This window comes from Alteromonas sp. Mac1, assembly GCF_001562125.1.
Classification (GTDB): Bacteria; Pseudomonadota; Gammaproteobacteria; order Enterobacterales; family Alteromonadaceae; genus Alteromonas; species Alteromonas stellipolaris.
Window position 1 is genome coordinate 4,115,001 of the sequence record NZ_CP013932.1, and the last position, 461,373, is coordinate 4,576,373.

The 461,373-nt window shown below is 44.0% G+C and carries 399 protein-coding genes, 1 tRNA gene and 2 pseudogenes; 156 read left to right on the forward strand and 246 right to left on the reverse strand.

Annotation, left to right across the window (positions count from 1 at the left end; translation table 11 throughout):
- Nucleotides 1-194 precede the first annotated feature (194 nt).
- Nucleotides 195-920 carry a hypothetical protein gene (locus AV939_RS17415; RefSeq protein WP_376738723.1) on the forward strand — a complete coding sequence of 242 codons (726 nt, stop codon included), beginning with the start codon at nucleotides 195-197 and terminating at the stop codon, nucleotides 918-920.
- A gap of 118 nt (nucleotides 921-1,038) precedes the next feature.
- Entirely contained in the window at nucleotides 1,039-1,914 is an 876-nt protein-coding gene (locus AV939_RS17420; protein ID WP_082746069.1) for a sulfotransferase, read from the forward strand.
- Nucleotides 1,915-1,993: 79 nt separating this feature from the next.
- Here the strand turns inward: AV939_RS17420 and AV939_RS17425 are convergent, their stop codons facing one another.
- The 3 genes from AV939_RS17425 to AV939_RS17435 are packed head-to-tail and all read right to left on the reverse strand — an operon-like array spanning nucleotide 1,994 to nucleotide 6,151.
- Nucleotides 1,994-3,400 carry a TolC family protein gene (locus tag AV939_RS17425; RefSeq protein ID WP_061997928.1) on the reverse strand — a complete coding sequence of 469 codons (1,407 nt, stop codon included), beginning with the start codon at nucleotides 3,398-3,400 and terminating at the stop codon, nucleotides 1,994-1,996.
- An 8-nt stretch (nucleotides 3,401-3,408) separates the two neighbouring features.
- Nucleotides 3,409-4,452 carry an efflux RND transporter periplasmic adaptor subunit gene (locus AV939_RS17430; RefSeq protein ID WP_057795872.1) on the reverse strand — a complete coding sequence of 348 codons (1,044 nt, stop codon included), beginning with the start codon at nucleotides 4,450-4,452 and terminating at the stop codon, nucleotides 3,409-3,411.
- Complete coding sequence (locus AV939_RS17435; RefSeq protein ID WP_061997929.1) at nucleotides 4,445-6,151, reverse strand: ABC transporter transmembrane domain-containing protein; 1,707 nt, start codon at nucleotides 6,149-6,151, stop codon at nucleotides 4,445-4,447. The genes AV939_RS17430 and AV939_RS17435 overlap by 8 nt, the downstream gene beginning before the upstream one ends.
- Before the next feature lie 109 nt (nucleotides 6,152-6,260).
- Between AV939_RS17435 and AV939_RS17440 the strand changes: the two genes are divergently transcribed.
- Nucleotides 6,261-7,175 (forward strand): LysR family transcriptional regulator, encoded by a 915-nt coding sequence (locus AV939_RS17440; RefSeq protein ID WP_061093604.1) that lies wholly within the window; start codon nucleotides 6,261-6,263, stop codon nucleotides 7,173-7,175.
- Between the two features lie 83 nt (nucleotides 7,176-7,258).
- Here the strand turns inward: AV939_RS17440 and AV939_RS17445 are convergent, their stop codons facing one another.
- The 42 genes from AV939_RS17445 to rnr form a co-directional block, all read right to left on the reverse strand.
- The gene (locus tag AV939_RS17445; RefSeq protein WP_061997930.1) at nucleotides 7,259-9,640 is read right to left on the reverse strand and encodes an Ig-like domain-containing protein; all 2,382 of its coding nucleotides are present in this window, start codon (nucleotides 9,638-9,640) and stop codon (nucleotides 7,259-7,261) included.
- Between the two features lie 217 nt (nucleotides 9,641-9,857).
- A complete protein-coding gene (locus tag AV939_RS17450; protein ID WP_269465407.1) occupies nucleotides 9,858-11,045 on the reverse strand; it encodes a nucleotide sugar dehydrogenase in 1,188 nt (395 codons plus the stop codon).
- Nucleotides 11,046-11,087: 42 nt separating this feature from the next.
- Entirely contained in the window at nucleotides 11,088-12,803 is a 1,716-nt protein-coding gene (locus tag AV939_RS17455; RefSeq protein ID WP_061997931.1) for a glycosyltransferase family 2 protein, read from the reverse strand.
- 89 nt (nucleotides 12,804-12,892) lie between these two features.
- Nucleotides 12,893-13,972 (reverse strand): dTDP-glucose 4,6-dehydratase, encoded by a 1,080-nt coding sequence (gene rfbB / locus AV939_RS17460; protein WP_061998230.1) that lies wholly within the window; start codon nucleotides 13,970-13,972, stop codon nucleotides 12,893-12,895.
- 18 nt (nucleotides 13,973-13,990) lie between these two features.
- Complete coding sequence (rfbD, locus tag AV939_RS17465; protein ID WP_061997932.1) at nucleotides 13,991-14,851, reverse strand: dTDP-4-dehydrorhamnose reductase; 861 nt, start codon at nucleotides 14,849-14,851, stop codon at nucleotides 13,991-13,993.
- Nucleotides 14,852-14,860: 9 nt separating this feature from the next.
- Nucleotides 14,861-15,406, reverse strand: a complete 546-nt coding sequence (gene rfbC, locus AV939_RS17470) for a dTDP-4-dehydrorhamnose 3,5-epimerase (protein ID WP_061997933.1) — start codon at nucleotides 15,404-15,406, stop codon at nucleotides 14,861-14,863.
- A gap of 43 nt (nucleotides 15,407-15,449) precedes the next feature.
- The gene (gene rfbA, locus AV939_RS17475; protein WP_061997934.1) at nucleotides 15,450-16,334 is read right to left on the reverse strand and encodes a glucose-1-phosphate thymidylyltransferase RfbA; all 885 of its coding nucleotides are present in this window, start codon (nucleotides 16,332-16,334) and stop codon (nucleotides 15,450-15,452) included.
- Nucleotides 16,335-16,389: 55 nt separating this feature from the next.
- Nucleotides 16,390-18,222: a hypothetical protein gene (locus tag AV939_RS17480; RefSeq protein ID WP_061997935.1), complete on the reverse strand. Its 1,833-nt coding sequence runs from the start codon at nucleotides 18,220-18,222 to the stop codon at nucleotides 16,390-16,392.
- Nucleotides 18,223-21,045: a glycosyltransferase gene (locus AV939_RS17485; RefSeq protein ID WP_061997936.1), complete on the reverse strand. Its 2,823-nt coding sequence runs from the start codon at nucleotides 21,043-21,045 to the stop codon at nucleotides 18,223-18,225.
- A 3-nt stretch (nucleotides 21,046-21,048) separates the two neighbouring features.
- A complete protein-coding gene (locus AV939_RS17490) occupies nucleotides 21,049-23,043 on the reverse strand; it encodes a glycosyltransferase family 2 protein (RefSeq protein WP_061997937.1) in 1,995 nt (664 codons plus the stop codon).
- Between the two features lie 31 nt (nucleotides 23,044-23,074).
- A complete protein-coding gene (locus AV939_RS17495) occupies nucleotides 23,075-24,919 on the reverse strand; it encodes a DUF6492 family protein (protein WP_061997938.1) in 1,845 nt (614 codons plus the stop codon).
- A gap of 25 nt (nucleotides 24,920-24,944) precedes the next feature.
- Nucleotides 24,945-27,317: a glycosyltransferase gene (locus AV939_RS17500; protein ID WP_061997939.1), complete on the reverse strand. Its 2,373-nt coding sequence runs from the start codon at nucleotides 27,315-27,317 to the stop codon at nucleotides 24,945-24,947.
- Between the two features lie 60 nt (nucleotides 27,318-27,377).
- Complete coding sequence (locus tag AV939_RS17505; protein WP_061997940.1) at nucleotides 27,378-28,070, reverse strand: hypothetical protein; 693 nt, start codon at nucleotides 28,068-28,070, stop codon at nucleotides 27,378-27,380.
- 310 nt (nucleotides 28,071-28,380) lie between these two features.
- A complete protein-coding gene (locus AV939_RS17510) occupies nucleotides 28,381-29,370 on the reverse strand; it encodes a WcbI family polysaccharide biosynthesis putative acetyltransferase (protein ID WP_061997941.1) in 990 nt (329 codons plus the stop codon).
- Nucleotides 29,371-29,569: 199 nt separating this feature from the next.
- The gene (locus AV939_RS17515; protein WP_061997942.1) at nucleotides 29,570-30,277 is read right to left on the reverse strand and encodes an acyltransferase; all 708 of its coding nucleotides are present in this window, start codon (nucleotides 30,275-30,277) and stop codon (nucleotides 29,570-29,572) included.
- Nucleotides 30,278-30,345: 68 nt separating this feature from the next.
- The gene (locus AV939_RS17520; RefSeq protein ID WP_082746070.1) at nucleotides 30,346-31,047 is read right to left on the reverse strand and encodes a sulfotransferase family 2 domain-containing protein; all 702 of its coding nucleotides are present in this window, start codon (nucleotides 31,045-31,047) and stop codon (nucleotides 30,346-30,348) included.
- 28 nt (nucleotides 31,048-31,075) lie between these two features.
- The gene (locus tag AV939_RS17525; RefSeq protein ID WP_061997944.1) at nucleotides 31,076-35,614 is read right to left on the reverse strand and encodes an alginate lyase family protein; all 4,539 of its coding nucleotides are present in this window, start codon (nucleotides 35,612-35,614) and stop codon (nucleotides 31,076-31,078) included.
- 36 nt (nucleotides 35,615-35,650) lie between these two features.
- Complete coding sequence (locus AV939_RS17530) at nucleotides 35,651-36,469, reverse strand: Stf0 family sulfotransferase (protein WP_061997945.1); 819 nt, start codon at nucleotides 36,467-36,469, stop codon at nucleotides 35,651-35,653.
- Nucleotides 36,470-36,548: 79 nt separating this feature from the next.
- The gene (locus AV939_RS17535) at nucleotides 36,549-37,952 is read right to left on the reverse strand and encodes a hypothetical protein (RefSeq protein WP_061997946.1); all 1,404 of its coding nucleotides are present in this window, start codon (nucleotides 37,950-37,952) and stop codon (nucleotides 36,549-36,551) included.
- Nucleotides 37,953-38,088: 136 nt separating this feature from the next.
- The gene (locus AV939_RS17540) at nucleotides 38,089-39,492 is read right to left on the reverse strand and encodes a mannose-1-phosphate guanylyltransferase/mannose-6-phosphate isomerase (RefSeq protein WP_061997947.1); all 1,404 of its coding nucleotides are present in this window, start codon (nucleotides 39,490-39,492) and stop codon (nucleotides 38,089-38,091) included.
- Between the two features lie 212 nt (nucleotides 39,493-39,704).
- Nucleotides 39,705-40,106: a 50S ribosomal protein L17 gene (gene rplQ, locus AV939_RS17545; RefSeq protein ID WP_013786212.1), complete on the reverse strand. Its 402-nt coding sequence runs from the start codon at nucleotides 40,104-40,106 to the stop codon at nucleotides 39,705-39,707.
- Nucleotides 40,107-40,147: 41 nt separating this feature from the next.
- On the reverse strand, nucleotides 40,148-41,137 hold the full coding sequence (locus tag AV939_RS17550) for a DNA-directed RNA polymerase subunit alpha (RefSeq protein WP_041452624.1): 990 nt from the start codon (nucleotides 41,135-41,137) through the stop codon (nucleotides 40,148-40,150).
- Nucleotides 41,138-41,156: 19 nt separating this feature from the next.
- A complete protein-coding gene (gene rpsD / locus AV939_RS17555; protein ID WP_013786214.1) occupies nucleotides 41,157-41,777 on the reverse strand; it encodes a 30S ribosomal protein S4 in 621 nt (206 codons plus the stop codon).
- 24 nt (nucleotides 41,778-41,801) lie between these two features.
- Nucleotides 41,802-42,194 (reverse strand): 30S ribosomal protein S11, encoded by a 393-nt coding sequence (rpsK, locus tag AV939_RS17560; RefSeq protein WP_013786215.1) that lies wholly within the window; start codon nucleotides 42,192-42,194, stop codon nucleotides 41,802-41,804.
- 14 nt (nucleotides 42,195-42,208) lie between these two features.
- The gene (rpsM, locus tag AV939_RS17565; RefSeq protein WP_013786216.1) at nucleotides 42,209-42,565 is read right to left on the reverse strand and encodes a 30S ribosomal protein S13; all 357 of its coding nucleotides are present in this window, start codon (nucleotides 42,563-42,565) and stop codon (nucleotides 42,209-42,211) included.
- A gap of 174 nt (nucleotides 42,566-42,739) precedes the next feature.
- Entirely contained in the window at nucleotides 42,740-42,853 is a 114-nt protein-coding gene (gene rpmJ / locus AV939_RS20090) for a 50S ribosomal protein L36 (RefSeq protein ID WP_013786217.1), read from the reverse strand.
- 37 nt (nucleotides 42,854-42,890) lie between these two features.
- Entirely contained in the window at nucleotides 42,891-44,210 is a 1,320-nt protein-coding gene (gene secY, locus AV939_RS17570) for a preprotein translocase subunit SecY (RefSeq protein ID WP_013786218.1), read from the reverse strand.
- Nucleotides 44,211-44,215: 5 nt separating this feature from the next.
- Nucleotides 44,216-44,650, reverse strand: coding sequence for a 50S ribosomal protein L15 (gene rplO / locus AV939_RS17575; RefSeq protein ID WP_013786219.1), 435 nt, complete (start codon nucleotides 44,648-44,650; stop codon nucleotides 44,216-44,218).
- A 3-nt stretch (nucleotides 44,651-44,653) separates the two neighbouring features.
- Complete coding sequence (gene rpmD, locus AV939_RS17580) at nucleotides 44,654-44,833, reverse strand: 50S ribosomal protein L30 (RefSeq protein WP_013786220.1); 180 nt, start codon at nucleotides 44,831-44,833, stop codon at nucleotides 44,654-44,656.
- 6 nt (nucleotides 44,834-44,839) lie between these two features.
- On the reverse strand, nucleotides 44,840-45,340 hold the full coding sequence (rpsE, locus tag AV939_RS17585; protein ID WP_013786221.1) for a 30S ribosomal protein S5: 501 nt from the start codon (nucleotides 45,338-45,340) through the stop codon (nucleotides 44,840-44,842).
- 9 nt (nucleotides 45,341-45,349) lie between these two features.
- Entirely contained in the window at nucleotides 45,350-45,703 is a 354-nt protein-coding gene (gene rplR / locus AV939_RS17590) for a 50S ribosomal protein L18 (protein WP_041453128.1), read from the reverse strand.
- Nucleotides 45,704-45,715: 12 nt separating this feature from the next.
- Nucleotides 45,716-46,249, reverse strand: coding sequence for a 50S ribosomal protein L6 (gene rplF, locus AV939_RS17595; RefSeq protein ID WP_057795824.1), 534 nt, complete (start codon nucleotides 46,247-46,249; stop codon nucleotides 45,716-45,718).
- Between the two features lie 13 nt (nucleotides 46,250-46,262).
- Nucleotides 46,263-46,655, reverse strand: a complete 393-nt coding sequence (gene rpsH, locus AV939_RS17600) for a 30S ribosomal protein S8 (RefSeq protein ID WP_013786224.1) — start codon at nucleotides 46,653-46,655, stop codon at nucleotides 46,263-46,265.
- Between the two features lie 13 nt (nucleotides 46,656-46,668).
- Complete coding sequence (rpsN, locus tag AV939_RS17605) at nucleotides 46,669-46,974, reverse strand: 30S ribosomal protein S14 (protein WP_013786225.1); 306 nt, start codon at nucleotides 46,972-46,974, stop codon at nucleotides 46,669-46,671.
- A gap of 11 nt (nucleotides 46,975-46,985) precedes the next feature.
- Nucleotides 46,986-47,525, reverse strand: a complete 540-nt coding sequence (gene rplE, locus AV939_RS17610) for a 50S ribosomal protein L5 (protein ID WP_013786226.1) — start codon at nucleotides 47,523-47,525, stop codon at nucleotides 46,986-46,988.
- A 17-nt stretch (nucleotides 47,526-47,542) separates the two neighbouring features.
- A complete protein-coding gene (gene rplX / locus AV939_RS17615; protein WP_013786227.1) occupies nucleotides 47,543-47,857 on the reverse strand; it encodes a 50S ribosomal protein L24 in 315 nt (104 codons plus the stop codon).
- Between the two features lie 12 nt (nucleotides 47,858-47,869).
- Nucleotides 47,870-48,238, reverse strand: a complete 369-nt coding sequence (gene rplN, locus AV939_RS17620; RefSeq protein ID WP_013786228.1) for a 50S ribosomal protein L14 — start codon at nucleotides 48,236-48,238, stop codon at nucleotides 47,870-47,872.
- 345 nt (nucleotides 48,239-48,583) lie between these two features.
- Nucleotides 48,584-50,671 (reverse strand): GAF domain-containing hybrid sensor histidine kinase/response regulator, encoded by a 2,088-nt coding sequence (locus tag AV939_RS17625; RefSeq protein WP_057795822.1) that lies wholly within the window; start codon nucleotides 50,669-50,671, stop codon nucleotides 48,584-48,586.
- A gap of 142 nt (nucleotides 50,672-50,813) precedes the next feature.
- The gene (locus AV939_RS17630; RefSeq protein ID WP_057795820.1) at nucleotides 50,814-52,190 is read right to left on the reverse strand and encodes a DUF4397 domain-containing protein; all 1,377 of its coding nucleotides are present in this window, start codon (nucleotides 52,188-52,190) and stop codon (nucleotides 50,814-50,816) included.
- A gap of 232 nt (nucleotides 52,191-52,422) precedes the next feature.
- Complete coding sequence (locus AV939_RS17635) at nucleotides 52,423-54,111, reverse strand: S8 family serine peptidase (RefSeq protein WP_061997948.1); 1,689 nt, start codon at nucleotides 54,109-54,111, stop codon at nucleotides 52,423-52,425.
- A gap of 532 nt (nucleotides 54,112-54,643) precedes the next feature.
- Nucleotides 54,644-55,381, reverse strand: coding sequence for a 23S rRNA (guanosine(2251)-2'-O)-methyltransferase RlmB (gene rlmB / locus AV939_RS17640; protein WP_013786232.1), 738 nt, complete (start codon nucleotides 55,379-55,381; stop codon nucleotides 54,644-54,646).
- Nucleotides 55,381-57,693: a ribonuclease R gene (gene rnr, locus AV939_RS17645; RefSeq protein ID WP_057795816.1), complete on the reverse strand. Its 2,313-nt coding sequence runs from the start codon at nucleotides 57,691-57,693 to the stop codon at nucleotides 55,381-55,383. The genes rlmB and rnr overlap by 1 nt, the downstream gene beginning before the upstream one ends.
- 212 nt (nucleotides 57,694-57,905) lie before the next feature.
- On the opposite strand from rnr, the gene AV939_RS17650 reads away from it, so the two are divergent.
- Nucleotides 57,906-59,594 carry an alkaline phosphatase D family protein gene (locus tag AV939_RS17650; RefSeq protein ID WP_061997949.1) on the forward strand — a complete coding sequence of 563 codons (1,689 nt, stop codon included), beginning with the start codon at nucleotides 57,906-57,908 and terminating at the stop codon, nucleotides 59,592-59,594.
- Nucleotides 59,595-59,685: 91 nt separating this feature from the next.
- On the opposite strand, the gene AV939_RS17655 is transcribed toward AV939_RS17650, so the two are convergent.
- The 3 genes from AV939_RS17655 to AV939_RS17665 form a co-directional block, all read right to left on the reverse strand.
- Nucleotides 59,686-62,019 (reverse strand): TonB-dependent receptor, encoded by a 2,334-nt coding sequence (locus AV939_RS17655; RefSeq protein ID WP_061997950.1) that lies wholly within the window; start codon nucleotides 62,017-62,019, stop codon nucleotides 59,686-59,688.
- Between the two features lie 477 nt (nucleotides 62,020-62,496).
- Nucleotides 62,497-63,141: a tetratricopeptide repeat protein gene (locus tag AV939_RS17660; RefSeq protein WP_061997951.1), complete on the reverse strand. Its 645-nt coding sequence runs from the start codon at nucleotides 63,139-63,141 to the stop codon at nucleotides 62,497-62,499.
- A gap of 276 nt (nucleotides 63,142-63,417) precedes the next feature.
- Nucleotides 63,418-63,669, reverse strand: a complete 252-nt coding sequence (locus AV939_RS17665; protein ID WP_057795803.1) for a TIGR02647 family protein — start codon at nucleotides 63,667-63,669, stop codon at nucleotides 63,418-63,420.
- Between the two features lie 247 nt (nucleotides 63,670-63,916).
- On the opposite strand from AV939_RS17665, the gene ubiD reads away from it, so the two are divergent.
- The 4 genes from ubiD (at nucleotide 63,917) to AV939_RS17685 (ending at nucleotide 68,746) form a co-directional block, all read left to right on the forward strand.
- Complete coding sequence (gene ubiD, locus AV939_RS17670; RefSeq protein WP_057795801.1) at nucleotides 63,917-65,404, forward strand: 4-hydroxy-3-polyprenylbenzoate decarboxylase; 1,488 nt, start codon at nucleotides 63,917-63,919, stop codon at nucleotides 65,402-65,404.
- Nucleotides 65,405-65,427: 23 nt separating this feature from the next.
- Nucleotides 65,428-66,123 (forward strand): NAD(P)H-flavin reductase, encoded by a 696-nt coding sequence (fre, locus tag AV939_RS17675; protein ID WP_057795799.1) that lies wholly within the window; start codon nucleotides 65,428-65,430, stop codon nucleotides 66,121-66,123.
- A gap of 198 nt (nucleotides 66,124-66,321) precedes the next feature.
- Nucleotides 66,322-67,704, forward strand: coding sequence for a M28 family metallopeptidase (locus AV939_RS17680; protein WP_061997952.1), 1,383 nt, complete (start codon nucleotides 66,322-66,324; stop codon nucleotides 67,702-67,704).
- Between the two features lie 58 nt (nucleotides 67,705-67,762).
- A complete protein-coding gene (locus tag AV939_RS17685; protein WP_231751136.1) occupies nucleotides 67,763-68,746 on the forward strand; it encodes a substrate-binding periplasmic protein in 984 nt (327 codons plus the stop codon).
- Nucleotides 68,747-68,864: 118 nt separating this feature from the next.
- Here the strand turns inward: AV939_RS17685 and AV939_RS17690 are convergent, their stop codons facing one another.
- Entirely contained in the window at nucleotides 68,865-69,893 is a 1,029-nt protein-coding gene (locus AV939_RS17690; protein ID WP_156454649.1) for an energy transducer TonB, read from the reverse strand.
- 372 nt (nucleotides 69,894-70,265) lie between these two features.
- Here AV939_RS17690 and AV939_RS17695 point away from each other — a divergent pair, with 372 nt between their 5' ends.
- The 4 genes from AV939_RS17695 (at nucleotide 70,266) to AV939_RS20325 (ending at nucleotide 73,666) form a co-directional block, all read left to right on the forward strand.
- On the forward strand, nucleotides 70,266-70,823 hold the full coding sequence (locus AV939_RS17695; protein WP_013786244.1) for a GbsR/MarR family transcriptional regulator: 558 nt from the start codon (nucleotides 70,266-70,268) through the stop codon (nucleotides 70,821-70,823).
- Between the two features lie 11 nt (nucleotides 70,824-70,834).
- On the forward strand, nucleotides 70,835-72,196 hold the full coding sequence (locus AV939_RS17700; RefSeq protein ID WP_057795791.1) for a cytochrome ubiquinol oxidase subunit I: 1,362 nt from the start codon (nucleotides 70,835-70,837) through the stop codon (nucleotides 72,194-72,196).
- 9 nt (nucleotides 72,197-72,205) lie between these two features.
- On the forward strand, nucleotides 72,206-73,216 hold the full coding sequence (locus AV939_RS17705) for a cytochrome d ubiquinol oxidase subunit II (RefSeq protein WP_057795788.1): 1,011 nt from the start codon (nucleotides 72,206-72,208) through the stop codon (nucleotides 73,214-73,216).
- A gap of 285 nt (nucleotides 73,217-73,501) precedes the next feature.
- Nucleotides 73,502-73,666 carry a hypothetical protein gene (locus AV939_RS20325; protein WP_167347530.1) on the forward strand — a complete coding sequence of 55 codons (165 nt, stop codon included), beginning with the start codon at nucleotides 73,502-73,504 and terminating at the stop codon, nucleotides 73,664-73,666.
- Nucleotides 73,667-73,699: 33 nt separating this feature from the next.
- On the opposite strand, the gene AV939_RS17710 is transcribed toward AV939_RS20325, so the two are convergent.
- Entirely contained in the window at nucleotides 73,700-75,295 is a 1,596-nt protein-coding gene (locus AV939_RS17710) for a methyl-accepting chemotaxis protein (RefSeq protein WP_061997957.1), read from the reverse strand.
- Between the two features lie 174 nt (nucleotides 75,296-75,469).
- On the reverse strand, nucleotides 75,470-75,943 hold the full coding sequence (locus AV939_RS17715) for an Lrp/AsnC family transcriptional regulator (protein ID WP_197483389.1): 474 nt from the start codon (nucleotides 75,941-75,943) through the stop codon (nucleotides 75,470-75,472).
- Nucleotides 75,944-76,063: 120 nt separating this feature from the next.
- On the opposite strand from AV939_RS17715, the gene cysK reads away from it, so the two are divergent.
- Nucleotides 76,064-77,020 carry a cysteine synthase A gene (gene cysK, locus AV939_RS17720; RefSeq protein WP_057795784.1) on the forward strand — a complete coding sequence of 319 codons (957 nt, stop codon included), beginning with the start codon at nucleotides 76,064-76,066 and terminating at the stop codon, nucleotides 77,018-77,020.
- Nucleotides 77,021-77,082: 62 nt separating this feature from the next.
- Here the strand turns inward: cysK and AV939_RS17725 are convergent, their stop codons facing one another.
- From AV939_RS17725 to prlC, 7 genes are all read right to left on the reverse strand, one after another.
- Nucleotides 77,083-77,850 (reverse strand): hypothetical protein, encoded by a 768-nt coding sequence (locus tag AV939_RS17725; RefSeq protein ID WP_061093605.1) that lies wholly within the window; start codon nucleotides 77,848-77,850, stop codon nucleotides 77,083-77,085.
- A gap of 136 nt (nucleotides 77,851-77,986) precedes the next feature.
- Nucleotides 77,987-78,196 carry a transcription antiterminator/RNA stability regulator CspE gene (cspE, locus tag AV939_RS17730; RefSeq protein WP_013786252.1) on the reverse strand — a complete coding sequence of 70 codons (210 nt, stop codon included), beginning with the start codon at nucleotides 78,194-78,196 and terminating at the stop codon, nucleotides 77,987-77,989.
- A 281-nt stretch (nucleotides 78,197-78,477) separates the two neighbouring features.
- Nucleotides 78,478-80,106: a ubiquinone biosynthesis regulatory protein kinase UbiB gene (ubiB, locus tag AV939_RS17735; protein WP_057795780.1), complete on the reverse strand. Its 1,629-nt coding sequence runs from the start codon at nucleotides 80,104-80,106 to the stop codon at nucleotides 78,478-78,480.
- A 9-nt stretch (nucleotides 80,107-80,115) separates the two neighbouring features.
- Nucleotides 80,116-80,751, reverse strand: coding sequence for a ubiquinone biosynthesis accessory factor UbiJ (locus AV939_RS17740; protein ID WP_057795778.1), 636 nt, complete (start codon nucleotides 80,749-80,751; stop codon nucleotides 80,116-80,118).
- Nucleotides 80,751-81,536 carry a bifunctional demethylmenaquinone methyltransferase/2-methoxy-6-polyprenyl-1,4-benzoquinol methylase UbiE gene (gene ubiE, locus AV939_RS17745; RefSeq protein WP_013786255.1) on the reverse strand — a complete coding sequence of 262 codons (786 nt, stop codon included), beginning with the start codon at nucleotides 81,534-81,536 and terminating at the stop codon, nucleotides 80,751-80,753. The genes AV939_RS17740 and ubiE overlap by 1 nt, the downstream gene beginning before the upstream one ends.
- Nucleotides 81,537-81,610: 74 nt before the next feature.
- Nucleotides 81,611-82,303: a DNA-3-methyladenine glycosylase I gene (locus AV939_RS17750; protein WP_057795776.1), complete on the reverse strand. Its 693-nt coding sequence runs from the start codon at nucleotides 82,301-82,303 to the stop codon at nucleotides 81,611-81,613.
- A 32-nt stretch (nucleotides 82,304-82,335) separates the two neighbouring features.
- Nucleotides 82,336-84,372, reverse strand: coding sequence for an oligopeptidase A (gene prlC, locus AV939_RS17755; RefSeq protein ID WP_061997959.1), 2,037 nt, complete (start codon nucleotides 84,370-84,372; stop codon nucleotides 82,336-82,338).
- 319 nt (nucleotides 84,373-84,691) lie between these two features.
- Between prlC and AV939_RS17760 the strand changes: the two genes are divergently transcribed.
- The 5 genes from AV939_RS17760 to gorA all read left to right on the forward strand — a co-directional run bounded on the left by AV939_RS17760 (nucleotide 84,692) and on the right by gorA (nucleotide 90,772).
- Nucleotides 84,692-85,252 (forward strand): response regulator, encoded by a 561-nt coding sequence (locus AV939_RS17760; RefSeq protein WP_057795773.1) that lies wholly within the window; start codon nucleotides 84,692-84,694, stop codon nucleotides 85,250-85,252.
- Between the two features lie 110 nt (nucleotides 85,253-85,362).
- Nucleotides 85,363-86,187, forward strand: coding sequence for a phosphate/phosphite/phosphonate ABC transporter substrate-binding protein (locus tag AV939_RS17765; RefSeq protein ID WP_061998231.1), 825 nt, complete (start codon nucleotides 85,363-85,365; stop codon nucleotides 86,185-86,187).
- Nucleotides 86,184-87,884 carry an ATP-binding protein gene (locus tag AV939_RS17770; protein WP_061997961.1) on the forward strand — a complete coding sequence of 567 codons (1,701 nt, stop codon included), beginning with the start codon at nucleotides 86,184-86,186 and terminating at the stop codon, nucleotides 87,882-87,884. The genes AV939_RS17765 and AV939_RS17770 overlap by 4 nt, the downstream gene beginning before the upstream one ends.
- Complete coding sequence (locus tag AV939_RS17775; RefSeq protein ID WP_057795768.1) at nucleotides 87,881-89,209, forward strand: response regulator; 1,329 nt, start codon at nucleotides 87,881-87,883, stop codon at nucleotides 89,207-89,209. The genes AV939_RS17770 and AV939_RS17775 overlap by 4 nt, the downstream gene beginning before the upstream one ends.
- A 213-nt stretch (nucleotides 89,210-89,422) precedes the next feature.
- Nucleotides 89,423-90,772 carry a glutathione-disulfide reductase gene (gorA, locus tag AV939_RS17780; protein ID WP_061997963.1) on the forward strand — a complete coding sequence of 450 codons (1,350 nt, stop codon included), beginning with the start codon at nucleotides 89,423-89,425 and terminating at the stop codon, nucleotides 90,770-90,772.
- 111 nt (nucleotides 90,773-90,883) lie between these two features.
- On the opposite strand, the gene AV939_RS17785 is transcribed toward gorA, so the two are convergent.
- Complete coding sequence (locus tag AV939_RS17785) at nucleotides 90,884-93,082, reverse strand: molybdopterin oxidoreductase family protein (protein ID WP_061997966.1); 2,199 nt, start codon at nucleotides 93,080-93,082, stop codon at nucleotides 90,884-90,886.
- 272 nt (nucleotides 93,083-93,354) lie between these two features.
- On the opposite strand from AV939_RS17785, the gene AV939_RS17790 reads away from it, so the two are divergent.
- The 3 genes from AV939_RS17790 to AV939_RS20215 all read left to right on the forward strand — a co-directional run bounded on the left by AV939_RS17790 (nucleotide 93,355) and on the right by AV939_RS20215 (nucleotide 97,129).
- A complete protein-coding gene (locus AV939_RS17790; protein ID WP_061997968.1) occupies nucleotides 93,355-96,690 on the forward strand; it encodes an amidohydrolase family protein in 3,336 nt (1,111 codons plus the stop codon).
- Nucleotides 96,691-96,744: 54 nt separating this feature from the next.
- Nucleotides 96,745-96,915, forward strand: coding sequence for a hypothetical protein (locus AV939_RS20210; protein WP_156454650.1), 171 nt, complete (start codon nucleotides 96,745-96,747; stop codon nucleotides 96,913-96,915).
- 61 nt (nucleotides 96,916-96,976) lie between these two features.
- Nucleotides 96,977-97,129, forward strand: coding sequence for a hypothetical protein (locus AV939_RS20215; RefSeq protein WP_156454651.1), 153 nt, complete (start codon nucleotides 96,977-96,979; stop codon nucleotides 97,127-97,129).
- A 402-nt stretch (nucleotides 97,130-97,531) separates the two neighbouring features.
- On the opposite strand, the gene AV939_RS17795 is transcribed toward AV939_RS20215, so the two are convergent.
- Nucleotides 97,532-99,076, reverse strand: coding sequence for a hydroxymethylglutaryl-CoA reductase (locus tag AV939_RS17795; protein ID WP_057795761.1), 1,545 nt, complete (start codon nucleotides 99,074-99,076; stop codon nucleotides 97,532-97,534).
- Nucleotides 99,077-99,458: 382 nt separating this feature from the next.
- On the opposite strand from AV939_RS17795, the gene AV939_RS17800 reads away from it, so the two are divergent.
- Genes AV939_RS17800 through AV939_RS17820 form a run of 5 tightly spaced genes read left to right on the forward strand, consistent with a single transcriptional unit; the run spans nucleotide 99,459 to nucleotide 104,480 of the window.
- Nucleotides 99,459-100,709 carry an HlyD family secretion protein gene (locus AV939_RS17800; RefSeq protein WP_063457866.1) on the forward strand — a complete coding sequence of 417 codons (1,251 nt, stop codon included), beginning with the start codon at nucleotides 99,459-99,461 and terminating at the stop codon, nucleotides 100,707-100,709.
- A gap of 2 nt (nucleotides 100,710-100,711) precedes the next feature.
- Nucleotides 100,712-102,925: a peptidase domain-containing ABC transporter gene (locus tag AV939_RS17805; RefSeq protein ID WP_138118235.1), complete on the forward strand. Its 2,214-nt coding sequence runs from the start codon at nucleotides 100,712-100,714 to the stop codon at nucleotides 102,923-102,925.
- Nucleotides 102,925-103,236 (forward strand): helix-turn-helix domain-containing protein, encoded by a 312-nt coding sequence (locus AV939_RS17810; protein WP_057795759.1) that lies wholly within the window; start codon nucleotides 102,925-102,927, stop codon nucleotides 103,234-103,236. Before AV939_RS17805 ends, AV939_RS17810 begins: the two co-directional genes overlap by 1 nt.
- A 48-nt stretch (nucleotides 103,237-103,284) precedes the next feature.
- Nucleotides 103,285-103,509: a hypothetical protein gene (locus AV939_RS17815; RefSeq protein WP_057795757.1), complete on the forward strand. Its 225-nt coding sequence runs from the start codon at nucleotides 103,285-103,287 to the stop codon at nucleotides 103,507-103,509.
- A gap of 53 nt (nucleotides 103,510-103,562) precedes the next feature.
- On the forward strand, nucleotides 103,563-104,480 hold the full coding sequence (locus tag AV939_RS17820; protein ID WP_061997970.1) for an ATP-grasp domain-containing protein: 918 nt from the start codon (nucleotides 103,563-103,565) through the stop codon (nucleotides 104,478-104,480).
- Between the two features lie 53 nt (nucleotides 104,481-104,533).
- On the opposite strand, the gene hslU is transcribed toward AV939_RS17820, so the two are convergent.
- The 4 genes from hslU to priA all read right to left on the reverse strand — a co-directional run bounded on the left by hslU (nucleotide 104,534) and on the right by priA (nucleotide 109,624).
- Nucleotides 104,534-105,862 (reverse strand): HslU--HslV peptidase ATPase subunit, encoded by a 1,329-nt coding sequence (hslU, locus tag AV939_RS17825; RefSeq protein ID WP_057795753.1) that lies wholly within the window; start codon nucleotides 105,860-105,862, stop codon nucleotides 104,534-104,536.
- 79 nt (nucleotides 105,863-105,941) lie between these two features.
- Complete coding sequence (gene hslV, locus AV939_RS17830; protein WP_013786271.1) at nucleotides 105,942-106,466, reverse strand: ATP-dependent protease subunit HslV; 525 nt, start codon at nucleotides 106,464-106,466, stop codon at nucleotides 105,942-105,944.
- Nucleotides 106,467-106,720: 254 nt separating this feature from the next.
- The gene (locus AV939_RS17835; RefSeq protein WP_061997971.1) at nucleotides 106,721-107,290 is read right to left on the reverse strand and encodes an SPOR domain-containing protein; all 570 of its coding nucleotides are present in this window, start codon (nucleotides 107,288-107,290) and stop codon (nucleotides 106,721-106,723) included.
- Between the two features lie 129 nt (nucleotides 107,291-107,419).
- Nucleotides 107,420-109,624, reverse strand: a complete 2,205-nt coding sequence (gene priA / locus AV939_RS17840) for a primosomal protein N' (RefSeq protein ID WP_061997973.1) — start codon at nucleotides 109,622-109,624, stop codon at nucleotides 107,420-107,422.
- Nucleotides 109,625-109,935: 311 nt separating this feature from the next.
- On the opposite strand from priA, the gene rpmE reads away from it, so the two are divergent.
- A complete protein-coding gene (rpmE, locus tag AV939_RS17845) occupies nucleotides 109,936-110,148 on the forward strand; it encodes a 50S ribosomal protein L31 (protein WP_013786275.1) in 213 nt (70 codons plus the stop codon).
- Nucleotides 110,149-110,262: 114 nt separating this feature from the next.
- On the opposite strand, the gene AV939_RS17850 is transcribed toward rpmE, so the two are convergent.
- Nucleotides 110,263-110,577 carry a hypothetical protein gene (locus tag AV939_RS17850; protein ID WP_057795747.1) on the reverse strand — a complete coding sequence of 105 codons (315 nt, stop codon included), beginning with the start codon at nucleotides 110,575-110,577 and terminating at the stop codon, nucleotides 110,263-110,265.
- Nucleotides 110,578-110,949: 372 nt separating this feature from the next.
- On the opposite strand from AV939_RS17850, the gene AV939_RS17855 reads away from it, so the two are divergent.
- The gene (locus AV939_RS17855; protein WP_061997975.1) at nucleotides 110,950-112,191 is read left to right on the forward strand and encodes a malic enzyme-like NAD(P)-binding protein; all 1,242 of its coding nucleotides are present in this window, start codon (nucleotides 110,950-110,952) and stop codon (nucleotides 112,189-112,191) included.
- Nucleotides 112,192-112,269: 78 nt separating this feature from the next.
- Here AV939_RS17855 and metJ read toward each other — a convergent pair whose 3' ends face one another.
- The gene (metJ, locus tag AV939_RS17860) at nucleotides 112,270-112,596 is read right to left on the reverse strand and encodes a met regulon transcriptional regulator MetJ (RefSeq protein WP_013786278.1); all 327 of its coding nucleotides are present in this window, start codon (nucleotides 112,594-112,596) and stop codon (nucleotides 112,270-112,272) included.
- A 151-nt stretch (nucleotides 112,597-112,747) separates the two neighbouring features.
- Between metJ and metF the strand changes: the two genes are divergently transcribed.
- Nucleotides 112,748-113,632, forward strand: a complete 885-nt coding sequence (metF, locus tag AV939_RS17865) for a methylenetetrahydrofolate reductase (protein WP_013786279.1) — start codon at nucleotides 112,748-112,750, stop codon at nucleotides 113,630-113,632.
- Between the two features lie 159 nt (nucleotides 113,633-113,791).
- Nucleotides 113,792-114,676: a virulence factor BrkB family protein gene (locus AV939_RS17870; protein ID WP_057795743.1), complete on the forward strand. Its 885-nt coding sequence runs from the start codon at nucleotides 113,792-113,794 to the stop codon at nucleotides 114,674-114,676.
- Nucleotides 114,677-114,785: 109 nt separating this feature from the next.
- Here AV939_RS17870 and AV939_RS17875 read toward each other — a convergent pair whose 3' ends face one another.
- Nucleotides 114,786-115,424: a DUF2959 domain-containing protein gene (locus AV939_RS17875; protein WP_013786281.1), complete on the reverse strand. Its 639-nt coding sequence runs from the start codon at nucleotides 115,422-115,424 to the stop codon at nucleotides 114,786-114,788.
- Nucleotides 115,421-115,663: a hypothetical protein gene (locus AV939_RS17880; protein WP_013786282.1), complete on the reverse strand. Its 243-nt coding sequence runs from the start codon at nucleotides 115,661-115,663 to the stop codon at nucleotides 115,421-115,423. The genes AV939_RS17875 and AV939_RS17880 overlap by 4 nt, the downstream gene beginning before the upstream one ends.
- A 98-nt stretch (nucleotides 115,664-115,761) precedes the next feature.
- On the opposite strand from AV939_RS17880, the gene pip reads away from it, so the two are divergent.
- From pip to AV939_RS17895, 3 genes are all read left to right on the forward strand, one after another.
- Nucleotides 115,762-116,736: a prolyl aminopeptidase gene (pip, locus tag AV939_RS17885; RefSeq protein ID WP_057795741.1), complete on the forward strand. Its 975-nt coding sequence runs from the start codon at nucleotides 115,762-115,764 to the stop codon at nucleotides 116,734-116,736.
- Nucleotides 116,736-117,173 carry a D-aminoacyl-tRNA deacylase gene (dtd, locus tag AV939_RS17890; RefSeq protein WP_057795739.1) on the forward strand — a complete coding sequence of 146 codons (438 nt, stop codon included), beginning with the start codon at nucleotides 116,736-116,738 and terminating at the stop codon, nucleotides 117,171-117,173. The genes pip and dtd overlap by 1 nt, the downstream gene beginning before the upstream one ends.
- An 83-nt stretch (nucleotides 117,174-117,256) precedes the next feature.
- Nucleotides 117,257-118,165 (forward strand): bifunctional GNAT family N-acetyltransferase/hotdog fold thioesterase, encoded by a 909-nt coding sequence (locus AV939_RS17895; RefSeq protein ID WP_057795737.1) that lies wholly within the window; start codon nucleotides 117,257-117,259, stop codon nucleotides 118,163-118,165.
- Nucleotides 118,166-118,284: 119 nt separating this feature from the next.
- Here the strand turns inward: AV939_RS17895 and rpoH are convergent, their stop codons facing one another.
- Entirely contained in the window at nucleotides 118,285-119,139 is an 855-nt protein-coding gene (gene rpoH / locus AV939_RS17900; protein ID WP_013786286.1) for an RNA polymerase sigma factor RpoH, read from the reverse strand.
- Between the two features lie 594 nt (nucleotides 119,140-119,733).
- On the opposite strand from rpoH, the gene AV939_RS17905 reads away from it, so the two are divergent.
- Both AV939_RS17905 and AV939_RS17910 read left to right on the forward strand, forming a co-directional pair.
- Nucleotides 119,734-120,963, forward strand: coding sequence for an EAL and HDOD domain-containing protein (locus tag AV939_RS17905; protein ID WP_057795735.1), 1,230 nt, complete (start codon nucleotides 119,734-119,736; stop codon nucleotides 120,961-120,963).
- A gap of 139 nt (nucleotides 120,964-121,102) precedes the next feature.
- Nucleotides 121,103-122,344 carry an EAL and HDOD domain-containing protein gene (locus tag AV939_RS17910; protein WP_057795733.1) on the forward strand — a complete coding sequence of 414 codons (1,242 nt, stop codon included), beginning with the start codon at nucleotides 121,103-121,105 and terminating at the stop codon, nucleotides 122,342-122,344.
- Nucleotides 122,345-122,374: 30 nt separating this feature from the next.
- On the opposite strand, the gene ftsX is transcribed toward AV939_RS17910, so the two are convergent.
- The 3 genes from ftsX to ftsY are packed head-to-tail and all read right to left on the reverse strand — an operon-like array spanning nucleotide 122,375 to nucleotide 125,662.
- Entirely contained in the window at nucleotides 122,375-123,355 is a 981-nt protein-coding gene (gene ftsX / locus AV939_RS17915; RefSeq protein ID WP_013786289.1) for a permease-like cell division protein FtsX, read from the reverse strand.
- Nucleotides 123,352-124,041: a cell division ATP-binding protein FtsE gene (gene ftsE / locus AV939_RS17920; protein ID WP_013786290.1), complete on the reverse strand. Its 690-nt coding sequence runs from the start codon at nucleotides 124,039-124,041 to the stop codon at nucleotides 123,352-123,354. The genes ftsX and ftsE overlap by 4 nt, the downstream gene beginning before the upstream one ends.
- Before the next feature lie 46 nt (nucleotides 124,042-124,087).
- The gene (gene ftsY, locus AV939_RS17925) at nucleotides 124,088-125,662 is read right to left on the reverse strand and encodes a signal recognition particle-docking protein FtsY (RefSeq protein ID WP_061997977.1); all 1,575 of its coding nucleotides are present in this window, start codon (nucleotides 125,660-125,662) and stop codon (nucleotides 124,088-124,090) included.
- 66 nt (nucleotides 125,663-125,728) lie between these two features.
- On the opposite strand from ftsY, the gene rsmD reads away from it, so the two are divergent.
- Nucleotides 125,729-126,388 carry a 16S rRNA (guanine(966)-N(2))-methyltransferase RsmD gene (gene rsmD / locus AV939_RS17930; RefSeq protein ID WP_082605023.1) on the forward strand — a complete coding sequence of 220 codons (660 nt, stop codon included), beginning with the start codon at nucleotides 125,729-125,731 and terminating at the stop codon, nucleotides 126,386-126,388.
- 48 nt (nucleotides 126,389-126,436) lie between these two features.
- Here the strand turns inward: rsmD and AV939_RS17935 are convergent, their stop codons facing one another.
- Complete coding sequence (locus tag AV939_RS17935) at nucleotides 126,437-127,018, reverse strand: YjaG family protein (RefSeq protein WP_057795727.1); 582 nt, start codon at nucleotides 127,016-127,018, stop codon at nucleotides 126,437-126,439.
- Nucleotides 127,018-127,620: a YhgN family NAAT transporter gene (locus tag AV939_RS17940; RefSeq protein WP_057795725.1), complete on the reverse strand. Its 603-nt coding sequence runs from the start codon at nucleotides 127,618-127,620 to the stop codon at nucleotides 127,018-127,020. Before AV939_RS17940 ends, AV939_RS17935 begins: the two co-directional genes overlap by 1 nt.
- A 321-nt stretch (nucleotides 127,621-127,941) precedes the next feature.
- Between AV939_RS17940 and AV939_RS17945 the strand changes: the two genes are divergently transcribed.
- Nucleotides 127,942-128,124: a MerR family transcriptional regulator gene (locus AV939_RS17945; RefSeq protein ID WP_013786295.1), complete on the forward strand. Its 183-nt coding sequence runs from the start codon at nucleotides 127,942-127,944 to the stop codon at nucleotides 128,122-128,124.
- A gap of 80 nt (nucleotides 128,125-128,204) precedes the next feature.
- Here the strand turns inward: AV939_RS17945 and pepB are convergent, their stop codons facing one another.
- On the reverse strand, nucleotides 128,205-129,506 hold the full coding sequence (pepB, locus tag AV939_RS17950) for an aminopeptidase PepB (RefSeq protein ID WP_057795723.1): 1,302 nt from the start codon (nucleotides 129,504-129,506) through the stop codon (nucleotides 128,205-128,207).
- Nucleotides 129,507-129,608: 102 nt separating this feature from the next.
- Here pepB and sfsA point away from each other — a divergent pair, with 102 nt between their 5' ends.
- The 7 genes from sfsA (at nucleotide 129,609) to panC (ending at nucleotide 135,748) form a co-directional block, all read left to right on the forward strand.
- Nucleotides 129,609-130,310, forward strand: a complete 702-nt coding sequence (gene sfsA / locus AV939_RS17955; RefSeq protein WP_057795721.1) for a DNA/RNA nuclease SfsA — start codon at nucleotides 129,609-129,611, stop codon at nucleotides 130,308-130,310.
- Between the two features lie 217 nt (nucleotides 130,311-130,527).
- The gene (gene dksA / locus AV939_RS17960) at nucleotides 130,528-130,977 is read left to right on the forward strand and encodes an RNA polymerase-binding protein DksA (protein WP_013786299.1); all 450 of its coding nucleotides are present in this window, start codon (nucleotides 130,528-130,530) and stop codon (nucleotides 130,975-130,977) included.
- A gap of 68 nt (nucleotides 130,978-131,045) precedes the next feature.
- A complete protein-coding gene (locus AV939_RS17965) occupies nucleotides 131,046-132,137 on the forward strand; it encodes a glutamate--tRNA ligase family protein (RefSeq protein ID WP_057795719.1) in 1,092 nt (363 codons plus the stop codon).
- Between the two features lie 98 nt (nucleotides 132,138-132,235).
- Entirely contained in the window at nucleotides 132,236-133,552 is a 1,317-nt protein-coding gene (gene pcnB / locus AV939_RS17970; protein WP_057795717.1) for a polynucleotide adenylyltransferase PcnB, read from the forward strand.
- The gene (gene folK / locus AV939_RS17975; RefSeq protein ID WP_057795714.1) at nucleotides 133,545-134,042 is read left to right on the forward strand and encodes a 2-amino-4-hydroxy-6-hydroxymethyldihydropteridine diphosphokinase; all 498 of its coding nucleotides are present in this window, start codon (nucleotides 133,545-133,547) and stop codon (nucleotides 134,040-134,042) included. Before pcnB ends, folK begins: the two co-directional genes overlap by 8 nt.
- Nucleotides 134,043-134,092: 50 nt before the next feature.
- Complete coding sequence (gene panB, locus AV939_RS17980) at nucleotides 134,093-134,887, forward strand: 3-methyl-2-oxobutanoate hydroxymethyltransferase (protein ID WP_061997979.1); 795 nt, start codon at nucleotides 134,093-134,095, stop codon at nucleotides 134,885-134,887.
- Nucleotides 134,888-134,899: 12 nt separating this feature from the next.
- A complete protein-coding gene (panC, locus tag AV939_RS17985; RefSeq protein WP_061997981.1) occupies nucleotides 134,900-135,748 on the forward strand; it encodes a pantoate--beta-alanine ligase in 849 nt (282 codons plus the stop codon).
- 165 nt (nucleotides 135,749-135,913) lie between these two features.
- On the opposite strand, the gene panP is transcribed toward panC, so the two are convergent.
- On the reverse strand, nucleotides 135,914-137,536 hold the full coding sequence (gene panP / locus AV939_RS17990; RefSeq protein WP_061997983.1) for a pyridoxal-dependent aspartate 1-decarboxylase PanP: 1,623 nt from the start codon (nucleotides 137,534-137,536) through the stop codon (nucleotides 135,914-135,916).
- 276 nt (nucleotides 137,537-137,812) lie between these two features.
- Between panP and AV939_RS17995 the strand changes: the two genes are divergently transcribed.
- Nucleotides 137,813-138,532, forward strand: coding sequence for an EAL domain-containing protein (locus AV939_RS17995; protein WP_057795706.1), 720 nt, complete (start codon nucleotides 137,813-137,815; stop codon nucleotides 138,530-138,532).
- Between the two features lie 27 nt (nucleotides 138,533-138,559).
- Here the strand turns inward: AV939_RS17995 and trmB are convergent, their stop codons facing one another.
- From trmB to AV939_RS18010, 3 genes are read right to left on the reverse strand one after another with little or no spacing between them, the layout of a single operon-like run.
- Nucleotides 138,560-139,240, reverse strand: coding sequence for a tRNA (guanine(46)-N(7))-methyltransferase TrmB (gene trmB / locus AV939_RS18000; RefSeq protein ID WP_057795704.1), 681 nt, complete (start codon nucleotides 139,238-139,240; stop codon nucleotides 138,560-138,562).
- On the reverse strand, nucleotides 139,240-140,052 hold the full coding sequence (locus AV939_RS18005; RefSeq protein WP_057795702.1) for an ABC transporter permease: 813 nt from the start codon (nucleotides 140,050-140,052) through the stop codon (nucleotides 139,240-139,242). Before AV939_RS18005 ends, trmB begins: the two co-directional genes overlap by 1 nt.
- A gap of 2 nt (nucleotides 140,053-140,054) precedes the next feature.
- Nucleotides 140,055-140,975 (reverse strand): ABC transporter ATP-binding protein, encoded by a 921-nt coding sequence (locus tag AV939_RS18010; protein WP_013786309.1) that lies wholly within the window; start codon nucleotides 140,973-140,975, stop codon nucleotides 140,055-140,057.
- Between the two features lie 815 nt (nucleotides 140,976-141,790).
- Between AV939_RS18010 and pdsR the strand changes: the two genes are divergently transcribed.
- From pdsR to AV939_RS18040, 6 genes are all read left to right on the forward strand, one after another.
- Complete coding sequence (gene pdsR / locus AV939_RS18015) at nucleotides 141,791-142,480, forward strand: proteobacterial dedicated sortase system response regulator (protein WP_057795700.1); 690 nt, start codon at nucleotides 141,791-141,793, stop codon at nucleotides 142,478-142,480.
- 12 nt (nucleotides 142,481-142,492) lie between these two features.
- The gene (gene pdsS / locus AV939_RS18020) at nucleotides 142,493-144,772 is read left to right on the forward strand and encodes a proteobacterial dedicated sortase system histidine kinase (RefSeq protein WP_057795698.1); all 2,280 of its coding nucleotides are present in this window, start codon (nucleotides 142,493-142,495) and stop codon (nucleotides 144,770-144,772) included.
- 190 nt (nucleotides 144,773-144,962) lie between these two features.
- Nucleotides 144,963-147,257: a TonB-dependent receptor gene (locus tag AV939_RS18025; protein WP_057795696.1), complete on the forward strand. Its 2,295-nt coding sequence runs from the start codon at nucleotides 144,963-144,965 to the stop codon at nucleotides 147,255-147,257.
- A gap of 26 nt (nucleotides 147,258-147,283) precedes the next feature.
- Complete coding sequence (locus AV939_RS18030; protein WP_057795694.1) at nucleotides 147,284-147,964, forward strand: Fe2+-dependent dioxygenase; 681 nt, start codon at nucleotides 147,284-147,286, stop codon at nucleotides 147,962-147,964.
- A gap of 284 nt (nucleotides 147,965-148,248) precedes the next feature.
- Complete coding sequence (locus tag AV939_RS18035) at nucleotides 148,249-149,001, forward strand: methylamine utilization protein (RefSeq protein ID WP_057795692.1); 753 nt, start codon at nucleotides 148,249-148,251, stop codon at nucleotides 148,999-149,001.
- Nucleotides 149,001-150,224, forward strand: a complete 1,224-nt coding sequence (locus AV939_RS18040; protein WP_057795690.1) for a hypothetical protein — start codon at nucleotides 149,001-149,003, stop codon at nucleotides 150,222-150,224. Before AV939_RS18035 ends, AV939_RS18040 begins: the two co-directional genes overlap by 1 nt.
- A 6-nt stretch (nucleotides 150,225-150,230) precedes the next feature.
- Here AV939_RS18040 and AV939_RS18045 read toward each other — a convergent pair whose 3' ends face one another.
- The 3 genes from AV939_RS18045 to AV939_RS18055 all read right to left on the reverse strand — a co-directional run bounded on the left by AV939_RS18045 (nucleotide 150,231) and on the right by AV939_RS18055 (nucleotide 154,694).
- On the reverse strand, nucleotides 150,231-151,322 hold the full coding sequence (locus AV939_RS18045; RefSeq protein WP_057795688.1) for a CNNM domain-containing protein: 1,092 nt from the start codon (nucleotides 151,320-151,322) through the stop codon (nucleotides 150,231-150,233).
- 157 nt (nucleotides 151,323-151,479) lie between these two features.
- Nucleotides 151,480-152,721 (reverse strand): SO_0444 family Cu/Zn efflux transporter, encoded by a 1,242-nt coding sequence (locus tag AV939_RS18050; protein WP_057795686.1) that lies wholly within the window; start codon nucleotides 152,719-152,721, stop codon nucleotides 151,480-151,482.
- Between the two features lie 284 nt (nucleotides 152,722-153,005).
- Complete coding sequence (locus AV939_RS18055; RefSeq protein ID WP_057795684.1) at nucleotides 153,006-154,694, reverse strand: carbon starvation CstA family protein; 1,689 nt, start codon at nucleotides 154,692-154,694, stop codon at nucleotides 153,006-153,008.
- A 337-nt stretch (nucleotides 154,695-155,031) separates the two neighbouring features.
- Between AV939_RS18055 and AV939_RS18060 the strand changes: the two genes are divergently transcribed.
- Both AV939_RS18060 and AV939_RS18065 read left to right on the forward strand, forming a co-directional pair.
- The gene (locus AV939_RS18060) at nucleotides 155,032-155,550 is read left to right on the forward strand and encodes a hypothetical protein (protein ID WP_057795682.1); all 519 of its coding nucleotides are present in this window, start codon (nucleotides 155,032-155,034) and stop codon (nucleotides 155,548-155,550) included.
- A gap of 268 nt (nucleotides 155,551-155,818) precedes the next feature.
- Entirely contained in the window at nucleotides 155,819-157,396 is a 1,578-nt protein-coding gene (locus AV939_RS18065) for a sodium:solute symporter (protein ID WP_057795680.1), read from the forward strand.
- A gap of 48 nt (nucleotides 157,397-157,444) precedes the next feature.
- On the opposite strand, the gene AV939_RS18070 is transcribed toward AV939_RS18065, so the two are convergent.
- The 6 genes from AV939_RS18070 to AV939_RS18095 form a co-directional block, all read right to left on the reverse strand.
- Nucleotides 157,445-158,506: an alpha/beta hydrolase fold domain-containing protein gene (locus tag AV939_RS18070; protein WP_231751138.1), complete on the reverse strand. Its 1,062-nt coding sequence runs from the start codon at nucleotides 158,504-158,506 to the stop codon at nucleotides 157,445-157,447.
- A gap of 172 nt (nucleotides 158,507-158,678) precedes the next feature.
- On the reverse strand, nucleotides 158,679-159,878 hold the full coding sequence (locus tag AV939_RS18075) for a hydroxymethylglutaryl-CoA reductase (RefSeq protein WP_057795678.1): 1,200 nt from the start codon (nucleotides 159,876-159,878) through the stop codon (nucleotides 158,679-158,681).
- A 291-nt stretch (nucleotides 159,879-160,169) separates the two neighbouring features.
- On the reverse strand, nucleotides 160,170-161,624 hold the full coding sequence (locus AV939_RS18080) for an NADPH cytochrome P450 oxidoreductase family protein (protein WP_057795676.1): 1,455 nt from the start codon (nucleotides 161,622-161,624) through the stop codon (nucleotides 160,170-160,172).
- 39 nt (nucleotides 161,625-161,663) lie between these two features.
- On the reverse strand, nucleotides 161,664-162,497 hold the full coding sequence (locus AV939_RS18085) for a DUF4198 domain-containing protein (RefSeq protein WP_057795674.1): 834 nt from the start codon (nucleotides 162,495-162,497) through the stop codon (nucleotides 161,664-161,666).
- Nucleotides 162,498-162,516: 19 nt separating this feature from the next.
- Entirely contained in the window at nucleotides 162,517-163,047 is a 531-nt protein-coding gene (locus AV939_RS18090; RefSeq protein WP_057795672.1) for a DUF2271 domain-containing protein, read from the reverse strand.
- 36 nt (nucleotides 163,048-163,083) lie between these two features.
- Nucleotides 163,084-163,683 (reverse strand): PepSY-associated TM helix domain-containing protein, encoded by a 600-nt coding sequence (locus tag AV939_RS18095; protein WP_057795670.1) that lies wholly within the window; start codon nucleotides 163,681-163,683, stop codon nucleotides 163,084-163,086.
- A 389-nt stretch (nucleotides 163,684-164,072) separates the two neighbouring features.
- On the opposite strand from AV939_RS18095, the gene AV939_RS18100 reads away from it, so the two are divergent.
- The gene (locus tag AV939_RS18100) at nucleotides 164,073-164,270 is read left to right on the forward strand and encodes a hypothetical protein (protein WP_057795668.1); all 198 of its coding nucleotides are present in this window, start codon (nucleotides 164,073-164,075) and stop codon (nucleotides 164,268-164,270) included.
- 236 nt (nucleotides 164,271-164,506) lie between these two features.
- Here AV939_RS18100 and AV939_RS18105 read toward each other — a convergent pair.
- The 15 genes and pseudogenes from AV939_RS18105 to AV939_RS18175 all read right to left on the reverse strand — a co-directional run.
- A pseudogene (locus tag AV939_RS18105) lies at nucleotides 164,507-164,848 on the reverse strand (GTP-binding protein); the annotation flags it as partial.
- A gap of 63 nt (nucleotides 164,849-164,911) precedes the next feature.
- Nucleotides 164,912-167,017 carry an elongation factor G gene (fusA, locus tag AV939_RS18110; protein ID WP_057795666.1) on the reverse strand — a complete coding sequence of 702 codons (2,106 nt, stop codon included), beginning with the start codon at nucleotides 167,015-167,017 and terminating at the stop codon, nucleotides 164,912-164,914.
- A gap of 27 nt (nucleotides 167,018-167,044) precedes the next feature.
- Nucleotides 167,045-167,515 carry a 30S ribosomal protein S7 gene (rpsG, locus tag AV939_RS18115; RefSeq protein ID WP_013786325.1) on the reverse strand — a complete coding sequence of 157 codons (471 nt, stop codon included), beginning with the start codon at nucleotides 167,513-167,515 and terminating at the stop codon, nucleotides 167,045-167,047.
- A gap of 74 nt (nucleotides 167,516-167,589) precedes the next feature.
- Nucleotides 167,590-167,964, reverse strand: coding sequence for a 30S ribosomal protein S12 (gene rpsL / locus AV939_RS18120; protein ID WP_013786326.1), 375 nt, complete (start codon nucleotides 167,962-167,964; stop codon nucleotides 167,590-167,592).
- A gap of 307 nt (nucleotides 167,965-168,271) precedes the next feature.
- The gene (rpoC, locus tag AV939_RS18125) at nucleotides 168,272-172,438 is read right to left on the reverse strand and encodes a DNA-directed RNA polymerase subunit beta' (protein ID WP_057795664.1); all 4,167 of its coding nucleotides are present in this window, start codon (nucleotides 172,436-172,438) and stop codon (nucleotides 168,272-168,274) included.
- Nucleotides 172,439-172,519: 81 nt separating this feature from the next.
- Nucleotides 172,520-176,548: a DNA-directed RNA polymerase subunit beta gene (gene rpoB, locus AV939_RS18130; RefSeq protein ID WP_061093608.1), complete on the reverse strand. Its 4,029-nt coding sequence runs from the start codon at nucleotides 176,546-176,548 to the stop codon at nucleotides 172,520-172,522.
- A 322-nt stretch (nucleotides 176,549-176,870) separates the two neighbouring features.
- Nucleotides 176,871-177,245 (reverse strand): 50S ribosomal protein L7/L12, encoded by a 375-nt coding sequence (rplL, locus tag AV939_RS18135; protein WP_013786329.1) that lies wholly within the window; start codon nucleotides 177,243-177,245, stop codon nucleotides 176,871-176,873.
- A gap of 59 nt (nucleotides 177,246-177,304) precedes the next feature.
- On the reverse strand, nucleotides 177,305-177,823 hold the full coding sequence (rplJ, locus tag AV939_RS18140; RefSeq protein ID WP_013786330.1) for a 50S ribosomal protein L10: 519 nt from the start codon (nucleotides 177,821-177,823) through the stop codon (nucleotides 177,305-177,307).
- Nucleotides 177,824-178,125: 302 nt separating this feature from the next.
- Nucleotides 178,126-178,821, reverse strand: coding sequence for a 50S ribosomal protein L1 (gene rplA / locus AV939_RS18145; RefSeq protein ID WP_013786331.1), 696 nt, complete (start codon nucleotides 178,819-178,821; stop codon nucleotides 178,126-178,128).
- A 4-nt stretch (nucleotides 178,822-178,825) separates the two neighbouring features.
- Nucleotides 178,826-179,254, reverse strand: coding sequence for a 50S ribosomal protein L11 (gene rplK / locus AV939_RS18150; RefSeq protein ID WP_013786332.1), 429 nt, complete (start codon nucleotides 179,252-179,254; stop codon nucleotides 178,826-178,828).
- A 1,016-nt stretch (nucleotides 179,255-180,270) separates the two neighbouring features.
- Nucleotides 180,271-180,819 (reverse strand): transcription termination/antitermination protein NusG, encoded by a 549-nt coding sequence (gene nusG / locus AV939_RS18155; protein ID WP_013786334.1) that lies wholly within the window; start codon nucleotides 180,817-180,819, stop codon nucleotides 180,271-180,273.
- A 3-nt stretch (nucleotides 180,820-180,822) separates the two neighbouring features.
- Nucleotides 180,823-181,200, reverse strand: coding sequence for a preprotein translocase subunit SecE (gene secE, locus AV939_RS18160; RefSeq protein WP_057795659.1), 378 nt, complete (start codon nucleotides 181,198-181,200; stop codon nucleotides 180,823-180,825).
- A 58-nt stretch (nucleotides 181,201-181,258) separates the two neighbouring features.
- A tRNA-Trp gene (locus AV939_RS18165) sits at nucleotides 181,259-181,335 on the reverse strand.
- 209 nt (nucleotides 181,336-181,544) lie between these two features.
- Nucleotides 181,545-183,386 (reverse strand): ABC transporter ATP-binding protein, encoded by a 1,842-nt coding sequence (locus AV939_RS18170; RefSeq protein ID WP_057795657.1) that lies wholly within the window; start codon nucleotides 183,384-183,386, stop codon nucleotides 181,545-181,547.
- An 88-nt stretch (nucleotides 183,387-183,474) separates the two neighbouring features.
- Nucleotides 183,475-184,089: an RraA family protein gene (locus AV939_RS18175; RefSeq protein WP_057795655.1), complete on the reverse strand. Its 615-nt coding sequence runs from the start codon at nucleotides 184,087-184,089 to the stop codon at nucleotides 183,475-183,477.
- Between the two features lie 352 nt (nucleotides 184,090-184,441).
- Between AV939_RS18175 and AV939_RS18180 the strand changes: the two genes are divergently transcribed.
- On the forward strand, nucleotides 184,442-186,502 hold the full coding sequence (locus AV939_RS18180) for a M13 family metallopeptidase (RefSeq protein WP_082746071.1): 2,061 nt from the start codon (nucleotides 184,442-184,444) through the stop codon (nucleotides 186,500-186,502).
- A gap of 187 nt (nucleotides 186,503-186,689) precedes the next feature.
- On the opposite strand, the gene AV939_RS18185 is transcribed toward AV939_RS18180, so the two are convergent.
- The 5 genes from AV939_RS18185 to AV939_RS18205 all read right to left on the reverse strand — a co-directional run bounded on the left by AV939_RS18185 (nucleotide 186,690) and on the right by AV939_RS18205 (nucleotide 190,824).
- Nucleotides 186,690-187,091 (reverse strand): ACT domain-containing protein, encoded by a 402-nt coding sequence (locus AV939_RS18185; protein WP_057796560.1) that lies wholly within the window; start codon nucleotides 187,089-187,091, stop codon nucleotides 186,690-186,692.
- Nucleotides 187,092-187,182: 91 nt separating this feature from the next.
- Nucleotides 187,183-188,565, reverse strand: coding sequence for an ATP-dependent RNA helicase DbpA (gene dbpA, locus AV939_RS18190; protein WP_057795653.1), 1,383 nt, complete (start codon nucleotides 188,563-188,565; stop codon nucleotides 187,183-187,185).
- A gap of 33 nt (nucleotides 188,566-188,598) precedes the next feature.
- Nucleotides 188,599-189,657, reverse strand: coding sequence for a dihydroorotase (pyrC, locus tag AV939_RS18195; RefSeq protein ID WP_057795649.1), 1,059 nt, complete (start codon nucleotides 189,655-189,657; stop codon nucleotides 188,599-188,601).
- Nucleotides 189,658-189,685: 28 nt separating this feature from the next.
- Nucleotides 189,686-190,243, reverse strand: a complete 558-nt coding sequence (locus tag AV939_RS18200) for a PhnA domain-containing protein (RefSeq protein ID WP_057795648.1) — start codon at nucleotides 190,241-190,243, stop codon at nucleotides 189,686-189,688.
- Nucleotides 190,244-190,326: 83 nt separating this feature from the next.
- Nucleotides 190,327-190,824 carry a lipocalin family protein gene (locus AV939_RS18205; protein ID WP_057796558.1) on the reverse strand — a complete coding sequence of 166 codons (498 nt, stop codon included), beginning with the start codon at nucleotides 190,822-190,824 and terminating at the stop codon, nucleotides 190,327-190,329.
- Nucleotides 190,825-191,003: 179 nt separating this feature from the next.
- On the opposite strand from AV939_RS18205, the gene AV939_RS18210 reads away from it, so the two are divergent.
- The 4 genes from AV939_RS18210 to AV939_RS18225 all read left to right on the forward strand — a co-directional run bounded on the left by AV939_RS18210 (nucleotide 191,004) and on the right by AV939_RS18225 (nucleotide 195,110).
- On the forward strand, nucleotides 191,004-191,954 hold the full coding sequence (locus AV939_RS18210) for an aldo/keto reductase (RefSeq protein WP_057795646.1): 951 nt from the start codon (nucleotides 191,004-191,006) through the stop codon (nucleotides 191,952-191,954).
- Between the two features lie 49 nt (nucleotides 191,955-192,003).
- Nucleotides 192,004-192,387: an SMU1112c/YaeR family gloxylase I-like metalloprotein gene (gene gloA2 / locus AV939_RS18215; protein WP_057795644.1), complete on the forward strand. Its 384-nt coding sequence runs from the start codon at nucleotides 192,004-192,006 to the stop codon at nucleotides 192,385-192,387.
- A gap of 313 nt (nucleotides 192,388-192,700) precedes the next feature.
- Complete coding sequence (locus tag AV939_RS18220) at nucleotides 192,701-194,650, forward strand: alpha-amylase family glycosyl hydrolase (RefSeq protein WP_057796556.1); 1,950 nt, start codon at nucleotides 192,701-192,703, stop codon at nucleotides 194,648-194,650.
- 250 nt (nucleotides 194,651-194,900) lie between these two features.
- The gene (locus AV939_RS18225; protein ID WP_057795642.1) at nucleotides 194,901-195,110 is read left to right on the forward strand and encodes a hypothetical protein; all 210 of its coding nucleotides are present in this window, start codon (nucleotides 194,901-194,903) and stop codon (nucleotides 195,108-195,110) included.
- 61 nt (nucleotides 195,111-195,171) lie between these two features.
- On the opposite strand, the gene folE is transcribed toward AV939_RS18225, so the two are convergent.
- The 4 genes from folE to AV939_RS18245 all read right to left on the reverse strand — a co-directional run bounded on the left by folE (nucleotide 195,172) and on the right by AV939_RS18245 (nucleotide 197,999).
- Nucleotides 195,172-195,855, reverse strand: a complete 684-nt coding sequence (folE, locus tag AV939_RS18230; RefSeq protein WP_057795639.1) for a GTP cyclohydrolase I FolE — start codon at nucleotides 195,853-195,855, stop codon at nucleotides 195,172-195,174.
- A gap of 420 nt (nucleotides 195,856-196,275) precedes the next feature.
- Nucleotides 196,276-196,953, reverse strand: a complete 678-nt coding sequence (locus AV939_RS18235) for a DUF799 domain-containing protein (protein ID WP_057795638.1) — start codon at nucleotides 196,951-196,953, stop codon at nucleotides 196,276-196,278.
- Between the two features lie 4 nt (nucleotides 196,954-196,957).
- Entirely contained in the window at nucleotides 196,958-197,308 is a 351-nt protein-coding gene (locus AV939_RS18240) for a DUF4810 domain-containing protein (protein ID WP_057795636.1), read from the reverse strand.
- Nucleotides 197,309-197,336: 28 nt separating this feature from the next.
- The gene (locus AV939_RS18245; RefSeq protein ID WP_057796554.1) at nucleotides 197,337-197,999 is read right to left on the reverse strand and encodes a CsgG/HfaB family protein; all 663 of its coding nucleotides are present in this window, start codon (nucleotides 197,997-197,999) and stop codon (nucleotides 197,337-197,339) included.
- A 404-nt stretch (nucleotides 198,000-198,403) separates the two neighbouring features.
- Here AV939_RS18245 and AV939_RS18250 point away from each other — a divergent pair, with 404 nt between their 5' ends.
- Nucleotides 198,404-199,468 carry an agmatine deiminase family protein gene (locus AV939_RS18250; RefSeq protein ID WP_057795634.1) on the forward strand — a complete coding sequence of 355 codons (1,065 nt, stop codon included), beginning with the start codon at nucleotides 198,404-198,406 and terminating at the stop codon, nucleotides 199,466-199,468.
- Complete coding sequence (locus AV939_RS18255; RefSeq protein WP_057795632.1) at nucleotides 199,455-200,348, forward strand: carbon-nitrogen hydrolase; 894 nt, start codon at nucleotides 199,455-199,457, stop codon at nucleotides 200,346-200,348. Before AV939_RS18250 ends, AV939_RS18255 begins: the two co-directional genes overlap by 14 nt.
- Before the next feature lie 83 nt (nucleotides 200,349-200,431).
- Here the strand turns inward: AV939_RS18255 and AV939_RS18260 are convergent, their stop codons facing one another.
- From AV939_RS18260 to AV939_RS18270, 3 genes are all read right to left on the reverse strand, one after another.
- Nucleotides 200,432-201,223, reverse strand: coding sequence for a hypothetical protein (locus AV939_RS18260; protein WP_057795630.1), 792 nt, complete (start codon nucleotides 201,221-201,223; stop codon nucleotides 200,432-200,434).
- A gap of 370 nt (nucleotides 201,224-201,593) precedes the next feature.
- Nucleotides 201,594-202,301, reverse strand: coding sequence for a beta/gamma crystallin-related protein (locus AV939_RS18265; RefSeq protein WP_057795628.1), 708 nt, complete (start codon nucleotides 202,299-202,301; stop codon nucleotides 201,594-201,596).
- Between the two features lie 424 nt (nucleotides 202,302-202,725).
- Entirely contained in the window at nucleotides 202,726-203,445 is a 720-nt protein-coding gene (locus AV939_RS18270) for a glycosyltransferase family 25 protein (RefSeq protein WP_057795626.1), read from the reverse strand.
- Between the two features lie 695 nt (nucleotides 203,446-204,140).
- Between AV939_RS18270 and AV939_RS20095 the strand changes: the two are divergent.
- Nucleotides 204,141-204,497: pseudogene (locus tag AV939_RS20095) on the forward strand (IS110 family transposase); the annotation flags it as partial.
- A gap of 7 nt (nucleotides 204,498-204,504) precedes the next feature.
- On the opposite strand, the gene AV939_RS18275 reads toward AV939_RS20095, so the two are convergent.
- A complete protein-coding gene (locus tag AV939_RS18275) occupies nucleotides 204,505-206,988 on the reverse strand; it encodes a ligase-associated DNA damage response DEXH box helicase (protein WP_057795623.1) in 2,484 nt (827 codons plus the stop codon).
- A 215-nt stretch (nucleotides 206,989-207,203) separates the two neighbouring features.
- On the opposite strand from AV939_RS18275, the gene AV939_RS18280 reads away from it, so the two are divergent.
- From AV939_RS18280 to AV939_RS18290, 3 genes are all read left to right on the forward strand, one after another.
- Nucleotides 207,204-208,268 (forward strand): ligase-associated DNA damage response exonuclease, encoded by a 1,065-nt coding sequence (locus tag AV939_RS18280; protein ID WP_057796552.1) that lies wholly within the window; start codon nucleotides 207,204-207,206, stop codon nucleotides 208,266-208,268.
- Nucleotides 208,269-208,270: 2 nt separating this feature from the next.
- Nucleotides 208,271-209,887 (forward strand): cisplatin damage response ATP-dependent DNA ligase, encoded by a 1,617-nt coding sequence (locus tag AV939_RS18285; protein ID WP_061997988.1) that lies wholly within the window; start codon nucleotides 208,271-208,273, stop codon nucleotides 209,885-209,887.
- Nucleotides 209,888-210,041: 154 nt separating this feature from the next.
- Entirely contained in the window at nucleotides 210,042-210,836 is a 795-nt protein-coding gene (locus AV939_RS18290; protein ID WP_057795619.1) for a hypothetical protein, read from the forward strand.
- 108 nt (nucleotides 210,837-210,944) lie between these two features.
- On the opposite strand, the gene AV939_RS18295 is transcribed toward AV939_RS18290, so the two are convergent.
- Nucleotides 210,945-211,910, reverse strand: coding sequence for a carbohydrate kinase family protein (locus tag AV939_RS18295; protein WP_057795617.1), 966 nt, complete (start codon nucleotides 211,908-211,910; stop codon nucleotides 210,945-210,947).
- A 340-nt stretch (nucleotides 211,911-212,250) separates the two neighbouring features.
- Between AV939_RS18295 and AV939_RS18300 the strand changes: the two genes are divergently transcribed.
- Together AV939_RS18300 and AV939_RS18305 are read left to right on the forward strand one after the other, a co-directional pair.
- Entirely contained in the window at nucleotides 212,251-213,462 is a 1,212-nt protein-coding gene (locus tag AV939_RS18300) for an ROK family transcriptional regulator (protein ID WP_057795615.1), read from the forward strand.
- Nucleotides 213,463-213,721: 259 nt separating this feature from the next.
- Nucleotides 213,722-214,663 (forward strand): homocysteine S-methyltransferase family protein, encoded by a 942-nt coding sequence (locus tag AV939_RS18305; protein WP_057795613.1) that lies wholly within the window; start codon nucleotides 213,722-213,724, stop codon nucleotides 214,661-214,663.
- A gap of 19 nt (nucleotides 214,664-214,682) precedes the next feature.
- On the opposite strand, the gene AV939_RS18310 is transcribed toward AV939_RS18305, so the two are convergent.
- From AV939_RS18310 to ubiG, 5 genes are all read right to left on the reverse strand, one after another.
- The gene (locus AV939_RS18310; protein WP_057795611.1) at nucleotides 214,683-215,342 is read right to left on the reverse strand and encodes a glutathione S-transferase family protein; all 660 of its coding nucleotides are present in this window, start codon (nucleotides 215,340-215,342) and stop codon (nucleotides 214,683-214,685) included.
- Nucleotides 215,342-215,959, reverse strand: a complete 618-nt coding sequence (locus AV939_RS18315; RefSeq protein WP_057795609.1) for a glutathione S-transferase family protein — start codon at nucleotides 215,957-215,959, stop codon at nucleotides 215,342-215,344. Before AV939_RS18315 ends, AV939_RS18310 begins: the two co-directional genes overlap by 1 nt.
- A gap of 113 nt (nucleotides 215,960-216,072) precedes the next feature.
- Nucleotides 216,073-217,038, reverse strand: coding sequence for a lipase secretion chaperone (locus AV939_RS18320; protein WP_158443239.1), 966 nt, complete (start codon nucleotides 217,036-217,038; stop codon nucleotides 216,073-216,075).
- A 44-nt stretch (nucleotides 217,039-217,082) separates the two neighbouring features.
- Nucleotides 217,083-218,024, reverse strand: a complete 942-nt coding sequence (locus tag AV939_RS18325) for an esterase/lipase family protein (RefSeq protein ID WP_057795605.1) — start codon at nucleotides 218,022-218,024, stop codon at nucleotides 217,083-217,085.
- A gap of 389 nt (nucleotides 218,025-218,413) precedes the next feature.
- Nucleotides 218,414-219,226 (reverse strand): bifunctional 2-polyprenyl-6-hydroxyphenol methylase/3-demethylubiquinol 3-O-methyltransferase UbiG, encoded by an 813-nt coding sequence (gene ubiG, locus AV939_RS18330; protein WP_057795603.1) that lies wholly within the window; start codon nucleotides 219,224-219,226, stop codon nucleotides 218,414-218,416.
- A gap of 168 nt (nucleotides 219,227-219,394) precedes the next feature.
- Here ubiG and AV939_RS18335 point away from each other — a divergent pair, with 168 nt between their 5' ends.
- Nucleotides 219,395-219,754, forward strand: a complete 360-nt coding sequence (locus tag AV939_RS18335) for a DUF2237 family protein (protein ID WP_057795601.1) — start codon at nucleotides 219,395-219,397, stop codon at nucleotides 219,752-219,754.
- A gap of 117 nt (nucleotides 219,755-219,871) precedes the next feature.
- On the opposite strand, the gene AV939_RS18340 is transcribed toward AV939_RS18335, so the two are convergent.
- From AV939_RS18340 to AV939_RS18405, 14 genes are all read right to left on the reverse strand, one after another.
- Nucleotides 219,872-221,302 carry an aldehyde dehydrogenase family protein gene (locus tag AV939_RS18340; RefSeq protein WP_057795599.1) on the reverse strand — a complete coding sequence of 477 codons (1,431 nt, stop codon included), beginning with the start codon at nucleotides 221,300-221,302 and terminating at the stop codon, nucleotides 219,872-219,874.
- 9 nt (nucleotides 221,303-221,311) lie between these two features.
- Entirely contained in the window at nucleotides 221,312-222,952 is a 1,641-nt protein-coding gene (locus tag AV939_RS18345) for an acetolactate synthase large subunit (RefSeq protein WP_057795598.1), read from the reverse strand.
- A 131-nt stretch (nucleotides 222,953-223,083) separates the two neighbouring features.
- Complete coding sequence (locus tag AV939_RS18350; RefSeq protein ID WP_057795596.1) at nucleotides 223,084-223,497, reverse strand: DUF4112 domain-containing protein; 414 nt, start codon at nucleotides 223,495-223,497, stop codon at nucleotides 223,084-223,086.
- A 35-nt stretch (nucleotides 223,498-223,532) separates the two neighbouring features.
- On the reverse strand, nucleotides 223,533-224,612 hold the full coding sequence (hemH, locus tag AV939_RS18355; protein WP_057795593.1) for a ferrochelatase: 1,080 nt from the start codon (nucleotides 224,610-224,612) through the stop codon (nucleotides 223,533-223,535).
- Nucleotides 224,613-224,769: 157 nt separating this feature from the next.
- A complete protein-coding gene (locus AV939_RS18360) occupies nucleotides 224,770-226,371 on the reverse strand; it encodes an AbgT family transporter (protein ID WP_257721658.1) in 1,602 nt (533 codons plus the stop codon).
- 285 nt (nucleotides 226,372-226,656) lie between these two features.
- Nucleotides 226,657-227,538 (reverse strand): protease modulator HflC, encoded by an 882-nt coding sequence (gene hflC, locus AV939_RS18365; protein WP_057796548.1) that lies wholly within the window; start codon nucleotides 227,536-227,538, stop codon nucleotides 226,657-226,659.
- A gap of 5 nt (nucleotides 227,539-227,543) precedes the next feature.
- Entirely contained in the window at nucleotides 227,544-228,695 is a 1,152-nt protein-coding gene (gene hflK / locus AV939_RS18370) for an FtsH protease activity modulator HflK (protein ID WP_057795591.1), read from the reverse strand.
- A gap of 71 nt (nucleotides 228,696-228,766) precedes the next feature.
- Nucleotides 228,767-230,056, reverse strand: a complete 1,290-nt coding sequence (gene hflX, locus AV939_RS18375; protein ID WP_057795589.1) for a ribosome rescue GTPase HflX — start codon at nucleotides 230,054-230,056, stop codon at nucleotides 228,767-228,769.
- A gap of 17 nt (nucleotides 230,057-230,073) precedes the next feature.
- Nucleotides 230,074-230,325, reverse strand: coding sequence for an RNA chaperone Hfq (gene hfq, locus AV939_RS18380; protein WP_013786373.1), 252 nt, complete (start codon nucleotides 230,323-230,325; stop codon nucleotides 230,074-230,076).
- Between the two features lie 77 nt (nucleotides 230,326-230,402).
- A complete protein-coding gene (gene miaA, locus AV939_RS18385; protein ID WP_057796546.1) occupies nucleotides 230,403-231,296 on the reverse strand; it encodes a tRNA (adenosine(37)-N6)-dimethylallyltransferase MiaA in 894 nt (297 codons plus the stop codon).
- Nucleotides 231,297-231,378: 82 nt separating this feature from the next.
- Nucleotides 231,379-233,139 carry a DNA mismatch repair endonuclease MutL gene (gene mutL, locus AV939_RS18390; protein ID WP_057795587.1) on the reverse strand — a complete coding sequence of 587 codons (1,761 nt, stop codon included), beginning with the start codon at nucleotides 233,137-233,139 and terminating at the stop codon, nucleotides 231,379-231,381.
- A 35-nt stretch (nucleotides 233,140-233,174) separates the two neighbouring features.
- Nucleotides 233,175-234,545: an N-acetylmuramoyl-L-alanine amidase gene (locus AV939_RS18395; protein ID WP_057795585.1), complete on the reverse strand. Its 1,371-nt coding sequence runs from the start codon at nucleotides 234,543-234,545 to the stop codon at nucleotides 233,175-233,177.
- A gap of 65 nt (nucleotides 234,546-234,610) precedes the next feature.
- Nucleotides 234,611-235,093, reverse strand: a complete 483-nt coding sequence (tsaE, locus tag AV939_RS18400) for a tRNA (adenosine(37)-N6)-threonylcarbamoyltransferase complex ATPase subunit type 1 TsaE (RefSeq protein WP_057795583.1) — start codon at nucleotides 235,091-235,093, stop codon at nucleotides 234,611-234,613.
- 74 nt (nucleotides 235,094-235,167) lie between these two features.
- Nucleotides 235,168-236,667: a bifunctional ADP-dependent NAD(P)H-hydrate dehydratase/NAD(P)H-hydrate epimerase gene (locus AV939_RS18405; protein ID WP_057795581.1), complete on the reverse strand. Its 1,500-nt coding sequence runs from the start codon at nucleotides 236,665-236,667 to the stop codon at nucleotides 235,168-235,170.
- 6 nt (nucleotides 236,668-236,673) lie between these two features.
- Between AV939_RS18405 and queG the strand changes: the two genes are divergently transcribed.
- Entirely contained in the window at nucleotides 236,674-237,825 is a 1,152-nt protein-coding gene (queG, locus tag AV939_RS18410; protein WP_057795579.1) for a tRNA epoxyqueuosine(34) reductase QueG, read from the forward strand.
- 113 nt (nucleotides 237,826-237,938) lie between these two features.
- Here queG and AV939_RS18415 read toward each other — a convergent pair whose 3' ends face one another.
- The 3 genes from AV939_RS18415 to nudC all read right to left on the reverse strand — a co-directional run bounded on the left by AV939_RS18415 (nucleotide 237,939) and on the right by nudC (nucleotide 240,693).
- Nucleotides 237,939-238,469, reverse strand: a complete 531-nt coding sequence (locus AV939_RS18415) for a hypothetical protein (RefSeq protein ID WP_057795577.1) — start codon at nucleotides 238,467-238,469, stop codon at nucleotides 237,939-237,941.
- 56 nt (nucleotides 238,470-238,525) lie between these two features.
- Nucleotides 238,526-239,617: a uroporphyrinogen decarboxylase gene (hemE, locus tag AV939_RS18420; protein ID WP_013786381.1), complete on the reverse strand. Its 1,092-nt coding sequence runs from the start codon at nucleotides 239,615-239,617 to the stop codon at nucleotides 238,526-238,528.
- A 242-nt stretch (nucleotides 239,618-239,859) separates the two neighbouring features.
- Complete coding sequence (gene nudC, locus AV939_RS18425) at nucleotides 239,860-240,693, reverse strand: NAD(+) diphosphatase (RefSeq protein WP_082605018.1); 834 nt, start codon at nucleotides 240,691-240,693, stop codon at nucleotides 239,860-239,862.
- 171 nt (nucleotides 240,694-240,864) lie between these two features.
- On the opposite strand from nudC, the gene rsd reads away from it, so the two are divergent.
- From rsd to AV939_RS18450, 5 genes are all read left to right on the forward strand, one after another.
- On the forward strand, nucleotides 240,865-241,311 hold the full coding sequence (rsd, locus tag AV939_RS18430) for a sigma D regulator (protein WP_057795575.1): 447 nt from the start codon (nucleotides 240,865-240,867) through the stop codon (nucleotides 241,309-241,311).
- Between the two features lie 74 nt (nucleotides 241,312-241,385).
- Nucleotides 241,386-241,859, forward strand: coding sequence for a transcriptional repressor (locus AV939_RS18435; protein ID WP_057795573.1), 474 nt, complete (start codon nucleotides 241,386-241,388; stop codon nucleotides 241,857-241,859).
- Nucleotides 241,849-242,313: a chemotaxis protein CheX gene (locus AV939_RS18440; protein ID WP_013786385.1), complete on the forward strand. Its 465-nt coding sequence runs from the start codon at nucleotides 241,849-241,851 to the stop codon at nucleotides 242,311-242,313. Before AV939_RS18435 ends, AV939_RS18440 begins: the two co-directional genes overlap by 11 nt.
- Nucleotides 242,303-242,749 carry a secondary thiamine-phosphate synthase enzyme YjbQ gene (locus AV939_RS18445; protein ID WP_057795571.1) on the forward strand — a complete coding sequence of 149 codons (447 nt, stop codon included), beginning with the start codon at nucleotides 242,303-242,305 and terminating at the stop codon, nucleotides 242,747-242,749. The genes AV939_RS18440 and AV939_RS18445 overlap by 11 nt, the downstream gene beginning before the upstream one ends.
- A 90-nt stretch (nucleotides 242,750-242,839) precedes the next feature.
- Nucleotides 242,840-244,021: an OmpA family protein gene (locus AV939_RS18450; RefSeq protein WP_057795569.1), complete on the forward strand. Its 1,182-nt coding sequence runs from the start codon at nucleotides 242,840-242,842 to the stop codon at nucleotides 244,019-244,021.
- 114 nt (nucleotides 244,022-244,135) lie between these two features.
- On the opposite strand, the gene dnaB is transcribed toward AV939_RS18450, so the two are convergent.
- From dnaB to AV939_RS18475, 5 genes are all read right to left on the reverse strand, one after another.
- Entirely contained in the window at nucleotides 244,136-245,521 is a 1,386-nt protein-coding gene (dnaB, locus tag AV939_RS18455) for a replicative DNA helicase (RefSeq protein WP_013786388.1), read from the reverse strand.
- Between the two features lie 189 nt (nucleotides 245,522-245,710).
- Nucleotides 245,711-246,181, reverse strand: coding sequence for a hypothetical protein (locus AV939_RS18460; RefSeq protein WP_057795567.1), 471 nt, complete (start codon nucleotides 246,179-246,181; stop codon nucleotides 245,711-245,713).
- A 292-nt stretch (nucleotides 246,182-246,473) separates the two neighbouring features.
- Nucleotides 246,474-247,454, reverse strand: a complete 981-nt coding sequence (locus AV939_RS18465) for a DUF4097 family beta strand repeat-containing protein (protein WP_231751139.1) — start codon at nucleotides 247,452-247,454, stop codon at nucleotides 246,474-246,476.
- An 11-nt stretch (nucleotides 247,455-247,465) separates the two neighbouring features.
- Nucleotides 247,466-248,026, reverse strand: coding sequence for a hypothetical protein (locus AV939_RS18470; RefSeq protein ID WP_057795563.1), 561 nt, complete (start codon nucleotides 248,024-248,026; stop codon nucleotides 247,466-247,468).
- Nucleotides 248,019-248,594 carry an RNA polymerase sigma factor gene (locus AV939_RS18475; RefSeq protein ID WP_061998235.1) on the reverse strand — a complete coding sequence of 192 codons (576 nt, stop codon included), beginning with the start codon at nucleotides 248,592-248,594 and terminating at the stop codon, nucleotides 248,019-248,021. Before AV939_RS18475 ends, AV939_RS18470 begins: the two co-directional genes overlap by 8 nt.
- 130 nt (nucleotides 248,595-248,724) lie before the next feature.
- Between AV939_RS18475 and AV939_RS18480 the strand changes: the two genes are divergently transcribed.
- Nucleotides 248,725-249,366 carry an MOSC domain-containing protein gene (locus AV939_RS18480; RefSeq protein ID WP_061997990.1) on the forward strand — a complete coding sequence of 214 codons (642 nt, stop codon included), beginning with the start codon at nucleotides 248,725-248,727 and terminating at the stop codon, nucleotides 249,364-249,366.
- Here the strand turns inward: AV939_RS18480 and AV939_RS18485 are convergent.
- The 6 genes from AV939_RS18485 to AV939_RS18510 all read right to left on the reverse strand — a co-directional run bounded on the left by AV939_RS18485 (nucleotide 249,363) and on the right by AV939_RS18510 (nucleotide 256,537).
- Nucleotides 249,363-250,439, reverse strand: a complete 1,077-nt coding sequence (locus AV939_RS18485; RefSeq protein ID WP_057795558.1) for an efflux RND transporter periplasmic adaptor subunit — start codon at nucleotides 250,437-250,439, stop codon at nucleotides 249,363-249,365. The two genes, AV939_RS18480 and AV939_RS18485, sit on opposite strands and share 4 nt — an antisense overlap.
- Before the next feature lie 14 nt (nucleotides 250,440-250,453).
- Nucleotides 250,454-253,594, reverse strand: a complete 3,141-nt coding sequence (locus tag AV939_RS18490; RefSeq protein WP_061997992.1) for an efflux RND transporter permease subunit — start codon at nucleotides 253,592-253,594, stop codon at nucleotides 250,454-250,456.
- Between the two features lie 410 nt (nucleotides 253,595-254,004).
- Nucleotides 254,005-254,457 carry a 50S ribosomal protein L9 gene (rplI, locus tag AV939_RS18495; protein WP_013786396.1) on the reverse strand — a complete coding sequence of 151 codons (453 nt, stop codon included), beginning with the start codon at nucleotides 254,455-254,457 and terminating at the stop codon, nucleotides 254,005-254,007.
- A 26-nt stretch (nucleotides 254,458-254,483) separates the two neighbouring features.
- The gene (gene rpsR / locus AV939_RS18500; RefSeq protein WP_013786397.1) at nucleotides 254,484-254,711 is read right to left on the reverse strand and encodes a 30S ribosomal protein S18; all 228 of its coding nucleotides are present in this window, start codon (nucleotides 254,709-254,711) and stop codon (nucleotides 254,484-254,486) included.
- Between the two features lie 11 nt (nucleotides 254,712-254,722).
- The gene (rpsF, locus tag AV939_RS18505) at nucleotides 254,723-255,121 is read right to left on the reverse strand and encodes a 30S ribosomal protein S6 (protein WP_013786398.1); all 399 of its coding nucleotides are present in this window, start codon (nucleotides 255,119-255,121) and stop codon (nucleotides 254,723-254,725) included.
- A 243-nt stretch (nucleotides 255,122-255,364) separates the two neighbouring features.
- Nucleotides 255,365-256,537 (reverse strand): GAF domain-containing sensor histidine kinase, encoded by a 1,173-nt coding sequence (locus AV939_RS18510; protein ID WP_061997994.1) that lies wholly within the window; start codon nucleotides 256,535-256,537, stop codon nucleotides 255,365-255,367.
- Between the two features lie 344 nt (nucleotides 256,538-256,881).
- Here AV939_RS18510 and AV939_RS18515 point away from each other — a divergent pair, with 344 nt between their 5' ends.
- On the forward strand, nucleotides 256,882-257,169 hold the full coding sequence (locus tag AV939_RS18515; RefSeq protein ID WP_013786400.1) for a YebG family protein: 288 nt from the start codon (nucleotides 256,882-256,884) through the stop codon (nucleotides 257,167-257,169).
- A gap of 88 nt (nucleotides 257,170-257,257) precedes the next feature.
- Here AV939_RS18515 and AV939_RS18520 read toward each other — a convergent pair whose 3' ends face one another.
- The 12 genes from AV939_RS18520 to AV939_RS18575 all read right to left on the reverse strand — a co-directional run bounded on the left by AV939_RS18520 (nucleotide 257,258) and on the right by AV939_RS18575 (nucleotide 272,990).
- Nucleotides 257,258-258,838, reverse strand: a complete 1,581-nt coding sequence (locus AV939_RS18520) for a methyl-accepting chemotaxis protein (RefSeq protein ID WP_061997996.1) — start codon at nucleotides 258,836-258,838, stop codon at nucleotides 257,258-257,260.
- A 149-nt stretch (nucleotides 258,839-258,987) separates the two neighbouring features.
- A complete protein-coding gene (locus AV939_RS18525; RefSeq protein ID WP_061997998.1) occupies nucleotides 258,988-260,493 on the reverse strand; it encodes a sensor histidine kinase in 1,506 nt (501 codons plus the stop codon).
- A 58-nt stretch (nucleotides 260,494-260,551) separates the two neighbouring features.
- A complete protein-coding gene (locus AV939_RS18530) occupies nucleotides 260,552-261,634 on the reverse strand; it encodes a methyl-accepting chemotaxis protein (protein WP_061998000.1) in 1,083 nt (360 codons plus the stop codon).
- Between the two features lie 80 nt (nucleotides 261,635-261,714).
- Nucleotides 261,715-262,716, reverse strand: coding sequence for a LacI family DNA-binding transcriptional regulator (locus AV939_RS18535; protein ID WP_057795548.1), 1,002 nt, complete (start codon nucleotides 262,714-262,716; stop codon nucleotides 261,715-261,717).
- Between the two features lie 56 nt (nucleotides 262,717-262,772).
- On the reverse strand, nucleotides 262,773-264,119 hold the full coding sequence (locus AV939_RS18540) for a glycoside-pentoside-hexuronide (GPH):cation symporter (protein ID WP_057795546.1): 1,347 nt from the start codon (nucleotides 264,117-264,119) through the stop codon (nucleotides 262,773-262,775).
- A gap of 52 nt (nucleotides 264,120-264,171) precedes the next feature.
- Complete coding sequence (locus AV939_RS18545; RefSeq protein WP_057795544.1) at nucleotides 264,172-265,527, reverse strand: GH1 family beta-glucosidase; 1,356 nt, start codon at nucleotides 265,525-265,527, stop codon at nucleotides 264,172-264,174.
- 384 nt (nucleotides 265,528-265,911) lie between these two features.
- A complete protein-coding gene (locus tag AV939_RS18550) occupies nucleotides 265,912-266,640 on the reverse strand; it encodes a HugZ family pyridoxamine 5'-phosphate oxidase (RefSeq protein WP_061998002.1) in 729 nt (242 codons plus the stop codon).
- A 21-nt stretch (nucleotides 266,641-266,661) separates the two neighbouring features.
- Nucleotides 266,662-267,480, reverse strand: a complete 819-nt coding sequence (locus AV939_RS18555) for an ATP-binding cassette domain-containing protein (protein WP_057795540.1) — start codon at nucleotides 267,478-267,480, stop codon at nucleotides 266,662-266,664.
- Entirely contained in the window at nucleotides 267,467-268,666 is a 1,200-nt protein-coding gene (locus AV939_RS18560) for a FecCD family ABC transporter permease (RefSeq protein ID WP_057795538.1), read from the reverse strand. Before AV939_RS18560 ends, AV939_RS18555 begins: the two co-directional genes overlap by 14 nt.
- Nucleotides 268,663-269,742, reverse strand: a complete 1,080-nt coding sequence (locus tag AV939_RS18565) for a heme/hemin ABC transporter substrate-binding protein (protein ID WP_061998004.1) — start codon at nucleotides 269,740-269,742, stop codon at nucleotides 268,663-268,665. The genes AV939_RS18560 and AV939_RS18565 overlap by 4 nt, the downstream gene beginning before the upstream one ends.
- Nucleotides 269,743-269,745: 3 nt before the next feature.
- Nucleotides 269,746-270,900 (reverse strand): HmuY family protein, encoded by a 1,155-nt coding sequence (locus tag AV939_RS18570; RefSeq protein WP_061998006.1) that lies wholly within the window; start codon nucleotides 270,898-270,900, stop codon nucleotides 269,746-269,748.
- A 146-nt stretch (nucleotides 270,901-271,046) separates the two neighbouring features.
- Nucleotides 271,047-272,990, reverse strand: a complete 1,944-nt coding sequence (locus AV939_RS18575) for a TonB-dependent receptor plug domain-containing protein (protein WP_061998008.1) — start codon at nucleotides 272,988-272,990, stop codon at nucleotides 271,047-271,049.
- Nucleotides 272,991-273,329: 339 nt separating this feature from the next.
- Between AV939_RS18575 and AV939_RS18580 the strand changes: the two genes are divergently transcribed.
- Both AV939_RS18580 and AV939_RS18585 read left to right on the forward strand, forming a co-directional pair.
- On the forward strand, nucleotides 273,330-274,574 hold the full coding sequence (locus AV939_RS18580; protein ID WP_057795530.1) for a sugar MFS transporter: 1,245 nt from the start codon (nucleotides 273,330-273,332) through the stop codon (nucleotides 274,572-274,574).
- Nucleotides 274,575-274,588: 14 nt separating this feature from the next.
- Nucleotides 274,589-277,153, forward strand: coding sequence for a glycoside hydrolase family 3 protein (locus AV939_RS18585; protein ID WP_082746072.1), 2,565 nt, complete (start codon nucleotides 274,589-274,591; stop codon nucleotides 277,151-277,153).
- Nucleotides 277,154-277,328: 175 nt separating this feature from the next.
- Here AV939_RS18585 and AV939_RS18590 read toward each other — a convergent pair whose 3' ends face one another.
- The 6 genes from AV939_RS18590 to AV939_RS18615 all read right to left on the reverse strand — a co-directional run bounded on the left by AV939_RS18590 (nucleotide 277,329) and on the right by AV939_RS18615 (nucleotide 283,250).
- Nucleotides 277,329-277,682 carry a hypothetical protein gene (locus AV939_RS18590; RefSeq protein WP_061998011.1) on the reverse strand — a complete coding sequence of 118 codons (354 nt, stop codon included), beginning with the start codon at nucleotides 277,680-277,682 and terminating at the stop codon, nucleotides 277,329-277,331.
- A 3-nt stretch (nucleotides 277,683-277,685) separates the two neighbouring features.
- Nucleotides 277,686-279,035, reverse strand: coding sequence for a sulfite oxidase (locus tag AV939_RS18595; protein ID WP_061998236.1), 1,350 nt, complete (start codon nucleotides 279,033-279,035; stop codon nucleotides 277,686-277,688).
- Between the two features lie 137 nt (nucleotides 279,036-279,172).
- On the reverse strand, nucleotides 279,173-280,174 hold the full coding sequence (locus AV939_RS18600; RefSeq protein ID WP_057795524.1) for a YeiH family protein: 1,002 nt from the start codon (nucleotides 280,172-280,174) through the stop codon (nucleotides 279,173-279,175).
- A gap of 5 nt (nucleotides 280,175-280,179) precedes the next feature.
- Nucleotides 280,180-281,172 carry a TauD/TfdA family dioxygenase gene (locus AV939_RS18605; protein WP_061998012.1) on the reverse strand — a complete coding sequence of 331 codons (993 nt, stop codon included), beginning with the start codon at nucleotides 281,170-281,172 and terminating at the stop codon, nucleotides 280,180-280,182.
- A gap of 9 nt (nucleotides 281,173-281,181) precedes the next feature.
- Complete coding sequence (locus AV939_RS18610) at nucleotides 281,182-282,144, reverse strand: aldo/keto reductase (protein ID WP_057795520.1); 963 nt, start codon at nucleotides 282,142-282,144, stop codon at nucleotides 281,182-281,184.
- Nucleotides 282,145-282,500: 356 nt separating this feature from the next.
- Complete coding sequence (locus AV939_RS18615) at nucleotides 282,501-283,250, reverse strand: GntR family transcriptional regulator (protein ID WP_057795518.1); 750 nt, start codon at nucleotides 283,248-283,250, stop codon at nucleotides 282,501-282,503.
- Between the two features lie 101 nt (nucleotides 283,251-283,351).
- Here AV939_RS18615 and AV939_RS18620 point away from each other — a divergent pair, with 101 nt between their 5' ends.
- The 3 genes from AV939_RS18620 (at nucleotide 283,352) to AV939_RS18630 (ending at nucleotide 288,178) form a co-directional block, all read left to right on the forward strand.
- The gene (locus tag AV939_RS18620; RefSeq protein WP_061998013.1) at nucleotides 283,352-284,113 is read left to right on the forward strand and encodes a sulfite exporter TauE/SafE family protein; all 762 of its coding nucleotides are present in this window, start codon (nucleotides 283,352-283,354) and stop codon (nucleotides 284,111-284,113) included.
- Between the two features lie 224 nt (nucleotides 284,114-284,337).
- Nucleotides 284,338-286,440: a glycoside hydrolase family 31 protein gene (locus tag AV939_RS18625; protein WP_061998014.1), complete on the forward strand. Its 2,103-nt coding sequence runs from the start codon at nucleotides 284,338-284,340 to the stop codon at nucleotides 286,438-286,440.
- 16 nt (nucleotides 286,441-286,456) lie between these two features.
- Nucleotides 286,457-288,178, forward strand: a complete 1,722-nt coding sequence (locus AV939_RS18630) for a solute:sodium symporter family transporter (RefSeq protein ID WP_057795512.1) — start codon at nucleotides 286,457-286,459, stop codon at nucleotides 288,176-288,178.
- 28 nt (nucleotides 288,179-288,206) lie between these two features.
- Here AV939_RS18630 and AV939_RS18635 read toward each other — a convergent pair whose 3' ends face one another.
- On the reverse strand, nucleotides 288,207-289,169 hold the full coding sequence (locus AV939_RS18635; RefSeq protein ID WP_057795510.1) for a cation diffusion facilitator family transporter: 963 nt from the start codon (nucleotides 289,167-289,169) through the stop codon (nucleotides 288,207-288,209).
- Between the two features lie 496 nt (nucleotides 289,170-289,665).
- On the opposite strand from AV939_RS18635, the gene AV939_RS18640 reads away from it, so the two are divergent.
- The 5 genes from AV939_RS18640 to AV939_RS18660 all read left to right on the forward strand — a co-directional run bounded on the left by AV939_RS18640 (nucleotide 289,666) and on the right by AV939_RS18660 (nucleotide 300,493).
- The gene (locus AV939_RS18640; protein WP_057795508.1) at nucleotides 289,666-290,175 is read left to right on the forward strand and encodes a hypothetical protein; all 510 of its coding nucleotides are present in this window, start codon (nucleotides 289,666-289,668) and stop codon (nucleotides 290,173-290,175) included.
- A 62-nt stretch (nucleotides 290,176-290,237) separates the two neighbouring features.
- Nucleotides 290,238-291,014 (forward strand): fimbrial biogenesis chaperone, encoded by a 777-nt coding sequence (locus tag AV939_RS18645; RefSeq protein ID WP_061998015.1) that lies wholly within the window; start codon nucleotides 290,238-290,240, stop codon nucleotides 291,012-291,014.
- A gap of 53 nt (nucleotides 291,015-291,067) precedes the next feature.
- Nucleotides 291,068-294,262, forward strand: coding sequence for a hypothetical protein (locus tag AV939_RS18650; protein ID WP_156454653.1), 3,195 nt, complete (start codon nucleotides 291,068-291,070; stop codon nucleotides 294,260-294,262).
- Nucleotides 294,263-294,772: 510 nt separating this feature from the next.
- Nucleotides 294,773-297,445: a glycoside hydrolase family 16 protein gene (locus AV939_RS18655; protein WP_061998017.1), complete on the forward strand. Its 2,673-nt coding sequence runs from the start codon at nucleotides 294,773-294,775 to the stop codon at nucleotides 297,443-297,445.
- A 66-nt stretch (nucleotides 297,446-297,511) separates the two neighbouring features.
- Entirely contained in the window at nucleotides 297,512-300,493 is a 2,982-nt protein-coding gene (locus tag AV939_RS18660) for a TonB-dependent receptor (RefSeq protein ID WP_061998018.1), read from the forward strand.
- A 178-nt stretch (nucleotides 300,494-300,671) separates the two neighbouring features.
- On the opposite strand, the gene AV939_RS18665 is transcribed toward AV939_RS18660, so the two are convergent.
- On the reverse strand, nucleotides 300,672-301,991 hold the full coding sequence (locus AV939_RS18665; protein ID WP_061998019.1) for an alpha/beta hydrolase family protein: 1,320 nt from the start codon (nucleotides 301,989-301,991) through the stop codon (nucleotides 300,672-300,674).
- A 537-nt stretch (nucleotides 301,992-302,528) separates the two neighbouring features.
- On the opposite strand from AV939_RS18665, the gene AV939_RS18670 reads away from it, so the two are divergent.
- Nucleotides 302,529-304,913, forward strand: coding sequence for a TonB-dependent receptor (locus tag AV939_RS18670; RefSeq protein WP_057795497.1), 2,385 nt, complete (start codon nucleotides 302,529-302,531; stop codon nucleotides 304,911-304,913).
- A gap of 110 nt (nucleotides 304,914-305,023) precedes the next feature.
- Here the strand turns inward: AV939_RS18670 and AV939_RS18675 are convergent, their stop codons facing one another.
- The 6 genes from AV939_RS18675 to AV939_RS18700 all read right to left on the reverse strand — a co-directional run bounded on the left by AV939_RS18675 (nucleotide 305,024) and on the right by AV939_RS18700 (nucleotide 312,631).
- Nucleotides 305,024-306,901: an ATP-binding cassette domain-containing protein gene (locus AV939_RS18675; protein ID WP_061998020.1), complete on the reverse strand. Its 1,878-nt coding sequence runs from the start codon at nucleotides 306,899-306,901 to the stop codon at nucleotides 305,024-305,026.
- Nucleotides 306,898-308,538 (reverse strand): ABC transporter ATP-binding protein/permease, encoded by a 1,641-nt coding sequence (locus AV939_RS18680; RefSeq protein ID WP_061998021.1) that lies wholly within the window; start codon nucleotides 308,536-308,538, stop codon nucleotides 306,898-306,900. The genes AV939_RS18675 and AV939_RS18680 overlap by 4 nt, the downstream gene beginning before the upstream one ends.
- 138 nt (nucleotides 308,539-308,676) lie before the next feature.
- Nucleotides 308,677-308,790 carry a cytochrome bd-I oxidase subunit CydX gene (gene cydX / locus AV939_RS18685; RefSeq protein ID WP_057795490.1) on the reverse strand — a complete coding sequence of 38 codons (114 nt, stop codon included), beginning with the start codon at nucleotides 308,788-308,790 and terminating at the stop codon, nucleotides 308,677-308,679.
- Nucleotides 308,791-308,800: 10 nt separating this feature from the next.
- Nucleotides 308,801-309,937: a cytochrome d ubiquinol oxidase subunit II gene (gene cydB, locus AV939_RS18690; RefSeq protein ID WP_061998022.1), complete on the reverse strand. Its 1,137-nt coding sequence runs from the start codon at nucleotides 309,935-309,937 to the stop codon at nucleotides 308,801-308,803.
- Nucleotides 309,934-311,514, reverse strand: coding sequence for a cytochrome ubiquinol oxidase subunit I (locus AV939_RS18695; RefSeq protein WP_061998023.1), 1,581 nt, complete (start codon nucleotides 311,512-311,514; stop codon nucleotides 309,934-309,936). The genes cydB and AV939_RS18695 overlap by 4 nt, the downstream gene beginning before the upstream one ends.
- A gap of 478 nt (nucleotides 311,515-311,992) precedes the next feature.
- Nucleotides 311,993-312,631, reverse strand: a complete 639-nt coding sequence (locus AV939_RS18700) for a Tll0287-like domain-containing protein (RefSeq protein WP_231751140.1) — start codon at nucleotides 312,629-312,631, stop codon at nucleotides 311,993-311,995.
- Nucleotides 312,632-312,783: 152 nt separating this feature from the next.
- On the opposite strand from AV939_RS18700, the gene AV939_RS18705 reads away from it, so the two are divergent.
- From AV939_RS18705 to AV939_RS18715, 3 genes are all read left to right on the forward strand, one after another.
- Complete coding sequence (locus AV939_RS18705) at nucleotides 312,784-314,070, forward strand: sigma-54 interaction domain-containing protein (RefSeq protein ID WP_231751141.1); 1,287 nt, start codon at nucleotides 312,784-312,786, stop codon at nucleotides 314,068-314,070.
- An 83-nt stretch (nucleotides 314,071-314,153) separates the two neighbouring features.
- Nucleotides 314,154-314,576 (forward strand): hypothetical protein, encoded by a 423-nt coding sequence (locus tag AV939_RS18710; protein WP_231701248.1) that lies wholly within the window; start codon nucleotides 314,154-314,156, stop codon nucleotides 314,574-314,576.
- A gap of 78 nt (nucleotides 314,577-314,654) precedes the next feature.
- Nucleotides 314,655-316,748: a TonB-dependent receptor gene (locus AV939_RS18715; RefSeq protein WP_061998025.1), complete on the forward strand. Its 2,094-nt coding sequence runs from the start codon at nucleotides 314,655-314,657 to the stop codon at nucleotides 316,746-316,748.
- Between the two features lie 140 nt (nucleotides 316,749-316,888).
- On the opposite strand, the gene AV939_RS18720 is transcribed toward AV939_RS18715, so the two are convergent.
- Nucleotides 316,889-317,659, reverse strand: coding sequence for a sulfite exporter TauE/SafE family protein (locus AV939_RS18720; RefSeq protein WP_057795480.1), 771 nt, complete (start codon nucleotides 317,657-317,659; stop codon nucleotides 316,889-316,891).
- A gap of 251 nt (nucleotides 317,660-317,910) precedes the next feature.
- Here AV939_RS18720 and AV939_RS18725 point away from each other — a divergent pair, with 251 nt between their 5' ends.
- Both AV939_RS18725 and AV939_RS18730 read left to right on the forward strand, forming a co-directional pair.
- Nucleotides 317,911-319,740, forward strand: coding sequence for an Lnb N-terminal periplasmic domain-containing protein (locus tag AV939_RS18725; RefSeq protein WP_061998026.1), 1,830 nt, complete (start codon nucleotides 317,911-317,913; stop codon nucleotides 319,738-319,740).
- A 22-nt stretch (nucleotides 319,741-319,762) separates the two neighbouring features.
- Nucleotides 319,763-320,209, forward strand: a complete 447-nt coding sequence (locus tag AV939_RS18730) for a DUF3015 family protein (protein ID WP_057795477.1) — start codon at nucleotides 319,763-319,765, stop codon at nucleotides 320,207-320,209.
- Nucleotides 320,210-320,302: 93 nt separating this feature from the next.
- Here AV939_RS18730 and AV939_RS18735 read toward each other — a convergent pair whose 3' ends face one another.
- The 6 genes from AV939_RS18735 to AV939_RS18760 form a co-directional block, all read right to left on the reverse strand.
- Nucleotides 320,303-321,403, reverse strand: coding sequence for a M14 family metallopeptidase (locus AV939_RS18735; RefSeq protein ID WP_061998027.1), 1,101 nt, complete (start codon nucleotides 321,401-321,403; stop codon nucleotides 320,303-320,305).
- A gap of 378 nt (nucleotides 321,404-321,781) precedes the next feature.
- Complete coding sequence (efpL, locus tag AV939_RS18740; RefSeq protein ID WP_013786447.1) at nucleotides 321,782-322,348, reverse strand: elongation factor P-like protein EfpL; 567 nt, start codon at nucleotides 322,346-322,348, stop codon at nucleotides 321,782-321,784.
- A gap of 99 nt (nucleotides 322,349-322,447) precedes the next feature.
- Entirely contained in the window at nucleotides 322,448-322,843 is a 396-nt protein-coding gene (locus tag AV939_RS18745; RefSeq protein WP_057795473.1) for an MmcQ/YjbR family DNA-binding protein, read from the reverse strand.
- A complete protein-coding gene (locus tag AV939_RS18750; protein ID WP_061998028.1) occupies nucleotides 322,840-323,346 on the reverse strand; it encodes an AAA family ATPase in 507 nt (168 codons plus the stop codon). Before AV939_RS18750 ends, AV939_RS18745 begins: the two co-directional genes overlap by 4 nt.
- 24 nt (nucleotides 323,347-323,370) lie before the next feature.
- Nucleotides 323,371-323,781, reverse strand: coding sequence for an MAPEG family protein (locus AV939_RS18755; protein ID WP_061998029.1), 411 nt, complete (start codon nucleotides 323,779-323,781; stop codon nucleotides 323,371-323,373).
- A 107-nt stretch (nucleotides 323,782-323,888) separates the two neighbouring features.
- On the reverse strand, nucleotides 323,889-324,104 hold the full coding sequence (locus tag AV939_RS18760) for a hypothetical protein (protein WP_061998030.1): 216 nt from the start codon (nucleotides 324,102-324,104) through the stop codon (nucleotides 323,889-323,891).
- A gap of 338 nt (nucleotides 324,105-324,442) precedes the next feature.
- Between AV939_RS18760 and AV939_RS18765 the strand changes: the two genes are divergently transcribed.
- Entirely contained in the window at nucleotides 324,443-324,832 is a 390-nt protein-coding gene (locus AV939_RS18765) for a YybH family protein (protein ID WP_057795465.1), read from the forward strand.
- A 183-nt stretch (nucleotides 324,833-325,015) separates the two neighbouring features.
- Entirely contained in the window at nucleotides 325,016-325,843 is an 828-nt protein-coding gene (locus tag AV939_RS18770; protein ID WP_061998031.1) for a 5'-nucleotidase, lipoprotein e(P4) family, read from the forward strand.
- A gap of 54 nt (nucleotides 325,844-325,897) precedes the next feature.
- Here AV939_RS18770 and AV939_RS18775 read toward each other — a convergent pair whose 3' ends face one another.
- The 3 genes from AV939_RS18775 to AV939_RS18785 all read right to left on the reverse strand — a co-directional run bounded on the left by AV939_RS18775 (nucleotide 325,898) and on the right by AV939_RS18785 (nucleotide 330,847).
- Nucleotides 325,898-327,346 (reverse strand): hypothetical protein, encoded by a 1,449-nt coding sequence (locus AV939_RS18775; RefSeq protein WP_061998239.1) that lies wholly within the window; start codon nucleotides 327,344-327,346, stop codon nucleotides 325,898-325,900.
- A gap of 5 nt (nucleotides 327,347-327,351) precedes the next feature.
- On the reverse strand, nucleotides 327,352-328,134 hold the full coding sequence (locus tag AV939_RS18780) for an outer membrane lipoprotein-sorting protein (protein WP_231751198.1): 783 nt from the start codon (nucleotides 328,132-328,134) through the stop codon (nucleotides 327,352-327,354).
- 97 nt (nucleotides 328,135-328,231) lie between these two features.
- Nucleotides 328,232-330,847, reverse strand: a complete 2,616-nt coding sequence (locus AV939_RS18785) for an efflux RND transporter permease subunit (protein WP_061998032.1) — start codon at nucleotides 330,845-330,847, stop codon at nucleotides 328,232-328,234.
- Nucleotides 330,848-331,222: 375 nt separating this feature from the next.
- Here AV939_RS18785 and AV939_RS18790 point away from each other — a divergent pair, with 375 nt between their 5' ends.
- Nucleotides 331,223-331,486 carry a hypothetical protein gene (locus AV939_RS18790; protein ID WP_061998033.1) on the forward strand — a complete coding sequence of 88 codons (264 nt, stop codon included), beginning with the start codon at nucleotides 331,223-331,225 and terminating at the stop codon, nucleotides 331,484-331,486.
- Between the two features lie 38 nt (nucleotides 331,487-331,524).
- Here AV939_RS18790 and AV939_RS18795 read toward each other — a convergent pair whose 3' ends face one another.
- Nucleotides 331,525-331,701 (reverse strand): hypothetical protein, encoded by a 177-nt coding sequence (locus tag AV939_RS18795; protein WP_156454654.1) that lies wholly within the window; start codon nucleotides 331,699-331,701, stop codon nucleotides 331,525-331,527.
- A gap of 478 nt (nucleotides 331,702-332,179) precedes the next feature.
- On the opposite strand from AV939_RS18795, the gene AV939_RS18800 reads away from it, so the two are divergent.
- Together AV939_RS18800 and AV939_RS18805 are read left to right on the forward strand one after the other, a co-directional pair.
- The gene (locus tag AV939_RS18800) at nucleotides 332,180-332,959 is read left to right on the forward strand and encodes a siderophore-interacting protein (RefSeq protein WP_061998034.1); all 780 of its coding nucleotides are present in this window, start codon (nucleotides 332,180-332,182) and stop codon (nucleotides 332,957-332,959) included.
- 217 nt (nucleotides 332,960-333,176) lie between these two features.
- Nucleotides 333,177-333,368: a CsbD family protein gene (locus AV939_RS18805; protein ID WP_057795453.1), complete on the forward strand. Its 192-nt coding sequence runs from the start codon at nucleotides 333,177-333,179 to the stop codon at nucleotides 333,366-333,368.
- Between the two features lie 114 nt (nucleotides 333,369-333,482).
- Here the strand turns inward: AV939_RS18805 and AV939_RS18810 are convergent, their stop codons facing one another.
- From AV939_RS18810 to AV939_RS18820, 3 genes are read right to left on the reverse strand one after another with little or no spacing between them, the layout of a single operon-like run.
- Nucleotides 333,483-334,004, reverse strand: coding sequence for a CC0125/CC1285 family lipoprotein (locus AV939_RS18810; protein ID WP_061998035.1), 522 nt, complete (start codon nucleotides 334,002-334,004; stop codon nucleotides 333,483-333,485).
- The gene (locus AV939_RS18815) at nucleotides 333,994-334,842 is read right to left on the reverse strand and encodes a hypothetical protein (protein ID WP_061998036.1); all 849 of its coding nucleotides are present in this window, start codon (nucleotides 334,840-334,842) and stop codon (nucleotides 333,994-333,996) included. The genes AV939_RS18810 and AV939_RS18815 overlap by 11 nt, the downstream gene beginning before the upstream one ends.
- Complete coding sequence (locus AV939_RS18820; RefSeq protein WP_057795447.1) at nucleotides 334,839-335,327, reverse strand: RNA polymerase sigma factor; 489 nt, start codon at nucleotides 335,325-335,327, stop codon at nucleotides 334,839-334,841. Before AV939_RS18820 ends, AV939_RS18815 begins: the two co-directional genes overlap by 4 nt.
- A gap of 244 nt (nucleotides 335,328-335,571) precedes the next feature.
- Between AV939_RS18820 and AV939_RS18825 the strand changes: the two genes are divergently transcribed.
- The gene (locus tag AV939_RS18825; protein WP_231751142.1) at nucleotides 335,572-336,966 is read left to right on the forward strand and encodes a S8 family serine peptidase; all 1,395 of its coding nucleotides are present in this window, start codon (nucleotides 335,572-335,574) and stop codon (nucleotides 336,964-336,966) included.
- A 29-nt stretch (nucleotides 336,967-336,995) separates the two neighbouring features.
- On the opposite strand, the gene AV939_RS18830 is transcribed toward AV939_RS18825, so the two are convergent.
- The 4 genes from AV939_RS18830 to arfB form a co-directional block, all read right to left on the reverse strand.
- Complete coding sequence (locus AV939_RS18830; RefSeq protein ID WP_061998038.1) at nucleotides 336,996-337,991, reverse strand: hypothetical protein; 996 nt, start codon at nucleotides 337,989-337,991, stop codon at nucleotides 336,996-336,998.
- Nucleotides 337,992-338,166: 175 nt separating this feature from the next.
- On the reverse strand, nucleotides 338,167-338,826 hold the full coding sequence (locus AV939_RS18835) for a hypothetical protein (RefSeq protein ID WP_061998039.1): 660 nt from the start codon (nucleotides 338,824-338,826) through the stop codon (nucleotides 338,167-338,169).
- 174 nt (nucleotides 338,827-339,000) lie between these two features.
- Nucleotides 339,001-339,678, reverse strand: coding sequence for a hypothetical protein (locus AV939_RS18840; RefSeq protein WP_057795439.1), 678 nt, complete (start codon nucleotides 339,676-339,678; stop codon nucleotides 339,001-339,003).
- 150 nt (nucleotides 339,679-339,828) lie between these two features.
- The gene (gene arfB / locus AV939_RS18845) at nucleotides 339,829-340,242 is read right to left on the reverse strand and encodes an alternative ribosome rescue aminoacyl-tRNA hydrolase ArfB (RefSeq protein ID WP_057795437.1); all 414 of its coding nucleotides are present in this window, start codon (nucleotides 340,240-340,242) and stop codon (nucleotides 339,829-339,831) included.
- Between the two features lie 138 nt (nucleotides 340,243-340,380).
- On the opposite strand from arfB, the gene AV939_RS18850 reads away from it, so the two are divergent.
- Entirely contained in the window at nucleotides 340,381-341,337 is a 957-nt protein-coding gene (locus AV939_RS18850; protein ID WP_082746078.1) for an alpha/beta fold hydrolase, read from the forward strand.
- A gap of 41 nt (nucleotides 341,338-341,378) precedes the next feature.
- Here AV939_RS18850 and AV939_RS18855 read toward each other — a convergent pair whose 3' ends face one another.
- From AV939_RS18855 to AV939_RS18870, 4 genes are all read right to left on the reverse strand, one after another.
- Nucleotides 341,379-341,804 carry a hypothetical protein gene (locus tag AV939_RS18855; protein ID WP_057795435.1) on the reverse strand — a complete coding sequence of 142 codons (426 nt, stop codon included), beginning with the start codon at nucleotides 341,802-341,804 and terminating at the stop codon, nucleotides 341,379-341,381.
- 86 nt (nucleotides 341,805-341,890) lie between these two features.
- Nucleotides 341,891-342,340 (reverse strand): hypothetical protein, encoded by a 450-nt coding sequence (locus AV939_RS18860; protein WP_061998040.1) that lies wholly within the window; start codon nucleotides 342,338-342,340, stop codon nucleotides 341,891-341,893.
- A 184-nt stretch (nucleotides 342,341-342,524) separates the two neighbouring features.
- Nucleotides 342,525-343,088 carry a CBS domain-containing protein gene (locus tag AV939_RS18865; RefSeq protein WP_061998041.1) on the reverse strand — a complete coding sequence of 188 codons (564 nt, stop codon included), beginning with the start codon at nucleotides 343,086-343,088 and terminating at the stop codon, nucleotides 342,525-342,527.
- 52 nt (nucleotides 343,089-343,140) lie between these two features.
- Complete coding sequence (locus tag AV939_RS18870) at nucleotides 343,141-343,434, reverse strand: hypothetical protein (protein WP_156454655.1); 294 nt, start codon at nucleotides 343,432-343,434, stop codon at nucleotides 343,141-343,143.
- A 263-nt stretch (nucleotides 343,435-343,697) separates the two neighbouring features.
- On the opposite strand from AV939_RS18870, the gene AV939_RS18875 reads away from it, so the two are divergent.
- Nucleotides 343,698-344,225 carry a cytochrome b gene (locus tag AV939_RS18875; protein WP_061998043.1) on the forward strand — a complete coding sequence of 176 codons (528 nt, stop codon included), beginning with the start codon at nucleotides 343,698-343,700 and terminating at the stop codon, nucleotides 344,223-344,225.
- A 22-nt stretch (nucleotides 344,226-344,247) separates the two neighbouring features.
- A complete protein-coding gene (locus AV939_RS18880; protein ID WP_061998044.1) occupies nucleotides 344,248-344,826 on the forward strand; it encodes a YceI family protein in 579 nt (192 codons plus the stop codon).
- A 96-nt stretch (nucleotides 344,827-344,922) separates the two neighbouring features.
- Here the strand turns inward: AV939_RS18880 and AV939_RS18885 are convergent, their stop codons facing one another.
- The gene (locus AV939_RS18885) at nucleotides 344,923-346,215 is read right to left on the reverse strand and encodes an NAD(P)/FAD-dependent oxidoreductase (RefSeq protein ID WP_061998045.1); all 1,293 of its coding nucleotides are present in this window, start codon (nucleotides 346,213-346,215) and stop codon (nucleotides 344,923-344,925) included.
- Nucleotides 346,216-346,460: 245 nt separating this feature from the next.
- Nucleotides 346,461-348,566, reverse strand: coding sequence for a TonB-dependent receptor (locus AV939_RS18890; RefSeq protein ID WP_082746080.1), 2,106 nt, complete (start codon nucleotides 348,564-348,566; stop codon nucleotides 346,461-346,463).
- A gap of 351 nt (nucleotides 348,567-348,917) precedes the next feature.
- On the opposite strand from AV939_RS18890, the gene AV939_RS18895 reads away from it, so the two are divergent.
- Nucleotides 348,918-349,361 carry a DUF2721 domain-containing protein gene (locus AV939_RS18895; RefSeq protein ID WP_013786482.1) on the forward strand — a complete coding sequence of 148 codons (444 nt, stop codon included), beginning with the start codon at nucleotides 348,918-348,920 and terminating at the stop codon, nucleotides 349,359-349,361.
- A gap of 129 nt (nucleotides 349,362-349,490) precedes the next feature.
- Here the strand turns inward: AV939_RS18895 and AV939_RS18900 are convergent, their stop codons facing one another.
- Nucleotides 349,491-350,498: a 5'-methylthioadenosine/S-adenosylhomocysteine nucleosidase gene (locus AV939_RS18900; protein WP_061998046.1), complete on the reverse strand. Its 1,008-nt coding sequence runs from the start codon at nucleotides 350,496-350,498 to the stop codon at nucleotides 349,491-349,493.
- 360 nt (nucleotides 350,499-350,858) lie between these two features.
- Here AV939_RS18900 and AV939_RS18905 point away from each other — a divergent pair, with 360 nt between their 5' ends.
- Nucleotides 350,859-351,743, forward strand: coding sequence for a LysR family transcriptional regulator (locus AV939_RS18905; protein ID WP_061998047.1), 885 nt, complete (start codon nucleotides 350,859-350,861; stop codon nucleotides 351,741-351,743).
- Between the two features lie 75 nt (nucleotides 351,744-351,818).
- Here AV939_RS18905 and AV939_RS18910 read toward each other — a convergent pair whose 3' ends face one another.
- The gene (locus tag AV939_RS18910; protein ID WP_061998048.1) at nucleotides 351,819-353,141 is read right to left on the reverse strand and encodes a porin; all 1,323 of its coding nucleotides are present in this window, start codon (nucleotides 353,139-353,141) and stop codon (nucleotides 351,819-351,821) included.
- A gap of 335 nt (nucleotides 353,142-353,476) precedes the next feature.
- On the opposite strand from AV939_RS18910, the gene AV939_RS18915 reads away from it, so the two are divergent.
- Nucleotides 353,477-354,475: an NADP-dependent oxidoreductase gene (locus AV939_RS18915; protein WP_057795416.1), complete on the forward strand. Its 999-nt coding sequence runs from the start codon at nucleotides 353,477-353,479 to the stop codon at nucleotides 354,473-354,475.
- 41 nt (nucleotides 354,476-354,516) lie between these two features.
- On the opposite strand, the gene AV939_RS18920 is transcribed toward AV939_RS18915, so the two are convergent.
- The 3 genes from AV939_RS18920 to AV939_RS18930 are packed head-to-tail and all read right to left on the reverse strand — an operon-like array spanning nucleotide 354,517 to nucleotide 358,597.
- Nucleotides 354,517-355,587 carry a GGDEF domain-containing protein gene (locus tag AV939_RS18920; protein ID WP_061998049.1) on the reverse strand — a complete coding sequence of 357 codons (1,071 nt, stop codon included), beginning with the start codon at nucleotides 355,585-355,587 and terminating at the stop codon, nucleotides 354,517-354,519.
- A 47-nt stretch (nucleotides 355,588-355,634) separates the two neighbouring features.
- Entirely contained in the window at nucleotides 355,635-357,536 is a 1,902-nt protein-coding gene (locus AV939_RS18925) for an ATP-binding protein (RefSeq protein WP_061998050.1), read from the reverse strand.
- 38 nt (nucleotides 357,537-357,574) lie between these two features.
- Nucleotides 357,575-358,597, reverse strand: coding sequence for an ABC transporter substrate-binding protein (locus AV939_RS18930; RefSeq protein ID WP_061998051.1), 1,023 nt, complete (start codon nucleotides 358,595-358,597; stop codon nucleotides 357,575-357,577).
- 437 nt (nucleotides 358,598-359,034) lie between these two features.
- Here AV939_RS18930 and AV939_RS18935 point away from each other — a divergent pair, with 437 nt between their 5' ends.
- Nucleotides 359,035-359,565, forward strand: coding sequence for a cupin domain-containing protein (locus AV939_RS18935; RefSeq protein ID WP_082746083.1), 531 nt, complete (start codon nucleotides 359,035-359,037; stop codon nucleotides 359,563-359,565).
- Nucleotides 359,566-359,645: 80 nt separating this feature from the next.
- Here the strand turns inward: AV939_RS18935 and AV939_RS18940 are convergent, their stop codons facing one another.
- The 3 genes from AV939_RS18940 to AV939_RS18950 all read right to left on the reverse strand — a co-directional run bounded on the left by AV939_RS18940 (nucleotide 359,646) and on the right by AV939_RS18950 (nucleotide 362,800).
- Nucleotides 359,646-360,638, reverse strand: a complete 993-nt coding sequence (locus tag AV939_RS18940; protein WP_061998052.1) for an LLM class flavin-dependent oxidoreductase — start codon at nucleotides 360,636-360,638, stop codon at nucleotides 359,646-359,648.
- Nucleotides 360,639-360,791: 153 nt separating this feature from the next.
- Entirely contained in the window at nucleotides 360,792-362,027 is a 1,236-nt protein-coding gene (locus AV939_RS18945; RefSeq protein ID WP_061998053.1) for an ABC transporter permease, read from the reverse strand.
- Nucleotides 362,027-362,800, reverse strand: coding sequence for an ABC transporter ATP-binding protein (locus AV939_RS18950; RefSeq protein WP_082605011.1), 774 nt, complete (start codon nucleotides 362,798-362,800; stop codon nucleotides 362,027-362,029). The genes AV939_RS18945 and AV939_RS18950 overlap by 1 nt, the downstream gene beginning before the upstream one ends.
- Nucleotides 362,801-363,004: 204 nt before the next feature.
- Here AV939_RS18950 and AV939_RS18955 point away from each other — a divergent pair, with 204 nt between their 5' ends.
- From AV939_RS18955 to AV939_RS18965, 3 genes are read left to right on the forward strand one after another with little or no spacing between them, the layout of a single operon-like run.
- Entirely contained in the window at nucleotides 363,005-363,592 is a 588-nt protein-coding gene (locus tag AV939_RS18955; protein ID WP_138118171.1) for a DUF3299 domain-containing protein, read from the forward strand.
- On the forward strand, nucleotides 363,593-364,051 hold the full coding sequence (locus tag AV939_RS18960) for a hypothetical protein (protein ID WP_063456708.1): 459 nt from the start codon (nucleotides 363,593-363,595) through the stop codon (nucleotides 364,049-364,051).
- A gap of 15 nt (nucleotides 364,052-364,066) precedes the next feature.
- Entirely contained in the window at nucleotides 364,067-364,822 is a 756-nt protein-coding gene (locus AV939_RS18965) for a DUF3299 domain-containing protein (RefSeq protein ID WP_061998244.1), read from the forward strand.
- 113 nt (nucleotides 364,823-364,935) lie between these two features.
- Here the strand turns inward: AV939_RS18965 and AV939_RS18970 are convergent, their stop codons facing one another.
- Genes AV939_RS18970 through AV939_RS18980 form a run of 3 tightly spaced genes read right to left on the reverse strand, consistent with a single transcriptional unit; the run spans nucleotide 364,936 to nucleotide 367,132 of the window.
- Nucleotides 364,936-366,060, reverse strand: a complete 1,125-nt coding sequence (locus AV939_RS18970) for a CobW family GTP-binding protein (RefSeq protein ID WP_061998054.1) — start codon at nucleotides 366,058-366,060, stop codon at nucleotides 364,936-364,938.
- Nucleotides 366,061-366,081: 21 nt separating this feature from the next.
- Nucleotides 366,082-366,501 (reverse strand): MerC domain-containing protein, encoded by a 420-nt coding sequence (locus AV939_RS18975; RefSeq protein WP_057795394.1) that lies wholly within the window; start codon nucleotides 366,499-366,501, stop codon nucleotides 366,082-366,084.
- A 40-nt stretch (nucleotides 366,502-366,541) separates the two neighbouring features.
- Nucleotides 366,542-367,132 carry a ZrgA family zinc uptake protein gene (locus tag AV939_RS18980; protein WP_061998055.1) on the reverse strand — a complete coding sequence of 197 codons (591 nt, stop codon included), beginning with the start codon at nucleotides 367,130-367,132 and terminating at the stop codon, nucleotides 366,542-366,544.
- Between the two features lie 230 nt (nucleotides 367,133-367,362).
- Between AV939_RS18980 and AV939_RS18985 the strand changes: the two genes are divergently transcribed.
- Complete coding sequence (locus AV939_RS18985; protein WP_061998056.1) at nucleotides 367,363-369,837, forward strand: TonB-dependent receptor; 2,475 nt, start codon at nucleotides 367,363-367,365, stop codon at nucleotides 369,835-369,837.
- 110 nt (nucleotides 369,838-369,947) lie between these two features.
- Here the strand turns inward: AV939_RS18985 and AV939_RS18990 are convergent, their stop codons facing one another.
- Both AV939_RS18990 and AV939_RS18995 read right to left on the reverse strand, forming a co-directional pair.
- Nucleotides 369,948-370,370 (reverse strand): TraR/DksA C4-type zinc finger protein, encoded by a 423-nt coding sequence (locus AV939_RS18990; RefSeq protein WP_061998057.1) that lies wholly within the window; start codon nucleotides 370,368-370,370, stop codon nucleotides 369,948-369,950.
- Nucleotides 370,367-370,585, reverse strand: a complete 219-nt coding sequence (locus tag AV939_RS18995; protein ID WP_061998058.1) for a hypothetical protein — start codon at nucleotides 370,583-370,585, stop codon at nucleotides 370,367-370,369. The genes AV939_RS18990 and AV939_RS18995 overlap by 4 nt, the downstream gene beginning before the upstream one ends.
- Nucleotides 370,586-370,955: 370 nt before the next feature.
- Between AV939_RS18995 and AV939_RS19000 the strand changes: the two genes are divergently transcribed.
- Together AV939_RS19000 and AV939_RS19005 are read left to right on the forward strand one after the other, a co-directional pair.
- On the forward strand, nucleotides 370,956-372,497 hold the full coding sequence (locus AV939_RS19000; RefSeq protein WP_061998059.1) for a S10 family peptidase: 1,542 nt from the start codon (nucleotides 370,956-370,958) through the stop codon (nucleotides 372,495-372,497).
- Nucleotides 372,498-372,683: 186 nt separating this feature from the next.
- On the forward strand, nucleotides 372,684-373,364 hold the full coding sequence (locus AV939_RS19005) for a spermidine synthase (protein ID WP_057795386.1): 681 nt from the start codon (nucleotides 372,684-372,686) through the stop codon (nucleotides 373,362-373,364).
- 22 nt (nucleotides 373,365-373,386) lie between these two features.
- Here AV939_RS19005 and AV939_RS19010 read toward each other — a convergent pair whose 3' ends face one another.
- The 4 genes from AV939_RS19010 to glmU all read right to left on the reverse strand — a co-directional run bounded on the left by AV939_RS19010 (nucleotide 373,387) and on the right by glmU (nucleotide 378,310).
- The gene (locus AV939_RS19010) at nucleotides 373,387-374,046 is read right to left on the reverse strand and encodes a hypothetical protein (RefSeq protein ID WP_061998060.1); all 660 of its coding nucleotides are present in this window, start codon (nucleotides 374,044-374,046) and stop codon (nucleotides 373,387-373,389) included.
- 30 nt (nucleotides 374,047-374,076) lie between these two features.
- Nucleotides 374,077-375,909: a glutamine--fructose-6-phosphate transaminase (isomerizing) gene (glmS, locus tag AV939_RS19015; RefSeq protein ID WP_061998061.1), complete on the reverse strand. Its 1,833-nt coding sequence runs from the start codon at nucleotides 375,907-375,909 to the stop codon at nucleotides 374,077-374,079.
- A 2-nt stretch (nucleotides 375,910-375,911) separates the two neighbouring features.
- On the reverse strand, nucleotides 375,912-376,691 hold the full coding sequence (locus AV939_RS19020) for a DeoR/GlpR family DNA-binding transcription regulator (protein WP_061998245.1): 780 nt from the start codon (nucleotides 376,689-376,691) through the stop codon (nucleotides 375,912-375,914).
- Nucleotides 376,692-376,951: 260 nt separating this feature from the next.
- Nucleotides 376,952-378,310 (reverse strand): bifunctional UDP-N-acetylglucosamine diphosphorylase/glucosamine-1-phosphate N-acetyltransferase GlmU, encoded by a 1,359-nt coding sequence (gene glmU, locus AV939_RS19025; RefSeq protein ID WP_057795380.1) that lies wholly within the window; start codon nucleotides 378,308-378,310, stop codon nucleotides 376,952-376,954.
- A 198-nt stretch (nucleotides 378,311-378,508) separates the two neighbouring features.
- Between glmU and AV939_RS19030 the strand changes: the two genes are divergently transcribed.
- Nucleotides 378,509-379,930 (forward strand): sensor domain-containing diguanylate cyclase, encoded by a 1,422-nt coding sequence (locus tag AV939_RS19030; protein ID WP_057795378.1) that lies wholly within the window; start codon nucleotides 378,509-378,511, stop codon nucleotides 379,928-379,930.
- A 154-nt stretch (nucleotides 379,931-380,084) separates the two neighbouring features.
- Here AV939_RS19030 and AV939_RS19035 read toward each other — a convergent pair whose 3' ends face one another.
- The 3 genes from AV939_RS19035 to AV939_RS19045 are packed head-to-tail and all read right to left on the reverse strand — an operon-like array spanning nucleotide 380,085 to nucleotide 382,902.
- Entirely contained in the window at nucleotides 380,085-380,975 is an 891-nt protein-coding gene (locus AV939_RS19035) for a DMT family transporter (RefSeq protein ID WP_061998062.1), read from the reverse strand.
- Nucleotides 380,966-381,451, reverse strand: coding sequence for a methylated-DNA--[protein]-cysteine S-methyltransferase (locus tag AV939_RS19040; RefSeq protein WP_057795374.1), 486 nt, complete (start codon nucleotides 381,449-381,451; stop codon nucleotides 380,966-380,968). Before AV939_RS19040 ends, AV939_RS19035 begins: the two co-directional genes overlap by 10 nt.
- 38 nt (nucleotides 381,452-381,489) lie before the next feature.
- Complete coding sequence (locus AV939_RS19045; RefSeq protein WP_061998063.1) at nucleotides 381,490-382,902, reverse strand: DNA-3-methyladenine glycosylase 2 family protein; 1,413 nt, start codon at nucleotides 382,900-382,902, stop codon at nucleotides 381,490-381,492.
- 206 nt (nucleotides 382,903-383,108) lie between these two features.
- On the opposite strand from AV939_RS19045, the gene AV939_RS19050 reads away from it, so the two are divergent.
- The gene (locus AV939_RS19050) at nucleotides 383,109-384,257 is read left to right on the forward strand and encodes a serine hydrolase domain-containing protein (protein ID WP_057795370.1); all 1,149 of its coding nucleotides are present in this window, start codon (nucleotides 383,109-383,111) and stop codon (nucleotides 384,255-384,257) included.
- 76 nt (nucleotides 384,258-384,333) lie between these two features.
- Here the strand turns inward: AV939_RS19050 and speA are convergent, their stop codons facing one another.
- The 5 genes from speA to AV939_RS19075 all read right to left on the reverse strand — a co-directional run bounded on the left by speA (nucleotide 384,334) and on the right by AV939_RS19075 (nucleotide 389,885).
- Nucleotides 384,334-386,244, reverse strand: a complete 1,911-nt coding sequence (gene speA / locus AV939_RS19055) for a biosynthetic arginine decarboxylase (RefSeq protein ID WP_057795368.1) — start codon at nucleotides 386,242-386,244, stop codon at nucleotides 384,334-384,336.
- Between the two features lie 115 nt (nucleotides 386,245-386,359).
- Nucleotides 386,360-386,794, reverse strand: coding sequence for a hypothetical protein (locus AV939_RS19060; RefSeq protein ID WP_057795366.1), 435 nt, complete (start codon nucleotides 386,792-386,794; stop codon nucleotides 386,360-386,362).
- 246 nt (nucleotides 386,795-387,040) lie between these two features.
- Nucleotides 387,041-388,429: an NAD(P)(+) transhydrogenase (Re/Si-specific) subunit beta gene (locus AV939_RS19065; RefSeq protein ID WP_082746103.1), complete on the reverse strand. Its 1,389-nt coding sequence runs from the start codon at nucleotides 388,427-388,429 to the stop codon at nucleotides 387,041-387,043.
- An 11-nt stretch (nucleotides 388,430-388,440) separates the two neighbouring features.
- Complete coding sequence (locus AV939_RS19070; RefSeq protein ID WP_013786518.1) at nucleotides 388,441-388,725, reverse strand: NAD(P) transhydrogenase subunit alpha; 285 nt, start codon at nucleotides 388,723-388,725, stop codon at nucleotides 388,441-388,443.
- Between the two features lie 2 nt (nucleotides 388,726-388,727).
- On the reverse strand, nucleotides 388,728-389,885 hold the full coding sequence (locus AV939_RS19075) for an NAD(P) transhydrogenase subunit alpha (protein WP_061998065.1): 1,158 nt from the start codon (nucleotides 389,883-389,885) through the stop codon (nucleotides 388,728-388,730).
- A 443-nt stretch (nucleotides 389,886-390,328) separates the two neighbouring features.
- On the opposite strand from AV939_RS19075, the gene AV939_RS20225 reads away from it, so the two are divergent.
- Entirely contained in the window at nucleotides 390,329-390,505 is a 177-nt protein-coding gene (locus tag AV939_RS20225) for a DUF6435 family protein (protein WP_138118173.1), read from the forward strand.
- Between the two features lie 109 nt (nucleotides 390,506-390,614).
- Nucleotides 390,615-391,313, forward strand: a complete 699-nt coding sequence (locus tag AV939_RS19080; RefSeq protein WP_061998066.1) for a hypothetical protein — start codon at nucleotides 390,615-390,617, stop codon at nucleotides 391,311-391,313.
- A 52-nt stretch (nucleotides 391,314-391,365) separates the two neighbouring features.
- Here AV939_RS19080 and ppiC read toward each other — a convergent pair whose 3' ends face one another.
- Nucleotides 391,366-391,644: a peptidylprolyl isomerase PpiC gene (gene ppiC, locus AV939_RS19085; protein ID WP_013786522.1), complete on the reverse strand. Its 279-nt coding sequence runs from the start codon at nucleotides 391,642-391,644 to the stop codon at nucleotides 391,366-391,368.
- Between the two features lie 325 nt (nucleotides 391,645-391,969).
- Between ppiC and AV939_RS19090 the strand changes: the two genes are divergently transcribed.
- The 3 genes from AV939_RS19090 to AV939_RS19100 all read left to right on the forward strand — a co-directional run bounded on the left by AV939_RS19090 (nucleotide 391,970) and on the right by AV939_RS19100 (nucleotide 394,250).
- Complete coding sequence (locus AV939_RS19090; RefSeq protein ID WP_156454656.1) at nucleotides 391,970-392,203, forward strand: hypothetical protein; 234 nt, start codon at nucleotides 391,970-391,972, stop codon at nucleotides 392,201-392,203.
- Between the two features lie 152 nt (nucleotides 392,204-392,355).
- Nucleotides 392,356-393,558: a zinc metallochaperone GTPase ZigA gene (zigA, locus tag AV939_RS19095; RefSeq protein WP_061998068.1), complete on the forward strand. Its 1,203-nt coding sequence runs from the start codon at nucleotides 392,356-392,358 to the stop codon at nucleotides 393,556-393,558.
- A complete protein-coding gene (locus AV939_RS19100; protein WP_061998069.1) occupies nucleotides 393,558-394,250 on the forward strand; it encodes a DUF1826 domain-containing protein in 693 nt (230 codons plus the stop codon). Before zigA ends, AV939_RS19100 begins: the two co-directional genes overlap by 1 nt.
- Nucleotides 394,251-394,356: 106 nt before the next feature.
- Here AV939_RS19100 and AV939_RS19105 read toward each other — a convergent pair whose 3' ends face one another.
- From AV939_RS19105 to AV939_RS19120, 4 genes are all read right to left on the reverse strand, one after another.
- Complete coding sequence (locus AV939_RS19105; RefSeq protein ID WP_197427686.1) at nucleotides 394,357-396,126, reverse strand: putative bifunctional diguanylate cyclase/phosphodiesterase; 1,770 nt, start codon at nucleotides 396,124-396,126, stop codon at nucleotides 394,357-394,359.
- Nucleotides 396,127-396,694: 568 nt separating this feature from the next.
- Nucleotides 396,695-398,335 (reverse strand): chaperonin GroEL, encoded by a 1,641-nt coding sequence (gene groL / locus AV939_RS19110; RefSeq protein ID WP_057795355.1) that lies wholly within the window; start codon nucleotides 398,333-398,335, stop codon nucleotides 396,695-396,697.
- Between the two features lie 40 nt (nucleotides 398,336-398,375).
- Nucleotides 398,376-398,666 (reverse strand): co-chaperone GroES, encoded by a 291-nt coding sequence (locus AV939_RS19115; RefSeq protein ID WP_013786601.1) that lies wholly within the window; start codon nucleotides 398,664-398,666, stop codon nucleotides 398,376-398,378.
- A gap of 219 nt (nucleotides 398,667-398,885) precedes the next feature.
- The gene (locus AV939_RS19120) at nucleotides 398,886-399,395 is read right to left on the reverse strand and encodes an FxsA family protein (RefSeq protein ID WP_061998071.1); all 510 of its coding nucleotides are present in this window, start codon (nucleotides 399,393-399,395) and stop codon (nucleotides 398,886-398,888) included.
- A 202-nt stretch (nucleotides 399,396-399,597) separates the two neighbouring features.
- Between AV939_RS19120 and AV939_RS19125 the strand changes: the two genes are divergently transcribed.
- From AV939_RS19125 to AV939_RS19155, 7 genes are all read left to right on the forward strand, one after another.
- Nucleotides 399,598-401,469, forward strand: a complete 1,872-nt coding sequence (locus AV939_RS19125; protein ID WP_061998072.1) for a protein-disulfide reductase DsbD — start codon at nucleotides 399,598-399,600, stop codon at nucleotides 401,467-401,469.
- Between the two features lie 49 nt (nucleotides 401,470-401,518).
- The gene (locus AV939_RS19130; RefSeq protein ID WP_082746086.1) at nucleotides 401,519-402,370 is read left to right on the forward strand and encodes a M23 family metallopeptidase; all 852 of its coding nucleotides are present in this window, start codon (nucleotides 401,519-401,521) and stop codon (nucleotides 402,368-402,370) included.
- Between the two features lie 275 nt (nucleotides 402,371-402,645).
- Nucleotides 402,646-403,086, forward strand: coding sequence for a type II 3-dehydroquinate dehydratase (gene aroQ, locus AV939_RS19135; RefSeq protein WP_057795342.1), 441 nt, complete (start codon nucleotides 402,646-402,648; stop codon nucleotides 403,084-403,086).
- A 14-nt stretch (nucleotides 403,087-403,100) separates the two neighbouring features.
- Complete coding sequence (accB, locus tag AV939_RS19140) at nucleotides 403,101-403,565, forward strand: acetyl-CoA carboxylase biotin carboxyl carrier protein (RefSeq protein WP_013786606.1); 465 nt, start codon at nucleotides 403,101-403,103, stop codon at nucleotides 403,563-403,565.
- Nucleotides 403,566-403,579: 14 nt separating this feature from the next.
- Nucleotides 403,580-404,923: an acetyl-CoA carboxylase biotin carboxylase subunit gene (gene accC / locus AV939_RS19145; RefSeq protein WP_057795338.1), complete on the forward strand. Its 1,344-nt coding sequence runs from the start codon at nucleotides 403,580-403,582 to the stop codon at nucleotides 404,921-404,923.
- A 456-nt stretch (nucleotides 404,924-405,379) separates the two neighbouring features.
- Nucleotides 405,380-406,318, forward strand: coding sequence for a hypothetical protein (locus tag AV939_RS19150; RefSeq protein WP_057795337.1), 939 nt, complete (start codon nucleotides 405,380-405,382; stop codon nucleotides 406,316-406,318).
- Nucleotides 406,319-406,572: 254 nt separating this feature from the next.
- Nucleotides 406,573-407,016 carry a hypothetical protein gene (locus tag AV939_RS19155; protein ID WP_061998073.1) on the forward strand — a complete coding sequence of 148 codons (444 nt, stop codon included), beginning with the start codon at nucleotides 406,573-406,575 and terminating at the stop codon, nucleotides 407,014-407,016.
- Between the two features lie 4 nt (nucleotides 407,017-407,020).
- On the opposite strand, the gene AV939_RS20420 is transcribed toward AV939_RS19155, so the two are convergent.
- Together AV939_RS20420 and AV939_RS19165 are read right to left on the reverse strand one after the other, a co-directional pair.
- A complete protein-coding gene (locus tag AV939_RS20420; protein ID WP_372619658.1) occupies nucleotides 407,021-407,311 on the reverse strand; it encodes a TIGR03643 family protein in 291 nt (96 codons plus the stop codon).
- Between the two features lie 159 nt (nucleotides 407,312-407,470).
- The gene (locus tag AV939_RS19165; RefSeq protein ID WP_061998074.1) at nucleotides 407,471-409,603 is read right to left on the reverse strand and encodes an exonuclease domain-containing protein; all 2,133 of its coding nucleotides are present in this window, start codon (nucleotides 409,601-409,603) and stop codon (nucleotides 407,471-407,473) included.
- Nucleotides 409,604-409,805: 202 nt separating this feature from the next.
- On the opposite strand from AV939_RS19165, the gene AV939_RS19170 reads away from it, so the two are divergent.
- The 3 genes from AV939_RS19170 to AV939_RS19180 all read left to right on the forward strand — a co-directional run bounded on the left by AV939_RS19170 (nucleotide 409,806) and on the right by AV939_RS19180 (nucleotide 411,238).
- Nucleotides 409,806-409,997, forward strand: a complete 192-nt coding sequence (locus AV939_RS19170; protein WP_061998075.1) for a CPXCG motif-containing cysteine-rich protein — start codon at nucleotides 409,806-409,808, stop codon at nucleotides 409,995-409,997.
- Nucleotides 409,990-410,688, forward strand: coding sequence for a flavin reductase family protein (locus tag AV939_RS19175; RefSeq protein ID WP_057795330.1), 699 nt, complete (start codon nucleotides 409,990-409,992; stop codon nucleotides 410,686-410,688). The genes AV939_RS19170 and AV939_RS19175 overlap by 8 nt, the downstream gene beginning before the upstream one ends.
- Nucleotides 410,689-410,944: 256 nt before the next feature.
- Entirely contained in the window at nucleotides 410,945-411,238 is a 294-nt protein-coding gene (locus AV939_RS19180; RefSeq protein ID WP_061998076.1) for a high-potential iron-sulfur protein, read from the forward strand.
- Nucleotides 411,239-411,328: 90 nt separating this feature from the next.
- On the opposite strand, the gene AV939_RS19185 is transcribed toward AV939_RS19180, so the two are convergent.
- A complete protein-coding gene (locus AV939_RS19185; RefSeq protein WP_061998077.1) occupies nucleotides 411,329-412,978 on the reverse strand; it encodes an amidase in 1,650 nt (549 codons plus the stop codon).
- 263 nt (nucleotides 412,979-413,241) lie between these two features.
- Entirely contained in the window at nucleotides 413,242-414,000 is a 759-nt protein-coding gene (locus AV939_RS19190) for a substrate-binding periplasmic protein (protein ID WP_057795326.1), read from the reverse strand.
- A 276-nt stretch (nucleotides 414,001-414,276) separates the two neighbouring features.
- Here AV939_RS19190 and prmA point away from each other — a divergent pair, with 276 nt between their 5' ends.
- The 6 genes from prmA to purD all read left to right on the forward strand — a co-directional run bounded on the left by prmA (nucleotide 414,277) and on the right by purD (nucleotide 421,158).
- Entirely contained in the window at nucleotides 414,277-415,158 is an 882-nt protein-coding gene (gene prmA, locus AV939_RS19195) for a 50S ribosomal protein L11 methyltransferase (RefSeq protein WP_061998078.1), read from the forward strand.
- Between the two features lie 235 nt (nucleotides 415,159-415,393).
- On the forward strand, nucleotides 415,394-416,392 hold the full coding sequence (dusB, locus tag AV939_RS19200) for a tRNA dihydrouridine synthase DusB (protein WP_061998079.1): 999 nt from the start codon (nucleotides 415,394-415,396) through the stop codon (nucleotides 416,390-416,392).
- A gap of 30 nt (nucleotides 416,393-416,422) precedes the next feature.
- Entirely contained in the window at nucleotides 416,423-416,716 is a 294-nt protein-coding gene (gene fis, locus AV939_RS19205) for a DNA-binding transcriptional regulator Fis (protein ID WP_012520109.1), read from the forward strand.
- Nucleotides 416,717-416,797: 81 nt separating this feature from the next.
- Nucleotides 416,798-418,396, forward strand: coding sequence for a bifunctional phosphoribosylaminoimidazolecarboxamide formyltransferase/IMP cyclohydrolase (gene purH, locus AV939_RS19210; protein ID WP_061998080.1), 1,599 nt, complete (start codon nucleotides 416,798-416,800; stop codon nucleotides 418,394-418,396).
- 626 nt (nucleotides 418,397-419,022) lie between these two features.
- A complete protein-coding gene (locus tag AV939_RS19215) occupies nucleotides 419,023-419,838 on the forward strand; it encodes a class I SAM-dependent methyltransferase (RefSeq protein ID WP_061998081.1) in 816 nt (271 codons plus the stop codon).
- Nucleotides 419,839-419,865: 27 nt separating this feature from the next.
- Nucleotides 419,866-421,158, forward strand: a complete 1,293-nt coding sequence (gene purD, locus AV939_RS19220; protein ID WP_057795306.1) for a phosphoribosylamine--glycine ligase — start codon at nucleotides 419,866-419,868, stop codon at nucleotides 421,156-421,158.
- Nucleotides 421,159-421,249: 91 nt separating this feature from the next.
- Here purD and AV939_RS19225 read toward each other — a convergent pair whose 3' ends face one another.
- Complete coding sequence (locus AV939_RS19225; protein ID WP_061998082.1) at nucleotides 421,250-422,002, reverse strand: sugar-binding protein; 753 nt, start codon at nucleotides 422,000-422,002, stop codon at nucleotides 421,250-421,252.
- 89 nt (nucleotides 422,003-422,091) lie between these two features.
- Here AV939_RS19225 and AV939_RS19230 point away from each other — a divergent pair, with 89 nt between their 5' ends.
- A complete protein-coding gene (locus AV939_RS19230) occupies nucleotides 422,092-423,063 on the forward strand; it encodes an ion transporter (RefSeq protein ID WP_061998083.1) in 972 nt (323 codons plus the stop codon).
- 13 nt (nucleotides 423,064-423,076) lie between these two features.
- Here AV939_RS19230 and AV939_RS19235 read toward each other — a convergent pair whose 3' ends face one another.
- Nucleotides 423,077-425,737, reverse strand: coding sequence for a DUF2339 domain-containing protein (locus AV939_RS19235; protein WP_057795300.1), 2,661 nt, complete (start codon nucleotides 425,735-425,737; stop codon nucleotides 423,077-423,079).
- A 150-nt stretch (nucleotides 425,738-425,887) separates the two neighbouring features.
- Between AV939_RS19235 and AV939_RS19240 the strand changes: the two genes are divergently transcribed.
- The 6 genes from AV939_RS19240 to envZ all read left to right on the forward strand — a co-directional run bounded on the left by AV939_RS19240 (nucleotide 425,888) and on the right by envZ (nucleotide 434,858).
- A complete protein-coding gene (locus tag AV939_RS19240; protein ID WP_057795297.1) occupies nucleotides 425,888-426,796 on the forward strand; it encodes a phosphoribulokinase in 909 nt (302 codons plus the stop codon).
- Between the two features lie 404 nt (nucleotides 426,797-427,200).
- The gene (locus AV939_RS19245) at nucleotides 427,201-428,586 is read left to right on the forward strand and encodes a nucleobase:cation symporter-2 family protein (RefSeq protein WP_061998084.1); all 1,386 of its coding nucleotides are present in this window, start codon (nucleotides 427,201-427,203) and stop codon (nucleotides 428,584-428,586) included.
- A 155-nt stretch (nucleotides 428,587-428,741) separates the two neighbouring features.
- The gene (locus AV939_RS19250) at nucleotides 428,742-431,291 is read left to right on the forward strand and encodes a TonB-dependent siderophore receptor (protein WP_057795285.1); all 2,550 of its coding nucleotides are present in this window, start codon (nucleotides 428,742-428,744) and stop codon (nucleotides 431,289-431,291) included.
- A 237-nt stretch (nucleotides 431,292-431,528) separates the two neighbouring features.
- Nucleotides 431,529-432,626 carry a DUF2855 family protein gene (locus AV939_RS19255; RefSeq protein WP_057795283.1) on the forward strand — a complete coding sequence of 366 codons (1,098 nt, stop codon included), beginning with the start codon at nucleotides 431,529-431,531 and terminating at the stop codon, nucleotides 432,624-432,626.
- Between the two features lie 148 nt (nucleotides 432,627-432,774).
- Entirely contained in the window at nucleotides 432,775-433,497 is a 723-nt protein-coding gene (gene ompR / locus AV939_RS19260; protein WP_057795281.1) for an osmolarity response regulator transcription factor OmpR, read from the forward strand.
- A 44-nt stretch (nucleotides 433,498-433,541) separates the two neighbouring features.
- Nucleotides 433,542-434,858 carry a two-component system sensor histidine kinase EnvZ gene (gene envZ / locus AV939_RS19265; protein ID WP_057795279.1) on the forward strand — a complete coding sequence of 439 codons (1,317 nt, stop codon included), beginning with the start codon at nucleotides 433,542-433,544 and terminating at the stop codon, nucleotides 434,856-434,858.
- On the opposite strand, the gene AV939_RS19270 is transcribed toward envZ, so the two are convergent.
- The 4 genes from AV939_RS19270 to hslR all read right to left on the reverse strand — a co-directional run bounded on the left by AV939_RS19270 (nucleotide 434,849) and on the right by hslR (nucleotide 439,501).
- On the reverse strand, nucleotides 434,849-436,024 hold the full coding sequence (locus AV939_RS19270) for an MFS transporter (protein ID WP_057795277.1): 1,176 nt from the start codon (nucleotides 436,022-436,024) through the stop codon (nucleotides 434,849-434,851). The two genes, envZ and AV939_RS19270, sit on opposite strands and share 10 nt — an antisense overlap.
- Before the next feature lie 315 nt (nucleotides 436,025-436,339).
- Nucleotides 436,340-437,902, reverse strand: coding sequence for a phosphoenolpyruvate carboxykinase (locus AV939_RS19275; protein WP_057795274.1), 1,563 nt, complete (start codon nucleotides 437,900-437,902; stop codon nucleotides 436,340-436,342).
- A gap of 275 nt (nucleotides 437,903-438,177) precedes the next feature.
- The gene (hslO, locus tag AV939_RS19280) at nucleotides 438,178-439,077 is read right to left on the reverse strand and encodes an Hsp33 family molecular chaperone HslO (RefSeq protein ID WP_013786663.1); all 900 of its coding nucleotides are present in this window, start codon (nucleotides 439,075-439,077) and stop codon (nucleotides 438,178-438,180) included.
- A 28-nt stretch (nucleotides 439,078-439,105) separates the two neighbouring features.
- Entirely contained in the window at nucleotides 439,106-439,501 is a 396-nt protein-coding gene (gene hslR / locus AV939_RS19285; RefSeq protein WP_013786664.1) for a ribosome-associated heat shock protein Hsp15, read from the reverse strand.
- A 137-nt stretch (nucleotides 439,502-439,638) separates the two neighbouring features.
- On the opposite strand from hslR, the gene gspC reads away from it, so the two are divergent.
- From gspC to AV939_RS19345, 12 genes are read left to right on the forward strand one after another with little or no spacing between them, the layout of a single operon-like run.
- Nucleotides 439,639-440,577, forward strand: coding sequence for a type II secretion system protein GspC (gene gspC, locus AV939_RS19290; protein WP_061998085.1), 939 nt, complete (start codon nucleotides 439,639-439,641; stop codon nucleotides 440,575-440,577).
- Between the two features lie 18 nt (nucleotides 440,578-440,595).
- Nucleotides 440,596-442,638, forward strand: coding sequence for a type II secretion system secretin GspD (gene gspD / locus AV939_RS19295; protein WP_057795268.1), 2,043 nt, complete (start codon nucleotides 440,596-440,598; stop codon nucleotides 442,636-442,638).
- A gap of 1 nt (nucleotide 442,639) precedes the next feature.
- Nucleotides 442,640-444,205, forward strand: a complete 1,566-nt coding sequence (gene gspE / locus AV939_RS19300; protein WP_061998086.1) for a type II secretion system ATPase GspE — start codon at nucleotides 442,640-442,642, stop codon at nucleotides 444,203-444,205.
- A gap of 1 nt (nucleotide 444,206) precedes the next feature.
- Nucleotides 444,207-445,433, forward strand: coding sequence for a type II secretion system inner membrane protein GspF (gene gspF, locus AV939_RS19305; protein ID WP_061998087.1), 1,227 nt, complete (start codon nucleotides 444,207-444,209; stop codon nucleotides 445,431-445,433).
- On the forward strand, nucleotides 445,433-445,870 hold the full coding sequence (gene gspG / locus AV939_RS19310; protein WP_013786669.1) for a type II secretion system major pseudopilin GspG: 438 nt from the start codon (nucleotides 445,433-445,435) through the stop codon (nucleotides 445,868-445,870). Before gspF ends, gspG begins: the two co-directional genes overlap by 1 nt.
- Nucleotides 445,871-445,878: 8 nt before the next feature.
- Complete coding sequence (gene gspH, locus AV939_RS19315; protein WP_057795262.1) at nucleotides 445,879-446,508, forward strand: type II secretion system minor pseudopilin GspH; 630 nt, start codon at nucleotides 445,879-445,881, stop codon at nucleotides 446,506-446,508.
- On the forward strand, nucleotides 446,505-446,909 hold the full coding sequence (gene gspI / locus AV939_RS19320) for a type II secretion system minor pseudopilin GspI (protein WP_061998088.1): 405 nt from the start codon (nucleotides 446,505-446,507) through the stop codon (nucleotides 446,907-446,909). The genes gspH and gspI overlap by 4 nt, the downstream gene beginning before the upstream one ends.
- Nucleotides 446,909-447,526, forward strand: a complete 618-nt coding sequence (gene gspJ / locus AV939_RS19325; RefSeq protein WP_061998089.1) for a type II secretion system minor pseudopilin GspJ — start codon at nucleotides 446,909-446,911, stop codon at nucleotides 447,524-447,526. Before gspI ends, gspJ begins: the two co-directional genes overlap by 1 nt.
- Complete coding sequence (gene gspK, locus AV939_RS19330) at nucleotides 447,526-448,581, forward strand: type II secretion system minor pseudopilin GspK (protein WP_082746087.1); 1,056 nt, start codon at nucleotides 447,526-447,528, stop codon at nucleotides 448,579-448,581. Before gspJ ends, gspK begins: the two co-directional genes overlap by 1 nt.
- Nucleotides 448,581-449,780: a type II secretion system protein GspL gene (gene gspL, locus AV939_RS19335; RefSeq protein WP_061998090.1), complete on the forward strand. Its 1,200-nt coding sequence runs from the start codon at nucleotides 448,581-448,583 to the stop codon at nucleotides 449,778-449,780. Before gspK ends, gspL begins: the two co-directional genes overlap by 1 nt.
- Nucleotides 449,777-450,256 carry a type II secretion system protein GspM gene (gspM, locus tag AV939_RS19340; RefSeq protein ID WP_057795255.1) on the forward strand — a complete coding sequence of 160 codons (480 nt, stop codon included), beginning with the start codon at nucleotides 449,777-449,779 and terminating at the stop codon, nucleotides 450,254-450,256. Before gspL ends, gspM begins: the two co-directional genes overlap by 4 nt.
- Entirely contained in the window at nucleotides 450,253-451,011 is a 759-nt protein-coding gene (locus AV939_RS19345; RefSeq protein WP_061998091.1) for a type II secretion system protein N, read from the forward strand. The genes gspM and AV939_RS19345 overlap by 4 nt, the downstream gene beginning before the upstream one ends.
- An 85-nt stretch (nucleotides 451,012-451,096) precedes the next feature.
- Here the strand turns inward: AV939_RS19345 and AV939_RS19350 are convergent, their stop codons facing one another.
- From AV939_RS19350 to yrfG, 4 genes are all read right to left on the reverse strand, one after another.
- Entirely contained in the window at nucleotides 451,097-452,218 is a 1,122-nt protein-coding gene (locus tag AV939_RS19350; RefSeq protein WP_061998092.1) for an MBL fold metallo-hydrolase, read from the reverse strand.
- Between the two features lie 69 nt (nucleotides 452,219-452,287).
- Nucleotides 452,288-453,676 (reverse strand): NAD-dependent succinate-semialdehyde dehydrogenase, encoded by a 1,389-nt coding sequence (locus AV939_RS19355; protein WP_057795249.1) that lies wholly within the window; start codon nucleotides 453,674-453,676, stop codon nucleotides 452,288-452,290.
- Nucleotides 453,677-453,930: 254 nt separating this feature from the next.
- On the reverse strand, nucleotides 453,931-454,473 hold the full coding sequence (gene yjjX / locus AV939_RS19360; protein WP_057795247.1) for an inosine/xanthosine triphosphatase: 543 nt from the start codon (nucleotides 454,471-454,473) through the stop codon (nucleotides 453,931-453,933).
- Entirely contained in the window at nucleotides 454,463-455,170 is a 708-nt protein-coding gene (yrfG, locus tag AV939_RS19365; protein WP_061998093.1) for a GMP/IMP nucleotidase, read from the reverse strand. Before yrfG ends, yjjX begins: the two co-directional genes overlap by 11 nt.
- A gap of 66 nt (nucleotides 455,171-455,236) precedes the next feature.
- On the opposite strand from yrfG, the gene nudE reads away from it, so the two are divergent.
- The 3 genes from nudE to AV939_RS19380 all read left to right on the forward strand — a co-directional run bounded on the left by nudE (nucleotide 455,237) and on the right by AV939_RS19380 (nucleotide 457,313).
- Nucleotides 455,237-455,800 (forward strand): ADP compounds hydrolase NudE, encoded by a 564-nt coding sequence (gene nudE / locus AV939_RS19370; RefSeq protein ID WP_057795243.1) that lies wholly within the window; start codon nucleotides 455,237-455,239, stop codon nucleotides 455,798-455,800.
- Between the two features lie 3 nt (nucleotides 455,801-455,803).
- On the forward strand, nucleotides 455,804-456,652 hold the full coding sequence (gene cysQ, locus AV939_RS19375) for a 3'(2'),5'-bisphosphate nucleotidase CysQ (RefSeq protein WP_057795241.1): 849 nt from the start codon (nucleotides 455,804-455,806) through the stop codon (nucleotides 456,650-456,652).
- Between the two features lie 76 nt (nucleotides 456,653-456,728).
- On the forward strand, nucleotides 456,729-457,313 hold the full coding sequence (locus AV939_RS19380) for a YceI family protein (protein ID WP_061998094.1): 585 nt from the start codon (nucleotides 456,729-456,731) through the stop codon (nucleotides 457,311-457,313).
- Between the two features lie 128 nt (nucleotides 457,314-457,441).
- On the opposite strand, the gene mdoH is transcribed toward AV939_RS19380, so the two are convergent.
- The gene (gene mdoH, locus AV939_RS19385; RefSeq protein ID WP_061998095.1) at nucleotides 457,442-459,394 is read right to left on the reverse strand and encodes a glucans biosynthesis glucosyltransferase MdoH; all 1,953 of its coding nucleotides are present in this window, start codon (nucleotides 459,392-459,394) and stop codon (nucleotides 457,442-457,444) included.
- Nucleotides 459,375-461,084, reverse strand: a complete 1,710-nt coding sequence (locus AV939_RS19390; protein WP_156454657.1) for a glucan biosynthesis protein — start codon at nucleotides 461,082-461,084, stop codon at nucleotides 459,375-459,377. Before AV939_RS19390 ends, mdoH begins: the two co-directional genes overlap by 20 nt.
- Nucleotides 461,085-461,373: the final 289 nt, after the last annotated feature.

The window sequence follows — 461,373 nt, forward strand, 5'->3', positions numbered from 1 at the left end:
TTCACTCAGATGAGATAATAAGTAGACAATATGGACTAATTACTAATAGGATGGGTTAATAATTCCTATAAAGTAGTAGTCCGTTAGTGGTAATAGACTACGCAATAAATATAAGGTGTGGATATATGTTTCGTATTACTTCATTGCTTTCATCGGCAGTGCTGGTACTCGCAGTAAGTACACCAGCGATAGGTATGAGTGCAAAGGATGGAACAGTTTCACCGGAAGAAGCTACCTCTAATCAATCTAATCACTTCCAAACCTCGTTCCTAAAACGTCAGGTTGATCAAAACATGTCTGTTGGACGTGCTATTAGTTCTATAGCAGGTCATTACCCTCAAGATGTGGTTTCAATTGTTGATATTGCATTGGACACTTACCCTGATCAGTATCGTGAGATTATCTTTGCTGCTATTTCATCTCAGCCTTCATCTACAGAAGAAATAGTACAGTTGGCTATAGAGAAAGAAGTAAGCTCATGCCCTAATATCGTTCAGTTAGCGATAATGGCAGAACCCACTTATGTAGATTTCGTAGTTCAAGCGGCTGCTGTTGCAACTCCTGAAGAACTAAACGAGATTGTTCGTGTTGCCGTGCTTACGCAGCCTGATGCAGCAGACAGTATTGTTCAGACTTTGTCTCAGGAACATCCAAACAAGATTGTCGATATCATGACAAGCGCACTTAATGCAGTGCCTTTTGTTGGTGAATACGTAGTAGATGCATTGTTAGCTGTATTCCCGAACGATGCAAAAACGGTTGTAGAAACTGCGGTAAGAGAATCTTCTCAGCAACGTGAGCAAGTTATTCGTATATTAGCCACTGCACAACATGCAGGTGTTAAAGACGACAAGTTAAAAGAATATGCGCTAGCCGCAGGGTTATCTGAAGAAGACTTTGATTCAGCAATCAACAACTAATTCAGCAACGCTAAATAAACCTTCAAGCTTACGTAAATAATACGTAAAGATAAGACCCTTCGTCACTTTTGTAAGTCAGAGTAGGTAATCCTTTATTTACTCTGACTATCGATAAGCTATGATGCCGAACAATGACGACCTCTCCCCTTTTAAACAACCTATTATTTGTTTAACCAGCCTATCTCATTCTGGGTCAACGGTGTTCTCTATGGCATTAGCGTGCCACGAAAACCTTATCTCGCTTGGAGAGATATACCAGGTCTTAAGAATGGGCCCGACTTATTGGCTAAATAAACAAGAACATCGTTGTAGTTGTGGCGCACCTGCCGAACAGTGTGATTTCTGGCGTCCCGTATTAACAACAATGCGCAATTTAGACATTATAAACCCTACTTTACCAAGCTATTACCTAGATGCTTACGCTACTGTGCTCGCTCAGTTTTCTAAATTGTACGGTAAAGACTACCAACCAATAGATACCTCAAAGGGAATAAAACATCTAAAGTTACTGGCGGCCTCTGAGACTATTGATGCCAAAGCGCTATTTTTGATTAGAGATGTTCGCTCTTACGCGAGCTCTCAAGCTAGGTTAGCTCGTTCACAACCTCGCAAAGGGTTAAAGAAGGTAAAAGGCCACTATTGGTACCAGATGATGCGCTGGCTAAGTGACAATAAGAAAAGGGAATCTTTATTAACCGATCTTGCTTTACCCTTCGAAACAGTAGGTTATGAACCCTTTTGTTTCAACCCCACCCAAACTCTCGACAGCGTTTACAACTTTTTAGCGTTACCGAAAACACCAAGTAACGAGAGCTTAGGGAAATCGACGCATCATGTACTGTTCGGCAACCCCATGCGAAATTGTGAAACACGTAAAACTGAGATTCGTTATGACGACAGGTGGTTTAGTGAAACCAACTACATGCTAGCGGCCGCACTTATACCCACCTTAATGCAATACAATCAAGCGCGAGTCTATGCTTGCGGTCAATAAAAGCCCTCTGCTAATTGAAAGCAAACTTTGAAGCCGAAGTAGAAGTGTCTAATTGAACACGCAGTGGTTACCTACTGAACTAGGGATTAACCGTGTGCAGTTTAGCAACGACACGATATAGCATAAGCTCGGCATTCAACAAATCGACATTTGTTTCTATCGCTTTCATTTGCGCCTTGATTTCATTGGATGCTCTAGCGTTCAACGTAAACATATCACTGTCGCCTGCATCAAAACGTTGAAGCTCCATACTTGATAGTAGCTTGGCAAGCTCTGCATTTTGCTGCTGTAAACTGGCAATTTCTTTTGCTTTCACCCAGTATTCATAGGCTTTTTCGAATGCTTGCTCGATGGATTGCTTACTAGATAGATACTTATGCTCAAGCTCTCGTCCCTTCGATACTAGTTTAACTTGCTCGGCTTTTGCCTTTCTGTTGCCTAGTGGATAGGAAAAGGCCAAGGCCACTTTGCTTTCTGTGCCGTCTAGTGAATTGGGTCCGCTACCAATATCTCGAGCTAAAGAGGCTTTCAGGTCTAGTTTAGGTAGCAGCGCATTCTTAGCTAAGACTTGCTTGTTCTGAACCACCGTTTTACTCATGCGCAATAAAGCTAACTGAGGGTGCTGAGTTATTTGTTTACGTAGCTGAGATATTTGCGTAGTGCTGATACTAAAAGGCCAATGAATATCTGGCGATAACATAGTTTCTGTTATCGGTATCATTTCACCTTGCGTATCGCGCCAGTAGTACGACAAAGTTCGAGCATGCGCATTACGTTTTTGCTTTAGCTTGGCTACTAATAATCGCTGTTCTAAAATATTCGCTTTGAACTCGGTAAGGGTAGCTCGCGCTAAATCGCCTTTTTCAACCCGAGTAGATAAGGCACGTTCACGCTCAGCGGCACGGCTTAATAAAGATTCAACCGATACCACCTGCAACGCGCTTTCATACCATAGTAAATACTCGGTTAACCCTTTATATAAAAAGCTATTCAGTAAATCTTGTGCTTCAGCCTCCCATTGCTGGGCTGCCAACCTCGCATTTCTAACCCCTACTCTGCGTTTATCTACTTCGCGGTTTTTCAATAAAGATAGGGCAATTCCTACACTGGCCTCCCCGCCAGAAAGAGTTTCGTACTCTTGCTCGTAAACAGGAAAATCGCCATCAGACACACGGTACTCGGTATAAACTGAGGCGTTCAACGACTGAAGCGGCTTTATGGCGCGCTGTTGCAGTGCCAAACCGTCATAATAACCACTAACTCTGCTAGATGTTTGTTGTTCTATAAAGGGGTCAAACTCACTAAGCGCAATGTCGATATCTGCGCCACTTTGAATTTCACCCTCAGCAATAGCTTGAGTGTAAGGATGGTGATACCGCATTGACTCAATAAGCTCGGTTACCGTAGGTAAAGACGACGCAAATGCAGAACCCGTGATAGAAATACTCAATACCAAGGCAAGTGTAACAACATGTAGTTTTCTCATGTTAACCCTCACCAACTCGACGTTTTAGTTTCAGATGGTTCCGGCTCAGCAGTTTGCTGGGGAGGGAAGTTATTCAGTTGCCGCCACAATTCATAGCCCAACTTCACTTCTTCTAACAATACCCAGGCTTTAACGCGGCTTCCTAAGCGCGTAGCACTTTCCTTAGGCCACGGCACATCATTCACGTCAGGCACTATCCACACCTGAAACGTACCAGCGGTACTTGCTACCGGTTCAACGTAAACCACCTCACCACCAAACGTACCTATGGAACTGCCCGGCCACCCGCTAAATTGAAACACAGGCCAGCCTTCAAACTGTAAACGCGCCTTGGCGCCTTTTTTAACTAGCGGCGCATCTAGCCCAGTTACCGTTATACGTATGCTACGTTTAGCGTTCAAAGGAATGAACTGACCTAGTACGGCCCCTGCTTTTACAAACGTTGAAACCCCGCCAGAGTAAAGCCTAATAATAGTGCCATCTACAGGTGCCACTTTTGTTTGAATAGACTGGCGAGATAAGCTCATGCTTACATCGTTAATGGCAGACAGAGAACTTGCCGCTTTCGCCTTTAACTCCTGCACCTTTATTTGCGCGGCTTCTACATCTTTGCGAGAAACTAACCCCTGTTCTTGCAACCCGATTTGTCGTGCTAGGTTATTTTCAGCGTTAGCCACAGCTGTTTCGTTAGCTTGATGCCCGGCTTTTGCCGCCGTTAGCTGAGATTGGAGCTTATCTAAACGACCAGCGTCGGTATCTATTAAAGTAACGATGGGGTCGCCTGCTTTTACTTGCATACCTTCGCGTACATGCCATTGCTTTATTTGCCCGTCGACTAAGGCACTAATCGCTTGCGTTCTGTCGACCGGATCTAAAGAGTCTACCATCCCCGTGCCGTAGGCCGTTTGCATCCAAGGTGTAAACCACAAAATCAGCGATGCACACACCACCATCGCTAACACTAATCCACACACCACTTTGTGAAGTTTAGGAATATGTAGTGACGATAAAGAACTGACATTATCTAAAAATCGCTTTTCTGCACTATTCATCACTTGCTCCTTCCTGCGCCACTTCTTGGACAATAATGCTATCTTTTGCAGGTTTAGCAGCCACTACATTGGCACTGTCTTTTAGATAAATAACACCGTCCAAACAGTGAGGTTCGGGTGTATTAGTAAAATAGAGCACCGTACAATTAAGTTCAGATAAGCGATTTAACAAACGTAATCGCAATGCTAGCGGAATAGCGTCGAAATGTTGATTAATGATAAGTACTTTAGGCTCTTCAATGATAACTGCGGCTAGTTTTAAAAGTAAGAATTCTAGCGGTTGCAATGGTGCTCCTAGCACCGATACCTTAGAGTCAACTCCTTTAGGTAACGCGTCGATAACCGTATCTAATTCAACTACGGCCAAGGCTGCTCTAATTTCAGCAAAGCTCGCTCGAGGGTTTGCTAATCGTAGATATTCTTCAATAGAGCATTCAACAATAAGAGAGCGGTCTAGCGTATTAATGGCTTGGCGTAATTCATAGGTGTCGAAGTCGTATAGGCTTAAATCGCCAAGCAGTAACTCTCCTTTTTGCGGCTTTTCATAGCGCTTCATTAACCCTATGAGTTGTTTTTGAACCCAGCTCTTGTTGGTAGTAATAAAGTACTTTCCACCCGCTTCAATTTGCAAATCAATTAAGCAGGTATCGCTGCCATGGGTAAGGTGTAACTTATTAAAAATGAGCTGTGAAGAGGTTGGCACCCGATCGGCTTTCTCATTAACGTCTTCTTGCGGAATAACCAGTGCAGAGCCAATCTTTTCAGCCGCACCATACAATTCATAATAAAGCTTTAAATATTGGGTAAAGCGTGACAACCCAAAGAATACTGCAGACATTATTAATTCCGCAGCAACCAACTGGCCAATGGATAACTGGCCTTGTACCACCAGCACACCACCAATACCTAATAGTGCCGCACTAGCAAATGCATAAAGCAGTAAGAACATAACGACTTGCGCGAAGGTATAATGGAAGTGATTTTTATGTTTAGTTAGGTAGTTGTTGATAAAGGTATCGGTGCTTCTACCTGCATATTCAACATGGTCAGCCGACTTGAAAAACTCATGAGCCGCTGCAATGTCGTTAAGCCATTTCGCCGAATCGTACTTCGCATGTGATAGCTCAATAGCAGAGCGTTTAGCCCCCGTACCCCAAATTTTCCATATGGTGTACATGACTAAAACCAGCACAAGATTAAACGCAAATAACATGGGATGGTAAAAAGAGACCAAAGTAAAACCCACTAACATTTGCAGTACTAAGGCAAAACCATCAACCATTAGCGAAGGCACATTCTTCTGCAGGGTCATAATGTCGAAGTAACGTTGGGTAATATTGGTGTTTTGCCGGCCTTCAAAAAAACGATGTTCGGCCATAATAGTTTTCAAACTAATAATGGCAGTGAGCCGCGCATAAACCTTGCGTTCATAATATTCCATAATACGCATTCGAAGGGCACTAAAAATACCCGATACGAAGAGTGTTAGAAACAACACTATGGCAAGAATGATAACCGAACGAGTAGAGCCGATATTGGCAATACTATTAATCAGTGTTTGTACCGCAATAGGCACCGCTAGTGTCATTAAACTAATGGCAACACCATACGCAATAGCAACCCAGAAAAAACCTGACTCTGGTTTCAAAATAGCAAACAAGGTTTTCCTTGTTGCGTGTAAATTAATGACTTTTCCCATAATTCCTTCGATAGCGCCGAGTGATACTTCGCATTTTATCTAGTGTAATTCAAATAAAAGAATACTAAACCTGTTATATTCTTATTAGTTCATCGTAAAAATCTTACTTATGCATCACCTCAACTATCATCATCTTTACTACTTCTATTTAGTGGCTCGCGAAGGCAGTATTGCGCAAGCCGCTAAGTTACTTCACGTTACTCCTCAAACTGTCAGTGGGCAACTAAGTACCTTTGAAAATCAGATTGGCTATCCTCTTTTCGATAGAGTGAATAAGCGCCTATATTTGAATGACAAAGGAAAGGTTAGCTTTCAATATGCCAGTGAGATATTTCATAAAGGCCATCAGCTAGCAGAAATACTAAACGCCGGTGATGAAATAAATACTAAGGAATTTGTGATTGGTATTACTAATGGCATTCCTAAAGTACTTTTTTATGACTTTGTTCATGACACTATGCGCAACTTCGCTAACGTCAAATATGTTATTAAAGAAGATAGCTTCGATGGATTACTCAAAGAACTAGCAATTAATGCGATAGACTTCATTGTGGCCGATAGGGGTATTGCGCCAGGTTCTCAAGTGAGTGCCAATAGCCATTTTCTTGGGGAAAGTGCTTTAAGCTTTTTTGCCAAAGCCCCCCTTTCAAGTAACCAGACTTTTCCTGATTGCTTAAATAATATGCCTTTGCTAATTCAGGGAAATACGTCAGGCATACATCACGCGTTAATAAGTTGGCTAGAAACAGAGCAGCTCTACCCAAAGATAGTAGCAGAATTTGATGATACCGCACTGCTTAAACTTTTTGGTAGTGAGGACTTTGGAGTATTTTGCGCACCAGCGGCCATATCAGATCATGTTGAAGTACAATATGGTGTTTGCTGTATTGGGCAGGCTCATTCACTGAATGAAAGGTATTATGCTATTACGGGAAAAAGTCGCGTAGATTTTACTATTACTGAATCTATTATTGGGGCTGCGCGCATTATTTTAGGTTACTCACAAAAGCCTATAGGTGCTTAGTTGGAGTGGACCTCAAGGTTTTGAAAACAAAAAAAGCCGAGCATGTGCTCGGCTTAAGTTATAGTCCAAATACCTTCACAGTTCTATTGATCAAGCTTAAGTGATGAAACTGAACCCTTATTTTTTGAGTCAGGGGTGATGAGCCCATTAATTTCCGTATTTGCCCAAATCTCTGGATAAGCTTCCTCTAGATTCAGCGGCATGTAGAAGTTAAGCCTTGGAACCGTACCAATTGGCTCATCGCTGTAGCCATCGCTATAGTCAATGGTACCTACTTGATATTCAATGGTAGCCATTAAACCCGAGTCTGTCACACCAAGTAAGTCCCACTTAAAACGACGCTGAAAGACGAATGCACTATTTTCTCTCAGACCATTTAGTGTTAAAAGGTCACCCTCTTTCTGCCACTGAAAGTCATAAAGCGCGCGGTCATCTGCAAAACGAGAGACCGGTGCGTCTGGTTCAAAATAATCTATCTCGGCAAAAACCCTACCGCCAGTACCATCACTATCAAAGTAGTAACTCCACAAATCTTCCGCTAGTGGTAAATCATTAACAAAAAGCGAAGCATTCAAGGTAGAAGCCCAAACCATTGGGGGCGTAGACGTTACATCAAAATTTTCAGGTAAACTGAAGTCGATACTATGCATATCAGCCGCATACTTTATTACGTTTCCGGCCTCTTCATATTCGTACACAGCAATTAAGTAGTCATTCTGCTTTTTGAACGGTGTTACTGTAAATGATTTACCATTTACAGATAAACTAATAGTACCGCTGTCGAAAGCCCAACTGCCCTGAGTACCAAACAAACGAGAAGTGACCGTGTTGTCATCGTTAAAAGTAAGGTAATCGCTTATCATACCTTCCATAGAAATCGGGTTACCTTCTGAGTCGTTTAAGCTGTACTCAAACTCACTGTTATAAGCGACTACCCAAGGAGATGCCAACACGTCTTCACGAGAAAGTGAAATGGCTTCAGAAGTATCGCTGTAAATAGAGGTGTAAGTTTGAGGATACTCTGTGACAAACTTAGGCGCTCCATAACTTTCATCAACTGCTGGCGTTATCGTTAGCTCTATAACTTGTGACACGTGGGCAATTGCATTACCCCCATTTTCGTACACTAATTCAAAACTCTCAGAAACTGGGCTTTTTTCTATTCTCCATTGCGCAGAGTAACCTTCTTCATCTGCAGCGAGAATTTGCAATATTGTTTCTTCATCGAAGAACTCAAGGTAGCTCGATGGGCTTTGTGGAAATTCAAGGCTTGGGGTGGCATCGGTATTCACCACGACAAGCACCCCATCATCTACCGACCAACTAACACTATCTGAAAAAGTATTGTAGTAATTTTCGGCTGACGACTTGCTTCCTGTTCCATCGTCATTGAATGTATAAACAGTTGAACCTTTAGTCGCTAGGTAGGCTCCAGCGCTATAGGTTGCAAAGGTTTTGCCGGCTATCGATGATTCACTGTAGCTTTGTTGAAGCGAATCATCTTCTAATGTTTCAATACGGGCTTTATTAATTGCATCGACGTACGCATCAGCATAGGTCCCGTCTTCATTTATCAGACCTAGATCATTCAAATAGGCTCGAATAGTAGTGAGAATATTTTCATCACTGTTGGCAAAGAATGAAACCGTATCTGTACCATCAGGTAACGAAAAGTCATCATTATCAGCAACTACTTTTATAAAGCATGCAAGGCCTAACACTTTCTCAAAATCGGCTTCAGCGACGTATACGTTAAAGCTTGCTTCCCCACCGTCGTTTACATACTCAGTGTACATAATAGAAAGCGCGGTGCTTACATGGGTAATTTTACTTTCTAAGAGCAGTGCATCCGAAAGCTCAGTTGTGTCGTTTTCACTTGCAAGCGCTCTCAAATCTAAGAAATCACCCACCCGTGACAGTAAACTTACATGTGCCTGATCGCCCACCCCGTTTGCGTTAAGCATCAAGTAGCCGGGGTCTTCACTTACCAGAATTGGGAGAGAGTATGTACCGTTGCTATCAGTAGTTGCACTCGCTACAACATCACCATTATCGTTGGTAGCAGTAACCTCACCGTTATTTATAGGAGCATCAGTGGCAATACCAGTAATCGTGACAGACTGTTGGTTTGTGATGGTAACCGTTGAACTTGTTGATAATTCACCATCGGTTACTTCATATGAAAAACTTACATCGCCCATGGCTTGAGCTGATGGCGTGTAAACCAATGCGTTGTTCGTTATAACGACGTCACCAATATCAGGCGTACCGACAGCAGAAATGGTAAGCGCATCACCATCTGGGTCACTATCATTTGCTAATACATCAACAGTAATCACTGAGTCGTTCAGTGTGGTTGCAGCATCAGCAGTGAGAATGGGCGCTTGGTTTTTTTCGTCAGAACCACCGCAGGCAGAAAGAAGTGCTGCACTTACAACAAGCGCAATAAGACTCTTTTTCATCATCTAATGTCCTTATCAATTTTTATAGTTTTTTAACAATACCATTTAATTTCCAAAGCATAATAGCCTAAGAAAATTCGAAATGCATTGCTAAGTAAATGGAGTGTAAATGAATGGCACTGATAGAGATATAAGTGAAAAGCGTAAAGTACTGTTTATATTGGAAATAAAAAAACCAGCTTAGCAGCTGGTTTTTTTCGAGTTCGAAAGCGAGTTACTGTTAGTCAGCGCCAAATAAATCACGGCTGTAAACTTTATCTAATACGTCTTCAATGTCATCAGTTACGCGGTTAGCAACAATTACATCAGAAATAGATTTAAACTCTTCTAAATCTTTAATTACGCGTGAGTGGAAGAAGCTATCTTCGGTAATTACCGGCTCGTAAACCACAACCTCAATACCTTTTGCTTTAATACGCTTCATAATGCCTTGGATTGCACTAGCTCTGAAGTTGTCAGACCCCGACTTCATAATTAAGCGGAAGATACCTACAACCTTCGGCTGACGACTCACAATTGAATCGGCGATAAAGTCTTTACGAGTGCGGTTAGCATCTACAATAGCCTGAATCATGTTGTTAGGCACTTCACTGTAGTTAGCTAGCAACTGTTTGGTGTCTTTCGGCAAGCAGTAGCCACCATAACCAAAGCTTGGGTTGTTGTAGTGATCGCCAATGCGCGGGTCTAATCCAACACCTTCAATGATTTGTTTAGAATTCAAACCACTACGCTCTGCATAGCTGTCTAGTTCGTTGAAGTAAGCGACACGCATTGCTAGGTAAGTATTAGCGAAAAGCTTAATGGCTTCAGCTTCAGTACTGTGAGTGAAAAGAATATTAATATCTTCTTTAATAGCACCCTGTTCTAGCAAACCAGCAAACACCTTCGCACGGTCACTTTGCTCGCCAACAATGATACGGCTTGGATACAAGTTATCATAAAGGGCTTTACCTTCACGCAAGAACTCTGGCGAGAAGATGATATTTTCAGTACCGTGGCGCTCTTTTGCTTCAACAGTGAAACCTACTGGCACGGTAGACTTAACCACCATTACCGCATTAGGGTTAACGCGCATAACTTCTTTTATTACCGCATCCACTGAGCTGGTATTGAAGTAATTGGTTTGCGCATCGTAATCGGTAGGCGTGGCAATAATAACAAACTCGGCGTCTTTATAAGCAAGTTCAGTATCTAACGTGGCTTTAAGATTAAGCTCCTTGTTCGTTAAGTATTCTGTTATTTCTTTATCTTCAATAGGAGACTTTTTGTCGTTTAGAAGATCCACTTTCGCAGGAACTACATCTACCGCAATCACTTCATTGTGCTGTGCGAGTAATACTGCATTAGATAAACCTACATAGCCTGTGCCTGCAACGGCTATTTTCATGCTTTGTGGTGTGCTTTCCATAATTTCGTTTTCTCCGTAACTAGAAGCAATGACTATAAATTATCAATATGAATCTAATAAAACACTCTGCTCTTCTTTTGTCTTAAGCGCAAAGTTTTCGCGTTTTAGCGTTAAATTAGGATTATATGCAGGGTCGTGTTTAATAACATGAGACCACTTTGTTTGTAGATATTCAAGCTCCCGATTAAACCTTGCAGCCTTCTCTGGTGAAATATCTAGCCCTCTACTGACCGACTCGTGATGATATAATTCAGCTTCAGCACAGTATAAGTTCCTAACACCCAACTCTCTTACCCGTAAACAGAAGTCGACATCGTTGAAGGCCACCGCGAGGTTTTCTTCATCAAGGCCGCCCACTGCACCAAAATGGCTACGCTTTACTAACAGGCATGCCGCAGTAACCGCACTGTAATTTTGCGTGGCAGCAAGTCGTTTCAAATAACCAGGGTGATATCGAGGGAAGTGCTTATGCGCATGTCCAGCACCGCCTCCATAACCTAATACCACGCCAGCATGCTGAATACGGCCATCTGAATAAAGAAGCTTAGCCCCTACGCAACCAATATCTTCGCGCATTACATGGCCAACCATGTAGGTGAGCCATTCTGGGCTAATCACCTCAATATCATTATTAATTAACCCTACTACCTGTCCTTTAGCATGTTTTACGCCAAAGTTGTTTATCGTTGAATAATTAAAAGGTCCAGGGTAGTTTAAAACGCGAACTTCTGGGAGTTCTGCTAATGCCTCGAAATATTGAATACTTTCTATTTCATCCGAGCCGTTGTCGATAAGGAGTATTTCGTAATTTTTATAAATAGTTTTTTCGCGAATAGAATCTATGCACGCCTTTACTAACTCTTTGCCGTTTTTAGTAGGAATAATAAGGCTAACAAGTGGCTGTGAATCAAGTTGCCATAGCGCACGGTTTACTTGAGTTTGTTCACCTACCTCTATTGAAACATGCTTGTGACGTAAAACGCTATTCTTCAAGGCGCACAAGCTAGATGTAATTAATTTATCACTGAGACTCAAATGAACAAGTGTTGCGGTGCTATGGTTTACATTAATGTCCGGATTCGAAAGCCATGCTTCACCGACCAATGACGCTATATCTGAATACTCACCCATTGATAAAGACTTTAGCTCCCGAGTATTAAACAGAACCCCTGATAGCACATAAGCGGTTGATATATGTAAGTCAGGATTCCAACAAGGTAAAAATCTTGGACGACATCGCTTGCCTTTGCTGTCAATCACGTCTGTATCACTATAAACAAATGCTGCATCACCCAATGCAGCTATGAACGAAGGCAATGCATTCTCAGCTAACGTATCTCCCGCATTTAATAACAAGGTAGGAAAATTTTCATCTAACTTTGAAATAATATTCGCGATTTCAGCGCCTATTTCGCTTGGTTTTTTATCAGTGGAGACCACAAAATAGGTATTAACTTTCTGTGCTTTCAAAGAGGCGATAGTAACTTCGGTATCTTCTGCTCCAAAAATAATCGCTTGGCATGTAGTATTTACTGACACCTGAGGTGAAGAGATTAAGTTTCTGTCTTGATTTATCAGATAGCGATTGTATGCTTTTTGCGTATCTCTTTTAGTAGGAGCACCATAAAAAAGTCCCGATTTTCTTATCGCCTGTACATAGAATACCGTCAACGACTCATTCTTTTTAAACTTATCTTTTAAAGGTTTTGGGATTAGTTTTAGGGCAGCTCGCAAAGAGCGCATAGCAGTTTTTTTCATGTACTCACTACATTACGTTAAGTTGGCAAAAAGCCGCTTAGAGCTAACGAAGCGGCTTTTCAATTGTAACACGACAGTATCTATAGGTATTAACTTCCTGAACCTAATCGCTCACCTTGGTAGCTGCCATCAAGCACAGCTTTCCACCAGCCTTCATTGTTTAAGTACCATTCAACGGTTTTACGAATACCGCTTTCAAAGGTTTCTTGGGGTGACCACCCTAACTCATGTTCAATTTTAGACGTATCGATAGCATAACGCATGTCGTGACCAGGGCGATCTGCCACATAAGTGATTTGCTCTGAATACTTACTGGCTTTTGGCTGAACATCATCCAAAATGTCGCAAATGGTATTCACTACTTCAATATTTTGCTTTTCGTTATGGCCGCCTATGTTATAGGTTTCGCCAATTTTCCCTTCAAGAGCAACTAGCACTAATGCACGGGCATGATCTTCCACATATAACCAATCACGAATTTGATTACCCTTACCGTATACAGGCAGTGGCTTACCGGCCAAGGCGTTCAAAATAACTAAAGGAATTAGCTTTTCTGGAAAGTGATACGGGCCATAATTATTCGAACAGTTGGTTACCAATGTGGGTAGCTTGTAAGTACGTAGCCATGAACGCACTAACTGATCGGAAGACGCTTTACTTGCAGAATAAGGCGAGCTTGGTGCATAAGGGGTAGTTTCAGTGAATAGAGGTAATTCTGTACCCTCTTCTACTTCATCTGGATGTGGAAGGTCGCCATATACTTCATCAGTTGAAATATGGTGGAACTTAAAGCCTTCCTTTTTCCTATCATCAAGCGTTGACCAATAAGCACGAGCTTGCTCAAGCAAGGTGTAAGTACCTACTACGTTGGTTTGAATGAACTCACCTGGGCCGTCAATTGAACGGTCTACGTGAGATTCAGCCGCTAGGTGCATAATGATGTCGGGTTGGTGGGTATTAAGAACGACTTTTACGCCGTCGGCATCACAAATATCCACTTGTTCAAACGCATAACGCTCGTTATCTGCCACAGATAAAAGCGACTCTAAGTTACCCGCGTAAGTAAGCTTATCTAGGTTTACGACTTTATGTTCCGTATCATTAATAAGATGGCGAACGACTGCCGAGCCAATAAACCCCGCGCCACCGGTTACTAAAATTTTTTTCATAAGTGCATTACTCAATAATTATGCTTTCAATTCATCCATCATGGCAGACAATTGAGTACGCCAATGTGTAAGATTAAGTGATGAAAAAGTATCTCGTGTGCTGGTTTTATCTAGCACGCTATAGTGCGGACGTGAAGCCGGTGTAGGGTACTGAGAAGAAGGAATAGGCAATACTGGAATAGCCGAAGACAACAGCCCTTTTTCAATGCCAAGTTCTTGAATGGCTAGCGCGAAATCGTACCAACTAGCAACGCCTTCATCCGTCCAGTGATATACACCTTGGGTTTTATTTTGCGCAGCACTTACGCACACTTCTGCCAACCCTTTGGCCCACGTAGGCGTGCCAATTTGATCGTCAATCACCGACAACTGCGGTTTATCTGCCATTAAACGAAGCATGGTTTTAACAAAGTTATTGCCGTGAGACGAATACACCCACGCAGTACGAATCAAGCAACTTGAGTTAGGCAGTAATTCCAGCAGGGCTTTTTCACCATCAGCCTTAGTTTTACCGTAAACCCCTTGAGGCTCGATAGTGTCATCAGTGAGATAAGGCGAACCTTTATGACCGTTAAACACGTAATCGGTAGACACATGCACTAAAAATGCACCCGACTGCTTACAGTACTTTGCTAAGTTTTCAACGGCTGTCGCGTTTATGGCGTGGCACAAATCAAAGTCTTCTTCTGCTTTATCTACCGCAGTATAAGCTGCTGCGTTAATAACAACGCTTGGCGCTAGTTTGCTTAGCGTTTCAGATAATACAGATTCGTTGGTAATATCGGTATCTTCTGGGCCTAAACAAATCGTGTCTTCACCTAGAATACGCACTAATTCAAACGACAATTGGCCAGCATTGCCAATAACTACAATACTCATGTTTAATCCTTAAAACGTAGGGGCATCGACAAAAGCTACGCCATTTTCATCTTTTCCAGATAAAGACGGCTTTTCACCATTAACTAAAGGCCAATCGATGTTTAAAGTAGGGTCGTCAAACTTAACCGACACTTCTGATTCTGGATGATAGTAGCCGGTACACTTATACACGAACTCAGCAGATTCACTGGTTACATAAAAACCGTGAGCAAAACCTGCAGGTACCCATAGTTGTCGTTTGTTTTCAGCCGACAGTAAAACCCCTACCCACTTTCCATAAGTCGATGAGCTTTTACGCATGTCTACTGCAACATCATATACCTCGCCGCTTACCACGCGAACTAACTTCCCTTGGGTCTGCTCTAACTGATAATGCAGCCCACGAAGAATTCCTTGGCTAGATTTTGAATGGTTGTCTTGCACAAATTCAACATCGGCACATTCTTTTTTGAACCAGTCGGTGCGGAAAGTTTCTAAAAAGAAACCGCGTTCGTCGCCAAATACTTTTGGCTCAATAATTTTAACGTCTGGGATGTCTGTCGCTATAATTTGCATTGCTGTGCACTATTCCAATTTGTTAGCTGTAGATTTTTAATAACTAAGCTTTCACGCGATCGTTTATGACTTTCATTAAATAATCGCCATACCCACTTTTCTTAAGCGGTGCCGCCAATTGCTCTAACTGCTCAGCGTTAATGTAACCCATGCGATAGGCAACCTCCTCGGGGCAACATACCTTTAAACCTTGGCGCTTCTCTATAGCTGCAACAAAGTTTGCTGCATCTAACAATGAATCAAGGGTGCCAGTATCTAACCAAGCGGAACCACGGCCCATTAACTCAACCTTCAAGCTGCCATCTTGCAGATAAAGATTATTAAGGTCGGTAATTTCAAGTTCACCGCGATGTGAGGGCTTCACTTCTTTAGCAAAATCTACCACACGATTATCGTAATAATATAAGCCAGTTACCGCGTAATTTGATTTGGGTATTTCAGGCTTTTCTTCTATTGAAAGCGCATTCCAGTCGTCATCAAAATCTACTACGCCATAGCGCTCTGGGTCGTTTACGTGATAACCAAAAACGGTAGCACCATGCTCTTGTTTGAATGCACTTTGAAGTGACCGTTTTAAATCATGGCCATAGTAGATATTATCGCCAAGTACTAAAGTACAGCTATCACCGGCTAGGAACTCTTCACCAATTAAAAACGCTTGGGCTAAGCCATCTGGGGAAGGTTGAACAGCGTACTGAACATTAATGCCTAATGCACTACCATCACCAATAAGTTCGACAAATCGCTGCTGTTCTTGTGGAGTAGTAATAATAAGAATATCTTTAATACCCGACATCATTAGCGTAGTTAATGGATAAAAAATCATAGGCTTGTCGTAAACAGGCATCAGCTGCTTACTTACTACTTTTGTCAACGGATGTAAGCGAGTACCAGATCCGCCAGCTAAGATAATTCCTTTTCTGCTCATTGCCTTTCTCGTGTTAGTTGAACCTATTAGGTAATAACCTCATCGTATCAATTTTTCACAAATAATTAGCGATAAATTTATACTCTTCCCCAATTGTAACTTTATTCCTTTCATAGTTGTCAGCATTCCCCACTATCATAGGGGCACAATCTTCATTATTGTCAGGAAATTGTTTATCTAATATATTCCCAAGCCTTTTTAACTCGCTTGAAAACCTATGAATAGATCCGATAAAGGCAAAATTCTTAATACCGCTTGGAGTAATGAAAGCTTGTTGGGTATTTTTCATTGAGAAGAACTGCTCTCTATTGATAAAGTCATCAAAAATATCCTCTATCGTTGTAAGTCCGCTCTTTTTTGCTAATGCTAATATCTCACAATATAAATGATGGGGCTGTCGAAAGTTTAAAATGTGATTAAGATGAAGCCATAGCCTCTCAATAGGATCCCGAACCCAACAAATATGAACTGCATTGGGAAAAATGTTCAGCTGATTTTCATGAAATGGAAAATGCCCATGCAAAATACGTGTATTACTTGGTAACCAAATACTTTTCCCATTTTTAAGTGCCTTTGCCTCTGATGCCGAATAAACATTAAATATATCGGTTCCTCGATATACTTTTGAAAGCGCCAAAGCAAACTCTCGCCCCGAGGTTTTAGGTATATGATGAGAGATTACTTCTACACTAGGGTAAACATCACGAGCAGTAGGCTTCAGCCATCGTCTTTGAACTTTATTACCCGCTTCAATGGCCAAACTTTTTTTTCGCTCGAAAGAGTTCTTTATAACGTCACCGACAAATGACGTAAATTTTGCATCATCTTTCGCAAGGTTAGCTTGTACTTTCAACTCTAGAGGCAAATGGGTAAAAATCAGCTGCATCCTTGCATTGTCTAAGCATGATTTGGCTGCCTTATGATTTTTACTATAAAAAGTGCGCATTAATTGGGCATTTACTTTTCGTTCTGCAATAAAGTCTCTAATTAACGAAGAGAACTTTTGCATATCGATATATTGAATCCTGATCGGCTTCTGATTTATCTCTTTACATTCACGTATCAAGCTCTCGCTATCTGGAACTCGATACTGTTTAAAAAAACTTTCTAACTCTTCAATATAACCCGCTTTCAACCATTTAAATGTATCTCTATTTATAAATGAATAAGGGGGACTGTTATCTCCTTGCGCTTGCAGGAAAAGGTCTAGCCTTTCCTGCAAGGGGCCTAATTCATACTTATTCAGCCAACGCTTAAGTTCTAAGCCTTCGGCAGAGTAGCGAGAATTTATTTTGCGAGAATCTATGTGCGGCGAGCCATTATTCCGTGACGTTATATTGGCTAGGAAGTCAGATACAATATTATTATCTTTAAATACGCTATGACTGTATGGGCGCAGGATAAAACGCTGCCTTCCAAATAACTTAATATGATTAGTAAGAAAATTGATAGACTCTGCCCTAGGTACTTTAGGAACTTTAAATGTATTAACCCTTTTGTGTCTTTTTACTGCCTGATTATAGTTAGACTCTAATAATTCTAATTCAAACCGTATGTACGCTATAAACTTAGCATTTGGAACGAGTTCAACAAGCTCATTGACCCTTTTAAAAAAAAATTCTGAAGACAATAGAACTGTATTTGCCCCCAGGTCTTCAGCTTCAATTATGAGCTTTTCTAACTTTGCCTCACTAAGCATTAAGTCGTTATTTTCCTCTCCTATACTGTATAAGCTTTGAAGATTGCCGGGGCTGATACCGTTTGCATCCACGTCATGTGCTGGATAATAAACACCGTACTTTTGCAATACGTCTCTGTGCGTTTCGCACCAATACTGAATTGCCGAAGTTCCCGTTTTAGGTGGGCCTATATGAAATATAAATTCCATTTAATTGGAGGATTCCTGGGAAATAACACAAGATCTATTGTCGTTGTGTTTTTTAATCAAGTGAATTATATGATTGCTCAACCTGTAGTTATAAGCATCGCGAGATAAAAGCGCTTTAGCTCTCAAAGCCGCTGAATACTGAATTCGCTCTCTAAGCTTTATATTCTTTGATAGAAGTTGTAGAGTAGCCACGATCGTATTAATATCCTTATATTCCACCAAGAATCCAGACTCTTCGTCTATCAACTCACCTAAAGCCCCCCAATTATAGGCGACAACGACTTTGCCAAGCGACATGGCCTCAGCAACAGTACGCCCAAAAGATTCTTTAAAGTTAGACAATGCCAATACTACATCATGCTTTTTTAGGGCTTCTAAAGGCTCATCTACATAGCCAGCGATCTCAATATTACTACATCCAAATTTCTGAGATGCCTTTTTAGTATCTATGGTTGATGGCCCATATAATGTGAATTGAATTTTGGGGCTATCTTTGCACAAACTAGCTATTTCAAAAAAATCGTAAACACCTTTTTTCTTAACGTTACTACTTAGCATGCAAACTTTTAAAACATGAGGATTTTGTGCTGTATCCGTTTGGTTTCCAGCATCAATACAATTATAAATAACTTTAGTCTGTTGATGGGCCGCCAGCCATTTGTATGTCTCTTTCGAGTTGGCAATATAGAAATCTGCGCTTTCGCAAACACGACTTCGGGATTGTTCTGGCGTTTCTTCAAGAATATTAGTCAAATCAACATCAAACTCAACCAACTCTCTTACATGAACGACACTTAAAACTTTAGCTGCCTTAGCTGCGAGAAAAGGCTCTAGCAGCATAATTGTATTTACATAAACACAATCAAATTCACCCGAAACAAAACGCTGCGTTAGGAACGTCACAATATCACTGAAAATGGCCCTGCTCTTTTTCACCCAAGGCAAAGGGATAAAGACGATGGACACTGAATACTTTAGTAGTTCTTCTATATACTGACTATTTGTACATGCAGGAAGAAAAACTGTAACATTTGCACTACCGCTTAGAGCGATAGTCATATCTAATAAGCTTCTTTCTGCACCGAAGATTTGCTTTGAAACTGAATGTCCAAATAATGCTATCTTTAAAGCATTTTGTTTGACACCACTAGCCTCTCCTTTAATTTCCACAGGTGTATTAAAATCCCAGTCCGATATTAGTGCGTGACACGTTGGAGATTCTTCAAGGCTTAAATCAAATTTATATCTATAAGCATCTGGACAAAACAAAGGCGATGGATATCTACCTTCAGCTTCACCAGTTTCCCAAAAATGTTCATGTAGCCCCTTCCCCAACAGCTCCACATCGGGGTAGAGACTTAAATACCAAGTTTCATTCAATGCCTCACTCCATCGAGTAAATTGCTCAGCATTGAGCTCATCTTTTTCCTTTAACATTATTGGAGGAACTGGAAACGGGCGAGGTTTCAGTTGACTGGGAGCGATTAACTTATCAGCTGTTTTGTGCCAAATGCGGGCAAAATCCATATACTGTTTTCTTACACCGCCATACTGAGTAACCAGGTGCGTGTCGCTACTTTGGGTTAAGGATGAAGTATGTGTTCGCCCAAAAGAAAGAGGCACTTCAGGCAAAATCTCTTTAATAGCTGCCCCCCCATATTTCTTAAGACATCGCTCATAAAACTCGGTATCAGCATTTACTTTAACCTCATCCCAGCCACCGAGCGTATCAACAACCTCCCTCCGCAAACATAGAGAAGATACATTTCTATGTACCAAAGCAGCTCCAGCCCTTAGTCTTGAAAACTCAAGAGACTTTGAGCATCTTACCCAATGAGAAATTGTTCCTTTTAAAGCTCGATTAAATAGTAAAGGGGATACTTGCTTTTCAATTTTTTGAGGATGAGCCCAATCATCTGCATCCATTACTGTAAGAAATTCGCCTGTTGCTGCACACATGCCAATATTTCGCGATGCGTATGCCCCGAGGTTTTTTTTATTCTGGATGATCTTTATGCATTCCGCTACACCACATATACGCATTAGTTCGGCAGCGCTACCATCGGTTGAACCATCATCTACAACGATAATTTCTAAATTTTTCCAAGTTTGATTAAGTAGTGAATTTAAGCACGTTAAGAGCGTTTCTTTAGCATTGAAAACGGGAACAATAATAGATACTTTAAGATTACTGATTAGCGCTTTAAATCTATTTATTACAGAGAGGCATCCCCCCTCCGATATGAGGGAATCAAGTAAAACAAGCTCTCCAACCGAAGAAATTTCAGCCAACCGATTCTTTCTGAAAAGATAATTTACAGGCTCAAGTTTCTTACTCGACACTGCCAACATCGACTGTGCAAGCAGCTTTGATGAATTCTCCCAAGAACTGCTGTATGCAACTTTAGCGGCGCCATCTTTGCAACCCGCTTTATACAGTGCAGAAAAACTTAAAAGGTAAAGTTCGTCTCTACTAAAAAGCGCTTCTGCCAAACTTGTGCTATTGAAAAGCCTGTCAGAAAACTTCTTTGCAAGAGTGTATTGCTCTGAATAAAGATAATACTCAGCAAGAACCTTTGTCGCATAAATACCATTAATACTTTCACTTTCTGATGCACTCACAAGCAAAGTAAGAACTGCATTACTCTTAGATACATTGGCCCACAGTTTTTTTTCCCAGGCCAACGAAGGCATATAGCAGGGAAGCCGGCCCTCTTCCCTTCCATATTTATCGAAATGTATTTTGGGATCAACTCCTGCCGCTGCCACGTCAGGGTATTGTTTAAGATACCACTCGGGATCAAAGTACTCTTTATTTGTCATTCGTTACGACTTCTTATCTTTCAGATACTCTAGTAAGAAGTCTAAACTATCTGTAGTTCTTACTTCGATTGGTTCATTAGCCGTAACCAAACTCAACGCCATTTCAACATTCGGTGTTTGCTCTCGGTTGGCATTTATGATAACTCTATTAGAAAAAAGTGTTACTAGTTCCTCTTGAGCTTCAAGAAGAACTTCCGGGTCTAACAGACACACACAATCAACAGATAAAGTCATCCCGAATACACATGCGTCTGCGTTGCCATTCGACAATAGCTCGAAAAAAAGGTTGGACAATTGACCTTGCTTTTCGTGCGGACGCGGCAAATGATAAAGGAAAACTTTTTTTCCATCTCGCACGAAAGCGGCAATGCCTTCGTATGTCTCGACCGATTGCCTGCCCTCACAAAAGTCACTAATAAAGACTACATCGCCAGATACATTGCAGTTATCTTTAGAAATCATGGTAGGAGGCGTAGGAAACTTACGCTCTCCTATCATATCCATGTACAGGCTAGAATTATCCTGTGAATGCCACCATTGACAAGCACTTCGATAAATATGCCGCATGCCGTGGTACATTGTTTTAATATGGGTCGCTTGATTTCGCGTCAGCGAGTTTTCATCATCTAAAGCAAATGCTAAAGGAATTTCTGAATGAATTTTTTTTACCGAATTAAAACCAAAGTGCGACTCGACCCGCCAAATATACTCTGTATCACCACCTACCAAAACAGCGTCCCAATAACCTAATTCTTCGAAAACCCTTCGTCGAAATAAAAAAGAAGAATGGGACCAATGAATCAACCTAGGATTGAGCCTCCAATTGTGTTCAAAGTTAAGCTTAGAGGTAGCTCTTACCCACTGAGTACAAACACCAACTACAGCTTTATTCTCAAAAAGATATTCCATCTGTAACTGTATTTTTTGAGGATGAGACCAGTCATCCGCATCATGTGTGGTTATAAAACTTCCTTTAGCAAGTGAAAGGCCCACATTTCGCGCACTATATGCTCCGCTATTTTTGGTTTGTTTAACTAATTTTATCTGTGGGTATTCTGCTGAAAGCTTTTCTACTACTAAAGCTGTTTTATCAATACTACAGTCATCTACGACAATGATTTCTAGATTTGTCCACGATTGGGCAACAAGTGAGCCTAAAGCAGTTTTTATTGTTTTTTCTGCATTAAAGCACGGTACTATTACGCTAACAAGAGCACCATTCTCGCACTTAAGCAGCACTTTTTCAGTGGCCAAGTTTTTTAAAGAAAGCTCTTCATCCTCACTTTTTAAAGTTAAGCCTGTTAAACCATGGCGATGATAAATTTGATTAAGAAAAGAGAGCTTTTTCTTCGCTGAGTCATTGCAGTTAGTGAGTGTTAATAGTATATCTTCGTCGAGGTTATCGTCTCGATAGTAACTCCGTATAAACTTCTCTGATTCAGATTTTTCACCGTTCTTTTGCAGACAAAAAGCGTGCATGAGGACGCCAGTTTTTCCAAAAACCTTAGGCGAGAACTCTTCGATGGCAAGTTGAGATAGGCTAAGGGACTGCTCAAACTCCCCTAAAAAGTAAAACCATCTAGCCGTATGCCAAATAGCAAAAAACCTAACGCTTTCATCAATTGAAGTGTTTGAGTAAAGTTCTTTGAGTTGCCTTAGAGATGACTGAGATAATCCACGCCACAACATTTGCACTATGTGCTCTTTATCCGCACCAAGCCCATTTATTTCTTGTGAATGAAACTGAATTCTATTAGTTGCGCGCCCTTCCCTTCTGCCATTTTGAATATAATGCACAAAAGGATTAACACCACTTAATCTCACATCTTCATAATTTGCTTTATACCAGCCTGTATCAAACCATTCGTTTGGAGAATATCCAGCATTTGCACCTTCTGATAAGTAATGGCGTATAGTATTAGCGCTAGTGTGAAGCTTGTAACGGCGTTTGTAATAGAGGCTATCGAACAAGTTGCTTCGCCTAATTTGCTGCTCCATTCGGAGCAGCCTTATAAACGAGACAATTGATTTAGATATGAACATTTGAGACAGAGAGAATCTCTTCATAAGACTTAATATCTCCACCCTTTTCATCAGCAAACTGCATTGCAGACTTATCAAATATATCTTTAGGGGTATAAATCAAAAACCGTTCAGCCATCAGAGAAACAACTACATCAGGTTTTAAGATGTCTATTGCCTCATGCTCTAACAAAGGGCTATGAATAATAAACAACTTACTAAAAGATTCAGCCAAAAAGCGTTGAATCTTCCATCCGTAGGAATCAGTAAATAAAATACAAGTCGGCAACGAGGTGTCAGCGTTCACCCATACAGACATGTGACCTCGATTTGTTACGCCGTTGTTCCAAACCTTTTTGGCTCTCCCTTGCTTAACCACACACTCGGTATATTCAGCAGTTCGGTGAGGTTCAAACTTCTCGCCTAAATCTCCTGTCCCTAGTTTGGTTATAAATTCGACTTGGTTGCCTGTAAGACTAGGGATATTGATTCTAAGGTCTTTTATTATTCTTTTATAACAAATATATGCACCGTATGCTGTGTAGTGAGAGTCGACTGGGTGATAAGACTCTCCTATATTGGTGGCATCAACTAACTCTTCAAGCGGATAGCTAATATACGAATGATCATACAATTCGGAAGTAATTTGATTAATAGGTCGCACAGCACTGATATTATCTAATTGAGGTAAATCCTCTTTGTGCACGGCGTGTGCGTCTGGTACTACCATCAACCTATAAGCAATACCTTTCGCTGCGCAAAAGGCATGCCTAGTTTCAATAACTCTTCGCCAAGCTTTAACTTGGGAGTTACTAAGAAGCTTTTCTCCTCGATGCTGTTTTATAACGTCATTAGAGTCGTTAGCTATGAAAAGGCGTCTGTTTCTGCCCTCTACTACCTTGCCATCTCCAGCAGCATTGGTCATTTCCTGAGAAGGGCTAGTAGGAGGGGTGACTTGACGCTCAATAAATTTCTTAGCACTACCTACGTTATTAAATAAACCACGCTCTACCCAAAGGTTGGAAATGAAGTCAATCTCATTACTCTTTAATTGCTCGAAACGCTTGCTGTGGACAGAAAACGTCCAAACGCCGTCTTCTAAAGTGCTATCTAACACTCTCTTAATATCATTTTCAGATTCGGGCCACCGAGTAAACAATGTCGCATATGGCTTAGGCTCAAAACTGTAAAAGTGCGATTTCCCACCACGATACGTTAAGTACGCGAAGTAGAGTAAAAATTCTGTAAGCTTGTCATTCTTGAGAATGAGTTCGTAAATACCCGTGCCCTCACGCTTTTTGACTTCCTCTAATAACTCTCTGACTAGCGAAGTTATCATTAAATAAGGGGTTACTGTGGGTAACACTTGCTTATTGGTATCAACATCTACTTCAAAATATTTGCAAGACTCTTCTAAGCAAGTTTTTAAATAACCGCCGTGAATTTGAAGATGAGAAATTGGTTTTCCGTCTTCAGTGAATAAGTCATTGCGTCTTAATTTCCTGATAAGATGATTTTTAGCATCTAATACTAGATAGTGGCTTTTATCAGATAACGTAGCAATTGACAGCTTTAAAGCTTGTTGAGCTATATAAGGATTGGCGCCATCATTATGCTGAACTCCTAAGGTTACAGCATCCACTACACTTACCGCGTCTTTAAAAGTTTTAAATAGCGGCAAAATTTTACTTGTGAAGGCTTCTCGGCCTTCCGACTGATTTACTGCATTGTTAATAAAGTATATTTTATCAACCAAGCTGGTATCGCAATGTAGTTCGAGAGACTTTACCAGTAAAGTTAGAATATCTATTTCTTTCTCGTAAAAAACTACTGCTAAATCGATTTTTTCCATTTTTTTACCGTATTCCTATAACGAACTAGATGGTATTTTTATGAAGGAAGCTGATTTTTTTCGCCAAATTTTTCCAATCGTATTTTTCTAGTGCTTTATCAAATTGCTCACCACTAGAAAGATTAATTTCTCTATCAGCAACCATCTCCATTTGATTTTGCATTTCATCAAAAGAATTAAACATAAGACCAATTTCAGGTGTGATAACTTCTGGAAGGATACCTATAGAGGGCGCAAGTACAGGGCAACGCATTGTAATACTGAGCATAGCTGCGCCAGACGTTAAAACCTGCTCGTAAGGCAAAACACACAAGTCAGCACAAGAAAAGTAATCTATTACTTCATCATTCTGAACGAAGCCTGGTCTAAACAAAATATTAGCATCCATTGTTTGTCTAGTTAGTTCTGGCAAAAGCTCTTGGTCCAATACCCGTCCTGCAATAATTAGGTAGACATCATTACGCTTTTCACGCAGATTGTGAAAGCGAGTTAGAAGGTTAAAAATCCCTTTGTATCCTTTAATGTTTCCGAAAAACAAGAAAACAGTAGATTGAGCTGGAATACCGAATTTTTCTTTTGCTTGGGTTTTGACTATCTTTTCACCGTAAAAATTACCGTAAGTACCGTGTGGAACAATTTCAATACTTTCTGCGGCAACATCAAACTCTGAAATTAGACGTTGTTTTGCCAATTCGCCGTGGGCTAGAGAGTGGTCTACCAAAGAAAGAATCTGCTCTCGGTAACGTTTTTCTTCTTCCGCGTTTTCTGAGTCATGCGAGCATATATTGTGAGCTGTATATATAATTTCAAAACCATTTTGCTTAGCGTAGTTTAAAGCTTCTAGAGTATTTACTAGAACGGATGAGTCTTCAAAATCAAAAAAGTTATGCAACCAGTGAAGGTGAATATATTTAAATTTACCTTTCTTTTTGTCGATGAGTTCTTTACGAAGCCCTTTTTGATCATACCCCTCAATAGCTAGGTTAAAATGCTCATTTATCGCTTTATAAAGTAGCTTCTGATACGGATTGTTTGTTAGCCAACAAGGAAAAAATAATATGCCAGCTCTTTTACCTTCGAGCTGATAACGCGGTGTAATTAGTTGCTCTATCGTCTTTGCTTGTGCAGCTGCTTCTTTTTCATATAAGTACGTCTTCACGTCCTCTGCGCTATGACTCCGCACCTTCAAAAACTCTTTATACAGCCACCACTTTTGGTTTTGAACACAATAATCTTTGAAAGAATGAGGGTCTACGTCTACAAACAGTGCTTTCACCTTATCAAATACACTTTCAAAGTACTCTTCACTCACCATCTTTAGCGTGTACATGAGCGAACTCACAAGTTTTATATCTATGGTAGCAAAGTAATAGTCAGCTATACCATTATCATTCGCCCACGTTCTTACATTAGAGAAAGCTTGAAATTCAAATTCACAATTTGAATTTTTGCGATGTGCCACAGTCACTGAAGATTCAGACTCGCGCCTGTAGTTGTACCCAATAAAGTCATCATTAAAGATAACGTTTGAAGCGTAGTAATAAGCTGCGAACACAAAAGGGACATCTACGGCTGCTTTGGTTTCGCCCAGACGGATATTGAACATTTCCAACATAGAGCGCTTAAATACCTTGTCCCAAATCATGAAGCTATCATGGGTTTTAAATCGTGAGCTAGTCGGGTCATTAAACCCTTCGGAGGTATAAGTTCGCTTACTTACTCTTCCGCTCGCCTCATGATTGTTAAATCCACCAGAAAATGCGATGTCGGCATCACTCTCTAAAGCCATGCCCATTAACTCTGAGTAGAAATCTCTATTGATCCAGTCATCGCTGTCGACAAAGCCTACGTACACGCCTTTCGCTATAGCCAGTGCTTGGTTTCTAGGAGTACCCGGGTTTCCTGATGCATTAAGATTAGTTAGCACTATTATTCGGGTATCTTCCGAAGCATGCCTTTTAATAATTTCGGCAGAAGAATCAGTCGAGCCATCGTTTATTAATATTAGTTCAAAGTCATTGAATTCTTGCTCACGTATAGATTGAATACAAAAATCTAAATATTGGCCAGAGTTATGGATAGGAACAATTATACTTAAAAGCGGGGACTCCTGACGGCTATCCAGCGTTGGTAGACCTTTTGTAGTGGTTATGATTGAATCTTGTGGATCTGCAGCTTTGTACTCGTACATCAAGCGTTCAATGTGATCTACACTTCCCTCGAAAGCTAACGAATATAGATAATTCCTATAAACATGCTTTAAAACCGGCTTGTCGCTCAAAATATTAGCGAGTTCTTTTGCATCTAATGGAAAGCAGTTTTCGTATGCGGCGCGTGCCTCGCTATATTTTTGTTCTGAAAAAGCTTTATTGGCTGAGAGCAGCACGTCATTAATCACTACATTATCTCCATGTTTCGTTGTATATAGGGAGCTCTATGAAAGAATACTTTGAACTAACTAAATAATTACTCGGCCTTCGGCCTTGCCGTGTTTTATATAGTGAAGGAGAGGATTTATTCCCGAGTTTTTGACGTCAGGATTCATCGCCAAGTAGGATTTTGTATCGAACTTGTCAGAAGGAGAAAGTTCAAGCCCTGCTGCGAAAGAAACAAAAAACTCCAGAGGGTCTTTTACCTGAAGGCCTAGCTGTTTTAACTGACTAACAACATACTCTTTATCAAAGTACTCGCTTTTAGAAATTAAAGCTTTGTCTTTTCTCACACGTTTTGACTTTGAAAATGACAAGCCTGCTCTTACGCGGACATTAGATTCAATCGTATTGATCACTTCAACTAACGCAGACTGTAAACTTGAATCACCTAACGAAAAACCAGAGCCGAGCTTTCCCTTAGAAGGTATAAAATTGTCTTCTCCGGCCTTACTCCTAAGCCAATCTACTTTTTCTTCTAAGTAATCATTTCGCTCTTGAAGGTTTTTGACTCGCTCCTCTAGTTTCAGTGCATCTAATTGTAACTCTGCTAAATTACTTAGAAGTATTTCGTTAGATAAAATATTTAAGAAATCTTCAGATTCCGAAGAATTGACCAGCGTAACATCTCTAATACCTTGGTTACGAGCCAGTTTTACGATTTCTCCGCTCTCTTCTGTGGAAAGGAGAGCTCGTTCTTTGGAATTTAAAAATATCTTCATTATCTCTAATAACTATCGTCGTTAAGGTTTGAAAAAATAAAAGGACTTGAAAAAATAATGCTGTCCAACGATAACATAACTCCTAGCTGCCGATAAGGTATAAGCAGGCTATTAAAATGCAATAATTCTTGAATGGGGCATTGGTTAGAAAAGTGTTAAAGGTTAACAACCGGATGTCATTGCAGGAATTATAAGCCGTATGGTTCTACTTTAACTAGGCTCTGTTTAGGTAAAAGGCGAGTAAACTTAAAAACTAATTTAGTTATTGTAAATATCTAATACCCGCTATTCTAGTTAATCGGTCGGCCCGCTAGCTGGTTAAAGCTTTGCTCTGTAGTTGAAAGCTTTTCATGAATTCAGGATTTTCATGATATATTTTAAAGCTCTTAGTAACAAAATCTCTAAAATCTATTCTCTCACCATTATAAATTAAATCAGTTTTTGACCTTTCCGTAACTATAGGATTTGTCGGTAGTATAATACTATTTAAACATTCTCCTGAAGAATATATTTTTTCATTTTTAAGCCCTATCTTCTTTACTAGTTTATTTGCGACAATATTTAATATCGACATCTTTGGATGATTAAAGGTGTGAAAAAGCTCTGACGATTTATCTAATTCAAATTCGAGTTCCTTTGCTATACCAACATCAACGCCTAAATCACGCTGCTTAAGTTCTTCAAGGGATAACCTAGCTACTTCGCCGTAGATTTTATTATTATATTCATATGAGCACATATCATTGACAACTTCGCTAGGCGGCTTACCTAACAGGTATCCATCTATAACTGTTTTATTGTGATAGTCGCCAATAGGACTCTGGAGTCTAACTCCCCGAATCCGAGGAAGATATATCCAATCCTGATGAAACCCCGTATAAAAAAGCTTTGGTATAGTTAGAATTTTCGTTTCGAACTTCTGTCTAAGTTGGCTAGTACTAACATCACCAAAATTGTCGCCGATTAATTGAGTTATAATAAAATCAGACTTTTGAAGAATTTCATACAAATTTTTGTCTTTTCCATCGTAAAGATGGACAGGTACAATTTTTAGTACCTTTATTTTTTTGCACTTCTCTTTTAAAAGTTGTGCTAAGGGAGTGACTTGACAGTTTCCAATTAAACTAACAGTAACTATATTTTCTTTGGCCTTTATTTCTTCTAAAAGGGCATTAATAGCAGGGCCTTTGCATCGACCTTCGAATGCAATACTTATCAGCTCAAACGCCAGCGATGGGTTTATATCTTTTATTAGATTGGCAGCGTCACGAACGCTGTCTATCTGAAACTTGTTTAACATATATTACTGAACCTACGCTCTAAGTACTAATGAAACTACTTTAAATAAATATAAATGGCGAATAACTCTATGACTAAAATTAAAGCTACTATTTAGTCACTAATTCAACCTAATCTAAACAAAGTAAATTAAGGCGCTTTTAGATATAATAAGATAGCGTAATTTTTACTACTTCACCAATGATCGAGATTTAGCGAAACTACTCAATCTGCATATTGTGGTCTTTAACTATTTTTTTTGAATAATAGTCAAGATTATCTGTAGAGCGAGACCATGTACAGTCCGCTTTGATAACCTTTGCAGGTAGGCCAGCTACCAACACATTATCAGGAAACACCTTAGTCACAATTGCACCAGTAGCAACAATTGATCCATTGCCAATTGTCGCTGATGGTGTCAGCGTACATTGTCGTCCTAACCAAACATGATTACCAAGCACAACACGGTTGTGTCTTTTATTGATAATTTCTCCACTATTTAAGTCTATGATCCCATGTTGATCACTTCCTTGGACTAGTATATGCGATGAGAACATACAGTCTTCACCGCAGATAAAATCGCTATCTTTTAAGTGCAATAATATTCCATTTGAAGTCGTGTTCTTTCCAATCTTGACCGTGGAGTTTCGATACATTCTGAAATCAAAATTTCCTTTGGTATTGTCTTCGAGAACGAGGTTAACACCGTTCCCCCCTACAACAATATTTATTTTACCTGATAGTGTCCCGATATTGATAATTAAATCGGAAATGGTATATTCAGCTCTTTTACAATTTATTTTTACTTTGAGGGATTTTTTATTTATGGAATCTAATGACTTTTCTGAAAGAAGCAATTGACATGAATTATCGTAATTGCCAGAGATTTCGACATTAGACGGAGCCTCGTTAAGGAAAAACTTTAACATAACTTTAGATTCTCTATAGTTTTTCAATCATGCAATTGAATAATCCTATTTTTCTTAAAATTTTAAAATCACCCGTGAAAGTTTGACTTTATGTAATTGTAAATTTCAATATCTTTCTGACAAAGCTCATAAACCCTTTCCATTTGTTCTTTCGTAATTTCCTTACTCGAGGTACTTAATGAGGGATTAACGTTTTCGACACCTACTTGCAAATCAATTCCGTATCTTTCGCTTACATTGTTGGCAAATCCAACTACGTCATTCAAATCACCAATTACAGAAAATTTGTGTGAGTTCTCTTTCGCTGCGTTTAAATCTAAACGCCTCTCAATTCCAGCAAAATACCTCAAGTAAAAACTTCCAACGTCCTCTGCTTCTTTAGAAGTAAGAAAATCATCGAACGCCATTTCATTTTTAAAATGGCCCGACTTTTTAGCTTTATTGAATGTGTAATGAGAAATAAACCGTTTAACTGGGTCTCGGACAATAGTAAAAAATTCGCACTCATCTTTGAACGCTTCATATAATCTATCGGAAAATATCGTATGCCCCATAACCAATTGATAATGATTTGAACCGAGCGCATACATTGCCAATTTATTTCTAAACCCAAATAACGATTCATTCTCAGGGTTAATATCATATGCTCGTTTGGACGCATGGTTGTCAAGGCTAAATACTCCCCCAACCCCCTTCATAGACTTCCTAAGACCAGATTTTATTGAGGTACCGCCGCACTTAGGAATGTGCATAAAAAATAGTTTCTTCATAGTTTTATAATTTCAATCGCATTGCGTATTAGGATTTCGCGGATATCAAGCTCAGTTTCCAGTACGGAGCTATTCCATCATGTGGAAAGTAAAGGTCCTTTGAACTTGCCAGGTCAGGATAAAAAGAGCTATATCTGTTCATAGAATCGAATCCAGATGATTTTAATGAATGAAATATATGCTCGTAGCGGCTTTTGTCAAACTGATCAATCTGCTTAAATGGCCACTCTGGTAGAACTCCATACGAAAGAACCCATTCAGAGGCCTTCTCTAATGCTCGCATACTCTCGTTTCCGTAAAATTGAACAGAATTGAAATAAGAGCGTCCTAGTGTGTTTTGTACCAAAGTATCTAAGCTTATCCATAGATGCAGATTGAAAGCCGTGTAGTGCGCAGTAGTTGTTCTCTTTAACTCATGTGGTTGCTCGCCATTCAATTCAACGTGCGATTTAATTCGACTTCCTGCACGAACATAAATATCATACATTTCATTAGTTAAACCAAGGAAAGATGCAATTGCAAAAACCTGTAAATCATACGAGTTACCGTGATTATTTTTCGCTTTAGTTTCTGCAAGTCCCTGCGCACTTGAATTTAGCCACTGATAGTACTCAGCAAACCACTTGTCAATAACACCACTATCTTCTTCTTGCCAGAATTTACTCTTTTTAACTATTCGGACTGCATCTAAGAAAAAGTATAGATCCTTCATCTCAATCAATCCGGATGCTGTACCTTTGTTATCATTTCTACCCATCACGACTTGTGCAAAATTGAAATTCGGATTCATTACCGTTTCAGGATTAATAAACCACGTTTTAATATGTCTATAAGCTGTTTCTAAATAGTTGTCGCTCGAAAAAACATACCCAGCCAACGCGAGTGTAGTTGTTTCGTCAAAGAGTCTTTGAAGAGAAGTCCTATCATATTTGATGCTCTCCTCCTCATACATGCGTGTTCCTGGAACTCTTTGACCATCTTTGTGAATATATGGGAGACCATCTGATGTCTCAGGGTTCGGCCACGCATAAGGTGCTGGATGCCAATAATCGTGGATATCCCCGCTTGGCGGTAGTGTGGTTTTAGTTGTCACTGAGTATGAGTCTTTGTTTACAAATAAATCAGCATTTTCTTTCAATAACGCCAGCGTCGACTCGAAAACGTTGTTGGAAATAGTGGAATTCTTTACCTCATCCAAAATGCTTTCGTTAAAGTACGCTAATGAACCTTTGTCATAATTTCTGAATAGCTCACCTTTATCGTGATTTTCTATAAAAGATACTATGCCTTTTTCGCGGTTTAAGGCTCTCTGATGAGCGTCAACTTCTTGGCTTTGGTTGCCTGAGAAAAGTCGAGCCGTCCAACCGCTCCAAACGTAATTGAAACTATCACGTTCATATGATATTACATGTTTTTTCCACGGATACAAATTATTCCATTTGTCCCAAACACCTGGAACACCGAGCTTTTTAAGTAAATCAACTTTTGGTTTAAGGCCATACATTAGATTTTCGTCAAATGACTTTTGAGCGTCATTTCTGAATATAATTTGAGGCTCTTCAGAAGGGTTGGCTATATAATTAGGTTCTAGTAACTGTTCATTTGACAGTACTCTATCCATCGGCACAATATGGTATTTTGCATCGTCTCTCGCTATGAGCGATTCAGTAAGCGACTCCCAAGCTTTATCAGTAAGATAGCAGTTACCGTCCCACGGAAATACCCATTTTGCTAGTAATCTCCCCTCAAGAAGCGCTCTGTTCCTTGCACCATTATTATTCATAATGTAATTATTTTTATGTTTTAATAAAGCGGTCTTTGCAATAACTTTATGTCGTTCTTCAAGCTTCTCGAAATCATCTGTTAAGAAATATTCATTGACAAGTAAATCCTCATAACAAATAGGAACTTCAACCAACTCGGTTGCGTTATATGGAATGTCTACGTAATTCTTACCATATTTTTTCAATAACTCTATGATTGCTGCTTTTTTCTCAGAGTCAATTATACGATTTAAAATCCATAATTTATGACACCCATCAAAGTCTGACTCGTTCTTTAAAGTGAACTCAAGATTTTGATAGGTCTGCATTGGAGTATGCCTTTGAGGTAGGTCATTACCTAAAATTCTTATCAGGGCATACTCATATTTAGGAGCTTCTGATACGGTTTCATTTAATCGTTTGCTAAATAAGTTATTAAACGGTAATGAAGCTGTAATATTGGACCACTTCAAGGTTTCGTTGAGGTCCTTAAAGGAGTCAACAGTATCATTATTAAGGCAAGTTAAATCTTGAACTTTGAGCATCAATTCGTGCATGTGTTCAAAATCATCAAAAAGAAAACCTTGCGTACCGTCTTCTATCAACTCCGGTAGCAGCCCTTGTTTAGGCGCAATTACTTTCTTTTTAAATGCAAAGCTTAACGTCGCGGCCCCAGAAGTTAATATCTTCTTATAGGGCAGTACAACGACATCTGCAGCATTAAAATAATACTGAACATCGTGTTCCTCAATGAAGCCTGGTTTACAAATGATAGAACTATCTCTTGCTACGTAACCGTCTATTAATTGCCCAGCTTCTTCATCAAAGATTCGACCCGCAATTATTAGCTTGCAATTGTTTCTTGATTCTCTTACGCGTTCGTAAGAAGTTAATAATTCATCGACGCCCTTATAGCCTTTTATGTTTCCAAAAAATAGATACACAAAGTCAGTTTCTGGTATAGAAAAATAAGCCCTTGAAGATTTACGGTCAGCGTAGTTTGGATAGTACCCTTCATAAGAACCATGAGGGACGATTGATACTTTACTCTCTTCAGCGCCAATTTCATTTACGATTCTTTGTTTAGCCAACTCACCATGTACAAGAATATTATCGAATAAACCAATAACTTTCTTTCTTAGCGCCAGCTCACGCTCAGGATGATCTGAGTCATGAGAAATGATGTTATGGGCGGTGTATAAAACTCTGTATCCAAGCTTTTTAGCATACAAGATATTTTCTACAAATTTATCAGCACCGGTATCTTTACTGAAGTCGATATGGACGTGTAACCAATGAAAATGTAAACAATCGAACTCGTCGTTGTTTTTTTCAAGTAATTCTGGACATAGTAACGTCTCTTTATAGCCCTTAACGTTGATATCAAAATTATCTGCAACGGCGGCGTAGAGAAGTTTTTGATAAGGATTTTTCGCAGACCAATCCGGAAAGAACATTATTCCTTTATTTGAACCTTTTAAGCCAAAAGTGTTTCTTTGTTCGATGGGCACATCTGTTTTCTTAGGCGTGCTTATTTTACCTTTTCGAGCAAGAGATATGTCTTTCCTATATGCATCTTTATAGCTTTTAGCATCTTTGTTTAATATGTGTTTATACTTTCTGAGTACATGTTCTCTTCCGGTTTTTTTAACGAACCGTTTAATCTCTTTCTCATCAATTCCTTTGAAGGTAGTCTGTACTTTTTCATAAAAACCATCAAACATCTTTGGCGCGATCACGCTTAGGGTATAAATAAAACTACTTACTTTGCGAAAATCAACTTGCGATGCATAAGCTTTAGTAATATTTTCAGTTTTAGCCCACTTAGCAACATTATCAAAGGCAACTACTTCAAAATGACAGTCAGAAGATTTCCTATAATTTACTGTAACTGACGAAGAGCTTTCTCTTCGATAGTGATAACCATTATACCCCTTACAGATGTGTGTTCTATGAGCATAATAGTAAGACTGTATAATAAAGGGTACATCGACTGCTGCTTTTGTTTCACCTAGTCTTAAATTAAATGAGCGAATAATTCTTGAACTAAACACCTTATCCCAGATCATGAAACTCTCATGGTACTTATTAAGAATTTCTCCTGGTTTTTCTAAACAATTTTCAGAATACTCTCGTAACTGTTGTTCATCGCCAATTTCGTTGACAAAACCTGAACAAAAAACGATGTCAGCGTTCCTACTTATTGCATTGGTCATGAGAATTTCGTAATAATCCGCATCAATCCAATCATCACTGTCTACGAAACCGATGTATGCACCTTTCGCAATCTCAAGTGCCTGATTACGTGGTGAGCCTGGGTTTCCACTAGGCTTAATGTTAGTGATTACCTTTATGCGGTTATCTTTAATTCTTGCCTTGTCTATTATGCTAGCTGAGTCATCAGTCGAACCGTCGTTTACAATGATTAATTCAAAGTCGGTAAACGTTTGCTTAAGTATGCTATTGATGCATTTTTCTAAATACTCACCAGAGTTGTAAACAGGAACTATTATCGATAGCTTTGGTTTTTGATTAGCTTTTAAATGCTCTTCCGCCATAGAGTTATGGAGAGTGTTTAACAAAGAGCTTTTAGGAAAGCGTTCCAACGCACGATATAACTCAACGTCCGCCTTTTCAAAATCGCCGCCTAAGAGGTAACTTAATGATGCGTTGTGCATTGATAGCTCAATATCGTAACCTTTAGCGACCGCTTTTTTAAATTTATCAGCTGCTTCCTTGTAAGCGCCGTCTTGTAAAAAAAGGTTAGCTTCCTCGAAAACTTTTCTAGCTTCATTATTCTGCATTATTTAAAACTACTCTCTGTAAAAAACTAAATTTCTCTATAAGCCCATGTCATTTTTGAATCTTTGTGAATATTCTTCATTCACTTCATTTGACTGTTTTTTTGTTGATGCTCTAGTCAAGTCTATAACTGCAACTTCGTTATTAGGGCCAATCGTTAACTGTATCGTTTCTGCTCTAAGACATAAATCTTCATAAAACAATATATCTAATGGAAAATCTGCACAAGTAACATATCTATCAATAAGAACTTCTTGTGATAGTATGCTTCGGAGCTTGAACATAATCTTTTCAAATGAGTAAGCTGGAGTAGACTTTTTCTCAAAATGCGAGCTCCAAGCTTTAGACTCAGAAGCTAAAAAATAAGACACAGCTTGCGCTACCTTATCTCTTCGCTTGAGTACTAGGCCACTGAATACAGCGTTTCTAGGGAAATAAGGCAAAAAATATTTGAATATACCAAGGTGCGAGCCATGCAAATTTATTCCTAAAGCTCCATTATTCGCTGTTCTTTTTTCACATAAACTCTCTATGTAAAGCTTTGGATCTAAAATTCCGTCTCTATGCGCCTCCCAACGATTAGCTAAATAGGGCATATACTGAAAGGGCTGAAAGTATTCATGGGGGATGCAAACATTGCTTTTATTGAAATAATCGCAAAGGGCTGTACTACCGGATCTTGGCGTACTGAAAATTACAAAAACGCTTTCAGTCACTTTACTTTTTCTATCAAACTTAACGCTTGATAAATCGTCCTCAGGAAGATTTATTGACTCAAATCTCTTATCATATATATCAAAACACGTATTTTGATCCCACGAAGGCCCATCTTGTTCCATAGATAGATTAAACTTCATACCTTCCTCTTAAAATCGTTTGCAGCCGACCAAAATTAAGATTTACTTAATTATCAATCGACTATTAGAAGTTCTCATTTTACAGTGGAATTTTACGCCCCTCTTTAATTCCATGCTCGAGGTAGTGAAGAAGCGGATTGACATTACTTTGAGCTACATCTGGATTCTCTTCACAATAAGCCTTGCAACTAAATTCCAAACTCGGTTCTCTTCCTTCGTCAGCACCAAATAGCAAAAAGTGTTCGATAGGATCAAATGAACTATAGGCTACATCTAAATTGTTCCTTAAATACCATTCAGCGTCAAAATATGGACTCAGTGAGATAACCTCAATCTGTTTAATGAGCTTTCTCTTACGGGGATTCAAAAATGCCGACAATTTTTTTAATAAACTAACTTTAGTACCCTTACGCTGTTCGATAGCCTTATCAGCTAATTCGTTATAGCGATTTCTTTCTTCATATAATTGCTTTGATTGCAAGCTGTTCTCACACTCAAAGCTGTGGATTTTTTGAGAATTAGAACTGAGCATCTCCTCATATTGAAGAATCAATTTCGAGTTTTTGCTATTTGCCACTTCCAGTTGAGATTGCAAAACTGAAATCTTCTTTTCAAGTAGCATTTTAACTTCAATTTCGTGTTCTTGCTTTTTATTTTTATTTCTCAACCATATTATTTTAGATTCGGCCTCGGTCAGTGAAATTTTCACTAAAGCTAACTCATTACTCATTGAAGCAATTTGGCCCATGAGCATGGCTAGTACACTGTGTTTCTTAGATAACTTGTCAAGGGTTAAGTCATGTTCAACTTTTGCTTGCTGCAAGTGTTTTTCCAAATCACGCTTTTGTTTTTTCTTGTTAAGAAAAGATTTTTGTAGTGCATTGAATTGGATAGTCACTAGTCTTAATTGATTTCGTCTTTCATTTAGTTCGACTAAATTTTTCTTCAACTCAATTTTTATTCCAGAAAGCTCTTCTGCAACTGACATTTGCTCTTTTTTCAGGTATTCATTTTCATTTCCAATTACTGTGTAACTTTCTTCCAATACGTTTAGTTTAATTTCTAACCTAGAAGCGTTAAGCTTGTTAATCTCAACCTCTTTGCATTTTTCTCCAAAAGCAGAAGTAAGTGAAGAATACTGTGAATCAAAAGCTTCAATTCTCCGGTCTTTACCAGAACATTCAGTGATTAAATCAGCATTGGCGGTCCTTAAATCGGAAAAATTAATTTTCAGGTTTTCTAGCTCAGTTACTTTTAGGTGAAGTTGGTGTTGCAACCTATTAAGCTCGTTGACTTTTCTATCAATTTCTTTTTTAAGTGATGAGCACTCGCGTCTATTTACCTTTAATTCTAAAACACTAGAGTCGTACAAATTTGCTCTTTCAAGCATCTTTCGTAATGTATAGCGATACTCCTTACGAAGCACCTCTAGTTCTTGTTGCAGCTGATTAATATCAACTTTTTCTTTTGATTCCAAATCCATCTCGCCCCCAAGTTCTCGTACTCATTCAGAATACACGAAAAAACTTAGTCAATTGAGTTCTGCTATTGAAAGTAATATCGCTATTAACGAAAACATTCTTATCAATACCTGTTGTTCTATATATTCAGGTTACTGACTAGTTCAATCGCCCATATCTATCAGAAAAACGTACTATGTCATCTTCGCCTAAATAGGCCCCTGACTGAACTTCAATAAGCTCTAATGAGATCTTTCCTGGGTTCTCAAGTGCATGTATTGAACCAATAGGAATATAAACTGACTCGTTTTCAGTAACCAATTGAGTTTCTTCATCTATGGTTACATTGGCACTGCCCGATACCACAATCCAGTGTTCAGCGCGGTGATGGTGCATTTGAACCGACAGTTTTTCACCAGGCTTAACGCTAATTCGTTTAACTTGGAAACGGTCGCCGCTGTCAATTGAATCGTAACTACCCCATGGTCGAAATACTTCACGATGGAACTCAAATTCTGGGCGATGCTCTGCTTTAAGTTTGTTTACTACGTTCTTGATACTCTGTGCATCGTCTTTATGAGCGACCATAACCGCATCTTTAGTTTCTACGACTATAACGTCTTCCAGACCAATTACAGATACAAGGCGTTGCTCTGCGTTCACATAGCTATTTTTAGTATTTTCTAAAATCGTATCACCAACAGAAACGTTGCCATTTTCGTCTTTTTCCGCTGTTTCCCACAACGATGTCCAGCTACCTACATCACTCCACTGTGCATCAAGTGGAACCATGGCAGCACTATCAGTTTTTTCCATTACAGCATAATCAATAGAGTCATCGGGACAGGTAGCGAAGATGTCATGATCAACACGTATAAAATCTAGGTCTGGGGTTTCAGTGTCAATGGCGCGTTTACATACGTCTAGCATTTCAGGGCTGTATTTCTCAAGCTCTTCTAAGTATCTGCTAGCTTTAAACATAAACATGCCACTATTCCAAAAATAGTCACCAGAATTTACATACCCTTTTGCAGTTTCAAGCGCAGGTTTCTCAACAAACTCTGCCACTTCAAATCCATCTGCTAATCCACTTCCTGCTTTAATGTAGCCATAGCCCGTGTGTGGTTGATCTGGCACTATACCAAATGTCACCAATTTACCTTGCTCTGCTAATTTTTCTGCTTTTTCAATTGCAGCATGAAATGCGGGTTCGTCTTTGATTAAATGATCGGCTGCTAGCACGAGCAATACAGGGTCTTCACCATTCATCGTTGCATGCAACGCTGCTAGTGCAATAGCCGGTGCAGTATTTCGGCCAACTGGCTCCAGTAAAATACCGCCATGGTGAATGTCTTTTTGACGTAGTTGCTCTGCAACTAGAAATCGGTGTGCATCATTACATATAAAAATGGGGCTTTGTGCTTTAGTACCATTCAACCGAACAATAGTGTCTTGCAACATGGTGTTATCGGATGTGAGTGACAAAAACTGTTTAGGTAACGCCGCTCTTGATTTTGGCCATAAGCGGCTTCCAGTGCCGCCTGCAAGTACTACTGGTTTCATATTAACTTCCTTTATGGGTGAGAGCACTCTCACTTACCTGATACTTTTATTATTTCTCAAGTATACAAAGATTTGTTTGTGTATGAAACGGCGCTTGCAGCAATTAACCAGATTAATTCTTAGTTAATAAGAATATTAATTCTCTAAAACAAAAAACCCGGCCTAAGCCGGGTTTTTTAATAATTCTGATAACTCAGAATTAAGAGTATTTATTACTCTTCAGTTGCTTCTACTGCTTCTTCTTCAGCTTCAACAACTGGACGGTCTACTAGTTCAACGTATGCCATAGGGGCATTGTCGCCAGCACGGAGTCCGCATTTAAGAATGCGAGTGTATCCGCCTGGGCGAGCTTCGTAACGAGGACCAAGCTCGTTGAATAGTTTACCAACAACTTCTTTATCACCAGTACGGGCGAAAGCTAAACGGCGGTTTGCAACGCTGTCTTGCTTAGCCATAGTGATAAGAGGCTCAATAACGCGACGTAATTCTTTCGCTTTTGGTAACGTCGTTTTGATCACTTCGTGCTTGACCAAAGAGCCGGCCATGTTCTTGAACATAGCTTGACGATGGCTGCTGTTGCGATTCAACTGACGACCACTCTTACGATGGCGCATAGTTTTATCCTTCTCTACAAATCAGTTTATTAAAAACCTGATTAATCTTTTTCAGCGATGCTCTCAGGCGGCCAGTTTTCTAGGCGCATACCTAGAGAAAGTCCACGAGATGCTAGAACATCTTTGATTTCAGTTAGCGATTTTTTACCAAGGTTAGGCGTTTTAAGTAGCTCAACCTCAGTACGCTGAACCAGGTCACCAATGTACTGGATAGCTTCTGCTTTTAAACAGTTAGCAGAACGTACAGTTAGCTCTAGGTCATCAACTGGGCGAAGTAGAATCGGATCAAATTCCGGTTTCTCTTCTTTCGCTTCTGGCTCAGACACATCACGTAAATCTACGAATGCATCAAGCTGTTCAGCTAGGATAGTCGCAGAACGGCGGATCGCTTCTTCAGGATCTAAAGTGCCGTTCGTTTCCATATCGATAATCAATTTGTCTAGGTCTGTGCGTTGTTCAACACGGGCAGACTCTACACTGTAAGCTATACGCTCTACTGGGCTGTATGAAGCATCAACTAACAAACGACCAATTGGACGATCATCTTCTTCAGAGGAGCGACGGGTAGAAGCTGGTACATAACCGCGACCCATTTCTACTTTAATACGCATGCTGATTTCAGCTTCGCCAGTTAAAGTACAAACTAAGTGGTCAGGGTTAACAATTTCTACGTCGCCATCATGCTGAATGTCACCAGCAACAACAGGGCCAGCGCCAGATTTCACTAGAGTTAGGGTTGCCTCAGTTTTACCTTCAAGGCGAACCGCTAAACCTTTAAGATTTAGCAAGATTTCAATTACGTCTTCTTGCACACCTTCTTTGGTGCTGTACTCGTGAAGAACGCCATCAATTTCTACTTCAGTAACTGCGCATCCTGGCATGGATGACAACAAGATACGACGTAGGGCGTTACCTAGAGTGTGGCCAAAGCCGCGCTCTAGTGGTTCCAAAGTTACTTTGGCACGAGTAGGAGAAACGTTTTCGATCTCAACTAGTCTCGGTTTAAGGAATTCAGTCACAGAACCCACAATGCTTCCTCTTTAGTTAGCTTTACTTAGAGTAAAGTTCAACGATCAACTGTTCGTTAATTTCCGCAGACAAATCAGTTCTTTCTGGTAGGCGCTTAAAAGTACCTTCCATTTTTGTGCTGTCTACTTCAATCCAAGTTGGCTTCTCGCGTTGGTCAGCCAGTTCCAAAGCAGCTACGATACGAGCTTGCTTCTTAGCTTTTTCACGAACAGAAACCACGTCTTCGGCAGAAACGTTGAATGATGGAATGTTCACAACTTGACCATTTACCATGATCGCCTTGTGGCTAACTAGCTGACGCGCTTCAGCACGTGTGCTAGCAAATCCCATACGGTAAACTACGTTATCAAGACGCTTTTCTAAAAGTTGTAACAAGTTTTCACCTGTGTTCCCTTTTAGACGTGCAGCTTCTTTATAGTAGTTGCGGAATTGCTTTTCAAGAACGCCATACATACGACGAACTTTTTGTTTTTCACGCAGCTGAACACCGTAGTCAGACAAACGGCCACGACGGGCTCCATGCTGACCAGGCGCTGTATCGATTTTACATTTAGAATCGATTGCGCGAACGCCGCTTTTAAGGAACAAATCAGTTCCTTCGCGACGGCTAAGTTTGAGTTTTGGACCCAAATATCTTGCCATGATCTTTCTCCAACTGTCCGTCGATTAAACGCGACGTTTTTTCGGTGGACGACAACCGTTGTGAGGAATTGGTGTCACATCGGTAATATTTGTGATCTTATAACCAGTAGCGTTAAGAGCACGGATCGCAGACTCACGGCCTGGACCTGGACCTTTTACAAACACTTCTAGGTTTTTAAGACCGTATTCTTGTGCAGCAACACCTGCACGCTCTGCAGCAACCTGTGCAGCAAATGGGGTAGATTTACGTGAACCACGGAAACCTGAACCACCAGATGTCGCCCATGCTAATGCATTGCCTTGACGGTCTGTAATAGTCACAATTGTGTTGTTGAAAGACGCATGGATATGAGCCATACCGTCTGCAACCTGACGTTTAGCGCGCTTACGCGTACTACGAGCTGGTGCTTTAGCCATAACTTATTCCCCGTTTACTTCTTAATTGGCTTACGAGGACCTTTACGGGTACGCGCATTAGTTTTAGTGCGCTGACCACGTAGAGGCAAGCTACGACGGTGGCGAATACCACGGAAGCAACCCAGGTCCATCAAACGTTTGATGCTCATAGAGACTTCACGGCGTAAATCACCTTCAACGGTAAATTTAGCCACTTCGTCACGAAGCTTATCAATAGTCGCTTCGTCTAGCTCTTTGATCTTTGTATCTTCTGCAACACCAGCACCTACACAAATGCTTTTAGCACGTGTAGGACCAACGCCATAGATCGCTTGGATAGCGATTACAGCATGCTTGTGCTCAGGAATGTTAATGCCAGCGATACGGGCCATTAACAGCACTCCTCTAATTTATTGTTGACGACCTAAAAAGCCCGATAGGATACTTACCCGTCAACTAAATTGCAAATATTTAGGTTCTAAATACTTTAAACAAAACCAGCAGAACCTGATAAGTATAAGTCAGGCCCTGCTTATTGGCTTTGCGAGTATTCAGTACCGCGTAGATTAACCTTGCCTTTGCTTATGCTTCGGCTCTGTACAAATTACGCGCACAACACCGTTGCGTTTGATAACTTTACAGTTACGGCAAATCTTTTTAACTGATGCACGAACTTTCATTACATCACTCCCCTATCTTATATATTAAGGGGCTAACTTAACGGCCGTAGCCTTTAAGATTAGCTTTCTTCAGAACAGACTCATATTGACTACTCATCAAATGCGTCTGCACCTGTGCCATAAAGTCCATGATAACCACCACGATAATTAGAAGCGACGTACCACCGAAGTAGAACGGCACATTCCAGGCAATCAGCATGAATTCAGGCACCAAACAAATAAAGGTTATGTACAGTGCGCCTGCCAGAGTCAGACGAGTCATTACCTTATCGATATAACGCGATGTTTGTTCACCAGGACGAATACCTGGTACAAACGCACCAGACTTCTTCAAGTTATCCGCTGTTTCACGCGGGTTGAAAACCAACGCCGTGTAGAAGAAGCAGAAGAAGATTATCGCTGTTGCATATAACATCACATACAGAGGCTGACCTGGAGATAGCATAAGTGCTACGTCCTGCAACCACGCTGTAGATTCATTCTGTCCGAACCATCCTGCGATAGTACCCGGAAACAAAATGATGCTGGAAGCAAAGATGGGTGGAATAACACCAGCCATGTTGACTTTCAGTGGTAAATGCGTGCTTTGCGCGGCAAAAACCTGACGGCCTTGCTGACGCTTTGCATAGTTTACCACAATTCTGCGCTGTCCGCGCTCTACAAATACCACAAGGTATGTAAGCGCAATAACAATCACAGCCATCAACAACAAGAACAACAAGTTAATGTCACCTTGTCTTGCTTGTTCTGCCGTCTGACCTATCGCTGTTGGTAGACCGGCAACAATACCAGCAAATATCAATATAGAAATACCGTTACCGATACCTCGTTCAGTAATTTGCTCACCTAACCACATTAGGAACATAGTTCCTGTGACCAAGCTCACTACTGCCGTAAAGTAGAATCCGAAGCCAGGGTTCAATACCAGTCCATTAATTAGGTTGGGCAGACCCGTCGATATTCCAATTGATTGGAAGATAGCCAACACCAACGTTAAATAACGTGTGTACTGGCTAATTTTACGACGACCTGCTTCGCCTTCTTTTTTAAGCTCTATCATCGGAGGATGAACCACCGAGAGCAACTGCATAATAATTGATGCAGTAATGTATGGCATGATGCCCAAAGCCAGAACGGATGCACGCTCAAGCGCACCACCGGAGAACATGTTAAACATTTCTACAATGGTACCTTTCTGTTGCTCGAACAAGTCAGCAAGTACAGCTGGATCGATGCCCGGAATAGGAACGTATGAACCTAATCTGAATACAACAATCGCACCGAGTACGAACAACAATCTTGCTTTAAGCTCACTCAAGCCGCTTTTCGCGCCTGAATCCAATCCTGGTTTAGCCATCTAGCTTATTCCTCTACTTTACCGCCAGCAGCTTCAATCGCTTCTTTAGCGCCTTTAGTAACCTTTAAACCGCTTACTGTAACAGCGCGAGATACTTCACCGCTCTTGATAACTTTAACGAACTGAATCTCTTTTTTCACAAGACCAGCTGCTTTTAAAGTTTCTAGAGATGCTGTATCACCATCAACCTTTGCGATTTCTGCAAGCGTTACTTCATCAGTAACGAAGCTCTTGCGTGAAGTGAAACCGAATTTAGGAAGACGACGCTGAAGTGGCATCTGACCACCTTCAAATCCTGGTTTAACACGGCCACCTGAACGGCTTTTTTGACCTTTGTGACCTGCGCCACCTGTTTTACCTAGACCTGAACCGATACCACGACCAGTACGCTTACCAGAATGTTTAGCTCCTGGAGCAGGAGCAATAGTATTTAAACGCATAACTTACTCCTCGACTATTTCGACCATGTAATTAACACGGTGAATCATGCCGCGTACACTTGGCGTATCTTCCAGTTCACGAACATGGTTGATTTTACGAAGGCCTAAACCTTTAAGCGTAGCTCTGTGCTTTGGCAAACGGCCAATCGCACTTTTAGTTTGCTTTACTTTAATCGTTGCCATGTCTGATTACCCCAAAATTTCTGATACAGACAATCCACGCTTCGCAGCAACTTTCGCTGGAGAATTCATCTCTGTCAGCGCGTTGATTGTTGCACGAACAACGTTGATTGGGTTCGTAGAACCGTAACATTTTGAAAGTACGTTCTGTACACCAGCTACTTCAAGTACTGCACGCATTGCACCGCCGGCAATAATACCGGTACCTTCTGATGCAGGCTGCATGTAGACTTTAGAGCCAGAGTGACGACCTTTAATTGGGTGCTGTAACGTGTGGCCATTAAGGTCAACGTCAACCATGTTGCGACGTGCCTTTTCCATAGCTTTCTGGATTGCAGCAGGCACTTCACGTGCTTTACCGTAACCGAAACCTACGCGACCATTACCGTCACCCACTACTGTCAATGCAGTGAAACTAAAGATACGACCACCTTTAACCACTTTAGATACGCGGTTTACAGCAATCAATTTCTCTAATAGTTCACCGTTCTGAACTTCTTGTTTAGCCATTATAAACTCCTAGAACTGAAGGCCAGCTTCGCGAGCTGCATCAGCTAATGCCTTAACGCGACCGTGGTATTTAAAACCACTACGATCGAAAGCCACTTTTTCAATGCCTTTCTCTTTAGCGCGTTCTGCAATTGCTTTACCGACTATCGCCGCTGCTTCAGCGTTACCTGTTGACTTAAGATCTTTTGCAAGTTCTTTATCTACAGTAGAAGCCGCTGCTAATACTTCAGAACCGCTAGGAGCGATTAACTGAGCATAGATGTGGCGAGGTGTACGGTTAATTACCAAGCGATGCGCGGCCAGTTCACGAATTTTTGCTCGTGCGCGTGTAGCGCGACGAATGCGAGCTGTTTTCTTATCCATCGTATCACCCACCTACTTTTTCTTAGCTTCTTTACGACGTACATGTTCGTCAGCGTAACGTACACCTTTACCTTTATAAGGCTCTGGTGGACGGTAAGCGCGAATGTTCGCCGCAACCTGTCCTACAACCTGCTTATCGGCGCCTTTCACGACGATTTCAGTTTGCGTAGGCGTTTCAACGGTAATGCCTTCAGGCATCTCGTATACTACTGGGTGAGAGAAACCAAGCGTCAGGTTTAGTTTGCTACCTTGTGCTTGCGCACGGTAACCAACACCATTTAACTGAAGCTTTTTCTCAAAACCTTGTGAAACACCTTGAACCATTGCGTTAAGAAGAGAGCGAGCAGTACCTGCTTGCGCCCAGCTGTCAGCGAAACCTTCACGAGGAAGTGCTTTCAGTTGGTTTTCTTCTTGTACAACTTCTACAGCGTCGTTAAAAACGCGGGTCAAAGTGCCTTTACTACCTTTTGCGGTAATTTCTTGGCCAGCGATAGAAATATCTACACCTGAAACCAAGTCTACTGGGGCTTTTGCTACTCGTGACATTTCAACTCCTCCGTTATGCTACATAACCGATGATCTCACCGCCCATGCCAGCGTTACGCGCTGCACGGTCAGTCATCACACCTTTAGAAGTCGACACGATCGCGACACCCAATCCACCCATTACTTTAGGAAGCTCATCTTTTTTCTTATAGATGCGCAGACCTGGGCGGCTTACACGCTCAATAGTGTCAATTACTTGCTTGCCTTCGAAGTACTTAAGCGTAACTTCTAAAACAGGCTTAACGTCACCAGATGCAGCGAAGTCAGTAATATAACCTTCAGACTTTAATACTTCACAAATTGCTACGCGAAGTTTAGAAGAAGGCATAACTACAGAAACTTTCTCTGCCATTTGGCCGTTACGGATGCGGGTAAACATATCCGCGATAGGATCTTGCATGCTCATTATCAGCTACTCCTTACCAGCTGGCTTTTTTAAGGCCAGGGACTTCGCCGCGCATCGCTGCTTCACGCAGTTTGATACGGCTAAGACCGAATTTGCGAAGGTAACCATGTGGACGACCAGTTACGCGGCAGCGGTTACGCTGACGTGAAGAACTTGAGTCACGTGGCAGTTGTTGTAGCTTAAGAACAGCGTCCCAACGCTCTTCTTCAGATACGTTAACATCGCTGATAGTCGCTTTAAGTGCGGCACGTTTTTCTGCGTACTTAGCTACTAGCTTAGCGCGCTTTACTTCACGGGCCTTCATTGATTCTTTTGCCATAACCCTACACCCTACTTTTTAAATGGGAAGTTGAACGCGTCCAGCAGAGCACGTGCTTCTTCATTTGAGTCCGCACTGGTAGTGATAGTAATATCCATACCACGAACTTTATCCACTTTATCGAAATCGATTTCAGGGAAAATGATTTGCTCACGCACGCCCATGCTGTAGTTACCACGACCGTCGAATGACTTAGGGTTCAAACCACGGAAGTCGCGAACTCGTGGGATAGCGATTGAAATCAAACGCTCAAGGAATTCCCACATACGCTCGCCGCGTAAGGTTACTTTACAGCCAATCGGATAACCTTCACGGATTTTAAAGCCCGCTACTGATCTTCTAGCAACTGTAACAATCGGCTTCTGACCGGCGATAGCCGCCATGTCAGCTTGAGCATTCTCAAGCACCTTCTTGTCAGCAATTGCTTCACCTAAACCCATGTTTAGAGTGATTTTTTCAATCCGAGGGACTTGCATGACGCTTTTGTACCCGAACTGCTTAGCAAGTTCAGCTACTACTGTTTCTTTATAGAAATCATGCAGTTTCGCCATCGTACTCTCCAATATAATTAAACAAGTTCGCCGTTAGATTTGAAGAAACGAACTTTCTTCTCATCTTCGAAACGGAAACCAACGCGATCTGCTTTGCCCGTTGCCGGGTTAACAATCGCAACATTAGAAACGTGAATAGAAGCTTCTTTCTCAACAATCCCACCAGCTACACCCAATTGTGGGTTTGGCTTAGTGTGCTTCTTGATAAGATTAACACCTTCTATAATTACACGGTTATCAGCAATAAGCACTTTAAGGACTTTGCCTTGTTTGCCTTTGTCTTTACCCGCTAATACGACTACTTCATCATCACGACGAATTTTATTAGCCATTATCGTGACTCCTTATAGTACCTCTGGGGCCAATGAGATGATTTTCATGAAGTTTTCACTTCTCAACTCACGGGTTACCGGTCCAAAGATACGCGTACCAATTGGTTGCTTGTTTGCGTTAAGCAAAACAGCTGCGTTGCCGTCAAAACGAATGGATGAACCATCTGCACGACGAACGCCTTTTCTAGTACGCACCACCACTGCATTCAGTACGTCACCTTTTTTAACTTTACCGCGAGGAATTGCTTCCTTCACAGTAACTTTGATGATGTCACCGATACCTGCATAACGGCGATGCGAGCCACCAAGAACCTTAATACACTGAACCCTGCGAGCGCCGCTGTTGTCTGCAACGTCCAGGTTAGTTTGCATTTGGATCATGTTAGTGCTCCGCTCTATTATGAGACTCTGCCGAGTCGTTATTGCTGCTAAACCCAACAAACATTGTTGAATTTATATACATACCCCCATAAAAAGGGCGCGAAACTATAACAGAAATTTTGGGATAGAGATAGCGTTAAATTGGATTATTTTTAATCGATGGGGAAATTAAGTAAATCGCTTCTGAAATGCGGGGGGTCGCATGACACATGACATGAATAGTGCCAGAAACTGATGTCAATCATACGCAAGATTTTACCATTTGTCTTGTGATTTAATGTACATGCATAACACAACAATAAAAAAGCCCCAGCATAGCCGGGGCTGATAACCAAATGTTGGTTATCAAGCAGGATCTTTAAACCTCTCCTGTTTATAAGACAAGTGATAGTTAATACAGTCACCTAACCGCGAAACGCCTACAGGTTTTGATATAAAGTCATCCATTCCTGCTCGTAAACACTTTTCCTTTTCTCCACTCAGCGCGTTTGCAGTGAGTGCAATGATAGGTATTTTTTCGCCTAGCGCCCTAATTTCTTTTGTGGCCGTTAACCCATCCATCACCGGCATGTGGCAATCCATGAAGATGAGATCGTATGGCTTTTTCCTTGCAATAGCACTTTTCACCTTTGCTAGGCCTAAAGCACCATTGTTGGCTAATTCTACCGACACGCCAATTTCTTTTAGTTGCTCTTTAATGACTATCTGATTTATTTCGTTATCTTCAACCACCAACACCCGTGATTCAGACAACACTCTTTTGCAAAGTGGCGCAGTGTTGTTATCCGCGATAATTTTTTCTTTCAAAGTTCCGGCATTTGCACAATCTAATGTCATGGTAACAATAAATCGCGCGCCTTCTCCAACCGCGCTTGATACCTCTACATTACCATCATAATGCTCAACAATATTACTCACTATGGCCAAGCCCAAACCAGTGCCCCCAAATCGGCGCTGAGTAGACTCCTCGGCCTGAAGAAATGGTGAAAAGATAACTTTTTGCTGCTCTTCACTAATCCCAATACCTGTATCCGTTATTATTAACTTAACCCTATAGCGACCCGCACCATATTTTGTACATCGCGTACTAATTTTAATGGAACCTTCTTCGGTGAACTTCACCGCGTTATTGATAAGGTTCATTAGAATCTGGCTTAGCCTTAACGAATCAGCAAGGAACAACGTATCTGAAACGGCCGCCGTTTCGGTGATAAATTCAATTCCCTTTTTATCGGCCAAACGTCTAAACATTGGCACTTGTTGCTCAATCAACTCTTTCAAATTTACCGGCTCAACATCATAGGTCATATGCCCTGAATCGATTTTTGAGAAATCTAAAATATCATTCACTATGTTGAGCAACGATTCTGAGCTGCGCATAGCAACATGGGTATACTCTTTCTGCTTTTCGTTAAGCGATGTACTGCAAAGGGTTTCGAGCATGCCTTGTACACCATGAATGGGAGTTCGTATTTCATGGCTCATGTTCGCAAGAAACTCACTACGCGCTTTTAGGGCTTGCTCTGCAATAGCGGTTTTTTGTTTCAATGATTGGGTCGTGTTGAATCTCTCGGTTATATCCCGTGTTGCACCGATGATTTTTTGGCAAGTTCCATTTTTCATAATGGGGTGTGCACGACTTTCTAACCACCGTTTTTCTCCCCCATCGGTAATTACCTCGAACTCATAAGCCCAATCATTACCGGTTGTGGTAATTTCTTCCAATTTAGATTCGTATACATTTCGCACTTTCTTATTAGCCATAAACTGAAGTGCACGGGATGGGGTGATCTCTTGCTTTTCGTTTATCTGTAGCATGCGCTTTAAAGATGCAGACCACTTTAGCGAGTTCATCTCTAAATCGAGCTCCCACGTGCCGACGCCGGCCAATTCAGTAATCTGGTTTAACAGTGCGTTTTGTTCTTCTAAAGCATTTTTCTGAGAAATGATCTCATTCATCGCTTGTTCACGCGCCACTTCAGCACCTATCCAATCGGCTAACAGCAACAAATAATCATAATCTAACGCAGAGAAGTCTTCGTATTTCGAGCTAGTGGAAGAAAAATTTAAGGTGCCATATAGCGATGCATTAACGTAAATAGGTGTAGCGAGATAGCTCTTCAGCGTGTATCGGGCGTAGCAAGGGTGCGAGTTCCCAGGCATTACATCCACGTTGTTGTAGGCGACAATGCCCTTAGCGTGAAGAGTATCGGCACAATAAGTATCGGATAACGGAAATTCAGCACCAACTTCAATTTCATTTAGCGGTGAAACCACCTGTACGACGGTATAATTCTCATTATGGACATAACTGACAATTCCCGTTTCAAGGCCTAGTACTTTGGTGCCAATTTCTAACAATCGATCTATCTTTTCACTGAAGGACAACGCGCCATCGGTGGTAATTTGGTGAAGATCTTTAATTATACTCATGAGGATTTAAGCCCTCCCTTTAATAGCCATAAAGGCAAAAAAGACCATTACAGGAAAGTAATAGTCTTTTTAAAGGTAACTCAAACTGCCGGTATATAAAGCTTTCCAGCATTAACAATTAGTATAGTTTCAACGTAAGTGTTTAATACAAAATGTTAATTTCATAACCAGTAGCAGTATCTGCTGGTTCTACCGTGACAATATAGTTTTCTTCTTCGGTAAATCCGAACAAAGCGGTGCGATCTAACAGAATTTGTTCTTCGTTATCATCTTCGTAAACGGCAATGATTTCGTAGTAATCAGACGGTAATACTTCACTATCTGTCTCGCCAAATTCAAGGTTTTGAAGATCGTATTCTGCGGTATCGATAGTTTCATCGTTACGCACAAGATAGAAATCCACATCATCAAAGTCTTCAACCAAGTTAATGAAGTTCACTGTTTTATCGTACGCTTGAGGCAGCCCACTTTCTACAAATGTCACTGCGCCAAGAGCGCCCGCTTTTTCGTAGATTAGAATGGCTTTACTTTCACCTTGGTTTAAGGTGATAAGCTTATTGCTAAGCGTAGTAGCTTCACCAGATGTATCGGTTACAGTTACGCGGTAATCACCATATCCAATTTCAGTGAATTCAGATAACTCACCCGCATCCAAAGAAAAAGCAACATCTTCTTCATCTGTATTACCACCAAAGGTCACATCAAGTGCCGTGGTAATATTGGTCGAGTTATAAATACGGTACTGAGAGTCTGCTTCAACGTCAGTTAACGCTGTAACTGATGATGAATTCAAAATAGTATCTACAACTAAGCCAGATTGGATTGCACCACTTACATCACGCATGGTTAGTAGGTATTCAGTTTCGTATGCAAAGTCTATAGTTTGCGATTCAAAAATCACCTCTGTGCTTCCAGGCTCTGTAAGGTAGATTGTATACTCATCTTCGTCAAAGTAGTCGCTGTCGTCATCTGGATCCCAGTAATCAAACTCAATCATTTCAGACGCAGTTACTGTGCCTAAAAAGTTTGCAGCTTCAAATGGGTCGCCTGATTCAGCTAAATAGAAGTCGTAAGAACCTTCATCAATAGTTACCGACAATGCGAATAACCTGAAATGGTCTTCTAGCGTTTCACGTGTATAGCTGTAATCGCTAATAATAGGTGATGCAAAATCGCCACTCATTACGATAAGACGCTTGTCACCATTTTTTAGATTAACGGTGTAAGTATCGATAAGCACTTCTTGGTCATCGGAGTCGGTACGAATGAACTCGAGTTCAATTTCGCCGTTGTCCATTGAGTACATCGCGGTAGTATCACCGAATTGCGCAGAGCCAAAGCTATCTCCATCGACTTCTCGCATTTCTACATTCGCACCGTTTGGTGAAGCATTATAGAATTGTATATAAGCATACGAGTAATCGGAGCTGCTGTCAGAGCCGCCACAAGCAGCTAACCCTGATATTGCCACCAGACCGATAGCTACGTTTCGTAACCAAGCCGGAAATTGAAATTGCATATACTGAACGTCCTTACTAAATTCGTGATTGTTTGAAGGGAGTTACACTGCCCAGAAAGGCGTGAACTATACTGCCGTATGGCACTACAAAGCTTGTTATAGTTCACACCTTTACGCTGCCTTTACAAAGCTGACAATTCACTACAAAAGTATTTTATCTTTCTATACAAAAAAGCCCCTATTCCTGCTCATCAGGTAATAGGGGCGAGCATTATATTTGTGGGCTAACTATCTATTCATACGAATACGATAACGTTACGCCACTGTAAGTCGTGTAAGCACGAATTCCGATATGCCACGTGCCCGCAGCAGGTGCTTGGAACGTACACACTTCATTGTTACCATTCTCGTAAGGACGGCAGTCAAAGTCATTGGTTTCTGGCTGAGAACCAAACTTCATGTACAAATCTGCATCACCGCTGCCGCCAGATGTTTGCACTGTCATGGTAGTCACGCCTTCAGGAATGGTCCATGTATAGCGATTCCAATTACTTTGTGATGCAGATAACCCAGTCAACTGACCAGAGACAGGCTCAACGGTTGGGTCGGTGCCTGGATCTGAACCGCCACTTCCGTCGCATCCATTAGTATTGAGGTAACTGTAGGCATCCTCAAGTTGCATAAGACCAAAACCGTACAAGTTATCGCGTCCACTTGCTCCTTTATCTTCAGCCGCTGATGTTAGGGCATTACGTATCTGGGTGTTTGAACATTGAGGGAAGTAACTCCACACTAAGGCCGCGCCACCCGCAACATGTGGCGTAGCCATCGACGTTCCGCTTAAAGACGCATACGTGTCTGTAGGATATGTTGAATATACCGCACTACCAGGTGCAGCTATTTCAACTTGGTCGTTGTACTGACTGTAGCTTGCTCTATTTTCATTTGAATCCACAGCGGCAACCGACATTACTGCGTCGTAGGAAGCAGGATATGACTTCGCGCTAGTACCGGCGTTACCTGCCGCAGCAACTAGTAACAAGCCATCGTCAGTGAAGCTTTGCATTGCGTTTTGTTCTGTTGTAGAAGCGCTGCCGCCACCTAAGCTCATGTTTACCACATTGGCTCCGGCACTTTGACATTGCGAAATAGCATCAATAAGATCAGAGGCATAGGTCCAATCGCCATTGTCATTGAATATTTTAACAATATGCAGATTCACGCCTGGGTAAACACCAACAACCCCTTCACTATTGTCATAGGCGGCAATAGTTCCAGCTACATGGGTACCATGGCCGTTGCCATCGTTATACCAATTCCCCACGGCACTATTATTCGCCTGACCGGTAACACCATCATTGGTGCCAGGTAAATCCGGATGCCCTAGGTTATATCCTGTGTCGATAACACATACACGTCGAGCGGTAGTATCTGCTTGCGAAAGCTGATTGGCTTGTACCATGGTGTAACCGTAAGGGGTCGTTTGCGCCATAGGTGTACGTTTCACATCTACTTCAATACTTTCTACATTTTCATTGTTACGCAATTTATTAAGAGCACTTCGGCTTAAAGACGCCGCCATCATGCGATGTTTTCCAAGCTCTTTACGAACATCTCCTCCTACCTTCTGTATTTCACTGCGGGCAGATTGCACTTCAAATGGTCGCTTTACGCGAGATTTAGTAGCTTGGACTAGCTCTGACGAGTCAGACTTACTGCTACTGGCATTGCTAATAACATCTGTAGTTAATGTTTCTTTGAATTTAATAATATAGCGCTGTTTTTCTTGTGCAGACTCGTCCTTCAGAACAAGTCGCTTACCGAGTAAAGATTGAAGCGACGCTTTTTTCTCTTCAACTTTGACTGGTGCATTGGTTGTGTTTGTCGCTGTCGTATTTTTCGTTATTGCTGCCGTTGCAGCATGACTTACCAAACCTACAGATACTGCAAGGGCGATGGCTGATATACTTGTGTGTTTCATATTCACTTTTATTTCCTGTTATCTGTCTTGTCGTGTTTCAACGCTTTACAGCGTTTTTGAAACTTCGTTGTTATTAATAGACATTCAGGGCAAACGCTACTTCTTGCGACAGCACTCCATGCTTAAACTCGCAAACGGCCCACATGCCTTTTCTTGTGGCATTCAGTAAATCATCAAATGCGCACCGTTTAACTATTAAGCATAGAATCAACGAGTTAAGTATTAATAAATGTTCCTCGCGTTCAAAATATATACGTAAGTTGTAAATGGGATTGTGCTTAAGTAGTGTTGGAGTTTTGGCAAATGCAGGCGTGGCGTGTAGTTTGACTGTAAAGCTTCAATTTGTAAGAAAATATTAATTGAGAAATTAAAAACGCTTAAATATTAATTGATTAAATTTACTCTCTGCTTAGCGTTTTTTAGAAACGAAAAAGCCGCTAACGAATACGTTAACGGCTTCAGTGTTTTGCGAATAAGTCTGTAGCTAATAATTGTATAGCAACTAACTGCATAACAACTAAATAAAAGCTAGTTAGCCACGTTGTCGCACTATCTCGTACAAGCAAACACCAGTGGCTACCGATACATTAAGGCTACTTACACTACCTGCCATAGGTAGCTTCACTAACTCATCGCAGGTTTCTTTAGTTAACCTGCGCATGCCTTTACCTTCAGCGCCCATTACTAATGCGGTTGGGCCATCTAGTTTTATATCGTAAAGGGTTTTGTCGGTTTCGCCCGCCGTGCCCACAATCCATAAACCTTTGTCTTGCAGATGCTTTAATGTACGCGCCAAGTTAGTCACTTGAATAAGTGGAATCACTTCCGCTGCGCCGCACGCTACTTTGCGCACAGTGCCATTAAGGCTTGCCGATTTATCTTTAGGTACAACAACCGCATGCACACCAGCACCATCAGCTGTACGCAAACAAGCGCCTAGGTTATGCGGGTCGGTTATACCGTCAAGTACTAACAATAAAGGCTTACTTTCTTTATCTAAAATTCTATCTAGGTCAGCTTCATCCATAACACGAGCGGGTTTCGCTCTGGCTACTACGCCTTGGTGCTGTTCACCGTTAACTTTATCATCTAGTGCTTTGCGCTGACAAAACTGTACTGATATACCGAATCGACGTGCTTGATTAACAATGTTAGTCAAACGCTCATCATTACGGCCTTTCAATACCATTACTTCCATTACACGCTCTGGTTCTTGCTCTAGAACCGACTGCATTGCATGTAAACCATATAACCATTCTTGCTGAGCCATTAACGTTTACCCCCTTTCTTCGAACGCGATGGTGCCCCCTTGCCTTTGGGCGCAGCTTTTTTAGGGCCTCGCTTGGCATTTCTAGGCGGCTTCTTCGCACTGGCTACTTTAACCTTCTTGCCGCCGGGGCCGCGCAGCATAGACTTATCCAGCAATAAATCAATCTTTCTTTCATCTAGGTTAACCGCAGCCACTTTCACTTCTACGGTATCGCCTAATCTAAATTGACGATGTCCCGACTCACCCGCCAGTATTTGTTTAACTTGATCGTAGTGATAGAAATCGTCATCGAGCGAGGTAATGTGTACTAGGCCGTCAATGTGATATTCGGTTAAGCGAACAAACAAGCCAAAGTTTGTCACTGAACTGACTACGCCTTCAAAAGTGTCACCTACATGGTCAAGCATGAATTCACACTTAAGCCAGTCTGCAACATCACGGGTAGCATCGTCGGCACGACGCTCAGTCATCGAGCACTGTTCGCCTAGCTGTTCAATTTCTTCAACGGTGTAATTCTTTGCACCTGAAACCGTATTTTTGCCCTTTTGCTTGGCAATAATCCCTTTCAGTGCACGGTGAACTACCAAATCAGGGTATCGACGAATAGGCGACGTAAAGTGCGCATAAGCTTCAAGGGCTAAGCCAAAGTGACCTAGGTTGTCACCATCATAAATAGCCTGCTTCATTGAGCGAAGCAGCATGGTTTGAATAAGCTCTTCGTCAGGGCGACCACGGGTTTTTAATACCACGTCGGTGAAATCTGCCGGTAAGGCTTCATCGGTAATCTTATGCGGTACACCTATTTCAGCTAAGTAGCTGGTGAAGGCCGTCAGCCTATCGGCGTCTGGTTTGTCGTGTACTCGATAAAGCGTAGGTGCTTCATTTTCCGATAGTGTAAGTGCAGCACTGACGTTCGCTAAAATCATGCACTCTTCAATAAGCTTGTGAGCATCATTACGGATAAGCGGCACGATGTTTTCAATTTTACGCTGTGCGTTAAATACAAACTTACTTTCTTGGGTTTCAAACTCAATAGCACCGCGGTGCTGACGGGCTTTTTTCAACGAACGATACAAATCGTGAAGATGACGCAAATGCGGCACTTGTGCTTCATAACGTTGATGCAAGTCTTTGTCGCCTTGCAATATTTGCCATACTTTGGTGTAAGTTAGGCGAGCATGTGAATTCATCACGGCTTCATAGAATTGGTAGGTCTCTAACTTACCTTGCGCAGTAATGGTCATCTCGCACACCATACACAAGCGATCAACTTCAGGGTTCAGTGAACACAATCCGTTGGAAAGCACTTCCGGTAGCATAGGAATAACTTGCTCGGGGAAATACACCGAGTTGCCTCGCTGCTGAGCTTCATCATCTAGTGCTGTGCCATTTCGTACGTAGTAACTGACATCGGCAATGGCTACCCAAAGCTGCCAGCCACCATCGTCTAGCGGTTCACAATATACGGCATCATCAAAATCCCGCGCATCTTCACCATCAATGGTAACAAGGGGAAGCTGACGTAAATCGATTCGCCCTTCTTTTGCTTCATCGGGCACTTGTTCGGTAAGGCTTTTAACTTGCTTGGTAACGCCTTTTGGCCACTGATGCGGAATATCAAAGGTGCGAAGCGCCATTTCTATTTCCATACCAGGTGCCATATGTTCACCTAGTACTTCGACAATTTTACCCACTGGGCTCATTTTACGGCGAGGACGCTGCGTTAGCTCAACCACCACAATTTGCCCCATGCGGGCGCCATGTACATGTTCAGGCGGAATAACAATTTCATACTGCAAACGACTGTCGTCTGGCACAACCATGCCAAACCCTTGCTCTACAAAGTAGCGGCCAACAATCGGCTCTGAACGAGGCTCTACCACCTGTGTAATAAAGGCTTCTTTGCGGCCACGGCGGTCAGTACCGCTTACTCGCGCTTCTACAATATCGTCATGCAAAAACAGTTTCATTTGGCCTGCGCTAATGAACAGGTCACCGCTTTTATCTTCGGGGCGTAAAAAGCCGAAGCCATCTCGGTGGCCAATGACTTTACCGCGGAACAACTCATCTTGATCTTGAAGAATGTACTTCTTTTGACGGGTGAACTGCACTTGCCCCTCTCGCTCCATGGCGCGAAGGCGGCGCTGAATGCCAATGCGGGCATCTTCTTCTTCGGCATTTACTGCCGTACATATTTCAAGAAAAGACAGTGGTTTGTCTTCTTCTTTCAATAGACTCATCAAAAACTCCCGGCTTGCTACCGGGTTTTCGTACTTTTCTTTCTCGCGCTGATAATGCGGATCATCACTCATAGAGTTGTTCTGTCGCCTCGTTAGTTTATTCATTTTTCAAACACTATTGCCCATGTTCTACGCATAGCAATTTTAAAGCGTTCGATTTACGCACAGTATAACAGCAATCTACACAAAACATTACGTTATAAAACTGCCATGCCACTGTCATACATTTTCGATATATCTTTAGTTCTCAATCACTAAAAAAATATCTCTTACGGACATGCTTTATGGACAGACGTTCTTTTATTAAATTAGGTTCAATCGCTGGTGCCAGTGTTGCCATTACAACAGGTTTAGCTGGCTGTGTTTCCACCAAAAAACCGCAAGATAATGCTAGCTTTACTCATGGTGTTGCCAGCGGAGATCCACTTCATAATAGCGTAATTCTTTGGACCCGTGCTTTGCCCGAAACAAGTACCCCAAGTGCTTATATTTTGTGGGAAGTATCCACCTCAAAAGATTTTAATACCCTTGTTGCCAGTGACATTGCCGAGGCTAAGCAATCCCGAGACTTTACGGTTAAAATCGATGTTACCGGTTTAGCCCCTGCCACCCGCTATTATTATCGCTTTAAAAGTGCAAACAACGTAAGCCAAGTTGGTACAACATTAACCTTGCCAAAAGAGAACGTAAGCCAGGTCACGTTTGGGGTGTTTTCTTGCTCAAATTACCCTGCAGGCTTTTTTACGCCTTATGCTGATGCCGCAACGCAACAAGATATCGATTTTGTACTGCACTTAGGCGACTACATTTACGAATACGACGGTGAAGGCTATGCCACCGAGCATGCCAAAGAATTAGGCCGCACTTTTGCTGACGATAACGACACTGAGCTTTATACCTTAGAAGATTACCGAAAACGCTATGCGCTTTATCGCACCGACCAAGGCTTATTAGATTTACACCAAGCTAAGCCCTTTATTGTGGTGTGGGACGATCATGAAATCACTAACGACACCTACATAGATGGTGCTGAAAACCATCAAGAGGATGAAGGGGATTTTTACGCCCGTAGAGCCGCGGCGGTGCAAGCTTATTATGAATGGCTACCCATTCGACCTACCTTCGGTGAAAGCAGATTAGAAATATATCGCCAGTTTACGTTCGGCAATTTAGTCGACCTATACATGCTAGATACACGTGTACTAGCGCGAGATAAGCAATTAGCCTATAGCGACTTTCGCGACCCAGATGCTACTAATTCCAAGGCTTTTGATTTAGCCGGTTTCACCAAAGCGATTAGTGCGCCAGAACGAGGTTTACTGGGGCATGCTCAACGAACATGGCTTAATACGGCCATGAACGATAGCAAAGCGAAATGGCAAGTGTTAGGGCAGCAGCTTTTAGTTGGCCGCATGATGTTTCCTGCATCTATCTTCAATGGTCTGCCTTTCGAGCAAATTCCTGCGCATGTACACGTGCTTGCCAATAGCAAACGCAGAAAGCTGGCGGGAGAAAAAATCTCGGCAGAAGAAGAACAATTGCTAGCCGCTGCTATGCCCTACAATCTTGATGCATGGGATGGCTACCCTGTTGAACGGGAACAATTGCTGACCGCAATACAACAACTAAATAAACCCGTGATCGCGCTGGCGGGTGACACCCACAATGCGTGGCATAACACGCTAACCTTGCAAGATGGCACAGCGGTGGCAACAGAACTTGCTACATCCAGCGTGTCTTCACCTGGTATGGAACACTATTTAAAAATGGATGCTGCCACTGCAAAAGTCATGGCTGAGGATCTTTCTGTTCTTATCGACGATTTAGAATACTGCAACTTACATCAGCGGGGCTATTTAACCGTCTCATTTACTGAAAAGCAGGCAGTTGCCACGTGGCGCTATGTCGATACGATTAAATCCACATCGGCCAGCACAGTGACCAGCCACGAGTTTGTCGTTAACGGCGCATAAAGAACTGATAGAGAGTCAGCGCCTAGCATTAAAACAAAAAATCCCGTTATCGCTCAAAAACGAAACGGGATTTTTTTAGCACTAAAAGATATTAGTAGCTGTAATAGAAGCGAACGCCTGCAATGCGCGGCATACCACGAACATAAGTAGGAATACCTAAACCACCACCAGTATTCCCTGCATCAATCACATACTCTTTATCGAAGGCATTTTCTAAATACACTTCATACGCAAAGCTGCTCGCTTCTTGTGAGAACTGTACAGAGATATCTGTTAACGAATGAGTATCTTGCGATAAACCCGGGTAGTTACTGCTTTCAAAGAATACTTCAGACTGGAAGCTGGTTAACCAATTCACATTTACTAACCAATTCTGAACTTCAAATTCCTTGTTGATGTTTATCGCACCGCTCACTTCTGGGGCTAAGCGGAATTTATTGCCAGCATATTGAAATGGGCTACCATCGGCCGTTTCATCAGCAAATTCTGCGTCTAAGAAACCAATGCTACCGGTAATCGATAAGGTATCGCTGTAATGGTAGGTTCCCATGCCTTCAATACCCGACATAGTTGAATCGCCAACGGTTACGGTAATAGATTGCAGTGTTTCAGGATCAGTATAAGACTGTTGATAATCGCTATATTCATACGTAAAAATCGCGCCTGAGAAGGTGAAATTGTTACTTTGGTATTTAACGCCCAAATCATAGCTATCGACAATTTCCGCTTTGGTTGTCGATACACCAGAGAAATCAGCATTAACCACAGGTGAGCGACGGCCGCGCGCGTAGTTGGCGTAAAAATTCCAACTATCGTTCATGTCGTAGCTAACGGCAAAACGAGGTAGCGTATCGTCAAAGTCACCCTCTGCTTCAAACGCAAAGGTACCTGAATCTAACGTGTAGGTATTTTTGGTATAGCGAGTTTCATCAATGTAGCGCACGCCGGCGGTCACATTCACTTTATCAGTCACAAAGTAAGAAACTTCTGCCACATAAGAAGTAATGTCTAACTCAGCTTCAAAGATGTACGGGCCTTGAATTATAGTAGAGGGGAAGTCTGCACTTGAAATTGGCGTGCCATCGGCATTGAACAATGAAGACACCAGCATGGCTCGCAGCGCTTCAATTTCTTCAAGCGATGCGTCTGTAGCAATATTTTGATTTAATGGAATATTTGAAGAGGCTTCTAACTGCTCTTTTACTGCGTCGAACGTACCACGAACAAACGGGTCTACCATCACATAATAAGGCAATATTGAATCATCTTGGCTTACTGATGCGCCCACAAAGGCGACCAGTTTATCACCTGAATCGTATACTAAACGCATAGAGCCACCGCTTAGCGTTGCATCATTGTCAAAGTAAGCATCTTGAATTCTGAGGGCTGATCCATCGGCATCAAACCCTTCACTCACTTCTACATCTTTGTAATACGCATCACCGTGGAACATTAGGCTGTTGCTGATATCGTAATCTAGTGAAATATCGTAGGCCTGCAGTGTACGCTCAATCCCAAGTTCGCTACCCATACTGAATTCAGCAGCCGTAAACGGGCTAGTGTCGCCGCCATTAGGAGCAATGGAACCTGATTTAAACGCAATACCTGGTTGGTCGTTATATTCCATTGAAGCACGGGCTATTACTTCGAAGTTGTCGTAGCTGGCTTTCCATGTACCACGCAGTGCTTGCACGGAAATGCCTTGTAAGTCTTCGCTGTTACAGGGCACGGTATTGCCTAAATGATCAATCATGTCGGCGTTGCCATAGTAGCTGTCTTCAGAGCAGGCATTGTTTTCTACAATACCGTCCATCTGACGATATAAGCCGGCAATACGCACGCTATGATTATCATTAAGAGGCGTATTGAACATGAACTCGGCTTCTTTGCCTGACTCAGTGTCGTAACCTAGCTGAACCCTTGCTTCTTTTTCATTGGTAGGTAAGTGAGAGTGAATACTGATTGCACCGTTTGCTGCTGCAACACCAAATAAGGTGGGCTGCGGGCCTTTTAATACTTCAACGCGGGCAATGTCGTAAAGCGCTACACTTGATACGGTTTTCTTACTAATGTCGAAGCCATCTTGATATACAGAGATACGTGGGGTAGCTGAAACAGACGAGCCGTCGTCTGTCACGCCACGAATATTAAACGAAGGCAGACTTACCGCTTGTTCTTGAATTTGAACGTTTGGCAAAACGCGAGAAAGCTCATCAAGTTCCATAATGTTAGTGCGCTCTAAGAAGTCGCCTGAAATAACATCCATGGTTACCGGAACATCCATTATCGATTGCTCACGCATTTGTGCAGTAACGGTAATTTCTTCAATGTAGTCTTTCTCATCTGCTGGTGTATCTGTGTTAGCAAATGTTGGAGCGGCCAATGCGCTAAAAATAGCGGTGGCTAATAGGGTTTTTGAAAACATTTGTCTGTCCCTTAGCGGATATCTCGTTAGTGTGTTGTGCGCTTAATTGTGTGTTTTTTTCATAGTTTATTGCAGTAGTGGTCAGAGCTCTGCAAAGCAGATGAATCTAGTCTTGTTATAAGACGAAATGATGAAGCGAAGGTGACAGATAAGAGGCAGTTTTATGACAACATGTTTCAAAACCCAATAATTATCATAGACGTATATGAATACACAATTAACGTGTTGGGCTGGAGGAAGGTGCTAATTATCGCTGCTTGGTGCTTTTTTGCAGTCGTTATCTATGCCAGTCATTGTTTACTGAGGCGTTAGTATACTGAGGTGCTAGTTTATTGCGGTCGTAGTTGAATACAATCTAGCTTTGTTGCGGTGGGAGAAATTTTTGCAAGCGCGCCCTATAAGATTGAGCGAACGAAGTAACGGTAATAGCTAACCTATGGAACTAAGCTATGGAGCTAGCCTGTCTTATGCATGAAACTAGCTGTCTAATGGGCGTTTCGCTGCGCGTACTGCTTTAGGGTGCATTAGCTTTTCAAGCTTGGTTAAGTAACTGGCTATTTTTTGATGTTGCGCTTTGTCGTTAGTGACTGAGTTATGTAGCCAATGATATGCATCTTGATAGTCGTAGGGGCTACCGTACCCATCGAGAAATAGCTCAACTAACTGCAATTGCGCCTTTAAACTTTTAAGCGCTGCGGCTTCTCGTAAATACACCACCGCTCTTTCTTTGTTCTCTTGCACTAATGTACCGTTCGCATAATAACGGCCCAACTGTTCCAACGCGGCGGGAAAGCCTTGGTTCGCGGCATCTTCAATATGGGTCATACCCCTAGCCGGTTCAGCATCTACGCATACCCCCCAAGCTAACATATCACCCCATAAAAACTGATAAGCGGGCACTTTCAATATATCGGCACGAGCTTCTATGTCTTGTACTAGCTGACATCGGTCGGCGACAACTTTATCTAAATGGGTATTGGCGTTAATCATATCGATAAGCGCGTTTTGATCGTACAACTGTACCGCACGAATTTCATCAATGGTTTCCCCTTCAGCCAACACCGCGGTGCTGAAAAGTGTAGAAAGCAATAAACAAATTGTGGGCAGTGAATACAGTTTCATATCAATGGCTTCTTTACTTAGACGTTAATGTCTGGAGGTTATGCTTTAAGCTAATATCTAAAGTTAATGCCTAAAAATCGTGCTTCTAAAGCGTTTAGGCATAAAGGCAGGGAAACAAATAACGGTATATATATGACTATATTTGCCTCTAAGCCTTATTGGCTATGTTTAATTATCGGCCATTATCACGAATACTTAATGGGATTTTAGCGGGGCTTATTTAACGAAGTTTATTCAACTAGGTTCAATAGTAGCCCCGCTGCAGGCGCGTATTCGTTAGTGACTGCTTTTCCGATTACACAGCGCTGATTGTAGATGACGGGAATGATCGGCCAAATCTATTCCTAAATCGGTAAGGTAACCGCCATCGGGCTGAGTAATGAGGCCCTTTTTGTAAAGTCTTGATGCGGCATTCACCATTGATTGGCTAGCATCGTGATGAATCTTTAGGCCTTGTAATAAACTGTCTGTAGGAAACTTAACTAATAAGTTAAGTTCATCGAGCATGTCCTGGTCAAATATTGTCATACACTCACCTTAGGCAAAAAAGGGTATTATTGTTATTCACTCTTTTGTATAGACAGTTCAACTACTTGAAGTTCAACCGCACTAACGCTATCAGACTACCATTTACGTAGGGTGTCCAGATTATTTTATCAACATACGCCGCTAAAACCTGATAAGCCACCCTTTTAGCCCACTGAACTGATCGGACTTTGTGTCGAAATAGTATATTCTTGTTCCTAACTTTAGTCTGCGGATACCCCCTGTTCAAATGAAGTACAAAGATTTACGTGACTTTATTCACCAGTTGGAAGCCAAAGGTGAATTGGTTCGCATTAGCCAGCCAATCGATACCGATTTAGAAATGACAGAAATAGCCGACCGTACACTTCGTGCCGGTGGCCCTGCGCTATTATTTGAAAACCCTAAAAACCATAGCATGCCGGTATTGGCCAACTTATTTGGCACACCAGAACGTGTGGCAATGGGAATGGGGCAAACCTCAGTAGCGGCACTTCGTGAAGTGGGCGAATTGCTGGCCTATTTAAAAGAACCCGAACCACCTAAAGGGCTAAAGGATTTATGGCAAAAATTGCCTGTTTTTAAACAGGTACTGAATATGCCAGCCAAGGTGGTTAAAAAAGCGCCATGCCAAGAAGTCGTGCTAACCGGTGATGATGTCGATTTAGGTAAACTGCCTATTCAGCGCTGCTGGCCGGGCGATGCTGCACCACTTATTACTTGGGGTTTAAGTGTTACTAAGGGGCCGCATAAAAACCGTCAAAATCTAGGTATTTATCGCCAGCAGGTTATCGGCAAAAATAAACTTATCATGCGTTGGTTGTCTCACCGCGGTGGCGCCCTCGATTTTCGTGAGTGGTGCCAAACTCACCCAGGTAAACCGTACCCGGTAAGCGTTGCTCTAGGTGCCGACCCGGCAACCATTTTAGGTGCCGTTACGCCTGTTCCAGATACCCTTTCCGAATATGCCTTTGCAGGGTTGTTACGAGGCGATAAAACCGAAGTGGTTAAATCGATAAGTAACGATCTACAAGTGCCCGCGAGTGCTGAAATTGTACTGGAAGGCTATATTGCGCAAGACGAAGTTGCACCTGAAGGGCCTTATGGCGACCATACCGGTTACTACAATGAAGTAGATGACTTCCCCGTGTTTACGGTAACGCATATTACTCACCGTAAAGACCCCATCTACCATTCTACCTATACCGGTCGCCCACCTGACGAGCCGGCTATTTTAGGGGTAGCATTAAACGAAGTTTTCGTGCCTATTTTGCAGAAACAGTTTCCAGAAATTGTAGACTTTTACCTACCGCCAGAAGGGTGTTCTTACCGCATGGCTGTAGTTACGATGAAAAAGCAATATCCCGGTCATGCTAAGCGCGTAATGATGGGTGTATGGTCGTTTTTACGACAGTTCATGTACACCAAGTTTGTGATAGTGTGCGATGACGACGTAAACGCCCGCGACTGGAACGACGTGATTTGGGCTATTACCACACGTATGGATCCAGCCCGCGATACGGTTATGATTGAAAATACCCCTATCGACTATTTGGATTTTGCTTCGCCAGTATCTGGCCTAGGATCGAAAATGGGGATGGATGCCACCAATAAAATGCCCGGCGAAACCGACCGTGAATGGGGCGAGCCCATTGTGATGGACGAAGACGTGAAAAAACGGGTGGATGATATCTGGGATGAACTTGGTATCATGGATTTACCAACGGCGAAACGCTAACAACAAACGTAAGAAGAGATTACATGTCAGAAATTAAATGTAAGGTTGCCAGCATCACGCCGTTAACCGACGTAGTATACAAAATTGAATTAACGCCTCCCGCGCCAGTTACCTTCCAAGCAGGTCAGTATGCGCTTATCGATATGGGCGAAAAAGACAAGCGCCCCTTTTCTATCGCCAATGCCGCTTTTGATAGTTCACGCATTGAACTTCACATTGGCGCAGAGCCTGGCAACACCTTTGCCGGTGAAGTGTTGAGTCGTATGAAAGAAGAAGGCGAAATTAGCCTTAGCGTAAATAACGGTCAAGCCTTTTTGCAATCAAATGGCTTGCCGATGGTATTAATCGCTGGAGGCACAGGCTTTTCCTACACCTATTCTATATTACAGCAGCACCTGCACAGTGGCGATAAAACGCCTATTACCCTTTATTGGGGAGGCCGTCATGCCGGTGATTTATATCTATCAGAAGCGTTAAATGCACTCGCGGCCAAGCACGATAACTTTACGTTTGTTCCTGTGGTTGAATTTGCCGAAGACGACTGGAAAGGTAGAACAGGATGGGTTCACCATGCTGTATTGGCAGACCATACGGATTTCGAACACATGCAAGTGTATGTCGCTGGACGTTTTGAAATGGCCAAGACTGTGCGTGAAGACTTTACCGTTCGCGGCCTAAAAGTAGAAAACCTATTTGGCGATGCTTTCGCGTTTATTTAGGTAAGTTATGTGCTTATTTCATAGTTAGCATAAACAGCACCTAGTTTTGTTACACTCGATACATACAAAAAGGGCACGCTATCAAGCATGCCCTTTCTATTATAGGCTGTTATCGACCATTAACTTCTCCACACGTTAACCCCATTTGTTGCTTTCTCTCGTATCCAGTATGGTGGTAAAAAAGAAATGGAGAAAACAATGATAAAAAGCATTCCTACATTCGTAAAAATTTCAGCGTTAGCTGCACTGCCCCTTACTTTTGCATTTACCGCGCAGGCGCAAAGTGCGCAGCAGCAATCCTTGTATAAAATTGCCGAAGACATTTCCCCAAAACGTATTGAAAACGATATCACCACACTTGTGAATTTTGGTACACGACATACTTTATCTGAAACCGAATCTGACACCCGCGGCATTGGGGCAGCAAGGCGCTGGATTAAGGCTGAGTTTGAAAAAATATCAGCTGAATGTGGCGGTTGCTTAGAAGTGTACTTTCAGTCTGAAACCATTAGCGGTGAGAAGCGCATTCCTGACCCTGTCGACGTTGTAAGCGTTATTGCTATTCAACGCGGCAGTACCGATCCAGAACGTTACGTCATGATGTCGGGTGATATAGATTCTCGCGTATCTGATGTGATGGATTTCACATCAGACTCACCTGGCGCAAACGACAATGCGTCTGGTGTAGCTGGCACACTGGAAGCCGCACGCATATTATCGAAATATACATTTAACGGCAGCATTGTGTACGCCGCACTGGCAGGTGAAGAACAAGGCTTGTTTGGTGGGCGCATTATGGCAAACCAAGTACAAAAAGACGGTTGGCGGTTAAAAGCGGTATTGAACAATGACATGATAGGCAACATTGAAGGCGTTAACGGGGTTATCAACAACACCACTGCGCGTATATTTGCTGAAGGCACCCGAGTAACCGAAACTACAGGTGAAGCTCGCACCCGCCGCTTCACCGGTGGCGAAGTAGATTCACCAAGCAGAAACTTAGCAAGATACATCGATAACATTGCCGATCAATACATTGAGAATCTAGACACCATGGTCATTTATCGACTAGATCGCTTTGGTCGTGGTGGACATCATCGCCCTTTCAACGATTTAGGTTTTCCCGGTATTCGTATTATGGAAACCAATGAAAATTACACTCGCCAGCATCAAGACCTTAGAGAAGAAGACGGTATCAAATATGGCGATACCTTAGATGGTGTGAATTTTGACTACGCAGCCAAGCTTACTGGCTTAAACGCAGTATCGCTAGCGGCTATGGCTTGGGCACCGAATCCGCCTGCCAAAGTCACCATTAAAGGCGCCGTTCAGCCCTCTACCACATTAATGTGGGAAGCGGCAGATACAGCACAAAACCCTCAGCTGTCGGGCTACAAAGTTTACTGGCGTCATACCGATGCACCGCAATGGGAATTCAGTAAGTTTGTTGGTAAGGTGAACGAAGCTACACTAGAAAACGTAGTGATAGATAACTACTTTTTCGGGGTTGCCAGCGTGAACAACGATGGTATTGAAAGCCCAGTTGTATTCCCAGGCGCTGCAGGCAGTTTTGGCCAGTAACAGCTATACTTGTTAAAAAGTAATAGCGCCAATAGATAATAATAACGTTGTTTAGGAGATGTCGCCCGTGTTGGTGAGAGTCATCGCTTTATTAAGTTTTATCATAGTTGTGGCGCCGTTAAAGGCAAATAGTGTCACACTTGCCGCAGCACCATTTGAAACTTACGTAAGCGATGAGGGCGAACCTTCAAGACTAACGTCTATTGTTGAAGCGGCGTTCTCGCGAATGCAAACCAATCTAGAGCTTCAGGTTATGCGCGATGCCTTCTTGGGTAGTGCGGTGCGCTCCGGTAAAGTAGATGGCGAGTTCGCCTATATAGATTTAGGTGAAAGAAAAGACGCCGTTACCCTTTCAGCCCCCTACTTACCCATCTATTTATATGCTACCGCTAAAAAATACGATGTTGAAGAAGTCATGCTGGTACCGCATTTAAAAAACAGTCGTGTGGCAATAGAAAACCGTTTTGCTAATACGCCGAAGTTTCGTTTGCTCAAAGAGGTAAAGTGGTCGCGTAATCCCAGCACGTACGACGCCTTTAAGCAGTTAGCTGATGACAGAGCCCCGTACCTTATTACTACCCGATTACTTATTGAAGAATTTAACTTGCTGCTTGAAAAAGACGGCGAAGAACTTTTACACGTGTCTTCAGCAGCATTAATGAACGCAGGTTTTTCATTAGCGCTTGGCGACAATACACCGAATGCTAAGGCCACTATTGACGCGTTTGAACAAACGATTCAAGTTATGCAGCAGGATGGCAGTTACAATAAAATTCTAGGGCTACCGTGGCTTTCCAAAGATATAAATAACGATGGTATCGCTGACTATATTGGTGAAACTAGCGTGAGCCTTGTGGCATTGGATACACCTATCGCCTACCCATTAGATAAAGCATTACCTGGCGATAACAGTGTTTACGTCATTGATGGCGTCACGTATGAGTCTAAAGCTGAAGCAATGGCTATGCTTGATGGCGTAAAAAGCCAGCGAGAAAGCCTACTCGACCCTGATGTTTATAAAACCATGATTAGACGTTGGTAGCTCTTTCGCTGCTCTTTTTAGCCGCTCTCATTGGCCGCTTTGACAGCGCCTTGTACTCGCACTTGAGAAGAGCGGCATTGTAATCAATGTGCTTATCAGCGCTCGCTTTCGAGATTATTCAACTCGTAATTTCAAGAATATCAAATGTTGAACCCGCGTCCCCTCTGATTAACAAAATACAATCAGAAGTTTGCGCCGGAAAATCTATTTGGTTCTCCCAACCTTCTACATATTTTTGTTGATAGTCATTACATCTAAGTTCCACTGAATCAACACTCCCTTGAGACACGTCAACTTTGAATGTTGAAAATTCATATGCTTGAGACCACGCGCCTAAACTACTGAGCTGACCTTTAGTAACATTTGATGATTCAGTCGCCTTAGAAGCCTTAAGCGCGTCGGCAAATTGTTGATGGGTTTGTTGAGATAAATTGAGGCCATCAACGCTTCCCATACGCGCAAGGGTTTCAGAGGCACCTTTGAAATTACCGTAGTAAAGCTGTGACTGAAAAAGATTAACCGTAGACTTAGCCAATATCGCTATAGGTAGGTATTCGTATAAATCTACCGTAATTTGAGATTGGCGCATATATTCTAAAAAATCTTCATTTTTATAATAATAGATAGATTTTAACCATGCCGCTAAAGCATGTTCGTTTAAATTTTTAGTATGATCTTCTACCAATTCGTCTATGGATATTTTTATGCTAGGCATATTAGCGGAAGGGCTAGTAAGTGCGTCTATTATAGCTTGGTATTCTTTTGCAAAGGCAGGTGTGACGCTGCCTTCACTATGACCAGCCTCTGAGTATGTGTGTTTAACAAACAAAATTTGAGCACTTGTTACTGGTTTATCGTTAATTAATGCAGGGGAATATTGTAGGTTTTTAACTAGTTTAGTGGCTTTTGTTACATACCTTTCTTTACCTGAATAATCAAAAACAACGATATCTTTCGTTGTTCCGTCTTTATCTATTATATATGAAACTCTTGTCCAACCTTCCATGCCACCGCGAGAAGTGAAGGCATCTTCCACTTTATTAGCATTTTTTATTATCTTGGCGGCTTTAACTTCTTTGCTGTTGCCAAAAGAGGAAGCGCTTAACATTATCAATGACACGCATAATAACGCAGAAAATATCTTCAAAATCAATCCCTAATTTTTAGCGTGTAAAAGCAATAGGCCTCAACATCGCGTTTTCTATTCCATTTAAGGTTTTTTATAGCATCTATTTATTAAATTTAACAACATATCGAAGCATAAATTTAAGACTTAATTCTTGCTGAATTTTACGCTTATTAAGATAGTGTCGCCACGCTCTCTTGCGTTGCACTTTTTGCCGTAAGCAATTAACCCGATAAAAAACCACTGAGCTCTCATATCACATATATAAGATTCGACTGCTCATTTAAATGTTTTCGTACTCCTCCTAACATAATTTTCATCTGATATTTGTTGATCTCAATCAAACTTCAGCATAAACTTTCAGTAATTTCTGAAAGTTCAGCAGGTATAGATATGAAAATGACACCACTTATTACTTCTGCGGTTATGCACTTCGGTGAAATGGGCAGTCGTTGGGGCTTTAATCGCACTGTGGGCCAAATTTTGGCACTTATTGTACTTGCTGATGAGCCCATCTCAGCGCAAGAAATTGCCGACGCGCTAAATATATCTCGCGGTAACACCAGCATGGGGTTGAAGGAGTTACAGTCGTGGCGCTTGGTAAAACAGCATCTTGTTCCTGGTGAACGAAAAGAGTTCTTTATTGCAGGCGGAGACATTTGGACCCTTGCAAACCGCGTATTCGAAGAGCGCCGCAAGCGCGAAATAGACCCCACCATGAGTTTATTGCGGGATTTATTACTAGATACTCCCGCCAACAAAACTGAAGCCAATGCGCAAGATAAGCTGAATGAAATTCACGATTTATTAGAGTCGGTAACCGCGTGGTCACAAGAGCTTCAAAACCTAGGGCCAGATAAACTTAACACCTTGATGAAACTCGGCTCGGGTGTTGGCCGTATGTTAGAACTGAAAGACAAAATTCTACCGGGAAAAAATTCCGTTAATTAAGGAGACTATCTGTGGATGCGTTTTTGCTGTCTCGTTTACAATTTGCATTAAATATTAGTTTTCATATTCTGTTTCCGACTATCACCATGGCAATGGGATGGTTTCTTTTCTACTTCAAGTTTCGCTCAAATGTAACCGGTCACCCAGTATGGATGCGGATGTACCGCTTCTGGGTGCGCGTATTCGCACTTAGCTTTGCACTTGGTGTGGTAAGTGGCGTGACCATGTCTTTCCAATTTGGTACTAACTGGCCCGGCTTTATGGAGCGGGTGGGTAATGTGGCGGGCCCACTACTAGGTTACGAAGTTCTTACTGCGTTTTTCTTAGAAGCCACGTTCCTAGGTATTATGTTGTTTGGTATTCGTCGGGTACCTAATTGGTTGCACACCCTTTCAACATTGATTGTGGCGGTGGGCACTACCATGTCAGCCTTTTGGATTCTGGCGCTTAACAGCTGGATGCAAACGCCGCAAGGGCATGAAATTATCGACGGCGTTGTGTATGCCGTAGATTGGAGCGAAATTATATTTAATCCTTCGTTTCCTTATCGCTTTGTGCACATGATGTTAGCCTCGGGACTGACGGCCAGCTTTTTAATAGCTGGCTTATCGGCCTACCGTATGCTGAAAGGCGATGACAAACTTGCGCCAAAGCTTGCCCTTAAAACCGCCACCTATACCGCTGCAGTGCTTATTCCTTTGCAGATTTTTGCAGGCGATATGCATGGGTTAAATACCCTCGAGCATCAACCGCAGAAAGTTGCCGCAATGGAAGGCCTTTGGGATACCACTGAAGGCGCGCCCTTACTGCTGTTTGCCATTCCGGATGAAGAAAGCAGAGAAAATCACTTTGAAATACCAGTACCCAACGGCGCCAGTCTAATTTTAACCCATAAAATGGATGGCAAAATTCAAGGCCTGAACGACTTTAAAGGCGAACATCCCCCAGTAGCACCTGTGTTCTTCGGGTTTCGGGTGATGGTAGGCATGGGCTTTTTAATGTTGGCGGTTTCATGGCTTGGTAGTAGTTACTTGCTTAGAGGGAAGTCTTTCCCGCTTTGGCTTAAGCGTGTATTCGCTGGCATGGCATTCAGCGGCTGGATTGCAACCTTAGCCGGCTGGTATGTGACTGAAATTGGAAGGCAACCTTATCTGGTTAGTGGTGTTTTACGTACTCAAGAAGCGGTAACAACACTGCCTCCTGCGAATATCGCTTTCTCGTTCACTATGTACGCCACGATTTATACTATTTTGCTGTTCGCTTATATGGGAACGCTAATGCTGATGTGTCGCCGCGCTGTTGAAATTGAAGAAATTTCTACAGAAGAGCGTGAAATGGCCAAAGCCAGCAAAATGTCGCCGGCGAACACTTAAGGAGCCGCTATGTTATTTGAAAATGTATCAGCAGAAACCTTGGGGAATATCTATGTTGGCCTGCTTGGGCTGGCAGTATTGCTCTACGCCATATTAGATGGCTACGACTTAGGGGTGGGTGTTTTAATACCGCCCCGCGAGGAAAAGTTTCGTGATGATATGATTGCCTCCATTGGGCCCTACTGGGATGCCAATGAAACCTGGTTAGTATTGGCCGTGGGACTATTACTTATTGCCTTTCCAGAAGCACACAGTGAAGTACTTCAAAGCCTATATATCCCTGCAACTATCATGTTATTGGGGCTTATTTTACGTGGCGTTTCCTTTGATTTTCGGGCTAAAGTAGTACAAGTTCATAAACGTAAGTGGGATCTTACCTTTAAGTACGGTTCATTACTTACCACGCTGGCACAAGGTTATATGCTAGGCATCTATGTTACCGGCCTACGTACCGACTTGTGGGCACAAGGGTTTGCCTTACTGTCGGCTATCGGGGTAACGGCTGCTTATGCTTTTATTGGCTCGTGCTGGCTAATATTAAAAGCTGAGAACGACTTACAAGCCAAAGCCTATTATTGGGCACGCAGAGGGTTGTTTGCCCTTTCAATAGGCATAGTGGCGGTAAGCCTCGCAAACTTAACCTTGCATGATGATGTGCGTGACTTATGGTTATCATCCACGATTGGTTATGTGTTAATGGCTATTCCAGTTGCCTGCTTTTTATTACTTAGCTTGTGTGGCGTGTTATTGAAAAAGCTGCCTGATGCAGGTGGGAAAGGTGAATGGATGCCCTTTGCTATAGCATTAACCGTATTTGTACTTTGCTTTACGGCCTTCGGGGTAAGTTACTATCCGTTTGTCATCCCAGGGCACCTTACGGTACAAGATGCACTAAGCGACGCCAACTCATTGCGCTTCTTATTAGTGGGTGTGGTTATTGTAGTGCCTTGCATTCTTGCTTACACCGCGATGGTATACAAAATATTCTCAGGTAAGTCGGAAAAGCTTAGCTACTATTAGCTTCGTTATTGGCACCTATGCGCCAGTTAGCTAGAGAGAAAGATAATGGGCTCCTAACCACTTGGTTACGGGGCCTTTTTATCGCCCCGCTCAAATTCACTTCATATCAACTTCATAACTTATTCACTAGATCACTTACTTTCTAAATGAGATCATGCGAAAACGTAAACAAATAATTACAGACAAAATCATACTAATTTCTTATAAGTTTCTTTTGTGACAGTGTTGACATAATTATTAAATATACGTATGCTTATTTTGGGCAGAATTAAAAGGAGTACCATTATGAATAATGTAGTTAAATCATTTTCAAGGTTCTTCAGGCGTGCTCACCCCTATACAGTGGCTTACTATATAGGTCGGAAAAATGCTCAAAATATTTTAGGATGTAAGATCCAAAAGAAATCCAAGATTTTTGCTAGCAAGCAAACTGAAGAACAACAGCATTAGTAACGAAGGGCCCCTAACAGGGCCCTTCTTGCATTAGCCTATTTTAAATTGGTTCACATTAGCACTTAATCCATTCGCAAGTGCAGACAAATCTTCAGCGGCATCGTTAACTTGCCTGTTGTTCTGAGACAACCTATCTCCCAAGCTTTTGAATTGATTAACGCCATTTTTTGCTTCGTTGGCCTGCGACTGTGAATGTTTCGCCAATACGGCCGCCTCTTCACTAACGCTTACTAACGCCAAAATACTTTGCGTTCCTGCTTCAAGCGTTGATACCAAATCATTAGCTAAGCCAACAGAGTCATGTGCTTTATTTTGATTTGAACTCATGGTGGATACCGCAGAGGTAATAGAAACCACAATCTTTTCAAGCATAGTATTTATTTCAACCGTAGACTGGTGGGTTCTTACCGCCAATGTTCTCACTTCATCAGCGACTACGGCGAAACCTCTACCAGAATCTCCTGCCCTTGCCGCTTCAATAGCAGCATTTAATGCCAATAAGTTTGTCTGATCTGCAATCTCTGCAATGGTTTTAACTACGCTTGAAACATTATTCCCTTCGGCTTGAAGGGTTTCTAACATACTCGCAGTTTGCTCAATATCATTGGCCAAGTCAGAAATCGCCTCAGCGGTCTCTTTCACTTGAACACGACCTGCATCTACCTGCTTGGCACTATCTTGCGCAGCATTTGCGGCAGTTTGTGAACGCTGAAGGCTTTCAACCATATCAGACTCTAACGAGTCCATAATATTCACAAGCCCAGTAATATCGGTAAGTAAACTATCAACCGACGAGCTCGACTGCTCTGTAGTCATAGATAAAGAATTCACCGCTCCTTCTATACCAGAAACGGCTCCTTTCACTTCTTTCATGCCCACCTGAAACACAGATACCAAACCATGAATACTGTTGGTCATTCTGCAAAGCTCATGGGTGCTTTGTTCTGGAAGGCGCGCCACTAAATTTCTGCTTTTCGCTAAACTATCTAGCTTCTCAGCCATGCCTTCTATAGGCTGCGCAATTTGTTTTTTAGCGCTATAGAAGCCTGCCATGGCAACAGCAGCTAGAATGAGTACTAGAAGGTAAATAGTGAATTGGCTGGTTTGTAACTGGCTTCCTATTGCCTGAGAACGCTCACCCGCTTTACTTGCCACCTGGTTTCTTACTTCTATTAACGCATTATCAAAAACAGAGGCTAATTCATTCAATAACTGCAAATCATCACGGGCACGATCCCAATCTACTCGCGAGGCAGACATCGTTGCCTGAAGTGAATCCATACTTGAAACCAGCGAATTGAACTGGGATTTAAGGGTATCACCAGCCATGTAACCTAGTGCGTTGAATCCAGCATCAACGTTTTGCACTAATACTTGTTTTTGTTCTTCAAAGGCATTACTCGATAACGTTGTGCCATAAAGTGAATAACCAATTAGCACAAGTTGCTTACTATTACTTTGCACACTATCAAGGGTACTTAAGGCAGGTAAGGTTTCACTCACGAAGGTGTCGACCTGGTGCGTCACCTGCTTGTTGTTCAATGTTAATACCACGGCAGCAATCAAGGTTGCGAGTAATATTCCCGCATAACCCGTTAAAATCCGTACTTTTATAGTGTTTAACATTGCTTACTGCCTTAGGGAAAAAAATTAACGTAAAGTATTACTGTAGACACTTTGAAGCATAAGCCAATAAAATACTTATAATAGTGTCTTTAGTAACCCATAAATAGTCTAGACCCGAGTTCTGCCTTTTTACTTTCGCACGCCTTAGATAATTAGCGAACTATTTGTTTTTTACTAAAGGTGAGTAAGTGGTAGCGCCGTTGTGTATTTGAGTTGTTCCATGGCAAAACTAGAGGTGACATCGTTGAGATCAATTCCATTAACGAGTCTTTTATAGAAATGATCGAAAGCAGCCATATCAGTTACCACAACTTTAAGCAGGTAATCATATTCTCCAGACATACGATAAAATTCAACCACTTCTTCAAACGATGACGCATGCTTAGCAAAGTCTGTTAACCACTTCCCATCGTGACGAGCGGCTTTGATTTGCACAAACACCGTCATTGCCAAGCCTAATTTATGTGCCTGCAATAATGCTACGCGACGGGAAATAACGCCTTGCGCTTCTAGTCGCTGTATACGTCGCCAACACGGCGTAGCCGTAAGGCCCACTTTCTCCGCTATATCAGCAACCGGCACATTGGCATCTTGCTGAAGAAGCAACAATATAGCCTTATCCACACCATCCAGAGCAATATTTTTCATATTAAACCGCATAAATAGAATTTTTAACTACACCTAACCTATCAAATAGGGCGTAATGAGTAAATTTCTCTTTTTCTAGCTGTCACTATTGAGTAAGACTGACTTGTAGAGATTTTTGAAATGCTTGATTACGCGATAAATACCCTGCCTGGGGTCGTTGACGATATAACGCAAACCATAGGAAACACACCACTAATACGCTTGACTAAATTTGCGGCAAGCCATCACGTGGAGGCGACCCTGTTAGCCAAGGTGGAATTTTTCAATCCTGCAGGTTCAATAAAAGACAGACCGGCAATGGCCATGCTTAGCGCGCTAATGGCGAGCTCTGCTTTTAATGAGAAAACTGAAATAATTGAAGCGTCGTCAGGAAACAACGGTGTGGCCTGTGCTTGGCTCTGCGCTATTTATGGCATTAAACTGACAGTATGCATACCAGAACATATGTCAATAGAGCGCCAAAAGCTGATACGCCACTATGGCGCGCAGGTAGTCACTACGTCGAAAGAGCTTGGAACGAAAGGGGCAATCGAGCGGGCAGCAGCACTTATCGAGCAAAATCCAAATGCTGTGGGTCTATCCCAATTTTCAAACCAAGCTAACCCTAATGCGCATGCCCAATCTACCGCCCAAGAAATACTGCGTGATACTAATGGTAATGTCGATATCGTGGTTGCAGGTGTGGGCACTGGCGGCACGCTAACGGGCTTAGCCACAAGCATGCGAGCTCACATTCCCCTTTTAGAAATAGTGGCTGTAGAGCCAGCACGTTGTCCAGTGTTAAGCAAAGGGCATGGTGGCGTGCACAATATTCAGGGGTTGAGTTCAGGCCACATTCCTGACGTGCTTGATGTCAGCCAAATAAATCAGATAATTACGGTAGAAGACAACGAAGCCATAGCTTACGCCCAGCAGATTGCGAGAGTAGAAGGTTTAGCGGTAGGAATTTCTTCAGGAGCCGCACTGTTTGCTGCCGCTCAATTAGCCCAACAACCTTCTAATAAGGGCAAAAACATCGTTGTCATTCTTGCCGACGGCGCCGAGCGTTATTTTTCTACTCCACTATTTGCAGACTAACGTCAAATAGCGGCCAATAACCACGTGGCTATTGGCAACCTACAAAGGTTGCCAATTATGCATTAACGCCACCAAGGTTGGTTAAAGTTCACGTCCTCGGGCGCTATTACAAATTCATATGGTGGTTCGAAAGCCTCCCAAAAGCGTTCAGCTAACGCTTCATCTAACACTTTGAACTTACCTTTGTTCGCGTATTCTTTCATCAGAGCTAAGTATGCTTCTACCGGCATTGAAGGGTTAGACTGCTCGAAAATCACTGCCCCGCCATAGGTTTTATACAGGTGTTTTTCTATTTGCCAACGCTCTACTTGCGTTAATGCAATCTCGTCAATACTAGTAATGTCTTCAGCGCTAACGCTTTCCTTTAATTCATTATTCTCTTGCTGAGCATCTTTCTTAGCAGCTACTTTCTGGTTGTTCTTTTCATATTCTGACCCAAATTTTTGCTTAAAAGCTTCCACTAAGTCCGAGTCTACCTCGATATTGTGCGTACTCGCATAGTCGCTAAGCACGCCTTCTATAATCTGGTTCGCCAGATTAATAGCTCGCATCTGAGTAACAAGCTGCGTGACGTTATCGGGCGCTTGCTTTCGAATTTTCGACATTGTGTCTTGATCGGGAGTAATGTCAGCTAGGGTAATTGGTTCACCGAAAAGCATGGCAATAGCATTATTTTGATTACTACCCGTTTGTTTGCTAACGGCGCTGCTGGCATTTTGGGTGTCTTGGGAGGTATTTTGTATTTTACTGGATGATTGCGCGAACGATGAAGAAAATATAAAAGTGGAAAGTAGAACAAAAGCGAAAAAAACACTATTCATCCTTAACATTAGCAAATCCTTTCATTAAGTTTAATACTAAAATAGTAAAGCACTTAATAGCGGGAAAACCAACTATATTAACGAATGTAGTGTTTATAAAAGAAAGAAAAACGGCGGTCTTTACAGACCGCCGTTTTTGAATTTCTTAGATGGCGTGCACGTTAGCAGCTTGAAGACCTTTTTGACCTTCTTCTACTTCAAATTCCACGCGCTGACCTTCTGGAAGAGTTTTGTAACCGTCAGAAACGATAGCACGGAAATGAACGAATACGTCCTTACCGCCGTTATCTTGAGTTAGAAAACCATAACCTTTATCAGCGTTAAACCACTTAACGGTGCCTGTAACTTTAGACATGTCGTATAGACCTCAAATATCATATTAAATTGCGCAATAAGCGCGTATAGCGAGTGTCTTTAATAGGCGGAGTTGGTCTTACTTACGAATGGGCAACAACTTACTACAAATCACAAGGTAACTTGAGCGGTTTTACATATAGCAAATAATTTCATATCTCGTCTATTCAAAGACATTTGGCTTAAAGCCAAAGCAACTATAACACTCTTCGAACTGATTAATATACAATTTATTCACTAATTAATGCATTTCATAAAAATTTCACCCCAGCGTAACAGTACCTATCGGTTCTTACGCCATGCCAATACCCAACAGAGGGATCCTGCACCAGCAGAAAGCGCTGGTAAGCACCAATTTAAATCGTACATCGGTAAAATAGCAGACAATAAGATAAAGGTAGCACCCGTTACACCCCATTGAATGGATTGCGCGCTCTTTTTCTGCTGTTCAAGTAAAGCAACCTGTGCGCGTTGTTGTTGCAAAGGAAGCCGCTTAACTTGCTGTAAGCTGTCATAAAGTAAATCCGGCATTTCAGGAAGCTTTTCAGACCAAAACGGCAAGTTTGCTTTTACTTTGCCCAGCATGGCTTTCACGCCAATTTGCTCGCGCATCCAATTTTCTAAAAAGGGTTTCGCGGTTTTCCACAAATCTAATTGCGGGTAAAGCTGACGGCCTAGCCCTTCTACATAAAGTAGCGTTTTTTGTAGCAGAACTAACTGGGGTTGCACCACCATATTAAACCGACGAGCAGTATTAAATAATTGCAGTAGCACGTTGCCGAACGATATTTCAGCGAGGGGCTTTTGAAAGATGGGTTCGCATACGGTGCGTATCGCCATTTCGAACTCATCAATATTGGTGTCGTTTGGCACCCAACCAGAGTCGGCGTGCAGCTGCGCTACCTTGCGATAATCGCGGTTAAAAAACGCAATAAAGTTTTCCGCCAAATAACGCTTATCTTCTCTGTTCAACGTGCCCACTATGCCAAAATCGATAGCGATATATTTGGGGTTTTCTGGGTGCTCGGTAGAAACAAAGATATTGCCTGGGTGCATATCAGCATGAAAGAAGCTGTCGCGGAACACTTGAGTAAAGAAAACCTCAACGCCTCGCTCTGCCAGCTTTTTCATATTGGTATTTTGTGCAAGCAAAGCATCAATATTTGAAATAGGCAGCCCGTATATGCGCTCCATTACCATCACATTACTGTGACAATAATCGCTGTATATTTTAGGTATGTATAGTGAATCTGAACCTTCAAAGTTTCGACCCAACTGAATACCACTTGCCGATTCACGCAGAAGATCGAGTTCATCTACAATAGTTTTGCGGTATTCCACTACCACTTCAACAGGGCGAAGACGCTTGCCATCTGGCAGCCATTTTTGCAGAACTGAGGCCAAACTAAATAGCAGCTCCATGTCAGCCACAATAGTTTCACGAATATCTGGCCGCAGCACTTTAACTACCACATCTTCGTTATTCGCTTTTAGTTTTGCAGCATGCACTTGCGCAATAGACGCAGATGCCAAAGGCGCTTCGTCAAACTCGCTAAACAATTCTGATAAATGCGTTAAACCAAGGGAAGTTTTAATAATCTGTTGTGCCGCCTCTGACGAAAACGGAGGCACTTTGTCTTGCAAACGGGCAAGTTCATTAGCAATCGCAGGGTGAAGCAAGTCTCGGCGTGTCGAGAGCATTTGGCCGAACTTGATAAAAACCGGGCCAAGGCTTTGCAGAGCAAGCGTAATACGCTCACCGGCAAGTTTGTCTTTGTGTTTGTTTCGAATCCAAAAGATGCTGTGGCGCATAAGGCGTGCGTACCATGGTAGCCATTTCGCAGGGATAAGATCGTCTAACCCATGCTCTAACAACACCTTATTTATCTTATACAACCTAACAATGCGCATGCTTGTCTCTTAAATTAATTTTTGTTCTAGCTGAAGTAAGCGGGCATCTAATCGCGCTACGTCATCACGTAGTGCGTTCACTTCATCACTAAAATGTAATACCGCTAATTTGGGCGCTGCTATTTGCTTTTCTTCTATCAAAGCATTGCTAGCCACTTTATTAAACTCCGACAGGGCGCCTGTGGCTTTGCGCTTAAAAGTACTAAGCCAGCTCATTGTTTGGTGGGCGACCACATCGTTGGTTTTCGCTGCCAGTAGTTCTTCTACATCAATATCTAACTGCTGAAATAAACCGCTAACTTGCTGAGCCACAGCGAGTTCGCCTTCAACCTGTAATTTGTTTTGTTGAATGAGGCGGGTTAGCTGATTGGTATGCTTTAATTCAGGCAGGGTATCTAGCGATGTTTTAATACAGCAGTCTTTAGCGTTAAGCGTTGCTACTGTGTCTTGAAACGGCTCATGTAGGGTTAGCACATCTACCTGATCAGAAAATACAAGCACAATGGCAAAGGGCAAAGGGTCTACATAAGCAATAAGCCGCGCGCCTTTCAGCGAAGCCATTCTGGCACCGCTGTCTGGATCTAACGCTAAAATTTTATTCGCTGCCGTTTCAATAACGGCGCTTACCAATGCTGACGTTGGCATTAAAACTTATAGCCTCGGTGCAGTGCCACAATTCCACCGGTTAAATTTTGGTAGTCACACTGGTCAAACCCAGCGGTTTCGAACATACCTTTTAAAGTTTCTTGATCAGGATGCATACGAATACTTTCTGCCAAGTATTGATAACTCTCGGCATCGTTGGCCACTAGCTGCCCCATTTTTGGCAATATATGGAACGAATACGTATCGTAAAGTTTGCTTAATTGCTCTGACGTCGGCTTCGAGAATTCCAACACCAAAAGGCGACCGCCTGGTTTTAGTACACGGTAAATTGAATTAAGTGCGTTTTGCTTTTCGGTTACGTTTCTAAGGCCAAAAGCCATGGTAACTACGTCGAAGTGGTTATCAGGGAAAGGTAACGCCTCAGCATCTGCTTGAACGTAATCGATGTTGCTGACTAATCCGCGATCTCTTAGTTTATCGCGGCCAACTTTTAGCATCGACAGGTTAATGTCGGCCAACGTTACGTTCCCCGTGGGGCCAACAAGACGAGAGAATTTTGCGGTTAAATCGCCAGTACCACCAGCGATATCAAGCACTTTTTGCCCTGCACGTACCCCCGAACAATCAATGGCAAAGCGCTTCCATAAACGGTGCACACCCATCGACATTAAATCGTTCATGACATCGTATTTAGCGGCAACAGAATCGAATACATTGGCTACTAACGACGCTTTTTGGTTTTTCTCTACCTGCTTAAAGCCAAAATGAGTAGTAGGTGCATCCGATGCCTCAGTGGGCGATGTGTTGTTATGGTTGTCGCTCATGGCATTCCTGCATTAGTGATTCATAGTAAAGGCTGAAGTGTATCGGATTGTCGCGCCCAGCAACAGTATTTACCTTACGCAAAATACTGGTTTGTGCCCCAACTGAACGCAATAATAACGCTTATTTCTTGCAACGTGCGGCCACTTTCTTGATGCCACTGGGTAAACGCCGCATTTGCAGCCGTTAAGCTTTTCTTACTAGTGAGGCCGCCATCGATAATATCGTTCTTTCTCAGGTAGTCCTCAACATCTCGTGAAAACAAGAAGGTATCTACGCCTAACGCCCGCAGCATGTAAGGACCCGTATTACCCCCAAGACGAGCGCCACGTTTTTTCATCGTAGTCCATAAATCGGTAATATTACTGGCGTCGAATTTAGCCACAAACTGGCCAAAGCTGCCGTGCTCACGGGCAATATCTTTAATGAACATGGCATTGTCGCGAACGGTCATTACTTTTTTGTAATTACGCACAATGCGCTTATCAGACGCTTTTTGTTCTAGCATTTCATCCGGCATAAGCAGCACTTTTTCGATATTAAAACCAAAAAACACGGTTTCGAACTCAGGCCATTTTTTTTCGATAACGCGCCAAACAAAGCCAGACTGAAATACTTGTTTCGTCATGGCTGCCAAAAACCGATCATCAGTTATTTTAGCGACTTGCTCAGAGGAAAGTGGCGCCGAAAGCATGCTTTCAAGCGCCTTTTCACCACCTTTTCGTTTACATGCCCGCTGATAAATGGTGGAGAAAGATTCTATTCCCATGGTTATCTACCCTAATATTACCCTAATACTAATTAGCCACGAATGCCGCTATGGCGAAGTAAGGCATCTACGTTTGGCTCCCTGCCTCTAAAGGCAACGAATAAATCCATAGGCGCGCGGCTTCCACCCATCTCAAGTATATTTTCCAAAAACGCTTTACCGGTCTCTTGATTAAAAATACCGTCTTCTTCAAATTTGCTGTAAGCATCAGCAGATAACACTTCTGCCCATTTATAACTGTAATATCCTGCTGCATAACCACCAGCAAAGATATGCCCAAAGCTATGCTGAAAACGGTTAAATGCGGGAGGCGTATTAACCGCTACTTCAGCGCGCACACTGTTAAGAATAGCTTGCACATCAACATTGTCTCCAGACTCACTATGTAGTAAGAAATCGAACAAACTGAATTCCAATTGACGCACCATTTGCATAGCAGCTTGGTAATCTCTAGCAGCTAGCATTCTATCAAGTAAATCTGCCGGCAAGGGCTCACCCGTCTCAAAGTGACCCGAAATAAAGTTAAGCGCGTCTTCTTCCCAGCACCAGTTTTCTAAAAACTGACTTGGCAGTTCTACGGCATCCCATGGCACACCATTAATTCCAGATACACCCGCCACCGACATTTTGGTTAGCATGTGGTGTATACCGTGTCCGAATTCATGGAAAAGGGTAACCACTTCATCGTGCGTGAATAAGGCAGGCTTATCCCCTACTGGGGCATTAAAGTTACAAGTTAGATACGCGACAGGTAGCTGCAATTCACCGTCTAATTTTTCGCGGCGAACACGGCACTCATCCATCCACGCGCCACCTCGTTTTTTAGCGCGGGCGTACAAGTCTAAGTAAAAGCTGCCACGCAGGGCATCAGCACTATCAGTAATAGTGAAATAGCGCACATCTTTGTGCCATGTATCAATACCTGGCTGCTCGATAATTTTAAGACCGTATAATCTATGCACTACTTCGAACAAGCCCGACAATACTTTGTCTTCTGGAAAGTACGGACGCAGCATTTCATCTGAAATGGTGTACTTTTCTTGTTTCAGCTTTTCGCTGTAATAAGGTAGGTCCCACGCATTAAGCTCAGTTACCCCGTGGGTATCTTTCGCATACGCACGTACTTCTTCTAACTCTCTTTCAGCCTGAGGCTTCGATTTTGCGGCTAAGTCACGTAAAAATCCGGTAACTTGATCTGTCGATTCTGCCATCTTGGTAGCGAGAGAGCGCTCGGAATAACTACCAAAACCGAGCAATTGCGCAATTTCACTGCGAAGGGCCAGTGTTTGTTGGATAATATCGGTATTATCCCACTTACCCGCATTAGGGCCTTGATCTGACGCCTTAGTCGCATAAGCGCGATACATTTCTTCACGTAACTCTGCATTGTCCGCATAAAGCATAACGGGTAGGTAAGAAGGAATATCTAATGTGAACAACCAGCCTTGTAAGTCTTTTTGATGCGCGGCTTGTGCTGCTGCATCGCGGGCTGATTCAGGCATACCAGATAAGATAGCTTCGTCAGTGACATGCTTGCTCCACCCCATGGTGGCGTCCATTACATTATTTGAAAATGTGGATGACAGTTCGCTTAACTTCGCTTGAATATCTGCATAGCGTTTCTTTTCCTCGCTAGGCAGTGCCACCCCACTTAAGGTGAAATCGCGAATAGCATTATCAATCACTTTTTGACGCTGTTCATCAAGGTCAGCGTATTCGTTTGAGTCTTTTATCGCCACGTAAGCATTATACAATCCTTCGTGCTGACCTACCCAGGTGCCATATTCTGATAGTAAAGGTAGGCAGGCATCATGGGCTTCTCGCAACTCGTCACTACTCACCACTGAATTCATGTGAGAAACCGGTGACCACATCTTATTTAAATTGTCGTCTACTTCTTCTAAGCGCAATACTAAGTTCGCATAAGAGTAATCTTTAGATGCAACCACTTCATCAATTTCAAGCTTACATTTTGCTATCGCTTTCTCGATGGCTGGCTTTATCTGCGCGGGCTTAATAGATGAAAATAAAGGCAAACCATCTACCAATTCAATTGCTGGGGTCGTCATAATCCGTCTACTCTTTTCAGTTCGTATAGCAAGTTATGTTGGGGTTGTTTGCAATAAAAACAAGCGCTGTAATTGCGCAAGGCAACAGTGATATTTTTGGGTTCTATACTAGGGTTACTGTAAACGGTAAGCGTGCAGATCAAATTTTGAATAATTCTTTCTTTTTAAGCGCTTCGTTAATAGTTAAGTAACTCATTCATTCAGCAGCTAAAAACCCTAAAAAAGAGTGTCACAAATGTCACATTCACTACTTTTGTCTAAATTGTGAACAACCCTATTCAGTGCTATAACGTTATAAGTTGGCATTAGGAATTGAGCAATGAAGACATTAACATCAGGTGAAATCGCAACCTACTGCGATGTAAACCTTCGTACCGTGATCCGGTGGATAGAAAGCGGCAAACTTAAAGGGTTTAAGCTGCCAGGTCGTGGCAATAATCGCGTGTTAGTCTCGGACTTTGTTTCCTTTCTTGAACATCACAACATCCCTATTCCCGACGACCTCCAAAGTGAGATATCACCTTCAATTCTTATCGTTGATGATGAGATGCCGGTGGCAAAATCAATTCAACGAGTGGCACGCCGTGGTGGTTATGAAAGTTATATTGCTACGGGTGGGTTTCAAGCTGGCATTATGTTGAGCCAGTATAACTCCAAGTTAATGACCCTAGATTTAAGTATGCCTGGCATGGATGGTTACAGCGTTATCCAGTTTGTTAGAGAACAGCCTAAGTATAAAAATTTAAAAATTTTAGTCATTTCCGCACTTGACGATATCAGTCTTGACCGAGCTATCGAACTCGGCGCAAATGCAGCACTTTCAAAACCATTTGCCAATGGCGAACTTATCGAAACCATCGAGAAGTTCATGCTTGAGTAAGTTCATAGTAAGTAAACTTGGCCAGTTTTTGCTATGGCCTTTTTAATTGGGTCGTTTGAAATGCGTCTTTTAAATGAGTGAGTTTGGGGTGAATCATGGTCAAAAAATCAATGTTTCAAGCTGCACATCGTATTTTTGCTTTTTTAGCACTCACGTTGTTCGCCACTTATGGTGCATGCAATACGTTGACGCTTGGGATAGTGCCACAACAGTCAGCGAAAAAGCTTGCCGAAACTTGGCAACCGCTTATCAACTATATTTCGGAACATGCCAACATTGATGTTGTATTTAAAACGGCGAAAGATATTCCTACCTTCGAACAACGACTGGCCGAGGGAGAATACGACATTGCCTACATGAACCCCTACCACTTTGTGGTATTTCATGACTCAGTTGGCTATCGCGCACTGGCTCGCCAAATAGACAAGCGAATTAAAGGTATTATTGTTGTGGATGCGAACAGCGATATTGTGTCGCTTGACGATCTTAATGGCAAAGAAATCGCCTTTCCTTCTCCTGCCGCATTTGCTGCCACTATTATCCCCAGTGCATACTTGAAACAGCAGGGCATTCTTTTTACGCCACGCTATGTGCATTCTCATGATTCAGTATACCTTAACGTACAACGAGGCTTTTTTAACGCAGGTGGCGGCATAATAAGAACCTTCAATGGTGTTGATGACAATACACGAAGTGCCCTTCGTATTTTATGGGAAAGTGATGGGTATACCCCCCATGCAATAGCTACCCACCCTCGGGTTACCGACACGCAAAGAGATGCACTATTGACTGCGTTGCTTACCCTGTCAGAGGACGAAGACAACAAACAATTATTAAAAAACGTTGGCTTTAAAGGTTTTATATCATCAGTAGGTGAAGATTGGGACGACGTACGAGCCCTAGGCATCACCTCATTAGCAAGGCCGCAATTGTGAAAAGAGACGCGTCGCTCACACTATCGCTAAGAACCAAGACTATTGTTGGGGTAGCACTTATTGCTGCCATTCTGTTTTTAATTCTTATCACCACCGTATTTAAATTATTAAATGACTTAGTTGACACCAGTGTTGAAACCTCTGCCCAAACCACCACAACCTTGTTTGTCTCTACCGCGAAAAATGCCTTTTTAAGCTACGACCTCGCTTCGCTAGAGGCAGATGCATCAGAAATGCTTTCAAACCCTAATATCAGCTATGTTCGGGTTCTCGATAACAACAACAATGTGTATGTCGAAAAAGGTGAACATAGCGTACTTAACCGTCCTTTTAAGCAAGATAGAGATGTAATGAGTGCGGTAGACGGTATATACGATACCTCCGCTGACATTAAGGTTGGCGAGACACTCTATGGGCGTGTAGAGATAGGGCTTGAAGTTGATTCTATTAACAAGTCAGTAAAGCGAGTTCGAACATGGACACTCACTCTTGCATCCATAGAGCTCGCCCTTATCGCATTGTGTTCATTCTTGCTTGGGTCATACTTAATGTCGCAGTTAAAGCAACTAAGAGCGGGCGCTAGGCATTTAGGCGCGGCGGTTAAAGATAAAAACTATCAGGATATCTCTGTCAAAGTGCGTGGCAAAGATGAACTCAGTGAGTTGGCTGATGCGTTTAACCAATTAGTTGAACTTTTGAAAGACGAGAATATTCATCGTGAGCGTGTTGAAGATGAACTCAAAGAGCTCAACAGCTTATTGGAAGTGAAAGTAAGAGAACGCACCTCGTTGCTAAATCAGAAAAACTTTCAGCTTGAAGAAGCAAATAAAGATTTAAAAGAAGCACAGGTTCAATTGTTACAAGCAGAGAAAATGGCATCAGTTGGCCAATTGGCCGCGGGGGTAGCGCACGAAATCAATAACCCGATTGGGTTTGTGAATAGCAATATGCATACTCTCAGCGAATACGTATCGACCTACCAAATGATATTCCAACAGCTGAACGATGTGCTTTCAAAAGATACCGCCACCCAACAAGATGAAGCGATAAAACAGTTGCGTAACATTATACAGCAGCAAGATATGGAATTTATCAACAGCGATATCTCTGAACTCATCACCGATTCGAAAGACGGCCTGATTCGGGTGGCCGAAATAGTCAAAGGGCTAAAGCTTTTCTCTCGTGTAGACAGTGATGAAATGCAGTCTTACAACTTAAATGACTGTGTTCGCACCACCCTAGCGATGGTGAACAACCAGCTAAAGTACATATGTAGCGTAGAAACGCATTTAGGGTCGATTCCCCATATCATGATGAACATGGGGAAAATTTCACAAGTTGTAACTAACCTTCTTATTAATGCAGGGCAAGCCATCGAAAGTACTGGTATACATGGCACCATTACCATTACAACGCGGGAAGTAGATGGCAACATTGAACTTACGGTGCAAGACACTGGCTGCGGTATTAAATCGAGTCACCTAGATAAATTATTTAACCCCTTCTTCACTACCAAACCAGAAGGGCAAGGTACCGGACTTGGGCTTTCTATTTCTTTTGGCATTGCTCAAGAACACGGCGGCACCCTTCATGCTTCAAGTAACGATGGGGAAGGAAGCTGTTTTACGCTAAGCCTACCAATACATAATCCGTTAGACGACAACGCCGAAGATTCTTTTCAGGACGATTCACTATGAATGATACCACTGACCAAAACGCAGACGTGTACACTGTTTTATTTGTCGACGATGAACCTAATATTCTTCGTGCCATTAAGCGCGCGCTCTTTTCCTTAAAAGTTAATTTATTGCTTGCTGATAGTGGCGCAAAAGCGTTAGAGATCATGAAGGAAAATGAAGTTCACGTGATCATTTCCGATATGAAAATGCCACAAATGTCTGGTGCTGAATTACTTCAACAAGTCGCAGAATTGTACCCTGAAAGTTATCGGCTAGTACTAACCGGTTATGCCGATATAGAATCGACTATCAAAGCGGTTAACGAAGGAAAGATTCATCGTTATTTGCAAAAACCGTGGGACAACAAAGAGCTTATATCTGCCATTGAAGATGGGCTAGAACGAGTAAAGTTAAAAAACGAAAATGCCCGCCTGCAGAAATTAACCCGACTACAAAATCGCAAGTTAAAAGAAGTGAATACGTCACTTGAACAAATGGTGCATAAGCGTACTCGCCAAATTAAAGCCGCGTTGAACAAGATTGAAAAGCACAATCTTGCAATGGAGCAAGTACTGTTTAACGTTATTAGTATTAACCCCAATATAGACGGCAAGTTTGCCATTGAAGTGAGCGAGCTTGCCACTAAGTTAGCCAAATACCTTCAACTGAGCCCTGAAGACGTTAAACGGGTGCGCTATGCCGGGCTTATTTGTGAACTTGGTTTACTAGGGCTAAATACAGACGATTTTCTAGCCCCGTTTTCGAAGCTAAAGTACCAGCAACAACAGAACTACTTAGATCAAACCAAACAAGCGGCGCTCATGCTGGCACCTGCAACAGAGCTACAGCCAGTATCAGACATGATTGAATTCCAATTCGAGCATTACAATGGTGCGGGACCACGTAATGTGGTGGCAAAAGAAATTCCAATTGGTGCTCGCATCGTGTCAATCGCAAGAGATTACTGGCGTTTAGTCACCGGCCGAATGAGCGGTGAAGAGATGACTCCCCGTGATGCAAAAGCAGAAATGAAAAAGCATACCAACACACGGTATGACGGTGAAATTCTGTCATTCTTGTTGGAAGATGATGATGTGAGCACGTCAAAATACATTTACAACACTATGAAAGCCTCTCAGCTAAAAGCCGGCATGGTGTTAGCCAAAAATTTATACAACGACAGCCATATTCTTATTCTGCCTGAAGGGCATATTTTCACCGACGCGACTATTCAAAAGCTAAGACAATTTGAGGAAGAACGTCGCCGTGAATTCAGTATTTTGATTGAGCCCGATACGCCGCTAGATGACCCCGAAGAAGGTGCTGCGGCTCAAGACGCGTGATCTTAAGCGTATCTGTAGTAGTACCCATAAAACTGGAATAAAGAAGCACTAAGGTAATTAGTGCTTTTTTGTTTTTTTGTAACTGATGCCTACGATAATGAAATCTTCTACCTTGAGCCTCGGTCTCTTAAACGCGTATACAGTGTGTATTCCTTCAATTTCGTGTCACAATAAATGACAATTTTAGGCCTAACGGATAATGAGGCGGTTAACATGAAACATTTTGATTATATCTGCATAGGCGGCGGTAGTGGCGGCATTGCGTCTGCAAACCGTGCCGCTAAGCATGGTAAAAAAGCAGCTATTATTGAAGCTAAAGATATTGGCGGCACATGCGTTAACGTAGGCTGTGTGCCTAAAAAAGCCATGTGGTACGGCGCACAAGTTGCCGAGGCTATCCATCGCTATGCACCAGAGTACGGTTTTGATGTGTCGGTGAACCATTTCAGTTGGGATAGTTTAGTTGCTAGCCGCCAAGCTTATATCGAACGTATTCATGCTTCATACGACCGCTCGTTAACCGCTAACGATGTTACCCTTATTCGTGGCTTCGCGAAGTTTGTTGATAACAATACTGTTGAAGTCGATGGCGAAACTTATACCGCTGACCATATTACTATTGCCACTGGTGGCCGCCCCGTCATTCCTGATATTCCAGGAGCACAGCACGGTATAAATTCAGATGGTTTCTTTGCACTTAAAGAACAACCTAAAAAAGCTGTTGTAGTAGGTGCAGGTTACATTGGCGTTGAGCTTGCGGGCGTACTGCATAGCTTAGGTACAGAAACTCACTTGGTTGTTCGTAAACAAGCACCGCTTCGCCACTTCGACCCTATTATTCACGAAACCTTGGTGGATATGATTCACGCTGAAGGCTGCACATTACACAACCACACCAGCGTTGAAAAAGTAGAGCGTGGTGAAGGTAAGAACCTTTTAATCCATCTTACTAATGGCGAAGTACTTGAAGCAGACTGCCTCATTTGGGCTATTGGCCGCGAGCCATCTACCGATGTAATAGCCATTGAAAATACCGATGTAGAGCTTACCGAAAAGGGCACGGTGAAAGTGGACAAATATCAAAATACTACAGCTAAGAATATTTATGCTGTAGGTGATATTACGGGTGAAGCTGAATTGACGCCTGTAGCAGTAAAAGCAGGTCGCTTGCTTAGCGAACGCTTATTCAACGGCCAAGAAGACGCGCACATGGATTACACCATGATCCCTACTGTGGTGTTTAGCCACCCGCCTATTGGCACAATTGGCTTAACCGAACCAGAAGCGGTTGAACAATACGGCGAAGACAATATTAAAGTGTACTCGTCGAGCTTTGCATCTATGTACACCGCAGTAACTCGTCACCGCCAAATGACCAAAATGAAATTGGTGTGTGCAGGTGAAGATGAAAAAGTAGTTGGTCTTCACGGTATAGGCCACGGTATGGATGAAATTCTACAAGGCTTTGCTGTAGCCATTAAAATGGGCGCGACTAAAGCCGATTTTGATGCCTGTGTGGCCATTCACCCTACCAGCGCTGAAGAATACGTTACTATGACCTAGGTGGTTTTACATAGCTTAGTTTAGAATAGATTAGCTTTGCTAAGATTAGTAAAACCCTAGTGTACTTATAGAATGTAAGGCGATATTCATTTGTTGATTATCGCCTTTCTTTTACATCCTCTCTAATGAAACGGGCACTCCGTTTAATACACCATTTCCCGACAAGGTATCCACCTGCATTTCGTCTGTCAGAATATTGGTATTAACGCCAGGGTATTGGCTAGCGACACCCAGTTTTATCCCCTTTTTATTATGACCCCAGCCATGCGGAATAGAGACTACGCCTGGCATAATAGAATCGGTAATTTCAGCTTCCACTTGAACATGACCCACTCTTGAAGTGACTTTAACCCTATCACCCTCTTGAACTTGATATTTAGCAGCATCCACAGGGTGTAATTGCAAGGTACAGCGATTGTTTCCCTTCACCATTCTAGGGCTATTGTGTAACCACGAGTTGTTCGTTTTAATATGACGCCTGCCAATTAATACCATTTGATTTTCGTTACGCATTCGGTCGAAGAAGTGCGTCTTTACTCGAGCTATATCTGGCATAAAGTAATCGAAATCTAAATCGATTTTTTTATTCTCGTGAAAAATAGCGTTAGGTAATGCACTCTGCAACGGCCCAAGATCAATGCCATGCGGATGGGCTTTAAGTTTGTCTAGTGACAAGTTATAGCCTTCCTCGCCACTGGCGTTTGCGCTATCATGCGCCCCGTATTGACCACTTTTTAATAAATCGTCTATCAGACCTTGTGGCTGCTTTTGCCATAGTGCTTGATAGTGTGCGGTGCTTTTTCCATTTAATTTATCTAGGCGCTCTGCCAATGATAAGTATATCTGCCAATCGGTTAATTGGTTGTCATCTATGTTTACCACTGCCTCAGAATAGGTGGCGTAGTTTCTTACAGCAAAGTTGTGAAAAACCACATCATAGTGGTCACGCTCTAACGGGGTAACGGGCGGTAATATAATATCTGCATGGCGAGAGGTTTCTGAAATGTAGAAGTCCACAGACACGACAAAATCAAGTTGCGAAAAGGCACGTTCCAGCTGCTCGGTATTCGGCGTTGTTACCACCGGATTACCAGCACCGATGACCATGGCCTTAATTTGGCCTTCACCCGGTGTTAATATTTCTTCTGCTAAACATGCTACTGGGTATTCACCTGCAAAAGCCGGTAAACCTCTCACCCTTGAACTATAGCCTCCTATGCTGCCCCTGCTTGATACGGGAAGAATATCGGCGGCAGGTTGGGTAAACATCATTCCCCCTTGCCTATCTAAGTTTCCAGTCAGCATGTTAAACAGCATGATGAGATATTGCGTGAGTGTGCCAAATGCTTGCACACTCGCGCCCATACGCCCGTAGCAAACTGCGGATTCAGCTTCGCAAAAGTCGGTGACCAATTTGGTTATTTGTGAAGCTTTAATACCTGTTAGTTCGCTAACGGTTTCGGGCGAAAAGCCTTTTACATAGCCTTCAACATCAAGTAAATCTTCGGCGTAAGGTAAAAGCGCTTCTGCACTATGCAATTGCTTTTCAAATACTACATGTAACATAGCAAGTAATAGCAATACGTCGCTGCCTGGGCGAATAAAATGATGCTCGCAGCTTAAATCAGCAGTGTCTGTCCGTTTAGGGTCGATAACCACTACTTTACCGCCGCGTTTTTGCACGCCTTTTAAGCGTTTTTTAACGTTGGGCACTGTCATGATGCTGCCGTTTGAAGCCAGTGGGTTTCCACCGATAATCACAAAGTGTTGGGTACGATCGATATCTGGAATAGGAATTTGCGACATATGCCCAAACAGTCTGCGACTCACGATATGATGAGGGAGTTGATCGACTGAGGTGGCAGAGTATCTATTGTGTGACTCAAGGGCGCGATAAAAATAAGGGCCGAACAAGATAGCCCCCATGTTGTGGGCATTCGGATTACCTAAATACACGCCAACCGCATCTTTCCCATGTGTAGACTGGATATGGTGAAGTTTTTCAGCAACGTAGTCAAAGGCCTCACTCCACGGTATTTCTTGCCACTCATCGCCCACCTTTTTTATCGGCCGTTTTAGTCTATCAGGATCGTCATACAAATCTTTCAACGCACTGGCTTTTGGGCATACGTGTCCTTCACTAAAAGGATTATCTTTGTCTCCCTTAATGGAGAGTATGCGGTTGCCCTGTGTTGCCACTTCAATGCCGCACATGGCTTCGCACAGCGTACAGGTTGAGTAATGGAGCTTTTGTTCTGGGCTGACCCCGCTCTGCTCTGAATTGACCACGTTTTGCTCTGAATTGACCATGTACAGCACCTACATCAAATTTTGTTAACAGCTTGTTGCAAATTAGCGCTTATCAATCTAATAGACAAGCATCATCGTGAGTGATGGATAAATAGGCGGGTGGGTGGTAAAACTGTAGTTTGGTCGTTAGATTTATACGTGAAATCTCATAAGTAAGGTGGCGTCCCACCGTTTCAGGTTAAAGTTAACGATAAATTTACAATTAGATGAGACGCTCACAGGCATACTCATCACTAGACAGAAAACGCACTTCAAGTAATTGGAAATAGATTATGATAAAAACAACAAAAAGCTTATTAGCCGTCGCACTTGTGAGCGCGCTAGGCTTAAGTACGGCGTACTCCGCGTATGCCGCTAACGACATAAAAAAAGAAACAACCATCAATGAAGAAAAATGGGATGTAAGTAACCCGCCATTTGCGCTTAACGAAGTCACTATCAATACCACCGAAACCACTTGGTCTAGCTTAGATATCGCACCTAACGGCAAGTACATGGTATTTGATATGTTAGGCGATATTTATAAAGTGAATATTGATGGCGGCGATGCCACACCCATCACGCAAGATTTCGCATGGAACATACACCCAAGCATTTCACCGGATGGCTCAAAGATTGCGTTTATTTCTGACCGAGATGGTATTAACAATCTTTGGATAATGGATAGTAATGGCGAAAACCTACACCAAGTGACCAAAGAAAAGAACAATCTTATTCACTCTCCTAAGTGGAGCCCAGATGGTGAATACTTGTTGGTATCGAAAGGTATTATGTCTAGCCGCAGTATTCCAGCGGGTGAAATTTGGATGTATCACAATACCGGCGGTGACGGCTTGCAAATTAAAGCTCGTAATCATGGTAAGAAAGACCAACAAAATATAGCTGACCCTGTTTTTTCCCACGACGGTAGATATATTTATTTCACAGAGAACACCGTGCCAGGAAGTCGTTTCGACTATAACCGCGATCCATTAGGTGGCATATTCGCCATTACCCGATTCGACCGTGAAAATGGTGATGAAAGCCGTTACATCAGTGGCACTGGCGGTGCGGTGGTACCCACTCCTTCACCCGATGGTAAATACGTCGCGTTTGTGCGCCGCGTAAAAGAAAAGACAGCTTTATTTTTAAAAGATATTAAAACCGGTGTTGAAACCCCGCTTACCACAGAACTTGAACGCGACATGCAAGAAGGCTTTGGCTCTGAGGGCTACTTCGCCTACTTTGACTGGATGCCCGATTCCTCGGCCATTGTGTATTGGACGGGCGGTACTTTTCATAGCATCAATATTAACGATAAAACTATTTCAGATATTAACATTAGTGTAGAAGCTACCCTTCACTATGCTGATGCGCTGCGTTTTGATGTAGATGTTGCACCGGATGAATTTGATGTAAACATGATTCGCTGGTCGCAAATGTCGCCTGATGGCAAAACCCTCTTGTTTCAAGCATTGGGCAAACTTTACGTAAAAGACATTAAATCTGGCAAGATGAAACGCCTGACAAAGCAAAATGAACATGGTGAATATTACCCGCGTTTTTCTAACGACGGCAAAGCTATTGTTTACACCACATGGAATGATGATGAGCTAGGCTCAGTACGCATTGTTTCTGCCCGTGGCGGTAAAGGTAAAATCATCACTCAGCAACCTGGGCATTATATAGAACCATCGTTCTCAAGTGATCGAGAAAAAGTAGTGTACCGCAAGTTTACCGGCGGCTATTTGCTAGACCCTAAATACTCGGTGGACCCTGGTATTTATGTAGCAGACCTTGATAGAAAAACCGAAAAGAAAGTATCTGATGGGGGCATTAACCCACACTTTGCTGGTGACAATTCACGTGTATTTTTCACCGAATCTGTAGGCGGCACGCCGTATCGAGAGACACAACTTTCAAGCGTCAACCTACAAGGAAACGATAAGCGAACACACTTATATGGCGCTGATGATGTAAGTGAGTACAAACTTTCGCATGATAAAAAATGGGTAGCATTCGTTTATCAGTTTAAAACCTTCGTGACCCCATTTGTTGAAAACGGCAAGAAAGTAACCATTGGCCCTAAAATGACATCACTGCCAGTTACTCAGCTTTCATCTAAAGCCGGAGAGTACTTAACATGGTCGCCGGATAACACGACGGTAAGCTGGTTTAATGGCCCAACCTTCTACAGTCGCTCGCTTAAAGAAGCCTTTGCGTTTGTAGATGGTTCGCCAGAAACATTGCCTGACCCTGTGGCTGACGGTATTAATTTATCGTTCACTACAGAAGCAGATAAACCTCGTGGTTATAAAGCCTTAATAGGCGGAAAAATCGTGACTATGCGCGATGCCGACAACACCCAAGAAGTCATTGAAGATGGCGTTATTATTATTAAAGATAACCGCATTGAAGCTGTGGGTAAGCGCGGTGATATTGCTATTCCTGAAGGTGCTATGCAAATAGACGCCAGTGGCAAAACCATTATTCCAGGATTAGTTGATACCCATGCTCATGGCGCGCAAGGCAGAAACGAGATTATTCCAGATAAAAACTGGAGCCAATACTCGAATGTTGCCTTTGGAGTGACCACCATTCACGACCCATCAAATGATACCACTGAGATTTTTGCGGCCTCTGAGCTTCAACGTAAAGGCGACATAGTTGCACCACGTATATACTCTACCGGTACTATTTTGTACGGAGCAGAAGGCCTAGGCTATAAAGCCATTATCAATAATTACGAAGATGCGTACTTTCACGTAGAGCGCTTGAAAGAAAGTGGCGCGATTTCGGTTAAAAGCTACAACCAGCCACGTCGTGACCAACGCCAACAAGTGTTATGGGCGTCGAAAAATCAAGACATGATGGTAGTGCCAGAAGGCGGCGGTAAGCTTCAACAAAACCTGACCATGTTAGTAGATGGCCATACCGGGTTAGAACACAGCTTACCTATTGAGCGCGGTTATAGCGATGTCACCCAGCTATGGAAAGCCACCGAGTTCGGTTACACACCTACATTTGTAGTTTCTTACGGCGGTATGATGGGTGAAGAGTATTGGTACGACCGTACTGAAGTATGGAAAAACCCACGCTTACTCCGCTACACACCAGCCACTATGTTACATGGCCGCTCGATAAGACGCCCGACCGCGCCCGATAACCAGTACAATCACCAAAACGTTGCCAGCTACGCCAAAGAGCTTCGAGATAATGGGGTCAGTGTACATATTGGTGCTCATGGCCAACGTGAAGGCTTAGCCGCGCACTGGGAGCTGTGGATAATGCAACAAGGCGGTTTCACCGCGTGGGAAGCATTACGCGGCGGGACTATCGATGGCGCAAAACACCTAGGTATGGGTAAAGACATCGGCAGTATTGAAAAAGGTAAACTGGCCGACTTAGTCGTTATTGACGGCGACGTGTTAGCAGACCTACGCCGCAGCGAATATGTGGAATTCACCGTACTTAACGGCCGCGTATACGAAGCCGCCACCATGAACGAAGTGGGCAGTAAAACTAAGCGTTCCCCTTTCTTCTTCGAAGAAAACAACGCCACCTTTATGCCAAGAACCACCGCTGAAGCGATTGACGCTAAAGCCCATCACTTCCACTGGAAACACTAATTACCGAATAAAGTATTAGCGTTTATCAAGCCGGCGTAAATCGCCGGCTTTTTTATGCCTAACGATTTCCCCGACTTCCCACATAAATTCGCTTTCGGAACTACCTCCCTCACGCCAACTCACTCCAACTACCAATTTAGTTCAGAGGGTGGAAAGCACCATGACAGACCTTCCACCGCATGGATGCGGTGGCAGAACGCCATGGCTGGGCTTATTGGGAGCTAGGGTTGCATTAAAAGTGCGGGGCACACAATAAGCAGGCCCTCCACCTTCTAAAAAGTCTCCGATGGCCGATGATGAGTATGGCTGGTGGGGCGATAGACTTACTCTCCCCAAGCCAGCCATGGATTTAGCTCAGAGGGTAGGAAGCACCATGATAGACCTTCCACCGCATGGATGCGGTGGCAGAGCGCCCATGGATGGGTTTATTGGGAGATAGGGTTGCATTAGAAGTATGGGGCACACAATAAGCAGGCCCTCCCCTTCTAAAAAAGCCTTCGATGTCTGAGGATGAGTATGGCTGGTGGGGTGATAGACTTACTCTCCCCCAAGACAGCCACTGATTTAGCTCAGAGGGTAGGAAGCACCATGATAGACCTTCCACCGCATGGATGCGGTGGCAGAACGCCATGGCTGGGCTTATTGGGAGCTAGGGTTGCATTAAAAGTATGGGGCACACAATAAGCAAGCCCTCCCCCTTCTAAAAAGTCTCCGATGACCGATGATGAGTATGGCTGGTGGAGCGATAGACCTTCCACCGCATGGATGCGGTGGCAGAGCGCCCATGGATGGGTTCACAGCGTGTCTAGCGCCCTACCAGCCATACTCGTCTATCAACAGATCAGCGGTTGCGTCCATATTGTTCGTGAGACGACACCCAATCAGATGAGCTAATGGCTGACGCTAACGAGATTTCCCCCGCTAAGGCCACCGCTGCAACAATTTCGGCAAATTTATACACCTTGTTTTTGCCATAGCAATCGATGAGCTCTAAACACTCGCGCTGAGTGCCCATTCCGGTGCCACCACCATAGGTGGCTACGATTAACGAAGGAATGGTAATAGACACATACAAGTCGCCATCATCGGTAAGCTCTGAATACATAATAGCTGCCGATGATTCCGCTACGTTTGCCACATCTTGCCCCGTGGCAATGAACATGGCAGTAATGCCATTCGGCGAATGTAAACCCGTATTGTTCACACCTGATAGGAATGACCCAACACCCGCTACCCTGCCGTGATAATCAATTTGCTTAGGCTCTACACGCATAATTTGCAGTAAATGCTCACGCTTTATCGTGGCCTCCGCGGTTACTCGTTTACCACGCGTACGCATAATATTTATTTGTGAGGCTTTCTTATCGGTGGCAAAGTTAGATTCTAAGTAGAAGTTCTCTATCCCTTCATAATTATCTAAAATCCACCCGCACGCAGCGAAAGTAGCCCGCCCCACCATGTTCTGCCCAGCCGCATCGCCGGTTAAATAATTAAAACGTAAAAAGGCAAATTTGTTTGATAGAAAGTGGTCGATATAAGTGAGTTTGGCAATGCTGGAAGTTGATTCAGCCTCTTCTCGAATTTTGCTGATGTTTTGGTTTACCCAAGTCACAAAATCCCTTGCGCCACGGGCATCGCTAAATATAAAAACAGGGGCACGCTGCATAGCATCATCAACAACGGTGGCCTTTACTCCACCGCTCATATTGAGTAGCTTCATACCACGATTATATGACGCCACTAAGGTGCCTTCTGTTGTAGCCAGTGGCACAACAAATTCACCTTTCGCATGTTCACCATCAATTACCAATGGCCCTGCAATACCAATGGGCACTTGAGCTACCCCAATAAAATGCTCAATATTGCCTTTTAATTTATCTGGGTCTATCGAGTATTTACCCACGTGATTGAGTTTGCCATCAGTGAAACTTTCAAAATACGACTGGCGCTTTTTGATAATGTCATCGCCATAATCGTCGTGGTCGTCACGGGGTATATGCAACTTGCGATTCGCTGGTGAGGTCACATTATCTTCTACTTCGAACTTAAGCTTTCCAAAAGGCGACGCTGAAAAACAGATGCCTATTTTGCGCTTTTCAGGACTTACTTCTTCATTGAGTTCTAGGTGTACCGTGATGACTTGCCGTAATGAAAACGGCATACCACCGGTGTCATTCAGTGCATCGACACTAATGTCACTGTCGTTGCTGCTTTGAATAGAGATTTTATGGCTTGGAACTTTCTCACCATCAAATGAAATCCATTTAAGCTCTTTTAATGTGGCATCTTTTAAACGGTTTTTAAGTGCGAAGGAAACGCCGTTGTCAGTTTTGGTTAGGCTTCCGTGAGTGTATAGCTGCTTGAGTAAAATACTTGGTACAAACATGTGAGTTCCTATTCCGTTTTGGTTAAGCCACTGCGTGAATTAAGTACACTACTTTTTATAGTACAACCTTTGTACAGTATCACTAACCTTTTGCATTTCCATCAATTTTTAACCACATTTAAATTTGAGCCATTTCATTAAAAATTCATCAAGTTTTGCGCCAACACCCTATGAATAAAGGGCGGCGAATGCCCTGACTTCTTTTTATTCGATATTCCGAGCCCGCCTCTTCTAACGTTAACAGCGTCAAGGCTTTTCCCAAGACCACTTGTCGGTATTCAGGTTTTCGCTGCTTAAAAAGTGTCGATTACTGATTAAGCGCTATGTCCACAGGGAAATGGCAACTGAATACCATTTTTTTAATTTCATGGGATGAACTGTTATGAGAAAAGGACTATTCCGTCATCAGGCAATGCAGCCTACTTCGTCATTTCAAGGTGAATTGCTGATGACGCCTCGACCGTCCCATATGGGAATAACCGCGATACTACTTTTATGGATAGTGTGTTTGGGGGTATACCTCACTACGGGTAGTTATGCCCGAAAAGCCACAGTTGAAGGTTGGTTAGAGCCCTCTCATGGCGTACTAAGGTTGTACGCCGACTCCCGTAAAGGCCGCATTTCCCAAGTGTATGTCAGCGAGGGGCAAAAAGTTTTGAAAGGCGAACCATTACTATCGATTGAATACGGGGTTCAGCAGCCACAAGGTGAAACCGTAGAGCTAAAACTGCAACAAGAGCTTCTAGCTAAAAAGCAGCGAATAACCGACTCTTTGACGCGTACCATTACTATTCATAAAAACAGCCACGTGCAGCTAGTAAAGCAACTTGAGCACGCACAAACAGACGCCGATTCAATACGCCATATTTTAGCGATTTCTCATCAACAGTGGCAGTTAGCGCACAATCAATTTACCTCACTTGAAGTGCTGCGCGATGCCGGCCATGTAAGTAACGCAGATTTCGATAGTTATAAATTGGAGCTTTTGAGTAGCCAGCAACAATGGAAACAAGCTGAGCGGAACAACCTAAAAAGCGAAGCTGAAGTAAGCCGACTGACATATGAAATTGCCGGCTTACCCGAGATACAAGCCAATGAGCGCACTGCACACGAAAACCAACTGAGTGATATCAACCAACAGTTACTAACGTTAAATCGCGATCGGCAGCGCATTCTATATGCAACGCAAAATGGTGTGGTTTCAAGTCTGCAAGCAAGTACTGGATTAATGGTCGATCAGAACAGGCCGCTACTTAGCTTACTTCCAGAGAATTCACCAATAGAAGCACGATTGTTGGTGCCCGTGCGCGCCGCCGGATTTATTGCTAGCGGGCAACAACTCGCGATTCGTTACGATGCCTTTCCCTATCAGAAATTTGGTTTGCAAGAGGGGCAGATAACGAGCATTTCTGAAACTATTTTACTGCCTGGTGAATGGGCGAACGCGCCTTTAACCGTAAGCGAACCCGCCTATTTGGTTACCGCTAGAGTAAGCAGCGACGCCATTATTGCCTATGGAAATCCGGTAATGCTTAAGGCTGGAATGACATTTTCAGCAGACGTTGCGCTTAGCCAGCGTAGCTTACTGGAATGGATCTTAGAGCCGCTTCTAAGCGTCACTAAAAGGTTGTGATTATGAATATTACTCACGGTTTTGCTTCACCTGTACTCAGCGCTTTATCACCTAAAAACAAAGTACCAGTTGTGCTTCAAACTGAAGCCGCTGAATGTGGCTTAGCCTGTGTCAGCATGGTGGCACAATATTATGGTGACAAACGGGATATGACCCACCTTCGCCAGCGCATTAGCGTTTCACTTCGTGGTATTACACTTAAAGATATTATGGATATCGCGCAGCAAATGGCATTTCAATGTCGTGCGCTAAAAATTGAGCCACAGGATTTATCTCAACTAACCCTGCCAGCAATACTACATTGGGACATGCGTCATTTCGTTGTTTTGACTAACGTAGGGCGTGAACGATTTACCATACACGATCCGAGTATTGGCAAACGCACCTTCACCTTCGACGAGGCAAGTAAACATCTAACAGGAATAGCGTTAGAAATTACGCCTAAAGACAATTTTTCGCCGCCTCCGGTAAAGCCTTTACTAAAACTAAGAGACTTTTTTACCCGCACCATAGGGTTCAAACGTAACTTAGCGACCTTGCTTGCGCTGTCTGCCTTGCTGCAACTTTTTGCATTGGCATCTCCCTATTACGTACAAACCGTTGTTGATGATGTGTTGTTGCAAGGAAACCAAGCGCTGCTAACCGCACTTGCCATTGGGTTTACTTTCTTACTACTGATAAGCATCTTCACCAGAGTGTTGCGACGCTTTCTGATCCTTGCTGTATCAAGCCGACTTCAACTTCAAATGTCCGCCTCGGTCTTTCAACATTTGCTTTCGCTACCGCTGGATTTTTTTGCTAAAAGGCACGTGGGCGATGTGGTGTCTCGTTTTGGCTCCCTCGCGCATATTCGTGAGTTTCTCACCACTGGACTTGTCACAGCCTTGCTCGACGGTGTCATGGCTATTATTACCCTTGTCGTGATGGCACTTTACTCTGTAAAACTCACGCTATGTGTGGTGCTAGTAGTGGCGATATATCTACTTTTCCGCATTGCATTAATACCTATCACTAAGCGGCTCACAACAGAAAAAATTGCGTTAGGCGCCACCGAGCAAAGCCACTTTATGGAAAGCGTTCGAGGCATGTTGCCTATTCGTGTATACCGCCAAGAATCGCAGCGCCATAGCCAGTGGCAAAACAAGTTAGTCGCCACTTTAAATAAAGATATTAGTTTAGGAAAACTCAATATTGGCAGCGACGCGGTAAACCAAGTGTTATTTGGTCTTGAGAACATCGCTGTAATCTTTATAGCGGCCTCTTTGGTGATGGATAATATGCTGACCGTAGGAATGATGCTTGCCTTCATTGCTTACAAAACCAAATTTACTGCTGCGGTAGACGGGCTAGTGTCTAAATTTATCGAATTACGAATGCTGGCCGTTCACTTTTCTCGCCTGAGCGATATTGTACTAACAGAGCCTGCTGAAACCACCTTGTTGTCACAACAACCTAGCGCTTATTCAAACGCAACCCCAGTACCTGCAGCCGCCACTTCTAATGCTATTGCCTCTAGTACTCCTGCTATTCATTTAAAAGCTCACAATCTTAGTTATCGGTATGGGGAGGGGTGTAACTGTATTTTTGAAAACCTTAATTTATCGGTTAAAGCAGGGGAAATCATTGCCATCGTTGGAGCAAGCGGAAGTGGAAAAAGCACCTTACTTAAATGTCTGATGGGGCTATATGCTCCCTCTGAGGGAACGGTTAGTCACAATATGATTTCATCATCAAATCACGCGCCAACCATCGCTTCTGTGCTGCAAGAAGACATGTGCTTATCCGGCTCTATGGCTGAAAACATCAGTTGTTTTGATGAAATACCTAATCAAGAAAAGATCGTCCGGGCCGCCCAGTTAGCCTGTATCCATGACGAAATTTGTGCCATGCCTATGCAATATCACTCGTTAGTCGGTGATATGGGAAGCAGCTTAAGTGGTGGTCAGAAGCAACGGCTTTTATTAGCTAGAGCACTCTACCGCTCTCCCGATATTCTTTTTCTTGATGAAGCAAGCAGCCATTTAGATATTCAAAATGAGCACATCATCAATACTCATCTAAAGGCACTGAATATTACCCGCATTATGGTTGCCCATCGGCCTCAAACAATTGCCCTTGCGGATACTGTCTATCAGTTAGTAGACGGCACTCTGCAGCGATACCCAGCTTCTGAAATAGTAGAAGAAAATGATAATACCCCACTAGGAGATTCATAATGATAACCCCCGAAGTTAGAGAATCTACACCCTTACTCACCGATATTGAGCGTCAACAAATCGTTGAGCATGTAGAGAACTTAAATAGTACTGCCCTTCCTATCGACACCTTGTCTAAACGCGAGCTTCAGGTTGCGCGAAAGATCATGGAAGGGCTATCGAATAAAGCGATAGCGACAGAGCTATTTATTAGCGAGCGAACGGTTAAGTTCCACTGTGCCAATATTTACAAAAAATTAAAAATAAGCAGCCGCACCGCGCTTATCGCGAGTTGCTTTCGATCGATTTACCACCCCTTAAGGTTGGCTTAACCGCTAGCTTTTTAAATCACACTAAAACGCTTTTATAAGGAGCGAAAAATGCAACATAACACGCAAAACCATACACACAAAAATACACAAAAACATGTACAAACTGCTACTGAATTTCACCTTGCAACCCAAGAACTACTGCAAGTGACTGGCGGCAAGTCTGGCGTATCAACAGGTGCAGATAAAGCGCCAATCCGTCTTATTAAACCACCTGTCTATATCACCCTAGCGATTGGTGAGGACGGCGGACAATTACCCGATTTATTGTCATAGCAGATTAAGGAGGTTAAGCAGTCCTCCTTTTACCATTTAGAAAGGATATTTCAATGCAGATTGCATTAATAGGGAGCGAGAATGACCCACAAATTCTTCATGTGGCTGAAGCCTTAATAGCCGATAAAAACGAGCCCTGTATTATCAACACCAACTACTTTGGTAAGCACTGGCAGCTCAGTTACGATCCGGATTATAATGATGGTCTTTTGCATTTTAACCAGCCTACGCGCAACGGGCTTTTTCGAATTCCGCTATCAGACATCACATCTGCCTATTGGCACCAATATATTCCTCCCTCGGTGAGCGCCTCTGACAATGTGTCTTCGCAATGGTTAGATCAAGAATATGCCAGCACCTTGTTATGTTGGTTTTTATTCAGTGAAACTAAGTGGGTTAATGGTATTGACGCCATTCGCGCTCATCACTGCAAACCCATTCAGCTGCGAATGGCAAAAAAGCTAGGGGCTAAGGTGCCATATACCTATATAGGCAACGCTAGTGATGTTGCTCTACAGTTTTGTGCGAATATAGACGAGGTGGTTTACAAGCCCGTGAAAGGCGGCGAAACAGCGAAATTCATGCAACAGGGCTATGATACTCGCGGTTTAGTACAGGCTTTGTTAAAAGAGCGCCCTGTGACGTTTCAAGCATTTATTGAAGGGACAAACATTCGCAGTTACGTACTGGGTGATGAAGTCGTCAGTGTACAAATAGACTCTCACGATCTCGATTTCAGGGACGATATAAACGCACGCCCTTTGCTGACCCCCCTTCCTAAACCAATGCAGGATTTATCACGAAAGATATGTTCCGGCTTAGGAATGTATTGGTGTGCTATTGATTGGCGTAAAAATACCAAGGGTGAATATTACTTTTTGGAAGCTAACCCTTGCCCTTTCTTCTTGTTTGTTGAAAACGAGACTGGCGTTGATATTACTGGGCGTTTAGTGAAATTATTAACCACATAAAAAAAGAGCGCATTTAAATAAATGCGCTCTTTTGTGTTACTAGCCTTGGGGCTTTATAGAATGAAGCGAGACAGATCTTCGTTTTCTACTAGCGACTCTAAGTGGCTGTTTACGTAGTCTTCGTCAATCACAAAAGACTCACCGCTTTTTTCAGACGCATCAAATGAAATATCTTCCATTAAACGCTCAAGCACTGTGTGTAAACGGCGCGCGCCGATATTCTCAGTACGCTCATTCACTCGCCATGCTGCTTCAGCAATACGCTGAATGCCCGATTCCACGAAATCGATGTTCACACCCTCAGTAAGCATTAGCGCTTTGTACTGTGCGGTAAGCGATGCGTTAGGCTCGGTAAGAATACGCTTGAAATCACCCACTTCTAATGCTGACAACTCAACGCGAATGGGCAAACGGCCTTGAAGCTCAGGAATAAGGTCTGACGGCTTACTCATTTGGAAAGCACCAGAGGCGATAAACAAAATATGGTCTGTTTTTACCATACCGTGTTTAGTCGATACCGTTGAACCTTCTACCAAGGGTAGCAAGTCACGCTGCACACCTTCACGCGATACATCGCCTGACGTATTGCCTTCACGCTTACAGATTTTGTCAATTTCATCCACGAACACAATGCCGTGTTGCTCAACCGACTCAATCGCTTTTTCTTTTAAGTCTTCTTGATTCACCAAACGTGCGGCTTCTTCTTCCACCAGCATTTTCAGTGCATCTTTAATTTTTAGCTTCTTCTTTTTCTTTTGCGAACCTGACAAGTTTTGAAACATGCCTTGAAGCTGATTAGTCATTTCTTCCATTCCAGGAGGCGCCATAATTTCTACGCCTACTTGTGGAAGTGCCACATCAATTTCAATTTCTTTGTCGTCTAAATCGCCTTGGCGAAGCTTTTTACGGAACGCTTGGCGTGTGCCTCTATCTTCAACGTCTTCTTTCTTACCCCATGCATCTTCAGGAGGCGGAATAAGTACGTCAAGAATGCGCTCTTCCGCCGCTTCTTCAGCGCGGAATTTCACCTTTTTCATTTCAGTTTCTTTGGTCATCTTCACGGCAATGTCAGCAAGGTCGCGAATGATGGTTTCTACTTCTTTACCCACATAGCCCACTTCGGTGAACTTAGTGGCTTCAACTTTAATGAACGGCGCATGCGCTAATTTTGCCAAGCGGCGCGCAATTTCGGTTTTACCCACACCTGTTGGGCCAATCATAAGAATATTTTTAGGCGTTACTTCTTGACGCAACTCTGGTTCAAGCTGCATACGGCGCCAGCGGTTTCGAAGTGCAATCGATACCGCACGTTTAGCATCTTGCTGACCAATAATGTGTCGGTCTAGCTCATGAACAATTTCTCTAGGTGTCATTTCAGACATGCATAAACCCTTTTCTGTTTTGGTGCTACTGCATCGATAGCAGGCACAAGTCGCTGTTTATTTTTAGTTAAACAGCCACTTAGTAATCGAGTACGTCTACCGTTTGACTATGGTTAGTGAATACGCAGATATCACCGGCTATGGTCAAACTTTTCTCCGCAATTTCTTTTGCAGTCAGTTCGGTGTTTTCCAGCAAAGCAATAGCAGAAGCTTGGGCATAGTTGCCGCCTGAACCAATAGCAATCAGGTCATTTTCTGGCTGAACTACGTCGCCGTTACCGGTAATGATGAAAGACGCGGTTTCATCGGCTACGGCTAATAAGGCTTCTAGCTTGCGCAGCATGCGATCGGTTCGCCAATCTTTGGCAAGTTCGACCGCCGCCTTGGTCAAATGACCTTGGTGGGCTTCAAGTTTTGCTTCAAAGCGTTCAAAAAGGGTGAAGGCATCGGCGGTGCCGCCTGCAAAGCCAGCTAATACTTTATCGTGGTACAAGCGGCGCACTTTACGTGCATTACCTTTCATTACGGTATTGCCGAGTGACACCTGACCATCGCCAGCCATCACAACTTGATTTCCACGTCTTACAGATACAATCGTTGTCACGTTTAATCCCCGTTTAAGGTGGGCGCTATCGCAGACTCGGGCGATAACTGAAAAAAGACTTTGTTATGAAATGGGGGAAGGGTTTTCGTTTTCAAGGGGGGAGAGATTAAAGGGTATATCGATTAGCGCGTTAATTGCCGTAGGTTAACTTCCACCACAAATAATGGTGGAAGTGTTATTGGCTAAGTGACACTGAAGATTTAAAGCGTACCTTTACTCGTCGTAGGCTTGCTACCTTGATAATCTTATACGATTTATAAGTTCCAGAACCAGATTTGGCAGGTCGCGATATTCACTTTACGAAGGCTGTGCTTGGCTTTCTCGGCATCACGTTTCGATTCAAATGGCCCTAGAATAACCCTGAACCACTCGCCGTTGCTGCCAGAGCTTTGGCGAATAAGGGCTTCTAAACCTTGGAAGGCAATTTTGGCTTTCATCTCTTCTGCTTGGGCACGGGTTCTGAACGACGCACACTGCATAAGGTATCGTTTGTCAGACTTTTCCTGTTCAGCCACGTCTACTTCTACTTCATACCCAGGCAGAGTACGAATATATTCCCACTCTTCTTTCGGTAATTCAGGCAAGGCTTCTTGCGTAGGCGCAACAGGGCGTACAACTTCGGTATCTACCTCAGAGCTGGCGTTGTCTTTAATAGACCATAAGAAAACAGCAAAGCCGATTAGTAATATCACCACGATGGCCAAACGAACAATAGGGAATGCGGCCGTGGGTGTACTCTTCACCTGTGATTTGCCGCGCTTTTTATTATCCGGCTTCTTTTTTTGTGGTGCTTTACCACGAGATACATAATCGCGTTGAGCCATATTCGGCAGTTTTCCTACTACTTATCGTTATTTTAAATGGGTGGTGCCATTAGACGAAGACATAGTGCACAACCCTGAAACACTTGTATACATCAGTGTTGAGATTTTACCGTATTCCCCACCAGTGTGCTAACTGAAATCGGTGGGGTCGATATCTACCGACCATCGTACCTTTGCGGCCTGTGGCAGCCCTTGTAAATAAGGCAATGCTAAGCGTAAAGCGTTATGTAACGGCGCACGTTTTTCATGGCTGCACACCAGCATAAAGCGAAAACGCCCCTGGCGCTTTTCAATCAAGCAAGGAAACGGCCCCGTCATTTGCGGTACTAAACCCGTAGGGTTTGCATTTGCAGTATTTGAGTTTAAAAGTACACCCCTAGCCTGTTGCAGGAAAGCATAGGCCGATGAGCTCTCTGTTGCCTCAGCTCTAATCACAAATTGGCTAATATAAGGAGGCAATGCTGACGCTTTTCGTTCCATCAACGCATGGCGAGCAAAATGGGCGTAGCCGTTGTTCACCAAATCTTGTAGCAAAGGATGATGAGGGTTGTGGGTTTGCAGCCACATTTCTCCTGGTTTACTGGCACGCCCTGCTCGCCCAGCAAGCTGCGTAACTAGCTGCGCTAGCTTTTCTGGCGCCCGAAAATCAGCACTAAATAGCGCCCCATCACAATCTAAAACCACCACCAGTGTAACGTGTGGGAAATGATGCCCCTTCGATAAAATTTGCGTGCCCACCAGTATTTGGTGCTCTTGACGGTTAATGGCATCTAGGGTTTGATGTAGCTTGTCTTTTCCTCTTACCGTATCGCTATCTATTCGCACGTGTTTGGCATCGGGGAAGAGCTTCATTAACCCTTCCTCTACCTGCTCGGTGCCCGTCCCTGCCGTCACCATTTCATGGCTGTGGCACGCTTCACACTCTTTTGGCATGGAACGGGTTGCACCACAGTGGTGGCATTGCAGTCTGTTTTGCCCTTTATGCACGGTATAAGGTCTGTCACACCGCTTACACATCGCCGTGGTGCCACAGTAATGACATAAAAGAGCTGGGGCATAACCACGTCTATTTACAAAAACCAGAATCTGATTCCCAGCATTGACATGCTGGCGCATAATCGTCAGCAAGCCTTCTGAAATACCGTAATGAATAGGCTGGTCTCGGGCATCTAGCAAGTACTGCTTAGTGCTTTGCGCCCCTGCCGCGCGGCGGGTTAGCTGTAAATGCGCGAAGCGACCATTCAACGCATTATTCAACGTTTCAAGCGCTGGCGTGGCACTGCCGAGTAGTAAAGGGATGCTGTGCTCTTTAGCACGCATAGCCGCTAAGTCTCGCGCATGATACCTAAGCCCGTCTTGTTGCTTGAACGACTCATCATGCTCTTCATCTACGATAATCATGCCTGGGTTTTTAAGCGGCGTAAAAATAGCTGAGCGCGTACCAATAATAATACCTAACTCACCTGCTCTCGATCGCTGCCAAACAGACAATCGCGCCGCGTCCGTTAATTGAGAATGCAATACCCCTACAGGAATGTTAAAACGCTTTTCGAACCGTGAAACAGTTTGCGGCGTTAAACCAATTTCAGGCACTAAAATAAGCACTTGTTTACCGGCTTTAAGCAAAGGTTCGATAGATTGCAGATACACTTCGGTTTTACCGCTACCTGTAACCCCTTCAAGCAAGCTGATTGCAAAGGTGCCATGTTGCTGATTTAACGCCGCTATCGCTACCCCTTGCTCTTTATCAGGCACGGGCTTTTCGCCAATGTCGAAGGTATCTAGCCAAGCTTGCGCAGTGAGTTCCGGTGTAATTTCCACTAGCTCAATAAGCGCTTTATCTAATAGCGCTTTCACTACTGCAGGTGAAAAGGTTTTACGCGCTTCGCTAGCAATAAGTGATGTGGTTTGAACCGCGTCTAAGCAGGCCATCTGCTTAGGTGCTCGGCTTAAACTGTTGACATCAGTATCAGCCCCTTCTGGTGTAACTTGAATATATTGCGCGGGTGATGGCGTGGCTGGCTCACCTTTTCGAAGGGGCACAGGAAGCATGGCATGTATCACTTCCCCCGGCGCATGGTGGTAATACTGCCATAACCAGTGCGCCATTTTTCTTAGCGATTCATCAATAACCGGCACGCTATCTACTACCTCAATAATGGTTTTTATTTTACTGGTATCATCTATGTCTATACCGGATTCAACCACAATGCCTACCAATTGACGTGGGCCGAAAGGCACTTTCACCCGCACACCTGGTTGTAAGGTGTCGGTATGAGAATAGGTAAATAGCTGGCGAAGCGGCACAGGTACAGCCACCTGAATGAATACCATTAAAATTGATGCCCCAAAATTGATAAACGTAAAGTAAGTAGACGTAAATTCAGAACCGCTAATGATCTGGCATTTAAATATAATGTCAAATAAGGGAAGGGAATTTATTCTCGCCAGTGAGTATAGTTAACGCCACCTCTGTTTACTTCGCATACAAAAAATGCTTGATCACTTACGATGCTTCCTTTATTATGCGCCGCTCTTTTGCGGCTGACTGCAATTTCTGCGGTCGGTCATTGAATTTAAAGTTGCGTATGGTGTTTGGCTTCGGGCCAGATAGCGATACGGCCTCATATTGAAGGTAATCCAAAATGAAAGATGGTATCCACCCAGAATACGCTGAAATGACAGCAACATGTTCTTGCGGCAACGTAATGAAAATCCGTTCTACTCTAGGTAAAGATATTAACCTAGACGTATGTTCTGCATGTCACCCATTCTACACTGGTAAGCAACGTAACGTTGATACCGGTGGTCGTGTTGACCGCTTCAAGAAACGTTTCGGTGCTTTGGGCGCTAAATAAGCTCAGTACTCAGAAACACTATGTTTCTTTAAAAAAAGCGCCTATCGGCGCTTTTTTTGTGTCTGCGCTCCATAGTAAGCTCTACCAATACAGTGCTCGGCGAGTGGAGTGCTCTTAGTGAAAAGCTCGGCGTTTTAAGTGCCGCTCCCAATTGCCGTTACTTTGCGAAGTGCACGCTTGCTCGCTGTCGTAGCGAACACTTTTAATCTGTACCTTCAACGTATCACACACATAAACGAGTTCATCTTCAAATGCTTGGTTCCAATTCGCTGTTAGCGCTTCGCTTTTCTGCTTTTCGGTTTCAAACACCGCAATAATTTCTGGTCTGCGCCAATGCCCCATATGCGTAAGCCATTCAAAGCCAACCGACTCAGATTTTGCCCACTCACACGCCGCCGTTAACGCTTCAATCAGTTTCTTTTCCGACATATTAAGTTACGCTTTCCTTCATCATGTTTTCATTATACCTATTACGTGAATCAGCACCTAAAACGGCCGGTTTAATGCCTATTTCTACAACGCTATCCGATTATCAGTTATGCCTTCATTAATATCCACTTCTATAAAATAGAAATAATGTATTAATTATTAAAGTGTCATTAATATGATGAATGGCAGATATTCGACGATGTCACTGGTCATACAAGCAAGTCTGTCCTAGATTGGAAGGTATAAAAGGCAGATCAGATATGTACTCAAATGACCCTGTGATAGAGTCGAAGACATTCTACTGCGGCAACGCAGATTGCCCTTACGGTAACGAAGATTGCCTAACCCCTACATCGAAGGATATGTTTACTAATGTCAGATTTCAGACAACGTGCACTAGATTATCATGCCAAACCCACGCCAGGTAAAATCAGCGTGGAGCTATCAAAACCAGCCGATAGTGTGGATGATCTTGCTCTGGCTTACAGTCCAGGGGTAGCTGAACCAGTACGAGAAATTGCTGAAGATCCTGATAATGCTTACAAATATACTGCGAAAGGCAACATGGTAGCGGTCATCAGTAATGGTACTGCTATTCTAGGCTTGGGTAATTTGGGGCCGTTAGCTTCTAAGCCGGTGATGGAAGGTAAAGCACTGCTGTTTAAACGCTTTGCTGGGCTTGATGCTATCGATATTGAAGTAAAGCACCGCACCACAGAAGAATTCATTAATACCGTCGCCAATATTGCAGATACGTTTGGTGGTATTAACCTAGAAGATATTAAAGCCCCAGAGTGCTTTGAAATAGAACAAGAACTCATTAAGCGCTGCAATATTCCGGTATTCCATGACGATCAACATGGTACTGCCATTGTAACGGCTGCCGGCATGTTGAACGCCATTGAAATTCAGGGCAAAAATATCGAAAGCGCCAAAATAGTTTGTATGGGTGCGGGTGCAGCAGCGGTAGCCTGTATGGAATTGCTCATTAAATGTGGCGCGCAACGAGAGCGCATTTACATGTTAGATAGAAAAGGGGTTATTCATACGCGCCGTGAAGACCTTACGGAACACAAACGCTTGTTTGCCAACAATACCGATAAACGCACACTTGAAGATGTGATGGAAGGCGCTGATATTTTTGTAGGCGTATCTGGCCCTGATGTATTACCTCCAGAAACGTTGGCGTTAATGGGGCCTAACCCGATTGTTTTTGCCTGCTCTAACCCCGATCCTGAAATTAAGCCTGAATTGGCGCATGAAGTTCGAAATGATTTAATTATGGCTACGGGGCGTTCTGATTACCCTAATCAGGTAAACAATGTGCTGTGTTTCCCGTTCATTTTCCGTGGTGCGCTGGATGTACGCGCAACGGCCATTAACGACGAAATGAAAGTGGCCGCGGTAGAAGCACTTCGTGCTATTACCAAAGAGCCCGTACCAGAATCTGTGTTAGCGGCTAGCAACAGCAAAAGCTTAACCTTTGGCAAAGAATACATTATTCCTAAACCAATGGACCCCCGCCTCTGTGAACGCATAGCCTCTGCAGTGTCAAAAGCGGCGATTGAATCTGGCGTTGCACGACTTCCAGAAGTGCCTAACCGCACCGAATGAAGGCAATATAAGCGCATATACTGGCGTGTAATTCAGTGTAAAGATTATAAAAAAACGGCAATTTTCATTGCCGTTTTTTTAATCTTCTTGTTCGTTCTCAATAGAAACGTCTATACCCATATCTTCCATTATGCGCCTTGCCTCAGCAGGTACACGATTAGGGTTATCTTTTCTCAAATCTTCGTCATCCGGTAACGGCTGACCTGTAAATGCATGAAGAAACGCTTCACATAACAATTCTGAATTCGTCGCATGACGTAAATTGTTTATCTGCCTACGCGTACGTTCATCGGTTAATGCTTTTAGCACATTAATAGGAATAGAAACGGTGACTTTCTTTACCTGTTCACTCTTTTTACCGTGCTCTGCGTAGGGATGAATATACTTACCGTTCCACTCTGCCATGATGCTAACTCTGTCTGATTTTATTTATGTTATGAAGAGAAATTCTAAACAAGTTGACGAAAAGGTCAATTGAGCAGTGTAAACCTCTTGACGTCTAGACGTAAATTCTTTAATTTAGACGTCTAAACGTCTATAAAAGAGTAATTTTACCATGGTATCTTACGCACAAGGTGTCGATGCACTCAATCAGTCCCTTTCGGAACTGCGTGATATTGATGTGTCATTCGAGTTTTTTCCACCAAAATCAGAGAAAATGGAACAAACCTTGTGGAAGTCAGTTGAGCGCTTAGCACCGCTAAAACCGAGCTATATGTCGGTAACTTATGGCGCGAATAGTGGTGAGCGCGACCGTACTCATGACGTGGTAAAACGCATTCAGCAGCAAACTGGCGTTGCAGCCGTGCCTCACCTTACTTGTGTTGATGCGAGCAGAGACGAGCTTAGACAGATTGCCCAAGACTACTGGGATTCTGGCATTCGTCGTATTGTTGCTCTTCGTGGTGATTTACCGCCAGGTGTGAAAGATACCGAAATGTATGCCTCTGATTTAGTGGCGCTACTAAAAGATGTAGCCGATTTCGATATCTCAGTGGCCGCTTACCCTGAAAAACACCCTGAAGCGCCTAATGCCCAATTCGACTTACTGAACCTTAAACGCAAAGCAGAAGCCGGTGCGAGCGAAGCAATTTCACAGTTTTTCTTTGACACCAGTGTATTTTTACGTTTTCGTGACCGAGCAGCAGCTGCAGGTATCGACCTAGACTTGGTGCCAGGCATACTGCCGGTAACCAATTATCAGACCTTGGTAAAGTTCGCCGGTTTCACCAACGTACATGTACCTGGGTTCTTACACAAAATGTTTGATGGACTTGACGATGACGATCAAGCTACTCGGAACCTCATTGGTGCTAACATCGCGATGGATCAGGTTAAGGTACTTGCCAAAGAAGGCGTGAAGCATTTTCATTTTTACACCCTTAACCGTAGTGAGTTGAGCTACGCTATTTGCCACATGCTAGGTGTGCGAGCAGGTTAATTTCGATTAAACCTTTGCTCCTATAGGGCAGACCAGTATACCATTTGCCTATTATCAGGTATTTGAACGACTCGTTTGCCTTGCTGTCACTTTCCTTCGCTGTAAAAAGGTCAAGGTAAGCGGCGAATGGCCAAGGCGAGTAATAACTAGGAGTAAAGTGTGAATTGGGATCGGGTAAAAGCCATCTATCATAAGCTCGCACCACAAGTTGTCGATCTTTTCACTATCTTCATCAAGCGTTGCCGTGAAGACAATATTACCATTTCCGCAGGCCACCTAGCCTACGTTACGCTACTTTCTCTTGTTCCTTTCATCATGGTGACTTTCACCATCATGTCGGCGTTTCCTGCGTTTGCTTCCGTAAGAGGTAAATTAGAATACTTTATCTTTAATAATTTTGTACCTACCGCTAGCGATACAGTTCATGAGTATATGTCTGACTTTGTTGGCAACGCTTCAGAAATGGGCGCTATTGGTATTCTATCGCTACTTGTTGTGGCGCTAATGCTGATATCCAACGTTGATAAAACCCTTAACCGTATTTGGCGTACACAAAGCGATCGTCCTATCGTGTATACCTTTGCCATTTACTGGATGGTGATTACCTTAGGGCCCTTGCTTATCGGCTCTAGCGTGATAATTAGTTCTTATTTAGCAGGTCTAGCTGCTTTCGCCGAAGAATATACCCCTGGGTTAGGCACGTTTTTACTTACTCTTGTACCTAGCTTTGCTGCCATGCTGGCTTTCTTTATTTTGTACATGATAGTACCTAACCGACGTGTTTTTGCCCGTCACGCTATTTCAGGTGCCATATTGGCGACGGTTGCGTTCGAATTAACGAAGTCTGGCTTTGCCCTTTATATTACTAATTTCCCCTCCTATGAGTTGATATACGGTGCGCTAGCCGTAGTACCTATCTTATTTTTGTGGGTCTATATCTCATGGATTTTAGTGCTATTAGGCGCTGAGTTTACGTGTAGCCTGGGCCAAGCGTTTGAAAATAGAAAAGCCGAAGACGAGCCAAGGCAAATTCCAGAGGAATAAAAAAAGGCGTTGTAGGAAACTACAACGCCTTTTTAGTATCGTATTAGCTTGTTAATAGTAGAAACAAGCTAACGACTGATAAGCGACACACTTATTAGTTAGGCACTCATTAATTAGACATGGCAGCAATGAAGGCATCAGATTCAGCTATAGCTGAATTCATTTGCTCAATGAGTTGATCAACATCATTTTGAATAGTTGAAAGCTCACCTTGCAACGCGCCAATCGCGCTAGCGTTCAAGTTATGCTTTAAATATAAAACATTGTCTTGAAATGCACTTAATACAGGTGCCATTCTGCTTTCTGCTTTACGCATGGTTTTAATCAGTGCGCTGTATCTGCGCTCTGTATCACGCAATTTCGCAGTACTTTCTCGTTTTAATGATGCATTTTGATACTTTTCTAACTCGTCTTCCCATTCATCAAATAACGCTTCAGCTACGCTTTCTACTTTATCGATACGATCAGTTACATCATTGGCCGCAGAAAGGCTGTTTTCATACTCGCTGTTAAGCTTGTTATAAACATCTTCTAGCTCGCCACCTTCAAAAGCAACCACGGCACTAAAAGCTTCCAGCGCAGAGCTAAACTCTTCCTGTGCGTCTTCTTGCGACTCTTTTGCGTTTTCAACACGGTCTACAAGAATATCGCGCTTTTCAACGCCTACTTTCTCCCACGCTGCGTAATACGCAGACTGACAGCCAGTTAATACCAACATAGCAATAATAGCGGTTGCTATTAGCCTCATAACATCTCTCTCCCTCGATAGCGGGCCGCGCTAATAATACAAATAATGTGCAAAATAACGCCAAGTGGCCAAAATACAATTGCTAGTACTACGGTTGCGGCAAGCGCATAGCTCACTCCAACCACAATAAAATAAAACAGTGCGCCAAGTATTCGCCCTTGTACTAAATGCCCTAACCCTGGAATAAAAAAGTTACAGATTGCAGCAATCACATTGCCGCCAGATCCTTGCCCTGACATATAAACTTCCTCGCAATTGTTATCAGAATATGATTATGTAGTATTTCATAAGAATAAACTAAACTAAAACAGGCACCCGCACAACGCGCGGAAATAAAATGAAACGACTTTACCCAGATGTTACCTGCTATCAAAATGGATTTATCGAGGTGGGATGTGGGCACTCTCTATATTACGAGCAGAGCGGCAACCCTGAGGGTATTCCAGTACTTTTTATACATGGTGGTCCAGGTGCTGGCTTACCGCCGAATTATAAATGTTTCTTCGACAGTAACCGGTACCGTATTATCGGATTCGAGCAAAGAGGATGTGGACGTTCAACGCCATTAGCCAGCATCAAAGACAACGATACATGGCTAAATGTAGAAGATATTGAAATGCTCAGGCGACAGCTCAACGTATCGAGTTGGTTAGTGTTTGGAGGCTCATGGGGGTCAACCTTAGCGCTCCTTTATGCCTTTAGGTATGCTGATCATGTTAGCGGCCTTATTCTTCGTGGCGTATTTTTAGCGCGCCAGCAAGACAGAGACTGGTTTTTGTCACCACAAGGTGGTGCCGCTCAACTTTTTCCAGAATATTATCGCCAGTTTGTTAAAGGAATAAACGCCCCGCTAAGTACTTCGGCTATTTGTGCACATTATCTCAATATATTGAAAACCGATAACGAAATACAACGACATGCGGCATTGAAGCGCTGGTATCAGTGGGAAGAGCGACTTTCTCGCGTATCTTTACCTCCTGGTACTGGCGATTCCACCAGCCAATATCCCTTATCGCTTGTCACCAGCTTAGCCACTCTTGAATGTCATTTCTTAACTAACAAATGCTTTATTGATGAGGGCTATATACTTGATAATATAAATAAAATAAGCGATATTCCTGGCACTATCATTCATGGTCGATATGACATGATATGTAAAACTGAAGCGGCAGAATCATTACATAAGTCGTGGCCGGGAAGCCAACTTCAAATCATTCCTGATGCTGGCCATAGCACGTCTGAACCGGGCATTGCTTATGCGTTGTGCCGCGCAACCAGAGATATGGCAAGATTTTTAAAGGAGCAAAAGTAATGATTGGGTTGGTTCAACGAGTGTCTGAAGCTAGCGTGTCAGTGAACAATGAAATCATCGGTGAAATTGAACAAGGTATGCTAGTGCTGCTTGGCGTTGAAAAAGACGATGGCCCAGAACAAATCGAAAAGCTTGCTAACAAATTATGCCGCTACCGTATTTTTTCCGACAACGATGGAAAAATGAACCTAAATGTTGAGCAAATCGGGGGGAAAGTATTAGTGGTGTCCCAATTCACTCTTGTGGCCGACACGCAAAAAGGTAATCGTCCTGGCTTTTCTAGAGGGGCAACACCTGAACATGGCAATGCTATTTATCTGCAATTTATAGAATCCCTTAGACAAAAGGGCATTGTGGTGGAAACTGGGCAATTCGGTGCTGAAATGAAAGTCGCTTTAGTAAATGACGGACCCGCCACATTCCAGTTTCAGGTATAATGAACATACTAGAATTAATCTTGTGCAGTTGAAAAGCGTAAGGTTAAATAGATTTTCATTCTTTCATACGAGGCCTCTCTATTGTGTATAAGGTTGTAACCCCTAAAAGCGATACTGAATTCGAAGCCTATTTTCATTTTCGCTGGGCTCACCTTCGCCAGCCATGGAACTTTCCTCCTGGTTCAGAGAAAGATGAATATGAACAAGTGGCAGAGCACCGCACCATAGTGAACGGTAAAGGCGAAATTGTTGCCTGTGGACGAGTACATTTAAATACCGCTGAAGAAGCACAAATTCGACATATTGCCGTACACCCTGATCATCTGCGCAAAGGGCTTGGGCAGATGATAATGGACGCTTTAGAGAACGTGGCCAAAGAATTGGGTGCTATACGCGCGGTGACCAACAGCCGAGAAGTTTCTATCGACTTTTTTAGTTCATGCGGCTTCGTTGTTGAACGTGAAGCGCCTAACGAATTAGGCATGCTAAGACGCCAGCAAATGGTAAAAAAGCTAACTGAAAATAACACCTTAGTGCTGCATCCCAAATGGTGTAAATCATTACAGCAAACCTGGACTGATACCATTCCCATTACAGAACATATGGGTATTAAATTATACCAATACACAGGCAGAACATTAGAAACCCGAGCGTCACTTAATAAAAATATTAATGTTCATGGCACTATGTTTGCCGGCAGTATTTTTTCGTTAGCCACATTAACTGGTTGGGGAATGATTTACTTACAACTAAAAGAGCGCGGGCTAACAGGCGATATTGTATTGGGCGACGGCGATATTCACTATCATAAGCCCATTACTATGAAGCCTCGTGCAATCTGTAATATAGAAACCTTATCGGGCAAATTTAAGCCTTTAGAAAAAGGTGAGAAAGCACGATTTGCTTTGAACGTAGATATCTTGGATGGCGATAATGCCGTGGCAGAGTTTGAAGGGGTGTTTTGGGTGCTTCCAGAGCAAACCGAGGCCTAACGAGCAAAGGTATATTATTCGCTGTTTTTTACTTTCGTAAATGACACATACAAAAAAAGCGCCAGTGGGCGCTTTTTTCAATTATATTTGTTTAGCTTAGACGCTTGGGCGGCGCTTGCTTACGCAACCATGGCAGCTTGAAGCTTTTTCATCGCGTTCTTTTCAATTTGACGAACACGTTCAGCAGATACTTCGTACTTATCAGCAAGATCTTGAAGTGTAATTTTGCTGTCGGCCAACCAACGAGTCTCGATAATATCTTGGCTTCTGTCATCTAGCGTCTTAATGGCTGAGTACAAACGCTTGCTCGCATTAGTATCCCAATCGTTGTTAATAACGTCCATCTCAACATCAGTTGATTTATCTTCAAGAAATTGAACCGGTGCAAAGTTGCCCGTTTCGTCCTCGTCAGCAGAAAGATCGAATGCTTGATCTTGGCTGCTCATTCGCGCTTCCATTTGAAGCACTTCTTTCGTACTCACACCCAGCTCGCTGGCTACCGTTTGCACTTCTTCGTGGGTAAACCAACCAAGACGTTTTTTCGCTTTGCGTAAGTTGAAGAACAATTTACGTTGCGCTTTTGTGGTAGCAACTTTAACAATTCGCCAGTTCTTGAGTACGAACTCATGAATTTCAGCTTTGATCCAATGTACAGCAAAAGAAACCAAACGAACGCCCACTGTTGGGTCGAAACGCTTAACTGCCTTCATTAGACCAATATTACCTTCTTGGATAAGGTCAGCTTGTGGCAAACCATATCCTGAATAAGATTTTGCAATATGCACAACAAAGCGTAGATGAGACATAACCAGCTTGCGTGCTGCTTCTAAATCTTCATCTTCACGAAGACGCACCGCTAATGCGCGCTCTTCTTCTGCAGTTAGCATATCAATACGACTCACAGCTTGTACGTAGCCTTCAATGCTACCGCTGTGAGGAACTGATAGTGCTAGGGATTGCAATTTATTGCTCATTATTCACCTCATTCTTTGCAACTTGATATTAGCAAAGTAACATCAGCCGCGCGAGACTTAATTGCGATGAGAAACTAAACCAGTTATTGGTATGTAGTACCCATCTTCTAAAGATCAAGACCACAATTGCAAAAAACAGTTCAATTAGTGTCTATCTCTTTCCAAATTTCTCAAACATTGCAAAACGAATTTATCATTACGCTACAACGCTCAATAAATATCACCGGAAGCTTCAAAGAAAAATAAGTGCTAACCCAGAGGAAACAGCTTATCGAAGCAGATATTCACGGTATATGCCCATTATACATTCAAAATGTATATAAAACATGCCATTCATCTTTCAAAAAGTTATATCAAACTTAAATTCGGTCGTATTTTTGTTATATATCAACAAAACTATTTTACCCGCTCTTGAATACGCAGACTATTACAATTTTTCGATTGCTAGCATCGCTTTTTTACTTACAATGAGATATAAAATTTATGCCTTAAAAGCGCTCGGCACTATAATAAATAACAAAATAATAATAAAAACTTTCATTTTTTTACCGACTTCAATCGCGTTTTTACGCGGCGAGAGCAAAGAGGCACTCGATGTTCGCATACGTAGCAAGACAACCCATATTCGACGTAAATAGGAACGTTTACGCTTACGAATTACTTTTCCGAATAGGGGAAGACAATTGCTTTCCAGATATTCCGCCCGATGAGGCGACCTCAAAAATTTTAACGTCTACGCATTTAAGCTTAGGTATTGAAGAAATAACAGGTGATAAAAAAGCATTCATTAATTTCCATCGCGATACCTTGATGTACCGATTTCCTACCTCATTAGACGCAAGTAAAGTGGTTATTGAGATTGTTGAAACCGTTGAGGTAGATGACGCGCTTATTGCCGCATGCAAGCACATACGAGGGTTAGGTTACCCCATTGCACTTGATGACTATGATATGGAAGATAAGTGGGACGCTTTCGTTCCTTTTACCAGTATTGTTAAAATAGACATTACTGAAATTGCTCACGAAACTATTCCCTCATTAGTTAAACGCTTCAAATCGCACAACATCGAACTTGTGGCCGAAAAAATCGAAACCTACGAAGAATTTCACAAGTTCAAGGAAATGGGTTTCGACTATTTTCAAGGTTACTTCCTAGCTAAACCAGAAATTGTACGTCATCGCAAATTAGGCCCTAGCGCGCTTACCATGATGGAACTACTCACGTTAAGTAGCCAACCCAAGCTAAATTTTGATGAAGTAAATCGAATTATTGAGCGCGATCCTTCCCTCACCTATTTGCTATTACGCTTCATCAATAATCCACTTATTAATAAGCGAAATAAAATTACATCCCTCAAACATGCGCTTAACTTTATGGGCGAAGTTGAAGTTAAGAAGTTTATCGCGTTACTTGCATTGGCTAACTTAAATGACGGTCAGCCTCAAGAATTGATGCAGATGGCCCTTGTACGGGCAAAATTTTGTGAGCTTGTGTTTATCTCTTTTAAAGAAAGCGAAAATCCACTTACCGGCTTTTTAACCGGTCTTTTATCTATGCTTGATGCCATGATGGAACAACACATCGACGAATTGGTTAGTAAGGTACCTATTAGCGATAATGTAAAAGACGCGCTTTGTGGTGAGCCTGGCGTGTTGAAAGACTGTCTTACCTTGGCGAAGTATTTTGAAAGGGCGAACTGGGCAGGTATTAAGAAGTTTTCTGGTAAATACAAAATTCAGCAAACTCTGCTTCATGGATACTATAATGAAGCGATGAAATGGGCTCACCACGTACATGTTTCAGCGCAGGTAGAGAAAAAGTAATTCAGGAATGTACGTTTACTAATATGAGTTGCATAATGTAATGCGCAAATTAACGCGATTTTCGTAAATGCATGTTATGGTGGTGCAAATTACAGTAATATTCGTTGATAATTGTTCAACGTGCCAGTAGGGAACTTGTATGTTCGCATTTATCGCTCGCCAACCGATTTTGGATAAAACAAAGGATGTATTTGCTTACGAACTTTTGTTTCGAGATGGCAAGGCTGGCGCGTACCCCGAGCACTCTCCTGAAAAAGCGCAATATATTTCTGAACACTTTCATCCATTAGGGCTAGATGACATTAGCGGTGAAAAGACCTCTTTTATTAACTTTTCCTCTGAAACCATTATTTCTCGCTTCCCTACCACACTGAACCCAGAATCGGTTGTGGTTGAATTGGCTGACAACCCTTTTGCTCAAACGGGCTTGTTAGAAGCTTGTCAGCACATAAAGCGCCTTGGCTTTCGTATTGCTATTGACGACCCTATGATGCTTAGTGCTAAGCATGAAATTCTACCCCTTGTTGATATCGTAAAAGTAGATCTCTCGCAAATTCGTTTCGAAAACATAGAGAAAAATATTCCAAGATTCCTAGATGCCAACGTTAAACTCATAGCTGAACAAGTAGATACGCAAGACCAATTTGCGACCAGCATGGATCTTGGGTTTGATTTCTTCCAAGGCTATTTCTTTGCCCAGCCAGAAGCACGCATATTGCGCCAATTACCTGCGTCAAAAATGAATATTGTCGACCTTATTGGCGAGTGTTCAAACGATAGTTTTGATATTGATAGAGTTAGCCAAATTGTTGAACGCGACGCCGCGCTAAGCTATCTGCTACTTAAATTTATCAATAACCCACTGATTAATAAGCGCCATAAGATAACGTCACTCAAGCATGCCCTAAATTATATGGGTGAAGTAGAGGTAAAGAAGTTTATCGCGCTGCTCAGCCTAACTAATTTAGGTGATGATAAGCCATTAGAGATTATTCATATGTCTTTGGTTAGGGCCAAGTTTTTCGATTTGCTAGCGGCAAAACGAGGCTTAAAAGCGAACCCGCCTATCGGCTTTTTAGTGGGGTTATTTTCATTGTTGGATGCGTTATTAGACCAGTCTATAGATGATGTGCTTAAACAACTCCCGCTATCAGAAGAAATAAATGACGCCATCTTAGGAAAGACAGCAGAATTCAATAGCTACATGGGCCTAGTACGCGCTTTTGAAGGAGCGCTGTGGATGAATGTGATTAAACAAGCAAAAGTACTGGATATCGATCAAAAGCAACTTCATATCCTTTACAATCAAGCCATTGTGTGGGGTAACGGTGTGAGAAGCGCTATTTCTACGCACTTCCCTCGCGCCCCTGTTCAAAGCTAAGCCTATCAAAGCTAAACAGTAAGATAACGCTTATTTGGGTTCTATTTGTCGTACATGACGCTGTACTGAAATAAGCGACCCAAGCAACCCTAATGTAATAGATAGCCCCAACATCGTTAATAACGCCGTTCCCGTTAGGCCCGTAATATTAAAGTCTTTTTGATACATAGCAGCAAAGGTTTGAATACTGCTATCCATCCACCATAGAATTATTATAACGGCAAACCAAGCCATAAGCCCACCTAGTAAGCCGTACCAAAAACCGGTATATAGAAATGGACGATGAATAAAGGCATCGGTTGCCCCTACTAGCTTCATCACTACTATTTCATCATGCTTATTAAGAATGTTCAGTCGAATAGTGTTACCTATAATCAGCACCACAGCGAAGAACAATAAAATGCCAATAAAGGTGACAAGGTCGCTGGCAATATCAATAACCGCATACAAGCGCTCCAACCATTCTATATCTAACTTACCTATATCAACCTCACGCTGCTGCTTTAGCTTATCGAGCAGTGTTTTAGCCGCATTCGGTGTGGCATGCTTATCAATGGGAGTCACTAAGACAACATCGGGTAGCGGGTTACTTTGCAAATACGCAATAGCATCGCCTAACCCTGATAAATGCTGAAACTCTTTTAACGCATCATCTGCAGGTATAAACACCACAGAATCAATTTCTTCCCAAGTATTTAACCTGGCAACCAATTGCTGTGAACTGGCGGCTGATATATCAGGTTTCAAAAATAAAGAAATCTCTGAGGCTTGTTCCCACCCGGCGGTAATTTTCTCGGTATTTTTAACCATAATATAAAGCGTGCTAGGAAGGGTAATACTTAAGCCCAACACACCAATAGTCATCAGTGAAGCCGCGGGCTGACGCCATAATTCGCCTAAGCTTGAAAGGGCTTGCCTTATATGGCTTACGAAGAACATCACAATAGATTGTACAAACCCTATTTTCCTAGACGACGCGCCTTGGCTTCTACCTTTAAATAGAATACTCATTGCCAGTTCCCATTTAAGTCATCAGTTAGCCCGTCGGTAATCATTTGGCCGTCTTTTAAAGTGAGTGTGCGATATTTCATTCGGGCAATTAGCCCTAAATCATGGGTAGCGATGAACACAGATACACCGGCTTGGTTGAAATCTTCAAACAAGCGAATAATTTCCATAGAAAGTTTCGGGTCAAGGTTTCCGGTAGGCTCGTCGGCAAGAAGTAAGGGAGGCTTGTTAACAACAGCGCGTGCTATACCAACCCGTTGTTGTTCGCCGCCTGATAACATAATGGGTAAGTTGCGGCTTTTATCTCGTAACCCTACCATTTCTAGTGCGGCATCGACACGCTTACCAATTTCCTTGTGGGTGTACCCTTCTATCACAAGTGGAAGCGCCACATTGTCGAAAACCGACTTGTCCATCAACAATTGATGGCTCTGGAAAATCATGCCTATATCGCGACGAATGTAGGCAATATCTCTTCGGCTAATAGCATTGAGGTCATGACCGTTTATCAGTACACGACCTACTGTAGGGCGTTCCATAATACTGATAAGTTTAAGCAGCGTGCTTTTCCCTGCGCCAGAGTGGCCGGTAAGAAAAGCCATTTCTCCAGGGGCGATGTGAAAATCGACTTTACTCAACGCCCGTTGTCCACCGGGGTAGGTTTTGCTTACTTGCTCAAACTTTATCATGCATGTTCCCTACTACCCTATTCCCGTAATTAGCTATTAATGCTGTCTACTCGCCGCTATCAATTTCACTAAATAGCGCATCAATAAATTCTTGACCGTCGAACTGGCGTAAGTCATCAATACCTTCACCAACCCCTATATATCTGATAGGTATACCAAATTTATCCGCAATTGAGAAGATAACACCACCTTTTGCGGTACCGTCTAGTTTGGTAAGGGTAATACCAGTTAAGCCAACCGCTTGATTGAATAACTTCGCTTGGCTAATAGCATTTTGCCCTGTACCCGCATCAAGGGTAAGCATGACTTCGTGAGGGGCATTAGGGTTCAGCTTTTTCATTACGCGAACCACTTTCTTAAGCTCTTCCATCAAGTTGTCTTTGTTCTGCAAGCGACCTGCGGTATCGGCGATAAGAATATCTGTTTTGCGGGATTTTGCAGCTTCTAGCGCATCGTAAAGTACTGACGCACTATCTGCGCCCGTATGCTGTGCAATAACTGGAATACTGTTTCGCTCACCCCATACCTGCAATTGCTCTACAGCAGCAGCCCTAAAGGTATCACCCGCTGCCAGCATTACTTTTTTGCCCTGCTGCTGGAACTGCTTAGCTAATTTACCGATGGTGGTAGTTTTGCCTACCCCATTTACACCAACCATGAGAATAACGAAGGGGCCTTCATCGCTATTGTGGGCGTTAATGGCATCGCTCAGCGGTTCGTTAACCTTCGAGAGCATGCCCGCCATTTGCTGTTTCAGGATATCAAGCAAGGCTTCTGCGTCTTTAAGATCTTTACGGCTTGCACTATCCGTTAAGTGGGTAATGATTTTTTGCGTGGTATCCATTCCCACATCAGCAACCAATAATTGGGTTTCTAAATCTTCGTATAATTCATCATCAATTGCCTTGCCTTTGAAAAGGCTAACTAGGCCGCTACCTAAGTTTGCTTTAGTGCGAGACAAGCTTTCTTTAAGGCGCGAGAATAGTGATTTTTTCTCTTTTGGAGCTGGTGCTGCCTCAACTACAGGTGCAGTTTCCACAACGGGCTCGTTAGCAATGTCGGCTGCTTCTGCTTCTGCTTCTGCTTCTGCTTCTGCTTCTGCTTCTGCTTCTGCTTCTGCTTCTGCTTCTGCTTCTAAAACGCTAGCTGTTTGAATTGGAAATTCAACAGCAGGCGCTTCACTTTCTTGCTTTGATTCAAATTCTTGAAATGGCGTTTCAAGCGATTTCTCGGCATTTTCACCATCAGTTACTGACGCTGGCGAATTTGCTTCATCGGCTATTTCAACTGCATCTAACTTGTCAGGTACCACGCCCACTGGCGCAGCGTCTTCTTTCTCGACAGGTACTGGCACCGGCTCATTTGCTACTGGTGCTGCGCTTTCAGCTAAATCGCTCTGGGCAGGGTCTATTGAAGCGCTATTGGCATCTTCCGATAGGTCACTACCGGCAGTGTCTTTGACCACTGGCGCGGCAGTGCTAGGTGGCTGCTCGGCGTCTGAAGTTTGTGATTCATCAGGTAAAACTGCGCTTTGATCAACTGACTTTTGATCTTGGTTTTCCTGTGCTTTTTGCTTATTTGCTTTTTTGTTCTTACCGAACCAGCCAAAAAGTTTCGACATTGTTAAGACAAATCCTTATAAATACTGGGCAATTTCGGCTACACTTGCCGAATATTGAATAACCCCATGATACCATTGTCAGCGACTATGAAGCGAGTTTCTCGCCCACTCAGGGCATCTTCAACTGCAAAAAAATCCTATTCTACCCACGCAAAAGCGAAAGGCGGACATATTCGCATTATCAGCGGTCAATGGCGGGGAAGAAAGCTACCGGTTCTCGACGCAGAAGGTTTACGCCCCACCACCGACCGAAATAAAGAAACCTTATTCAATTGGCTTATGCCTTATTTGAATGAAGCAAAGTGCTTAGATGTATTTGCAGGCTCGGGGGGCTTGGGATTAGAAGCGCTGTCACGCTATGCCCTTTCTTGTGATTTTATTGAATTAGATAAATCGGCAAGTGCACAGTTAAAAAAGAATTTGGCGTTATTGACGGCTAATAATGCACAAACTGCTAGCGTCCATCAGGGCGATGCCTTAGCAATACTCCCTACCTTTTCAGGTAAAAGCTTCGATATAATGTTTGTCGATCCGCCTTTTCACAAAGGGTTGGTAGCACCAACGTTATCGGCTATTGCCACTAATAACTTATTGTCAAACGACGGTGTGTTATACGTAGAGCACGAAGCGAACCTTGCGCCTATTTCCCTGCCGGACCACTGGCAAATTATAAAAGAAAAGCGCACATCGGCGCTTTGCTATTATTTGATAAAGGCTGTGTGGTAAAACTGCATTGTCTCACGATAAACGCGTTAAGCCCTTACTACGAGAACATTAAGCCAAATCGAGACCGATATTCGAAATACCTTCTTCTAACGCAATCGCTTTTAGCGCATCAGCCGTGCTAGCAGGTGACTTTCCAGCTTCAACACAGTCAAGCAATGCTTCTTGCACTTCTACTTCAAACACCATAAGTGGGTGCTCTTTTACGGTTTCATCATCGGCTTCGCCGCTTTCTAACAAGTAAGCTTCTACGCTACCTTGAGAAAGCTTACTAACAACTACCGCACCTTGTGGGTCGTCGCCGGCAATAAGATTAAGCACAGCGGCCAACCCAATTGCGGCATCAATCGCGGGATACACACCATAGGTATCAAAATCGCTAGTATCGGGCGTCGCCACTTCCACTTTTTCAAGCTGTACTGCAAGATTGAACTTACTTTTAGGTGCTTTTACCGACTCCCATACAAGATTGAGACAGTTACGAATACCTTCTTTATCACCAAATTCGGTGACATCACAGAATAGCTCGTAGTTAGGAATCATTCGCTCAAGCAAAGCTGCACTAAAGGCAACCGCTCTGAATCCTTCGAGCGCGCGCACACGCCCAAATGTATTAAGTTTTTGCTTTGCCATTAATCAGCTCCGGTGGCATGCATAAAGTATTGAGTAGCACCATCAAGAAGCATTTGAATGGCTATCATGACGAGGATCATCCCCATTAGTCGTTCCATTGCAATAAGACCACGTTCGCCTAATAGCTTATGAAACACATTTGAAAACATCAAAATTACTGCACTTATTAACCATGAGGCGCCAAGCGCAAGTGCCCAGTCAGACATACGATCTGGGTTTTGGTTTGCCAGAAGAATGAGCGCCGCTAATGTTGAGGGCCCCGCAATCATTGGTATAGCCAGCGGCACCAAGAATGGCTCTTCGCCAACAGCGAGCCCACTAGGGTTACCTGCTGACGGAAAAATCATTTTAAGCGCAATCAAAAATAAGATAATACCCCCAGCAATGCTGACTGTTTCTTGTTCAACATTGAGGAAATTTAACACCGACTGACCGCTAAATAGGAATAAAAACAAAATTCCTAATGCAAACAGTAATTCTCTGATGAGAATCATTTGCCGTCTTCGAGGTTCTATCGACTTTAAAACCGACATGAACACAGGCAAATTGCCAAGAGGATCCATGATCAAGAATAACATGACGGCTGCTGACCAAGTATCCATTTTTTCTTATTCTCCAATAGCTTGCTAGTTATAACTGACAGCAAGAATATTTTTTATAATACCATTTTCTGCATTGTACAAAAAAGCATTCGTAATTTGTCAATTTTAGGCTTAAATATTAACTATAACGCTTTGAAACCGTTACGGACAAAAATACATCTAGTGCAAAGCTGTAAAATTAAGCTATTCTCATATTTCTGTATTGAGTCATTTTATTAATAATATGTACTTCAATAATTGAGCGCACCGAGGTATTGCAGCGGTAGCTGCGCTTACAACGATAGTAAATTTAAAAACAAAATAACGTTGGGAACCAGCAGAATGAGTTTGATGACTGTAAAAGAAGTAGCGGCCTATTTGGGTGTTCAGGAAGTTAGAGTAGAACGCTTGGAAAGAGAAAGCCTCTTGGTGGCAAAAGAAAAAGACACTGACGGCAATGCCTTGTTTGATAGCGCAGATGTAGAGCGTTACAAAGTGCTTGCTGAGCGCTTAGGCGGTATTTAATTACCCGCAAACATTTATCTGTAAAGATAGACTGAATTAAGTGATGTCGCCACCTTAGAGTGGCGACATCCGTTTATGACTTATTTAAAGTCTTGAAGCATTCTTGCAATGCTTCGAATTCCCTTGGCTGTTGCACCTACTGGCATTTCTGCCGTTGCGCCGCCATGATAAGCCGCCGCTAAATCTAAGTGCACCCATCCTTTTCCTTCAGGGTTTACAAAGCGTGATAAGAAGCCTGCCGCATTAGATGCACCGCCACCACCACCGCCTTTCATAGGTCGGCTGTTAGCGGTATCTGCAAAGGCAGACGGGCAACGTTCTGCATGAAAAGGTTCAATAGGCAATGGCCAAAAACGCTCATTTTCAGCGCTTGCTGCCGCAAGCATTTGTGAACGAGCATTGTCATCCATTGAAAATACGGCGTGATAGTCAGAACCTAGCGCTACCACTGCTGCCCCCGTCAAAGTGGCCGCATCGATAATGAGTGGAGCGCCAGTTTCTGTTGCCGCCATTAGGCCATCAGCCAATACTAAGCGACCTTCCGCATCGGTATTGACGACTTCAACGGTCACGCCGTTTTTATAAGTAAGTACATCACCCAATTTATAAGCATGGCCACTAATTAAGTTTTCTGCACAGCATAAAATGAGCTTTAAACGCTTACTAATACCTTGGCTAATGGCAAGGCCTAGTGCGCCGGTTACGGTAGCTGCTCCGCCCATATCACATTTCATATCAAGCATACCTTCACTTGATTTAATGCTGTAACCACCACTGTCGAAAGTTATTCCTTTCCCTACTAGAACCGCTTCAACGGGCGCATCAGGATCACCTGTCGGGTTGTAATCAAGCTCTAACATCACAGGGGGGCGTTCACTGCCTCTGCCCACGTTGTAAATACCTGTCCAACCCGCGTCTTTTAATTCTTCACCCACTGTCATGGTATAAGACACATGCTCTTTACCTAATTCAGACAACCAAACTGCTGCACGCTGCGCTAAGGTTTCAGGGCTTAAATCTTCTGGTGTGTCGTTCACTAACTGACGGGTAAATAGTAAAGCTGCGTAGTTCTGCTCTAGCCACTGTTTATCGTCGTTATCGGCCCACTTGATAGTTGAAGGGTTGCGAGCTCGGGTAAAACTTAACGCGAAAGCCCATTGTTGTTCTTTGGTCCACTTGCCCGTTAAGGCCACTTCGGGAATGTTTAATCCATCAAGTTTTCGCGCGACTTGTTGAATTGTGCGCTCAAGCGCGCCACTGTCGCTATTATCGCCAATTGGCAAGTGGATTACTGCGCCATTTTCACTAAAAGAGAGCTTGGTATTTTCTCCCCACGCACTATTGGCTTTATCTGAGGATAAGCTTACGGTAAATTCTGCCATTACGTTTTAATCCTTATATATTTTTGCGTTTCATTGCTGGGGTAGATGTTTAGTTCTAGCAACGCAATGCATGTAAATTTATGTCGTTATAGGCCAATTGTTATGTTTTTTTCGCCATCACTACTACGTGGCACCTTAATTAAACGCTATAAACGGTTTCTTGCCGACGTAAAACTTGAAGACGGCTCAATAGTCACTGCGCATTGCCCTAATACGGGGGCGATGACAGGGTGCGCCGAACCTGGCTACACCGTCTATTTGAGCGAATCTGACAATCCTAAGCGAAAGTTAAAATATACCTGGGAGCTTGCCCAAACCTTTGACGGCGATTTCATTGGCATTAACACTCACAATGCTAATAAATTGGTGGCAGAGGCACTAAATAACAAGGTCTTGTCTGCATTTTCTGATATTAATCATTGGAAAGCTGAAGTAACACCGCCTGGCGGTAATAGTCGTTTCGACTTTGCCTGCGGTCAAGGTGACACCCTTGAGTATATTGAGGTGAAATCTGTCACACTGGCGCGGGGAAACCAAGGATTCTTTCCTGATGCAGTAACCGCTAGAGGTGCAAAACATTGTTTAGAACTTGCAGAACTCTCTCAACAAGGTATAAGTACCTGCTTATTATTTTGTGTTCAGCATACGGGCGTGCATTCTGTACAAGTAGCGCGAGATATTGATCCTGTTTACGCCGACGCCGTACACACCGCGGTCACATCAGGAGTCAAGTTCCTCGCAGCAAGCTGTTCAATTGATGAACAAAAAATAGTTATAAATCAAACACTACCAGTAAACGTGTGAAAAATAGGTTGATTTTTTTCATTTCGCCTTCATATTTGCGCCTTGTTTTACTGGAAGTACGTGAAATACGTAAACTAGTAGCAGTGCTGACTTATAATCAATATCCTCAGCATAATAATTACATAGACACGAGCAATTGCTTGTAATGAACGACTTTGATTTAGTTAATCGATTCATTCAGGACAAGATGGATGTCGTAGTGTAGGAGATGTGGCAGATGCCAACAGGAAAAGAAACAAAATCCCTAGGGCTATTAGCACTAGCAGGATTGCAGCCGTACCAGGCTACCGCTGACGAAGAGTACATGGGCGAGCCGCAAATGGAGCACTTCCGTTTACTGCTTAAAGCATGGCGCAACCAACTTCGTGAAGAAGTTGACCGCACCGTTACGCACATGAAAGACGAAGCAGCAAACTTTCCAGACCCGGTAGACCGCGCTGCGCAAGAAGAAGAGTTCAGCCTTGAATTACGTACTCGCGACCGCGAACGTAAATTGATCAAGAAGATTGAGAAGACTCTTAAGCGTATTGAAGAAGATGACTTTGGTTTTTGTGACCAATGTGGCATTGAAATCGGTATTCGTCGCTTAGAGGCTCGTCCTACGGCCGATCTGTGTATCGACTGTAAGACCATGGCAGAAATCAAAGAAAAGCAACTACAAGGTTAATAAACCTTCGTAGTAAGTTACACGCCTCATAGTATTTACTATAGAGGTGTGTAACAGTATTTCTATTAATGCCATCTAAAATCGACTCCTCACCTCAATATGTCGGCCGCTTCGCGCCTTCGCCGTCCGGGCAACTTCATTTCGGCTCTTTAGTTACCGCGCTCGCTAGCTACCTAGATGCACGCCATCACAATGGGCAATGGTTAGTTCGAATGGAAGACATTGACGCACCGCGATGTTTACCTGGTGTCGACAGCGACATTTTGCTTACCCTTGAATGCCATGGCCTTCACTGGGATGGTAGCGTTTTATATCAACAACAGCAGCATACACGGTATCAGGCAAAACTTGATAGCCTACTAGCAGACAAATCAGCCTATTTTTGTGCCTGTACTCGCAAGCAAATAAAAGCAAACGGCGGGCACGACAACCACTATTGTCGAGACCTAGGCCTAACCGCTCAGTCAGAAACCGAATCAGCATCTGATACCCGTAGCTTAGCAATACGATTAAAACTTGATTGCCAATTAGATGCCTTCGATGACGGTATTATGGGCGGTGTTGATAAAACAGGGGCACTATCAGTAGTGAATTCTGTAGCCCATTCAACATCATCTGGTTTAGTCGAAGCGGAACGCCACACAGTCAAACGCAGTAACAATAGTAATAGCAACGATGACTCAATAAGCGCAAGCAGAGTAACACCGTTAAGCACAGCACCAGAAGATGTAGTGATTAAGCGCAGCGATGGCCTTTTCGCCTACAATTTTGTTGTAGCGTTAGACGATGAATATCAGGGTGTAACAGACATTATTCGAGGCAGCGACCTCTTAAATATCACCCCGCTTCAACGCGCTATTTATCGTTCATTGGGCTGCTATGTGCCAAAATATGGGCATATTCCAGTTGCTGCAGTGTCACCAGGGCGAAAGCTGAGTAAACAAAACCATGCAGCGCCTATTAACAACAAAAATGTGCTGGAAAATATCGTTAATGGCCTGTCTTTTTTAGGCCAAGGTGACTACCACGCTAACGAATTTGAAGACGCCACACAACTGCTTACTATGGCAATATCGCGCTGGGATAGGAAATTAGTACCTAAAATAGCCGAAATTATTGTGGGCAAGCACGAATCCACTTATTATAGCCATCCTTTATAACCTTCGGAGACTTCACCATCATTCATCGTGTTTTCAATTCTGTTAAGCGAGCCTTTACTAAGGAACATACCGCTGACAATGTACTAGAGCCTCGTGTTATGACTCGTGGGGAGCACGGCATCTCTCGCGAAGACGTGAGCCCTAATGCGTTGAAGGTCATGTATCGCCTTAACGGAGCAGGCTTCGAGTCTTATTTGGTCGGAGGTTGTGTTCGCGATATTTTGATGGGGCATGAGCCCAAGGACTTTGATGTGGCCACCAATGCCACACCGGAACAAATTAAAGGGCTGTTTAGAAACTGCCGTTTGATTGGCCGTCGTTTCAGACTAGCCCACGTTGTTTTTGGTCGTGAAGTGATAGAAGTAGCAACCTTCCGTGGCCATCACACCGAAGAGCCTGAAGCGAAAGAAGTACCGAAGAACAAAGCAGTGTCAAAGCGAGATGCCCACGGGCAACTGGTTAGAGATAATGTTTTTGGTAGCATTGAAGAAGATGCCGAACGCCGAGATTTCACATTCAATGCCATGTACTACAGTGTGGCAGACTTCACCGTAAAAGATTTTGCAAATGGTCTAGAAGCGATTGAAAAACGTGAAGTACGTTTAATTGGCGACCCAGAAGTTCGTTATCGTGAAGATCCTGTTCGCATGCTTCGTGCTGTGCGTTTCGCAACCAAGCTTTCAATGCGTATAAGCAATGACACCGCCGCTCCTATCAAGCAGCTAGCGAGCTTGCTAAACAATATCCCGGCCGCTCGATTGTTCGAAGAAACCTTAAAGCTGTTCTTATCTGGTCAAGGTGAGAAAACCTTTATGATGCTTCGTGAGTACGGCTTGATTGCACCGTTATTTCCACAACTTGCACCGTTTATCGAAGACGAAAATAGTCGTGAAATGCAGTTTGTACGAAAAGTGCTGCAAAATACCGATGAAAGAATTAATAATGATCAACGGGTTACACCTGCATTCTTATATGCTGCATTGCTCTGGTATCCGCTAGAAGAGCGCGCACAAATAATGCAGGCAGAGTCTGGGTTAAGCGCGCATGATGCATTCAACCTTGCGTCAACTGAAGTGATTGCGAAACAGACTCAACGCATTATGATCCCCAAGCGCTTTTCCACGGTTATTCGCGACATTTGGATTTTACAGCAACGCCTTCCTAAGCGTTTTGGCCGTCGTGCCTTTCAGCTGTTAACTCATCCTAAATTTCGTGCCGGTTATGATTTTCTACTCGTTCGCGGGCAAGTTGAGGGCGGAGCCCTATTGGAACTTGCCCAGTGGTGGACGCATTTTCAGCACGGCGAACCTGGCAAGCAAAAGAAAATGTTAAACGACTTACGTCGCCAAGAGGGTGATGGCCCCAAACCAAGGAAGCGTAAACGCCGCCCAGCATCGAGAAATACCGATGCATAAAGAGCACGTTTATATTGGTATTGGCAGCAACCTTGGCGACCCCGTTCAACACGTTGAAGACGCCTTTATTGCGCTGGGTTTGCTTGAAGGAACTCGGGTGCTTACGTGCTCATCGTTGTATTCTAGTAAGCCTATGGGTCCGCAAGACCAACCGGATTACATTAACGCGGTATCCCTGATTGAAACGACCTTAGAGCCGCATAAACTACTCGGTGAGTTACAGCGTACTGAGCACGACTTTGGCCGAGAACGTAAAGGGCAACGCTGGGGCGCAAGAACTCTCGATTTGGACATATTACTTTACGGTAGCCAAACTATTTCTACGCCTGAACTTACCGTGCCACATATTGGCATGTCTGAACGGGAATTTGTGTTAGTTCCTCTGTTTGAAATAGCCCAATCTATGGTTATGCCCGACGGAAAACCTATTTCACACTGGGTTGCTAAGTGCTCGCTTGATGGTCTTAAACGCCTGCGCGCTTCCATTTAGCTTCAAAATCCGTATAGTTCGCCCCATTATTCTTTCCCTGGAAGGTTGCTATGAAGAAAATTACCGTTTCTGGCTTGCTTAAAAAGAAGCAAGCTGGCGAAAAAATTACCTCACTAACAGCTTACGATGCCAGCTTTGCAAAAATGTTTGATGAGCAAGGTATTGATGCACTGCTGATTGGCGATTCGCTAGGCATGGTACTTCAGGGAGAAAGCGACACCTTACCGGTTACCATTGAAGATATCGAATATCACACTCGTAGCGTAAGACGAGGCACCGAACGAGCCTTCGTATTAGCTGATATGCCGTTTATGTCCTACGCCACCCCAGAACAAACTTATGCGAACGCAGGCAAGCTAATGGCTGCTGGTGCAAGCATGATTAAAATGGAAGGTGGAAGCTGGTTATGCGAAACCATTCAGGGTTTGAATTTGCGCGGCGTGCCTGTATGTGGTCATTTAGGGCTCACGCCACAGTCGGTTCACGTTTTTGGTGGATTTAAAATACAGGGCCGTGAAGCAGACAAAGCAGAAAAATTGCTAGCAGAAGCTAAAGCACTTGAAGCGGCAGGTATTCAACTACTAGTGCTAGAGTGCGTACCGTCCTCACTAGGTAAGGCCGTCAGCGAAGCGCTAACCATACCGGTAATTGGTATTGGTGCCGGAAATGATACTGATGGGCAGATATTGGTGATGCATGACATGTTTGGTATTAGCGCCAACTACATGCCGAAGTTTTCTAAAAACTACCTTGCCGAGACGGGCGATATGCGCAAGGCAGTTCAGCAGTATATTGCAGAAGTACAAAGTGGTGCATTCCCGTCCCCCGAGCACAGCTTTGAGTAACGAGGTTTAAATATGAAGGTTGTTGACGACATTGCGTCATTACGAAAACTAACTACTGAATGGAAATTCAGTGGCAGCACCGTTGGGTTTGTTCCTACAATGGGAAACCTGCACAATGGGCACTTAAAACTCGTTAAACGCGCCAAGGCGAACAATTCCCGTGTAGTGGTAAGTATTTTTGTTAACCCTATGCAATTTGGTGTCAACGAAGATTTAGATGCATATCCGCGCACGATCAAAGAAGATAAAGCCAAGCTCATTGAAGCAGGTGTTGATGCCGTATTTTTACCCAGCGTTAGCGATATGTATCCCGGCGGTGTTGAGCACCAAACGGTAGTAGAAGTACCCGACATTTCGGATATTCTATGTGGTGCAAGTCGTCCAGGGCATTTTCGCGGTGTAGCGACGGTAGTGAGTAAACTGTTTAACATGGTTCACCCTCACGATGCTTTTTTCGGTGAAAAAGACTTTCAGCAATTACAGGTTATTCGCACCATGGTGCGCGACCTTTCTATGGGCGTGACCATTCATGGTATTCCTACAGAACGTGATGTTTCTGGCTTAGCTTTGAGCTCTCGTAACGGTTACTTGACTGATGAGCAACGTCATACTGCCGCGACTATTTATAGCGAAATGACATCACTAAAAGCACGCATAGAGGCGGGTGAACGAAATTATGTAGCGTTAGCGGCGGACCTTGCAGATATCCTAACCGATTCAGGCTTCAATAATGACTATGTGCATATAGTTAATGCCGAAAGTCTAAAACCTGCGAAACAAACCGATAAGCACTTGGTTATTTTGGTGGCCGCTTTTCTGGGTAATACCCGTCTTATCGATAACCTCCAAATACAATTGTAGCGTCAGCTATAGCTAACAAGCTCTAACGCATACCCAATAAAAAAGCCCTCGCATTCATGCGGGGGCTCTTAATGTAAAGCGTTCAAAATAAAGATTTCTATCTTCTGTTTTTCATTTTCTGACGATATCATCATCGCAAGTATAATTTACGCCAATGGTATTGACTCAGTCATATTCACCAACCACCTTTACCAACTCTTTGTACAGCTTAGTTCCGGTAGCTATTTTATGCTGCTCATCAAGAATGTTACGCAAGTCTTGGGTGCTAGTAAGAGGATTCGCTAACACTACCCTAAACACAGTAATACAGTTGGTAGGGTATTCTGGCGCCTCTAAGCGTGTACGAGAGACAAAAGACTTCCCAGCCTCCCGTTGCTGCTTCTGTACAATTACAGTCAGCCTATCAAGCTTCTCGTTAATCTTATCTTTAGTGGCTTCATCTGCATGTTTAAGCTTTTCTTGCAGGCCAGCTGGGCAAACGCGGTAAGTCAGCAATGATAGTGTAGGCGAAGTGGTCAGTTCAAAGTCTGGGTGATTTGCAATCATATCGGCAAAAGTGCCCGCTTTTTCGATGCTTCTGTCGATTAACAGCTCATAGCCCCTACGCCCAAATATATGCATGGCAGAATACACCATCATGGCCATACCGTTACGCGAGCCTTCAAGGGTAGTCGCCCCTAAATCTTTAGAGCCCGCACGTAATATGTATTGTGCGTGATGGCGCACTGCATTGGCATCTTCAGGGTTTTTAAATAACGCCATACCTGCGCCCATTGGCACATACATTTGTTTATGGGCATCAATTGTGACCGAGTCGGCACGCTCAATACCTTTTAAGCGATGTTTATATTGCGATGAGAACAAAGTTGCCCCGCCCCATGCAGCATCCACATGGAACCAGCAACCTAGCTCTTTAGCTACGTCAGCCAATTCATGAAGCGGATCGACATGCCCAGTTTCAGTAGTACCACCAACGCCAACAATAGCCAGTAATTTGTTGCCTTCTTCCTGATAGCGTTTACCAGCGGCCAGCGCTTTTTCAGGGTCAAGGGTTTGATTCGGAGCAGGTAATGATAATAATTGATCGCGGCCTAAGCCTAAGGCATCAACCGCTTTTGATAAGGAGTAATGCCCACGTTTGCTACACATCACACCAAGATGATTGATATCGTAGAAGCGATAAGCCGCAGCCAGCCCTGCTTTTGCTACACCAGCAAACCCCTCTTGCGGGCCCAAAATTTTATTTCTCGCTACCCACAAGGCGGTAATATTGGCAATAGTACCACCGGAACAGAAGGCACCTAAAGAACGCTTTGCACTGTGTAAGTGACTATCGTAGAAGTCTTTCGATTCGTCATACACAAGGTTATGCATCATGCCTAGCACTTGACGCTCAAGAGGCGTGAAGGCCTTAGAGGTTTCAATTTTCACCAGGTTCTGATTAAGCCCCACCATCAATTTAGACAGAGGCAAATGAAAATAGGGTAGTGCAGAGGTCATATGACCGATAAACGTAGGCGAATAGGTATTTACCGAATGGGCAACTAGTTTATCTAGCAAGCTTTCAGCATGGGTTGACACAAACTCTGGTGATTCAGGTACTTTAGAATCAGAGAAGTCTTTCTCAATTTCTTCTAGCGAGGTTTTTTTGGTAACAACGTGCTGCGACAAAAAATCTAAGATATTGTCAGATAAATGCTGTTCAATTTGAGCCATCTTTGAGTCTTTGTGTTCAGGCTTGGTAAAGACCCTAAACAAGTGCTCTAGACTAACTTGCGCTTCACCCACTCAACCGACCTCACTTTAAAATGACTCTTTTTCAAGAAAACACAACCCAACTTCGTTGCCTACGCTGAAAGCGATCATAATACTTTCAGGGTCACGAACTTTACCTCAGATTGCCCACTACGCCAAGCGTATCCCGATGATTTGACCGTGTATCAACACAAGATATCCTGTAGTGATAATTCGCTATCAATACTGTGAAGTCGGCTAAACTTCTCAAATGATGATGGGTAGTGCTATATTTTGCTTATACATAAGAATAAAAATAAAGGCTGCAATGTGCCAATAAGAGCCGTAAGTGAAACCGTTTCTATCAATAATATCGTTCCCTACTTTCAACCCATAATGGATTTAAGGTCGAACCGTGTGTGGCGTTACGAGTGCCTGGCTCGTTTAATAACTGCCGAAGACAAAACCTTTTTGCCTAGCGAGTTTCTCTACCTGATTGAACGGGAACAACACGTTAAAGCACTTACCGAAGCGATGTTCTCCCAAAGTGCCCGTTACTTTCGCCATGTACAAGTGCCGTGGAGCATTAATATTAGTGCGCGAGATTTACTCAACGAAAACCTGACCACCACGCTTCTTTCCCATTTAATAGACTACCCAAACCCAAAAAGAGTCAGCATTGAGATAAGTGCCGCCAGTGCATTAACCCACCCAGAACTAATGCAAGCGTTTGTTGAGAGATGCGCAGAAGCAGGGCTTGGGGTTTTCTTAGATAACGTGGGTGAAAACCCAGGCAATATTAATGCAATATTGAATATGCAGATTAAGGGCATCAAATTAGCCGGTGGTTTGATAAGCCACTATGAACAAGATGACGCAGTGCAAGATTACGTCGACAATTTGCTCGCACTTTGCAAAGCGCGAGCGATTAGTGTGGTAGCAGAACATATTGAAACAGATTTACTGCTTGAAAGCGTGAACAAACTGCCCATTCAGTATGCACAAGGCTATGTCTTTAGCCCTCCACAACCGACTACCCCCCATCACTAGGCGTCGGTAGCTGTGCTCGCCCTTATTCTACGTGCCGCCTTCGGCCTCTTCTGAATTGCACTTGAGCGACCAGCAGTGTTGCCCGCTAGCGCGATATTTGCGTTCAAAAGGGGTCATGGCGTCATCAGACGTAATTTCAGTCAAATCAGATACCAAACCGTATTGAGAAGCAGCTTTAGCAAATTCCATTAAATAAACCAACCAATTACTACGCACTTCAATATTGGGGGTAATGGCCATTAAGTCTGTCATTGCTGCACTACCGTGCCAGCGTTTTTGCACCTGGGTTTTCTTCGGATACGGGTTCGGATAGAACAAGCAATGCTGGCTCACCTTCCAATTGGCCCTGTGAACCAATCGCCAAAAGTCATTCACATCGGCGCGGATAACCCGATAGTTATCTTGCCCAGCGGAATAATGCTGATGCTTATCCACCCGCTGCGCCGATTTGTCTAAACCAATAACACGGCACTCAGGGTTCGCCTTAGCAATATTTGATGTGCTTTCACCCACGCCGCAGCAAGAGTCCAAAATAATATCGCCGGTAAACCCATCAAGCCATTCGGTTGCTTCATCGAAGGCGAGTTGCGTATGCTCGCCAATAGGGCGCTGGTTTTCTGATGACTTATACCGCTTTACCAAGTCATCGAGTTTTTCGTGCACACCTTCTTGATTCGTAGTGATGCTTCTAGAATTTCCACTTGCCATTAACTACGTATTCCTTTGCCCGTTTTAAGCAGGTAATAAGCAACAGCAAACAGCACAACATTGAAGCCCACCAATAATACTAACGATAAAGTAACGTCAACATCTGAAACACCTAAGAACCCGTAGCGGAAACCATTCACCATATACACAACAGGGTTGGCCTTACTGACCCACTGCCAAAACTCTGGTAGTAAGCTGAGAGAATAGAATACGCCGCCAAGGTAGGTTAACGGTGTTAGTACGAAGGTGGGTACCACACTAATATCATCGAACGTTTTAGCAAAAATGGCGTTGATTAACCCTGCCGTTGAAAACAGTGATGAGGTAAGTAGCACCGTAAGAATAATGATACCAATGTGGTGTATTTGCACATCAACGAAGAACAGCGATACCAAGGTAACAATAATACCAATTAGCACTGCCCTTGCTACACCGCCCCCTACAAAGCCTAGAATGATCACCGACGTGGGCACAGGAGAAACCAGTAACTCTTCAATATTTCGCTGAAATTTCGCACTGAAAAAAGACGACGAAACATTTGCGTATGAGTTGGTGATAACCGACATCATGATCAAACCTGGAACAATAAACTCCATGTAAGAAAAGCCGCCCATTTCGCCTATTCGGTTACCGATAAGGCTACCGAAAATAACGAAATACAAGCTCATGGTAATAGCGGGTGGCACTAAGGTTTGGATCCAAATGCGTAAAAAGCGAGTGCACTCTTTTATCCAAATGGTGGTTAGTGCCACATAGTTTTGTTTGAACCAGCCAATCTTTTCGTCAGACTGTGTGTTTGCCTGTGAATTCATGTTTAACCCTCTGCCTTTGCCGTTTCAACCAAACGTACAAACAGCTCTTCTAATCGGTTTGATTTATTACGCATACTCAGAACTTGAATACCTTGCTCGGTTAATTGAGCAAAAACAGGGTTTAACCCTTCTGCCTTTTCTACATCAACTTCCAAGGTATGGTCGTCAAGTAAACGACTTTCGTAACCTGTAAGAAGCGGCTTTTGCTGACCAAGATTGATATCCAACACAAACGTTTCTGTATTTAATTTCGACAACAAGGCCTTCATACTGGTGTTTTCCACAATGGTGCCTTTGTTGATAATGGCAATATTGCGGCACAGCATTTCTGCTTCTTCCAGATAATGCGTCGTTAAGATAATGGTAATACCTTGGCGGTTAATCTCTTCTAAGAAGCCCCACATTGAACGGCGGATTTCTATATCTACGCCAGCGGTAGGCTCATCAAGTATTAATAAACGAGGCTCGTGCATAAGAGCACGGGCAATCATTAGCCTGCGTTTCATTCCGCCTGATAACTCTCGGGCTCTGGCATCACGTTTTTCCCATAAATCGAGCTGGGCTAAATACTTCTGTGCGCGCTCTTTCGCTATGCTTCTGGGAACCCCGTAATAACCCGCTTGGTTGAGCACTATTTGCATCACGGTTTCAAACTGATTGAAGTTGAATTCCTGTGGCACTAGGCCAATACACGCTTTGGCTTGCTCTTTTTGGGTATGAAGGTCGTAACCAAAAATCGATACCTTTCCATCGGTTTGATTAACCAAAGAGCTAATAATACCGATGGTGGTAGATTTACCCGCACCATTGGGTCCAAGTAGGGCGAAAAAATCCCCTTTGTCGACAGTGAGATCGACGCCTTTAAGCGCCTGTACGCCACCTTTATAGGTTTTGGTTAAGCCTGATATATCCAACGCTTTCATGTGCTGCCCGTAAGTTGCTCGTAAGTTGCTCGTCATTTAAGGCCTCCATAAATGAAGTCCCTGTTAATCGAAAAGCTCTATAGATCGAGAGCTATGTAAATCAAGTGTGCTTTAAATTCGGTTGAGGTGATTACCAGTTAGTCATGATACACCGACAACAGTGATAACGTGACGGCATACCCACCGCCAGAATGTTTAAAGCACAGTGCTGGTAAATGCGATTAATTCAACCTTTGCCGCGACAGAGGTATTTAATGCCTATTCCGCCAATGCTATCACCAATTTAAAGACGTCATAAAAAAGGGGGTAATTATGTCACATTTATTGTCCTTTCGGTCTGCCACTCCCCTGTACTTGCCGATTATTTTGCTGTTCTTATCGATTTGTTTATCGAAGTCTTAACATAGGGCTTTTTATATACTGCGGGCACAGCGCGTTTTGTGCCTGATAGTTAGCTGACAACAGACTAATTAGCGCAAGAGGAGCGTGACCAGAACGAGAGCGTGCTGACCGAGATAAAAGTGGCTTAACTAGAGATAGATGTATAAAAAAGCACTGCACCTAATTGGGGGCTAGGCACAGTGCAAGGGGTTGGCGTACCAAAGTGAGTCATACTTGAGTCAATCTGTCTTCCCAAGCACAGATATAGTTAACCAAGCAGACAAGGCAATATCAGGGCACAATAATGGAAAAGCTATTTTGTTTAATGGCAAATATGGCGAAAAGCGGGCGACTTTATGGAATTTGCGCCGAACTCAGGCACGGGCGCTTTTGCCAAGGTATAGTAGAGACAAGAATGATTGAGAGAAGAATTCATGCCTAAAACCATTGCACTAGTAGAAGATGATGCTGCTATAAGAGAAAACTACCTTGTTGCCTTGAGATCACAAGGGTACAAAGTTAATGCATTTGAAGATCGCCCCTCGGCAACTCAGGCGTTTAACGAGGCACTGCCAGATTTAGCTATTATTGATATTGGTTTAAAAGAAGAAATGGAGGGTGGCTTCTTGTTATGCCAGCAATTGCGAGGTTTGTCGCCCACCTTGCCTATAATCTTCTTTACCGCCAGAGATAATGATGTAGATACCATTAGTGGGCTTCGCATGGGTGCTGACGACTACTTAACTAAAGATATCAGCATGGCACACTTACTAGCCCGTATCGCCGCGCTTTTCAGACGAAGCGATTTAATGTCAGCCCCTGTTGAACAAAAAGACGAGCTTCGTATAGGTGAATTAAAAGTAGATGCCTCACGCATGACGGTAAGTTGGGGCACTGAGCCCGTCGCCTTAACCGTAACCGAGTTTTGGATGTTGCACGCATTGATTAAACACCCAGGCCACGTAAAAAGCAGACAACAGTTAATGGATGAGTCTCGCATGGTGGTAGACGACACCACCATTACTTCTCATATAAAACGAATGCGCAAAAAATTCATTCAGTTAGACCCCCAATTCGACCACATAGATACCGTTTACGGTATGGGGTATCGATGGCAGTTGTAAGGTATTGCTAACATGCGATTAAGGTTCTCCATACGCTTACAGTTACTCGTGTTGTCACTGTTCTTTTTTGCCATTCCTTACCTTGGCTATAATTACGTATGGGAGCTAGAGCAATACCTTCGCACCGGTCAAGAGCAAACCATGATAGGTACAGCACGGGCTGTTGCAACCGCCTTACATGAGCGTCCTGCGTTATTCGACAGCGAATCGGCTTATTTAAAAGACGTTCGTCCAGGCACTGATTTATACGCGCCACCTATTCCCTATCCTATTCAACTTGATGGTGAACTAAATGATTGGCAACAAGTTGACGACTTGCTTACCCACTATGGCGCTAACGAAATTGTTGAACGCTTTACTAGCGTGCAAACTAACGACGGAACCAAAAGCGCCGCTAGCGAAAATAAGGACGCCGCTAGCGAGGGCAAACAAACAAGCCTTTCATTCGAACATATGGTGGGCCGATATGATCAGTTCCTGTATGCCATGTTCAACGTTACCGACGATACCTTGTTGTGGCGACAGGAAAATAGTTTAAGTGTTGAACGAGGCGACCATTTACTCATTGGTATGCAAACCCCAGCAGGTGATTTAGCACGATATGTGGTTGCCCCCTATGAGAGTGGCTGGGTAAATGCGTTTAAATTAGCAGAGTCTGGCGCGACTAATCGTGCGGTGGAAAATGCGTTAAGTATTCAAGGGCGCTGGCAAGAAACCGCTGCTGGCTACAACATTGAACTTCGCTTTCCCCTCTCCATGACCTCGGGTGCACTCGCCTTTGCCATTGTTGACGTAGACGACCCGGTAACAAGGCAGAAGCGCTATGCTATTGGTACCGCCAACACGAATAACATTGATGAACTAGGCACGGTAGTAACACCGTCACCAGAAATTGAGCGCATATTAGCAGGACTAAAATATGCCGACTCCCGCGTATGGGTAATAGACAATCATAAGCGGGTATTGGCGCGAGCAGGTGATATACAAACGGCTTCAGGGCTAAATACTGCCAAGCGAGAAGCAAGCGAAAACCTGATATGGCGCTGGGTAGAAACCCATTGGTTACTGCCCTTGTATTACCATATTCTCACTAAGCCACCCGCTGATTTTGTAGATGAACTAGAGGATGCCTATGCATTGGCGGGCCGAGACATTGGTTTAGCCCTTAACGGTCAACCAGATTCATTATGGCGCTTAACGCCAGATAACAAAGCCGTGGTTGTGTCTGCCGCTTACCCTATTTTTATTGAGGGTGCGGTAATGGGTGCAGTGGTTGTAGAGCAAACCACTAACGGTATACGCACATTAAGAAACCGCGCTTTAGAGCAGCTTTTTCATGTTATTTTGGCGGTAATGATACTAGGTACCCTAGGCTTATTGCTTTTCGCCAGCAGAATATCCAACCGTATCAGGCGACTTCGAGATAACACCGAAGCCATTATTGATGCCAATGGGAAGATTGTCGGTAAATTACCTGTTGCCAAAGAGGGTGATGAAATTGGCGATTTGTCGCGGGCGTTTTCCGATGTTTTATTGCGATTGCAGCAATACAACTCCTATTTAGAAAACATGGCTTCTCGGCTTTCTCATGAACTTAGAACCCCTATCGCCGTGGTAAAGTCATCACTTGACGCCTTGTCTCAAGTGAGTGCTCAAGCCCATACCAGCGCTAGTCTAGAAGAGCAAGCAAACACGGTGGCGCAAAACAGTGCTCAGCAAGAAGTTTTCGTTCAACGTGCCCAGTCTGGTATCAGCCGTCTAAGTTCCATTTTAAATGCCATGAGTGAAGCCACCCGCTTAGAGCAAGCCATTGCGCAGGAAGATGTGACCACCTTCAACATGATTGACGTGATTAAAGGCTGTGTGGGTGGGTATCAGCATGCTTATACCGACAGACAGTTTGCACTATCTTATTCACCAGACGTAGCGATGCTAAAGGGCGCCCCCGATCTTATTGCGCAAATGTTCGATAAAATCATTTCTAACGCAGTAGATTTTAGTCAACCCGACAACATCATAGATGTAGCCGTTTATGCCAAAGATAAAAGAATCATTCTCACCGTAAGCAACCCCGGCCCCCTATTGCCCGAAGGAATGAAACAACAACTCGTACAATCGATGGTATCAGTTCGCCCTGAGTCTGAGACGGCGCAATCAGCAGGCTCACCTCATCTAGGTTTGGGACTTTATATCGCTGACATCATTGTCGCCTTTCATCAAGGTACGCTCACCTTGGCCAATCGAGATGACAAATCCGGAGTGATTGTTTCCGTTAACCTGCCAAAAATCTGATGTGCTAAGTTTTTTGAGGTGGCTTACAAACCGCCTTCTCCTTGCATTGATACCCCTCTAACGCAGACCTTTAAGTTTTCCTAAAAAATCCCTACAAAATTCGTGCATGAGAATTATTCTCATTAGTATTTACATTCATTTGCTGTTTCAATACACTTCGTCGCTTACACACACAGGAAAAACACACACTATGAAAAATAAAACGTTAACAATAGGCGCACAAACTATTGCTGCGGCATTAGCTTTCGGACACGGCGGCGCACTTGCACAAACCCAAGAAACTGAAATCTGCAAGGATAAAACAGAAGCTGAATGTAAAGCGCAACAAGACGAAATTGAACTGATCCGTATCCACGGTGTTCAACAGTCTATCTATCGCTATGACAAATCTGGCGATCCTCGTCGTTTAGCTGACCTTGTTGATACACCACAAACCATTAGTGTTCTTACACAAGACCAAATTCAAGAAAGTGGTAAAACTGACCTTAAAGATATTCTTGCTGCTCAAGCCGGTGTAACTCTTGGTACAGGTGAGAATGGTAATGCTTTTGGTGACCGCTATGTAATACGTGGCCACGAAGCACGCAGCGACGTGTTTGTTGATGGTTTGCGTGACCCAGGTATGACTACCCGTGAAAGTTTTGCCACTGAGCGCGTTGAAATTACTAAAGGCCCTAGTTCAACATTTGCAGGCCGTGGTTCTTCAGGTGGTGCGGTAAACAGCATTACGAAAAAAGCCTCTACTAGCTATAACTTTGGTCGTGTTGATGCTGCCATTGGTACCGACGAGCACACCCGCTTAACTGTAGATTTGAATAAAACGCTAACGGAAAACAGTGCAATTCGTGTTAACGCACTAACGTCTCAAGAAGACAAGCCGGGTCGTGAAGGCATTGAACGTGGCCGTGATGGTGTTCAACTTTCTTACGTACTAAACCCAAACGACAGACTGTCTTTCATTGGTGATGTTTATTACCTTAATGCAGAAGATAAGCCTGATTTAGGTAGCTACTACGACCGTGATGCGGGTTATCCGTTAGAAGATATTCCTGTTTATGCACAAGATGATGACTTCCAAAACTCAGAAGTCACTACCTTTACCTTCCGTACCGAATACGAAATTAGCGACAATGTTCGTTTCTACAACGCGACTCGTGCAGGTAACACTGAAAACGAATACGTAACAACCGGTATGAGTGCGACAACCCGTGATGATTCTGATGAAACAGCACCAGGTGCAGATACGCTTCGACTTAGCACGCACCAAGGCTGGCAAGAAGTAGATTACTTCACGACTCAATTTAACCTTTTCTGGGACACTTCATTTGCAGGCTTAGATCACCGTTTAGTATTTGGTTTTGAGTACAGCGATGAGTCGGTTGATAACGGTGTTTTCAATATTGAAAACCTAAATACCAACTGTGCAATTGGTGGTCGTCGTGGCGTATCACAAAGCTACTGTATTGTTGATGGTGATGGAAACCTTATCGATAACATCGGTTCACTGATGGACAGAACCATTGAACGTGGTGATGAAGATGCCCTTTTCGATATTGAAACCTATGCAATTTACGCCATGGATACCTTTGCGTTAACTGATAAGTTAGACGTGTTCTTCGGCCTACGTATGGACAGCTACGATTACAGCAACCAAACAAGTAACGACCTTTATGAGTTCTCTGATGAGTTGTTTAACGGTCATTTAGGTTTAGTATATGACATTACTGAACACGGTAATGTATACGCGTCTTACAGCACAGCTACGAACATCAATGGCGGCGAGTCTGACCTTGGTGCAAACTGTGGTTACGGTGGCCTATGTGGCACACCTGAACAAGCTGCACAAGCCGATCCAGAGCATGTTGAAAACATCGAAATTGGTACAAAATGGATGCTATTTGATGAGAATTTGATGGCAAATGCGTCAATTTTCCGTATTACGAAAAGCGATGTTCATGAAAGTATCGGTGAAGATGACTACTCAACTATTGGTACATTGAACACGGGTGAAAACCGTGTTGAAGGTGTTGAATTTGGTGTTAGCGGTGATATTACTGAGAAGTTCAGTGTTCAAGCATCTGCCGCCTTCATGGACTCAGAAGTACTAGACTCTTTCACCGAATCTAACATTGGCCTTGCGTTAAGTAACTTTGCAGACGAAAGCTTCTACCTACAACTGCGTTATCAACCAAATGAGAAGTTCGCTTTCGGTGGTGACTACACGTATAAGTCTGAAATGTTTGGTGGTCAGCCTGACACAGCAGCGGGTTACGATGCTGATACTGGCGAATACTCAATAGTTGTTCCTGATTATCAAGTATTCAACTTGTTTGCTAACTACTATGCATCTGAAAAACTAACGTTCCGTGTTAACATCGGTAACTTGTTTGATGAAGAATACTGGACTGCAGCTTATCGCTCTGGTGCCTTCATGTACATCGGTGACGGCCGTAATGTGACCGGTACGGTAAACTACGAGTTCTAAGTTAGTTTTAAGAGAAACGCTAAAAAATGATCATTATTGATAACCTACTAGACGCCGACCAAGTGAAGCAATATCGGGCTGCATTAGCCGATGTACCATTTAACGATGGAAAAGCGACCGCAATGGGCATGGCAGCAGGGGTTAAAAATAATGGTCAAGCTGATGCGCAGCACGCTACGGTTCAAGCGCTTGCCAACAACTTGTTGGCAAGCCTAGGTAACCATCCACAAGTAGTTTCTGCTGCGCTACCTCAGCGTATTTTCCCCCCTTGCTTCAACCGTTACAGTGAATCGCAGACATACGGCTATCATGTAGATGCCGCCATTATGCGTATTCCGAATACCCCTGATGTTTTGCGTAGTGATATGTCGATGACGGTGTTTCTGTCTAGTCCAAGCGATTATGAAGGCGGAGAGCTAGTTATTCAGACTGGTTTCGGCGAGCAAAAAGTCAAAGGTAACTTAGGTAGCGCGGTACTCTACCCTTCTTCAAGTTTACATAAGGTTACACCGGTAACTCGCGGCGAAAGAGTTGCGGCTATTACATGGATGCAGAGCATGATTAGCGATCAAGCTATTCGTGAAAGCTTGTATGAGCTAGACCAAAGTATTCAGTCTTTGGCACAAGGCGGCAAAGCCGACCGGGACGAGTTAGATAAACTTCATCACGTATACCACAACCTTATTAGAAAATTCTCCATCGTTTAAACTGGACAAAACCTTACCTGTCACGCAAGGTTATTCTGGTAGGTATGTTTTGGCTGTGTTGCTTTTACCCACTATATCTTGTTAGTCGCTTTCGTAATTTTGTTGTGGGTGACGATTGAGGGTTAGTCTGACATCGCCTTTTTGAGCTCGGCAGTTTAAAGGAAGGTCTTGATTCAATGCTTTTGTATAAACGCTTTAATAAAAAGTGAAATATACCTGCATTACCAACGGTCTCTATATAACTGAAAAAAAAGCTTTTAGAGAAAGAATAAGGTTTCTGTTAGATGAACAAACTGATGTGTGGATCATACTTTTTTATACCTAGCATTTGCTGGTTTAACCGCGTAACGCAAAACGCCAATAAGCTTGCTGTGCTAGTCGTTCTAGCCTCTCTAGGTTTCGTTGCAATGCTGGCTCCAATTAATGCCCGTGCTGATACTGTTACCGCCTCCATCACGTTACTAGATGCCGAACAATCTCCGGTTAAAGACGGCGTGGTTATCTTCACTCCCTTGTTTGATTTATCAAGCACAGAATCCAAAAATTCAGAAGCAGAATCAACACCTAAAACTGCGATTATGAATCAAATCAATAAGCAGTTTGCGCCCCATGTACTGGTGGTACAAAAGAACACAGAAGTCACCTTCCCTAATGCAGATAACGTGTTCCATCATGTTTATTCATTTTCACCCACCAAGCAGTTTGAGCTAAAGCTCTATAAAGAATTTACTGCAGAGCCACTGTTCTTTGAGCAAGCTGGCATTGTGGATATTGGCTGTAATATTCACGATTGGATGCTAGGTTACATCGTTATTGCCGATAGCCCTTATTTTGTAAAAACCGCAGATGACGGTAATGCTGGCATCTCACTACCCGCGGGTAAATATAGTGTTGAGTTTTGGCATCCGAACGCGCCAAACGAACAACCTTTTATAGAAACTGAAGTTGAATTAACCCGCGATAAAAACTTCACGCTAACCTTATCGAAAGTGATAGCAAGCGATGATGATTTTGATGACGGTTTTGGTGATTATTAATGCTGAGCCGTTGTATTTTCATTGTCTCTTTTTGCTGCATCAGTTTTCACGCTTTTTCAGATACAAGGTTGTTGCTTAGAGGTAGTGTTATTTCTGCAGATAACGCTGACACATTTCAAACGAATGGCGTTTCCCACCAGCGCTTTGAAAATAATGCAGTTGCCTTATCTCAAGCGGTACTAGCGTACGATAAAGTACTCAGCGATGATTGGCAGTTTCATGTTGTCGCCAACGGGTATAGTGATGGAGAACAAAAGCTCGGGGTCAGCCAACTCTATACTCAATACCGCCCCCTTACTGCATCCACCATTAAACCAGAAATTAAACTTGGCTTTTTTTACCCAGCAATTTCTGCCGAAAACACCGACATGGGCTGGCTGTCACCTCACTTTTTATCTAACTCAGCCATTAACAGTTGGATTGGGGAAGAGCTTCGAACCTTTGGTGTAGAGGCAAGCTTAAGACAAAACGGTAGGCAAGTTAGACGTGACTGGTCATGGAAAGTGGTAGGAAGTTTATTTAAGGGGAACGACACCACTGGCACCTTGCTATCTTGGCGTGGTTTTGCACTACATGACAGGCAATCGCTGAATGATGATAGAGTGAAATTCACTCCCATTCCTGGCGTGGTTTCTGAAGAAGGAATAGGCGCCCCAGCATATTCCGAGCCCTTTCGTGAAATTGATACGAAAACAGGTTATTACGGGGGGCTTCATTTAGCTCATAAGCGCCGTTCAGAGCTACGTTACTATTATTACGACAACCGTGCCAACCCACTCATTTTCGACCCTGACAGAATATACGCATGGCGCACGCGATTTCACGCGTTAACCCTTCGCCATATGCGTAACCGCAATGTAACCCTGTTCGGGCAAGCGCTGATAGGTGATACATTGATGGGGGAAAATATTGTAAATAACGACTTTTACGCGGCCTATATTGCTGCATCGTATACTCATGAAGCACATCAATTCTCGACCCGTTTAGACTGGTATCAAGTGATAGATAACGACAACACCACAGACGATCCGAATAACAGCAGAGGGGAAGCCATTACCGTTAATTACACCTATGCAATGAGCTCGCAAATAGCATTATCTGCAGAATGGCAAGTGAATCGAGGCCGCCAAGAAAATCTACGATTTTTAAATGCGTCATCGGTATCTAGTGAAAATTTTCACGAAAACTTATTTCAGCTAGCGATTACCTATCGAATCGACTGAACAAAACTAATCAGCTTTACCATTAGATTTAGACTTATCGAGTGACACATCAGGTACATTTTTGACCATCATTCTCTCTTTGCGGCGCGTCATCATTTTTGCCAACCTACGCATACTTACCGTTGTGTCTTTCTCATCAATAATATCTACGCCTAGCAAGCGCTCCAGCAAATCTTCAAGGGTAATTACCCCTTCCAATCCGCCATACTCATCTACCACTAAAAGCATATGAACATGTTTATCGATAAAATGATCGAAGGTTATCGACAGTGGCATAGAGCCTAGTATGGTCACCATATTTTTTGCATACTCAGATAGCGGTTTATCGGTATTCCCACGAGCTTGTGCTACCAATAAATCTGAACGCATGACATAACCGGTGATGTTTTCAGAGTCTTTGTCTTCATAAACAGGAATTCGGGAATACTCAATATGCGCGTGCTTATGGAAAAACACTTCTACGGTCATCGATTCTGCCACTGAAAACAACACCGTTCGGTGGGTTATGGCATCTTTTACCTTCAATTCGTGCAAGCTCAGCAAGCTTTGTAAGAATACTGCTTCGTGGTTAGCTAGCTGCCCTTCTTGCCCTGATAGTTCGGCCATGGCGTGCAGCTCACCGCGACTTAAACCACGAAGTGGGCTGTCATCTTTAAACCCTCGCGTGAGTAATTCAGACATCACCACAAAGGGTTTAAGAATAGTAATCAGATACTTAAGGAAATAGGCTGTCACTGGCGCCAATCCACGCCAATAGGTTGCACCTACGGTTTTAGGAATAATTTCAGAAAAAACCAAGATAAGAAGCGTTAATACCGCTGAAATCACGCCCAAGTATGCTTCGCCAAATACACTAGCAGCCTGCGCACCCGCACCTGCAGCTCCCATTGTGTGAGCAATAGTATTTAATGTTAAAATTGCCGATAGCGGCGTGTTGATATTATCGGTCTGCTTTCTTAACAAGATACCGCTAGGCCGGTTCTCTTTTTCTAAAACAGAAATGTAGGCTGAGGACACACTTAATATGACTGCCTCAGCAATTGAGCATAAAAAAGAGAAGCCCAAGGCAATCAATACATAAACGATGAGTAAAAACATGAGTCCTTTCCGATAATCGGAGTATGAAGCAAACGACCATTATGCAAGCCTTAACCGGACTTACAAGAGCGCAGATGAATTAAATACGAATACCGCGTAATTTACTCATAAAAATAGGAATACATATACTGTATTCCTATTAATTTTTACCTTTGTGTTAACCACAACAGTCTTGGTGGTTTTCTTCACGCTGTGCCAACCTAGCATTGACTTTTTTAACGCCCAATCGAGCCATTAGTGCAGCAAGAAGAATAGCGCACGCTGCATAGAGCGCTTGAATGTTAGCACCATGACTGTGTAGTTGGCTTTCCATATGAATTAAGCCTTCTAATGATAATGCTGACACCGCGTAATTAAGCAAATAGCCAAACCCAATACTGGCCGTAATTACACTAAACAAATACAAACACAGGGTTCTAAAACCCATTTCTTGTTTGATCATGCCCATGGTAGAGACATTAGTAGCCGGCCCTGCCATGAGAAATACCAGCACCGCGCCAGGTGATAACCCAGCAGCTAAAAAACCCACTGCAAGCGGCGTAGATGCCGTGGCGCAAATATACATAGGAATGCCAATGATGGCCATGACCAACATAGCGATAACCCCATCACCCCATTGAGTGAGAAAGTCTGTTGGTACCCAAGTTTTGATGGCTGCGGCTAAGGCTAGACCAATAAGTAGCCATACCACAATATCTTCCAGCAACTTACCTGAGGCATAACGAAACACTTGGGTCAATTTGTTACTTTGTTTTGCCAGCTCCGCCGAAGTAGCTGGCGTGTCGTCGCAACAACTTGTGGTTGGCTGCTTGCTGGCGCAACAACTGGTTTGCTCTTGATTCAGCGAGGTAGCTTCCACTTGCTTTGAAGCTGCAGAGGCCTCACTTGAACAGCAAGATGCTTTGTCAGAGTGATTGTCAGAGTGCTTATGAGCATTAGCATGTGAATGGTTATTAGCGTGCTCGTGTTCTGCTTTGTGAGGCTTGTCACCATCAAACCATCTCACCATTAGACCGGCATAAATTGCGCTAACGATAGCGGCGATTGGTCTTACAATGGCGTACAGAGGGCCCAATAATGCGTAGGAAACAGAGACACTGTCTACGCCTGTTTCAGGAGTAGAAACTAAAAATGAAATCGTCGATGGTTTAGATGCACCGCTTCTACGCAGCCCTATGGCCGCTGGAATAACCCCGCAAGAACATAAAGGCAATGGAGCGCCTATTACCGCCGCCTTTGTGATAGAGGCTATTGAGCTGCTTCCCATATGGCGCTCTAAAAAGCTAACCGGCACCAGCTCGTGCATGATACCCGCCACCAGCAGGCCCAGTAACAGCCACGGAGCAGACTCCATAAATAGGCTGATAAAATTTTGCACTAAGAGCATTAGGTCAGTCATACCACTCCAAACGAACCGCGTTGAATACTTTATTTTTTACTTACTGATTTACTGCGCCAACTTACTAAGATTGTTTAATGTACAGCAAACCTACCAAATTCGGTGAAAACGTATAATAGCAAATTTACGCTCCTACCGTGAATGAACTAGAAGTAATCCACCTCATCGAATAACCCGATTGCCTACAAAAAAGCCGACGCCTAGAATAACTCTCTGCGTCGGCTTTGTATAAAACTAGCGCTCACCCAACTAAAGATAGCGGCTCGCTATCTTTAGTGCTGTGGCTATTCCTTCTCGCCCACTTCGTCTTGATGTCCGCTGCGAAGTTTAGCCACAACAGACCAAGCTTCAAGCATCACTAACACAGACACCACCAGCACCACAGCATCTAAGAAAACTAATAAGTAGTTTTCAGCAAGATAGTACTCTTTAAGCTTTATTAGCCCAGCAAAGAAAGCCATTACCAAAACGAATACCATGGGTATTAATGTGTAACGGGCTGGTCGTCCCATCTTGATTAGCATGACGGAAATAACTAACAAGGTAAGACTCGCCAGTATTTGGTTGGTAGAACCAAACAACGGCCAAATGATCATACCGCCACCGCCTGAAGAACCACCTGCACCAAAGGCTAGTAGTAAGCAACAAGCAACCGCTAAGAAGGTCGCAACTACCCCATTTTTAAGTGCTGACAATTTATAAATATCGCCCCACTCTTGAATAATGTACCGCTGAAGACGAACACCGGAGTCCATGGTTGTGCCTGCGAACAGCACTACCATTACCGCTAATATCGTCGATGAGAAAGCTTCGGGTAGCCCCCACCCTTGGTGAATAAGCGCCGCTCCGCCGCTAATAAACGCACCCACGCTACCTGCACCTAAGTGACTGTAGACTTCATGCCACTCTTCTGGAGAGGCCGCAAACGCCACACCACTAACCGCAACAATAGTAATCAGCGCTAAGGAACCTTCACCAATCGCCCCTAAATAACCCACAAAGCGTACATCAGTTTCCTTATCTAACTGTTTAGAGCTGGTGCCTGAGGCCACAATACCGTGGAAACCAGACACTGCACCGCAAGCAATAGTCACGAACAACAATGGAATTAAGCTAGGAGAGTCCATGGCCGTCTGTGTATTGAAGGCTGGCGCGGTAATATCTGGCATAGCAAAGAAGACCGCACCATACAGTAGGAATAGGCCAACCAATAACTGCATACCGTTAATAAAATCGCGGGGCTGAAGTAACATCCACACCGGCAACAACGAAGCAATAGCAGCGTAAATAAATAAGATAATAATCCAGTTCGCTTTGTCAGCTAAACCAAACATGGTTTCAGGCAAACTAATAGGAATGTAGCTACCTGCATAAACCGAAGCATAAAGCACAACAATACCAACAAGACAAAGAGGGATTAAACCAAAGTTACGTTTTAATAACTGTCCAATAACCAATGCAACGGCAATGGCTGTCCAAGCAGGGAATACCGCATTTGGCTGAGAGACAAAGGAGTTTGCTATCACCACACCAAAAACGGCATTAACCATTAACAGTACTAGAAAGATAACAATCATAAACAATGAACGAGAACGCTTGCCTATTACGCTTTCAGACAATGCCCCCATAGATTTACCTTTGTGACGTGCACTGGCCCACAAGGCGCCCATGTCGTGCACACCAGCAAACAATATGGTACCGAAAATCACCCAAAGTACGGCAGGCACCCAGCCCCAGTATACGGCGATCGCAGGCCCTACAATTGGCGCCGCCCCCGCTACTGAAGTAAAGTGATGCCCCCAGAGCACGACTTTATTGGTAGGTACAAAGTCTTTACCGTCCTGCAGCTCGTGAGCTGGCGTGGTGAAGTTGTCGTCTAATTTAAATATTCTCGTGGCAATAAATTTCGAATAAACGAACCACCCGAGGAGCATGCCCACGATCCCGAGTAATACTATGGCTATTGACTGCATATTATTGTCCTGTGTCGATGTTGCACCGCATCATTCAATTTTGTTCTTGAACACATATACAACGCTTTTCTGTCGTTAAAAAACGCTTATTTAAGCATTAAAACATTATTTACTTTTTCACGTCGCCATATTAGACCAAAGTCTATTGTGGTAGCAGCTTTTTTACACTGCTCGTACCATGCGAGCTTCATAATTTTTACCCATCATTTACAACAAAAATAGCAGGCAAAACGAAAATAGCAGGTAAATATAGTTTTAATCTTACCTTCACCCTTCAAATACCCCTCAGTCTCGTTTATAAAGGCTCATCTATAAATAAATCTATTAGTAAGTAGTTATGGCATCACCAAAATTTCACATGGCCGTCCGTAAATATCACCGATGGTTAGGCTTTTTCTTAGCAGGCATAATGGCAATTTATGCTGTCAGTGGCGTGTTACTCATTTTTCGCCCCACCGATTTCCTGAAATTCGATCAAACTGAGGTCCGTCAGTTGTCTCAAGACTTGAACGGCAAACAGGTAGCATCGAAAATTAAGGTGAAAGGTTTGAAGGTGGTTGAAGAGAATGACAACCAAGTTGTGTTAAATATGGGAACATATGACAAGGCAGATGGTGTCGCCACCATTACCCGTAAAGACTACCCTCTTGTTCTGGCAAAAATGGTGAAGCTTCACAAAGCGACTAATAACAGCCCCTTATTTTGGTTGAACATTAGCTTTGGCGTTGCCCTTTTGTTTTTTGTCATATCTGCATTTTTGATGTTTATGCCGAAACTGCCTATGTATAAAAATGGGCTTAAAATAGCGGGATTAGGTGCCGTAGTGGCTGTACTTGTTGTGATGTTCGGATCATAATTTCACATGTTCGAATCACCTTGGTGTGGTTCGAACACTTTTTAGCACATGCTTGAACCCTGTGGTAACGTATCTGAATAGTAACGAATTCGTACGCTCACTATCAGGGAAGATTCATGCCGCGCCACTACAGACCGCACCATTTATTCACTATAAGCACGCTCGCTATAAGCCTTCGCGCCAACCACACGTTGGTTTTAAACACGCTTACGACACTCACACTTAATACCCCCTTAAACGCAGCAACACATATGCACAGTGAGCGACTATGAATTTTGTCGATTTCACGGTAGTGGCTATATACCTTGTGGGTTTGTTAGTCATGGGTTTTGTGTTTCGAAAACAAGTGAGTAAGAAAGATTACTTTCTTGCTAATCGACAGCTGGGCTGGAAGCCACTTTCCCTCTCCATTATGGCCACGCAGTTATCTGCAGTAAGCTTTATCTCGGCTCCTGCTTTTGTTGGGCTAAGAGAAGGTGGTGGCCTTATTTGGTTATCATACGAGCTCGCCCTCCCTCTTGCCATGCTGGCCTTGCTCTATTTTATTTTACCCACCTTGTACCGCTCTGGCGTCGTCAGTGTTTATGACTTTTTAGAGCAACGTTTTGGCCGCTCATCACGAGTATTGATTAGCGTGGTGTTTCAAATAAGCCGTTCTTTTGCCACCGCCATTATGATTTACGCCATTTCTATTATATTGCAAAGCACGATGGGCTTAGCGTTCTGGCAAAGCGTGTTGTTGATTGGTGTTATTACCCTTATTTACTCTTTGCAAGGTGGCATGAAAGCCGTTGTGTATGGTGATGCTGTGCAAATGATATTGATAGTTGCAGGCGCCTTGGTGTGTTTAGGTTTCGGGCTATATCATATAGGCGGGTGGACAAGCTTTCTTGAGCAAGTACAGCCTGAACGACTCTCTACACTAAACACATCATCTTATGGATTTGATGGCGAAGGTTTCGGCCTGCTGCCCATGGTTTTTGGTGGCATCGTGCTATACGCTTCATATTATGGCTGCGACCAATCCGAAGCCCAGCGTTCGCTGTCGGCAAGGAGCCTAGGCGATTTAAAGAAAATCATTATGACTGCCAGCTTCTTACGTTTCCCTATAACCCTTATTTACTGCTTCGCAGGGTTAATCATCGGGACATTAGCACTGACCACCCCAGAATTCCTTGCTCAAATTCCTGACGATCAACCCGATTGGCTGATGCCTATCTTTATAGTCAACTACCTTCCGAACGGTATTTTAGGTTTGTTATTAGTGGCCATTTTAGCCGCGGCCATGTCATCTTTAAGTTCTGCGATTAATAGCTTGGCTGCGGTATCAGTTGAAGATTATTGTCGGGTAGTGGGTAAAACACTGTCGCCAGAAAGTACCCTTCAAGTGGCTAAGTACACTGGCATGTTCTGGGGCTTGCTCACATTGGGTTTGTCATTTGTGGTAGATGATATTGCGCCCACCATTATTGAGGCCATTAACAAGATTGGCTCGGTTTGCTTTGGTCCTATTTTGGCTACATTTTTCTTAGGCGTGTGCACAAAACACCTTTCGGCAAAGCAGGTTAATACTGGGCTTATCGCTGGTGTATTGGTCAATATATATTTGTGGCTAAACCAGCCGGATGTATTTTGGTTTTGGTGGAACGTGACTGGCTTTTTAACCGCACTTAGTGTTTCACTCGGAGTGTATTGGCTAAGCCCAGGCCTGAATCAACAAAAGGTTAAACAGCCCTTTATCAACATCCGCCAAGATGTACTCACTAAAGCCAATATGGCGGCCCTAATTACTTGGTGTGTTGTGCTTATAGGTATTTGTATCGCCTTACCTATGATGCTTATTTAATAACCGGCTATGTCGTACATTTGGGATGCTAACCGTCATTATCGACGGTTAGTCGAAACTATTAGTACTAACACTTAGCAGAAACTGCTTGAGCTCTTGGTATACAGAAAGAGACTCTGGGGTTTCATAAGCTACAACGTAGTCGGCATGGGATAACCCTTCGAAAACTTCTAATTGCGTACGCACGTTCGCATTACGCAACTTACGATTCACTCGTACCGTATCACTTAAAAACATATCCCGCGTGCCCGATACGAGCAACGTAGGCGGAAAGCCATCAAAATTGCCATAAAGAGAGGAAATAGACGGGTGGGTTAAGCTCTCACTCCCTGCATACAACTTAGCTGAAGCGGCTAGAAAACCTTGGTATGTCAACAATATGCGATCAATACCTTCATTGGTATAAAGGGTATCGCCGGTTTTCGTCAAATCAGCCCAAGGGGTGCCAGCATACACCGCCAACGGCAACGATTGTTTTGTTTCAATAAGCGTTTGCACGGCAGAAAGTACCAATCCTGCTCCTGCAGATGTGCCACCTATAAAAAGGTTATGTGCGCCATGCTCTGCAGCCAAGCTGCTATAAACCGACACTACATCGTTAAGCGCAGCGGGAAATGGCGCATGAGGTGGCATTCTATAGTCGATACTAATCACTGTAATACCGACTCTATGGGCGATTAATAAGCTTTCTTCTATACTGGGAAGCCCAGCAAAAAACACGTAGGCTCCCCCGTGTACATCAATAAACACCTTGTTTTTAAATTCAGGTGCAATTGTCTTAGGCGTAAGTCGCCTGACCGTTACGCCATTAATTTTTTCCAAAGACACATCAACATCAAACTGCTTTCGCATTTTTTTGATTTTCTTTTTCTGATCGCCGTTTCTTTTTTGAATCAATTCACGCCACTGCTCTACAGATTGAGGCGTGTTGTTAATGACTTCATCAACTGACGGCATGGGGTATTCAGAGATAGCGCTTTTAAGTTCATCGCTCGCAGCGCGAGGTAGCGGTACCATTTTAGTCGGCACTGTTAACAAAGATTCAGTAGTCGATTTGGCTGTATCAGTGTTGTGGGCAGAAGCTTCAGATGTAGAAGACGAAAATGTCATTGATACCACCAAAATGAAAAAGGAGAAGATGAAGGACAAGGTAAGTAGATTCATGCGCAAAACGCTTTTATATTTTTGAGGTTGTTATAACCCATAGACTCACCCGTATCCTGTTACTTTTCAACAGTAATCGCCATTCAATTCAGCTGCGCTCATTACTTTCATATAAAACTTAGGGGCGATTACGACCAAACTGGTCATGACTCGAAACCCATTCATCTGCCACCACTGCCGCGCCCAAAGATAACTCGCCGCACAACACGGTTGCAGCAATAATTTCGGCTAACTTATTCACGCCGCCTTTACCATAACACCCTAGCGTTTCTAAACACTCTCGCTGGGTTGCTAACCCAGTACCACCACCATAGGATGCCACTACAAGTGAAGGAATAGTAATAGAGAAATAGTAATCGCCATTCGGAGTGATTTCGCTGTAGGTATACCCTGCTGATGATTCGGCTACATTCGCAACATCTTGGCCGCAAGCGATAAATAAAGCGGTAATACCATTGGCAAAGTGGGCTCCATTGCTGACGCTACCCGCAATGAATGCCCCCATGTTAGACAACTGGCGTTGCTTGAATAATGCTTCCGGCGAGCAATGCATTAATGACTTCATTAAATCTGCAGGAATAGTAGCTTCGGCCACCACCCGCTTGCCTCTGGTGTGCAGCGAATTTAAAAAAGAGTGTTTTTTGTCGGTATCTAAATTACCCGATAGGGCAAAGTGTTCAAGCCCAGCTATATGCTGCGACTGCATCCATTGACAAGCATGCCGGGTGGCCTTGCTAACCATGTTCTGCCCTGCCGCATCGCCGCAGGTAAAGTTAAAGCGTAACCACCGCATTTTAGATACGGCATACTGCTCAATATCACGCAACTTGCCAACCGAAGTCGTTTCTTCTGCTTTAGCTTTAATTAATTCGAAGTTGTCAGTTACCCACTTCCCGAATGCTAGTGCCGCGCGAGCGTCTTCAAACACAAATACTGGTGCCCGCTGCATAGCATCATCAATAACGGTAGTTTTAACCCCTCCCGACTCTGCGGTTAAGCGCATGCCGCGGTTATAGCTTGCAACTAACGTCCCTTCCGTGGTTGCCATTGGTACATAGAATTCGCCTTTTGCGGCTACTCCGTCTATAACAAGCGGCCCGGCCAATCCGATAGGTACTTGAGCAACACCGGTAAAGTGCTCAATGTTACCTGGCAAGGTATCTGGCTCAATTGAAAACGTACCGACATGTTTCATTTCAGCGCCGGTTTTATTCTTCACAAACTGACGCCGTGTTTCCGCCATTTCTGCGCTGTAGTCGTTGGAGGCACTATCTTTTGAGCTTTTGCCATTGGAGCTGCCGCGTGGGATCTTAGCCATAACACTTACTTGTTAATTTAATGTTAACCCATTATGTTATGCCTAGTGCTCCTGCGCAAATCAACCCTATGTATTACTAGTCATAGTTAGCTGCAATAGTTCGTAGCGCTAGTTCGTGGCAATAGCTCGTAGCACTAGCTCTTAGCGCGAGTTCTTAACCTTAGTCTGTAACACATAGGCACGGGGACTGATATGGGTATTATTGATAGATCACTTTAGTTGCGGGCGCTTATGAAAAGGCAGGCGTATAAATAGTGGTGAAGAGTAAAAGGTGTAAATAGCATTAAGCGTTTAATAGAGATCTCTATGATACCGACGTTTTTCGATAAGCGTGGAGTACTGCTCTTCACCCAACACATCTCGTAGGGCAGCATCGACGCCTTTACCCATTCCTTCAAAATTACCACAAACATAAATCTGCCCATCACGGTCAGTGTATGGACTAGCATCGCTGCTAATGCATTTACCGGAGTTAGAGGCTTTACCAGAACTAGCACCTAGGAACGCTTTTAAAGCGTCGGCCTGTTCTACTATCATATGCTGAACATACTTTTTAGACGCAGTGGTAGAATCTAAAGAAGACTTCGAAAAAATAATAGAGGTTTTATGAATGCACCGTGCATTGTGAAAGGGTGATAGCGCCTTACTTAAAACGTTATCAAGTTCTGAGTCTCGTTCACCATAAAAAATCCATACTGGACCACTTTCTTTAAGTATGGCTCGTTTAGCAAGTTGAGCCCTAACACCAGCAATTCCACTTCCAGCAGCTATAAGCACTAAGGGGCATTGGGTATCGGTGATCACCGCATTAGTATTTTTGCGTATTTGTGCATAGGCAGCTTGGTTCTGAAGTAATTTGTGCGTTAAAAAGCCCGAACCATAGCCAAGTTCTCCTTTCGCATTTCTTACCTCTCTCACTACCAGTTTTAAGTCATCTTCTTGGGGTGCTGAGGCTATGGTATATGAACGTCCGACTAGCTTTCTTAAGGGCTTTGTCAAGGACTCGCTTGAGGGGCGCTTCTTATGCGCTATATCAGGGTAGATATCTATAATATCTCCCGCTTCCCAAGTTGTTGGTGCTGTGCCCGTCTCATCCGCTGATGGAGGCGGCTTTAAGGTGATTGCATACAAGCCACGGGTATTGTCTTGGTTCAGCTGTTTGCGGTGTTCTAATACCCAAGGTTGAATTTGTTCAGATGAATCATTCGCTAAGGAATTAAGATGTACTAGATGTTCACCCTTTCCACTATCTAATGTAGTAAGCGAGTTTAATGGCGTGGCACCTAGTAAGCTCATGTTCTCATAAAGAGAGACTGCAAAGCGGCAAAACTGTTTGTATTCCCGACTTCCCAACCCGATAACTTCGAATGACAAGTTTGATAAAGGTGTAGCTCCACTCTTTTTTGCTCGCTGTAAAGTGTGATAAAAGCGAGTGCCTGCATCTGGTGGCTCTCCCTCACCGTAAGTGCTAACGACAAACAATGCCTTTGATACATTGCCAAGCATTGCAAGATTTAAAGAAGCCATGGAAACCAAGGAAATCGCTTCGTTTTCGGCCAATTCTGCTGCTTTAGCCCGTGCAATTTTTTCGGCGGTGCCGGTTTGGCTAGCATAAACAATCAAGGTTTGATTTTTACTATCACTACTATCAACGTTAGTCTTACTTTTAAAAAAAATCACCGCTACCCACAACACATAAAGCGTGACGCTAGATAGTGCAATGAGTAAACGGTGAGTTTCAGTCATGGTACTTTTAAAATATCTTAGTAAATGCTTAAGTTGAGCTTACAGTGGTAGCACTTCAAAGGTACCTGAGTAACTTCCGGTTCTTACCGTTGCTGGCAGTTCAGCTTTATCATCTTTGTAACTAATTTCGACAAAGTACATACCTGCTTGTGGCCAGGTAATGTTAATTTGTCCTTCGTTATTTGATGTTACCGAAATCATTTCTTGGGTGTTTCTATAACGCATACCGCCACGCACCACTTCAACTTCTGCACCTACTGCTGGCTTACCATCAATAAGTAAAGTAAAGGTAGCGGTTTCGGTAGCAAACAAATCATTAGGGTGGGTTACTGGAATAAGTTCTAAGCCCTCGTTGCTTGGGGTAAATACTTTTTCTGAAGGCGCACCAAGAGTAACAAAGGTTTCAACACGGCGTGAACCTTGAGTCACACTTAAATCGGTCGCTTTTTTAGGTACTGATGTAGCAAACTCTTCTGCTACATAAGGCTTACCGCGACCAGGCCACATTTTACGGTTACCCTCTTCATCTTTCCAAAAAGCGCGTATACCAGAGCTGAAAGACGTGATCTTAAACGTCCCTTCCTCTTCCAATTTTACATCGAAAGTAGTGCGATACTTTCCACGTGCGCTATTTTCAGTTTCTATTGTTTCACCACTAGGCGCAGTCACCACTAAATCATCAGTATTCATTGCAAAATGATCAGGGTGAAAAATAGTGTTTGAGATAGCGGCATCAAACGTTACGTAAGCTTCTTCACCCGACAGAACTGTTGAGCTTGGCAATAGCCATGCTCTGTGAGCGCTGGCAGAAAATGAGACTGCTAATGTTGCGGCTAACGCGACCAGTGATGTAGTTACCGATAATTTTTTCATAATGTCCTCTGAGAGTTTATTAATCTTCCAGACGCAATGAAACGCGTCCAATTTCTGATTTACCTTCCAAAGTAACTGGAAGTGATTCTGCCGAGATTGGGAGACTAAATGGAATTGATAGTACTTCTCTGCCCCCTACTTCACGAGACGCTTCTACACGAAGGGTATAATCGCCGTCACTTAACTTCGAAAGCGCGCTATTAAGTTGAGTATCGATAACGTGCGCCCCCGGGCCTTTCGTTGCACTGGTTAAACCGTCGTAAGGTAAATCTAAACTTCTACCACCACGACGCCACCACTGCCTAAGATCCTTAAGCCATTCTTTACCTTCGTGTTCACGCATATCAACGTCATACCACACCGCGACCTGAGTAGATTTACGCTTGCTGTTTTCTATCCACACAGCCACATACGGTTTGTGATACTCAGCAACATCTAGCTGAGGCAAAGCTATATCAAGCGTTACTGACTGCGCAGCCATAGAGACTGATGAGGCTAACATAAGCCCTAGCGCTCCAGACGCTATCGCAAGTCTATTTCGCACTTTCATTGTTTCACTCCTTTTCAAGTTCACATCCCCAAACCGCTAATGCACAAATAACAGCAAAATGACAAATGGGATTAATACGCCCAGAACAGTTACAGGCCAGGTGGATGCTCTACTTGGTGCATGACGCATAAGTAACTGCAAACCTGTGACACTAAAAATAATGCAGGCAACAGCAAACACATCAATAAACCACGGCCACACTGTTCCGGTATTTCTACCTTTGTGGAGATCGTTGAAATACGAAATCCATCCTCTATCCACGCTTTCATAGGTAACCATTTCAAGTTCGCTATCCACAGCAACCCAACTGTCAGTACCCGGCCCAGGCCAGGCAGCATAAAATTCAATACCGTCCCATTCCCCCACCACCGAAGCGGGGATAGCAACATCATATTTATCAGATACGAAATCCACCAAGACATCAGGAATAACAGCTTCCCCTTCTGGCAAAGCCACAAATTCATCTATTACTGATGCAGGCAACGAGGCATCTATTTCAGTTATTTTTTTGTTGGCAGGAATATCAGCAGCGTGATTAAGCGTTATACCCGTTAGGGAAAACAGTAAGATGCCAACAAGACACCACGCCCCGCTTATCCAATGCCATTGCCTAATGCTGCCTAATGAGAAGCGCATAGATATTTTGCTATTCCTTATTCAAGGCTATTTCATCGTTCGAGGTGATAGATAATACAGATTTTGTGCCTCGACTCAATGCAAATGAGATTTATTCTCGCATTTATAGTTACTTCGCGATTATAGTCATTTAACAAAGGTATAAAGGTATAGATGCTGTAGCAAAGGCCCCATGGATGGGTTTACGCCCCACTACCTCAATGTACTGGTCTGCGTTTATATGTGAGGGAGTCGCGCCCATCAGAAACCTTCCACAGCATGGATGCTGTGGCAGAGGCCCCATGGATGGATTCACACCGTGTTTATATCGGTGACTATCTTGAGCTTCATCAGCGACCTTCTGAAGTTACAAGAGAGGTAGTAGTGCCCCATCAGGAACCTTCCACAGCATGGATGCTGTGGCAGAGGCCCCATGGATGGGTTCACGCCGTTCCTTCTACTCTACCGATAAACAGTCTGGGTTGTTGAAAGAGGCGGTAGTAGAAGCCCATGTGAGACCCTCAGCAGCATGGATGCTGTGGCAGAGGCCCCATGGATGGATTCACGCCGCTCCTTCTACTCTACCGATAAACAGTCTGGGTAGTTGAAAGAGGCGGCAGTAGAAGCCCATGTGAAACCCTCAGCAGCATGGATGCTGCTGCGGAGGCTCCATGGATGGATTCACGCCGCGTTTCACATGGGCTTCTACTGCCGACTAAACCTACAGACACAAAAAAGGCGCTCCAATGAGCGCCTTTTTCTTAATGCTTTGGTTTGCTTAGATTAAAGAATCTTAGCTACAACACCAGCACCTACAGTACGGCCACCTTCACGGATAGCGAAGAGGCATAGGGCCATCAGTCGCAGCTACTACTAGGATCGCGCCGTCCATCTGAGCAGCACCGGTGATCATGTTTTTAACGTAATCAGCGTGTCCTGGGCAATCTACGTGAGCGTAGTGACGAGTAGGAGTGTCATACTCTACGTGTGAAGTAGAGATGGTGATACCACGAGCTTTTTCTTCAGGCGCGTTATCGATTTGATCGAAAGCCTGAGCTGAACCACCGTATGTCTTTGAAAGAACAGTAGTGATAGCTGCAGTAAGGGTAGTTTTTCCGTGGTCAACGTGGCCGATTGTACCCACGTTTACATGGGGTTTCGTACGTTCAAACTTTTCTTTTGCCATTTTTCTCGTTTCCTAAGTTAAAAGTCCGACCCAATACGGGACCGGACCGAACCTTCATTTAGATTAAATTCTAGATTCAATAATAGCCTGCGCCACATTTTTCGGCGCCTCAGAATAATTGAAGAACTCCATAGAGTATGATGCGCGACCCTGCGTTTGTGAACGCAAGTCAGTAGCATACCCGAACATTTCTGAAAGCGGCACCTTAGCACGTACTATTTTAATACCTGCTACGCCTTCTTCCATACCTTCGATCATGCCGCGACGACGATTTAGGTCACCAACCACATCACCCATCCAGTCTTCTGGAGTAGTTACTTCAACTTTCATCATGGGTTCAAGCAACACCGGATTTGCTTCTGCGGCGCCTTTTTTGAAACCCATAGAGCCGGCGATCTTAAACGCCATTTCAGAAGAGTCAACATCGTGGTACGAACCGTCGAACAAAGTTACCTTTACATCTAGTACCGGATACCCTGCTACAACACCACTTTGCAACTGCTCCTGAATTCCTTTATCAACCGCTGGTATGAACTCTTTTGGTACCACACCACCGGTGATGTCATTAACAAATTCGTAGCCTGCGCCTTCTTCAGCTTGTGGCTCAATACGAAGCCATACATGACCAAATTGGCCACGGCCGCCAGACTGACGTACGAATTTACCTTCAACTTCTACTTTCTTACGAATAGTTTCACGATAAGCAACCTGAGGTTTACCTACGTTACATTCAACCTTAAATTCGCGTTTCATACGATCAACAATGATATCAAGGTGAAGCTCACCCATACCAGAGATAATCGTCTGGCCAGACTCTTCATCAGTCTTAACCTTAAATGACGGGTCTTCAGCGGCTAGCTTACCTAACGCGAGTCCCATCTTTTCTTGGTCAGCTTGAGAGCGAGGCTCAACAGCGATAGAAATTACCGGATCAGGAAATTCCATACGCTCTAGCGTAATGACATTATTCGGATCGCAAAGCGTATCACCTGTGGTCACATCTTTAAGACCAATGGCTGCGGCGATATCGCCTGCACGAACTTCTTTAATTTCTTCACGGTCTTTAGCGTGCATTTGAACTATACGCCCAAAACGCTCGCGTTTACCTTTCACTGGGTTGTATACCGTATCACCAGTATTAACAACGCCAGAGTAACAACGGAAGAAAGTCAGCGTTCCTACGAATGGGTCAGTAGCGATTTTAAATGCAAGGGCCGAGAATGGCTCGCTGTCGTCTGCATGACGCTCAGCTTCAGTTTCATCTTTATCGTCTAAAACACCCGTAATAGCTTTCACTTCACTTGGTGATGGTAAGTATTCTACTACCGCGTCTAGTACTGCCTGAACACCTTTGTTTTTGAAGGCACTGCCACAGGTGGCAAGAACAATTTCGTTGTTCAGTGTACGGGTACGTAAACCAAGTCGGATTTCAGCTTCAGTTAGCTCTTCGCCTTCTAAATACTTATCCATTAGTTCGTCAGAGGCTTCAGCTGCTGCTTCAATCATCTCTGTGCGATACTTTTGTGCGTTGTCTAAATATTGCGCTGGAATATCTTCATAGGTAAAAGTCATACCCATGTCTTCGGCATTCCAGTTTATGGCTTTCATCTTAATAAGATCGATAACGCCATGGAATTCTTCTTCAGCGCCCATGTTCAATTGAATCGGAACACAGTTTGCGCCTAAGCGTTTACGGATTTGACCCACAACACGCTCAAAATCGGCGCCAGCTCGGTCCATCTTATTGATGAACACGAGACGTGGCACCTCATATTTGTCAGCCTGTCGCCAGACTGTCTCTGATTGAGGTTCAACCCCAGAAGACCCGCAAAAAACCACTACAGCCCCATCCAGAACTCGTAATGAACGTTCTACCTCAATGGTAAAGTCCACGTGTCCTGGCGTGTCTATAATGTTTATACGATGCTGATCGAACTGCTTTTCCATGCCTGACCAGAAACAAGTCGTTGCAGCAGACGTGATAGTGATACCACGCTCCTGCTCTTGTTCCATCCAGTCCATGGTTGCAGCACCATCATGCACTTCACCGATTTTATGAGACAACCCTGTATAAAACAGGACTCTCTCTGTGGTCGTGGTTTTACCCGCGTCCACATGAGCCACAATACCAATATTGCGGTAACGCTCAATCGAGGTCTTACGAGGCATACATCTCTCTCAGTTATATTACGTTTATTACCAACGGTAATGAGCAAACGCTTTGTTTGCTTCGGCCATACGGTGAACGTCTTCACGTTTCTTAACCGCAGAACCTTTGTTTTCTGATGCATCAATCATTTCAGCAGCTAGGCGTTGAGCCATAGACTTTTCGCCACGTTTACGAGCAGCATCTACCAACCAACGCATACCTAGGGCATTACGACGAACTGGACGAACTTCTACTGGTACTTGATAAGTTGAACCACCTACACGACGAGATTTAACCTCTACAGTAGGACGGATGTTATCAAGTGCTTCTTCGAATACATCTAGGTGAGCTTTGCTGGTTTTTTCAGCAACAATATCGAGCGCACCGTAAACGATTTTTTCAGCGACTGACTTCTTGCCGTCAAGCATTACGACATTCATGAATTTTGCAAGCAGTTGTGAGCTAAATTTTGGCTCTGGTAGGATTTTACGTTGACCTACGACTCTTCTTCTTGGCATTTCTATTCTCCGTATGAATTCAGGAATTACCCAAAACTCTTAAACTTCAGTTTGGCCTTACTAACGGAGAACCGTTAAGACTTAGGCTTCTTCGCACCGTACTTAGAACGGGCTTGCTTACGATCGTTTACACCTGCGCAGTCTAATGTACCGCGAACTGTGTGATAACGAACACCTGGTAGATCTTTAACACGACCACCACGGATAAGTACTACACTGTGCTCTTGTAGGTTGTGACCTTCACCACCGATGTATGAAGAAACTTCAAAACCGTTAGTTAGACGTACACGACATACTTTACGTAGTGCAGAGTTTGGTTTCTTAGGCGTAGTAGTATATACACGAGTACATACACCGCGTCTTTGAGGACAAGCTTGCAATGCAGCTACGTTGCTTTTTTCAACGGGCTTTTTGCGCGGCTTGCGGACTAACTGGTTAACTGTTGCCATTAACTAGCTCCTGATTAAAAACTACAAAAACCCAATCACTCTGATTGGGTCCATTAAAGCGACTTTTCTAGCGTCACTCATTCAATGTTAATACTGTGCTTGTCAGCATTAACTGAGCTCTGATACAAAAAACCGCGCCCATTTTCTTCTGCCTTTTAGAGGTCATCCAAAATCGGGTCGCGGAATATTAATGATCATAGCTCGGCGTGTCAAGCTGTACAAAGGTTAAGCAGCCATTTAACTGCAATCTGTCAGCTTAACATGCCAATTTGTTAGGAGTACGTTAACGTACTCCTACGATCATGCCTTATTCGGCTGAGTCGTCACCGGCGTTAAGCGCTTCGGTTAGTGCCTGTTCTGCATCAGCAGCAGAAACTGACATTTCTTCGATTTCTTCTTTACGACGTTGTGCACGACGTTCATGGTAAGCGAAACCTGTACCCGCTGGAATCAATCGACCCACGATTACGTTTTCTTTCAGACCGCGAAGGTCATCTTCTTTACCTTGAACAGCAGCTTCGGTAAGAACACGTGTTGTTTCTTGGAACGATGCAGCTGAGATGAATGACTCAGTAGATAGCGACGCTTTAGTGATACCAAGCAGTTGAGTTTCATACTGCGCTGGAATCTTACCGTGTTTTTCAACTTCACGGTTGGTCACTTTCACGTTAGACACTTCAACTTGTTCGCCTTCAAGGAACTGAGTATCACCTGAATGTGTAATAACGCACTTACGCAACATCTGACGAATAACAACTTCGATGTGCTTATCGTTAATTTTTACACCCTGTAGACGGTAAACTTCCTGAACTTCGTTCACGATGTAGTTTGCTACAGCAGAGATACCACGTAGACGCAAGATGTCATGCGGTGACTCAGGGCCATCTGCAATAACTTCACCACGTTCTACTTTCTCACCTTCAAACACGTTAAGTTGACGCCATTTTGGAATCATCTCTTCGTATGCATCACCCTCTGGCGGCGTGATAACCAAACGTTTCTTACCTTTGGTTTCTTTACCGAAACCAATAGTACCTGAAACTTCAGCAAGGATAGCAGGCTCTTTAGGCTTACGTGCTTCAAACAAGTCGGCTACGCGAGGTAGACCACCCGTGATATCACGTGTCTTCGAGCTTTCTTGAGGTATACGTGCTAACACGTCACCTTCGTTAGCAACCTTACCTTCTTTCGCTTCGATAGTAGTAAAGCTTGGTAAGCGAATCTCTTGAAGACCGAACTCATCACTTTCTAGGATAAGTTTAGGTTCTTTAGAGTTACTCTTCGCAAGATCTTTAACTACGATACGCGTAAGACCAGTTAGTTCGTCTTGTTGCATCTCAGTGTTAGAGTCGTCGATGTCGGCGAAGCTAATCTTAGCTGCACGTTCAGTAACGATTGGGTGACTATGCGGATCCCAGTTAGCAACAACGTCGCCAGCTGCAATAGTTGCACCGTCATCCACGCTAAGTACAGCACCGTAAGGTACTTTATAACGCTCTTTCTCACGACCTTGTTCATCGATAACAGTAAGTTCTGTTGAACGAGAAACAATAACCACTTTGCCGTCTGAGTTACGTACTGATTTTTCATTGTGTAGCTTAAGGCTACCCGCAGTTTTAACCTGAACGCTGTTCTCAGCAGAAGCTCTTGATGCCGCACCACCGATGTGGAACGTACGCATGGTAAGCTGTGTACCTGGTTCACCGATCGACTGTGCGGCAATAACACCCACAGACTCACCGCTTCCAACCATATGTCCGCGAGCAAGGTCACGACCATAACAGTTTGCACACACACCGAAGTCGTTATCACAAGTGATAACTGAGCGTACTTGAATTTGGTCAACAGAGTTAGTTTCAAGCATGTCTACTAGCGCTTCGTCTAGTAACACATTACGCTCAACCAATACTTCTGTCGTGCCTGGTTTAACTACATCTTCTGCAACTACACGACCTAGTACACGCTCGCGAAGTGGTTCTACAACGTCACCACCTTCAATTAGCGGTGTCATCGTAACACCACCGAAGGTGCCACAGTCGTCGTTGGTAATAACCAAATCTTGTGCAACATCTACTAGACGACGAGTTAGGTAACCCGAGTTCGCAGTCTTAAGTGCTGTATCGGCAAGACCTTTACGCGCACCGTGAGTAGAGATGAAGTACTGAAGTACGTTAAGACCTTCACGGAAGTTAGCGGTAATTGGCGTTTCGATGATTGAGCCATCTGGCTTAGCCATCAGACCACGCATACCAGCTAGCTGACGAATCTGAGCGGCACTACCACGAGCACCAGAGTCGGCCATCATATAAACAGAGTTAAATGAGGTTTGCTCTTCTTCTTCGCCATCGCGGTTAATTACGATATCAGTCTTAAGGTTATCCATCATGGCCTTAGCAACTTTTTCGTTGGCATTTGACCAGATATCGATAACTTTGTTGTAGCGCTCACCGGCTGTTACAAGACCGTTTTGGAACTGTTCCTGGATCTCGATAACTTCCGCTTCTGCAGCGTCGATAATATCTTTCTTCGCAGCTGGGATTACCATGTCATCAATACCAACAGATGCACCCGCAATCATTGCGTAGTGGAAACCGGTATACATGATTTGGTCAGCAGCGATTACTGTGTCTTTAAGACCCAGTGTACGGTAACAAGCGTTTAGCAAACGTGAAATCTGCTTTTTGCCCATTGCCTGGTTGATAATTTCAAACGGCAAACCTTTAGGAAGCATCAATGAGAAAATTGCACGACCAACAGTAGTATCTGTTAGCGTTACTTTCTCAGTCTTCACGCCATCTTCGTCAATGTCGTATTCAGTGATACGTACTTTAACGCGAGAGTGAAGTTCTGCATTACCTGTACGGTATGCTTTTTCTGCTTCATTCGGGCTGGTAAATACCATTGCCTCACCCAAACCATTTACTTTGTCACGGGTTAGGTAATAAAGACCCAATACAACGTCCTGTGAAGGAACGATGATAGGTTCACCATTTGCAGGTGACAGAATGTTGTTGGTTGACATCATCAACGCACGTGCTTCAAGCTGAGCTTCAATAGTCAGCGGCACGTGTACAGCCATTTGGTCACCATCGAAATCGGCGTTGTAGGCCGCACATACTAGTGGGTGAAGCTGAATCGCTTTACCTTCGATAAGGGTTGGTTCAAATGCCTGGATACCCAAACGGTGAAGTGTTGGTGCACGGTTAAGCATAACAGGGTGTTCACGGATAACGTCGTCTAGTACGTCCCATACCTCTGGTGCTTCACGTTCAACCAGCTTCTTCGCTGCTTTGATAGTTGTTGCTAAACCACGACCTTCAAGTTTTCCATAGATAAACGGCTTGAATAACTCAAGTGCCATTTTCTTAGGAAGACCACATTGGTGAAGACGTAATGTAGGACCAACGGTAATTACAGAACGACCAGAGTAGTCAACACGCTTACCAAGTAAGTTCTGACGGAAACGACCTTGCTTACCTTTAATCATATCGGCAAGTGATTTAAGAGGACGTTTGTTAGAACCTGTGATAGCGCGGCCACGACGACCGTTATCTAGTAGTGCATCTACCGCTTCCTGAAGCATACGTTTTTCGTTACGTACGATAATGTCAGGCGCCGCAAGGTCTAGAAGACGCTTAAGACGGTTGTTACGGTTGATAACACGACGGTATAAATCGTTCAGGTCAGACGTTGCAAATCGACCACCGTCCAGTGGTACCAACGGACGAAGATCCGGCGGAAGTACTGGAAGTACAGTCAAGATCATCCACTCTGGCTTGTTGCCAGACTGTTGGAATGATTCAAGCAACTTAAGACGCTTGGTGATTTTCTTACGCTTAGTTTCAGAGTTGATTGAAGGCAACTCTTCACGCATAGCAGCTACATCAGCATCTACATCTAACACTTTTAAAAGGTCAAATACGGCTTCAGCACCCATTTTAGCGTCAAACTCGTCACCATGCTCTTCAAGTGCATCCAAGTAATCTTCTTCGTTAAGAAGTTGGCTGCGCTCAAGGGTAGTCATACCCGGCTCGGTTACTACGTAAGATTCAAAATATAGTACACGTTCAATATCACGAAGTGTCATATCAAGCATTAAGCCGATACGAGACGGAAGTGATTTAAGGAACCAAATGTGTGCAACTGGGCTTGCCAGTTCAATGTGACCCATACGCTCACGACGTACTTTAGTTAGGGTTACTTCAACACCACATTTTTCACAGATAACACCACGGTGCTTCAGACGCTTATACTTACCACAAAGACATTCGTAGTCTTTAACTGGTCCGAAAATACGCGCACAAAACAGGCCGTCACGTTCTGGTTTGAACGTACGGTAGTTAATTGTTTCTGGCTTCTTAACTTCACCAAAAGACCATGAACGAATCATGTCAGGTGAAGCAAGACCGATTCGAATATTATCGAATTCTTCAGTCTTGTTTTGTTGCTTTAGAAACTTTAATAAGTCTTTCACATTACTCTCCCAGCGGAGTCAGTCTCTAGAACCCGGCGCAAGCGCCGGGCCATCTCTTGTCATAACGTGGCGATTGCCGTGTTACTTCTCTTCCAACTCGATGTTAATACCCAACGAGCGGATTTCTTTAAGTAATACGTTGAATGATTCTGGCATGCCAGGTTCCATTCTGTGGTCACCATCGACGATGTTCTTGTACATCTTAGTACGGCCGTTAACATCATCCGACTTAACAGTAAGCATTTCCTGAAGGGTATATGCTGCACCGTAAGCTTCAAGGGCCCACACTTCCATCTCTCCGAAGCGCTGACCACCGAACTGAGCTTTACCACCCAGCGGTTGTTGTGTAACAAGGCTGTACGAACCAGTTGAACGAGCGTGCATTTTGTCGTCAACCAAGTGGTTCAGTTTCAGCATGTACATGTAACCAACCGTAACCGGACGCTCAAACTCGCGACCAGTACGACCGTCGAACAACGAAATCTGACCGCTTTCAGGAATGTCAGCTAACTTCAACATTTCCTTAATTTCAGATTCACGTGCACCGTCGAATACAGGTGTTGCAATTGGAACACCCTTACGTAGGTTGTTTGCAAGACGTGTAATTTCGTGGTCGGTGAAGTTATCGATGTCCACTTCTTGGTGATTTTCGCCAAGCTCATAAATTTCTTTTAAGAAGTTACGAAGCTTCTGCATCTCTTCATGCTCTTTCAGCATGCGATCGATTTTCACACCAAGACCGTGAGCAGCCATACCCATATGTGTTTCTAGGATCTGACCGATGTTCATCCGCGATGGTACACCTAGTGGGTTCAATACGATGTCTACCGGCGTACCGTTAGCATCATATGGCATATCTTCCACAGGCTGAATCGTTGAAATTACACCTTTGTTACCGTGACGACCGGCCATCTTATCACCAGGCTGGATATGACGTTTAACAGCTAGGTAAACCTTAACAATTTTAAGGACACCTGGTGCTAGGTCATCGCCTTGTGTGATCTTGCGACGCTTAGTTTCAAACTTCTTATCGAAGTCTTCTTTGATTTCTGCGTGCTGATCAGCAATTTGGTCGATCTCAAGCTGTACGTCTTCGTCGTTTAATGCAATTTCAAACCACTTCTCACGCGGTAGGCTGTCAAGCTTAGCTTGTTCAACACCAGAGCGTAATAATGCGTTTTGTGCACGAGCAAAGATACCGTCTGCAAGAATTTCAAATTCGTCAGTAAGGTCTTTCTTAACCTGACGAAGTTGCATGTCTTCAATTTCAAGCGCACGTTTGTCTTTCTCTACGCCGTCACGGGTAAAGACTTGAACGTCGATAACCGTACCGTGAACAGAGTTAGGCACACGTAGTGACGTATCTTTTACGTCAGACGCTTTTTCACCGAAGATTGCTCTTAATAGTTTTTCTTCTGGCGTAAGTTGAGTTTCACCTTTAGGTGTTACTTTACCTACCAGAATGTCGCCGCCTTTCACTTCCGCACCAATGTAAACAACACCTGATTCATCAAGTTTGCTTAGTGCAGATTCGCCAACATTCGGAATATCAGAAGAAATTTCTTCTGGCCCAAGCTTGGTATCACGAGCAATACAGCTTAGTTCTTGAATGTGGATAGTGGTGAAACGGTCTTCCTGAGCTACTCGCTCAGAGATAAGGATTGAATCCTCGAAGTTATAACCGTTCCAAGGCATGAACGCGATACGCATGTTCTGACCAAGAGCAAGGTCGCCCAAGTCAGTAGATGGACCGTCAGCCAATACATCGCCAGCAACAATCGGGTCGCCTACACTACAAGTAGGACGCTGATTGATACAGGTGTTCTGGTTAGAACGTGTGTATTTAGTCAGGTTGTAGATGTCGATACCTGCTTCACCAGGAAGCATTTCATCTTCTTCTACTTTAATAACGATACGGCTAGCGTCAACATAGTCAACTCTACCACCACGCTTAGCAACTACAGTAACACCTGAGTCAACAGCAATGGTTCTTTCCATACCGGTACCAACAAGCGGCTTATCAGCACGTAATGTAGGTACAGCCTGACGTTGCATGTTCGCACCCATCAATGCGCGGTTAGCATCATCGTGTTCTAGGAACGGAATGATACTCGCAGCGATTGAAACGATTTGCTGTGGAGAAACGTCCATGTACTTGATGTCTTCTTTCGGCATCAAGGTGGTTTCACCACGGTGACGACATGGAATAAGGTCGTCTACTAGCTCACCGTTTGCGGTTAAAACAATGTTTGCCTGTGCAATTGCGAATTGACCTTCTTCAATTGCAGACAAGTAATCGATTTCTTCACTTACCACGCCATCAACAATGCGACGGAACGGCGTTTCAAGGAAACCAAAATCATTGGTGCGTGCGAAACTCGCCAATGAGTTGATCAAACCGATGTTTGGACCTTCAGGAGTCTCGATAGGACACAGACGACCGTAGTGCGTAGGGTGTACGTCACGCACTTCGAAGCCTGCACGCTCACGCGTAAGACCACCCGGGCCTAATGCAGAAATACGACGCTTATGCGTTACTTCTGATAACGGGTTGTTTTGGTCCATGAACTGAGAAAGCTGTGATGAACCGAAGAACTCTTTAACCGCAGCCGAGATAGGCTTAGCGTTAATTAGGTCTTGCGGCATAATGCTATCAAGGTCGCCTAAGCTTAGACGTTCTTTAACAGCACGCTCAACACGTACTAAACCAACACGGAATTGGTTTTCAGCCATTTCACCCACAGAACGAATACGGCGGTTACCCAAGTGGTCGATATCGTCCACTTCGTCTTTGCCGTCACGAATCTCGATAAGTTGCTTCATTACTGAAACAATATCGTCTTTATCTAGGGTGCCTGAACCAATCAATTCTTCACGGCCTAAACGGCGGTTGAACTTCATACGACCTACAGAAGATAGATCATAACGCTCATCAGAGAAGAAAAGGTTTTGGAATAAGGTTTCTGCTGCGTCTTTTGTTGGTGGCTCACCAGGACGCATCATGCGGTAAATTTCAACAAGCGCTTCTAGGCGGTTTGTTGAAGAGTCGATACGCAATGTGTCAGAAATGTATGAACCGTGGTCCAATTCATTAATGTACAGCGTTTCGAACTCTTTAATACCAGCTTGGCTAAGTGCCGCTAAGTTCTCAAGCGTTAACTCTTCGTTAGCGCTAACGATAACTTCGCCAGTATCTTCATTTACGTACGTTGCCGCGAATACGCGACCGATTAGGTAATCTGCTGGAACTTCAAGTTCAGTTAAACCCGCTTTTTCAAGCGCACGGGTATGACGTGCAGATACACGACGACCGGTTTCAACAACAACATTACCTTCACCGTCAATGATATCAAATGCCGCTGTTTCGCCACGAAGACGATCTGGCACCACTTCCATCATTAACTTGTCTTTATCGATACGTACACTGACTTTCTCGAAGAACGTATCCAAGATTTCTTCTGATGTCATTTCAAGCGCGCGTAAGATGATTGTTGCTGGCAACTTACGACGACGGTCAATACGAACAAACAGGTTATCTTTTGGATCGAACTCGAAATCAAGCCAAGAACCACGGTAAGGAATTACACGTGCATTATAAAGCACTTTTCCTGACGAGTGAGTTTTGCCTTTATCGTGATCGAAGAACACACCAGGTGAACGGTGTAGTTGTGACACGATAACACGCTCTGTACCATTGATAACGAACGTACCGTTCTGAGTCATCAATGGGATTTCGCCCATGTACACTTCTTGTTCTTTAATGTCTTTTACGGTACCTGGCGCAGCGTCTTTATCAAACAATACTAACCGTAGTTTTACTCTTAATGGAGCAGAGAATGTGACGCCACGAATTTGACATTCTTTAACGTCGAATACTGGCTCTCCCAAACGGTAGCTAACATATTGAAGCTCCGAGTTACCTGAGTAGCTTTTTATCGGAAAAACGGAACGAAATGCTGCTTCCAAGCCGTATTGAGCATCGGCGTCGATCTCAATAAACTTTTTGAAAGAATCAAGCTGAATTGAAAGAAGGTATGGAATTTCCAATACCTGTGGGCGTTTGCCAAAATCCTTACGGATACGTTTCTTTTCGCTATAAGAGTAAACCATGGGTTCCTCAGCCTGCTGATTTATGACCCAACCTGCTGCATTATGCATCGCGACGAGTGCTTCAAGCTATGAGCTTCGTGTTGAATTGCGCATAAGCAACAAACTTCCACAACCCTTTTTCGGGGCAATTCCACAGCATACAACAAAATTTAACCAATTATTAGTTAACTTGTTGGTTTTATGCTTTTATGTGAAATTTCCGAAGTGCGCATTTAGTAGTGTAGTCAAGGGTTAGAATCTACACACTGTACAGCGCAAAAAGGCTGGTGGTTTAAAAAACCACCAGCCTTGCCGTCTCAGGCAAATAATCTAAACAAATAGATTACTTAACTTCAACTTCAGCACCAGCTTCAGTTAGCTGTGCTTTAAGTTCTTCAGCTTCTTCTTTGCTTACGCCTTCTTTGATAGCTTTAGGAGCAGATTCAACTACTTCTTTAGCTTCTTTAAGACCTAGGCCAGTCGCTGCGCGAACTGCTTTGATTACTGCAACTTTGTTTGCGCCGAATGAAGTCATTACAACGTCAAACTCAGTCTTTTCTTCAACTGCTGCTGCTTCGCCCGCTGCTGGACCAGCTACAGCTACTGCTGCAGATGCGTCAACACCGAATTTTTCTTCAGCTGCTTCGATTAGCTCAACCAATTCCATAACTGGCATTTCAGCAATCGCGTTTAAGATATCTTCTTTAGTTAGAGCCATGTGGTCTAAACTCCTGGGTTTTTAAAATGTTAAAAAAATCAATATGCCAAAAACGGGAATTACTTCTCGTCTTTGATCGCCGCCAATACGCGCACAAACTTGGTAGGTACTTCGTTGATAGTACGAACGAATTTCCCAACCGGTGCTTTGAAGGTTGCAAGAAGTTTTGCAAGCGCTTCGTCGCGAGTAGGAAGTGAAGCAACTGCGTCCAATTTATCTGGACCAAGAAGACCACTACCAATAGATAGAGCTGTTACGTTCAACTTATCGTTTTGCTTCGCAAAGTCTTTAAAAAGACGTGCTGCACCACCAGGTGCCTCAACTGAGAAGCCGTAGATAAGAGGACCAGTAAGGGCGCTATCTAAGTCTGCAAATTTACTGTCTGCCAATGCACGCTTAGCTAGAGTGTTACGTATAACCTTAAGGTATACGCCTTGCTCACGAGCTTTTACGCGAAGGTCAGTCAGTTCTGCAACTTCCATCCCACGGTATTCAGCGACGGCAACGGATAGAGCGCGAGACGCAACTTCAGAAACTTCTGCTACGATCTCTTTTTTTGCTGCTAAACCTAGTGCCACTGAGTTCACCTCTTTGTATCTGACTTTGTATACAGTCACCTGTTTACGCCATCAGGGTTCACAGATTGATATCAACATAATTGATGATACCGCTCTACGGTGTTTGTTACCCCAGAGAGTCTGAGTCAAACCACCGTCTGCGCAGGTTGTTGTATTAAGCGATATGTTTAATGTGATAGTTCTCTTACCTCTATCACCACATCGCACCTGCGGTCTTGGACGGGAGTTGCCAATCAGCACTGCTGTTTTGACGACTCCAACCCATTACCTTTACAGAGAAACCGAGTTGCCCCGGCAGGCTATTAAAGACCTACTGAAGCTTTATCTAGAGATACGCCAGCGCCCATAGTGGTGCTTAGGCTGATCTTCTGGATATAAGTACCTTTAGCAGAAGAAGGCTTAGCTTTCTTCAATGCTTCTAGTAATGCTTCAAGGTTCTCTTGAATTTGGTTTGTTTCGAACGCAATCTTACCAATGCTAGCATGGATGATACCGTTCTTATCGTTACGGTAGCGAACCTGACCAGCTTTAGCGTTCTTAACAGCAGTAGCAACGTCTGGCGTTACTGTACCCGTTTTAGGGTTAGGCATTAGGCCACGTGGACCTAAGATTTGACCTAGTTGACCAACAACACGCATAGCGTCTGGGCTGGCAACAACAACGTCAAAGTTCATTTCGCCTTTCTTCACTTGCTCAGCAAGGTCTTCCATACCAACGATGTCAGCACCAGCTTCTTTAGCTGCTTCAGCGTTAGCACCTTGAGTAAATACTGCAACGCGAACGTCTTTACCAGTACCGTTAGGTAGTACAGTTGCACCACGAACGTTTTGGTCAGATTTCTTAGCGTCAATACCAAGGTTTACTGCAACATCAACGCTTTCAGCGAATTTAGCTGTCGCTAATTCTTTAAGCAAAGCAACTGCTTCGTTGATTTCGTATTCTTTAGTCGCGTCTGTTTTTTCGCGGATAATGCGAGCGCGTTTAGATAATTTAGCCATTCGATTAGTCCTCTACGTTCAAGCCCATTGAGCGAGCAGAACCCGCGATAGTGCGAACCGCTGCATCTAGGTCAGCTGCAGTTAAGTCTGGTTCTTTAGTTTTGGCAATTTCTTCCAACTGAGCGCGAGTAACAGTACCCACTTTTTCAGTGTTAGGACGGCCAGAACCGCTCTTGATGCCCGCTGCTTTCTTAAGCAGGTAAGACGCAGGAGGAGTCTTAGTTTCGAATGTGAAAGAACGATCTTCATAAACCGTAATTTCTACAGGTACCGGAGCACCTTTCTCAAGGCTATCTGTTTTTGCGTTGAACGCTTTACAGAATTCCATGATGTTCACACCGTGTTGACCTAGTGCAGGACCAACTGGTGGACTTGGGTTAGCAGCGCCTGCTGCAACCTGAAGCTTAATAATACCGCTTACTTTTTTAGCCATTTTAAATGCTCTCTTGTTTGGGTATAGCGCCTTGCAAGTACAGAGATTACCTGCTCAATCGGCTTCCCGTTTCCGTTTAAAAGGGCGCGCATTATATAAGGTGTGCAAATGGTATGCAAGTATAAATGTGACTAAAAAACGATCTCATGGCCAGTATTTTTTCTTTTTCGAATAGCGGAATATTTTTAACACGCTGTTGCGTAATTTTAAATTAACTATTTGGAGAACGTTATATGGAGTTACTTACACAAGAAGACATCAACTGCGTATCAGGTGGGGATGGATGGGATGTCGCCTCAGGCGCACTTACAGGGGGGAGGTATAGGAGCTGCTGATGCAATATCAGACTATGACGATACAATGGATGAATAAGTGAATTTATCACCTATTCTAAGGCTTTATTTGGCTTGTACCATATTGAGCCTCTTCTCATTGAGTGCGTTTATTGCAAATAATAGTTTTATACTACTATTTAATCATTTGGGCGTAGCTGTAATTCTGTGGGTTCGATTAATTCGCCTCAATTGCCTATGAGCAAACTCGAATATTTTAACGTTGGCCGCATACTCGTACCAACGAGCTTATTTATCACAACGCTATCTTTTGGGTTATTGTTTCTCTATGAATATAAATGGTGTCTGATAGCGGCCGCAACGGGTACGTTTATTATAAACTACCGATTCCCTTTTTATCTAAAAACCAAACGGTAAGAATGTTCATTACAGACCTTACGATTCCAAAGTATGAATTGAACATCTAGATTGAAATTTAAAGCTCAAATTTTGGCAAGCCATTCGTGATGCGGCAAACATTAAGCCTTGGGTAGCAGATCTTATACTGTTTATTTTCATATTCCTGGCAACCTTCTCAGGCCATTTCATCTTATAGCCTCAAAATGCCTATGCCTACATCTTCATCCACTGTTGAAACAAGGGCCCGAGCGAGTCTTTCACTCTTGAATTTCAGACATAAAAAAAGACGGTAACCCGTCTTTTTTCTATGGTAAGTAGCTAGGATTAACCCTTTTCTACCTGACCAAATTCTAAATCTACCGGTGTAGAACGACCGAAGATAAGTACCGACACTTTTACGCGGCTCTTTTCGTAGTCTACTTCTTCTACCACACCGTTGAAGTCGGCAAATGGACCGTCTGTAACGCGAACCACTTCGCCTGGCTCGAACAATGTCTTCGGCTTAGGCTTATCAACTGACTCTTCAAGACGGTTAAGAATTGCGTCTGCTTCTTTTTGGGTAATTGGCATTGGGCGATCAGAAGTACCACCGATGAAACCAAGTACACGAGGAACGCTTTTCACTAAGTGCCAAGATTCTTCGTTCATTGCCATTTCTACCAAAACGTAACCTGGGTAAAACTTACGCTCAGATTTGCGCTTTTGGCCAGCGCGCATTTCTACAACTTCTTCAGTCGGAACTAGAATCTGACCAAAGTGCTCTTCCATGCCATGCATCTTAATATATTCAAGTAGCGTTTTTTGAACGCGACCTTCGTACTGAGAATATGCTTGTACTACGTACCATCTTTTTTTAATTTCTTCTTCAGACATACGTTATGCTCCTATTCCAGTAATGTATCCAACAACACGAACGATAATGCCGTCTAATCCCCAAAGGATTAATGCCATTACCAACGTTGCCGCAAGTACGATGATAGTAGTTTGGTTTGCTTCTTGACGGGTCGGCCATACTACTTTGCGAACTTCAGTGCGCGACTCTTTAGCAAAGCTAAGGAAAGTGCTGCCTTTAACCGTTGATGCTGCAATAAAACCAGCAATAACCACTACCACTACTGCGGTAACTGCACGGTATAATACTGAAATTTCACCGAACACTGTGTTGGCCGTAACCAATCCAGCAAGTAGGGCAAATACCACTACCCATTTAAACATGTCCAATGCATTGGACTGATTTTCCGTCTTTTCGCTCATGTCACGATCCTAGCACTACAGCGTCGTTTTGCTCGCGCTAACACGCGAACTTGTAATTTGGCAGGGGTGGAGGGACTCGAACCCCCAACCATCGGTTTTGGAGACCGCTGTTCTACCAATTCGAACTACACCCCTGTGGTGTTTAACTCACAAATTTTACTTACACTACCCTTGGGAATTCAGCGTCATTTCAATGGAAAGTGCGGTATCGCAAGGGAGGGACGCGTATTATACTCAAGATAACAAGCGGCACAAGGTTTTTGTTAACCATGTTAGTGGTAATACCCCAGTGCAAGTTGTCCTGCAACTTACTGTGCCGTTTAACTCGTTATCTCAATGAAAGGCTATTCCACGCCAATAAAGCCGCCTGTTTGATGCGTCCATAACTTGGCGTAAATACCATTGCGTGCAATTAATTCGGCATGTGTCCCCTGCTCTACTATCTGTCCTTTTTCTAACACTAATAATCGGTCCATTTGCGCAATCGTTGAGAGCCTGTGTGCAATAGCTAATACGGTTTTTCCTTCCATAACTTTATCTAGGCTTGCTTGAATAGCAGCTTCAGCTTCTGAGTCTAACGCAGAAGTGGCTTCATCTAAGATTAATACAGGTGCGTCTTTCAATAGCACGCGGGCGATGGCAATACGTTGACGTTGACCGCCGGATAGCTTCACACCACGTTCGCCCACATGGGCGTCGTAGCCTGTTCTTCCTTGGCTATCTGTAAGGGTAAGAATAAACTCATGAGCTTCTGCTAACGTGGCTGCGTTTATCATTTCTTCTTCACTGGCGTTGGTACGCCCATAAAGAATGTTGTCACGCACCGATCTATGCATTAGCGAGGTATCTTGGGTAACCATGCTAATTTTAGCCCGTAAGGTTTCTTGGCCAACTTGCGTTATATCTTGCCCATCAATAACAATACGCCCCGATTGGGTATCGTAAAATCGCATCAGCAAATTAACCAATGTCGATTTACCCGAACCTGAACGCCCTACCAAGCCCACTTTTTCACCAGGATGAATGGCGAGCTCTAAATTAGAAAATACATCAATGGGTTGGTTATCGGCACCTGCGTAGGCAAAGTCTACGTTATCAAACTTAATGCCACCGCCCTGCACGCTAAGCGCTGTCGCTTTAGGCTTATCTTTCACTGCGATAGGTTGGGCTAAGGTATTCATGCCGTCTTGCACCGTTCCTAGATTTTCAAACAGTCCGGATACTTCCCACATGATCCAATGCGACATACCGTTTAGACGAAGAGACAAACTAATCGCAATGGCAATATCGCCAGGTGTGGCTAAGTTTTCCATCCATAAATACACAGACAGTGCGCCAATCGTAAAGACCAATATGGCATTCGACATTTCTACACAAAATTCTAATATCGTCACTAAACGCATTTGTGGGTATACGGTTTTTAAAAAGCCATCCATGCTTTCTCTGGCGTAGTCAGCTTCGCGGCGACTATGAGAAAATAGCTTTACTGTTGTGATATTGGTGTAGCTGTCGACTATTCGCCCCGTCATCATAGAGCGGGCATCGGCTTGCTTTTGAGACACTTCTTTAAGCTTGGGTACCAGCATGCGCAAGATGAACATATACACAAAGAACCACACTACAAGTGGAACCGCTAAGCGCCAATCGGTACTGAACACCAGTACCACCATAGAGATAAAGTAAACGCTGATGTACACCAGTAAATCGAGCACTTTTGTTACAGTTTCACGCACCGATAGCGCTGTTTGCATTACTTTAGTGGCTACGCGCCCTGCAAACTCATCGTGAAAAAAGGTTAAGCTTTGGCCTAATAAATAACGGTGGGCTTGCCAGCGAATACGCATAGGGAAATTCCCCATCAGCGATTGGCGTGAAAATAACGAACGCAACAATATAAAGCCTGGAATAAGCACCAGCACGGTGACCGCCATGCCGATTAAGGTCCATTTTTGCTCGGCGAGAAAGGTTTCTCGATTCTGTTCTGAAAACCAATCTACCAATTGGCCCAAAAAACCGAACAGCGCGACTTCAAGCACTGCAACAATGGCACTTAAGATAGAGACGGTCGCGATAACGCCCCACATACCTTGCGTGTAGTACTTACAAAAGGCAACAATACCTGTTGGAGGTTGCCCTGGCTGGGCTTTAGGGAAAGGCTGTGTTAATCGTTCAAAAAATGAAAACATGCAACAAAACTCGTGTCGTTCTACATCAACTGCGTTTAATTACGTCATTCTACACGATATGTTCAATACTCGGGTTTAAAACATCGGCTTACTCATCTCTGTAGCCTAAGTTTGTCAAAATGCGCTCTACCTTTTCGCTATGCTGCGCTTGCCACTGCTGAAGATTCATCGCTGCATCTTTCTCGCCCCGGGCAAGGGCTATATCAAAGGCTTCTTGGGCCTGCGCTTGCGGTATTACCGCAATACCTTCTTCGTCAGCCACAATAATGTCACCCGCATTCACCGTCACCCCGCCACATTGAATGGGCTGATTAAGGGGCGATATACACTTTTTAGCGCCTGGCTTAGGCACTACCCCACGGGCAAAGACCGGAAACTGATTTTCTCTCGTTTCTGCCAAGTCTCTAATGACACCGTCGATAACAAACCCTTTGATACCTCTAGACTGTGCAATTGCACACACGTTACCACCGGCCACTGCGAATTTATCATCGGCCTCAACCACGATGATATCGCCCGCTTTTGCGCGATAAATAGCTGCGTGAAGCATAAGGTGATCGCCCGCCTCGCATTTCACTGTAAAGGCTGGCCCAGCAATACGTGGAACAGGTTGCCACAACGGCTTAATGGTATAATCCATAAACTGCTCACGTGGCAATGCGTCGGCGTACTCGCAAGGTGACACAGTATCGAATTGAATCATGTTAATTCCTTCAGCGTTAAATGAAGTGCAAAGGTGATTTTGTCTGCCCAATGTGGTCAATATATCGAAATTACACACAGAAGTTGTTACAAGCTATGTATTTTCACTATAAGTGCTTTTTCTAATGGAAGGGGCGTGATAAATATTACGGTAAGAGAATACTGTCTTTCTTGCCTTATTTTTTTAAAGGCTTTGTTTTAGAGAGCATACACTCGCCTGCGCGAGCTAGTGCATCACCAAAAGGCGATAGAGGCAACAAGTCAGTATTCGGCCAACGAGATATGAACTTAACGACATAAATTAATAACGACTTGGTTCACAAACAAGCTTATAAAAATAGGAATAATAATCCATGTTGAAAAGCGTAGTTAGCTTAAGCGTTGCATTAGCACTTAGTGCATGTAGTCCGCAAAATACACAACCAGAAAACCAAGCGCCAACCGCTGTATCGCAACAGCAAGAGTTAAAGTCGGGCGTGAATAAAGAAAACATGGATTTGACTGTCGATCCAGGTAACGACTTTTTTCAATATGTAAATGGTACATGGGTTGATAACCTTGAGATCCCAGCCGACAAATCAAGTTACGGCGCTTTCACGATTTTGCGTGACGAATCTCAAGACCATGTAATGAAAATTATCAAAAGCTCTGCCGAAGGCGACTTTGCAGATGGTACCGATGAGCAAAAAGTGGGCGACTTCTACCGTGCTTACATGGATACCGACAAGCTTAATGAATTGGGTATAAGCCCCATTAATGCCGACATTGAAAAAATTCAAGCTATCACTAATTACGATGAATTAGCTGCATACTTTGCCTATGCCATCCGTTACGGCTATGCGAGTCCCTTCAATGTTGGTCAAAATGCAGATTTTAAATCGCCTGAATCTTATATGATTTATACATGGCAGTCTGGCCTTGGTCTGCCCGAGCGCGACTACTATTTTAAAGACGACACCAAATCACAAGAAATTCGCGATGCTTATGTTAAACATATTGAAACCATGTTTACGCTCGCGGAATTTGACGCGCCGTCAGATAACGCTCAACTGTTGTTTGATATGGAAAGCCGTATTGCAGAACTTCATATGAAGAAAGAAGAAGTGCGCAATTGGGCGGCTAACTATAACAAAGTGCCGGTATCAGAACTAAGCACTCATATGCCTAACTTCCCGTGGGAATTATTCCTTAAAGAAATGGAATTAGACGATTTAGATAGCATTGTATTCCTGCAAACTGATTTCATGAAGCAAATGGATACGTTCATTACTGAAACCTCTCTAGAAGATTGGAAGGTATTTTTAAAATGGGGCTTACTTAATGCCTCAGCCAGTCGTTTAAGTGAAGATTTCGACACCGCTAATTTCAACTTTTACAGCAAAACATTGCGTGGTGTTGAAGAGCCTGAGCCGCGCTGGCGTAGAGCTGTTAGCCTTTCTAATGCTCATGTAGGCGAAGTTATCGGTAAAGTATACGTGAAACAATACTTCCCACCTGAAGCGAAAGAGCGCATGACCGAAATGGTGAGCAATCTTTTATTAGCCTACAAAGACAGTATTGAAAAGCTTGATTGGATGACAGATGAAACACGTGAGCAGGCGTTAGATAAGCTCTCTAAATTTACTGTTAAAATTGGCTACCCCGATACTTGGAAAGACTATTCTCAGCTGGTAGTGAAAGGCAGCGATTTATTTGGCAACTTAAAGCGTTCGTCCGATGTTGCCTACGAAGAAATGCTTAAGAAACAAGGCGGCCCAGTATGGAAGCATGAGTGGGGTATGACGCCTCAAACCGTTAATGCCTACTACAACCCAACGGCGAACGAAATTGTTTTCCCCGCAGCTATTCTACAGCCCCCATTTTTCGATATGAATGCGGAAGACGCGGTTAACTATGGTGGTATTGGTGCGGTTATAGGGCATGAAATTGGTCACGGATTTGATGATGCAGGTTCAACGTTTGATGGCGATGGCGCCTTACGAAACTGGTGGACTGATACAGACCGTCAGGAATTTGAAGCGAGAACGGCGAAGCTTGTCGAGCAATTCAACGAATTTGAAGCCCTGCCAGAGCTATTCGTTAACGGTGAATACACCCTTGGGGAAAACATCGGCGACTTGGGCGGCATTAGTATTGCGCTTAAAGCCTATCACTTAACCTTAGAGGGTGAAGAAGCCCCTGTTATTGATGGTTACACTGGCGATCAGCGCGTATTTATTGGTTACGGCCAAGTATGGGCAAGCAAGTACCGTGATGAAGCCCTACGCAGCCAAATTCAAACCGACACTCACTCACCAACAAAATTCCGTACTAACGGCGCATTGCGCAACGTGCCTGAATTTTACGAGGCGTTTGATGTGACCGAGGAAAATGATTTGTATTTACCGCCAGAAGAGCGCGTAAAAATTTGGTAATAGGCATTAATTAATATCATTAACGAGGCGGCAATTCATTGTCGCCTTTTTTTATATCTGCACTAAAAGTGTGAATTGTGGCTAAATTGTACGAAATCTATAGCCTTAATTCGCTAGCCACGTAACCCTGATATGTTCCCTAGGAGCAATGCGCGAGGCCTATGGCTTATGGCTTATGGCTTATGGCTTATGAAGGGTTGGCCAATTCAAGCAATACTGCAATGGCTTCGTCTGCTCGGCTAGCAGGAACGAAAATGTGGTCATGATAAAAGCCCGCTACCACATTAGCGCTAATGTTAGCCCGAGTAAGCCCAGCCGACATCGCAGCGGTCATACCCACCGCATCTAAACTTGAATGGACATTACACGTTATGCGCTTATAGGTACTATCTACTGCAAAGCCTTCATTACGTGCAAAGGATGATTCAAGAATAAGGGTTATCCCTTCATCTTCTTTATACACCATTAACGCATTAGCCAAATGAGTTGGCGAAACAGCATAGGGAACACTTACAAATACAAACGATTCAGGGCTTAGAGCCGGCTGAAGTGTTTTTAGCAATGTATTTAAATCTGTTTCGCCTGACATAAAACCGCCTTTGCTCTGCGTATCCAACACGTTAAATATATTTGCCCAAGCCGTGTGTTCCATACACTTGTGATGTTCGATGCTAAATCACCTACAGCTTACGCGCTCTTATGCGCTTGCCTTTAATCTTACCTTCGCGGAAATGATTCATAGCGCGCTTTACGCTTCGCAATTTAACCGCAATAAAGCTTTGGCTATTTTGCACCGCAATTTTGCCTACATCATCGCCTGGTATGCCTGCATCTTTAGTAAGCGCACCCACTAAGTCACCAGGACGAAGCTTTTGCTTTTTACCGGCACTTAACGAAATGCAGCTAAACTCAGGTTGTATGATACGGTTTTTATGAAAACGTAAGCCTTGTGCGCCTTTTAGCGGAATATCGGTGCCTTGCAACACTTCAATTTTACGCAAGAAATGCTCTTCTTCATCGCTCACTAGTGTTATTGCTGTACCCTCAGCACCCGCACGAGCGGTACGTCCAATACGGTGAATATGTGTTTCCGGCTCTTCACTCACGGTGTAGTTAATGACACAAGGAATATCATCAATATCGAGCCCACGTGCCGCCACATCAGTAGCAACCAGCACTTGTAGTGCGTCGCTAGCGAATTGGTTGAGTACTGCAGTACGCTCGTACTGCTCCATTTCGCCTTGCAAACCTGCTGCGCTAAAGCCATCTTCAAGTAATGATGCGACCACTTCGGTTACTTGTACTCTGCGGTTACAAAACACGATAGCAGTTTTAGGCTGAGAATCGGTCAGAATGGCTTTGAGCGTTTGTATTCGAGTGTGTGGAAGTACGTTGTAGCCAATTTGAGTAATCGACGGCTTGCTCGACTCATCACTTTCAACCTTACAAATTACTGGCTCGGTTAAATACTGATCGGCAATACGCTCAATTTCTTCCGTATAAGTCGCAGAAAACAGTAAAGTTTGCACACCTTTCTTCATTGGCGAAAAAATGACTTTTAAGTCATCTTCAAAGCCCATATCTAGCATGCGGTCGGCTTCATCAAGCACGCGTAAACGCACATTTTTTAGCATAAGCCTGCGTTTCTCTACATGTTCCATCACACGTCCGGGTGTACCCACTACAACATGAGCGCCGTGTTTGAGCGATTGAATTTGAGGGCCCATAGGTTGGCCGCCACAGATGGTCATGACTTTAATATTGCCAATTTGCTTTGCGGCATTTCTATACTGCACGGCAACTTGATCTGCCAACTCTCGCGTTGGGCACAGAACCAATACTTGAGTAGCAAATAATGTCGGGTCAATCTTTTCAAGCGCCGGTATTACAAAGCAAAGTGTTTTACCACTGCCTGTTTGCGCTTGTCCAATAATGTCGCTACCTGCTAATGCATGAGGTAAAGACTGTGCTTGAATGGGCGATAAGGCAAAAATACCCTGTGCATCTAACGCTTTTGTGATAGCTGGATTTATTTCCAACTGCTTTACAGTTTCAATTGTCATTTCTGTTTTTTCCAAAGATGCATATACGTAGCGTTAGTCTGCCGAGCGTGTTTGGAAAGTATCTTGAAGTTTCCATTGAAGCGTCTGCCCTGCATAGAAAGGGACCATATCGGTACCATCAGCTAACGTAACCTGTTCAGGTACTGTCCACGCTTCTTTCACTAACGTCATTGTTGTGTTGTTTTTAGGTAATCCGTAGAAGTCGGCACCATAGTTACTGGCGAACCCTTCTAGCTTATCTAATGCGCCCAACTGCTCGAACACTTCAGCATAAAGCTCAATCGCAGACCATGCGCTGTAGCAACCTGCACAACCACACGCATTTTCTTTTTTATGTTTTGCATGAGGCGCTGAATCGGTACCTAAGAAGAATTTGCTATTACCGCTAGCTACCACATCTTGCAGTGCTTTTTGATGTGTATTTCGCTTTAAAACGGGCAAGCAGTAGTTGTGTGGGCGCACTCCACCAACCAACAAGTCATTACGATTTAACAATAAATGCTGCGGTGTGATTGTCGCGCCCACGTTGGCGCTAGCATCAACCACAAAGGCTGCAGCGTCTGCGGTAGTAATATGCTCAAACACTACTTTTAAGTTCGGAAAAGCCGCCACAATTGGTGCTAAATGCGTATCGATGAATACTTTTTCACGGTCGAAAATATCTATGTGTGCTTCGGTGACTTCACCATGGATAAGTAGCAATAACCCGTGAGCCTCCATAGCTTCAAACACTGGGTATAAAGCTTCAATGCCTTTTACCGCAGCATCTGAATTGGTGGTGGCGCCAGCGGGGTATAATTTACACGCTGTTACGCCAGCTGCCTTCGCATCAGCAATATCTTGTACTGATGTGGTGTTTGTCAAAAAGAGAGTCATTAGTGGTTCAAAGTTGCTGCCTGTAGGGCGAGCCGCTTCGATACGCTGCTTGTAAGCAACCGCCATACTTGCATTTACCACAGGTGGAACCAAGTTAGGCATAACAATGGCACGCTGGAAACAACGGGCTGTAGCTGGGACAGTTTCTGCCAACATGTCGTTGTCACGAAAATGTAAGTGCCAATCATCGGGGGTTCTAATCGTTAGCGTTTGCATAACCGAAAGCTCTCTTCTTTAAGACCAATTAAGATTTTTTTGTATAAGCCGCAATAATGACAATGCGGGTACCATTCACTTTACCTTCAATATGCAAAGGATTATCGCTTAGGCTGATGCCTCTTACCGGCGTACCGCGTTTAGCCGTAAAGTTAGCTCCCTTAACGGTAAGGTCTTTAACAAGGTGTACATTATCGCCAGCTTGCAGAGCAGTACCGTTACAATCAAGCGTCGCTTCTCGCTCGATAAGCCCCGCTTCAGCCCATTGTTTTACATCGTCTTCTAAATAAGCCATGTCTAACAAATCTTGTGCCCAGCTTTCGCCGCTTATTTTGTTAAGCATACGGTAAGCAACCACTTGAACTGCGGGTGTAGGTGACCACATGGCGTCATTAAGACAACGCCAGTGGTTGGTGTCTATATCGGCTTCACTGTTAAGTTGCATGCGGCAGGTTTGGCAGGTAAGTACCGCGCAGCCAGCAGTTTCATCTGGCGACTCGGGTACCATATAAACGTCTAAATTTTCGGTGTTCTTACACAACTCGCAAGCGTTATCCGCTCGATTGAAAACAGCTTCTTGAAGCACAGCAAATGTCCCTACAATATTTTGCCGCAAAGTATACCACAATTCGGCTCAATAGGGGCTGGCAAAACGCCTGCTAATCACTGTCAAGGCGTGTCGTGAGAGACCCAAATCAATTTACTGGTATCGTAGCCGCTCTGTGTCGCTTGGGCTAAAAGGGCGTCAATAGTGTCTTGAGGTAACGTTTTTTCTCTGGCTAGAATCCACAGGTACTCTCTATCAGGCCCTGTTATCATGGCATATTGATAATCTTCTTTATCTAATGCCATCACGACATAACTGGCATAAAAAGGGCCAAAAAATGATACTTTTAAGTGCGCGGTATCGTCACTCGATACAAAATAGGCTTTCCCTTCGGCTTCATCCCACTTTGCCTCTTCTTGAGAATAACCTCGGTTGATAACCTTTACGCCCCCATCGTCGCGCATAGAGTAAGTGGCCGTAACATTAGATAACCCCTCTTCAAAACTGTGATCGTAGCGCGCTACTTCGTACCACTGACCTAAATAGCGGTCTAGCTCAAACCCTTCCACCGGCGTAACGCCATCTGGCACTGATGTACATCCAACTAAGGTAAATAACATGGTTGCACAAAACCATTTTTTACTATGCTGGCTAAACAATCGGTGGAAAATACCTTCATACGTATTCAATGTGTTAAACATCGACTAATCCCCTAGCTTCATCTATATATGGCTTACTTTAACAAAATAGCACGTTATTGTGGCTGCCAACGCAGTTGCATATTTATTTGGAGTATAAGATGCAAAACTATTTCCCAGACGCAAGCAGACTTGTTTATGGCTGCATGGGCCTTGGTGGTGGCTGGAACAACGAACCAGCAGCAAAAGAACATGTGTTACAAGCACACCAGTTAATAGAACAAGCATTGGCTCTTGATATTAATGTGTTCGATCATGCAGACATCTATACCTTTGGCAAAGCTGAAACCGTATTTGGCAAGGTTTTAAAAGAAAACCCTTCTTTAAAAGAACGTATGATTCTGCAGTCTAAATGTGCGATACGGTTCGAAGATGATTTAGGACCAAAGCGCTACGATTTCTCAGCAAAATGGATTGAATCTTCGGTAGAAGGGATCTTGCAGCGTTTGAACATAGAGCAACTTGATATTTTACTGCTTCATCGCCCCGATCCATTAATGGAACTGGATGAAGTTGCTACCACGCTCTCTTCCTTACAACAACAAGGGAAGATAAAGCACGTTGGCGTATCAAACATGCATGGGCATCAAATGGCGTACCTACAATCGGCGCTTTCAAGCCCAATTGTAGCGAACCAATTGGAAATGAGCTTAGCGTTTCGAGACTGGCTAGAAGACGGCGTTACCACTAATAGCCCAGCAAACCGTAACTCTGGCTATGCACCAGGCACCCTTGAATATTGCATGATGAACAAGGTGCAACTGCAGGCTTGGGCTAGCTTGGCACAAGGTAAATATACTGGCGCCAGTACCCACAACGAAGCGGATGCCGCCACTGCGGCGCTAGTGAATTCTCTGGCCGCTGAATACGAGACTAGCCCTGAAGCTATCGTATTAGCGTGGTTAATGCGCCATCCTGCCAATATTCAGCCGGTACTAGGTACAACCAATATCGAGCGTATAAAAGCTTGCCATAAATCGATGGATGTCCAACTGACTCGCGAACATTGGTACTTATTATTAGAAACTGCTCGTGGCCAGGAAATGCCATAAGGCAGGGTGTGTGTCACACTCTGGTTTCATGTTTTAACGGAGCTTATTTATGCTAAAAGGAATTCATCACGTTGCATTAATTTGTAGCGACTACCCTGTTTCTAAACGCTTTTATACTGAGATTCTTGGCCTTAGCGTTATTGCAGAAAATTACCGCGAAGCAAGAGAGTCATACAAGTGTGATTTAGCATTACCTGATGGCGGACAACTCGAACTATTTTCGTTTCCGGGTGCGCCAGCTAGGCCTTCAAGGCCAGAGGCTCAAGGCTTGCGCCACTTGGCGTTTAGAGTAGATGATATTAATGAGGTGATTGCACATTTAACCATAAATAAAGTGGAGTGCGAGCCCATTCGTGTAGATGAATACACGGGCAAACGGTTTACCTTTTTCGCCGACCCTGACGGGTTGCCGCTTGAACTCTATGAAATGTAACCTTGAATAAACCGCTTGTATGAGCAGTCTTGATAAAAAGTACTTGTTGACTCTTCTGATAAACAAGCAGGCTTGGCCTGCTTTTTTTCCAACTATATGCAGCTAATATCTAAGGGGTTTCAGTGCGCCCCAAACCATAAACGCAGAACGACTAAATAGATAAGTAGATTCCTTAACAAACCTAAACTACAATACAACTTAATCGATTAAGTTTGCCGTGATAAATTTCGCTTAAGCCACCGAAAACCATATTGAGTTTACGTTGCCACGCTTTTTTTTCAGGTAGTTTAAAGGTAATAAAATGGAACAAGCTATGAACTATGCCGCTGATAGTAACGTTTGCCTAGACCGAATTATGGCAAACACTGATTTATCCATGCTAACTAAAAAAGATGCCGCCCTATTTACTCGCCGAGTTAACGCGCATTTTGGCGACTTATTCGATAAATACACCACTATTTATGGCCACCAGTTCGACTGTTACTTTCATCTTCAACAGCTTATCAATGTGCTGCGCGATGGCGTTAAAAACCGTAAACCTGCGCTGAAAAAATTAGATAATCTTCGACTTAAATCTCCTAACTGGTACAAAGATGAAAACCAAGTAGGTATGGCGCTGTACGTAGACCTCGCTGGCCCAACCCTCAAAGATTTGCACACGCGTATTCCTTATTACAAAGCGCTGGGGATAACTTATCTACACCTAATGCCACTTTATGATTCACCTAAAGGAGACAGCGACGGCGGTTATGCTGTATCTGATTATCGCAAAGTAAACCCCAGCTTAGGCACCATGTCAGAGCTTGAATCGTTAGCGACCGCACTACAAAAAGAGGGCATAAACCTCGTTCTCGATTTTGTGTTTAACCATACATCAGACGAGCATCACTGGGCGAAAGAAGCATTAGCGGGAAACAAACAATTTCAAAACTACTATTACTTGTTCAACGATCGCACGGTGCCAGATCAGTTCGAGCATACGCTTCGAGAAATATTTCCTCAGGTAAGGCGCGGAAGCTTTACTTTTAATGAACACATGCAGAAGTGGGTATGGACAACATTCAATAGCTTTCAGTGGGATTTAAATTACAGCAACCCCGAGGTATTCAATGCCATTACCGGTGAAATGCTGTTTCTCGCCAATATTGGTTGTGCAGCACTGCGACTGGATGCCCTAGCCTTCATCTGGAAAGAAATGGGAACCGACTGTGAGAACCAAGAGAAAGCCCATCTACTTATTCAAGCCTTTAATACCTGCTTACAGATTGTTGCGCCAGCGGTGGTTTTTAAGTCTGAGGCGATTGTTCACCCTGACGAGGTGATTAAGTACATTGGTAAAAACGAATGCCAGCTTTCCTATAACCCGCTATTAATGGCCTTATTGTGGAACAGCTTGGCTACCCGTAAAACACGTCTGTTAACGCGCTCAATGCAAAAAAGTTTTTCGATTAGCGATGAGTGCACTTGGGTTAACTATGTGCGTTGTCATGATGATATTGGATGGACGTTTGACGATAATATTGCCAACGAGCTTGGGATTAATCCCCAAGATCACCGTTTTTTCTTAAATCAATTTTTTACGGGCAGATTTGAAGGCAGCTTTGCTAATGGTGTGCCATTCGCTGAAAACCCATCGAACGGCGATTGCCGTGTATGTGGCTCACTGGCTTCACTTTGCGGCTTAGAAGGTGCGCTTGATACCAATGACCAGCAAGGCATTGAAGATGCTATTAACCGCATGCTGCTTATGTACGGTATTACCTTTAGTATCGGCGGCATTCCTTTGCTGTATTCAAGTGATGAACTCGCTAAATTAAATGACTATGATTATTTGAATGACCCATCGAAGCGCCACGATGACAGATGGGTTAATAGGATTGCTGTTACCCAAGAAGATACTGAACTTGCGCTTTCTGAGCCAAGCAGTCAGCTAACGGCTGAACAAGATGCTAGCTTGCAAGTATTTCGAGGCTTGCAAAACATGTTAGCGATAAGACGCAATAACCCTATATTTGGGGCATCACGTACCACCATTTTAGACACCGACAATCAACATTGCTTCGCTTATGTAAGAGAAAACGATTCGGGTGAAAAGCTGTTGGCGATTTGTAATTTCAGCGAAGAAACCCAGCAAATTAACGGTAACTTACTCGGCGCGCTTGGACACACCCCCTCTATCGACTTACTTACCGGTAACACACTGAACGACAACAACACAGCAATCTTGCTTGCTCCCTTTCAGCAGTATTGGCTGAAGCAATAACATTGCTTTTATCCCCTATTCTTTTCGGCGGTAAGTTATAGGGCGATTATTTTTTGTTACTCCGCCGCAACTTAGCGGGATTTTAGCGTATTCCACAGGTAATCCATCAATTTGCGACTATACTTCAGTCAGATTAATCGATTTGCCAAAACTCATCGTATTAATTCGTGATGAGACTCAGTCTTTCACCACCGAAGCTTAAAATACGCAGTCACCATATGGATATGGGTGAAGCTTAAAAGGACAATACATGAAGACCGAAACAACCTTAGAATACATGTGCCCATACTGCGGCGCTTTCAACGAATTTTCTGAACACACCATTCGCGATATGTATCAAGAGCAGGTTGAAACTTGCGGATGTTGCAAAAAGAATTTAAGCCTTACCGCAGCTAATGGTGTCGAAGGTCGTATCAACCTCATCATCAGCGAATTAGAAACCGAATTCCATTCAAAATAAAAAAACCGCTTCAAAAGCGGTTTTTAGTGTTTGCCACAGTCGTTAGCATTTTTAGACACAACTAACTAAAAAATGCTCTTCGTAATTCTACATCGGACAAAAATTTGCCCCCTAAGGCAGACGTTTTGGTGTACGAGTTGGTATCCCGTATTCCCCTGGCTTTCACACAATAATGGGTAGCATTAATGCTTACTGCAACGTCATCAGTAGAGGCTAGTGTCTGGATGGCGACAAGCACTTGCTGCGTTAATCGCTCTTGTACTTGAGGGCGCTGTGCAAAGAAACTAACCAATCGATTTAATTTCGATAAACCGATAATAGTATCTTTGGGAATGTAAGACACGGTAGCGAGTCCGTCGATAGTCACAAAGTGATGCTCGCATGTGCTCGTTAAACTAATATCGGACACTTGAACAGGCTGATCAAGACGCATCTTATTTTCAATTTGGGTTATTTTGGGGAAGTTTCGGTAATCTAAACCACCAAACACTTCGTTCACGTACATCTTTGCAATACGGGTAGGCGTGTCGTGCAAACTATCATCGGTAAGATCGAGCCCAAGCGTATTCATCACATCACGCATTGCGATTTCAATCTTCTGACGCTTTTGTTCATCAGACAAACCATTCGCCACCATCGGTGTCTCCAGCCCTTTTTCTTCAAGCGCTGCTCTAACACGTTGTGCCGATTCAGAAATTGATGGCTCTAGTGCATCACGCACAATTACCGCTTCTTTTGCTAACATTAACCCTATCCGTAAATACTTCTTTACCCTTAAACGCAATCAACACGACTAAGGCTAACTTGATACCAAGATGCAAATGACAATACCGCCTGAAAGCCAACGCAAGACTATTGAATAGCATGATTACGGCCAAGGCATACAACCACGCTTTGGCAAAGGTTTGGCGACGTCTAACGGTCACATTTTAGCATTCTAGCGGCTATTGATCGAGCAAATGCTGAGATTAGCCTAATCTGAAAATGCTATTAAAGGCGTGTTTTATTGTTATTGAGATAAAACGGCGTTTAAACGGGAATGAGATCAAAAAACAAACGACTAAAATTAGCCACTAGCAATGGTAGCGCAGCTCAAGTCACTCAAATAGCGCTTCGCTTAGTAAAAACAAAGCGCTATGAAAAGCAAATTACGTATTAGTAAATATTAGTTGGCGCTTTCACTTGGGGTAGGTTGCCCATACTTCGGCGAGCGAGGACCGTACAATAACCCGTTATGACTTTCTGCCGACAACAAGCGGTTTGATGTTAAAGCTGCGATATCAAAACCTCTATCCGTTACTGTTTCGAATATTTGACTAACCGCGGCTTGCACTAACATCCCAACTAGCCCTCCAGCATTGCTGTTCTGGGTTTCTGCCGATGAAGCAGTTGCCATACCTTCCCACAGCACAGTATTGCCTTTCAAATCCACTAACGACGCAGAGACTGTCACTCTTGTTTCGCTCGAAATAACAACATAGCTAGTACCATAGTCTGTGATCGTGACATAAAGTGCGGTATCAGCACCAAATATTTCATGCAATTTAGTGGTAGGAACTGCGTGAATATCCTCTGCTACCGTAAGCCCATTATTTTTAAATGTCTGATCTACTACAGCCACAGGGAAAACATAAAAGCCAGACTCTGCGATTGGTCGACCGAGTTGAGACATTACGCTGTAAGGTGCAATAATTTCTGGTGTATTGTTAATGGGAGGTAATACCACCACTGACGCTGGGGACGCATTCTTAAATGCCGTGTAATCGTATGCGGGTGGGGCGCTGACACAGGCTGATAATAAACCTATCGCCATCAATGAAGCCGCTAATTTAAATATATTCATCTTACTAGGCTCCTTTAGCGTTAGCGGCATTTAACAAAAAGTCGATATATTGCGCCGACTCTGGAAATAACGCCTTTTCTTGTTCAAAATGCAGTGTTCCTCTATCCCCATTACCGCTTTCAAAATACAACATCCCCAAATGTGCATGAATACCTGGAGCAATGGCTTTATCTTGCGCAGCCGCCTGCTCAATAGCTTGTTGTAGCACCGTAATCTGCGCTTCTAACGAAACATCTTCAGATTTAAAGTAACTATAAACTGCGCTGTTATATTCGCCATAATAATAAAGCGGTTCGGTGGTTTTACAGCCGACTATCCCTAGAACAAGTAAGGTTGTTAGTATTATTTTTTTCATTATTTTTACTCACGACTTTTCGATTGTTTTAAATTGCCCAAGCACCAGACTCTAAGCCTTCAACTAAATTGTTCACTACTTCACGAATGGCTAAATCAAGCACCTTTCCATTAAGTGTTGCATCGTAGCTAGCGGTACTACCAAACCCAATAACTTCACGCTCAGACAAGCTATATTCGCCAGCTCCTGCTACTGAATAAACCACTTCAGATGTAGTGACATCTACTACATTAAGAGTGACTTTTGCATAAGCAATTTGAGATTTCCCTTTACCTAGAAGACCAAATAATTGCTTATCACCGATGGCTTTACGTCCAAATTCGGTAACATCACCTGTTACGACGAATCGTGCGCCAGCTATCGATTGCGTAGTACCTGAGCGAGATGCTTCTGTCGCGAGCAAATCCATATTGTCGCGATCGAGTACACTAAACCGATTTGTTTGCTGCAAATGGCCCATTAGGGTGGTTTTTGCTTGATTACCTAGGCGATCTTGACCGTTTGAAAAAATGCCATTCTGAAAGCTAGAGCGGTTTACAAATTGCCCCACAACCAGCTTACTTTTTGTGCCCGTATACTGAGAGTTGAAGCTTTCCACTTTTGGGGTTTCAACCACTTTTGAAGAAGTACTAGCGCAACCAGAAACTGCGGTAATAGCGACAACGGCTAAGGTAAGAGACTTAATACTCATTAATTTTTGAAATTGCATATCACATCCTTTTTTATTAATTTCACATTGGTGGAATTCACATTTCCTGAAAGCCAAACACACCCAACGCGTTATCGCGCATTTATAGCAGCCTCTGATAAAAGTGCCAATTAAAATAGGAGGCCTAATTCGTCACCGATTAAAGTCACAAACCTAATTGTCGAATTAGAGGCTAGAGTTACTAGGAAGCTCGCCTTTTAAAGTGAGCAAATCTAGGCTTCCAATAGGCAGCAAAAGAATTGTCACAAAATGTGTCCGTAGAACAAGTCGCTCTTCTAATTGTGACACTGGTCGTGACAAGAAAAGAATTTCATCAAGTTTGCTATTGGTAGGCATGAGTAGGATAGTTATAATCGTCGCTTTATTTATTTCTATCGAGAATATACATGCAAGGTAGTCGTAAGCTGGTTCCTGAATGGGAAACCGTTGATGCTGTGATGCTGGCGTGGCCGCATGCAGAAACCGACTGGTCGCCATGGCTAGAAGAAGCCCGTGAAACGTACTTGAACGTCATTGCTGCGGTCAACCGTTATCACGCGGGTGTGATATTGCTGTGCGCCCCTGACGATGTTGATGATGTGATATCACGCTTAGGCGATCACGCACGTGTGCTTATCATGCCTGCGTCATATAACGACACTTGGGTGCGTGACTACGGGTTTTTAACCTGTCGAGATACCGAAGGCTCTGGCGCGCCAGTAGAGTTTCGTTTCAATGGTTGGGGCGAAAAGTTTGACGCCAGTGAAGACAATATGGCTAACCAACGCTACCTTGCCTCGTTATGTAAATTACCCCTTCGAAGTAGCCCAGTCGTTGCTGAAGGCGGCGCGTTAGAAATTGACGACTTTGGCCACTTGCTTAGCACCTCTCAATGTTTGTTAAACCCTAAGCGCAACGGTGATATGACCATCGAAGATTACGCTGAAACCTTTAATGACATGTTAGGCTGTAATACGTTTACGGTGTTAGAACATGGTCATCTTGAAGGTGACGACACTGACGGACATATTGATACGCTTGTGCGTTTCACGCCCAATAAAGGCCTAGTCATTCAAGCGGCTGATAATCGAAAAGACGACAGTCATTATGCAGGGCTAAGTGCGCTGTGTGAAGAGTGCGCCACGGCAATGCCTGAGCATGAACAATATCGATTGCCACTGCCACACATTGTTAACAACGAGGGCGAGTGTTTACCCGCATCTTATGCCAATTTTTTGATCTGTAACCGTGCGGTGCTCTTACCTATTTATGGGCAACCTGAAGATGAAGCGGCAATTACCCAAATGCAGCAAGCTTACCCCGACCATATTATCGAACCTATTGATTGCTCGGTGTTGGTAAAGCAATTTGGCAGTTTGCATTGTATTTCAATGCAGGTACCCACAAATACGTTGAAAGAATCTGTTATTTCCACCTTTTCAAAAGGAGTGTCTGTACATGCAACGAACTAAGCTAAAGATAGGCTTGGTACAACAGTCTGTTGCTGATAACGACAAAGCGACTAACTGGAACAAAAGTGCTGAGCAAGTTGCAAAACTCGCAGCAGAAGGCTGTGAGTGTATTTTGCTACAAGAACTTCATAGCACCCTCTACTTTTGCCAGCAGGAAGATACCGACGCCTTTGATTTAGCAGAACCTATTCCAGGTGCTGCAACAGATTTCTTTGGTGCACTTGCTGAAAAACACAATATTGTATTAGTGACATCCTTATTTGAAAAGCGCGGTTCAGGCCTTTATCACAATACCGCTGTGGTATTTGATAGAAGCAAAGAGATTGCCGGCAAATACCGTAAAATGCATATTCCTGACGACCCAGGATTTTACGAGAAGTTTTACTTCACGCCGGGTGACATGGGCTTTACGCCAATTGAAACCAGCGTGGGTAAATTGGGTGTACTGGTATGTTGGGATCAATGGTATCCAGAAGCCGCACGCTTAATGGCAATGGCTGGCGCTGATTTATTGTTTTACCCAACGGCAATTGGCTGGGATACTACCGATACCGAAGAAGAGCAGAGCCGCCAGCATGGCGCATGGGAAACCATTCAGCGTTCACATGCAGTGGCAAACTCTGTGCCGGTTATCGTAGCAAACCGCACAGGGTTTGAAGCATCGCCAGTGGCGGGCGACCCAGGTATTCAGTTTTGGGGGCAAAGCTTTATAACAGGCCCGCAGGGTGAAATTTTAGCGAAAGCAGAAGCGGATGGCGAAACCACACTATCGGTAGAGCTAGATTTAACCCGCACGGAAAAAGTAAAACGCATTTGGCCTTATTTCCGTGACCGTCGCATAGATGCTTACGAAGACCTAACTAAGCGCTGGCGCGATTAGGCTAGTTTGATAGTAGATTCATAAAAAACGGGCAACTTTGTTGCCCGTTTTTTATTGCGCTCAGCATTATGATAATTTGACGATTAAGCTTTAAAAATCGTACCGTCATACAACATATAACACGCGCGTTTATTTTTAGATGCTAACGCTAGCATAACCTTTTCATCCACATCTAAGCCCCCCGTAAATTGCCCGAAAGCTGGCATGATAAACAAGTCTTCAGTCACCACGAAGCACTTACCGGAAAATCGTCGACGGGAAATGGTTTTGCGTATTTTAGGATGGTAGTGACCAATAACTTGATGCTTAGCTTGGGGTTTAGTTTTACCTACACCCTTCGTACTTGGCTCTTGTTCATGTGACTCTTTTTCATGCGGCTCTGGTTCACGTGATTCTGGCTCACAGATTTCTGGCTCATGGCGAAATACCACATTACTATGCACTATTTCATGGCAAGGGTTGCCAGGAATACCCTTAGGTAAGTCGGGGTCATGATTTCCTTCTACCCAATCCCAATTGGGAACGCTATTTATGATATCGCATAAGAGGCTTCTGTCTTCAGCAGTCATACGAGACATACTGTGTTTATCGTGGAAACTGTCACCTAAGCTAATCACCCGAGCAGGGTTGTAATCGCGAATAATCTGCTGCAAACGTTTAAGCGTGGCAACGGAATCTACACTTGGCAGCGGATTACCATAACTACGTAAATAACTGCCTTTTTCAAGGTGTAAATCGGATACCACCAGCCAATCAAGCGCAGGCAAATACGCCACACCTCTGGCATCTAACAACCAAAGCATCTCTGCAAATTTCACAATACTAATACTACGCAACGCCACCTGTACCGATAGCCACTGCTCACTGATTGCCACTTACTGACCTCTTTGAAAATGCTTTACTCAGTGCATTATACGCATTCCCACCCGATTATCCTTAAGCGGGTGAGTGGGGTTAATTCTTAAACATTGTGCAACCATGAATTGCAGTTGCTGACATGTGGCCTGCTATTTTACGTCGCTGGATTTCGACCTACTGGGGAAACTGTTATAGACCTTGAGTTTAAAGGGTGATAGTTAAAGAATATGAAATATTAAGTCAAAGCCTCTATGTTGGACTTGGTTTAATATGGTGAAAGACTATTTTAAAATAATGGACTCTAACAGTTAGAGTCCATTTATTAAACTTTGTGCGCAGTACATTTTTACAACATCTAATAGCAATAACGTAGAGCGTTAATCCATTTTAAAATTGATTAAGCATATTGCCACCTGAACCACCTGAACCACCTGAACCACCTGAACTACTATCTGAGGGGGCTGTAGGATCGCAAAGTCCCGCACTAGTAACCATAAATGTAGATGCTTCATCATTGAAGTCATAATCACTAAGCGTGCTCACATCATCATCAAATTCTACTTTAGTTCCACCAAAGTTTGCATGTTTTGTTAAAACCGCACACAAGCCAGAAGGTACTTTTATACTTGTTATTTCGTCGTTTAAACGATGAATCCCATCAGAAGTATCTGCTGGAGCAGCTAAATGACTACCTCCGAAATTACTATCTCTATAAAAATAAACTAAATCTGAAGAGTTGCAGGAGTTTGTTCTAGATAGTCCCTGAATCGGGTATACCCATAGTGATGAAATTGTATCATTGAAATTGTAGGCTCCAAGGCTCGAATACTCACCTTCGGAAAAAAATATATGATCACCTCTGTAGTCTGAATCTTTAAATACTACTAAACATGTCCCTGTGCTTACAATAACAGATGAAAATGAATCATTATCCACACCGACAACTCTGTACGAGTTATCGTATGACGACGCAAACAACGAACCGGCATTAATATTAAAGTTAGTGTCTTTATATAAGATGGCATAATTTGCCCAAGAAGTTGCGGAAGCTATCATTAATACAAATATAGCAACAAATTTAAAATACTTTTTCATATTAGTTCCTTTAACTATGTTAGTAGATATTTAACGGCATGCCAAAATAAATTAGGCATACAAAAAATAAACTAATTTCATTATGGATTTATGTAAAATAATTTACAGTTTTAGGGACTTATTATTACACTATTTTTTAATAAAGAGCTCTGTAGCAAGGGTCTAATAAATAACACCATTTAGAAAACAGACCTAAGAAAATCAACAGACGAGCAGATTTCTCAAGCGCAACTTTCTCTGAAATTAAGAACAAGGAAGTGCATTGATTACAAATAACCTGAAGTCGTCTATAGTGAATACGCGGAGCGGCCTAATTTAGTGAGTAGCGCTGTTCATTTCGGACTTTAATTCGCGACAATGTATTAATAACTGATTAATTTTTGAGGAATAATAACATGGGTTAGATATAGCCTATCTATTATTTTTAGCTTCTTGTAATTTCATTTATTAAAAGGTGAAACTTAAATTTCAGTAGATTTAAAAACTTTATAAGAGGATTTCCACGAACAGCACCTCTCTTACCAAGCCGGTCAATTTCGCTTTGTACCTTTCTTGTTTTAAACGGGTAAGGCTTTATACCAAAAGCCTTTATTTTATCTACTGACAACCATTGAAGTTCAACATCAACAGGTCTAGAAAAAGACTCTGTATATTTTAGTAATTTTACTGCACCGTTATAGGAGACTAATTGTGCAGAAGCGCCAATAGGTAATTTTTTATATTTTACTACCTCCCCCCCCTTAGCCGTGAACATAGTTTTCGTGGCCCGCTTCTCATGCACCTCATTAAGCTTAATATAATCCCAAGACTCGTTAAATTTATCTATCACTTCACCTAAATGGCGAAAGCTAGCCTCAAACATCACATCGTCTTCTAACACAATGGCGAATGGTAATCTCTGCTCGACAATAATAGACCAGGCTTTTCTGTGACTAAGAAAGCAGCCAATCTCCCCCTTAGTTAATTTTTTGTAGTAATCGAACTTGTTAGCGCGCTCTGAATACTCTTGACACATTGCTCTATCGGACAAGCTAATATTGATTCCGGTTGTTATCGAATAATCAGCTGAATAGCGCTTAGCACTTTCCGAAAAAAGTTTGAGTCTATCGACAGATTCAGGCAAATTAATTAGCAGAATTTTCATGCACTTACTACATTAAATTAATTTTCATTTATCTTACTAGTCCTCTATTACAAAAATATTTCAGCTTAGATTTTTAAGTACACATGTATTCATCATTACAGACACGTATTACTAACCTATTGGGTATGTTGATGCCTAGATACATAAAAACACAATGATTGCAATAATATTTCACTGAGGTCAAAGTTTAAAGAGGAATGGAGCTAGGGACGATATCGACAGGTAAATCAGCGTGCTGTTTTTACTATTTCTAAAAATGACACTGAGTTATGGACTAGCTAACAATTTCACGCATGATAATTACACTCATCATGCGTGAAAACATAATTTTCTTGAAAAATATTATTAATTAGAATTTGATATTAATTTATAATGTAGAATTTTACCTTTTAATTACTAGGCTTGTATTAAATATTGCAAACAGTATTAGTTACGTTAATAGTCAGCTAGAGACAAGGTATAGTCACTCGCATCCTATAAACGATAATTTAGGTTTTAGGATATGTGCTCGGTTCATACGCATCTCAGACAACAACATTTGATGTTTAGCGCTTTTGTTTCGATGTTTTGAGTACGCTTACTCTAAAACGAACACTCAGGGATTGCTTCTAGAATAGCCGCTATATTTTCTTCGAAAGACTGAACTGACATATCCAACACGATAACTATTGGGAGAGTAACTATTTCTAGAACAAATGATTTTAGCGTTCTTATTAGATTGGGCTTCATCCAAGCATGATGTCTGCATCCATTATGCTGATGGTACAAGGGAGTTAGCCGTTGTAAAACTTTCAGCTGAAGCTATCGAACAGTGGATTACAAAGCTACATCAACTGCACCCAGGGCAAATTGCTATTGCGCTTGAGCTGTCAAAAGGGCCAATCGTCTATGCCTTGCAAAAGTATCCTTTTGTCACCTTATTCCCAATTAAACCGACGATGCTGTGCCTATATCGTAGAGCGTTATCACCGAGTGGGGCCAAAGATGATCCAACCGACGCGTCAATCGCACTTGAGCTATTAGTTCGCTATCCAGATAAAATCACGCCGCTTTTAGCTTTTAGGACAACAAAGCTCGTACTTCGTCTAGCATATTTTCTGCTTCGGCATATAAATCGGCTTGCTCGATGATCGCCTGAGCACCTGCCCCTTTTATTTGCTCACTGCGCATATTCAGCACAATCGGTATGGCCATGGGCGATACTTTTTCTAAGTTTACTAACGTGGTTTTATCTACAAAGCGAATAAGCAAATTCGCTAAGCGCTGTAAATCTAACAACTCCCGTTCAGCATCGGCCCGCGCGACCGCTAAAAGAATGTGATCAGGGTCGTGCTCACGCAGCGTGTCGTAAATTAAGTCAGTTGAAAACGTTACCTGCTTCATGGTTTTCTGGCTGGCATGATAACGCTGTTCGGTTAAGCCGCTTACTACTGCCACCTGCCTAAAAGAGCGTTTTAACATGGGCGCCTGTAACATCCAGTCTTCTAGCTCATCGCCTAATATATCTGGCTGAAACAGTTGCTGTAGTTGAGTGTCGGTAATCTGCTTCACTGCACTTATCGACAACCCATAATCAGTCACACTAAAGCTAAGCGGCTTAATCTCCATTTTTTCCATTCTACGGGTAACCAGCATGCCCAAGGTTTGGTTCGCTTTCCTACCTTCGAATGTGTAATACAGCGTATGGTTCACGTTGCGAAAAGGAAACTGCTCCACCAACACCTTTTCAGGTTCAGGAAGCTGTGAAAACTGCTGTTGTAACTTTAACCACTCTTGCACTTGTGCAGGTAAATTGCGCCAACTTTTTGGGTTAGCGAGTATGGCTCTAACCCCATCAGCCAAGTATGTCGACAGTGGCATTTGGCCACCGGAATAACTGGGGATTTTAGGCTCTTTGGCTTTAGCAGGGCGTGCATGTAATTGCATATCCCGAATGGCTTCGTACTTAAGCACTTCACCAGCAAAGTAAAACGTATCGCCTGGGGTAAGTTGCTGGGCAAAGTACTCTTCTACCTCACCAATAATTTTGCCCTGATTACCACGGCGAATCCGTTTTACTTTTAATCTACCCGCCTCAACAATTGTGCCTATGTTCTGACGATGACGTTGAATCACCCGCCTATTGGCCGGTGAAAAAGTGCCATCCTCGTTTTGCATTAGGCGCTGATATCGCTCGTATGCGTTAAGCGCACTCCCGCCATCTAACGCAAACTGCCATAATTTTTCAAAATCTTGTTTATCTAGCCCTTGATAGGGCGAGGCCATGAGTATTTGCTCGTAAAGGGTGCCTGGGCTGTCAGCATTGCTGCATAGGCAATTCACAATAAACTGGGGGATGATATCCAATGCCCCCGGCTGCGGGGCATCGCCATCTAGCTCGCCCTTATTAATTGCATCAATAGCCGCTTGGCATTCCAGCGCTTCAAATCGGTTAGCTGGTACAAGCAACGCTTCACTGGGTTCATCTAACCGATGGTTTGCTCGGCCAATACGTTGCAGCAACCGGCTAACACCTTTGGGCGCACCTACCTGAATGACCTTATCTACATCGCCCCAATCAATACCTAGCTCAAGCGCCGAAGTACATACTACTGCCCGTAACAAGCCGCTAGACATCATGGCTTCTGTTTTGCGCCGCTGCTCTTTACTCAAGCTTCCGTGGTATAAGGCTATAGGTAAGGCAGCGGTATTGTGTTCCCACAGCATTTGAAAAATCAGTTCAGATTGCGCCCGAGTATTAACGAACACCAAGGTCGTTTTTGCGTCTTCAATGGCCTTGTAGATATCGGTGATGGCATAACGCGCCATAAAACCACCGAAGGGCATGCGGTTTTCAGATTGCAGCATCTCTACTTTGGGTTTTTCACCCGCTTTCACGCTGATGATATTAGCAACGCCTTCTGTGCCAGCAAGCCATGCACCTAGCGTTTCTGGGTAAGCTACCGTGGCCGACAAGCCTACCCGTTTCATTTTAGGTGACAATACTGAAAGCCGCGCTAGCGCTAAAGACAGGAAGTCTCCCCGTTTGTTTGCCACCAAGCTATGGGTTTCATCAATAATGACTCGCTTAAGTTTGCCAAATAGTTTGTCAGCATCGGCATAGCTCAGCATCAACATTAAAGATTCTGGGGTGGTAAGTAGCAGATTGGGCGGTTTTTTTCGTTGGCGCTGTCGTTTATACGACGGTGTATCGCCAGTGCGGGTTTCTGCCGTTATCGGCAATTCCATCTCTTCAATAGGTTGTAATAAGTTACGATGAATATCTTGAGTTAACGCTTTAAGCGGGGAAATGTATAAGGTGTGCAAGCCTGGCTGTGGCGATTGAGCTAACTCGACTAAGCTAGGTAGAAAGCCTGATAAGGTTTTTCCAGCTCCGGTTGGGGCAATGAGCAAAGTAGTGTTATGGGAGTCTTGCTCTAGCATTTGCCTTTGATAATCTCGAAGCGCCCAGCCTTTATTTTTAAACCACTGGCTAAACGCCGGTGGCAAAATGTCACTACCGGTTTTAATTGCTTTGTTAAGTGGTGCTTTGGTCTTAGACATAAAAACTTCGCACGACTTTATGCCCTTGCCCGAACTTCTCCTGCGCCATGATTTTTCGTTACTCTGCTGTTCTATGATAAGCAATAGTAGATATACGTTAATTCACCAGAAGGGTTTAATTTTCCTCTACGCTCAACCAATTGCGTAAAACCACCGTAGTCATATGAAACGCTAACCAAGAGCATATGGGTTTTAATATGACGGCCAAAAATACAATGCACCCTTCAAAGTGGATGAAAACGGACGACGCTGGTTTGTATTGTGTGCCGGGCGATTTTCATATCGACCCTATGCAGCCTGTAGCAACCGCACTGGTTACCCACGGTCATGCCGACCATGCTAGAGCCGGCCACAAGCGAGTATTTGCCCACCCGCAAACCATGGCAATTATGACCACCCGTTATGGCGACGATATGGCTGAAGTACAAATACCAGTGCCCTATCGCGAGAGCGTAGAGTTTGATGAGGTAATCACTACTGATAGTAACAGTGCCTCAACTGAACAGGAGCAACGCAAGATAAAAGTCACTTTTTACCCTGCTGGCCATATACTAGGTTCGTCACAATTGCTTATTGAGTATGCGGGTTATCGGCTAGTGATATCTGGCGATTACAAACGTAGGCACGATCCCACTTGCCCGCCGTTTGAGGTAGTACCCTGCGATGTGCTCATTACCGAAGCCACCTTCGGTTTACCGGTATTTGCCCACCCACCAATTGAACAAGAAATCCAAAAGCTTCTTCACTCCCTTAATGTATTTCCGACACGTTGTCATTTAGTAGGAACCTACGCATTAGGCAAATGCCAGCGGGTTATTTTAGCGCTTCGAGAAGCTGGCTATACCAAACCTATCTATTTACACGGTGCACTACTAAAACTGTGTGATTTGTACGAACGAGAAGGCATAGCTTTAGGCGATATTATTCCAGTTAGCGAGGTAGAAGATAAAGCATTATTAGCCGGTGAAATCGTGTTGGCTCCCCCCTCTGCATTAGCCGACAGGTGGTCGAGAAGCTTGCCACATGTTCGCGCTGTGTTGGCGTCTGGTTGGATGCAAATTCGCGCGCGAGCTAAGCAGCGCAACGCTGAGCTACCACTTATTATTTCAGATCACTGCGATTGGCCAGAGTTATTGCAAACCCTTACTGAAGTGAACCCTAGCGAGGTATGGGTGACCCATGGCCGTGAAGATGCCCTTATGTATCAAGCACAAAAGATGGGGTTTAAAGCGCGAGCATTATCGCTGGTAGGTTACGATGAAGCGGCGCAGGAGGAATAGCAATGCAGGCATTTAGTGACTTACTTGAACAGCTTTACTATACCGCTGGTACTAAAGCCAAATCTCAGCTCATTCTGCATTACCTTGCTACTACGCCAGACCCCGATCGCGGCTGGGCTATTGCCGCGATGGCAGGTACTCTTCGATTTGATTTCTTCAAACGCAATACCGTTAAAAAGCTGATAACTGAACGGGTAGACCCAGAACTGTTTGCAATGAGCTACGACTATGTAGGCGAAGTCAGCGAAACGGTAGCCCACTTATGGCCCGAATTTACACTAGGTGAAGCACTGCCCAGTTTGTCTGAAGTGGTTGATACATTTGCGAATGTGAGTAAACAAAAAGTCGCTTCAACGTTGGCGAATTATCTCACCATAATGACCCCATCACAGCGCTGGGCTCTATTAAAGCTTGGTACACGGGGGTTGAGAATTGGCGTATCGGCTCGCTCTATCAAACAAATTTTGGCGGAATACGGTAACCAAGACATCACTGAAGTAGAAAAGCTGTGGCATGGGGTTACACCGCCTTATACCGACCTTCTCGCATGGCTTGAAGGTAACGGCCCTAAACCGGATATTAGCAATGCTGTCACCTTTCATCCTGTTATGTTATCCCACCCCATTGCGCAAGATGATATTGATGACTTTAGCCCCGAGCAGTGGCAAATAGAACACAAGTTTGACGGCATTCGAGTACAGCTGGTGTGTAATACCACCAAAGAAGAGCCAGAAAAGGCGCTGTTTTCCCGCACCGGTGATGACATCAGTCATGCTTTCCCCGACCTACTCGATAGCGTTGATGGCAATATGGTGATAGATAATATGGTGCTAGACGGCGAACTGTTGGTGATGCATAACGACGAAGTCGATACGTTTAATGCCCTGCAACAACGACTCAATAAGAAAAAGCCTACTGCTGCGTTAATGAAAACCAACCCCGCAGGGCTTATTGTTTATGATGCACTGATGTTAGACGGCAAACACTTAACCGAATCCCCTCTTACTACCCGACGTAGAGCGCTAGAAGCGTGGTTTGACAAAAATGGTATTCAGGGACACGACAATAAATCACGACTGCACTTATCTGAGTGCTTATCTGCCGATTCACCAACAGATCTTCGAGCATTACATAAAAAGGTATGTGAAAATCGCGCGGTAGAAGGGTTAATGATAAAGCGTTCAAGCAGCCACTATGTACCAGGCAGACCTAAAGGCCAATGGTACAAGTGGAAACGCGACCCGCTGGTGGTAGATGCGGTGATGATGTATGCCCAGCGTGGTCACGGCAAGCGTTCTAGCTTTTATTCCGATTACACCTTTGGCGCATGGCAAGATGAGCAATTGCTGCCTATTGGAAAAGCTTACTCGGGCTTTACTGATGAAGAGCTTAAGAAGCTGGATAACTGGGTAAGACGAAACGCCATAGGCCGTTTCGGGCCGGTGCGAGAAGTTAAAAAAGAGCTAGTACTAGAAGTGGCTTTCGATGCGGTTCACCCGTCTAAACGGCATAAATCAGGCGTAGCGCTACGATTTCCTCGTATACACCGTATCCGCTGGGATAAGCCAGCTAACGAGGCAGATACACTTATCAACGTGAAGGCACTTATCGAATCATAATCTTAATGAAACATTTTTTTTACAAACCCTGTTTTTAGCTTACACTTAAAGTATATTAGCTTTTTCTTTTCCATCTAACCTACTGTTAGAAAAGAAATTACAGAAAAATTTTTATGTGCGCCTGCATGAGTTAATGCTGCGCCAAGGACAAAAAATGTTGTTTTCGCGATCGTTCAAACATTGCCTTATTGGTTTCCTTCTCCTTTTTTCCACAGCGAGCAACGCTGGGCTAATTACTAATATTGCGACTGAAACGGTCAGATATAGTATTTTATCTCAAAATCCTTGGGGTAACTTCCGGTGGACAGCTAGTTACGATATTGGCTTTGTTAATCAAGATTTACTTATTGATGTCGATGTTTATTTAGACGGTTATGAACCCGGCAGTGCACTTCGAGACATTTGGGAAGATGGTATTGAATCCATATGGAGTAATGCCTTTGACTTATCTGACGGCACCTATTTTTACGACACTGTGTTTAATGTAGATTGGCTGAGCACGGATGTGGGCGCTGACCATACTGTTATTGTCTATGAAGGTGACGGGAATGTGAACTTAGTACAATGGTATACGGGTAAACCATCTGGTTACGCATATTCTCGACAGGGAGTGGTAGCTGCTCATGAATTTGGCCACATGATTGGCTTATTTGATGAATACAATGGCGGTGCACTCAATCCAGACGGGCTTATTAGAAATAACAGCATAATGGGCAGGAATCTATCCTCACCTCGCACCGATCACTTCGATGCTTTTTTAGAGTGGGCGCAAGTTAATTCGGGCGTCGCTTCTCTAGCGCTAGTTGCCGACAGTGGTGTAGATAACTACTTTGTTTCCGAGCCTAGTTCGTTAGTCATTTTGCTACTTTCGATCTGTATAGTTCTTTTCATCAAAACTGAGTCTAGACGAAACCATATAGAGGTAAGTGGACGTAGTCTCTTCGCATAAATCGTATCGCTATTTTTCGCGACAATAAAAAAGCAAGGCATACTCGCCTTGCTTTTTGAATTATGTATCTAGACTCATATCAATACACTATGTGCACCAATACACTACCTATTTCGCGATATTTTCCATAGTTGGCAGCGCACTGAAGGCACCATATTGCGTTACCGTATATGCACCGCAGCGAATAGCAAACTCGGTGGCTTCGCTTACGTTTTCAAAGCTACTTGCCCACTTATCGAATTCTGCGCTATTAGCCACTTTGGTAGATAAGAAATACAGGAAACCACCAATGAATGAGTCGCCAGCGGCAGTCGTATCTTTCACGTCCATTTTTGGCGAGGCCAAAGTGCCACTAAATTCTTTTGTAATGTACTGAATAGGTTCGCCGCCATCGGTCACTAATACCACTTTAACGCCGCTATCTAGCCACTGCTGTACGTGAGTCTGCGCATTTTCTTCACCGTAAAGCTCAGCCAGCTCTTCGCGACTTGCTTTTAAAATGCTTACTTTTTTAGCTACTTCATCAATTCGGCCTGGCGCATTAGCCGTGTCGTCCCAAAACGCTGGGCGATAGTTAATATCTAAACATACCAGCATATTTTCTTGCTTAGCTTTGTTTAGAATATAGTCGGTGCCGGGAAGCAATTCGGGGCCTGAAATTGAGCCAGAACAAAAGTGCAGCACGCTAGTATCGTCGCATGCAACCGTGGCCAAGTCGTCTTCACCAATGTGCTTATGTGCAGCATTATCAACATAGAAATCGAAAGAACGTTCACCGTCTTTATCTAAGTTAACAAAAGCCAATGCTGTATTCGCTTCTTTCGTACTCCAAACATAATCAGTGTTTACGTTGTGGTAGCTAAGCATGTCTTGAAGAAAACGACCAAAAGTATCGTCACCTACTTTAGACACCATAGCGCCTTGACCACCAAGTTTAGCAACAGCAACCGCGACGTTAGCAGGCGCACCACCAGCATAAGGCTGGAATGAATTCATTGCTGGCATTTCGCTTTGGTCCGCTGCACCCGCACTTAACATATCGATAAGCACTTCGCCTAAACATAAAATTTTCATAAACACCTCTGGCTGAAGCTTACAGCGATAACATTAGTCTTTAAACCGCTGCAGTCATGGATAATAAGCGTAGCCGAGGGACTTTCCGACGGGCACGTTAAATTATAGTTAATTAATTGGGGCATAGTATTAACTAGCTTCAAATATAAATCAACCTTGTTGATTTATTATTTTATCACTTTGACATTCCCGATGATGAATGCGTAATCTATCGGCTTGATTGGTAGAGAAAAACTCGCCTCGGTGAATTGTGTTAAAGATATTGAATTAGTATCTATCCATGACTTATTGATGCTGTTTGTTATAACATTCATTTCATAATGACTCAGGTACACTGTAAATGACAAAACCCCACGAGCACACAGATTCATCAGAAAGATATACAAACCATTCTGCATCTGGGCGACTAGACAACCGCACACAAAATGAACGGGATATACTCACCCTTATTCGTCACGATGGCGCTATTCCAAAAGCAGACATCGCTCAACGTACGGGCTTATCGGCACAGTCTGCAACGGTCATTATCAAAAAACTAGAATCTGACGAGCTCGTTAAGCGACTACCGCCGGTTCGCGGTGGTGTTGGGCAACCTAAAGTGCCTTTTGGATTAAATGCAGATGGCGCCTTTGGATTGGGTTTGAAAATTGGTCGGCGCAGTTTTGATATGACCTTGCTAGATTTGGCTGGTAATGTAAAAGCTTCGCTTCACGAAAAAGTCGCCTACCCCACCGTCGATCATTTACTTTCATTTACCCAGCGCGGTGTGTCGGTATTAACGCAACAACTCAGTAACGAACAACGAACGCGTATTCGCGGACTAGGCATTGCTATGCCATTTGAAATTTGGAGTTGGGCAGAAGAAGCGGGCGCACCTGCTGATGCGTTAGAGGCATGGAAAAGCCTTGATATTCAGGCTGCGTTATTTGAACTTCTAGACTTACCCATCTATGTGAGTAACGATGCGACGGCGGCTTGCAGCGCAGAAATGGCCTTTGGTAATCCACATCGATTTAACCACTTCCTCTATGTTTTTGTTGGCACTTTTCTTGGCGGTGGCTTGGTCATTAACAATCAGCTATTTACAGGAAAATCGGGGAATGCTGGCGCAATTGGCTCCTTACCTTTTTTATCTAACGCCCAAAGCCAACAGCAACAACTCATCACCCAATCATCGCTATACTTATTAGAAAAGCAGCTAAATGAAGCGGGACTTGATGGTAATAAATTGTATGAGGCACCGGAACACTGGTCTGGTTTAAAAACCAATCCAGAATTTATGCGCATCGTTCAAGTGTGGATGGAACAAGCCGCCCAAGGGATTGCCTTTGCCACACACTGTGCATTTAGCATGCTCGACCTCGATGGCATTATCATCGATGGAGCCATGCCACAGAATATAAAACAAGAATTGGTTACCTGCGTGAAAAGTGCGTTAAAAGACGCTGATCTTCGGGGCGTATATCAAGGTAGTATTAGTGCAGGTAACGTAGGGAGTAAAGCGCAGTCTATCGGTAGCGCAAACTTGTCGCTTATCGCGAACTACTATTAGCTTATACCAGTCCGCATAGATAATTACCCTCTCAGCGAGACTTAAAATGTTCGTAATCGCGGCGTGTTACCACAGGTATAGTGGTTCTACATCAAGGTAACAAAGGTCTGGCAAGCTTCCTAGCTTCATTCTGGAAATTTGAAAGGGAACAGCCATTCCTGCATTCCCACGCTTTGCTAGGAAACTTGCCAGCGCCTTCTGAGTGGGCGATTATCTATGCGGATTGGTATTACATATATTAAACAAAAGCAGGGGTAACGTGGTTACAACTTTACGCACAGCAAAGATCACAGACACTTCGTCAACAAATCCATCGTCAAACGTTTTAATTCTTGATGGGGGATTAGGCCGCGAATTAGAAAGAGTTGGGGCTCCCTTTAGGCAACCCGAATGGTCTGCTCTTTCTTTAATGAAAGCCCCTGATTTAGTAGCCCAAGTACATCAAAACTTTGTGGATGCGGGTGCAAAAATCATTACCACCAACACTTACGCGTTAGTGCCTTTTCATATAGGACAAAAACAGTTTGATGAGCAAGCATTCTTGCTTGCCGAGCGCGCGGCCGGTATTGCCAGAACTGTTGCTGAAAAGTGTGATGTGTTAGTTGCAGGTTGCATTCCTCCTGCGTTTGGCTCTTATAAACCTGAACTATTTTGTGCAGAGCAACTCTCTTCAATTTTACTACCATTGATTGAAGCACAAGCGTCCTACATCGACTTTTGGCTTGTAGAAACCGTATCTTCGGTAGAAGAAGCCATCGCGGTAACGTCTTTATTAAAACAGCACTCATCTAAACCAATTTGGCTTTCCTACTCGCTCAGTAATCGTCATGACTTTGCAACCCCTGTGACCTTGCGTTCTAGTGAGCCACTGAATGCAATACTGCCCACTCTAGATAACCTGGATGCCGTGTTGTTTAACTGCTCGCAGCCTGAAGAGATGGAAGCTGCCATTGCGTTTACACACTCGCACAATGCCCATATTCCTATTGGCGTTTATGCTAATAGTTTTTCAGAGCATGTTAGAAAGCATGATGCTAATGAAATGCTCTCTACGTTGCGTGAAGATGTCACCCCTGAAAAATACTTAACGTACGCACAAACTTGGGTGAACGCTGGCGCTTCAATTGTAGGCGGGTGTTGCGGTATAGGTCCTGCGCACATACAAGCATTGGCGCAGGGATTAGTTAACGCATTAGAGTAACGTGTTATCGGGTGACGTATTATCGAGTAACCACGTTTTTAGCGCCTTTTATTAACGCTTCTTTATCGATTTTATTCGGTACTTCAACACCACGGCGCGCCGCAGGGCGTGCCTCGATACTGTTTTTCCAGCGAGTTAAGTTATCTAGCCCTTCAATACTTACGCCCGACCATTCATAGGTACGCACCCAGCACCAGTTCGCCATGTCGGCAATGCTGTAATCACCGGCTAAATATTCGTTGTCTTCTAATCGCCCATCTAGCACCGTAAACAATCGGCGTACTTCATTTTGATAACGGTCGATAGCAATGGGGATCTTTTCTTCTAAATAGCGATGGAACACATTCGCCTGCCCCATCATTGGCCCAATACCCCCCATTTGAAACATAACCCATTGCATCACTTGGCTTCTGCCTTTGGCGTCTGCGGGTAAAAACTTACCTGTCTTTTCAGCTAAATAAAGCATGATGGCGCCAGATTCGAAAACCACATGGTCGCCTTCGCTTTTGTCCACAATAACGGGAATTCTGCCATTTGGGTTCATGGCGAGGAACTCAGTAGTTTTTTGCTCGCCTTTCATTAAGTTTACTGCGTGCACGGTATAGTCGAGTTCCATTTCTTCTAATGCTACTGACGCTTTCCAACCATTGGGTGTTGCTGCGCTGTATAAATCTATCATTAGGCTTTTGCACTCGCTCTGCTACTAACGTTGTCATACCAACGCTGAAGGTTGGTTTGTTCGTCTTTAATTCGAATATCCACCACCCGTGCAAAATCAATGGCACACAGCGCAGTAATATCCGCAATAGAGAAGGTATCTCCCGCTATAAACTCGTGTAATTCGAGTCGGCGTTCGAGGATATTAAAATACTTTGATGCATTGATACCGGCTTCTTTACCGTATTCCGGCACAGGTACCATTCTGTCTTTAAAGTACCCTGTGGTGTGTTGAAAACACATGCCTACTTGTAACATTAGCGCCATTTCTACTTGCCGCTGCCACATAGCGATGGTGGCTTTTTCAATAGGCGTAGAGCCTAATAACGAAGGCTCAGGATGAATGGCTTCAAAATACGTGCAAATGGCGTCAGTTTCAGCAATACAGGTACCGTCATCCAATTCTAAAATAGGAATCTTACCTAGTGGGTTTTTAGCGCGCATTTCTGCGCTTAAATTTTCACCCTTTTGAATATCTACTTGTACATACTCTATTTGTGATTTATCAATCCCTTTCTCAGCAAGGAACATGCGAACACGGCGAGGATTAGGCGCAGTTTTGGTCTCGTAAATTTTCATAGCCAATATCGTATCGTTAGAATGTTAACAGTCAGACTAGTGCTGCTTGCCCATGGGTTCAAATCATATTCGGTTGGGGTATAACTATTAAAAGGTTGAATGGTTATACCTGTTCACAGATTTACATCTACAATCACTCTCAGGCGCTTTTGTTCGGTATTCGAAAAGTGGGTTTGTTTGTAAGTTGCTAAGGCGTCTTGCTGTGCTTGCGCTTTCATTGCACTAGCGCTCACGTATTCTTGATAGTCTCGGTAGGCATCAACTCGTTGTTGCCATAGTGCTTGCGTCTCCCATAATGCAGAGAATCGCTCAGCTACCTGATGGCCAAATTCAGCGGCAATAGCGTGGTAACGAGACTCTGAATCTGCATGTTTTTGCTTAATTTGGTTAATTTTTTCCATGTCTAAGGTAGGTTCAAACGCCGCTTTTTCCTGCCCACCTAGTGCATTTAATTGATCAAATATCTCATTGCGTTTTTGCTCCCTTGAGAGGTCGCGATCTTGAGCAATAGCAAGACGAGCAAGTGCTCTTGCGTCAATCGCCGCATCAAGTGAAAACAAGTATTCATACTCTTGTTGGGAAAAGTAACTAAGACGCAACGTGTCTCTCATTGCTAGTTTTTGTTCAACTTCACTTAACGAAATACCTGCATACGTGACATCGGTAACGGTGTTCTCGATTGGTACTGTGAGCACTTTCTCGATTTCGGTATCAGTATCTGCCAATGCCACTTTATATACTACGTATCGAGTGAATACATCAGCAGCGTACGTAGCCGATCTTGGCTCATACATATTAGTAGCATTCACAGTAAACAGAGCCTTAACCTCATCTTCTGAAGCGCCTTCATTGGCAAAAATAAAGCGATCGAAACTGTCTTTTACGCCAAAATATAAGGTAAATACTGGTAGAGCTGACGCGTGGGAATTTACCTTTTTTACTGGCTGAATTGCCTTTTTAATTTCAGTTGCAGTCGCATCTTTGCTGGTTATTGCCGCTGCGGTAGCTTGAGGTTTTCCAAGGTGCTCACCATCAGAAGTATCACTATTTCCGCTTATTGAGATGCTAATTACGAGCACAAGAAAGAGGGCAGCGCCCCCTCCTATGAACAACCACCGGTGCATTATAAGCCCAGATTTTTCAAACGGTTTGCTTGGTCAACAAACACATCTACCGGATTGGTTTCAAACCAATGGGTAATACCAAAGCTTTGATTAACTTCATCGAGGTGATTCATCTTGTAGTTATCTTTAAGTACTTTACCTAAATGCGAACTACACGAAGACACTAACCCATCATTGGTTTCACCAAATGCCAAGCCTGTAATGGCAAGAAAAGGGTCGACCACGTCCAGCGCATTTGTGTAAGTTCTACCACCGCTCCAGGAGTAGTAGTACACGCCATTCTCGCCTAATTTTTTACCGTCATTTCGACAGTAGGCCGAGGGCATGCCTTCGGGGTAGCGAGCGTTAAACGCAATTGAACCAGCGGTTGATAGCGAGGTTAACGCAGCTACAGAATCTGTGGGTTTATCTCGGGGATCTGAGCCCGATGCTAGTTCGATAAGATTAGCAAAAGCGTCGGTGATCAAACCCACTGTACCTTCTTGCACAGACCCTTCAGTAAGACCACTTTTTAATACATCTGCCACAGCGCTCCCCCAGTTAACTCCGGCTACGGAGGTAACCGAAGCCACTTTACTGGGCGCTACACTTGCGGCATACCTTGCCGTAGGTCCGCCATGGCTATGGCCAATAAGGTTAACTTTTTCGGCACCAGAAAGTGCTAGTACCTCATCAATATAGTTAAGTAACTGCTCTCCCCTCACTTCGGTAGAATTAGAAGGAGACACTTCTGCGATATAAACCACCGCGCCGTTTCGAGATAGTTTTTGAGGCACTTTGTAAAAGTAATCTACAAACAAAATGTCATCAAAACCGAAGAGACCGTGAACCAGTACAATTGGGTATTGTGTTTTAGCGTAATTACCCGCCCAAGATTGAGAAGGTAATACTGCGGCAAGCAAAAACAGCATGAGTGTTGTTATTTTCGTTCTTAGTTTCATTGCATGTTCCTTGAGTGATAGACATTAGTGGTCTGAGGCCAGACCTGTGTTATTTTTATGTTAATTTAATGTGAATAACAAGGAGGAGAGCAGAAGTTTGTTGATAGACTTACGGTAAGGTTCCAGTAGTTAGAACGGTTTTCGCGAAAAATAAAATGTAAAACACTTTAGATTCAGCCGACTAGGTTGTTCTGAGAGTATACTCAACCATACCATTCAGAGTGGAAATAAAGAGAATATCGAACACTTATAATATCGATTATTGTCCACTGTCGTTCAGGAACATGAGTAAGCGGGAATGAACGGGAATGTGAGTTTAACAAAAGCGAACCGTCAGTATCGGCAACACTTAAAATAATCCTGAAAGGGGGACGTGCCTACCAACAGCTTTATAGTGAACGATGGTAAACCTGAAGATAATTCACACTCGGATTGGGTGTAAGCTTCCATACTTTGGTGAATGGATTTAATGCCATTCCGGTCTCGTGCTTAAGCGTAAACCCTTCACCTACCCATTGATTTAGCTCAGTGGGTTTAACGAACTTTTTCCAATCGTGAGTACCAACGGGTAAATACCGCATTACATATTCAGCGCCGACAATCGCGATGATAAAACTTTTGATGGTTCTATTTAATGTCGCAAGCACCAATAAGCCGCCTGGCTTCACTAAGCTTGCACACTCCTTTATTAACTGCACTTGATCAGGTACGTGCTCAACAACTTCTGCATTAATGACTATGTCAAATTGGCGGCCTTGGCTTACTAGGTCAGATGAAAGGCCGTGTATGTAGTCAACCTCCACATTGCTTTTCTTGGCATGCCGCTTCGCCACTTCGATACTCATGGCGCTTGCATCTATGCCAGTCACATCTGCCCCCTTTAACGCAAGCGGCTCACTAATAAGCCCACCACCACAACCAATATCTACAATTGAGAGCCCCGTAAAAGGCTTGGTTTTATGAGTGGCATTCGTCAGGGAATTTGCCGTAGGCGCATTTTGAGGAGAGCTCTGGGCTTGCTCACTTTTCAAAAAGTGACTGATTATTTGAGACTCAATCACAGATAACCGTGCACGATTAAAATCTAACGCGGTTTTATAATTACCATTGGGATCCCACCAGCTTTCTGCTAGCGCATCAAAGCGGTCAATTTCCTGCTGAGAAAAATTAATGGGCGCTGACTTTTGGCTTTTATCTAACATGCACTAACACCAGTTTAGAAAATGGGTAATTCATTCAAATCTATCTACGCTAGGTTCCCGTAATTAAAACACCTAGGATATTGTGCAGCCAACGGCTAGCAGATGCCTGAGTTTTATGAGAAATAGGTATACAATCAATGCTTATACGCGCAAAAAGAGGTATTCGTTTTGGCCAATGCTAAAAATGTCTATGGAAGACCATTACAACTGTGTTGTGGTAACACAGGTTTCACGAGAGAAGGCTTTTGCTATGTGCCCGATGCAGATGTGGGCAACCACAGTGTTTGTGCAGTAGTCTCCGATGAGTTTCTACAATTCTCCTTACGCCAAGGTAATGACTTAATCACGCCCTGGCCCAGTATGGATTTTGCAGGCTTACTTGCCGGCGATAGATGGTGCTTGTGCGCCGCCAGATGGTTACAGGCTTACGAAGCGGGTGTTGCACCCAAAGTGCGATTAGAAGCAACCCACGAACGAGCCCTTGATATTATTCCCTTGGCTACCCTTGAAGCTTTTGCGGCAGATTAAAAAAAGCGGGTGACTTCTGTTAGAAGCACCCGCTTTATTGTGGTTGATTATGTCTTGTTTGGCTTTTAAGGTTTTATTATCGTTGCCACCTTATAAGCGTGTCAGCTGCTCTAATTCCTAAGGCGTTCGAATAACCATAAGCCGTGTTTCTGTCATGTCTTCTATGGCATAACGAATACCTTCACGGCCAAGCCCTGAGTCTTTTACACCGCCATAAGGCATATTATCTACACGCCAGCTAGGTACATCACCTATGACTACTCCGCCCACTTCAAGCACATTCCATGCTTTATGTGCTTTGTAGATATCACGGGTAAAAATGCCCGCCTGTAGCCCATAACGACTGTTGTTTACTTCATCTAAGGCACTATCGTAATCATCGAACGGCTGCAAAACAGATAGCGGCCCAAAGGCCTCTTCAGCACTTGCGTCGCAGTCTTTTGGTACGTTTTCCATCACAGTAGCCTGCAACATGGCACCATCTCTTTCACCGCCGCATAGCACGCTAGCGCCAGCTTCTTTAGCGTCTTTAATCCAGCCTTCTAACCGCTTAGCCTCGCCCTCAGAAATCATGGGGCCAATGAAAGTATCTTCATCACTTGGGTCGCCAGACACCAAAGCCTTGACCCGTTCTACATAGCGAGATTTAAAATCATCGTAAATGGAAGAATGCACTAATAAGCGTTGCACTGAAATACAGCTTTGGCCCGACTGATAATATGCGCCAACAATAATACGGTCGATGGCATCACTAATATCTGCATCTTCATCCACCACACAAGCAGCATTGCCGCCAAGCTCTAATACCACAGGCTTTTTGCCCGCTTTAGCTTTTAGCGCCCAGCCCACATCAGGTGAACCGGTAAAGCTAAGCAGCTTTAATCGCTCGTCGGTAGTAAATAAATCAGCGCCGTCTCGGCTACAAGGAAGAATGGAAAATGCGCCTTTGGGCATTAATTCGCATTCCGCTAACACTTCGCCAATAATCAACGCACCAATAGGCGTGCGAGAAGCAGGTTTAAGCACAAACGTGCAACCAGCGGCGATGGCTGGAGCTACTTTGTGCGCAGCTAGGTTTAACGGAAAGTTAAACGGAGAGATAAACGAACAAGGGCCAATAGGCACTTTTTTCGTCATGCCCTGATAGCCTTTGGCACGGGCAGAAATTTCTAAGTTAACCACTTCACCATTAATTCTTACCGATTCTTCAGCCGCAATTTTAAATGTATCGATTAACCGGGCTACTTCGCCTTTGGCATCTTTAATGGGCTTACCCGCTTCAATACAAAGGGCTTTACCTAGCTCTTCCTCGCGTTCAGTAAAGCGCTTAACGCAATACTCTAGAATCGCTTGGCGCTCGTAAGGTGCCAGCGCTGTCATTGCAGGCTGTGCTTTCTCGGCAGCGGCTATGGCTTTATCAATAACTCCAGCGTCGGCTAGCGCCACTTTTGTAGCCACTTCGCCTGTGTATTTATTGGTTACGTCTAAATCGGTATTAGCAAAACAAGGTTCGCTTGCAAGGTAATAGGGATAGCTGTCTTTTAACATGATCACTCCTTATAATTTCGCGCTTAATTCGGCAATCGTATGGTTCAGCGTTTTGTCATTCATGCTGTAGTCAACCGGGCAATCAATCACATGCACACCCGGTGTGTTTAAACAGCTTTCCACCATAGGAATTAGCAACTCGGTACTGTCTACGCGCCAGCCGTGGGCACCGTAGCTTTTTGCGTATTTCACAAAATCCGGATTACCGTAGTCCAAGCCGAACTCATCAAACTGCATATTGGCTTGTTTCCACTTAATCATTCCGTACGCATCATCCCGCAGTATGATCACAATAAGGTCGAGTTTAAGACGAACCGCTGTTTCTATTTCTTGGCTGTTCATCATGAAGCCGCCATCGCCACACACGCTCATAACAGGCACATCAGGCTTCACTAACTTTGCGGCTATCGCCGAAGGTAATCCTGCGCCCATTGATGCTAACGCATTGTCTAACAACAAGGTGTTGGGGTGATAGGCGGGGTAATTACGAGCAAACCAAATTTTGTATACCCCATTATCTAAGGTCACTATGCCATCATCTGGCATGACCTTCCTGATGTCACGCACAAAGCGCTCAGGCAGAATGGGGAATCGATTATCGTTTTCTGCTTCCGCCCTATGTTTTTCATAGGCATCGTGTACATCCTTATAAAAATCAAGCTTCCAGTCAGTTTGAGGCGTAATCCCCTCTTTTATTTGCCAAACACTATTCGCAATATCCCCTACCACCTCAAGCTGTGGAAAATACACTGGGTCGACAGCGGCTGACTCAAAGTTCATATGAATGACTTTTTTACCATTGTCATGCATGAAGAAAGGCGGCTTCTCTACGACATCGTGCCCAACATTAATTATAAGGTCGGCCCTTTCTATCGCTCTATGGACAAAGTCGTTATCTGATAATGCAGTATTGCCTGCAAACCTAGGATCGCTTTCGTTTAGCACCCCTTTACCCATCTGTGTAGTCACAAAGGGGATACAGGTTTTATCAACGAACTCACGCAGCATTTTTGCGGTCAGCTTCCTGTTTGCCCCCGCTCCGATTAATAACAAGGGTGATGTAGCTTCTTCAATCATTGAAATGGCTGATGAAATGGCTTTGTATTCAGCAATAGGTCGCCTTGACGTACTAGGCGTTAATAAGGGGACTGAGGTGTGCTCATCGGCAATATCTTCAGGAAGTTCTATATGGACGGCACCGGGCCGTTCTTCAGAGGCTAATCTAAATGCTTCGCGCACTACAGAGGGAATACGGTCGCCGCTCACCACTTGCGTGGTAAATTTAGTAATGGGACGCATCATATCGACAATATCGATAACCTGAAACCGGCCCTGTTTACTGGTTTTAATGGGCTTTTGCCCTGTGACCATTAACATGGGCATCGCGCCAAGCTGTGCATACGCGGCAGGAGTAACAAGGTTGGTCGCACCTGGACCAAGGGTAGATAAGCACACCCCCACTTTACCGGTTAATCTACCGTAAGTTGCAGCCATAAAGCCCGCGCCTTGTTCATGGCGGGTAAGTACGAGTTTAATTGAGGAGGTTCTTAACGACTCAAGCAAGTCGAGGTTTTCTTCGCCAGGTATGCCAAAGATGTATTCTACACCTTCAGCTTCCAACGCTTTTACGAAAAGGTCAGACGCTTTCATTAATCCTACGCTCCATTTTACGTTGGTATTTACGCGGCAAACGCGTATTAGTAAAGGTTGCTACGCAAAGAGTATAGATTACGATTAATGTGGTTTTGTGAAACTACCAAACAACACCTAAATGTGAACGCTTACTGGCGCTCTAGTTTCTCTTCCCATTCCGTTAGCTTTTTCTGAGTTTGGGCATCTACATCGGCTTTATTTTCGCTGATCCACCACTTTTCCATTAAGCGCACGTTCTTTAGATTCGCTTTATAGAATACATCAACGATGTCGCCAATGAAGGGAACAAAGCCTAAGCCAAAATCGATAGCGGAGTTCTTTACCATTTGAGCTACCAATGCACTGGGCATTCCCAATGATTTCCCCAACCACACGATACGTAGAGAAACGAGCAGCATTAGCGCATCACCCGCACCTGGAATAAGGCCAACAATTGAGTCGAGGCCTATCCGAATAGGAATAATCGGTAACTTCACAGCAGTATCAAGTAAATTTGCTAACTTTTGCGCCTTTAACAGAGCCTTTGGGGCTTTACTATCCATGTTTAGCTACCTTATTAACGTAATAACATTACTGGCTATTTGTCAGCGCCTAACGCGCGCGCTAAGCCAGCTCGTAGTGCAGTATCTTTGCTTACTGTCCAGCCGTGTAAATTCTCTTTAACCAAACCAAACAACATATCAATGTGTTCTTCGTCGCTGTTTAATGCGGGAATGTATTCGTACTTTTCACCACCGGCTTCCATGAAGTATTCACGATTCTCTTCGCCAATCTCTTCGATAGTTTCTAGGCAATCGGCAGAAAAACCGGGGCACATAACTTGTATTGATTTCACCCCTTGCCCCGGCAACGACTTCATTGTTGCGTCAGTGTAAGGTTTTAACCACTCTGCTTTACCAAAACGAGACTGGAAGGTGGTCATGTACTCTTCGTGAGTTAGCCCAAGTTCTTCGGCCAACAAACGCGATGTTTTATGACATTCACAGTGATAAGGGTCGCCATTTAATAAGTAGCGCTTTGGAATACCATGGTAAGAAAGGATAAGCTTATCGGCTTTACCGTGTTCTTCCCAGTATGCCCGTACTTTATTTGCCAACGCCTTAATGTAGTCAGGCCTGTCGTTATAATGATTCACGAAGCGAAGTTCTGGTAACCAGCGGCGTTTAGTAAAGTCTTTCGCAATAGCATCAAAAGTAGACGCCGTAGTAGAGGCGCTATATTGAGGGTACAAAGGCAAGACCACTAACTTTCTTACGCCTTGCGATAACATACGTTCAATAGCGTCGCTAATAGCAGGGTTACCGTAACGCATAGCAAAATCAACCACGACATCGTCGCCATATTCTGCTTTGCAACGCGCCTCTATTGACGTTGCTTGGGCTTTGGTAATAGTAAGCAACGGTGATCCTTCATCCGTCCAAACGGTTTTATATGCTTCAGCCGAACGCTTAGGGCGAGTATTTAATATAATGAGGTTTAAAATGAACCACCAAAGCGCACGAGGTATTTCTACTACCCGCGGGTCTGAAAGAAACTCTTTTAGATAAGGGCGCAGGGCCGCCGCAGTTGGGCTTTCTGGTGTACCTAAATTGGTAACTAACACGCCTATTTTGTCTGACTGACTGTGAGTAAAACCCTGATTGCTTTTGAACTTCATCAAATATTCCGCACTGAACAAACAATATAACTAGTATACTGAATTTACGGCGATTTTGGGTGAATAGACCACAAATTTACCACGATTGATGCAATTAAATTTAGCGATTAAAAAAGGCGGCCTTAGCCACCTTTTTAGTCTTAATATTTTCAATCAGTTAAGGCTGATAGTAGGTTGCTGCACCTGGACCTACAGGCATGCCTAATACAAAGACCCATAGATAAAACAGTATGGTCCAACCCACGATAAATACCATGGAGTATGGCAACATCATCGCAATTAGGGTGCCCATTCCTAGGTCTTTCTTATACCGTGCAGCCATAGCCAAAATAAGACCGAAGTAGCTCATCATAGGCGCAATAACATTCGTTACTGAATCACCAATACGGTACGCCGCCTGAATAACCTCTGGTGAATAACCAATCAGCATTAGCATGGGCACAAAAATAGGCGCGGTTACCGCCCACTGCGCTGAGGCACTGCCTAACGATAAGTTAACCACACCACACATTAAGATGAATAAGATAAACACCGATGGGCCATCTAGGCCAGCCGCTTGTAGAAGCGCAGCGCCTTTAACGGCTAATACTGTGCCTAAATTCGTCCATTTAAAGAAAGCCACAAACTGTGCAGCAAAGAAGACCAATGTAATATAAAGCCCCATTGCGCCCATGCTTTTTGCCATAGCATCAATCACATCACGGTCATTTTTCATCGACCCTGTAACACGGCCATAAACAAAACCAGGCACAGCAAAAGAAACAAAGATAAAGGCAACAATACCTTTTAAGAAAGGCGAACCAGCTACCGCACCGGTCTCTGGGTGACGCAAAATACCGTTTTCAGGCACAATGGTGAGCGCTAAAATACCGCATACTACAACAAAAGCGATGCCTGCCCAACGAAGCCCTTTCTTTTCGATTTCCGAAGGCGTGTCCATTGATTGCTTACTTAAATCTACAGAAGCTTCTGATTCATCGAACTTGCCTAATCGTGGCTCTACCACCTTTTCAGTCACCAGAGCACCCATAGTGGCTACTACAAAGGTACTGATAAACATGAAATACCAGTTAACTTCTGGGCCTACCACATAATCAGGGTCAATCATGTGAGCGGCGGCCTCGGTAATACCCGAAAGCAAGGGGTCCACCGTACCAAGCAACAAATTTGCACTGTAGCCTGCTGATACACCGGCAAAGGCGGCTGCGAGACCAGCGAGAGGGTGGCGACCTAACGAATGAAATATCATAGCGGCTAGTGGTATTAACACTACATAGCCAAGCTCTGAGGCGGTATTTGAGATAATACCCGCAAACACTACGGCAAAAGTAACCGTACGCTTTGAAGCATTCATCACTAATGAGCGCATAGTGGCCGACAACAAGCCTGAATGCTCAGCAACTGATACACCAAGCAATGCAACTAATACGGTACCAAGAGGAGCAAAGCCGGTAAAGTTAGTCACCAGACCAGTAACAATACGTTGTAAGCCTTCTGCGCTCATTAGCGAAATGACTTCTATCATGCCATCAGCTTCGCGACCTTTTGCACCTTCTGGGCGAGGGTCGACTACTGCTAAATCGAAATAGCCAAGAATACCGCTTAACACCACAATAAAGCAGGCCAGCATGGCGAATAAAGTAACGGGGTGTGGCAATAAGTTCCCAAGAAATTCCACAGTAGCGAGAAATCGGGAGAATAAACCACCTTGTCCGCCCTGATTTTGGGCAGATTTATTTTTTGTATTTTCCGGAATCAAAACATTCCCTCTGTCGTTTTATTACCCAGTCACTACCAACTAAGCAGCAGGGATATCTGCCGTGCAGTTTAATAATGCTGCGTTTTATAATAATAAATGCTCGTCTATTTTAACGTATTTTGAGCAATTTTGGCAGTAGGTGGGCAAATTGGACAATTTAAAGTGTTCGTAAAGCGCGGCAAATATTCAGTAAAGCTTTTCACTTTCAGCTAATTACACAGTTTACAGCAGGCACAAAAAAGCCAGTCTAAAGACTGGCTTTTTAACAAAAAACGATGTTAGGTATTAATTACCTTTAGATGCGTTCATGTAGCGGAAAAAGTCGCTATCTGGTGCAATCACCATCACATCTTGCTTATTATTAAAGCTGGCTTTATATGCATCCATACTTCTTAAAAAGCTGTAAAAATCAGCATTTTTAGAATAAACATCTGCATAGATTTCAGCTGCTAACGCATCCCCTTCACCACGAAGTTGACGGGTGTTACGTTCAGCATCAGCAAGCATTACCGTTACTTTGGCGTCTATATCAGCGCGGATAACTTCAGCTTGCTCTTGGCCTTCTGAACGGTGCTCTCTCGCTACACCCGCTCGCTCTGCACGCATGCGTTGAAAGATTGAATTACTGACTTCCGTAGGTAAGTTAATCTGCTTAACACGTACATCAACAATTTCGATACCAAGCTCATCAGAAGAGGTTGAAGCCTGTTCCATAGCTTGGTTCATTAGTGCTGAACGCTCACCAGATACAATCTGGGCAATGGTACGAGTACCAAATTCAGAACGTAAACCGTTATTCACTTTTTGTTTCAATAGCGCTTCGGCTTGCAGCTTGTTACCACCTGTTGAGAGGTAATAGCGAGCGAAGTCATCTATGCGCCATTTTACATATGAATCAACGATCAAATCTTTCTTTTCACTAGTAACGAAACGGTCAGGTGTATCATCCAACGTTTGTACACGTGCGTCTAAGTGACGAACAGAGTCAATGAATGGCAATTTGAAGTGAAGACCAGGTTCGAATACTTTCGTATCGCCAGTGGCATCATCTCGTTGGATCTTACCAAATTGAATAACAATGGCACGTTCACCTTCAGTCACTACAAATAGAGAGCCTGAAGCAAGAACCGCAAGAAGTACTAATACTGCAATCGCTAAATTCTTCATCATAATTATCTCCCCTCTCTGTAGCTGTCACCACGTACACCAGAGGTGGACGATGAATTACGGCTATTTTGACCTTCGTCAGTCACCGGCATTTGTAACCCTTCTAAGGTACTGCGTGAGCGCGGTGTTGAACTGCCTTGTTGGCGTTCCATGATTTTATCTAAAGGAAGATACATCATGTTGTTTCCACCTTTACTGTCCACAAGGATTTTACTGGTATTGCTCAATACCTCTTCCATTGTTTCTATGTAAATACGTTCACGTGTCACTTCAGGTGCTCTCTCGTATTGAGGTAGCAACTCTTCAAAGCGAGCAACTTCACCTTGCGCTTCAAGTGTTACACGCTCTTTATAAGCCTGAGCTTCTTCGTTCATACGGTTAACTTGACCACGTGCACGAGGTTCAATTTCACGTGCGTAAGCTTCAGCTTCGCGAATGAAACGCTGTTCATCTTCCTGGGCTGAAATGGCATCATCAAATGCATCTTTCACTTGCTCAGGTGGGCGTGCATCACGGAAGTTCATGTCGATAATCGACACTCCCATGTTGTACGGTTCAATAATAGCTTGAAGCTCTTCCCAAACGCGTTGGCGAGCCACTTCACGACCATCAGTAAGAACATCATCCATGGTTGAATGACCTACTACGTAGCGGATTGCACTGTCTAAAGACTGGCTTAAGCTCGTTTCTGGGCTTTCAACAGCAAACGTCCAGCGGTATGGGTCTACAACGCGGAATTGCATTTCCATCTGTACGCTAACCACGTTCTCGTCTTCCGTTAGCATAGAGCCTGACGAAGATTGGTCGCGTATAGATTGCACATCCACAGGAATAACTCTGTCGATAAATGTTGGTGCCCAACGTAATCCAGGTTCAACTTGCTTAGCATACTCACCGAAACGTAATACTACGCCTCGCTCAGCTTCACGAATGGTGTAAAAACCGCTTACAGCCCAAATGATCACAACTAAGCCAATTAAAATACCAGCACCGATACCGCCCAAACTCTTACCTGAGCCACCGCTACCGCCGCCAGACTTTCCGAACTTACCGAATAAGTTCTTGAATACATCATCTAAATCGGGGGGACCTTGATCACGTCCGCCGCGATTTTTCCACGGGTCGTTATTATTGCCACCCGGCTCATTCCAAGCCATGCTGATACTCCATAGATTACAGTTTTATTTTTGAAATTCGCATGCATTGCCGTGCTAAAAATTAGCAGCGGTTAATGTCGCACAACATACTCTGATATTCCGTTCTCTAAACGCTTTTCAAGTCTGTTCCAATCTGCCATTGGCATTCGAACATCTACCACCCAATCACCTTGATTGTCGTATTCTTCACTGGATATACAATTCAATTCAAATAGTACACCACGAAGACTACTTTGCGCTGGGGGTATTTTAAGCGTGTAGTTAACCATACTTTTGCTTAAACACTCAGTTAATGCTTGCCCAAGCAACTCGGTGCCTTCACCGGTTTGAGCTGAAAGCCAAACTCGGGTTGGAACACCTTCCTCGTTTCTTTCAATACGAGGGTTTATGTCATCTAGTTTATCAATCTTATTACATATTAGTAATTGTTGAATCTCACTGGCGTCTATTTCTTCCAACACAGCGTTCACTTCATCAATGGTTTCACGATATTTCGCATCCGCAATATCCACCACATGAAGCAAGAGATCAGCTTCTTGGGTTTCTTGAAGCGTGGCTTTAAATGCCGCCACTAGGTCGTGTGGAAGATGCCTTATAAAGCCTACCGTATCGGCTAAAATGGCAGGCCCTACGTCTTTCAAATCTATTTTTCTAAGCGTAGGGTCTAACGTAGCAAACAATTGGTCTGCCGCATACACGTGCGCGTCGGTAATAGTATTGAAAAGGGTAGACTTACCAGCATTGGTATAGCCCACTAAGGATACTGTGGGAATTTCAGCACGCTTTCTAGACCTGCGTCCTTGCTCGCGCTGCTTTTGTACTTTCTCTAAACGGCGAAGAATAGCTTTTATGCGCCCACGGAGTAATCGACGGTCAGTTTCAAGCTGGGTTTCACCCGGCCCACGCAAACCTATACCACCTTTTTGGCGCTCTAAGTGAGTCCAACCTCGAATAAGACGCGTAGAGATGTGACGCAATTGAGCGAGTTCAACCTGAAGCTTACCTTCATGCGTTCTTGCTCTTTGCGCAAATATATCGAGGATAAGCCCGGTTCTATCTAGCACTCTACATTGACAAACCGCTTCTAAGTTTCGCTCTTGAGAGGGCGACAAACTATGGTTAAAGATAACGACATTAGCGTCGTGCGCTTTAACTGCTGCTGCGATTTCTTCCGCTTTACCCGAACCCACAAAGAATTTAGCTTGGGGTGCACTTCGCGAAGTTGTGATAACTTCTACCGCGTTTACACCCGCAGAAGACACAAGCAATTCGAGCTCGGCTAAATCTTCTTTGCTGTTTTCATCAGTAAAATTAACATGAACTAGTACAGCCTGTTCACCGGCTTCATAACGGTCAAACAAGCGCGTTACCTTTTAATTTATTCAGCTTTAGTATTTTCAGATTCTCCTGTAGCACTCGGCATAGTGATAGCGCGAGCTGGAACAACGGTGGAAATAGCGTGCTTATACACCATTTGGCTGACTGTATTTTTAAGTAGAATCACGAACTGATCAAATGATTCAACTTGTCCCTGTAATTTAATGCCGTTTACCAGATAAATAGATACTGGAATACGCTCCTTGCGTAATGCATTTAAGAATGGGTCTTGTAAAGATTGCCCTTTAGCCATTTGATATCCTTAGTTTTTATTATTCGTAGCCCTTACTCTCGGCCACTGCACGTCTAATGTATACCACACTCAACTTATTAGAGTGTGACTTTCGCTGTAATTTTAGTCAAATTATCTTTACAAAATGTGTCTAGCCAAGTGAGGTTTTCCCACCCCCTAAGCCACGTAAGCTGTCGCTTAGCGAGTTGCCTAGTTGCGATAATGCCCCTTTCGCGCATTTGCTCGTAGGACAATTGGCCTTCTAAGTATTGCCACATTTGTCTATAGCCAACCGAACGGATTGACGGTAAATCTTCGTGAAGATCGCCCCGTTCAAACAGTCGCTTAACTTCTTGTTCAAATCCATCATCTAGCATCATGTCGAATCGCTGGGCAATTCGCTCATGTAAGACGCTTCTCTCTTTTGGAGCAATAGCAAATTGGCTAATATCGTAGGGGCAAGGACTGCCTTTCTCGTTTTGCCAGTCTGTTAGCGTTTTGCCCGTTCCACGAAATACTTCTAATGCTCTGGTCAATCTTTGAGGGTCGTTAGGGTGAATTCTGTCACCGCTAATAGGATCCACTCGGCAAAGCTCGTCGTGCAATTTTTGCCAACCGTAAGCTTCTGCTTCACTGGCTATTTCACTGCGTATCTTTTCATCTGACTTAGGTAGTGGCGAAATTCCATTTATCAAGGCATTAAAGTACATCATTGTACCCCCAGCCAATATTGGTACCCTATTTCGACTATGAATTTCTTCTATAAGCCTAATAGCATCGTTACAAAACTGTGAAACAGAGTAACTTTCTGCTGGGTCAATAATATCAATAAGATGATGAGGAACTAACGATTTCTCGGCAGCCGTAGGTTTCGCCGTACCTATATCCATATTAGTGTAGACCAAAGCTGAATCAACGCTGATAATTTCACAGTCCATTGTTTCAGCTAGCGACAGTGACAAACCTGTCTTACCTGACGCCGTTGGGCCCATAATGGAAATAACAGGTAATTGAGACTGATACTTGTCCGATGTATTCGATATATTCGATATATTCGATGCAGATTTTATGCCATCAACCATGGTTATTTCCCCATATTGAAAGCAGGCCATCTAACGAGCGCACTTTACCAAATCGCTCTATACATTCCCATTGTTTCACGTCGTTTTTCTCATCCAACCAGTGCCACAATTGTTCGCATAATATTTCATCTAAATCTTGGTCGTCAGTTAACACTAATTGATAGCGCTTATCATCATTTGCAACGTCGCTCTCTAACAGCCTTTCAAACCAACGTATCCAAGGGAAGTGCCTTGTGCCTGCGGGTACTTGCTGCAATCTATACTTGCCCGCCACTTGGTTAATTTCAAAGTTAAGCGCATTAAGTGCTGCAATTTTATCAGGCTCAACATGGGCAACTTCAAGCGCCACTGGCATCAACAAAGGTTGTGAATGTTCAGCCGCCTCAAATACCTGTTGTAAGTACACATTTGCGAAAGATTTTACATCCAACAGGTAAACATTTTCACTGTGTACGTAAATTCTACAATATGAGTTTAGTGCAACGTGCTGACTTTGCTCACGCTCTGATGATGGCGGCGTGTCGCTATTTGGCGTCATTAAACGATTAAAATTAGATTGATAAGCCGCGGTTGGCGCTTTCGATTGTCTATGCCCAGATAAAGAAGCGCCACCTGAGCCGCCTAAACCTGATTGAGATGACGAGGCCGGAGAATGGCTTAAAGGTCGTATATAGTCATGACTTTGCTGCGGTGGATTAAAACTCACTGGTTCATCAAAGCTCTCAGCTTCGCCATGTTGTTGAGTTTCACTCTCATTGGTAATTGAGTGCAGTGCATCACACACTGTCTTACAAATGAAATCATGTACTAAACGCCCTTGCTGAAAACGAACTTCATGCTTTGCCGGGTGTACGTTCACATCCACATCTTTAGGGTCTAACGTAAGATATACAACAAAAGAGGGCTGTTCTAATACACCCCACACACTTTCGTATGCTTGCCTAATAGCATGCATGATTAACTTATCGCGCATGCCGCGCCCGTTTACAAAACTAAACTGGCAATCGTTACTGCTACGCAGCATTACTTCGCTACCTAGCCATGCATTCATGGTAATTCCTTCGTATTCCACATTGATGTGTACAGCGTTATCAATGAACTTTTGCCCTACTACAGCGGCAATACGAGAGGCAAGTGAGCCATGTTTATCGGCAATATAGCGCTTAGTCGTCTTGCCGTTATGTTTCAGAATAAAACTAGCATGAGGGTAACTAAGGGCAATCCGTTTCACCACATCTTCAATGTGTTGAAACTCTGTTTTTTCGGCGCGCAGAAACTTGCGCCTTGCTGGCGTGTTGTAAAAAAGGTCCGCCACATCAATGGTGGTCCCTTTGGGGTGAGCGGCTGGCTGAATATTAACTGCCATTTCCCGGCCTTCGCAGTAGGCCTGCCAGGCTTCACTTTGTGATTCGGTTTTAGAGGTTAACGTTAAACGGCTAACCGAACTTATACTCGCCAAGGCTTCGCCACGAAAGCCTAACGATAAGATTCGCTCTAAATCATCTAATGTTGAAATTTTACTGGTAGCGTGGCGACTCAGCGCAAGCTGTAATTCATCTTTAGCAATGCCTGCGCCGTTATCTTTTAAACGAATACGTTTATGGCCGCCTTTCTCAATATCTATTTCTATTCTATCGGCGCCTGCATCTAGGCTATTTTCTAGTAACTCTTTAACCACAGACGCAGGGCGTTCAACCACTTCCCCTGCGGCAATCTGGTTGGCCAATTGTGGCGATAATAATTGTATAGACAAAAGAAACTCGTAGGTAGAAATTGATTAACGTGATGTTAGGTTCTTGGAATAGTAAGTACTTGCCCTATTCTCACCACATCACTATTTAAATTATTGGCAGCTTTTAAGCGGCTAACGTTCACATTGTAGCGCTGGGCAAGAAGCGAAAGCGACTCTCCACTTCTTACAGTATGGGTTCGACTATCTGCACGTTCAAGTGCCCATAATGTACCATCTGGGGGGACTTGCTTAAAATAGCGTTTTGCTGCGGTAAACATGGCTTTCGCCAGTTTTTCTCTATGTTTACCCCAGTTGAGATTTTTCTCTTCTTGCGGGTTAGAAATAAACCCTACTTCAACCAAAATGGATGGAATATCCGGCGCAGTGAGTACAGCAAAGCTGGCTGCTTGAGGCGCGCGCTTGTGCAAGGAAGTCACCTGCTTCATTTCCTCAATCACTTTGTTACCCAAGTCATGACTGGTGGCCATACTATGATCCATCGATAAACCAAGGATGGTTTCCGCTAAATAACGCTCACTCGATTTATCGCTGATAACTTCTGCCGCACCACCAAGTAATTCAGAGTGTCGTTCTGATTTTTCTAGCCAGCGACCTAGTTCTGTATCGGCACGGCGCATCGACAGTACCCACACAGATCCCCCTTTGGGCTGTGGTTGGCTAAACGCGTCAGCGTGAATCGATATTAATAAGTCCGCTTTTTGCTTGCGTGCCAGTTCTGGCCGTTTGTTTGGCGATACATAGTAATCACCACTGCGCGTCATAATGGCCCGCATACCACGTTCACCATTAATCATGGCTTCTAGTTTTTTGGCAATGCTTAATGTAATGTGCTTTTCATACGTACCGGCTGGCCCAATGGAACCTGGGTCTTCGCCACCGTGACCTGCATCAATAGCAACAATAATATCTCGGTTTCTGTGGCTGCTCGAGCCATCCATGACAACCGAAGACGATGAAGCATTTGACGGTGGAGTACTTGATGCTGAATTATTACTACCAGCAGCTGGGGCTGCGCTATCTTTTAAATCAACTACTAACCGATGCCCATAGGGTTTAGTCGGCGTCATTGCAAATAAAGAAGGTGAAGCTGCACGGTTTAACTCAATAACCACTCGGGCTGATTGTTTATTTTTAGGTGTGGAATAGCGTACCTTTCGCACTAAATCGCCAGACTCAGATTGAAGAGATAATATCTTACTATCACTCGTATTCGATAAATCGATAACCAAGCGATGTGGATTTTTAAGGGGGAAGTAGGTGAATTCCGGCGCAGATGACATATCGAAAACTATTCGAGTATTATCTGGCGAGGGCCAAATCCTTAGTCCATCAATTTGATTTTGTGCAGCATGGACAGTTTGCACTACAACCCAAATGCACATAACCGATAAAATTTTACGTACCATGCTTCGCCTTTATTTTGCTTGTTGCCACAAGCTTATAGTCGTTATTGTTTATCAAAGCTTACTATTTATAGCGTTTTACAACCTTGCAATATCTTTGCGCCTTTCACGCTTGTCGCTTCAACACTGAACTGACGACCAGTTGGCACAATATTTATACTAATCACAATGTCTGGTGATGCCAAGTATTCAGCCCCATTTTCTGACCATTCTATAAGGGCAATGTTTCCTGTGCCGAAATAATCTCGAATACCCATGAACTCAAGTTCTTCTGGGTCGGCTAAACGATACAAGTCGAAATGATAAATTGAGACATTTTCTAGCTCGTAAGGTTCCACCAAGGTATAGGTCGGGCTTTTTACATTCCCATCATGCCCTAATGCTTGAATGAAATACCGGCTGAACGTGGTCTTTCCTGCGCCTAAGTCACCGTTTAAAAATATCACGGCATCTATTGGCTGCTGGGCCGCTACGGCATTCGCCAAATCCTTTGCCATTGCTGACGTATCTTCAGGTGTTGCAGCAAAAAATGAAGAGTGCGGGTAAGACATCTTTTTAAGGTTCCACATGACTAAACTAAAAGGCTGATATTGGCATTAAGCCTACACAGCCCATGCCAATAGATTTACTGATTAATTAACGCACGTACGGCATAAAATAGATCACTGGCTATCATACCACGTTGTCCGTACAGCTGGGCAATATCATCGCCCGCTTTAGCATGTAGCACCACGCCGTACTTAGCGGCAATATCAACACTAAGGCCTTGTGCCATAAGCGCGCCTAATATACCGCTTAGTACATCACCGCTACCTGCGGTTGCCATACCAGGGTTACCATGGCGACAAACCCACGTTTTCTTTTCATTGTCGATAAGCGTGCCGGCCCCTTTTAAAACACATACCGCATGGTAGCGCTGCGAACATTGTCTGGCGTAATTGAATCGGTCGCTTTCTACATCGTCAACAGACACACCTAGGAGTCGCCCCGCCTCTCCCGCATGAGGAGTCAGCACGCAGTGTTCCAGTGTATATGCGGTTGACTGTTTGCATAAAAGATTGAGTGCGTCAGCATCGATGACGATAGGTTTATTTTCACTTTGACAGTGTTTGAGTACGCTAGCGAACACACTTTGTGACCATTCATCTTGACCAAGTCCTGGACCAATGACTACGCATGACGCCCATGCTAAGGCATCATCTAAGTGGCTTGATGTCACCATCAACTCAGGTCGACCTGCGCTAACTTGAATAGTAGACGCCTCGTGGGTGTAGACCCGCACCATACCAGCACCACTTCGAAGAGCCGCTTCCCCAGCTAGCCTAATAGCACCGGCCGTTCCGCGATTTCCGCCCACACACAGCAACCTGCCATAGGTTCCTTTATGGCTGTGAACATCCCGAGGCCCCATGCCTTTGAAGTGCTCGATATTTAATAAGGTTGCGCTGGCTTTTGCTAAGGTCTGAAACGCTTTACCTATTTCTAAATCAGCGTACACCAACTTTCCACAAGATTGCTTACCTGCCCCTGTGACCAAACCAGGTTTGATACCTACAAAGGTAACAGTGACATCGGCTTGAACGCAGCGCCCTAAACTTTGGCCTGTGTTCGCATCTAATCCTGAAGGTACGTCGATACTGACCACGGGGGTTGTTGAATCGTTGATAGCGTCGATAACGTCGGCGAATTCATTGCGAATGTAGCTGTTAATTCCCGTACCTAATAGTGCATCGATGACTACGTCTGCTTTTTCAATCAGGGCAACATCGAAAGGTTTAATACTGCCGCCAGCATCTAGCCATTGCTTTTGTGCAGTGCCTGCATCACCGTCTAACACGCGGTCAGGTTCAATTGCGCAAACATACACTTTTTTACCCGCTTTTTTCGCATTTAATGCTGTAATATAACCATCGCCAGCATTGTTACCTTGGCCTAGTAAAATTAAATACACATCAGAATTAGCGAACAAACTTTGGCACTGTTCAAATACAGCACCACCGGCGCGTTGCATTAACGTGAACATATCACAGCCAGACTGAGCAGCCGCTTCGGCTTCATTTTCTCTGACCTGATCGGCCCGAAACAGTTTGTATGATAAACTTGAGGTGAGTTGAGTATCTAGCATAAGTACATGTCCACTATTAATTCTATCGACCTAATTCAATTGACCCAAGATATCAAGGCTTGGGGCCGCACGCTAGGCTTTCAGCAAGTTGGTATTAGCGACATTGATTTACATCAGCATGAAGCTCATTTAACTAAATGGTTAGAGAACGGCTATCACGGCGACATGGCCTTTATGGCTAACCATGGGATGAAGCGGGCCCGGCCCGACGAACTTGTGCCAGGCACACTGCGGGTTATTAGTGTGCGGATGAACTACCTTCCACCCGATGCCTCGTTCGCAAAACATTTAAGCCAACCAGATACAGGTTATATAAGCCGATATGCCCTTGGTAGGGATTATCACAAGGTATTGCGCAAGCGTTTGAAGCAACTGGGTGAGAAAATTACCACCGCGCTGAGTGACACCCAGTACCGCCCGTTTGTAGATTCAGCGCCGGTATTGGAACACGCCATTGCAGAAAAAGCGGGAATAGGTTGGACAGGAAAACACAGCTTAACCATTAATAAAGAAGCTGGTTCTTGGTTCTTTTTAGGTGAACTTTTTATTAATGTTCCCTTGCCCATCGATGCCCCCATCGAAGAAGGCTGTGGTACATGTACAGCATGCCTAACTATCTGCCCTACTAACGCAATAGTAGCGCCTTATAAAGTAGACGCTAGGCGTTGTATTTCCTATCTTACTATTGAATCAGATAAAGATATTCCCGAGGAACTTCGCCCGTTAATGGGTAATCGAATTTATGGTTGTGACGATTGTCAGCTTATTTGCCCATGGAATCGTTATGCCGATATTACTGAAGAAGAAGACTTTCACCCCAGAAAGGTATTGCATGGGCAAAGCTTAACAACCCTTTTTTCATGGGACGAAGCTACCTTTTTGACCAATACAGAAGGGTCGCCTATTCGCCGGATTGGGTTTGAAAAATGGCAACGTAATATTGCCGTCGCATTGGGAAATGCCAACTATAGCGAACTAACTGTGAACGCCCTTCAGGTAAACCTTGGAAAGGTGAGCGATAAAGTGGATCGACACATTACGTGGGCATTAGCACAACAAGAAAATAAAAAAGCGGGTTTAGCGTTAGAAGAGAAGGCAAATAGACAACAAAAAAGATTAACTAGAGCGGTAGAGAAAGGGTTACCCAGAGACGCGTAACAAGACAAAAGTACTCGTTAAATAAAGTAGGTTGGCTAGGGGCTGAGTAAATGGGGGGCTGGATAAATTAGCGCCTAGATTAAACTAACGCTTGGGCTAAATCAGCGCTTGTACTAAGTAGTTGCATCACTGATAAGCACGGGTCTAGATGAAAACTTAACACCAATTTGTGTGTTTCCCTCTTCAATATTGCTCACTTCAAGCATTTCACCAAATTGCCACCACGACTGAGCTTTCAAATCGTTAAGCATTCGCTCGAACCCCGCATGACTGCCAGAGTATTCCCCTGTAAATTCACATTCTGATTGCGTGCATTGAAACGTATTTAAGGTGAGTTTTTGCCCACTGGGATGAAACGCTAAAAATTCCGTTATTTCGTTTTGGACCTGAAATTCAGAGAGGTCTTCATTGGTAGCGAGTGTGTGCGCGCTTTTCGGGGTCTGGGCGTATGCTTCGCCAGACATTTGAGGGGTAGCTTTAATCACCCTAAGATTGCTACTTGCTGTGGTGCGCGAACGCTCCAGCACAGTATTCAAACGCTCTTTTTCCACGTTGGAATTAGCCAACTTACCGTGGTAAAAGCCGAACTGATAACCTGTCACGGCAATAAAGAGAATGAGTACAATAACAACCCAGGGTTTCATGATTTCCTTACCAGCTTGTTGGCGAATCGTAGCTAAACATTTAGCTACGAATATAACTACTTATGATAAGGCGCACTGAGTTCGTGAACTGAATTCACAAACACACCTGCATTTTCTGGTGGCACATCTAAGTGAATACCGTGACCTAAATTGAATACATGGCCAGAACCTTCGCCATAACCCGATAGGATAGTGCCAACTTCTTCACGAATTCTTTCTGGCGAAGCATAAAGCATGGAAGGGTCCATATTACCTTGTAATGCTACCTTGTCACCAATACGTGCACGGGCTTCAGCAATATCAATAGTCCAATCAAGACCTACTGCATCACATCCAGTCGCAGCAATTGACTCTAACCACATGCCGCCGTTTTTGGTAAACAAAGTCACCGGTACTTTTCTTCCATCGGCTTCACGGGTAAGTCCATCAACAATACGCGCCATATATTGCAATGAAAAGTCTTTATAATCACGTGGTGACAACACACCGCCCCACGTATCGAATATCATGACTGATTGTGCACCTGCTGCTATTTGAGCATTGAGGTATTCCGTTACGGAATCGGCCAGCTTCTCTAGCAAGGCATGCAAAATAGCCGGTTCAGCAAACGCCATTTTTTTGATTTTAGTGAAAGCCTTACTTGAGCCACCTTCCACCATATAAGTAGCAAGCGTCCAAGGGCTACCGGAAAAACCAATTAAAGGCACGTCGCCATTTAGTTCACGGCGGATGGTGCGCACTGCATTCATTACATACTGCAGTTCACCTTCTGGGTCTGGCAAACCAATTTTATCGACGTCGGCTTTACAGGTAATTGGCTTTTTAAAACGCGGGCCTTCGCCAGTTTCAAAGTAAAGCTCTAAGCCCATCGCATCAGGAATCGTTAGAATGTCTGAGAATAAAATAGCGGCATCTAATGGAAAACGACGAAGTGGCTGTAAAGTCACCTCACAGGCAAGCTCCGCATTTTTGCACAACGACATAAAGTCACCAGCGACTGCTCGCGTTGCTTTGTATTCAGGTAAATAGCGGCCAGCTTGTCGCATCATCCATACAGGCGTGACATCGACAGGTTGCTTTGATAACGCCCGTAGGTAACGATCATTCTTTAAAGCGGGTTTAGCAGCACTGGTAGCTTTTTGCGACATATATTCACCTGAAATTAGAAAAATAAAACGGCGAAATTATACCAGCATTCATTTCATTTTGTGCTAAAAAGCTGTCTTAATTTGGCAACTTGCGATACTTACCCTTTATAATGCGACGAACAATACTTGAAAAGGGGCTTGCACTACTAGTAAGTGTTTGCTACTAATATATACAGCAACGACAAAGAAGCCCGCAAAGGGACCGTGCTAAACTCATTGAAACCCTGCTTCGGCAGGGTTTTTTATTTGTCTTCTAATTGCGACAGTGTTTTGGCAATGAGTTGGCCTGCAATCGAGAATGGCGGTGGAATGGTTGGTAATGCATCAATACTAAACCACTGTGCATCATCAATTTCATTTTCCTGACACCGAATTTCACCACTTTCATACTCAGCAATAAATCCAACCATTATAGAATGCGGGAATGGCCATGGCTGGCTTTCGATGTAACGTAAGTTCTTAACTTTTACCCCCACCTCTTCGAATACTTCCCTGTGAACGGCTTCTTCTAAACTTTCGCCGCTTTCTACAAAACCAGCAAGGGTTGAATACATATTCGCTTCTTTGTGCCTAACGCCTTTTGCTAATAGCAATTTTTCATTATTGTGTATTGAAACAATGATGCATGGTGATACACGGGGGTAACTTCTGTGATGGCAGCGATGGCAATGCACGGCCATTTCCCAATTCACTCTTTCGGTATGTGAACCACATTGACCACAAAACTGATGAGTTCTTAAAAAATGGACATACTGCCACGCCCGACCTATGACTGAAAAACCGATTTCTTGTTGCTCAAACAACAATTGGCGTAATGACACCGACTCCCATTGTTCGTCTTCTATGGTTTCAGCACCAAGGTCAACAACAAAGACAGGTTCATTTTTCTGAGCTGACTCATGTAATGGAGGGAGTTGATGAATCTCTTCGCGATAATTTTCGAGAAAGGTAAATTCATTGATATGCGCTAAAGGAACGTTTATTTCGCCTTTACGAATGACAATGCGACCCTTGGAAAAAATGATCCATTGCCCAATCTCAGTCTCGATTTCACTATCGCTGCGCTTTATCATCATAAAACTGTCATCCAACCATTAAAGATATACAAGGTAAGATAACATATATTTAATTACGACAACGAAGTGGGTTCAATTTGTGTCGTATAGGCTGAGTGTTATACTAGGTTAAAATGCTGGTAAATAGCAGGTGCTGAATTAATAAAAAGCGCTGATTGAAAGGATCATGAAATGTTACAGCAGTTAGAGAAGGTAAAAGTAAAATGGGGCGGCAAAAGTGACACTGTCGATAATTGGCTGTTAGCCAGACAGTCACTGCTTGTGTCCTATTGCCATTTAGCCGGTTTAGACCAGCAAGGCGAGTCACTGCCTGAAGCAAATGACATCGCTAATTTTTGTGAAAACCTAATGGATTACCTTTCCGCTGGGCACTTTGAGGTCTTTGATATGTTGGTTGACGATGAAGCAGAAGGAAAAGCGTTAAAACAGCGTCTTTACCCAAAACTTACGCAAACCACTGACTCAGCCCTACAATTTAATGATAAATTCGCAGAGGCACTTACTATTGAACAAGCGGCTGTTTTTGACAGTGAGCTTGCGAATATTGGTGAAACTCTTGAAGAGCGCTTTGCTTTAGAGGACCAATTAATTGCACATATGTACGCCAGCGTAGAGTAAATAAAGCGGGTAAACATCTGTCATTAATGACGTCATTACCAATATAATTAGTAAAATAGCCACGGTAGCAATAAATGAATAAAGCCACGCTTATCCACAAGGCTCGCGCATACTGCGAGCAAAGAGGTGCGAGATTTACCCCTCTTAGAGAGAAAGTGTACGAAATATTAGTCGCAAAGCACGGTCCAATGGGGGCCTACGATTTGCTAGATGCGCTAAAAGAGACTGAGTCCGGTGCAAAACCTGCCACCGTTTACCGAGCCCTCGATTTTTTACTCGATTTCGGTTTTATTCATCGTCTCGAGTCGACCAATGCATTCGTAGCCTGTTATCATTTTGGTTGTAACCACCCTGTTCAGTTTCTTATTTGCGACAGTTGTGGTGACGTTGCAGAGATACAGTCTGAAGGTTTGAAAGAAACATTAGATAGTCAGGCAGAGGCCAACGGCTTCAAAGTGTCTAAACAAACAATAGAAGCGCATGGTCTTTGTGCTGATTGTCAACAAACGGAAAATACCGTTGCAAAGGAGCACTCCCATGAATGCTGAATTCGTTAATCCGTTTATCTCTGGTTTACTTAATGTATTAGAAACCATGGCGCAAACTAAACTTACTCCGGGTAAACCTAAACGTAAGCAAGGCGATGTAGCTAAAGGCGATGTATCTGGGTTAATTGGTATGGTAGGCCCTAGTGTGCGTGGCTCAATGTCTATTACCTTTGAAGAATCTCTTGCCCTTACCATTATGGAACGCATGGTTGGAGAACGCCCTGAAAAACTTGATGCAGAAGTTGGGGATATGGTTGGCGAAGTCACTAATATGATATGTGGAGCGGCAAAACGCGACCTTGCAGATCGTGGGTTTGAATTTGGAATGGCGACACCTATTGTTGTGTCTGGTAAGCAGCACACCATCAGCCATCAGGTCAGCGGCGCGAAAATCATTCTTCCGTTTATGTGTGATGAAGGATTGGCGCACTTAGAGATCTGCTTTGACAAATAATTCCTGGTACTCTGAAAAAATTACACTACCTGAATTTCCTCGTGGCTTTCATCTAGTAACAGAGTATATAATTAGCGCTTTACCCATGCTGCAAAATATTGAGGTAGGTCTTCTTCATTTATGGCTTAAACACACCAGTGCCAGCCTTACAATAAATGAAAATGCAGATCCGACGGTTAGGTCGGATATGGAGGCCTTCTTTAACTATAGTGTAAAAGAAAACTTGCCCTTTTTCCGGCATACTTACGAAGGTAGTGATGATATGCCGGCTCACTTGAAATCAAGTCTGCTGGGGTGTCAGGTTTCAATACCGGTGGAGAAAGGGAGGCTACAACTTGGTACTTGGCAGGGCATCATGCTAGGCGAGCACCGAGATATTGGCGGCCAACGAACGATTATTGCCACATTACAAGGGCTAGCGACATCGCCTATATAACAAAATGGCATATTAATTGCTTAGAACAACTAAGCACAAGCTAGAATTATCATAAATCGATAATCACTCAACGTTTAACAGGATGTGACTATGAAAAAACACTTTAAATTAGCGGCACTTTCGCTTGCCGTACTTTCATCAACTGCCTTTGCACAAGATTCTTCTGAGCCAGAGTATAAAAACTGGTTTGGTATTTCTGGTCTTTATTATAACACTGACGTTGAACGTCCTACTTCTGAAGTACTAGATGACGGCCAAGGCGTATCATTCGAGTACGGATTCCGCTTTACTCAAAGCTGGGCAGCACGTGTTGAATTTACTGCTCTAGAACTAGACTACGTTGGTGGTTCTAGTGATGACGGCGAAATGGTAGGTGTTGATGCACTTTACTTCATGCCTAACGATGCATGGTACTTATTCGGTGGTGTTAAACGTCAATCAGTTGGCGAATCAACTACTTTAGGTAACATTGGTATTGGTAAACACTGGGATATCTCTGAAGCTGTTAAAATTGTTACAGAGATTGCTACTTATCACGACTTTGGTGAAGATTATAACGACTACAGTGTGAAAGTTGGTTTAGCGATTCCTTTCGGTAAATCTACACCTTCTGCGCCTAAAGATGCTGATAACGATGGCGTAATCGACAGTCGCGACCAGTGCCCTATGACACCAGCTGGTGTTCGTGTTGATGCAACTGGTTGTAACGTTGATAACGACAACGATGGCGTGCTTAATAGTGTAGACCAGTGCCCTAACACACCAGCAGGTACTGCTGTTGACGCAATGGGTTGTGCACTAAAAGATGCTGACAACGACGGCGTTGTAGATGCGAAAGACATGTGCCCAGACACAGCTGCTGGCGTTAAAGTTGATGCTAAAGGTTGTACCGTATTTGACGAAGAAACAGTAGAAATTACACTACGCGTTCTTTTCGACAATGAAAGCTCTGTTGTTAAAGCACCTCGTGATCCAGAAATATCTGAATTTGCTGAATTCATGAAGCAATACACTAACACTACTGCGGTAATTGAAGGTCACACTTCTGCACCAGGTTCTGAAGCATACAACATGGATCTTTCAGAAGACCGTGCTGCATCTTTCAAAGAAGTAATGGTAGACATGTACGGTATCGACGCTAGCCGTTTAGAAACTGTTGGTTACGGTGAGACTCGTTTACTAGATACAGCTAAAAATGCCGAAGCACATCGTGTTAACCGTCGCATCTCAGTGACTGTTAAAGATACTGTTAAGGTTCCTGAAGAGAAGTAAGCTTCCCTCAGACACAAAAAAGGCGCCTAATTGGCGCCTTTTTTATTGCTCATTTGTGTTCATTCCAATAATTAACCTTATTGCCATGCATCGGTAGTAAACGTCTCTACTTGGTTAATATTCGTCAGGCATTGCTGGACCAGCATAATTGTCAAAACGAGAGAACTGGCCTTGGAAGGTAAGACGGCTGGTTCCAATAGGACCATTACGCTGCTTACCTATAATAATCTCTGCTACGCCCTTCTCTTCACTGTTCTCATGATAAACCTCATCACGATAGATGAACATAATAAGGTCGGCATCCTGCTCGATAGAGCCTGATTCACGCAAGTCTGAGTTTACTGGGCGTTTATCGGCCCGTTGCTCTAGGCTTCGGTTGAGTTGCGATAGGGCAACCACTGGTACTTCCAGCTCTTTTGCTAATGCTTTAAGTGAGCGGGAAATTTCAGCAATTTCTAAGGTTCTGTTATCACTGAGTGAGGGCACACGCATAAGTTGGAGGTAATCAATCATGATCAAGCTTATCCCCCCACGTTCACGAGCAAGTTTACGCGCTCGGCTTCTCACATCCATGGGGGTAAGGCCAGATGAATCATCAACAAATAATCTGTCTTTATCTTTCAACATCGCCATGGTGTTAGAAATGCGTGCCCAATCTTCGTCATCCAACTGAGCGGTACGAATTTTGGTTTGATCCACTCGGCTGAGTGATGCCAACATACGCATCATGATTTGTTCAGAAGGCATCTCTAAACTGAAGACTAATACCGGCTTTTCCTCAGACATCATGGCATTTTCAACCAAGTTCATCGCAAAGGTGGTTTTACCCATTGAAGGACGTGCAGCAACAATAATTAAGTCTGAAGGCTGTAGACCACTGGTCTTTTTATCTAAATCGGTGAAGCCGGTAGTGACACCCGTCACTTCTTTGTTGGTTTTAACCAAAACTTCAAGACGGTCGATGGTTTTACCCAGCACCGCTTCTACATCGCGGGGACCTTCATTTTCACCGGTGCGGCGCTCTGCAATTTCAAACACTTTGCTTTCGGCTAAGTCGAGAATGTCAGCGCTGTCACGACCTTCGGGATTATATCCGACTTCCGCGATTTCATGGGCCACACCAATAAGCTCACGTGTGATTGCACGTTCACTGATAATTTGCGCATATGACACCACGTTCGCAGAACTTGGTGTATTTTTAGCTAGTTCACCAAGATAGGCAAAGCCACCTGCATTTTCAAGTTCATCGTGCTTTTCAAGCTCTTCCGATACAGTGATAAGGTCGACCGGTGCGCTTCTATTTAACAAACGAGTAATGGCGCTATAAATGGTTTGATGCGAGCGGTTATAAAAGTCGGTATCAGTAACGAGCTCCGCTACTTTATCCCAACTTTCTGGATCTATAAGCATACTGCCAAGAACAGACTGTTCGGCCTCAATACTATGAGGAGGAACTTTCAACTTCTCTACATTATTATCGCCTTTTGGAGGGGATACCACTTACACTACCTACTCTGTTTACTTGAAGCACGGCTGACTATTATGCGCTTTTGCGCTTCGTTGAACAATGGAGTAAGAGATCATAAATGAAGGTTAACAAAAATTATTAACGGCTAATATGCCCCTACCATTTGTGAAGCGCTTGTCTAACAAGGGCTCTTCAAATATCACAACCCAAAGAACCTTTGCTTAGAGCGTTTTTTCAATGCGGAAAAAAGTGCCATCAAAAACGGTATAAGCAACATTGTGCTCTTGAAACAACAGCACTGAACCTAACGCCTGCGGGCCATTAGCACAAGAAAGCTCGACCTGCGTAATTTTACCATCATCGAAACCTAACGCGTTGCCCTCTATTTTGAAGCTAGCGGCTATTTGGTCGGAATCAATTTTTTCCTCGGCATACGTAGGAGACTCACATGCCTGCTGATTCAATTGTGCGCCGTCTGCATGGTAAACTAACGAACTACCTAACACATCGTTAGCTTCTGTAGCGCTGTGTGCTGAGATACCTGGCTGGTAAGCTTGGGTTACCACCCATGTGCCTTCAAAAAAAGCAGGATCTTGTACTGCGCATCCTAATGTTAATACGCTGATGCTTATCGCGCCGGCTATAAGGCCGTGAAAACGCCAAAAGCGTTTTAAATGGCTAAGAATATTCAAAGCTCTCTTCCTAATTATTGATTATTTAGCGCTATTTGCGGATATCAACTTTGCTATTTTGACGTGGGGAGAAACGTTACGTTCACTAGCGTGGGGTAAATAGACACAAAACTGCGGCGGACAGATTAATTGCGCGTGAATTATGCGAAATATGGTGTAGCACCGTGTAGCAATCGAGCGCTAACCAAATAGCAACCTGATAGCAATCTGCCCTAACTTAATCAATATGTGGGGGCGTTAGTGCTTTTTTCAAGCAGAAACGCCCATGTTTTAACTACCTCAACCCTTGTCGCTACTGCGTATCCAAGGTGATACGCCCATTCACCGTTGAAATATCAACATTTGCAGAACCGCCATTGTTGATAAACCGTAGCCAACTGCTAGGGCCATATTTTGGCTTTTTAACTGCGTCACTACTTACGTTATTAATAATCTTGCCACCTGCATGCGTCTCAATATCAAATTGTGCCGATACTTCAGGTTGAAGGTTAAAACGTAATTCTCCACCTACGGAACTGGCTTTCAGTCGTCCGTTTTCGTTTAAGTGCAAGCGCGCATTCGTGGCGCCATTCACAGTGGTCACACTAAGAGAATCTATTTTCTCTAAGGTTAAATCAATGCCCCCATTGACGGTTTCCACAGCTACGTCAGGGCTGGTGGTACTTAACCTTAGGTCACCATTAACGGCAACAAACGTCACATTTTCCTTGCCTGAATGAACGGCTTCTACATCGCCATTCACAGTTTCAATATCAAGTTTGCCTTTAACATTGTTCAACGCAATGTCACCGTTTACCGACTCTACTTTAACGCGGTTTCCAATGTCGGTTAGTTCAACATCTCCGTTCACCACTTCAACATTAACACTATGAATTATATCGTTTATTTTCACATCAGCATTAACCGCGGTGTAGTTAACGTCGCTGGATTTAGGCACAAAAATAACGAGGTCATCACCTTCATCTTTGTTTTTCCACCAGTGCTTGCCGCTACGCTCCACTTCAACATGAATCACGATAACATTGCCACGTTGCTCGAAGATAAATTCATCAGTGTTGTCTCCCAGTTCACCGGTTACGTGTACTTGCGGTTTATCCCAACCTCTAATTTCAGCGTCACCGTTAACGTGCTCTATATCAATTTTTACATTATTGGGGGCATCAAGTACGCGGTCTATTTTCTCACCTGCATGCGCAGTCAACGTCAACATTGTGCTACTTAAAAGCGCACCCTGAAAAAGTACACTAGCTAAGGTTTTGCGAATGATAGTCATAATAAAACTCCTTAAATTTGTTGCCATTTGGGCGCGTGCACTCGCTCAATTAATGTGATTTGCTGTTGATATACATGCTTCAACATCTTTAATAGTGCTCGATTGTTTGGATCATCTTTCAATGCTGCTTTTATCACGCCAGCAGCATCGTCTAATTCTTTTAATTGCGCCTGCCAGTTTTCACTTAATTCTGGCGCACTGTCGTAACTTGCTAGCAAAGTGCTCATCTGATCATCTTGCTGCTCACTTAGTGCATCAACTAACGCATAACCTGAAAGCTTAGGTTGCTCATCGCTCGTTTCACCGGTAGTAAAAGCAGGTGAGAAAAACCAAATAACACTGACCAGCATGGCACTTGCCGCCATAGCTAACCATGGTTTGGTAGATAAGCGGGCAACACGGCTAGGCTTATGATGGCTTAGGGGCGCATTATGTGGCCCATTATTATCGGCACCGCCGCTTACTTGGCTGTGTAGTGACAATTCAATACCACGCCATAAGTCTCTTTCAGGCTCACGGGTTTTAGGTAGGCGTTGAATCTCAGCATCTAAGGCTTTATCAAACTTATTCATCTTCACACCCCATCCAGGTTTTTAGCAGCTGTTTAGCGCGATGAAACTGCGCTTTGCTGGTTCCAACTGCCATATCTAACATTTGTGCAATATCTTCATGCCGATAGCCTTCAATGGCGTGCAGTACGAAAACCATTCGTGCTCTTTGTGGCAATCTAACCACTAATGCCTCTAAATCGACTTGACTACTGTCTGCCTCTGCTGGCATCTCCATCGCTGGACTGGTTTCAATATTAAACATACGTTGCACCCAATTGCGCTGCTTACGTAAATACGACACGGTCACATTGGCTGATACACTATGTAGCCAAGTTGAAAACTGGCTTTGTCCATCGAATCTGTCTAACTTTGACCATAACTGAATAAACACTTCCTGTGTGGCGTCTTCGGCGAGACCACGGTCGCCTGTTAAACGGAAACACAGTGCGTACACTCGCCCGACATGATTATGGTACAAGGTTTTGTAGGCCACTTTATCACCCTGTTTAGCCGCGAGAATAACCGCGGCTTCGCGCTGGCTTTCATCTTCACTAGTCAGGTTGGTAACCTTTGCTAAAGTGCGCTCCATGACAATCTCATTTTTTTTCGTAAACCGATTTTTTCGACATTTTTGGCTTACCATCTTGTTATTCTTAAAAGGTTAGTCGTACCCTATGCGATAAAGGTTTAAATTAGCAAAACTTATTTTTGGAGTTTATATGTCCTCATCCGTGAAAGTAGATGCTTTATTCGCCGGTCAGCCCCAACCCCTTGGCCCGCGAGGTGCCCCAAGCAGTATTGTAAAAAGTGCGGTGTCACAGCTAACCGTCCACCTTGATTGTACCGACGAAGATCAACAATCAAACAAGAAGCTTCATGGCGGACCTGAAAAGGTTTTGCATCAATTTAGCCCCCTTCATTACTTCACGTTACGTAAGCATTTTCCAGACGGTAAGTTCGAGCCTGGTAGTATTGGGGAAAACATCAGCGTGGATGGTATGGACGATGCCACGGTTTATATCGGCGACGTATGGAAGTTCGGTGAGGTTGTACTGCAAGTCAGTGCACCGAGAGCACCATGCAGTAAAATATCCCAGCGTTTCAATATTCAAAACCTAGATAGATTTGTTGGCGAGCGAGGGATAACGGGCTGGTACTATCGCGTGCTAGAGACCGGTGTCATTAACGTAGGCGACTCGGTAACCTTGGTTAGCAGAGAGGACGACACCGTTAATGTGCAAACACTTATGCGCTGTGCACACACTAAAACCGATGTCGAATTAGCAACCAAACTGGCAAACTTAGCCATTATTGATGATGAATGGCGGGATAAGTGCGCGCGTATAAGCCGAAAAGGCTAGTTGCGCGCTGTCAGGCTATCGCCTTCCCACTCATGACGCACCTTTTGACCTTGTTTTAAACGCTCGGCCCCACGAATAACAACCAGTTGCGTGGGGTCTACTTCACCAAATACTTCAATTCTACTCCCCATACCTACCCCCGTTTCTACTTTAACTTGCTGGGCCTCATTATCTTGATTGAGTTGATAAATATACGTACCGGATTTTCTTAAAACCAGCGCATCTCTAGGAATGGTTACACCACCATGCTCTTCACTGCTAGGCACAGCCACCCTTACTGCACTTCCAATGGGGAAGTCTCCAGGTTTAAGGGCAATACGCATTTCCATCATGCGAGAGTTTTCATTACCCACAGGAACAATAGCCCGCACCGACTCCATTACCCTGTGGGTTTTACTTAGCACATTAACCTGCATTCCACTCTCGATGAAAGGCAATACGGAAAGCGGCGCCTTTACCTGTACCTCTATATTGTTAGGGTTAACTACTCTAATCAAGGTTTGGCCAATACTGGTGTATTCTCCAGGGGCTTGTATGCGGTCGACCACCAAGGCGGTAAAGGGGGCTTTTACACTACTTTGGCGAATGTGATATTCGGTTAAATTTTTTGCCAACGTGGCTTGCTCTAGCTCCTGACGCGCGTTCTCTAAATCAGCCACTACGGTTTCCAGCTCGCCCCGCGACGTATTTCTACTAGCTTCCAAGTTTTCATAACGTGCTAAGCGCTTTTCAAATAAAGTCACCTGAGCATGCCACCGTGCAATGTTGGATTGATTTTGACTCAGCGTAATTTGCAATCGGGTATCATCAATTTTGGCTAAAACCTCGCCCGCCGCAACACTGTCACCTACATTCGCCATCCACGTGATTCGGCCATCAACTTCAGAGGCGACATCCGAATCAGTTTGACTCATTACGGTACCGGGCACCCAAGTCAATGCTGTTATCGCCTCTTCTCTGGCTTCATCAACTTGAACCAAGATGGGAGGAGGCGTTTTATCCGATTCTTGTGCAACAAGATTCAGCGACAAACAACACACGCTTATGCCTACTAGGCCTATTTTTATATTCATGGTGGTTGCATCCTTTAATTTAAGTCTGAAAATTTGCTCAGCTTTACGGTTTTTGTTGGCATGCCACCTGGCGTACCAACTACAGGGACTTTCGCTTTATCTTTGAAGCCAAAATCGGCTCTTGTCATTCTAAGCAAAGTGGGAAGTAACACTAAGGTGAACACTGTGCTAATGCACATCCCTCCCACAATTACCGCTGCCAAACCGCGATAGATTACGCTGCCAGCGCCAGGAAGTAATAAAAGAGGGAGCATGCCGAAAATAGAGGTGAGCGTGCTCATAAAGATAGGGCGAAGACGCAATTGAATGGCTTGCTCTACGGCATCGTTACGATTAAGCCCATGAGCTTGCCCCAATCGGGTTTGGTGCACTAACAAAATAGCATTGTTCACCACAAGCCCAAGCAAGATAATGAAACCAATCATGGTCAGTAAATCCATCGGTTGGAAGGTAAAGCTATTCATGATTTTAATGGCCGCCACCCCGCCCACTGTAGCCAGCGGAATAGACAGCACCACTAAGACGCTGTCTTTAAGCGATTTAAATAGCCCCGCCATCAACAGAAGAAGCAACAACATGGCAAACAAGAAGTTATCTGCCATTGAGGCAATTGCCCCTTTTAAGCTATCCGCACTGCCGCCATAGTGAATTGCGCCGTCAGTTGGCATCATTGCCATAATAGCCGGTTCAACATCGGCTTTTATCACCGTCATGGCATCTTCTAAACTCATACCGTCAGGCGGGTTAAAATTGAGTGTAAGGGTGCGTTTACCATCAATACGCTGAATGCGACTAGGCCCTACCCCTCGTTTCATCTCGACAAGTTCACCTAGTTGCACCACTTCCCCCATAGGAGTCATTATGGGCGTAGTACTTAACTCTTCTGGGGTTGACCATGGTTCTGAGCGAAAAATAATATTCATCCGCTTTGTACCATTAAAGTACTCGCCCACATACATTCCATCGCCCATTGCGCGCACTAGGCCCGCCATACTCCCGCGACTTAACCCTACTTCGACTAATCGGCTGTCGTTGGGATAAAATTGCAGTTCAGGCTCAGACTGTTCTAACGGAGGATTTGCCCGCGCATTGGCGGTGGGGAAAATATCTCTTAATTTATCAATGCCCGCTTGCGCCGCTACGCTCAGCATGGCTTGGTTAGTACCCTGTAAATGAATATCAATAGAGCGTCCGTTACCAAAGCCACCAAACAAGTTACCTTGTTGCGCGAAGGCTTGAGTATCGGGTAAATCTTTAAGTACCTCATCGCGAACAATAGCTTCTAATGCTTTTACTTGAGACTGATCTTTCGCCCTTACCCCTAAGGTGCCGCCGTTGGGCCATGTGATGATGTAGTAGTTTTTAAGCGCAGGGAATTTTTCGCCCTCCATGTAGGGTTTTAATCGCTTAACAATAACTGGCAATACCTCTTCAGCGACAAAATTTTCACTCGCACCTGCGGGTAGCATTAAGAAAGCATCTACCGCATCTCGTTTAACAGGTGGTAAATAATCCATAGATGGCATAAGCAAATAACTGCCTGTGATGGGCACACCCATCAAAGCCACCATCACTATAATTCGACGCATACCTGTTGATGATAAGGTCATAATTTTATCTGTGATGGCTTTCCACACTGGCAATAATTTGTCTTCGGGTACATCTTCTGTAAGCCAACGGCTAGCCACAACAGGTAAAACCGTTACCGCCACCACTAATGACATACATACAGCAATAGCGATGGTTAAGGCTAAATCTGCAAAAAGCTGCCCTTCAACATCATTTAAAAACATCACAGGAATAAAAATAGCAACCGTGGTGGCTGTCGATGCCATTAAGGCCCCGAAGACTTCTTTAGTAGCTATATAAGCACTTTCCTGCCTACACATAGCCTTTTTGTTCAAGCGAACAATATTCTCTAGCACCACAATGGCGGCATCCAATACCATTCCTACAGCAAAGGCTAAGCCCGCAAGAGAAATAATGTTCAGCGAACGCCCCGTGATTTGAAGTACAACAAACGTGCTAAGTAAAGAAATAGGAATAGCAAGGGCCACAATGAGCGTGGCTTTAAGTTGGCGCATAAACAACCACAAGATGCCGATAGCTAGCATGACCCCGATGAACAGATTACTGGTCACCAATTGCACCGCGCGCTTAATGAATATAGAAGCATCAAAGGACTGAACCATTATCAGTTGCTCTGCTTCAAGGTGGGTTTTGTTTATCTCGGCGACTTTTTTCTTTACCGCATCTAAGGTGGCGAGAACATTGGCGTCGTTACGTCTATCAACGCGAATAGAAATAGCAGGATTGCCGTTTTGCACGCTAAAATTAGCCCCATCTGCGCGGGTAATTGTAATCTCTGCAATATCACTTAGGGTAATGGGGCTGCCATCTCGCCACTCTAAAATCATTTCGCCCATTTTTTGCGGCTCGTAACGCCCCTCAAAACGCAGCGTATATCGGCGGCGCCCTACATCCACAAACCCGCCAGAAACATCGTTAGCTTGCCCCAATGCGGTAGTGATTGCAGTTAAATCAATACCAAGTTGAGCGGCCTTAAAAGGGTCGAAAACAATTTGGAATTCCTCTTCGCCACCTACTCCACTTTCCATCCTTGCTCGGGCGACGCCAGGGATAGACTCAAGCTGAGGTTTTATTACATCTGAGAAGTAAGTAACGTAGGTGTTTATTTCGTTGGGATTGCCAGGCAGACGCTGCATGAAAAAGTAAGTTAGCGCAGGGGCATCACCCCCACTGCCTGCCAGCATAATATTGGGCGACAGTGCATCTCTAGGCAGTGGCGGCACTCTGTTCATGCGGCTTATCACTTCAATAAGGGTTTTCTGCATGTCTGTACCCAAACTAAATTCGAGATTTATCCATGCATTCCCTTGATTCGACCACGCATTCATCGAGACCAACCCAGGTATTCCCTGAAGCACTTCTTCTTGTGGCTCTATTATTTCCGACTCAATTTCTTGTGGAGACGCTGCTCGCCAAGAGGTTTGAATATTGATATTAGGGCGCTCGATGTCTGGGAAAAGCTGAACTGGCAAATTAAATAAGCTATATAGCCCAAGAAAAACCAATATTGCGATGCCAATTCCTACCCCTGACGCATTTTTTATTGCTGCACGTGTAATGTCCATAATGAAGCACTATGCTTTTTGTAGTTTGGATTACTATAGGTCGCAAGGATGACAGGAAAAGTTTAAAGCTATATTAAGAACAATTTATGGGTTAACCGACATTTTCGCTGAATGCTGAAAAAAACAGCAGCTTGTCGACGACCAATGGTCGTGATTTATCATTAATTTAACGAAATAATTAATAAATCGTTACATGTTGGCAGCGGATTGAGTGAAGATCATATTGGTGTAAGAGATAAAATGTAGAAGACGTATCAAACCTTGAAAACGACAAATACGGCAAATAAGAAATGTAAGGTGATTTTTATAAAGGAAGCAGCGAAGTGTATAGCGTTGAGGTGCATGCAGATATAAAGCGTGCAGACATAAAAAAACCGCTCATAAGAGCGGTTTTTCGTATACGTCAGCGCTTATGCTTCAGCAATGATGATCACTTTAATAGAAGTGGTTACATCAGAATGAAGTTGTAAGTCGATGTCATATTCGCCAGTGTCGCGAAGTGTGCCAGTAGGAAGTTTAACTTCCGCTTTAGCTACTTCAACACCAGCTGCAGTGATTGCATCAGCAATGTCACGCGTACCGATAGAACCGAAAAGTTTACCTTCGTCGCCAGCTGGCGCCGCAAGAGTTACTTCAGCTAGTTCATTTAGTTTTTCAGCACGTGCATTAGCAGCATCAAGCTGCTCAGCGATTTTCGCTTCAAGTTCAGCACGACGTGCTTCGAACTTTTCAACGTTCGCTTTAGTTGCAGGAACTGCTTTACCCTGTGGAAACAGGAAATTACGAGCGTAACCAGCTTTAACAGCTACTTGGTCGCCCAGACCGCCAAGATTGGCGACTTTATCTAGTAGGATGATGTTCATCTTAACTACCCCTTAATTACGCCAAATTACTTGTGTGAATCAGTGTACGGAAGCAACGCAAGAAAACGTGCGCGCTTAATCGCAGAAGACAGCTGACGCTGATATTTTGCGCTTGTACCAGTGATACGGCTAGGGACAATCTTACCGCTCTCTGTGATATAATTCTTAAGAGTAGCGATATCTTTATAATCGATTTCAGTCACACCATCTGCAGTGAAACGGCAGAATTTACGACGTCTGAAAAAACGAGCCATGGGTGATCTCCTTAAGCGTTATCTTCAGTGGATTCAGGTCTTCTTTCTGCGCGCTCTGTACGAGGTGCAGAATCGTCACGACGCTCACGACGCTCTTCTTTAGTCATAGGAGAAGGCTCGGTTACAGCGTTTTTAGTGCGCATTACCATGTTACGTAAGATAACGTCGTTGTAGCGGAAAGCATTTTCCAGCTCGTCAACAGCTTCAGCAGTCGCTTCAGCATTGATCAATACATAGTGGGCTTTGTGCAGCTTTTCAATTGGGTATGCCAATTGACGACGGCCCCAATCTTCTAAACGATGAATCTGACCATCGTTTTGCTTAAGAATAGTGGTATAACGTTCGATCATACCAGGTACTTGTTCACTCTGATCAGGGTGAACCATAAATACGATTTCGTAATGACGCATTATTGCTCCTTACGGTTGTAGCCTCGACAGTACAGCCAGACTGTATAGAGACAAGGAACCTAGTTAGGGTGGCTGTAAGGGCGCGGATTATACGCACATACCCGCTTTTGTACAAGCATTAATCACCAGCAAATTTTACATTTGTACGTGTTTTGATGAAATTTAGCTAGATACGCTAAATGATGGGGGGTAGCGGGGTTCGTAGACGTTAAAAAGGCTAAGCGCGAGGCTTAACCTTCATGCTTACAATGCTGCCTTAAATGAAAACACGGTTTCATTTTCATCTGAATGCACCATCAGACTCCCCTTATGGGCTTCCGCAATTTGCGAGGCGATAAACAATCCTAGACCTAATCCACCGGTCTTTTTGTTGTTTTCGTTTCGCCAAAATGGATGAAATAGCTTATCTATGACATCCGCACTTATTGGAGTGCCTCCGTTAGATACGCTTAATGTCAGTGTTTCTTCTTCGATATTCGCCATGACTTTGATAGGTTGCGCTGCATCGCCATGCACTATCGCATTAATCAGCAAGTTAGACAGCAACTGGCTGATACGCTCTGGGTCACATGAAAATGTGCCGTCTATAATGATATCCGCAAGTATCTCTCGGTCTGGATGCAGGCCCGAAAGTTCACTTACGGTGTGTACTAGTACACTTTTTAAATCACTTGCTGGTTTAACGTTTAATTGAATACCTTTGCCCATTTGACCATGCGTAAAGTCCATCACGTCACTAATGAGCCGCGTCATACGTTTAGCGCTATTATCCATTCGGGCCAGTACTTTTTGGGAAGTCGCATCGCTGGCGTGATCAACAAGAAAGTCGACCCCCATTTTAAGTGCCGACAAAGGTGTTCTTAAATCGTGGCCTAAAATGGCGATATATTGCTCTCGCAATTTAGCGGCAGCTTGCTCGCTGATGAGATCGGTTTCAACCGCAGCTAAACGATCGTCAACTTCCATTTGCCTCGATATTAACTCAGCAAACGACTTAATTTGACTTTCAATCCTATCTGTTTTTAAAACTGCAGGACGTGGATCTAAGCCGCATAATGTTCCAAAAAAATCGCCGTTTTTGTTGTAAATGGGAAATGAAAAGTAACTTTCAAAGCCATACATCTTAGGAATTTCACTTTGGCGATAAACATCATCTTTCTTTGCGTGCTCAATGACGATGGCTTTTGTAGATTTTCTGACTTGGCTACAAAACGTTGTTTTGATATCGAGTTGATCGCCCGGAATTAAATTGAAGTTCACTTGGTCATATACTGCGCACATTGTCCAGTTATCTTCTGTCACTCTGGCTACGCAGATAAAGCGAAGACCAGTGACATCTGATAACATTTTCATTATATGTGGTACAGCTTCTATCGATTGAATAGTGCGAATATCACGCTCAATTGAAGAACTCATTACTTCCTCTTTGTATCTAAGTCACCCATATCACGCCGAATGTCGGCACTCGATTTCACGCTCTAGCAAGAAAGACTCTTGTGCCTAGTGATAAATTTACTGTTCTTCGTGGCTGTATAACTAGCTACAGGCTGCAACCAATGTGAACGAAACCGGTAAATTTTTGGATATAGACATGACGATGTGAAAGCTGTTTTCCAACGTACGTTTTAAAATACATCCAAGCGTACTTGGTCACTATACTTAAGTTGTAAAAAAATAATATCAAAAAACTTTAAATACTGTTTATTTATCCAGTTAAATATTGTACAGTTTTGTTGTCTATTCATTTAAGGGGACCTACCATGGCCATTACCACACAGTATGTTGTCACGCACAAAGGGGTAGAAAAATTGGTAACTACCGATAAAAAAGAAGCAGATCAGTACGATAAGATGCTCGACGCTGCCGACAACCTTGCTGAATACATTCAAGCAAAGGGCTTAGGCATTGACGATAGCATTGTTGAAGAACTCACAATTATGTTGTCGAAAAATAAAGACAAGGTGAGCAAGATTTTTAAAGGCGCGACAGCACAGAGTGTACTAGAAGATGAGAGTGCCGACGTAGTAAAGCTTAAAGCCAACGGATAGGCATAGCAGAAAAGCTCGGCGTGCTTTTAAGTGGAACGAACGTAAATAGAAAATGGTTAAAAGCACGCTAAAAAATAAACAGCACAGATTATCCTGTGCGTTTATCCGTGTTAAAACGAGCAATTAACCCGTTAACTTGATTTACGGTGTCACGAAGATCTCGACCCACTTTGAGCGTGGCTTCTGAAGACTTCTGCGTTTCTTCTGCACTATCAGCAACATCGACCAGCTGCTGATTAATATGCTCAGCCACGGTACTTTGTTCTTCTACAGCAGAAGACATTTCTACGGTAGCTGAGGCAATACCACTTACCGCATTATTGATTTCTTGTAGCGCGCCTCGGGTTTCTTCAACAATGGCACTACCGTGTTCAGCAGACACCAATCCTTCTGAAGATACCTTTACGGCCCGTTCTGTTCTATCAACAAGCTCTTGAATGATATTGTGAATTTTATCGGTGGACACCCGGGTTTTAGAAGCCAAGGTACGAACTTCATCGGCAACAACAGCAAAACCGCGTCCCTGCTCGCCAGCGCGGGCGGCTTCTATAGCGGCATTAAGTGCTAGCAGGTTTGTTTGATCAGCGATGCTAGAAATGATGCTAGCGGCTTCGCCTATATCACTGGTGGATTGGGCAAGCTCGGTAACCGTATCGGAAATCGACTCCACCGCGCCTTTTAATGACAGTATAGCCTGCATCGCTTCTTCAGCTTTGTGGTTACCCATTTGTACGTTAGTTGCGGCAGTTTTGGCACTAACAGCATTGCTCTCTACTCGCTCAGCCACTTCTTGAATAGCCTGACTCATTTGAGTTACCGCTGTGGCAATTTGCTGGGTGGCAAGATTTTGCTGAATAATCGTTTTGCTGGTTAGCTCGGCTTGGCTGTGAGTTGAAACCGCAATATCTTCTAACCCCACAGATGCATCTTTGATGCGGGTCAACGCCGTGCGCGTACGCGCGAGTTCGCAGCCCAACGCCAACTTAGCCTGAGCAATATAATCAACATCGGCATAATACGTTTGTGCCACGAGTTCATTACTATAACTAGCAGGGCTTAACGAAAGAAATTCCCGCCAATAGCTCCGACTTTTTGCCGATTGCCACGCCATCATAATCAGTAGCGCAATGAAAGTAACACCTAGGGGCACCAAACCCGCGGTAAAACCAATTGCTACCAATAATAATAAACTTACCACTATCATGGGTAACATGGGTGAAAGTGTTTGACCAAGCTTTGCAGCAAAGGGAATTGGCGATTTCCCTGCAGACAACCTGGCATATATAGCGGACGCTCGTATTATTTCTTCATCGGCGGCATGAACCCTAACTGACTCATAACCCACCGCTTGTCCGCCCTCGTACACAGGAGTTACAAAAGCTGACACCCAATAGTAGTCGCCGTTTTCTCTTCTATTTTTAACGAGTCCAGCCCAACTTTGACCCGACTCTAAAGTTCGCCACATTTCTTTAAACACACTTGAGGGCATATCCGGATGACGGATAATGTTGTGGTTTTTTCCTATCAGGTCTTCTCGATTGTACCCACTTGCCTCTACAAATTCGTCATTGCAGTGTTGTATGACACCCCGTTTGTCAGTGGAAGAGATAAGGCGGTAGTGAGAAGGGAATTTGTATTCGCGTTGGGTAACAGACTGATTTTTCTTCACTAATAAAATCCATTGCTATAGTGGTATCAAAGTAAATAGGAGAGCCCTATTCATCGGTAATTCATTAAAAGGGTAGACGATGATGGTAACAATTAATACTAAAGTAGAAAAAGAATTCGGTAATAATGAAGATTATACGAATAAAAAGATTACGCCAGTGGCAGGCGTACCTTAATTGTGGTGCCCTTATCGATTTCACTGGTCACTTCAAACTGGCCGCCGTGTTCTTCAATAATAGTCAGTGAAATAGACATACCAAGGCCGGTGCCATCACCAGGTGGTTTAGTGGTGAAAAAGGGGGTAAACATTTTGCCAATGACTTCCTCTGACATACCTTTGCCTTCGTCTTGCAACGTAATGACCGCCTCGCCTTCTAGGGATTCAACATCAAACTTAATGCATTTTCCTTCATCTGTGGCATAGATGGCGTTAGTAAGTAAGTTGATGAGTACTTGTTGTATTTGCCCAGCGTTGCCTAGTACTTCGATATCGGTTTCAGGAGGCGTGAATATGACCTTATTTTTATACTTGTGCAGGTTATTTGTGATTCGTAAGGCTGAGCTTATCGCTTCGGCAACATTAATGGCTACGCGCTTACCACCGCTAGGATAGGAAAACCCTCTTAGCGCTTTTACGATATCGATAATTCTTTCAATACCTTCTGAGGACTCTTCAAACATTTCAGAGATAGCCTCGGCACTATCTTTTAATGAATACGTGTTTTCAAGCGCTAAATAGCGGGCTTCTATTTCTCCCCCCGCATCCTCACAAAGTACCTTTATTTCAGACAAAGCACTCTGGTAATCTTTAAAGATATCGCCAGCCACCGAGGTGTTGCTACGTACATAACCAATCGGATTATTAATTTCGTGGGCAATACCGGCCGCCAACTGACCTAACATGGCCATTTTATCTGCGGTTATTAGCTTTTCTTGCAGATAGCGTTGGTCTTTTTCCATCGAGGATAGGGCGGCTTTGTGATGCTTAATTTCGTGTTTAGAACTTCGGTAGCCTATGCCAAATTGTAGATAGTGCTTATTTGCATCAAGCACATACAACATTTCTTCGTCTAGTTCGCTGTTTTGGGTCAATAGTGCTAGCCATGCCTGCTCGCCATTGCCCAAGTTCTGCATGAAATGTAATACGTAAGCCTCTTCACGATTATCTGGCCTTTCAACGATATTTACACACCATTGGCTATAATCTTCGGTTACAGACAGTGGCAGCTCATCTAACATAACCTTGGCAAAATCGCTGGCTTCAACCCAACCATTTTCTACTTGCCAAATTTTGTTGTCATCTCCTTGAACCACTTTCCCGGCTTTGGTAATGAAGGCTAAACCACAAAAGGCATCGCTGAACTCTACTGCTGACTCAATGGCGGAGAAAATGAAACTCGCCCCGCTATCGGAAGTTTTAAGGTGGGAAGCAGAGCGATTCAAAAAGATTAATTCTCGCTCTCTTTTTTTTGATTCATGCAATGCTTTACGCAAGGCTTGCGTTGCCGAATAGGCATCGCTTGAGTAGCTTTCTAAAAACCACTCAGCATTTGCCCGCGCTATCTTTTGGCGCTTAAGCTGTCGCTCAAGTAATTTTACTTGAGCTTTTAAGTCAGCAACCTCATTGGGGCTAGGGGGTATTGAAGCATCGCTCAATATATAAGCCTTTTAGTCTATACCTCTTCAAACGCATTTAGGTATATGAGAAAACAAGTTAGCTCACTATCTTGTCTAATAGCAGCATTACTTTCTCGCTAGAGCGTTCCATTTCAATCACTTTAGCTTCTAGTGTTGAAGTATCACCCTCTGCTTTTGCATTAATAGCAGCTACACCAGCACGATGAACCGCTGCATGAGGTGTTTCTAAATCTCTGAATGGTGACGACTTGCCAATAGCCGCACCCTGATTTTCGCTATACCACTTTCCTAAACGACAACTCGCGTGGTCAGCAAGATCACTTGATTTTTTATCGCTGTAACCAAATAAAACCGCATATACATCTGACTTCCATACTACGTGGTCTAGCTTAACCGTTTGTATAAAGGAGCTTAACGTCCCCTCATTAATGGTCGTTTTCATGCTATCGCAATGAGAAACCATGGTTTCATAACTGCTATTAAGGGTACTAATCCCTTCTTCTAGCTCTTCGTTATTGCCTCTTAATTCGTTAACACCTGAAACTGCTTTTGCCGTAGATTGAATAATATCATTTACTAGTTCAGACACTTCTGTCGCTGATTTATTGGTTTCAGTAGCTAGTGCACGCACCTCATCGGCGACAACACTGAATCCACGACCAGCATCACCCGCACGGGCGGCTTCAATAGCAGCATTCAATGCCAGTAGGTTGGTTTGATCCGATATACTGGTAATAGTAGATACAAACTTGTTGATGTTATCCGCTGTACTTGATAACCCAGAAATGCGCTCGCTCATACTCACCATTTGGGTATTCAAACCACTCATGTCTTTGACAATTTTGGTAAGTACTTGAGAGGACTGCTCAAACAATTCATTAATGTCTGATATTGATTGATTTTCGGTGTTTATTTTTTGATAAGACCCTAATACGGTTTCTCGAATACCTTCCACTTGGTTAAAAGAGTTAACCAAACACCGTGTTACCACATCGTCTTTACTTTTCTTTGAAGCATCGCTTAACTCGGTAACTTGCCGATGAAGTTCTGTATTTTCAGACTCTAAGGCTGATATTTTATCTAGGGCAACTTGATAGCGATTTTCAAGTTGCGTGGCCTGAGACTCTTTTTCTAAGTATTTGCTTCGAGAAACGAACATAGGGTGACCAAATTTTAATATGTGTGAAAATTCAGCATAACAGAAAAAAGCGTAACTTCACCATTCGTCGTTGGTTGAAGTTACTCGAATTTCCTGGTGGTTCCTCTAATAATCAATTTGGGCGACAAAATATGTTCCATTGTCAGTTTTCCATCGCCATAAGCCTGATTTAAAATCCAGCGAGATGCCATAGCACCAATTTCGCGCACTGGGTAGTTCACGGTAGTCAGTTTAGGGGTTAGGTAACTAGCAAAGTCAACGTTATCAAATCCGATGACAGAGATATCTTCCGGTACGCGTTTACCATGTTTTCTGAGTGAGTTAATAGCGCCTGATGCCATTTCATCATTTGCACAGGCGATGGCACTAAAACTTACGTTGCGACTAAACAGTTCATCCACACATTTTTCACCCGAGAAGGCTTGGAAATTACCTTCAGCCACGGACTCTTCATCAAAATAAAAATTGGCTTCTTCTAATGCTTTTTTGTGCCCAAGTAAACGATTAAAACCATCCGCTTTAAACAATGCGCCTGCGGCGTATGCAATTTGAGTATGGCCCAAATCGATAAGGTGCTTGGTGGCTAGATATGCGCCAAGGACATTGTCTAGACTAATACACTTTTCACCAATAGCTTCTATGTAGCGGTTAACCACAACTATAGGAACATCTTGGCTAGCAAGGTCGATTAGGTACTCATCGCTGACCGCCTCAACATGCAAAATAAGCGCATCGCAGCGGCGACTCAGCAAGGCTTCTATTTCTTTTTTCTCTAAGGCTTCGTCACTGTGCCCTGTTACCACAAACATATGTTTGTTGGCTTGCCTAAGTACTTTTTCAGAACCGGCCATCATGGCGCCAAAGAATGAGCCGTGTAATTCGGGAACCACATACCCAACGGTATGGGTTTTATTTGAGGCAAGGGAAGCCGCAATTACATTGTGTCGATAGCCAAGCTTCTCCATCGCATCAAGCACTTGCTGACGCGTTTTCTCTTTAACGGTATCTGTGTTGTTGATAACCCGAGATACTGTAGCTGACGACACGCCGGCTAATTCACTTACTTGTTTAATCGTTACCATATAGCATTAACAGTGCATACGTGCGCTGTGTATATCCTTGCTTTGCGTAATTATTGTTACGATGCGCGATGCGCATCGTCTGTGGTCAATCCAAGGCGCTGCTGAATTGCCATCATTTTTTGGTTATCTAATGTATACCAGCGCATAATAATCGCAACACCTATCGATGCAATTGCCGGCCCGATACAAAATAACGCCACAATTCCTTTTGCCACATCAGGTGAAAATGCGTCCGGTTGATAGTTAACTGATGCGAGTAACCACCCCGCAAGTGCGCCGCCCAAAGCTAGTCCAACCTTAATAAAAAAGACTACGGTTGAGTAAGTTAACCCTGTCATACGAAGCCCCGTTTTATCTTCGCCATAGTCCACCACATCAGCAATTTTTGCCCACAGTAGTGGCGTAGCCATTTGCAATATAAGGCCCCAAAGGAAATGCAGTGCAATGGCCGTAAACCACGCCTGATAAGGCACAAAATAATTTACGATACACACTGCTGCACTGGCTAACTGAAGCCAAGTGTAGACTTTGATTTTGCAAAATCGTTTAGCAATTGGGTTCGCCAACGCACAGCCTATAATGCTGCCTACCATACCTGCGGTAACAAACAATGTGGCCGATTCAGGCCGCTGCAACACGTACTTCACATAGTAAAGCGCTAGCGTGTTTCGCATCACCATGCCGGTAAGTAACACAATCGCAACCATACAAAGCACTCTGCATTGATCATTTTGCCAAATGGCCGCTAGCTGAGTTTTATAGGGCGCAGGCGTTTCATTGGCGGGTTTTACCCGCTCTTTAGTACCGGCAAAGCAAAGTAGAAAAAGTACCATCCCCACTATGCTCATCACTATCATAGCGCGCTGATACCCAAGCGCTTCGTTGCCGTTCCCTAAGTAATCAACCAATGGCAACATAAATGATGTCACCAACAGCCCACCACCCATGGCAAATACAAAGCGATAAGATTGGATAGATACGCGTTCTGAGGCATCGGCACTTAACACGCCGCCCAATGCAGAATAAGGAATATTAATGGCCGTATACATTATCATTAGCAGAGCGTAGGTGATAAATGCGTAGTACAACTTACCTTCTTCAGTAAGCCATTCAGGCGAGGTAAACGCCAGCACGCTACATAGCGCAAAAGGCAAAGCCAACCATAATAGATAGGGCCGGTATGCGCCCCACCGCGTTCTTGTTCTATCTGCTAAAGAGCCCATTAAAGGGTCGGTAACGGCATCAAATACGCGAACGAGTAAGAACATGCTCCCTACTGCTGCAGCCGGTATGCCGACAACGTCGGTATAATAAAATGTCAAAAACAGCATGACGGTTTGAAAAATGAAATTACTTGCCGTATCGCCTAACCCGTAGGCAATTTTTTCCTTTGCACTTACCATTGGCTTCACCGTTATCTTTATTATTTTATGCTTTTAATAAATTTCGCATCTATCAGGCTGCGTTTAACGCTTTTCGTCTTTCTTCTAGCAGTTGTTGTAGTCTTATTGCACTGGCTTTTAACGTTCGTTTTTGGGTGTCGTAATCAACGTAAATAATACCGAAGCGTTTCTCATAACCCAGCGCCCATTCAAAATTATCTAACAAGCTCCAAACAAAATAGCCTGTTATATTGACCCCTGCTTCAATTGCATCGGCTACCGCCTGCAAATGGGTGGTTAGATATCGAATACGCTGCTCATCGTTCACGTCACCATCCATTGTTAACGTATCATCACTGGCCAAGCCATTTTCAGTGATAATAAGCGGTGGCAGTTGGTAATCATTATGCAACTGTAGCAGCAAATCAGTTAACCCTTGCGGGTAAACTTCCCAGCCCATTGCGGTAGTTTCACTTCCCTCTGGGGCTGGCAACTGACAAGGGTCTTCAGAGCCATCATCTGTGACTTTAGCGCGAGTGTAATAATTCACACCTAAGTAATCTATTTTCTCAGCAATAATATCCATATCGCCATCGTGAATATCTGGTCGGTGAGCTGCTGGAATCTTATCGATAAGGGCAGGATAACAACCATGTATTAATGGTTTAATGTACCAATCGTTATGATGATCGTGCGCTAATTGTGTGGCACGAATATCTTTTTCATCATTGGTGTTTGGGTAAAACGGCGTAAAATTAAGTACCACGCCGGCCTCAATATTAGGTGCATTTTTGCGTAATACGCGCATGCCTAAACCATGAGCCAGCAACAAATGGTGTATGGCCTTTTTACCAAACTCTTTGCCCACTTTACCCGGAGCATGAATGCCCACTTCATAACCTAAATAAGCACTACAAAAGGGTTCGTTTAATGTGGCATAAGAGAAAACCTTATCACCAAATGCTTTACTCACCACATCTACATACTCAGCAAACGCATAGGCCGTTTTTCTATTTAACCAGCCTCCATCATCTTCTAGATACTGAGGTAAATCCCAGTGATATAGCGTGACATAAGGCTTTATGTTGTTTTGCTTTAGCTTGGCTAGCAAGGCAAGGTAGAAATCGAGCCCTTGCTGATTAATCGAACCATCTTTTTTAATAATTCGTGGCCAGCTAATGGAAAATCGATAAGCGTCTACATTTAACGAATCGATAATACTTAGGTCTTCTTCCAAACGGTTCACATGGTCGCACGCCACCAGCCCATGACTTCCATCGGCAATTTTTCCAGGTGTATTGCAAAACGTATCCCAAATACTTGGCTCCCTGTTTTTTGCATCGCCCTCAATTTGAAATGACGATGTCGCAACCCCCATAGTGAAATTTGAATGCATAAAGGGAGAGCCAGCTTGGGCTAAAATTTCCATGTGTACAAAACCTTATTAGAATATATGTATCAGCGCCTGTAGATAACAGGCGATAAAAAAGTAAATACCACAGGCACTAACAATATTTAGATTGTGTAAAGCCAAGGTTTATTAGCACTTTATATAAGGTGCGCTATCGGCAACTTACGGACAGAGCCAAATATATGAGGCTGCTCTATTAGGCACCTATATGAGACAAAGTGTAGCATTATATGTAAGCGCTTTCATACAATAGCAAACATAGTACAAGCATTGCCAAGAAAAACTTTTACATTTTATTCACAGAAGACAACCCAGCGACGTATTTCACTGGGTTGATATAAAGGTAGGGTGTCTAGTACTCGCCACTATCATGGAAGACAAGGTTCCAATAGTGCTAGCCTCTTAGCTCGCTTTGGGTATGTTCAATGCCGTGCGTGCATCATTAGTCAGTTTAACGAGTGCTTTTCGAACATCGGTGGAGGTTGCACAAAGGGTTTCAAAAGGAATAAACCATGTCGCTTTTTCACTACCACAATGCATGCCTTCGGGGAATGCGCTATGCATAACAGGGTGCTCTATATTCACGCCTACTTTATGTTGTAAAATTAGCTGCATGGCATCAACATGATCTTCATTCATGTGAGTAATCATGCCTTCTGGTGAACCATGCCACTCTTGCTCTTCAACCTGCCAGTACGCTTTATCTATCCAATGGATTTTCCCAAACCCGCCAATAAAGCGTACCCGCTCGGCGCGGATAACATAAAAGTTAAAGTCGTGAGTTTTTTCATACCCTTTGGCTTGTGGGAACAGCCGTAAATATTGCGCTTTAACATCCTCTTTATTAGCAAGTTCTGCATTACCCATAATAGTCACTCGACCATTTGCTTGAGAGTCATCTTCTGCAGCATCGAATATGGTTAAACTGACTTTATCGTTCGCTTTGATATTACGGGTATGCAGCGCAATATCACTAATATAGATAATGGCATCACCGGCGGGGGTAAGATAAAAAGGAACGACTGAACCAAAGGGATAACCCGGCATTGAGGTGGAATGAGTGCCTAACACACCACTGTGGCGAGTTCGGCTTAGTTGTTTTGCTGAAAATGCAATATCTTGCATGCTCATAAGAAACTCCGTTTTTTCAAATTAATGCGTAACAAAAACATCGTTATCTAAGTTACGAATAAGGTTTAATTGGGTGTGATAGCAGCGTGCCAATGTATCTATAGTTAATGCATTTTCCGGCTTATCATCGGCTATACACCCCTGCTCTGCCAGTAAAATCATCCTGCTACAATAAGGCGAAATTAAGTTAAGGTCGTGACTCACACAAACAATACAGAGCCCTTGTTGGCTCAGGCTGACTAACTGCTGCATCACCAACTTTTGATGGCGCAAGTCTAGCGCAGAGGTTGGCTCGTCAAGCAGCAACAGCTTTCCTTCTAGGCTGTCGTGTGAGCTTATCGGGAGTAATTGCAATATTGCTTTGCTTAAAAATACCCTTTGCCGCTCTCCTCCTGACAAAGTTTGAATATTTCGCGATAACAAATGCGTTATATCAAACTGCTCAGCAATCTCGCCGATAATATGATGTCGATTGGCAGGCGACTCTACAATATGGTGGCGAGCCAACTGTAATATTTCATCGACCAAAAAGCCAAAAGGGGTAGAAGCGCTTTGCGCCATAACTGCCCGATAATCTGCAAGCCTTTGCAGACTAATCTCACTTAACGGCTGACCATTAAATGAAAGCGTGCCTTTCTCTAGCGGTGCTAAGCCGCCTAATACAGTAAGAAGCGATGATTTCCCGCAACCGTTTTCACCCGCAAGGGCGATAAACTCACCTGCGTTAAATGCAAGGTTAAGATTACACAATAGCTGTCGCTTCCCTCTAGTGATGTCTACGTCCACGAGGTCGAGCAGTGGTTCTAGTGGCTGGGCTTGAGCAGGGTTAAAGTGAGCCATTGAATACCCCTTTTTGCTTCCACAATAAATACAAGAAAAAAGGAGCACCTATTGCGGATGTTACGATACCAATGGGGATTTCCATGGGAGTGAATAATGTGCGAGCCAGCGTATCGGCAACGGTTAACAACAATGCCCCCATTAACGCACAGGCAGGAATAAGCACATTGTGATTAACGCCAAATAGCGTGCGGCACATATGCGGCACGACTAACCCCACAAATCCGATAATGCCACACAAAGCCGTGGCCAAAGCGACAGCAAAGGCGACCAGCCATAATATGGCTTGTTTATAGCGCGCAACATTCAAGCCCATATAAGCAGCTTCACTTTCGCCCAAAGCAAGCAAATTAAGCGCATTGCGAGATACCATTAAGCCTGAAATAGCGATAATGCCCGCCGCTGCCACCAGCGCACATAACGTCCAGCTAGCACCCGCTAAACTGCCCATTGTCCAATAGGTAATTTGGCGAAGTGCATCGTCACTTGCTACATAGCTAATGGCACCAATAATAGTTCCGGTGAAGGCATTTATTGCCACCCCGGCGAGTATCAAGGTAGCCACCGATACACCCTGCGCACTATTGGCAAAGCGTAATACTGTCCACACGGCCAATAACGCCCCACCAAATGCCCAAAGTGCTACCCAAACAGAGGCTAGTGCAGGTACGAGTGGCGGCACAATAGCCATGCTAACGGCTGCTGCTGCGGCGGCACCACCGGCAATACCGATTAAACCAGGGTCGGCCAATGGGTTTCTCACCAAGCCCTGCATGGCACAACCTGACACCGCCAGTAGCGCGCCTATAAATAACGTCATGATAACCCGTGGTAAACGCAGCTCAGTAAGTACGTACCAGTGCGTGCTATTAAATGTACCCTCTCGATTAGCCCCGCCTTCCTCAATTAACGCGCCTTGAGAAAAAAGTGGCCTTGTTAATTGCGACAGTTCATGCCACAACAACTCGCTCACGTTAATAGATAAGCTGCCACTCACAACCCCCACGTAGGCGCTTACCAGCAATAAAGCCCCAAGTAAGGCTAAACCATAACGCTTACGCTTTGCTCTCGTTGCAACTAGATTTACCATCAATGCTGATGCGTTGTTGCCCGAGACATCTTTTCTAAGCACCTTATTGTTCGGCGTATGACTCGGGGCGTCGGGGCTCGAGGAAAACGCTGTCACTCGAACCTTCCCATATCATGACTATTATTGTCTGTATTTGTGTTTTTATCTAAACCTGTTCTCTGTGCAATATGCACTTGGCTAGCTGACTCTTGCATTACCGTGTTGGCGGCTTTAAGGGATAAAGCACGCAGCCCATGTTCAGCAACGGCTTTTAGCGCAATAGCAAAACGAGGGGATAAGCCCAGCCCAATACTGCTATCCATGGCTTTCACCAAACAGTGTTGGCCTGCAAATGTTGTTGCAATCGCATGGTGGGAACACAGTGAATTAAGCGCATTTTTGCCATGCAACATGTGCCCTGCGGCAAACACGACATCAGGGTTTCGGGCGAGCACTGACTCGGCATCCATTAACTTGTAACCGACAAGATCGCCTGCAATATTGGTCATGCCTAAGGTATCAAACAATGCTTGCGGTACAGTATCATTCCCGGCCACAGTAAGGCCTCTGTCGTTATTCGCAACCACAAAAAGCGCATTTACGGTGTTGGGATATTCAGTACTCTCGAAAGTTGCTAATGCTTCCGAATATTCTTTTTGCTGTGCTTCAACTTGGCGTTGTAAGTCGGTAACAAGCTCTTTGGCGTTGTCCTCAGCCGATACTCTATGACCAATATCAAGAATCATCTCACTCAAGCCATGCATATCTCTTGAGACATGATAAACGTGAACATCAACTCCGGCATTTGCTACCTGCTCTAACATCGGGGCAGGCCCTGTTGCACTTGCCCCCAATAACATTGAGGGCTGTTGAGCAAGCACACCTTCTGTACTAAGTTGGCGGAAATAACCTAGTTTTGTCACCTCAGTCGCCGCGGCGGGAAACATACTGGTGCTGTCAGTCGCCACCACCCAATCACCCCGCCCTAGCGCGTAAATTATTTCGGTAACACTGCCACCCGCGGCAATAATTCGGGGCGTTTCAGATTGCTTTTGGTTGTGAGCTGTGGGTGTTATAGGCGTAGCGGCAGCATATACGCTGCCACTACATAAACACCAAAGTACACTCATTAGACTTAGCACTTGTAGCAAAGTTCTCGCGCTGGCTAAGCGTGGTAATTTGGTTTTCGCCATTAATTACTCCTCGGTAACGGGGTCGGTGCGGAAGCTATAAGCGCCTGACGTTCCGTCTTCATCGTAGTAGCTAGTAATTTGGAATTTAAATACGCTATCACCCGCTGAAATAAGGTATACCCCGAACTGTGAGTACAACAAGTGACTTGTGCTGTCATAGTAGTACCAGTTGTTGGCTGTAAACGCATAGTCACTAACAGTTTCAGCACTGAAACCATAAAATGCAGCGGCTTCGGTATCTATGCCTGCATAGGTGTCAGCATCAGTGCGAAGTACGGTTGCATCATCGGCAATAGATAGAACAAACTCGCCAGCTTCATCCGCACAAGGTATTGTGATGTCCCATGCATCGGTTTCTGTTACTTCTTGTTGCAAATCGAAATCGATGTAGATTGACGACGTACACCCTACTGCGTTAACACTTAGCGATACTTCTTCTGCAAACGTGGTTTGCCCATCAAGTACACTTTGATGCATAACACCCAACGTGATTTCCCCAATACCACGCCCTTCAGTCACAATGTCAGTCACATGAAATTTGGTGTAGTTTTCATCTGATGAAACCACGTAGTAAGTATCGCTAGCTGCGGTAACGACATGAGTTGTGGTGTCATAATTATAAAAAGTATCGCCAATAACAGCAGACTCGGTATCGGTAGAAAATGCCTCTGCATCTGGCACATCGCTCGTGGTTACCGCGAGATAATCATCAAGTTCGCTATCTGCAGTCGCATTTAGAAATAAATCTGCCACAGCTGCGCCATTATCGTCGTAGAAATCACTGTTGTTGGCAGTGAAGTACACACTTACTGGCGTCTCTTGTGCTGTATTTAAGAATACCGAAGTGCGTTTAAAGCCGATATCCCATGTGGTGTCGCTTGCTGCTTCTTCTTCGGTTAGAGTAACTTGCGTCTGTGTATCTAAATCAAAATAAACGGCAACGGGTTCCGACGTACTCCCTGTGCCATACGGTCCATAAATGGTAGCCACTTCGTTGCTGTTTCCGCCTTCATCACCCGCACTATCATCTGATCCATCGCCGCTGTCTTCACCGCTTTGGTCAGGCGTTTCAACGATTGGATCACTGCTATCAGAGCCACCGCATGCAACAAGCCCCAAAGTCATCGCAAGTAATAATGCTAAATATGTTTTATTCATGTGTATGTTCCTTTTTAAGTGGTGTGTTTAGCCGCTGTTATTAATCGATTAAACGGCGCCTATGCTTACTTCTCTTATTTGCTTTTTTTGTTAGATTTTTCTGTCGTTAGGTAGTTGTTCTTGCGTACGTCATCGTTAAAAACGCATTAGTACTGGTAACTCACGCCTAGATAAACTCGTCGAGCTGAAATAGGGCGAGCATCAAAAGCCCCCGCCGAAAGTGAATCGGGTGAGCGATGTTCATCGGTAAGGTTTTCAACCCCCAAGCGGGTTTGCCAATGGCTAGAAAAGTCATGCTGCACCACGGCATTTAAGGTGGTGTAGCTGTCTTTCGCGGTAACGGTGTAACCAGAGGTGGGAGAAACGTCGTTTTCATGCACGCCATACAGTTGAACGCTGGTATCCGTTTTATCAAATTGGTAGGTCACTGAGGCTTTCACTAAATGCGTGGGTCGTTCGGGCAAGCGCTCAGAATCACCATCTTCGGCATGTAAGTAGCTATAGTTAAGTTGCCACTGCCAGTTATCGTTTTGCGCGCTCACGCTCAAATCCGCACCATACAGCGTGGCTTCATCGAGGTTTTCGTACACAGAGATATCAAGTCCGGCTTCTTGCGAAGCTTCTACATCTACCGCGGTGGTTATAAAATCTTCTGCTTCGGTGTAGTGGAAATCGATATCGGCCTGATACCACCATCGACTTTGTTTCGGGGCTAATCGCGCGTTCAACCCAATATTGGCACTTAGCGCGGTTTCTGGCACAAGGTCTTCATTACCTAATACCATGTAACCTAAGTTGCTGTGATCGAACACGTAGTAACGTTCTTTTAAATTAGGGACTCGATAACTAGAGCCACCGCCACCACGTACTTGTAGTGTGGTCTCATCAAGTTTCCAGCTTTGACTACCACTGAGCTTGGCCGCTGTATGCCAACCAAAATCTGAATCATTTTGTACTCGAAGGCCAAGCAGGGCTTGGGTGTCATTTTGCTGCCAATTGGCTTGCACATACGCTTCGGTGCTTTCTCGGCTAACATCGTCAACTTCTACCGTACCCGTTGCCACATTTTGCTGATCTAAGTTATCGGCATGGGCAACCAATCCCCCTACCCACTCAACATCGCCCAAGGATAAAATTTTCTGCGCTTCAATTTCCGCTAATTGAATATCGGTTTGGCGAAGGCCATTGGTATTCCCGCTTTGTTCATCATGAGACAAATAGCGCCCATTTATATGCCAGCTCTGTTGTTGAGCAAGTTTTACATCATGCTGCCATTGGGTAACGCTAGACACGTAACTGATAATGCTAGATTGCCCTGGAATAGAAGATTGAGGCTTGTCTTTCTGTTCATCCAGCCACTGGCCTTTATAACTAAAATCCAACCCGCTTAAGCGGGTAGATAGTGAAAACTGAACAAAGGATTTATCCACTGCCCCACCATCTTGAGAAACAGTGTCAGTGTCGTAGTCGAAACCCGGGTTAGTAATGTGCTGTGCGGTTAACCCTAGTTGCCAATCTTTTACTGCTTTTGCTGCGCTAACCTTGGCAGTATGTCCTAAGGTATCGCCGTCCAACCCATCATCACTGTAATGCGAAAGCTCATAATCGGCCGATAACTGAGAACCTTCCGGCACATCGGTTATTATATTGATAACCCCACCCATAGCAGAGCTGCCATAAAGAACCGATGCGGCACCGCGTACAATTTCAATCTGCCGAATATTGGCAACGCTAATTTGATCTAAATCGACTGAAGAGCCTGTTGGAGAAATAACTGGCTGACCGTTAATTAACACCAATACATGGTCGCCATTAAAGCCATTTAACTGTACGTTATACCCGTCTTTTTGACTGCGCCTAACCACAACCCCAGGCATAACTTCCAGCACTTGCCGAAGCGTTCCCTTGCTGAGCCTTGAAATTTCCACTTTATCTATCACATCGACTTTTACCGGAGATGCACCTAGAAGCTTGGGTGTACGTGTTCCCGTTACCACTACGCGTTCAACTGGCGCCTCGGCTTCGGCTAATACATATGCTGGCAGCAGCCCGCTCGCTAATAGCAAAGTAACAGAGTAAGGATGAGTCATTTAATTTACTTTCTAATCAATAATACAAATGATAACAATTTGCATTTAATCTTATTTATTTAAGGAGAAAAAGCAAGCGCTATTGGTAAATAATATTAACTTTGCGACGTCAAACTATTAAAAACGCGAGAGAACACAGCAGTGTATTTGTAATATTTCAATAAAAATGTAAACGCATACAATCAAATAATGTAAGCGCTTGCATTTTCATTTTCGCACCCTATACTGACCAACAAAGTGTTAACAAATACCGAACCAATTCGTTAACGCAAAGTAACCAACAAGCTAAATGCGAACACGACATTTCGTTTACTAACAAGTGAATTCAGGGCGTTACCTATGAATCAAACTATAAAAACCACGGCTGGTTCTACAACCACCAGTCAACTTGCACTCGCTACGCTAACGTCGTTATTTTTCATGTGGGGCTTCATTACCGCACTTAACGACATTCTCATCCCCCATTTGAAAGCCTTATTCTCGCTTTCTTACACCCAAGCCATGCTGGTGCAATCGTGCTTCTTTGGCGCCTATTTTCTTATATCTATTCCAGCCGGAAAATTAGTGAGTGCCACTGGGTATCAAAAAGGTATTGGTGTGGGATTAATCACGGCTGCAGTGGGCTGCGTGTTGTTTATTCCCTCGGCGCTATTCACTCAGTACTGGATGTTCTTAGGTGCGTTGTTTGTATTGGCTTCAGGCATCACTATTTTGCAAGTTGCCGCAAACCCCTTGGTGACCATTATGGGGAACCCAGATACCGCTTCTAGCCGGCTTACCATGACCCAAGGGTTTAACTCATTGGGAACAACTGTTGCGCCCATCATTGGCGGTATAGTCTTATTCGGCGCACATGAAGGTATGGAAAACGCAGCAGTAGATGCAAATGCGGTAGTACTTCCCTATTTAACATTAGCCGCTGTACTGGTGGCTATGGCGGTGGTTATGGTGAAAGTAAAACTGCCCTCACCCACGCACAGTGAAATGGATGTTGCCACTACGACAGATACAGGTTTATTAAAACATCGCCACCTATCATTAGGCGCACTAGGTTTATTTTTGTACGTAGGTGCTGAAGTCGCCATTGGCAGCTTCTTGGTAAACTATTTTGGGCTTGAAAGCATTAAAGGCATGAGTGAAAGCCAAGCGTCAAAATACATCGCCTATTACTGGGGTGGCGCTATGGTAGGGCGTTTCATTGGCGCTGCGGTCATGCAAAAAGTGGCCGCGGGTAAACTACTCGCCGTTAATTCATTTGCCTCATGTACACTCATTATTGTTTCGGTATGCAGCAGCGGCAATATCGCTATGTGGACAATTTTAGCAGTAGGACTTTGTAACTCTATCATGTTCCCAACCATTTTCAGTCTTGCACTTAAAGGGCTAGGCCAAAAAACAGCACAAGCCTCTGGCATGTTGTGTTTAGCCATAGTGGGCGGTGCTATTGTGCCACTACTACAGGGTGTAATTGCTGACAACGCGGGTGTACAACTTTCTTTCCTATTGCCGGTTATTTGCTACTTATATATTGCTTATTACGGGCTTCGTGGTGCCACCGTTAACTTGGCTGCTAGCCACAAATAAACAAGGAATTTACTATGAAACTAAGTTCATATTCATTAATTGCCGCAGCATTAGTTATGGCAGGTTGTCAGCCAGCGAAAGACGAGGCTAGCACGCCGAAAACTGCGCAGACTGAGCAAGCAGCACAAAAATCAGTACCCGATTTTTGGCCTGAAATTACTTTTAGCACTGCCAATAGCGAAGCGGTAGAAGAAAAAGTAGACGCTATTTTAGCCACCATGACCCTTGAGCAAAAAGTAGCGCAAACAATTCAGCCAGAAATTCGCGATGTTACCCTTGAAGACATGCGTACTTACGGATTTGGCTCATACTTAAATGGCGGCGGTGCGTTCCCAAATAACGACAAGCACGCCACTCCACAAGATTGGGTTGCCATTGCTGACGCCATGTATCAAGCATCAATAGACGATTCTGTTGATGGCAGCACCATTCCTACCATGTGGGGAACTGATGCAGTACATGGTCACAACAACGTGATTGGCGCTACTTTATTTCCGCATAATATTGGTTTGGGTGCTATGAACGACCCTGCCATTATTACTCAAATTGCCGAAGCGACTGCCAAGGAAGTGCGTGCGACTGGCATTGATTGGATATTCGCGCCAACGGTTGCGGTAGCCCGTGATGATCGCTGGGGTAGAACTTATGAAAGCTATTCAGAAGACCCGGCCATTGTAGGCGCTTATGCCAAAGCCATTGTATCTGGTATGCAAGGCGATATTGCCAGTGGCAGCATTGATGATAGCCATGTTATCTCAACGGTAAAACACTTTATTGGTGATGGCGGTACACAAGGCGGGGACGACCAAGGCAATAACATTGCCGACGAAGAAAGCTTGTTTCGCATTCACGCACAAGGCTACGTTGAGGGCTTAAATGCTGGCTCACAGTCTGTAATGGCGTCATTCAACAGCTGGCATGGTAAGAAAATTCACGGCAGCAAATACCTACTTACTGATGTGCTAAAAGATAAAATGGGATTCGACGGTTTTATCGTAGGTGACTGGAACGGTCATGGCCAAATTGAAGGCTGTACTAACGAAAGCTGTCCTCAAGCTATGAATGCGGGTCTTGATGTTTTTATGGTGCCTACCAGTGCTTGGAAACCTTTGTATGAGAACACCATTGCACAGGTTAAATCTGGGATTATTCCTCAGTCTCGTCTAGACGATGCGGTACGCCGGGTATTGCGGGTTAAAGTACGTATGGGTTTGTTTGAGCAACCTTCTCCGGCTAACCGCGCGTTATCGGGCAATAGCGAGATTATTGGTGCGCAAGCCCATCGCGATATTGCCCGCGCTGCGGTTCGCAAATCTTTAGTAATGCTTAAGAACCAAGATGCATTACTACCACTAGCACCAAATATGAACGTGGTGGTAGCGGGTGATGCTGCCCATAATATTGGCAAGCAATCAGGAGGCTGGACTATTACGTGGCAAGGAACAGGCAACCAAAATAGCGACTTCCCAGGCGCAACCTCTATTTTTGAAGGTATTCAGCAAACCGTTAGTGAAGCTGGCGGAACGGCTACTTTATTTGAAGGAATGACATTTGATGCACAAGGTTCAACAGACAATAAACCTGATGTAGCCATTATCGTGTTTGGTGAAAACCCTTACGCTGAAGGCAATGGCGATATTTCAAATGTTGAATATCAACGTGGCGACAAGACAGATCTTGCCTTGTTGAAATCTTTCCAAGCCAAAGGTATTCCTGTGGTGTCTGTTTTCATTACCGGCCGCCCGTTGTGGGTAAACCCAGAAATTAACGCCAGTGATGCCTTTGTAGTAGCCTGGTTACCTGGCTCTGAAGGCCAAGGTGTTGCCGATGTTTTATTCACCAAAAAAGACGGTGAAATTAACTATCCAATGCACGGAAAACTTTCGTTCTCGTGGCCAGCCACCCCTACGCAAATCGTGAACAAAGATGACGGTAACACCGCACAATTTGCTTACGGTTATGGGTTAACGTTTGGTGATACCGATCCCATCGAAGCGCCGCTGTCTGAGTCGACTGGTGTTGATGCTAACGCGCCGTTACCTGCCCATGATATTTACGTACTTTCTACACAAAAACCATGGCAGCTAATAATTAAAGACGCTTCGGGTGATACGACTGTAACAAGCAATACAGTGGAATCTGAAGGCGCTAGCGTGCGGACCACCGACCGCATGGTGCAAGAAGATAGCTTGTCACTCACGTTTACTGACCAAGCTACTGTCGGCTTCTATTCACCTTTCCCTGAAGATATGCGTGATTACAGCGACGATGAGTCGGCACTTGTGCTAGATGTAAAATTGGCACAAGGCCTAGATAACCTTAGTGTGTCTATTGGTTGTAGTAGGAGTGATTGCGGTGTGTCGTTACCGTTGAATTCCTTCGCAGCTAATTCAACCGAGTGGCAAACGGTTGTTATTCCTTCACGCTGTTTCGTAGAAGCAGGCGCATCATTTGCTGAGCTTTTCTCACCATTTGCGCTTAACGCTAACGCATCGGCATCGTTATTGGTATCAAATGTACGCTTTGAAGCAAATGCTCCTAGTGATGATGCGCTAATGTCAGACATTGCGTGTCCATAGCGAGTGATTGCTGGGCTAGCGAGTTAATGTTTAGTTTAGCTGGGCTTAGCTTCGCCTATCTGGGCTTAAGTTAACCTTACCTAGCATCTAGATTACAAACATCAAAAACGGGAGCTTACGCTCCCGTTTTTTTATATTTATAAACTAGATGTTTTAGTTTTTAGCCGCGATAAAACTAGTCTGATCCTTGTGGCATTAGATGAGCTGGAATAGGTGCACGTCGACTTTGGATTTTGGGCCCATACCACGTCGTAAGGTAATCTAAGATGACAGGTTCAGCCTCACCTAAGGGCCATAACTTTTGTGTGCTTTGCATCCAGCGAATAGTTTCAAGCCAACGTTCGCGGCTCATTTGATTTTGCGAAATAAGCTTAGCGGAATGACAGGCAGTACAGTGTGCAGCCACCATATTATGCCCCGTAGCATCAACAAGCCCTGTCGCGGGGTTGAGCTTATGTTCATTAGCTAGCGTTACTAGTGATGTAGCACATAACACCGATAGCATTAGCGCGCTTGTCAGCCTGCTCATTGGCTACACTACCTTTACTGCAATGCGATGACACGCATTGTTTAAGTAACCTTTGGGGTTCCAACCAGGTAACACCATTGGCTGAGAACGGCCATTTGCATCTTCAGCTCGCGCCCAAATTTCATAGTAGCCAGCCTGCTTGAAGTTAATTTCTGAATTAAAGTGCTGCCAAGCATGCCTATTAACTGGCTTCGACAACGTACTTTGTTGCCAAGTTTGCCCAAAATCAATTGAGGTGAACACCTTGGCTATTGAAGCTTCGCCGCTCCATGCATGCCCGCGTACTGCCAACGCTTTGCCCTTGTTGTGATCGGCACCGGACTTGGGGTGGGTAATCAAGGATTTCACCGGCATGGCTTCAATAATACACATTTCGTCTTCTGGCACACTCGTGCCTGGTGCGACTGGTTTGCACGGCACACGATAGGCATTGCCGCCCATTTTCGCGCCATCGTGTACCCGATCGCGAATAACAATTTTCGACAACCACTTGCCCGAGGTAGAAGCTGGCCAGCCGCCAAACATTAACCGCATGGGGAAACCGTTCATTAGCGGTAGCGGTTCGCCATTCATTTCAAAGGCAATTAACGATTCATCTTCTAATGCTTTACCTATAGGCACGCCACGGGAAATAGCCGCTTTACCCGGCGTGCGGCTTAAATGTAAATCTTCACCGTAATAACCTATGTAGACTGCATCGTCTTTAATACCGACGGCGTTCAGTACGTCTTTTAAACGAACGCCTGTCCATGACGGGCAGCCTACCGCGCCGGTAGTCCATTGATTACCGCTGGCCGCAGGGGAAAATTCAGCACGACCATTACCACCACACTCAAGGGTGAGTTGGTAGGTGTAATGTTTAAAGTTCGCTTTAAGCTCGCTTAAGGTGAAGGTGCGAGATGCAGCTGCCGACTCACCTTCAATAGTGAGTGTCCACGCGTTTTCATTAAAATCAGTGGGGATTATTTCAGGCACAATACCGTTGTTACGCACAAATAATTTAGACGCTGGCGTAACCTTATCGTCAAGTAAATGCGCGGGTGTCTCGGCGTTAATAGGCCTGTCGTTTAGTACCACTAACCCATCTTTACCTTCAATACTAAAAGGCGTTTCAGTTTGCGCTAATGCAGCCGGAATAAGCCCTGCTGGCATAAAACGGCCATAAACTATTTCTGCACCTAATAACAAAGAGAGGGTTTTGAATCCCGATAGAAATCCACGTCGTGTTAACCCATCGGTTTTACGTCCGAATACTTGCTCGTCTGCGGCAATAGGGTTTTCGGCGTACAAGGCATGAATACCGGTTTCGTTCGCCAAAGTCTGCTGCTTTGATGATTCAGAATGCGTGCTCACACCCTGCTTAGATTTATTTGAGATAGGCACGCATTGCCTCCTTTACGAGTGCATTTCTGTCGACAACTAATTCAAGAAAAACTGATTTAACAAAGTTAGCTTAAAATGACTTACTCAAGTTGACTAGCTTGAGTAGACTAACTTAAAAACAAGTACCCCAATATGAGCAGGGCTATCCAAAGAGTTTCCGTCACAATAAGCACAATAGGTAACATGCCTACTTCAGCCAGCTTACCTAAGTTTGATTTCATACCAATGGCAGTGATTGATACTACAAGAAAAAATCGAGATATCTGTGAGCCTGATTCGATAACCACTTCAGGTAAGGTAACAAAACTATTTAATAGCATTAGCGCCACAAAACCCACAAGAAACAGTGGTAGCTTGGGCATTTCGCTATCCACATCCTGCGTGCTGCTATGTGCACGTTTTATAACAACCATCATAATCATGACCACAGGCAATAGCATGGCAACCCGAACCAGTTTGGTTAGCGTAGCCATATCGCCCGCGTCTTCAGACACTGAATAACCAGCACCTACTACTTGCGCCACATCGTGAATGGTACCACCTAGAAAAATGCCCGCTTCGGTATCGTTCATACCCAATTGCCCAGCAATAATAGGGTAAACAATCATGGCAATGGTAGACATAGCAGTTACGCCAATTACCGTTAGCAGCGTATCCCGCTCATGGTTTTTGCCAGCAGGTAAAATAGTAGAAATTGCTAATGCCGCAGAAGCCCCGCAAATAGCTACCGAGCCACCGGTTAATGCGCCAAAACGTTTTTGCATACCCACGCTTTTTGCCATCACTACACCCAACACTATGGTTGAGAAAATGGCAAAAGCCAGCATGGCTGCGGTTTGCCAACCAAGAACAACTAAGTCTCCCAAGGCAATACGCAACCCCAGTAATACAACACCAGCACGTAATAGCGTACTGGCGGTAAAATCAATACCGCATTTGCACACCCCATCGGCCTGATACAAAAATGAAATTGCCATACCCAGTAACAGCGCGAACAACATGGCAGGTGCGCCATAATGTTCACTTAAAAACAGCGCTGCCATACCGGTTATTGTGGCAATACCAAACCCAGGCCAAATCGATTTACACTTTGCGGCAAACTCAGTCATAACAATTAACGCTCAGCAGCGACAAGAGCAACTAATACTTGGCGTTTTCTTTCACCAGAATATGGGCGACGGCCATGCATAGCACGATAGTTATCAACTAACGCCACATCGCCGTCTTGCCATTCAAGGTCGAAAGTAAATTGTTGCGATAGCTCAGCAATACGCTCTAAACCCTCTTTAGGAATGGCAGAACCGTCACCAAACGTAATGGCTGAAGAGGGATTTTCACGCACCCCTTTCCATCCCATATAAGCAGCAATAAGCTGGTTATAGAAAGACTGTGATCCATCACCTAATTCAATTACTGCCGGTAACACTGGTGTAATAGCGCGTAAGCTGCCATCTTCCATCCACTCCCAACTGTAGCCAAGCTCTTTTAGCTTTGCCTCGCCTTCGGCGGTGCTTTCTACGCTTAAGGTGCTTTTCCAACTTCGGCCTTGCCCAGAATTAGCATCATCTGCTGCGGGCATAGTGGTAGTGTACTTCAAGCCTTTTTCAGCAAACTCGTTAGCTAACGCTGGATTTTCCGCTTTTAGTGCTTCAAATAATTTATCTGAGCGACATAGTGGCGTAGCACCCCCATTATCAGCCGCTGACTGGCAGTAAAAGAACAACTTACTGGGTGAAATTGGCGTTTGTGCCATTTCGTGATGCAAGAAAATCTCTACATCTTTAGGGGCTTCGTTAGCGGTAAATACTCGCTCGGTAAAGTTAATGCGTACCGCGTTAGACAGCGATTCTTTGTAGGTAAAGTTTGCATACCCGAAACCGGCCGAAAAGATATCAAAGGTTTCCGCTGAATTTAAGGGAAAGCCTCTAAACAGCAACGCCCCCGAAATGGCGAGTTGCGCTTCTAACTCAGCCTGGTTCTGTTGAATAAACGTCACTGTTTCTTCTACGGTTTTACAGCCATCGTTATTTACCACAATTTGCGGAAAAACTTGACCGTTGTAGCTGTGTTGAGTTGGCACATTGGCATATTCGATTGCGTTGCTCATAGTACTCTCCTAGTCGTAAATAGGGTGAAAACGATTAAAGGCAGCTTCACAGAAATGACCTGGATCGTTAAAGCGTCGGTTCATGTTAAGCGCTGAAATAGCCTGCATTTCTTCATCAGTAAGTTCAAAATCGAACAACGCTAAGTTTTCGCGCATTCTTTCAGGCTTCGACGTTTTAGGAATAATCGCATTACCACGTTGTACACCCCAGCGAAGCACTACTTGTGCAGGTGTTCTACCATGGGCAGCGGCGGCTTTTTTCACTACGTCTTGCTCAAGTACCGATTCCGTTTTATCCGCCATTTCTAGCTCTAGATAAGACAGAGCACCTAATGGTGAGAACGCGGTAACTTTCATGTCGTAGTCTTTCGCTAAACGAATCAAACGCTCTTGTGTAAGGTAAGGGTGAGATTCAATCTGCAACATGGCAGGCTTGATACGGGCGTAGCTCATTAGATCGTGCAGTAGCCCAGTGTTGTAGTTACACACACCAATACGACTAACCTTCTTGCTATCTACCAAACCTTCCATGGCTTCCCATGTTTTATAAAGTGGCACAGGCGCAAGTTCCATAGTGGGGTTCTCTTGCGTAGTGTCGTAAAACCACTCAGGCGGATAACGGGTTTCTATCGGCACAAATTTTTGCGCTATAGGGAAATGAATTAAATACAAATCGAGATAATCGAGTTGTAAATCACTTAATGTTTTTTCAAGTGCTAGCGGCACATGCTCTGGTGCGTGAAAGGTATTCCACAATTTGGACGTGATCCAAAGCTCTTCACGGGTACAAAGGCCATCTTTGATAGCACGCTGAATGCCTTCGCCAACCTCTTTCTCATTGCCATAATCAGAAGCGCAGTCTAAATGGCGATAGCCCGCTTTAATCGCTTCGTATGCAGTATCAGCACAGATAGCCGTATCGACTTTCCAGAAACCAAACCCAACTTCAGGGATATTTTCCAACGCGTTCATATCTTTAATCCTGTTTAATAAAAAAGACTTTAGTCTTGTATAAGACATAAGTTATTATAGGAGGAATGCCATGTCAACAAAGTGTTAACAAAATTAATTTGGCCCCCACTTTTTGATACTCGCGAAGTTGTTTTTGTGTTTATTTCGAAGTGACATTGTTGAATGACGGTGTACCGAACCCCTTATTTCAGAGGCCAAGTGTTAAATGGCATAGTCTTAGAGGGAGCTGTTCCAAAGGATATAGCTTTAAAGAGTAGAGCCTTGATGGAGCAGCGTTAAAAAGAAGCGATACGAACAAAGCATAGCGATATTAAACGGCCATGCACTAAGCTAGCAGAGGGATTGCTAGCGCTAATTTAATCAAGCTCTACTTGGTAATGATAGTGATCGCTTCTACATTTGCTCTCACGGTATTCAATCAGTTTTCCGTCTATAGACTCTGTCACGCGTGTTACCAGCAACAGCGGCTCGCCGGCTTTTATTTGTAAAAGCTTGGCATCGTTATCTGAGGCTAGTACCGCTTTAATACCGTCTCGGGTTTTAAATACAGTTTGATTAAAGTCGGTTTGATAAAAATGGTACAAGGTATGGGGAATATCTTTGCGTTCATGTATGCCAGCAAAGTATTTAGCCGGCAGAAAAATCGTTTCCAGCATACAAAACTCGTTGTCTAAAATACGGCGACGCTCGAGTTTTGTCACTCGCTCTTTGCCGGATAGATTTAACGCGGCTTGTACGTTTTTATCGGGGGATATGAGTTCTATGCCAAGTAACTCGGCTTTGGGTAGGTCTGCCCCCTTGCCGTCGGCTTGCAGCGGGAAGAAGCGAAACAGGGCATCTTGTGCAGTATGCTCGGAAACGAAGGTACCTACACCTTGGCGGCGTGTTACAATTTTAGTGTCGGTAAGCAAGGTTAACGCTTTACGAACCGTGCCTTGGCTAACATTAAATTCATCAGCCAGTTTGAACTCGCTTGGCAACATTTCACCAGGCTGCCACCGACGTTCCACAATGAGCTGCTTTATATATTCGGCAACTTGCTGATAGAGCGGTTGGAACGCAAGACTGGGACCACTTAATTTGTGGTCGAACTGAGATGAAGACATGAAACCCTAACCTAATGCTTAATTTTTGTTGTTATATCATACACAAGAGTTATAGCGCATTTTTGATGTAAATCACATACAACTACAGGTGTAGATGCAAAATGTTACTTGAAACCCTAGTACCTATGTTCATTCTATTGGGCTTTGCTACTGTACTACAAACCTTGAGCGGGTTTGGCTTTGGGTTAATGGTGGTATCTAGTTTTACCTTGTTTAATTTACTTCCTCTTACCGCCACCACTTTTTTAATTAGCGTTTTAGGACTAGTGAATTCAACCAGTATTGTGTTGAAAAATGTTCACCTGATACACCGCAAAGCCTTCACGCTTGTGTTGATTGGCGGTATCCCTTTTATTGCCGTGGGCTACGCCTTGCTTGAATATCTGTCCGCGGGACTGTCGGTTTGGTTAAATATTTTGCTTGGATTGGCAATATTAACCTGCTGTTTGCTACTCATTGTGAAAAGAAGCCAATCTGCTGCCTCTGGCAAAGGGTGGGGCTTTATAGTATCAGGCGCATTGGGTGGCGTATTAGGCGGGTTATTTTCTACTTTCGGGCCACCCGTGGTATTTCAGTGTTATCGCCAGAATTGGTCTGTGCACGAAGTGCGATATACTCTGCTGGCTATCTTTAGTGTTACCGCGCTTATTCGTTTAGCTATGGTGCCTTTTGGCACGTTACCCGATCAGACTACAGTTATATCTACCCTCTTTGCTATCCCCCTGATCTTAATATTTACGCGTATTGGTAGGCTGCTAGCTGCGCGGATTGAACCAAGCGTGGTAAGATTATTGGCCATTAGTACATTAGCGCTTAGTGGGATAACGTTAATTCTTCAAAATGTGCCCCACTTGTTAAACTAAGCACTGTATTGACTAATCACTACGTTAACTAACTGCTACGTTTACTAAGGCAGCATGTAGATAGCCGCAACTGTCAGTCGCTACCAATAGTATAAACGCCATTCCCCGTTTGTAATACAATGCGCACTTGTAATAATTTGCACTTAAAACTGTAATTGCTCGTTGACAGCCAAGTTACATTTCATTAACTTATGTCTTATATAAGACACGAAGAGTGAAGTGATATGAGTAATGCATTTTCGGTAACCGAGCCAGACTGGAACAGCATAAAGGCGGCGGACATTACCGCGAGCCCTTATCTAGTAGACGATCACCACCTAGCGGTGCCTACTCAATACGGCAGCTTACTATTTTCTATCAGCCAATTCGGCTTACGTATTCAGTCGAGCGGTGATAGTGCGACCCTAGTTGATGGTTTTGACTATGGCATGCTGGTTACCACACCGAATGCTGAGCAACTCGTGTTTTCTGGAGACGATAAGCACTGCACCATTAATGCCGGTGAATACCGTTTAGAACTGTTTTCTGCCCCGCTTCATTTCAAGCTTTATCGAAATGATATTTTGGTACAAGAATCGGCTACCGATGGGCACTTTGTGCGTCAACATCGCCTTCCTCCATTCGCCAAAACTGATGCCGGTTGGGTAATTTGTTTAGAACTTGGTGACGATGAATCAATCTACGGCTTAGGTGAAAAATGGGGCAAGCTTGATAAACGCGGTCAGTTGGTTCGTTCATATAATCACGATGCACTTGGCGTAAACACTGAGAAGTCTTATAAAAACACCCCTTACGCGTGGAGCCCTGAAGGCTGGAACCTTTTTGTCCACACGCCGACGCCAGTGGCTCATGGTGTAGGCTATGCACCTTGGTCGCAACGCGCGTACATTTGTGTGGTAGAAGACTACTTATTAGATATGTTTTTGTATCACTGCGATAGTCCAGCGCAAAGTATTCATACTTACAGCCGCCTTACAGGATTCGCGCCTGTTCCACCTAAATGGAGCCTAGGTGTTATTCTTTCTAAGGCCTACTACAAAGATTCCCAAGAGCTATTAGCCGTGGCCCGAGAAGTGCGTGAAAAGAACATGCCTTGCGATGTCATCACGCTAGATGGCCGCGCATGGCAAGATACCGATACTCGCTTTGCCTTTGAATGGGACCCTACTCGCTACGCCGATCCTAAGCCGATTCTTGATGAACTAAAAGCCATGGACTTTAAAATTTGCGTATGGGAATACCCCATGATTTCAGTGAAAAACCCGCTGTACGCAAAGGCAGCTGAAAAAGGCTGGTTAATTAAGGACAAGCGCACTGGTGAAGCTTATCGTTATGAGTGGGATTTAAGCCCGTTCGGTGAAGTGCTTACTCCACTACCCGATTCAGGTATTTTAGATTTCACCCACCCAGACGCTTACGAATTTTGGAAAGAATCACACAAGCCCTTGTTCGAATTGGGTGTTGATATGATTAAAGCCGACTTTGGTGAGCAGTTAGAAGATGACAATATGCTCTCATACAGCGGCGATTCTGGCGACCGCCTGCATAACGTATACAGCATGCTGTATAACCGCTGCGTATACGAAGCGGCTGAGAAATATTGTAAAACGGGGCCATTTCTGTTCAGCCGTTCAGCATGGACAGGTAGCCAACGCTTTCCAGCCCAGTGGGGGGGCGACCCTCAAGCAGACTGGCATGGTCTAGCTGCTAGTATTCGCGGTAGCCTTTCTTGGGGCATGTCGGGCGGTCCATTTTTTGCCACCGACATCGGCGGCTTCTATAAAGATACTCGTGACGCAGAATTATACGTTCGCTGGGCACAAGCATCAGTATTTTCTGCTCATATGCGTCTGCATGGCATTGGCCCTCGCGAACCTTGGTCATACGGCGAGGCAGCATCTGATGCCGTATTCGATGCGCTAAAACTGCGATATCGTTTACTGCCCTATTTAGAAAGAGCCACACAACAAGCCAGCGAAACCGGCTTACCTGTGCAGCGCTCTATGGCCCTCGCGTTCCCTAACGACCCACTAGCCCGTCAGTTTGAACAACAATTTATGTGCGGTGAAAGTTTGTTGGTGGTGCCTTGCATTGTGCCTGGCGGAAAAGTGAAATTCTATTTACCAGAAGGTGATTGGGTTCGTTTTAATGCCGATAGCGCTTCACCGACAAACGATGACACTTACCAAGGCGGTAAGTACTACGAGCAAATTTTAAGTTTAAATGAGCTGGCGGTATTTGTTCGCAAAGGTGAGCAAGTGGTTTTAGGGCCTGAGGTACAACATACCGAAATGGATATGTCTGCTACCACTATGTGGCCGCAATAGCCGCCGGAGTATTAGCATGAATGTGACGCTTACCTTACTGACCTGTATGGCCTTTATGGCCGTGGTCGCCATTATTTCGTACATGAAAACGAAAGGCGAAGTAAATACACAAGACGGCTATTTCTTAGCGGGTCGGGGGTTAACCGGCACCTTCATTGCAGGCTCTATGATCCTGACTAACCTCTCTGCAGAGCAGCTCATTGGCCTTAACGGCTCTGCCTTTGGGTACAATTTAAGTGCTATGGCATGGGAAGTTACCGCTGGTATTTCCACCATTATCATGGCGCTGATATTTTTGCCCCGCTACTTAGCGGGTGCTTTCTCTACCCTACCCGAGTTTTTACGTGACCGTTTCGATGACAACGTAAGAAGAATGACGGTAGTACTATTTATGGTCGGTTACACATTAATTACTATTCCTTCAGTGCTCTATTCAGGCTCTATTGCGGTACTTCGGTTATTCGATGTGCCCGGGTTATTGAATTTAAGTTATGAAGCCAGCCTTATTGTTACCATTATAATGGTAGGCAGTATAGGTGCCTTGTACGCCATATTTGGCGGTTTAAAAGCGGTAGCAGTTTCAGATACCATCAACGGTGTAGGCCTTCTTATTGTTGGGTTACTAGTACCTATCTTAGGCTTAATCGCATTAGGTGATGGCAGCTTCGCGGCCGGTCTAACTACTATTGCCACAACCGAAACTGAAAAGCTTAACGCCATAGGTGGCGCTGATGATCCCGTGCCCTTTGGAACTATTTTCACCGGTATGATATTGGCCAACCTGTTTTATTGGGGTACCAACCAATACGTTATTCAACGTACATTAGGTGCTAAGAACTTAATTGAAGGGCAAAAGGGTGTGTTGTTTTCGGGGTACTTTAAAGTACTCGTGCCCTTTATGATGATGTTACCTGGGGTGATTGCGTATCACCTTTATCAAAATGAAAACCTGCAAACTATCGACTTAGCCTATCCACATTTAGTGAAAGAGGTGTTGCCGCAATACTTGTCTGGTTTCTTCTTAGCGGTGTTGTTAGGTGCGGTATTTAGCTCGTTCAACTCGTTATTAAATAGTGCAGCCACACTGTTTTGTTTAGATGTGTACAAACCTTTTAAGAAAGATAAAGTGAGTGATTCTCAGCTAATTCGCGTAGCCAAAATTACCAGTTTAGTTATTGCGGTGGTGTCTTTCATTACTGCGCCGTTATTAATGCTGGCACCGGAAGGGTTGTGGCAGATTATTCGTATCTTTACCGGTTTTTATAACATTCCTGTTATTACCATTGTATTGGTCGGTTTATTTACTAAAAACGTGCCTGCCCTTGCTGCAAAGGTCGCCATTATCTTTCACGTCATAGCGTATGCCTTGCTGAAGTTCGTATGGCAAGTAGAGATTAACTTTATCCATATCTACGCCATTTTGTTTGCCATTGAACTTGGCATTATGCTGGCTATTGGTCACTTCTACCCTATGGCACAGCCATGGCGCTTTGTACCTAAAGCAGAGGTGGATATGACTCCATGGCGTTATGCCATTCCTTGCGCGATTGTACTGGTTGGTTTAATTGTGACTCTGTACTTAATGTTCTCACCGGTGGGTTTCGTGGGCGGTATCAGTAACGCCTTTATCCCTTCTCTAGTTGGCCTGTGGAGCACCTGCTTTGTCGCCATCGGCATAAGCCTTAAATGGTGGCGTGCCAGATACGAATTAGGGTTAAAGCGCCTAGCGCATCAATAATACTAACAGGCGGCCTTGGCCGCCTTTTTTATTTAATATGAACATGTTCATGGTGATGCGGGTGAACATGCAAGTTGTCACTGTCATCACGACAAGGCTCACCAGGCAATTCAAATTCGATGGTAGTGTGGGCCAAATTAAACGGCGCTAGTCGGTCTGATACATCTTGCTTTAACGTTCTAAGTTTAGTGTTATCAATACTGCAATTAATTACCACGTGCGCTGTTAACACATGCTGTTCGCCATCAAGAGACCAAAAGTGAACATGATGCAGTTCTTCAACGTGTTCCATACTTAATAAAACATCAGAAATGGCCTGCTTTTGGGTATCATCTGGCGAGCCTTGTAAAAACAACTTCATGGTTTGCACTACGTATCGCAAAACGTTAAACAAGATAAATAGCGTAAACAGAATAGATAAGATTGGATCGAGAATAGGCCAATGTACAAAATGTAAAACAATAGCCACAATAAGTACCGCTACCCAGCCCATGGTGTCTTCAATGAGGTGCCAGTTAAGCACCTTTTCATTCATTGAATGGCCGCCACTTAGCTTATAAGCCGCAAAGCCGTTTACGATAATGCCCATTACTGCCAAGCCCATCATGCCCTCTGTCATCGGCATTTCAGGGTTTGCCAACCGAGGGATCGCCTCAGATAATATCCACGCCGAACCAGCAACAAGAATAAGCCCATTGATCATAGCGCCCAAAAGGCTTAACCGCTTAAAGCCATAAGAATATTTATCGGTAGCCGATTTCTGACCAAGCTTACTTAAGTACCACGCAAGGCCAATTGATAGGGTATCGCCCAAATCGTGAACCGCATCAGCCATAATAGCGACACTGTTAGTTAGCACCCCCCCGATAAATTCAATAATGGTGAAGCAGAAGTTTAACCAGAATGCCCAACCTATGCGGCTACTGTCGGTTTCTGCATGGCTATGTTCGTGCCCATGACCATGAGAATGCCCGTGAGAATGGTGGTGCATGATGTGTCACTCCTTTAATTGCATGTCCACTGCATACTGAAATTATAAACCGCTTCCATGAAAACACGATGTTAGTAAAAACACTTGGTTTAAAGTCAACTTAGTGGCGCGATAATAGGTTTTTATAAACATTCAAGACAGTAATAAAATGCAAAAAAACGCCTATCTACCCGACCCAAGCAATATTTTTTTTAAAAAAATTTGAAAATTATAAAATTTATGCTTGTATACAAAAGTATAACTTTAAAAAGTGCCTTAAAAAAAACTTAAATATAATCAACACGTTGAACATCTGATTTTTTTCATCTCTATAATAGTTATTAAATTCAATAAGTAAGCATAAGGTTTAACGCCTTTTAAAAGGGTAAAGACTGTGGTTATATATTTTCGCTGTCAATTGAGTACTGATAAAAGCTTCCCAGCAACTCACTGATTTTAGAACAATTGTAAAATAATTCGTTAGGCAGCCCCGACTAAAGGTATGAGAGGAAACAAAATGAAAAAAAGAATAATGACAATAGCGCTACTTTCTACTATCTCTGCGTCAACACTTGCAGCAAGTGAAACATTTCAAGCGAATGTAGACGCGATGTCCGATGCTACTATTGCAGAGACAGCAACACTTCACTTCGGTGCAATGCAGCCAACCGTAGGCTCTGTGTGTACCATGGATAATGCGGGCGCGGTAACGGGCGATTGCGATGTTTCTAATGCAAACATTGCTATTGGTCTAATTACGGTTTCAGGCTTAGCTTCAAATGTTCCTGTGAATGTCACAGTGACAGGTGCATCTGGTACTAATGTTACTTTTGAAGCGAACTACGACATCAATGCAGCTGTGGCAACACACGACAATATCGCAGACGGCACATTGACTGCGGTTACTACAGACGCATCAGGTACAGATCTTACTATCGATGTATATGGTGACATGACGGTTGATTCGGCGTTAACGCCAGGCGACTCTTATACCGCTAACTATGTAGTTGACGTTACGTTCCAGTAATCGTTTGAGGCGAGCCAACTGCGTTCGCCTATTCTTTTCTATACTCGAAATCAAAAGTAAATATGATACTGATACGGCTGTTAACACCTATTCGTCTTTCTGTTTTTCTTGTTATCTCTGCTGCGCTATTTTTTTCCAATGTTGCCAATGCAGATGTTTCGTTATCTAAATTTCGCATTTATTTTGATTCTAAATCCCGCTCAGACTCCATCCAAATACGTAATACAAGCTCAACGCCAATGTCTTATCAGGCAGAGTTATCTATTAATGCAATGACTGAAGAGGGGTTAGTATACGCGGTCACAGAAGATCCGCTTACTGCATCGACTTTTATTAGATATTCACCGAAACGTGGAAATATTCTACCCGGAGAGCGTCAAGCGCTGCGCTTCGCATTAAGAAAGCCTGCTGGACTTGTTGACGGTGAGTACCGAGCTAACCTTCGTTTAGTCACAGAAATAGCGCCTAGTACGAACGGGAATGTAAACCTTGCCAGCAAACTTGCATACAATATTCCGATTATAGTGCGTCATGGACGCATTACCGCTGAAGCTTCAATGGTGAATCCATCCACTATTATTTACAACGGAAAACCACACGTACAAGTTTGGTTAAAACGTTCGGGCAATCGTTCACTGTTTGGAAACTTCATCATTGAAGATGCTGAAGGGGAAGAAGTTGGTGTACTGAATAACGTAGCAGTCTATCGCCCACTTGAACGTCGAAAAGTACTGATCCCCCTGCAAAACGCAAAAAAAGGGCCTGTTGTTATTCGGTTTACTGAAATTGATAAATTCGGTGGCGACATAGCGCTATCTATTGATCACGTTATAAAATAGTAACCCGCTAACGCGTCATGAGGATACTATCCTTAACCTTCTTGTGTCTTACTGTGTTCGTCTCATGGGCTGAGCCCTGTCCTCCCATTTCTTCAACGGCTCGGGTGGCTTTAGATGAAGATCAGTTATTGATTAGTGTGTTACGCGTTAACGGCCGCCCCCTATGGGACGGCTTTGACGTTTACCCTGTTGGTGAACGATACCTCGTCCCTGCTTCTTTGTTTGCCGATGCACTCTCCCTAGATTGGGAAATATCAATGGCTCAAGGGACTATACAATCACCAGGTAGTAGTGATTTCTGCAGCTTCAATTATGCATTTAATCAAACATTGCCCACGCTGGATAATACACCTCCTGATGCGTTTCTTTGGGCAGCCGATGAATTCGATATTTATATCGATACACGCATGATTGCTACCTTATTGCAGATTGAACAACAATTTAACTATACGTTGCTTCAGCTTAACCTCACAGGCCGGCTTCCCTTAAATTCATCTTCAAACACAAGCGCTGATAATCCGCCTATTCATTTTAAGCCTAACGTAGTGCCTGTAAGTAAAGTTGTTGAAGATCGATATCAATTTTTCACATCGCCACTGGTGACTTACCGTTTATCACAACAAGATAGCGCCACCAGCGATAGTCGCTTTTCCGCTAATATAAATGCAGGGTTCGATTTCTTATATCATTCAGCAAACCTTCGCGTAAGTAGAGTTGATGACACGAGTATCCATTACCTGCGGTTTGGCAAAACCTTAAACGAAAACGAAAACGACACTAACAACGCCTTAAACAGTTTTGCCTATGAATTTGGCGATATACAGCTGCAAAGAGATGAACTTGTTACACGCTCTGGGCAGTCACTCGGCTTGATTGTACATAATGGGGATACGCGGCAGCGACGCAGTTTTTCAAGCACTAGCATTGAAGAATTCGTATTACCTGGCTGGCGAGTGCAGCTCTTCAGAAATGGGCAATTTATCGACGAGCAATTTAGTAACGAGGAGAACAAGGTACTTTTCGAAGATATAGAAACCTTCTATGGGGCAAACTTATTTGAGTTGAAATTATATGGGCCTGAAGGTCAGCAAGAGGTTAGAACTAAAACCGTCAATGTGGGTAATAATCAGCTAAGACAGGGCAAGTTCGATTTTTTATTTGGGCTTACCGATAATCAATTTCGCTTACTTGATGGTCAAGTATCTACAACGGGGATTGGAAAAGCCACTGTCGCTAGGCTCGGCTACGGTCTTACCGATAGCGCTACCTTATCTGCTAGCGTTCAACGCCTTTGGCTGGAAGATGAAATTGCCTCGTATGTCACTGCCGGTATCAATACCCAACTTTTCGGCTCGGCGCTCAAATTTGAGGTATCAGATCAGGATACTGGCGGTTACGGTATGTTTTTAGGCTGGAACGGTCGGTTCAGCAACAACCTCAACATGAACTTTGCTACCCGTTACTTCAACAACTTTTATAGTGATGCATACTCACAAGATGATGATATTAAGCACATTTCCTCGTTACGTTTGAACGGAAAAACTGAATGGCTGGGCCGCTTCGGCTGGAATGCCAGTATGACCCACAGAGCCTATGAATTCGATGACCCCCAAAGTGCGCTAAGCGTAAATGTAAATGACAACTTTCTGGGTGGGACGTTTGCTTCAGGGTTCAGCGTCTCTAACAACAGTAATGCTGCGGTCACTGGCCGATTGTATTACGCCAAAGACGTTAATGGGTGGAACCTTTCTAGTGCGTGGAACTTTATTCCTTCAGACCGCTTTTCAACTGATAATTTCTATGTGTCGATGCGATGGCCGCAATCGCTTTCCCAACATCGCGAAACTCGCTTACGTTATAGAAACGACACTGACAATGCCTTAGAAATTAGACACCAACACAACTGGCGCTTTGAGTCCTTGAATATTGGATTGGCAGCTAGCGTCATGGAGGGGGGGGACTGGTCAGTAAACCTTTCTTTAACCGGCAATACCAATGTTAACCCTTATACACAGAGTTTGAATTTTGAACGTTCGGCGGGTGCCACTGCTGGGCGTATAGATGCTTTTGCCTTCCTTGACGATAATCGAAATTTACGCAAAGACCCTAACGAAATGCCTATCGAAGGCGTCACGTTTACTGGAAGCTCACTATGGCGTGATAAAAGTACCGACACAAATGGAATGGTCAGGCTCAATACGGGAGCCAGAACACAAAACCTCACCTTAAAACCTGATTCGCTTCCTGACCCCTATATGTTGCCAGCCTCTGGCAAAGTACAAGTACTGACCCACGCAGGCGGGGTTAATGAAACTCAATTCCCAGTACATACCTTTAATGATGTTGAAGGAACCATTTATCTAGTAGGTGATTCGTCTAGCCGTGGCGCAGCTTATGTCGACATAGCGCTTATCGACAATACTGAACAAATAGTGGTTAAAACGCGAACAGAGAGTGATGGCTATTTCTATGTTAATGCTGTTCCTCCAGGGGAGTACCGCATTGAAATAGATGAGGACTACCTCATTCAGCAAGGCTTAACTATTCAATCCAGCACCCTTGCTTTTACAGCCCCAGCACAAGGCGATTCCGTTTTTATAGATGATATTTTGCTTGCGCGAGAAACCTCTTCTTCCAACGGAAACCTTGCGGCCAACGCTGCAACCATTGAGCCTGTTTCAAGCCCCGACTCCGCCCACAAATATGAAATACAAATTGGTATATTCAGGCATTCTCGCTCCATTTTTGAAGTGATGAAGCATTTACCCATCGCCCCTGAGTCAATTCAATTTCATCGCAATCATAGCGCCGCATTAACTTATGTAACAGTAGGAAGATTTGACCTATTTAGTGAAGCAAAAATGATATTACAAAAACTCAATCAACACCCCGCCTTTAGTCACGCATTCATAAGTCCATCAGCGCGATATACAGGCGCGCATTGGCGTTTAGAATCAATACTAGAGGATATACAAGAACTCATCAGGCACTCACTTCATCAAATAGAATCAAGTTCCGCCGAACGCCTTTGTCAGCTTGCCGCCTATCAAGCACTTAGCTCAATTAATCCAACCATTTTTATTAAGCATCCTGAACTAATGCTTTTGCCTAATAACAACGAATCTCCTTCGTTCTACCGCCTTATTGCTCCCGCTGCTACTTCAGTTTGTGATGATGATTATTACGATGCTAAATACCGTAGCGGCCCGTTTTCTGTCACCCGTGAAAGCTTACTAACAAAACAATAGAGGCTATTATTGAAGCCGCTATCTTGCACGTATTCCACCTTCTATTAGAAAGACAAAAACGCATTTCAACACTTAATGCTTCATAAAGTATCAAAGGCGCGTTAAGCACTGGCATGGACTACCTTCGCATTATGGTTTCATGGCGCAATATAGGTAATAAATTTCTGCCATTAACCTTCCGACTAATCAATTAACATTTTATTTTTATTCACCAGAATACAAGGTTAATTTTTTGTATTAATTACAGCAATTTTGCTTTTATAAAAATAAAAACTATATTTTACAGCTAGTTGAAATAACACGTTGCATAGTCACACCCGCACCAAGTAAACCAAATGTTAAAAATATCAAAGAGTGTTGTTGATCTTTCAATTAACGTGCATTAATCTTATGTAAGCGCTTTCAAACAGAAAAATAACAAGCTCAAATGGAAGCGCTTACAAAACATAACTCGACGTGGCCAACGCGGCGTTTTAGATAACCATTTACTTAGCATTAGGGCTGAAGATAATGACTAAAAATGTAACTCAACTTTCTCGGATTGCTGCCGCGTTAACGGTCACAACTTTGGTTGGCTGTGGCGGTGGAGCAACCACTTCTACAGATATAGACGCCATTGACACTAGCGCCCCTGCCACAGGGTGGGAACTAGTGTGGAGCGACGAATTTGAAGACGCGACCATTAACGATAATAACTGGACTCACGAGGTTAACTGCGATGGCGGTGGCAACAACGAGGCTCAGTGCTATACCGATAGCGACGAAAACGCATTCATTAGTGATGGTGCATTAAGCATTGTTGCATTGCCCGCTGAAGAGGGTGCACAAAAGCCTTATACCTCAGCCCGCTTAATTACTCGTTACAAAGCAGACTTTAAATATGGCCGCATTGAAATGCGCGCTAAAATGCCTTCGGGTCAAGGCAGTTGGCCAGCATTTTGGATGATGCCTACCGACGAAGTGTATGGTGGCTGGCCCCGTTCTGGTGAAATTGATATTTTTGAAGCGGTTAACCTTAAAGCTGCCGATGCAGATGGCAATCCTGAAGCGCATATCTACGGCACCTTGCATTATGGTCAAGAATGGCCAAACAACGATAGCTCAGGCCAAGCCTATTCGCTGCCTGATGGCGCAAACCCCGCAGATGACTTTCATACCTACGCGATAGAATGGCAAGAAGGTGAAATTCGTTGGTATATGGACGATTACTTGTATGCCACTCAGCGTCGCTCTGAAGTACGTTATAACAGTAATGGCGAAGCTACAGGCTTGTCACATCGTGGTTGGTACACCGAGTACTTCGAACAAGGTACTGGTGAGCTAGTTACCCACTGGGATAACGCACCATACGATCAAGAGTTCTACCTCATTCTAAACCTAGCAGTAGGTGGAAACTGGCCTGAAGCGGTAAACGAAACGGGCATTGATGCCAGTGCATTTGAAAATGGCCAAAGCTTTGATATCGACTATGTTCGGGTTTACGAATGTGCCTCAAACCCAGATACAGGCGCAGGATGTGAAACCGTTCGCCCGGGCTACGACTCGCTAGACGATGCATTGGTAGAAGGAGCTGCCCCTATTCCTTCGCCGCCTTCAACAGGCATTGCAGAAAATCTTACTATTTTTGACGGCACCACTAACCCTAATTGGCCGGCATGGGATTGCTGCGGTGGTTCAACTCCTGCACTAGTGGAAGATAGTGCTGAAGGTCAGGTATATGAATTCAGCTTTGGTGCAGAACCTACTGTGATGGGCTTTATTAGCCGCGAGCTATTTATTACCGACCCCGCAGGTCAAGCATCCCCTTTCGATGCCTCACCTATGGAAGAAAACGGTAGCGTAAAATTCGACCTGAAGATGATGTCAGCGCCTAACGATACAGCCGCGAATTGGTCGTTTAAAATAGAAAGTAGCGAAGGCACTACTGCAGCTACATTGCCGCTAGCGGATGGCTATGTAGGTCCTAATGATACGGCTGGCGATACCCCTGAGCAAGGCGTATGGGAGTCATATGAGTTTCCATTAAGTGCACTAGCAGATGCGGGACTAGATACCAGCGCTATTGACGTAATTATGGTATTCCCCGATTGGGGTGCAGGCGATGGCGCCGTTTATCGTTTAGCAAATGTTGAAATTTCGCAAGAGTCTGCCTATCCAGAATTGGTGATATTCGAAGATGAAATGAACCCTGATTGGCCAATGTGGGATTGCTGTGGCGGTTCAACTCCTACCGAAGAAATCGACAATGAAGAACATGGTTTAACCGCCGAGTTCCGTATTGGCGCAGAACCTACTGTTATGGGCTTTATTACCCGTTCAGCTTCAGGCGGTGGCGACACGCCATTTGACGCATCTGCTTTAGCAGATGGCGGATTGCTACAATTCGATATGCGCGTTGTTAGCATGCCGAACAACGCAAGTGCCGATTGGTTATTTAAGATTGAGTCTAGTGACGGTGCCACTGCGGTTGAGTTACCTATCTCTGACAGCGTTGAAGGACAAGTGCCCGCTGCCGGTGAATGGCAAACTTACACCTTCCCTATTGCTGATTTACAAGCTGCTGGCCTAGACCTAAGCGCCATTGATGTAATTATGGTGTTCCCTGCGTGGGGCGCAGGTGAAGGTGCAGTTTATCGCCTAGATAACGTGAAATTTTACCACCCAGATGGCGACACACCTGCGGCAACCGAGCTAACTCTGTTTGCCGATACAGCGGCTGATCAATGGTCTATTTGGGATTGCTGTGGCGGCTCTACGCCCACCGAAGAAGTCGATGATGCCGACCACGGCACAGTGGCTGAATTCCGTATTGGCGCAACACCTACTGTCATGGGCTTCCTTGCCGACGACGATGTTTACTTTGATGCCTCTTCGTTACTTTCAACAGGCGTAGTGCGCTTTGAAATGAAAGTAAGCTCGGCGCCTAACGATGCTTCCGCCCCTTGGTTATTTAAAATTGAGTCTGGCGATACATCAAGTGCTGTGGAGCTTCCAATTTCAGATAGCCTTGAAGGTGCTGATCCAGTCACTGGCGAATGGCAAACCTATACCTTCCCACTTCAAACATTGTATGACGCTGGCTTAGACATCAGCGCTATCGATGTTGTGATGGTATTCCCAGCATGGGGTGCCGGTGAAGGTGCGGTATATCGTATAGATAATGCTGAAATTGCAGCGCAATAGCAAAGCTTCTGCCGCTTGCACACTCAAGCGGCAGCAATAAATTGATAAAGATTTAGTAGGTCAATTATGAAAAATACAACATTTAAAAAGACCCAGCTCGCCACATCAATGGCTTTGTTGTTGGGTTCAACTTTGGCATTTTCCACTTATGCACAAGAAGTAGAAAGACCAGAAACTCAAACGTCAGAAACGGCTGCCTCAGACAACAGTGTACCGAGTGAAGTTGAAGTTATTCAAGTTAGCGGTATTCGTGGCAGTATGATTCGTTCAATGGACTTAAAGCGCAGTTCAAGCGGTGTTGTTGATGCTATATCGGCAGAGGAATTGGGGAAATTTCCTGACACCAACTTAGCAGAGTCGTTACAGCGTATTACCGGTGTGACTATCAGCCGTTCTAACGGTGAAGGTAGCCAAATTACCGTACGTGGTTTTGGCCCAGAATTTAACTTGGTGACACTTAACGGTCGTCAAATGCCAGGTACAGGTTTCACCCGCTCATTTAACTTAGAGAACTTGTCTTCTGAAGGGGTTAGTACCCTTGAGTTACACAAAACAGCACGTGCGGAAAACCCAAGTGGTGGATTAGGTGCGACGGTAAACATCATTACCATGAAGCCGCTTTCTCGTCCTGGTCAACAAGCCTCGTTTTCAGCGAAGGGCATTTACGATACCTCTAATGTTGAAGGCGATGATGTAACACCAGAAATTGCTGGTGTTTACAGCAATACCTTCGTTGACGATATGTTTGGTTTTGGGGTGTCTTTCTCTCATCAAGAACGCGATTTCCAGCAACAAGCCGCCAGCGTACAAGGTTGGGTTTTGCAAGAAAACGCAGACCTACCAGATTTAGATGCTGCTAACGTTGTAGATAACCGAACCAATATCACTGATGCTGCATTCTTTGCAAAAGACATGAATTACAGTATTAACGATGTACAGCGCGAACGCTCAAATGGTCAAGTTACTTTTCAATTCCGACCTGTCGATAATTTCACTGCAACCGTTGATTACACCGCTACCCGTGCCACTACTGGTACAAATACGGTTGGCTGGGGTATTTGGAATAACTTTGGCTCTAACATAAATGCCTATGAGTTAGATGCTAATGGTACCGCGATTTATGCTGATATTAGCGGCGACGATGCATCCTTTACTGCAAGCAGAAATACAACACGGGTTGATGCTCGCTCTTTGGGTATAAATTTAGATTGGGAATTAAATGACGACTGGTTTTTCACCCTTGATTACCACGACTCGTACAACGAAACAGACAATGGTTATGATGAAGGGCTAGGTAGTGCAGGCCAAGTTATTTTGGGTTCTGATCAGCTTATTTCTAAGGTATATGATTACCGTGAGGGCGAAATTCCACAGGTTTACGTTAACTGGAATAACGGCACCAACGAAATCAACCCAGGTGAAATTGATTCTAACTTCAGCCAGTTCATCTATTCTCCAGGCCGCTCTGACATTGAGCAGCTTCAATTAGATGGAACATGGTTCAACTCAGCCTTTGATATTCCATTGGTAAAAATTGATTTCGGTATTGCACGTACCGAGCAAACCCTAACAGGTTTTACGGCATGGAGTGGCTTGCGTGGCGGACCGGGCTTTAACCCTTCTTTCACCGAAATTTTTCCAGACGACATGTTTGTTAGAAACGATACTAGTGGCTTCCTAGATGCTTTCTCTGGTGGCGGCGCTAGCATGAACCCTGGCTATTATTACACCTTCGACCTTGATGAAGCTATTGCTCGTCAGCTCGCTTACCTTACCGCTGACGTGGTAGGTGAAAGCAATGCTTACTCGATTGACCCTTATTTTAGTGGCGACCCGTCAGTGAGTAATGTTGAAGAGACTACCGACTCTATTTATGTACAATCAGAGTGGGAATTCGAAGTTAGCGATTATTATGTTCAAGTGAACGCTGGCCTGCGCTATGAAGAAACGGAAGTACCTAGTGCTGCCGAAGTTCGCGTGCCAACACAGGTCAATTGGGTAGCGGCATCTGAGTGGATAACCCAATTTGAGGCTGACTTACAGCTTCAAGACTTCACGGGTGAGTACGATGTACTGTTACCGATGTTAGATATTAAAGTAGACGTGACCGACGACGTAGTCGCCCGTTTCTCTTGGGGTAAATCGATTACCCGTGCACCTATCGGTCTACTACAAGGCGGCCGTTCGTTCAGTGGAAGTCCTAAAATAGGTTCTCGTACGGCAACAGAAGGCAATACAAGCTTGAAGCCTTACGAATCAACTAACTTAGACCTTTCGTTTGAATGGTATTACGACGAAGCGAGTTACGCGTCTCTTGGTTTATTCAGAAAGTCAGTTAAGAACTATATTTCGTACTCAGCGTCGGAAGAAACCTTTGAAGGCTTAAATGATATTTACCAAGGCCCTCGTTGGAACGAAGCAGTATCAGCACTTGAAGCGGCAGGCGTGCAAGCCACTGACAGTGCTATCTATGGATACTTTGTAGATAACGGCTATGCTGATGCTGATGGGGTAGTTACCCCTAACGCCGATGACCCTTTAATTACTTGGCGTGTAACCAAACCTCGTAACCTAAGCGATACGCGCACAGTTGAAGGTATTGAGTTGGCAGTTCAACATACCTTCGGTGATACTGGCTTTGGTGTAGGTGCCAACGCGACGTTTGTAGATGGCGATGTGAAGTATGACCCTTACGATTTAAGCTCTGAGCAAAATCCACTTGTAGGTATTAGTGACTCAGCTAACTTCCAAGTCTTTTATGAAAAAGAAGGCTTATCTGTGAAGGTGACTTATGCATGGCGTTCTGACTACGTAGTGGGAATTGGTCAAGCGCAAGGGTCTGCAGATAACCCAGCCACCCAGTTCGATACTTATGGGCAGGTTGATGCCAGCGTGAACTACGATGTGAACGAAAACCTCACCGTGTTCCTTGAAGGCGTGAACATTAACGATGAAACTGAACAAGGTTACGGACGTTTTGAAGAACAGTTCTTATTTGCTCGTCAATATGGTCCTCGCTACACCTTTGGTGCGCGCTACACCTTCTGATGTTGTAGGCCCTATAACAGTAGTTAAGAGCCGTCGTTAAAAGCTGTACTTAGAAGCTAAAATTAAAACACTAGCTAGAAAAAATAAAAGCGGCGTAGAGTTAACCTCTACGCCGCTTTTTTGTAACTGCTTTTTCACGCTAGCGACTTCAAAGCCGACGTGTAAAACCTCGAAAGTGCTATTGCGCTGCTGGCAGTTGCTCTAACCTCAATCCTTTGGCAGTACGATGTGGGAAACCTTCCCAATACATATGTTCTACCTTCGGTTTTCCGTCGTCACCCATAGCCCACACGCCGTCATTTGATACCGGTACTAGGTCTAAATAAGCTTGCATACCACTATCATTTTTAAGGTATTTACCTAACCATGCGGTAACAAAGTGCTGTGCAATGTTATTCATACGAGCGTTATCCCACACCGCGTCGATATAGTGTGAGCTGACATCAAAACCTAGTGCTTCATCAAATACAAAAGACTCTTCAGGCGCTGGCATAACTGCACCTGCATTGTGGTTTGCGTTGTCGTAGGTTAGCAAGGTGCGATCTACGTTTTTTGCACCTTCCCAAATAGCGCGCACGCCGTTTTTATACCCTGACACATCATCTTGTGAGCCTGCAACAAGCATCATAGGAATAGCCACGCTGTCTAAATTAAACATGCGATAGTTCATGCCCCAAGGCGCAAAGCCAATGATGGTTTTAACACGAGAGTCGACCTTGTCTCTAATGCCAGTTTGATGGCGAGCTAAAGTACCAAATGGCGCACTCAGTTTACTATTTACCGCTTGTTCGGTAATGCCGGCTCCCGCGTTGATTACCGCACCGTAGCCACCCATAGAATAACCAATAATACCTGTGTTACTCGCATCGGCTAATTGATACAAAAATGAACCTTCATCTTTCGCCATGGTTTCAATTTGTGATAGCACGAAAAGCTGATCGACAGAGCGGTTCACTAACGTAGATGCAAAGGCCGCTTGTGTACGATAGGTAGAGTCGGTGTGGTCAATCGATACCACTACATAGCCTTTAGAAGCGATATTTTCCGCTAAATGCGCTAATAAAAAACGGTTACCGGGATATCCATGAGATACCAATACTAATGGAAAGGCTTTTTTCGTTTCTAAAGGCGCAGCATCTCTTACCGCTTTACCATGCAATTCAACCTGCTGTTTGCCATCGCGAATAAATGCGTTTAACACTGTATTGCCAGTACTACCCTGCTCTGCCGGATACCAAACCTCTAGAGTTAGTGGGCGGTCATAAGTAGGAAGTGGGTTTGGCTTAGCCTTAGTAGCATCAAGAGCAAGAATATCAATCTGCTTAGGGTTGACCACCTCAAGCTTGCGAACCCCAATAGCATACTCGCCATAGGCTGAAAGTGCTGGTGCATCAGAGCGTTGAGTATCAATTCTATTCTCTGCATAACTGCCTGTCGCACTACCTATGCATAACACAATACATAGGCCTTTAAACAAAATACTTTTACTAACACCCATACCTAACTTCCTTCCATACATTTTGATATTCCTAGTTAAATCAATAATTATGCTCACATAACTGTGACACTTTAGGGATAGCATTAAAAGCACATTAACCAAATTACCTATTAAATTTGGCCCACCCTACTTTTATGCCTCTACACCCCCTAAATTTACCGGTCTAATGCAAGACAAACCAGCAGCCTTATTGTTATAAACTTGTATAAATAAAACATATAACGACTATTCACGAACTAACAAAATCCACCAACAACAAACTTAAACCCATAAATAACATGAACTTAACCAAAACGAATTAAATTCAAACTGACTTTGCAGCCACTAAAGACTTAATTAACAAAAAGATTGCAATTGATTTACTTTTTGGTTAAATTTTGACTATCTTCTGTCTTATATAAGACAAATGAGCAAGACAAAAAGATAAACAGGCATTACGCGTTAACTACAACGTAAGCGAAATTGAAGAGAAGACCGTCGGACACACGGCAAATATAACTGGACTAAACCCATAAAAAAGAATTCGTGGAGAACACCATGTTACTAAGACCTAGCACACTACATTCAAGTATTACTCGGGCATTAGCCATTGGTACTTGTATGACCATTGGCTTTGCTGCCAGCGCACAAGAAGCAGAACCTGCTGAGCCTAAAGGGCTCGAAAAAATAACCGTTACCTCACAAAAGCGTGTAGAAAGCTTAAATGAAGTGCCGGTTGCGGTTTCTGTTTTACGCGAAGACCAAATTAACGCTGCATTTTCTAACAACATTGAAGGTCTACAAGCATTAGTACCATCGGTCAGTTTCCGAAAAGGTAACACCACTCGGAACTCCGCCATTACCGTTCGTGGTATTGGGACTATTTCATTTAGTGTGGCTGCTGAGCCGAGTGTCTCTACAGTAGTAGACGGCGTTGTGTTAGGTCGTTCAGGCCAAGCATTCGTAGATTTATACGACCTTGAACGCATTGAAGTATTGCGAGGCCCGCAGGGTACCTTGTTTGGTAAAAATGCGTCTGCCGGTGTGGTTAACATTACTACTAAACGCCCTTCTGATGAATTTGAAGGCACTGCGGAAGTATCCTTGTTTCAAGACAATGAATACCGTTTAAAAACCAGTGTATCTGGAGCGTTAAACGATAATGTAAACGGTAGCCTAACCGTACTTAAATCACAGTTCGACGGCTATATTAAAAACGTTTACAACAATGAAATGACCAACGGCTACGATAAAGAAGGCGTTCGTGCCATGCTTGATATCGAAGCGGGTAACGACACTGATGTTCTTTTCATCTTTGAAAACGTGAAATCTGATGACAGCTGTTGTGCCGATTTAGAACTTACACCAAGTAACCGTCACCCTGATTCTGAAGCACTACCTAACAGTACTGGTAATGGTGACTTAGATTTAGAACAGCGCCTTATTGATCATGACTTTGAAACGCGCACATTAGATGAAACCACAGGTTTCTCTGTTCAAGTTGACACCATGTTTGGTGACCATCAGTTCACTTCAATTACGGCTTACCGCGATTGGGACAATACAGAATTCCGTGAAGGTGACTTCACATCAACAGCAGGCACACGTCCTTTCCCTGTGTTTGGCGAACCGTTCCAGTTACATGATATTGGCGCACAAAACTGGAAACAAACCTCACAAGAATTCCGCATTGCATCGCCTGTGGGTGAGGCATTCGATTATCAAGTGGGGGCTTTCTGGTGGACCCAAAAATCTGAGCGTAACTTTACCCGTGATGCAAGTTGTCAAAATAACGATACCCAATTCCCTAAGGCTATCAGCGCATACTTAACCGACACCTTCGGCATTGCAGACCCAACTGACGATCAAGTGAATCAGTACATTGCTGATGAAGGCCTAAGCTGTAACTCAAACGATATTGTAAGCGCAACGGCTTACATGGAAACGCAGTTTGATAACTGGGCGTTATTCGCTGATGGTAAATACCATATTAATGACGATTTACGTCTACTATTCGGTATTCGTTATACTGATGACGAAGTAAGCTACTCACATAACCGCAGCAGTAATGACCAATACAGTCGTACTGGTGTAGGTGTACGTAGCTTCGATACAGACTACAGCGGTAAGACTGATGAAACAAATGTATCGGGCAAGTTGGGCGCGCAGTATGACTTAACCGACAACAGCATGACGTATTTTACCTTCTCACAAGGTTATAAAGGCCCTGCGTTTAACGTGTTCTACAACATGTCAGACAAAGATACCTTACCTATTGGTGAAGAAACATCAGATGCCTATGAGTTGGGGTATAAATACGCAGGCCGTAGCGTAATCTTTAACGCCGCTATCTTTAGGACTGATATTGACGGTTTCCAAGCAAATAACTCAGAGTTACTTGACTCAGTTACTATCACTCGCTTAACCAACGCAGGGTCGGTGACCACCCAAGGTTTCGAGTTTGACTTCATGTGGCAAGCAACAGATAACCTATCGTTAACTGGTGGTTTATCGAAAGTAGATGCTGAAGTAGATGAGTTCTTATGCCCAGTAACCGATACCGATACCGAGTGTACTGGTAGTTCAGGCGCTGATTTACCTTTCTCTCCAGACCTAAAATACTCTGTAACCGGTGAGTACATTTGGGAAATGGACAACATGGACATCATTTTAAACGGCTCGTACGTTTACACTGATGAAATGTTCGTGGGTGCACCTGGTGCATTTGCCGAAGAAAACGACCCGGCAGTATTACCTGACTACGCTATTGTGAATGCAAGCTTAGCGTTTTCGTTCCAAGATGATGACTACCGCATCAGCCTTATCGGTAAGAACTTAACTGACGAAAGCTATGTAACCACCTACAGCGGCGATAACTTCCGTTATCAAATCCCTCGTGATGCAGACCGTTACTTCGGTGTGCAGCTACGCGCTAAGTTCTAAAAACAAGTTATACATGTGTGTTTAAGGCGCCTATACGGCGCCTTTTTTTTGTTCGCTTTTCACCCTTTGGGCCCAGTTATTAAGAGTGTGCATACCTTTCAACTGGGGTCTTATTTCCTTCGCGGCTTAAAACCAAAAGCCGTGTTGCGCTCGTGGTGTTGCAGCTCTGCCAAAGCCTGTTGCTGCTGTTCACTAGGCGTTAGCGTCGTGCAATTCGGCGAAGTTACCTGCCATCCACCTTCGCCAACCGTGTTTTGGTGGGCATGATCTATTTGGGTATGGCTTAGTTGGTTGTATCTTGGTTGGTTGTATCTTGGTTGGTTATGACTTAGTTGGCTATAACTTAGCTGGGTGCCATTTAGTTGAGTATGAAGGCTGGGGTGAGATTTACTCTGATAACCTTTTTCATCAAGCGAGAAGGTTGTATTAGGTTGAAGGGCCGCAGGAACAACATGGGTAGCAACAATGACTAACCGCGAATGCGCACTTTCATTAATGACCTCGGCGACGCGCTGCTGTGCTTCGTAGTCTAGCCCTTCAAAAGGTTCATCAATTAACAACACATCGGGCATCGCTAGTAAGGCTCTGGCCAATGCTAAACGCTTACCTTCACCGCCAGATAACGCCCTTCCTCCTTTACCAACCCATTCAGCCAAGGTAGTAAGGTGCTGCAAACCAACCCGGGCTAAAACATTATGCATGGCATCTTCGCTTATTCCAGACGCTGCCGGATCTAAATTGAGTTTAATAGTACCGGCCAAAATGATGGGTTGCTGTTCAACATAAAGCCATTTTTCTAGCATGCCTTGCGGCGTGGCAACATTGTCTATAGAGCGTCGACCTTCAAAAGGAAGGAGCCCGCATATTGCTTGTAGTACGCTCGACTTACCGCACCCCGAATAGCCTTTAATCACATTCAGCCCTAACGCCGCAAACTGCATATTGACCGCTGGTAGGTTTCTTTCTTTAGCGATAAAACCCGTTAAAGAAAGTGACATGCTGGGTTTATGGGCATTTAGTAAGGGCAAAGGCTGGGTGTGCATTGCTTCTAGCTCTGCCTTGCTATGTCGCCACTTAGCGAACTTCACGACACTGCTGAAAGTGGCGCTCGCCCAGTCCGGTGCAGCCAATAGCACCATTGGCGTAATGAGTGCTAGCGGAACAAAATAGGCTGCCGTATTGGCAGTAAAAACAACCAGCGCCACTAAAGTGAACACGCCACCTTGGAACAGCCACATAGCTTTAGACACTAATGCCTGCTCTTTTAGTTGTGCATCTTGTACGCGCTGAGTAGAGGGTGCATTAAACAAGCCCTTTACCGTTTTTGACTTAAGGTGCCATAAACTACTTGCTTGAAAAAACGTCGCGCTGTGTTGCCGAAATTCAAGCTCTGCCTCAGCCGAACTAGCCACGGCTTTCAGTCCGTAAACCGCAGTAACAACACTAATTACCAACCACACTATGGCTAGGGCTATGAAAAAACCATAACCTGGCACATTCATGAAATACCCCGTGAGCAACAAGCCTGTCATTAGCAGCATAACCGAGGCTAATGGAGAAACCCACGCAATAAAAGCTGAGGCAAGTTGCTCAGTGTGGTTCGCGAGCGCTTCAACTGTCCATGCTTTGCTTTCAAGGCGTTTTGCCGCTAATTGCTCAAACACAGCTAACCGTGCTTTGGCAATTCGGGTTAATAAATCCTTGTGTCCTAGCCACATGGTGGTGTAACCAGAAGCGATACGAAGTAGTGCGAGCCCACGAATCACCACCGCAGGGATCACGTAGTTAAACCCTAAAGGGGCTATTGCGCTAATGGCAATAAACCAAGATGAAATGATAAGAATACTCAAACCCGCTATACCATGAAGCAAGGCTAAGCCCAGCGCTCCATACGCTGCTATTGACGTCTGCTCGGTGAGTGACGAAGACGCTTTTGATGCAGCTATACCTTGCGCAGATACAGCAGGCTGTAACGGTTTGGATTTCATTTCACTGTTACCTCGCCTTCTGCAATATGCCAATGCGCATCAAACCAGTGCGCTGGCAGCAACTTATGCGACGCCCAAACAACCGTTTTGCCTTGTGTAACGCGCGCAATAAGTTGTGAAAGACGATGGTGTTGTTCATCGGGAATATGCGCGGTGGGCTCATCTAGCAACCAAATATCAGGGTCTCTTAGTAGACCGCGCGCCAACGCAAGCCGCTGCGCTTCGCCACCGGAGAGGCTAGGGTACTCGGTCATCAAGGTATCTAGACCATCAGGCAGTGACGAAAGCCAATCGGCTAGCTCAACTGAACTTAGCACCTCGCACAACGCACTATCGCTATAGTGGGCATCAAGTAAAAGGTTGTCTCTCACGCTGCCAGGTAAAACAACTGGAGTTTGACTCACCCATACGCAGTTTCCATCAAAGCTATGAGAAGCGTTGCGATGACCCGCTAAGGCCTCTAGCAATACCGTCTTACCACTACCAGAAACACCGTTTAAGCGAATGTGGTCTCCTGCTGCAATTTTAAGGTGGTTGGCACTTAGCAAGTTAGAGACATGAAAATCTTGCGCATCAAACCCCGAAAACGGTTTGTTCTTCACTCCCCTCTTTTTTACTTCCCCTTTCTTTGCCGTCTCATCGTCATTCAATGTATTAAACAACGAAAATAAACACTCGCTGGCCGCCTCAGCTTCGGCTTTTTGGTGATAAACCTGCCCAAGCTTTTTCATTTCGCTTAAAATTAACGGTACCGTTAATAACACCCACAGCCCTTGCTGCAAGGAAATATCCGGGCCCAAGCTAAGTTCGCCTAATAATGAAAACCCGATGAATACCGCGACTAAGGCTACCGATAAGGTGGCAAAAAAATCCAATACTGACGATGACAAAAAGGCGACACCCACCACCCGCATGGTGCGTTGATTGAGTTGTTCGCTGGCATTATTAAGCAGCCGCATCTGAGTATTATGCGCACGATAGCTCGCCATTAAAGGCAGTGCGTTGAGCCTATCGGTAAAAAGCCCACCTAGTCGCTCAAGCGCTACGAAGTGCTTGCGATGTAAGCTGGCTGCGCCTTTCCCCACAACGATCATAAATAAAGGAACAACAGGGAGTGCGATAGCTAACCCCAAACCTATTACGGGATTAACGTAAAAAATAACCACTAACGCCATCAAAGGGACAAGTACAGCAACATATTGCTGTACGCGATAATCGAAAGCCCAATTGGCGATAGAGCGAATGTGCTTCACCCAAAGTGTTTGCCAGTAAAAAAGCGAATGCTGACGAATGAGGGCATGCTGTTGCTCTGCGAAAATAAGTTGTAACTTTTGCTCCATAGCCTGCACCAACTGGCTCTTACATGACAATGTAAGCGTATTTACCAACCCTTGCGCTAACCAACTTATAAACAGCGCAACGGATAAACCTATAATATGGAATTGGCTTGCTTTATGGGTATCCACTACCCATTCATGCATGGCGTGAGCGAAAAAATAAAAAGCGATAATAAGAGAAAAAAGAGACACACACTTCACTAAAGTGATTATCAAAACCTGTCTTCGCACGCCAAGCTTATGCATGTTATCAAGTTGATTAAACCCAGCTTGCAATGTCTGTCTGTTTAACTTTTTCATTTACTCTATCGCACTGTCTTTCGGTCAGAAATACGGTTCAAAAAACCGGTTTAAATGGCGGGTCAAATCAGGCAACGAGCATTAAAAGCGTTAGCTCGTTGCCATTTGCGTTTTAACTACGCCATAAATATTATTTAGCTATTCGGCATCTTCAGGGCGGTCCATGTCTTCGGTAGACTCAAGCCACATAGCATTTAAAATACCCAAAGAACACGCTAGCAATACGCCGAGGATCCAAGTGAAATACCACATATGCCACTCCTTAATAGATAGTGTGAGACTGGTCTAAATCGCTATTTTTAACTCGCCCACGCATCACATAGTAGCCATACGCGGTATAGCACAAGATGATAGGCACAAAGATGCAAGCCACAATGAACATGATATTTAAGGTTAAGTGACTAGAAGTGGCATCCCATACCGTTAGGCTAGCTTCTGGCATAGTGATACTGGGCATTAAGAACGGAAACATTGAAAAGCCCGCGGTTAGAATAACGCCAGTAATCAGTAGTGCACTTGAAACAAATGCCATTCCTGCATTCCCTCTACGGGAAAACATCGCACATGCAAGCCCTGCTACTACGCCTAAAACAGGCGCAAAAACCATCCAAGGATATCGCGAGTAGTTAGACATCCATGCACCGGCTTCAATAGCGACTTCTTTTTTCATTGGGTTCGAGGTGGCTAAGGTATCTACGGTAGAGGTAATGACGAAACCGTCTAATCCAAATGCTACCCACGCACCGGCAATGAGAAACAAGGCTACTGCCACTAAGCTCAATATGAAAGACGTGACACGAGCTCTGGCTTCAATGAAGCCATCTGTTTTCATTTGTAACCAGGTAGCTCCGTGGTTAAGCAAGATAGCCACTGACAACAACCCAGAAACAAGTGCGAACGGTGTAAGCAGGCCAAAGAAAGAGCCTGTGTAAGTTGATTTAAGCGTGTTGTCGAATTCAAACGGTACACCTAGTAACAAATTACCAAACGCCACGCCAAAAATAAGCGCAGGAATGAAACCACCAGCAAACAAAGCCCAATCCCATGCTTTTCGCCATTGGGTGTTAGGCAACTTACTGCGATAATCAAACCCAATTGGGCGCATCCACAGTGCAATTAGCGTTAGCGCTAGGGCTAAATAGAAGCCAGAGAAGGCGGTAGCATAGATCATCGGCCACGCGGCAAAAATGGCACCACCTGCCGTGATGAACCACACTTGGTTTCCATCCCAATGCGGCCCAATAGTATTAATCATTACGCGACGTTCTTTGTCTGTTTTACCAATTATGGTCAGTAGTGAACCTACGCCTAAATCGAACCCATCCGTTACCGCGAAACCAATGAGCAGAACACCGATAAGGCACCACCAGGCTACGCGAAGAAATTCATAATCAATCATGCGTTTGCTCCTTTAGCATCAAAGTCGATAAGGTCATCGTCTTCATTCGTCGTGTGATCTTCAGGAGGCACTGGCCCTTTTTTGGCGAATTTTTTCATTAAGTAAAAGGCCACAATGAACATCACTGTGTAAAACGCTGAATAAGCAACTAACGTGGTGACAATGTCTGAGATAGACAGATTAGATGTTGATGCATGCACCGGCAGAATCTCTGCAATAGACCAAGGCTGGCGACCAAATTCAGCCACAAACCAACCGGCTTCACACGCAACCCAAGGTAGCGGCAAGCTATACAATGACGCTTTCAACAACCAGCGAGGCTGGGTTATTTTATGTCTAGTACTGTAATAGAAGGCAGCTAAGAACACGGCTAACATAATAAAGCCTGATGCCACCATTAAGCGGAAACTCCAAAATAAAGGGGCAACTTTAGGAATACTGTAATCTACCGCTTTTTGTAAGGCCGCTTCCGAAGGCTGTGTAACATCATCCGTAAATGGCTCTAACAGCATGGCATAGCCCATATTATCTTTGTGTGCTTCAAATTGCGCGAGATCATCTGCTGAAGCGGTTCCATCTCGAACACTATCTAGCAACGCGTACGCTTTGATACCATCAAGGATACGCAAACGATTCTCAGCTTTAATTTCTTTTAAACCTTTAACTTCCTCGGTAAATGAACGAGTAGCAATAATGCCCATCGCCCAAGGAATTTGAAGTGCGTATTCGGTTTCTTCTTTTTCATCGTTGGGAATACCGAATACGGTAAAAGGCGCAGGTGCTGGATGAGTGTCATACTCCGCTTCAACAGCAGCCAATTTTACTTTTTGCACTTCACCTAATTCGTAACCACTTTCATCACCAAGCACAATAACTGACAAGGTAGCGGCTAGGCCGAAGCTAGCAGCAATAGCGAAAGACCGACGGGCAAATGCGATATGCTTGTGGTTAAGTAGGTAATAACTAGAAATAGCCAATACAAACATAGCACCGGTTACATAGCCGGCTGAAACGGTATGCACAAACTTAACTTGCGCTACAGGGTTAAATATAACCTCAGCAAAGCTTGTCATTTCCATGCGCATGGCTTCAAAGTTAAATTCTGCGCCTACGGGATATTGCATCCAACCATTCGCAATGAGTATCCATAGTGCTGAGAAATTAGAACCAATAGCCACTAACCATGTGGTCATTAAATGTCTTCCCTTCGACATTTTGTCCCAGCCAAAGAAAAATAACCCAACGAAGGTTGATTCTAGGAAGAACGCCATCAAACCTTCAATAGCCAGCGGCGCCCCAAAAATGTCCCCAACATAGTGAGAATAGTACGACCAATTCATCCCGAACTGGAACTCCATAGTGAGGCCGGTAGCCACACCAATGGCGAAATTAATACCAAACAACTTTCCCCAAAACTGAGTCATCTGTTTGTAAATTTCTTTGCCTGTCATCACATAAACGGATTCCATAATGGCAAGCATGAAACTCAACCCTAAGGTTAAGGGCACAAATATAAAGTGGAACATTGCAGTTAGCGCAAATTGCCACCGCGATAGTTCGACTAACGTATCGCTCATGGGTTTTCTCCCTAGTTAAAAACAGTACGGCAAGCCGCTAAAAATTATATTTAAATCAACAACCTTAATTAAAAGACCGCACCGTAAGACTTATACTTCTGTATGAGGTTTAGCAAGCTTTGCGCCACCTAAGGCACCACTACCCCTAACCTCTGATTTTCCCTACTGTGCGGCGCAATTATTCCATTAAGTCGAATCAGCCGCGTTGATCCATCTCAAACAAGATGAGAGGAAACTTCGCCAAAAATGACAATTAGCGCCATTTTTGACATAAAAGTTAAATTAAATGATAAGTGGAGAACAGAGCGTGGGCCTTTGTAAAAAACACTGCTAAAAAATAAGAGAGGAAAGACAATAGAAGAAAGTGAAAATGATAGGAGTTAGGGAATAAGCGGTAGGAAACAGGGGATAGGGAACAGGGGATAAAAAGATACAACGGATGGCGATAGAGACCCGTTGCACCTTCTTAAAATAAAAGCTATTCGGCTGAATAGGTAAGCGTGAAAGCACCTCTTAAACTGCCAGGAGTAAAGCCCGTTGCGGTATCTTCTGGGTATTTTTCTTTAATGATATCAATTACAGCAGGTGCCACATTGTTACCATGGCACGCCGTACACACTTGCCCTGTAACAATCGCTGACATATAGCGAAATTCGCCCGTTTCCTCATTCCACTGCGATGCTTCTAGCGGCATAGGCAATTGCTTAGATAAGGCGTTTGCAAACTCATGCAATTTGGTTTCCTCCCACGCATCAGGTTTGTTGCCTTGATTACGTACACGAAGTGCTGTGCGCCCTACCGTCCAACCATCTTTCTTGAGCGCTTCTGCAATAGGCCCAGCAGCCACATAGCACTCCTCTACCCCGGCTTCTAAACCACCTTTTGAAATGGCTTGTTTAAGCCTAGCTTTTAGCGCACCACCTAATGCTTTGGCGTTACTACGTGCTTGGTTTAGCTTATCTTCGGGGCCTGCCAGGGTGGTTTCAGTTGCGTGTTGTGTCGCTATGCTGTCTTGCGGCTGCGGCATTTCAGCCGCTAGCGCGGTTGATAGTACGATTAATAATGAAGCCGATAAAAAGAACCCACTTATTACAACAGCCGTTAATCTCATTTTCATATTCTTTTCCTCAATGGGGAGCATTACCTACCAACATACGTACAAGGCGCGTGCCAATGTGATACCTTAAACCTAGATTAGTTATCTTTCGGGTATAGACTATGCGCATACGTCATTCATACCCACCCCGTATCGCTAGGTGAAGCTGTTACATGAATATCTCGATTGTTCAGGCAATGATAGATGCCATCGATAAACCCGCTATTTTCATTAATCATCAATATGTAATAGAAGCGGTTAATCAGCCTTATCGTAATACCTATCCTGTGGACATTTTTCCGGGGAAAAGCCAGTGCTTTAAAGTGTCCCACGGGAATACCAAGCCTTGTGATCAATGCGGCGAAAGTTGCCCTATACAGCAATGCAAAGACACCGGCCGAGCAGCAAGCGTAGTACATATTCATACCACCAATAGCGGCCAAAGCTACTGTGATATTCTCATGCGCCCAGTGCACGATGCTAACGGCGACCTACTTGGCTACTTAGAAATATTGGATAAACTCGCGTTTGCCTCTAATTACCCTAACAAGGGAAAAATGATAGGTGAATCTGCCGCCTTCAAAGCCATGCTGAATAAAATTAACCGAGCTGCAAAATCCGATATAGCCGTGTTACTTCAAGGAGAAACAGGTACAGGTAAAGAGCTGGTTTCTCATGCCCTACACACCAGCAGCCACCGCGCCGAAAAGCCTTTTGTTGTAATAGAGTGTACGGGGTTAGCTGATTCACTTTTTGAGTCTGAATTATTCGGCTATGAGAAAGGCGCTTTTACCGGCGCGCAGTCAAACAAGAAAGGGTTGGTTGATGCCGCCAAAGGCGGAACGCTATTTTTTGACGAAATTGGTGATGTACCCCTTACCATGCAAGTGAAGTTATTGCGGCTGCTTGAAACCCAAACCTACCGACCTGTAGGAAGCGTTCAAGTTAAAAAGGCCGATTTTCGTTTAGTGTGCGCGACGCATAAAGACTTAAAATCCTTAGTGGAAAAAGGCGAATTTAGACAAGATCTCTACTACCGAATTGCGGGCTTCCCTATACATCTTCCGCCGCTTCGCGAGCGCCAAAGCGATATTGCTATGCTGTGCAGCCATATGTTGCACGAACTGCCCTCGAAAAAGCGCTTACACAAATCCACTATTGAAGTGCTAAGCCATTACACCTACCCAGGTAACATTCGGGAGCTTAAAAATATTGTAGAACAGGCGTATTTGTTGGCAGATGAAAATGTAATTTACCCAACAGACTTACCTGAGCTTGTCAGCGAGCCCATTGCTCAAAACAACGCGAGCATTGTTACTCTGGAAGCTGCTGAAGCTAAGTACCTTGAAGAGGTGGTAGCAAAGCACGAAGGCAGTATAGATTCCCTTGCCGTAGCTCTGGGTGTCAGCCAACGAACCTTATATCGTAAACTTCAAGCGCTAGGGTTAAAGGTTAAATAGCTCGCAGCAAAAAGCCCTTTCAACATCCTATTTTTAACGTATTATTAAATAAGTTCCGGTAGAAAAAGAATACTGCTTTGCCATTGAAGTCATTATTTACACTGCTAGTATGCTTAACCCTGCTATTGCAAAACGCAATGGCTTTGGGGCTTGCGGCCGTTTCAATGGAAAAGGCGCAGCGATTTACTACTCAGTTTAATGACAGCAGCAACGATATAGAACTGATTTGTACCGGCAATACCATGCGCTGGATATCATTAAGCGCGACTGAACATGCTGGTGAGTTTGTTTATGTTAGTGTAGATATCAGCAAGATACCGGTAGTACACATCGACTGTACCAATAGCCTGCTTTCTGACTTACCCAACGCCGTCACGGCGCCTGATTTTTCACTTCCTTTAATCACCCTTGTTCGTTTTAACAACCTTGCTACTGCAATTGCACAGCGCCCCTACACGGCATACGCCTACGCAACTGGGCTCTCCCGCGCTCCACCTCTTTCATAGTTTCACCATTACACTTTATTTATAACGCGCTTTTATCAGCTTTATCGCTGACGTTGTTTAATTAAAAATGGACTAATTATGAAAAAAACAGCCATTGCACTAGCAGTATGTACTGCTGGTTTTTCCCCTTTTTTGTATGCTCAAGACACCGCTTCAACCGAAGTTATTACCGTTATTGGCGAGCCACTAACCCTTACCAATAATGCACGAGTTTCTGCCTCTACCAATACCGAAGCTGACTATGGCGACCAACTTGCTACGCTACCCGGCGTGACTATTTCTCGAAATGGTCCGGTGACAGGGTTAATACAATATCGCGGCCTATACGGTGACAGAGTAGGCGTGACTATTGATGGGGTTGATATCGCGGGCGCTGGCCCTAATGCCATGGATTCCCCGCTTTCGCATGTATTACCTGAACCTGGCCTTCAGGCCGTATTGTATCGCGGAATAGTACCGGTAAGCGCAGGAGTTGAAACCTTAGGCGGTAAACTAGACATTCGTGCTGACGCTCAGCACTTATTTGCACAAGCCAATGGCCTGCAGTTTAATGCTAGCGCCAGTGCGTATTCTCCCGGCAATGCACAACAGTACCAAGCCAATGCTTTTTACGGCGCGGCCAATGGTTTTATCAGCGGCGCATTCACCCACCAACAGCGTGACGAGCGCGAGGCTGGTTCTAACGATGCAGGCTCAAGCATTGCCATCCCTAATTCTCAGTATCAAAGAAACGGCGGAAAGCTTCGCGCGGGTTATAGTTGGGGCAAGCATAGCCTAGATGTCAGCTATCAAGCGCTGAATACTAACGACAGTGGCACTGCGGCGCTTGCGATGGATATCGCCTTCATAGATGCTGCCTGGTATCGCTTAGGTTATCGATATCAAGCCGATGACGAGCGCATGTTGAAGGTAAGTGTGTTTGGGAATAGTAATCAGCACGCCATGGATAATTTTTCACAGCGCGCGGTTTCAATGGCTAGTATGGCCAGGCAAAACGACGCCGACTCTGTCGGTCAGGGTGTAGAGGCGACCTATGTTACCCCTGCCCTTGATGGTGAGCTTGAAGTAGGTTTTAGCCATTTACACAGCCGAAATAATTCGGTTATTACCAACCCAAATAACAGCGCTTTTTACATTAACAACTACACCGATATTACCCGCGATACCTTCAGTGGCTTTACCGAGTGGCATCGTGTGACCAATAGCGCTGACTATTTAATTGGCCTTCGCTATACCCAAATTGACATGGATGCCGATGCGATAGGCTCTAACATGGTTATGATGAACGATGCGGTAGCCACGCTCGCGTCAAACTTCAACAATGCCGAACGTAGTGAAACCTACAATATGCTAGATGCAACGGCCACCATCCAAATACCCGTTAGCGACACGGTGACGGTATTTACGGGTGTATCGCAAAAGAACCGTGCGCCCAACTATTACGAACGTTACACCTGGTTACCATTAGGCATTACAGGTGGCATGGCTGACGGGTTCAATTATATTGGTAATCTGGAACTTGATAATGAAACCGCTCGCCAGATTGAATTTGGTATCAGCTACAGCGAAAATGATTGGACCGTTTCACCCCGGCTTTATTACCAAGACATAGAAAACTACATTGCTGGCACACCGAGCAGTAATGCGGCTGCTATTATGTTCTCGACTATGATGGGATCAGATACGCCGTTTCAATGGATCAATACAGACGCTGTTATTAAAGGACTAGACGTGACGATTAACGGTAAGCTAGCTGACAACCTGCTTCTAACGTCTACAGCAAGTTTGAGCCATGGTAATAGAGACGACATAGACGATGCGCTATTTCGTATTGCACCTGAGCAATTGACGACGCGTATAGAGTGGCAAAGCGAGTTTATGCAATCCCCACTTATGTTGTCGGTCACCTCGCATTTAGTGGGCGCACAAAATCATACCTCTGCCTTACAAAACGAAAGTAGTACAGCAGGTTACGGGCTTATACATTTGGGGGCACGCTGGCAGTTTACTCAAACCTTTAGCGTGTCGGCACAGCTTCAAAATGCGCTTGATAAGTACTACACCGCTCATACAGCGGGGGTTAACCGCGTATCAGGTGCCGATATTGCGGTAGGGGATAAATTACCGGGTACAGGTAGGGAATGGCAGGTATCAGCGAGCTACCGCTTTTAAATTCCGCTACGCGCTAGCCCTCACAATTAGCGGGTTAGCGTGAAAAATAGAATAACAAGCATAAAGAGAAAAAGGCGCGAGCATGTGCCTTTTTCTCTCACCCGGCGAATTCATACAGAAAAACTAACGAATAAGTTGGCCTACACTAAATCAGACATTGCCTGCACAATTAAGCGGATTGCTAATAAGGTAACGATAACTTTAAACAGCACGAGAAATTTATCGGCTGGAATTTTCTTGAGTACTTTTAGCCCCACGTAAGTCCCCACGGCACCACTTATAATCATGGCAAAAATTAATCCTAACCATTGAAAAAAGGAGAACCCTACAAAGGTAAACACAAACGCTTTTAAACCATGTTGAAAGGTAAGGCACGAGGCCATGGTGGCGGTTATCTGCATTTTATTGTAATTGTTCCGATGCACAAATGCGGCAACTAGCGGCCCAGTAGCGCCAACAAACATGGAGATTAACGTGGTAACTAACCCTGCTAAACTTCGCCCTACAGGTTGCATTTCTTGCGCCTTCGGTTTGCTGCCCCACACCAAAAATAAGATAAAACCCGCCACAGCAAATTGAATAACCACTAAAGGCAATTGCACCACAATAAACGTCGCCACCACAGCCCCTAACAGCGCCCCAAATGAAAAGAACTTCACCATGGACCAGTCAATATACCGAAAGGTCATTAACGCTCGGTTGCCGTTAGAACCTAGCTGTACTAAGCCATGCACAGGAATAAGTGCAGAAACTGGCAAGCTTCCCGCCATTACCGCAATAAGCAAAACACCGCCGCCAATCCCAAAGGTGGCAGTTATTAAGGACGTGATGGTAGAGGTGGTAATCAACACGGCTGCGGTAGTTAATGAAATAGCACCATCAGCGGTTAGCCAATAAGTAATGAGATCCAAGCACAGCCCCTTTTCGGTTTATTCATTTGTATTGGCCCCAGCGTAAACAAGTTGAAGACAGCGTATTACAGCTTGTCTTTTCTGAAGACAAATTTAAGGCACCTAGTAGCAATTCGTAACAAATTATCTGTTATTTGAACTTGTATATGCACTTTAGCGCAGGCATATTCTGCAATCTTCACTGCGCAACGAAACGGTATGTCTCTACATCGTTGATGCGAATTTACATGGATTTAGTTTAGGAAGTGACGTTGTATTCCTTTTTCACCCGTTGTTGCATTATATTTTTTTGTACCGTAACGCTAGCTTACGCTAACAATGCGCCTCAAAATATAAATAACCTTGCATCGCACAGCGTGTGGAAACAGTTATTACATACTGAACAAACAGCGGTAACACTTAACCACAATAACAGTAACTTCTATTTAGCCGAAAATGGCTTTGAAGATCCACTTTCAGAACTTGAAGCAACTATTCGCGCCTTTTCGCAAACCCCAAAACGCCAATGCCAATTTCCCGCACGTAAGCGTTTTATCGAAAAACATATACCCTCAATTAGCTTCCCTGACGTGGCATGCCCAAAGTATCAAGAATACTTAAATACGTTCTCTACTCACAGCGCCAGCCTAATTTTTGCTTCCGGTTACTTAGGTAACCCAGCGTCGATGTTTGGCCATGTATTTTTAAAGTTTAATGGTGAGTCGGCAGATGGATTACTCGATAACACCTTCTCTTACGGGGCCAAAGTGCCCGATAATGAAAACAAGTTGGTTTACATTACCAAAGGCATCTTAGGCGGCTATCAAGGCAAGTTCTCTAACCAGCAATACCATCATCATCATTTAACCTACAGCGAAACCGAGCTTCGCGATATGTGGGAATATAAACTTGCCCTATCGCAACACGATATTCAATTTCTGCTCGCCCATTTATGGGAGCTAGAAAATGCCACCATGACCTATTACTTCTTTGAGCAGAACTGTGCCTATCAATTGGCAAAGTTACTCAGCTTAGTTTTTGATGAACCCCTGATTGCCCCTAACAAGGTATGGGTAATGCCGTTTGATTTAGTGGTAATGATGCAGCGTCATCAGAGCAGCCGGCCCATGTTTAATGAAGTCATCTACCATGGTTCGCGTCAGCAAACACTTTACGATCGCTGGCAGCAACTCACGGACAAAGAACAGCAAACTTTATTGCAAATATTAAAAAGTGAACCTGAAGACACACAAGCTAAGCTTACTGCTTTAGGTGGCGCATCGGCAATACGGGTTATTGATACCCTCTACGACTATTTTGCTTTTATAGAACAAAAAGAAGACGACCTCACCACTATACAACAAGCACAAAAGCGGCAAGCCATGATAAAACGGTTTGCTATGGCACCCGTTAAACCAAACTGGAAAAGCGTAGATAGACGCCCTCCTCATGAAGCACAAGATACCACGCGTATTGGTCTTGGTTTATACGACACACCATCAGGCGACGTGGCGGGAGAGTTGAACTTTAGGGCCAATTATTACGATCTGCTCACGCTGAATGCGGGGCGAATTCCTTACTCTGAGCTAACCACCTTTAATCTTCGTCTTCGTTACCTAGAGGGTGAAGGGTTGGCAGTAAAAGAGTTTACGCCGGTACGAATTATTAACCTTAATGCGTCTGAATCTGGATTGCCACTTGATAGCAATTGGGCTTGGAAACTGGCCTTTGGCTACAGAGAACAGGCTAACAACTGTACCCACTGCGGCGCAGGTTATATCGATAGTTTTATTGGGAAGTCTTGGGCCTTTCGTCACAACCTTGTAGGTTATGCCGCGCTCAGCACTTCTATTACCAGCTCTAATCTGAATGGCGGCTTTATCGCTGTGGGTTCAGAAGTGGGAGGCGTAGCACATGTTACGTCTGAAATAGCAATGTCATTGGCAGTAGGACAACAATGGTTTGTGAACCAGCCATCGAAGGATCAACATTACCTCTCTATTACCGCGCGATATTCAATTAATCAGCGCTGGGATGTGAGAGCCAATATTGATAACAAGCATGGTACTGACTTCGGCTTGCTCATTTCACATTATTACTAATAACAATCAGAGGAATATAACAATGTTTAAAAAACTAACGCTTGCTGCACTTCTTACGACTACTGCCATTGCTGGAAACGTATCGGCTGACGACAACATCAACCCGTGGAAACACTGTGGTATTGGCGCGGCTATTTTTGATGACAATGGCACAGCTGCTGCCATTTCAAACATCATTTGGGATTTAGGTACGACTGCGGTTTCTTCAAAAGTATCATCTGCTGATTCTTGTGAAGGTAAAATGGCTACTGCGGCGGTATTCATTCAAAATAACTTTAACAACGTTATTGAAGAAACTAGCCAAGGTTCTGGCGCGCATCTAACGGCAATGCTTGATATTTTAGACGTAAACGAAGCGGCTCGTGCTGATGTTGTTACTGCTGTTCGTGCTGAAATGGCGCTATCAGTTGCAGCAAATGAAGCAACTAGCCCAGAAGCTTTCTACAACGCAGTTGTAGCAAACATCTAGTTGAATGGGCAGTGGCTAAATTGCCGCTTGCGGGAATGCCACTGCCTTATATAGTTGCACTATTTCATTAAGCTAAGCACAGATCTAAGCGTCTTATTTTACTTCTTTAGCAATGGTCATAATACTTTGCCCTTGTTTTACTGAAGGCCCTGATAACCCATATAGCGCAAAGCCGCTTTCAGGTGCAATCACGGTTTCAACCGTATTGCCGAAATAGTCTTTTACTACCCCTAACGTATCGCCCTTTTTCAGAAATTGCCCAGTGGTAACTACAGGAAACCATAAACCCGAAAAGTTAACCGGCACCGAAAAAGTCCCTTCAAAGTAGCGACTGGCAGACGCGCCCTGCGAGGTAAGCTCTACTTTACTGCTGTTAATAGTTGAAAGTGAAGTAATACCCAAAATACGAGTGGCTTCTTCAAGCCCTTTTACCATCGCGTTTACGTGTTCTTCTTTTTTCGAACCGTTTTCACCAATTTCGACCAAAATGGTTGGGGCACCATGAGCTACCGCTTGGCGATTTAGCGAACGGCGGGTATCTACTTGTTTTTGTGTATTCATTTTGTAAGTCACGATATTTGGGAAGTTAAACCCTTCTGCTACTAACATGGCTTGGTTGTAATTACTTGAAAGCGGCCCACCATACACCCCCACAAAACCAGCCAGCCATTCAGCTCCATCACCACTATGAAGGTCGATAACAAAGTCGGCTTTTGCAATAACGTGGTTCGATAGATTCCATGCTATTTGCTCAGTCTGCGTTCCATCTTCCTTGCCAGGAAAACTTCTATTAAGGTTTTTCCTATCATGAGGGTTTACGTAAATACTTTTTTCTTCAAACGCAGGAATGTGCGCCACACGCACCGCAATAATAGTGCCGGTTAATGTACTAGGGTCGATATTCGCCAGCCATTTTTCAGTGGCTAAAATTGAATTATATTCATAGCCATGAACGCCAGCGATGGTCGCAAGTACAGGTCCTGATTTAACCCCATTAATAACGGTTACAGGAATAAAGGTTTCTAGTTCTGCGCTGTTATTTCCACCAGCACCCACAGGAATGATTATGTCTTCTCGGCTACCTTCGGCTACTAAAGTGCCTGCAACGTCTATGTCTTTTGCGCTTGCCCCGTGACCAGCTAATAAAATACAAAAAGAGACAATACTGACCCAAGGATACGTTTTAAAATTCATATTTTTACCTAGCTTTTAATATAAAACGGATTGTTTTTGTAACGCTATAACATTGCTGTTTAATCAATTATACACTGCCCTGTGCTGGCTTAAATGACTAATTTACTAAGGGGTAATTGCGTAAGTGAAAACAACTTATGGGATGAATGTGTTTTTGTATTTTGCGTTCTGACAGCGCGTAGCTTTGACTTGCGTTGCTTTGGTTTACAGAGCTTTGGTCTATGGAGCGATGGCTTCTATTGAGAGGGAATAACTTGAAAGGCAATAAAGTATAGTTTTGGTACGCGTTTGATTTTTAAGCTAAAGCGAGGAGCTCACAAAAGTACGAGATAGTTGCGCCTTAATATTCTCAACAAGGCGCAACTAATAATCGTGAACTTACGCGCGACTTTGGAATTTACGCTCTTCGGTATTTACCTTTATCCACTCACCAGTACTGATGTACTCAGGCACTTGAACCACTAGGCCAGTCGATAAAGTAGCAGGTTTAGTGCGCGAGGTTGCAGAGGCACCTTTAATTGAAGGATCGGTTTCAGTCACTTCAAGCTCTACACTCATCGGTAAATCTAGCGCCACTGGCACGTCGCTTACAATTAACACCTGAATAGACTCGGTCTTTTCATTAATAAACAAAGCTTCATCAGCAATGCTTTCTTTGTTTAAATGGTACGGCGTGTAATCTTCGTTATCGAGGAATACATACTCGTCGCCATCAATGTAAGAAAACATCACAGGGCGACGAACCAAATCAGCCATTTCTAGCATGTCTGAATCTTTAAATGTTTCATCAAACTTAGCGCCGCTAACCACGTCGTACATACGCATGCGATAAATACTACCACCCGCACGGCCCTGAGGTACTGAACGTTCGATATCTCTAACAATACATGTTTTTCCACCATAAACGATGGTGTGATTCTTTTTAATTTCACTTGCCTTTGGCATGGTCTTACCCTGTTATTAATGGCCTTTAACGATTGGCAGGCCATGTTAAATTATCGCCCTATCTTCCGGTAATTGAGTGTTATAGTCAAAGCTATAAGCTTAGCTCAACCCTAGTTCTTTCTGTTTTTTCTTAGTTAGGCCTAGCGATACTATTTTGTAAGACTCGTGTAAGTAGTAGCTAAGCTCTTCGTCGAGATCTTCTGTACTTTGTTTACCGGCCATTTTAGTTTGCGCTTCAGCGCCACCAAATTGCTGGATCCATTTCATGCCCCGAGACGCAAAATAAGGCGCGGGGCGATACCCGGGTTTCTCACTCAAAAAGTGGTAGTTAAGATCTGAGGTTTTAAAGATATACGCGGGCTCACCAGTCTTACTCAAGCCACCTATGGCAAATACTTTACCCCCCACCTTCCACACATGGGAGTTATTCCATTGCATTACATAAGTTGTAGCCTTTAAGCCACCACAAAAATGATTAAACACATCGTAGGTCATGGTGCTTCGCTGTGGTTGTTTGAGGTGTACATGGTTTTGGCTCCCCAAAAGCTATCGTACAGGGCTTGATGACTTTGCTTGGAAAAGGTATCCGTTCTATTTTCATATTCCTTTATCCAGTCTATCAACATGTCTAAATTCGCATCTTGCGCTTGCTTAGATTCATATTTATGAGGCTCCCAAGGGCGCGCCTTAGCGTTTTCAACACAAAGCTTCATGGGTAGATTTAAGAATATAAGTTCATCGGCACGAGGCAGTACTTCAGCGAGTAAATCGGAATAACACCCTTCAATAACCCACGATGTATTGTCAGTTAAAAAACGTTCAATAAGCACTGTCGATTCGCTGATAGGCATACGACTAGGTGGGCTTGTGATCGAATTTGAGGGCGCCCAGGCCACCGAGTCTAAATCTAAATGCGCGATGTGGTGAACCTTTACCAAGTTCTTGGCCAAGGTCGACTTTCCTGAACCTGAATTACCGAACACGACTATTTTTGTCATAAGAATCCTTGTTGTGACTTTACGCTAGCTTTGTACAACCACAGTTTCAGCAACGAACAAGCCCCACATTGCCAAAACAGCCAAGAAATTAAGCATGAAAACAATGCCTCGTAATTTTATGTTCGACGTCATTATTTGCACCATGCTATGTACTATTCGCCCTACAACAAAGACCCAAGCAAGAGCTATATAAATAGGCTGTAACTCAAGCCCTTTAACTATTAATACAACGCAAATGACATGAAAAAATAGCGGCCACTCGAATTGGTTACTTAAATTAGCGCTGATTTTAGATTGAATAGCATCGAATGGATTGGAGCCATCGTCATTGCGGCCTATCCCCCACACCTTTGGCGCTCTCACGAAAGTTAAAAGCATATACAGAAAGGCACACCATAAAACGTGGGCAAACATAGGTACTACTAGGTTATCCATTAGCTAATACTCTCGTTATATTTTTGCTCTTTTCGCCACGCCATGAAAATACGCAGGGCCACCAGGCATTGATGGTTATCTTGACGTTGCGCTGAATAATTCTACATCTACAACTCAATAACACTAACATACACAGCAGCCCGTTTGCTGTCACCATCCCCAATGACAAAATCACTTTTACCATCTTGTTTTATACCACCCATGGCGTTTTGTTTAGCACCAGCTAAAGGTATACGTTGATACACACTGTCCCAGCGTGTGACGCTTTGACGGTTCACACCGCAAAGTAAAGTTTCCGAGTGAGAGTGAAGAGTATGCTTCATGACCCTCTGCCGCAGGGATGCGGCAGCGGAGCATGCGCTTAAACAAAATTCCTGAGGGCGGGTGAAGAGCCTGCTTCATGACCCTCACTAACCAGTGTAGTAAAACAAAGTCGTTGACTTTTTATTCGGCAAATTAAATACTGCGGGTATGACATTGCGCACATTGCTGTTTTTTGCACCGCGCCAAGGTTTGGCGTTAAACTCAATTATCCTCCTCGCTATTATTATTAATAATTGGCGGGAAAGTTAGTGCGTACGTAAAACATCACTAAAACCCGCCGCCAAGGCGGGTTTTTCTTAAGTCTGTCTTCGCGGTAAAAACAAACGAGACGACAGCCATGAACAACATCACACAGTTATTAGCCCGTTTGCACAACGCGGTAAACGACAACGATCCTGATTCGGTTAGCGCATGCTATGGCGATAACGCCAAGGTAATATCAACCCCATTAAAGGGCACAGCCCAGCACGATTGTGTTAGCGCACTACAAACCTTCCAACACAAATACATGCCAGAGCATATCGTTACCACCGGCGATGAGATTGTGATTGAAGCGGGCGATGTGGCGTTAGTCATCGCTAAGCTTTACTTAGTGCCAAAAGCCGCTCCTCATGCATTACCTTGTGACGGAAAGCGAGCCGTCTATGTGATGCAGCGAAACGACAGCGGTGAATGGCGGTGCATTATCGATAACTTCTTTGGTACCGACTTACTCGACTTTGCCTAAGGTGTTTAGCGCTTGGCCTCATATACCATGTTGTAAAATATGGCGAATTTTGTCAGCAATACGACAAAACGATGCTCGGACAAGTTACCTTTATTTTGAAGCCGGAAGGTTTTGTGTCAAAGTAACGCATCAAAATTTTCATTGGCGAATACAGACTGTTAACGCTAAGCAAGGACTATAAACATGTTTACCACTGCTTCTACTTCTCTTAAGACCGCACTGCGACCTATTGCCGTGTCTTGTTTGGCGCTAAGTGCGCTATCGGCATGTGTCACCACAAAACAGGCTGATACCGCCGCGGCCACCGCACCAGAAGCGTCGTTTTCTCTATCAAACTCAGTGAAATACCAACGTCAGAGCAAAGAGTATCCTCTTCTTAGCGCCTATGTTTATAAACAGGCTACTGCCGCACTGCCTGCGACCTTTGAAAGTCAGCAAACGCCGGCCGTAATTGTGCTAGATGTAGATGAAACCGTGCTTGATAACAGCCTTTATCAAGAAGAGCGTGAGTCAAAAGGCTTGGGTTATTCAAGCGAAAGCTGGAATGCATGGATAAAGAGAGAAGAAGCCACTTTGGTTCCCGGTGTAGATAAGTTTCTAGCAACGGTGATTGAAAGAGGTGGAAAGATTGCACTTATTACTAACCGCGATAAAACCTTAGACAGCCACACGTGGAACAACCTATTGGCTGTAGGCTTGCCGCTTACACCAAGCAACACCTGTATTATGGGCAGACTACCTGCAGACAAAGATGCCGTTGATCATAAGTACATTGTGAACGATAAAGACCGTCGTCGTAATGCCGTAAAACAAGGCTCGCCAGCTTGCTCAATAACTAATGACACTGCAATTAATGGCTGGAACAAACCACATAATATTATTATGCAAATTGGCGATAACATTGAAGATTTTCAAGGCGTAACGCAAGAAGATGCTTATCTTCCAGCAATACTGCCTGAAGTCGGTACTAGCTTGTTTATTTTACCTAACCCTATGTATGGTTCTTGGTAACTCGCGTTCTGTCACTGCTACCGCATTCCGGCTGTAGCAGTGCTTTTCCACTCCTTAATAGAAATACCTAAACGCAAAATAGACGTTACTGGCGTCTTCGAATTGCGCAAAGAAAGTATGCGGTTCATCACCACTAAATAGGTTTACTCCGCCTCGAACCTGCCACTTATCAGTAGGTGAATAACTTGCGCTAGCTTTCAAGTAACCATCGTTGTCGGTGGGGGAGTAAAACAAAAAGCTATTAAGGGTAAGGGTTTGTCGCCACGCCTGCCATGTAAGGCGAGTAGTTACCCAATGGCGATACGCTTCTTGCTCAAATTCTGGGTAGGCTGAATGGGTCAATAACGCATCATGATGTTGAATGGCTTCGGTATACCACTGCACACCGCCGGTTACGTTCACCATCACTTCTTGGCTGTACCCAAGTAAGAAGCGGCTCTGCGAATTACTCACTGATGGTAACGTACCTTCGCTGTCTTCCACACTCCGGTAATATGCATACTCTGCATTTGCAATCCCTTTGCCCAAGGCCATAACTACGCTGGCGCCAATGGCATTTAAGCGGCTATAGCGCGGCGCACCCAATTCATCAACGGCCGTGGGTTGCTTGGTATAGCCTCGATAGCCATATAACGCAGCCTCAACACTCCCAAACGAACTGCTAAACGTGCGATGCGCCCGCAACGCCACTTCACTACCGCTTGGCGTATTAGCATGAGTTACCGAATACGCTGGCGCTACATTTCCATTTACTTCGGGGCTAAAAAAAGAAAACACCTCTCCTGTAATACCAATATCGGGTTCAAAGTCAGGCGTCACCACAACATCTATATTTATGGCCTCCCAATAACCCGATAACTTAATAGAGGCACTGGGCGCTTTTAAATACTCATCATCACGGCCTGAGAAAAATGACTGGTAATCTTTTGGGAAAAGGTCGTTAAGAAACACATAGTCGCCAGTTCCCCAAGTAAGTACTTGCTGCCCGACTTTTAAGTCAAAAGCATTGCCCCATTGGCCCAAAGCAGCTAGGTTGCCTTGCCATGCTAGCTCACGTATCTGAAATTCTCGTTGATGTTTAACACCGTCATACCACGCATCGCCACGAAAACTGAGTTTCGATGCTGCTAGCGTATAATCGGCGCGCAGTTGCACTCTTGCATCTCGTAAGGTGCTGCTAGAAGCAACGGTAGTATCATTCGCCACTCGGTTTCCTGCCGCTAGCTCGACAAATCCACTAAAGGTATAAGCGGTGGCGTTTTTGCCCTGCTCGCCCCAGTCTTCGTTGTCCCAATTATCGTCACTCCAGCTGTCATCGTCCCAGCCTTCATTTTCCAAATTATCGTCGCTAGTAGCCTCTGGGTTATCAACTTGTTCAGTTTTGACGGGTACGTCTTTCGCAATTTCATTCTTGAGTTCTTGTGAATACACTGGAAGTGAAACACTTGTTTCCAACAACGCTGCTGCCAGTAGCGCTAGTCCACGTAATTTCTTTCCCCGCATCACGATTACTCCACAAACTCTCGTGGTGGCACGCGTAAACTACGCTCACTAAATACGCTGTCTGGCAACGCAATATCGTATTGAATACCGCGAAATTCCATTAGGGTATAGCCGCCTGATGCTAAATCAGACACCTTGCTTCGCACTACCGTCGGGTAGCCTTGAACTGTTTCTACTGACACGGCTTCGACTCGGCGGTAATTATCATCCCCTTTGAAAAAGTTGATCAGCGTGGGCAAATAGGTTTGCTTATCTATCTCTACTATATAGTGGGAAAACTCTACGCTACCTACATTTTTAGGCGTTGCGCGCAACACATAGTGAGTGTCGGTAGTGTTTTGCATTGTGAAGTTGTCTTCTGACACTGCCCGACCCGACACATCTTCATAGAAAAAATGAGAGCCGACAAACGAGGTGCGTTTATCACCCGCGGCTATTCGCTTCACCAAATCAAGGGCGGGTAAATACAACCAACGATCGTCATCAGTATTAATGTTGGTGCGCTTTTCAACTCTAAACACCGTACCTTTTACTTCGGTTGGACGGCTGAAAAACACCAGCATTTTTTGATCGCCCGTTTCAGTGCCTTCATTGTCTAGCACGTCTTTGCGCAGAATCGTGAATTGGCGCATTTGCTTGCGGCCCTGGCTGTCTACGATAATCATTCGAGCCATCGATTTACCGTCACCACCAGCGTAATAGGCGGCCTTTTCTGACTTTGCAATAATACTGGCGATATCCTCTTCAACGGCAGATGCACTAGCACTTCCAAAAATACCTAACACCATCATAGTAGCGGCGAGTATACGAACTGCCGTCTTGCTCGCCGTTATGTGAGAAGAAACATAACTAACTTTAGCGATTTGAAGCATTGAATTACGCATATTAAGCTCCTTTGAAAACCCAACGTTTTAGAAATACCATGGCCGAGGGTAAGACCAACAAAGTCACCAAGGCAGATACCGCCATGATGCTCGCTAAGAAAACACCCACCGTTATGTAAGGCACTAACGGCGCTAGCAATAAAGGCGTGAAGCCCAGTGCTATTACCAACGCATTGCGCGTTATCGCACTAGCTGGCTCATCGAACATAGCGTCTAATGTTTCTGGCACACTGCCCGTTTCTTTATAAATTTCCCGCGCCCTAGCAAGGAAGTGAATAGCAAAATCGACAGATAAGCCTAAGGTGAGCGCCGATAGCACGGCAATAGGCATGTCGTAGTCCTTGCCTACAATGCCAATAAGGCCATAAATAAAGGTAATAGTGATGGTAAGGGGGAGCATGGCAAGCACACCAAAAACAAAAGAACGAAACAGCAATACCATCATCACAAACACAATGACAAAAGCGCTAAGCAAACTTTCCAACATGCCTGTTACCATGTTTTCCTGCCACACCACATTTAAGTAAGCTTTACCTGCCCAGTCGTAGCTTAGCCCTTGTGGTAATGGATTCTTCGCAAAGTAATCTTCTACAAGCGAAATTACATTCGTCATATCTTGATTATCACCACTGGTTAGCTGCAACCAAATCAGCGTTTGGCGATAATCCGGCGTAACAAAATGCCACAAGTCTTGCGGACGGTGGGAAGACTGATATTGCATTAAGGTTTGTGCCACGCCTCGGTTGTTGGCGGGTAATGCATAGTCTGTTTCGTTGCCTGAGCGTAACTCACGGTTCACCACTTTGACGACATCAACCAAAGACTGGGTTTTACCAATTAAAGGTTGGGTAGCCAAGTACGACTGCAACCCTTCAATATGCTTAAGCACCTTGGGCTGTTGGAAGGTATTGGCATGCCCATTTGCGGCATCAACGACCTGCAATAAACTTTCTAACGCCGTTTGTTCATCATCGTTGAGGTTGCTAAACAGCGCATCATCAATACGCATGGCAAGTTCCGACATTTTGTTAGCATCGTCGCTCTCGTTTATCGTGGCTTGGGTTTGCTCAACCCACTCATCTAAACTAGCAGGTAATTGTGCCTCGTTTAACATCTTGCTTGCATCAGTGCTTTCATTGGTATCTGTAATCACCAAATAGGCGTTATATGTGCCCGCAAACTCTGCATTTAATGCCTTGTCTGCCACTCTTATTTCATGGTCTTGCTTAAACCAACGCACAGGGTTGTCGTTGATATTAATTTGCGTAATACCCCACGCTGATACAAGGGTGATAGCACCAAATACAGCAATAATTAGCGCTCGGTGGTTCAGCGCAATATAGCGCAGTTTATTAACGGTACGCTTTAGAAAAGTACTACTACCCTCACTATTGCCTACTTCTTCACTTTGATGCAGCGCTACTTGAAGCTTGTTTAATGCTGCGGGCGACATTCGAGATATATAAGCAGGAATAAAAGTAAGGGTAATCAAAAATGCCAGCAAAATACCAAACCCAATATAAGCGCCAAAGATTTGCACAGGAGGAATGGGCGTTAGCATTAAGGAGAAGAAACCTGCTGACGAGGTGAGCGACGTAAAAAGCATGGGCTTAAATAAGTGCTCAACTACTTGAGTGATCACTTTGCCCGCGTTTTCACCAGGTTTATAACGGTCGGAAAATTCAGACAATATGTGTACTGAGTCGACTACCGCGATAGGCATTAGAAAAATGGCGATCATGGAAGACATGATGTGCACGGTGAACCCCATACCAATGAGAGCCCCCATGGTAATGATAACCGTGCCCATCGCCACTATCATGGGTGCCGTAACAAGAGACCAATTTCTAAAAAATAGGAACAGAAGAATAAAAATCATAGCACCTGCTGCAGGCGCAGCAATGGCCATTTGCACAAACATTTCCACCCCAAATTGATCTTCAGCCACAGGTAACCCTGTGATGTGCCATTGGCCAGCCGTGTCAACATTCGCTAAATAAGCGCGAATATCTTGGGCAATGCGATAACTTTCATTTTTATCGGCAATGGGAATATAGATAGCAGCAGCGTTGCCTGAAGAGGCAGCAAGTGTATCGTACAATAAAGGCAGCTTTTCGATAGAATCTCGTAGTTGTGCACTTGCACTTGCGGTTTCAGGTGGGCTGGCCATTAGCCATGAGAATTCCAGGCTACCGTCACTACCTTGCTTAATGTTGTCTACCGTTGAAAACGCCATGACGTCTTGGCTAATAACACCCTCTAAGGCGAGCACATGGTTGGTCACTTGGTGAATGGCCGCCAAGTTTTCTGGCGAGTATATGCCATCTTTGACCTGATCGTCTTTAGCCTCGCCGTCTTTGGCCCCGTCGCCTTTTGCAAGATCATCCGCTACCACCAGACCAACCACTATCGCATCGTGCATGGCGAAGGTTTGTTTTACCTCATTGTGAAAGGTGCGAGCACTATGAGATTCGGCCAACATGTTTTCGGGGTCGGTATCAATCTGAATCAGGCGCATTTGAAAAGCGGCACATGCCGTTAAAACAGCGAGAAAAAAATAAACCCATCGCCCTTTGTGCGTGCTTACATGCAAAAGCACATCGATTGCTAATTTCATATCAAAAACCTCAATATATTAGATTTTTATTATATTTATGGTTTGTTCAGTAAACAAGCACATTTTTAGGCAAAGTAACCTTAGGTGTAATTTTGCGTGTACATGTCGGTAAGAAACGACATAGCGGTAGGAAAAATTTTCCCACCCATTTTCTTAAACATACGCTTATAAAGTGCCAACATGTAGAAATACAGAACAAAATAGATATATATCAATTATTTACAAATTAATTGAATTGCCTTTAACGATTGGCACGAGTTTAGCATTAATTAGACTAACGGATAACAACAGATGTAAACATGATGCTAGGAAGGCATACCGTTACCACGAAGGTAACCATGGCATTACAGACTTTATCTGCGCAGGCTGACAACATTGGACGTAAAAGGAAATTCGTCGGCCAAGGATGCAAGGATTGATAGCAAGGTTAAAGTCGCTCTGTTGTTTATCGGAAAGTTAAATACGTTTAACACCAACACGGATGTTGAAAAGGGATACGTCTTAATGACGCGCAAGGTTGACATTGATGTCGACAAAGCAATCACCACGGAGTGGGTTGATTCGCTTAAGGAAGCTGTTGACGTGAATGACCGATTATCTGTTTTTGCGCCAGTTGAGTGTGATGGTGACTTGGATTAAGTCACAAAGGCCTGCAGGATGCAGAGTTGCAAACGCTATTATCGCGATTGCTGCTGGATACCCACATCACTGGCACAGACATTGATGTCCATGTGCAACAAAGGATTGTAACCTATTTGGCTCTGTTGACCCGGCATTATGCCTTCAGCAATGGCCATATTGAGGAACACTAGTAATGTCATCGATATTATTAGTGTGCTGTCACCCGACAGCATGCCTCTCCCCTCTAAGGCCCTTCCCGGCCTTTTATATACCTCTGATTTTGGCCCGCCTTTGGCGGGCATTTTTTTGCGTGTAGCTTTATTTACTTACTTATTTTTTATTCCTTGCCCTTCTTTTGAAAACAATGAGATATAAGGTCAAAGAAGCCCTAAAAATCATTGTTTCAAAGTTTTTTTATTTATTTTTCTATTTTGCTGAACTTTTCTTTATTTCCCCGCTCTTACTAATACATGGAGTCATTTAGTGTGTTGGCTTTGTGAAGTGTAAATGTGTTTTCCAAGTTATGTTGTGTTTTTCTTAAGGGGCTCTTTAGCCCCTTTCTTTTTGCCTGTAATAAAATTCCTCTCTTGCGTATTACTACCTACTTTTCTAAAAACCAGAATTATTAGCTAGGTTTCATCCCAATCTTAGAAATGGAAATGAGAACCATTATCAAATAGACTCTTGCCACTGTCCTATTTGGAGAAAATCATGTCTAAACCCGCACCTCGTGTTGTTGAAGTTATCGATTCCTTCCGCGTAACACCCAACATGCAACGTATTGTCCTTGGCGGCCCTACATTAGAAGACTTTCCAGAAACTCGTCCTGGCGCCTACGTTAAATTACTTTTTGATTTAAATGGCAACCCTATAGTAAAGCCTGCGAAAGATAGCCCCGTTGCGATGCGAACCTACACAATAAATAGCTTCGATAGACAAAAAGCTCAAATGACCATCGATATGGTAGTGCATGTTAAAGATGGGGTGACTGGCCCCGCGGCAGCATGGGCGCTAAGTGCAAAAGAAGGCGATAAGCTAACGATTGCAGGCCCCGGCAGCAGTAAAGCGTTAGCTGAAGACTACGAGTGGGTGCTCTTCGCAGGCGATATGACTGCACTGCCTAGTATTCGCAACTATTTACAAGCGCTTCCCAGCCATACTAAAGGCATTGCCGTTATTGCTATTGAACATGAATTGGATGCCACGGTGCTAGAAAAACCTGAAGGCGTATCGATTCAGTGGGTATCTAAAAAAGAAGCAACCTTGTCTGACGCCTTGCAGCGCACTAACTGGCCACAGGGAACGCCCGCGGTATGGGTTGCGTGTGAATTTTCACAGATGAGAAAAATTCGTTCGTGGCTAAAAGACGAAAAACAGGTACCTCACAGCCAAGTTTATATCAGTAGTTATTGGCGTGAAGGCCGCAGTGAAGATCAACATAAGATAGATAAACGCCAAGATGTTGAAGCCTTTGCGAAACAGCTTGCCTAATTAGCATTTAAGCAACGATTTTGCTGTGCCGCGTAAGCATAAAACCCTGTACGACTTTCAGCGCCCTGTAAATAATGCAGGGCGCTGGCAATAGCTCCTTTATAGAAATCAACGAAAGTCCATATTGATCAAGACGTTAATCTTTGGAACGAGGATTGCTACTTATTAAGTGCAGTTCACAATAACCACTCGGTTATTCTTTTTAAAGGAGCAACATATGAACAATGATCGTATCGAAGGCAACTGGAAAGAAATGAAAGGTAAGGTACAACAGCAATGGGGTAAACTTACCGATGATGACCTAGACGTGATTGACGGTCGTCGTGAAGAGCTAGTAGGCAAGATTCAACAAGCGTACGGCAAAAGCCGTGAAGAAGCCGAAAAAGAAGTGGACAGCCATTTCAATTAGGCACTTCACCCAAGCCCTAATGGCTTGCAATACAAGAAAAGCCCCATTTGGGGCTTTTTTTATGTATAAAAGAATCTAGCCTTCAGGGTTAAAACCCTTTGTCAGGACTTAGCATCAAGATTCCGTATCAGGCTTTAAGTTGTTGCTGATTTCTCTCGCATCAAAGCTGGTAGCCGAGGTGGGTCGAGTACCCTTTCCCATCTCAATATTCAAAATACTTTCGATTTCGCTTTTTTGTGAGCCGCCTACAAAGATACCAGATTCAAACTGGGTTGTAGGATGGTAAGAGGTTCTACAAGTAATAACGCCACACTCAGTTACCCTTGCATAACGTTGGCTAAAGCCAACCTGAGGTGATGTTTGAACACGCTCTTTATCTACCATGGTTTCCCGGTCGGTTACTACAAACCAATCGTAATCTTTTAGTAAGGTCAATTCCGCCGAGCGGTACATGGCATAATCCATGGCTTTACTCTTATCCGACCCTCTGCCTTTGAAGTGAACACGGTATTGGGTTTCGCTTAATTTGCTTTCGGTATACCCAAAACCGCCGTTAGACGCCTGTCGGTAATCGGGTTGGCTCGCACACCCTGTCATTACTATCGCTGCTAGAAACGCTATAAATTTAGTTTTCATTAACTACTCCTTCGGCAGCCTTAGACTGCCATCCATGATTAATAGCTTGCTTCTCTTGCTCTCTATTTAATGGTGTGGACACCATTAACAAACCTATCTCTTCATCAAGTACTTTGTTGGCACTTGCTGTTTGATACTCACTTTTATCGCGACCCGCTGTTATCAGCTTACTGGCGTGAAGTTGCCAAATGCCCTGACCATTTTTACATGCAATCATGATATTCAGTTCATCTTCACCTTGTATCTGCGCCTGCCTACACAACTGAGATTGATTATTCATAAACGACAATTGTGGCACTATTTCCATACCCGCATCGGTCACCATCATCTCGCCCGTTAAATTATTATCGAGGGCTTTAGATACATTCGCCCAATGGCTATTCGTTGACGAAGTGCTTGCTGGGTCAAGGGGGGCTGTCTGCTCCGATTGCATCCAGGTTAGTCCTGCCACTAACGCCACACCTGCCGCTAACGATAAAGGTACTTTCCACTTCCCACTACGTCTAGATTCTTTGGGCTTGCGATTAAGCGAGGTTACATTGCGTGGCATGCGCTCACCTGCATGACTTGAACTTACATGATCTGAGTCGAAGTCCGCTTGCTCAAGATAGGCTTCTGAAGAAACATCGTCTGCAAGCATAGCCACTACGCTATTAGGTAAAGGTTTTTGCGTTGCCGCATCAGCTGCCGCTTTCACCATCATGTCTACCTGTGCCAAAGACGCTAAACGGTCTGACAAAGCGAGATCACTGGCAATCGACGCTCTCACGTATTCCATGTCTTCATTGCTAAGTTCTGCATCTAAAAATGCTGAAAGCATTTCGTCAGATATAATCATAGCACCACCTCCTGTTGTGGATTTAGCACATTACTGAGTTTGCTTCGTGCCCTAGCAAGCCTGCTCATAATCGTCCCCGCCGGTACCTCAAGGACCTCTGAAGCATCTGAGTAGCTCATGCCTTGAATCGCAATAAGTGACAAGGTCTCTCTTTGCTCTGGGGGTAATTCCCCCATAGCTTTACTCACTTGCTTTAACGTAATGCCGCCTGAAAGCGCTTCATCCAAGTGCGCCTCATCCTGCGCCTGCAATTCAGGGTTAACCGCCGCACTTGCTCTTACTTTTTGCGCTCGATATTCATCTATCCATAAATTGCGGCAAACTCGAAATGCCCATGCCATTAACGTGGCATCTTGTGGCAGAGGTTTAGTCAGTAGTTTCTCAATTGTATTTTGCAGTAAATCGTCAGCATCATGTATATTGCCCGTAAGTGAAAACGCAAACTTTCTTAATGATGGAACGAGTTCAGACACTTCTTCTTTCATACATTTTCCTATGAAATTACGCTTTATACATGGTTAACGTTTGGCGCCGTGATTTATTCCCAACGGTAGGGAATTTTTTTTACCAACAAACGTTAACTAAGTACTAGAAAAGGGTTATCCATCGATAAGGGCACGTTTTATGCCAGCTTTATTTATCGATTATGTGAGTCACGCGTGGTGAGCAATACGCAAGCAAGGCTGTGAGTTGCCTGTATAGACTCAGCCGCAAAGCAAGTGAGGTAAAATGATGATGTGCAGATCGCTTTGTCAGTTAATAGTAAGTGGCTTAATACTTTCATCAAGTAGCATAGTAAGCTCGGATGCTCGTGCCCAGTTAACTATTGGTCGTCAAATAATCGAGCCTGTTAATCCTATTATTGACAAAGTACCCGTTGATGTTGGGACCGTGCGAGATGTGCTTGAAAACCAGGTAGAGCAAGGTGTTGACAGTACTTTTAAAACCTTAACCGACATACCTGCCCCGCAATTTACTGTTCCATCCCCCCTTAGTCTTACTTCGCCTGCGGGCAATCTTGTACTAAAAGAAGTAAAAGCCTCTGACGGATTTTTAGCGGTAAAAAGCGAGTGGTTGGTTGTGGGTAGCGAGGCTGACAAAACTCACTTTTCTCACCCCGACATCACGATTGAATCATCTCACTATCTAACCGCCATAGACCAGTGGGTTTACCGTTTAAAGGTTAGTGCTAACCTTGATGAACTGTCTCAAATAAGAAACAACTTACCAACATCACTAAAAGAACAAGTAGGCCGAAATCACATCTATTTAGCGCAAAACATGGGCGAACTACAGAGCCCAGAGACTTACGAAATCCCTGAAAATCCTGCCCCCCTTGAAAACCAGAAAAACAGCCAAGACAAGCAAGCTAGTATTGCAACTACTGGTAAGCCAAAAGTTTGCCAAGTACCTGTTCGAATTGGAATGATAGATACCAACATTGCGCACAACCACCAGACACTAAAACACCTTGTTATTGAACAGCAGTCTTTTCTTCCACAAGCGTTGCCGACTACCCAGTTACACGGTACATCAGTGGCCAGCTTATTAGCAGATAACATGCTCACAGGTAGTCATCTTTATAACGCCAGCGTTTTTTATACGCGTAACAGTATTAGTCAGGGCGCGACCTTATTATCATTAATTGATGGTCTTAATTATTTAGTCGCCAAGCATGTTGATGCGATTAATATGAGCTTAGCGGGGCCAGAAAACCCCGTACTTGCTAACGTTATAAAAAAAATTAGCGAACAAGGGATACAAATTATTGCAGCCGTTGGAAACGAAGGACCAGCCTCACCACCTTTGTTTCCGGCAGCATACCCGTCAACTATTGCGGTAACGGCGGTAGACAGAAAACAGGCTATCTATCGATGGGCCAATCAAGGTAACTATGTTGATTTTGCGGCCAGCGGCGTTTCCGTCGAAGTCGCACATCCAGATGGTACGATTAGCCGTGAGACCGGCACATCGATGGCAACGCCTTTCGTTTCAGCCCGCTATGCCTGCCTATTTCGTGCGAGCTCAAATCAGGCCCAAGCGTTGGCCACATTACGCGACCAAGCCATAGATGCTGGAGCACCGGGACGGGACCCGGTGTTTGGAGTAGGTATTCTCCAGTAATGAAACCAAAAGTGAGTGCCAATGCGCGATTAGAAGTGAAACCTAACACCAAGTTCAGCTAGTGTTTCTTGATAGTCTGCTGACACTAGGGTTGATCCATAGTCTTTGTATTGCGTGCTTACGATAAAATCTACGTTTTCCATAGCCGCATATTCTATGCTCGCTTTGAAGACATGCCTATTGTCCTCTCGTCGCCCATCTTCTTGTTGTTCAAACTCACTAAAAGGTGCTCCTGAAGCGGCAGGTTCACTGCTCTGGCTACCTTTACCATAATGCCTACTCTCCATTTCATAGCCGAGCTTGATGTCGAGCGCTTTACCCCACAAATTGGCCGGGTAGGTATAGCTGGCGCCAATACCATGGCTGGTATAGTCGAACGCTTGAGCCAACGCATCTTCATGTTGATATTTCGCGCCTAATTGGATAAAGCTTTGGTTTTTAAAAAACCAAAAACCATCAAAGCGGCTAGATAGCGACTCAGCGTCGCGCTCTGGCACCGATTCAAACGACTTATCAATGGTATCTACACTTAGACGCCAATAACCTTGGATATACGCACTGTTGGCCAGTGAAATGCCGCTTTGTTGATAAGTAAGAAAGGCATTGTTATTAAGGTCGGCGTTTGCATAGTAGTGATGAACACCAATTTTAGCCCAGGGCGATTGATAGCTCGCCTCACCCGACAAGGTCGTAATAGCTAGGTCAAAATCCGGCAGCTCGTTGTAGCGAGTTTCACTATGCTGTGCAGACGCAGTGATTTGCCATTTATCGCTAGGCGTTAGGGCTACCTTCAGCTTCGCATTTCCTTTTATTGCTGAGTCTGATGTGTCGGTATTCGTATCAAGTTCACTAACGTTAACGTTTGAGTCGTGATGAGCACCAATATAGGCTTCTCCATTCACTATTATCATCTTGTGCTCGACAGTTTCTGTGCTGTTTTCTGACTGACTCGCCATGGCAATTTTGCCAATCAAGCTCAAGGCAATAGATACACTTAATAATGGTATGGGGGTTTTAAGGCTCATGCAGGTTTCCTACTAAATCGAATAATCGCGGAATTAACGCACGGAATTAACGCATGGAATTAAAGGTGGGGCTGGGAATAGCGCCACCCTCCTACTTTTATAACCTTCATAGTGGTAGGAATAACGAGGATGGCGGCTGTTCACGGTGCGTCGAACACATTAATCTGCGTGATTGTTACTGGTTTAGAATGCCAGCAATATTTCCGCTTACTGTGTTTTCAACAGTGGTTGAAACCGTATTTTCGATTTGCCCACTTACTTGACCAGATACTTGGTTAGCCACACTACCTTCAACCTGTGATTGCGCTACCGCTTCAACCGACTGGGTTAATATTGAAGACACCATGCCATTGACATCAGCCGCTTGCGATACACTGCTATCAACTACCCCTGATACCACGTCAGTGGCGGCAGAAGTAGCGACATCTAAGGCTCCTGAAGCATTTGTAGCAATGCTCTGCGTTGCCGCAACACTACCTTCAAGAGCACTTTGCGTACTGGTGAGCTGAGTGAGGATTTCACCGCTTGTTTCATCAGATGCTTCTGATGTGTCGTTAGTAGTGGCAGTAGCATCAGCTTGGTCTGCGTTTTGCGTTTCGCTGCCAGTTTCAGGGCTAGCCTTAGTGTCGGTAACCGCATTTGACTGTGCGTCTACATTTGCCAAAGCGGAAGTTTGTGAAGACATTGACTGGGTAAAACTTGCTTGCTCACCAGACCCATTGGTTGAAGTTCCGGTGCTATTAGACACTGAAACAGATGCAGCTACAGTCTGAGCCAACGCCACGTTTGAAGTAACACCTAATGCAACAATTAAAGCAGTATGTAGTTTGTTCATTCGTTTATTTCCTGTTTTTCATCAAAGACACTTAAATAACGAATGAACCTCATCGTTTATTCCAAACAAACAATTAAAAAATTTTCACAAACAAAAACACCCCGCTTTAAGCGGGGTGTTTTATTCAATTCATTATATTTTAATCGTTATATAAAACGACGCTATAAGGGGTTTTTAGTCACCAGAAGCATTTAATCCAGCTTCCCACCAAGGCGATGAATAATCGATATTTTCTTGGGGAAGCACATTAGAGTAACGCATTCTTACCGACTCCCAAAAAGCCGCTTTAAATACAGGATCGTAAATAACAAACTCGCCTTGTGAGCGATATTGCTCGAACAAATCCTTATAGGCACCAACGGGGGTAAGCGGGTTACTTTGCTGGAATACAACATCTCCACCAAAGGTTTCATACAGTGACTTAGACACTTTCCAACTTTTAGCCATGCCTTCTGCCATGGCTAGACGGTAACGTTCAACTTCTTCATCTGAATATTCAGCATTGTGGCTTAAATCGACTGTCCAAGTTTTAATAACCGCATAAGCGGATTCAACTTCGCTTTCTGAAGGCTCAATGTTGTTTTCGTCGGCAAAGTCAGCAATAACAGATTCACTAATTTTTGTGCCTAACGCACGCTGAGCTAAAAGTTTTCGGATCTCAACTTCAGATTTGTCACTAAGAATAGACTGGAAGCGATCTACATCACTTTGGCTAGGTTGTAGTTCGCTATTTGAAATAGATTTACCGAAGAGTTTCGCTATTATTTCGTTAGCCGCTTGTGGCGTATTTATCCCAAGCGAGACAACGATGGCAGCGAAAAGTACCATAGGTATAATGTCAGACCGTGTCATTGAAGAAATTCCCTTATATCCATAACAGCTTGAGCGTAAAACGTATTCTTTAATCGTATATTTTTCGTATTTAACTCATTAATACGTAGAATGTTCCATTCATTTTACGAAACGACGTCGCTGAAGACCTATACTTTAGGCTAAAGTAGGTTAAATATCCACTTTTTTCCGCATAGATTTTCTCACACTTTGTTGCTTTTTGGCCTCGCCACGCCTCGCTTTTACTGCTCGACTCATGCGGGTTGCCTTCCTTGGTTTTTGTTTTTTAGTGGCACTGACTATCCATGCTTTTAGACGCACAATGGCATCTTCCCGATTCTGTTCTTGAGTTCGAGAATTTTGCGCTTTCAGAACAAACACACCCTCGTTAGAGATGCGGCTGTCTTTTGTATTAAGCAGCGTATCTTTTACCTCTTGAGGCAAAGACGAGGCAGGTATATCAAGGCGCAGATGGATAGCACTGCTCACTTTATTTACATTTTGCCCGCCAGCACCTTGTGCTCTGATGGCTTGCATTTCAATGTCGCTATCTTCTAGCGTGATAGTAGGGGTAATCGTAATCATAGCTTAACGGTTATATTCTTCACTTGTGAGTTATTTGACAGTTTATAAATTGTACTTAGCGCCATAGAAAAAGGCTTACATTGACTGTCTATTCATTTCTTATTAGTTTACTAATAACGCTAATAAAAGGAACACATTGTGGTGGTCATTTATATTGTTGTCGCACTTATCTTCTGCCTTTTAGTGGCGTCGTGGTTTTTCACTCAGCATATCGATAAGAAAATCGAAAAAAACTTCCGTCCACCGGGCCAATTTTCAAACGTACAGCGAGAAAAAATTCATTACACCAAACAAGGACAAGGCCCTGTCCTTATTCTTATTCATGGACTTGCGGGTAATGCACTTAACTTTACTGCTTTAGCGAATCAGTTAGCCAAGTACTATACTGTGTACAGTATTGACCGCCCTGGAAGCGGCTTTTCTACACGTCATCGTAACACATCGGCAGATTTTAGCGTTCAAAGCGCCACCATTTTAGCCTGGATGTCACAGTTAAATTTAGGCGAAGCATTTGTTGCAGGACACTCTATGGGGGGCGCAATTGCTTTGCGCATGGCACTAGATGCACCAGATAAAATAAAGTCTGTCTCGCTGCTTTGCCCGTTAACGGTTCCCTTAACAAAAGGGCCTGGTCCTTTATCTGTACTGTACATTCCCTATCAAAGGTTGCGCAGTTTAATCAGTAAAACGTTGGCCGCGCCGCTGCGTATAGTTTTTGGTAAGAAACAGGTTGCTCAAGTCTTTTTTCCAGAACGTGTACCCTCAAATTTTGGAAGTGAGAGCGGTGGTGCACTTGCGCTGCATTCAGAGAGCTTTTATCAAGCTAGCTGTGACATGGTAGCTTCAACAGAAAGTTTGTATAAACAGTTTGAACACTACAAGACTATTTCGTGCCCGGTAGGTATTTTATATGGTGAACAAGACGCCATCTTATCACCCGATGCGCATATGTCTTATATTGCTACGTCGCTTCCTAGTAGCATGGCTGAAATTATTCCTAACGCTGGCCATATGATTATAAATACTCAGCCTGAAGCTTGTTTTAACTTCATAAACAAAGTGAACAAAGTAGGCGTTCAGCTAGGGCTCGCTTAACAATGTTATGCATTTTATCTATTTATGCACCGAGTCATTCCTTAATGCGTAACCACTCTGGTAGCAGAGCTTGCCTTAGTATTTCGTAAATGCGATAGACTTGGTCTTAGTTCAACAGTTTGCTTTAGTTCTCGTAAGTAATCAGTGACCTTTTCAATACCGTCTGAAGTAAAACACAGGTTTTTAGGCGAGGTTTTTATTTCACTTTGATATTGCTGAAACCATGTTTGCATGGCCTCACTGTCCCCTTCTGACAACGCAATGAGTAAATGATACATACGGATGAAAGAAAGCTGTCTACGGTACTCGGTCGTGCCATGCTCGAACCCAAGTAGGGTGGTTTGCGATAGGGATGTTTCAGAAACGCCAAGTAAATCAGCAGCCTCTGCTTGATTCAAGCCAACTTCTTGGTAGGCCCAAGTGAAAGCTTTTATAACAACACTGGGTGGATAGGTGCTATGGATCATAGTTTGGCCTCGATTTCAGTCGTTTAAAACATCTTACTTATCGAGAATGTTGCGAGAATCATTCCAACTTGCTGAGGTTCACGCAACTACTGGCAATGTTGTTTAGTTTTCACAAAATGGGCGCGCTCTGCGTCTTTATCAAGAACATAACCAAGATGAGTTAACCACGCCCTTGCTTCTTCGTAGGTATCAAAGAAAGAAAAGTCTACACCGGTTTGACGATATACCGCTCCAAGTTGATTTTGGGTGGTTGATTTTACTAATGACGATTCAAGTACTAACGCTAAATGACTTAACCCAAGATGACGAACTGCAGATATACGCTCAGTCAGAAGACTCTCAGCATCGGGAATAAGCAGGGACTCCCCTTCAAGAACCACAATATCACCCCAGTTACTGCCATGCATATCGATAGACTTATCCCGATAATCAAGCACTAAACCATCAACACACTCACAATTCCAAGGGCCGTAAGCTTGGGTAAGCATAACGTTACCGCACCGAGTAACTACAAATGAGCCATGTACTGGTTTCATAAATCTCTGCTCTTCAATACTCCATAATCAAACTATAGACAATGATTTCGAAATTCGAAATGTAGTAGGCCATCGCGCCCTCAATGCTGTTGAGGGCGCGATGGTAACGCGGAGCTATTGCAAGTGTGATACTGGCAAAGTTAACCCCCTCTACCGTGGCATTGGCAGCGGTAAATAGAGTAAGCTATGCAGCTAACACCCGAATTAATTGTGAAAACGTAGGTTTATCTTGAACATCAAGAGGGGCTCTTAATTCACGAGCAATATCACTCACGCTAATAACACCGCGTACCTCGTGGGAATCTCTGTCGAGCACCAAGCAATGATGCTGCCCATAATCTTTCAGGGTTTCTACCACATCCCCTACCGACGATTTTGTCAATTCAGTGAAATCAAATGACATTAATGATGTTTTCGCCTGCATGAAGTCACGTACCACTAACCCATCTCTAGGCACTTTTAATTCAGCAATTCGTTGTACAATATGCTGTTCGCTCACGTCTTGTGACGTAATTATGCCGGTGAATGCATTATTGGCATCTACCACCAGCATCATACGAACATGAGATTGGCGCATGATTTTTTCGACTCGTGTCGCTGGTGCATTTTCGTCAATTACATGTGGCATGTATTGTTTGAAGTCTGTAAATACCGTCATCGCTGACGATGTGACAGACACTTTATTTTCAACAACAGGCCAAGCTAGACGATCGGCGGCATCGGTTTTATGAAGTTGTAAGGTATGCATTACCTTCCCCTTAAATTAGTTAACAAATTAAATAGATAAATGAATATTTTGTTTAACTAAGGTGGGGTGGAGCGCGAATGGGATGCGCTACATAGTCTGCATCGCTGGGCAGGGTGTAAGTAAAAAAGCGAGTATTGGGAACAATGCTACTCGCGAAGAAAGCACTTAAAAAGTAGGCGCCATCATCAAGCTCGTCTTTATCACTGGCTTGCTCTAGATTTGATGAGGCTAAATATTGAATGCTAATGTCATTCGATACTTGTGAAATCTCTTTGCTCAATACATTACCAGCACCATTTTCAGGTACTAGGAATGACATTGTGAGTAGCAAAAGCAAAAGATTCAAAAGAAGAACTCCAGCGACATTTAAAAAACGGGTTAACTCACCCTTACTTAATACTATATGGCTTTTTTATTCACTATCACTTAAACCCGCCTCAATTTTTAGACGATTTATCGCTTATTTTCTAATTACTAAATTTAAGTACCGTTTCAACTTGTATATTCATTCTAATAAATAGAACGCACTGTAATAAGCTTTGAAATATTCACTTTTTAATTGCTCCAGTAGACTCGTTTTAAAATTTGGTTCTATTGCTTAGTTCACTTATGAAAAAACGCTGGCCTCTTTGGCTGATCTTAATTCACTGGCTCACCTTACTGGTAGTAACAGGTATGTTTGCCTCTGGGCTATGGATGGTAGATTTGACCTACTATAGCGATTGGTACAAAACCGCACCCCACTGGCATAAAAGTGTAGGGCTACTGTTGTTCGCAATGACTTTAGTTAGGCTGATTTCGCGCGCATTTACCCAGAGACCACCGACTTTTGGCACCAAATTTGAGAAGTTAGCGAGTAAGTTAGGACACAGTGCTATTTATCTTGTCCTTCTAGCGCTTTTTACCTCAGGCTACCTTATTTCAACCGCCGATGGCAGAGCCATAGAGGTATTCAATTGGTTTGCTGTTCCTGGGTTAGGTGAGTTTATTGAAAACCAGGAAGACCTGGCCGGCGAGGTTCACTTTTACCTAGCTTGGACACTAATCGTGCTGACTTCTTTACACGGGTTGGCGGCATTGAAACACCATTTTATTGATAAAGACGACACACTGAAGCAGATGTTAAGGCTTCGCTAAATACTTATATTAAGGAGATTTTATGAAGAAGTTAACTCTTGCAATCGTGACGGCTATAGCACTAAATTCTGCGCTAAGTTCAGCTCACGCGGCTGATTATATTATTGACTCAAAAGGTGCTCATGCATCAGTTAATTTCAAAATTCAGCATTTAGGTTACTCATGGCTGACAGGGCGCTTTAACGACTTCAAAGGTACCTTTAGCTACGATGAAAATAACCCTGCTGCTGCGTCTGTTTCGGTGACTATCGAAACCGATAGCGTAGATTCAAACCATTCAGAACGCGATAAGCATTTAAGAGGCGACGACTTTTTGAATGCAGATGATTTCCCAGAAGCCAAATTCGTTAGCACTAACGTGGCTGACAAAGGCAACGGCTTGTTAGACATTACGGGTAACCTTACGCTGCATGGTGTGACTAAACCCGTGACTATTGAAGCTAAAAAGATTGGTGAAGGTAGCGACCCGTGGGGCGGTTACCGTGCTGGCTTTTCAGGCACCACCACTATTGCATTAAAAGACTATGGTATCGACTACGACCTAGGCCCAGCATCACAAACTGTTGAGCTTTCGCTTCATGTTGAAGGCGTTAAACAGTAACCCTGTAAGCTTAATAAATAACAAAGCCCGCTGATGCGGGCTTTTTACGTTAATAGGTTGAATATACTTACCTAAGCATGACTCATACCTTATAAATTAATGTAGCTTTAACTTAGGGCTAATGGCATAACTCAGCTTCTTGAGTAGCAGCTTTAGTGCGCCCCTTAGTTTTCCGTGCACAGCAAATTGGTGCATGTTGTACAAGGAGATATAAACTATCTTCGCTAAACGCCCTTCAATAAACATGCTTGAATTGGATAACGAGCCCATCAAGCTGCCCACCGTGCTGTAGTTACTTAAATGCACGAGTGAACCATAATCTTTATAGACATAGCCTTTTAATTCTTTACCCCGACGCAATGCAATAATATTGTCTGCCGCCGTGTTTGCCATTTGATGCGCAGACTGCGCTCTTGGTGGTACCCACTTACCATTTTCTTGCTTGAATCCACAGCAATCGCCAATGACCCAAATGCTACCGTCGCCAGTGCTTTGCAAGTGTTCATTAACAAGAATTTGGTTTGCGCGATTCGTCTCAAAAATGCCCATTTCGGTGACAAAATCCGGCGCTTTAACACCTGCCGCCCACACCATCAAATCAGCATCTACGCGGCTGCCGTCTTTGGTAATAAGGCCATTTTCGTCAGCCTCAGCTACCATGGTGCGTTCTTTAATATCTACTCCAAGCTTATGCAGCGCCTTACGGGCTGAGTTGGCGATACGCTCTGGCAATGCGGGCAGTATTCGCTCACCGGCTTCTACAATAGTGATTTTTAAACGAGACGCTGACATGCCTGGCATGCCGTAGGTTTTCGATAAGTTAGCAACATGATGAAGCTGAGCGGCTAATTCAGTGCCCGTTGCACCCGCGCCCACAATAGCAACTTTAATAAAGCTATTCTCATCTTCTTGCTGATTAATACGAATAAGCTGATTTAACAAACCACGATGAAATCGCTCGGCTTGCACCAGTGAATCTAGAAAATAGCAATGCTGTGCAACACCTGGCGTACCAAAGTCGTTACTGACACTACCAATCGCCAATATCAGTTGATCGTAGGGTATTTTACGTTCGGGTAATATCGCCACGCCCTCATCATCGAATAATGGCGCGAGAGTGATAGTTTTGGCCTCTGCGTCAATGGCACACATGCTCCCTAACTGAAAGCGATAGTGATGTGCAGCTGCGTGAATAGCGTAATCAACGCCATCTGAGTGCTTGTCTATAACGCCTGCAGCCACTTCATGAAGCAAGGGCTTCCAAATGTGAGTGCGACTTCTATCAACTAGGGTTATTTCTGCTTCGTTCTTTCTCCCGAGGGTGCGGCTTAAGCGGCTTACAAGTTCAAGACCTCCAGCGCCACCACCGACAACAACTATTTTTTGCATGGGTTTACCTATAATTTAATCATTCCACGTATCTCATCTTTCATAATCCACGATTATTGAAATGATATACCTGGCGCGACTAAAGGTATTCGCTGCATATATGGGGTTAACAGTACGCCTGAACGCATTTTCTCGCAAGCCTGACAGGTTGGTTCTAGCAGGGCGTACGATAAAAAAGGCAAAAAAAACGGTAACCGTGAAATACACGCTACCGCTTTTTATACCAGAGTAGATAATGCTTTTAACTAATACTGATAATCAACGCTAAACATTACGTTTCTTGGCCGCCCTGGAAAGTACCTATCTGCGGTAAAGGTTGTGTAATCGGCCCGTTCAGCATAGGCGGTATCGAGCAAATTATTCACTCTTGCGTACACTGAGACTTCTGGCGAAATTGCCCAAGAGGCCCGTAGATTCAATAAATCATGACCTTCGTACTCGTTAAGGTTTTCAGCATCGGTATAGTATTCATCAACATGCTGCCACTCAATTTCAGCCTGGGTGCTTTGCGTAAAGCTGTACCCTAGGCGAGCGTTGAAGGTAAGGTTTGGCGCAGTATCAATATCGTTGCCCTCAATATCGACTTCACCCAAAAGCTCACTGTGCTCATACGTATGTTTGGCATAGCTGCCTGCAAACGCAAAATTCAGACCTTGGCTGATGTGATAGTTAAAGGTTAGCTCTACCCCTCTGTGCCAGGTTTCTCCATTGCTTACATTGAAAAAATCACTATCACGATAAATCACATTGTCTTTAGTTAAGCTATAAGCAGATACCACATAGCTAAAGGCTTTGTGCTGCCCTTTAACACCCACTTCTACGTTGGTGGCGGTGACAGAGTCTAAGTCGGCAATTTGTTGACTGCGCTGAAGTCTGTAAAGCTCAGTTGCTTGCGGGGCACGATAGCCTCGAGATAAGCCCGCATACCATAACGTTGTTTCACTGCTTTGAAAACTCACCGAGAGTTTAGGGCTAAAATTACTGTAGTCGTTAGTACCACTTTCAGGTCTTGCGTATCGACAGCCACCAAAGCCACATTCAGTGCCATCATCACGAGTACGACCCGATATCATGTTGTTGGTGTAATCGTAATCAATATACTCATACCGCCCACCCAGTGAAACCGCCCACGCTGCTTGTTGCCAATTAAGCGCAATAAATGGCGCATAAAGGGTAGCGTCTACTTGGTAGTCGTAATGAAGCCCTTCAGGCACGGTTTCCACTAGAAAAGCAGAGCCCACAGTTTCGCTATCTTGGGATTGTACCAAGCTTCCTCGGGTATACTCAGCATCTAACCCAGCATCAATACTTAACGTATTGTTCACCACATGATGATATTGGGAAAGTACACCAAAGCCTTCTTGGTCGTTTTGTTCAAGAGGTGAACCGGGTAAGAAATGCATGCGAAATTCCATGCTTTGGTCGCGGAAGTATGGCGTAACTGACAGTGCATTGGCGCTGCTTAATGCTACATCTACTTTACTCCACACTCGCAAACTTTTCGCTTTTCGAAAGGCTTCAGGGTTGTCGTTACCTTGGGCGATATCTTCATCTTTATAGCTTTCAAACCCAGTAATGTAACCAGCGGTTTCTTGATCTAAGTGGGTGTACGTCAGCCCACTGGTTACCTTTAGGTTATCAACTTCGTAGCGGTGGCGAAGGTTAACCTTTTCTTGATCCACACTTTCTTCGTCTCGATACCCGCCGTCGCTGGTAATACTCGCGTTTATACCTACACCCGAATTACCAAAGTCTTTACCTTGCCTTAGCTTCAGTCTGCTATAGCCGTAAGAACCATAATCAATTCCGTATAAAGCGGTGTCTTGGGTAACATCGGGGGTAATAACATTTATCACGCCGTGAATAGCGTTAGAGCCATAAAGGGGTGAAGCAGGGCCTTTTAAGACCTCGATGCGTTCAGCCATTTCGCCATGGGCTTCGAACAACTCGTTAATGTTACAAAAACCGGCTGCGCGTAAAGGAATGTTATCTTCAGCAGCCAGTATACCGCCACAAGCCCCAGCCCCTGTAAGCACTGGCGAGCGTAGTGCAGGCAAATATTCCTGCCCATTTCCTCGCTGAACACCCGCGCCTGCAATAAAATTTAACACTTCTTGTATATGGCTTGGTGATACAAAGCTTATGTCATCGCTTGAAACACTAGATACCACATATCCTGAATTTGAGGTGGAATTAGCAATTCGGCTTCCTGTTGTCACTACACGTTCTATTGATTCTATGCTTTTGGCGGTGTTTGCGCCTTCTGGGATTTGCGCGGCAGCATGAGAAGAAAACGACACGACAGTCACGGTGCTAAGGCTATGTAAAAATAACCTGAATGTGGAGCTCATTGCTTGTCCTTTCTATAGATTTGGCGAGATTAACATACGTATAATATGTGTCATTTGACCACAATATTAGTGCTTGCTATAACGCCAATTGTATCGCTAACTATTTAGCGATTAATAGTGAAAGTAATAACTTACCCAGCAAAAGCGGGCATTGCTTAAGTATGGAAACGGGTTAGAAGCCTTAACTCACCGCCGGCACTTATACACGGCACTTATACACGACACTTATAACCAATACTTATACTCAGCACTTATAAACAACACCCGCGTTACGCAAGTGGGCTAAGCTGTATATAAATTACGTATAAGCTTCGTAAAGGCGATAGCACAGCAGTAATACCGGAGGAATTTTTGGATACCTTAATACCTAGCCTATCTCAACTTATTGAATTTGCGGTGGCTCCTGTTTTTTTACTTACGGGTATAGCAGGTTTTTTGAATGTTATGTCGTCTCGGCTTGGCAGAATATCTGACAGAGTAAGGGTAGCAGAAAGGCAAATTCATACCCTCTCAGACCCTCATATTGTTGACCGTTCAAAACGAGAAATAAAAGTACTTTGGCGCAGAGTAAAGGTCATCAACTGGGCCATTGGCTTGTGCGTGGCCTCGGGGCTAATGGTGTGTACCGTTATTGTGGCTTTATTTGCGGGCTCTCTGTGGTTTGTCGATTTAAAAACACCCGTCATTTCACTTTTTATATTGGCAATGATGTTTCTAATTTGTGCCCTTGTTGTCTTTTTAGTGGAAGTGAAACTGGCTACTACCACCATCAATATGGTGCGTACTATTCGCTAAAAAGCTATCGAGAAAAAAGCGAGGCAAACGCTACAACTTAATAGATTTGCCTCGCTTTTTGTAGGTTGGGCGATGTTATTCATCCGCAGCTACCAACCTGTGTAGCCTTCTGATTAGATCAGAACCTATCTATTCAGCCAACTCATCAAGCACAGCAAATAAAACGTTAGCGCCTACTCGCGAGACTTCTTTATCGTACATGTTTTCTGTATTCACACCCTCTTGGCCACCCGCTAAATCACTGATAGCACGAATGATTACCCAGTCTACATCGTTAATCGTGCATACTTGGCCAATCGCCGTAGATTCCATTTCGGTGACTTCAGCCGTGAAAACATCCCGTACCCATTTTCTGTATTCTCGGTTATCCATAAACACCGAACCGGTAACACCATTTCCGCCAACATGCAGCTTGGCATTACGTTCATTCAAAATACGTTGGGCAGGCATTTCTGCCATTGCTGTTTTTGCCGCATTCAACAACCTAGGTGATGCGGTGAAATAAGGCGTATCTTCTGGTTTATCCATACCATCTTTTACAATAAGCACTTCGTCTGGGTGGATAAACTGGAATGGCTTATATTTAGGATAATGTGGGTCTTCTGCTAGGCGCGCTGGCTGCTCTTCCATAAACTTAGCGTAGTACTCAGGTAGCACGTACTCACCTGGGTTTTCAGCGTCTTCATTGGTGTAAACACTTTCATCATGGTAGTACCAACGCTCTGGCACTATAACATCACCTGGTTGCCACTTGGGATTTACCGCGCCAGCAATGCCCATATAAACCACCTGTTTAACAGGGAAATAATCTAGCGCCATTTGTGTCGACATGGCCGCATTGGCAATACTCATACCGGTAGCGAAAACAAGAATAGGTTCATCGTGATAGGTCCCAATACGATAAGTAATACCTTTGATTGTGGTAGTGGTGTGTATTTGTGCATTAGGATCAGAATCGATTTTGCCCAAAATACCTTCCATTTCTGGGGCGTAAGCAACCATCACAGCGGTAAATTTATCGCCAGTAAAAGACGCCGGACCATATTGAGGCTGAGTGATAGATGAAGTGTTGGCACACCCAGTTATCACCACAGCACATGACATGCACAACAGAAACGAGATAACACGAAGTTTCATAATCACCATTCTTATTTAGTTTTTTATTGGAAGGGGCAGAGGCAAAAGCCTGTACGCTCTGCGTTGTTTAATTCTTAACGTACCAGCTTTCGGTATGAAAGAAAGTGTTATATCGGCATTTTACAAATATTAAAAACACTGGATACACCCCCCTAACAAATGACATCAAGCAAGAGCCGCCTTACTTTGTTTTTAAGCTAGTTCGCTGTCCTCAATAGAATAAAACACGCTTAGTTGCAGTTTCATAAGCTGAACACGGATGTGCCGTTACCCTTATTGGATTACATTTATAGGACATAAAAGGACTTAAAAAAGCAACACGAGACCAACTTACTCGTATCGATGAGGATACAATTACCAATGAACATGAAACTACTTCGCTCTCTGCAAATATTTGTTGAGGTCGCTGAAAGCGGTAGCATGAGTATTGCAGCCCGAAACCTGCATATGACCGTTTCGGCAATTAGCCAACAACTAAGAAAACTTGAACAAGACATTGGGCTGAGTTTATTCAATCGTAATACCCGAAACTTGAGCCTTACCGAGGCTGGAAGAATCTATTACGACACCAGCAAGAAGATGTTAGACACCGCTGTTGAAGCACAAGAACGTATTGAAACGCTTCAAGACGCACCTTCAGGTAAAGTAAATATTATTGCTCCAGAAGGTTTTGGTGGCGGCTTATTGAGTCAGCCCTTGCAGAAGTTATGTGAGGATTTTCCGAAAATAAATGTATCGTTGACCCTAACCGACCAACCTACAGATATTATTGTTTCAGGTGCAGACTTACTGCTTGGCTTCACCCCTGTGTCTGATACCAACTTCAGCAGTTTAGAGTTGGCCACGTGGCGACGAATTCTGTGTGTATCGGCTGACCACCCTTTGGCAAAAACGCCTCTAGAGTCACCCGAAATTCTTCAAGAGTATTCCTATATTTCTCACCGCCATATAGAAGAATACGTCATGAAGCATGACAAGTTTGATAAAGTGCCGCTAACGTCTAGCCGTATTGAGCTTGATTCAATGCAAACCTTGATTCAGCTTACGCGTGATGGACTTGGGTATGCAGTGCTGCCTGAACCAGAGGTGCGCCACTTACTTAGTGAAGGCTCAATGAAGCAGCTATTCACTGACTGGTCGTTACCTGATTACACCGTATATGCGGTTACCCCTAAACGTGAATTGGTGCCTGCTAAAATCAGTGCGGCTATTACATGTTTGCAAGACTGGTTCTCTGAGATCTAGGTTATCCGAATTAGTCGCTTTTTGAAGCATAAAAAAAGGGCATCATGATGATGCCCTTTTTCTTGTCAAACTTGCTTAGAAGCTTGTATTAACCTGCAAACTAAATACGTTCGCTTTAGCATGCTCAGTAGCCGTAAGGTCACTTACGATAGTACCAATAGAGCGCTGCTGGCTAACTGCCGCTTCACGACCTTTAATATAGGCATAAGCCATATCAATGCTGGTGCTTTCAGTTAATGCGTATGTTGCACCTACCGTGTACCAATGACGATCGGTATCTGGAATACTCAATGAACGGTGCTCGTAGCTCACTGCGCCATCATCGTACGCATAGCCAGCACGAAGCGTAACCTTGTCGCTATAAAGGTAAGTTCCACCCACGCTTAAGCGTAATGAATCTTCAAAATCTTCTTCTTTAAGTAGTAAATCATCACCACTATCAAGCTCTGCATTCAACTTATCAAATGCGCTCCATTCAGTGAATACAACACTGGCTTGCACTGACCATTCATCGTTAAGCTGTTGGTTAATCGCCACTTCAGTGATTGCAGCTAAATCTAAATCTAGTGAACCGCCTTGGTTGTATAGCTCTGCCACTGCAGGAATGATAGCGCCTAGGTCTGATTCAATTTCACCTTCAAGATTTAGCTCTGTTTCTGCACGGTAGCTAAACGCCAACTTAGTGGTCTCTGTAGCTTGCCATAACGCGCCAACATTCCAACCAAAGCCAACATCGTCACCAGACATTTTAACAATAGTTGCATTACCTAGTGCATCGCTACCAAGTAGCGCACCAAATGCTTGAGGAATAGCAGTACCAATTTCGGCTTCTGCGTAAGTCACGTTAAGACCAAAACCTAAGCTTAATGTATCGTTTACTTTGTAAGCCACAACAGGGTTTAGCGTAAATGAGGTTACTTCGGCGTCATCAGCAAAGTGCAAACCGTTATAGCTATCGCTGTAGTCGGTAGCAAGGCCGTAGTTAGAGAATGCGCCAATACCCCAAGATACTTTGTCATTCACAGGTGCAGTGTAGAAAAAAGAAGGCACAGCTGCCGAGGTAGCAATATCTTCTTCACTGGCGTCATATGTATTTGCAAACAGCACTTCACCGCTTTCGTTGTACACAGCAACATCCATATCACCACGAATATCAACCTGTGGATTGATGTAGCTTACCTGCGCACTGAACTGAGCCGTTTTAAACTCAGTAATTGCAGCAGGGTTAGTAGCAAGAATTGATGCATTTTCAGGCGTTGCCGCTTGGCCCGCCATCGCGCGACCAAAACCATTTGCGCTATGCTCGTTTACTTGGAAACCAGCAGCTAGCACAGAAGAAGATGCCATCGAGGCTAGTGCTAAGCATACAGAGGCACGTAAAGAAAAATATTGCTTCATAAAAATACTCTTATAGAACAGGAAATATGCAGTGGCGCATTCTACGGATACGGTAAGTTTTGTTCAATGCAAGTTAACGCCATTTACGCTGATTTATCGCATTTTTTACAACTTTAGCGGCATAATTAAAGGAGATGTAAACATTTTGCAAATAATAGATTGCAAATATTGGCGCTATTTGTAAATTCTGACATTTGCCATTCATCACAAATAAATGAGGAAGGCTTGATAAAACACGCTATTTTTGACCTTTCTAGTGATTATGCTTGTATAAGCAGTTTCTAGCCCCACAACTGTAGTACAAGATAATTTCAACAGCCTAAGGAGAGATTCACATGTCTAGCAATAAAGAAATTCTATTGGTCAATCGCCCAAACGATAGAAAAATAGGCTCCCATTTGTTTGAAACTCGTGAGCAATCCATTCCTTCTCCGGGTGAAGGTGAAATACTGATTAAACAAACTTACATGTCACTCGACCCTGCAATGCTAGGGTGGATGAGTGAAGATCGTGAAAGTTATATTCCGCCTGTCGAGCTTGGTGAAGTCATGCGCTCAAGCGGTGTAGGTGAAGTAATAGAGTCGAACAACCCTGATTTCTCTGTTGGCGACAAAGTCATGGGGATGACTGGCTGGCGAGAATACTTGGTAAGTAATGGTGAAGGCTTCAATAAGCTGCAGCCAGGTGTTACCGAAGAAATGGCGCTTTGCGTATTCGCCCTGCCCGGTTTAACTGCAACCACAGGCTTATATAACTTTGGTGAGCCTAAAGAAGGTGAAACCTTGGTTGTCACTGGCGCTGCTGGTTCAGTAGGCTCAATCGTAGGTCAGCTCGCAAAAGCTGACGGCCTTCGCGTTATTGGCGTAGTTGGCAGTGACGAAAAAGCAGATTGGATTGTTAACGAGCTCGGCTTCGACGGTGCAGTAAACTATAAAACTGACGATTTAGAAGCGAAATTAACGGAGCTCACCCCTGACAAAATTGACGTGTTCTTCGAAAACACCGGCGGCCCAATTCAACAGCATATCTTCAATCGTATGAATACACATGGACGTATTGTGGTTTGCGGTATGATTGCCGACTATCAATCAGAAAACCCGGCTCCTGGCCCAAATTGGATACCGTTAATTAAAAAGCGCATTAATGTTCGTGGGTTTGCAATGCCTGATCATTGGGGAGAAGTACCTCAGCTTATTGCAAAGCTGTCGCCCTACGTACAACAAGGTAAGATTCAATATCGTTCTCACATGGTTGAGGGTATAGAGTCAGCGGTAGAGGGTTTACAGATGTTATTTTCTGGCGACAATAAAGGGAAAATGATCGTTAAACTTTAAGCCTAAGGCTTATATTTTTTACGCTAACTATCGACGCTGATTTAACTTAGCGTCGATAGTAAATAAGTACCCTTCCCCGCAGCCTTTGCTTGATAAAGTTCATTATCAGCTTGGTTAATTAAGCCTTCTAATGTTTGCCCTTTAATATTGGTTACTACCACTGCACCAATAGAGCAGGAGACGGTTTTTGCTGATGCATTTGATGCATGAGGTAAGGCTTTTTTATCCCAAATATCGAGTATTTGCTGGCAACTTTGTTCTACTTGCCTTGCTGAAACCCCACTGACAATAACCATAAACTCTTCGCCACCATAACGACCCAGAATATCGGTTTGTCGTTGAAACACGGCGCGCATCACATCAGCCTGCGCCACAATGGCATCATCCCCTTGTTGGTGGCCAAAGGCATCGTTGTATTTCTTAAAGTCATCTAAATCGAGCATAAATACTGCGAAAGATAGGTTCTGCCTTTTGCTGAGCGACAGTAATCTCTCGCCTTCTTTCATCAGTGCACGTCTATTAAGGAGATTGGTTAGCGGGTCTTCCCGACTTAAGGTGTTTAGCTTTTTGTTCGTTGATTTTAAGAGGATCACTATTCTGTCTAAACGGTATTTTGCATAAGCACATATAAATAACGACCCCACCACAAATGACGTTGAAATCATGACGCGATCGCCATACACAGGCGCGATTACCATCAAACCAATAAAACCAGCAATGCTTATTATCGATGCCACCAACGCCAGCTTATAGGTAACACCTAACGCAAATACACAATAGAATGCATATAAAATGGTGCCCTCGTAAGGAAAGGCAAATTCGTATAGCACCCAACTTTGGTAAATGAGCACAAAATTGGCAAAGGTTAACATCACCATCAGCCCTGCAAAAATCCAGCTTCTGGCAGCATAAAAGAATCTAGAAAACGAAAGGGCGATGACCAAAAAGATAACTGGAATTTGGTATATAAGGCGGTTTTGAAGATAAAACTCGTACAAGGGGGAAGGTAACAACACCATATCTGCCAAGATGAAAGAGGCGAGCAACAAAGCACCGATAAGAAGAGCAACACGAAGTCTTAAAATCTCTCTATGCTTTCCTACCACTTCCACCTTCTTCTCCCGACATGGGTAACATCTTTCAGTAAGTATAGACGCTTCTATAAGGCTAGCTTAAGTAGACTACCTTTTAATGCTTCAATGGTGATAGGTTTGGTGACCACGTCGTTCATACCGTCCTGTTTAAAGGCATCATGGCGCTCTTTAAAGGCTTCTGCTGTAAGCCCAATAATAGGAATTTGGCTTACGTCACTTGGTAAATTTCGAATACGCTTAGTGGCTTCAACACCATCCATCACTGGCATATGAATATCCATAAAGATAACGTCGAACGCCTCTTCTTCAACTTTAACGGCCGCTTTTAAACCGTTGTCGACATGAGTAACAGTACACCCAAGCTGCTCTAATAGTGCCTGAGCAACCACGGCATTTATCGCATTATCTTCTGCCAGTAATACGCTAATACCCGGTTTGAGGATTGTATTTTTATTTAGGTTACTTTGCGCTTCTTGCAGTGACGCACTGTCGATAACTCGGGCGCTTACAATGGCAGACATCGTAAAACACGACCCTTCACCCACTCGGCTCGTGACTTTGACATCGCCACCTAATATCTGCGAAAGCTCTTTGGCAATGGATAAACCTAACCCTGTACCACCATAACGACGTGAAATTGAAGAATCAGATTGCGTAAACTTATCAAAAATATGTTCAAGCCTATCTGGCTCTATACCAATTCCAGTATCTTTCACAGAAATGACCAAGCGATTTTCTTCTACCAACTTCCCAGCGACTTTTTTCAGACTCGCAGTAACCGTCACTGTGCCTTTGTGTGTGAACTTGATGGCATTACTGGCAAGGTTAATCACTATTTGGCGCAATTTAGTTACGTCACTGGTGACCATTACCGAGTCTAAATTCTTACTTTTATATTCTAACCGCGTATGGTTTGCACTCGCATTGATGCCTAGCAAGGTAATAAGATCGTTCAGCATGTTATCTAAATTAAATTCGGTAACATCAACTTCTGACATACCAGATTCAATCTTAGATAAATCGAGTACATCATTGATTACATTGGCAAGAATAGTAGCTGAAGAACGTAAATCTGACGCATATTGCTTTTGCTTGTCGTCTAACGGCGTATCTAGCAGTAAAGTAGCAAGGCCTTGAATACCATTTAACGGCGTGCGAATTTCATGGCTCATAACGGCAAGAAAGTCCGTTTTGGCTTTATTAGCAGCTTGTGCCCGTTCCACATAATTTTCGATGTCTGCAGACATGGCTTCTACATCTTGGGCTAAGTCACTCAGTTCATCTTTCCCGCTAACATCGATGCTTACCCGTTTATGATTACCGGCGATACTGCTCGTTGCATCTTTAATTTTGCCAATAGGGGATATCACAAAATACTGAGTGATTTTCCCTATGGATAAACTCACTAAAATGACCGTAAACAGGGTAATAGCAATGGTTAGCCACGCTATTTTTGATAATGACGATTCTAGTTCATCGGTAGATTGGCTAACTGTAAGTTTCCAGTTCCATGGGTCGAACTTGCTACAGGCAAAGAGGACATCTTGATCTCTCCACTCAGATTCACCAAATGCAATATCGGTAGCATTAATGGTGGTGATAGTGGCGTTGGCGGTATTGATGGGCGCCCACGCTTCATAGGTGCTAAATAGCTCAGCGCCAGTAGACTTATCACTTACCGCAAAATGCTTACCGGTGGACTCATGAAGCTCTGCTAGCTCGTCAAATACCTCTTTTTGATAAGCATCTCGAAATACCGGCACATTCTCTAAACCCGAATCCACCAGCAGTTCGTGCCGCTCTCGCACAAACTCAATAAAGGTGAGTGACAAGGTTTGGGTAAGTAACTGATACTCTCGCTCTCTCACTGAGTCATAAGCCGTCAAATAGGCCCAATAGCCCGTTAGCGCCATCCCTGTAAACAGAATGGGGATATATATAGCTAAAAGCTTCGACTTAATTCGCATAGATATCTGGTACTACTCTTTGTTGGTAAATTAGGTCTTTATTGATAAACGTGATTTTTCGATAACTTTAAATACGATGACGGAATAGGAATATGCATCTTTATGGCGGTAGATACATTCACCCCTATGGTGTATTTATCCATTCTAGTGACAGGCATGCTATTGGCCTTCTCGCCACTTAAAATTCTTTTGGCCCGTAAGGCACCTGATTTCCCAATACTTTTTTCATCTGCTACAACGCCAAGTAACGCTCCTTGCTGCACTGACTCTATACTTTCGGCAAAAACCGGCAATAGTTTAGTTTCTTTGTAAATAACATTGATGAGATCGTTGGCTTGAAGCAAGGGGCCAGTGGAAAGCCAATAGGTATCAACGCCGGATGTTTCTACTTTTTCTTTGAGCGCTTCCACAACACCATCACGCATAGCGTCTAACCCTGAGGTGCCTTCAACGTAAGCGGTCCTTACAGCCACGAACTTCACGTTATCATACTGGCTCTCGAGTGCTAATAGGCTTTCTACAGAACTTTTTGAAGACGGGTAGTCAGAATGCACTAACCCAATAGTAATCGGCTCTTCCAGTGCAGAGGCTTTTAGTAAGCCATCAAGCATATCCAATTTTACTTTGGCATCTAATACGTGAGACTCACCGGTTATGTTTGATACGCTACGTTCGCCAAACGCAGTGACTATGCCCTCTTTAACTGGGTCTGCCACTGTCATGAATAAAGTAGGGATTTCAGAAGCCGCTGAAAAGTTGTAAACCGCTCTTGTGGCAAGCGTTGCGATTGGCACTAGCAGGTCCGGCGCACCGTTTTCCGTAATAGTTTGCACTATGGTTCTCGCTTGCTCTTCTAATCCCTGAGCGTTATATATTTCTATGTCTATTTCATGTTCAGGCATAATCAATGTAAGTTCATCGATAAATGCATCTCTTGTATTTGTCACTATGGGCAAGGGGCTTGTTTCAATGATCGCCACCCGTAATGGTTGAGCTTCTACTTGAGCGTGAAACATAAAGCAAAGGAGTATACTCGTGACGAGTAGTGACATTTTTTTCATCTTTATTTAGCCCAACTGTTAAGCTAGTGAGTAGGTGATTAGTTTGAAATATCATAGTGTTAATCGACTCCGCTGCATAGCCGAAGTTCGTATAATATAGGCTTAAAATACCCATAAGTTTGTTTTAGATAGTTTATGCTAGGTAAGCGTTAAAAATTGCCCTCGCTGACTAAGCTTTCTATGGTTCAGACCCACTATGATTAAAGGGTCGCTATGATTAAAGGGCCATGCAACATGGCTAACCCGTTACGGCCAAGTCTATTAAGGATAATAACCATATTATGAGGCGAATAAAATCTCTTATGCCTAGTACTATACAAAATACATGCAGTAGCAATAAAATGACAACGTTAGGTCTATGTTTAAGCCTGTGTCTGGCAAGCTTTTCGCCTTTAGCTAGCAACGAAATTATGAACGAAACATTCAAGGACGGGAGCATGACAGACAAGACAGTGACAAACGAAAAAATGAAGACCTTAACGAAAGAACAAGTCATTGAACAGCTCAACCTCTCTCATCATTTTGAAGGTGGTTATTTTCGCCAAAGCTTTAAAGCAGATCACAGAGACAAAGTAACAACGTCGCGTGGTGAACGCACCACCATGACCGCTATTTATTACATGCTTACCAACGACAACAGTATTGACCACTTTCATACTAAGTATTCCGATGGTATTGAGTTTTATCACATGGGCTCGCCCATTACTTACCATATGATTTACCCAGATGGTCATTACGAAAAAGTGGTAGTAGGGCCTGATATTGCCAACGGCCAGCAGTTGCAGCTAGCTGTACCTGGAGGCACTTTTAAAGCGGCCGAGTTAACTGATGGCGACTACGGGTTGGTGAGCGAAGCTGTATCCCCTGGGTGGGAGCCTGAAGATATGATTGAAGTTTTTCAGCATGAATTGTTAGAAAAATTTCCGCAGCACAAGGCGCTTATCGAACGCCTTGCGAATAAGAAATAGAAACGCCAATTCAAATAAATAAGCCTGTTAGAAACAGGCTTATTTATTGTTACTCAGGTTTGCTTTAATCCCTATTTCAGCTAGATGTTTATTTCAGCCAAAAGTGCCACGCTTTTCAGCCTAGCTTCTAGGTTATGAATTGGCATTGAAACAATCACCTCATCCACTTCAGTTGCCTCTACAAATTTAGCTAACTGTGCGGCAACCGTGGCTTTTGAACCCACCAGTGCATAACGTAATACATGAGACAACATGGCGTAATCTGCTTCGCTGCAAATTGCCGATAAATCGTCTACGGGTTTAGCAAACGGCTTGTTAAGCCCTCGGCGCATATTCATAAACTGCTGTTGTACCGAGGTGAAAAGATACTGTGCCTCTTCATCGGTATCGGCCACTACCGCCATTACCCCTGCCATCACATAGGGTGATTCTTGGGTATCTGATGGTGTAAACATAGAACGATACACATGCAAGGCATCGAACAGCTGGTCTGGCGCAAAGTGTGACGCAAAAGAATAAGGCAAGCCTACCGATGCTGCCAATTGCGCACTGTATAAACTTGAACCTAACAACCATAACGGAATATGTGTGTTAGCACCCGGCACAGCGATAATTTTCTGCCCAGGCACTGGCGTACCTAAATAATGTTGAAGCTCTTTTATGTCATCGGGGTAAGTGTCGACATGGACGTTGCCATTAAGGTTGCGTCGTAATGCTTTTGCGGTAGCCATGTCGGTACCTGGCGCTCGGCCAAGCCCTAAATCAATACGCCCAGGATATAAAGTTTCAAGCGTACCGAATTGCTCGGCAATCACTAAAGGCGCATGATTAGGCAACATGACACCACCTGCACCTACACGAATATGATTGGTAGCGCCGGCAATATTGCCTAACATAATGGCGGTAGCAGAACTTGCCACGCCATGCATGCCGTGATGTTCAGCCAACCACACACGATGATACCCACTACGCTCAGCTTGCTTCGCTAACTCCCTAGAGTTACTTAATGCATTGCTGATGCTCTGCCCTTCACAAATAGGGGCAAGATCGAGTAGTGATAGGGGTAATGACATGGCTAACCTCATAAACGTTTTTTGCAGTGTATCGCAAACTCAATATACGCCGAAGTGCTTTGCCATGGTTCACCCCAGATTCGCGATATCAGGCATTACTTAGCAAATTTTCAGACCCAGTACTTTGCACACCCAGTTACTTTGCCAACCCAATTACCTTGCTGAAAGTGAACTGTGAAGTGCATTTTTATACGCTTCAAATGCCGGTATCGCCGAGGTAACAATAGCTGCTAAGGTGATCACACTTACCACTTTCAGCGTTTCTACCGTCAGAAAATTAGCACTTAAAAATAGACCATATTGCGACGCCAGCCAATCGCTCGATAAGGTTAACGTTACGCTAAGTAAAACTATTGCTGCCACAATAGCTAACAACACTAAAATGAGCGCTTCTACTAATACCAAGGTAAAGATAACCCTAGGGCCTGCACCTAATACACGCAAAACAGCAATCTCGTTTTTCCGTTGCTGCATAGACGCTAGCAACATGGTCGATAAGCCAAACAATGAAGATATGAGCACCAAGATACTGATAACGCGCAGTAGGTTTTCTACCGTGCCCATCATTTGCCAAAGCTCGGTCAGTGCCACACCAGGAAGGATAGCCATAAGCCTGTCGGTTTTATAGTTGTTGATATCGCGCTGAAGTTTAAACGTAGCAAATTTTGAGGTAAGCCCAAGCATGACCGCCGTTACACTGTCTGGCGTGGTATTTACCGAGGCTGCATCATTGAGTAATTGGTTTTGCTTTGATGCCGACAAATGAATAGCTTCAATTGCGTTTAAGCTTACGTGCACGGTTTTATCCACCGGTGTGCCAGTGGCTGCAAGTATGCCGGTAATAGTGAAAGGGGTGTTATCATGATTGGTAAAACTGGTGTTACCAATACCATGAGATATCACCACACTATCTCCCACTTTATAACCCAGCACTTTGGCCACATCGGCGCCTATCACAGCTTCAAATAAGCTCGCGAAGGCCTGACCGTTTTGAAAACTGAGCGCTTGCTTGTTACCAGACTTAAAATGCTGAAAATAGTTATCGTTTGTTCCCATTACCCGAAAGCCGCGGTGAGAATCCCCTAACGAGATAGGAATTGCCCAGTCCACTAATTGACTTTCTTGCAGTGCTTCATAGCTTTCATATTTGATGTTACTGGTGGGGCTTCCCATCCTGAAAACTGAATACAATAAAAGATTTAGCTGACCGCTTGGTGCGCCAACGATAAGGTCAACATCTGAAATAGTTCGGTTAAAGCTCTCTTTTGCCTGCTGGCGAATGTGCTCAACGCTTAGCAATACGCTAATACTAATGAGCAGCGAAAGAAACGTTAATACCACTGATTTTCTGCGACTACCTAAGCTACTCCACGCTAAAGACACTAACATTACTTGGTCTCCGCTGGCTGTATTAGTGAAGACTGTTTTAGCGAAGACCCTTTTAGCGAAGACATCTCTACACTAGTTTCAAAAAACTTTTTCAAATACATATCGTGACTTACAAATATGAGTGTTGTGTTGTGCTGCTTACACATGTCGATGAGAATGGTCATAAAGGCGTCTCGTGCGGCAGCATCTAAAGCAGATGTAGGTTCATCAACAAGCAATATTTCGGGCTTGTTGATTAACGCTCGGGCAATGGCTACACGCTGCTGTTGACCTACACTCAACGCATTAGCAGGCTGCTGCAAAATAGTAGCGGGCAAATTAAGCCCGGTAAGCAGCGCTTCGGCTGCATCGGTTATATTGGTTTTGCCCGCTTTTGCAAAGTAAGTGGCCAGTTCAATATTTTTAAGCACGCTTAGGTAAGGAATTAGATTGAATTGCTGAAATACCACGCCAATATGCTGCGCGCGAAACTTATCTCTTTGCCTGGCTGATAGAGCTGAAAAGGGCTTGCCAAGTAATGATAATTCGCCGCTTTGTGGCGTTAGCACCCCCGCTAGCAAGTTAAGCAAGGTAGTTTTGCCAGAGCCTGAATGACCATGTAAGAAAACACGATCACCGTAATTCACCTTCCACGTGGGTATATGCAACCCACTGCTGTTTGCATCTGCATAATGATAATTAACGTCATTTAGCGCAATAGCATTGCCTTGGTTAGGCGCTGCTTTATTGGAGTCTGCTTCATTTTTCAAAGGTTGCTCTGGTGCTGCTGACAATGTAAATCATCTCCTTTTTGCATTACGCCATGTTTGCGTAAAAGTTGATGTAGCGGCCTCTCATTCTATTAGGCCGCCATTTAAGCCGAAACTAAGCCTAACTTGGCGTAAGAGTATGCTTAGCTAGACTTCAAATGTACAATCTGAAACCGTTATGTTATAACGTTTTACACTAACTGTTATAATAATTCTTGGCTAAATAAAATGATGAAGTTCTTCTTAAGCGCCCGCATTGGTATTTTTGTCGCGATAGCAGGCATGCTTTTTTATCCTACAACATATGCAGAAGATATCGAAGCGCCTGACTATCAAGAAGTAGAATGGACACAGCTAATGCCTGAGGAAGATTTGGCAGCACTGCTCAATCCGCCGGATTATTTAGCCGGTATTGAAGATGGTTCTCAAGAAGATTCAGTGGAAGCCTTTGGTAACCAGGAATTTGACAACGAAACCACTAACCGTTTTCAACAGGCACTGACATCTACGCAAGTTGTTAAAACCTTTGAGAATAAGCCTATCCGTATTCCTGGTTTTATTGTTCCGCTTGAAAGTAGCGAGTCGAAAATGGTCACAGAGTTTTTTATCGTACCTTACTTCGGTGCGTGCATTCATATGCCGCCACCACCGCCCAATCAAATTATTTACGTAAGTGTTGAGGAAGGTGTTGAGCTAGAAAGCTTATACGATCCATTCTGGTTTGAAGGTACCTTGGCTATCGACACTACTGAAAATGCAATGGGCACCGCAGCGTACCGTTTAGAGCACGTTAATGTGCAACCTTACGAGGGATAAATGATGACACGATTTAATAAACTATTATCTACCCTGCTTGCCTCTTTAACGGTTGTTTCTGCCGCGCATGCGTGCGACCTGCATGGTGGTGGTAATATGGGTTTTGGCTTTAACCGATTACACCCCCTTGCTCAGCAACATTATCAGGCGTCAGCTTTTAAGACCCTGTCGGTTAAACACGCTAAACAGGTGGATGTTGTTGTTGATGAGGCCGCCACAGCCAAAATATCTTACGTAATACCGCTACGCTATCGTGATGTAAATGTGAGTTTTATAGGTAGCGATGACGTAGAAATAGTGGGCGAAAGCGCGGTATTGCTGGAACAAGATTCTGGCGTTTACAACTTAACATTTACGGTAAAGCGCCCAGGCTCGTCGCACATTTCAATTCAAATAAATGGATTGAGTGACGGTAAGCCTTTTTCACTAAATCAGAAAATTGAACTGCGCTCAGCATAAAAAGTGGATAAAGGTGTGAGTAAAGTCACAGCTAAAGATAAGAGGCAAGCTGCAATTAACGCTAAGCGCAAGCCACTTAAGACCGTACTACTCCTTTTACTTTTCTTAGTGGCTGGCAGTGTGTTCGCTAGGCTAGTTCAACTTTATTGGCCCAGCATAAAACACCAATTTACCACAAGCGAAGCGCTGTACCAGACCAGCACCCCTAGGTTACAGGCCTTATTCAGCCAAGAAGTTGAACAAAAAAGTGTGCTACGTTTAGGTTGGCAAGACTTACTGCCTGAACAAGAAGAAGCTACGTTACGTCAATATCAATCGGGTAATGCTGCAAGTGAATTATCGCCGGCTCAAATCGGCACCGTTCAGTCTATAACGAATCAGCTGCTGTTATCTATTCAAGCCAGTAGTGATGAAAATTACAAATCAGCCCTTCACTCAACCAACATAGTACAAACCGTTTTAGGCAAAGCAATTTCTATTTCTGGCTTTATTGTTCCGATAGAAGTGAATGAAGATCGCACATTGCAGAGCTTTTTCGTAGTGCCTTACTACGGCGCCTGTATTCATTTTCCACCTCCCCCACCCAATCAAATTATTTTTGTACAACTGCCCGATGGATTTGCTCATCACAATTTGGCCGATGCATTTACCTTAACGGGTATTTTAGAACAAGGCATGTTTGAAGACCCTCTTGGAACCTCAGCTTATACCCTAAACGTATACGACATAAAGGCTTACCATGGTCAGCCCGATGACTTTCGTGCTCACTAGGCTTATTCAGAGAATAGGCGTTATTTTTCCAAAAACGCTGATAAATATTTGTTAGCTATGTTCATGGGTGTTTATAGCGTCTAAAGGGCATTTAGTAGGTGTTTTGCGAGCTTCTAGTTTTCATCTAGTTGGCAAGCAACTAATTGTTGCTCCCACATACCACTAATGTCATCAGCGCCCGCCTTAGAAGCAACCTGTTCATTAATAATCACTTCTATACGGCTTTCTAAACAATCATCCAATTCTTTTTCTGATATTGCATCATCTACAATGTTGTAGCTGAAAATACCTTCACTAGTGATCATAATTGCTTTAAGCCTTTCCACTTTTAGTTTGTCTAGTCGGAGCTTGTCTAACCAGTCATGCAGCGCGCTTCGGTTAAATACAATGTAAGGCGAAAAACGCCACCCCATACTTTGAAAGCCTTCTCCGCTATTTTCAATTTTAACAAAGCCGCTTTGTGGTAGGGGCATATCGTTAATATTGCGCGCTTGATTGTACTTGTGGTGATGATCGTGATCAGCGCTATCAGTGTTTTCATGAGTATGATGTTCGTCATCATGAGAATGGTGAGGTATAGGTTGCTTCATTGCTTTAACCACATCAGAAGCACCGTCTAGCAACGATGGCGCTAACTTTCCATGTTGTGCAAAAACAATATCAGGCATGGGATTGCGGCGGTTAGCAACATAATCAATGAGCAGCTGCTTAGATTCCTCTTGGTACAAATCTTCTTTATTACCTACGACAATATCCGCAACATCAATTTGCTGATTAAACGTCTCATGCAGGGTATAGCGTATATCTGTAAGCTTTCTGGCATCAACCAAAGTGATATTCTTTTGAATATTGAGCACCTCTTGATAATGCTCGGCAGATAACACTTCTAATACTTCTCTTGGGTGCCCTAGCCCCGTAGGCTCTATTAATAAACGATGGGGTCGAGATCGCGCAAGCAACTGATTAAGCGCAATTTGCATAGACAATCCTGATGCACAGCACATACAACCGCCTGGTACTTCACGCACAAACACACCGCTTTGTTCGGTATGAACGCCCTCAAAAAAGCCACCATCTATACCAATTTCGCCAAACTCATTGACTAAAACAGCCCACCGCTCATTTTCTGGCTTAGCTTCTAGTAAGGATAAAATGGCGCTTGTTTTTCCTACACCCAAAAAACCACTAATAATATTAGTTGGAATAGCACTTAATTTTTCAGGCTTACCTGTTGTCATACACACCCTTCCTGTACGCCGTTATTTATGTGTAATGATGTGCGGATAATCGGTTTCATTATCTGTTTGGCTGCGCAGCCTAAGATTTCGAATATGACTAAATGCGATGAAGCTAGAGCCTATTACCGTTAACACCACTTCGCCGTATTCGCCTAACACGTCATGTCCTAATACAACGGCTAGAATAAGCAAAGAGAGTCCCATACCACCGATTAACAGCATGGTATGATTTCGGTGATAAAAGTACCCCATCATGAGTGCAATGACACTAATGGGCACAACAAAGAATAACAACGTTTTATGAAATAACTCATCATCAAAAGCTAAAGCCCCTGCTAACGGGGGAAGCAGAATTAATAAAACAGGCAACAATAAGCAATGCACCACGCATAACATAGACAGGGCTATGGCAGCTTTATCGCTTATTTTTTGAAAATTCATTCAGTATGGTTCCTTATCTTTAACCTACCCGATTTTTAGCTTACCAGCTTAACGTTGGCTTACCGGCAGATAACTCTGAAAGACCTTGTCCACGCTCGGTGATCCACTGAGCTTGAATAGCGCTTAGCGATGGCATGGATTCAAATAGGGCAACAGTAATGCCCGACACCACATCATCACAATGAAATTGATATTCAACTTCTATATTTTGATGATTTTCTTCTTCGTGTTCTTCATGATCTTCGTGCTCGTCATGTTCTTTATGCGAAGCATGTTCGCCCTCGTGAGCTTCGTTATGTGCTTCGTCGTGGCCGCTTTCATGATGATCATCATGCGTTTCTAATGTGTGCTCAACATTCACTAATTCGCATTTACCCTCTACATCAATCACATTGGTATTTAATGTGAAACGTTCGGCAAGCAAATTTTGACTATTAAGTTGTTCAGTGGTTTCAGGCTCGTGCTCAAAACCAAGGGCGTCTGCTGCAGGTAATACAAGCTGAAGGTGAAGCATGTTTCCCTCTTGAGAAACCAAAAGCTCGCCTTGCCCGTGTACATGCTGCTGCGCATTTACTGTAAATCCTAAACTAGAAAATAAGAGTAAAGAGACCGCTATATGGGGCTTTTTCATGAATCTACCTTCTTATATATTTTTCAATGATGAGCGACGACTTTTGACCGAAGTAGTATGTATACACGCTAGTCCAGTATTGTGAATCCCTGCATAGAATAAGTCAGTTAACATACGTGAAATTTTCACGCTTCTTGAACTATTTCTGAATTATCTATTGATTTCATTTTGATACATTATAACATAACACAAAATAAGATTGAAATTATAACTTAGTATCGGGGTTAGGAATGATTAGGGTCACCAAGGTAGCAGCATTAGTAAGCGCATTGTTATCAACAAGCGCGTTAGCACAAACCATAGAAGGCACTGTGCTTAATAAAAATGGCAATGCCGTAGCAGGAGCAAAGGTTGAAGTAGAAGGAACTAATCAAAGCACGGTAACCAACAGTGATGGAAAATTCTCGCTACGTGATGTGAGTAACGGCAAAGCCGAGTTGCATATTTCGGCACCCAACTTTGCACACCTTCATCAAGATATTACGCTGGTAGAAGGCGAGCCGCTGCAACTTTCATTTACGCTAAATCGTTCTCCAATTGAAGTGGTGGACGTACTTGCTACGCCCATTCATTTGTCAGTGATGGAATCTGCATCACCGGTTAGTGTGTTGGCAGGCGATACGCTTCGCCGCCAACAAACATCTACCCTAGGCGATAGTTTAGAAAAAGTGGCCGGTGTACATACTAGCTTTCACGCAAAGGTAGCCAGTACACCTGTTATTCGTGGGTTAAGTGGCCCAAGAGTACTTATTGCGCAAAATGGTTTAGATGTGAGCGATGTTTCACGAGTAGGCCCTGATCATTCGGTGGCATCAGAGGCATCAACGGCCCAGCAAATTGAAGTTCTTCGTGGCCCAGCAACCTTGTTCTACGGTAGTGGCGCAGTTGGCGGTGTTGTGAATGTAGTAGATGGTCGCATACCTACCGACAGTACAACGCGAGGCGAATGGTTACTTGAAACCAACTCGGTTGATGACCAGCAGCTTGGCTCTTTCAATGTAACCACGGGGAATGAGTCTTTCGCCTTTTATGCCGATGGGTATTGGCGCGAATCTAATGACTACGATGTTCCTGTTTCACCTGAAGTAGAGCACGACGATCATGACGAAGAAGAGCATGATGAAGATCAGGCGCGAGTAGTAGAGAACAGCAACGAAGCGTCGAGTGGCTTCACCGTTGGCACCAGTTACTTGTTTGATAAAGGCTATGTAGGGCTTTCAGTTGAGCAATTTAATCGTGAATACGGCATTCCTGGTCACACCCATGGCGAAGAAGAACATGATGACGACCATGAAGAAGGCTTAGAAGAAGAGCACCATGAAGAAGAATCCGTTTTCGCCGATTTAGAGCAAACCCGAGTTCAACTTCAAGGTGAGTACAATGTTGAAGGCAGTTGGGTAAAACAAATTCAGTTACGGGGTGGGTTTACCGACTATGAACACGCTGAAATTGAGCACGGTGAAACGGGCACCTTGTTTGAAAATGAGACCCATGAATTAAAACTCGATGTTTTACACGCGCCAATGAATGACTGGAACGGCGCGGTAAGCTTTCATTACAAAAACAGCGATGCATCAGCCCAAGGTGAAGAAGCCTTTACTCCCCCTTCGGTTACTGAAACCTTTGCGATGGCCATCATGGAAGAAAAGCGCTTTGATGAAGTACTTGTTCAACTCGGTGCCCGTATAGAGCATGTATCGCTAGAAGCTGATAACGTTTTATTGCCTTCTTTGGATACACATGATCATGACGAAGAGCATGATGATGATGGCCACGATGAAGATGCCCACGACGACGATCATGATGAAGAGCATGAAGACACTCTAGTATTTCCTATCGATGAATCCTTTACTGCATTAAGCATCTCGGCGGGTTTGGTATGGGACTTTGCACCAGGCTACAACGTGGGTATCTCAGTATCTCGTTCAGAGCGTGCGCCATCAGCCTCTGAGCTACTGTCATTTGGCCCACATATTGGCACCAGTACTTATGAAGTCGGGGCTTTATTCGCCTTTCATGAAGAAGAAGGCGAAGCGCATATAGAGCTTGGTGAAGGCAGTATTGAACTTGAAACTGCTAATAATATCGACCTTACCTTACGTAAAACCGAAGGTAACTTAGGGTTTGTATTAAATGCGTTTTATAACCAAATCGACAACTATTACTACCAAACCAATACAGGCCTTTTCGCTGAAAGCGGACATGACCATGATGAAGAAGATGGTGGTGATGATCACGACGAACACACTGATGAACTGCCAGTTTATATTTTCAAAACTGACGATGTAATATTGCATGGTTTTGAAGCACAAGTTGCATGGCAAACCACAGATGAATTCAAAACCACGGTATTTGCCGACTACGTGAGAGCACGTTTACAAGATGGCGGCGATTTGCCTCGCACTCCACCGCTTCGGGTTGGTACGCAGTTTAGCTACCAAACTGAACGATTAAGTGCCCACCTCGATATTACACGTTACGAAGAGCAAGACCGTATTGGTGAAGGTGAAACAGCTACCGATGGCTACACCCTAGTAGATGCCAGTGTGTCTTACGACTTAGATGTACTTAATCAAGATATTTCAGTGTATTTGAAAGGCACAAACCTGACCGATACCGAAGCCAGAGTACATACTTCATTCTTAAAAGATATTGCGCCACGACCTGGCCGCAGCTTTGCACTTGGTGTGAGGGGGTATTTCTAAAAGTCGTTTTTAAAAGCAGCTGTTAAAATTTGACGTGTAGAATGGCAGTATAAACACTGCCATTCTTGTTTTTGCTAACGTGCCTTATCACTTTAATTTTTAGGCGAAAGTTACTTTCGCTCTCGTTGAAAATGACGCTCTTTTCCTTCATTGATTTGTTTAACATCTGCGCAATATTCTGAAATTGGCCTGATCAAAAGCCGAGGTATGCCTATAGGTTCACCCGTTTCTTGGCAATAGCCAAAATCACCTTCGGTAATGCGTCTAAGTGATTTATCAATTTTAAGTATTAGCTTTCTTTCTCTATCAAGAATACGTAAGCCAATGCGTGAGTCTTCTTCATATTGTGCACGATCCACGTCATCGTTTATCTCCGGTGGGTCGCTCAATTGCACCTTCATTTCTTCTATGTGCAACATCGTCTTTTTCTTTAATTCGGTGAGTAACGCTTTGAAAAACTCCAATTGAGCATCATTCATATAATCTTCAGCCGGTGCATCTAGAAGCTGCTGCTTATCGAGTATCTGATTCATGACAAGCTTTCCTTTGCCTGAGTAAGCCAACGCAGCGTGTTTTCATAATGATTTTTGCCGTAACAGATTAAAAACTGTCGTGTGTACTCGTTTTTTACATCGCTCATGGCAGCGATGCGCTCATCGACAAAAGTTGCGGTAAGGGGAATACCACACTCTACTATTATGCAATGTTTCCATTGCTCGTAACTTAATGGAATGATTGGCGTTTTCATTCTATTACCTTATTAAAATTAGACCAAGAATATGATTTCAAAGGTTGTGTACAACAAAACCATGCTATTATAAATCCACGCACGGATATGTTATAACATCACATAAATAAGATATGCAAATTAGCTTGCGTACTTAATGTGTTAGTACTTAGTTTCTTAGCACGCGTATTTAGGAACATGCCTCAATCCTAACTACACGCATTAATGCAATAGCGCTCGATTTACTCAAGTACAAAGCAAAATAGAATGCAGACAGACATAAGTCGGAAATATTGGCTATTCTGTCGTGCAAGCTAAACTATACCTACACGGCAAGGTATAGTGATTAACGTGGTATTTATTCAATTAATAACAACGAAAAGAAAACGCGATGAACTCAATAAATTCAACAATTAAAAGCAAGGCATTGTGGTTTGTTTTAGTGACATTGTTCGCTATTACCGCGAATGCAGCAGAAGACACACATGAACGTACTATCGATATCGATAGCCATGTAGTGACCGAACATGAAACCAAAATATTAGGTAAGCGCGTGAAATACAGTGCCACAACAGGCACACAACCGGTGTGGAATAACAAAGATGACGCAGTCGCTACATTGTTTTACACCTATTACCAGCGCACCGATATAAAAGACAATGGGTCTCGCCCACTTGTTATTTCTTTTAACGGCGGCCCTGGTTCAGCATCAGTATGGATGCACGTAGCGTATACGGGCCCTCGAATTTTAAATATTGATGATGAAGGCTACCCCGTACAGCCTTATGGCGTGCAAACCAACCCGTATTCAATACTAGATGTGGCAGACATCGTATTTGTTAACCCCGTCAATACTGGGTACAGCCGCATACTGGAGAATGAAGATGGTGAAATGCCGTCAAAAGAAGCACAGAAGAGCATGTTTTTTGGCGTCAACGCTGACATCAGCTACCTTGCAGATTGGGTCAATACCTTTGTGACTCGCCATAACCGCTGGCGTTCACCGAAATACCTTATTGGTGAAAGCTATGGTACTACTCGGGTTTCGGGCTTAGCCCTTGAATTACAAAACCGCCAATGGATGTATTTAAACGGTGTGATATTAGTATCACCTACCGATATTGGTATTGAGCGCAATGGGCCAGTAAAAGCCGCAAATCGACTACCGTATTTTGCCGCCACCGCGTGGTATCACAACAAGTTAGCCCCTGAACTTCAAAATAAAGACTTAACCGAACTGCTTCCGGAAGTAGAAGATTTCACCATCAACACGCTTATTCCAGCGCTGGCGAAAGGTGGCTTTATTGGTGCTGAGGAAAAACGTAGCGTGCTTGCAAAAATGGCGCGTTATTCAGGGTTATCGGAAGACGCAATTTCACAAAACAATCTTGATGTAAGCACCGCCTACTTCTGGAAATCGTTACTTCGTGATGAAGGTAAAACTTTAGGCCGATTAGATAGCCGCTATTTGGGTATCGATGCTAAGCAAGCGGGTGATAGACCCGATTACTGGGCCGAACTAACGTCGTGGCTACACTCGTTTACCCCCGCGATTAACTACTACTTGCGAGAAGAGTTAAATTACAAAACTGACACCAAATATAATATGTTTGGCGATGTTCACCCATGGGACAGAAGTGGCAATAAATCTGGTGAAAATTTGCGCCTTGCCATGGCACAAAACCCCTATTTAAATGTGATGATTCAAGCAGGTTACTACGATGGCGCCACCAACTATTTTGATGCCAAATATACCATGTGGCAGCTTGATCAAAGCGGCATTATGCAAGACCGCCTAAGCTTTAAAGGCTATAGAAGCGGGCATATGATGTACTTGCGACGAGACGACCTAAAGCAGTCTAACCAAGACTTACGCGATTTCATCAAAAACAGTACACCTGAAAAGGGTGAACCCGCGATGTATCGCCGTTAAAAGGCGATAAAAAATGGGGTCAGTGTACTTTTAGCCTTAATTAACACTGCCCCTATTTACACTCTTCTTCTATTCACATTTGGCCCCTATTAAGTCGCTAACCCCATCAATGCTCGGCAAATGTGCTATTCTGCGCGCCTAGAATCAGTTCAAGCAAAATATTCTGTTAAAAGGACAAACCTTCCGATGGTTCCATGGGTTAAATTGGGCACAGCTCAAATTCCAAATAATGGTGGTGAACTAACGTTCTCTCAACGAGACGAAGAGTTCAGTATTCGACTTTCCGGTATTCGTGGCGAGTTGATGAATAGCCGTGTGTACAACTCAGAAAAAGAGCTGTCACAAATGGGCTGCGAACACCTTAAATCCACACCTAACGCACACGTTTTAGTGGGCGGTTTAGGGATGGGATACACCCTTGCAGCAGCGCTAAAAGCAGTGACGCCTAGCTCACAAGTCACCGTGGCAGAGTTAATTCCTGAGGTTGTGGAATGGAACAAAGGCCCACTGGGTAACTGCGCTAAGAACCCACTTCAAGACCCTAGAACGAATGTTAAAGTAGGTGATGTAAAACATCTTCTGAATACTAAAACGCCAACCTACGACGCCATATTATTGGATGTAGACAATGGCCCTGAAGGCTTAACCCATTCTGACAATAATTGGATCTATTCAATCGAAGGTTTAGAAGATATCTACGAGGTGCTTAAGCCCAATGGCATGTTAGCCATTTGGTCTGCGGGGCCTGATTACTTGTTTTCCGTTCGCTTAAAAAATGCAGGCTACGTAGTAAGTACTCGTATTGCCAGAGCACGAAAGGGTAAAGGAAGTAAGCACACCATTTTCTTGGCTAGAAAACCCGGTTAACTCACACATTTAATTAGCCCCTTTAACTCACACTGGCCCCATAATTTTTGATTTTATTCATTTGAATCAGCAAGCCGCCACGGGTAATTACGCTGGCCCCATTAAGTAAAATAAGGGGCCAAGCTACTGCAAACGGCATGGTAAACGCGAACGCGAGTGTAGTGACATCTTTAATTAGAATACTGCGGAATAAGGCTGGCGATAGCGCGCCTATAATCCGACTGCGCCTTAGCACCATTATTTGATGTAACGTACCTTGTACTAATAGCACGGTTACTGCCAACATTAAGCTGTTTGCTCCAGTCTTGGCAAGATTAGGGTAAGGCCGAAAGCCTATAGAGCATAGCCCTATTACCAAAGCACCAGCACACAAGCTAACTACAATACTCGTTGATATTGACCGCCTGTCTCGCCAAATTTGATAAAGGATGGCCAATATCAGAAGAAGAGCACCGAAACGAGTCCACACTAAATAATGACTAAGCGGCTCTATCGCAATACCGAAAATAAAATTGGCATAAAATGCAAAAAAGCTTGAGGTAAATTGATTTACCGACAAGCTTTGAGTAGCACTCTGATGACTTTTGCGAAGCGCCTCTATATTAGAAATTTGCTTTGCAAGTCCATACCAGGTCAGCAAAAAAGCGACTGCGCTCACGGTACCTAAAATGTGGTACAACAAAAGAGATTCCTCAGCCGCTTTATCTAAACCCTACTCTACCGTAACCGACTTCGCCAAGTTACGAGGCTGATCCACATCGGTACCTTTAATTAACGCTACATAGTAAGACAGTAGCTGTAACGGCAAGGTATAGATGATAGGGGCAATAGGTGCTTCGCAGTGCGGTACATTGATTACGCGCATGGTGTCGTCACCTTTGAACGCGGCGTCTTTATCGGCGAACACATACATAATGCCACCACGAGCGCGTACTTCTTCTACATTCGATTTAAGCTTTTCTAGCAATTCATTATTAGGCGCAACTACGATTACCGGCATTTCATCATCGATAAGTGCCAGTGGGCCATGCTTTAATTCGCCTGAAGCATAGGCTTCTGCGTGAATATAAGAAATCTCTTTTAGCTTAAGCGCCCCTTCCATAGCAATAGGATATTGGTCACCACGGCCTAAAAACAGGCTGTGCTGTTTATCGGCAAATTCTTCGGCTAAATCTTCAATACCTTGGGTAATGGTAAGGGTTTCTTCTAATTTCGCTGGCAAGCTTTGAAGAGCACTGATGATATCTTGCTTGTCACTCTCAGCCATACCGTTTTTCTCGCCCAATGCTAGGGTTAGCATTAAGAATGCAGCTAGCTGCGTTGTAAATGCTTTGGTAGATGCCACGCCTATTTCAGCGCCAGCCCGTGTCATGAAGGCTAAATCTGATTCGCGCACTAGCGATGAGCCCGGTACATTACAAATAGCTAAACTTGCGCTATACCCAATTTCTTTTGCTAAGCGTAGTGCCGCTAAAGTATCGGCTGTTTCGCCCGACTGTGAAATGGTAATAAGTAGGCTATTTGGGTGCACTACTGACTTGCGGTAACGGAACTCAGAGGCAATTTCGATATTGCACGACACATTGGCGTATTGCTCTAACCAATAGCGGGCGGTCATACCTGAATGATAGCTGGTACCACAGGCTACAATTTGAACGTGTTTAATTTTACTGAAAATATCATCGGCACCGTTTCCAAAAACATCTGCCGCTAATCCATTTTCGGTTAGTCTGTCTTTTAGTGTGTTACGCACTACTACCGGCTGCTCGTGAATTTCTTTCAGCATATAGTGGCGATAAGCGCCTTTGTCGCCGGCGTCGTGTTCAACGTTCGACTCTATAATTTCACGCTCAACGGCATTGCCGTCTTTGTCATAAATAGCAATGGTGCGGCGAGTAATATCGGCAACATCACCTTCTTCTAAAAAGATGAAGCGGCGTGTTACTGGTAATAACGCCATTTGGTCTGATGCGACAAAATTTTCACCCAACCCTAAACCAATGACTAACGGGCTGCCCGAGCGCGCTACAACCATACGGCCTGCATCTTCTTTATCGATAACCACAGTGCCGTACGCGCCATGGAAGGTTTTGACTGACGTTTGAACCGCTTCTAACAAGTCTTTACCAGCATCTAAAGCTTCATGCACGGTGTGGGCAATGGTTTCGGTATCGGTGTCGCTACTGAACACGTAACCTTTTGCTGAAAGCTGTTCACGTAGGGCTTGGTAGTTTTCAATAATACCGTTGTGCACAACAGCAACACGATCGCTTGAAAAATGAGGGTGAGCATTGGCTACCGTTACGCCACCATGAGTGGCCCAGCGCGTATGCGCAATACCGGTAGTCCCTAGCGCTTCGTCGTTGGCAATAATATCTACCAACTCTTGTACCTTACCGGTACTTCTTATGCGATTTAGTGTGCCATCTTGTTGCAACAAGGCCACGCCTGAAGAGTCGTAACCACGGTATTCAAGCCGCTTTAGCCCTTCCAATAAAATTTCGACAACATTACGTTCACCAACAGCACCGACAATTCCACACATAATTACTCTCCGTTTTGCGCAGCGACCAGCACCGTTACGCCTTGTTGTTCAATTAGATATTTATCCTCGTCACTGATGCCATTATCAGTCACAAGAGTAGAGATATTTTCCCAGCCCAACTCTAAATTGGGCATTTTGTTCGACAGCTTATTCGACGTTGCCATTACAACAACTTCATGAGCAGCTCGTGCCATGGCGCGAGTAAGCCCTGTTAATTCATTAAAGGTCGTAGTTCCGCGATTCACATCAATACCCGCTGCACCAATAAACGCCATATCAAAACTATATGCCGATACCAATTGTTCGGCCATTGCACCTTGGAATGAACGAGATGCGGGATCCCAGGTGCCACCTGTCATCAAAATAGTGGGTTCGTTATTGCTTTTGGTCAGCTGACTCGCTGCATCTAAGGCATTGGTCATTACTACCAAGTTGGGTATATCACGAAGGCAGGGTAAAAGCGCAGCGATGGTACTGCCGCAATCCAACACTATTTTTGAGCCTTGTTGAATGCGACTAGCAGCAAGCTTACCTATATTCTGTTTTATTGATGAAGGTAAGTTCACTACATTGGTTTCGCCTTGAGAAGCAGATAGGGGTGTGGCACCGCCAAATTGGCGAATAAGCTTTTTTTGGTCTGCCAAGGCGGCTAGATCTTTTCGAATAGTCACTTCAGACGTGCTGAACTGGGCCGCGAGCAATTCAACTTGCGCGTAGCCGTGAGTATTTACCCATTTAATAATGCCAGCGCGGCGCTGATCTACAGAACGACTCGTTTTCAAACTCAATTCAACCCCAGCATGACGGAAACTACAGTGCTTCCTCTAAATTATTTCTACACTATTCCTGAATCATAACTTTCAAAACGAAAGTTATGATTTACAAAGTGAAAGAAATGTAAGCTATTCACAGCTATTTCGCAAGTTTTTCGTACAATTTTTACTAGTAAGCTATCAACGTATAAACCGGCAGGCACAAAAAAGGACAACCTTGGTTGTCCTTTCATTTAGCACTAAACCGCGCTAAAGCTATTACATGCTAGTTATTTTTTTGTTGGGCGAGGCCAGTTCGCAATATTGCGCTGCTTCCCTCGTGCTACTGCTAATGCGGCGCTTTCTACTTCGGTGGTAATGACCGAGCCAGCACCTACCGTAGCATTGTCACCAATGATCACAGGGGCCACTAATGAAGAGTTCGAACCTACGAAGGCATTCTGACCTATTACGGTTTTAGATTTATTCACGCCGTCATAGTTACAAGTAATGGTGCCAGCACCAATATTAGCATTAGCGCCCACTTCAGCATCACCGAGGTAAGTAAGGTGATTAACCTTAGCGCCTTCGCCTAGCACGGTTTTCTTCATTTCCACGAAGTTACCCACTTTAGATTTTGCGTGCATAACCGCGCCAGGGCGCAAGCGACCAAATGGCCCTACAGTGCAGCTTTCACCCACTATGGCTTCTTCGATAATAGAATTTGCTTCAATAACCGCGTTATCGGCAATTTCACAATTTTTCAATACGCAGTTTGGCCCAATAGTCACGTTATTACCTAAAATAACGTTACCTTCTACCACCGCGTTAATATCAATGGTGACGTCTTGTCCCGTGGTTAATGTGCCTCTAAGGTCAAAACGTTGAGGGTCGGCCAGTGCCACACCATTGGTCATTAGTTCGTTTGCTTGGCGAAGCTGCAGTGCGCGCTCTAGATGTGCTAATTGAATGCGGTTATTTACCCCTTCAACCTCAACTACCTCTTGTGGTTGTGCCGATTGAATACGCTTGCCTTCTTTAGCAGCCATTTCAATCACATCAGTAAGATAATACTCACCTTGTGCGTTGCTATTACTTAACGCACCCAACCAACGTTTTAAATCGCTTCCGGACATCATCATCATGCCGGTATTGATTTCGCAAATTTGCTTTTGTGCATCGGTAGCATCTTTGTGCTCAACAATGGCGGTGATGTTGTCGTCTTTACGAATAATTCGGCCCATTCCTGTAGGGTCGTCTAATTCAACGGTAAGCAAGGCTAAATCACACTCGGCTTTTACTGCTTTTAGTTTCGCCAAGGTTTCTTCGCGAATAAGGGGGGCATCGCCAACTAATACAAGTACATCTTCATCATCGTTAATGTGCGGCGCGGCTTGCTGCACCGCATGACCCGTGCCTAATTGCTCTTCTTGCAAACACCAATTTAAGTTTTCGCCAGTTATTGTGGCCTTTAGCTTGTCGCCTCCATGACCATAAACTAAATGAATACTATCAGCCTCTAAGGCTTGAACGGTGTTGATAATACGCTGCACCATGGGCACTCCGCCCACTTTGTGAAGTACTTTTGGTAACGAAGACTTCATGCGCGTGCCTTTACCTGCGGCTAAAACTACCACTGAAAATGCCATGCTATTCCTTTACGAAAATCGATAATACGAACTTTTGCCTAGTGTATCTAAGGCGTGGTTATATGTCAGCGATTGATTTTTGAGGGCTCATTCTTAAGTCTAGATCTGAGTTAAACAGCCTAGTAGTTCATTAAATCAACGGGTATACTTTGTTTTCAACTGAATTGGATTGTAGCAGCAAAGGAGCTTGCGTAGTCAGTGAATACTTTTCGAACACTTCACCGAAGTATATTGGTGCTGTTTGCCGTCGTGGTTTTGGCTATTGTTACCTTGGTACATTTTAGTATTTCTAAAATTGTAGCGGAGCAAAGCAGAGCACAGCAACAGTCATTGTCGCCAGCGGTGTCTCTTATTGTCGAGCAGTTATTAAAGCCTCTTCACACATCTGAAGCGTTAGGCCATTCCACTGAATTAGTTACCTTGATGGAAGGCGACGAGGTTGACGAAGCCGCAATATTTAACACCCTAAACCGACTTGAAAGAGAATTCGGTTTATCTTTTTTTATTGCCAGCGAAAATGCCAAACGCCAATTTAATTCTGATGGCACTACCATCGATTTAATTGAAGGCGAAGTCAGTTGGTATTTTAAATACCGTGACGGGCCACAAGATGCGGTGGCAGATATTGGTAAATGGGAAGACACTCATTTTTATATCGACCTGAAGGTTTTTGATGACGATGGCCGATTTTTAGGTTTCTTCGGCGTAGGAAAAAGCTTACGCAGCTTCATTAATGTCTTCGATTCTTATAAAGAGCAGTACGGCTACGATTTTCTTTTTGTCGATGAAAAGGGAGACATCATGCTGTCTTCCGATCCTTCTCTTGTGGCGTCATATTCTGATTTTACCAATCTTTCAGAGCTACCTTGGTATGCCAGCCTCCCGATTACGGTACAAGACGAGCAAGCCCTTAATAACAAGTTGGTGACTATCGATCAAAAAGACTTTTTGATTGCGGAAGTTAAATTAAACCAGTTTGGATGGACGGTGTTTTTGCTAAGTCCCTTAGAAGACCGGCAAACCGAAATATCGCAAGCCTTTATCTTCAGTGTAGTAACTTTATTGGTAGTGGTTTTCTCGCTCTTTTTGCTTATTTACAACTTACTTTACTATTTCAGACGAGACATGCAGCCCGACTTAATTGTGCGTCATGCTAATCGTTTGCCCGACCGCACTAACCTAGAACTTATCTATCAATCGTTATTAAAAGAACAGCGTTCTATTAGCGTTATTTTAATCAGCGTAGACGACTTTGGGCATATTATTGATGCCCATGGCCGAAATGCAGGCGATGACGTGTTAGATAAAGTGGTGGCGTACCTTTCTGATCACTTACGTGAGCAAGATGTGCTTGGTCGCTGGAGCAGTGAAGAGTTTATTATATTGCTGCCTCAAACAGGGCCGCACGAGGCCTTCGATACTGCACAAAACTTGCGTCATGGTATTGCCACATTAACGCCCTTAAGTGAGTCGCCGCAGCTTCAATTGACTGCCTCTTTTGGAGTATCATTTACTGCTACCACTCGTAGCATGAACGAAGTTACCGCTCATGCAGAAGATGCGCTATATCAGGCGAAAAGAGATGGGCATAATTTAGTGCGTATGCAGCTTATTGAATAATAAGCTGCCGAGCTTTTATTTTTCTATTTGAAATTTAACGGACAGATTTCTATATAACGCTTAGCATCACCACTGTATCAGTCGCTCTTAGCTATTTTTAGCTAAACAATGGGCGGTGATGCTAACGTTCTTTCGAACCGAGCAAACAAACTTCTTACACCGTTTTGGCTGCCCGGCTACGTTTTATCATACCTATCACACCGGTAGTGAGTGCCACACCTGTTAATATCATTACCCCACCAATAATGGTTTGTAACGACAAGTGTTCTTGCAAAAACAATACGCCCCAAATAATACCAAATAATGGCACCATGTAGGCCACCGATATCGCTTTTGCTGGGCCCACATTCGCTATTAGTTTGAAATACAAAATGTAAGCAATAGCAGTACCTAAAATGGCGAGCGCCACGGCATTTAACCATGCGTTAGTACTTGGCATAGTGGCTGGTAATGTACTTAGCGCGAAAGGCGCTAACATAATAGATGCCATTGCTTGGCTTCCAGTAGCCACCACTAAAGGCCGCACGCCTTGCAGCCACCGTTTCATCATGCTGGCCGCAATGCCGTAGCAGGTAGTGGCAAGTAAAGCGGTTAGAATAGGCACAAAGCTAGTATCACCTTCCCCTAACTTTTGCTGGCTTATAACCGTTACCCCTAAAAACCCAAGCGCTAATCCGGCGATAGCAGTGGGAGTAAGCTTGTCACCCAGCCATAGCCACGCCACTAACGCGCCAAACATTGGCGCAGTCGCGTTTAAAATGGCATTAACCCCAGCTTCTAAATGCAAACTGCTGTAATTAAATAATACAAAGGGCACAGCAGTATTCGCTAGCCCTACTAATGCAATGGGGAACCAATACCTAAAAATTTGATTCACGCCACCGGTCATCATTAAAATAGGTAATAGCACACAGGTAGCAAGCACGGTACGAATTGCTACCAGTACATAAATACCAAACTCAGGCGCCGCCACCCGCATAAAAATAAATGAGCCGCCCCAAATAGACGCTAATAATAATAGTGCAGCAATATCTCTTAAGCCCATAGTACGCCTTGCGCCCCTTCTAATTTCAATAAATATTGCTTACGTTCAAGCCCACCTGCGTATCCCGTTAGGGTTTTATTGCTTCCTATAACTCGGTGACATGGTACCACTATCGCAATAGGGTTGCGCCCATTGGCCATACCCACGGCACGGACCGCTTTAGGATTATTTAGCTTATTGGCAATATCTGCATAACTGGCGGTTTCGCCATAAGGGATATCGCATAACGCCTTCCATACCGCCTGCTGAAATGCAGTGCCTTTGGTATCAAAAGGTAAGTCGAATTGGGTGAGGCTACCATTAAAATAAGCCGCTAACTGTGCTTTCGCTGTTTCAGTAAGGTCATTACTGTGAACGCCGCCATCAACGTCAGCATTAACGCTATCAACAAAAGTAATGGCACTAATTCCTTTGCTAGTAGCTGCTATTTCAATAAGCCCTTGTGGTGACTCAAGGTAGCTTTTGCATACTGTCATGACTTATTCCTACTGATAAATGTATACCCAAAAACACGTTAACTATTACTCAACTGCCACAATTGTAGTGTTAAGTAGCTTTGCCATGGCGCCGCCTCTTGCGGCAACACCGGATACTTCTCGGCCATTTTTCTTATAATAAGGTCGCCAGCCAAATACACATCAGGATCACGTTCACCTCGCATCTTAAGGTAATCTAGTGTCCATTGACCAACGCCTTTGATTGACAATATTTCATCATAAGTAGGCTGGTTACCGTTACAAAATAGCACCGCAAAATTACGAAGTGCATGCTTACGAGCATTTGGCATGCGCAAAAAAGCTAAATCACTGTTTGCCACCGCTTCGGGTTCAGGAAAGCAATAATGTTGGTTTGGCTCAACAGGCTCCTCAGTGACTACCGCCCCTAAATGCTGTGCAAGCAGCCCCGCTTGATTGATTGCCGCTTTTACACTGACTTGTTGCCCTACAATAGCTCTGCATCCACTTTCAAATACGGTCCAGGTACCAGGAAGGCGCAACCCTTTAGTCAGTAAGTTATCAGGCAAGCCCGCTGCTAATAGCGATTTTTCAATTAACTCTGGGGCGGCATGTAAATCGAGCAGCTGCTTTATTTGTTCAACCGTTTTGTACACGTAAGCTAAATTTGGCAAACGCATTTTTACATCGAAGCCATTTGCGCGGTCGTTGAAAGTCGCACTGATAAATCCCGATTCGCCTTTAACACTGATATACCGGCTATAGGTATTTTCGAACACCATTTCTACGCCCCGAATAGCCCGCAGGGCAAGAAAATCTCTGACTTGCGGCCAATGGTAAGGAGGCCTGAAGTGTAACCTAAGGGATATTTCAGGTAGTGCAGAATGGCGTTTACTTCGTAATTCGGTAGGCGTTTTTTTGCAATAAGTTTGCACTGCCCGCTGAAGCTGCCTTGTAGAGGCGTACCCCGCGCTAAAAGCAATATCAGTAAGCGTCATGGTGGACTGCTGGAGCAGCTGCTTTGCAAATAACACCCGTTGCAAATCTTGATATTGTTTAGGAGACAACCCCGTATGCGACACCATGAGTTTATTTAAGTAACGCTCACTTATACCCAATCGGCTTGAAATGGTGGATATAGACTGCACGGGTATATCACTTAATAGCGTTAGCGCTCTTGTCACTGTTGTGCCTACACCTAACCATGCAAAAGAAGACGGGGCGCTATCTGGCCTGCATCGTAAACAGGGACGAAAGCCATCACTCATGGCTTTAGCAGCATGGTTATAGTAGGCCACGTTCTTTTCATCAGGCAATTTGGCAGGGCAAATTGGCCGGCAAAATATACCTGTGGTTTTCACCGCCACAAAAAAGCGGCCATCAAAACGGGCATCTCTACTTACCCTAGCTTTAGCGTAAGTATCGCGGTGCTCATTGTCTACATGCGCTGAATCTTTTATGTCCGTGTTCATACTATCGCTCGGGTTGATGTGCGGGTTTAAACCGTCACTGCGCTATTACGATTCAATTGTATCCTGTTCCCCTGGTAAGGGTGCGACAAAATCGGAACTGACAGTAAAATATCAGTAGAGTTGATAATCGCCACTAGCAACCGCATAATGGTGTAAAAATAATAGTGCCTGCCACCTTTGGGGTGCGCCCTTACTGAGCCCAATTCATGTTGCAAACCACGCGCAATTTAGTACCGCGCCTGATTAGAATTAGCCTATTCTTTTTCACGCTTATCGTGACATTTCCCGCATTAAGCGCCGATTGGCTTTCTGATTACGCCAACTATGTGCAGCGCGAAGCCGCAAAATATAATGTGCCCGGCTATACCTTTGTTTATTACGAGCAAGGCAAGACACCACAAGTATATGTTTATGGCAGAACTCACAAAGGTGGAAAGCGCATTACTGAAGACACGGTCTTTCGCCTAGCCTCGGTATCAAAAACTTTCACCGCCCTACTTTCTGCCAAACTGGTTGAGCAACAGCGCTTACATTGGGATACCCCCATTTCTACCCTATTACCTGACATACCTTTCAATGTAGAAGGTATGGAAACATTGCAGCTTCAGCATATTGTGGGGCAATCTAGCGGCTTTATGCCCAATGCCTACGACAACTTAATTGAAGCTGATTATTCATTGCAGCGGGTGTTAACCTCATTGAGTGAGCTCGACCCATTGTGCATACCTGGCGAGTGCTACACCTACCAAAATGCGCTGTTTGGGGCGCTCGAGTATTATCTAACGAACAACTACTCATCTTATTCTCGGGAAGTACAAACACAGCTCTTTACTCCGCTGGGCATGAATACAGCAAGCGTAGGAAAAGGCGGATTGCTTGCGTCTGCTTCATGGGCGCGCCCACATATTGCTATTGCTAGAGACAGATGGCGTGAAGGCGCAGTTGAAAGCAACTACTACCGTTTTTCACCTGCTGCGGGTGTAAACGCCAGCATAACTGACATGACTATTTACTTGCAGGCTTTGCTCGGCGAATTCCCTACGGTGATCTCACCTGACATGATTGATGAAGTCACTACACCACGAGTTAAAACCCAGCGGGAAACGAGACGCAGGGGTTGGCGTGGCATGCTAAAAGACGCCCATTATGGACTAGGCTGGCGAGTTTATAATTTTGACGGCAAGCGTATTAACTATCATGGTGGTTGGGTAAAAGGGTATCGTGCCGATGTGGCATTTGCGCCGGATTATAAAACCGGATATGTGATGCTAATGAATGCCGAGTCGAACATGATTAATTCCACTACGGCTGAGTTTTGGAAGCGGTATTTTAAGCAGGCTGAAGCTAAAGATTAGAATGACGCTTAAAACCCATTTTCTATTACGGGTTAAAAGCGCCATCATGCGTAAGGTTTACGTTAAAGCGCCTAAATTACGGCTTTAAATAGGTATAACCGCTTAAGCAATTTTCATAAAAATCGGTCCAGCGAACCCCTTCTTTCGGATTAATTTTCCCACCCGACACTTGTCTATCGATAAGACGTTTCACATCAGATGCCATGGCACGTGGGTTGTATTGCATAATGTTCAGAACATCTTCTACTGAAGAGCCTTTCACCACTTCTTCAATGTAAAAGTCTTCTGGATCGTCATCGTAACTAAAGATGTGAACTTCATTCAAACGACCAAACAAGTTGTGCATATCACCCATTACATCCTGATACGCGCCTGTTAGAAATAGGCCAATATAGTAAGGCTCATCTTTCTTAAGCGGGTGCATCGGCAATACATCGGTAATTTCACGGCCAATCGAAAACTGATCAATCTTGCCGTCACTGTCACAGGTAATATCAACCAATGAACAGTTCACCGTAGGCTTTTCATTCATACGCGTAAGCGGCACTACGGGAAGCAGTTGGTCAATGGCCCATGTATCAGCGGCAGACTGAAATACCGAGAAGTTACACAAGTATTGCGACGACAAGCTGTAATCTAATTCTTGCAGTTCTTCCGGTACATATTCTTCTTTGCGATACCATACTTGCAAACGCGCCATGATATCCCAGTAAAGGGTTTCAATTTTTGCCAATTCTTCCAATGACAATACGCGCAACTTAAAAGCACCGAGCGCCTGTTCTTTATATTGCGATGCATCGTTATACACTTCGTGCATATTGGTTTGATTTTCGAAATCGTCTGACAACTCACGCATATTTTTTAGAAATACATGTTCGTTTTCATTTTCAGATGTATCGATTTGTGCCGCATTCGACTTAATTTCGCCTACAATTTCTGTCACTACACAACTGTGGTGTGCGGTAATAGCTCGGCCACTTTCACTCACTAAATTAGGATGCGGAACGCCTTCTAGGTCGCACATCTCTTTCATGCCGTAAACCACGTCGGCGACGTATTCTTGCATGCTGTAGTTGCGTGAAGACTCGTTAGTAGAATTGCTACCATCGTAATCAATACCTAAGCCGCCACCTACATCAACATAATCTAGCGGGAAGCCCATTTTATGTAAATCGGCATAAATACGCGCGCCTTCGGTCATAGCCTCTTTTACTGCGCGAATATCGGTTAGCTGACTACCAATGTGGAAATGCAGTAACTTAAGGCAATGAGACATGCCTTGTTCTTCAAGATAACGGGCAGTTTTAATAATTTCTGTGATGGTAAGACCAAATTTGGCGCGTTCGCCACCCGAGCTTTCCCATTTACCACGGCCTTTAACCGTCATTTTAGCGCGCACGCCAATAATAGGGTCTATTTTCAGCTCTTTAGACACTTTTACCAACAGCAATAGCTCACTGTACTTTTCAACCACCACTACTATTTTGCGACCAAGCTTTCGACCTAATAATGCTAGGCGCATAAACTCGTCGTCTTTATAACCGTTTAGGATGGTCAGAGAATCTTCGTTGGTGTTCATGGCCAGTACGGTAAGCAGTTCAGCTTTTGAGCCCGCTTCTAAACCATAGTTAAAAGGTGCACCTGCCTCTACAATTTCTTCTACCACTTCACGCATCTGGTTTACTTTTACCGGATACACACCTTGGTAAAGGCCTTTGTATTCAGCTTCTTCAATAGAGCTGCGAAATGCTTTGTTCAAACTAGCGACTTGAGAGCGCAGAATATCGTGAAAACGAACCACTACAGGGAATTGAACCCCTTCTTTTCGAATCTCTTCGACAACCGATTTAAAATCGATACGAATACTGGGATCATCAGGAACTGGAGTCACATGCACGTTACCATTTTCACCAACTTGAAAATAGCCGCCACCCCATTGAGACACGCCATAGACGCGCTCTGCTTCTTCAATGCTCCAATCTGACAATGTAGTCACCTTTTTAAAACTATGCTGAACGCTGTGGTTCAGAAATTAATGCGAAATAGGGCGGTATTATAGACAACGTATAGTGTGGCGCTACGTAAAATATCGATTGTCTCGACTAATTTTGTTTATCGACAGCACTCGCCGCAACCCAATCCTGAACATAGGCCTTAGTTTCAATATCAAACACCAAGTCTACCCGTGACATAAACGAATCATGGTCTTTGGTACGGTGCAATGTGAAGTTTTGCTCATTAAAGAATTTTGCGGCTATGTGGTCGGCTACCGTTTCGCCATCTTCAAGCCATGTTTCACTAAGTTGATTGCGCCTATCTAATTGTATGGGTGCTTTCATTTTCGCAAAAGACACTGAATTAGGCACTTCCCACGTACGCATATCTACGATGATATGAAAGGCTTTTCCTCGCCTCGCTTTAAGTGTGTCACCAAAAGCTGCTAGATATTGAATGTTGGTATTCATATCCCAACGCCCGCGCAGTGTTACCAAAATAAGATCTTGAAACACTTCAATGTGATAATGCTGTTTTGACATCTGACTAACTGCAATCCCTTTCAATAGCTCGACTAAAGTAGCATGTGCAATGGTAAAGGTGATTATTGTCGTTGTACAAGAAATGTCTCATCTTTTTCGCTGAAAAAAATGGTGCTTACTGGCAGGTAAATTTAGTGGAAAAAAATAAACTAAATAAAAAAGAAACAAAAGCTTATATGTAGCATCTATCACTGAGAGCATAGACAGTAGCAGGCATTTTCATACCTGCCACTGATATTTTATACCTTAATCGTCACCAAACTCTCTCACGATGCTGTTAATGGTTTCTTTTGCATCGCCCAATACCATACGGGTGTTATCTTTAAAGAAGAGCGGGTTATCTACACCAGCAAAACCAGCATTTGCAGAACGCTTAAGCACAAACACGGTTTTAGCCCGATACGCTTCAATAACCGGCATACCGTAAATGGGGCTACCTTTCATTTCTTTCGCGGCAGGGTTAACCACATCGTTAGCCCCAATAACAATAACCACGTCGTAGTTTTCCATACGCGGATTAACGTCATCCATTTCGTACAATTGGTCATACGGAACATCGGCTTCGGCGAGTAGAACATTCATGTGGCCCGGCATACGCCCTGCTACCGCGTGAATGGCGTAATCTACCGTGCATCCGTTCTCTTCCAATAATGACTGCATTTCACGAACTGCATGCTGTGCTTGCGCTACCGCCATACCGTAACCTGGAACAACCAATACTGACTGTGCCGCTTCTAATACATAAAATGCGTCTTGGGCAGACAAAATCTTAATTTCGCCTTCAATTTTTTCACCCGCTTCTACAGGCTTCGAAAACCCAGATAACAACACGTTCATTAACGAACGATTCATCGCCTTACACATAATATTCGTGAGAATAAGACCTGAAGCCCCCACCAATAGGCCCGTAACAATTAAGATTGTATTACCGGTTGCCAAACCTGCCGCCGTAGCTGCTACCCCTGAATAACTATTCAATAAGGCAATAACCACTGGCATATCGGCACCACCAATAGAGATAGTTGCCCACAGGCCGAAGCTTAGCGCCAGCGCAATAGCGCAATACAGCCACAAGGTATTTTGAGGTTCTGTGGTAAAAAAGTACCCTACAACCAGCATAGCAATAAGATGCAGTACGCTAAGCTCGCGAAGACCGGTGAAAATAACGGCTTTAGATGACATTTTGCCTGACAACTTACCCCACGCTACCACGGAGCCAGAGAAAGTAACGCCCCCCACTAAAATAGTGAAGAACAAGGTAATGTATGTAAACGCAGTGGCGGTTTGAAGAGCAACCATGCTCATACCAGACAACGTAGCCCAACCAAGCAATAATGAGGCTGCACCACCAAATCCGTTAAACAATGAGACCATTTCTGGCATGGCTGTCATTTCAACCGACTTGGCTTTCCAAGCACCAAAGGCTCCACCAATCACAACGCCTAATATAATCCATTGGTAAGTGATAATTTGCTGGTCGAGCAATGTCACTACAACAGCAATCAACATACCTACAGCAGAAACAAAATTACCTCGTTTTGCTGTATCTGGATGGCTAAGTAATTTTAGACCTAAAATAAATAACGCTGCGGCTACAACGTACGCAAGATTGATTATGGTTTCGATATCATTCACTTGCATACTCCTTATTTTTTATCTTTCTTTTTGAACATGCTAAGCATGCGATCGGTTACCAAGTAACCACCCACAACGTTTATGCTAGCAAGCGCTACTGCCGCCGTCCCTAATACCGTGGTCAACACATTGTTGTCGCCACCAGACGCGGCCAATGCGCCCACTAACGTAATACCTGAAATAGCATTAGAGCCCGACATTAATGGCGTGTGTAAAGTCGCTGGTACTTTGCGAATTAACTCAAACCCTAGAAAACCAGCAAGCAGCACAATAAACAGTAAATAGATAATCTCCATGATTACGCTCCTTTGTAGGCGTTGGTTAACATTTCGTTGGTAATTGCGCCGTCATGAGCAATAACACAGCCTTTTAAAATATCGTCTTCTAAATTCAAACCAAAAGTGTTGCTTTCGGTGTCGTAAAATTCATCTACTAAGTTATAAATATTGTTCGCGTACATATCGGTGGCTGCGCGGGCAACCGCTTGGCTCCAGTTACCTGTGCCTATCACTGTTACGCCATTCACTTGTGCTACTTCACCCGCCACCGAACCTTCAACGTTACCGCCAGATTGGGCTGCCATATCGACCACCACACTACCGGGCTTCATTAGTGCCAAGGTATCTTTGCTAATTAACACCGGTGGTTTGCGACCAAATAGCTGTGCCGTGGTAATAACAATATCTGAATCAGCAATTGCATCACGCTGCGCGTCTTGCTGCTTGGCTTTTTGTTCATCGGTGAGTTCTTTGGCGTAGCCGTCTTTAGTTTGACCGGTTTCACCAATATCAATTTTAAGAAACTTGCCGCCCAAAGATTCCACTTGTTCTGCCACCACTGGGCGAGTGTCGTAAGCCAACACATTTGCGCCTAAGCGTTTTGCAGTCGCAATGGCTTGCAAGCCAGCCACACCGGCACCAATAATAAACACCTTAGCGGGCTTTATTGTGCCCGACGGCGTCATCATCATAGGTAATATAGAAGGTAGGTAGTTCGCCGCTTGCATCACCATGACATAACCGGCAAGGCTCGCTTGTGAACTTAGCGCGTCCATTTTTTGGGCTCGAGATGAGCGAGGGATCATTTCAACTGAAATAGCCGTTAAGCCTTTGTTTGCTATTGACTCAACCAGCGGTTGCTCAAAGAAAGGGTCAAGATGGCCAACCACAATGGCCCCTTTTTTCATCACCGACAGTTGGGATTCAGCCGGCTTGTTTACGCTTACAAGCATATCGGCTGTTGATAATGCACTATTCACATCATCAATAATAATTCCACCTACATCCACATATTCTTTATCGGCATATCCCGATAATAAACCCGCCCCACTTTCTATGTGAAGCTCAGCCCCTTTTTTAACCAAGCGTTGCACGCTTGATGGGGTTACTGCACAGCGCTTCTCCACATTTGATAGTGGCATCGGTATTTTCGATTCGTTTAATACTATGATTTTCACACGCTTCTCCTCACGTCCAGGCTCCACGAGAATGACATCCTTTATAGATGAACAAGCCATTTTATTCACTTATGCTTAACATGCCTTTTGGAAATCAAAACTATTTTCATCCCTCATTTACGCTAAAACATTATTCTAAAAAGCCATAAATGTTGCATCAATCGATGGCCACTTTTATGACTCAGCAAAGGAACTTACGGCATTTGCACATACTCAACTAGTATTATTTAGCTACGAGTCATAACTAGAATTTATATAGGATTGGCATAGCGGGAATTAATACAGTTCGGCTAGAGTATTAATTTTATGAATTAATAAGTATTGAATTTAGTATTAGTAGGCAGTGGAGCTAGATTTTCATTACAAATATTTAAAACATGCCACGTGATCGCGCTACACTCAGCTAATGTAATAACCCTATTCGTTTATAAAGAGAAGCTCCTATGTTCGGCATGTTTAAATCGAGTCCAACTAAGAAGATGCGAAAGCAGTACGATACTTTGCTAGAAAAAGCCATGCTGGCACAACGCAACGGTGATATGAAAAGCTACGCTAAAATAACCGAAGAGTCGGAAACCTTATGGAGTGAAATACAAGCTATAGAGAAAGGCGCCAAATAAAAATAGGTTCGCTATCGACCGTACTCTCTTACAGGTTACAATAGCCACATTATTTTACGGTATTGCATAATGCGAATTGTGTGATGCCTAGCTGTTGCGGGTTTGTGTAATGAGTAAGTGTTTTCTTTTTTGTTTAGCAACTATGGTTAGCCTAGCAATGTTCCAGCCTTCTGCGCATGCAATGAATGCTGGACGTTACTACTATTTTATTTCTGATAGTTGCATACCTAAAGGCCCACAAACCCCGGAAGAGCGCGGTGTTGTTACCCCTGATATAATGCTTTTTGAGGTGCTACCCGCCGGCATCAGCGATTACATGATAAACATGAATACCGCAGCCTTGATTAACTACAATAAAGAAGGCCAAGACTACCTGACAGGGCTAGAAGAAGAGCAGGTATACACCGCAGGCCAAGTAGCGCAAAACACAAAGTATACTCAACACGATTTTATGTTGCAGCGCGAAGCCATTGGACTAAAAACGCTAATTAACATTCTTAATGCGTTTTCTCAGCATCAAGCTGACAAAGGCTATTTTTATAAAAAACTGCTCTCAATTACCGACCCCAGTACTCGATTTAAAGCCGTTACCCGAGTGCGCCTTACCGACGTAGCTCAAAATAATAAGATGCAATTAACAGAGTATGCCTCACGCTACTACGTATTAGATAGCCAAGGTACAGCGTCTAGCACTCCATTTATTGAAGTAGACCACGGCAAAGCGTTACGTGAAGATATTCATAGCACTAACAGCCCTTACCGTATATATACCAAACATGGCGTTTGCGGCGAGCGCTGGGTGCCGTAACGTAGGATGTGAGTAGTTGGGTTTAGTTGCGATGCTCCTGATTGCTATAAGCCTAGTTTCGATAGAGGGTTTTTATTAAATGGTAGCCAAAGCGGGTTTTAACTGGCCCGTGTACCTTTAACACTTCTTTTTTAAACACCACATCATCGAATGCTTTTACCATTTGACCACGGCGGAACTCACCTAAATCGCCGCCTTTCTTCCCCGAAGGACAAGTAGAATGGCGCTTTGCTAAGGTACTAAAATCTTTGCCTTTTTTAAGCTGCTCTAATATCGCAAAAGCTTCTTTTTCAGTCTTAACCAGAATATGTAACGCGGATGCAGATGCCATGAAGATGCCTATTATTTAATTGCTATACCGCGCAAGTATACCGCATTCGCTACCTTGCGTTTGCACGAGCTAAAAAGATACTTCTATAGATTAATAATCGCGCTTCACACTGCCATGTAACCTCATTGGGCAAGCAAACTGCCAATACCACGCTAAAATTGTATTAAGGGTATTACTTACGTTAAGGCAGGAGAGGCATTGTGGGCCAGCAAATTGTATTGCGATATACCTGTATATGCGCCTAATTGTTTTCCTATTATTTTTCGCATTGTTTTTTGCGCCTTTAATCGTGCAAGCTGACAAGTGCGGTGACACAAGCTGCCTAATGACACGCCCTAACCCCGATGGCATAGAAATAAGAATACGCCCCATAAACCCAGGCGCATATACGTGTTTTATTCGCTGGGAAAACTACCAATATATCGAGACCATTAACCTAGAATCTAAGCCTTACCTTTTAAAAGATAAATATGATTTAAGCGGCGTTAGATGGCGCTGCGACGATGCCAACACCTGCCCAAATTGGATGAAATACGCCGGTTTGTGTCGTGGTAAATAGGCACGTTTTTTTTTGCGCTTAACCATGTCTTTTGCTCCCTCGTTGTGCGGCGTCTTTTTTAATCAGAACACAAATTCACTATTCTCAAACCACCCACTTATGATATGTTATATTATAACAATATAAACCTTAATAATTGTGGGTGAATTCTGATGAACAACGCTAAACTCCCCGTTACCGTGCTGTCTGGTTTTTTAGGCGCAGGCAAAACGACGGTGCTCAGTCACATTCTTAATAACCGCGAAGGCAAACGTGTAGCCGTTATCGTCAATGACATGAGTGAAGTGAACATAGACGCATCCATCGTTAAAAACGGTGTTTCCCTGAACCACAGTGAAGAAAAGCTGGTTGAAATGAGCAACGGCTGCATTTGCTGTACTTTGCGTGAAGATTTGCTGCTAGAGGTCAATCGGTTGGCGGCAACGGGCAGCTTCGATTATTTGTTGATTGAGTCTACGGGCATATCAGAACCACTTCCTGTGGCAGAAACCTTCACCTTTGCCGATGAAGACGGCGTGTCGTTATCAGATATTGCTAGCTTAGATACTATGGTGACCGTGGTTGATGCAGTTAACTTCAGTAAAGACTACGAAGAAGCCAAATATTTACAAGAAACCGGTGAGTCTCTTGGCGAAGAAGACGAGCGTAGTGTGGCTGATTTGCTTGTTGACCAAGTAGAGTTTGCCGACGTTATTCTTATCAGCAAAACAGATTTGGTTGATGAAACTCATTTAGCTAATTTAACCGCCATTTTGAAAAGCTTAAATACGTCGGCAAAAATTATTCCCATAAATAAAGGCAATATCGATATTGATGAGGTGTTAGGCACACAACTATTCAATTTCGAAAAAGCCCAGCTTGCCCCAGGCTGGCTTAAGGAAATGCGCGGCGAACACACACCTGAAACCGAAGAGTATGGCATTAGCAGCTTTAGCTATCATGCACGCCGCCCCTTTCACCCGCAAAAATTCTATAACTTTTTACATACCACCGAAAATTATGGAAAGTTATTGCGCTCTAAAGGTTACTTTTGGTTAGCCTCGCGGCCTGAGTGTGCAGGTCAATGGAGCCAAGCGGGTGGTATTGCCCATTACGGCTACGGCGGTATGTTTTGGAAGGCGCTTCCTAAGTCTGAGTGGCCTGAAGACGAAGCGTACTTAGCCTCGATAGAAAAGCAATGGATGGAGCCTTTTGGCGATATGCGCCAAGAGTTAGTATTTATTGGGCAAAACCTAGATGAAGCTACCATTACCAAAACCCTTGATACTTGCCTGCTAGACGATGAGAGTCTTATAAAAGGGGTAGATTATTGGCGTACCCTGCCCGATCCATTTCCGCGTTGGGAGAGACTATAATGACACAAACGCTAGCTGCTAGCCCTTTAGCTGAAAGCGCCCCTGCAAGTACTGATACGCGCATTAAAAAGTCGAGTACATCAGTAGAGCCTATTGTGCTCACCGATATCTACAACGATGAGTGTAATATTGCAATTTGGCAGCGACATTTGGATTTCCCCTTTTTAGCCTCACTAACTACCTTTGTAAAAAATGGCGGCAAGCTCACTGCCGCAAGGCAGTTAAGTTCAGATTCAGCCGAGGCCTATATTCGCACCTTAGCCGATGACCAACCTTTTGCGCCTCAATTACATGCCTATATAGCAGAGCTCGTCGACATGTTTATCTGCCTGTTTGAAGCTAAAACCGTTGGCTTTAGATTATCTACGTTAGACAAAGCCATGTGCCCTCGTTTTCATGTTGATAGAGTACCTTGCCGGTTAGTGACTACTTTTGTTGGGCCTGGCAGTCAGTGGCTAGAACACAATAACACCGACCGCGAAATGCTAGGCCATAAAAGCGGTGCGTTAACCGATGACAATTCGGGTTTGTATCGCACAGCCCAAGATATACAAACTTTGGAAACAGGTGATGTGGCAATTTTAAAAGGAGAGTTGTGGCACGGTAATGAGAACGCTGGAATAGTGCATCGTTCACCACCGGTTTCTAGCAGCCAACCTCGTATTGTGATGACACTAGATTTGGTTGACTGATTGGTTGACTGTTCACGCAAGCTAATCGCATTCGTGTGTAAGTAGCAAGTGGTTGGCTTAGCATCAATACGCTAAGCCGACCGATTATAAACACGTAGAGTTTACGTTATTCAACTGCTTCAGGAACGCTGCATTTATAATGCTTGTAGATATCAAACTCACTAGCAGGCACTGGCTTTTGGAACAAATATCCCTGGCCATATTGGCAGTTTAGCTTCTGTAGCATTGCGTAACACATATCGGTTTCGATGCCTTCGGCTACCACCTCCATATCAAGCTCATGTCCCATTGCAATAATGGTGGTGGCAATCGTGTTGTTAGCGGGCATAAAGCTCTTGTCTATTTTTAACACATCAAAAGGTAAATTTTTAAGATAGCTTAAGCACGAGTAGCCCGTACCAAAATCATCGAGTAGCAGCTGAACACCAAGCTCAGATAGCCTGTACAGCGATGCTACACAGGCTTGCTCTTCCATAATGGCGATATTCTCGGTTACCTCTATATGTATACACTCTGCTGGCAACGATAAGCGGGCCAGAATATCTTCGAGTCTTTGCGCGAAATGCTGATCTTTAAGCTGATGTGAAGACACATTTATTGCCATGGCATGATGCGTAGCACCTGCTTCGTGCCACGCTTTGCATTGTTCACAGGCTTGTTGCAATACCCAATTCCCAATATCGATAATTTGCCCAGAATGCTCGGCAATAGGAATAAACTCATCTGGACCAATGGCTTCATTATCTGGATTTGTCCATCTTAATAGCGCTTCACTCCCTACAGTAACCCCGTCGACAAGCCTAACAATGGGCTGGTAAACCAAGCTGAACTCATTGTTGGCAATGGCATGATGCAGCTGATTAACCAGTTTTAGTTTGCGGTTTTGCTTAATGGCCGATAATTTATCAAATGCTTGATATTGGTTTTTGCCCGCATTTTTAGCTTGGTACATTGCAGTGTCAGCATGTTTTAGCAGCAATGAAGAATTAGAACCGTTTTGAGGGTAACAGGCTACACCTATACTGGCAGTGATATAGCAGTCGTTATTCGCAAGCTTCACAGGTTTACTGATAGCATCTAATATTCTATGAGCAATGAAATCAATGGTTTCAATTGATTCAAAACAATCAGTAACTGCCACAAATTCATCACCGCCGAAGCGAACCACCACATCGGTAGCACGAATTGCATCAGAAATTCGCTGCGCCATAGTGACTAGAAGCTTGTCGCCTAACGCGTGACCTAAGCTATCGTTTATATCTTTAAAGCGGTCGAGATCGATAAACATAACTGCGAAGGGCAAGTTACTACGCTCCGACATATTAATGGCTTTATCGATGGTGTGATCAAGCAAGTTTCTATTTGGCAAGCCCGTTAAAGTATCGGTATGTGCCAATGCTTTGTTACGCTTTTCACTTTGTGCCAGAGCATCCATCGCCTCTTCCCGGCTGGTTAAACCTGCAGATACAGCGCGGGAAATAAATGCAGCGAATAACAACACCACTATTGACGATAAAATAATAATTGAAAGGGTAATGTTGGCTACAAAATTTACGGTTTTTTCGACAGGCATCTCAAAATCAGAAGAGTTTGTTCTAAACTCCCTAAGCGATTTTACTATCTGATCTTGTAATGTTTTTCGACTAATATCACCCGCTTCATAATTAGCCAACGCAGCCAATGAGTTGTTAGCACTTTGAACGTCGCGAGTACAAATATCAATAACCGACTCAGTACCGATAATATTCATGATAAAACGTTCGGTATTTCCAATCATCGACAAGCAATTTAAAGGTTGCTGACGAATGTTGAGAATGGTTTGACGAATATCATCTAACTCAACAGAGTCTGGTTCTGAGAAGAGTTCTGCGGGCACAGAAATTTGATCACTTAATTCAGACGTATATTTGAAATGCCGAACATTTAATTGATGAAAGAAATTGCTGTGATTGAGTGTAAAAAAACACCAGACGAGTATTAGCGCAAAAACAAAAAACGTAAACGTCAATACAGGTAACGCCTTCCTTATGCCACTGTTTTTCACATCCATTGTTCAAACTGCTCTTTTTATACGTGCTCGCTGCAAGCAAGTCACTGTTCCATGTATGTACGCTAGCGGCGAACGATTATTTTTCAGAGTTATACTACTGAATTTATAGCAGGTAATCGTGCTTAAGCAAACGTACAGTAAGTTTTAAGATTTTTGTTATAAAGCATATATTAAATATTAGATACGCAGTGCATGTAAACAAAGACCAGTATCAGCTATGGAAGTTATGATAGAGAGCAGCAAGAAGAGACGTAGTAGAGTTATCGATAGAGTGAGTGGGTAAGTAATTAACTCGCTTTTTTTACGTATAAACAAGAAACCCTCCGAAATGGAGGGTTTCTTTTATATCTAGGTGCTTAAACAAACACCCTTCAAGCGATTAAGCTTGGGACGATTACATCATGCCGCCCATTCCGCCCATGCCGCCCATATCAGGCATTGCAGGCGCTGCTTCATCTTGAGGTACATCTGCAATCATGGCTTCAGTCGTGATCATAAGTGAAGCGATTGATGCTGCGAACTGTAGTGCAGAGCGCGTTACTTTAGTTGGGTCAAGAATACCCATCTCTAGCATGTCGCCATACGTGTCGTTACCCGCATTGTAACCGTAGTTACCGTCGCCATTTTTCACTTCGTTAACCACAACAGATGCTTCTGCACCGGCGTTGCTAGCGATTTGACGTAGAGGCGCTTCCATTGCACGTAGTGCAAGCTTAATACCTACTGTTTGGTCTTCGTTTTCGCCAGTTAGGCTAGCAAGCTTAGCTGCTGCACGAACTAGCGCAACACCACCACCAGGTACCACGCCTTCTTCAACCGCGGCGCGAGTTGCATGAAGTGCATCTTCAACACGATCTTTCTTCTCTTTCATTTCTACTTCGGTAGCTGCACCAACTTTAATTACTGCAACACCACCAGAAAGCTTAGCTAAACGCTCTTGAAGCTTTTCTTTGTCGTAGTCTGAAGAAGAGTCTTCAATCTGACCTTTAATTTGAGCACAACGGCCTTCAATTGCTTCTTCGTCGCCGTTACCATCAACAATAGTGGTATTGTCTTTGTTGATAACTACGCGCTTAGCAGTACCAAGGTCTTCTAGCTCTACTTTTTCAAGGTCTAGACCAATCTCTTCAGAGATAACCGTACCACCCGTTAGGATAGCGATGTCTTGAAGCATTGCTTTACGACGGTCGCCAAAGCCTGGTGCTTTAACAGCAGCTACTTTAACGATACCGCGCATGTTGTTTACTACTAATGTAGCTAGGGCTTCGCCTTCAACATCTTCAGCAATAATCATCAGTGGCTTACCTGCTTTTGCTACGCCTTCAAGGGTAGGAAGCAACTCACGGATGTTAGAAATTTTCTTATCAACCAATAGGATGAAAGGGCTGTCTAGCTCAACAGTACCGTTTTCTTGGTTGTTAATGAAGTAAGGAGATAGGTAACCGCGATCAAACTGCATACCTTCAACAACGTCTAGTTCGTTTTGAAGTGCTTGACCTTCTTCAACGGTAATGACGCCTTCTTTACCTACTTTTTCCATTGCTTGAGCAATGATGTCGCCAACTTCTGAATCAGAGTTAGCAGAGATAGTACCAACCTGAGCAATTGACTTGCTGTCAGCACAATCAGTAGAAAGCGCTTTAAGTTCTTCAACCGCTGCAATAACAGCTTTGTCGATACCGCGCTTAAGATCCATTGGGTTCATGCCTGCTGCTACAGACTTGTGACCTTCTGTGATAATAGCTTGTGCTAAAACAGTTGCAGTAGTTGTACCGTCACCCGCTTCATCGTTCGCTTTAGACGCCACTTCTTTAACCATCTGCGCGCCCATGTTCTCAAACTTGTCTTCAAGTTCGATTTCTTTGGCTACAGATACACCATCTTTAGTGATGGTAGGAGCGCCGAAAGACTTATCTAGTACTACGTTACGGCCTTTAGGACCTAGTGTAACTTTCACTGCGTTTGCTAGCGTGTTTACGCCTTTAAGCATTTTTGTACGAGCGTCGTTACCAAAACGTACTTCTTTAGCTGCCATGATTAAATTCCTCTCTTAATTCGTTTAACGTTAGTTGTAATTACTCAACAATCGCAAGAATGTCGCTTTCGCTTAGGATCAGAACTTCTTCACCATCCAGCTTTTCAGTTTTAACGCCGTAGCCTTCGCTAAAAATAACGGTGTCGCCAACTTTAACGTCTAGCGCTTTAACATCGCCATTTTCTAGGATGCGGCCGTTACCTACAGCGATGATCTCGCCACGTGTAGATTTTTCTGCTGCTGAACCAGTCAGAACGATACCGCCTGCAGATTTGCTTTCTTGCTCTGCGCGTTTAAGGATTACGCGGTCGTGTAAAGGACGAATTGCCATTTTCAAGTCTCCTGAAAATTTCACTATTCAAGTTAATGATTGTCGACACACAATGATTTGTATGTCGTATGCTTGGGTTGCTCGTTACCGAGCAGTTAAAATCGTGTCTGCGAGGATAAATGGGGGAGTAGCCATGCAAGTTCAAGGGTTTTTGAGCAAAAAAATGTAAAAAAATTGATTTTAATGCTCAAAGCTTGCACTCAAGGCCAAAAGCACACATTACTTAAGGCGTTTATCTGCATCATTTTGGGTTTTGTCTGAGAATTCACCTTCAAACACATCGCCATTGTCTGAACTACCTGGTTGACCAGACTGTTGCTGATTAAATGGGTTTTCGAACGGGTTGTACTGTGCGCCGCCAGCTTGGGTAACCACACGCAGTTTCATATGCTTACTCAGCTGCGAAGCAATAAGGTGGCGTGAACCTGGCAAGGCAAACATAAATCCAAGAACATCAGTAATTAGGCCTGGGGTAACCAATAAAATACCCGCCACTACCAGCATTAGGCCTTCTACCATCTCTTTGCCTGGCAATTCGTTACGCTGCATTTTGGCCTGTGCGGTTTGTAACGTTGCTATACCTTCGCGCTTAACAAAGTAAGCACCAATGAATGCCGTTAATATCACTAGCCCAATGGTATTCCAGCCACCAATTATCCCGCCCACTTGAACTAATAGGGCAATTTCTACTATGGGTAATATGGCAAACAATAAAAATAAAAACCGCACAACATTTCCTCTTTCATCTAGTCATAGAATAGTATTGGGGTAAAGACCACAATAACAAGCAAAGGTGCAACGCTTTGGGTTAAGTCGCAAACTCAAGCGACCGACGGTAGCTGTGTTAAACTGGGTTTGTGAAAGAATAGCGTATACATCTCGGTCTTGTTTTTTTACCGGCCAACAGCTTTAGGATAAAGAAAGTCGTTATATGAAGTACATCACCCGTTTGTTCTCTTTTGTCGCATGTTGCCTACTTTTAGCCTCGCTTGCGCTGCCTAGCTATGCGCAAACTACAGCACAGTCGTCACCTCAGACTTCAACTCAACCTTCAAGTCAGAACTTGGGTGGGTTTGATGATGTGTTCAGTAACCAAGAAGAATTCTTAAAAGTAGACCAAGCCTTTGCCTTCGACTTTAATCAAGCTGACGACACTCTAAGCCTTACCTTTACCATTGCCGAGGGCTATTACCTTTATAAAAAGCAATTCAAGTTAGTGGCTAAGCAAGCCGCCATCGGCGAACCGCATTATCCAGAAGGTGTTATCATTGAAGATGAATACTTTGGTGAGTCGGAAGTATTTTATGATGAAGTCACGTTAACCGTTCCTATTACTCAGGCCACCGACGACGGTATTGTAAAAATACGCTATCAAGGCTGCGCCGATGCGGGGCTTTGTTATGCTCCGAATATTAAAACGGTGTATTTAACCGCCATTGCAGATGCTTCTATCGGCAGCACTAACTCAACCACGTTGGATATTGAAAGCCGCTCTCAGGACGTACAGAACACTCCACAAGCCTCTCAATATTCGCTAGCCGATAAGCTTATTAACAAAGAAAACCTAGCCCTTACCTTAGTACTATTTTTTGTATTAGGTATTGGCCTTGCCTTTACGCCCTGCGTATTTCCGATGTACCCCATCGTGTCTGGTATTGTGATTGGCCAGGGTAAAAAAGCCAAAACCAGTAACGCATTTTGGCTTACGTTTATTTATGTTCAGGGTATGGCCATTACCTATTCTATATTAGGCTTAGTTGTGGCGTCGGCGGGTATGCAGTTTCAGGCAGCTCTTCAACATCCGCTTATTTTGGGTATTTTTATTGGCATTTTTGTTCTGCTGGCGTTAGCCATGTTTGGCCGATACGAGCTTCAACTTCCTGCAAAATGGCAAACCCGCTTAACTAATTTAAGTAACAACCAAACGCCTGGCAGCATGGCGGGTGTATTCGCTATGGGTGCGTTATCGGGGCTAATTGCCTCGCCATGCACTACGGCGCCATTAACCGGCATTTTATTGTTTATTGCTCAAAGCGGCGACTTAACTCTTGGCTTCATATCGCTTTATGTGTTGAGTATTGGCATGGGTGTTCCTCTTGTTATATTTGGGATCACCGGTTCTAAATTACTACCAAGAGCGGGTCAATGGATGAACGTGGTAAAAGTATCATTTGGATTTATGATGCTGTCGGTGGCCATCGTATTTGTAGAGCGTTTGTGGCCCAAAGCATGGTCTAGCGAATACATTAACTTGCTGTGGGCAGCCCTAGGTTTAGGGGCATTTGGTTATTATTTTGTGGTAAACGAAGCGAGCCAAAAAGGCATTTTGAAGTACGTGCGAACGTTGGTTATTGCGGCAGGTTTGTTCGCCAGTGCGCTGCTAGCCTATAACACCCTTACTTCATCTGAAGACACTGCCACGCAGCACAGCCAACAGGCTCATCCAACATTTATTGTCGTTGAGAATTTAGATGATTTACGCCAACAAATTGCGACAGCCAATTCACAAGGCAAAACGGTGATGGTGGACTTGTACGCCGATTGGTGTGCGGCCTGTAAAGAGTTTGAAAAATACACCTTCCCTGATCCTAATGTTATTAATGCGCTTAATAATACCGTGTGGATGCAGATAGATTTAACCGATACCTCTGCCAATAATACGGCCTTTCAGGAAGAATTTTCTATTCTTGGGCTGCCAACTATTTTATTTTTCGATGAAAGCGGTAATGAGCTAACGCAGTCTCGGGTAACCGGATTTATGAAAGCGCCAGCCTTTGCTGAACATGTTGAAAATACGTTTTAACATTATGATTGGTGAGTGATTACACTTCGCCGTAATTCAAGGGTGAGCTATGCCCCAAATGCCTCAGTTTTCACTCGCGCTTTTGTTCATTCTTACCTTGTGCGTGCCATCTAAAACGCTATTGGCGCAAGAGACCGTGAAGCAAAACCTGACAACCCAGGCGCTTGGTTGCTACGATGCTAATCGATTTTGTATTAGTATTTCGCCGCCCACAAATGGCAACTATGAAGTTTATGCCCAGCGAAAGATACCGCTGCCTCTTGTGCTTACGTTATCAGCCAGTGGGCTTGCGTCTACTTTACCAACCAGTGGGCTTACGCCCGGGTCGACATCCAGCGTATTTTTAAACGACGATGACCCTATTTTAATGGGGGTAGTAAAAAGCCCGCGACGGTTTTGGCACTCAATGAAAGTAAGCTGGACTTCAGGAGTGCTGAATGCTGTGCACAATGATGAAGTGATTTATTTGCCGCCGCTGCGCCCAGCTAGTAATTACCCCGTAGTACAAGGTTTTGGTGGGGGCTATAGCCATACAGGCGCTTCTCGCTATGCATTAGATTTTGCGGCGCCGGTTGGCACTCCCGTGTTCGCCGCTCGTAATGGTGTAGTCATAGATACAAAAGATGATGGTCAATTGGGTGGCGCTTCCAAGCGGTTTGCTAAGCACGCAAATTTTGTTGCCATACTGCACAGCGATGGCACCACAGGCGAATATTATCATTTGAAATATAAAGGTGTGGTGGTAACAAGAGAGCAAAAGGTGAAAGCTGGAGAGCTCATTGGTTATTCTGGTAATACGGGGTTTTCATCACTGCCCCATTTGCACTTCGCCGTGTATAAGGCGAAGTACGAAGGAAGGTATATGTCGGTGCCTTTTACGTTAAAAAATGAACTCGAATGAGCTCCACTATTCATATTAGCATCACATAAAATTTACATACGCACTTTCTTATACACCGCCTCACACCTGTGATCACGCATATATTGGAAAGAGAACTTTGCGTCGAAAACACCTGATTAGACCAGTATTTTGCTGCGAAATCTTTCACTATCTCTATAATCAACGTCTAAATGAATAAACGACCGGATTAATTGTCTTTTTTTCGTGCAACTGTCATAAAATTTTGTTGAAATGGCAAATACACTGACTTTTTCCCGAAGATAGCAGCAACTTTAATGAATATTTTGTTACTGAACGGCCCTAACCTAAATATGTTAGGACAACGTGAACCCGATAAGTATGGCACACAAACGTTACAGAACATCGTTGATGATCTGAGCGCGCAGGCAAAATCGTCTGATGCCACCCTTACCCATTTTCAGTCGAACGCAGAACATGCGCTTATCGACCGTATTCATCAGTCTATGGGTAATATCGACGCAATTATTATTAACCCCGCTGCTTTCACTCATACCAGCGTTGCGCTTCGCGACGCGTTGTTAAGTGTCAATATCCCGTTTATTGAAGTACACCTGTCGAATGTTCATGCCCGTGAATCATTTCGACATCACTCATATTTCTCAGATGTTGCGGCAGGCGTCATTGTTGGCCTTGGTGCCATTGGCTATTCACTAGCCCTGACCGCCGCCATCAATTTACCGCAATCAAAAAATTAACGTAGAGACTGAACATGGATATTAGAAAAATCAAAAAACTCATCGAATTAGTGGAAGAGTCTGGCATCGCCGAACTTGAGATCACTGAAGGCGAAGAGTCTGTTCGAATTCATCGCGGCCCAACTGGCGTTCAAGCGCCAATGAACTATAGCTTTGCTGCACCAGCTCATGCGGCGCCAGCTCCTGCTCCAGCACCTGTTGCGGCGGCTGAACCTGCTCAAGCAGCAGCACCTGCAGCGCCAGAAGGCCATGTGGTTAAGTCGCCAATGGTAGGAACTTTCTATCGCGCATCTTCACCTACTGCAAAACCATTTGCCGAAGTGGGTCAAACGGTTAATGCAGGCGACACGCTTTGTATTATCGAAGCGATGAAGATGATGAACCAAATCGAATCAGACAAATCTGGTGTGGTTAAAGCAATACTGGTAGATAACCAAGACCCAGTAGAGTTTGATCAACCCATGTTCATCATTGAATAAGCAGGCTTCGTACTATGCTAGATAAAGTACTCATTGCAAACCGTGGTGAAATTGCCCTTCGTATTTTGCGTGCCTGTAAAGAGCTTGGCATCAAAACCGTTGCGGTACACTCCACGGCAGACAAAAACTTAAAGCACGTGTTGCTGGCAGACGAGTCGATTTGTATCGGTAAAGCCTCAGCAACCGAAAGCTACTTAAATATCCCTCGCATTATTGCGGCAGCTGAAGTCACAAATTCTATTGCTATTCACCCAGGGTACGGCTTTTTAGCAGAAAACGCCGACTTTGCTGAGGCAGTTGAAAAAAGTGGCTTTATCTTCATTGGTCCAACAGCAGACACCATCAACCTGATGGGTGATAAAGTGTCGGCAATTAGTGCCATGAAGAAAGCTGGCGTACCCTGTGTACCTGGCTCAGACGGCCCGCTTACTGGCGATAATGATAAAAATAAAACGATTGCTAAACGCATCGGTTACCCAATTATTGTTAAAGCAGCTGGCGGCGGCGGTGGTCGTGGTATGCGTGTGGTTCGCAGTGAAGCGGAACTTATTAGTGCCATTGAAACCACGCAAGCTGAAGCGGGCGCGGCATTTGGTAACGCTACCGTGTACATGGAAAAATTCTTAGAAAATCCACGTCATGTGGAAATTCAGATTTTAGCCGATGGCCAAGGCAATGCGATTCACTTAGGTGAACGTGACTGTTCTATGCAGCGTCGCCACCAAAAAGTGGTAGAAGAAGCACCAGCACCTGGTATTTCTGAGCAAATGCGTAATAAGATTGGCGATCGTTGTCGTCGTGCTTGTGTAGAAATTGGTTATCGCGGTGCAGGTACGTTTGAATTCTTGTATGAAAACGGCGAGTTCTATTTCATTGAAATGAACACCCGTATTCAGGTTGAGCACCCAGTATCAGAAATGATTACCGGCGTTGACTTAATTAAAGAACAACTGCGTATTGCAGCTGGTCAACCTCTGTCTATCGACCAATCGCAAATTCAAATTCGTGGCCACGCTATTGAATGTCGAATTAATGCTGAAGATCCTAAAACCTTTATCCCAAGCCCAGGCACTATTGATATTTTCCACTCGCCAGGCGGTTTAGGTATTCGTTGGGAATCTCATATTTATGCTGGCTACACGGTGCCGCCTTTCTACGACTCCATGATTGGTAAGTTGATTACCTTTGGTGAAAGTCGCGACGAAGCGATTGCCAGAATGCGCCACGCTTTAGATGAGCTAGTCATTGAAGGGATAAAAACCAACATTCCTTTACAGCGCTCCATTATGGCTGACGAAAACTTCTTTGCGGGTGGAACAAATATTCACTACCTTGAAAAGAAACTAGGCATAGCCTAACAGCATCAAAAATCAGTGCCGTGCTTTGCATAGCACTGATTTTATCTCCCCCCATTCACTTCTGTTCCTCACTTTTTCTACAATATATTCCCAAGCTACTTAAAGTATTCGCTAGTAGCTGTACCGTTTTGCCGTGCGGTTTACTGCCTTCGCTTAAGCTATCAAATTTCACATAGTTCATTCTGTTTTTACGATTAGAACAATCAAGTTTTAAGGTTTTTCAAATGAGGAGTGCGGGCATATACTGAACTCAGTTTCCTAGCCCTCCCTGCTATTGAAACTTTAGTTGTGTTTTATGTGTTTACCCTCATTGGAGTCCACCTCCAGTCTTTAGCCGGCGCCTTTCGCCGGCTTTTTTTTCAGTTTTTTCATCACAAATAGTTACCCTAGTTCCCCTTTATTTCGTATAAGCTGGTTAGGATTAATTTACATATAGATGAATTGGACGCTACTGAAATGAAATGGGTTGATAACGCGGCGGTACTTGTTGTTCTCTTATTTTCCATATCCACCAATGCCTTTGGGGAACGCTTAAGCTTTTCACAAAAGCTTGATATGCAAGTTCGTTTTGACGAGCGCTCAGACCGAGATCATAGAAGCCAGTATAGAATGCGTTATTACCCTTCTCTTTCCCTCTCCTCCGACGATGCGTGGTCGTTAAACAGCTTTGTAGTAACTGGGCAGTCTTTTGCGTCAAGCCACAATACCTTTGGCAGCGACACGTCAGACTACCTTTACGCTAGGCGTTTATATTTACGCTATGAATTTTCTGATGGAAAAATGGAGGCAGGAATAATACCCACTTATAAAGGCCGCGTTTCTTCGTCAGGGCTGTCTAAAGACGGCTGGATCAAAGGCATGCGCAGTGTTTATGCCCTGCAAAAGGACAGCGAAATAGAACTGGTTATTGGCGAGCTTGATAATACCAATGCAAATAGTGCGTTTGATAGCTTCCATCAGCTCAACTATGTTGAATTAGAATACTCAGCAAAAATGGGGCAGACCCACAGCTACGAACTAAGTGTAGAGCGTATGACTGACAGCAACTTCATTCGAGGTGAATATCGCTGGCAATACACGCCATCTCACACCTTGTTCGTTGAGTCTGTGCAACAGCTGTCATCTTCAAGTTCAAAGTTTGTTATTGGTTTAAGCGGAAAAACCAGCATGGGTAACTATCCTTTATCCTACTTTTCTCACTACTCTTATGTGAGTGAAGGATTTGGTCCTAGGGCTGAGTTAACTGAAGATTTTTTAGGAACGGGGCATGGCGCTTCAGCTGAAATAAGCGGTGACATTACGCTTATTGATGACACAGAGTGGTTTATTCGTGCAGATGTGGTAGACAGCGTTAGTAGGCTACTTGCGGGCATAAAGGTGTCATTTGAGCAATAAAAAGGGCCCATCAAAATGATGGGCCAAACAGCAAGAACGCGTACGCACTTTGACAGTGCACTATTTAATACGTTTGTGCCACACACTTAAGTTCAGCAACATCGCATTACGTTTTTTTAATTCGCATAACCGCTTGTTAGCACGGTCATTTACTGTAGCAGCTTACTGAAGTATGGTAGTGTTTACTAACAGTAAGCGCTATCGATTACCGCTCATTTTTCAATATTTACCACTTAGGTAAAAAGGTTAACAAGGTGCCCAAACGCTACGAAGAACTAAAATCCCAACTTCCTGTTTCACGCTTGTCTATCGACGTATTGCTTGCTTTGCGTGTGCTTTACGACAAGCCCGAAAACGAAGTGAAGTTACAACAAGAAATGGCAGAGCTTTCCCACGACCCTAGCAAGCTAGAACGAGAATACCGAGCTGAATGGGAAGCCTATGTTCTGCGTGAACTGGTATTAGATTTAAAGCAGAACACCCAACGTAGTCCTGCTACTTTTATCGACTCGGTGTTAAGTCGTATTGAAAGCCTTAAAGAAAGCTGCCCTTACTATAAAGCCTATAAACAGCAAATTTCAGAAGCTAAGTCTGCGGAAGACGGCTCTACGGCGTTGTTCCCCGTTCCTTGGCGTCAGCAACTCATGATGCTGCTACTGCCAGTCACAGCCGTGAAGCCGTTGAAGCCAGCGGAATAGTAGGTTACTTATTCGCACTCTTAGGTTTGTATTGAGAAGGGCAATACCCTCTTTCTACGCCAGCTGGACGTAAAATTTTGTGTTTGGTTTTGCGTCCAGACACCCTTGCTCGCCAATTTTTAAATGTCTTATGCTTTAAATTCTGGCGCATCAGTTTGATCACCTCTTTTTCAGACAAGCCATATAAGGTTTCGATTGCCTCAAAAGGGGTTCTATCTTCCCACGCCATTTCAATAACGCGAGATTGCTCAACCTCGGTAAGCCGCCCTTTTGTCTGACGTTCTAAGGGATAAATCTCTGTTGGATGCTCTTTTGACGGGCGCTCTTTTGGAGCACGCTCTTCTGTATGTTGCTCTTCGATATATCGCATGCTGCTGGCTCTTGTTATTTAACACTACTTCTACGCTAATATAGAAAAAATGTTCACCTTACCTAGCCTTACCTAACCTTACATTTATTTAATCTTCCCAGCAGACATCGTTAGAATGATATCAAGTAAAGCTGCGGCCGCTTTTGCGTCGGAGAGCGCGCGGTGATGCTGCTCCATTTTAATATCGAAATGCCGCGTAAGGTTTGCCAATGAATATGAAGGTAGCCCTGGGTTTACCTTTCGCATTTCTCTTACCGTACACAGCTTAGGCCGTTTGAAAGGAAGCTCTAACCGTGCAAATTCCTGTTTAATGAAGCCATAATCAAAATTAACGTTGTGCGCCACAAATACCGCCTCGTCGGTAAAGCTAGCAATACTTTCAGCGACTTCTACAAATAATGGGGCATCAGCCACCATATCATCAGAAATACCGGTAAGACGTGTGATGGTAGCCGGAATTCTTCGCTGCGGGTTAATCAAGGTTTGATAAGTATCTACCACTTCGCCCGCAACAATTTTCACCATGCCAATTTCAGTAATTCGATTGTAGCTGTTGTTGCCGCCTGTGGTTTCAATATCAACCACCACATAGGGCTGGTTAGGATCGCGATGCCAATTTACTGTAGTAACGGCAACTTCAAACCCTGCGCGTTGCAACCTCTGAATAGACACCAATTGATTGCGTCTTAACTGATCACCCGGCGCTTTCACTTCTTCAAAGCGCAGCTTTTCATCAAACACCATAATGTCAGGGAAGCCGTCGCTTAAAGAGGCAAAATCTTCACTCATCATTCGAAGCAGGTTAACGATGGCGCTAAGCTCGCCGTGCTTGATAAGAGCATCGATAGGTTCAAGCAAGTGGCTGCTCCACATGAATAAGCTATTCACTTTGCCATAGTGGGCTGTCGCCATTTTGTGAACGTGATGACGAAATTTCTCTTTGCTATCTAACCGTTCAAATAAAGCTTCTATACTGCTACCAAAACGCGCATAAAAGTTGTTTTGTTTAAGCGACAGTGGCCGCCTGTCAAACTCAGTGACTAACGTATCTTCTTCATATAACTGTGCCCAAAAGGTTAGCCCAAACAAGCTGCGCCATAATCGGTTTTCTGTACGCCACCCCGCAATTCCCAAGCGTTTATAGTGAGCTAAAACGCCGCGCTCTACCTGTTGATTCTGACTAACATCAATATCAATAGTACGGCTGGCATTTCTAAGCATATCGGTCACCGCACTGGTGCGCTTTTTATGGTACTTTCTAGCGTAAAAATCTTCAGCGAACGCAAGCAATGTATCTGATGGCGGTGAGTCGATAATAAGTTCTAGCACTTCTTTAACGCTGTCCACATTGCCATCTTTATAGCTCTCTCTAATCCATTTTTCTTTCGCTTTGTCGCTATCGGCGCTAGACAATAAAAGAAGGGCCTGCTCTCGATACTCTCCTAATAGCTTCAACGCTAACGCATAGAGAAATTGATCGCGATAGAACATGGCCGATACGCCATCGCTGTTGGGGAAGGTTTCTTGGGCTAATGCACTTGCTTGCGAAATAGAAAGGAAGGGAAGCTTTTCCAAATGATTAGCAAAGAACCACGCCGCTTCAGCATCGGCTTTGCTGTCAAAACGAGTAATGTCTGACACCGAATCGCCCCGCGTACGCATGACGCCTAAGTCGCGCATAGAGAATTGATTTAGCCTACCTTTGGTATTGCCAAAATAAAGGAATAATAAAAATTTTAGCGGTGCATCAAACAAACACACTAAGTAGGTATGCTCATTTAGCCCTTCAGGCCAACCATGCTGATTGATGCAGGCTTCTAAGCGCGATACAAGTACAGGTTTGGTTAATGAAGCCAAACCTTGGGTAGCGCCATATTCACTTAGCAGTTTTAGAATAGCGTCTTTGGTGAGAACCCCTGCAATATCTTGCAATGAAGCATGCTGCAAGTCGCCAAACCAGTTGGCATCCACCAACTCATCAATTTGATACTGAGGATTGGCTATTTCGGCGTAGCTAAATTGCGACCTATCAATAACCGCATACTTGCGATTGGCCGCACGCACGATGATGCATTGCTTATCAGCATCTAACTGGTTAAAGCTTTCTATAAAATCACGCGCATTATCGCTTAACAACGCAGCATTCGCCCCTTTAAAGAACGCTAAGAATTCAAAAAAGTGGGCTAAGTAATATCGTGGTGGCAAATCTTTTCGCATTATAAAACCAAACTATTGCATACTTAATTAGTGTATATTTATACAGCCCTATTGTTCAACCTTTTCCCTTTTTATTTCATGCGTGGGGGCACGGGCTTTTGCGTAGTGGCTTGGTAAGTCACAATGCTTAAGTTGGCAGTCAATCCAGTTTTCTACTTTACTCGTAATAACTATCACAACTTAATTCACCTACGAGGAAATCATGAGCTTAACGAGATCGATGGAATTCTCTTGCCCATATTGCATGGCAGCCAATGATGTAGAAATTGACGAGGTTAATGATGTTGATCAGGTGCAGGTACTTGATTGCCAAGTATGTTGCCAACCTATTGAACTTGGCGTCTATCAACAAGGCGAAGACTTAAATATTATTGCGGAGCAGGAAAATGCCTGATAGCGGTACCCACTTTTCGTTGCAAGACATCAATGCACTGCCACAACGATATCGCGCCAACTTTATAAATAGCTTATCAGGTTTTAAATCTTCCTCTTTGCTTGGTACTACCGATGGCCGAGTCAACAACTTAGCGATTATTAGCTCTGTGGTTCATGTGGGAGCTAACCCACCATTGCTGGGCATTATTATGCGTCCGCATACTGTACAGAGAGATTCTCTGTCTAATATTAAGCAGCAAGGTATGTTCACGTTGAATCATGTCCACACGAGCTGGACTGACAAAGCACATCAAACCTCTGCGCGGTACGATAATGGTGTGAGCGAGTTTGAAGAGGTTGGGCTAACGCCCTGGTTTAGTGACACATTCAGCGCGCCTTACGTTAAAGAAAGCGCAGTAAAGATGGGGTTGAAAGTAGAACAGCATTTTACACTGTGTAATCAAACCGAAATGATTATAGGTGAAATTCAAGAGGTCTTTATTACTGACCGAAGCAATGCCCCGAGTGCTGACTCTGAAAATACCAATCCAAAAAATGCTATCGCCGAAGATGGTTATGTTGATATTGAATCATTGCAAACCTCGTGCATTTCGGGGCTAGACACTTATCATAGTACGCATAAGATAGCCCAATATGCTTATGCTAAACCCAACGAGCCTTTAACAAAGGCGAGCATAACTAAAAAATAATTCATGTTTAGCAACTGGCGCATAGATTAACAGTACGTATATGCCATATAACATTGATTTTGTTAGCTGTTCAGGCGTTGTTCAGGTGGCAACAGTTAATCTATATCAACAAATCTTTATTGCTTTGTGTTAGATCCAAACGCCACGGGTTATAGTATAATTAGAATATTCAAAACCTGCCTTGCGGCAGGTTTTTGCGTTTTAGGCGCTGAGTAAAAAAGAATCATTATCGTTATTATCTCAATTGGAGAGAATTATGAAGTCTGTAAACCGTCGTGACTTTCTGAAATTGTCAGGTACATCTTTGATAGGCCTAACGTTAGGAAGCGTTGCGTTACGTGCTAATGCGCAAGAACAATTACAAACAGATGATCCAAGCGCAAAAGCATTAAACTACACTGCGGCGTCTACTGTGGACGGTGCTAAATGTAATAACTGCATGTACATTCAAGGTGCCGACGGCGAACAACACCGCCCTTGTGCCATATTCCCTAACAAATTGGTCAACGCCAATGGTTGGTGTAGTGCGTGGGTTAAACGCCCAGGCTAATAACGTGAATTATTGAAAAAGCCCCGGTCTCGCTCATGTGTGAAGCGACACCGAGGCTTTTTTGCCATTAAATTAAGCTATTTAAACTAACTACAACCCTTCCACAGCCTCTAACAACTCGGGGTTATGTAAGCGGCTTGGTAATAAACCAGGCTTTATATATGCCCCATGCTTCGCTTGAAATATACTGCCAATGCGTAACACTTTTTCGTCGTCCCATTGCTTGCCAATAAAGCTGATCCCCACCGGAAGATTTTTAACCTCACCCGCTGGCACAGTAAGGTGCGGATAACCTGCAATAGCCGCCAAATACCCAATACCAATGAAGCCCATTGGGGAGTGATCGCCATACACGCCATCAATCAGAAAAGCGGGGCTATTTGAAGGTGCAACGAGCACATCTACCTTATGCTCTGCCATTAAGGCATCAATACCATTCTGTCTAGCGGTTTTCCTCACTAGCGCTAGGGCTGAGGTGTATTTTTGGCTTTTGGTATCGTCGGTGTTCACGGCTTTTTCGAATATATCTTGATTAAATAGCGCGAGCTCTCGAGTGATTGCTTGATTGTAAGTGATAAGCTCCGACAAGCTGCGAACGGGAATATCAGCGGGGCTACTTTCAAGGTATTCGTTTAACGTGTAATGAAACTCGCTGAGTAACACTTGATAAGAGTCTGCCCAAAAGCTTTCAGGTTGTTTGAAATCGCTAATTTCCACCAGTTCAGCACCTGCGGCGGTTAAGCTACTTAAGGCTTTTTCATAAGTAGAAAGCACATGAGGGTTATCACCTTGACGATATCGCACAACGCCAACGCGCACGCCTTTCAAATCGGTTGCTAACATACTTTGCTGCGGCGCACTAAGCATATGCGTGGTTGCGTCTTTCGTTGCGCTGTCTTTGGGATCTACACCTGCCATCACTGAAGCCATTAACCATGCATCGTTAACGTTTGCGGTCATGGGCCCTGCGGTATCTTGGGTATACGAGATAGGTACAATGTGCGTACGCGACAATAGCCCAACGGTGGGTTTAAAACCTACAATACCGTTCATTGAAGAAGGGCAAATAATAGAACCGTTGGTTTCAGTGCCCACCGCTAAAGATGCTAAACGCAATGCCATAGCAGCACCAGAGCCAGAAGAAGACCCGCACGCACTACGAGATAACATATGCGGGTTTCGGGTTAGCCCGCCTACGGCGCTCCAACCACTAATAGAAGATTCAGACCGAAAATTAGCCCATTCAGATAGATTAGTTTTGCCTAACACAATGGCGCCCGCAGCTTTTAGGCGAGCCACAATAGGGGCATCTCGCTTTGTATCATTATTAACAAGCGCCATCGCGCCTGCGGTAGTGGGTAGCTCGCTGGTTTCAATATTGTCTTTCAGTAAAACAGGCAGACCAAACAGCGGCCCTTTTCGCATTCTATTTTTACGTGCCAAATCAGCCGCTTTTGCCTCTTCAATAGCATTGGGGTTAAGTGCCAAAATACTATTCACATCACCATCAAGCTTTTCGATGCGAGCAAGATAGCCTTGCACTAGTGCCTCAGACGACAACTCACCTTCTGCAATAGCTTGTGCTTGCTCTAACGCAGATTTATCTAACCAAGACGAAATAGATGCAGAAACAGCACCTTCGTCTGAATTTTCAACAGACACATCTTTTGTGGTCGGCTGCGATGGTGCACATGCTGTGCAAAGTAATATAGCGGCGGCGTAAAAAAGCGTAACCCTCATGTGGTTCATCCCCAGGTTCTTAAGATATCTGCATTTTAGTTTTGAATATCTTAGTAGTGCATAGAAACGATTACTACGCAATACGTTGCTAACTCGGTTCAACCCTTCATTTTATTCGGCAAACGCGACATATGAAGACATAACAGTTAGAAATACGAGCCTTGGGGCTGTGATTTAGGGGCATGGGTTATGGGATTATTTATGAGGCGGGAAGCTTGAAGGTGTTGAGTAAAAAACCGCGAGGAACAAGTATTCAATGTAGCTTAATTCAGATTTTTAGCCGGCTGTTCTTCAATAAAATTAAATAGACCAAATTCATCAAGTAAAGATTGGTAGCGCCCGTCTTTTATAAATTGAGCCAATACGCTATTAAACTCGTTTCTTAATTGCTCGTCAGGAATGGCCGCACTGTAGGAGGAAACAGGAAATAATTCATGTATTTTTGTGTCGTGTTGCTTTTCGAAAGGCAACTGATGCTTAGCGTATTGAAAAATATTTCTATCAAGCACCGCAACATCCACACTGCCAAGCAATAGCAAATTAACCTGCCTTTCTTGTTGAGCAAGCTCCATATAGTTTTTTTGATGGGCTAACGTATTTTTAAACTCTTCACCTAATACCGATATTGCCGTTTGAAAAGCAATCACGCTATGGCCGAGTAAGTCTTCTATTTCGTTAATTTCCAAGTTTCTGTCAGTACGGCTTACCGCAACATTTTGATAATACACGTAGGCATCAGTCAGTATAGCTGGGTCAATATCGTGGCCAGAGTTTAAGGTTAGCCCTATATCCACCCCGCCTTTTTTCACTAGGCTGGCGGTACGGCCAAAGGGAACGTAAATAGGCGACATTTCATGCCCCATTTCTAGCAATATTGCCCGCACTAGTTCTAACTCAAAGCCTGAATCTTGTTCTGAGATAACATAGGGAGGTTTTGTCCAACCCACGACCACATCAATTTGCTTTGCAAATGCGGCGTGTGAAGAGAACAAAATAATTAAAAGTACAACAATATAATGCATAAGGCGAAATGGTAATGGAACACGTATTAACTATAAACACTTGCCAATAAATAACCATTCGCCAAAAGACTTAATGATTTTAAAAACCCATTAAAAACAATAACTAACAAACATGCGATTTATACTTAAGTTTGATGAAAAAAGACGCTTTCACGTAGAAATATTGAATAAAACGTTAAAACGAACGGCTAATTCACGCGTTACTACCAGCATTATGATTTCGCTTTAATTAGCCAAGCGGTACAATACAGTCAAACTCTTTGAACATGTGTGAATATGGCCTGGCTACAGTTACGAATAAATACCTCCTCAGAATATGCTGAATCGATTGGCGATATGCTTAGTGCTAACGGTTCGCAAGCTGTAACCTACGTAGATGCGAAAGACACGCCTATGTACGAGCCCAAGCCTGGCGAGATTATGCTGTGGCCAGACACGCAAGTCGTCGGCCTATTTGAGGCCACCGATGACATGAAAGCCATCATCAAACGATTAGGCAAAGCGCGCATTCTAGGTTCAGATTTTAAATACAAACTAGAACCCCTTGAAGACAAAGACTGGGAGCGTGAGTGGATGGATAACTTCCACCCCATGCAATTTGGCACTCGTTTATGGATTTGCCCGAGCTGGCGTGATGTGCCAGACCCTAATGCCGTTAACGTTATGCTAGACCCGGGTCTTGCCTTTGGAACGGGTACTCACCCTACTACTGCCCTTTGCTTGCGTTGGTTAGACGGTATAGACGTTGCCGATAAAGTGGTTGTGGATTTTGGTTGTGGTTCAGGCATTTTAGCCCTAGCGGCACTTAAATTAGGTGCTAAACGGGTAGTTGCTATTGATATCGACCCACAAGCCCTTCAAGCCACACAAGAAAATGCACGCCGTAACGGTGTTGAAGATAGACTGGATGTATTCTTGCCCGCTGATCAGCCCACACTAGAGGCCGATGTAGTGATGGCGAATATATTGTCTGGGCCACTTCTAGAACTTCAAGATGTTATTTCATCTTACTGCAAACCGTCGGGCTTTCTCGTCCTTTCGGGCATTCTTGCTGAACAAGTAACCAAAATTGAAGCTGCCTACTCCCGCGATTTCACCCTTGACGAGAGTGCGATTGATGGAGAATGGGCACGAGTGTCTGGCAAAAAGTTCGCTTAAATGTAAATTTTTTGTCTTTCAATGCCTTTCAATTCGCGGCCTTTAAGAGAATTGCACAAAACTCACTCTGCAAAACAGTGATAGATAGCTAATGTTACAGTTTTTTTTCACTGTCAAGCCCATAGAGTGAAATTTTGTGTGATTTTTAGCCTTTTCAAGTATTGCGAAAACACGTACACTTAGCGCCCCGTTTTAGCCGGGTGTATAAATTCTGTGCAGTTCTAGATGGCGAAATATGCGAATTGGTTCCTACACGTTAGACAACAATTTGATGCTAGCACCAATGGCTGGCGTGACTGACCGTCCATTTCGTCAACTATGTAAACGTATGGGTGCGGGGCTTGTGGTATCGGAAATGCTTTCTAGCAATCCAAAGGTATGGAATACCGCAAAATCACAAGCACGAATGAATCATGAGGGCGAAGAAGGTATTCGTTCTGTACAGATTGCAGGCGCTGATCCAGAGCTTATGGCCCAAGCGGCACAATTTAATGTTGAAAATGGTGCGCAAATCATCGACATCAACATGGGTTGTCCAGCCAAAAAGGTGAATAAGAAACTGGCAGGTTCCGCGTTGCTTCAGTACCCGAGTACGGTGGAATCAATCATTAAAGCGGTAGTTAACGCTGTTGATGTTCCTGTAACACTTAAAATTCGTACCGGCTGGAATACCGATAACCGCAATGGGGTTGAGATAGCCCGCATTGCTGAGCAAAACGGCATACAGTCACTGGCTGTTCATGGTAGAACGCGAGCTTGTATGTACAAAGGAGAGGCGGAGTACGACACTATTCGTCGTATCAAGGCGGCAATTTCAATACCCGTAATTGCCAACGGAGACATTACCTCTCCTGAAAAAGCACAACAGGTACTGAATTGTACCGGTGCAGATGGTGTGATGATAGGTCGCGGTGCTCAAGGAAATCCTTGGATCTTCAAAGAGATCCTGCATTACCTAGAAACTGGCGAGAACCTAACGCCACCACCATTGTCTGAACAGTATGAGATTTTGCACGAGCACGTCGCTAATGTACAAAGCTTCTACGGTGAAGTCGCCGGTGTAAGAATTGCTCGCAAACATGTGGGCTGGTATCTCTCGGAACACGATACGGATCGTCAATTTCGTAAATCGTTCAACGCTATCGAGGATGCGTCAGCGCAACTTGAAGCACTAAACGCTTATTTTGAAGCGCTGCAGAATCGAGAAACCCGACAGATTTCTCCTGCAGCATAGTAATGACTAACTTAAGAGCAAGACAGTATTATGTTCGATCAAAACGTGACTTCACCTTTTACTACTACAGTAACTACGCCTTCTCAGACGCAAGCACAAAAGCCACTTCGTGACTCAGTAAAGCAAGCGGTTAATAAATACTTGAAGCAACTGGACAACGCCAACATCGATAATTTATACGAAATGGTACTGGCCGAAGTTGAGGCCCCGCTGCTGGAAGAAGTTATGACTTACACCCGCGGCAACCAAACCCGCGCTGCCATTATGATGGGAATCAACCGTGGCACGCTTCGCAAAAAGCTGAAGCAGTACGGCATGAACTAAAATCACCGGGCCTAGCCCACCGAAGAGCACCTACAGGTGCTCTTTTTGTTTCACCACTCTTAACTTTGAAGCTTATATTTTATGCAAACACCAAAACCCATTAAACGTGCTCTATTAAGTGTCTCTGATAAAACCGGTATCCTCGATTTCGCCACCGCGCTGCATAACGCTGGGGTAGAACTTCTGTCGACGGGCGGTACTGCTAAACTCATCGCTGAAGCTGGCTTACCAGTAACAGAGGTGTCTGATCACACAGGCCACCCAGAAATTATGGCTGGCCGCGTTAAAACCCTTCACCCTAAAATTCATGGCGGCATTTTGGCTCGTCGTGGTATTGATGAAGCGGTAATGGACGAAAACAACATTGCTCCAATCGATTTGGTGGTAGTGAACCTTTACCCATTTGCTGCAACAGTGGCTAACGACGATTGCACGTTAGAAGACGCTATTGAAAATATCGATATTGGCGGCCCTACCATGGTTCGCGCTGCGGCTAAAAACCATAAAGATGTAACCATTGTTGTTAAAGCTGCCGACTACGGCCGCGTTCTTGCTGAAATGGAAGCAAACGAAGGTTCATTGACTTACAAAACCCGTTTCGACCTGGCCATTAAAGCGTTTGAGCATACTGCCGAATACGACGGCATGATTGCTAACTACTTTGGCGCGCGTATCGATACTGCTGATTGCGAAGATGACTGCGGCCATGAACACAGCGAATTCCCGCGTACGTTCAACGTTCAAGTTAGCAAAAAACAAGATTTACGTTACGGTGAAAACAGCCACCAAAGTGCCGCTTTCTACGTTGAAAACAACATTCAAGAAGCATCAGTGTCTACTGCTACTCAGCTTCAAGGTAAAGAATTGTCGTTCAATAACATTGCCGACACCGACTCTGCCCTAGAATGTGTTAAAGAATTTGAAGAGCCAGCTTGCGTTATTGTTAAGCACGCTAACCCTTGTGGTGTCGCTATTGGCGAAGACATTTTGTCTGCCTACGACCGCGCGTTTAAAACCGACCCAACCTCTGCGTTTGGCGGCATTATTGCGTTTAACCGCGAGTTAGATGCGAAAACGGCACAAGCGATTGTGGATCGTCAGTTTGTAGAAGTGATTATTGCACCAACTGTTAGCGACGAAGCAAAAGACATTGTTAGCGCGAAGAAAAACGTACGCTTATTAGCGTGTGGTGATTGGGCTGGTCAACTAACAGACGGTTACGACTTCAAACGTGTTAACGGCGGGCTGCTAGTGCAAGAGCGCGATTTTGGCATGGTTGAAATGGAAGACCTTCAAGTAGTCACCAAACTTAAGCCTTCAGATGACGAACTTCGTGATTTGATGTTCTGCTGGAAAGTTGCCAAATACGTAAAATCTAACGCCATTGTATATTGTAAAGACGGTATGACAGTGGGTGTGGGCGCAGGTCAAATGAGCCGCGTATATTCTGCAAAAATTGCAGGTATTAAAGCCGCTGATGAAAACCTAGAAGTAGCAGGCTCTGTAATGGCATCTGACGCTTTCTTCCCATTCCGCGATGGCATTGATGCTGCCGCAGAAGCTGGTATTAAAGCAGTCATTCAGCCTGGTGGCTCAATGCGCGACCAAGAAGTGATTGATGCAGCCGACGAACACGGCATCGCCATGGTGTTCACTGGAATGCGCCACTTCCGCCATTAAGAAAATATGATGTATTAGCTGCGTAAGAAGCTAAATGATGCAGTAAGCGAGTACGAGTTTGGAGCACGCCGTAAACCCGTCCATGGGGGCTCCGCCACGGCATCCTTGCCGTGGAGGGCTCCCCCCTCGTACTCACTACTACACCTTGCTAGCTTATTGCGTGCTGTGCTTTGGAAACAGATAGCGGGTTAGAGATAGGTGAAGGGCTCCGCTGTGGTATCCATGCCATCGAGGGTTTAGTACTGGCATTCACTTCCCCTCTTTTGATATCTAGGCTCTACAGTTGCAGTTGAATAAAAATTCAACCAGCTTTCGTACTTAAGAAGCATGACGCCGGTTGATAGGAGTGAGAGCAGAAGGCATTCAAAACCTTCCACAGCATGGATGCTGTGGCAGAGCGTCCATGGATGGGTTTACCGCGTGTTTTGAATGCCTTCTGCTCTCGCTCTTAGCTTAGAGCTCTTAACTCTGAGCAATAAAAAGCAAAACGGCAGAGTACAGATTTAGCATGTTGGGTGTCGGGTAGGTGTCATAGTTTGTTGTTAAGCTTAATCTGAAACTGGTGTTTATCAGTATTAGCAGTTAACGTAATCGCCGTTACCCTCGATGATAATAAGGAAATAACAATGAAGAAGTTAGCCAATTTAGTACTCGCAGCCACCCTTGGCATGTCAGCAACCTATGCTAGCGCCGATGCTATATCAGATGCAGCCATGAGCGAACACCGCTCAGCACAAGCCAAAGTACGTGATGAATTCCGTAATCCTCAGCAAACATTACGATTCTTTGGCGTTAAGCCAGACATGACAGTAGTTGAAATTTCACCAGGTGGCGGCTGGTATGCCGACATTATTGCGCCTTTGGTTCAAAAAGAAGGTCAGTACATTGCTGCTCACTTCTTCGTTGACGAATCAACTAACGATTATTACCGTAAGTCGCTAGAAAAATTCAATCAAAAAGTAAAAGACAGCGCCCCATACCAAGGAGTGAAAGTTACCGCTTTCCACCCAACCAAAGCTCTTGATATTGCAGAAGCTGGCAGCGCCGATGTGGTACTTACCTTCCGTAATATTCATAACTGGTACATGGGTCAAGGAAACGAAGGTATCGACAATGCATTTGGTGCTTTCTTTAAGGCGCTTAAGCCTGGTGGTGTGCTAGGTGTGGTTGAACATGAACTGCCAGAATCTGCTGACGATTCAGCAATGGAAAAAAGTGGCTACATGAAGCGTTCTTTCGTTGTTGCTGCCGCTGAAAAAGCAGGCTTTGAGCTTGAAGAAGCAAGCGATATTAATGCGAACGCTAAAGATACTGCCGACCATCCGCGCGGTGTATGGACGCTTCCTCCTAGCCTAAGATTAAAAGATCAAGATCGCGAGAAGTACCTTGCCATTGGCGAGAGTAATCGTATGACGCTTAAGTTTAAAAAGCCCAGTTTGTAAAAACAAAACCTTAAAACGGAATAGTTAATGAACGTACTTGTAATTGGCGGCGGTGGCCGCGAGCATGCGCTAGCTTATAAAGCGGCGCAATCTTCTGATGTTTCAACTGTGTTTGTTGCCCCTGGTAATGCAGGAACGGCAATAGAGCCTAAACTAGAAAACGTAGCAATTGATGTAAACGATATTCTTGGTTTACTGTCTTTTGCTAAAGGTAACGATGTTGAATTAACCATTGTTGGCCCAGAAGCGCCGTTGGTTGCAGGTGTGGTAGATGCGTTTACTAACGAAGGCTTAATGATCTTTGGCCCTACTCAAGCTGCAGCGCAGCTTGAAGGGTCTAAAGCCTTTACTAAAGATTTTCTTGCTCGCCATAATATTCCTACCGCTGAATATCAGAACTTTACTGAGATTGACCCTGCCATCGCCTATGTGCGTGAAAAAGGCGCGCCTATTGTGATTAAGGCAGACGGCTTAGCAGCAGGTAAAGGCGTGATTGTAGCCATGACGCTACAAGAAGCAGAAGACGCTATTCGCGACATGCTAGCAGGTAATGCTTTTGGTGAAGCCGGCAGCCGTGTAGTAGTAGAAGAATTCCTAGATGGTGAAGAAGCCTCGTTTATCGTTATGGTAGACGGAAAAAGCGTACTTCCTTTTGCCACCAGTCAAGACCATAAACGCGCAGCTAATGGCGACAAAGGTCCTAATACAGGCGGCATGGGTGCATACTCTCCTGCCCCAGTAGTAACACAAGAAATTCACGACCGCGTGATGAAAGAAGTGATTATGCCAACGGTTGAAGGCATGGCGTCAGAAGGTAACCCTTACATGGGTTTCTTGTACGCGGGGCTTATGATCATGGCTGATGGAACGCCCAAAGTGATTGAATATAACTGCCGCTTTGGCGACCCAGAAACCCAGCCTATTATGCTGCGTTTACAATCAGACATCGTCGCTTTGTGCCAAGCGGCCTGTAAAGGCGAGCTTGATAGCCAAACTATTGAGTTTGATACACGTGCCGCCATTGGTGTTGTTCTAGCAGCAGGTGGTTACCCTGGTAGCTACGACAAGGGTGATGAAATTACCGGCTTTGAAAGCGCCGCCGAATTAGACGGCAAAGTTTTTCATGCTGGTACGTCACTAGAAGACGGCAAAGTGGTGACTAACGGTGGCCGTGTTCTGTGCGCCACTGCCATGGGCAATAACGTAACTGAAGCTCAGCAGAAAGCGTATGAATTGGTAAATACAATTCAGTTCAAAGACGCGTATTTTCGTACCGACATTGGCTACCGTGCCATTGCCCGTGAGTCTAGCGCTGACTAAGCGCTTATTGAGAGAAGCGCTGAATAAAAGTATATTTAAACGCCGCCTAAGCGAATGCTTAGGCGGCGTTTTTGTTTGTATCAACCCGCGTTTACTTTAGCTCAAGCACATCAAATACAGATGCATCTTTGTATCCTTGGTTTTTATCCCCGTCAATTGGGGTTATCGGGTGCGACCCCATAAAATGCTCTCTATCGCCTCCGTCGGCATCACAATAAGCCAGCATAAAACCTAGCTTCATGCCCTTTTTAAGCGTTACAGGCGTGTTGGATTCACCATGAACATAATCATCAGCATACACTTTTATTGCGGTTTCCCAGTGTACCACAAACGGGGCGTCTGACTGGCGTTGCCACGCGCTATCAACATGGTCGTTATAAAGCTGAGGCACAGCTTCACCCTTATTTTCCGCTGCCATGCTAGGGCCGATATCCGCCACTTGGTTGTCTAACGCTAAATGGTATGCAAAGGCGTTGTAGTTGTTAAAGTGATCGCCACCGGAGCCATCAGCATCAATGAAAATCTCTAAGCAGTCATCATCCCAATAGCGCTCTAATGGCGATGCGTAAGTGTCAGATAAATGATCGTCTCGAATTTCGGCCAATAAGTACAAGGCATCTTCGTTCCAGCGAAGCTTATACTTGCCCGTAAAATCACTGGCATCGGGTGTATCACCAATGATTACTTCATTCATAGGATACCAATCATCCCCTTCCCAAAGTGCCTCGTTCGCTACCCCATCAATCGTGGGTGCAGCGTTAATATGCAGTGCTTCATCTGCATTAGCACCTGTTGTAGCTGCGGCTGTACACATAATTGCCGCCAGCCAATGACTTGCCTTCATAGTTAATCCTTATTTTATTGCGGTGTATTTTTGCTTACCTGCCGATTCTTGGTAGAGTATTAAACTGCACCGGTAACTCAAAGGCATTTATGTCACTTCAGACCACTTGCTACAATATTTTAGCTTCTTATAAAGATGCCCAATCACATCACAAAGCAAGTAAGTACTTTGATGTGATACTTGTGACTGTCATTGTGGTTAATATCGCCACCATGATGCTATCGACCGTACCGGGTACCTCTTCACAATACATTACAGAGTTACACATTATCGAAGTGGTTTCTGTTGCGCTTTTTAGCCTTGAGTACGTACTTCGCATTTGGAGCAGTGGCGTCGCACCGTCTTCAGCATTAACGTCATCAAAAGACATTCAATTCCATACTCCTTGGCAAAAGCGCTGGTACTATCTAAAAAGCCCCATGGCATTGATTGATTTGCTTGCCATATTACCTTTCTACCTAAGCATGTTTGTTACCCTAGATTTACGGATATTACGAGTATTCAGAGTGCTGAGAATTTTAAAGCTTGGCCGTTACTCACGCTCAATGCAAACGCTAATCACGGTCATTAGAAACGAGTCTCATTCACTCGTTGCCGCGCTCAGCGTGTTGATGTTGTTCACCGTTATTGCAGCCACCTGCATCTATTACATTGAACATACCGCGCAGCCCGACGCTTTTAGTAGTATACCCGCTTCACTGTGGTGGGCACTGGTGACACTCACAACGGTAGGCTATGGTGACATTGTTCCCATCACGGCAGGGGGAAAGGTGTTTGGTGGGATAATCACCATTTTGGGCATATGCTTTTACGCCCTGCCAGCAGGTATATTATCATCGAGTTTTACTGCCCAAATGCAACTTAAACGAGACCGGTTTAAGGAAACAGTACGCACAGTATTAGAAGACGGAAAATTTAGCGAACACGATAAAGGGCACATTGAACGTGTTCGCGATTTGTTAGACCTAGATGAAGAAGAAGCTCAGCTCATAGTGCGGCTTCTTCAGCACCACCATAGCACGTCTCAAAAACCTAGCGTCGACAAGAAGCCGCATACATAGAAGCCATTCTCAACTACATCTCTGGGCTTGCTTGATCACGAGGCCTGTCGGATTCCATGTTAAATTTCTGAAATAGCCACCCTATTCCCACCAAGCTTAACCCTAAGCCAATGAAGGATAGGGCACGATATAAACCGTCAAGGCTAGACATGTCGATAATAAAGGCTTTCAGCAGTACAACCGTTAACAGGCCAAAGCCAAACTTCACCGCTATGTCTTTATGCATGTATTGACCAAGGAAAATCGTTAAGGTTGCCAAAACAAGCCATACCACCGAGTAGGTGTATTGCTCAGCTTGACCGAACCCTAAACGAAACTCAACGTGTCCATGATGGAAAAGACTACGAATGATGCTATTGATGTAAAACACCAAAAATAGACCGATAATCACCACTATACCTTTTAAGCATGCCCCTGAAATTAGCGCCTTTATCTGTGAAGCGCTGCTCGGCAATACTCTAAACCAAGGTGGCAACCACAAGGTACTAAGCAGTAACGCTGGGACTAACCATTGTAAAGCCATATAATTTAGCACTGCATTGCCCCCAGTGTTTTGTGGGAACACGAAGGGGTTATTCACCACTGATATATCTAAGTGAAGCCAAAAAGCCCCTACCATTAAGATAAAGCCCGCCACACGATAGAGTTTAGCCAACCGTTGAGCAACACAAGCACGGTGCCAATAGGTTACTGCGAGAGCGACCCACCCCAAGGCTAAAAAGACTTTTTCCGTGTATGAAGCAAGGAATAGCTCTGGGTAGGCCCCCGTTAACCAATAACTAGGCTCGGTAGTAATAAACAGCGCAACAACATGTAATAACGCGCCTTCCAACCACACCTTTAACGTTGGCGAAGGGTTGTATTTCCTTGCTAACCATAAGCTTAAAAACACCGCAGGATAGACAACAGCCGTCCAATGCATGCTGAAAATATGTTCGTCAGAGTAATCCGCTAACCATGGCGCGCCAGTGAGTCTTACCAACACGGCTATCAATAAGGCTTTAAATAACCAGTCGGGTAGCGCTACGCGATACTTTGCACTTTGTATACTTACCATAGCCACTTGAATAGCCAACGCCAGTGATAGTATTGCTGCGTCGAGTACCATGGTGAAACATAGTGTTAAACACGCATTGGCAAGCACGGAAAAAGAGAGCTTTTCTATTTGAGGGTTAACTTTCAATGTGACTAAAGCACTCATTAGTGCAATTAACGCAAGTTCAAGCGCCCAAATACCATAGAGTACGTCGGTGACCTTGCTAGGTGCTAGCGCATAACTAACCCCATACAACGCCACTGGGCTTACCACCATATAGAGCCAAAACGCCGGTCTCGCAGTGTCTTGCGTATTGTGTTTTCTCGCTAAAATCCCCCCGTACACGCAAAGCCCTACCGCGAGCAGCTGAGAAAATAGATACTTCCCACTAAGAATAAAACTAAGATCTATTGGGCCTTCAGCTGGCCTTAACATAGTAAAATGCGTCAAACCAGTAACCAACATAAGTGCCGGCCACATATCAAAGGCACTGTGTCGACTAGGCGCTACAAGCAGTAAAGCGGACAATGTGAAGGCGCTAATCCATATTTTTTCATTGCTGCCGTATTGAATCAGAAACCCATGAATGACAATTAAAACCAGTGAAATCGCCGCGAGTTGTTGTCGTTGAGAAAATAAGTTTCTCAGCGACATCCCCTGATCTTGCGTAGCCATTAATGACCACCCCAAAGTACGAACCAACGCAAACAAGTATGTTGAAAATACGCTAAAACATAACCAAGCAACGAAGTGGCTCGCCTCTGTACTTAATAGCCCCACTAGCGCCCATAAAAAATGCCCTAAAAAGCTCACTCGCCACAACCAAACCGCGGCGACCTTTTGTGCCACCCACACGCCAGATAAAGAAACAAGACTAATAAACGCCAAAAGCAAAGGAATATTATTCGACCCCGTGTTAACAAGCGCTGGAATGACAAATGCCCCCAATATCCCAATAAACGCTAGCAGCGGGCCAAATCGGAGCGACAGCGAAACAGATCCTAAAGCAATAATCGCTAGTGTTGCAAAAGCAACGAAAGGCGATAAAAAGCCATAATAATTAAAGGCCACCAGCGTAATAGCGTAGCACGTGACTACACCGCCTGAGGCAAGTGCCGCACATACCGCCGGTGAATAAATAGAAAAGCGAATGCGATGACGTGCTAAAAATTCTGAGGCCACCACCAGAGAAACACCAAACACGCCACCGAGTATCACGCGAAGTTCGGCTGAAACGAAACCCGCCTCAATGGCATAGTTTGCGAGAAATATGCCCCCCACTGCTAAAACTAAGCCGCCAAGCCATAATAACCCGTTACCCTTAATGGCGTTAACTAGCCCCTGTTGGTGCTTTTCTAAATAGGAAATAAGCGTAGGAGGGCTTGACGGGTTGCTCGATGCTCGGGGTTTAGAGACGCCCCCTAAATCGTTAGCCGAGGTTTCGCGTTTAGGAGCGGTTATGCTTTCAACGCGAGGAGAGGGCTTTGAAGACGCAGATTTTTGCTCAAATGCCCTTAAGCGCCTTTCCAATTGCTCAATATGGGTTTGCATGCGTGATAGCTTGCCCACATGTTGAAAAGATAGCACGGCACCAGCTACGGTTACTAAAACCAGTATACCCAGTAGAAAAGATTCCATCGCCACTTCCTCATTGTGCTTTTTGTTATTTATTTTCGCCACGTTAGCGCTAATTCGTGCTTGCAGTCAATTCATCAGTAAGAGAGTAGTCTTGATTCTTAACCCACATCAGCTTATAACTAGTACCCGTCATTTCTCAAACGAATTTCTATGTCTGTAAAACATCCAATTATTGCCATTACTGGTTCGTCAGGGGCAGGAACAACCACGACAACCAATGCTATACGCCACATTTTCAGGAACCTGAATTTGAACGCAGCTGTGGTTGGCGGTGACAGCTTTCATCGTTTTACGCGCCCAGAAATGGAAGTGGAAATCCGTAAAGCCCAAGAACAGGGCCGACATATTAGTTACTTTGGGCCAAAGGCCAACGATTTCGAACTCCTCGAAACCCTATTTAGAGAGTACGGAAGCTCGGGTTCAGGTCAGTTTCGTCAGTACCTTCATACTTTTGATGAAGCCGTGCCTTTCAACCAAATGCCGGGCACCTTTACGCCATGGCAAGATTTACCACAAAATACCGACTTATTATTTTATGAAGGCTTACATGGCGGCGTAAAAACCGAAGAGAATGATGTCGCCAAACATGTCGACTTATTGGTTGGCATGGTACCTATTGTAAACCTAGAGTGGATTCAAAAAATTGTGCGCGATACCACCGACCGAGGCCATTCCCGTGAAGCGGTAATGAGTAGCATCGTGCGTGGGCTAGATGATTATTTCCAGTACATCACGCCTCAGTTTTCCCAAACCCATGTTAACTTTCAGCGTGTGCCTACGGTAGATACCTCAAACCCTTTCAGTGCTCGTGAAATACCTACGCAAGATGAAAGCTTTGTTGTGGTTCGCTTTAGGCGCGAAATGAAGCATGTTGACTACCCTTATCTACTGCAAATGATTGATGGCGCGTTTATGTCGCGTATTAATACACTCGTAGTTCCGGGCGGTAAAATGGGGTTAGCGATGGAGCTTATTCTTACTCCACTTCTTGAAGATATTTTGAATCGAAAGCGTCGTGCTGGCCATCAAATGGATTGGCTTAACACCCAAGACGAGTAATATTTCTAGTACGATATAATCTTTGCTGAATTTAAAAAAAGGGCTTTCATAACAAGCCCTTTTTTAATGTTTGGGCCAACCAAAAAACTAGACTAAAGTATAAAATTTTCAATTTGTCTTGCTCAAATTTAATTCTTCGAATGCACTAAAATGATCACTAATCTCGCCCTTAACTAATGTTAAGTTACCTCTTAAATACCGTTTAACACTCTGCATTATCCTTATTACTTAAAAAAATAAAGTAATAAAAAACTTAATTTTCATACCCTTGATAGCATTTCAATAAAAATAACCTTTCTGAATGAGTTAAAAATCATAAAAGGTTGATTTCTTGCATAGCAATATTGTGCATGTAAATCCGTAATCAAAACCTTGAAGCGATAATTGGTTTATAAAGGGACTTAATGAAACCAAATACCGATGTCTTATTTGCATTAAATGATATTCCAACAGTAAACCAATCTATTACTGCCGCACTACAACATATATTGGCGTGCTTCGTAGGTATTATTACCCCGTCGCTGATTATTGGTACTGCTCTAGGGCTTGAACCAGAAATACCTTATCTTATTAGTATGTCGCTTTTTGTTTCAGGCGTGGCGACTTTTATTCAAGCAAAAACCTTCGGACCGGTCGGCTGCGGCTTAATTGCGGTACAAGGCACCAGCTTTGCGTTCATTAGCGCGTTATTAATAGCCGGGCTGTCTATTAAAGCTAACGGAGGCAGCAAAGAAGAAATACTATCTACCCTGCTGGGAGTTTGTTTTATCGGTGCTTTCATCGAAATTATCGTCAGTTTATTTATCAATAAAATTAAGCGGGTAATAACGCCATTAACCACGGGTATCGTCATTACTACTATTGGCATTAGCCTTATAAAGGTAGGCATCACTGATTTAGCTGGCGGGTTTGGCAGCGCCAACTTTGGCAGTATTGAGAACCTTACTCTTGGGCTATTTGTACTCGTCACTATTATTGCGCTTAACGTATCTAGTAACCCTTGGGTAAGGCTTTCCGGCATGATTTTAGGCACTATCGTTGCCTCAGACTTAGGCTGGGTCTCATTTGCAAGCTTGGCTGAACAACCTATTGTCAGTATTCCCGTTCCTTTTAAGTATGGAATTAATTTTGACCTCGATATATTCATTCCCATCGCGCTTATTTATTTTCTTACCGCACTAGAAACCTCCGGCGACCTTACTGCTAATAGCTTGTTTTGTGGCTTACCGATAAAGGGCCCTAAATATCTAAAAAGAATTAAAGGCGGTATTTTGGCCGACGGCGTTAATTCGGCCATTGCAGCCATATTTAATACCTTTCCGAATACCACATTCGGGCAGAACAATGCCGTCATTCAATTAACCGGTGTAGCAAGCAGGCATGTGGGCTTTTACGTGGCGGCCATGTTAGTCATTTTAGGCTTGTTTCCCATTATCGGCGGCGCACTTCAATTAATGCCTAAACCCGTACTTGGCGGTGCAACACTGGTTATGTTCGCCACCATTGCCGTAGGCGGTATTAAGATATTGGCTAGCGAGCCTATCGATCGTCGAAAGTCACTTATTATCGCGACCTCGCTAGGTACCGGATTAGGTGTGCTGATGGTACCCGATGCTATACAAGGCTTACCTGTAGCCTTTAAAAACGTGCTGTCCTCCTCGGTCACATCTGCGGGCTTTACCGCCATTATTATGAGTATTTTAATTCCAGAGAATAAAGTTACGAAACAAGAAAACACTGATGCTTCGCTGTCACCGTCAGTAGAAAAAATCAAACAACAGTCGAAATAAAAGTTCGACTAACACAACTAGAAAAATTGCCTTGTTGAGCCGTGTATTACAACAACCAAACTGTCTACGCCTACCATTTAAAGCAATAAAGGCGTGAACACTTAAATACAACACTAAAAAAGCGCGTTGCGCGACAACACACACTAGGCTGCTCAATGAAAACATTTACGCATAAAACCCTCTATTTAACGATGCTTTCGCTCTTTGCTTCATACTCTGGTGCTACCTTGGCACAAGAACCACCGAGTGATGAAGACATGGAAACCATTTCAATTACCGGTGTAAAAGACCTCAACTCTCTCATTCCAATAGAATCAAAAAGTGCGTTTGGCTTAGACAAGTCTTTGGTAGAAACACCCCGATCTGTTACTGATATCAGTTCTGACTTAATAGAAGCGTACGGATTGCGCTCTGTAGATGATCTTGTACGAATAACACCTGGAGCCTTTACTAGTTCGTTTTTTGGTATTCAAGGTGCCATGGATATTCGTGGTGAATCGGCCGATAACTACTTTCGTGGCTTTAGGCGAATTGCCAACCCAGGTGCGTTTAAAACTAATATTCGTGGGGCAAAAGGGTTGGAAGTGATGCGCGGGCCGGTTAGCCCTTTATATGGAAATGGTAGTGTAGGCGGGCAGTTAAATTACTCTCCAAAATCGGCCAAATCAGATGCCACTAAATACTTTGATGAAGCCACCGGCGAAATTCATTTAACCTTGGGCACATACGATCAAAAAATTCTAGCTGTAGAGGGCGGTACGCCTTTCATGCTTGGCGATAAACAAGCAGGCGTGTACATTTTTGCTGAAGCAGAAGATTCTGGCTCTTATTACGATAACTACGAACCAACGAATGAAATTGTACAGGTGGCGCTAGATGTCGATTTAACCGACAAAACATTGATGGAATTTGGGTTTCAATACCAAACCTCTGACGCCATTCAAGTGCCAGGCTGGAACCGGGTAACCCAAGACTTAATTGACAATGGCACCTACATTACCGGCGCACCGGTGGCGAAGAATTCAGATGACCCTATTGGCGCAGATAGGCTACTGCCTCAAGAATCGGGTTTTATCTCGCCATTTGCGCCTTACTTTATTAACTCGTCGTTTTCAGGCGTAGGCACCTTTTGTAGCCCAGGCACGGCAGATAACAGTAACTACACCTACAACGCTATGCTGCTTTCTTGCCCGGGAGTGGCTGACGGTATCGAAAATGCTTATGCGCTCAGTAACCCTGGCACCGCTCAAATCGATCATAAAACAACCTTTATAGACGACATTGATTTTGCCGACTCAACAGCATTCACTGCGTACTTAGACTTTACGACCTATTTGTCTGACGACATGACGTGGAAAAACCAGTTTTATTACGATTACATGGATCACACCAAGTTCCAGAGCTGGGGCTTTACTGCTGATTATCCTGGGGCCGAAGCCATGGAGTTCAGATCTAGCCTAAACTTCGAAACTTTCCACGATAATGCCACTATTCAGCATATTACCGGCATTAGTATTCGTAACGAAGACCTTGACTACAACCATGCGTACTACGACGAAACTTTCGATTTTCGAGATATTATCGTAGGGCCAACCCCTGACGATAGAATTGATTGGGCGGTAGATGACCCCTATGAAGATGCCACCATTATTTACGATGAAGACGGTAACCCTACCGGCATTGATGGCACAGTAAGAAGAAACTATAACGAAGAGCAAGTTTCTACCATGCTTAACGCGGGCTTGTTTTATATTGCCGATATTACGCTAGAGTCTTGGAGTATATTGCTTGGTGCCCGGTACGACTATTTCGATGTTGAATCGGAAGACCAAGCCATATCTTTGCTTGGCATACCCTTTGGCGATGGTGAAGTGCATACCGATACCGAATCAGCGTTTAGTTACAACGTGAGCGTGTCGTACAAGATGGAATCAGGTTTTGTGCCTTACGCCACTTACGCCGAATCTAGTTCGCTAAGCACTAATCAACTTGGCGGAATTATTCCAAGCAGTGTTGATAATGGTGAGTATTTGGCCGAATCAACCTTAGCCGAGCTAGGAATTAAATACAGCAGCGACGATGAATCACTCTATGCCGCCCTCGCCGTATTTGATCAAGAAAAAACCGATCGAATTGGTCAAACTTCTGCGTTAGTAGCCGTATACAGTGAAGGGGTTGAATTTGAAGCCCGCGCTATCTTAAATGAAAGTTTCTCGCTTACTGCTACCGCCACCCACATTGAAACCACCGAGGTAAGTGATGGAGCGTTAGCGGTGATCAACGGCGCTGACTTTGCGGCCCAAAATGGCCTTGAAGCATATCAAGTGTACGGAGGCCGAATTGCAGGTAACCGTTCTACCTTTGTGGGTGAAGGTGTAGAGCTTGACCGAGGTGGTTTACCTGACAACACCATGAGCTTATTTTTGAATTACAACAAGCCATTAGAGAGAGGCAGAGTAACGGCTAGTCTTGGCTTTGGGTGGGCCGATGAAACCTACACCGATGTACTGGAAACCATATTACTGCCTAGTTACATGGTATGGACCGGCTCAGTGGGCTATGTTGCCGAGAATTACCGCATACTACTTAGCGTAAATAACTTGTTCGAAGAGGAATATTACACGTCTGCCGACCTGTTCGACTCGGTCGTGGTTAAACCTTCTGAAGGCCGAACGGGTTCAGTCATGTTTAGTTATTCTTTCTAGCGCAAACATCGACCACCACCTTACATAAAAAGTGGTGGTCGTTTTTACCTACCTGCGTTCACTTTGAATTCTAATCAAAAGCAGAAAATTAGTACTACTGCCGCAGCTTTATGAAGAAAATATGCCAGCGATTTAGTGTATTCGTCACTCCTATAACAATCTATTTACAACCTAAAGTCGAAAACCCATTGAAAGTGCGTCATCTTAGTCTATTGAAATCAGATTTAAGGTGACGCCATGACAACCGTAACCAGTACGCAGATATGGGTGAAAAAAGACAAAATTGATGACACCCAAGTGGTAGACAAAACATTGTCTATCGATGATTTAGCTCAAGATGAAGTTTTACTTGAAACCGATAGCTTTGGTTTTTCAGCTAACAACATTACTTATGCCGCGCTGGGGTTTAGTATGGGCTACTGGGGATTTTTCCCTGCCGATGGAGGTTACGGCATTGTGCCTGTATGGGGCTTTGCTACGGTTGTCGCCTCCAATCATGCTGATGTTAAAGCAGGCGAAAAAGTGTTTGGTTACTTGCCCATGGCAAGTCACTGGGTAATTAAGGCAGGAAAAGTAGCACCCCACGGATTTTCTGATATACACGAAAACCGCAAAAGTATTAGCCCAGTGTACGACCAATACCTACGCTGTGCCGTCGACCCTGGTTATGATGCAAGCCGCGAAGCTTGGCAGTTAAATTTCCGGCCGTTATACATGACCTCGTTTGTGTTGGATGACTTTGTGGATGAATTTAGCCATGGTGAGTCGTTATTGCTCTCTAGTGCTTCTAGCAAAACCGCATTGGGCACCGCTCAACTGCTTAAAGATCAAAAAAGTCACAGACATGCTAATTATCAAGTTATAGGGTTAACCTCTGCATCAAATATAGACATGGTAAAAGCATCGGGATGCTACGATCATGTATTGAGCTATGACGATGTAGAAACTTTATCTAAAGATCATCAATACTGGCTACTCGATTTTGCCGCCAACGGTGCTCTGATCACGTCACTCGGCGATGCCCTTGGTGATAAGCTTTCAAAAGTAACGCTAATTGGTGCGACTGATTGGAAAGCTGAGCAAAAGCCGAACAAGAAAGCGTTAGACGCTGAGATATTCTTTGCCCCTGCGCGAGTAAAACAACGCCAGCAAGAGTGGGGCCACGATGGCTTTTTAGCCAAGTATGCAAAGGCCTGGCAGGGTTTTACTGGTAAAGTTCAAGATACCTTTTTCGAGCAAGAACACACGGGTTCTCAGCAAATTATTGCCTTGTATTTAGATACCCTAAATGGCACTGCCGATACCAAAGCACTTAACGTGGTTCGCTTTGACTAGTTAGCGTTGTTTGCCTGACTCGTTTGTACCTATCTAGGCTTCACCTGACACTATTTGTAACAAAGAGAGGAAGCCTTTCATGCATTCCTCTCTTTTGTATTTGGTGACGAGTCGTTATAGTGAGGAAAACTATTACTAAAGGCATATCATGGGTCAGGAAACGTCTAAAATTCTCGTTGTCGATGATGACATGCGCCTTCGTAGCCTACTTGAACGCTATTTAGTGGAGCAAGGCTACCAAGTGCGAAGCGCTGGAAATGCAGAGCAAATGGACAGGTTGCTTGAACGCGAGAACTTCCACCTTATGGTGTTAGACCTAATGCTTCCTGGCGAAGATGGCTTGTCTATTTGTCGTCGCTTACGTCAAGCCGGTAGCGAACTTCCTATTATCATGCTTACCGCAAAAGGCGATGAAGTAGACAGAATTATTGGCCTTGAAATGGGTGCCGATGACTACTTGCCTAAGCCATTCAATCCTCGAGAGTTACTTGCACGGGCGAAGGCGGTATTACGTCGTCGCAGTAGTGAAGCCCCTGGTGCCCCATCTAAAGACGTGCAAGTTATTGAATTTGGTGAGTACAAACTGAATTTGGCTACCCGAGAAATGACGGCAGGCACTACCCCCCTTACCCTCACCAGCGGCGAGTTTGCGGTATTGAAGTCTTTAGTTACGCATCCTAGAGAGCCGCTGTCACGCGATAAGCTTATGAACCTTGCTCGCGGGCGAGACTACAGTGCGCTTGAGCGTAGTATTGATGTTCAGGTATCTCGACTGCGTAGAATGCTAGAGAAAGACCCCGCTAACCCAAGGTATATTCAGACCGTTTGGGGTTTAGGCTATGTATTCGTACCCGATGGTGAGCAGGCATAAATAACCATGGGAAAAATGGGTTGTTTAGATAGGCTGGTGAAGTAGTGCGTCTGGTTCCTCAAAGTGCATTTGGCCAAACCGTAATGCTAATTGGCGTACTTTTGCTTATTAACCAAGTCGTTTCTTATCTGTCTGTTACGTACTATTTTATTCAACCTAGTTACCAGCAAATCAACAGCTTACTTGCCACGCAAGTAAAATCGGTATTAGCGGAAGACTTATTAGTCAGTAATGACGACAGCAGAGCCCGCTATTACGACAAAACCGACATTCAAATACTCGACGCCAGCAAAGCAAGAACCAAAGGTTTAGAAAGCGCGGTTTATTATGGGTTTATGTCGTCCCAGGTAAGCAAACAAATTGAGCAACTTGCCGATGTACGCATTAGCACCGTTTCGCAGAAAACCGACGCCAGCGCACCCTATACGGTATGGATCTCCTTGTCTCGCTACCCCGACACCTGGATTGCTATTCCCATAACCGGCTTAAACGAAGCGAATATTTCACCGTTAACTATGTATTTGATGGTTATAGGCATATTGAGTGTGGCAGGTGGTTGGCTATTTGTACGGCGCATGACCATGCCACTTTCTTCTTTGCAAAAAGCTGCATTAGCGGTAGGTAAAGGCGAACACCCCGCGCCGCTTAAAGAACAAGGCAGCACGGAAATGATTCAAGTTACCCGCGCCTTCAACCGAATGAATCAAGGCATAAAGCAGCTAGAGCATGACAGAACCTTGATGACGGCAGGTATATCCCATGATTTACGCACCCCGCTGACACGCATTCGCCTTGCATCTGAGATGCTGCCTGAGTCCCAAAACTGGATAAAAGATGGCATTGTTAACGATATTGAAGATATGAATGCCATTATCGATCAATTCATCGACTATGCGCGCTACGATACTGAAGAGATAAAAGAAAACACCGACCTAAACAGCCTTATTATTGAACTGGCTCAAGCGCGGCATATTGAAGAGAAGCATCACATCGCGCTGAAGCTTAACGATATTCCCTTACTTGATTTACGTCGCGTGGCCATGAAGCGAGTTATTGATAATATTATCGAGAACGCCTTCCGTTACGGCTCTGACAATATTGTTATCTCCACTTTTTATAACCGGAACGAAAAGCGGGTTTACTGTAAAATTCGCGACTTTGGCCCTGGCATTCCCGCAGCAGAATTAGAGCATGTATTTATGCCCTTTGCGCAAGGCGACAAAGCCCGAAGTACATCGGGCTCTGGTTTAGGTTTATCAATTATAAGGCGTATTGTGGAAGCCCATGGTGGCGGTGTGGAGCTGCGCAATCACCCGCAGAAAGGCTTGATTGCAGAGTTCTATTTACCCCTTCATGCGTAACCGTGCTGTTTTACCATTCGACTATACGCCCATGCCGCAGCCCACAATATACAACCGCCCATAGGTATTACCCAAAACGCGGTAGTAAGGGGCACATAGTTGGCCCACAACCCTGTTGAAAATGAGGCTACTTGTACGCCAGTAGAGTTTCCGATAATACAAATACCCGATAATACCGGGCCGTTGTCACTATCAATATTCATGGCTGCCGATAACATAAGTGGAAATAACCCACCTAAGCCAAGCCCTAACAGTAAATTACCTGCCCCCATACTGTACAGGTCAGTCATAAGCTTGATGGAAAATACACCGCACAACGACGCTGTCGCCAAAATAACGATAAGACGATGTACCGACATAAACCGCAATAAAAAAGGAAAAACCAAACGGCTTATTACCATCCCCGCCGTAAAACACGCCAGTAGGTTTCGAGATTGTTCACCGGTAAAGCCGATACCGTTTTGGGCATAGCTTACAAACCAATTAGCGTTGCCAAACTCTACCGCGCCGTAGCCAAAACTAAGCAGCGCCATAAAAATAAAGATAGGTTGTCTAATTACCGCACCAAAATTAAGGGTTTTACGCTGCGCTTTTGGTTGCCCTCGAAGTAATTTAGCTTGAGAGTGCGCTGCCATAAAGGTATACGCCGACAGGGCTAGCATAAATAATGCGAGTACCTGAATAGGCCTACGCCAATTTTCTTCCTGAAGATAAAGCAAGGTAACAAAAAACGAAGCGGCAAAAGTGCCTAGGCTGAACATAAAGTCCATCAGCCCCATCATGGTAAAGCGCTTTTCTTCGTACAGGCGTGCAATTAGGGTATGCCCAATAGTAAAAATTGAGGAGCTGACTATGCCTATCACTACGGCCACCACCAATACCCATTGCCACCCTTGCAGTGACGATATGATCAGCAGTAAAACAGCGTTTATACCTAGCAGCGATGCTAACAATGGCATGTAATCAAAGCGACTTACGTACTTTCCGCCTACTACGGCGCCCACCATCATACCCAATGAGAAAAGCGAGAAGAACAAACCACTTACCAACTCTGACATACGTAGGTCGGCAGCAATATCTGGAAGTAAAATACCCCACAATATAAACAACATACCCAGTAAGAAAAAACCGGAAAATATAACAACAGTAATAGGACGACGGCTCATCCATGCTCCTTTACAAACAGGGTTCTAAACGAAATAGCGCAATATTTTGGTGTAGCAGGGCATGATTTGTAGTTAAGAGACTTACTACAACGTTTTTTGATTTTTTTGTTTGGAGCACATTTTTAACGTGGAAACGTTATCGACTACCAAGGACGCTACAGTACGCCTTTAGTATAAGTCGTGCAAGATAGGAGGCGAAAAAAGCCCGCGGCTAAGCGCGGGCAAAACATCAATCACGTTGAGTGTGATGAAGGTTGGGAAGGGAAGGGTTGCCTTCCCTAACATCTAACTGCGCCCCTAAAAACGCAGCGAGAATTAGTTGCCAGGACCCGCCTTAACAATGGCGTCACTAACATCGTATTTTTCAAAATTCTGCTTGAAGCTATCTACTAGGTTCTGCGCATATTCTTCGTATTTTTCTGCATCATCCCACGTTTGCTTAGGCACCAATAAGTTATCGTCAACGCCCGATACTACAACAGGTACATCAAGGTTTAGGCCTTCAATATGTTGGGTTTCAACATCGGCTAAATCACCAGATACAATGGCATCGATAATGGCGCGGGTAGTAGGAATATCAAAACGCTGACCTGTACCATAAGGCCCACCAGTCCACCCGGTATTCACCAAGTACACTTTGGCATTAAACGCTTTCACACGTTTAATTAATAACTCAGCATACACGCCAGCTGGGCGTGGGAAGAAGGGTGCGCCAAAGCAAGTAGAGAAGGTCGATTCAATGTCAGAGGTTGAACCAATCTCTGTAGAGCCTACCTTCGCGGTGTAACCACTTAAGAAATGATAGGCCGCAGCTTCTTCACTTAGCACTGACACTGGCGGTAACACACCACTTACGTCACAGGTTAAAAACACGACAGAGCGTGGCTCGCCGCCACGGTTTGCTTCAACGCGTTTTTCGATATGGCTTAACGGATAAGCAGCTCTTGAATTTTGTGTTAGCGAAGTATCTTTGTAATCTGGGGTGCGGCTATCATCTAACACAACGTTTTCTAAAATAGTGCCAAACTTAATGGCGTCCCAAATAACCGGCTCGTTCTTTTGCGAAAGGTCGATACATTTTGCGTAGCAACCGCCCTCAATATTAAACACACTACCTTCTCCCCAACCGTGTTCATCATCTCCAATTAAAAAGCGCTTAGGATCGGCAGATAACGTGGTTTTACCTGTACCCGACAAACCAAAGAACAAGGTAACATCGCCTTGCTCGCCTACATTGGCAGAGCAGTGCATGGGTAATATGTCTTTCGCGGGAAGTAAGAAATTCTGAACCGAGAACATGGCTTTTTTCATTTCACCGGCGTATCTCATGCCAGCAATGAGCACACGTTTTTTTGCAAAATTAATGACTACAACACCATCACTGTTGGTGCCGTCACGCTCTGGCTCACAAACGAAGCCAGGCACGTTGAGTACCTGCCATGGCGTTTCGTTATTGGCATTCCAGTTTTCAGGTACGATGAAAAGATTACGAGCAAATACGTGCTGCCATGCGGTTTGCGTTCTTACTTCTAAGGGAAGTGCGTGCGCAGGATCTGAACCTACTTGAAGGTGTGATAAAAAGTGCTCTTGAGTAGTTAGGTAGGCCTCTACTTTATTCCACAAGGCATCGAATTTATTGGCATCAAATGGCTTATTAACCTTGCCCCAATCAATTTCATTTTCAGTAGAAGACTCTTTAACGATAAACCTATCATTTGGTGAGCGACCAGTTCTTTCGCCGGTTTCAACCACCAAAGCCCCGTTAGTGTCTAACACACCCTCGCCCCGCTTAATCGCGCGTTCGATTAATTCGGCGCTAGGCAAATCAACCAGCGGAGAGATTTTTAAATCCGTTTTCAAAGACGCTGCTGCACTCATAACCGTAACCCTCAATGTAATCTTTCAATATCACTTTCAAAAAGTATCATTTAACTGAGTCTAAAGTAAATAAAGGCATAGCGTTATTTCTATAAAGAATACTGATTATTAATCTGGATCAACTTTCTAAAAAAACGTAATAAAATTACATTTTTATTTGGAGGAGGGACACAATGTTTGATTAGTGGTGTTCGGATCATCTCCCCCTTACAACAAGTGCTGTAAAGGGAAGTGAATTAAGAGGTTTTCTTTTTTAAGAGTCGGGGCGGGCGCCCTTATTGATTAGTATCAGGTGAGGGTGCATTACCACTGTGAATCGCCTCAATATCGATACTATCGAAACGATATTCTGCATGGCAATACTGACAATTCATCTTAATGTCGCCATCTTCTTTTACTATGGATAAAAGCTCAGCTTTATCGATGTTACGAAGCGCTTCTGCACTGCGTTCCTTGGAACATGTACACGCAAAGCTAACCGCTTTCGCTGGGTACACTTCCACTTCTTCTTGGTGGTACAAACGATAAAGAATGTCTTCTACCGACAACGAGAACATTTCTTTTTCCGTTAAGGTTTCGGTTAACGTAGCAATATGATCAAACCCTGTTGCTTGGGTTATGTCAGTCGCGCTAGCGTCTGTTGGCAATACTTGCAGAAGCATACCCGCCGCTCTGGCGTTGTTCTCATCTTGCAAATCAGTCATTAGATGCACGCGGGTGGCTAACTGTTCAGACTGGGCGAAGTATTCTTCTAAACACTCTGCTAATGTTGGTTTGTCTAGTGCCACAATACCTTGATAACGCTCGCCTTCATCAGGGGTAATGGTCATTACCAGTACCGCTTCGGTAAGTAACTCATCAAACGCTTCTGGAAGCGTTTCAAGGCTTTCATCCCAGCGGGCAACACCACGAAACGTTTGTTCATGAGTGGCGTTTATTACCGCGTAACTCACTGGCCCTTTACTTTGAATTTGCAGGGCAATTTCGCCTTTAAACTTAAGCGTAGCCGTCAGTAAAGATGTTGCCGCTGCCAACTGACCCAACAAACGCTGAATTTGTACGGGGTATTCATAGCTGTGCACAATGTGCTTTAAGCTTTCATCTAAGCGAACCAATTCGCCACGAACATTTGCTTGGGTAAATAAAAATCGATGTAATTTGTCAAAATCACTCATAAACTTGTCCTGTTAGGCAGCATACTTTTTACTGCTGCTTAAATTTAATAATTTGTCTGCGCTGTTTTTTATCTGGCCGATGTTCCGGCTTAGGACTATGAAAAGCGTTCAATTTTCGTGCAACTTGGTTTTCTTCACGTTTTGTTACACTTGTCTCGGTTTCTTCATATAAGTCTTGAGCAAGTGCTGCACTAAGTCGTTTATCACTGAGTCCTCGAACAATAACGTCACGGTTATCCCAACCTGAGGGAACTTTTATCACTGCACCAAGCTCTACATTCTTGCCGGGCTTAGTGCGCTGTCCGTTGTAGTGAACTTTTCCTGACTGAACCATGTCTCTGGCAATGGCGCGGGTTTTGAAAAACCTTGCTGCCCATAGCCACTTGTCTAGCCTCACATTTTGTGATGTATTGTTCGTTTCCATAAGACCTTTGTAATAATTTCGTAACGGTGCGGCTTTAGTGTTGTGAGCCCCACCTCGACTAGGCTATGATGGGTCGGACAAAGCGCGGTTAACCAAATTTTCACTTTTTATAATAAGCAGTACCATCAAGTGGCGACATGACATTCGATAAACTCAATCCACAGTCTCTGGTTGTTTTTGTAAACCAGAACCAAAAACAACTTCACACGTTAATTGTGGTGCTGCTGAGCCTATATTTAATAGCCTTTGCCGCCAAGCTAATATGGCGAATTATACCTGAACCTCAATTATCTGCGACTCCCGCAGTGAGTTTTGCGCCTATACCTTCTACGGCTTCAGGGCAAAGTGGGGTCAACATACGCAAAATACAACAATTAAATTTATTTGGTAATGCAGCAGCGGCGCCTGCAAAGGTAGAAGAAGCCCCTGTTACTGATGCGCCTGAAACGCGTCTTAACCTTACCCTTACCGGTGTGGTGGCAAGTTCGGATGAAGATTCTAGCACTGCGGTCATCGAAAATCGCAATAGCCAAGCGGTGTATGGTTTGGGTGAAAAGATTGAAGGCACTAACGCCACCCTGAAGCAAGTTTTCCGAGACCGAGTTATTATTAAAAATGGGGTTAGAAACGAAACCTTGATGTTAGATGGCATTGATTACGACGAAGCGAACAAACGTCGCCAACAACAAGCTAAACGTCGTCCACAGCCAGTTCCAGATGAGCGAGACGAGCCCGATTCAAGACAGTTAAGTGAAGAAGCCATTGAAGCAACCGCTTCACTGCGAGAACGCCCAGCAAGCTTTACCGACTTCATCTCTATTTCGCCAAAAACGGAAGAAGGACAGCTAATCGGCTATCAAGTTAGCCCAGGTAAAGAGCCCGCATTATTTAAATCAGCAGGGCTTCAAGCCGGCGATGTTATTGCACAAATTAATGGATTGGATCTGACAGACATGCAGCAATCCCAAGAAGCACTATCTGAACTTCGCAATGCTCAGAATATTGAACTTACAATCATTCGTGATGGCAGTTTTACTACGCTCTATCTCGATTTACCTGAGCCATCAGCAGAATAAGAATTAAAGGAAGACAGAATGAAAAGGCGCACTAGCCAAAAATTGTTATCTCGCCTGAGCACAGCCCTGTGCACGGCCCTTCTTTGTTTCTCGGTAACCGCCGCTGAATATATGCCTAATTTTAAAGACACTGATATTAGTGAGTTCATTAATATTGTGGGCAAAAACTTAGAGCGGACCATTATTGTCGACCCCAATGTTCGCGGTAAAATCAGTGTTCGAAGCTACGATATGCTGACTGAAGATCAGTATTATCAATTCTTTTTAAACGTGCTTCAGGTTTACGATTTTGCTGTGGTTGAAATGCCGAGCGGTATTTTAAAAGTAGTACGCTCTAAAGATGCTAAAACATCAAACATTCCTGTCGTAGAAGGTTCAGCGAAAGACGGTGATGAAATGATCACCCGCGTAGTGCCTGTTTATAACGTACCGGTAAGAGAATTAGCGCCTATTCTACGTCAACTTAACGACCAAGCAGGCGGTGGTAATGTAGTAAGCCACGACCCTTCAAATGTAATGATGATTACTGGCCGCGCAGCTGTGGTAAACCGCTTAGTTGAAATTATTGAGCGTGTTGACCGTGCAGGTGATGAAGAAGTTGAGATTGTGAAGCTACGTTTCGCTTCAGCCTCTGAAATGGTGCGTATTATCGACAGCATTAACAAATCACAAGGTAAAGCTAATACCGGTGCTAAGTCAGACCCGCGCGTAGTAGCCGACGACCGTACTAACTCTGTGATTGTAAGCGGCGACATTAAAGCCCGCCAACGTTTAATTAATCTTATTGAGCGTATGGATCAGGAGTTAGAAACCAGCGGTAATACTCGCGTAATGTTTCTTAACTATGCCAAAGCCGACGATCTAGTAAAAGTACTACAAGGGGTTTCTGCCAGTATTCAAGCAGAAGAGAAAAGTGGCAGCACCAACAGCCGTGGTTCATCTAACCGTGACGTCAGCATTGATGCCCATGAAGATTCTAATGCGTTAGTAATCACTGCGGAACCTGACATGATGCGCTCACTAGAAGAAGTGGTCCGTCAGCTTGATATTCGCCGCGCACAGGTACAGGTTGAAGCCATTATTGTAGAAGTATTCGAAGGTGACGGTACTACCTTAGGTGTACAGTGGGTGTCTGAAAGTGGCGGTGGTACTCAGTTTAGCAATGGTGTCATCCCAGTAGGATCGTTGGCGGTAGCGGTTAAAGAAGCGGAAGACGATACCGATACCGAAGCCTATGTGACCGATGAGGGTGCTGTAGTTGAGGTCACCACTACTGATGAAGGTGATTATACTTCTCTTGCCAGCTTATTGGGCAGCGCGAATGGCTTAATAGCCGGTATTATTGATAATGGCTGGGGCGCAGTAGTACAAGCTGTAAGTACCGATACTAATTCAAACGTATTGGCCACGCCGCACCTTACTACCATGGATAACGAAGAAGCCTACTTCATTGTAGGTCAAGAAATTCCTATTATTACGGGTACTACTACTGGGTCGAACAACTCTAACCCTTTCCAAACCGTAGATCGCCAAGAAGTGGGTATTAAACTTAAAGTGACACCGCAAATTAACGAAGGTGACGCAGTTCAGTTATTAATCGAACAAGAAGTATCAAGCGTTAGTGGTGCTACTTCGGTAGATATCTCTATCAACAAACGTGAAATTAAAACTACGGTTATCGTAGATGATGGAGGCACGATTGTACTGGGCGGATTGATAGATGAAGACGTTCAAGAAAGCGTATCTAAAGTGCCTTTATTAGGCGACATCCCTATTCTAGGTAACTTGTTTAAGTCAACATCTACCAGCAAACGTAAGCGTAACCTGATGGTATTTTTGAAGCCGACTATCGTACGTGACGGCGCTACCATGAATTCTATCAGTCATCGTAAGTACAACTACATTCGTGCGCTACAACTTAAGCGCCAGCAAGAAGGTATTTCGTTAATGCCTAATGCTGAAACGCCAAGCATGCCGAATTGGGATGATGAACTTTCATTACCGCCTTCATTTGAAGAGTACCTGACTGAAAAAGACAACCTTGAAGAAGGTAACGACTAAGATGGCAGGTCAAGACGAGCAACTCACCCTTGCGGTAGAGGCACAGGAAGAAGCGCTCGAAGCAATGGCAGACGAAGAAGGCTTACCAGACGCCGTGGCTGGCCCTCGCCAGCTTTCGTTCAGCTTTGCAAAGCGTAATCAGGTTTTGCTTGAAACCAATGTCACTCCTGCTGTGCTGTATTTCACGGAAAACACGCCTTTTGAAGTGTTTGCCGAAGTCCGCCGCTTTTATGGCGAGCCTTTTGTACCTAAAACCATTGCTGCTGATGAGTTCGAAAGCTTTCTAACTACAGCATTCCAGCGTGATAGTTCTGCAGCAAAGCAGTTAATGGAAGATTTAGGTAACGAAAGCGATTTGTTTGCCCTTGCTGAAGAGTTACCTGATACCGAAGATTTATTAGATAACGAAGACGACGCCCCTATCATCAAGCTGATTAACGCCATGCTAGGTGAAGCGATCAAAGAAGGCGCGTCAGATATTCACATTGAAACCTTTGAAAACCAATTAGTGGTTCGGTTTCGAGTAGATGGTGTATTGCGAGAGATTTTACGCCCAAATCGTAAGCTTTCTTCCATGCTGGTTTCTCGTATTAAGGTAATGGCAAAGCTTGATATTGCTGAAAAACGAGTACCGCAGGATGGCCGTATTACCCTTCGTATTGCAGGCCGTGCGGTAGATGTTCGTGTGTCTACTATGCCATCGAGCCACGGTGAACGCGTGGTACTGCGTTTATTAGATAAAAACAACGCGCGGTTAAACCTAAAAGACTTAGGAATGACCCAGCAAAACCGTGACCATTTCTCTTCGTTAATTAGAAAACCTCACGGTATTATTTTGGTTACTGGCCCAACAGGTTCGGGTAAAAGTACCACCTTGTATGCAGGCCTAAGCGAGATAAACTCCCGCGACCGCAATATTTTAACCGTAGAAGATCCTATTGAATTCGACTTACCCGGTATTGGTCAAACACAGGTAAACCCCCGTGTAGATATGACTTTCGCCCGCGGCCTTCGAGCGATTTTGCGTCAAGATCCCGATGTGGTGATGGTAGGGGAAATTCGAGACGTTGAAACCGCACAAATTGCGGTTCAAGCCAGTTTAACCGGTCACTTAGTGTTATCGACCCTTCACACCAATACCGCTGCTGGCGCGATCACCCGTTTAGAAGATATGGGTATTGAGCCCTTTTTGCTTTCATCAAGCTTACTGGCAGTATTATCGCAGCGCTTAGTGCGTACACTGTGTAAAGAGTGTAAGACACCTCACACGCCCGATCCTCAAGAGTGTGAAGCCCTTAATATTGATGCCGATAGCAACTTTACCATTTACCAACCCTCCGGCTGCGCCGCATGTAACCAAACCGGTTACAGAGGTCGTACGGGTATTCATGAGCTATTACTGGTGAATGAGAAAGTGCGCGAAATGATGCATGAAGGCGTGGGTGAACAGGCCATTGAAAAATATATCAGGCACTCAACCCCGAGTATTCGGGATGATGGGTGTCGTAAGGTACTTGCAGGTGTTACCTCTTTAGAAGAAGTCCTGCGTGTAACCAAGGAGGATTAGTATGGCCGCCTTCGCTTATAAAGCGGTAAACAACCGTGGCCGTAACGCAAATGGTGTACTGGAAGGTGATAACGCTCGCCAAGTGCGCCAGCAACTGCGTGAAAAAGGCCTCATTCCTTTAGAAGTAGAACAAGTTACCGAGCGCGGAAAAAGTGACGGTAAAAGTGGTGGCTTCTCGTTTTTTAAACCGAGAATTTCAGCCTCAGATCTCGCCCTGTTAACGCGCCAAATGGCCACTTTGGTAGAATCTGCCTTACCGGTAGAAGAAGCCTTACTGGCGGTTGCCGAGCAGTGTGAAAAGCCCCGTCAAAAGAACATGATGATGGCCGTTCGAAGCAAAGTGGTAGAAGGTCATGGTTTAGCCGATGCGCTGTCTGAATTTCCTAGTGTGTTTGATGACTTGTACCGCGCCATGGTGGCGGCAGGTGAAAAATCCGGTCACTTAGATACGGTGCTTAATCGCCTTGCCGATTACACAGAACGACGCCAGCAAACTCGCAGTCAAATTACCCAAGCACTTATTTACCCTTCACTTATGCTGTTTTTCGCCTTCGGCATTGTGATGCTACTGCTTACCGTGGTTGTGCCCAAAATTGTGGGTCAATTTGATCACATGGGGCAAGACCTTCCAGGTATTACCCAAGTGCTTATTTCGGTGAGTACCTGGCTACAAAATTACGGCCTTATTTTACTGGTTGTCGTGGCTATATTGGCGGTAATTGTTCAGCGCGTGCTTCAACAGAAAAAGATGAAGTTAAGATTTCACAAAGTGATTTTGAAACTTCCGCTTATTGGTAAAGTTTCTCGCGGGCTTAATACCGCTCGTTTTGCACGTACTTTGAGTATTTTAAGCGCCAGTGCAGTGCCCTTACTTGAATCTATGCGTATTTCCGGTGATGTACTTGAAAACCAGCACATTAAGAATCAGGTAGCCGATGCTGCCATTAATGTAAAAGAAGGGAGCAGCTTGCGCGCTGCCCTCGATAACACAAAAATTTTCCCGCCAATGATGATGCACATGATTGCATCTGGTGAAAAATCTGGCGAATTACAGCAAATGCTTGGCCGCGCCGCCGATAACCAAGATAGGGAATTTGAAGCCCTTATTGGTGTCTCACTAAAAGTATTTGAACCTCTACTTATCGTGTCGATGGCTGGCATAGTGCTGTTTATCGTAATGGCAATTTTGCAGCCTATTTTGGCCTTAAACAATATGGTGAATATCTGATGAAAACCTTAAAACGTAGTTCTGGATTTAGTTTGATTGAAGTAATGGTGGTGCTGCTTATCATCGGCATTATGGCATCGATGGTAGCGCCGCAAATTTTGGGTAACCAAGAAGTGGCACAACTTAAAAAAGCCGCTGTTGATATTCAGCAAATGGAAAGCGCGCTTGAAATGTACAAGCTTCGAAACAACAAGTTCCCAACTACTGAACAAGGGCTAGAGGCTTTGGTTACAGCGCCAACTCTTGATCCTATTCCAAGAAACTACCCAGAAGGCGGCTTCATTAAGCGTTTACCTGAAGATCCTTGGGGCAACCCTTATGCGCTAATTAGCCCGGGAGAGTTAGGTGTAGTAGACATTTTTTCAAATGGCCCAGATGGTGAACCAGGTACCGATGACGACATTGGTAACTGGAACATTAACGAATACTTAAACTAAGTCATTTTATGCTTGGCCGCTTTCATCCTCACAATAAGCAAACTGGCTTCACGCTGTTAGAAGTGATGCTGGTACTGTTGCTTATGGGCTTGGCGGCCGGCTACGTAATGTTTAATGCCTTTGGCGCCAGTAAAGCAGACTTGTTAAAAAGCCAAGCGCAACGGCTACAAGTATTGGTTGATATGGCAAGCGACTATGCGGTGCTAAATCAGCAGCAACTGGGTATTCGTGTTGAGCAAAAAGACAACGAATACTACTTTGTTTTTTTAGATGAGAATGATGAGTGGCAACGTATCGAGGGCGAGAAATACTACGAAGCCCACACACTACCTGAAGATTTTTCATTTACGCTGAATTTAGACGACTTACCCTGGACCAAAGAAGACCAACTTTTCGATAGAGGCATATTCGACGAAACCTTAAGCGTGTCTGAAGATGGTGTTGAGATAGGTAGCGAAGAAGAAAAGAAACTGCCACCACCGCAAATATTAATTATGTCTAGCGGCGATATTACCCCTTTCAGCCTTACTTTTGCGTATGAAGGCGACTTTAACGACGAGCCCGTTTATTTTGCGCTTAACAATGAAGAGTTCCCGCCACTCGAATTGGCTGGCCCTTTTGAGAGCCCCGAGCAATGAAGCGCTCGTCTTCGCATTCGCTCAGCAGTCAAAAAGGCATGACACTGCTTGAAGTTATGGTGGCATTGCTTATTTTTGCCTTAACCGGCACGGCTATTTTAAAAGCCGCAGGCGATCACTTAAATAACGTAGGACAAATTGAAGCGGTAACCTTTGCCAGTTATGTTGCCAGCAACCGGCTAAACCAATTACAACTTGATGATACTTGGCCACCTAAGAACAATTTGAAAGGCAGCATGGAAATGGCTGACCGTACTTGGTACTGGCAGCAAACCGTCACTAAAACCAATGACGATGATCTACGCTCGGTAAGTATCAGCGTAGGCCTAGATTCAGATTATTCTGGCAGCGTCACTTCAGTAACTACCTTTGTGGCTAAGCCCACCAGCGCAGGCATTTAATGAAGCAGCGCGGATTTACTCTCATTGAAATCTTGATTGCCATGGCTATTTTTACGCTCATTGGTTTGGCATCTACGGGCCTGCTAACCACGGTCATTGATAGTAACGATTTATCTAGTGAGCGCTTTGAGAAGTTACAGCAACTGCAGCGTGCCATGGTGATTATAGAACGTGATATCCAGCAAGCGGTGCCTCGTCCAGTTCGCGCTGAAGGGGAAACCCAAAAAGTGGTGATGGCTGGCGGCGAGGTAGATGATAGCGACGGCGATGGTATTGGCTTTGTGCGCGGGGGTTGGCATAACCCTCAACTCATGTTGCCCCGGAGCACCCTACAATACGTGGCCTATCGCCTTGATGAAGACCGACTAGAACGCGTTTATAGCAACTACGTAGATAATGTAATTGGCTATGAACCTAAGACACGTACCCTTCTTGAAAATATAGAAAGCTTTACCGTTGAGTTTATTAGCGCGGAAAGTAGCGGTGATGACGACGATTTAAGTTGGAGTGAAAGTTACCAAGGTGAAGTGTTACCCACCGCTGTGGCCATTGAGTTTGTAAGTAAAGACTTCGGTTTAATACGCCGCGAGTTTGCCTTAACAGCAGGTTCTGCGTAATGGGCATTCTTATTAAAACCGCTGTCAAAGCTTCTGGCAAAGCTCCTATAAAAACACCTAGCGCACTACCTTCTCGCCAACAAGGCGTGGCGTTAATGATAGTGCTGATGATAGTGGCGCTGGTATCTGTATTGGCCACTGAAATGGGTACCCGCTTGCAGTTGCAAGTTCAGCGCACCATGAATATTAAAGACAGCAACCAAGCATACTGGTATGCCTTGGGCGCCGAGGCTTTTGCTCGTAAATCAATTCAAACCTTGATGGAAGAAACCGGCGACAAAATCTCGCTAGACCAGCCTTGGGCACAGGAGTTTATGTACCCATTAGAAAATGGCGGTTTACAAGCGAACCTGACCGATCTTCAAGCATGCTTTAACTTAAACGCTATTCTACAAGGCAGCGCTAGCGCAAACGTGAATAGTGGTGATGGTGCTACCGAAGCGATGGATGCCTTTCATACTATGCTTTTGGCCCTTGAAATTGACGATATCAACAGCTTTACCGCTGATACCGTGCGAGACAGTTTGGCCGATTGGGTAGATGAAGACGACAATATGCGCCCCTATGGCGCAGAAGATAGCGAGTATGAATCGAGGGAGTTTCCTTACTTAGGAGCAAACGGACTACTGGCATCGACAAGTGAATTGCGTATTATAAATGGCGTCTCTGAGGTTTGGTTGAATGACATTCTCCCTTTGGTTTGCGTCATTCCCGATAATGACACCCTAGCCATTAATGTGAATACCATTGATGAAGAACATGCTGCACTATTAGCTGGTTTAACAGGCCTAGATTTACAACAAGCCACTAGCTTGCTGGGTAATCGCCCACAAGATGGCTGGGAAGACGTAAGCGAATTTCTGGCTGAACCGAGTGTTGAAGCATTAAGTTTATCTGACAGCCGAAAAGAATGGTTTACGGTAACGACTGAGTATTTTATTTTGCACACTAAGACCCGTTACAATAAAGCAACGTTTCAACTTTCTACCGTATTTAACGCAAGTAGTGACGCGGGCGTAAAAATAATAAAGCGCGAGTTTGGAGGCGTAAAATAATGGAACAACTCCTGATTAGGTTAGGTGCCACCGAGGCCGACCCAATTAGCTGGCTAGTATGGTCTACAGCCGAAGAAGAAATTATCGCTTCTGGTGAACTCCCTAATGCCGACGCCCTTTCCACCTTAGCGGAACGCGCTGGGCACCGTGCGGTCATCGCATTAGCACCTAGCAGCGAAATATTGCTTAAATGGGTAGCTTTACCACCAAGAGCGGGTAGGAAAGTACTTTCTGCTTTGCCCTTCATGCTTGAAGACGAGTTAGCCACTGATATTAGCGAACAGTTTTTTGCTATAGGCCCTAAAGTGGGCGATAGCCAAGCGGTTGCCGTGGTAAGTCATGCAAAACTTCAAATGTGGCAGCAGTGGTTAGCCGATGCAGGCTTATTCTGTAACCATCTAATTCCTGATGTACTCGCCGTACCGGTAACTGAAAACGGTTGGTCTGTTCTTACCTTAGGCGAGCAAATGCTGGTTCGCCAAGATACCTTTAAAGGTATACAAGGTGAACAAGCGTGGTTGTTACCCACCCTAGGTCACTTCACCAGCCAACAAGAAGCCCCTGTTGTAATTACCAACTATGCGGGTATTGATTTAAGCGATATGCCGAACATTACGGTTAGTGACGCCCCTCTTGAGCTGCCTATGCATGTGCTAGCTAAAGAGGCGATGTCGAGCAGCTTTAACTTGCTTCAGGGCGAGTACAAAGTAAAACGCACTCGTAATAATGCATGGGCACAATGGCGTGTTGCGGCAGTATTGGCCGCACTTGTGTTATGTACCAGCCTGATTGATAAAACCGTTACCCTGTATCAGCTAAAGTCTGAGAATGCGGCTCTGACTAGTGAAATTGATCAAGCGGTAAAGTCTGGATTTCCCAATATTGGCGTTTATCGTAACGTGAAGCTCAAGCTGCAATATGAGCTTAATAAATTATCAAAAAGTGGCGGCGATGCCTCTATGTTAGTGATGTTAGATCAGCTTTCAGAAGCCTTTGCCAGTACACAAGTAAAACCACAAACTTTACGATTTGACGCCACCCGCACCGAAATACGTATTCAAGCGCAAGGTAAAAGCTTTGAGGCGTTAGAGCAATTTCGCCGGCAAGCCGAAGGCGCTGGATTTACTGTTGAGCAAGGTGCTATCAATAACCGTGATGACAATGTGATTGGCACGGTATCAATTAGGAGTGTGTTGTGAACGCACTAATCAGCAAATTTAAAGCGCTTACCGAGCGCGAGCAAATACTGGTCATGATCTCTGCTGTAGTAGTGGTCATTGGCTTATTTTACTTTTTGATTTGGTCGCCCCTCAATGCTTCTCTGCATCAGCAAAAGCAATTGTTAGATAACCAACAAAGCTTGCTAGTGTGGGTGAAAGACAGTGCCGTTCGCGCCCAACAGCTAAGAAAAAGCAGTAACCGCTCAGCGCCTTTTAAAGGTTCACTTCCACAAGCCGTCAACCGTACTACATCAAGGCACAGCATCGCTATTTCGCGCATGCAGCCTCAAGATGATGAGTTACAAGTTTGGATAGACCAAGCCCCATTTAATGACGTACTTGAGTGGTTAAAAACCTTAGAAGGTATGGGTATTGTTATTATTCAGGCCGATATTGCCGAAGCAGATGATCCAGGTTACATCAAAGTTCGCCGTTTACAGTTAGGAAAAGCATGAAGTCTAAGTTTGGTTGGCTAGTGGGTGGCATTGTTGCCTTTCTAATTTTTGCAATTGCTTACATGCCTGCTATTCAGGTAATTGGCAGAGTAGACTTGCCAAAAGATGTATCGATTAGCGGTGTTAGTGGCACGTTATGGACGGGTAAGGCGCAAACCATCGTGGTAAACGGACTACCTATTAATAACGTTAATTGGGAGCTTAGCCCCCTTGCGTTGCTGATTGGAAATGTCAGTGCGCATGTAAAAGCGGGCAACATTCGCGATGTAAACGACATTGCGTTTGAAGGGCCATTTAAAACCAGTTTGTTTAATACAAACAAAATAGAAACCACGAATTTCTCGGTTTATTTACCGGTAGACCGCGTGCTTGCGCAAGTGAACTTACCCCTGCCTGTTAATGCCAGTGGGCGATTTAAAGTGAAGCTCGACGAACTTACTTTTGGCCCTCAGTGTGTGGCACTGCAAGGCACTGGTGATTGGTTGAATGCAGCAGTTGCAGGTACTCAAGGCCCTATCGACTTTGGGACGTATTCTGCCAAACTTCGCTGCGTGGGTGATGACATTGGTATTGTGGTTAGCGAGCCAAATCTACTTGGTCTGTCTATTGATGCTGTGGTTAGCCCAGACATGAAAAAGGTCAAGGTAGACGGAAAATTTAAGCCAGATGATAGCCTTCCTCAAGAGGTACATCAGGCGTCTAAATTCTTCGGGCAACCTGATGCAAATGGCTATATCGCGATTAAATTACAATAGTCGCCAGCAAGTTACATAACCCGTCTGGCGCATAACCAATCTGTCATAAAACGAGTAAGCCACACAAGACACAACATTTTTTAGGTTAGCGGCCTTCTTCATATGAGAGGTCGCTCACCAATGGAATATTCATTAAATCCTGCGCTGCGAATACACGCCCGGGGGCAATAACCGCAATAGCCTCAGTAAGCCCGTCTAAACCAGCTTCGCTACGTTTCATTATATGAGAAAGCACGATACGCTTTGCTTCGGACTCTTTAGCAATTTCAATAATCTGCTTAGGCGTCATATGTAAGTTGGTGGCTGCGCTACCCGCCCCTTTCTCAATATCTTCAATCGCATTATGCAACACGAGCACATCAGCATGCTTAGCAAAGTTTGCTAATGTTCCATCCGCATTGTTGGTATCGCCTGAGAATACAGCAACACATTCATCAATAGTGACTTTCCATGCCAACGCTGGAATTGGTCCGTGGTGTACCGATATCGCATCAATATCGATATCATCATTAATGGAAGTTGAGAACGCTTTATCTGCAACCGTGTGTGCAGACACTGTGTAATCATCTTCACCTTCTTGGGTGTAAGAAGACAAATATTTAAAAGCCCCTTCTTTACCTATCAGCGCATCAAGATACGCTTGGGTAGTTGGCATCAGGTCGTTACCCGCAGGGCCATATACGGATAAATCGGTATCTCGACGGGTAAAGTAGCTTCCCTTGATAAAACTGGGTAAATCGGCGGCATGATCGGTATGTAAATGAGATAATAAAATGGTGTCTATGTCGGTAAAATCAGCACCCGACGCGCCAAATTGAACACTACTGCCGCTTCCAGCGTCGATTAGCACGTTGGCCTTTTCATCTTTCCAGAGAAGATAAGAGGTTGAAGCACGGCCATCATCAAGTTCTGGGCCGCCAGAGCCAAGCACCTGCAATGAAATTCCTTCGCACACCGTAGTGGCGCTACTATCCATTGATGCATGCTGCGCAGACGCTTGATAAACGGAATTACCAGCCGTTGCCCGAGGGGTAGAGGCGGGCTCAGCACAAACTAAAAAGGCCGAGGTAAGTAACCCCAGCCCAATACTTAATTTACTACTCAGTCCAAGTTTAAACGCTTCGCCTGAGCCGAAAATTGAACCTACTTTTGAACCGTGCGGCTTCGCAACGCGGGCTGAACTAGATTTCATGGATGTGACTAACATACTACTTACTCCTATTCAGCGCTTTGTTGCGGGTTAGCCCAGCACTATGGGCTAGCCGCATTGGTACGCTTAGCTGTTTTGTTGCTCTGCAATCATGATGGTTTTGATATTAACGAATTCACGCATACCGTAGCCACCATGTTCACGACCGTATCCACTGTCTTTAACACCGCCAAATGGTAAGTTAGGTTGAGCTAACGAATAACCGTTGATATTCACCATGCCCGTATCAAACTCGTTTTTAGCAAGGGCAATTGCGTTGTCGGTATCGGTACTAAAGATACCACCACCGAGCCCGTAGCGTGAATCATTTGCCACTGTCATGGCTTCCTTGTCGTCACGAACACGAATTAGCGAAGCCACGGGGCCAAACAATTCATCATCGTATGCTGGCATACCAGGAGTAACGTTTTCTAGCACTGTAATAGGATAGAAATAACCACTGTTATCTGGTACTTCACCGCCGAGTGATAAAGTTGCCCCTGCGTCCAATGACGTTTTCACTTGCTCGTGTAATTCATCGCGTAAATCTTCACGGGCCATAGGGCCTAAGTCGGTATTTTCATCCGCTGGGTCGCCTACTTTAAGTTTCTTACACTGGGCAACAAACTTATCTCTGAACTCATCATAAATACTATCGACGATAACAAAGCGCTTGGCTGCTACACAGGTTTCACCATTGTTGATAACACGACCTTTAATACAGGTTTCAACCGCTTGGTCGATGTCAGCATCTGCTAGCACGATGAACGCATCGTTACTGCCTAGCTCCATTACTGTCTTTTTCGACAAACTTGCTGCTTCTTTAGCAACCTGCTTGCCCACTTCGTCACTACCTGTGAAGGTTACGCCGCGAACATGCTTATGTTTAATTAAGTCACTCGCTGTACCGCCATCAATCAATAGCGACTGATAAACGTTTTTAGGGAAACCAGCATCTTCATACATTTGTTGGATAGCCACGGCCATACCAAATACATTTTTAGCATGTTTTAGTACCGTAGTATTGCCCGCCATAATGTTTGATACGCTGTAGCGTATAACCTGATAAAGGGGGAAGTTCCAAGGTTGTATACCTAAGATCACGCCGATAGGCTGGTAACTAATAATGGCTCGACCGCCTTCAAAAATGCGATGTTCATCTTCTAAAATTTCGGCACCATGTTCTGCGGTATATCGGCAGATATTCGCACATAGCTGCACTTCTTGCTTACCTTGCTCGGTTACTTTACCCATTTCTCGGGTCATCAGGCTGGATAAATCGTCAATACGCTTTTCCATTAAATCAGCAAGGTTATTAAATAATTGGGCACGGGCTTCGAAAGATGTTCTACGCCAGTTTAAGTAGGCTTCTTGCGAGCGGGTTACCGCTTGCTCTGCATCATCCGCTGACATCAAATGATAATGATCTAGCTTCTCACCCGTTGCAGGGTTATACGTGTTGATTGTCTCGCTCATTGTCACACTCCTTAATCCGTATGTGATGGTAAGTAGTGCAACTACAACGCCAGATCAGCCAGCCTTGTATTTCCAGCCAGATATCAACAACATAGACTAAAGTATAAACATTATGAGCGAAACTCAATAGAAGCCCGATAAGAAATTATTACGGAAATCCGCTGTCATTTCGGTAGGGCTTACAGAGTATTTTGAAGCCAAACACTGCTATTTATGTTGTCATGTTAAGGCAAGTAGCAGTGGTGTTTTGTCTATTAATCGGTATATAAGTCGGGAAAATGAAACTTTGCCATGGCAAGTGTGAGCGCCACCTCATAAACACTTTGTCTAGAAGCATGGTTAAGGGTGAGCAAGCCAATCGCTCCCCCTTTTTGCTTCACATTAGTGGTATTGAATAGTTTATCCATAACAGGCCCCAGCTCTTCGCCTCGCTGTAATGCTTGATATACACTAACGGGTAACGGTAAGTTGGCACTTCGGCCTATCGACATACGCCCACCATTATAAATCGCAACATAAGCAAAGGTAGCAGGGCCGTCTTCGAAAACATCGACACCACCTTCAATAGCCACATACCATGAATCGTTTGTGTCATCTTTGTGCATATCAATAAGTGCTTTTACGCGGTTTACCGCGCCTAGCCGCGTTTCTTCTTCACTCATTGGCTGCTCAGATACCCCACTGGGCACGCCAACTTCGTATACATCGAAATCCTGCTCTAAGGTAATAGATAAAGTGATGTGCGCCGCATTCACCTTAACGGGGTTTTTCGATCCTACAAATAGCTTACTTAGCATGTTTACCTCCTTCGTCGCTAGAGACAGGGTTTGCCAAAATATCATCTAACATTAGGCGATAGTCGGTAACAGCAGGAAATTCGGTAATGTTACGGTGAGGTAACGTATGATCTGGGTTATCAACTGCAAGGAGATGCTGTATGCCGAATTCCTTGGCTGCATCTAAAATTCGGATTGTATCGTCTACAAACAAGGTTCGCGCTGGATTAAAGTTTAAGCGTGCATGCAGCTTTTGCCACAGCAACTGCGACTCCTTAGTGACACCAAACTCATGGGTTGAGATTAAGTTATCGATATGCGCGTCTAACTGAGTACGCTCTATTTTTAGCGATAAGCTACCTGGGTGCGCATTAGTAACTAACACTACCTCGCGACCAGACTGATGCAGCGCCTCTAAAAAAGGGACGGTGTCGGGGCGAATTTCAATAAGGTGCGCCAACTCACGCTTTATCGGCATAATATCGATATCCAGTGTTTCTGCCCAATAGTCGAGGCAATACCACTGAATTTGACCGTGCACTTTTTCATAATGCGAGGCCATCATGTCACGACATTCTTGTTCCGGAATACCTTTGATTTCAGCCAAACGCGTTGGCAAATGGTCTAGCCAAAACCGGTTGTCGTAGTGCAAATCCAGTAGGGTGCCGTCCATATCCAGCAACACCGTATCAATTTCATTCCAGGGCAGAAAGGGCAAGCGATTTTCCTTATAATGAAGTAAGCTAGTTACAGTAGGTATGATAACAAAGTTGTAGCAAGAGACATGCGAAAAATTGACCCGAACAAGCCGTTACCGCAAATTCACAATCGGGAAATTGTTGCCCAAAGTAAGCTTTTTCGCGTAGAGCGCCTAGACTTAGAGTTTTCTAATGGTGCAACGCGAGAGTTTGAACGGATGGCAGGAGGCAATCGTGGCGCCGTCATGATTGTTCCCATGATTGATAAAGATACCATGGTATTGATTCGTGAATATGCCGCAGGTACTCACTCCTATCAACTTGGCTTTCCAAAAGGCCTTATCGATCCTGGCGAGTCCGCCCTTGAAGCCGCCGATAGAGAATTGAAAGAAGAAGCAGGTTTTGGTGCAAATGACCTGATTGAATTACACAAAGTTAGCATGGCACCTACCTTTTTTAATGCCAACATGACCATTGTAATAGCAAGAGATTTATACCCTGAACAACTAGAGGGTGATGAACCAGAGCCATTAGAAGTCATTCACTGGCCACTTGCTGAGGCAGACGCGTTACTGGCGCGTGAAGATTTTATAGAAGCCCGCTGTATCGCTGCGCTGTTACTTGCTCAAAAATGGTTGAAGGACCAATAGATTATGCCCGATGAACACCCCCACAGCGAACTATTAGAACTCGCAAAAACCGTAGCCGTTGAAGCCGGCGAAGCTGTGCTTAAAGTGTATGATAAAGGCGATTTTGACGCTTACCAAAAAGAAGACGATTCTCCAGTTACTAGCGCCGACTACCTTGCCAACGATATTATTGTTAAACGCTTAAGCGACGCCACCCCCGACATTCCTATTCTGTCTGAAGAAAATAAGCATGCTAGCTTAGAAGAGCGAAAGGACTGGCCACGTTATTGGCTTATTGACCCTATCGACGGTACGCAAGAATTCATTGCCAGAAGCGGTGACTTTGCGGTGAACATCGCGCTTATTGAAAACAATCAGCCCAAAATTGGGGTTATCTTTTGGCCCCCAGGCCAATCGCTGTACTTTGCTGAAAAAGGTAAAGGGGCATTTAAATCGTCACCCGACGGTGAAGAGAAGATTGCCGTACGTAAGCTTGACGACCCTAAAAACAGCGTGGTTATGATTGCCATTAGTCGTAGGCAAAGCCGTGAAAAAGTATTAGGCCGTATGTGTGCAAAGCGGGTTTATCAAACCCTGCCATTAGGCAGCTGTTCACTGAAAGCCTGCTTTATTGCAGAAGGTAAGGCCGATGTATTTATGCGAATTGGCGTAACCGGCGAGTGGGATACCGGCGCATCGCAGTGCATCGTATCTGAAGCCGGAGGCAGTATTGCTGCCGCGAACTTCGAACCGCTTACGTATAATCAACGACATTCGTTAGAGAACCCAGATTTTGTAGTAATGGGCGATCAAAGAGTGCCATGGAAAGATGTTGTCCAGTATAATGATTTTGTAAACCCTCATCGTAATTAACACGTTAGGTTATTTGGTCTATGCCATCTTCGAGTAGTCTCGAGTGGACATTATTATTTTTTAAAGGAGTAATATTATGGTGACGACACGTATTCGTAGGGTAACAACTGCCTTGCTTGCATGCGGTCTTGCGTTTCCTGCACTTGCTGACTGGAACCTAGATGGCGACACCAGTGTTTTGCATTTCCTTTCTACCAAGAATTCACAAATTACCGAAGTACATAAATTCGATAGTTTTGAAGGCAGTTTATCTAATGCTGGAAAATTGCGTGTTACGGTTAATTTGGCGTCGGTAAATACGTCAATTGATATTCGTAATACTCGTATGCAAGACATGCTATTCAACGTGGCAGAATTTGCAGAAGCTACTTTCGATGCAACCTTACCTGAGTCAATGCTAAATTTAGCCGATGGCGAAGTGACCAGCGGCAAAGTTGATGGCATTTTAACGCTGCATGGTATGGCAGTTCCTACTAGCTTTTCAGTAATGGCGAGCAAGGTAGACGCCGACACGTTAACGGTTTCAACTACCGCGCCTACGCTAATTAAAGCGGAGTCTTTCGGATTAACAGCAGGTATTAAAGCATTGCAAAAAATTGCAGGGCTTAAAAGTATTACTACCACGGTGCCGGTTTCTTTCTCCGTCACTTTCACGCAGTAAGCACGCCTTTTTCAAAAGAGCCGGGGCTTTACCTTTAAAGTAAAGCAGCCCGGCTTTTTTGTGCCTACCTATTTATGTTCCGCGCTTTTAGCTGCTAGTCCTAGCTACGCGCTTACGCACATAAGATACTAGGCGTTATTAACCAATGCTGGACGCATAGGAAGTGGCTTTTCGCTTAACACTTGCTCAGGCATGGTTACCCATAAGCTTTCAGGGAGCGCAGGCTCTTGCGCCTTGTACTGAGACAACGCGAAGTAATTCATAGCGACACGTAAACGTTTAAGGGCGATGCATTCATCCACTTCTTGGTCGATAACAAACACGCCCCATTTGCGCATTTGTATACCTAAATTGTCACTGCTCGTAATACGAATAACCGGCGCAGCCAGTACCATTCCAATTAACACAGGTAGCAACCACATAAATAGCGACGGCGTGAAGTAGAAGGTTGTTACGCCCCACATCACTGCTAGGCAACTCATAAGCTGCGTATGTTTGAAGGCAACACTCCAGGGTACTTTTTTACCTTCACGCTCTTGTGCTTCCCATTTAACCGAGTGCCCAACAAACACGCTTATTACGAAGAAGCTATGATAAAACATCATGAGCGGCGCAATAAGAATGGCCATGGTAATTTCTGCAACTGCGCTTTTCAGCAACGACATAGCACCACCAAACTCTTCTCTGCGTTTAATTAAGGCAAGCACGATACCTAACACCTTCGGTAAGAAGAGTAGTGCAGCAGTACCCCACATAGTCACCATCATCATATCTTGACGAGCTACCTGCCAACTTGGGAATAACTGATATTCAGATACAAAGAAGTCAGGTACTGACGTGGCACGAATAAGAGCATCAGCTGTACCTAGCGCAAGCATGCAAAATAATACCAGCGATGAAATATAAGCAAACGCACCAAACAAAAAGTGAAGACGGTTAGCCGCTTTTAGGCCTTTCACATTTAGCAATCCTAAATGCTGGATATTACCTTGCACCCAACGACGGTCACGAATAGCGTAATCCACAATGTTGCTAGGTACCTCTTCATAGCTGCCCGTCGTATCGGTCAGTAAATAGGCATGCCAGCCTGCACGGCGAAGCAGCGCGGCTTCAACAAAGTCATGACTTAGAATTTCACCACCAAACGGGGCACTGCCTTCTAATTTCGGTAAGCCACAATGCTGCATAAAGGGCGCAATTCGAATAATCGCGTTATGACCCCAATAGTTGGCGCTGTCTGTTTGCCAAAATGACAAACCTGTTGCCAACATTGGGCTGTAGAGGTGCGCAGCAAACTGCACAAAACGGCCAAAGAAGGTATTTTGACGTACTGGCATAGGGATAGTTTGAACTAATGCAGTATCTGGGTTTTGTTCAATACGGCGGGCTAAATCTAACATTCGCTCACCAGTCATTATGCTATCGGCATCCAGCACAATCATAGATTCGTAATTCGCGCCCCAGCGTTCGCAAAATTCTTTTAAGTTACCCACTTTGCGATGAAGATTCTTTTCCCGGCGACGATAAAATACCTGTGATGCGTAGTTACCTAAACGCTTGGTCATACGTTGCCATGCGCGAAGCTCGGCATCCGCTTTGTTTTGGTCGCGGGTGTCACTTAACATGTAAAAGTCGAAATGATCAGCCTGTGGCGTATTCATTAACTCACGTACACAAGCTTCGAAGCCCACCATAATTCGGCGCGTATCTTCATTATATACTGGCATTACCACCGCATGGCGCTGGCTTAATTGTGCGGCTTCATCAGGCTTGCTTTGCTTTTTACGCAAGCTTAAAGGGTCAATATTAAACAGTTGAAGAACAAACCCGATAATACCGGTCCAAAAGGCCATACAAAGCCACGAGAACAGCATTAAGCCTAAACCAAGTTGAGCCATTTCAAGTTTAGTTAACCCATTAGGAAGAAAAATTTCATAAAGGCTCCAACCGGCCAAAGCCGTACTCGGAAGCACTAAAATTGCCATTATAAATAAGCGCATGTGCACTCCTGTCGTGATGAATCGATCACGCTTTGTTGAGGATTTAGGGGAAATGGAAGCATTACTTGGGTTGATAGACATAATTCCAAACCTCACTGATACGTTTGCCATCTAGCTCGATATAAGCACGCATATCTACCGTGCTCTTGTCTTTAGGCTTAAGAAGAAAAGTGGCGCGCCATTCTTTACCTTCATTAACGGGGTAAAGGCGCTGCTGAGAAATTGCACCATTGCTACCTTGCACAATAAGCTTGGTAGTGTCTGGGTCGAAGCTTGTAACCGTGTTTTCATTGGCTGACGTGTCTGGTGTTGTCAGTTCAGGTGCTGCCAGTTCAGGTGAAGAGAAGTCGGGAGAAGAAAAATCAACAATAAAGCGGCGCTGAGTCTGCTTCGCTTCATCTTTTACTTTCTCGCCAGGTAACGACGGCTGGCCTTGGCGTGAGCGAATAACGGTTGCCAACTCGCTAACAAATGCGTTTCGCTCTACCGTTTTTAACGTATAAGCAAAATAACGAGATTCACCACTAAGTAACGGCGCTTCAGGCACCCAATACGCGACAATATTATCGTGCGTTTCAGAGTTAGTCGGTATTTCTACCACCTCTAATCGGCCTTTCTCAAATCCTTCGGTTGGGGTTACCCAAAGGCCTGGGCGAATATGGTAGTTTGCTTCAGCATCCAAATAATTGCCCCATTCACCGTCGCGCTGCAACATACCAAAACCTTTCGGCGCACTGTCACTTAACGAGGTGATTTGTAGCCTTGCAGGGTTAGTTAGTGGGCGCCAAATCTCTTCATCGGCATGGGTTACCATCAACACACCGTCACTGTCATGTACTTCAGGGCGGTAGTCGTCGGGGCGTTTTTCACTGTTTTCGCCATAAAGAAACATGCTGGTAAACGGGGCGACTCCTAGCTTTTCTACGTCTTCACGGGCAAACAACCAGCTTTGCACATCAACTTCAGTATCAATGCCTGGCTCAATAACAAACTTGTACGCACCGGCCACTGACGGACTTTCTAAACGCGCATAAATTGTAATAGGCTGGCCTTCTTTAGGCTCAATTAGCCAAAATTCGGTAAAGTGAGGAAACTCTTCCCCTTTCGTTAAGGCAGTATCAATGGCAAGCCCGCGAGCAGAAATACCATATACTTGGTTCTTACCCACTAAACGAAAATAAGAGGCCCCTAAAAATACGGCAAACTCATCTTTATATGTTTCGTTCTTCAACGGGTAATGCACGCGAAAGCCTGCAAACCCTGTTTTATCGTTAGTTAGCCCGGCTAGCGACGCTGCTTTGTCATCATAGCGAAACATGTCGCTTGCAAAGGGAATACGCTGCGCGCTATTAGATTCATCGATAGTATGAACTGTTACAGGCAACTCATAGAGAAATCCGGGGTGGAAAAACTGTACTTCGTAGTCATTCTCGCCATTCCACAAGCTTTTATCAGGATTAAAGCGGATAGCTCGATAAGTTTGATAATCAATTGATTTTAACCCGTCATCGAGACCATGATCGTTTTGCTCATAGCCTTGCTCGGCAGACGCTTTTGCGGCATCGATAACAGATTGAAGAATAGGGGATGCATCATGAGGTTCATTGCTATCACTTACTCCTTCAGCATTGATCACAGGTGCTACTAATAATGACAGCACACTGGCAATCACAACCGCAACGCGAGAGAAAAGTGACATAGGGCCTCGCTTAGTATCTTTACTGACGCTCGTCACGCCATCAAAGCGGTCTTGTTTAAACTCTTGGTGCATGTCGTTATCTCCATGAATTAGGGCTATGCCAAAACACGTTCAAAAAAGCCACCAGCTAACTCCGTAGATGAATGCCCAAAGGTACTTTTTTGATAGGAACCTCGCTGACCCGTAAAGGAAGAAGAACTGGGTAGCGAATTAACCGCGCTTGAACTCACTAGAGCAATTGCAAAGAATGATCCAACTTATCCAAAAGGGGTTAAATAACCATCAATCGCCATCTTTTCAAACATTTACAAACGGTATTATTGAAATGAAGGGCGCTCTTATACTGTGTAAAAAAGGACTA

Bases quoted from the DNA above. Each gene is read 5' to 3' on its own strand.
- AV939_RS18990 (WP_061998057.1), bottom strand. From the start codon at position 370,370: ATGAATCAGATACTCGATAAGCAGCAGCTTCTAGATGCACCGGCTGAA.
- rpsK (WP_013786215.1), bottom strand. From the start codon at position 42,194: ATGGCTAAAGCACCAGCTCGTAGTACGCGTAAGCGCGCTAAACGTCAG.
- gspL (WP_061998090.1), top strand. From the start codon at position 448,581: ATGGAACAACTCCTGATTAGGTTAGGTGCCACCGAGGCCGACCCAATT.
- AV939_RS18900 (WP_061998046.1), bottom strand. From the start codon at position 350,498: ATGAAACTTCGTGTTATCTCGTTTCTGTTGTGCATGTCATGTGCTGTG.
- AV939_RS18905 (WP_061998047.1), top strand. From the start codon at position 350,859: ATGAACATGAAACTACTTCGCTCTCTGCAAATATTTGTTGAGGTCGCT.
- rpmD (WP_013786220.1), bottom strand. From the start codon at position 44,833: ATGGCAACGATTAAAGTAAAGCAAACTAAAAGTGCGATTGGCCGTTTG.
- AV939_RS17765 (WP_061998231.1), top strand. From the start codon at position 85,363: ATGTTTCAAGCTGCACATCGTATTTTTGCTTTTTTAGCACTCACGTTG.
- AV939_RS18755 (WP_061998029.1), bottom strand. From the start codon at position 323,781: ATGGATAACCTAGTAGTACCTATGTTTGCCCACGTTTTATGGTGTGCC.
- gspC (WP_061998085.1), top strand. From the start codon at position 439,639: ATGACATTCGATAAACTCAATCCACAGTCTCTGGTTGTTTTTGTAAAC.
- AV939_RS18645 (WP_061998015.1), top strand. From the start codon at position 290,238: ATGATACTGATACGGCTGTTAACACCTATTCGTCTTTCTGTTTTTCTT.
- AV939_RS17455 (WP_061997931.1), bottom strand. From the start codon at position 12,803: ATGAAAAAAACTGCTATGCGCTCTTTGCGAGCTGCCCTAAAACTAATC.
- AV939_RS18045 (WP_057795688.1), bottom strand. From the start codon at position 151,322: ATGTTTTTACTCATCGTTTATGTATTGATTGCCTTGGGCTTCTCTTTT.
- AV939_RS17440 (WP_061093604.1), top strand. From the start codon at position 6,261: ATGCATCACCTCAACTATCATCATCTTTACTACTTCTATTTAGTGGCT.
- AV939_RS18350 (WP_057795596.1), bottom strand. From the start codon at position 223,497: ATGGATAGTAAAGCCCCAAAGGCTCTGTTAAAGGCGCAAAAGTTAGCA.
- AV939_RS18880 (WP_061998044.1), top strand. From the start codon at position 344,248: ATGAAGAAGTTAACTCTTGCAATCGTGACGGCTATAGCACTAAATTCT.
- ubiB (WP_057795780.1), bottom strand. From the start codon at position 80,106: ATGCGCATTGTTAGGTTGTATAAGATAAATAAGGTGTTGTTAGAGCAT.
- AV939_RS17625 (WP_057795822.1), bottom strand. From the start codon at position 50,671: ATGAGTATAATTAAAGATCTTCACCAAATTACCACCGATGGCGCGTTG.
- AV939_RS18475 (WP_061998235.1), bottom strand. From the start codon at position 248,594: ATGGAGCGCACTTTAGCAAAGGTTACCAACCTGACTAGTGAAGATGAA.
- AV939_RS17635 (WP_061997948.1), bottom strand. From the start codon at position 54,111: ATGAAACACACAAGTATATCAGCCATCGCCCTTGCAGTATCTGTAGGT.
- AV939_RS19345 (WP_061998091.1), top strand. From the start codon at position 450,253: ATGAAGTCTAAGTTTGGTTGGCTAGTGGGTGGCATTGTTGCCTTTCTA.
- AV939_RS17715 (WP_197483389.1), bottom strand. From the start codon at position 75,943: ATGAAAAATATTGCTCTGGATGGTGTGGATAAGGCTATATTGTTGCTT.
- AV939_RS19130 (WP_082746086.1), top strand. From the start codon at position 401,519: ATGCCCCAAATGCCTCAGTTTTCACTCGCGCTTTTGTTCATTCTTACC.
- cysK (WP_057795784.1), top strand. From the start codon at position 76,064: ATGCTTGATTACGCGATAAATACCCTGCCTGGGGTCGTTGACGATATA.
- AV939_RS18170 (WP_057795657.1), bottom strand. From the start codon at position 183,386: ATGTTTTCATTTTTTGAACGATTAACACAGCCTTTCCCTAAAGCCCAG.
- AV939_RS19190 (WP_057795326.1), bottom strand. From the start codon at position 414,000: ATGCATTATATTGTTGTACTTTTAATTATTTTGTTCTCTTCACACGCC.
- AV939_RS18995 (WP_061998058.1), bottom strand. From the start codon at position 370,585: ATGAAAACGCCAATCATTCCATTAAGTTACGAGCAATGGAAACATTGC.
- hflK (WP_057795591.1), bottom strand. From the start codon at position 228,695: ATGGCTTGGAATGAGCCGGGTGGCAATAATAACGACCCGTGGAAAAAT.
- ppiC (WP_013786522.1), bottom strand. From the start codon at position 391,644: ATGGCATCTGCATCCGCGTTACATATTCTGGTTAAGACTGAAAAAGAA.
- AV939_RS18435 (WP_057795573.1), top strand. From the start codon at position 241,386: ATGAATAAAGCCACGCTTATCCACAAGGCTCGCGCATACTGCGAGCAA.
- AV939_RS19215 (WP_061998081.1), top strand. From the start codon at position 419,023: ATGAAGAAGTTAGCCAATTTAGTACTCGCAGCCACCCTTGGCATGTCA.
- rfbA (WP_061997934.1), bottom strand. From the start codon at position 16,334: ATGAGCAGAAAAGGAATTATCTTAGCTGGCGGATCTGGTACTCGCTTA.
- AV939_RS18955 (WP_138118171.1), top strand. From the start codon at position 363,005: ATGATGAAGTTCTTCTTAAGCGCCCGCATTGGTATTTTTGTCGCGATA.
- AV939_RS20215 (WP_156454651.1), top strand. From the start codon at position 96,977: ATGGCCGATGATGAGTATGGCTGGTGGGGCGATAGACTTACTCTCCCC.
- AV939_RS17485 (WP_061997936.1), bottom strand. From the start codon at position 21,045: ATGACAAATAAAGAGTACTTTGATCCCGAGTGGTATCTTAAACAATAC.
- rfbB (WP_061998230.1), bottom strand. From the start codon at position 13,972: ATGAAAAAAATTTTAGTAACCGGTGGCGCGGGGTTTATTGGCTCGGCA.
- AV939_RS18810 (WP_061998035.1), bottom strand. From the start codon at position 334,004: ATGAAAACTAAATTTATAGCGTTTCTAGCAGCGATAGTAATGACAGGG.
- hslU (WP_057795753.1), bottom strand. From the start codon at position 105,862: ATGTCTGAAATGACACCTAGAGAAATTGTTCATGAGCTAGACCGACAC.
- AV939_RS19040 (WP_057795374.1), bottom strand. From the start codon at position 381,451: ATGACAGTATGCAAAAGCTACCTTGAGTCACCACAAGGGCTTATTGAA.
- pdsR (WP_057795700.1), top strand. From the start codon at position 141,791: ATGCCTAAAACCATTGCACTAGTAGAAGATGATGCTGCTATAAGAGAA.
- rpsM (WP_013786216.1), bottom strand. From the start codon at position 42,565: ATGGCCCGTATCGCTGGCATTAACATTCCTGAGCACAAGCATGCTGTA.
- efpL (WP_013786447.1), bottom strand. From the start codon at position 322,348: ATGCCAAAGGCAAGTGAAATTAAAAAGAATCACACCATCGTTTATGGT.
- AV939_RS18795 (WP_156454654.1), bottom strand. From the start codon at position 331,701: ATGCTGTCGGGTGACAGCACACTAATAATATCGATGACATTACTAGTG.
- AV939_RS19275 (WP_057795274.1), bottom strand. From the start codon at position 437,902: ATGAGTGCAGCAGCGTCTTTGAAAACGGATTTAAAAATCTCTCCGCTG.
- rplI (WP_013786396.1), bottom strand. From the start codon at position 254,457: ATGAACATCATCCTACTAGATAAAGTCGCCAATCTTGGCGGTCTGGGC.
- AV939_RS18470 (WP_057795563.1), bottom strand. From the start codon at position 248,026: ATGAATAAGTTTGATAAAGCCTTAGATGCTGAGATTCAACGCCTACCT.
- AV939_RS17875 (WP_013786281.1), bottom strand. From the start codon at position 115,424: ATGAGGCTAATAGCAACCGCTATTATTGCTATGTTGGTATTAACTGGC.
- AV939_RS18205 (WP_057796558.1), bottom strand. From the start codon at position 190,824: ATGTTATTTACCTTAGTTGGATGTACATCAGTGCCAGATGGCGTTACG.
- AV939_RS18545 (WP_057795544.1), bottom strand. From the start codon at position 265,527: ATGGAAATTTTAGCCCAAGCTGGCTCTCCCTTTATGCATTCAAATTTC.
- ftsX (WP_013786289.1), bottom strand. From the start codon at position 123,355: ATGAGTATTCTATTTAAAGGTAGAAGCCAAGGCGCGTCGTCTAGGAAA.
- trmB (WP_057795704.1), bottom strand. From the start codon at position 139,240: ATGGCAAGTGGAAATTCTAGAAGCATCACTACGAATCAAGAAGGTGTG.
- pip (WP_057795741.1), top strand. From the start codon at position 115,762: ATGAAACGACTTTACCCAGATGTTACCTGCTATCAAAATGGATTTATC.
- AV939_RS19000 (WP_061998059.1), top strand. From the start codon at position 370,956: ATGAACTCAATAAATTCAACAATTAAAAGCAAGGCATTGTGGTTTGTT.
- AV939_RS18175 (WP_057795655.1), bottom strand. From the start codon at position 184,089: ATGATTCAATTCGATACTGTGTCACCTTGCGAGTACGCCGACGCATTG.
- AV939_RS17420 (WP_082746069.1), top strand. From the start codon at position 1,039: ATGATGCCGAACAATGACGACCTCTCCCCTTTTAAACAACCTATTATT.
- AV939_RS17740 (WP_057795778.1), bottom strand. From the start codon at position 80,751: ATGCCAACGTCAGCATTGGTAAGCGCCGTTATTGAAACGGCAGCGAAT.
- rsmD (WP_082605023.1), top strand. From the start codon at position 125,729: ATGATACCATTGTCAGCGACTATGAAGCGAGTTTCTCGCCCACTCAGG.
- AV939_RS17495 (WP_061997938.1), bottom strand. From the start codon at position 24,919: ATGGAAAAAATCGATTTAGCAGTAGTTTTTTACGAGAAAGAAATAGAT.
- AV939_RS17530 (WP_061997945.1), bottom strand. From the start codon at position 36,469: ATGAAGTTTAATCTATCTATGGAACAAGATGGGCCTTCGTGGGATCAA.
- fre (WP_057795799.1), top strand. From the start codon at position 65,428: ATGTCAGAAATTAAATGTAAGGTTGCCAGCATCACGCCGTTAACCGAC.
- AV939_RS19250 (WP_057795285.1), top strand. From the start codon at position 428,742: ATGAAAACATTTACGCATAAAACCCTCTATTTAACGATGCTTTCGCTC.
- AV939_RS17430 (WP_057795872.1), bottom strand. From the start codon at position 4,452: ATGAATAGTGCAGAAAAGCGATTTTTAGATAATGTCAGTTCTTTATCG.
- AV939_RS18030 (WP_057795694.1), top strand. From the start codon at position 147,284: ATGATCATTATTGATAACCTACTAGACGCCGACCAAGTGAAGCAATAT.
- AV939_RS17810 (WP_057795759.1), top strand. From the start codon at position 102,925: ATGATAACCCCCGAAGTTAGAGAATCTACACCCTTACTCACCGATATT.
- AV939_RS18250 (WP_057795634.1), top strand. From the start codon at position 198,404: ATGCAAGGTAGTCGTAAGCTGGTTCCTGAATGGGAAACCGTTGATGCT.
- nusG (WP_013786334.1), bottom strand. From the start codon at position 180,819: ATGTCTGAAGAAGAAATTAAAAAAAGATGGTACGTAGTACAAGCATAT.
- aroQ (WP_057795342.1), top strand. From the start codon at position 402,646: ATGAATATTTTGTTACTGAACGGCCCTAACCTAAATATGTTAGGACAA.
- ftsY (WP_061997977.1), bottom strand. From the start codon at position 125,662: ATGTCGAAACTTTTTGGCTGGTTCGGTAAGAACAAAAAAGCAAATAAG.
- AV939_RS18300 (WP_057795615.1), top strand. From the start codon at position 212,251: ATGACAAAACCCCACGAGCACACAGATTCATCAGAAAGATATACAAAC.
- AV939_RS18705 (WP_231751141.1), top strand. From the start codon at position 312,784: ATGAATATCTCGATTGTTCAGGCAATGATAGATGCCATCGATAAACCC.
- AV939_RS18820 (WP_057795447.1), bottom strand. From the start codon at position 335,327: ATGAAAGAAGAAGTGTCTGAACTCGTTCCATCATTAAGAAAGTTTGCG.
- AV939_RS18440 (WP_013786385.1), top strand. From the start codon at position 241,849: ATGAATGCTGAATTCGTTAATCCGTTTATCTCTGGTTTACTTAATGTA.
- AV939_RS18085 (WP_057795674.1), bottom strand. From the start codon at position 162,497: ATGAAAAAATTATCGGTAACTACATCACTGGTCGCGTTAGCCGCAACA.
- AV939_RS18550 (WP_061998002.1), bottom strand. From the start codon at position 266,640: ATGAGCATGCAAGATATTGCATTTTCAGCAAAACAACTAAGCCGAACT.
- cspE (WP_013786252.1), bottom strand. From the start codon at position 78,196: ATGTCTAAAGTTACAGGCACCGTTAAGTGGTTTAACGCTGATAAAGGT.
- AV939_RS18480 (WP_061997990.1), top strand. From the start codon at position 248,725: ATGTCCTCATCCGTGAAAGTAGATGCTTTATTCGCCGGTCAGCCCCAA.
- AV939_RS18575 (WP_061998008.1), bottom strand. From the start codon at position 272,990: ATGACTCATCCTTACTCTGTTACTTTGCTATTAGCGAGCGGGCTGCTG.
- ftsE (WP_013786290.1), bottom strand. From the start codon at position 124,041: ATGATAAAGTTTGAGCAAGTAAGCAAAACCTACCCCGGTGGACAACGG.
- AV939_RS17750 (WP_057795776.1), bottom strand. From the start codon at position 82,303: ATGGGAATAGAATCTTTCTCCACCATTTATCAGCGGGCATGTAAACGA.
- arfB (WP_057795437.1), bottom strand. From the start codon at position 340,242: ATGATTACGATTACCCCTACTATCACGCTAGAAGATAGCGACATTGAA.
- AV939_RS17540 (WP_061997947.1), bottom strand. From the start codon at position 39,492: ATGAAACCAGTAGTACTTGCAGGCGGCACTGGAAGCCGCTTATGGCCA.
- AV939_RS17805 (WP_138118235.1), top strand. From the start codon at position 100,712: ATGAATATTACTCACGGTTTTGCTTCACCTGTACTCAGCGCTTTATCA.
- AV939_RS18315 (WP_057795609.1), bottom strand. From the start codon at position 215,959: ATGAAAATTTACGAGACCAAAACTGCGCCTAATCCTCGCCGTGTTCGC.
- AV939_RS18785 (WP_061998032.1), bottom strand. From the start codon at position 330,847: ATGAAATTAGCAATCGATGTGCTTTTGCATGTAAGCACGCACAAAGGG.
- hfq (WP_013786373.1), bottom strand. From the start codon at position 230,325: ATGGCTAAAGGGCAATCTTTACAAGACCCATTCTTAAATGCATTACGC.
- AV939_RS18060 (WP_057795682.1), top strand. From the start codon at position 155,032: ATGGCATCACCAAAATTTCACATGGCCGTCCGTAAATATCACCGATGG.
- AV939_RS18735 (WP_061998027.1), bottom strand. From the start codon at position 321,403: ATGAATTTTAAAACGTATCCTTGGGTCAGTATTGTCTCTTTTTGTATT.
- AV939_RS17850 (WP_057795747.1), bottom strand. From the start codon at position 110,577: ATGTCGGAAAAGAAACTGATTGAAGCGTTAACGGCGGCGTGTGAGTGG.
- AV939_RS18395 (WP_057795585.1), bottom strand. From the start codon at position 234,545: ATGGTACGTAAAATTTTATCGGTTATGTGCATTTGGGTTGTAGTGCAA.
- AV939_RS19170 (WP_061998075.1), top strand. From the start codon at position 409,806: ATGAGCTTAACGAGATCGATGGAATTCTCTTGCCCATATTGCATGGCA.
- AV939_RS19230 (WP_061998083.1), top strand. From the start codon at position 422,092: ATGTCACTTCAGACCACTTGCTACAATATTTTAGCTTCTTATAAAGAT.
- rpsH (WP_013786224.1), bottom strand. From the start codon at position 46,655: ATGAGCATGCAAGATCCTATCGCGGATATGTTTACCCGCATCCGTAAC.
- rpsE (WP_013786221.1), bottom strand. From the start codon at position 45,340: ATGGCTAAACAAGAAGTTCAGAACGGTGAACTATTAGAGAAATTGATT.
- AV939_RS18860 (WP_061998040.1), bottom strand. From the start codon at position 342,340: ATGAAACCAGTACATGGCTCATTTGTAGTTACTCGGTGCGGTAACGTT.
- nudE (WP_057795243.1), top strand. From the start codon at position 455,237: ATGCGAAAAATTGACCCGAACAAGCCGTTACCGCAAATTCACAATCGG.
- AV939_RS18805 (WP_057795453.1), top strand. From the start codon at position 333,177: ATGAACAATGATCGTATCGAAGGCAACTGGAAAGAAATGAAAGGTAAG.
- AV939_RS19165 (WP_061998074.1), bottom strand. From the start codon at position 409,603: ATGCGAAAAGATTTGCCACCACGATATTACTTAGCCCACTTTTTTGAA.
- AV939_RS20210 (WP_156454650.1), top strand. From the start codon at position 96,745: ATGCCTAACGATTTCCCCGACTTCCCACATAAATTCGCTTTCGGAACT.
- AV939_RS19180 (WP_061998076.1), top strand. From the start codon at position 410,945: ATGAAGTCTGTAAACCGTCGTGACTTTCTGAAATTGTCAGGTACATCT.
- AV939_RS18285 (WP_061997988.1), top strand. From the start codon at position 208,271: ATGCAGGCATTTAGTGACTTACTTGAACAGCTTTACTATACCGCTGGT.
- gspJ (WP_061998089.1), top strand. From the start codon at position 446,909: ATGAAGCAGCGCGGATTTACTCTCATTGAAATCTTGATTGCCATGGCT.
- AV939_RS18090 (WP_057795672.1), bottom strand. From the start codon at position 163,047: ATGAAAGTGCGAAATAGACTTGCGATAGCGTCTGGAGCGCTAGGGCTT.
- AV939_RS18240 (WP_057795636.1), bottom strand. From the start codon at position 197,308: ATGAAAAAAATAATACTAACAACCTTACTTGTTCTAGGGATAGTCGGC.
- rplX (WP_013786227.1), bottom strand. From the start codon at position 47,857: ATGGCTAATAAAATTCGTCGTGATGATGAAGTAGTCGTATTAGCGGGT.
- AV939_RS17490 (WP_061997937.1), bottom strand. From the start codon at position 23,043: ATGGAGCAGCAAATTAGGCGAAGCAACTTGTTCGATAGCCTCTATTAC.
- AV939_RS18225 (WP_057795642.1), top strand. From the start codon at position 194,901: ATGAAGACCGAAACAACCTTAGAATACATGTGCCCATACTGCGGCGCT.
- AV939_RS18055 (WP_057795684.1), bottom strand. From the start codon at position 154,694: ATGCAGTCAATAGCCATAGTATTACTCGGGATCGTGGGCATGCTCCTC.
- AV939_RS18590 (WP_061998011.1), bottom strand. From the start codon at position 277,682: ATGAGCAGGCTGACAAGCGCGCTAATGCTATCGGTGTTATGTGCTACA.
- rpsG (WP_013786325.1), bottom strand. From the start codon at position 167,515: ATGCCAAGAAGAAGAGTCGTAGGTCAACGTAAAATCCTACCAGAGCCA.
- AV939_RS18585 (WP_082746072.1), top strand. From the start codon at position 274,589: ATGAAACTAAGTTCATATTCATTAATTGCCGCAGCATTAGTTATGGCA.
- rpmE (WP_013786275.1), top strand. From the start codon at position 109,936: ATGAAAGATGGTATCCACCCAGAATACGCTGAAATGACAGCAACATGT.
- glmU (WP_057795380.1), bottom strand. From the start codon at position 378,310: ATGGCATTTTCAGTGGTAGTTTTAGCCGCAGGTAAAGGCACGCGCATG.
- rplO (WP_013786219.1), bottom strand. From the start codon at position 44,650: ATGCGTTTAAATACTATTGCTCCTGCTCCAGGAGCTAAACATTCTGGT.
- AV939_RS20225 (WP_138118173.1), top strand. From the start codon at position 390,329: ATGTTCGGCATGTTTAAATCGAGTCCAACTAAGAAGATGCGAAAGCAG.
- metF (WP_013786279.1), top strand. From the start codon at position 112,748: ATGGTATCTTACGCACAAGGTGTCGATGCACTCAATCAGTCCCTTTCG.
- AV939_RS18760 (WP_061998030.1), bottom strand. From the start codon at position 324,104: ATGAAGCATACTCTTCACTCTCACTCGGAAACTTTACTTTGCGGTGTG.
- AV939_RS18290 (WP_057795619.1), top strand. From the start codon at position 210,042: ATGTTGTTTTCGCGATCGTTCAAACATTGCCTTATTGGTTTCCTTCTC.
- AV939_RS17520 (WP_082746070.1), bottom strand. From the start codon at position 31,047: ATGAAGAAACTATTTTTTATGCACATTCCTAAGTGCGGCGGTACCTCA.
- rpsF (WP_013786398.1), bottom strand. From the start codon at position 255,121: ATGCGTCATTACGAAATCGTATTTATGGTTCACCCTGATCAGAGTGAA.
- AV939_RS18930 (WP_061998051.1), bottom strand. From the start codon at position 358,597: ATGAAAAAAATGTCACTACTCGTCACGAGTATACTCCTTTGCTTTATG.
- hemE (WP_013786381.1), bottom strand. From the start codon at position 239,617: ATGTCGCAAAAAGCTACCAGTGCTGCTAAACCCGCTTTAAAGAATGAT.
- AV939_RS18220 (WP_057796556.1), top strand. From the start codon at position 192,701: ATGAACTATGCCGCTGATAGTAACGTTTGCCTAGACCGAATTATGGCA.
- AV939_RS17775 (WP_057795768.1), top strand. From the start codon at position 87,881: ATGAATGATACCACTGACCAAAACGCAGACGTGTACACTGTTTTATTT.
- AV939_RS18255 (WP_057795632.1), top strand. From the start codon at position 199,455: ATGCAACGAACTAAGCTAAAGATAGGCTTGGTACAACAGTCTGTTGCT.
- AV939_RS17945 (WP_013786295.1), top strand. From the start codon at position 127,942: ATGAGTTTGATGACTGTAAAAGAAGTAGCGGCCTATTTGGGTGTTCAG.
- AV939_RS17705 (WP_057795788.1), top strand. From the start codon at position 72,206: ATGTTATTTGAAAATGTATCAGCAGAAACCTTGGGGAATATCTATGTT.
- secY (WP_013786218.1), bottom strand. From the start codon at position 44,210: ATGGCTAAACCAGGATTGGATTCAGGCGCGAAAAGCGGCTTGAGTGAG.
- AV939_RS18325 (WP_057795605.1), bottom strand. From the start codon at position 218,024: ATGAAACTAAGAACGAAAATAACAACACTCATGCTGTTTTTGCTTGCC.
- AV939_RS19225 (WP_061998082.1), bottom strand. From the start codon at position 422,002: ATGAAGGCAAGTCATTGGCTGGCGGCAATTATGTGTACAGCCGCAGCT.
- AV939_RS17935 (WP_057795727.1), bottom strand. From the start codon at position 127,018: ATGGCAAAGCAAAAACTTAATACATTTGGGCGTGTGCGCGCGCTCGAA.
- AV939_RS17435 (WP_061997929.1), bottom strand. From the start codon at position 6,151: ATGGGAAAAGTCATTAATTTACACGCAACAAGGAAAACCTTGTTTGCT.
- AV939_RS19355 (WP_057795249.1), bottom strand. From the start codon at position 453,676: ATGAGCGAGACAATCAACACGTATAACCCTGCAACGGGTGAGAAGCTA.
- AV939_RS17510 (WP_061997941.1), bottom strand. From the start codon at position 29,370: ATGTTAAACAAGTTTCAGATAGACAGCGTTCGTGACGCTGCCAATCTA.
- AV939_RS19390 (WP_156454657.1), bottom strand. From the start codon at position 461,084: ATGCACCAAGAGTTTAAACAAGACCGCTTTGATGGCGTGACGAGCGTC.
- rpsR (WP_013786397.1), bottom strand. From the start codon at position 254,711: ATGGCTCGTTTTTTCAGACGTCGTAAATTCTGCCGTTTCACTGCAGAT.
- AV939_RS17505 (WP_061997940.1), bottom strand. From the start codon at position 28,070: ATGAAGATATTTTTAAATTCCAAAGAACGAGCTCTCCTTTCCACAGAA.
- prlC (WP_061997959.1), bottom strand. From the start codon at position 84,372: ATGACGACCCCAGCAATTGAATTGGTAGATGGTTTGCCTTTATTTTCA.
- AV939_RS18745 (WP_057795473.1), bottom strand. From the start codon at position 322,843: ATGACCTACGATGTGTTTAATCATTTTTGTGGTGGCTTAAAGGCTACA.
- purD (WP_057795306.1), top strand. From the start codon at position 419,866: ATGAACGTACTTGTAATTGGCGGCGGTGGCCGCGAGCATGCGCTAGCT.
- AV939_RS18185 (WP_057796560.1), bottom strand. From the start codon at position 187,091: ATGTCAGGCGAAACAGATTTAAATACATTGCTAAAAACACTTCAGCCG.
- AV939_RS18580 (WP_057795530.1), top strand. From the start codon at position 273,330: ATGAATCAAACTATAAAAACCACGGCTGGTTCTACAACCACCAGTCAA.
- AV939_RS18555 (WP_057795540.1), bottom strand. From the start codon at position 267,480: ATGGCTCACTTTAACCCTGCTCAAGCCCAGCCACTAGAACCACTGCTC.
- AV939_RS19070 (WP_013786518.1), bottom strand. From the start codon at position 388,725: ATGGAGATTATCTATTTACTGTTTATTGTGCTGCTTGCTGGTTTTCTA.
- AV939_RS17680 (WP_061997952.1), top strand. From the start codon at position 66,322: ATGATAAAAAGCATTCCTACATTCGTAAAAATTTCAGCGTTAGCTGCA.
- AV939_RS19100 (WP_061998069.1), top strand. From the start codon at position 393,558: ATGACACAAACGCTAGCTGCTAGCCCTTTAGCTGAAAGCGCCCCTGCA.
- AV939_RS18565 (WP_061998004.1), bottom strand. From the start codon at position 269,742: ATGGCGAAAACCAAATTACCACGCTTAGCCAGCGCGAGAACTTTGCTA.
- AV939_RS18080 (WP_057795676.1), bottom strand. From the start codon at position 161,624: ATGACTGAAACTCACCGTTTACTCATTGCACTATCTAGCGTCACGCTT.
- AV939_RS17415 (WP_376738723.1), top strand. From the start codon at position 195: ATGAGTGCAAAGGATGGAACAGTTTCACCGGAAGAAGCTACCTCTAAT.
- cysQ (WP_057795241.1), top strand. From the start codon at position 455,804: ATGCCCGATGAACACCCCCACAGCGAACTATTAGAACTCGCAAAAACC.
- AV939_RS18970 (WP_061998054.1), bottom strand. From the start codon at position 366,060: ATGACAACAGGTAAGCCTGAAAAATTAAGTGCTATTCCAACTAATATT.
- fis (WP_012520109.1), top strand. From the start codon at position 416,423: ATGTTCGATCAAAACGTGACTTCACCTTTTACTACTACAGTAACTACG.
- AV939_RS18570 (WP_061998006.1), bottom strand. From the start codon at position 270,900: ATGAATAAAACATATTTAGCATTATTACTTGCGATGACTTTGGGGCTT.
- AV939_RS18540 (WP_057795546.1), bottom strand. From the start codon at position 264,119: ATGGTAAGTGCAAAGGAAAAAATTGCCTACGGGTTAGGCGATACGGCA.
- pyrC (WP_057795649.1), bottom strand. From the start codon at position 189,657: ATGCAAACGCTAACGATTAGAACCCCCGATGATTGGCACTTACATTTT.
- pdsS (WP_057795698.1), top strand. From the start codon at position 142,493: ATGCGATTAAGGTTCTCCATACGCTTACAGTTACTCGTGTTGTCACTG.
- AV939_RS17965 (WP_057795719.1), top strand. From the start codon at position 131,046: ATGCCATCTAAAATCGACTCCTCACCTCAATATGTCGGCCGCTTCGCG.
- AV939_RS18825 (WP_231751142.1), top strand. From the start codon at position 335,572: ATGATGATGTGCAGATCGCTTTGTCAGTTAATAGTAAGTGGCTTAATA.
- rfbC (WP_061997933.1), bottom strand. From the start codon at position 15,406: ATGCAAATTATAGCGACAGACATCCCAGACGTTAAAATTATTGAGCCA.
- folK (WP_057795714.1), top strand. From the start codon at position 133,545: ATGCATAAAGAGCACGTTTATATTGGTATTGGCAGCAACCTTGGCGAC.
- AV939_RS19150 (WP_057795337.1), top strand. From the start codon at position 405,380: ATGAAATGGGTTGATAACGCGGCGGTACTTGTTGTTCTCTTATTTTCC.
- AV939_RS18775 (WP_061998239.1), bottom strand. From the start codon at position 327,346: ATGCGGGGAAAGAAATTACGTGGACTAGCGCTACTGGCAGCAGCGTTG.
- AV939_RS19235 (WP_057795300.1), bottom strand. From the start codon at position 425,737: ATGGAATCTTTTCTACTGGGTATACTGGTTTTAGTAACCGTAGCTGGT.
- AV939_RS18515 (WP_013786400.1), top strand. From the start codon at position 256,882: ATGGCCATTACCACACAGTATGTTGTCACGCACAAAGGGGTAGAAAAA.
- AV939_RS18915 (WP_057795416.1), top strand. From the start codon at position 353,477: ATGTCTAGCAATAAAGAAATTCTATTGGTCAATCGCCCAAACGATAGA.
- AV939_RS18800 (WP_061998034.1), top strand. From the start codon at position 332,180: ATGTCTAAACCCGCACCTCGTGTTGTTGAAGTTATCGATTCCTTCCGC.
- AV939_RS17660 (WP_061997951.1), bottom strand. From the start codon at position 63,141: ATGAAACTGTATTCACTGCCCACAATTTGTTTATTGCTTTCTACACTT.
- glmS (WP_061998061.1), bottom strand. From the start codon at position 375,909: ATGTGTGGAATTGTCGGTGCTGTTGGTGAACGTAATGTTGTCGAAATT.
- AV939_RS19115 (WP_013786601.1), bottom strand. From the start codon at position 398,666: ATGGCAATTCGTCCTTTACACGACCGCGTAATCCTTAAACGCGCAGAG.
- dtd (WP_057795739.1), top strand. From the start codon at position 116,736: ATGATTGGGTTGGTTCAACGAGTGTCTGAAGCTAGCGTGTCAGTGAAC.
- dusB (WP_061998079.1), top strand. From the start codon at position 415,394: ATGCGAATTGGTTCCTACACGTTAGACAACAATTTGATGCTAGCACCA.
- rpsL (WP_013786326.1), bottom strand. From the start codon at position 167,964: ATGGCAACAGTTAACCAGTTAGTCCGCAAGCCGCGCAAAAAGCCCGTT.
- cydX (WP_057795490.1), bottom strand. From the start codon at position 308,790: ATGTGGTATTTCACTTGGATCCTCGGCGTATTGCTAGCGTGTTCTTTG.
- yjjX (WP_057795247.1), bottom strand. From the start codon at position 454,473: ATGCTAAGTAAGCTATTTGTAGGATCGAAAAACCCCGTTAAGGTGAAT.
- AV939_RS19175 (WP_057795330.1), top strand. From the start codon at position 409,990: ATGCCTGATAGCGGTACCCACTTTTCGTTGCAAGACATCAATGCACTG.
- AV939_RS17710 (WP_061997957.1), bottom strand. From the start codon at position 75,295: ATGTTAAACACTATAAAAGTACGGATTTTAACGGGTTATGCGGGAATA.
- AV939_RS18730 (WP_057795477.1), top strand. From the start codon at position 319,763: ATGTTTAAAAAACTAACGCTTGCTGCACTTCTTACGACTACTGCCATT.
- AV939_RS18615 (WP_057795518.1), bottom strand. From the start codon at position 283,250: ATGTCTTCATCTCAGTTCGACCACAAATTAAGTGGTCCCAGTCTTGCG.
- AV939_RS18640 (WP_057795508.1), top strand. From the start codon at position 289,666: ATGAAAAAAAGAATAATGACAATAGCGCTACTTTCTACTATCTCTGCG.
- AV939_RS19125 (WP_061998072.1), top strand. From the start codon at position 399,598: ATGAAGTACATCACCCGTTTGTTCTCTTTTGTCGCATGTTGCCTACTT.
- AV939_RS18610 (WP_057795520.1), bottom strand. From the start codon at position 282,144: ATGAACGCGTTGGAAAATATCCCTGAAGTTGGGTTTGGTTTCTGGAAA.
- rsd (WP_057795575.1), top strand. From the start codon at position 240,865: ATGTTACAGCAGTTAGAGAAGGTAAAAGTAAAATGGGGCGGCAAAAGT.
- AV939_RS19380 (WP_061998094.1), top strand. From the start codon at position 456,729: ATGGTGACGACACGTATTCGTAGGGTAACAACTGCCTTGCTTGCATGC.
- AV939_RS17940 (WP_057795725.1), bottom strand. From the start codon at position 127,620: ATGGATACTTGGTCAGCAGCCGTCATGTTATTCTTGATCATGGATCCT.
- gloA2 (WP_057795644.1), top strand. From the start codon at position 192,004: ATGCTAAAAGGAATTCATCACGTTGCATTAATTTGTAGCGACTACCCT.
- AV939_RS18940 (WP_061998052.1), bottom strand. From the start codon at position 360,638: ATGTCATTACCCCTATCACTACTCGATCTTGCCCCTATTTGTGAAGGG.
- AV939_RS18295 (WP_057795617.1), bottom strand. From the start codon at position 211,910: ATGAAAATTTTATGTTTAGGCGAAGTGCTTATCGATATGTTAAGTGCG.
- AV939_RS18490 (WP_061997992.1), bottom strand. From the start codon at position 253,594: ATGGACATTACACGTGCAGCAATAAAAAATGCGTCAGGGGTAGGAATT.
- AV939_RS17820 (WP_061997970.1), top strand. From the start codon at position 103,563: ATGCAGATTGCATTAATAGGGAGCGAGAATGACCCACAAATTCTTCAT.
- rplR (WP_041453128.1), bottom strand. From the start codon at position 45,703: ATGGATAAGAAAACAGCTCGCATTCGTCGCGCTACACGCGCACGAGCA.
- AV939_RS18235 (WP_057795638.1), bottom strand. From the start codon at position 196,953: ATGAATATATTTAAATTAGCGGCTTCATTGATGGCGATAGGTTTATTA.
- ubiE (WP_013786255.1), bottom strand. From the start codon at position 81,536: ATGAGCGACAACCATAACAACACATCGCCCACTGAGGCATCGGATGCA.
- AV939_RS19255 (WP_057795283.1), top strand. From the start codon at position 431,529: ATGACAACCGTAACCAGTACGCAGATATGGGTGAAAAAAGACAAAATT.
- AV939_RS18405 (WP_057795581.1), bottom strand. From the start codon at position 236,667: ATGCTAGATACTCAACTCACCTCAAGTTTATCATACAAACTGTTTCGG.
- AV939_RS17910 (WP_057795733.1), top strand. From the start codon at position 121,103: ATGTTCGCATTTATCGCTCGCCAACCGATTTTGGATAAAACAAAGGAT.
- AV939_RS18035 (WP_057795692.1), top strand. From the start codon at position 148,249: ATGAACAAACTGATGTGTGGATCATACTTTTTTATACCTAGCATTTGC.
- AV939_RS18010 (WP_013786309.1), bottom strand. From the start codon at position 140,975: ATGAAAGCGTTGGATATATCAGGCTTAACCAAAACCTATAAAGGTGGC.
- ubiG (WP_057795603.1), bottom strand. From the start codon at position 219,226: ATGTTAGATAAAAGCCAAAAGTCAGCGCCCATTAATTTTTCTCAGCAG.
- hflC (WP_057796548.1), bottom strand. From the start codon at position 227,538: ATGAAGAATTTAGCGATTGCAGTATTAGTACTTCTTGCGGTTCTTGCT.
- AV939_RS17480 (WP_061997935.1), bottom strand. From the start codon at position 18,222: ATGGAATTTATATTTCATATAGGCCCACCTAAAACGGGAACTTCGGCA.
- zigA (WP_061998068.1), top strand. From the start codon at position 392,356: ATGAACAACGCTAAACTCCCCGTTACCGTGCTGTCTGGTTTTTTAGGC.
- AV939_RS18245 (WP_057796554.1), bottom strand. From the start codon at position 197,999: ATGAGTATTAAGTCTCTTACCTTAGCCGTTGTCGCTATTACCGCAGTT.
- rplA (WP_013786331.1), bottom strand. From the start codon at position 178,821: ATGGCTAAATTATCTAAACGCGCTCGCATTATCCGCGAAAAAACAGAC.
- AV939_RS18675 (WP_061998020.1), bottom strand. From the start codon at position 306,901: ATGAAATCCAAACCGTTACAGCCTGCTGTATCTGCGCAAGGTATAGCT.
- AV939_RS18960 (WP_063456708.1), top strand. From the start codon at position 363,593: ATGATGACACGATTTAATAAACTATTATCTACCCTGCTTGCCTCTTTA.
- AV939_RS17835 (WP_061997971.1), bottom strand. From the start codon at position 107,290: ATGGCTCAACGCGATTATGTATCTCGTGGTAAAGCACCACAAAAAAAG.
- rfbD (WP_061997932.1), bottom strand. From the start codon at position 14,851: ATGAGTATTGTAGTTATTGGCAATGCTGGCCAATTGTCGTTTGAATTA.
- AV939_RS17725 (WP_061093605.1), bottom strand. From the start codon at position 77,850: ATGTTAAGGATGAATAGTGTTTTTTTCGCTTTTGTTCTACTTTCCACT.
- AV939_RS18275 (WP_057795623.1), bottom strand. From the start codon at position 206,988: ATGTCTAAGACCAAAGCACCACTTAACAAAGCAATTAAAACCGGTAGT.
- AV939_RS18485 (WP_057795558.1), bottom strand. From the start codon at position 250,439: ATGAATATAAAAATAGGCCTAGTAGGCATAAGCGTGTGTTGTTTGTCG.
- AV939_RS18855 (WP_057795435.1), bottom strand. From the start codon at position 341,804: ATGATCCATAGCACCTATCCACCCAGTGTTGTTATAAAAGCTTTCACT.
- purH (WP_061998080.1), top strand. From the start codon at position 416,798: ATGCAAACACCAAAACCCATTAAACGTGCTCTATTAAGTGTCTCTGAT.
- AV939_RS18280 (WP_057796552.1), top strand. From the start codon at position 207,204: ATGCACCCTTCAAAGTGGATGAAAACGGACGACGCTGGTTTGTATTGT.
- AV939_RS17665 (WP_057795803.1), bottom strand. From the start codon at position 63,669: ATGACAATATTTGACCAGGACATGCTCGATGAACTTAACTTATTAGTT.
- prmA (WP_061998078.1), top strand. From the start codon at position 414,277: ATGGCCTGGCTACAGTTACGAATAAATACCTCCTCAGAATATGCTGAA.
- AV939_RS17425 (WP_061997928.1), bottom strand. From the start codon at position 3,400: ATGAGAAAACTACATGTTGTTACACTTGCCTTGGTATTGAGTATTTCT.
- AV939_RS18695 (WP_061998023.1), bottom strand. From the start codon at position 311,514: ATGAGCGATACGTTAGTCGAACTATCGCGGTGGCAATTTGCGCTAACT.
- AV939_RS18890 (WP_082746080.1), bottom strand. From the start codon at position 348,566: ATGAGCTCCACATTCAGGTTATTTTTACATAGCCTTAGCACCGTGACT.
- gspG (WP_013786669.1), top strand. From the start codon at position 445,433: ATGAAAACCTTAAAACGTAGTTCTGGATTTAGTTTGATTGAAGTAATG.
- AV939_RS18465 (WP_231751139.1), bottom strand. From the start codon at position 247,454: ATGACTATCATTCGCAAAACCTTAGCTAGTGTACTTTTTCAGGGTGCG.
- AV939_RS19080 (WP_061998066.1), top strand. From the start codon at position 390,615: ATGAGTAAGTGTTTTCTTTTTTGTTTAGCAACTATGGTTAGCCTAGCA.
- AV939_RS18050 (WP_057795686.1), bottom strand. From the start codon at position 152,721: ATGACTGACCTAATGCTCTTAGTGCAAAATTTTATCAGCCTATTTATG.
- AV939_RS18605 (WP_061998012.1), bottom strand. From the start codon at position 281,172: ATGAGCAACGCAATCGAATATGCCAATGTGCCAACTCAACACAGCTAC.
- AV939_RS19060 (WP_057795366.1), bottom strand. From the start codon at position 386,794: ATGTCAAAACAGCATTATCACATTGAAGTGTTTCAAGATCTTATTTTG.
- tsaE (WP_057795583.1), bottom strand. From the start codon at position 235,093: ATGTCTTACCCGCACTCTTCATTTTTTGCTGCAACACCTGAAGATACG.
- AV939_RS18415 (WP_057795577.1), bottom strand. From the start codon at position 238,469: ATGAAACCCTGGGTTGTTATTGTACTCATTCTCTTTATTGCCGTGACA.
- AV939_RS18665 (WP_061998019.1), bottom strand. From the start codon at position 301,991: ATGGGTGTTAGTAAAAGTATTTTGTTTAAAGGCCTATGTATTGTGTTA.
- folE (WP_057795639.1), bottom strand. From the start codon at position 195,855: ATGTTAGCAAAAGAAGCGGTAATTGTGCGTGATGCACTAGAGCCATCA.
- rplQ (WP_013786212.1), bottom strand. From the start codon at position 40,106: ATGCGCCATCGTAAGAGTGGTCGTCAGTTGAATCGCAACAGCAGCCAT.
- AV939_RS17880 (WP_013786282.1), bottom strand. From the start codon at position 115,663: ATGTCAGGGCAAGGATCTGGCGGCAATGTGATTGCTGCAATCTGTAAC.
- AV939_RS18935 (WP_082746083.1), top strand. From the start codon at position 359,035: ATGACAGACAAGACAGTGACAAACGAAAAAATGAAGACCTTAACGAAA.
- AV939_RS18700 (WP_231751140.1), bottom strand. From the start codon at position 312,631: ATGAAAATGAGATTAACGGCTGTTGTAATAAGTGGGTTCTTTTTATCG.
- rplK (WP_013786332.1), bottom strand. From the start codon at position 179,254: ATGGCTAAAAAAGTAAGCGGTATTATTAAGCTTCAGGTTGCAGCAGGC.
- AV939_RS18265 (WP_057795628.1), bottom strand. From the start codon at position 202,301: ATGAAAAAGTATTTTAAATTTGTTGCTATATTTGTATTAATGATAGCT.
- AV939_RS17445 (WP_061997930.1), bottom strand. From the start codon at position 9,640: ATGATGAAAAAGAGTCTTATTGCGCTTGTTGTAAGTGCAGCACTTCTT.
- AV939_RS18875 (WP_061998043.1), top strand. From the start codon at position 343,698: ATGAAAAAACGCTGGCCTCTTTGGCTGATCTTAATTCACTGGCTCACC.
- AV939_RS18945 (WP_061998053.1), bottom strand. From the start codon at position 362,027: ATGTTAGTGTCTTTAGCGTGGAGTAGCTTAGGTAGTCGCAGAAAATCA.
- rpoH (WP_013786286.1), bottom strand. From the start codon at position 119,139: ATGAGCAATAAATTGCAATCCCTAGCACTATCAGTTCCTCACAGCGGT.
- AV939_RS18600 (WP_057795524.1), bottom strand. From the start codon at position 280,174: ATGACTGAGTTTGCCGCAAAGTGTAAATCGATTTGGCCTGGGTTTGGT.
- AV939_RS19090 (WP_156454656.1), top strand. From the start codon at position 391,970: ATGACACGCCCTAACCCCGATGGCATAGAAATAAGAATACGCCCCATA.
- AV939_RS18815 (WP_061998036.1), bottom strand. From the start codon at position 334,842: ATGATTATATCTGACGAAATGCTTTCAGCATTTTTAGATGCAGAACTT.
- rplF (WP_057795824.1), bottom strand. From the start codon at position 46,249: ATGTCACGAGTAGCAAAAGCCCCAGTAGACTTGGTTTCAGGTGTAGAT.
- nudC (WP_082605018.1), bottom strand. From the start codon at position 240,693: ATGATGATAAAGCGCAGCGATAGTGAAATCGAGACTGAGATTGGGCAA.
- AV939_RS19240 (WP_057795297.1), top strand. From the start codon at position 425,888: ATGTCTGTAAAACATCCAATTATTGCCATTACTGGTTCGTCAGGGGCA.
- rpmJ (WP_013786217.1), bottom strand. From the start codon at position 42,853: ATGAAAGTTCGTGCATCAGTTAAAAAGATTTGCCGTAACTGTAAAGTT.
- AV939_RS18100 (WP_057795668.1), top strand. From the start codon at position 164,073: ATGGATGCTGTGGCAGAGGCCCCATGGATGGGTTCACGCCGTTCCTTC.
- rnr (WP_057795816.1), bottom strand. From the start codon at position 57,693: ATGAGTGATGATCCGCATTATCAGCGCGAGAAAGAAAAGTACGAAAAC.
- hslO (WP_013786663.1), bottom strand. From the start codon at position 439,077: ATGAGTGATTTTGACAAATTACATCGATTTTTATTTACCCAAGCAAAT.
- AV939_RS17790 (WP_061997968.1), top strand. From the start codon at position 93,355: ATGATAAAAACAACAAAAAGCTTATTAGCCGTCGCACTTGTGAGCGCG.
- AV939_RS18750 (WP_061998028.1), bottom strand. From the start codon at position 323,346: ATGACAAAAATAGTCGTGTTCGGTAATTCAGGTTCAGGAAAGTCGACC.
- AV939_RS17905 (WP_057795735.1), top strand. From the start codon at position 119,734: ATGTTCGCATACGTAGCAAGACAACCCATATTCGACGTAAATAGGAAC.
- AV939_RS19270 (WP_057795277.1), bottom strand. From the start codon at position 436,024: ATGAGCCGTCGTCCTATTACTGTTGTTATATTTTCCGGTTTTTTCTTA.
- AV939_RS18630 (WP_057795512.1), top strand. From the start codon at position 286,457: ATGAATGTGACGCTTACCTTACTGACCTGTATGGCCTTTATGGCCGTG.
- AV939_RS18840 (WP_057795439.1), bottom strand. From the start codon at position 339,678: ATGACACGGTCTGACATTATACCTATGGTACTTTTCGCTGCCATCGTT.
- AV939_RS18620 (WP_061998013.1), top strand. From the start codon at position 283,352: ATGTTACTTGAAACCCTAGTACCTATGTTCATTCTATTGGGCTTTGCT.
- AV939_RS18865 (WP_061998041.1), bottom strand. From the start codon at position 343,088: ATGCATACCTTACAACTTCATAAAACCGATGCCGCCGATCGTCTAGCT.
- AV939_RS17760 (WP_057795773.1), top strand. From the start codon at position 84,692: ATGAAGACATTAACATCAGGTGAAATCGCAACCTACTGCGATGTAAAC.
- AV939_RS18070 (WP_231751138.1), bottom strand. From the start codon at position 158,506: ATGACATTTTCGTCTTCTACATCTGAAGCTTCTGCCCACAACACTGAT.
- mdoH (WP_061998095.1), bottom strand. From the start codon at position 459,394: ATGTCTATCAACCCAAGTAATGCTTCCATTTCCCCTAAATCCTCAACA.
- AV939_RS20325 (WP_167347530.1), top strand. From the start codon at position 73,502: ATGAATAATGTAGTTAAATCATTTTCAAGGTTCTTCAGGCGTGCTCAC.
- AV939_RS17650 (WP_061997949.1), top strand. From the start codon at position 57,906: ATGGACAGACGTTCTTTTATTAAATTAGGTTCAATCGCTGGTGCCAGT.
- AV939_RS19245 (WP_061998084.1), top strand. From the start codon at position 427,201: ATGAAACCAAATACCGATGTCTTATTTGCATTAAATGATATTCCAACA.
- AV939_RS18510 (WP_061997994.1), bottom strand. From the start codon at position 256,537: ATGAGTTCTTCAATTGAGCGTGATATTCGCACTATTCAATCGATAGAA.
- AV939_RS17800 (WP_063457866.1), top strand. From the start codon at position 99,459: ATGAGAAAAGGACTATTCCGTCATCAGGCAATGCAGCCTACTTCGTCA.
- gspE (WP_061998086.1), top strand. From the start codon at position 442,640: ATGGCAGGTCAAGACGAGCAACTCACCCTTGCGGTAGAGGCACAGGAA.
- ompR (WP_057795281.1), top strand. From the start codon at position 432,775: ATGGGTCAGGAAACGTCTAAAATTCTCGTTGTCGATGATGACATGCGC.
- AV939_RS19185 (WP_061998077.1), bottom strand. From the start codon at position 412,978: ATGAGGGTTACGCTTTTTTACGCCGCCGCTATATTACTTTGCACAGCA.
- gspD (WP_057795268.1), top strand. From the start codon at position 440,596: ATGAAAAGGCGCACTAGCCAAAAATTGTTATCTCGCCTGAGCACAGCC.
- AV939_RS18535 (WP_057795548.1), bottom strand. From the start codon at position 262,716: ATGGTAACGATTAAACAAGTAAGTGAATTAGCCGGCGTGTCGTCAGCT.
- AV939_RS18680 (WP_061998021.1), bottom strand. From the start codon at position 308,538: ATGAAAAAGTTAAACAGACAGACATTGCAAGCTGGGTTTAATCAACTT.
- ubiD (WP_057795801.1), top strand. From the start codon at position 63,917: ATGAAGTACAAAGATTTACGTGACTTTATTCACCAGTTGGAAGCCAAA.
- AV939_RS19035 (WP_061998062.1), bottom strand. From the start codon at position 380,975: ATGGGCTTAAGAGATATTGCTGCACTATTATTATTAGCGTCTATTTGG.
- AV939_RS17855 (WP_061997975.1), top strand. From the start codon at position 110,950: ATGTCAGATTTCAGACAACGTGCACTAGATTATCATGCCAAACCCACG.
- rplN (WP_013786228.1), bottom strand. From the start codon at position 48,238: ATGATCCAAATGCAAACTAACCTGGACGTTGCAGACAACAGCGGCGCT.
- AV939_RS18715 (WP_061998025.1), top strand. From the start codon at position 314,655: ATGAAAAAAACAGCCATTGCACTAGCAGTATGTACTGCTGGTTTTTCC.
- AV939_RS17515 (WP_061997942.1), bottom strand. From the start codon at position 30,277: ATGTTAAAGTTTTTCCTTAACGAGGCTCCGTCTAATGTCGAAATCTCT.
- AV939_RS17525 (WP_061997944.1), bottom strand. From the start codon at position 35,614: ATGCAGAATAATGAAGCTAGAAAAGTTTTCGAGGAAGCTAACCTTTTT.
- dbpA (WP_057795653.1), bottom strand. From the start codon at position 188,565: ATGACAATTGAAACTGTAAAGCAGTTGGAAATAAATCCAGCTATCACA.
- gorA (WP_061997963.1), top strand. From the start codon at position 89,423: ATGAAACATTTTGATTATATCTGCATAGGCGGCGGTAGTGGCGGCATT.
- gspH (WP_057795262.1), top strand. From the start codon at position 445,879: ATGCTTGGCCGCTTTCATCCTCACAATAAGCAAACTGGCTTCACGCTG.
- AV939_RS19045 (WP_061998063.1), bottom strand. From the start codon at position 382,902: ATGAACACGGACATAAAAGATTCAGCGCATGTAGACAATGAGCACCGC.
- panB (WP_061997979.1), top strand. From the start codon at position 134,093: ATGAAGAAAATTACCGTTTCTGGCTTGCTTAAAAAGAAGCAAGCTGGC.
- AV939_RS18065 (WP_057795680.1), top strand. From the start codon at position 155,819: ATGAATTTTGTCGATTTCACGGTAGTGGCTATATACCTTGTGGGTTTG.
- metJ (WP_013786278.1), bottom strand. From the start codon at position 112,596: ATGGCAGAGTGGAACGGTAAGTATATTCATCCCTACGCAGAGCACGGT.
- accC (WP_057795338.1), top strand. From the start codon at position 403,580: ATGCTAGATAAAGTACTCATTGCAAACCGTGGTGAAATTGCCCTTCGT.
- AV939_RS17655 (WP_061997950.1), bottom strand. From the start codon at position 62,019: ATGTTTTCAAAAACCCTATTAGCCACCGCTATTTTTAGCGCATTGGCC.
- AV939_RS18765 (WP_057795465.1), top strand. From the start codon at position 324,443: ATGAACAACATCACACAGTTATTAGCCCGTTTGCACAACGCGGTAAAC.
- AV939_RS18985 (WP_061998056.1), top strand. From the start codon at position 367,363: ATGATTAGGGTCACCAAGGTAGCAGCATTAGTAAGCGCATTGTTATCA.
- hslR (WP_013786664.1), bottom strand. From the start codon at position 439,501: ATGGAAACGAACAATACATCACAAAATGTGAGGCTAGACAAGTGGCTA.
- AV939_RS17815 (WP_057795757.1), top strand. From the start codon at position 103,285: ATGCAACATAACACGCAAAACCATACACACAAAAATACACAAAAACAT.
- rlmB (WP_013786232.1), bottom strand. From the start codon at position 55,381: ATGGCTCAGCAAGAATGGTTATATGGTTTACATGCAATGCAGTCGGTT.
- cydB (WP_061998022.1), bottom strand. From the start codon at position 309,937: ATGATTGATTATGAATTTCTTCGCGTAGCCTGGTGGTGCCTTATCGGT.
- pepB (WP_057795723.1), bottom strand. From the start codon at position 129,506: ATGGCAGAATTTACCGTAAGCTTATCCTCAGATAAAGCCAATAGTGCG.
- panC (WP_061997981.1), top strand. From the start codon at position 134,900: ATGAAGGTTGTTGACGACATTGCGTCATTACGAAAACTAACTACTGAA.
- AV939_RS17785 (WP_061997966.1), bottom strand. From the start codon at position 93,082: ATGGTCAATTCAGAGCAAAACGTGGTCAATTCAGAGCAGAGCGGGGTC.
- AV939_RS17535 (WP_061997946.1), bottom strand. From the start codon at position 37,952: ATGGATTTGGAATCAAAAGAAAAAGTTGATATTAATCAGCTGCAACAA.
- AV939_RS17450 (WP_269465407.1), bottom strand. From the start codon at position 11,045: ATGGAAAGCACACCACAAAGCATGAAAATAGCCGTTGCAGGCACAGGC.
- AV939_RS18635 (WP_057795510.1), bottom strand. From the start codon at position 289,169: ATGCACCACCATTCTCACGGGCATTCTCATGGTCATGGGCACGAACAT.
- AV939_RS18075 (WP_057795678.1), bottom strand. From the start codon at position 159,878: ATGGCTAAGATCCCACGCGGCAGCTCCAATGGCAAAAGCTCAAAAGAT.
- rplE (WP_013786226.1), bottom strand. From the start codon at position 47,525: ATGGCGAAACTGCATGATTTCTATAAAGAAACAGTAGTAGCTGAACTT.
- AV939_RS18345 (WP_057795598.1), bottom strand. From the start codon at position 222,952: ATGAAAGCGTCTGACCTTTTCGTAAAAGCGTTGGAAGCTGAAGGTGTA.
- AV939_RS18270 (WP_057795626.1), bottom strand. From the start codon at position 203,445: ATGAAAATTCTGCTAATTAATTTGCCTGAATCTGTCGATAGACTCAAA.
- sfsA (WP_057795721.1), top strand. From the start codon at position 129,609: ATGTTTTTTTCGCCATCACTACTACGTGGCACCTTAATTAAACGCTAT.
- AV939_RS18040 (WP_057795690.1), top strand. From the start codon at position 149,001: ATGCTGAGCCGTTGTATTTTCATTGTCTCTTTTTGCTGCATCAGTTTT.
- AV939_RS18310 (WP_057795611.1), bottom strand. From the start codon at position 215,342: ATGATAGATTTATACAGCGCAGCAACACCCAATGGTTGGAAAGCGTCA.
- AV939_RS18625 (WP_061998014.1), top strand. From the start codon at position 284,338: ATGAGTAATGCATTTTCGGTAACCGAGCCAGACTGGAACAGCATAAAG.
- AV939_RS18180 (WP_082746071.1), top strand. From the start codon at position 184,442: ATGTTGAAAAGCGTAGTTAGCTTAAGCGTTGCATTAGCACTTAGTGCA.
- AV939_RS19350 (WP_061998092.1), bottom strand. From the start codon at position 452,218: ATGTTAGTCACATCCATGAAATCTAGTTCAGCCCGCGTTGCGAAGCCG.
- rpsN (WP_013786225.1), bottom strand. From the start codon at position 46,974: ATGGCAAAAGAATCAATGAAGGCCCGTGAAGTAAAGCGCGCTAAGCTA.
- AV939_RS18670 (WP_057795497.1), top strand. From the start codon at position 302,529: ATGTTACTAAGACCTAGCACACTACATTCAAGTATTACTCGGGCATTA.
- gspF (WP_061998087.1), top strand. From the start codon at position 444,207: ATGGCCGCCTTCGCTTATAAAGCGGTAAACAACCGTGGCCGTAACGCA.
- AV939_RS17685 (WP_231751136.1), top strand. From the start codon at position 67,763: ATGTCGCCCGTGTTGGTGAGAGTCATCGCTTTATTAAGTTTTATCATA.
- AV939_RS18830 (WP_061998038.1), bottom strand. From the start codon at position 337,991: ATGAGCCTTAAAACCCCCATACCATTATTAAGTGTATCTATTGCCTTG.
- AV939_RS18005 (WP_057795702.1), bottom strand. From the start codon at position 140,052: ATGAATTCACAGGCAAACACACAGTCTGACGAAAAGATTGGCTGGTTC.
- AV939_RS18925 (WP_061998050.1), bottom strand. From the start codon at position 357,536: ATGCGAATTAAGTCGAAGCTTTTAGCTATATATATCCCCATTCTGTTT.
- miaA (WP_057796546.1), bottom strand. From the start codon at position 231,296: ATGGGCCCAACGGCGTCAGGTAAGACAGGTTTGTCACTGTCGCTAGCT.
- AV939_RS18025 (WP_057795696.1), top strand. From the start codon at position 144,963: ATGAAAAATAAAACGTTAACAATAGGCGCACAAACTATTGCTGCGGCA.
- AV939_RS18910 (WP_061998048.1), bottom strand. From the start codon at position 353,141: ATGAAGCAATATTTTTCTTTACGTGCCTCTGTATGCTTAGCACTAGCC.
- AV939_RS18210 (WP_057795646.1), top strand. From the start codon at position 191,004: ATGCAAAACTATTTCCCAGACGCAAGCAGACTTGTTTATGGCTGCATG.
- AV939_RS18835 (WP_061998039.1), bottom strand. From the start codon at position 338,826: ATGAACAAACTACATACTGCTTTAATTGTTGCATTAGGTGTTACTTCA.
- AV939_RS18770 (WP_061998031.1), top strand. From the start codon at position 325,016: ATGTTTACCACTGCTTCTACTTCTCTTAAGACCGCACTGCGACCTATT.
- rplL (WP_013786329.1), bottom strand. From the start codon at position 177,245: ATGGCTCTAACTAAAGAAGATATCTTAAACGCGATTGCTGAAATGCCA.
- groL (WP_057795355.1), bottom strand. From the start codon at position 398,335: ATGGCAGCTAAAGAAGTACGTTTTGGTAACGACGCTCGTACAAAAATG.
- pcnB (WP_057795717.1), top strand. From the start codon at position 132,236: ATGACTCGTGGGGAGCACGGCATCTCTCGCGAAGACGTGAGCCCTAAT.
- AV939_RS18530 (WP_061998000.1), bottom strand. From the start codon at position 261,634: ATGTTCGTTTCTCGAAGCAAATACTTAGAAAAAGAGTCTCAGGCCACG.
- rpoB (WP_061093608.1), bottom strand. From the start codon at position 176,548: ATGGTTTACTCTTATAGCGAAAAGAAACGTATCCGTAAGGATTTTGGC.
- AV939_RS17795 (WP_057795761.1), bottom strand. From the start codon at position 99,076: ATGTTTGTACCAAGTATTTTACTCAAGCAGCTATACACTCACGGAAGC.
- rpsD (WP_013786214.1), bottom strand. From the start codon at position 41,777: ATGGCAAGATATTTGGGTCCAAAACTCAAACTTAGCCGTCGCGAAGGA.
- dksA (WP_013786299.1), top strand. From the start codon at position 130,528: ATGCCAACAGGAAAAGAAACAAAATCCCTAGGGCTATTAGCACTAGCA.
- hemH (WP_057795593.1), bottom strand. From the start codon at position 224,612: ATGAAGTTCAAAAGCAATCAGGGTTTTACTCACAGTCAGTCAGACAAA.
- secE (WP_057795659.1), bottom strand. From the start codon at position 181,200: ATGAGCGAAAAGACGGAAAATCAGTCCAATGCATTGGACATGTTTAAA.
- gspI (WP_061998088.1), top strand. From the start codon at position 446,505: ATGAAGCGCTCGTCTTCGCATTCGCTCAGCAGTCAAAAAGGCATGACA.
- AV939_RS18095 (WP_057795670.1), bottom strand. From the start codon at position 163,683: ATGCGCTTCTCATTAGGCAGCATTAGGCAATGGCATTGGATAAGCGGG.
- fusA (WP_057795666.1), bottom strand. From the start codon at position 167,017: ATGCCTCGTAAGACCTCGATTGAGCGTTACCGCAATATTGGTATTGTG.
- AV939_RS18980 (WP_061998055.1), bottom strand. From the start codon at position 367,132: ATGAAAAAGCCCCATATAGCGGTCTCTTTACTCTTATTTTCTAGTTTA.
- queG (WP_057795579.1), top strand. From the start codon at position 236,674: ATGTCCACTATTAATTCTATCGACCTAATTCAATTGACCCAAGATATC.
- priA (WP_061997973.1), bottom strand. From the start codon at position 109,624: ATGGTATTCATTCAGGTGGCTGTACCTGTGCCGCTTCGCCAGCTATTT.
- AV939_RS19050 (WP_057795370.1), top strand. From the start codon at position 383,109: ATGTTGCAAACCACGCGCAATTTAGTACCGCGCCTGATTAGAATTAGC.
- AV939_RS18975 (WP_057795394.1), bottom strand. From the start codon at position 366,501: ATGAATTTTCAAAAAATAAGCGATAAAGCTGCCATAGCCCTGTCTATG.
- AV939_RS17695 (WP_013786244.1), top strand. From the start codon at position 70,266: ATGAAAATGACACCACTTATTACTTCTGCGGTTATGCACTTCGGTGAA.
- gspK (WP_082746087.1), top strand. From the start codon at position 447,526: ATGGGCATTCTTATTAAAACCGCTGTCAAAGCTTCTGGCAAAGCTCCT.
- accB (WP_013786606.1), top strand. From the start codon at position 403,101: ATGGATATTAGAAAAATCAAAAAACTCATCGAATTAGTGGAAGAGTCT.
- AV939_RS19005 (WP_057795386.1), top strand. From the start codon at position 372,684: ATGGTTCCATGGGTTAAATTGGGCACAGCTCAAATTCCAAATAATGGT.
- AV939_RS18655 (WP_061998017.1), top strand. From the start codon at position 294,773: ATGACTAAAAATGTAACTCAACTTTCTCGGATTGCTGCCGCGTTAACG.
- AV939_RS18780 (WP_231751198.1), bottom strand. From the start codon at position 328,134: ATGGTGTTAGGTATTTTTGGAAGTGCTAGTGCATCTGCCGTTGAAGAG.
- AV939_RS18660 (WP_061998018.1), top strand. From the start codon at position 297,512: ATGAAAAATACAACATTTAAAAAGACCCAGCTCGCCACATCAATGGCT.
- AV939_RS18340 (WP_057795599.1), bottom strand. From the start codon at position 221,302: ATGTTAAAAGACAGCTATCCCTATTACCTTGCAAGCGAACCTTGTTTT.
- AV939_RS17630 (WP_057795820.1), bottom strand. From the start codon at position 52,190: ATGCAATTTCAATTTCCGGCTTGGTTACGAAACGTAGCTATCGGTCTG.
- AV939_RS18885 (WP_061998045.1), bottom strand. From the start codon at position 346,215: ATGCAAAAAATAGTTGTTGTCGGTGGTGGCGCTGGAGGTCTTGAACTT.
- AV939_RS18450 (WP_057795569.1), top strand. From the start codon at position 242,840: ATGAAAAAACACTTTAAATTAGCGGCACTTTCGCTTGCCGTACTTTCA.